The sequence below is a fragment of the Lentibacillus sediminis genome (assembly GCF_002763455.1).
Classification (GTDB): domain Bacteria; phylum Bacillota; class Bacilli; order Bacillales; family Amphibacillaceae; genus Lentibacillus_D; species Lentibacillus_D sediminis_A.
The window spans coordinates 115,344-576,716 of sequence record NZ_NIXK01000001.1; the positions used below are offsets into that span (position 1 = coordinate 115,344).

At 43.5% G+C, this 461,373-nt stretch carries 412 protein-coding genes, 7 pseudogenes and 2 riboswitches (1 of these 421 cut by a window edge); of the genes and pseudogenes, 339 read left to right on the forward strand and 80 right to left on the reverse strand.

Annotation, left to right across the window (positions count from 1 at the left end):
- Positions 1 to 550 precede the first annotated feature (550 nt).
- The gene (hemQ, locus tag CEG13_RS00605) at positions 551 to 1,300 is read right to left on the reverse strand and encodes a hydrogen peroxide-dependent heme synthase (protein ID WP_100009832.1); all 750 of its coding nucleotides are present in this window, start codon (positions 1,298 to 1,300) and stop codon (positions 551 to 553) included.
- Positions 1,301 to 1,485: 185 nt separating this feature from the next.
- Here hemQ and pta point away from each other — a divergent pair, with 185 nt between their 5' ends.
- Positions 1,486 to 2,454 (forward strand): phosphate acetyltransferase, encoded by a 969-nt coding sequence (gene pta / locus CEG13_RS00610; protein ID WP_192869504.1) that lies wholly within the window; start codon positions 1,486 to 1,488, stop codon positions 2,452 to 2,454.
- 161 nt (positions 2,455 to 2,615) lie between these two features.
- Here the strand turns inward: pta and CEG13_RS00615 are convergent, their stop codons facing one another.
- Positions 2,616 to 3,470 carry a lipoate--protein ligase family protein gene (locus tag CEG13_RS00615; protein ID WP_100009833.1) on the reverse strand — a complete coding sequence of 285 codons (855 nt, stop codon included), beginning with the start codon at positions 3,468 to 3,470 and terminating at the stop codon, positions 2,616 to 2,618.
- A gap of 101 nt (positions 3,471 to 3,571) precedes the next feature.
- Here CEG13_RS00615 and CEG13_RS00620 point away from each other — a divergent pair, with 101 nt between their 5' ends.
- The 3 genes from CEG13_RS00620 (at position 3,572) to CEG13_RS00630 (ending at position 5,975) form a co-directional block, all read left to right on the forward strand.
- Entirely contained in the window at positions 3,572 to 4,891 is a 1,320-nt protein-coding gene (locus CEG13_RS00620; protein ID WP_100009834.1) for an HD domain-containing protein, read from the forward strand.
- Positions 4,881 to 5,375: a YwgA family protein gene (locus CEG13_RS00625; protein ID WP_100009835.1), complete on the forward strand. Its 495-nt coding sequence runs from the start codon at positions 4,881 to 4,883 to the stop codon at positions 5,373 to 5,375. Before CEG13_RS00620 ends, CEG13_RS00625 begins: the two co-directional genes overlap by 11 nt.
- 72 nt (positions 5,376 to 5,447) lie before the next feature.
- Complete coding sequence (locus CEG13_RS00630) at positions 5,448 to 5,975, forward strand: YwhD family protein (RefSeq protein ID WP_100009836.1); 528 nt, start codon at positions 5,448 to 5,450, stop codon at positions 5,973 to 5,975.
- A 405-nt stretch (positions 5,976 to 6,380) separates the two neighbouring features.
- Here CEG13_RS00630 and CEG13_RS00635 read toward each other — a convergent pair whose 3' ends face one another.
- Positions 6,381 to 8,408 carry a transglycosylase domain-containing protein gene (locus CEG13_RS00635; protein ID WP_239984523.1) on the reverse strand — a complete coding sequence of 676 codons (2,028 nt, stop codon included), beginning with the start codon at positions 8,406 to 8,408 and terminating at the stop codon, positions 6,381 to 6,383.
- A gap of 153 nt (positions 8,409 to 8,561) precedes the next feature.
- Between CEG13_RS00635 and CEG13_RS00640 the strand changes: the two genes are divergently transcribed.
- Together CEG13_RS00640 and argS are read left to right on the forward strand one after the other, a co-directional pair.
- Positions 8,562 to 8,996, forward strand: coding sequence for a YwiB family protein (locus CEG13_RS00640; protein ID WP_100009838.1), 435 nt, complete (start codon positions 8,562 to 8,564; stop codon positions 8,994 to 8,996).
- Positions 8,993 to 10,663 (forward strand): arginine--tRNA ligase, encoded by a 1,671-nt coding sequence (gene argS, locus CEG13_RS00645; RefSeq protein WP_100009839.1) that lies wholly within the window; start codon positions 8,993 to 8,995, stop codon positions 10,661 to 10,663. The genes CEG13_RS00640 and argS overlap by 4 nt, the downstream gene beginning before the upstream one ends.
- 113 nt (positions 10,664 to 10,776) lie before the next feature.
- On the opposite strand, the gene CEG13_RS00650 is transcribed toward argS, so the two are convergent.
- Positions 10,777 to 12,186, reverse strand: a complete 1,410-nt coding sequence (locus CEG13_RS00650) for a YfcC family protein (RefSeq protein WP_100009840.1) — start codon at positions 12,184 to 12,186, stop codon at positions 10,777 to 10,779.
- A gap of 312 nt (positions 12,187 to 12,498) precedes the next feature.
- Between CEG13_RS00650 and CEG13_RS00655 the strand changes: the two genes are divergently transcribed.
- The 49 genes and pseudogenes from CEG13_RS00655 to CEG13_RS19315 form a co-directional block, all read left to right on the forward strand.
- The gene (locus CEG13_RS00655) at positions 12,499 to 12,852 is read left to right on the forward strand and encodes a VOC family protein (protein WP_100010532.1); all 354 of its coding nucleotides are present in this window, start codon (positions 12,499 to 12,501) and stop codon (positions 12,850 to 12,852) included.
- Positions 12,853 to 12,943: 91 nt separating this feature from the next.
- The gene (locus tag CEG13_RS00660; RefSeq protein ID WP_100009841.1) at positions 12,944 to 13,840 is read left to right on the forward strand and encodes an AlbA family DNA-binding domain-containing protein; all 897 of its coding nucleotides are present in this window, start codon (positions 12,944 to 12,946) and stop codon (positions 13,838 to 13,840) included.
- A gap of 65 nt (positions 13,841 to 13,905) precedes the next feature.
- Positions 13,906 to 14,415 carry a hypothetical protein gene (locus CEG13_RS00665; RefSeq protein ID WP_100009842.1) on the forward strand — a complete coding sequence of 170 codons (510 nt, stop codon included), beginning with the start codon at positions 13,906 to 13,908 and terminating at the stop codon, positions 14,413 to 14,415.
- A gap of 149 nt (positions 14,416 to 14,564) precedes the next feature.
- Entirely contained in the window at positions 14,565 to 15,473 is a 909-nt protein-coding gene (locus CEG13_RS00670) for an ABC transporter ATP-binding protein (protein WP_100009843.1), read from the forward strand.
- Complete coding sequence (locus CEG13_RS00675) at positions 15,470 to 16,204, forward strand: ABC transporter permease (RefSeq protein ID WP_100009844.1); 735 nt, start codon at positions 15,470 to 15,472, stop codon at positions 16,202 to 16,204. The genes CEG13_RS00670 and CEG13_RS00675 overlap by 4 nt, the downstream gene beginning before the upstream one ends.
- A 156-nt stretch (positions 16,205 to 16,360) precedes the next feature.
- Positions 16,361 to 16,750 (forward strand): hypothetical protein, encoded by a 390-nt coding sequence (locus tag CEG13_RS19005; protein ID WP_239984524.1) that lies wholly within the window; start codon positions 16,361 to 16,363, stop codon positions 16,748 to 16,750.
- 60 nt (positions 16,751 to 16,810) lie between these two features.
- Positions 16,811 to 17,098 (forward strand): hypothetical protein, encoded by a 288-nt coding sequence (locus tag CEG13_RS19010; protein WP_239984525.1) that lies wholly within the window; start codon positions 16,811 to 16,813, stop codon positions 17,096 to 17,098.
- A 70-nt stretch (positions 17,099 to 17,168) separates the two neighbouring features.
- Complete coding sequence (locus CEG13_RS00685) at positions 17,169 to 17,708, forward strand: DinB family protein (RefSeq protein WP_100009845.1); 540 nt, start codon at positions 17,169 to 17,171, stop codon at positions 17,706 to 17,708.
- Positions 17,709 to 17,724: 16 nt separating this feature from the next.
- Positions 17,725 to 18,570 (forward strand): DUF4037 domain-containing protein, encoded by an 846-nt coding sequence (locus tag CEG13_RS00690; RefSeq protein ID WP_100009846.1) that lies wholly within the window; start codon positions 17,725 to 17,727, stop codon positions 18,568 to 18,570.
- A gap of 36 nt (positions 18,571 to 18,606) precedes the next feature.
- Positions 18,607 to 19,002 carry a VOC family protein gene (locus CEG13_RS00695; protein WP_100009847.1) on the forward strand — a complete coding sequence of 132 codons (396 nt, stop codon included), beginning with the start codon at positions 18,607 to 18,609 and terminating at the stop codon, positions 19,000 to 19,002.
- Between the two features lie 273 nt (positions 19,003 to 19,275).
- Positions 19,276 to 19,683 carry an NUDIX hydrolase gene (locus CEG13_RS00700; protein ID WP_100009848.1) on the forward strand — a complete coding sequence of 136 codons (408 nt, stop codon included), beginning with the start codon at positions 19,276 to 19,278 and terminating at the stop codon, positions 19,681 to 19,683.
- A 98-nt stretch (positions 19,684 to 19,781) separates the two neighbouring features.
- Complete coding sequence (locus tag CEG13_RS00705; protein WP_100009849.1) at positions 19,782 to 20,276, forward strand: kinase; 495 nt, start codon at positions 19,782 to 19,784, stop codon at positions 20,274 to 20,276.
- A gap of 54 nt (positions 20,277 to 20,330) precedes the next feature.
- Entirely contained in the window at positions 20,331 to 20,822 is a 492-nt protein-coding gene (locus CEG13_RS00710; RefSeq protein ID WP_100009850.1) for a phosphoribosylanthranilate isomerase, read from the forward strand.
- A gap of 77 nt (positions 20,823 to 20,899) precedes the next feature.
- Positions 20,900 to 21,271, forward strand: a complete 372-nt coding sequence (locus CEG13_RS00715; protein WP_100009851.1) for a hypothetical protein — start codon at positions 20,900 to 20,902, stop codon at positions 21,269 to 21,271.
- On the forward strand, positions 21,258 to 21,782 hold the full coding sequence (locus tag CEG13_RS00720) for an RNA polymerase sigma factor (protein ID WP_239984526.1): 525 nt from the start codon (positions 21,258 to 21,260) through the stop codon (positions 21,780 to 21,782). The genes CEG13_RS00715 and CEG13_RS00720 overlap by 14 nt, the downstream gene beginning before the upstream one ends.
- A complete protein-coding gene (locus tag CEG13_RS00725) occupies positions 21,779 to 22,015 on the forward strand; it encodes a hypothetical protein (RefSeq protein WP_100009852.1) in 237 nt (78 codons plus the stop codon). The genes CEG13_RS00720 and CEG13_RS00725 overlap by 4 nt, the downstream gene beginning before the upstream one ends.
- A gap of 100 nt (positions 22,016 to 22,115) precedes the next feature.
- The gene (locus CEG13_RS00730; RefSeq protein ID WP_100009853.1) at positions 22,116 to 22,523 is read left to right on the forward strand and encodes a hypothetical protein; all 408 of its coding nucleotides are present in this window, start codon (positions 22,116 to 22,118) and stop codon (positions 22,521 to 22,523) included.
- 62 nt (positions 22,524 to 22,585) lie between these two features.
- Positions 22,586 to 23,155, forward strand: coding sequence for a GrpB family protein (locus tag CEG13_RS00735; RefSeq protein ID WP_100009854.1), 570 nt, complete (start codon positions 22,586 to 22,588; stop codon positions 23,153 to 23,155).
- Positions 23,145 to 23,993 (forward strand): protein kinase domain-containing protein, encoded by an 849-nt coding sequence (locus tag CEG13_RS00740; protein ID WP_100010534.1) that lies wholly within the window; start codon positions 23,145 to 23,147, stop codon positions 23,991 to 23,993. Before CEG13_RS00735 ends, CEG13_RS00740 begins: the two co-directional genes overlap by 11 nt.
- Positions 23,994 to 24,067: 74 nt before the next feature.
- Positions 24,068 to 24,856 carry a GNAT family N-acetyltransferase gene (locus CEG13_RS00745; protein WP_100009855.1) on the forward strand — a complete coding sequence of 263 codons (789 nt, stop codon included), beginning with the start codon at positions 24,068 to 24,070 and terminating at the stop codon, positions 24,854 to 24,856.
- A 266-nt stretch (positions 24,857 to 25,122) separates the two neighbouring features.
- Positions 25,123 to 27,231 (forward strand): (Fe-S)-binding protein, encoded by a 2,109-nt coding sequence (locus CEG13_RS00750; protein ID WP_100009856.1) that lies wholly within the window; start codon positions 25,123 to 25,125, stop codon positions 27,229 to 27,231.
- A gap of 97 nt (positions 27,232 to 27,328) precedes the next feature.
- Complete coding sequence (locus CEG13_RS00755) at positions 27,329 to 28,516, forward strand: acetyl-CoA C-acetyltransferase (RefSeq protein ID WP_100009857.1); 1,188 nt, start codon at positions 27,329 to 27,331, stop codon at positions 28,514 to 28,516.
- A gap of 486 nt (positions 28,517 to 29,002) precedes the next feature.
- Positions 29,003 to 29,854 carry a 3-hydroxybutyryl-CoA dehydrogenase gene (locus CEG13_RS00760; RefSeq protein WP_100009858.1) on the forward strand — a complete coding sequence of 284 codons (852 nt, stop codon included), beginning with the start codon at positions 29,003 to 29,005 and terminating at the stop codon, positions 29,852 to 29,854.
- A gap of 32 nt (positions 29,855 to 29,886) precedes the next feature.
- A complete protein-coding gene (locus tag CEG13_RS00765) occupies positions 29,887 to 31,014 on the forward strand; it encodes an acyl-CoA dehydrogenase (protein ID WP_100009859.1) in 1,128 nt (375 codons plus the stop codon).
- 12 nt (positions 31,015 to 31,026) lie between these two features.
- Positions 31,027 to 32,166 carry an acyl-CoA dehydrogenase gene (locus CEG13_RS00770; protein ID WP_100009860.1) on the forward strand — a complete coding sequence of 380 codons (1,140 nt, stop codon included), beginning with the start codon at positions 31,027 to 31,029 and terminating at the stop codon, positions 32,164 to 32,166.
- Between the two features lie 318 nt (positions 32,167 to 32,484).
- Positions 32,485 to 33,438 (forward strand): methylmalonyl Co-A mutase-associated GTPase MeaB, encoded by a 954-nt coding sequence (gene meaB, locus CEG13_RS00775; protein ID WP_100009861.1) that lies wholly within the window; start codon positions 32,485 to 32,487, stop codon positions 33,436 to 33,438.
- On the forward strand, positions 33,425 to 34,063 hold the full coding sequence (locus CEG13_RS00780) for a TetR/AcrR family transcriptional regulator (RefSeq protein WP_100009862.1): 639 nt from the start codon (positions 33,425 to 33,427) through the stop codon (positions 34,061 to 34,063). Before meaB ends, CEG13_RS00780 begins: the two co-directional genes overlap by 14 nt.
- A 55-nt stretch (positions 34,064 to 34,118) precedes the next feature.
- A complete protein-coding gene (gene icmF, locus CEG13_RS00785; protein WP_100009863.1) occupies positions 34,119 to 37,358 on the forward strand; it encodes a fused isobutyryl-CoA mutase/GTPase IcmF in 3,240 nt (1,079 codons plus the stop codon).
- A gap of 384 nt (positions 37,359 to 37,742) precedes the next feature.
- Positions 37,743 to 38,264, forward strand: a complete 522-nt coding sequence (gene rpoE / locus CEG13_RS00790; RefSeq protein WP_100009864.1) for a DNA-directed RNA polymerase subunit delta — start codon at positions 37,743 to 37,745, stop codon at positions 38,262 to 38,264.
- Between the two features lie 205 nt (positions 38,265 to 38,469).
- Positions 38,470 to 40,080, forward strand: coding sequence for a CTP synthase (locus CEG13_RS00800; RefSeq protein WP_100009866.1), 1,611 nt, complete (start codon positions 38,470 to 38,472; stop codon positions 40,078 to 40,080).
- A gap of 246 nt (positions 40,081 to 40,326) precedes the next feature.
- Positions 40,327 to 40,683, forward strand: coding sequence for a response regulator (locus CEG13_RS00805; protein WP_100009867.1), 357 nt, complete (start codon positions 40,327 to 40,329; stop codon positions 40,681 to 40,683).
- Between the two features lie 488 nt (positions 40,684 to 41,171).
- Complete coding sequence (locus tag CEG13_RS00810) at positions 41,172 to 42,029, forward strand: class II fructose-bisphosphate aldolase (RefSeq protein ID WP_100009868.1); 858 nt, start codon at positions 41,172 to 41,174, stop codon at positions 42,027 to 42,029.
- A gap of 45 nt (positions 42,030 to 42,074) precedes the next feature.
- Positions 42,075 to 42,716 (forward strand): fructose-6-phosphate aldolase, encoded by a 642-nt coding sequence (gene fsa, locus CEG13_RS00815; protein ID WP_100009869.1) that lies wholly within the window; start codon positions 42,075 to 42,077, stop codon positions 42,714 to 42,716.
- Between the two features lie 125 nt (positions 42,717 to 42,841).
- Positions 42,842 to 44,131, forward strand: a complete 1,290-nt coding sequence (locus CEG13_RS00820) for a UDP-N-acetylglucosamine 1-carboxyvinyltransferase (RefSeq protein WP_100009870.1) — start codon at positions 42,842 to 42,844, stop codon at positions 44,129 to 44,131.
- A gap of 249 nt (positions 44,132 to 44,380) precedes the next feature.
- Complete coding sequence (gene glpX / locus CEG13_RS00825) at positions 44,381 to 45,349, forward strand: class II fructose-bisphosphatase (protein WP_100009871.1); 969 nt, start codon at positions 44,381 to 44,383, stop codon at positions 45,347 to 45,349.
- Between the two features lie 351 nt (positions 45,350 to 45,700).
- The gene (gene rho, locus CEG13_RS00830) at positions 45,701 to 46,981 is read left to right on the forward strand and encodes a transcription termination factor Rho (RefSeq protein ID WP_100009872.1); all 1,281 of its coding nucleotides are present in this window, start codon (positions 45,701 to 45,703) and stop codon (positions 46,979 to 46,981) included.
- A 173-nt stretch (positions 46,982 to 47,154) separates the two neighbouring features.
- A complete protein-coding gene (locus CEG13_RS00835) occupies positions 47,155 to 47,400 on the forward strand; it encodes a type B 50S ribosomal protein L31 (RefSeq protein ID WP_100009873.1) in 246 nt (81 codons plus the stop codon).
- Positions 47,401 to 47,574: 174 nt separating this feature from the next.
- The gene (locus CEG13_RS00840; RefSeq protein WP_100009874.1) at positions 47,575 to 48,195 is read left to right on the forward strand and encodes a thymidine kinase; all 621 of its coding nucleotides are present in this window, start codon (positions 47,575 to 47,577) and stop codon (positions 48,193 to 48,195) included.
- Between the two features lie 282 nt (positions 48,196 to 48,477).
- Entirely contained in the window at positions 48,478 to 49,311 is an 834-nt protein-coding gene (locus CEG13_RS00845) for an NERD domain-containing protein (RefSeq protein WP_204758477.1), read from the forward strand.
- A 239-nt stretch (positions 49,312 to 49,550) separates the two neighbouring features.
- Positions 49,551 to 50,621, forward strand: coding sequence for a peptide chain release factor 1 (gene prfA / locus CEG13_RS00850; protein ID WP_100009876.1), 1,071 nt, complete (start codon positions 49,551 to 49,553; stop codon positions 50,619 to 50,621).
- Position 50,622: 1 nt separating this feature from the next.
- Positions 50,623 to 51,474: a peptide chain release factor N(5)-glutamine methyltransferase gene (gene prmC / locus CEG13_RS00855; RefSeq protein WP_100009877.1), complete on the forward strand. Its 852-nt coding sequence runs from the start codon at positions 50,623 to 50,625 to the stop codon at positions 51,472 to 51,474.
- 201 nt (positions 51,475 to 51,675) lie between these two features.
- On the forward strand, positions 51,676 to 52,296 hold the full coding sequence (gene spoIIR / locus CEG13_RS00860; protein WP_100009878.1) for a stage II sporulation protein R: 621 nt from the start codon (positions 51,676 to 51,678) through the stop codon (positions 52,294 to 52,296).
- Between the two features lie 68 nt (positions 52,297 to 52,364).
- Entirely contained in the window at positions 52,365 to 52,766 is a 402-nt protein-coding gene (locus CEG13_RS00865; RefSeq protein WP_100009879.1) for a GNAT family N-acetyltransferase, read from the forward strand.
- Positions 52,767 to 52,959: 193 nt separating this feature from the next.
- Positions 52,960 to 53,985: an L-threonylcarbamoyladenylate synthase gene (locus tag CEG13_RS00870; protein WP_100009880.1), complete on the forward strand. Its 1,026-nt coding sequence runs from the start codon at positions 52,960 to 52,962 to the stop codon at positions 53,983 to 53,985.
- 58 nt (positions 53,986 to 54,043) lie between these two features.
- On the forward strand, positions 54,044 to 54,598 hold the full coding sequence (locus CEG13_RS00875) for a manganese efflux pump MntP (protein ID WP_100009881.1): 555 nt from the start codon (positions 54,044 to 54,046) through the stop codon (positions 54,596 to 54,598).
- 165 nt (positions 54,599 to 54,763) lie between these two features.
- A complete protein-coding gene (locus CEG13_RS00880) occupies positions 54,764 to 54,955 on the forward strand; it encodes a hypothetical protein (protein ID WP_100009882.1) in 192 nt (63 codons plus the stop codon).
- Positions 54,956 to 55,053: 98 nt separating this feature from the next.
- On the forward strand, positions 55,054 to 55,617 hold the full coding sequence (locus CEG13_RS00885; RefSeq protein ID WP_100009883.1) for a Uma2 family endonuclease: 564 nt from the start codon (positions 55,054 to 55,056) through the stop codon (positions 55,615 to 55,617).
- Between the two features lie 701 nt (positions 55,618 to 56,318).
- Entirely contained in the window at positions 56,319 to 57,002 is a 684-nt protein-coding gene (locus tag CEG13_RS00890; RefSeq protein ID WP_100009884.1) for a DUF3862 domain-containing protein, read from the forward strand.
- 160 nt (positions 57,003 to 57,162) lie between these two features.
- Positions 57,163 to 57,324 (forward strand): annotated as a pseudogene (locus tag CEG13_RS19315) (tyrosine-type recombinase/integrase); the annotation flags it as partial.
- Positions 57,325 to 57,386: 62 nt separating this feature from the next.
- Here CEG13_RS19315 and CEG13_RS00900 read toward each other — a convergent pair.
- Positions 57,387 to 57,683, reverse strand: a complete 297-nt coding sequence (locus CEG13_RS00900; protein ID WP_100009886.1) for a hypothetical protein — start codon at positions 57,681 to 57,683, stop codon at positions 57,387 to 57,389.
- A 160-nt stretch (positions 57,684 to 57,843) separates the two neighbouring features.
- Between CEG13_RS00900 and CEG13_RS00905 the strand changes: the two genes are divergently transcribed.
- The 36 genes from CEG13_RS00905 (at position 57,844) to CEG13_RS01085 (ending at position 96,734) form a co-directional block, all read left to right on the forward strand.
- Positions 57,844 to 58,458, forward strand: coding sequence for a low molecular weight protein arginine phosphatase (locus CEG13_RS00905; RefSeq protein ID WP_239984527.1), 615 nt, complete (start codon positions 57,844 to 57,846; stop codon positions 58,456 to 58,458).
- Positions 58,459 to 58,654: 196 nt separating this feature from the next.
- Positions 58,655 to 59,233 carry a TIGR01440 family protein gene (locus tag CEG13_RS00910; protein WP_100009888.1) on the forward strand — a complete coding sequence of 193 codons (579 nt, stop codon included), beginning with the start codon at positions 58,655 to 58,657 and terminating at the stop codon, positions 59,231 to 59,233.
- Between the two features lie 51 nt (positions 59,234 to 59,284).
- Complete coding sequence (locus CEG13_RS00915) at positions 59,285 to 60,520, forward strand: serine hydroxymethyltransferase (RefSeq protein ID WP_100009889.1); 1,236 nt, start codon at positions 59,285 to 59,287, stop codon at positions 60,518 to 60,520.
- Positions 60,521 to 60,644: 124 nt separating this feature from the next.
- Positions 60,645 to 61,274, forward strand: coding sequence for a uracil phosphoribosyltransferase (gene upp, locus CEG13_RS00920; protein ID WP_100009890.1), 630 nt, complete (start codon positions 60,645 to 60,647; stop codon positions 61,272 to 61,274).
- A 377-nt stretch (positions 61,275 to 61,651) separates the two neighbouring features.
- Complete coding sequence (locus CEG13_RS00930; protein ID WP_100009892.1) at positions 61,652 to 63,814, forward strand: S8 family serine peptidase; 2,163 nt, start codon at positions 61,652 to 61,654, stop codon at positions 63,812 to 63,814.
- A 945-nt stretch (positions 63,815 to 64,759) separates the two neighbouring features.
- The gene (ltrA, locus tag CEG13_RS00935; protein WP_100009893.1) at positions 64,760 to 66,088 is read left to right on the forward strand and encodes a group II intron reverse transcriptase/maturase; all 1,329 of its coding nucleotides are present in this window, start codon (positions 64,760 to 64,762) and stop codon (positions 66,086 to 66,088) included.
- An 805-nt stretch (positions 66,089 to 66,893) separates the two neighbouring features.
- A complete protein-coding gene (locus tag CEG13_RS00940) occupies positions 66,894 to 67,286 on the forward strand; it encodes an ATP synthase subunit I (protein ID WP_100009894.1) in 393 nt (130 codons plus the stop codon).
- Between the two features lie 61 nt (positions 67,287 to 67,347).
- Complete coding sequence (gene atpB / locus CEG13_RS00945) at positions 67,348 to 68,070, forward strand: F0F1 ATP synthase subunit A (protein WP_100009895.1); 723 nt, start codon at positions 67,348 to 67,350, stop codon at positions 68,068 to 68,070.
- Between the two features lie 86 nt (positions 68,071 to 68,156).
- Positions 68,157 to 68,369, forward strand: a complete 213-nt coding sequence (gene atpE, locus CEG13_RS00950; protein WP_100009896.1) for a F0F1 ATP synthase subunit C — start codon at positions 68,157 to 68,159, stop codon at positions 68,367 to 68,369.
- 126 nt (positions 68,370 to 68,495) lie between these two features.
- The gene (gene atpF, locus CEG13_RS00955) at positions 68,496 to 69,056 is read left to right on the forward strand and encodes a F0F1 ATP synthase subunit B (RefSeq protein ID WP_100010535.1); all 561 of its coding nucleotides are present in this window, start codon (positions 68,496 to 68,498) and stop codon (positions 69,054 to 69,056) included.
- Positions 69,053 to 69,595 (forward strand): F0F1 ATP synthase subunit delta, encoded by a 543-nt coding sequence (locus CEG13_RS00960; protein ID WP_100009897.1) that lies wholly within the window; start codon positions 69,053 to 69,055, stop codon positions 69,593 to 69,595. Before atpF ends, CEG13_RS00960 begins: the two co-directional genes overlap by 4 nt.
- 21 nt (positions 69,596 to 69,616) lie before the next feature.
- A complete protein-coding gene (atpA, locus tag CEG13_RS00965; RefSeq protein WP_100009898.1) occupies positions 69,617 to 71,131 on the forward strand; it encodes a F0F1 ATP synthase subunit alpha in 1,515 nt (504 codons plus the stop codon).
- A 55-nt stretch (positions 71,132 to 71,186) separates the two neighbouring features.
- The gene (gene atpG / locus CEG13_RS00970) at positions 71,187 to 72,044 is read left to right on the forward strand and encodes an ATP synthase F1 subunit gamma (RefSeq protein ID WP_100009899.1); all 858 of its coding nucleotides are present in this window, start codon (positions 71,187 to 71,189) and stop codon (positions 72,042 to 72,044) included.
- A gap of 124 nt (positions 72,045 to 72,168) precedes the next feature.
- Positions 72,169 to 73,581, forward strand: coding sequence for a F0F1 ATP synthase subunit beta (gene atpD, locus CEG13_RS00975; RefSeq protein WP_100009900.1), 1,413 nt, complete (start codon positions 72,169 to 72,171; stop codon positions 73,579 to 73,581).
- Between the two features lie 95 nt (positions 73,582 to 73,676).
- Positions 73,677 to 74,072 carry a F0F1 ATP synthase subunit epsilon gene (locus tag CEG13_RS00980; protein WP_100009901.1) on the forward strand — a complete coding sequence of 132 codons (396 nt, stop codon included), beginning with the start codon at positions 73,677 to 73,679 and terminating at the stop codon, positions 74,070 to 74,072.
- 205 nt (positions 74,073 to 74,277) lie between these two features.
- The gene (locus CEG13_RS00985) at positions 74,278 to 74,511 is read left to right on the forward strand and encodes a DUF1146 family protein (protein ID WP_100009902.1); all 234 of its coding nucleotides are present in this window, start codon (positions 74,278 to 74,280) and stop codon (positions 74,509 to 74,511) included.
- A gap of 132 nt (positions 74,512 to 74,643) precedes the next feature.
- The gene (locus CEG13_RS00990; RefSeq protein WP_100009903.1) at positions 74,644 to 75,360 is read left to right on the forward strand and encodes a YwmB family TATA-box binding protein; all 717 of its coding nucleotides are present in this window, start codon (positions 74,644 to 74,646) and stop codon (positions 75,358 to 75,360) included.
- A gap of 33 nt (positions 75,361 to 75,393) precedes the next feature.
- The gene (gene murA, locus CEG13_RS00995; protein WP_100009904.1) at positions 75,394 to 76,722 is read left to right on the forward strand and encodes a UDP-N-acetylglucosamine 1-carboxyvinyltransferase; all 1,329 of its coding nucleotides are present in this window, start codon (positions 75,394 to 75,396) and stop codon (positions 76,720 to 76,722) included.
- A 296-nt stretch (positions 76,723 to 77,018) separates the two neighbouring features.
- Positions 77,019 to 77,363 carry a hypothetical protein gene (locus CEG13_RS01000; RefSeq protein ID WP_100009905.1) on the forward strand — a complete coding sequence of 115 codons (345 nt, stop codon included), beginning with the start codon at positions 77,019 to 77,021 and terminating at the stop codon, positions 77,361 to 77,363.
- A 326-nt stretch (positions 77,364 to 77,689) separates the two neighbouring features.
- A complete protein-coding gene (locus tag CEG13_RS01005) occupies positions 77,690 to 78,514 on the forward strand; it encodes a M55 family metallopeptidase (protein WP_100010536.1) in 825 nt (274 codons plus the stop codon).
- Positions 78,515 to 78,726: 212 nt separating this feature from the next.
- Positions 78,727 to 79,659: an ABC transporter permease gene (locus CEG13_RS01010; protein ID WP_100009906.1), complete on the forward strand. Its 933-nt coding sequence runs from the start codon at positions 78,727 to 78,729 to the stop codon at positions 79,657 to 79,659.
- Positions 79,660 to 80,616, forward strand: a complete 957-nt coding sequence (locus CEG13_RS01015) for an ABC transporter permease (RefSeq protein ID WP_100009907.1) — start codon at positions 79,660 to 79,662, stop codon at positions 80,614 to 80,616.
- Positions 80,617 to 80,624: 8 nt separating this feature from the next.
- Positions 80,625 to 81,635 carry an ABC transporter ATP-binding protein gene (locus tag CEG13_RS01020; protein ID WP_100009908.1) on the forward strand — a complete coding sequence of 337 codons (1,011 nt, stop codon included), beginning with the start codon at positions 80,625 to 80,627 and terminating at the stop codon, positions 81,633 to 81,635.
- 15 nt (positions 81,636 to 81,650) lie between these two features.
- Complete coding sequence (locus CEG13_RS01025; protein ID WP_100009909.1) at positions 81,651 to 83,321, forward strand: peptide ABC transporter substrate-binding protein; 1,671 nt, start codon at positions 81,651 to 81,653, stop codon at positions 83,319 to 83,321.
- 101 nt (positions 83,322 to 83,422) lie between these two features.
- Positions 83,423 to 84,340 (forward strand): S66 peptidase family protein, encoded by a 918-nt coding sequence (locus tag CEG13_RS01030; protein ID WP_100009910.1) that lies wholly within the window; start codon positions 83,423 to 83,425, stop codon positions 84,338 to 84,340.
- 19 nt (positions 84,341 to 84,359) lie between these two features.
- The gene (locus CEG13_RS01035) at positions 84,360 to 85,478 is read left to right on the forward strand and encodes a dipeptide epimerase (protein ID WP_100009911.1); all 1,119 of its coding nucleotides are present in this window, start codon (positions 84,360 to 84,362) and stop codon (positions 85,476 to 85,478) included.
- Positions 85,475 to 86,434 (forward strand): C40 family peptidase, encoded by a 960-nt coding sequence (locus CEG13_RS01040; RefSeq protein ID WP_100009912.1) that lies wholly within the window; start codon positions 85,475 to 85,477, stop codon positions 86,432 to 86,434. The genes CEG13_RS01035 and CEG13_RS01040 overlap by 4 nt, the downstream gene beginning before the upstream one ends.
- A complete protein-coding gene (locus CEG13_RS01045; RefSeq protein ID WP_100009913.1) occupies positions 86,431 to 87,411 on the forward strand; it encodes an ABC transporter ATP-binding protein in 981 nt (326 codons plus the stop codon). The genes CEG13_RS01040 and CEG13_RS01045 overlap by 4 nt, the downstream gene beginning before the upstream one ends.
- Positions 87,412 to 88,198: 787 nt before the next feature.
- Entirely contained in the window at positions 88,199 to 89,371 is a 1,173-nt protein-coding gene (spoIID, locus tag CEG13_RS01050) for a stage II sporulation protein D (protein WP_239984529.1), read from the forward strand.
- 262 nt (positions 89,372 to 89,633) lie between these two features.
- Entirely contained in the window at positions 89,634 to 90,641 is a 1,008-nt protein-coding gene (locus CEG13_RS01055; protein ID WP_100009914.1) for a stage II sporulation protein SpoIIQ, read from the forward strand.
- A 354-nt stretch (positions 90,642 to 90,995) separates the two neighbouring features.
- On the forward strand, positions 90,996 to 92,006 hold the full coding sequence (locus tag CEG13_RS01060; RefSeq protein ID WP_100009915.1) for an AimR family lysis-lysogeny pheromone receptor: 1,011 nt from the start codon (positions 90,996 to 90,998) through the stop codon (positions 92,004 to 92,006).
- Between the two features lie 815 nt (positions 92,007 to 92,821).
- On the forward strand, positions 92,822 to 93,103 hold the full coding sequence (spoIIID, locus tag CEG13_RS01065) for a sporulation transcriptional regulator SpoIIID (protein WP_100009916.1): 282 nt from the start codon (positions 92,822 to 92,824) through the stop codon (positions 93,101 to 93,103).
- Positions 93,104 to 93,644: 541 nt separating this feature from the next.
- Positions 93,645 to 94,646 (forward strand): rod shape-determining protein, encoded by a 1,002-nt coding sequence (gene mreB, locus CEG13_RS01070; RefSeq protein WP_100009917.1) that lies wholly within the window; start codon positions 93,645 to 93,647, stop codon positions 94,644 to 94,646.
- 21 nt (positions 94,647 to 94,667) lie between these two features.
- On the forward strand, positions 94,668 to 95,471 hold the full coding sequence (locus CEG13_RS01075) for a flagellar hook-basal body protein (protein WP_100009918.1): 804 nt from the start codon (positions 94,668 to 94,670) through the stop codon (positions 95,469 to 95,471).
- 12 nt (positions 95,472 to 95,483) lie between these two features.
- Complete coding sequence (locus tag CEG13_RS01080) at positions 95,484 to 96,314, forward strand: flagellar hook-basal body protein (protein WP_100009919.1); 831 nt, start codon at positions 95,484 to 95,486, stop codon at positions 96,312 to 96,314.
- A 54-nt stretch (positions 96,315 to 96,368) separates the two neighbouring features.
- The gene (locus CEG13_RS01085) at positions 96,369 to 96,734 is read left to right on the forward strand and encodes a DNA-directed RNA polymerase subunit beta (protein WP_338032996.1); all 366 of its coding nucleotides are present in this window, start codon (positions 96,369 to 96,371) and stop codon (positions 96,732 to 96,734) included.
- 101 nt (positions 96,735 to 96,835) lie between these two features.
- On the opposite strand, the gene CEG13_RS18550 is transcribed toward CEG13_RS01085, so the two are convergent.
- On the reverse strand, positions 96,836 to 96,982 hold the full coding sequence (locus CEG13_RS18550) for a lmo0937 family membrane protein (RefSeq protein WP_143469638.1): 147 nt from the start codon (positions 96,980 to 96,982) through the stop codon (positions 96,836 to 96,838).
- A gap of 122 nt (positions 96,983 to 97,104) precedes the next feature.
- On the opposite strand from CEG13_RS18550, the gene fabZ reads away from it, so the two are divergent.
- The 3 genes from fabZ (at position 97,105) to CEG13_RS01100 (ending at position 98,491) form a co-directional block, all read left to right on the forward strand.
- Positions 97,105 to 97,524 (forward strand): 3-hydroxyacyl-ACP dehydratase FabZ, encoded by a 420-nt coding sequence (fabZ, locus tag CEG13_RS01090; RefSeq protein WP_100009921.1) that lies wholly within the window; start codon positions 97,105 to 97,107, stop codon positions 97,522 to 97,524.
- A gap of 51 nt (positions 97,525 to 97,575) precedes the next feature.
- The gene (locus tag CEG13_RS01095) at positions 97,576 to 98,076 is read left to right on the forward strand and encodes a DinB family protein (RefSeq protein WP_100009922.1); all 501 of its coding nucleotides are present in this window, start codon (positions 97,576 to 97,578) and stop codon (positions 98,074 to 98,076) included.
- A 91-nt stretch (positions 98,077 to 98,167) separates the two neighbouring features.
- The gene (locus CEG13_RS01100; RefSeq protein ID WP_100009923.1) at positions 98,168 to 98,491 is read left to right on the forward strand and encodes a hypothetical protein; all 324 of its coding nucleotides are present in this window, start codon (positions 98,168 to 98,170) and stop codon (positions 98,489 to 98,491) included.
- 45 nt (positions 98,492 to 98,536) lie between these two features.
- Here the strand turns inward: CEG13_RS01100 and CEG13_RS18635 are convergent, their stop codons facing one another.
- A complete protein-coding gene (locus CEG13_RS18635) occupies positions 98,537 to 98,677 on the reverse strand; it encodes a hypothetical protein (RefSeq protein ID WP_158234619.1) in 141 nt (46 codons plus the stop codon).
- A gap of 399 nt (positions 98,678 to 99,076) precedes the next feature.
- On the opposite strand from CEG13_RS18635, the gene CEG13_RS01105 reads away from it, so the two are divergent.
- From CEG13_RS01105 to CEG13_RS01120, 4 genes are all read left to right on the forward strand, one after another.
- Positions 99,077 to 99,562, forward strand: coding sequence for a competence protein ComK (locus tag CEG13_RS01105; protein ID WP_100009924.1), 486 nt, complete (start codon positions 99,077 to 99,079; stop codon positions 99,560 to 99,562).
- A 439-nt stretch (positions 99,563 to 100,001) separates the two neighbouring features.
- Complete coding sequence (locus CEG13_RS01110) at positions 100,002 to 100,880, forward strand: TetR/AcrR family transcriptional regulator (protein WP_100009925.1); 879 nt, start codon at positions 100,002 to 100,004, stop codon at positions 100,878 to 100,880.
- 39 nt (positions 100,881 to 100,919) lie between these two features.
- A complete protein-coding gene (locus tag CEG13_RS01115) occupies positions 100,920 to 101,780 on the forward strand; it encodes an efflux RND transporter periplasmic adaptor subunit (protein ID WP_100009926.1) in 861 nt (286 codons plus the stop codon).
- Between the two features lie 3 nt (positions 101,781 to 101,783).
- Positions 101,784 to 104,843 carry an efflux RND transporter permease subunit gene (locus tag CEG13_RS01120; RefSeq protein ID WP_100009927.1) on the forward strand — a complete coding sequence of 1,020 codons (3,060 nt, stop codon included), beginning with the start codon at positions 101,784 to 101,786 and terminating at the stop codon, positions 104,841 to 104,843.
- A 378-nt stretch (positions 104,844 to 105,221) separates the two neighbouring features.
- Here the strand turns inward: CEG13_RS01120 and CEG13_RS01125 are convergent, their stop codons facing one another.
- From CEG13_RS01125 to CEG13_RS01145, 5 genes are all read right to left on the reverse strand, one after another.
- Positions 105,222 to 105,845 (reverse strand): cyclase family protein, encoded by a 624-nt coding sequence (locus CEG13_RS01125; RefSeq protein ID WP_100009928.1) that lies wholly within the window; start codon positions 105,843 to 105,845, stop codon positions 105,222 to 105,224.
- Positions 105,845 to 107,305: a glucose-6-phosphate dehydrogenase gene (gene zwf, locus CEG13_RS01130; RefSeq protein WP_239984557.1), complete on the reverse strand. Its 1,461-nt coding sequence runs from the start codon at positions 107,303 to 107,305 to the stop codon at positions 105,845 to 105,847. The genes CEG13_RS01125 and zwf overlap by 1 nt, the downstream gene beginning before the upstream one ends.
- A 446-nt stretch (positions 107,306 to 107,751) precedes the next feature.
- A complete protein-coding gene (locus CEG13_RS01135; protein WP_100009930.1) occupies positions 107,752 to 108,195 on the reverse strand; it encodes a threonine/serine exporter family protein in 444 nt (147 codons plus the stop codon).
- Between the two features lie 42 nt (positions 108,196 to 108,237).
- Positions 108,238 to 108,981 (reverse strand): threonine/serine exporter family protein, encoded by a 744-nt coding sequence (locus CEG13_RS01140; protein ID WP_239984530.1) that lies wholly within the window; start codon positions 108,979 to 108,981, stop codon positions 108,238 to 108,240.
- A 112-nt stretch (positions 108,982 to 109,093) separates the two neighbouring features.
- Positions 109,094 to 109,498: a hypothetical protein gene (locus tag CEG13_RS01145; protein WP_100009931.1), complete on the reverse strand. Its 405-nt coding sequence runs from the start codon at positions 109,496 to 109,498 to the stop codon at positions 109,094 to 109,096.
- Positions 109,499 to 109,758: 260 nt separating this feature from the next.
- On the opposite strand from CEG13_RS01145, the gene CEG13_RS01150 reads away from it, so the two are divergent.
- The 3 genes from CEG13_RS01150 to CEG13_RS01165 all read left to right on the forward strand — a co-directional run bounded on the left by CEG13_RS01150 (position 109,759) and on the right by CEG13_RS01165 (position 116,222).
- Positions 109,759 to 110,841, forward strand: a complete 1,083-nt coding sequence (locus tag CEG13_RS01150; protein WP_100009932.1) for a glycosyltransferase family 4 protein — start codon at positions 109,759 to 109,761, stop codon at positions 110,839 to 110,841.
- Between the two features lie 591 nt (positions 110,842 to 111,432).
- Complete coding sequence (locus tag CEG13_RS19185) at positions 111,433 to 114,591, forward strand: S8 family serine peptidase (RefSeq protein WP_100009934.1); 3,159 nt, start codon at positions 111,433 to 111,435, stop codon at positions 114,589 to 114,591.
- 176 nt (positions 114,592 to 114,767) lie between these two features.
- Entirely contained in the window at positions 114,768 to 116,222 is a 1,455-nt protein-coding gene (locus CEG13_RS01165; protein ID WP_100009935.1) for an APC family permease, read from the forward strand.
- A 175-nt stretch (positions 116,223 to 116,397) separates the two neighbouring features.
- On the opposite strand, the gene CEG13_RS01170 is transcribed toward CEG13_RS01165, so the two are convergent.
- Positions 116,398 to 116,757 carry a GntR family transcriptional regulator gene (locus tag CEG13_RS01170; protein WP_239984531.1) on the reverse strand — a complete coding sequence of 120 codons (360 nt, stop codon included), beginning with the start codon at positions 116,755 to 116,757 and terminating at the stop codon, positions 116,398 to 116,400.
- A gap of 392 nt (positions 116,758 to 117,149) precedes the next feature.
- On the opposite strand from CEG13_RS01170, the gene cpaB reads away from it, so the two are divergent.
- From cpaB to CEG13_RS01255, 18 genes are all read left to right on the forward strand, one after another.
- Positions 117,150 to 117,968, forward strand: a complete 819-nt coding sequence (cpaB, locus tag CEG13_RS01175) for a Flp pilus assembly protein CpaB (protein WP_100009936.1) — start codon at positions 117,150 to 117,152, stop codon at positions 117,966 to 117,968.
- A gap of 21 nt (positions 117,969 to 117,989) precedes the next feature.
- Positions 117,990 to 119,120: a CpaE/TadZ family protein gene (locus CEG13_RS01180; RefSeq protein ID WP_100009937.1), complete on the forward strand. Its 1,131-nt coding sequence runs from the start codon at positions 117,990 to 117,992 to the stop codon at positions 119,118 to 119,120.
- 16 nt (positions 119,121 to 119,136) lie between these two features.
- The gene (locus tag CEG13_RS01185) at positions 119,137 to 120,507 is read left to right on the forward strand and encodes a TadA family conjugal transfer-associated ATPase (RefSeq protein ID WP_100009938.1); all 1,371 of its coding nucleotides are present in this window, start codon (positions 119,137 to 119,139) and stop codon (positions 120,505 to 120,507) included.
- Positions 120,479 to 121,411, forward strand: a complete 933-nt coding sequence (locus CEG13_RS01190; RefSeq protein ID WP_100009939.1) for a type II secretion system F family protein — start codon at positions 120,479 to 120,481, stop codon at positions 121,409 to 121,411. Before CEG13_RS01185 ends, CEG13_RS01190 begins: the two co-directional genes overlap by 29 nt.
- 3 nt (positions 121,412 to 121,414) lie before the next feature.
- Entirely contained in the window at positions 121,415 to 122,350 is a 936-nt protein-coding gene (locus CEG13_RS01195) for a type II secretion system F family protein (protein ID WP_100009940.1), read from the forward strand.
- Between the two features lie 106 nt (positions 122,351 to 122,456).
- Positions 122,457 to 122,675 carry a hypothetical protein gene (locus CEG13_RS01200; protein ID WP_100009941.1) on the forward strand — a complete coding sequence of 73 codons (219 nt, stop codon included), beginning with the start codon at positions 122,457 to 122,459 and terminating at the stop codon, positions 122,673 to 122,675.
- A 341-nt stretch (positions 122,676 to 123,016) separates the two neighbouring features.
- Positions 123,017 to 124,438, forward strand: coding sequence for a VWA domain-containing protein (locus tag CEG13_RS01205; protein WP_100009942.1), 1,422 nt, complete (start codon positions 123,017 to 123,019; stop codon positions 124,436 to 124,438).
- Between the two features lie 285 nt (positions 124,439 to 124,723).
- Complete coding sequence (locus CEG13_RS01210; protein ID WP_100009943.1) at positions 124,724 to 125,440, forward strand: hypothetical protein; 717 nt, start codon at positions 124,724 to 124,726, stop codon at positions 125,438 to 125,440.
- 16 nt (positions 125,441 to 125,456) lie between these two features.
- Complete coding sequence (locus CEG13_RS01215) at positions 125,457 to 126,887, forward strand: hypothetical protein (protein ID WP_100009944.1); 1,431 nt, start codon at positions 125,457 to 125,459, stop codon at positions 126,885 to 126,887.
- Between the two features lie 51 nt (positions 126,888 to 126,938).
- The gene (locus CEG13_RS01220; protein ID WP_100009945.1) at positions 126,939 to 127,760 is read left to right on the forward strand and encodes a hypothetical protein; all 822 of its coding nucleotides are present in this window, start codon (positions 126,939 to 126,941) and stop codon (positions 127,758 to 127,760) included.
- 254 nt (positions 127,761 to 128,014) lie between these two features.
- Complete coding sequence (locus CEG13_RS01225; RefSeq protein ID WP_100009946.1) at positions 128,015 to 128,833, forward strand: hypothetical protein; 819 nt, start codon at positions 128,015 to 128,017, stop codon at positions 128,831 to 128,833.
- Between the two features lie 51 nt (positions 128,834 to 128,884).
- Entirely contained in the window at positions 128,885 to 129,280 is a 396-nt protein-coding gene (locus tag CEG13_RS01230; RefSeq protein ID WP_100009947.1) for a TadE/TadG family type IV pilus assembly protein, read from the forward strand.
- Positions 129,277 to 129,948, forward strand: a complete 672-nt coding sequence (locus tag CEG13_RS01235; protein WP_100009948.1) for a Tad domain-containing protein — start codon at positions 129,277 to 129,279, stop codon at positions 129,946 to 129,948. Before CEG13_RS01230 ends, CEG13_RS01235 begins: the two co-directional genes overlap by 4 nt.
- Positions 129,949 to 129,969: 21 nt before the next feature.
- A complete protein-coding gene (locus CEG13_RS01240; protein WP_100009949.1) occupies positions 129,970 to 130,470 on the forward strand; it encodes a hypothetical protein in 501 nt (166 codons plus the stop codon).
- Between the two features lie 66 nt (positions 130,471 to 130,536).
- Positions 130,537 to 130,710 carry a hypothetical protein gene (locus tag CEG13_RS18640; RefSeq protein WP_158234620.1) on the forward strand — a complete coding sequence of 58 codons (174 nt, stop codon included), beginning with the start codon at positions 130,537 to 130,539 and terminating at the stop codon, positions 130,708 to 130,710.
- 100 nt (positions 130,711 to 130,810) lie between these two features.
- Entirely contained in the window at positions 130,811 to 131,338 is a 528-nt protein-coding gene (locus CEG13_RS01245) for a hypothetical protein (protein WP_143469639.1), read from the forward strand.
- Between the two features lie 100 nt (positions 131,339 to 131,438).
- Positions 131,439 to 132,614, forward strand: coding sequence for an IS200/IS605 family element RNA-guided endonuclease TnpB (gene tnpB, locus CEG13_RS01250; protein ID WP_100010539.1), 1,176 nt, complete (start codon positions 131,439 to 131,441; stop codon positions 132,612 to 132,614).
- A 79-nt stretch (positions 132,615 to 132,693) separates the two neighbouring features.
- Positions 132,694 to 132,933 carry a hypothetical protein gene (locus tag CEG13_RS01255; RefSeq protein ID WP_100009951.1) on the forward strand — a complete coding sequence of 80 codons (240 nt, stop codon included), beginning with the start codon at positions 132,694 to 132,696 and terminating at the stop codon, positions 132,931 to 132,933.
- A 73-nt stretch (positions 132,934 to 133,006) separates the two neighbouring features.
- Here the strand turns inward: CEG13_RS01255 and CEG13_RS01260 are convergent, their stop codons facing one another.
- The 7 genes from CEG13_RS01260 to tagD all read right to left on the reverse strand — a co-directional run bounded on the left by CEG13_RS01260 (position 133,007) and on the right by tagD (position 141,868).
- Complete coding sequence (locus tag CEG13_RS01260; RefSeq protein WP_204758478.1) at positions 133,007 to 134,758, reverse strand: glycoside hydrolase family 26 protein; 1,752 nt, start codon at positions 134,756 to 134,758, stop codon at positions 133,007 to 133,009.
- A gap of 60 nt (positions 134,759 to 134,818) precedes the next feature.
- On the reverse strand, positions 134,819 to 135,889 hold the full coding sequence (gene csaB / locus CEG13_RS01265) for a polysaccharide pyruvyl transferase CsaB (RefSeq protein ID WP_100009952.1): 1,071 nt from the start codon (positions 135,887 to 135,889) through the stop codon (positions 134,819 to 134,821).
- Entirely contained in the window at positions 135,889 to 137,748 is a 1,860-nt protein-coding gene (locus tag CEG13_RS01270) for a DUF5693 family protein (RefSeq protein ID WP_143469640.1), read from the reverse strand. The genes csaB and CEG13_RS01270 overlap by 1 nt, the downstream gene beginning before the upstream one ends.
- A 29-nt stretch (positions 137,749 to 137,777) precedes the next feature.
- A complete protein-coding gene (locus tag CEG13_RS01275) occupies positions 137,778 to 139,334 on the reverse strand; it encodes a putative polysaccharide biosynthesis protein (RefSeq protein WP_100009954.1) in 1,557 nt (518 codons plus the stop codon).
- 5 nt (positions 139,335 to 139,339) lie between these two features.
- Positions 139,340 to 140,065 carry a WecB/TagA/CpsF family glycosyltransferase gene (locus CEG13_RS01280; RefSeq protein ID WP_100009955.1) on the reverse strand — a complete coding sequence of 242 codons (726 nt, stop codon included), beginning with the start codon at positions 140,063 to 140,065 and terminating at the stop codon, positions 139,340 to 139,342.
- A gap of 224 nt (positions 140,066 to 140,289) precedes the next feature.
- Positions 140,290 to 141,471 (reverse strand): CDP-glycerol glycerophosphotransferase family protein, encoded by a 1,182-nt coding sequence (locus tag CEG13_RS01285; RefSeq protein WP_100009956.1) that lies wholly within the window; start codon positions 141,469 to 141,471, stop codon positions 140,290 to 140,292.
- Entirely contained in the window at positions 141,464 to 141,868 is a 405-nt protein-coding gene (gene tagD / locus CEG13_RS01290) for a glycerol-3-phosphate cytidylyltransferase (protein ID WP_100009957.1), read from the reverse strand. Before tagD ends, CEG13_RS01285 begins: the two co-directional genes overlap by 8 nt.
- Positions 141,869 to 142,395: 527 nt before the next feature.
- Between tagD and CEG13_RS01295 the strand changes: the two genes are divergently transcribed.
- From CEG13_RS01295 to wecB, 3 genes are all read left to right on the forward strand, one after another.
- Positions 142,396 to 145,674: a GW dipeptide domain-containing protein gene (locus tag CEG13_RS01295; protein WP_100009958.1), complete on the forward strand. Its 3,279-nt coding sequence runs from the start codon at positions 142,396 to 142,398 to the stop codon at positions 145,672 to 145,674.
- A gap of 92 nt (positions 145,675 to 145,766) precedes the next feature.
- The gene (locus CEG13_RS01300; protein ID WP_158234621.1) at positions 145,767 to 148,451 is read left to right on the forward strand and encodes a peptidoglycan recognition protein family protein; all 2,685 of its coding nucleotides are present in this window, start codon (positions 145,767 to 145,769) and stop codon (positions 148,449 to 148,451) included.
- A gap of 107 nt (positions 148,452 to 148,558) precedes the next feature.
- Positions 148,559 to 149,695, forward strand: a complete 1,137-nt coding sequence (gene wecB / locus CEG13_RS01305; protein ID WP_100009960.1) for a non-hydrolyzing UDP-N-acetylglucosamine 2-epimerase — start codon at positions 148,559 to 148,561, stop codon at positions 149,693 to 149,695.
- Between the two features lie 152 nt (positions 149,696 to 149,847).
- Here the strand turns inward: wecB and CEG13_RS01310 are convergent, their stop codons facing one another.
- Positions 149,848 to 151,407, reverse strand: coding sequence for a glycosyltransferase (locus CEG13_RS01310; protein ID WP_100009961.1), 1,560 nt, complete (start codon positions 151,405 to 151,407; stop codon positions 149,848 to 149,850).
- Positions 151,408 to 151,558: 151 nt separating this feature from the next.
- On the opposite strand from CEG13_RS01310, the gene CEG13_RS19190 reads away from it, so the two are divergent.
- The 5 genes from CEG13_RS19190 (at position 151,559) to CEG13_RS01335 (ending at position 158,114) form a co-directional block, all read left to right on the forward strand.
- The gene (locus CEG13_RS19190; protein WP_100009962.1) at positions 151,559 to 153,679 is read left to right on the forward strand and encodes a CDP-glycerol glycerophosphotransferase family protein; all 2,121 of its coding nucleotides are present in this window, start codon (positions 151,559 to 151,561) and stop codon (positions 153,677 to 153,679) included.
- A 14-nt stretch (positions 153,680 to 153,693) separates the two neighbouring features.
- Positions 153,694 to 154,572: a UTP--glucose-1-phosphate uridylyltransferase GalU gene (gene galU, locus CEG13_RS01320; RefSeq protein ID WP_100009963.1), complete on the forward strand. Its 879-nt coding sequence runs from the start codon at positions 153,694 to 153,696 to the stop codon at positions 154,570 to 154,572.
- Positions 154,573 to 154,731: 159 nt separating this feature from the next.
- The gene (locus tag CEG13_RS01325) at positions 154,732 to 155,559 is read left to right on the forward strand and encodes an ABC transporter permease (RefSeq protein ID WP_100009964.1); all 828 of its coding nucleotides are present in this window, start codon (positions 154,732 to 154,734) and stop codon (positions 155,557 to 155,559) included.
- Between the two features lie 15 nt (positions 155,560 to 155,574).
- A complete protein-coding gene (tagH, locus tag CEG13_RS19440; protein WP_100010541.1) occupies positions 155,575 to 156,891 on the forward strand; it encodes a teichoic acids export ABC transporter ATP-binding subunit TagH in 1,317 nt (438 codons plus the stop codon).
- Between the two features lie 230 nt (positions 156,892 to 157,121).
- Positions 157,122 to 158,114, forward strand: coding sequence for an MraY family glycosyltransferase (locus tag CEG13_RS01335; protein WP_100010542.1), 993 nt, complete (start codon positions 157,122 to 157,124; stop codon positions 158,112 to 158,114).
- A gap of 46 nt (positions 158,115 to 158,160) precedes the next feature.
- Here CEG13_RS01335 and CEG13_RS01340 read toward each other — a convergent pair whose 3' ends face one another.
- Positions 158,161 to 159,210, reverse strand: a complete 1,050-nt coding sequence (locus CEG13_RS01340) for an LCP family protein (RefSeq protein ID WP_100009965.1) — start codon at positions 159,208 to 159,210, stop codon at positions 158,161 to 158,163.
- 221 nt (positions 159,211 to 159,431) lie between these two features.
- Positions 159,432 to 160,466 (reverse strand): LCP family protein, encoded by a 1,035-nt coding sequence (locus CEG13_RS01345; RefSeq protein ID WP_100009966.1) that lies wholly within the window; start codon positions 160,464 to 160,466, stop codon positions 159,432 to 159,434.
- Between the two features lie 287 nt (positions 160,467 to 160,753).
- Here CEG13_RS01345 and CEG13_RS01350 point away from each other — a divergent pair, with 287 nt between their 5' ends.
- The 8 genes from CEG13_RS01350 to hutG all read left to right on the forward strand — a co-directional run bounded on the left by CEG13_RS01350 (position 160,754) and on the right by hutG (position 168,008).
- On the forward strand, positions 160,754 to 160,978 hold the full coding sequence (locus CEG13_RS01350; protein ID WP_100009967.1) for a DUF1659 domain-containing protein: 225 nt from the start codon (positions 160,754 to 160,756) through the stop codon (positions 160,976 to 160,978).
- A 168-nt stretch (positions 160,979 to 161,146) separates the two neighbouring features.
- Positions 161,147 to 161,371 carry a DUF2922 domain-containing protein gene (locus CEG13_RS01355; protein ID WP_100009968.1) on the forward strand — a complete coding sequence of 75 codons (225 nt, stop codon included), beginning with the start codon at positions 161,147 to 161,149 and terminating at the stop codon, positions 161,369 to 161,371.
- A gap of 315 nt (positions 161,372 to 161,686) precedes the next feature.
- Positions 161,687 to 161,842 carry a YvrJ family protein gene (locus CEG13_RS01360; RefSeq protein WP_100009969.1) on the forward strand — a complete coding sequence of 52 codons (156 nt, stop codon included), beginning with the start codon at positions 161,687 to 161,689 and terminating at the stop codon, positions 161,840 to 161,842.
- 237 nt (positions 161,843 to 162,079) lie between these two features.
- Positions 162,080 to 162,520, forward strand: coding sequence for a hut operon transcriptional regulator HutP (gene hutP / locus CEG13_RS01365; RefSeq protein ID WP_100009970.1), 441 nt, complete (start codon positions 162,080 to 162,082; stop codon positions 162,518 to 162,520).
- A 106-nt stretch (positions 162,521 to 162,626) separates the two neighbouring features.
- Positions 162,627 to 164,147, forward strand: coding sequence for a histidine ammonia-lyase (gene hutH / locus CEG13_RS01370; protein ID WP_100009971.1), 1,521 nt, complete (start codon positions 162,627 to 162,629; stop codon positions 164,145 to 164,147).
- Complete coding sequence (hutU, locus tag CEG13_RS01375; RefSeq protein ID WP_100009972.1) at positions 164,140 to 165,807, forward strand: urocanate hydratase; 1,668 nt, start codon at positions 164,140 to 164,142, stop codon at positions 165,805 to 165,807. The genes hutH and hutU overlap by 8 nt, the downstream gene beginning before the upstream one ends.
- Positions 165,808 to 167,055, forward strand: coding sequence for an imidazolonepropionase (gene hutI, locus CEG13_RS01380; RefSeq protein ID WP_100009973.1), 1,248 nt, complete (start codon positions 165,808 to 165,810; stop codon positions 167,053 to 167,055). It abuts the gene before it with no gap.
- The gene (hutG, locus tag CEG13_RS01385; RefSeq protein ID WP_100009974.1) at positions 167,052 to 168,008 is read left to right on the forward strand and encodes a formimidoylglutamase; all 957 of its coding nucleotides are present in this window, start codon (positions 167,052 to 167,054) and stop codon (positions 168,006 to 168,008) included. Before hutI ends, hutG begins: the two co-directional genes overlap by 4 nt.
- Here hutG and CEG13_RS01390 read toward each other — a convergent pair.
- From CEG13_RS01390 to CEG13_RS18645, 6 genes are all read right to left on the reverse strand, one after another.
- Positions 168,005 to 168,646 (reverse strand): YczE/YyaS/YitT family protein, encoded by a 642-nt coding sequence (locus CEG13_RS01390; protein WP_100009975.1) that lies wholly within the window; start codon positions 168,644 to 168,646, stop codon positions 168,005 to 168,007. The two genes, hutG and CEG13_RS01390, sit on opposite strands and share 4 nt — an antisense overlap.
- Positions 168,647 to 168,819: 173 nt before the next feature.
- Positions 168,820 to 169,455 (reverse strand): DUF6198 family protein, encoded by a 636-nt coding sequence (locus CEG13_RS01395; RefSeq protein WP_100009976.1) that lies wholly within the window; start codon positions 169,453 to 169,455, stop codon positions 168,820 to 168,822.
- A gap of 214 nt (positions 169,456 to 169,669) precedes the next feature.
- Complete coding sequence (locus CEG13_RS01400; RefSeq protein WP_100009977.1) at positions 169,670 to 171,019, reverse strand: tripartite tricarboxylate transporter permease; 1,350 nt, start codon at positions 171,017 to 171,019, stop codon at positions 169,670 to 169,672.
- A gap of 2 nt (positions 171,020 to 171,021) precedes the next feature.
- Positions 171,022 to 171,258: a hypothetical protein gene (locus tag CEG13_RS01405; protein ID WP_100009978.1), complete on the reverse strand. Its 237-nt coding sequence runs from the start codon at positions 171,256 to 171,258 to the stop codon at positions 171,022 to 171,024.
- Between the two features lie 158 nt (positions 171,259 to 171,416).
- Positions 171,417 to 172,685 carry a hydroxymethylglutaryl-CoA reductase, degradative gene (locus CEG13_RS01410; RefSeq protein ID WP_100009979.1) on the reverse strand — a complete coding sequence of 423 codons (1,269 nt, stop codon included), beginning with the start codon at positions 172,683 to 172,685 and terminating at the stop codon, positions 171,417 to 171,419.
- A 603-nt stretch (positions 172,686 to 173,288) separates the two neighbouring features.
- Positions 173,289 to 173,444, reverse strand: a complete 156-nt coding sequence (locus tag CEG13_RS18645; protein ID WP_158234622.1) for a hypothetical protein — start codon at positions 173,442 to 173,444, stop codon at positions 173,289 to 173,291.
- Positions 173,445 to 173,732: 288 nt separating this feature from the next.
- Here CEG13_RS18645 and CEG13_RS01415 point away from each other — a divergent pair, with 288 nt between their 5' ends.
- Entirely contained in the window at positions 173,733 to 174,998 is a 1,266-nt protein-coding gene (locus CEG13_RS01415; RefSeq protein ID WP_100009980.1) for an MFS transporter, read from the forward strand.
- A gap of 70 nt (positions 174,999 to 175,068) precedes the next feature.
- Here the strand turns inward: CEG13_RS01415 and CEG13_RS19325 are convergent.
- The 3 genes and pseudogenes from CEG13_RS19325 to CEG13_RS01430 all read right to left on the reverse strand — a co-directional run.
- Positions 175,069 to 175,459, reverse strand: a pseudogene (locus tag CEG13_RS19325) (bacitracin ABC transporter permease); the annotation flags it as partial.
- A 341-nt stretch (positions 175,460 to 175,800) separates the two neighbouring features.
- Positions 175,801 to 176,940, reverse strand: coding sequence for a M24 family metallopeptidase (locus CEG13_RS01425; protein WP_338032997.1), 1,140 nt, complete (start codon positions 176,938 to 176,940; stop codon positions 175,801 to 175,803).
- Entirely contained in the window at positions 176,937 to 178,346 is a 1,410-nt protein-coding gene (locus CEG13_RS01430) for a sodium:solute symporter family protein (protein WP_100009982.1), read from the reverse strand. Before CEG13_RS01430 ends, CEG13_RS01425 begins: the two co-directional genes overlap by 4 nt.
- Before the next feature lie 353 nt (positions 178,347 to 178,699).
- Between CEG13_RS01430 and CEG13_RS01435 the strand changes: the two genes are divergently transcribed.
- The 5 genes from CEG13_RS01435 (at position 178,700) to CEG13_RS01455 (ending at position 184,746) form a co-directional block, all read left to right on the forward strand.
- On the forward strand, positions 178,700 to 180,238 hold the full coding sequence (locus tag CEG13_RS01435) for a solute symporter family protein (RefSeq protein WP_100009983.1): 1,539 nt from the start codon (positions 178,700 to 178,702) through the stop codon (positions 180,236 to 180,238).
- Complete coding sequence (locus CEG13_RS01440) at positions 180,235 to 181,989, forward strand: LytS/YhcK type 5TM receptor domain-containing protein (RefSeq protein ID WP_100009984.1); 1,755 nt, start codon at positions 180,235 to 180,237, stop codon at positions 181,987 to 181,989. Before CEG13_RS01435 ends, CEG13_RS01440 begins: the two co-directional genes overlap by 4 nt.
- Positions 181,986 to 182,744: a LytR/AlgR family response regulator transcription factor gene (locus CEG13_RS01445; RefSeq protein ID WP_100009985.1), complete on the forward strand. Its 759-nt coding sequence runs from the start codon at positions 181,986 to 181,988 to the stop codon at positions 182,742 to 182,744. The genes CEG13_RS01440 and CEG13_RS01445 overlap by 4 nt, the downstream gene beginning before the upstream one ends.
- Positions 182,745 to 182,857: 113 nt before the next feature.
- The gene (locus CEG13_RS01450) at positions 182,858 to 183,205 is read left to right on the forward strand and encodes a DUF485 domain-containing protein (protein ID WP_100009986.1); all 348 of its coding nucleotides are present in this window, start codon (positions 182,858 to 182,860) and stop codon (positions 183,203 to 183,205) included.
- Entirely contained in the window at positions 183,202 to 184,746 is a 1,545-nt protein-coding gene (locus CEG13_RS01455; RefSeq protein WP_100009987.1) for a solute symporter family protein, read from the forward strand. Before CEG13_RS01450 ends, CEG13_RS01455 begins: the two co-directional genes overlap by 4 nt.
- 290 nt (positions 184,747 to 185,036) lie before the next feature.
- Here CEG13_RS01455 and CEG13_RS01460 read toward each other — a convergent pair whose 3' ends face one another.
- Positions 185,037 to 186,437: a DHA2 family efflux MFS transporter permease subunit gene (locus CEG13_RS01460; protein WP_100009988.1), complete on the reverse strand. Its 1,401-nt coding sequence runs from the start codon at positions 186,435 to 186,437 to the stop codon at positions 185,037 to 185,039.
- 242 nt (positions 186,438 to 186,679) lie between these two features.
- Between CEG13_RS01460 and CEG13_RS01465 the strand changes: the two genes are divergently transcribed.
- From CEG13_RS01465 to CEG13_RS01525, 13 genes are all read left to right on the forward strand, one after another.
- Positions 186,680 to 187,594 carry a DMT family transporter gene (locus CEG13_RS01465; protein WP_100009989.1) on the forward strand — a complete coding sequence of 305 codons (915 nt, stop codon included), beginning with the start codon at positions 186,680 to 186,682 and terminating at the stop codon, positions 187,592 to 187,594.
- A gap of 19 nt (positions 187,595 to 187,613) precedes the next feature.
- Positions 187,614 to 187,967, forward strand: coding sequence for an SCP2 sterol-binding domain-containing protein (locus CEG13_RS01470; protein ID WP_239984533.1), 354 nt, complete (start codon positions 187,614 to 187,616; stop codon positions 187,965 to 187,967).
- 155 nt (positions 187,968 to 188,122) lie between these two features.
- On the forward strand, positions 188,123 to 188,491 hold the full coding sequence (locus CEG13_RS01475; protein ID WP_100009990.1) for a hypothetical protein: 369 nt from the start codon (positions 188,123 to 188,125) through the stop codon (positions 188,489 to 188,491).
- A gap of 226 nt (positions 188,492 to 188,717) precedes the next feature.
- Positions 188,718 to 188,825, forward strand: a riboswitch (TPP riboswitch).
- A 91-nt stretch (positions 188,826 to 188,916) separates the two neighbouring features.
- On the forward strand, positions 188,917 to 189,510 hold the full coding sequence (locus CEG13_RS01480) for a YkoF family thiamine/hydroxymethylpyrimidine-binding protein (RefSeq protein WP_100009991.1): 594 nt from the start codon (positions 188,917 to 188,919) through the stop codon (positions 189,508 to 189,510).
- A 12-nt stretch (positions 189,511 to 189,522) separates the two neighbouring features.
- On the forward strand, positions 189,523 to 190,128 hold the full coding sequence (locus CEG13_RS01485; RefSeq protein ID WP_100009992.1) for an ECF transporter S component: 606 nt from the start codon (positions 189,523 to 189,525) through the stop codon (positions 190,126 to 190,128).
- On the forward strand, positions 190,115 to 191,686 hold the full coding sequence (locus tag CEG13_RS01490) for an ABC transporter ATP-binding protein (RefSeq protein ID WP_100009993.1): 1,572 nt from the start codon (positions 190,115 to 190,117) through the stop codon (positions 191,684 to 191,686). The genes CEG13_RS01485 and CEG13_RS01490 overlap by 14 nt, the downstream gene beginning before the upstream one ends.
- Before the next feature lie 5 nt (positions 191,687 to 191,691).
- A complete protein-coding gene (locus tag CEG13_RS01495; RefSeq protein WP_100010545.1) occupies positions 191,692 to 192,471 on the forward strand; it encodes an energy-coupling factor transporter transmembrane component T family protein in 780 nt (259 codons plus the stop codon).
- A 167-nt stretch (positions 192,472 to 192,638) separates the two neighbouring features.
- Positions 192,639 to 193,649 carry an NADP-dependent oxidoreductase gene (locus CEG13_RS01500; RefSeq protein WP_100009994.1) on the forward strand — a complete coding sequence of 337 codons (1,011 nt, stop codon included), beginning with the start codon at positions 192,639 to 192,641 and terminating at the stop codon, positions 193,647 to 193,649.
- Positions 193,650 to 193,933: 284 nt separating this feature from the next.
- Positions 193,934 to 194,121, forward strand: a riboswitch (cobalamin riboswitch).
- Positions 194,122 to 194,247: 126 nt separating this feature from the next.
- The gene (locus tag CEG13_RS01505) at positions 194,248 to 196,485 is read left to right on the forward strand and encodes a ribonucleoside-diphosphate reductase subunit alpha (RefSeq protein WP_100010546.1); all 2,238 of its coding nucleotides are present in this window, start codon (positions 194,248 to 194,250) and stop codon (positions 196,483 to 196,485) included.
- Positions 196,482 to 196,952, forward strand: a complete 471-nt coding sequence (locus CEG13_RS01510) for a flavodoxin (RefSeq protein WP_100009995.1) — start codon at positions 196,482 to 196,484, stop codon at positions 196,950 to 196,952. The genes CEG13_RS01505 and CEG13_RS01510 overlap by 4 nt, the downstream gene beginning before the upstream one ends.
- Complete coding sequence (locus CEG13_RS01515) at positions 196,897 to 197,940, forward strand: ribonucleotide-diphosphate reductase subunit beta (RefSeq protein ID WP_100009996.1); 1,044 nt, start codon at positions 196,897 to 196,899, stop codon at positions 197,938 to 197,940. Before CEG13_RS01510 ends, CEG13_RS01515 begins: the two co-directional genes overlap by 56 nt.
- Before the next feature lie 489 nt (positions 197,941 to 198,429).
- Complete coding sequence (locus CEG13_RS01520; protein ID WP_100009997.1) at positions 198,430 to 199,089, forward strand: RNA polymerase sigma factor; 660 nt, start codon at positions 198,430 to 198,432, stop codon at positions 199,087 to 199,089.
- A gap of 71 nt (positions 199,090 to 199,160) precedes the next feature.
- Positions 199,161 to 200,144, forward strand: coding sequence for an NAD-dependent epimerase/dehydratase family protein (locus tag CEG13_RS01525; protein ID WP_100009998.1), 984 nt, complete (start codon positions 199,161 to 199,163; stop codon positions 200,142 to 200,144).
- A 237-nt stretch (positions 200,145 to 200,381) separates the two neighbouring features.
- Here CEG13_RS01525 and CEG13_RS01530 read toward each other — a convergent pair whose 3' ends face one another.
- The 3 genes and pseudogenes from CEG13_RS01530 to CEG13_RS01540 form a co-directional block, all read right to left on the reverse strand.
- A complete protein-coding gene (locus CEG13_RS01530) occupies positions 200,382 to 201,386 on the reverse strand; it encodes a LacI family DNA-binding transcriptional regulator (protein WP_100009999.1) in 1,005 nt (334 codons plus the stop codon).
- 47 nt (positions 201,387 to 201,433) lie between these two features.
- Positions 201,434 to 202,228 (reverse strand): alpha/beta hydrolase, encoded by a 795-nt coding sequence (locus tag CEG13_RS01535; RefSeq protein WP_100010000.1) that lies wholly within the window; start codon positions 202,226 to 202,228, stop codon positions 201,434 to 201,436.
- Between the two features lie 20 nt (positions 202,229 to 202,248).
- Positions 202,249 to 202,500 (reverse strand): annotated as a pseudogene (locus CEG13_RS01540) (carbohydrate ABC transporter permease); the annotation flags it as partial.
- A 376-nt stretch (positions 202,501 to 202,876) separates the two neighbouring features.
- Between CEG13_RS01540 and CEG13_RS01545 the strand changes: the two are divergent.
- The 4 genes from CEG13_RS01545 to CEG13_RS01560 are packed head-to-tail and all read left to right on the forward strand — an operon-like array spanning position 202,877 to position 211,035.
- The gene (locus tag CEG13_RS01545) at positions 202,877 to 206,215 is read left to right on the forward strand and encodes a GH36-type glycosyl hydrolase domain-containing protein (RefSeq protein WP_100010001.1); all 3,339 of its coding nucleotides are present in this window, start codon (positions 202,877 to 202,879) and stop codon (positions 206,213 to 206,215) included.
- A 42-nt stretch (positions 206,216 to 206,257) separates the two neighbouring features.
- On the forward strand, positions 206,258 to 208,603 hold the full coding sequence (locus tag CEG13_RS01550) for a beta-galactosidase (RefSeq protein WP_100010002.1): 2,346 nt from the start codon (positions 206,258 to 206,260) through the stop codon (positions 208,601 to 208,603).
- Positions 208,604 to 208,654: 51 nt separating this feature from the next.
- Complete coding sequence (locus tag CEG13_RS01555; protein ID WP_100010003.1) at positions 208,655 to 210,043, forward strand: sulfatase family protein; 1,389 nt, start codon at positions 208,655 to 208,657, stop codon at positions 210,041 to 210,043.
- A gap of 20 nt (positions 210,044 to 210,063) precedes the next feature.
- Complete coding sequence (locus CEG13_RS01560) at positions 210,064 to 211,035, forward strand: formylglycine-generating enzyme family protein (RefSeq protein WP_100010004.1); 972 nt, start codon at positions 210,064 to 210,066, stop codon at positions 211,033 to 211,035.
- A gap of 73 nt (positions 211,036 to 211,108) precedes the next feature.
- Here CEG13_RS01560 and CEG13_RS01565 read toward each other — a convergent pair whose 3' ends face one another.
- The 6 genes from CEG13_RS01565 to CEG13_RS01590 all read right to left on the reverse strand — a co-directional run bounded on the left by CEG13_RS01565 (position 211,109) and on the right by CEG13_RS01590 (position 217,601).
- Positions 211,109 to 211,891, reverse strand: coding sequence for an endonuclease/exonuclease/phosphatase family protein (locus CEG13_RS01565; RefSeq protein ID WP_100010005.1), 783 nt, complete (start codon positions 211,889 to 211,891; stop codon positions 211,109 to 211,111).
- Between the two features lie 510 nt (positions 211,892 to 212,401).
- Positions 212,402 to 213,835 carry a sulfatase family protein gene (locus tag CEG13_RS01570; protein WP_158234623.1) on the reverse strand — a complete coding sequence of 478 codons (1,434 nt, stop codon included), beginning with the start codon at positions 213,833 to 213,835 and terminating at the stop codon, positions 212,402 to 212,404.
- Between the two features lie 43 nt (positions 213,836 to 213,878).
- Positions 213,879 to 214,235 carry a cupin domain-containing protein gene (locus tag CEG13_RS01575; RefSeq protein ID WP_100010007.1) on the reverse strand — a complete coding sequence of 119 codons (357 nt, stop codon included), beginning with the start codon at positions 214,233 to 214,235 and terminating at the stop codon, positions 213,879 to 213,881.
- Between the two features lie 38 nt (positions 214,236 to 214,273).
- The gene (locus CEG13_RS01580; RefSeq protein WP_100010008.1) at positions 214,274 to 215,362 is read right to left on the reverse strand and encodes a Gfo/Idh/MocA family protein; all 1,089 of its coding nucleotides are present in this window, start codon (positions 215,360 to 215,362) and stop codon (positions 214,274 to 214,276) included.
- Positions 215,363 to 215,393: 31 nt separating this feature from the next.
- The gene (locus CEG13_RS01585) at positions 215,394 to 216,503 is read right to left on the reverse strand and encodes a glycoside hydrolase family 172 protein (protein ID WP_100010009.1); all 1,110 of its coding nucleotides are present in this window, start codon (positions 216,501 to 216,503) and stop codon (positions 215,394 to 215,396) included.
- Positions 216,504 to 216,557: 54 nt separating this feature from the next.
- Entirely contained in the window at positions 216,558 to 217,601 is a 1,044-nt protein-coding gene (locus CEG13_RS01590) for a LacI family DNA-binding transcriptional regulator (protein WP_100010010.1), read from the reverse strand.
- 663 nt (positions 217,602 to 218,264) lie between these two features.
- Here CEG13_RS01590 and CEG13_RS01595 point away from each other — a divergent pair.
- From CEG13_RS01595 to rbsK (CEG13_RS01625), 7 genes are all read left to right on the forward strand, one after another.
- Complete coding sequence (locus CEG13_RS01595; RefSeq protein WP_100010011.1) at positions 218,265 to 219,536, forward strand: extracellular solute-binding protein; 1,272 nt, start codon at positions 218,265 to 218,267, stop codon at positions 219,534 to 219,536.
- Positions 219,537 to 219,628: 92 nt separating this feature from the next.
- Positions 219,629 to 220,516, forward strand: a complete 888-nt coding sequence (locus CEG13_RS01600; RefSeq protein ID WP_100010012.1) for a carbohydrate ABC transporter permease — start codon at positions 219,629 to 219,631, stop codon at positions 220,514 to 220,516.
- A 10-nt stretch (positions 220,517 to 220,526) separates the two neighbouring features.
- Complete coding sequence (locus tag CEG13_RS01605) at positions 220,527 to 221,348, forward strand: carbohydrate ABC transporter permease (RefSeq protein ID WP_100010013.1); 822 nt, start codon at positions 220,527 to 220,529, stop codon at positions 221,346 to 221,348.
- A gap of 99 nt (positions 221,349 to 221,447) precedes the next feature.
- Complete coding sequence (gene bglX / locus CEG13_RS01610) at positions 221,448 to 223,610, forward strand: beta-glucosidase BglX (protein WP_100010014.1); 2,163 nt, start codon at positions 221,448 to 221,450, stop codon at positions 223,608 to 223,610.
- Positions 223,611 to 223,692: 82 nt separating this feature from the next.
- Positions 223,693 to 224,769: a glycoside hydrolase family 172 protein gene (locus tag CEG13_RS01615; RefSeq protein WP_100010015.1), complete on the forward strand. Its 1,077-nt coding sequence runs from the start codon at positions 223,693 to 223,695 to the stop codon at positions 224,767 to 224,769.
- A gap of 53 nt (positions 224,770 to 224,822) precedes the next feature.
- A complete protein-coding gene (locus tag CEG13_RS01620) occupies positions 224,823 to 225,428 on the forward strand; it encodes a KpsF/GutQ family sugar-phosphate isomerase (protein WP_239984534.1) in 606 nt (201 codons plus the stop codon).
- Entirely contained in the window at positions 225,425 to 226,348 is a 924-nt protein-coding gene (rbsK, locus tag CEG13_RS01625) for a ribokinase (protein ID WP_100010017.1), read from the forward strand. Before CEG13_RS01620 ends, rbsK (CEG13_RS01625) begins: the two co-directional genes overlap by 4 nt.
- A gap of 180 nt (positions 226,349 to 226,528) precedes the next feature.
- Here rbsK (CEG13_RS01625) and CEG13_RS01630 read toward each other — a convergent pair whose 3' ends face one another.
- Together CEG13_RS01630 and CEG13_RS01635 are read right to left on the reverse strand one after the other, a co-directional pair.
- Entirely contained in the window at positions 226,529 to 227,515 is a 987-nt protein-coding gene (locus tag CEG13_RS01630; protein WP_100010018.1) for an acrylyl-CoA reductase family protein, read from the reverse strand.
- A gap of 114 nt (positions 227,516 to 227,629) precedes the next feature.
- Positions 227,630 to 228,790, reverse strand: a complete 1,161-nt coding sequence (locus tag CEG13_RS01635) for an AI-2E family transporter (protein ID WP_100010019.1) — start codon at positions 228,788 to 228,790, stop codon at positions 227,630 to 227,632.
- A 218-nt stretch (positions 228,791 to 229,008) separates the two neighbouring features.
- Between CEG13_RS01635 and CEG13_RS01640 the strand changes: the two genes are divergently transcribed.
- Positions 229,009 to 229,206, forward strand: a complete 198-nt coding sequence (locus CEG13_RS01640; RefSeq protein WP_100010020.1) for a DUF4177 domain-containing protein — start codon at positions 229,009 to 229,011, stop codon at positions 229,204 to 229,206.
- Positions 229,207 to 229,322: 116 nt separating this feature from the next.
- Here CEG13_RS01640 and CEG13_RS01645 read toward each other — a convergent pair whose 3' ends face one another.
- The 4 genes from CEG13_RS01645 to CEG13_RS01660 all read right to left on the reverse strand — a co-directional run bounded on the left by CEG13_RS01645 (position 229,323) and on the right by CEG13_RS01660 (position 234,607).
- Positions 229,323 to 230,342: a LacI family DNA-binding transcriptional regulator gene (locus tag CEG13_RS01645; RefSeq protein WP_100010021.1), complete on the reverse strand. Its 1,020-nt coding sequence runs from the start codon at positions 230,340 to 230,342 to the stop codon at positions 229,323 to 229,325.
- A 699-nt stretch (positions 230,343 to 231,041) separates the two neighbouring features.
- Positions 231,042 to 231,881 carry a sugar ABC transporter permease gene (locus CEG13_RS01650; RefSeq protein WP_100010022.1) on the reverse strand — a complete coding sequence of 280 codons (840 nt, stop codon included), beginning with the start codon at positions 231,879 to 231,881 and terminating at the stop codon, positions 231,042 to 231,044.
- Positions 231,881 to 233,128 carry a carbohydrate ABC transporter permease gene (locus CEG13_RS01655; RefSeq protein ID WP_100010547.1) on the reverse strand — a complete coding sequence of 416 codons (1,248 nt, stop codon included), beginning with the start codon at positions 233,126 to 233,128 and terminating at the stop codon, positions 231,881 to 231,883. Before CEG13_RS01655 ends, CEG13_RS01650 begins: the two co-directional genes overlap by 1 nt.
- Positions 233,129 to 233,317: 189 nt before the next feature.
- Entirely contained in the window at positions 233,318 to 234,607 is a 1,290-nt protein-coding gene (locus tag CEG13_RS01660) for a sugar ABC transporter substrate-binding protein (RefSeq protein WP_100010023.1), read from the reverse strand.
- Positions 234,608 to 235,017: 410 nt separating this feature from the next.
- On the opposite strand from CEG13_RS01660, the gene CEG13_RS01665 reads away from it, so the two are divergent.
- From CEG13_RS01665 to CEG13_RS01725, 14 genes are all read left to right on the forward strand, one after another.
- Positions 235,018 to 236,790, forward strand: coding sequence for a glycoside hydrolase family 13 protein (locus CEG13_RS01665; protein ID WP_100010024.1), 1,773 nt, complete (start codon positions 235,018 to 235,020; stop codon positions 236,788 to 236,790).
- Positions 236,791 to 236,824: 34 nt separating this feature from the next.
- The gene (locus tag CEG13_RS01670) at positions 236,825 to 237,007 is read left to right on the forward strand and encodes a hypothetical protein (RefSeq protein ID WP_100010025.1); all 183 of its coding nucleotides are present in this window, start codon (positions 236,825 to 236,827) and stop codon (positions 237,005 to 237,007) included.
- Positions 237,008 to 237,274: 267 nt separating this feature from the next.
- Complete coding sequence (locus CEG13_RS01680; RefSeq protein WP_100010027.1) at positions 237,275 to 238,258, forward strand: LacI family DNA-binding transcriptional regulator; 984 nt, start codon at positions 237,275 to 237,277, stop codon at positions 238,256 to 238,258.
- Between the two features lie 16 nt (positions 238,259 to 238,274).
- Positions 238,275 to 239,018, forward strand: a complete 744-nt coding sequence (locus CEG13_RS01685) for an SDR family oxidoreductase (protein WP_100010028.1) — start codon at positions 238,275 to 238,277, stop codon at positions 239,016 to 239,018.
- A gap of 184 nt (positions 239,019 to 239,202) precedes the next feature.
- Positions 239,203 to 240,543, forward strand: coding sequence for an ABC transporter substrate-binding protein (locus CEG13_RS01690; RefSeq protein WP_420843781.1), 1,341 nt, complete (start codon positions 239,203 to 239,205; stop codon positions 240,541 to 240,543).
- Between the two features lie 314 nt (positions 240,544 to 240,857).
- Positions 240,858 to 242,189: a carbohydrate ABC transporter permease gene (locus CEG13_RS01695; protein ID WP_100010030.1), complete on the forward strand. Its 1,332-nt coding sequence runs from the start codon at positions 240,858 to 240,860 to the stop codon at positions 242,187 to 242,189.
- A gap of 12 nt (positions 242,190 to 242,201) precedes the next feature.
- Complete coding sequence (locus tag CEG13_RS01700) at positions 242,202 to 243,023, forward strand: carbohydrate ABC transporter permease (RefSeq protein ID WP_100010031.1); 822 nt, start codon at positions 242,202 to 242,204, stop codon at positions 243,021 to 243,023.
- Between the two features lie 32 nt (positions 243,024 to 243,055).
- Positions 243,056 to 243,772, forward strand: a complete 717-nt coding sequence (locus CEG13_RS01705; protein WP_100010032.1) for a ThuA domain-containing protein — start codon at positions 243,056 to 243,058, stop codon at positions 243,770 to 243,772.
- Positions 243,773 to 243,790: 18 nt separating this feature from the next.
- The gene (locus tag CEG13_RS01710) at positions 243,791 to 244,810 is read left to right on the forward strand and encodes a Gfo/Idh/MocA family protein (RefSeq protein WP_100010033.1); all 1,020 of its coding nucleotides are present in this window, start codon (positions 243,791 to 243,793) and stop codon (positions 244,808 to 244,810) included.
- Between the two features lie 3 nt (positions 244,811 to 244,813).
- Positions 244,814 to 245,851 (forward strand): Gfo/Idh/MocA family protein, encoded by a 1,038-nt coding sequence (locus tag CEG13_RS01715; protein ID WP_100010034.1) that lies wholly within the window; start codon positions 244,814 to 244,816, stop codon positions 245,849 to 245,851.
- Between the two features lie 25 nt (positions 245,852 to 245,876).
- Entirely contained in the window at positions 245,877 to 246,845 is a 969-nt protein-coding gene (locus CEG13_RS01720; RefSeq protein WP_100010035.1) for a sugar phosphate isomerase/epimerase family protein, read from the forward strand.
- Positions 246,846 to 247,219: 374 nt separating this feature from the next.
- Positions 247,220 to 247,297, forward strand: coding sequence for a putative holin-like toxin (locus CEG13_RS19330; protein ID WP_420843782.1), 78 nt, complete (start codon positions 247,220 to 247,222; stop codon positions 247,295 to 247,297).
- Between the two features lie 336 nt (positions 247,298 to 247,633).
- Entirely contained in the window at positions 247,634 to 247,711 is a 78-nt protein-coding gene (locus CEG13_RS19335; RefSeq protein WP_420843783.1) for a putative holin-like toxin, read from the forward strand.
- Between the two features lie 278 nt (positions 247,712 to 247,989).
- Positions 247,990 to 249,162: an ROK family transcriptional regulator gene (locus CEG13_RS01725; RefSeq protein ID WP_100010036.1), complete on the forward strand. Its 1,173-nt coding sequence runs from the start codon at positions 247,990 to 247,992 to the stop codon at positions 249,160 to 249,162.
- Positions 249,163 to 249,403: 241 nt separating this feature from the next.
- On the opposite strand, the gene CEG13_RS01730 is transcribed toward CEG13_RS01725, so the two are convergent.
- Genes CEG13_RS01730 through CEG13_RS01745 form a run of 4 tightly spaced genes read right to left on the reverse strand, consistent with a single transcriptional unit; the run spans position 249,404 to position 254,114 of the window.
- Positions 249,404 to 250,438 carry an aldose epimerase family protein gene (locus CEG13_RS01730; RefSeq protein WP_100010037.1) on the reverse strand — a complete coding sequence of 345 codons (1,035 nt, stop codon included), beginning with the start codon at positions 250,436 to 250,438 and terminating at the stop codon, positions 249,404 to 249,406.
- Entirely contained in the window at positions 250,439 to 251,932 is a 1,494-nt protein-coding gene (gene galT / locus CEG13_RS01735; protein ID WP_100010038.1) for a UDP-glucose--hexose-1-phosphate uridylyltransferase, read from the reverse strand. It lies immediately after the preceding gene.
- Complete coding sequence (gene galE / locus CEG13_RS01740; RefSeq protein ID WP_100010039.1) at positions 251,929 to 252,930, reverse strand: UDP-glucose 4-epimerase GalE; 1,002 nt, start codon at positions 252,928 to 252,930, stop codon at positions 251,929 to 251,931. The genes galT and galE overlap by 4 nt, the downstream gene beginning before the upstream one ends.
- Positions 252,927 to 254,114, reverse strand: coding sequence for a galactokinase (locus CEG13_RS01745; RefSeq protein WP_100010040.1), 1,188 nt, complete (start codon positions 254,112 to 254,114; stop codon positions 252,927 to 252,929). The genes galE and CEG13_RS01745 overlap by 4 nt, the downstream gene beginning before the upstream one ends.
- Before the next feature lie 869 nt (positions 254,115 to 254,983).
- On the opposite strand from CEG13_RS01745, the gene CEG13_RS01750 reads away from it, so the two are divergent.
- The 23 genes from CEG13_RS01750 (at position 254,984) to CEG13_RS01860 (ending at position 285,143) form a co-directional block, all read left to right on the forward strand.
- Positions 254,984 to 255,982, forward strand: coding sequence for a tripartite tricarboxylate transporter substrate-binding protein (locus CEG13_RS01750; RefSeq protein WP_100010041.1), 999 nt, complete (start codon positions 254,984 to 254,986; stop codon positions 255,980 to 255,982).
- 24 nt (positions 255,983 to 256,006) lie between these two features.
- Positions 256,007 to 256,468, forward strand: a complete 462-nt coding sequence (locus CEG13_RS01755; protein ID WP_100010042.1) for a tripartite tricarboxylate transporter TctB family protein — start codon at positions 256,007 to 256,009, stop codon at positions 256,466 to 256,468.
- Positions 256,469 to 256,470: 2 nt separating this feature from the next.
- The gene (locus CEG13_RS01760) at positions 256,471 to 257,964 is read left to right on the forward strand and encodes a tripartite tricarboxylate transporter permease (protein ID WP_204758479.1); all 1,494 of its coding nucleotides are present in this window, start codon (positions 256,471 to 256,473) and stop codon (positions 257,962 to 257,964) included.
- Positions 257,965 to 258,058: 94 nt separating this feature from the next.
- The gene (locus CEG13_RS01765; protein WP_158234624.1) at positions 258,059 to 259,528 is read left to right on the forward strand and encodes a sulfatase family protein; all 1,470 of its coding nucleotides are present in this window, start codon (positions 258,059 to 258,061) and stop codon (positions 259,526 to 259,528) included.
- A 2-nt stretch (positions 259,529 to 259,530) separates the two neighbouring features.
- Entirely contained in the window at positions 259,531 to 260,886 is a 1,356-nt protein-coding gene (locus tag CEG13_RS01770) for a sulfatase family protein (protein ID WP_100010044.1), read from the forward strand.
- A gap of 183 nt (positions 260,887 to 261,069) precedes the next feature.
- Positions 261,070 to 262,026 carry a formylglycine-generating enzyme family protein gene (locus CEG13_RS01775; protein ID WP_100010045.1) on the forward strand — a complete coding sequence of 319 codons (957 nt, stop codon included), beginning with the start codon at positions 261,070 to 261,072 and terminating at the stop codon, positions 262,024 to 262,026.
- 234 nt (positions 262,027 to 262,260) lie between these two features.
- Positions 262,261 to 262,896, forward strand: coding sequence for a hypothetical protein (locus CEG13_RS01780; RefSeq protein ID WP_100010046.1), 636 nt, complete (start codon positions 262,261 to 262,263; stop codon positions 262,894 to 262,896).
- A gap of 87 nt (positions 262,897 to 262,983) precedes the next feature.
- Entirely contained in the window at positions 262,984 to 265,287 is a 2,304-nt protein-coding gene (locus CEG13_RS01785) for an AraC family transcriptional regulator (protein WP_100010047.1), read from the forward strand.
- A gap of 182 nt (positions 265,288 to 265,469) precedes the next feature.
- A complete protein-coding gene (locus CEG13_RS01790) occupies positions 265,470 to 268,247 on the forward strand; it encodes an FIMAH domain-containing protein (protein ID WP_100010048.1) in 2,778 nt (925 codons plus the stop codon).
- A 174-nt stretch (positions 268,248 to 268,421) separates the two neighbouring features.
- Positions 268,422 to 269,381, forward strand: coding sequence for a carbon-nitrogen hydrolase family protein (locus CEG13_RS01795; RefSeq protein WP_100010049.1), 960 nt, complete (start codon positions 268,422 to 268,424; stop codon positions 269,379 to 269,381).
- Positions 269,382 to 269,728: 347 nt separating this feature from the next.
- Positions 269,729 to 270,535: an ABC transporter permease gene (locus CEG13_RS01800; protein ID WP_100010549.1), complete on the forward strand. Its 807-nt coding sequence runs from the start codon at positions 269,729 to 269,731 to the stop codon at positions 270,533 to 270,535.
- 33 nt (positions 270,536 to 270,568) lie between these two features.
- Positions 270,569 to 271,438: a carbohydrate ABC transporter permease gene (locus CEG13_RS01805; protein WP_100010050.1), complete on the forward strand. Its 870-nt coding sequence runs from the start codon at positions 270,569 to 270,571 to the stop codon at positions 271,436 to 271,438.
- Between the two features lie 64 nt (positions 271,439 to 271,502).
- A complete protein-coding gene (locus CEG13_RS01810) occupies positions 271,503 to 273,110 on the forward strand; it encodes an extracellular solute-binding protein (RefSeq protein ID WP_100010051.1) in 1,608 nt (535 codons plus the stop codon).
- 106 nt (positions 273,111 to 273,216) lie between these two features.
- Complete coding sequence (locus CEG13_RS01815) at positions 273,217 to 274,320, forward strand: Gfo/Idh/MocA family protein (protein WP_100010052.1); 1,104 nt, start codon at positions 273,217 to 273,219, stop codon at positions 274,318 to 274,320.
- Positions 274,310 to 276,187 (forward strand): beta-N-acetylhexosaminidase, encoded by a 1,878-nt coding sequence (locus CEG13_RS01820; RefSeq protein ID WP_100010053.1) that lies wholly within the window; start codon positions 274,310 to 274,312, stop codon positions 276,185 to 276,187. The genes CEG13_RS01815 and CEG13_RS01820 overlap by 11 nt, the downstream gene beginning before the upstream one ends.
- 36 nt (positions 276,188 to 276,223) lie before the next feature.
- Positions 276,224 to 276,877, forward strand: coding sequence for a YesL family protein (locus CEG13_RS01825; protein WP_100010054.1), 654 nt, complete (start codon positions 276,224 to 276,226; stop codon positions 276,875 to 276,877).
- A gap of 52 nt (positions 276,878 to 276,929) precedes the next feature.
- A complete protein-coding gene (locus CEG13_RS01830; protein ID WP_239984562.1) occupies positions 276,930 to 278,111 on the forward strand; it encodes an aspartate aminotransferase family protein in 1,182 nt (393 codons plus the stop codon).
- Between the two features lie 81 nt (positions 278,112 to 278,192).
- The gene (locus CEG13_RS01835; protein ID WP_100010056.1) at positions 278,193 to 279,077 is read left to right on the forward strand and encodes a Gfo/Idh/MocA family oxidoreductase; all 885 of its coding nucleotides are present in this window, start codon (positions 278,193 to 278,195) and stop codon (positions 279,075 to 279,077) included.
- A gap of 246 nt (positions 279,078 to 279,323) precedes the next feature.
- On the forward strand, positions 279,324 to 280,340 hold the full coding sequence (locus tag CEG13_RS01840; protein WP_100010057.1) for an NAD-dependent epimerase/dehydratase family protein: 1,017 nt from the start codon (positions 279,324 to 279,326) through the stop codon (positions 280,338 to 280,340).
- Between the two features lie 2 nt (positions 280,341 to 280,342).
- Entirely contained in the window at positions 280,343 to 281,410 is a 1,068-nt protein-coding gene (locus CEG13_RS01845; RefSeq protein WP_100010058.1) for a dihydrodipicolinate synthase family protein, read from the forward strand.
- Between the two features lie 97 nt (positions 281,411 to 281,507).
- Positions 281,508 to 282,683, forward strand: coding sequence for a M20 family metallopeptidase (locus CEG13_RS01850; RefSeq protein WP_100010059.1), 1,176 nt, complete (start codon positions 281,508 to 281,510; stop codon positions 282,681 to 282,683).
- 55 nt (positions 282,684 to 282,738) lie between these two features.
- Entirely contained in the window at positions 282,739 to 283,896 is a 1,158-nt protein-coding gene (locus CEG13_RS01855) for a M20 family metallopeptidase (protein WP_192869505.1), read from the forward strand.
- Positions 283,897 to 283,982: 86 nt separating this feature from the next.
- Complete coding sequence (locus CEG13_RS01860; RefSeq protein ID WP_100010060.1) at positions 283,983 to 285,143, forward strand: ROK family transcriptional regulator; 1,161 nt, start codon at positions 283,983 to 283,985, stop codon at positions 285,141 to 285,143.
- Positions 285,144 to 285,518: 375 nt separating this feature from the next.
- Here CEG13_RS01860 and CEG13_RS01865 read toward each other — a convergent pair whose 3' ends face one another.
- Genes CEG13_RS01865 through CEG13_RS01880 form a run of 4 tightly spaced genes read right to left on the reverse strand, consistent with a single transcriptional unit; the run spans position 285,519 to position 290,721 of the window.
- The gene (locus CEG13_RS01865; RefSeq protein ID WP_100010061.1) at positions 285,519 to 286,673 is read right to left on the reverse strand and encodes a mannitol-1-phosphate 5-dehydrogenase; all 1,155 of its coding nucleotides are present in this window, start codon (positions 286,671 to 286,673) and stop codon (positions 285,519 to 285,521) included.
- The gene (locus CEG13_RS01870; RefSeq protein WP_100010062.1) at positions 286,674 to 287,111 is read right to left on the reverse strand and encodes a PTS mannitol transporter subunit IIA; all 438 of its coding nucleotides are present in this window, start codon (positions 287,109 to 287,111) and stop codon (positions 286,674 to 286,676) included.
- Between the two features lie 19 nt (positions 287,112 to 287,130).
- Complete coding sequence (locus tag CEG13_RS01875; RefSeq protein ID WP_239984535.1) at positions 287,131 to 289,212, reverse strand: BglG family transcription antiterminator; 2,082 nt, start codon at positions 289,210 to 289,212, stop codon at positions 287,131 to 287,133.
- 54 nt (positions 289,213 to 289,266) lie between these two features.
- On the reverse strand, positions 289,267 to 290,721 hold the full coding sequence (locus tag CEG13_RS01880; protein WP_100010064.1) for a PTS mannitol transporter subunit IIBC: 1,455 nt from the start codon (positions 290,719 to 290,721) through the stop codon (positions 289,267 to 289,269).
- Between the two features lie 549 nt (positions 290,722 to 291,270).
- Here CEG13_RS01880 and CEG13_RS01885 point away from each other — a divergent pair.
- Positions 291,271 to 291,807 carry an RpnC/YadD family protein gene (locus CEG13_RS01885; protein ID WP_239984536.1) on the forward strand — a complete coding sequence of 179 codons (537 nt, stop codon included), beginning with the start codon at positions 291,271 to 291,273 and terminating at the stop codon, positions 291,805 to 291,807.
- A 175-nt stretch (positions 291,808 to 291,982) separates the two neighbouring features.
- Here CEG13_RS01885 and CEG13_RS18555 read toward each other — a convergent pair whose 3' ends face one another.
- On the reverse strand, positions 291,983 to 293,926 hold the full coding sequence (locus CEG13_RS18555) for a tetratricopeptide repeat protein (protein ID WP_143469642.1): 1,944 nt from the start codon (positions 293,924 to 293,926) through the stop codon (positions 291,983 to 291,985).
- A 243-nt stretch (positions 293,927 to 294,169) separates the two neighbouring features.
- Here CEG13_RS18555 and CEG13_RS01895 point away from each other — a divergent pair, with 243 nt between their 5' ends.
- The 8 genes and pseudogenes from CEG13_RS01895 (at position 294,170) to CEG13_RS01935 (ending at position 304,262) form a co-directional block, all read left to right on the forward strand.
- Positions 294,170 to 294,478 carry a PTS sugar transporter subunit IIB gene (locus CEG13_RS01895; RefSeq protein WP_100010066.1) on the forward strand — a complete coding sequence of 103 codons (309 nt, stop codon included), beginning with the start codon at positions 294,170 to 294,172 and terminating at the stop codon, positions 294,476 to 294,478.
- 26 nt (positions 294,479 to 294,504) lie between these two features.
- Positions 294,505 to 295,800, forward strand: coding sequence for a PTS cellobiose transporter subunit IIC (celB, locus tag CEG13_RS01900; protein ID WP_100010067.1), 1,296 nt, complete (start codon positions 294,505 to 294,507; stop codon positions 295,798 to 295,800).
- Positions 295,801 to 295,911: 111 nt separating this feature from the next.
- Complete coding sequence (locus CEG13_RS01905; RefSeq protein WP_100010068.1) at positions 295,912 to 296,217, forward strand: PTS sugar transporter subunit IIA; 306 nt, start codon at positions 295,912 to 295,914, stop codon at positions 296,215 to 296,217.
- A 13-nt stretch (positions 296,218 to 296,230) separates the two neighbouring features.
- On the forward strand, positions 296,231 to 297,619 hold the full coding sequence (locus CEG13_RS01910; protein WP_100010069.1) for a glycoside hydrolase family 1 protein: 1,389 nt from the start codon (positions 296,231 to 296,233) through the stop codon (positions 297,617 to 297,619).
- Between the two features lie 185 nt (positions 297,620 to 297,804).
- Positions 297,805 to 299,751: a BglG family transcription antiterminator gene (locus CEG13_RS01915; protein WP_100010070.1), complete on the forward strand. Its 1,947-nt coding sequence runs from the start codon at positions 297,805 to 297,807 to the stop codon at positions 299,749 to 299,751.
- Positions 299,752 to 300,270: 519 nt separating this feature from the next.
- Positions 300,271 to 301,050, forward strand: a complete 780-nt coding sequence (locus tag CEG13_RS01920; protein WP_100010071.1) for a Cof-type HAD-IIB family hydrolase — start codon at positions 300,271 to 300,273, stop codon at positions 301,048 to 301,050.
- A gap of 591 nt (positions 301,051 to 301,641) precedes the next feature.
- Positions 301,642 to 302,643, forward strand: a complete 1,002-nt coding sequence (locus tag CEG13_RS01930) for an LLM class flavin-dependent oxidoreductase (RefSeq protein WP_100010073.1) — start codon at positions 301,642 to 301,644, stop codon at positions 302,641 to 302,643.
- Positions 302,644 to 303,049: 406 nt separating this feature from the next.
- A pseudogene (locus CEG13_RS01935) lies at positions 303,050 to 304,262 on the forward strand (threonine synthase).
- A gap of 37 nt (positions 304,263 to 304,299) precedes the next feature.
- On the opposite strand, the gene CEG13_RS01940 reads toward CEG13_RS01935, so the two are convergent.
- The 4 genes from CEG13_RS01940 to CEG13_RS01955 all read right to left on the reverse strand — a co-directional run bounded on the left by CEG13_RS01940 (position 304,300) and on the right by CEG13_RS01955 (position 306,682).
- A complete protein-coding gene (locus CEG13_RS01940) occupies positions 304,300 to 304,719 on the reverse strand; it encodes a hypothetical protein (RefSeq protein ID WP_100010074.1) in 420 nt (139 codons plus the stop codon).
- A gap of 267 nt (positions 304,720 to 304,986) precedes the next feature.
- Complete coding sequence (locus tag CEG13_RS01945; RefSeq protein WP_100010075.1) at positions 304,987 to 305,358, reverse strand: hypothetical protein; 372 nt, start codon at positions 305,356 to 305,358, stop codon at positions 304,987 to 304,989.
- Positions 305,359 to 305,405: 47 nt separating this feature from the next.
- Positions 305,406 to 306,068 (reverse strand): hypothetical protein, encoded by a 663-nt coding sequence (locus tag CEG13_RS01950; protein WP_100010076.1) that lies wholly within the window; start codon positions 306,066 to 306,068, stop codon positions 305,406 to 305,408.
- A 209-nt stretch (positions 306,069 to 306,277) separates the two neighbouring features.
- Positions 306,278 to 306,682 carry a secondary thiamine-phosphate synthase enzyme YjbQ gene (locus tag CEG13_RS01955; protein ID WP_100010077.1) on the reverse strand — a complete coding sequence of 135 codons (405 nt, stop codon included), beginning with the start codon at positions 306,680 to 306,682 and terminating at the stop codon, positions 306,278 to 306,280.
- A gap of 130 nt (positions 306,683 to 306,812) precedes the next feature.
- On the opposite strand from CEG13_RS01955, the gene CEG13_RS01960 reads away from it, so the two are divergent.
- The gene (locus CEG13_RS01960; protein ID WP_100010078.1) at positions 306,813 to 307,007 is read left to right on the forward strand and encodes a DnaA N-terminal domain-containing protein; all 195 of its coding nucleotides are present in this window, start codon (positions 306,813 to 306,815) and stop codon (positions 307,005 to 307,007) included.
- Positions 307,008 to 307,367: 360 nt separating this feature from the next.
- Here the strand turns inward: CEG13_RS01960 and CEG13_RS19275 are convergent, their stop codons facing one another.
- Positions 307,368 to 307,937 (reverse strand): C40 family peptidase, encoded by a 570-nt coding sequence (locus CEG13_RS19275; RefSeq protein ID WP_338033000.1) that lies wholly within the window; start codon positions 307,935 to 307,937, stop codon positions 307,368 to 307,370.
- Positions 307,938 to 308,851: 914 nt separating this feature from the next.
- Between CEG13_RS19275 and CEG13_RS01975 the strand changes: the two genes are divergently transcribed.
- The 21 genes from CEG13_RS01975 (at position 308,852) to CEG13_RS02075 (ending at position 331,993) form a co-directional block, all read left to right on the forward strand.
- Positions 308,852 to 309,619: a YveK family protein gene (locus tag CEG13_RS01975; protein ID WP_100010080.1), complete on the forward strand. Its 768-nt coding sequence runs from the start codon at positions 308,852 to 308,854 to the stop codon at positions 309,617 to 309,619.
- The gene (locus CEG13_RS01980) at positions 309,594 to 310,292 is read left to right on the forward strand and encodes a CpsD/CapB family tyrosine-protein kinase (protein ID WP_100010081.1); all 699 of its coding nucleotides are present in this window, start codon (positions 309,594 to 309,596) and stop codon (positions 310,290 to 310,292) included. Before CEG13_RS01975 ends, CEG13_RS01980 begins: the two co-directional genes overlap by 26 nt.
- A gap of 546 nt (positions 310,293 to 310,838) precedes the next feature.
- Positions 310,839 to 311,609, forward strand: a complete 771-nt coding sequence (locus tag CEG13_RS01985) for a tyrosine-protein phosphatase (protein ID WP_100010082.1) — start codon at positions 310,839 to 310,841, stop codon at positions 311,607 to 311,609.
- A 24-nt stretch (positions 311,610 to 311,633) separates the two neighbouring features.
- Positions 311,634 to 312,290, forward strand: coding sequence for a response regulator transcription factor (locus CEG13_RS01990; RefSeq protein WP_158234625.1), 657 nt, complete (start codon positions 311,634 to 311,636; stop codon positions 312,288 to 312,290).
- Positions 312,291 to 312,485: 195 nt separating this feature from the next.
- Positions 312,486 to 313,250: a tyrosine-protein phosphatase gene (locus tag CEG13_RS01995; protein WP_100010084.1), complete on the forward strand. Its 765-nt coding sequence runs from the start codon at positions 312,486 to 312,488 to the stop codon at positions 313,248 to 313,250.
- Positions 313,251 to 313,377: 127 nt separating this feature from the next.
- Complete coding sequence (locus CEG13_RS02000) at positions 313,378 to 315,207, forward strand: polysaccharide biosynthesis protein (protein WP_100010085.1); 1,830 nt, start codon at positions 313,378 to 313,380, stop codon at positions 315,205 to 315,207.
- 33 nt (positions 315,208 to 315,240) lie between these two features.
- Complete coding sequence (gene galU, locus CEG13_RS02005; RefSeq protein WP_100010086.1) at positions 315,241 to 316,119, forward strand: UTP--glucose-1-phosphate uridylyltransferase GalU; 879 nt, start codon at positions 315,241 to 315,243, stop codon at positions 316,117 to 316,119.
- Positions 316,120 to 316,384: 265 nt separating this feature from the next.
- Entirely contained in the window at positions 316,385 to 317,599 is a 1,215-nt protein-coding gene (locus CEG13_RS02010; RefSeq protein ID WP_100010087.1) for a DegT/DnrJ/EryC1/StrS family aminotransferase, read from the forward strand.
- A gap of 53 nt (positions 317,600 to 317,652) precedes the next feature.
- A complete protein-coding gene (locus tag CEG13_RS02015; RefSeq protein WP_158234626.1) occupies positions 317,653 to 318,150 on the forward strand; it encodes a GNAT family N-acetyltransferase in 498 nt (165 codons plus the stop codon).
- A 48-nt stretch (positions 318,151 to 318,198) separates the two neighbouring features.
- Positions 318,199 to 319,386: an ATP-grasp domain-containing protein gene (locus CEG13_RS02020; protein ID WP_100010089.1), complete on the forward strand. Its 1,188-nt coding sequence runs from the start codon at positions 318,199 to 318,201 to the stop codon at positions 319,384 to 319,386.
- Between the two features lie 36 nt (positions 319,387 to 319,422).
- On the forward strand, positions 319,423 to 320,034 hold the full coding sequence (locus CEG13_RS02025; protein WP_100010090.1) for a sugar transferase: 612 nt from the start codon (positions 319,423 to 319,425) through the stop codon (positions 320,032 to 320,034).
- Positions 320,035 to 320,051: 17 nt separating this feature from the next.
- Positions 320,052 to 321,176, forward strand: a complete 1,125-nt coding sequence (locus CEG13_RS02030) for a glycosyltransferase family 4 protein (RefSeq protein ID WP_100010091.1) — start codon at positions 320,052 to 320,054, stop codon at positions 321,174 to 321,176.
- Positions 321,177 to 321,277: 101 nt separating this feature from the next.
- Positions 321,278 to 322,429 (forward strand): ATP-grasp domain-containing protein, encoded by a 1,152-nt coding sequence (locus CEG13_RS02035; protein WP_100010092.1) that lies wholly within the window; start codon positions 321,278 to 321,280, stop codon positions 322,427 to 322,429.
- Between the two features lie 174 nt (positions 322,430 to 322,603).
- Entirely contained in the window at positions 322,604 to 323,716 is a 1,113-nt protein-coding gene (locus tag CEG13_RS02040) for a glycosyltransferase (RefSeq protein ID WP_100010093.1), read from the forward strand.
- 170 nt (positions 323,717 to 323,886) lie between these two features.
- Positions 323,887 to 325,032 (forward strand): ATP-grasp domain-containing protein, encoded by a 1,146-nt coding sequence (locus tag CEG13_RS02045; protein ID WP_100010094.1) that lies wholly within the window; start codon positions 323,887 to 323,889, stop codon positions 325,030 to 325,032.
- A 27-nt stretch (positions 325,033 to 325,059) separates the two neighbouring features.
- Positions 325,060 to 325,734 (forward strand): GNAT family N-acetyltransferase, encoded by a 675-nt coding sequence (locus CEG13_RS02050; protein ID WP_143469643.1) that lies wholly within the window; start codon positions 325,060 to 325,062, stop codon positions 325,732 to 325,734.
- A 5-nt stretch (positions 325,735 to 325,739) separates the two neighbouring features.
- Positions 325,740 to 326,468 carry a DUF2334 domain-containing protein gene (locus CEG13_RS02055; RefSeq protein ID WP_100010096.1) on the forward strand — a complete coding sequence of 243 codons (729 nt, stop codon included), beginning with the start codon at positions 325,740 to 325,742 and terminating at the stop codon, positions 326,466 to 326,468.
- 228 nt (positions 326,469 to 326,696) lie between these two features.
- Complete coding sequence (locus CEG13_RS02060) at positions 326,697 to 327,989, forward strand: lipopolysaccharide biosynthesis protein (protein ID WP_100010097.1); 1,293 nt, start codon at positions 326,697 to 326,699, stop codon at positions 327,987 to 327,989.
- A 238-nt stretch (positions 327,990 to 328,227) separates the two neighbouring features.
- Complete coding sequence (locus CEG13_RS02065) at positions 328,228 to 329,517, forward strand: O-antigen ligase family protein (protein ID WP_100010098.1); 1,290 nt, start codon at positions 328,228 to 328,230, stop codon at positions 329,515 to 329,517.
- 99 nt (positions 329,518 to 329,616) lie between these two features.
- Positions 329,617 to 330,996 (forward strand): UDP-glucose dehydrogenase family protein, encoded by a 1,380-nt coding sequence (locus CEG13_RS02070; RefSeq protein ID WP_100010099.1) that lies wholly within the window; start codon positions 329,617 to 329,619, stop codon positions 330,994 to 330,996.
- The gene (locus tag CEG13_RS02075) at positions 330,968 to 331,993 is read left to right on the forward strand and encodes a GDP-mannose 4,6-dehydratase (RefSeq protein ID WP_100010100.1); all 1,026 of its coding nucleotides are present in this window, start codon (positions 330,968 to 330,970) and stop codon (positions 331,991 to 331,993) included. Before CEG13_RS02070 ends, CEG13_RS02075 begins: the two co-directional genes overlap by 29 nt.
- Before the next feature lie 259 nt (positions 331,994 to 332,252).
- On the opposite strand, the gene CEG13_RS02080 is transcribed toward CEG13_RS02075, so the two are convergent.
- Positions 332,253 to 333,602: a hypothetical protein gene (locus CEG13_RS02080; protein WP_100010101.1), complete on the reverse strand. Its 1,350-nt coding sequence runs from the start codon at positions 333,600 to 333,602 to the stop codon at positions 332,253 to 332,255.
- Between the two features lie 829 nt (positions 333,603 to 334,431).
- On the opposite strand from CEG13_RS02080, the gene CEG13_RS02085 reads away from it, so the two are divergent.
- The 15 genes and pseudogenes from CEG13_RS02085 to CEG13_RS19195 all read left to right on the forward strand — a co-directional run.
- Positions 334,432 to 334,833, forward strand: coding sequence for a VanZ family protein (locus CEG13_RS02085; protein WP_100010102.1), 402 nt, complete (start codon positions 334,432 to 334,434; stop codon positions 334,831 to 334,833).
- 276 nt (positions 334,834 to 335,109) lie between these two features.
- Positions 335,110 to 336,837 (forward strand): ATP-dependent nuclease, encoded by a 1,728-nt coding sequence (locus CEG13_RS02090; RefSeq protein ID WP_100010103.1) that lies wholly within the window; start codon positions 335,110 to 335,112, stop codon positions 336,835 to 336,837.
- Entirely contained in the window at positions 336,825 to 338,369 is a 1,545-nt protein-coding gene (locus CEG13_RS02095; protein WP_100010104.1) for a UvrD-helicase domain-containing protein, read from the forward strand. Before CEG13_RS02090 ends, CEG13_RS02095 begins: the two co-directional genes overlap by 13 nt.
- Positions 338,370 to 338,657: 288 nt before the next feature.
- Positions 338,658 to 338,897 carry a VanZ family protein gene (locus CEG13_RS02100; protein WP_100010105.1) on the forward strand — a complete coding sequence of 80 codons (240 nt, stop codon included), beginning with the start codon at positions 338,658 to 338,660 and terminating at the stop codon, positions 338,895 to 338,897.
- Between the two features lie 205 nt (positions 338,898 to 339,102).
- Positions 339,103 to 340,044, forward strand: a complete 942-nt coding sequence (locus CEG13_RS02105; protein ID WP_100010106.1) for an LCP family glycopolymer transferase — start codon at positions 339,103 to 339,105, stop codon at positions 340,042 to 340,044.
- A 16-nt stretch (positions 340,045 to 340,060) separates the two neighbouring features.
- A pseudogene (locus CEG13_RS02110) lies at positions 340,061 to 340,623 on the forward strand (NAD-dependent epimerase/dehydratase family protein); the annotation flags it as partial.
- Between the two features lie 272 nt (positions 340,624 to 340,895).
- A complete protein-coding gene (locus tag CEG13_RS02115; RefSeq protein WP_100010107.1) occupies positions 340,896 to 341,915 on the forward strand; it encodes a hypothetical protein in 1,020 nt (339 codons plus the stop codon).
- Positions 341,916 to 342,008: 93 nt separating this feature from the next.
- Positions 342,009 to 343,235 (forward strand): hypothetical protein, encoded by a 1,227-nt coding sequence (locus CEG13_RS02120; protein ID WP_100010108.1) that lies wholly within the window; start codon positions 342,009 to 342,011, stop codon positions 343,233 to 343,235.
- Positions 343,232 to 343,696 (forward strand): three component ABC system middle component, encoded by a 465-nt coding sequence (locus tag CEG13_RS02125; protein WP_100010109.1) that lies wholly within the window; start codon positions 343,232 to 343,234, stop codon positions 343,694 to 343,696. The genes CEG13_RS02120 and CEG13_RS02125 overlap by 4 nt, the downstream gene beginning before the upstream one ends.
- Positions 343,693 to 345,576, forward strand: coding sequence for a DUF3732 domain-containing protein (locus CEG13_RS02130; protein WP_100010110.1), 1,884 nt, complete (start codon positions 343,693 to 343,695; stop codon positions 345,574 to 345,576). Before CEG13_RS02125 ends, CEG13_RS02130 begins: the two co-directional genes overlap by 4 nt.
- A gap of 203 nt (positions 345,577 to 345,779) precedes the next feature.
- On the forward strand, positions 345,780 to 346,082 hold the full coding sequence (locus tag CEG13_RS02135; protein WP_100010111.1) for a hypothetical protein: 303 nt from the start codon (positions 345,780 to 345,782) through the stop codon (positions 346,080 to 346,082).
- Positions 346,083 to 346,559: 477 nt separating this feature from the next.
- Complete coding sequence (locus CEG13_RS02140; protein ID WP_100010112.1) at positions 346,560 to 348,524, forward strand: ATP-dependent nuclease; 1,965 nt, start codon at positions 346,560 to 346,562, stop codon at positions 348,522 to 348,524.
- Positions 348,525 to 348,536: 12 nt separating this feature from the next.
- On the forward strand, positions 348,537 to 350,435 hold the full coding sequence (locus CEG13_RS02145) for a UvrD-helicase domain-containing protein (RefSeq protein ID WP_100010113.1): 1,899 nt from the start codon (positions 348,537 to 348,539) through the stop codon (positions 350,433 to 350,435).
- Positions 350,432 to 350,779: an SDR family NAD(P)-dependent oxidoreductase gene (locus CEG13_RS02150; protein ID WP_275661790.1), complete on the forward strand. Its 348-nt coding sequence runs from the start codon at positions 350,432 to 350,434 to the stop codon at positions 350,777 to 350,779. Before CEG13_RS02145 ends, CEG13_RS02150 begins: the two co-directional genes overlap by 4 nt.
- 156 nt (positions 350,780 to 350,935) lie before the next feature.
- A pseudogene (locus CEG13_RS19195) lies at positions 350,936 to 351,139 on the forward strand (ATP-binding protein); the annotation flags it as partial.
- Here CEG13_RS19195 and CEG13_RS18560 read toward each other — a convergent pair.
- Complete coding sequence (locus tag CEG13_RS18560) at positions 351,056 to 351,361, reverse strand: hypothetical protein (protein ID WP_143469644.1); 306 nt, start codon at positions 351,359 to 351,361, stop codon at positions 351,056 to 351,058. The pseudogene CEG13_RS19195 and the gene CEG13_RS18560 sit on opposite strands and share 84 nt — an antisense overlap.
- Positions 351,362 to 352,395: 1,034 nt before the next feature.
- Between CEG13_RS18560 and CEG13_RS02160 the strand changes: the two genes are divergently transcribed.
- The 6 genes from CEG13_RS02160 (at position 352,396) to CEG13_RS02185 (ending at position 359,194) form a co-directional block, all read left to right on the forward strand.
- Complete coding sequence (locus CEG13_RS02160) at positions 352,396 to 352,956, forward strand: hypothetical protein (RefSeq protein ID WP_100010116.1); 561 nt, start codon at positions 352,396 to 352,398, stop codon at positions 352,954 to 352,956.
- A gap of 23 nt (positions 352,957 to 352,979) precedes the next feature.
- The gene (locus CEG13_RS02165; protein ID WP_100010117.1) at positions 352,980 to 353,441 is read left to right on the forward strand and encodes a protein-export chaperone SecB; all 462 of its coding nucleotides are present in this window, start codon (positions 352,980 to 352,982) and stop codon (positions 353,439 to 353,441) included.
- Positions 353,442 to 354,191 carry a hypothetical protein gene (locus CEG13_RS02170; RefSeq protein WP_100010118.1) on the forward strand — a complete coding sequence of 250 codons (750 nt, stop codon included), beginning with the start codon at positions 353,442 to 353,444 and terminating at the stop codon, positions 354,189 to 354,191.
- A 279-nt stretch (positions 354,192 to 354,470) separates the two neighbouring features.
- A complete protein-coding gene (locus tag CEG13_RS02175; RefSeq protein ID WP_100010119.1) occupies positions 354,471 to 354,929 on the forward strand; it encodes a hypothetical protein in 459 nt (152 codons plus the stop codon).
- Between the two features lie 283 nt (positions 354,930 to 355,212).
- Complete coding sequence (locus tag CEG13_RS02180; protein WP_100010120.1) at positions 355,213 to 357,135, forward strand: BglG family transcription antiterminator; 1,923 nt, start codon at positions 355,213 to 355,215, stop codon at positions 357,133 to 357,135.
- A gap of 94 nt (positions 357,136 to 357,229) precedes the next feature.
- Positions 357,230 to 359,194, forward strand: coding sequence for a fructose-specific PTS transporter subunit EIIC (locus CEG13_RS02185; RefSeq protein WP_100010121.1), 1,965 nt, complete (start codon positions 357,230 to 357,232; stop codon positions 359,192 to 359,194).
- A 41-nt stretch (positions 359,195 to 359,235) separates the two neighbouring features.
- Here CEG13_RS02185 and CEG13_RS02190 read toward each other — a convergent pair whose 3' ends face one another.
- Complete coding sequence (locus tag CEG13_RS02190) at positions 359,236 to 359,775, reverse strand: GNAT family N-acetyltransferase (protein ID WP_100010122.1); 540 nt, start codon at positions 359,773 to 359,775, stop codon at positions 359,236 to 359,238.
- 96 nt (positions 359,776 to 359,871) lie between these two features.
- Between CEG13_RS02190 and CEG13_RS02195 the strand changes: the two genes are divergently transcribed.
- The gene (locus CEG13_RS02195; protein WP_100010123.1) at positions 359,872 to 360,693 is read left to right on the forward strand and encodes a hypothetical protein; all 822 of its coding nucleotides are present in this window, start codon (positions 359,872 to 359,874) and stop codon (positions 360,691 to 360,693) included.
- Position 360,694: 1 nt separating this feature from the next.
- Complete coding sequence (locus CEG13_RS02200) at positions 360,695 to 361,144, forward strand: GIY-YIG nuclease family protein (RefSeq protein ID WP_100010124.1); 450 nt, start codon at positions 360,695 to 360,697, stop codon at positions 361,142 to 361,144.
- Between the two features lie 637 nt (positions 361,145 to 361,781).
- Here the strand turns inward: CEG13_RS02200 and argH are convergent.
- Entirely contained in the window at positions 361,782 to 363,197 is a 1,416-nt protein-coding gene (gene argH, locus CEG13_RS02205; protein WP_100010125.1) for an argininosuccinate lyase, read from the reverse strand.
- Positions 363,194 to 364,447: an argininosuccinate synthase gene (locus tag CEG13_RS02210; RefSeq protein WP_100010126.1), complete on the reverse strand. Its 1,254-nt coding sequence runs from the start codon at positions 364,445 to 364,447 to the stop codon at positions 363,194 to 363,196. The genes argH and CEG13_RS02210 overlap by 4 nt, the downstream gene beginning before the upstream one ends.
- A gap of 434 nt (positions 364,448 to 364,881) precedes the next feature.
- Between CEG13_RS02210 and CEG13_RS02215 the strand changes: the two genes are divergently transcribed.
- From CEG13_RS02215 to CEG13_RS02275, 13 genes are all read left to right on the forward strand, one after another.
- Positions 364,882 to 365,475 (forward strand): transposase, encoded by a 594-nt coding sequence (locus CEG13_RS02215; protein ID WP_239984537.1) that lies wholly within the window; start codon positions 364,882 to 364,884, stop codon positions 365,473 to 365,475.
- A 294-nt stretch (positions 365,476 to 365,769) separates the two neighbouring features.
- Entirely contained in the window at positions 365,770 to 366,438 is a 669-nt protein-coding gene (locus CEG13_RS02220) for an aspartate/glutamate racemase family protein (protein ID WP_100010127.1), read from the forward strand.
- Between the two features lie 50 nt (positions 366,439 to 366,488).
- Positions 366,489 to 367,841 carry a TRAP transporter large permease subunit gene (locus tag CEG13_RS02225; protein WP_100010128.1) on the forward strand — a complete coding sequence of 451 codons (1,353 nt, stop codon included), beginning with the start codon at positions 366,489 to 366,491 and terminating at the stop codon, positions 367,839 to 367,841.
- A gap of 55 nt (positions 367,842 to 367,896) precedes the next feature.
- Positions 367,897 to 369,054 carry an NAD(P)/FAD-dependent oxidoreductase gene (locus CEG13_RS02230; protein WP_158234627.1) on the forward strand — a complete coding sequence of 386 codons (1,158 nt, stop codon included), beginning with the start codon at positions 367,897 to 367,899 and terminating at the stop codon, positions 369,052 to 369,054.
- Positions 369,055 to 369,113: 59 nt separating this feature from the next.
- On the forward strand, positions 369,114 to 369,419 hold the full coding sequence (locus CEG13_RS02235) for a (2Fe-2S)-binding protein (protein WP_239984538.1): 306 nt from the start codon (positions 369,114 to 369,116) through the stop codon (positions 369,417 to 369,419).
- Positions 369,409 to 370,620: an NAD(P)/FAD-dependent oxidoreductase gene (locus CEG13_RS02240; protein ID WP_100010131.1), complete on the forward strand. Its 1,212-nt coding sequence runs from the start codon at positions 369,409 to 369,411 to the stop codon at positions 370,618 to 370,620. The genes CEG13_RS02235 and CEG13_RS02240 overlap by 11 nt, the downstream gene beginning before the upstream one ends.
- Positions 370,621 to 370,625: 5 nt before the next feature.
- The gene (locus CEG13_RS19340) at positions 370,626 to 370,871 is read left to right on the forward strand and encodes a (2Fe-2S)-binding protein (RefSeq protein ID WP_420843784.1); all 246 of its coding nucleotides are present in this window, start codon (positions 370,626 to 370,628) and stop codon (positions 370,869 to 370,871) included.
- Positions 370,872 to 370,993: 122 nt separating this feature from the next.
- Positions 370,994 to 371,857 carry a dipicolinate synthase subunit DpsA gene (gene dpsA, locus CEG13_RS02250; protein ID WP_239984539.1) on the forward strand — a complete coding sequence of 288 codons (864 nt, stop codon included), beginning with the start codon at positions 370,994 to 370,996 and terminating at the stop codon, positions 371,855 to 371,857.
- A 393-nt stretch (positions 371,858 to 372,250) separates the two neighbouring features.
- Positions 372,251 to 373,156 (forward strand): nucleoside hydrolase, encoded by a 906-nt coding sequence (locus CEG13_RS02255; RefSeq protein WP_239984540.1) that lies wholly within the window; start codon positions 372,251 to 372,253, stop codon positions 373,154 to 373,156.
- A gap of 21 nt (positions 373,157 to 373,177) precedes the next feature.
- Positions 373,178 to 374,113 (forward strand): nucleoside hydrolase, encoded by a 936-nt coding sequence (locus CEG13_RS02260; RefSeq protein ID WP_100010134.1) that lies wholly within the window; start codon positions 373,178 to 373,180, stop codon positions 374,111 to 374,113.
- A 66-nt stretch (positions 374,114 to 374,179) separates the two neighbouring features.
- The gene (gene rbsK / locus CEG13_RS02265; RefSeq protein WP_100010135.1) at positions 374,180 to 375,067 is read left to right on the forward strand and encodes a ribokinase; all 888 of its coding nucleotides are present in this window, start codon (positions 374,180 to 374,182) and stop codon (positions 375,065 to 375,067) included.
- Between the two features lie 318 nt (positions 375,068 to 375,385).
- The gene (locus CEG13_RS02270; RefSeq protein WP_158234628.1) at positions 375,386 to 377,296 is read left to right on the forward strand and encodes a BglG family transcription antiterminator; all 1,911 of its coding nucleotides are present in this window, start codon (positions 375,386 to 375,388) and stop codon (positions 377,294 to 377,296) included.
- A 93-nt stretch (positions 377,297 to 377,389) separates the two neighbouring features.
- The gene (locus CEG13_RS02275; RefSeq protein ID WP_100010137.1) at positions 377,390 to 379,348 is read left to right on the forward strand and encodes a fructose-specific PTS transporter subunit EIIC; all 1,959 of its coding nucleotides are present in this window, start codon (positions 377,390 to 377,392) and stop codon (positions 379,346 to 379,348) included.
- Between the two features lie 48 nt (positions 379,349 to 379,396).
- Here CEG13_RS02275 and CEG13_RS02280 read toward each other — a convergent pair whose 3' ends face one another.
- Complete coding sequence (locus CEG13_RS02280) at positions 379,397 to 379,948, reverse strand: GNAT family N-acetyltransferase (protein ID WP_158234629.1); 552 nt, start codon at positions 379,946 to 379,948, stop codon at positions 379,397 to 379,399.
- A 275-nt stretch (positions 379,949 to 380,223) separates the two neighbouring features.
- Between CEG13_RS02280 and CEG13_RS02285 the strand changes: the two genes are divergently transcribed.
- From CEG13_RS02285 to CEG13_RS02295, 3 genes are all read left to right on the forward strand, one after another.
- Positions 380,224 to 380,979 (forward strand): SDR family NAD(P)-dependent oxidoreductase, encoded by a 756-nt coding sequence (locus tag CEG13_RS02285; RefSeq protein ID WP_100010139.1) that lies wholly within the window; start codon positions 380,224 to 380,226, stop codon positions 380,977 to 380,979.
- A gap of 89 nt (positions 380,980 to 381,068) precedes the next feature.
- The gene (locus CEG13_RS02290) at positions 381,069 to 381,248 is read left to right on the forward strand and encodes a hypothetical protein (RefSeq protein WP_100010140.1); all 180 of its coding nucleotides are present in this window, start codon (positions 381,069 to 381,071) and stop codon (positions 381,246 to 381,248) included.
- Between the two features lie 181 nt (positions 381,249 to 381,429).
- Complete coding sequence (locus CEG13_RS02295; RefSeq protein WP_143469645.1) at positions 381,430 to 381,927, forward strand: hypothetical protein; 498 nt, start codon at positions 381,430 to 381,432, stop codon at positions 381,925 to 381,927.
- Between the two features lie 446 nt (positions 381,928 to 382,373).
- On the opposite strand, the gene CEG13_RS02300 is transcribed toward CEG13_RS02295, so the two are convergent.
- Positions 382,374 to 383,267: a protein-glutamine gamma-glutamyltransferase gene (locus CEG13_RS02300; protein ID WP_100010142.1), complete on the reverse strand. Its 894-nt coding sequence runs from the start codon at positions 383,265 to 383,267 to the stop codon at positions 382,374 to 382,376.
- Positions 383,268 to 383,442: 175 nt separating this feature from the next.
- Here CEG13_RS02300 and CEG13_RS02305 point away from each other — a divergent pair, with 175 nt between their 5' ends.
- Both CEG13_RS02305 and CEG13_RS02310 read left to right on the forward strand, forming a co-directional pair.
- Positions 383,443 to 383,628 carry a carbon storage regulator gene (locus CEG13_RS02305; RefSeq protein ID WP_100010143.1) on the forward strand — a complete coding sequence of 62 codons (186 nt, stop codon included), beginning with the start codon at positions 383,443 to 383,445 and terminating at the stop codon, positions 383,626 to 383,628.
- 71 nt (positions 383,629 to 383,699) lie between these two features.
- Positions 383,700 to 384,872, forward strand: coding sequence for a flagellin N-terminal helical domain-containing protein (locus CEG13_RS02310; protein WP_100010144.1), 1,173 nt, complete (start codon positions 383,700 to 383,702; stop codon positions 384,870 to 384,872).
- A 225-nt stretch (positions 384,873 to 385,097) separates the two neighbouring features.
- Here the strand turns inward: CEG13_RS02310 and CEG13_RS02315 are convergent, their stop codons facing one another.
- Positions 385,098 to 387,554 (reverse strand): YheC/YheD family protein, encoded by a 2,457-nt coding sequence (locus CEG13_RS02315; RefSeq protein ID WP_100010145.1) that lies wholly within the window; start codon positions 387,552 to 387,554, stop codon positions 385,098 to 385,100.
- Between the two features lie 203 nt (positions 387,555 to 387,757).
- On the opposite strand from CEG13_RS02315, the gene CEG13_RS02320 reads away from it, so the two are divergent.
- The 4 genes from CEG13_RS02320 (at position 387,758) to CEG13_RS02335 (ending at position 390,497) form a co-directional block, all read left to right on the forward strand.
- Positions 387,758 to 388,492 (forward strand): type II toxin-antitoxin system prevent-host-death family antitoxin, encoded by a 735-nt coding sequence (locus CEG13_RS02320; protein WP_100010146.1) that lies wholly within the window; start codon positions 387,758 to 387,760, stop codon positions 388,490 to 388,492.
- 166 nt (positions 388,493 to 388,658) lie between these two features.
- On the forward strand, positions 388,659 to 389,591 hold the full coding sequence (locus CEG13_RS02325) for an alpha/beta fold hydrolase (RefSeq protein WP_100010147.1): 933 nt from the start codon (positions 388,659 to 388,661) through the stop codon (positions 389,589 to 389,591).
- A 122-nt stretch (positions 389,592 to 389,713) separates the two neighbouring features.
- Positions 389,714 to 389,914: a YjfB family protein gene (locus CEG13_RS02330; RefSeq protein WP_100010148.1), complete on the forward strand. Its 201-nt coding sequence runs from the start codon at positions 389,714 to 389,716 to the stop codon at positions 389,912 to 389,914.
- Between the two features lie 97 nt (positions 389,915 to 390,011).
- Positions 390,012 to 390,497 (forward strand): BsuPI-related putative proteinase inhibitor, encoded by a 486-nt coding sequence (locus tag CEG13_RS02335; protein ID WP_100010149.1) that lies wholly within the window; start codon positions 390,012 to 390,014, stop codon positions 390,495 to 390,497.
- A 100-nt stretch (positions 390,498 to 390,597) separates the two neighbouring features.
- Here CEG13_RS02335 and CEG13_RS02340 read toward each other — a convergent pair whose 3' ends face one another.
- Entirely contained in the window at positions 390,598 to 391,224 is a 627-nt protein-coding gene (locus CEG13_RS02340) for a metal-dependent hydrolase (RefSeq protein ID WP_100010150.1), read from the reverse strand.
- A 760-nt stretch (positions 391,225 to 391,984) separates the two neighbouring features.
- Here CEG13_RS02340 and CEG13_RS02345 point away from each other — a divergent pair.
- The 7 genes from CEG13_RS02345 to CEG13_RS02375 all read left to right on the forward strand — a co-directional run bounded on the left by CEG13_RS02345 (position 391,985) and on the right by CEG13_RS02375 (position 399,491).
- Positions 391,985 to 393,268 (forward strand): ABC transporter substrate-binding protein, encoded by a 1,284-nt coding sequence (locus CEG13_RS02345; RefSeq protein ID WP_100010151.1) that lies wholly within the window; start codon positions 391,985 to 391,987, stop codon positions 393,266 to 393,268.
- A 140-nt stretch (positions 393,269 to 393,408) separates the two neighbouring features.
- A complete protein-coding gene (locus CEG13_RS02350) occupies positions 393,409 to 394,338 on the forward strand; it encodes a carbohydrate ABC transporter permease (protein WP_239984541.1) in 930 nt (309 codons plus the stop codon).
- Positions 394,335 to 395,159, forward strand: coding sequence for a carbohydrate ABC transporter permease (locus CEG13_RS02355; protein ID WP_100010153.1), 825 nt, complete (start codon positions 394,335 to 394,337; stop codon positions 395,157 to 395,159). The genes CEG13_RS02350 and CEG13_RS02355 overlap by 4 nt, the downstream gene beginning before the upstream one ends.
- 24 nt (positions 395,160 to 395,183) lie before the next feature.
- Positions 395,184 to 396,197, forward strand: a complete 1,014-nt coding sequence (locus CEG13_RS02360) for a LacI family DNA-binding transcriptional regulator (RefSeq protein WP_100010154.1) — start codon at positions 395,184 to 395,186, stop codon at positions 396,195 to 396,197.
- A gap of 218 nt (positions 396,198 to 396,415) precedes the next feature.
- Positions 396,416 to 397,315: an ROK family protein gene (locus CEG13_RS02365; protein WP_100010155.1), complete on the forward strand. Its 900-nt coding sequence runs from the start codon at positions 396,416 to 396,418 to the stop codon at positions 397,313 to 397,315.
- A gap of 37 nt (positions 397,316 to 397,352) precedes the next feature.
- Positions 397,353 to 398,786, forward strand: coding sequence for a glycoside hydrolase family 1 protein (locus tag CEG13_RS02370; protein WP_100010156.1), 1,434 nt, complete (start codon positions 397,353 to 397,355; stop codon positions 398,784 to 398,786).
- A 123-nt stretch (positions 398,787 to 398,909) separates the two neighbouring features.
- Entirely contained in the window at positions 398,910 to 399,491 is a 582-nt protein-coding gene (locus CEG13_RS02375) for a protein-L-isoaspartate(D-aspartate) O-methyltransferase (RefSeq protein ID WP_100010157.1), read from the forward strand.
- Between the two features lie 184 nt (positions 399,492 to 399,675).
- On the opposite strand, the gene CEG13_RS02380 is transcribed toward CEG13_RS02375, so the two are convergent.
- Positions 399,676 to 400,434, reverse strand: coding sequence for a glucose 1-dehydrogenase (locus CEG13_RS02380; RefSeq protein WP_100010158.1), 759 nt, complete (start codon positions 400,432 to 400,434; stop codon positions 399,676 to 399,678).
- Positions 400,435 to 400,734: 300 nt separating this feature from the next.
- On the opposite strand from CEG13_RS02380, the gene CEG13_RS02385 reads away from it, so the two are divergent.
- The 3 genes from CEG13_RS02385 (at position 400,735) to CEG13_RS18650 (ending at position 402,983) form a co-directional block, all read left to right on the forward strand.
- Complete coding sequence (locus tag CEG13_RS02385) at positions 400,735 to 401,784, forward strand: 2,3-butanediol dehydrogenase (protein ID WP_100010159.1); 1,050 nt, start codon at positions 400,735 to 400,737, stop codon at positions 401,782 to 401,784.
- Positions 401,785 to 402,044: 260 nt separating this feature from the next.
- Entirely contained in the window at positions 402,045 to 402,809 is a 765-nt protein-coding gene (locus tag CEG13_RS02390; RefSeq protein ID WP_100010160.1) for an SDR family NAD(P)-dependent oxidoreductase, read from the forward strand.
- Positions 402,810 to 402,842: 33 nt separating this feature from the next.
- Positions 402,843 to 402,983, forward strand: coding sequence for a hypothetical protein (locus CEG13_RS18650; protein WP_158234630.1), 141 nt, complete (start codon positions 402,843 to 402,845; stop codon positions 402,981 to 402,983).
- Positions 402,984 to 403,028: 45 nt separating this feature from the next.
- Here CEG13_RS18650 and CEG13_RS02395 read toward each other — a convergent pair whose 3' ends face one another.
- The 3 genes from CEG13_RS02395 to CEG13_RS02405 form a co-directional block, all read right to left on the reverse strand.
- Positions 403,029 to 403,292 (reverse strand): hypothetical protein, encoded by a 264-nt coding sequence (locus CEG13_RS02395; protein WP_100010161.1) that lies wholly within the window; start codon positions 403,290 to 403,292, stop codon positions 403,029 to 403,031.
- A gap of 559 nt (positions 403,293 to 403,851) precedes the next feature.
- Positions 403,852 to 404,646 carry a type II toxin-antitoxin system SpoIISA family toxin gene (locus CEG13_RS02400; protein WP_100010162.1) on the reverse strand — a complete coding sequence of 265 codons (795 nt, stop codon included), beginning with the start codon at positions 404,644 to 404,646 and terminating at the stop codon, positions 403,852 to 403,854.
- Between the two features lie 205 nt (positions 404,647 to 404,851).
- Positions 404,852 to 405,748, reverse strand: coding sequence for a DnaD domain-containing protein (locus tag CEG13_RS02405; protein WP_100010163.1), 897 nt, complete (start codon positions 405,746 to 405,748; stop codon positions 404,852 to 404,854).
- A 217-nt stretch (positions 405,749 to 405,965) separates the two neighbouring features.
- Here CEG13_RS02405 and CEG13_RS18655 point away from each other — a divergent pair, with 217 nt between their 5' ends.
- The 16 genes from CEG13_RS18655 to CEG13_RS02475 all read left to right on the forward strand — a co-directional run bounded on the left by CEG13_RS18655 (position 405,966) and on the right by CEG13_RS02475 (position 418,456).
- Positions 405,966 to 406,112, forward strand: a complete 147-nt coding sequence (locus CEG13_RS18655; RefSeq protein ID WP_158234631.1) for a hypothetical protein — start codon at positions 405,966 to 405,968, stop codon at positions 406,110 to 406,112.
- A complete protein-coding gene (locus CEG13_RS02410; RefSeq protein WP_100010164.1) occupies positions 406,112 to 406,510 on the forward strand; it encodes a type II toxin-antitoxin system death-on-curing family toxin in 399 nt (132 codons plus the stop codon). The genes CEG13_RS18655 and CEG13_RS02410 overlap by 1 nt, the downstream gene beginning before the upstream one ends.
- A 341-nt stretch (positions 406,511 to 406,851) precedes the next feature.
- On the forward strand, positions 406,852 to 407,412 hold the full coding sequence (locus CEG13_RS02415; RefSeq protein WP_100010165.1) for a CBO0543 family protein: 561 nt from the start codon (positions 406,852 to 406,854) through the stop codon (positions 407,410 to 407,412).
- A 64-nt stretch (positions 407,413 to 407,476) separates the two neighbouring features.
- Positions 407,477 to 407,998, forward strand: coding sequence for a CBO0543 family protein (locus CEG13_RS02420; RefSeq protein ID WP_143469646.1), 522 nt, complete (start codon positions 407,477 to 407,479; stop codon positions 407,996 to 407,998).
- Positions 407,999 to 408,062: 64 nt separating this feature from the next.
- A complete protein-coding gene (locus CEG13_RS02425; protein WP_100010167.1) occupies positions 408,063 to 408,593 on the forward strand; it encodes a hypothetical protein in 531 nt (176 codons plus the stop codon).
- A 209-nt stretch (positions 408,594 to 408,802) separates the two neighbouring features.
- Positions 408,803 to 409,627, forward strand: coding sequence for an alpha/beta fold hydrolase (locus tag CEG13_RS02430; RefSeq protein WP_100010168.1), 825 nt, complete (start codon positions 408,803 to 408,805; stop codon positions 409,625 to 409,627).
- Between the two features lie 38 nt (positions 409,628 to 409,665).
- Complete coding sequence (locus CEG13_RS02435; protein ID WP_239984542.1) at positions 409,666 to 411,072, forward strand: YfcC family protein; 1,407 nt, start codon at positions 409,666 to 409,668, stop codon at positions 411,070 to 411,072.
- Between the two features lie 18 nt (positions 411,073 to 411,090).
- Entirely contained in the window at positions 411,091 to 412,215 is a 1,125-nt protein-coding gene (locus CEG13_RS02440; RefSeq protein WP_239984543.1) for a M20 family metallopeptidase, read from the forward strand.
- Positions 412,216 to 412,380: 165 nt separating this feature from the next.
- Positions 412,381 to 413,073, forward strand: coding sequence for a copper homeostasis protein CutC (locus tag CEG13_RS02445; RefSeq protein WP_100010169.1), 693 nt, complete (start codon positions 412,381 to 412,383; stop codon positions 413,071 to 413,073).
- Positions 413,074 to 413,114: 41 nt separating this feature from the next.
- A complete protein-coding gene (locus CEG13_RS02450; protein ID WP_100010170.1) occupies positions 413,115 to 414,467 on the forward strand; it encodes a M20/M25/M40 family metallo-hydrolase in 1,353 nt (450 codons plus the stop codon).
- A gap of 396 nt (positions 414,468 to 414,863) precedes the next feature.
- Complete coding sequence (locus tag CEG13_RS02455) at positions 414,864 to 415,559, forward strand: FadR/GntR family transcriptional regulator (RefSeq protein ID WP_100010171.1); 696 nt, start codon at positions 414,864 to 414,866, stop codon at positions 415,557 to 415,559.
- A 20-nt stretch (positions 415,560 to 415,579) separates the two neighbouring features.
- Positions 415,580 to 416,869 (forward strand): Nramp family divalent metal transporter, encoded by a 1,290-nt coding sequence (locus CEG13_RS02460; protein ID WP_100010172.1) that lies wholly within the window; start codon positions 415,580 to 415,582, stop codon positions 416,867 to 416,869.
- A 20-nt stretch (positions 416,870 to 416,889) separates the two neighbouring features.
- Complete coding sequence (locus CEG13_RS18660; RefSeq protein ID WP_158234632.1) at positions 416,890 to 417,066, forward strand: hypothetical protein; 177 nt, start codon at positions 416,890 to 416,892, stop codon at positions 417,064 to 417,066.
- A gap of 66 nt (positions 417,067 to 417,132) precedes the next feature.
- A complete protein-coding gene (locus CEG13_RS02465; protein ID WP_100010173.1) occupies positions 417,133 to 417,723 on the forward strand; it encodes a TetR/AcrR family transcriptional regulator in 591 nt (196 codons plus the stop codon).
- Positions 417,724 to 417,758: 35 nt separating this feature from the next.
- The gene (locus CEG13_RS02470) at positions 417,759 to 417,929 is read left to right on the forward strand and encodes an anti-repressor SinI family protein (RefSeq protein WP_100010174.1); all 171 of its coding nucleotides are present in this window, start codon (positions 417,759 to 417,761) and stop codon (positions 417,927 to 417,929) included.
- A gap of 128 nt (positions 417,930 to 418,057) precedes the next feature.
- On the forward strand, positions 418,058 to 418,456 hold the full coding sequence (locus CEG13_RS02475; protein ID WP_100010175.1) for a thiol-disulfide oxidoreductase DCC family protein: 399 nt from the start codon (positions 418,058 to 418,060) through the stop codon (positions 418,454 to 418,456).
- A 127-nt stretch (positions 418,457 to 418,583) separates the two neighbouring features.
- Here the strand turns inward: CEG13_RS02475 and CEG13_RS02480 are convergent, their stop codons facing one another.
- Positions 418,584 to 419,960 (reverse strand): sigma-54 interaction domain-containing protein, encoded by a 1,377-nt coding sequence (locus CEG13_RS02480; protein WP_100010176.1) that lies wholly within the window; start codon positions 419,958 to 419,960, stop codon positions 418,584 to 418,586.
- A gap of 266 nt (positions 419,961 to 420,226) precedes the next feature.
- On the opposite strand from CEG13_RS02480, the gene pruA reads away from it, so the two are divergent.
- The 10 genes from pruA (at position 420,227) to CEG13_RS02530 (ending at position 431,456) form a co-directional block, all read left to right on the forward strand.
- Positions 420,227 to 421,774, forward strand: a complete 1,548-nt coding sequence (gene pruA / locus CEG13_RS02485) for an L-glutamate gamma-semialdehyde dehydrogenase (protein WP_100010177.1) — start codon at positions 420,227 to 420,229, stop codon at positions 421,772 to 421,774.
- Positions 421,775 to 421,879: 105 nt separating this feature from the next.
- Positions 421,880 to 422,878, forward strand: coding sequence for a proline dehydrogenase family protein (locus CEG13_RS02490; RefSeq protein ID WP_100010178.1), 999 nt, complete (start codon positions 421,880 to 421,882; stop codon positions 422,876 to 422,878).
- Positions 422,879 to 423,412: 534 nt separating this feature from the next.
- Entirely contained in the window at positions 423,413 to 423,844 is a 432-nt protein-coding gene (locus CEG13_RS02495; protein WP_100010179.1) for a MarR family winged helix-turn-helix transcriptional regulator, read from the forward strand.
- Positions 423,845 to 423,859: 15 nt separating this feature from the next.
- The gene (locus tag CEG13_RS02500) at positions 423,860 to 425,401 is read left to right on the forward strand and encodes an ABC transporter substrate-binding protein (protein WP_100010180.1); all 1,542 of its coding nucleotides are present in this window, start codon (positions 423,860 to 423,862) and stop codon (positions 425,399 to 425,401) included.
- A gap of 84 nt (positions 425,402 to 425,485) precedes the next feature.
- Entirely contained in the window at positions 425,486 to 426,403 is a 918-nt protein-coding gene (locus CEG13_RS02505) for an ABC transporter permease (protein ID WP_100010181.1), read from the forward strand.
- A 10-nt stretch (positions 426,404 to 426,413) separates the two neighbouring features.
- Positions 426,414 to 427,319, forward strand: a complete 906-nt coding sequence (locus tag CEG13_RS02510; protein ID WP_100010182.1) for an ABC transporter permease — start codon at positions 426,414 to 426,416, stop codon at positions 427,317 to 427,319.
- A gap of 15 nt (positions 427,320 to 427,334) precedes the next feature.
- A complete protein-coding gene (locus CEG13_RS02515) occupies positions 427,335 to 428,321 on the forward strand; it encodes an ABC transporter ATP-binding protein (RefSeq protein ID WP_100010183.1) in 987 nt (328 codons plus the stop codon).
- A 1-nt stretch (position 428,322) separates the two neighbouring features.
- The gene (locus tag CEG13_RS02520; RefSeq protein ID WP_100010184.1) at positions 428,323 to 429,336 is read left to right on the forward strand and encodes an ABC transporter ATP-binding protein; all 1,014 of its coding nucleotides are present in this window, start codon (positions 428,323 to 428,325) and stop codon (positions 429,334 to 429,336) included.
- Complete coding sequence (locus CEG13_RS02525; protein ID WP_100010185.1) at positions 429,314 to 430,492, forward strand: M24 family metallopeptidase; 1,179 nt, start codon at positions 429,314 to 429,316, stop codon at positions 430,490 to 430,492. The genes CEG13_RS02520 and CEG13_RS02525 overlap by 23 nt, the downstream gene beginning before the upstream one ends.
- Positions 430,493 to 430,610: 118 nt before the next feature.
- Positions 430,611 to 431,456 (forward strand): M55 family metallopeptidase, encoded by an 846-nt coding sequence (locus CEG13_RS02530; protein ID WP_100010186.1) that lies wholly within the window; start codon positions 430,611 to 430,613, stop codon positions 431,454 to 431,456.
- Positions 431,457 to 431,762: 306 nt separating this feature from the next.
- Here the strand turns inward: CEG13_RS02530 and CEG13_RS02535 are convergent.
- A pseudogene (locus CEG13_RS02535) lies at positions 431,763 to 432,254 on the reverse strand (M24 family metallopeptidase); the annotation flags it as partial.
- Between the two features lie 122 nt (positions 432,255 to 432,376).
- On the opposite strand from CEG13_RS02535, the gene CEG13_RS02540 reads away from it, so the two are divergent.
- Positions 432,377 to 433,867 carry an aldehyde dehydrogenase family protein gene (locus CEG13_RS02540; RefSeq protein WP_100010187.1) on the forward strand — a complete coding sequence of 497 codons (1,491 nt, stop codon included), beginning with the start codon at positions 432,377 to 432,379 and terminating at the stop codon, positions 433,865 to 433,867.
- A 98-nt stretch (positions 433,868 to 433,965) separates the two neighbouring features.
- Here CEG13_RS02540 and CEG13_RS02545 read toward each other — a convergent pair whose 3' ends face one another.
- Positions 433,966 to 434,508: an NADPH-dependent FMN reductase gene (locus CEG13_RS02545; RefSeq protein WP_100010188.1), complete on the reverse strand. Its 543-nt coding sequence runs from the start codon at positions 434,506 to 434,508 to the stop codon at positions 433,966 to 433,968.
- A 371-nt stretch (positions 434,509 to 434,879) separates the two neighbouring features.
- Between CEG13_RS02545 and rpoN the strand changes: the two genes are divergently transcribed.
- From rpoN to CEG13_RS18565, 7 genes are all read left to right on the forward strand, one after another.
- A complete protein-coding gene (rpoN, locus tag CEG13_RS02550) occupies positions 434,880 to 436,190 on the forward strand; it encodes an RNA polymerase factor sigma-54 (protein WP_100010189.1) in 1,311 nt (436 codons plus the stop codon).
- 237 nt (positions 436,191 to 436,427) lie between these two features.
- Positions 436,428 to 436,817 carry an aspartate 1-decarboxylase gene (gene panD / locus CEG13_RS02555; RefSeq protein WP_100010190.1) on the forward strand — a complete coding sequence of 130 codons (390 nt, stop codon included), beginning with the start codon at positions 436,428 to 436,430 and terminating at the stop codon, positions 436,815 to 436,817.
- Between the two features lie 77 nt (positions 436,818 to 436,894).
- On the forward strand, positions 436,895 to 437,917 hold the full coding sequence (ltaE, locus tag CEG13_RS02560) for a low-specificity L-threonine aldolase (RefSeq protein ID WP_100010191.1): 1,023 nt from the start codon (positions 436,895 to 436,897) through the stop codon (positions 437,915 to 437,917).
- 314 nt (positions 437,918 to 438,231) lie between these two features.
- A complete protein-coding gene (locus CEG13_RS02565; RefSeq protein WP_100010192.1) occupies positions 438,232 to 439,218 on the forward strand; it encodes a LacI family DNA-binding transcriptional regulator in 987 nt (328 codons plus the stop codon).
- A 220-nt stretch (positions 439,219 to 439,438) separates the two neighbouring features.
- Entirely contained in the window at positions 439,439 to 440,848 is a 1,410-nt protein-coding gene (locus tag CEG13_RS02570) for a sucrose-specific PTS transporter subunit IIBC (protein ID WP_100010193.1), read from the forward strand.
- Between the two features lie 18 nt (positions 440,849 to 440,866).
- On the forward strand, positions 440,867 to 442,324 hold the full coding sequence (locus tag CEG13_RS02575; RefSeq protein WP_100010194.1) for a glycoside hydrolase family 32 protein: 1,458 nt from the start codon (positions 440,867 to 440,869) through the stop codon (positions 442,322 to 442,324).
- 15 nt (positions 442,325 to 442,339) lie between these two features.
- Positions 442,340 to 442,516: a PTS glucose transporter subunit IIA gene (locus CEG13_RS18565; protein ID WP_143469647.1), complete on the forward strand. Its 177-nt coding sequence runs from the start codon at positions 442,340 to 442,342 to the stop codon at positions 442,514 to 442,516.
- Positions 442,517 to 442,571: 55 nt separating this feature from the next.
- Here CEG13_RS18565 and CEG13_RS02580 read toward each other — a convergent pair whose 3' ends face one another.
- Positions 442,572 to 443,495 (reverse strand): SDR family oxidoreductase, encoded by a 924-nt coding sequence (locus tag CEG13_RS02580; protein WP_100010195.1) that lies wholly within the window; start codon positions 443,493 to 443,495, stop codon positions 442,572 to 442,574.
- A gap of 153 nt (positions 443,496 to 443,648) precedes the next feature.
- Between CEG13_RS02580 and CEG13_RS18860 the strand changes: the two genes are divergently transcribed.
- Positions 443,649 to 443,813, forward strand: coding sequence for a hypothetical protein (locus CEG13_RS18860; protein WP_192869507.1), 165 nt, complete (start codon positions 443,649 to 443,651; stop codon positions 443,811 to 443,813).
- Between the two features lie 217 nt (positions 443,814 to 444,030).
- On the opposite strand, the gene CEG13_RS02585 is transcribed toward CEG13_RS18860, so the two are convergent.
- Positions 444,031 to 445,044 (reverse strand): potassium channel family protein, encoded by a 1,014-nt coding sequence (locus CEG13_RS02585; RefSeq protein ID WP_100010196.1) that lies wholly within the window; start codon positions 445,042 to 445,044, stop codon positions 444,031 to 444,033.
- Between the two features lie 293 nt (positions 445,045 to 445,337).
- Between CEG13_RS02585 and CEG13_RS02590 the strand changes: the two genes are divergently transcribed.
- The 15 genes from CEG13_RS02590 to CEG13_RS02660 all read left to right on the forward strand — a co-directional run.
- Positions 445,338 to 446,630 (forward strand): acetamidase/formamidase family protein, encoded by a 1,293-nt coding sequence (locus tag CEG13_RS02590; protein WP_100010197.1) that lies wholly within the window; start codon positions 445,338 to 445,340, stop codon positions 446,628 to 446,630.
- 229 nt (positions 446,631 to 446,859) lie between these two features.
- The gene (locus CEG13_RS02595; RefSeq protein ID WP_100010198.1) at positions 446,860 to 448,029 is read left to right on the forward strand and encodes a hypothetical protein; all 1,170 of its coding nucleotides are present in this window, start codon (positions 446,860 to 446,862) and stop codon (positions 448,027 to 448,029) included.
- Complete coding sequence (locus tag CEG13_RS02600; RefSeq protein ID WP_100010199.1) at positions 448,026 to 449,135, forward strand: hypothetical protein; 1,110 nt, start codon at positions 448,026 to 448,028, stop codon at positions 449,133 to 449,135. Before CEG13_RS02595 ends, CEG13_RS02600 begins: the two co-directional genes overlap by 4 nt.
- Before the next feature lie 299 nt (positions 449,136 to 449,434).
- Positions 449,435 to 449,980: a sigma-70 family RNA polymerase sigma factor gene (locus CEG13_RS02605; RefSeq protein WP_100010200.1), complete on the forward strand. Its 546-nt coding sequence runs from the start codon at positions 449,435 to 449,437 to the stop codon at positions 449,978 to 449,980.
- 151 nt (positions 449,981 to 450,131) lie between these two features.
- Positions 450,132 to 451,256: a M20 peptidase aminoacylase family protein gene (locus CEG13_RS02610; RefSeq protein WP_100010201.1), complete on the forward strand. Its 1,125-nt coding sequence runs from the start codon at positions 450,132 to 450,134 to the stop codon at positions 451,254 to 451,256.
- Positions 451,257 to 451,372: 116 nt separating this feature from the next.
- The gene (locus CEG13_RS02615; RefSeq protein WP_158234633.1) at positions 451,373 to 452,353 is read left to right on the forward strand and encodes an ATP-grasp domain-containing protein; all 981 of its coding nucleotides are present in this window, start codon (positions 451,373 to 451,375) and stop codon (positions 452,351 to 452,353) included.
- A 1-nt stretch (position 452,354) separates the two neighbouring features.
- Positions 452,355 to 453,503, forward strand: coding sequence for a M20 family metallopeptidase (locus tag CEG13_RS02620; RefSeq protein WP_239984544.1), 1,149 nt, complete (start codon positions 452,355 to 452,357; stop codon positions 453,501 to 453,503).
- A 190-nt stretch (positions 453,504 to 453,693) separates the two neighbouring features.
- A complete protein-coding gene (locus CEG13_RS02625; protein ID WP_100010203.1) occupies positions 453,694 to 454,602 on the forward strand; it encodes a thiamine pyrophosphate-dependent enzyme in 909 nt (302 codons plus the stop codon).
- A 45-nt stretch (positions 454,603 to 454,647) separates the two neighbouring features.
- Positions 454,648 to 455,793, forward strand: coding sequence for a glycerate kinase (locus CEG13_RS02630; protein ID WP_100010556.1), 1,146 nt, complete (start codon positions 454,648 to 454,650; stop codon positions 455,791 to 455,793).
- A gap of 224 nt (positions 455,794 to 456,017) precedes the next feature.
- Positions 456,018 to 458,132, forward strand: coding sequence for a BglG family transcription antiterminator (locus tag CEG13_RS02635; RefSeq protein WP_158234634.1), 2,115 nt, complete (start codon positions 456,018 to 456,020; stop codon positions 458,130 to 458,132).
- Positions 458,133 to 458,165: 33 nt separating this feature from the next.
- Positions 458,166 to 458,606: a PTS sugar transporter subunit IIA gene (locus CEG13_RS02640; protein ID WP_100010205.1), complete on the forward strand. Its 441-nt coding sequence runs from the start codon at positions 458,166 to 458,168 to the stop codon at positions 458,604 to 458,606.
- Between the two features lie 6 nt (positions 458,607 to 458,612).
- Entirely contained in the window at positions 458,613 to 458,882 is a 270-nt protein-coding gene (locus tag CEG13_RS02645) for a PTS sugar transporter subunit IIB (RefSeq protein ID WP_100010557.1), read from the forward strand.
- A gap of 35 nt (positions 458,883 to 458,917) precedes the next feature.
- Entirely contained in the window at positions 458,918 to 460,216 is a 1,299-nt protein-coding gene (locus tag CEG13_RS02650) for a PTS ascorbate transporter subunit IIC (RefSeq protein ID WP_100010206.1), read from the forward strand.
- A 77-nt stretch (positions 460,217 to 460,293) separates the two neighbouring features.
- A complete protein-coding gene (locus tag CEG13_RS02655; RefSeq protein ID WP_100010558.1) occupies positions 460,294 to 461,286 on the forward strand; it encodes a phosphotriesterase family protein in 993 nt (330 codons plus the stop codon).
- 19 nt (positions 461,287 to 461,305) lie between these two features.
- Positions 461,306 to 461,373: the 5' portion of a creatininase family protein gene (locus CEG13_RS02660; protein ID WP_100010207.1), read on the forward strand. 652 nt of this gene lie beyond the right edge of the window; the window shows 68 of its 720 coding nt (coding positions 1–68); its start codon is at positions 461,306 to 461,308; the stop codon falls past the right edge of the window.

Below are 461,373 nucleotides of genomic sequence, written 5' to 3' on the forward strand. Positions count from 1 at the left end.
ACACTAGAATCGAAACCGCCGTTAAGAAAAAATTTTGGCAGAGTCTTTCATTATATTGATGAGCGCACGAATGAGAAGTTTTCCTCGTCGTTCGTGTCTTCAAGAAGGGGATGAGCGCACGAATGGGAAGTTTTCCTCGTCGTTCGTGTCTTCAAGAAGGGGATGAGCGCACGAATGAGAAGTTTTCCCCGTCGTTCGTGTCTTCAAGAAGGTGATGAGCGCACGAATGGGAAGTTTTCCTCGTCGTTCGTGTCTTCAAGGAGGTGATGAGCGCACGAATGAGAAGTTTTCCCCGTCGTTCGTGTCTTCAAGAAGGGGATGAGCGCACGAATGAGAAGTTTTCCCCGTCGTTCGTGTCTTCAAGGAGGTGATGAGCGCACGAATGGGAAGTTTTCCTCGTCGTTCGTGTCTTTATGCACGCGGTGAGAGTACGAATGAAATCCCGAAATTCCCCCATCAGATGCCACCTCATTAAATCCCATCTTCAGCCTGTCCCGACCCAAAACAAAAACCCCCGGCGCGCCATCTAGCGCCCGGAGGCAAAACTTTCCTATACTTTCAGGTAATCTGCAACTGCTTCCCGCGGCAGGAGATTCCCGACGAAAAATTCGCCAAACTCGCCATAACGGGAGCTTACTTCATCAAAACGCATTTCATAAACAATTTTCTTGAACTGCAGTGGCTCGTGGGCAAACAGGGTAACGCCCCACTCCCAGTCATCGAATCCCATGGAGCCAGTGATCACCTGGGTTACTTTTCCGGCGTATTTCCGGCCGGTTTTGCTGTGCTCATACAGCATTTTGCCACGATCGCCTTTTTCCAGTGTGTACCAATTTTCCTCGCTGGTGCGGCGGCGGTCCATTGGATAGAAACAGATGTGCTCCCATTTTGGCAGGATGGGTTTCAGCCGAGCCTGTGTTTCCGGCAGGGTTTCCGGGTCCACGCCGTCTTTTTGCGGGCGGTATTTGGAAAGTTCGACAACGGACACATAGGAATGTGCCGGGAGCAGGAACTCACCGAACTTCGATTTGTTCAATTCCGTTTCAATTTCCGAGAGCTCCTCCATTGTCGGGCGCAAGAACATGAAGATTAAGTCCGCTTTTTGGCCGACTACTTTATGCAGCACATGGCTGCCGTCTTTGTTTTCCTCAACTTTTTCCCATTTCACCAAGAGCTCCTCGAATTCGCGGATGGCCGCCTGGCGTTCTTCCTCAGAGACCAGCTTCCAGGATGTCCAGTCAATGGTGCGCAAATCATGTAAGCTATACCAGCCGTCCATGGTTTCAACTGCTTCAACCATATGTATCTCTCCTTTATTTTATACAAAATTAATCTGCTGTTTTTAGTTTATCATAATTGGGGAAAGTTAATCATACGCAAAAACCGGCATAAGAGATGATTCGCTCGTACAATGTCATAGGAATGTCAAAAGTGCTTTCTTTCAATAAAGCGAAAAATCCTTTATGATGAAACAGGAGGTAGGTAATGTTGAGTTTATTTGATGAAATTAAAGCGAAAGTAGAAGGGAAAAATAAAACGATCGTCTTTCCGGAAGGGCTTGATGAACGGATACTGACGGCGGCGAGCCAATTAGGCGCGGCAGGCATTTTAACGCCGATTCTGATCGGGGAAAAAGCGAGTATTAAGCAAAAAGCCGAAGAGATTGCTGTCGATGTGTCGGCAAGCAAAATTATTGATCCTGCACGGTTTGAGGAATTCGATCTGATGGTGGAAACCTTTGTGGAACGTCGTAAAGGTAAAGCAACAGAAGAAGACGCCCGGAAAATTCTGCAGGACGAAAACTATTTTGGCACGATGCTAGTGTACATGAACCAGGCGGACGGGCTGGTCAGCGGTGCGGCCCATTCAACGGCAGATACCGTGCGCCCGGCACTGCAAATCATCAAGACAAAAGAAGGCGTCCGCAAAACATCCGGCGTATTCATCATGGTGCGCGGTGATGAGAAGTATGTATTTGCCGACTGTGCGATCAATATCGACCCGGACAGCCAGGACCTGGCAGAGATTGCTGTGGAAAGTGCAGCAACAGGGGGGCTGTTTGGTATCGATCCACGGGTGGCTATGTTGAGCTTTTCCACAAAAGGGTCCGCAAAATCAGCGGAAACGGAAAAAGTTACCGAAGCATTGGAAATTGCAAAGGAGAAAAATCCATCGCTTGTGATTGACGGCGAATTCCAATTTGACGCGGCATTTGTTCCGAGCATTGCTGAGAAAAAAGCACCGGATTCTGTGCTCAAAGGGGATGCAAACACCTTCATTTTCCCAGGGCTGGAGGCAGGCAACATCGGATACAAAATCGCCCAGCGTCTAGGCGGCTTTGAGGCAGTCGGCCCGGTTCTCCAAGGCTTGAATAAACCGGTCAACGACCTCTCGCGCGGCTGCAGTGCTGATGATGTGTTTAAGCTGGCCCTGATTACTGCTGCCCAGGCATAACTTTTAAGAGGGGAAAATCAGACAACTTATGATGCACACGTTATTTTCTTTTGGAAATTGCGTGTGTATTTTTATTGAATAAAATCTATGTGAAATCGCGCGACTACCGCATGAAATCGAGCGACCCAATCCCCAAATCGAGCGACCACATCGTTCTCCCCTCACTCCTGCATCTCTACAATCTCCCTATTCCGCTTCTCCATCATTTCCAACCGCTTCTCAAACACAGCCACCTCTTCCTCCGAGAAATCCCTTTGGACAATTTCCTCGGAGATTTCATCCAGCGCACAATACACTCGGTTCTTCATGTCCTCCACTGTCAGCCGGACGCCCAACAGTTCAGAAAGCGAACCCATCACTTCCGGCTCCACGGTTGGGAAGGTAAATTTGGTCGATTCCCCGCGCTTGCTTACCTTGTAAAAGTCCCGGATTAGAGAAGCACGCTGCTGGCTGTTGCCTTCCACATCAAGATAAATTTGCACGGCCGCTCCGTCCTTAATCCTGCGCTGTGATATGCCGGCAAATTTCCGCCCGTTAATGCTCAGGTCATAATCGCCGGGACAGTAGGAGCCGACAATCTCATATGCCTCAATGTCATCGGTCAGATCACGCAGCATATAGCGGATGAAGCTGACCATCGCTTCATAGCAGTCATGAATGGAAATATGTTTAACCCCCGGCAAAATCAGGGAAATATTCAGCACGCCCTCATCCAATGCCACAGCTAACCCGCCGGAGTTCCGAACCACGACATAATAGCCTTCCTCTGCAAGAAGACGGACGCCATCCTCAATATATGGCAGGCGCGCATCCGGAATTCCCAGTACAATCGTGGGCGGATGCACCCAAAGCCTCACAGCGGCAGGAGAGTCCCCATTGCTGACCGAGGTGGCGAGTGCATCATCAATCGCAAAAGAGGTAAGCGCATTATTTGGCGAGGCATGAAAAATATTTTTATTGGTATGATCAAGGTAGCGAAAAGTGCTGGCCTTGACGACTTCTGTCCAATGTTTCATTAGGCTGCTCCTTTAAATGAACGTAGATAACCCTTTTTTCTATCAAGTAACTATTATATAATATTACAAATAGAGTCGAAAAGAAACGGGTGGAACCTTTGATGGCTTATAAAGACGAACAATTGCATGAGGAGAAAGTATTTAAAGACCCCGTTCACCGTTATGTCCATGTGAAGGATCGGGTGATTTGGGATTTGATTGCTGCGCCGGAATTTCAGCGGCTGCGGCGGATTAAGCAGCTTGGGACGAGCAATTATACCTTCCATGGAGCGGAACACAGCCGTTTCAATCACTCGCTCGGAGTGTATGAAATTGTAAGAAGGATTATCTATAATTTTCAGGACCGTCCCCATTGGAACAAAAATGAGCGGCTCTTGGCGTTATGTGCCGCACTGCTGCATGATTTGGGGCATGGGCCGTTTTCGCATTCGTTTGAGAAGGCGTTCAAGCTCGATCATGAACAATTTACGCAGGCGATTATTATGGGTGAGACACAGGTACATAAGATCCTGGAACGGGTAGAGAAAGGATTTGCGCAAAAGGTTGCCGATGTGATTGCCAAAACATATGAAGACAAACTGGTGGTCAGCTTGATTTCCAGCCAGATTGATGCCGATCGGATGGATTATTTGCAGCGGGATGCATATTTTACCGGGGTGAGTTATGGCCATTTTGATATGGAGCGGATACTTCGGGTGATGCGCCCGACGGAGGATCAGGTCGTGATTAAATCGACCGGGATGCACGCCGTCGAGGATTATATTATGAGCCGTTACCAGATGTACTGGCAGGTTTATTTTCATCCGGTTACGCGCAGTGCGGAAGTGATTTTATCGAGGATTCTGGACCGTGCCAAGTACTTATATGAAACAGGAGATTTTGCCTTTAAGCTGGAGCCGACTCATTTCATTTCCTTTTTTGAAGGGAAAGTGAAGCTGGAGGAATACTTAAAACTGGATGAGATGGTGGTGCATTACTACTTTCATCTCTGGCAGGAAGAGGATGACGCTATCCTTAGAGATCTGTGTGAGCGGTTCATGAACCGGCGGCTGTTTAAATATATTGAGTTTAACCCGAACTCGCAAATGAACGAATGGATGGAACTGCACGCTTTGTTTGAGCAGGCAGGAATTGACCCGAAATATTACCTCGTTGTCGATTCGTCCTCCGATTTGCCGTACGATTTTTACCGGCCCGGCGAGGAAGAGGAGCGCCTGCCGATCCATCTGTTGATGCCGGACAAAAGTTTGAAAGAGCTGTCCAGACATTCCGACATCGTGGAAGCCATTTCCGGGAAAAAGCGGACCGATCACAAGCTGTATTTCCCGACAGACAAATTGGATGAAATAGTGGACGAACCGGTGAAAGAGCGAATTTATGAAATATTATACGGCCAGGGAGAGATAGAAGATGTTGACTAATCATGCGAAATTGATGCAGTTTTTTTCCGTCGCCAATGAAGTGACAGGGCGAAAGAAGCTGCAAAAAATGATCTATATTCTGCAAAGAGCGAATGTGCCTTTCGAGGAAAAATATCAGTTTCATTTCTACGGCCCGTACTCCGAGGAATTGACACTAAGGGTGGAAGAACTGAGCAACCTTGGTTTTATTGATGAAGTGAAAGAGGATAAAAGCAATTATTTTCAATACCGTTATGCCATCACACCGGCAGGCCAGGAGTTCCTGGAGCAGTTTGCCATCCAGATGCCGGATATTTCCGAACGGGTGGAGACCTTAAACTGCCAGAGTTCGCGTTTTCTGGAGCTGGTGGCAACGATGATGTACTTCGGAGATCTGGAAAAGCCGGAAGTTGAAGCAAAAATTCATGCCGTCAAGCCGAAACAGAATTACAGTGAAACAGAAATCGCGGAGGGTTGGGAATTCATCGGGAAAATGACGCAGTAATATCTGTAATGTGAAAACCTTAGGGCACCTGTGCTACAATGAAATACAAAGCACATTGAAGGAGGAACTAAGATGAGTGCAGATCAATCTTCCAATAAAAATAAAAATGCCTTTACGATTATAAAAGATGATCCCACCGATGGACATGGCGGCTATGGCGGCGGTGCCGGTGCGATCAGTCTGGAAAACATGTCCCCTGTTGTTGTCGATCCTAAAGAGGAGAAGGCATATGTTGAGATGGGCGCGATGCATGGCCGCAGCGATATCGAGCGTCGTGTCAAATTCATGCCTAGTAAAGATGAGGTGCCCGATGGCAAGCTGTACTGGATTGTCTGGGTCAACGTGGAGCGTGGTGAGAACGGCCCGTTTTACGCCGGCGTGGCGGGAAGCGAAATCATTGTTGACAAACCAAACAAGCGCGCCTATAAATCCATGCCCCAGCACGTCACGCATATGGAAAAATCACTCAAAGGAAAAGTCATCGTTGAGCATATGGACGAGCTTTCCAAAAAGCTGCTAAGAGACTTCCTTGTCGAATTTAATGAGGATATGTGGAAAAATTCCTCTGATGAACTCAAAGAGGCACTCCCGGAATCATGAACATTTTGTGTCTGAACCGTGAATAAATGCTTAAAATCTTGTACTTTGATTTAGAAATTTGTAAAATAGTACTACATGGGCTGACTCATGTATTACTAGGACAAAAAAGAGGCTGACACACAGCGCGGGGCTGTTGTCAGCTTCTTTTTTGTGTGTTGGGGGGGGTGGATGGATTCGGGCGAATATGGGCGCGAATCGGGCGACCCATCCGTCAAATCGGGCGAGGTGCACTCAAAGTCGAGCGACCACCCCAGCATAACGGGCCAACTGAACGCCAATTCGAGCGACCTATCCGGCATATCGGGCGAGCACGCCAAATCGCGCAGGCCGCACGCCAAATCGCGCGACCTACACGCCAATTCGCACAGCCCACACCTCAAGTCGCGCATCTCGCCACAACCCCAACTAAAAAAACAACTCAAACCAGCGTTCAAATATCCCAAGCCCTCCGCCTTGCTCATCACCCCTCTCCACGTCATGCATACTGCAATAGGCGATCGGCTCGTTGCCTTCTTCAAAATACATCACCCGGCTCGAACCGCAGAAAGGGGTGGCGCGCTTGCCGGTGTCGGGATCGACCGGGACGCCGACCACACCGTCAGGAACATCAAACTTCTCCTGCGGCAGTCCCGCATGTGCTTTTTCCATAAAGCCGGCCCAGATATTCTTAGCAAAAGAAGAGACACCTACAGGCAAATCGCGGTTATCGTCATAACCGATCCACACCCCGGTCACAAGGGAAGGGCTGTAGCCAATCATCCAGCTGTCCGATGCGGTGGTTCCGGATTTTCCTGCATAAATCCGTGTCAGCTGATCGGCGATGGGGGAGCCTGTGACGGGCATATAGCCATTCAGTTCGCGGTCAAATATGCCTGTCAGCAGATGGGTTAAAATAAACGCACTTTGCTCATCCAGCACCTGCTGATCCTGCTCCTTTTCCCGCTCAAAAACGGTCTTTCCATTGCGATCGACAATCCGCTCCACTGTATATCCTTCCACTTCCCGGCCGCCGTTGGCAAGCATTGCATAGCCTGCGACCATTTCCTCCACCGATACAGTAGCTGTACCTAGAGCCAATGACGGCACGGCAGGCAATTTACCGGAAAACCCAAACTTCCGGGCCGTCTCCACGAGTTGTTCTGCTCCAAGCGCCATGTTCGTTTTCACCGCATAAACATTATCCGATAAAGCGATTGCCTGGGCCAGTGTGATGGGCTCGCCCGCATAGTAGCCGTTAAAGTTGCTCGGCTGATAGACCTCACCGTCTGCCAGTTCAAACGTTGTCGGCTTGCTCATCAGCATCGTCGTCGGAGTATAGCCGTTCTCCAGTGCCGCATAATACAAAAATGGCTTAAACGTGGAGCCTGGCATCCGCTTTGCCTGGGTGGCGCGGTTGAAGGGACTTTCCCGATAATCGGTTCCGCCTGCCAGCGCCCGGATCGCACCGTTAGTCGGGTCCATCGCCATTACTCCAGCGTCGATTTCCCCTGCCGTATGGAGCGTCTGCATTAGCTCTCTCTCCAACGCCTTCTGCCGCTCCACCTGCATTGTCGTATAAATCTCATACCCGCCTGAGCGGATCTCTTCCGGGTCAAGCTCCAGAATGGCTGCGACTTCATTTAATGCGGCATCCTGCAGGTAAGGGCCAATTTTTTCCTCGTCTTCTTCTTCCTCCCCGGCGTATACCAGCTTCATCGCCAGTGCATCCTGGTACTGTGTTTCTGTAATCGCATCTTCCTCATACATCGTGGTTAAAATTTGCGTCTGCCGCTGTTTGGCATTTTCCGCGTCATTCAATGGTGAGTAATACGATGGGCCTTTGGGGACGGCCGCCAGCATAGCCGACTCGGCCAGGGTCAGATCGCTTGCCGGTTTATCGAAAAAATAATTGCTGGCCGCTTCAATCCCATATGCACCATGTCCATAGTAAATTGTATTCAGGTAGCCTTCGAGAATCTCATCTTTAGAATAAAACATCTCCAGCCTTACCGTATAAAAGGCTTCCTTTATTTTCCGGATCCATGTCTTTTCATGGGTCAAATACAGGTTTCGCGCGTATTGCTGGGTCAGTGTACTGGCCCCTTCTTTGAGTGACATCGAGCGGATATTCTGCAGCACCGCTCCGGCTATCCGCTTAAAATCAAACCCGTTATGCTCAAAAAAATGCTGATCCTCCGTCAGCAATGTGGCCTCAATCACCTCAGGAGCCATTTCATCCAGACTGATCCATGCGCGATTTTCCAGCCCGCTCTCCACACCAATTACCTCCCCATCTGTGCTGAGGAGGACGGTGTTTTGCTCAATATCCAATTTTGGCGGACCGAGCAGAAAACTGATAAAATAAATTCCTGCGATAAAACAGAGCGGCAGCAGAAGGAGACCGATCCCTACTTTTACCATCCGCTTCTTATTCCCAACTATTTTTTTCATCATGATTAGCTCCAATTAATAATGTGCATTACTTTCATTATGGGAAAATTTTTGCTGAAATAAACACATGCAGGAGCCTCCTGCAAAAAAGGGGTAGCGCCAACGCCCTGTTCAACGCTATAATAGAGGAAGAAGCAGGACGGGAGCGGTGCAACCATGGAGAAAAATGTTAAAGTGGAACTTCGGACAATCATTGATGATAATGGTCAGATGGAATACAACACCCTACGTGAGCCGGGGAAATTTTATCAGAAGGGCCAAGTGGATGTGATTACGTTTGAGGAAAAAACTGAGGAGGGCACCCAGGCGGTGACCAAAAACTTGATTACGATCCAGCCGGGGAAGGTGAGCATTAAGCGTTCCGGCGTGGTGGCGATGACCCAGCAATTCCGCGCGGGTCAAGCGACGGAAAATGTCTATCACCATCCGCATGGTACAATACATATGGAAACACGAACGGAAGATATGTCCTATCAGCCCCTTAGCGAGGCAGCCTCCGGGCATTTGAAATTAACCTATGCTGTGAAGCTGAACGGGGAGGAAGCACGAAATCATCAATTGGATCTATTTGTTGAGGAGGAAACAGAATGAACGTCTTGGAACAAACGGAAGAAACATTAAAGCAGGAAATCGCTGCAGCGGCGATTCAAGCAGGCCTGGCATCCGAAGCGGAACTCCCTGCGGTTAATCTGGAAAAACCGAAAGAAAAGGCACATGGGGATTTTGCCACTAACATCGCCATGCAGCTTGCGAGAATTGCTAAAAAAGCACCTAGAAAAATTGCTGAAGATATTGTGGAACAGCTCGATAAGTCGAAAGCTCAGGTGGAAAAAGTGGAGATTGCGGGACCGGGCTTCATCAACTTTTTCATGAAACAGGACTTTCTCGAGGAGGTCATTCCTGCGATCCTTGAAGCGGGAGAGACATACGGCCGCACGAACACCGGCAATGGAGAGCGGGTGCAGGTGGAATTCGTTTCGGTCAACCCGACAGGTGATTTACACGTGGGCCACGCGCGCGGAGCAGCTTTCGGTGATGTACTTTGCAATATGCTCGAAGCTGCCGGATATGAGGTAGAACGGGAATATTATATCAACGATGCCGGCAATCAGATTGACAACCTTGCCCTGTCGGTGGAAGCACGCTATTTACAGGCGCTTGGCCAGGATGCGGAAGTGCCTGAGGATGGCTACCGAGGAGAGGACATCGTGGAGATCGGCAAATCACTGCACAAGGAATATGGCGATAAATGGCTGCGAGAGCCACAAGCGGACCGCTTGGCATTTTTCAAAGAATACGGGCTGGATTTCGAGCTGGGTAAAATTAAGCAGGATTTGGCGGACTTCGGTGTGGAGTTTGATAGCTGGTTCTCAGAACGAACACTGTATGACGGCGAGCAAATCAGCGGCGCGCTCCAGACGCTGAAAGACGGCGGCTATATATATGAAGAAGACGGTGCCACATGGTTCCGCTCCACGGATTTTGGCGATGACAAGGATCGTGTGCTGATCAAAGGAGACGGAAACTTTACGTACCTGACGCCGGATATTGCCTATCACAAGAATAAGATGGATCGCGGATTTGATCAGATTATTAATGTGTGGGGCTCTGACCATCACGGGTATATCCCGAGGATGCGTGCAGCCATCCAGGCGCTCGGCTACCCGGTGGAGAAATTCGATGTGAAGACGATCCAAATGGTTAACCTGTTTGAGCAGGGAGAAAAGCAGAAGATGAGCAAGCGCGCGGGTACAGCAGTGGGCTTAAGGGAATTGATGGAGGAAATCGGCATCGACGCCGTCCGCTATTTCTTCGTGGCCCGCTCCAACGACTCGCAGCTTGATTTCGATCTGGATCTTGCCCGTTCCCAGTCCAATGACAATCCGGTCTTCTATGTGCAGTACGCCCATGCCCGGATTTGCACAATGCTGGAGCTTGCCAAAAGCCGCGGTTTTGAGACAGAGGGAGATGTGGATGCATCCCTTCTGACAGCAGAAAAGGAAACCGATCTCCTTAAAAAATTAGGCGAATTCCCGCAAGCCGTCGCGGATGGAGCGGAAAAGCACGCACCTCAGCGCGTAACGAATTACGTGTTTGATCTGGCTTCACTGCTGCACAGCTTTTACAATGCGGAAAAAGTCCTCGACCCGGACAATGAGGACTTGACCCGTGCAAGGATCGCCTTGATGAAAGCAGTGCGGATTACGCTTGCCAATGCAATGGGGTTGATTGGTGTGAGGGCGCCGGAGAAGATGTAGATAGTAGCAAAAAAGCCGGTTTCGCTCTGGTAGGATGTTCAGAGCTGAGACCGGCTTTTTTTCCTGTTAAATTCTTCTTCTGTCACACGTATTTGTTTTTCCATAAGTGACCATTATATGGATCCGCCCCAATTAATCAAGACACTGATGACTAAGGCAACCCAGGATATACTGATTGCGATAATGACAAACGGAAAAATATACCGGAGCCATCTTCCATAAGGTACCCTGCATAATCCAAGCATTGCCATTAACCCACCTAATGTAGGTGAAAATAAATTGGTAAGACCATCCCCAATTTGGAACGCCAAGATTGTCGATTGCCGTGTAATGCCTAGTATATCGCCAACAGGAAGCATAATGGGTAACGTCACGACTGCCTGGCCGCTGCCGCTTGGTATCAAAATATTAATAACCGATTGGGACATGGTCATGAATACAGCAGCCAGCGTTGTTGGCAAATATTCCAGTACCGATACAAGACTATGAGCAACGGTATCACTGATATTTCCATGGTTCAGGACTACCTGGGTCGCCATGGCCACACCGATCAGAATAGCTGCCAATGCACTCGGTTCAAGTGCTTTTGAAAATACATGAGCGATTTGACTGGCATTCATTCTTGCAATAATCCCGCAGACAATGCCGATTATGAGATATATCGCAGCAACTTCATTGATATACCATCCTTGTGTAAAAATACCAATGAGCATAATGATAATTCCTGAAAAAAACACAAGCAGCATGGCAATATCTTGTTTCCTCATGTGATAGGATTCAAGTGATTTACTAAGTGTCATGTCCTGGGTATCAATGTCATAACCAAGGCTTTTATCCGGGTTCTTTAAAATCTTTTTAAAATATCTAACGTTAAAATAAGCTAATACAGATAAGGTGAAAAGCACTAACACACTTCTAAAAACCCATCCCGAAAAAAGTTCCATTTCCGCTATCCTATGCCCAACACCAACCGTATAAGGATTGAAAGGAGAAAGGCCAAATCCCACAAGCACACCGCCTATGGCAATACCCGCACCGAGCATTGCATCTCCGCCGATGGCAACACTTAATAAAACAGCAATCGGAACAAGGGCGATATTATTCTCAAGGCCAATAAATATCCCGAAAAAACCGTAAACAAAGGTCATAATGACAACAATAAGAAAACGCCTTTCAACACCTGCTTTACGAACGAATGTCCCAACTGTATTTTCAAGCATCCCCGTTTTTTCTAACAATCCAAACATCATAGCTGCGGCAAATGTGACAAAGATGATGTCTGACATTTCCTGGAAACCTACAGGAATCGCAGTAAATAAGTCCATAATCCCAACAGGATTGCTCTCTGTGTATTCGAATGACCCAGGGATGGTCCGGGTTTGATCACCAACGGTTTCTCTGTCATACGATCCGGCCGGAATAATATATGTCAGAATAGCTGCGGCCAAAACAATAAAAAATAATAATGCCAATGGGTGTGGAATACGATCCAACAATGTTTTACTTTTCTTTTTATCTTCCATATTCATTCATCCTTTGTGTAGAGTTAAAAAACATTTATCAACAGCAAAACGATCACGATTACGCTTCACAACTTGGGGGCTGCATCATCATTAAATTGCCCCAATGCCCGCGAACATCCGCAGCAGGCAGCATTGCTTGCATAATCATCGTCTCCGTTCGTCCTATATTATCATATAATGCACATTTTCTGTTCGGTTTTCTTCGTACGAGGGGCCATTGAATTTCTTCGGTTTATTTACGGCAAGATGCAGGAATTCCTGATTTTGTGTCGAAGTTATGGAGGAGTAAATATGGAAAGTGAGGGTGCGGTTATGAATAGCCCGATTTTGAATCAGATTGGAACGGTATTTATACCAGTAAGCAATATTGAAAAAGCAAGGGATTGGTATTGTGAAATATTGGGACTGCCTGTGGATGGAGAGATCCAGTTCGGGCATCTGTATGTCCTGCCCATGAAAGGGGCGGGAGTAGTGCTGGACAGCAAGATCTTTTCGGAAGATGCGATTTTCAGAACGCCTGCTCTCCATTTCAATACCGAGGATATTGAGGGAGCGTACGCGTTTATGCAGAGCAAAGAGGTTGAGTTGACTACTGAAATCCAGCATCAGCATTATTTCAATTTTAAAGATCCGGATGGGAATCTTTTGATGGTGTGCCAATGCTGAGATTTTGCCAAGGGGTTAAAAGGTATTTATTGTTATTTGAATTATTGAGTAGTAAGAAGGTAGCCAAAATAATTCACTGGAGGTTGGAAATATGAAAGAGATACCACAAATTGCCTTACGGGCTGAAGACGATCTAAGGGAAATTCCATCAGCAGAGACAGATTTATTTGAGTACAAGTCTAGTAAAGTGCCACTTGATAAACTTAAAAATAAAATATCAGTAGCTGCTTCAGCTTTTTGGAATGCGGGTGGAGGTTTCTTTATTGCAGGAGTTAATGATAATGGCGAAATTGATGGAGGAATTGATAAATATAAAGGTAAGCAGGATATTCGGGATTGGGTCGATAATGCCATTAAATTAACGGAACCAACTGGAGAGTATTCAATTAATATCATAGAAAATAATTTAGATGACTCAAAAATTGAGGACAATAAAGTAGTTATTGTTATTTGTTTTTTTGAGAGTAATATGATCCCTCATATGGCGTATGATAAAAAATATTATATCAGGGTTGGTGCACATTCGGGTGCGGCTAACCATTATTTAGTCGAATCACTAAGGTCCCTAAGAGGAAATGCAAAACCCAATTTAAGAGGAATAATGGAATACCACCCAACTAAACCCCGTATAGAACAATTAGCTGTTATTGCACTTAATGAAGGAGTAGCTTTAGATGTGAAATTAAATTTTGATCCACTGCCTTTAGCTTTCAAGCAATATTTTTCAAATGAATTCCCTTTAGAAATCGCAGCTATCGATAAAAATAATCCTTTTACTATGGAAATATCTGGATTTGGATTTAGGGAACAAGCATTTGGAAAAGATCCAGTAATGCTAAAATTAGAGTATAAGGATGTTCTAGGCAACATATATAAATCGGAACAGGAGATTAGCCCTCAGAAGAACCTACAACCAATGACAATAGGTGATGATATATTTAAAGAATTAGTTAATGCAATTGAGAATTTGACAAGAAAAATAAAATAGAAAGAAGAGCATCCGTTTTTCGATTTGTATGTATAAATTTTTTCAATGAAGGATTTGTATAAATTATGAAAAAGTCAAAGAGTAATGATATTACCAGTATACTTTCAACCTACATTTCCATGATTACTCTTGGAATTATTTTTATAAGTGTTAACAATTCATCTCTATTCTTTTTTATTGGTATAGGATTATTATTTATCGCATCGATGGCTGGAACAGAGGAATTGAAAAAAACGGGAATAGAAATAAATTATATTTATTTTATCTACATAGGGATTATCCTAAATGTGGCTGCAATTTTTCTATGGGCGCAATTGGGTAAACTTGGCAACTGGCTTGAACACATTTTTGTTAGTAGTGACTGGGTAATCATTGTAATAAGAGTTATTTTTCTTTTATTAATGTACTTACCAATTTTCGCTTTATGCAGTGGTTTAATAGGTATAATCGTTAGTATTATTACCAACGCAAATAACGAGAGTAATAAAGAAAATGCAAAAATGCTTATAAGTTTTTCGGGAGTTATTATTTCATTTCTAACTATGTTAATAAGTGTTTATAAGCTATATTTTTAATAAAATATCTTTGTCGTGCTGGTGGTTATCCCGATTAAGGGGAGCTCGTGCTTATGTGGCCCTTTGGTTACTCCAATTCCCATTTACGGAATAAAACTCTCGAAAATTATGAAAGTAATACATAGTAAAACAATTCGGAGGGTTGTTTGGTGACAAAAGTCGTAACATTAGAAAATGTATCAAAAAAGTTTGGTAAAGTTCAAGCAGTAAATAATGTTTCATTTTCTATTGAAAAAGGTTCAACGGTAGCGATTCTTGGACCAAATGGTGCGGGAAAGACAACGACTATATCGATGATGTTGGGATTGCTTGATCCAAATGAGGGAAAGGTAGAACTCTTTGGACAAAGCCCGAAACAAGTAGTTGTTCGAAATAAAATAGGTGCAATGATGCAAGAAGTAAGTGTCATGGATCTGTTGAAGGTCGGTGAAGTTTTAACTATGTTTAGAAGCTATTATTCATCCCCGCTATCCATGGAAGAACTAATTGCTTTAACTGGACTGGATAAAGACGATTTGAAGAAGAAGGCAGAAAATTTATCCGGTGGGCAAAGAAGAAGATTAGGTTTTGCCATTGCCTTAGCTGGAAACCCGGATTTAGTTTTTTTGGATGAGCCTACCGTGGGACTGGATACAACTGCGAGAGGTGAATTTTGGAAAAAGGTAGAGTCATTAAAGGAAAAAGGTAAAACGATCATTTTCTCCACTCATTATCTCCAGGAAGCAGATGATTTCTCAGACCGGATTATTCTTTTTAATAATGGCGAAATCATTGCAGATGGTAACCCGGAAGACATCAAACGGAATCTTACAACAAGAAGTGTTTCTTTTGAAACAGAGGAGCCAGATGCCGTCATGAGGATGGAAAGGGTAAATACCGTGGTGAAATGCTATGAAAAAGCTGGCACAGTATATGCCGTCACGGAGGATACGGATTTTGTCTTATCGGAATTGTTCCGTTTAAATATTTCTGCTAAAAATATCCGTATTAATCAGGGCAGATTGGATGATGTTTTTGAACAATTAACGGGTGATAAAGAGGAGGCAGAAGCGGGATGAAGGGAATTTTTACACAATGCAGGTTTGAAGTGATACGTATATTCAGAAATCCATATTATGTATTCTGGTCCTTAATGATGCCGATAGTCTTTTATTTTATTTATACGAATGTTTTTAACACGGAACTCCCAAACCCAGATGAATGGCAGGCTTACTTTCTAATGTCTATGGCTACTTTTAGTGTGATGGGATCAGCGGTCATGAATTTTGGCATTCGTATGGTGCAAGAGCATACCCAAGGATGGGCAAAATTCATGAAAATAACTCCATTTCCTTCTTGGGGGTACTTTTCAGCAAAGATGTTCGGTCAAATGGTCATGCACGCATTATCAATAATTGTAATTTTTCTTGCTGGGTCTATTATTAATGGAATCACCTTAACTGCAGGTCAATGGATTGCTGCAGGAGCTTGGATATTGATTGCTTCCATCCCATTTCTGGCATTGGGCTCATTGATCGGGACAATGAAAAAAGTGGAAACAGCAAGTGGGGTCAGTAACATTCTGTACCTAGGTTTAGCTGTTTTAGGAGGAATGTGGATGCCAATGGAGGTATTCCCGCCGCTATTACAAAATATTGGCGAGTGGCTGCCATCCTATCACTTTGGAAGCGGTGCGTGGGAGATTGTGCTCGGAAATCCTCCTGAATTGTTAAGTTATCTCATGTTAATTGGATATATGGTTGTTTTTATGTATTTAGCTGTATTTATTCGGAGGAAGCAGCAGGCGTAGGAAGTTTAAGAAGCCTATGGAAAAAGACGAATATATTCAAATAGCAGATGAGGGATAGCGAAATGAAAGAAATTTAAAGGTATCTTAATAGTTATCATGTTGCGGGATTTTGTTTAACAAGGAGGGGGGGTTCACATTTTCCCAGGTAAAAAAATCTTGGAAACATGGCACAAGTTCGATAATTTCCCGATGGAAATATTAAGTAAGTTATGGGTTTTTAATCAAGAAAAAGAGGGTTCACAAAGAGATGTTTCTCTTATGAAAGAACATCGACAACGATATGGGCTTTCTGGTAATTGTTTCGATCTAACTATTTGGTTACTTGATGAGTTAGGAAAGAATGGGGTTGAAGCATACCCGATAGGACATGATCTAAATACTGAAGATGCACACGTGGCGGTGATTGCATTAGATGAAATAGGGAATCGTTACTTGTGCGATTTAGGGGATCAATGGATTGTTCCTGTCCTGATTGATGGTAATAGTGAGGACTTCGGTTTTGATAAACACAGTAGGTTTTTTCCAGCGGCAGAAATACAGGTTTAACCCCTTGGTGAAAATGTAGAAATCCTTTACCACAGACCGAATGGAAAAGTCTCAAAACAAATGTATGATACAACACCTTTAGAGAAAAAGGCCTTTTTAAAAGCAGCTCAAACTTCTCAAAGTATTATTAGGTCCACACCATTAATAGAGTGCCGAGTTCCGTATAAAAATGAAATTGCACATTGGGAATTCGATAATTGGGATATTTCTTTAAGCACAACAGAAGGTTTATATAAAGAGCCAAGAAAAGGAACAATGATTGATTTAATAGAGTTTATAAGTAATAAAACTGGGTTTGACAAGTATTTATTACATGAAATTCTAGAGCAATATAGAAGGTGGAAATAGTGTTCGAGAATAGGCAATAACGGAATAAGCGAATAGGCTTAATTATTTATAATACAAGGAGATATAACATATGGAAGACCAAAATCTATTCAAGATTATGGATGTGCCTGGATTCGATCACCAAATAGGCAGATTAGTTTCTATGATGAACTATGCAAGATTTACAACCTTAAATACGGTAAAGGGACTAACCATAGAACAACTTGATTATCTTCAGGACGAGAATAGCAATACCATAGGTTCCCTTCTTATTCATATGGCAGCTGTCGAGTTCGGTTTTCAGATTGAGCTATTTGATAAGAGAAAACCAAATGAGGAGGACAACAAGGAGTGGGGAGCAGCGTATGGTCTTGGAGATCGGGGACGCAAAGAGATAAAAGGGCATCCTCTGGAGTTTTATTTGGAGAAGCTGAATAAAGTACGGGAAAGAACCTTGAGGGAACTGAAAGGCTTTAGTGACGAGTGGCTATATGAAGAAAGGCTGTGGGATGGATTGCCATCGAACAATTATTTTATTTGGTTTCATGTTTTTGAAGACGAGATAAATCATAGAGGCCAAATTCGGTGGTTGAGAAGGAGGGCAGAACAGGCTGGTTTGCAGAACAAATAGTTGGGAGTTAACACGAATGGACTTTTATCAAAAATCAATAGATATGGCAGCGATATATAGGGGGAATTCAAAGGTAGAAGCTATTATATTGGCAGGTTCTGTTTCAAAGAACTTACAGGATGAGCATTCAGATATTGAATTACATATTTTGTGGTCATCTGCTCCAACAGATAAGGATCGCAAAGGTCCAATTGAAGACGTTAAAGGCACAATCTTATCGTATTATCCTTATGAAGAAGAAGAGTGGTCCGAAGCTTATTTGGACCAAGATGGCATTAAATTTGAGATAAGCAGCTTTCTGTCTACAACCGTTGACCGTTTTATTTACGTTGTGATTGACAGATATGAAACTGATTTTAATAAACAGTGTATTGTAGCATCTATTGATGATGGTATTAGCCTTTTCGGGGATGAAAGAGTTAAGGCGTTAAAAAATAGAGTTGCTACATATCCACTAGAACTTTCCAAACAAATGATTACGGAGAACCTTTGGCTGAGTAATCGATGGAATAATCGACATGCGCTATTAAAAAGGGAAGACTGGTTAATGCTTTACGATGTCATCTGCGGAGTACAAAAGAAACTGTTTGGTGTTATGTTTGGTTTGAATCATATGTACGTCCATCATCCTGTTTTTAAATGGATTCAGTTCAATATTGAACAGATGCGGATTAAACCGAAAAAGCTTTATGACAGAATGACGAATATATTGATGGGTGATTCGCAGAAGGCTATACATGAATTGGAGGTATTGGTAGAAGAGGTAATTGTATTAGTTGAGAAGTATCATCCTGGACTGAACATTAGCGAGCAGAAGGAAAATATTAGATATGTGAAACAGCGAAATAATTTCGGGTCTTAAACGGCAAGTTTAACGGAATAAAGAGGGGGGCTATTTCTGTCAAAAGGATTACTTCACCACATTGAAATATATGTCTCTGATTTAAATAGATCCGTTGATTTTTGGGGTTGGTTACTTGAAGAGTTAGGATACAGTCCTTTTCAAAAGTGGGAAAGCGGCCAAAGTTGGAAGATAGATGATATTTACATCGTTTTTGTTCAAACAGAAGAGCGGTTTCTGGACGTTCCTTACCACAGATGTCGTGTTGGTCTAAATCATTTAGCATTTCACGCAATTTCACGCCAGCACGTTGATGATATGACTAAGAAATTAAAAGATAAAGGGACTACTATACTTTATACAAACCAGCATCCATTCGCTGGTGGAGAAGACCATTACGCTGTTTATTTTGAAGATCCGGATAGAATTAAAGTGGAACTTGTAGCTCCTTAACTGTAAAACAAATGGACGCGACCTTTGGATCCAGTTCATTATCTGAAACTGCTATGCACATAAAGATGAAGACATTACTGGCTGTATCTTTCAAAATCGGAATCGAAGAACAAAAACTAAGGGAACTCACGAAAAACTCATTTGTAAAATTAAATTTTGTAAAAGTATGATTTTAAAAAGAGGAGCCTTGATAGGTGGGTTAGAGACATCCTGTTATTGAGCGATGTATTGCTGACTTACAATCTATTAAATAAAAGAACGGAGGTGGATATTATGAAAAGGGTCGACGTAGTCTATGCAATAATACAAAATCATTTAGGCCAATTTCTTATGGTTGAGAATGAGGGTAAAAGTTGGAGTTTGCCAGGTGGAGCAGTTGAAGCAAATGAGACACTTGAAGCGGCAGTAGTTCGTGAAGTTTATGAAGAGACGGGCTTGAGCATAGAAGCAAAAGGTATAGTGGCTATTAATGAGGCGTTTTTTAAGGAATCTGGCAATCATGCAATCTTTTTTACATTTAATGCGACCGTAAGAGAAGGGAATGTCCATATAATAAATCCTGAAGAAATAACCAACATTCAATGGGTAGAGGTTGAAAAAGCGAATGAGTTAATGCCATATCATGTTAATGGTGTAGAGCCACTGATTGGTCAGATCATCCCTTATACATATCAAAAATAATGGTGATCTGTATTTATTCAATGAGCAACAGCTTTTACCTATCTCCTTTATCAAGTCTGGATGTAGGTTATCGGAAAGCGGAATAGGTGGGCGAGAATATGGAATCTAAGCTAATTATCATACGAGGAAACTCTGGGAGCGGAAAAACAACGACTGCGAAAAGTCTTCAAAATCATTTCGGGCGTGGAACGTTAGTGGTTGCTCAGGATGTCGTTCGCCGTGACATGTTGAAGGTTCACGATAGAGAGGGGAACCTTTCCATTGATTTGATTCGCGAAATTGCAAAATATGGTAGAGATAAATGCGAAGTTGTGATTGTGGAAGGTATCTTGAATAAAACTCGTTATGGTGAAATGCTGAATAACTTGATCCAGTTTTATAATGAAAGGGCATTTACTTATTATTTTGATCTACCTTTTGAGGAAACAGTCATACGTCACAACACTAGGGCGAAAAAGATGGAATTCGGAGAGGATTCCTTACGTTCCTGGTGGAACCCAAATGATTATCTTGGCGTAGATAGAGAAATGATATTGACGGAGAATATGTCAGAGAAGGATGTTTTGGAGCTGATTTTAGATCAACTAGAATGATTGTTCGAAATTGGGTTTGAAATACTAGATTGCTAGCTCTGAGAGGGAGGAGTAATGGAAAATCATAAATTCCATGAGTTTTTAAGTATAGCAAGAAAATTGAATGAGATACAAATTACACCATTGTTAATGGGGTCAGTTGGTTTAGAAGTTGTTACAGAAAAGAGCTGGGATGCTCAGGATTTAGATATTCATGTCCCTGGTGATAAAAGAGGCTGGGAAGTCCCTGCTAAAAAAGCTATTTTTGATTGGGATCGTATAGCGCGGCTTATGGAATCTCTTGAATATCGCTTAGTAGATTTACATGAGCATGAATTTGTGAAAAGTGGTTTATTCGTCGGGTTTGGCGTTATTGATACTTTGCCGTCTTTTGCGGGAGTGATGTTAGAGGACTTGGAAATTCATAAAAAGGAAGGGGCAAAATTTTACTTATTAACACCGAAACAGTATTTACGTGTTTATGAGGCTTCATTGCAAGACAGTTATCGAGCAGATAAAAATAATTATAAAGATATACATAAGATTGAGTATCTAACAAAGGCATAATTGTTGAAAATCAAATGAACCTTTTCGCCCCTCCAACTGTATAAGTTAGTAAAAGTATGAAAAGGAGTCGATAAGGTATGGCTTTAGGATGGATCATCAGTACGATTGTAGCAGCAATTCTTGGAACGACATATGCAGTGCTAATTGCGTCGATGAATAAAAAAGTTGCTCGGGATAAAAAGGGTGATATTGACTTTAGCAAGTCGGACATTTATTTCCACTGGACGAGATGGGATTATGTCATCATTATAGCTGCTATTCATACATTTTTGTGTATAATGGGCCTTTTGTTATTTTTGCTTCGGGGCGACAACATCGACAGCCCTTGGATACAATTTTTCATTCATCAAACGTTCGTGTTTTCATTAATCACATTTATCTGGTTCATTACCAGGATCGCATTTGTATTTAAAGGGATAAAAGCGCGGTGGTCGGATGAGTTCAAGTAAAGAGGCGGTATCTGCGGATATGGAAAAGCGGAATGAGCTTTTAATGGAGGAACTGTTTGTTGCCTATAGAACGCCAATTTACCAGTTTCTCTACCGGTATTGCCAGGATGAACAACTGTGTTTTGATCTCGTGCAAGATACCTTTGTCCGTTTTCATAAATACCAGGATCATTTCGATGAGAATAAATCCAGTATCAAAACGTATTTGTTCCGCATGGCTTACCAGCTCATGATAAATCGGATAAAAAAACGGAGCCGAATGAAAAAAATACTGCCATTTTTATATGTGCAAAGTCAGCAACAGAGCTTTCCACACGAAGACAAACTCACGGTGCAAGCAGCAATTCAGCAACTGCCCGATGAACAACGGGCAGTTATTCTATTAACCTACTATCATGATCTGTCGCAAAAGGATATTTCGGAAATTCTTGAAATCCCGGTAGGCACCGTGAAGTCACGGCTGCATGCTTCACTGAAAAAATTGAAAGAATTACTGGAGGTGAACAAATGAGTAAAAGGGAGATCCCAGATGAGCTTCACAACAAGCTGGATGAATTTCACGTGGAAATGCCGGACATCCCAGTGAAAAGAAGCAGGCTGGAACGACTGGCAAACTGGATTTATGCTCCGGCAAAGGATCCGTTGGAAATATTGGGTGTAAAGGGGAATTCCATTGCTCGAGTGGCATTTTACCCGCTCATCTTTTTGCTCGTTTTGTTTTTTGCACCGGTTTTCTTTATTTGAAGTTTATAGAGAGAAATTCAGTGAGTGAAATAGTAGCTACACAAAAGGGACATCTGATTACTATGACGAGAGAAATATTAAAGAAATGACGGAGGGTTTTATGTCTAATTCTATACAGGATAAACATGAAGATTTCATCCAAACTCATGATGCTTATTTCTCTAAATGGGCTGATGTGATGAAAACCGGAGATACTTCCCAACTGGAAAAAATCATGTCGGCTGAATATTACGTCACCTTTTTTATCCGCGGTCAAGAAAAACCTGCATTTTTTAATCGCTCAGAGGCTGTGAAAGGTATGCGTCAATCCGTTTCTTTTCATGGCGGTGAGAAAAAGAGGTTTGAGAACAGGGTCATTCGGTTAAGAAACGCCAAAAATGCAGTTGTTTTTTACGAACAGGTTCTCGAGAAAAATGGCGAGGAATTAGCTCGTTTGTTTACGATTGAGAACTGGTACAATAATGGTGAACAATGGAAAATTATCCGGGAAGTGCAAGAGCATGTTTAGTTAAGTAACGGAATTTTCATCAACTTAAACTGCTAAATGAGTCAATTTAAGGAGAGGATCCAATGAAGGTTCGGCTTACGGAATACGATGAGAACTGGATTCGAATATTTGAGGATGAGACTCAACTTTTAAGAAGGGTATTTGGCGATGAGGTAATAAAATTTGAACATTTTGGCAGCACTTCTGTACCAGGGTTGAAGGCAAAACCTGTTATTGACATGATGTGCCTTGTTCAAGACATTGGGAAAATCGATTCATTCAATGAACAAATGCTATCGCTTTGCTATGATGTTGCTGGCGAATGGGGCATACCAGGCAGAAGATTATTCCGTAAGGGCGGGGAAAACAGAACCCATCATATTCATGTTTATCAAATTGATCATCCTCAAATTAAACGACATTTGGTGTTGCGAGATTATTTAAGGACCCATCCTGCAGAAGTCGAACGATATACACGTTTTAAAGAAGAATTAGCCGGGCGGTATGATGATACGAGCTTCTACAGCAAAGCAAAAAAGCCATTCGTGAAGGAAATGGAGCAGAGGGCACTTGATTGGTTTGAGCAGCATAAACAAGGAGGCTTATATTTTGGAGAAATTTCAAGAGAAGAACTTAATTACAATGACACTTGATAAAGTGGATTTTCAATTACAAGAAAGACATAACTTCAATTGGTTAAAACAATTGGGGAGTGTTTTTTGCGTGTTTGATCAACAGGATTCAGGAAATATAAGTTTCGGTGTGGAGAAAGATGGTCAAAAGTATTTTGTGAAATATGCCGGAGCAAAACCTGTTGACTTTACTGGAAACACGCAGGATGCTATCGGACGGCTGAAAAAGTCTGTGCCAGTTTACCAATCGTTAAAACACCCAGACCTAATAAAGTTTTTAGATCATTTTTCCACTGAAAATGGTTATGCACTGGTATTTGAATGGTTTGAAGGCGAATGTTTGCATTCTCATTGGTCGTTTGGCGGAGCAGCAAAATATACGAACCCTAAGTCACCGTACTATCGTTTTAAGAAGTTAGAAGTGAAAAAACGTTTAAAGGCCTTAAATGCGATCCTTTCTTTCCATACTTATGCAGAATCGCAAAACTATGTTGCAGTAGACTTTTATGATGGCAGTATTCTATACGATTTCAAGAATGATGAAGCAAAAATATGCGATATTGATTTTTATCGAAAATCACCTTCTGTAAATGATATAGGTGAGAACTTTTGGGGTTCAACTCGTTATAAATCACCGGAGGAATATGAACTTGGCTCTCCAATCGATTCTGTTACGAATGTCTTTAATCTTGGGGCGATTGCGTTTGGGCTACTGGGGGGCGAAAAGGATCGATCCTTCTCAAAGTGGGACGCTAATCAAGGTCTTTATGAAGTTGCCATAAGAGCTGTTGATGAAGATCGCAGTAAAAGGTATTCAACCGTGAAAGAATTTTATGAGGCTTGGAAGATTAATCAATAAAAATTTAAACGTGGACGATTTCCCTAAGTGGGGTCGCCCTTATTTGAAAAACCACAGCAGAGGAGCTCACAACCATGATTAGACAACTCACAAAAGAAGATCATGCCAAATGTTTTCAGCTGCTAAAAACGAAGCCGGCTGAAAACTTGTTTATTATTGGAGACATCGAGGCGTATGGCTATGAGCAGGAATTTCAGAAGGTATGGGGTGAATTTAATGGAGATGGTGAGCTGATGGCTGTTTTGCTGAAATATGAAGAAAATTACATACCGTTTGCCGCAGGTCCTTTTGATGCTAAGGGGTTTGCAGAAATTATCTCACAGGATTCGGAGTATCGGATGCTGTCCGGGTTACAAGAGATCACAGCACAAATCGAGCCGTATATCGGACGGCAGCTGAAGCGGAAACGAAAGATGTATTATGCAAAATGCACCAATGTTAAACAGGAAAATCAGGATACACAAGTGGTTCAACAGGCCCTGCCGGAAGATGCCGGACAGTTGGTGGAACTGCTCAATCACATCCCGGAATTCGCCGACACTACCATAACGGCAGAACGAAAACGCCGTGGCTTGGAGACCGGTTTTTCACGGACATTTTTCATCAAAGAAGACGGGAAAATGGTGTCCACTGCTTCGACAACGGCAGAAAATTCCCTGTCCGGCATGGTAGTTAGTGTGGCACCCCTAGAAGCTTTTAAGCGAAAAGGATATGCAACCAAGTGTATGGTCAGGTTGTGCAGTAAGCTTCTGAGTGAAGGCAAAGAACTCTGTTTGTTCTATGACAATCCGGAGGCCGAGGCTATCTATAAGCGTATCGGATTTGAGGATATCGGCTTTTGGATGCTGTATTCGTATCGGTGAAAATGGTGGGTGAGGGAAGTTTTTTGAATGGAAATACGGCTTTCCCGGTCCACATTAAATCATCCAATTAGTAATTAACGGTTGACTGAATGATCATTCATATTTATAGTAAAGGTAACGAAACTTTATCTGTCCAATAACATCATTTTGAAATCGCTATCATCTCGCGCCGCACTGCGGCACGTATGCAGTGGTTGGTTTGCTAGTTGAATAGGATTTCAAGCGCACGTATCACGATAGATTACTGCAAAAGGGGGAGCGGGACAGTGGATACATTTTTGCTGATTAATTGGATTGCGTTTATTGCGATCACCATGTATGGCATTTACTTGTTTGCTAAAGTCATAGCTACCAGAGTGGCTTACATCCGGCTGGGGAAGAAGTCCGAGTTTGATAGGGATCTCAAATGGCGTCTCAAGCGCATCGGGAAGATTGTGTTTGGCCAGTCGAAACTGCTGAAGGATAAAAAATCGGGCGCGATCCATGTGATGATGTTTTATGGTTTTATCCTGGTTCAGTTTGGGGCCATTGATATGTTTGTGAAAGGCCTCGTGCCAGGGAATCATTTGCCGCTTGGATTTTTTTACCCGGGATTTGTGTTCTTCCAGGAACTGGTCACGTTAATGATCCTGGTGGCTGTGGCTTGGGCGTTTTATCGCCGCTACATGGAAAAACTTGTGCGGCTGAAGCGAGGATTTAAGGCTGGACTTGTATTAATATTTATTGGAACATTGATGGTGTCGGTCCTGTTCGGGAATGCGATGGCGCAAATCTGGCATGGCCATGCAGCGACATGGACAGAGCCGGTTGCCAGTTTAATAGCGTTAGGCTTCGGTTGGTTGTCTCCGGCCGCGGCGATGGTGCTGTTTTATGTGGCATGGTGGGTACATACCATCACGATTCTGACATTCCTGGTTTATGTGCCGCAGTCCAAGCATGCGCATTTAATCGCAGCGCCGGTCAATGTGTTCTTGAGCAAACGCACACCGGGCAAATTGCAGAAAATTGATTTTGACATGGATGAAGATGAAGAACAGAACGAAGAAGATATTTCTTTCGGAGTCGGAAAAGTGGAAGACTTCGAGCAGCGGCAAATGCTGGATTTCTATGCTTGTGTCGAATGCGGGCGCTGTACTGATGTGTGTCCGGCTTCGGGAACAGGGAAAATGCTGTCACCGATGGATATTATGATCAAACTGCGCGACCACTTGACCGAAAAAGGCGCAGCAATTACCGGAAAAAGCCCCTGGGTGCCTGCTTATGCCTTTGCCGGAGCACAGGGAAATCAGGCGAGTGCAAGCAATGAGGCGGCGGCCACGGTGCAGGACCTCAGCATGATCGGGGATGTTATCACACAGGAAGAGCTTGCCGGTTGTACGACGTGCCGCAACTGTGAAGATGCCTGCCCGGTAAATAATGAACATTTGGGACAAATCATCGACATGCGCCGCTATCTCGTGATGACCGAGGGGAAAATGGATCAAGAACAACAGCGTGCAGTAATGAACATCGAGCGCCAGGGTAATCCGTGGGGGCTTTCAAAAAAAGACCGCATTAAATGGCGTGAGACGGACGAATCGGTGTCTATTCCGACGATTAAAGAACTGAAAAAAGAAGATAAAGACTTTGAATATCTGTTTTGGGTAAGCTCCATGGGTTCCTATGACAGCCGGAGCCAGAAAATCGCGATTGCTTTTGCCAAACTGATGAATCAGGCGGGCGTCAGCTTTGCGATTCTTGGAAACAAGGAAATGAACTCCGGGGATACGGCACGCCGAATCGGGAATGAATTTTTATTCCAGGAAATCGCTGAGAAAAATATTAAAGAATTTGAGAAAAATGGTGTGACCAAGATTGTAACGATTGATCCGCATGCTTATAACATTTTCAAAAATGAGTACCCGGATTTTGGTTTTGAGGCAGAGGTCTATCATCACACACAAATGCTGTATGACCTGGTGATGAATGGCAAACTGAAGCCGCAGCTCTCGATTAATGAGCGTCTGACCTACCATGATTCCTGTTACCTGGGAAGATATAATGGGGTGTATGATCCGCCGAGGGAAATCTTAAAGGCGATTCCGGGTCTGGAACTGGTGGAAATGAAGCGCAGCAAGGAAAACGGCATGTGCTGTGGAGCGGGCGGCGGCCTGATGTGGTCCGAGGAAACGACCGGCAACCGCATCAATGTGGCCCGCACGGAACAGGCTATGGCCGTTGAGCCGACCATGATTTCCAGCGCCTGCCCGTTCTGTCTGACGATGCTGAGTGACGGAACGAAGGCAAAAGACGTGGATGAAGATATCAGTACGATGGACGTTGCGGAAATTTTGGCATTGTCCGTGTTTACGGAAGAAGAAGAGAAAACAGCTTAATAGAAGGAGGGGGGGACATCCCCTCTTTTCTTTAGCATAGAACTTGAGCGAGCGTTCAATCGCAGGGAAAATCACTCAATTTGAAGGAGGATTTTTAATGAGAAAAACAGTAATTGTATCAGGTGCACGGACGCCTTTTGGAAAGTTTGGCGGAGGACTAAAACCATTCACGGCATCACAACTGGGCGGAAAGGCGATAGCTGAAGCATTACAGCGTGCCGGCATGGATGGCGCGGACATTGATGAGGTCATCATGGGAACGGTGCTGCAGGGCGGACAGGGACAGATTCCTTCCCGTCAGGCTGCGCGTGAGGCAGGTATTCCATGGGATGTCAAAACAGAAACCATTAATAAAGTCTGTGCCTCGGGTCTGCGCAGTGTCACATTGGCTGACCAGCTGATTCGTCTGGGTGATGAGGATGTAATTGTGGCCGGCGGTATGGAAAGTATGAGCAATGCGCCATATATTCTGCCGGATGCTCGCTGGGGCAACCGAATGGGTGATAAAAAACAGATCGATATGATGGTCCATGATGGGCTGACTTGTTCGTTTAACGGCGTGCATATGGGCAGTTACGGAAATTTAACCGCAGCGGATCATGAACTGACGCGGGAAGCGCAGGATGAGTGGTCCTACCGCAGCCATCAGCGTGCAGTAAAGGCAATCGATGAGGGCAAATTTGCCGAAGAGATTGTCAGCCTGGAAATTCCGCAGCGCAAAGGGGATCCGGTTGTGGTGGATACAGACGAGGCACCGCGCAAAGACACGACAGTGGAAAAGCTGGCCAAATTGCGTCCGGCATTCGGCGATGATGGCACGATCACAGCCGGCAATGCACCGGGAGTTAATGACGGGGCGTGCGCGTTTGTTGTTATGTCAGATGAAAAAGCGGAAGAGCTCGGCAGAACACCAATGGCAACAGTGCTTGGTCACGCAGAGGTTGCTGTGGAAGCAAAGGATTTTCCGAAAACACCAGGATTGGTGATTAATAAGTTGCTGGAGAAAACCGGCTACGGCAAAGATGATATTGATTTATTCGAGATCAATGAGGCATTTGCAGCCGTTTCCCTGGCAAGCGGCGAAATTGCCGGGGTTGATCCGGAGAAGGTAAACGTCAATGGTGGCGCGGTTGCACTTGGCCACCCGATTGGCGCAAGCGGTGCCCGCATTATTTTGACCTTGGTTCATGAATTGAAGCGCCGAGGCGGCGGACTTGGCATTGCAGCCATCTGCAGCGGCGGCGGCCAGGGCGATGCGGTGTTAGTGGAAGTGCCGAGAGGATAAGAGTTGTTTGGTAGTGTGCAAGGTATGAGGGATTGAAGTGGGTGTGGTGTGGGGTTTTCAGCGCTTTTGAGTGAAACTTCAGCGCAGGCGGGTTCTAAAGATCAGGAGAGAGCGGCTGAGGGTCTGAAAAGATTGATAGAACGGTTTTAAAGATCAAAAGTGGGTGGCTAGATGTCCGAAAAGATGGATAGAACGGTTCTCAAGATCAAAAGTAGGTGGCTAGAGGTCCGAAAAGATGGATAGAACGGTTCTCAAGATCAAAAGTGGGTGGCTAGAGGTCCGAAAAGATGGATAGAACGGTTCTCAAGATCAAAAGTAGGTGGCTGGAGGCTCGAAAAGATGGATAGAACGGCTCACAAGAACAAAAGAAAGCTGCTGAGGAACCAAAAGGATCGATAGAGAAATTCTAGGATCCTCTCAATGAGGAAACTCTAGCGCTCGCCCGCCACCCGCATACGTAAAATGTTACTAAAGGAGGACCCATACATGAAAATTAATAAAGTAATGGTGATCGGCGCTGGACAGATGGGCGCAGGGATTGCCCAGGTTTTTGCCCAGGCCGGTTTTAATGTGCTGCTTCACGACCAGGATGAAGATTCCCTCCATAGAGGAATGCAGAATATTGATAAACTTCTATCTCGTGCGGTGGCAAAAGAGCGTATAACGGAAGCGGAGAAGAAAGAAACGCTGGAACGCCTAACTCCAACCAGCGAATTGCGGGATGTCAGCAACTGTGACTTTGTCATTGAAGCGGTGGTAGAAAATATCGATGTGAAAACAAGGGTGTTCAGCGATCTGGATTCCTATGCACCGGAGCATGCGATTTTGGCTTCCAACACATCTTCTCTGCCAATCACGGAAATCGCAGCTAGCACCGATCGTCCGGATCAGGTAATTGGCATGCATTTTATGAATCCGGTTCCAGTTATGAAATTAGTGGAAATCATCCGCGGTCTGCAGACGAGCGATGCAACGTATCAGGCAATCCAGGCGGTGACGGAACAGCTGAACAAAACGCCGGTGGAAGTAAAAGACTTTCCGGGGTTTGTCTCCAACCGGGTACTGATGCCGATGATCAATGAAGCGATCTATACCGTGTATGAAGGTGTGGCTTCTCCTGAGGACGTGGATACTGTTATGAAACTTGGCACGAACCATCCGATGGGGCCGCTGACCTTGGCGGATTTTATCGGACTGGACACCTGCTTGTACATCATGGAAGTGCTTCAGGACGGATTCGGTGACAGTAAGTATCGCCCGTGCCCACTACTGCGGCAGTACGTTCAAGCGGGCTGGCTCGGGAAAAAGTCCGGCCGTGGCTTTTATCAATATGACTAATCAAACTTGAAGTAAAGGAAGGGGGGCCCCCTATGGATATGAATTTTTCTGAAGAACAGGAAATGATGCGGAAAATGATTCGTGATTTTGCTCAAAAGGAAGTCGTGCCGGAAATTGCGCGGATGGAGGCAGAAGATCGTTTCCCGAAAGAAATCGTTGAAAAAATGGGCGAGCTGGGTTTAATGGGCATCCCGATTCCAGAAAAATATGGCGGCGGAGGGATGGATTATAGTTCCTACATCATCGCGATCCACGAGCTGGCAAAAGTGAGTGCGACACTTGGGGTGATCCTGTCTGTGCATACATCTGTCGGTACCAATCCGATTCTTCACTTTGGCACAGAGGAGCAGAAGCAGCGCTATATTCCAAAACTTGCAACTGGCGAGTATCTGGGGGCATTTGCCCTGACCGAACCGGGCTCAGGATCGGACGCTGCCAGCATGAAAACAACGGCGAAAAAAGACGGCAATGATTATGTGCTGAATGGCTCGAAGGTGTTTATCACCAATGGCGGTTTTGCAGATACATATATTACGTTTGCAAAAGCCGAGAATGGTGTTAGTGCGTTTATTGTGGAAAAAGATGCGCCGGGCCTCGTGATCGGCAAAAAGGAAAATAAGATGGGGCTGCATGGCTCAAGCACGGTGCAACTGAATTTTGACCAATGCCGGATCCCTGCTTCCCAACTGCTCGGTGAGGAAGGTAATGGCTTCAACATTGCTATGGCCAATCTAAATGTCGGGCGCATCGGGATTGCCGCACAGGCGTTGGGGATCGCTGAGGCAGCCCTCGAGCATGCCGCCAGCTATGCCAAAGAGCGGGAGCAGTTTGGCAAACCGATTGCCGCCCATCAGGGGATCTCCTTTAAATTGGCGGATATGGCAACAGAGGTGGAGGCTGCGAAACTATTAGTCTATCATGTAGCGGCCATGGTCGAGCGGGGCCTGCCATGTGGCAAGGAAGCATCGATGGCCAAAATGTATGCCTCCAAAACAGCCATGCGAACGGCGATTGAGGCGGTCCAGGTTTACGGCGGCTACGGCTATACCGAAGACTATCCGGTCGAGCGGTTTTTCCGGGATGCCAAGGTGACGGAAATTTACGAAGGAACAAATGAAATTCAACATATGGTGATTGCAAAACATTTGATAAAAGATTAGGAGGGAAACAGCATGAATTTTCAACTAAGTGAAGAACAGGAAATGCTGCGCAAAATGGTTCGTGATTTTGCCGCGAAGGAAGTGGAACCGACAGCGGCCGAGCGGGACGAGGAGGAACGCTTTGACCGGGAGATTTTTGATAAGATGGCGGAGCTTGGACTGACCGGCATTCCTTGGCCAGAGGAATACGGCGGAATTGGCTCGGATTTTGTCAGCTATGTGATTGCGGTGGAGGAGCTTTCCCGCGTATGTGCATCGACTGGGGTGACATTGTCTGCCCACTTATCTCTGGCAAGTTGGCCTATCTATAAATATGGCACGGAAGAACAGAAGAAAACATTCCTCCACCGACTGGCGACAGGGGAGGCGCTGGGAGCATACGCCTTGTCCGAGCCAGGTTCCGGGAGTGACGCGGCAGCAATGAAAACTACTGCCACTAAGGATGGGGATGACTATCTGCTGAACGGCAGCAAGGTGTGGATTACCAATGGCGGAGTTGCCGACCTTTATCTCGTCTTTGCCAAGACTGACGGGGCTGCTGCTCATAAAGGAATCAGCGCATTTATCGTGGAAAAAGGATCAGAGGGCTTCACATTCGGCAAGAAGGAAAAGAAACTGGGGATCCGTTCCTCACCAACAACAGAGCTGATTTTCGAAAACTGCCGCATTCCTAAGGAAAACATGCTCGGCGCGGAAGGAGAAGGGTTTAAGATTGCCATGACTACTCTCGACGGTGGACGCAACGGCATTGCGGCCCAGGCGCTGGGGATTGCACAGGGCGCGCTGGATGCGGCTGTGGATTATGCCAAAGAACGCGAACAGTTCGGCAAGCCAATCGCTGCTAACCAGGGTATTTCTTTTAAACTCGCGGATATGGCAACAGATGTAGAGGCATCAAGACTATTAACCTACCAGGCTGCATGGCTCGAGTCGGAAGGTAAGCAGTATGGAAAAGCATCAGCCATGTCTAAACTGTTCGCCGGCGATGCAGCTATGCGAATCACAGTGGAGGCTGTGCAGGTCTTCGGCGGCTATGGTTACACGAAGGATTACCCAGTGGAACGTTATATGCGGGATGCGAAGATTACACAGATTTATGAAGGAACGAATGAAATACAGCGGCTGGTTATTGGACGGATGCTGACGAAATAGGTTTGGTTTGAGGTTGTGGATGTGGGCGATTGAGTGTGGTGGTCTGAGGCGAGTGATTCGCCGTGAGATCGGGCGAACACGCAGCGGAATCGGGCGACCTGCACGACAAAACGGGCAAGTCGCAGTCCGAATCGGGCGAACGGACGCCTGAGTCGAGCGAGTGAACTGTTGAATCGCGCTTCCCCGCACATCAAGTCGCGCGAGGAAGCGGCCAAATCGCGCGGTTCCACGCCAAAGTCGCGCGACAACACGTTAAAATCGCGCGCCCAGCTCCACTCAAAGCAACCGCACCCAACCCAGAAAGGATGACACATCCCAATGCAATCAATCGTCGAACGAATTAAACAGCGAGATATACGTGCACTGGCCAGGGCGATCACCATGGTGGAAAATGACCACCCGGAAAAGCTCCAGCTCCTCAGTGAAATTTTCTCACTGGAAAAGCATGCGAGCTATATCGGGATTACCGGTTCACCTGGGGCCGGGAAGAGTTCTCTCGTCAACCGGCTGATCACCCATCTGCGCCAGGAAAATCTAACCGTTGCGGTGATTGCGGTGGATCCGACGAGTCCGTTCAGTGGTGGGGCATTGCTTGGTGACCGGGTGCGGATGAATGAGCATTTTACCGATGAGGGGGTTTATATCCGCAGCATGGCAACACGCGGGAGCCTGGGCGGGCTGGCGCGGGCAACCAAGGATGCCATCCGAATTTGCGATGCGTACGGGTTTGACGTCGTACTTGTGGAAACCGTCGGGGTTGGGCAATCCGAGCTGGACATTATGAAAATGGTAGACACCACCGCCCTTGTGCTTACGCCGAACAGCGGGGATGTGCTGCAAATTTTCAAAGCGGGGATCATGGAAATTGCCGATTTATTTGTGATCAATAAGGCGGATCTCCCAGGTTTCAGTAAATTAAAAGGATTGGTGCGCGAACTTATCAAAGTTACCGCCCCCGGTGACCACAAACCAGCGATTGTCAAAACCATTTCCACCGAACACCAGGGAATCGATACGTTATGGGAGAAAATCAAGGAACACCAGGACTATCTGTATGGAACTGCTGCAGGGGAAAAAAGACGAATCAGACAGCAAGAACTGGAAGTCTATGAACTGATCCGGGAAGAGATCTGGCGAGAAGTAAAGGAATTCATGGAAGCACATCCGGACGCGGCGCACATTGCAGCGGACAGTGACCCATACCGGCTGGCATCCGAATGGTTTGCAAAATGGAAAAAGGAGGGGACCTCACGAGGCCATGGAACAGAATAAAATCCTTACCTCCGTAAAAGACCGGGAATTAATTGAGAAGCGGCGCAGCCAGATGATCAAAGGGGCGATCACGCTGTTCAAGGAAAAAGGCTTTCACCGCACGACCACGAGAGAAATTGCCAAGGAATCCGGTTTCAGCATCGGCACGCTCTATGAATATATCCGCACCAAAGAAGATGTGCTTTTTCTTGTTGTGGACTCGATTCATCACCAGGTACGCGGTCAGCTGGAAGCGAAAATCAACTTCGAACAGCCGTCTGTGGAAAATTTCATCACTGTTTTGGAGTCGTACTTCTGGTTAATGGACGACATGCAGGAAGAGGTGCTGATCCTCTACCAGGAAGTCAAATCACTGAAAAAGGAATCAAGGGAATATGTGCTGCAGAAGGAACGGGACATGGTGAGCATGCTGGAACGGGCAATCGTCAGCTGCCTGCCATTTGAAATGACGAGACAGGATGTGCAGCTATTGGCAAATAATATTTTTGTCCAGGGCCAGATGTGGGGATTCCGCCGCTGGATGCTGCACAGACAGTTTACCCTTGAGGAATACATCGACAGGCAGATCCATTACCTGCTGAAAGGGCTGGAGATTCCGCCCAGCACATCGGAAGGCACTCGCTGACGCAGAATTTTCGTTCAGCCAAAAGAAATGAGCTTCACAGGGAGGAGTTTGTGAAATGGAAAATACAGTATATCAGCCGAAACACCCCGTCCGCTTTGTAACTGCCTCCAGTTTATTTGACGGACATGATGCCTCGATCAACATTATGCGGAGGATTATGCAGGCAAGCGGGGCAGAGGTTATTCATTTGGGACATAATCGCTCGGTGGAGGACGTCGTGCATGCGGCGATTCAGGAGGATGTGCAGGGCATTGCCATCTCCTCTTACCAGGGCGGACACGTAGAATATTTTAAATACATGGTTGACCTGCTGAAAGAACTCGGCGCACCGCATATCAAGGTATTCGGCGGCGGCGGGGGAACGATTATTCCGCGGGAAATCAAGGAGTTGCACGACTATGGCGTCGCCTGGATCTTTTCCCCGGAAGATGGCAGGAAATATGGTCTGCAGGGGATGATCAACAAGATCCTCGAACAATGTGATTATATTCCTCAGGTCGATCTGGAAAAAGACCGGGAGCAGTTGCTCGGCGGGAAGCGCAAGGCGATCGCTAAATTCATTACCTATGTGGAAAACAAGGAAGTTGATCAGGAGGAGAAACAGCGGGTGCTCGACGAACTCAGGGAAAACACGCAGACGACTGCTCCAGTTCTCGGGATTACCGGAACCGGCGGAGCGGGAAAAAGCTCGCTGACCGATGAGCTGATTCGCCGGTTTCTCAATGAAATTCCTGATAAAAAGATTGCCGTTATCTCGATTGACCCGACGAAAAAGAAAACGGGCGGGGCTTTGCTGGGCGACCGGATTCGCATGAATGCGATTTTCAATGAGCGTGTCTACATGCGCTCGCTGGCGACTCGTGGCTCCCGGGATGAACTGTCCGGTGCGCTTGAGGACGTGATTGATGTGGTCCGGGCAGCCGGCGTTGATTTTATTATTGTGGAAACAAGCGGAATCGGCCAGGGCGACGCTGCGATCACCGATGTCACCGATCTCTCGATGTATGTGATGACAGCGGAATTCGGTGCCCCATCGCAGCTTGAGAAAATTGATATGATTGATTTTGCCGATTTTGTCGTGATTAATAAATTTGAACAAAAAGGCTCGGAGGATGCCCTGAATCAGGTGCGCAAACAATATGAGCGCAGCCATATGCTGTTCAAGCAGGACAAAGAGAAATTCCCGGTTTTCGGCACGATTGCCAGTCAGTTCAATGATGCAGGGATGAATGCACTGTTTGCCTCCCTGATTGATACGTTGGATGAAAAATTCGGCTGGAATCAGGATATTGGCTTTGAGCGCAATGTGATTGCCGAGAAACAGAATATGATCATTACTAATGAGCGGCGGCATTACCTAAGGGAAATTGCCCAGCATGTGCGCGGCTATCATGAAAATACGAACAAACAGAGCGAGATTGCCCGCAAGCTGTATCAGCTGGAAGGTGCGAAAGAAGCATTAGAGGATGAACAGACACTTGAGACGATTGATCAAACGATTGATCAATATGCCGAACAGCTTGAACCACGGGCGAAAAAGCTGTTGGATGGCTGGGAAGAGACGAAGGAAAAGTACAGTCAGGAAACAATGACATTCCCTATTCGCGATAAGGAAATCGAAATGGATATCGTGACAGAATCCATCTCCGGGCTGAAAGTTCCCAAAGTGGCGTTCCCGAGATATCGGGATTGGGGGGAGCGGCTCACTTGGCTGCTGAAAGAAAATGTTCCAGGCTCCTTTCCGTTTACGGCCGGCGTTTTCCCGTTTAAGCGCAAAGGGGAGAATCCGACGAGGCAGTTCGCCGGCGAAGGGACACCAGAGCGGACGAATCGCCGTTTCCATTATTTATCCAAGGACGGGGATGCTAAACGCCTGTCTACCGCATTTGATTCGGTGACTCTGTACGGGGAAGATCCTGCACCGCGACCGGATATTTACGGGAAAGTCGGGGAAAGCGGAGTCAATATTTGCACGCTGGAAGATATGAAGAAGCTGTACGACGGATTTGATCTGACCCATCCGACCACGTCTGTGTCGATGACGATCAATGGGCCGGCGCCGATTATTTTGGCTATGTTTTTCAATACGGCGATTGATCAGCAGCTTGCCAAATTTAAGGAAGAGAATGGCCGGGAACCCGAGCCTGCGGAACATGAGCAGATTAAAGAGGAGACGCTCGCTGTCGTGCGCGGGACCGTGCAGGCAGATATTTTAAAAGAAGACCAGGGGCAGAATACCTGCATCTTCTCGACCGAGTTTGCCCTGAGGATGATGGGTGACATTCAGGAGTACTTTATTGATAAAAAGGTCCGCAACTATTATTCGGTGTCGATTTCCGGCTATCACATTGCAGAAGCCGGCGCCAATCCGATTACCCAGCTGGCGTTTACCTTGGCAAATGGCTTTACGTATGTGGAGTATTATTTGAGCAGGGGCATGGATGTGAATAAATTTGCCCGGAATCTGTCGTTCTTCTTCTCCAACGGGCTGGATCCGGAATATACGGTGATCGGCCGGGTGGCACGGAGAATCTGGGCGATTACGATGCGTGACAAATACGGTGCGAATGAGCGCAGCCAGAAGCTGAAGTATCATGTCCAGACGTCCGGACGCTCACTGCATGCACAGGAGATTCAGTTTAACGATATCCGCACGACTTTGCAGGCGCTGCTTGCGATTCAGGACAATACAAATTCGCTGCACACGAATTCATATGATGAGGCAATCACGACACCGACAGAAGAATCGGTGCGCCGGGCGATGGCGATTCAGATGATCATCAACAAGGAATTTGGCCTGACGAAGAATGAAAACTCGCTGCAGGGTTCGTTTATTGTGGATGAACTGACAGATCTGGTGGAGGAAGCGGTGCTGGAGGAATTTGAAAAAATGAATGACCGCGGCGGCGTGCTTGGTGCGATGGAGCGGCAGTATCAGCGCGGAAAAATCCAGGAAGAATCGCTTTATTATGAAGGCAAAAAGCATTCCGGCGAGCTGCCGATTGTCGGGGTCAACACCTATTTGAGCCCGAACCCGCCATCAGAGGAAGATATCGACTCAATGGAACTGGCGCGCGCTTCCCAGGAGGAAAAAGAGCATCAAATCAGTGAACTGCACCGGTTCCAAAAGACGCATGAGGATGCGACAACAGAAGCACTGAACCGTCTGAAACAGACAGCAGCCTCAAACGGCAATATTTTTGCTGAACTGATGGAAACCGTAAAAGTAGCCAGCCTCGGGCAGATCACCACCGCATTATATGAAGTGGGCGGCCAGTACAGAAGGAATATGTAAACTTGAGCGGAAGGAGCTGGCACAGCGCCGGCTGCTTCCTTCTTTTTTTGATTAGATGTTTTTGTTTCGTAGTTGATGGAAAAATGTAACTTAGAGCGTGTCGATTTCTACTCAGGCGGTCGCTCAAGTCAACCATCTACTAAATGAAAAGTTGCTGTTAGATTAAAAAGCACCACCTTTTCCGGGGCGGCAGATCAGATTCGACAAAATTCGGGAAGTGACAGGCACTAAAAAGAGACCGCCCGACTGGCATAATCCATTTGTATTTGTTTATAATGTAAGGTATGATTTACTGAACATATTGGGAATAACGAATAACTAGAGAGGCAGCTGAGTCATTTTCCGTCTGCCGCTTAAACTTATGAGTAAAGGGAGTGCGTGACCGTGAGCTTGAAGGACTACAGCCACGAAGAGCTGAAGAAAACGTCTATGCTGGAATTGGCGAGCCTTTTGCTGCTAGACGAGAAAAAGGCGATGAACTTTAACGATATCTTTTCCCGGGTTACAGAAATAAAAGAATACAAGGACGGGGAAAAGGAAAATAATATTGCACAGTTTTACACCGATATGAATGTCGATGGCCGGTTTATGACAGTCGGTTCCAACATGTGGGGGCTGAAGCGCTGGTACCCGGTGGAACAGATGGATGAAGATATTGTTTCCGAACCGAAGAAAAAGAAGAAGAAAAAGAAAAAAACTCAGACCAAGGCCGCCAATAAGGATACAGACAAAAATCAGGAAGAAGAAGAAGAGTTAACGCTAAACGCGGAAGAGCTGGATATTGTCGATGAGGATATCGATGAAATGGTCGATGAGCTGGATGACGATGATTTTGATGACGAAACGGATGACGACGACTACACCGATGATTCCGAAGACGATGAAGACGAGGAAGAAAAGCAGTAAGCGAGAGGTGCTTGACTTTTCCCCCCGCTATCAGTACAATTTTATTTGGGCTCTTTAAATCCAAACACCAAGCGTTTCCCCAAGTTCGGGGAGGCGCTTTTATTATTTTCAGGAAAGAAAGATATGGTATTCAAGAAATCATACAACTTTCACAAAGAACCGTACAAACTAGGAAACAGGAGAAAAACAGAAAGAGGGATGCGTAGTGACGAAGTATATTTTTGTAACGGGCGGGGTGGTATCCTCCCTTGGTAAAGGGATTACTGCTGCTTCACTTGGGAGGCTCTTGAAAAACCGGGGATTGAAGGTAACCATCCAGAAATTTGACCCCTACATCAATGTCGATCCGGGGACAATGAGCCCTTATCAGCACGGAGAGGTTTTTGTCACCGAGGACGGGGCGGAAACCGATCTCGATTTGGGGCATTATGAACGTTTTATAGATATTAATTTAAATAAATACTCCAATATCACGACCGGGAAAGTTTACTCCAGTGTCATCCGCAAAGAGCGGCGCGGCGACTATCTGGGCGGCACGGTGCAGGTGATTCCACATATTACCAATGAAATCAAGGAACAGGTTTTCCGCGCCGGGGAAGCGACCAAAGCAGATGTGGTCATAACTGAAATTGGCGGAACGGTCGGAGATATTGAGTCACTGCCATTCCTGGAAGCAATCCGGCAGATTAAGAGTGATGTCGGCAGAGACAGTGTCATGTACATTCACTGTACCCTTGTACCGTACATCAGCGCAGCCGGGGAAATGAAAACAAAACCGACTCAGCACAGTGTCAAAGAGCTGCGTTCCCTGGGGATTCAGCCGAATGTTGTGGTGCTGAGAACCGAGCATGAAATCAGCCAGGGCATGAAAGAGAAAATTGCGCTGTTCTGTGATATTAATGAAGATGCGGTCATTGAAATGCGCGATGCCGATGTACTGTATCAGGTGCCAATTTCTCTGCAGGAGCAGAAGCTTGATCAGCTGGCGTGCGACAAACTTGGTCTGCACTGCCAGGAAGCGGATATGGCAGAGTGGAAAAATTTGGTGGATCGGGTTCGTACACTTTCCAAAAAGATCGACATCGGACTTGTCGGCAAGTATGTGGAACTTCCGGATGCCTATCTGTCCGTTGCGGAGGCACTGAAACATGCCGGCTATTCCTATGATACCGATATTAATATCCACTGGATCAATGCGGAAGAACTTGATAAGGATTCGATCACAAAAGAACTGCAGCATGTGGACGGCATCCTTGTGCCAGGCGGGTTCGGCGACCGCGGGATCGAAGGGAAAATCGAGGCGATTCGTTATGCTCGGGAAAATCAGGTGCCGTATTTGGGTATCTGTCTCGGCATGCAGCTGGCAACAGTGGAATTTGCCCGCAATGTGCTCGGGCTGGACGGGGCGCATTCTGCGGAAATTGACCCGCAGACACCGCATCCGATTATCGACCTTTTGCCGGAACAGAAGCATATTTCCGACATGGGCGGCACGTTGAGACTTGGCTTGTATCCGTGCCGGCTGAAGGATGGCACCAAAGTGAAAGCAGCCTATGACGGGGCGGATATGATTGAAGAACGCCACCGCCACCGCTATGAATTTAACAATGAGTACCGGGAACAAATGACCGAACACGGCTTTATTTTCTCCGGGACAAGCCCGGACGGCCGGCTGGTGGAGACGATCGAAAATCAGGATCATCCATGGTTTGTCGCGAGCCAGTTCCACCCGGAATTCACTTCCAGACCGACAAGACCACAGCCGCTGTTTAAAGGGTTTATTGGAGCGGCCGTGGAGTATCAGGAAAAGAAATAGATTGATTTGATAGAGAGCCGGATAGTGGCCCGCAGGCAATTGCTGTGGTTACTTATCCGGTTTTTTGTGTGATGAATTTGGCGTGAGAGCGGTGCATCATTCAGCGAAAGAGCAACCCTTGCGACACAAAGGATTTCCTTACTCCTGGCAAAGCGCCATCACTTTTTTTCTCTTTCTAGCAGGAAAATCTCACTCCTCTGTCGAATGTAAAACATGGGGTCACTTCTTCATCTGAGGAGGATTATCATGGAAGCAGATATACTAGTAGTGGATGACCAGCCCGGGATCCGATTATTGCTGAAGGATCTTTTAACAAATGAAGGACACCGGGTATTAACCGCAAAGACAGGAAAAGAAGCATTAGATCTAATCTATTCTCATTCGTTTGATTTAATTTTTATTGATTACAAATTGCCGGGTCTAGACGGGTTTAACGTGCTAAAAAAGCTGGAAGGAAAAAACCGTAATATCCCGGCCATTCTCATGAGCGGGATGGTGCTGCCGGGGGAAGAAACCATGCAGCTGAAAAACGTCATAGCAGTTATCGCCAAGCCATTTAATGTATATAATATAGTGGAAATTGTGAGATCAGCTACCAGATAGATTACCATGGCTTCTGTTTGCGCCTTTTTAAGGAAATAAGAAACCATAAAATTTAGGCGTTATTAATATCACTTTCAACAATGGCCACATCCGGCTCCAGCGCCCAGCAACTAGCAAACTTCACACTTCTCCACTACGATAAGTCAACATCGGCTCGTTAGGTAAAGGAAGGCCGGCTAAGTTCGGCCTTTGCGGCCAACGCCGGCATACCCCTTTTGCAGGGGCATGTTTCCTTTATCTCATTGCTGAGAGGGGAAGTTCGATTAAAACCGCCGCTATGCGCGGCAACATCGAACCACCTGGCATGGCCAGGCGCAGTTTGTACGTTGCTACGAAGCACAGGACGTGCGAGTACAGGCGTTGCCACAGGATGTGACGTTCTTAGCCTGTAAGGGCGCTTGCGCCTTTGTTCTGAAGTTGGTATGCTATTACAGAAGGAAAACTATTTACAGCAGATGATTCGTTTCATCGAAGGAGGACATACAACAATGCCATTGGTATCAATGAAAGAAATGCTGGAGTCTGGCAGGAAAAATGGTTATGCGGTTGGCCAGTTCAACCTGAATAACCTGGAATACGTCCAAGCCATTCTTCAGGCAGCAGAAGAAGAAAAATCACCGGTCATCCTTGGTGTTTCGGAAGGTGCCGCAAGATATATGGGCGGCTTTAAAGTCGTCGTTACGATGGTTAAATCTCTGATGGAGGCATATGGCACAACGGTTCCAGTGGCAATCCACCTAGACCATGGCTCAAGTTTTGAAAAATGTGCGGAAGCGATTCATGCGGGATTCACGTCTGTAATGATTGATGCATCTCACGCCCCATTGGAAGAAAATATTGCCACCACCAGCAAAGTAGTGGAACTGGCGCATATTCACGGGGTTTCCGTAGAGGCGGAACTGGGAACTGTCGGCGGCCAGGAAGACGATGTTGTGGCAGAAGGCGTGATCTATGCCGACCCGAAAGAGTGTCTGGAACTGGTAGAGAAAACGGGCATTGATTGTCTGGCACCGGCGCTTGGTTCGGTTCACGGTCCTTATAAAGGAGAGCCAAACCTCGGTTTTGAAGAAATGAAGCAAATCCACGATACCATTGTGCTGCCATTGGTGCTTCACGGCGGTACAGGCATTCCAACAAAAGATGTGCAGCATGCCATTTCTCTAGGTACAGCTAAAATCAATGTCAATACAGAGAGCCAGATAGCTCAGGCGAAAAAGGTCCGCCAAGTGCTGGCAGAGAAACCGGATTTGTATGATCCTCGCAAATACCTGGGACCTGGCACAGAAGCAATCAAGCAAACCGTCATCGGCAAAATGCGTGATTTCGGTTCATCTCATAAAGCATAAATATACTTAGGCAAAGGGTAATCAACTAACAAGGGGGATATACACATGAAGTTTTTTGTGGATACAGCGAACATGGTTGAGATTCAAAAGGCACATTCGCTTGGGCTTCTGGCCGGTGTAACCACCAATCCGAGTCTTGTCGCGAAAGAAGGGGCAGATTTTCACGAGCGTCTTGGCGAAATTACCCAGGTCGTTTCCGGCTCTGTCAGTGCAGAAGTGATTGCCGAAGATGCGGAGGGCATGATCGCAGAGGGCAAAGAACTGGCTGCCATCGCTCCCAACATCACGGTTAAAGTGCCAATGACACTGGAAGGTTTAAAAGCAGTGAAGGCATTTAGTGATCTGAATATCAAAACAAATGTCACACTGATTTTCAATGCCAATCAGGCACTGCTCGCCGCACGGGCTGGCGCTTCCTATGTGTCTCCTTTTCTCGGCAGGTTGGATGATATCGGTCATGACGGCATGGACTTAATTGCAGCCATCGCCGAGATCTTTGACCGGCACAAAATTGGAGCCGAGATCATTGCTGCGTCCATCCGGCATCCGCTCCATGTCCAGCAGGCAGCCTTGAATGGCGCGCATATTGCGACCATTCCCTACAAAGTTTTAGAGCAGCTGGTCAAGCATCCATTAACCGACCAGGGAATTGAAAAGTTTCTCGCAGACTGGAATAAACAAGTGTAATTGCATATAATTGGAAAAAACGCAGAGACTATAATAGAAGATTAGGCTGAACCGGGGATGCCCCATCAGCTGTATCTCACTACTTCACGGGAAAAGTCATAACACCCAAAAAGCGGGGTTTTACTATGCAAAAAATGGTAATTGAAGGCGGTCATAAATTAAACGGAAAGATTCGCATCAGCGGAGCAAAAAACAGCGCTGTTGCGTTATTGCCGGCCGCGATTTTAGCTGATTCCGATGTCACCATTGATGGGCTTCCGGAAATTTCCGATGTATACACACTTGGGGATCTTTTGGAGGAAATCGGCGGAACGGTCAACTGGGAGGACAACCAGACCGTTCATATCGATCCTGCCAATATGATCGCTATGCCGCTGCCGAACGGAAAAGTGAAAAAGCTGCGTGCTTCTTATTACTTTATGGGCGCGATGCTTGGAAAGTTCAATAAGGCGGTGATCGGTCTGCCGGGCGGCTGTTTTCTCGGCCCCCGTCCGATCGACCAGCACATCAAAGGCTTTGAGGCACTCGGAGCAGAGGTGACCAATGAGCAGGGTGCGATCTATCTCCGGGCCAAGGAGCTGAGGGGCGCGAGAATTTATCTCGATGTCGTCAGCGTCGGGGCAACGATTAACATTATGCTTGCCGCGGTGAAAGCAAAAGGCAAAACTGTCATTGAAAATGCTGCCAAAGAACCGGAGATTATTGATGTGGCGACACTCTTGACAAGCATGGGCGCAAAAATTAAAGGTGTCGGCACGGATGTTATTCGGATTGAAGGGGTGCCTACCCTGAACGGATGCAACCATACGATCATTCCCGACCGCATTGAAGCGGGGACGTACTCCATCGCAGCAGCGGCCCAGGGCGAGCAAGTGCTGATTGACAATGTCATTCCTCAGCATTTGGAGTCTGTTCTGGCCAAACTCCGGGAAATGGGTGTCTCCATCGAAGAAAGTGATGAGCAGCTGCTGATCACTCCAGGCAAACAGCTAAAAAGTGTCGACATCAAAACACTGGTCTATCCAGGTTTTCCGACCGATCTGCAGCAGCCTTTTACTACTTTATTAACCAAAGCGGTCAACACAGGGGTCGTGACGGATACGATCTATTCTGCAAGGCTTAAGCATATTGATGAATTGAGGCGGATGAATGCCAACATCAAGGTAGAAGGTGGATCGGCCATTGTTTCCGGACCAGTCCAGCTGGAGGGTGCCAAGGTGACAGCGAGTGATTTGCGCGCAGGTGCTTCTCTCGTGATTGCCGGCTTGATGGCGAAAGGACTGACCGAGTTAACGGGACTTGAACATGTGGATCGCGGCTATGAAAAAATGACCGAGAAGCTGACAAACCTCGGGGCTCATATTTGGCGTGAAGAAATGACCGATCAGGAAATCGTCCAGTTTCAAAATTCCTGATGTGGTCTGAATGACGTCCCCCGCAAACAGTTGTAGCTTTCACAATATCTATAAACTGCGACGTAAACGATGTGGTTTATGATCGCCGCTGCGGAAAGCGAGGGGTATTTCCGCAGCGGTGGTCTATGTCGCCGTTTCCATCAACTACGAAATAAAAAAAGAACCATCCAAACGAATTACCTTCTGTTTCGACCTATAGATATTCCTTTTGGGATGAGGAAATTTATCAATGGAAAGGGAGAGGGTACGATGGAAAGAAGTTTGACGATGGAATTAGTCAGGGTGACGGAGGCTGCGGCGCAGAAATCAGCTCGCTGGATGGGCAGAGGCAAAAAGGAAGAAGCGGATGATGCAGCAACTACAGCCATGCGGGATGTATTTGACACAATTCCGATGCAGGGAACAGTGGTGATCGGCGAAGGGGAGCGCGATGAAGCTCCGATGCTTTATATCGGCGAAGAACTGGGCACCGGTCAGGGACCCGGCGTTGATGTCGCGGTTGATCCGCTTGAAGGCACCGACATTGTCGCTCAAGGATCCTGGAATGCTTTAGCGGTGATTGCAATTGCCGACAGAGGCACACTCCTGCACGCCCCGGACATGTACATGCAGAAAATTGCCGTCGGTCCGGAAGCAGTTGGCAAAATTGATATCAATGCATCCACTTATGACAATCTGCAGGCGGTGGCAGCGGCTAAACATAAAGATATAGAAGATGTCGTTGCTACCGTGCTTGACCGGCCGCGTCACGCCAAACTGATTGAAGAAATCCGTGAGGCCGGCGCCCGAATCAAGCTGATCCCTGCAGGCGATGTGGCAGCGGCGATGAACACAGCTTTTGATGACACCGGGGTAGATATTCTAATGGGCATCGGCGGCGCTCCCGAGGGAGTGCTTGCAGCAGCTGCCTTGAAATGCCTGGGCGGCGAGATCCAGGGCAAGCTCGTCCCGTCCACCGATGAGGAAATTGCCCGCTGTGAGAAAATGGGCATTACCGACCTCAACCGGGTATTTTACATGAATGACTTCTGCAGCGGCGATGATGCAATTTTCGCTGCAACAGGTGTCACAGACGGTGAATTATTAAAAGGTGTGCAGTTCAAGGGTAACAAAGCAACGACCGAAACCATCGTCATGCGCGCCAAAAGCGGCACTGTGCGCTTCATTGACGGTAAGCACAGTCTTCAGAAAAAACCGGACCTTGTGATCAAGCCTTAACTTAAAGTATAAGGAAAGAGAAGTTGCGGCTTCTCTTTCCTTCATTTATAAAACATACACTTAAACTCCCAGCAATTGTCAATAAACCACTCCAATCTTTTCCAATTCAAGATTCTAGCAAAAAATTAAAAATAGAGTTGAATATTCGCGCCTGAAAGAGTAAGATGGGTATATGTTTAATATCCAGACAAGTTGGCTACGCTGAATACAACGTTCTAAAGCAGGCTTAACTTCCAATCTAGCTTCTGTAACCAGCTTCATTTCTCCAAAGACAACTCTCCACATTAAAGGGGAAGACTCATTAATTTACATTAGGATGCGGACAAAAAATAAATAAGCGTGGTGATTTTAATGGATGAGTTAACAATCTCTCATTTAGAAACATTAACATTGAAAGAATTATATGCATTGGCTAAAGACTTCAAAGTATCCTATTATGCAAAATTGACGAAAAAAGAATTGATTTTCGCTATCCTGAAAGGGCAGGCAGAAAAAGACGGCTATCTTTTCATGGATGGCGTGCTGGAAATTATCCCGTCAGAAGGCTTCGGTTTCCTAAGGCCGATTAACTATTCTCCGAGTGCGGAGGATATTTATATTTCCGCTTCGCAAATTCGCAGGTTTGATCTGCGTAATGGGGATAAGGTATCGGGGAAAGTCCGCCCCCCGAAAGAGAATGAGCGTTATTACGGCCTTCTCCATGTAGATGCTGTCAATGGCCAGGACCCGGATTCCTCAAAGGATCGGGTGTATTTTCCTGCGCTGACGGCGCTATATCCGGACCGGCTGATGAAACTGGAAACAGAGGACCGGAATCTTTCCACCCGGATTATGGATATGATGACACCGGTGGGATTTGGCCAGCGCGGCTTGATTGTCGCACCGCCAAAAGCCGGTAAAACAATGCTGCTGAAGCAAGTGGCCAACAGCATTTCCAAAAATCATCCGAATGCAAAATTGATTATTTTGCTGGTAGATGAGCGTCCGGAAGAAGTAACGGATATCGAACGCTCGGTACACCCGGATGTTGATGTTGTCAGTTCCACTTTTGATGAAGTGCCGGAGAGTCACATAAAAGTATCCGAGCTCGTCCTGGAGCGCGCAATGCGGCTGGTCGAGCATAAACGGGATGTCATCGTGCTGATGGACAGCATTACCCGGCTTGCCCGGGCGTACAATTTGGTTATTCCGCCAAGCGGCCGGACCCTTTCTGGCGGGATCGATCCTGCAGCATTCCATCGTCCTAAGCGGTTCTTCGGGGCTGCGCGAAATATTGAAGAAGGCGGAAGTTTCACCATTCTGGCCACAGCGTTGGTTGAGACGGGCTCACGTATGGATGATGTGATTTATGAGGAGTTCAAAGGTACCGGAAACATGGAGCTGCATCTTGCCCGCCATCTGGCAGAGCGCCGTATTTTCCCGGCGATCGATATTCTGCGCTCCAGCACACGAAAAGAAGAACTGCTTGTGGATAAAGGGCAGCTGGATAAAATGTGGGCCATTCGCAAAACGATGCAGGATTCGCCTGATTTCCTTGAGCGCTTCCTCCGCCGTCTGCGTTCTTCGAAAAATAACGAGGAATTTTTCCAATCCATGGAAGAGGAAATGAAACGAAAAGGGATGAAACACTAGGCTTAAGGCAGAAAAGGGGATATTTTCCGCTCTGATCCATTTTATTCTATTGCATTCTAATCCCTTGACTGTTATAATCTTTCTATGTGAGTTTTGATAGGTAAGAGCGCCTGTGACATCTCTTACAATAACTCTGTTTCCTAAGGACTCAGGGCAAAAAGGAGTGGAAAGACATGAAAAAGGAAATTCATCCGGAATACAGAAAAGTTGTATTTCTTGATACAAGTTCAGACTTTAAATTCTTGACCGGTTCTACACAATCGTCTGAAGAAACGATTGAATGGGAAGACGGAAACACCTACCCATTGATCCGTGTAGAAATCTCATCAGCATCCCATCCATTCTACACTGGCAAGCAAAAAGCAGACAAAGTCGGCGGCCGCGTAGACCGATTCAAGAAGAAATATAATATGAATTAAAAAGCTGAAACAACTGGCGCGAGGTCGGTGTTCAGCTCTACAAGTGAAAAGATGAAAAAACAGGCAAAGCGTCTATATTTTGCCTGTTTTTTTATTTTCAAATTCCAGTTACCCATGTCGATTTTTGTGGTAAACTAAATACATATACATAGCAATCGAAGGGAGTCTCCTTTAATGCACGTAATGAAGCAAAGCGGCTGGGTGGAAGTCATCTGCGGCAGCATGTTTTCCGGAAAATCAGAGGAATTAATCCGCCGTGTGCGCCGCGCCACCTATGGAAATCTGTCCGTCCGCGTGTTCAAACCAGCCATTGACAATCGATATGACGACGACTCGGTTGTTTCTCATAACGGCACATCTACCGTCGCCCGCCCTGTCAGCAGCTCGGAGCAAATTCTGGAGCATCTTGGCAAAAATGTGGATCTCGTCGGTATTGACGAAGCACAGTTCTTTGATGAAAATATCGTTGAGGTAGCAGAGGAACTGGCCAATCAAGGCATCCGTGTGGTCGTCGCCGGACTCGACACAGACTTTAAAGGAGAACCATTTGGCCCGATGCCCAAACTGATGGCGCTGTGTGAGTCTGTCACCAAGCTCAACGCCATCTGCCCAATATGCGGATCTCCCGCGAGCCGCACCCAGCGCCTAATTGACGGCAAACCGGCATCCTATGACGATCCGGTCATCTTGGTCGGCGCATCCGAATCGTACGAGCCACGATGCCGTCACCATCATCAGGTCCCTAATAAACCCAGCGGAGCCCAGGTAGGGAACCTGGCCAATATGATGAAATGAGAAAAGCACCTGGAGGGGTGCTTTTTTTAGCGGGGTTTATGCAAGAAAAGTCTCTTTTCCACCACAAACCTTAGCGAAAAATCAATTTTAAATTAAAAGAAGGAATCTCTCATACTGTTGCCGAATTATAACCACATACAGAAAGGGAGTGTTTAAATGTTTATAAAGTCACATGCTGAATCACTTGAATTACCCGCACTGGAAGCATCCACGAGAAGGGTGTCGGTCCATCACCCAGTATATTCCCACGTGCTGACAGAATGGAAAAATATGAGAGCTGCAATGAAAGGGGAGAAGGAAGTTGCGTATTCACTAAGATTCTTGGATGAAGATAACTATTACATACTGCGTGATATTCGATTACGCGATGAACAGGGTTTTTTTCAAATAGACACCCTTGTCCTTTCTGAAACATTTGCACTGATCTTAGAAGTGAAAAACTGGTATGGCACGATTGTTTTTGGGGAAAATGGTCAAGTTACCAGGATTAATGACAATCAGGAAGAAACGGGTTTTAAAAACCCCGTGCCTCAAGCAAAACTCCAGCAGCATCGCCTTCAAAAATGGCTTCATTCCCATGGCATTACCAACCTTCCTATTGAATTTCTTGTTGTCATCAGTTTTCCAAGCACCATATTGAAAGCCGCCTCTACCAAAAATCTCATTCCAGCAAATGTCATTCACAATAGTGATTTATTTTTCAGGATCAGTGAGATAGCCAATAATTTCTCTTCATCCAGCTTGAACAAGTTGAAATTGCGAGATTTATCAAGAGCAATAGCAGGCGCTCACATGCCGAAAAATGATAATGTGTTACAGCGATTTCAGCTGACATCAGGGGACTTGCTAGAGGGAGTATTTTGCCCGGAGTGCGGTGCTTCTCCGATGAGGCGAAATAAACGACAATGGGCTTGCGGGCACTGTGGCTGCAATTCAAAAGACGCACATTTGGCAGCATTGAACGACTATAAGCTGCTTATCGGCCATAGCATCTCCAATCGAGAAGCCAGAAGATTTTTACAGGTGGAGTCTCCATATGTAGCTAAGTACATTTTACAAAAAGAGGGCTACGGTCGGGTGGGCATGACCAAAAACAGGCGTTACCTGTTGCGCTGATGATGCGATTCCCGAATCCGAGTGTGCAATTCCCGAATCTGGCATCATATTTCCCGAATTAATGCGTATAAATCCCGAATCGGCGCATGTGTGTTCCGAATCCAGTGGCATATTTCCCGAATCAGAACGTGTGATTCCCGAATCCCCGCAGTCCTTAACCCTGCGCCCCAAATTAACTTTGACCTCACCCCCGCAGTATACTATAATTAGACTGTTAATCGAAAAAGAGGTGGCCGTGAATGTTAGAACGTTTACAATCATTGGAAGATCGTTATAATAAATTGAATGAACTGCTCAGTGATCCGGATGTAATTAGTGATACGAACAAACTGCGGGAATATTCCAAGGAACAGTCGGGCCTGGAGGATGTCGTGCAGGTGTACCGTGAATATAAGGAAGTAAATACGCAATTAAAAGATGCCAAGGAAATGCTCGAGGACAGCCTGGATGACGAGATGCTTGAGATGGTGAAGGCGGAAATCGCCGAGCTGCAAGCGTCCGAGGAAGACTTGGAAGAACGGATGCGAATCCTGCTCCTGCCGAAAGATCCAAATGATGACAAAGATGTGTTTATGGAAATTCGCGGGGCGGCCGGCGGTGATGAAGCCGCTCTGTTTGCCGGTGACTTGTACCGCATGTATTCCCGCTATGCGGAGGCGCTCGGCTGGAAGATTGATGTGATGGAAGCAAGCTCGACCGGGGTTGGCGGTTATAAAGAGATAATCTTTTTGATCAAAGGCTCCGGTGCTTATTCCAAGCTGAAATATGAAAATGGTGCGCACCGCGTGCAACGTGTGCCGGAAACGGAATCCGGCGGGCGTATTCATACCTCGACAGCGACTGTCGCCGTATTGCCGGAGGTGGAAGAGGTAGAAGTAGATATCCATGAAAAGGACATTCGCGTGGATACATTTGCTTCCAGCGGGCCGGGCGGGCAAAGTGTCAACACCACCATGTCCGCGGTGAGACTGACCCATGAGCCGACCGGAATTGTCGTGTCCATTCAGGATGAAAAATCACAAATTAAAAACAAGGAAAAGGCGATGAAAATACTCCGTGCAAGGATCTATGATAAAGTTCAGCAGGAAGCACAGGCCGAATATGATGAGAACCGGAAATCCGCTGTCGGCACAGGCGACCGCTCAGAACGGATCCGCACGTACAATTTTCCGCAGAATCGCGTAACCGACCACCGCATTGGTTTAACGATTCAAAAACTCGATCAGATCATGCAGGGAAAACTCGATGAATTCGTCGATGCCCTTTTGATGGAAGATCAGACGAAGAAACTGGAACAAATAGGTGAATAACATGCCGAGGAAACAATACGAAGTCCTTCAATGGGCTTCTTCTTTTTTAGAAAAGCAAAACCGGGAAGCGCGTGTGGCGGAAATTTTGCTCATGCACTATTTGCAAGTGAGTCGCGCGGAGTTTTTCGCAAACATAAGGGAGCCTGTGGCGCGGGAAATCGATGAAGCTTTTCAGGAAGACATCCGGCTTCATGCGGAAATCGGCATCCCGGTGCAGCATCTCACTGGCTATGAGATGTTCTACGGAAGAAAATTTACTGTCAATGAGCATGTGTTGATTCCCCGCCCGGAAACCGAGGAGCTGGTTGAGCATGTGCTTACACACGCTTGCCACATGCGCCCATGCCGAATTGTCGACGTCGGAACGGGGAGTGGCGTGATTGCTGTTACGCTCGCACTGGAACTGCCCGAGGCTACGGTTTATGCGATGGATATTTCTGCAGAAGCTCTGGAGGTCGCTGCCGCCAACGCTGAGCGACTCGGGGCAAATGTTACTTTTTTGCAGGGAGATTTTCTGCAGCCACTGATTGATGAGCAGATCCATCCGGATATTATCGTCTCCAATCCTCCCTATATTTCCAGGGAAGAGGAAGCTGATCTTTCCGTCACGGTGAAAAATTTTGACCCGGAACTTGCGTTGTTTGCCGAGGAGAACGGCCTGGCCGCTTACCGGAAAATCATTCGCCAGTCGGCAGATCTTCTGCAGCCAGGCAGCCGAATGGCACTGGAAATCGGCTATCAACAGGGGGATGCGGTTAAGGATTTGGTCGCCGAGGCGTACCCGGTAAGTATTACGGAAATCATTAAGGACATTAATGGGAAAGACCGTATTGTTTCTGCGGTTATTAATTAAACGGCCTCCAGCGTGTGCTTGAGAGTACTTCTCGCGGACATTTCGGACGTTTATCCAGCTAGTTTTGTCCATGAGACCGCGTCTCATGGACATTTCTTTTGTTGAATACCAAACTATTAATATATTTTTATAGAATACTAGTTTAAATTCATTTCTCGCTGACCATACTGTTGCTATATCAGTAAAAGGGAGCGGGCACATATGAAGAAACTAGTATTTTTTGCATTCATTTTCTTTCTTATATTTTTAACCATGCCAGCCAATGGCGTTAGTCAGGAAAGTAACGAGGACTCTTCCTATCAGGTCATCCCGGATGATGCCATTCGGCTTAGGATTCTGGCCAACAGTGACAGCGAGGAAGATCAGGCACTGAAACGTGAGGTGCGTGACCGGGTTAATGAGGTAATTACCGAATGGGTCGAGCATCTGACGGACATTGACAAAGCAAGAAAATTGATTGAATCACGGATCCCGGAAATTGAAGAAATTATCGGCGAGACGCTGGCCGAAGCTGGTGGAAGTCAAACATTCAGCGTTAAATACAGCTCGAATGTGACATTCCCGGCTAAACTGTACGGACCATACTTATACCCGCCCGGTGAATATGAAGCGGTTCTGATTACCATCGGGGATGGGGAAGGAGCGAATTGGTGGTGTGTGTTATTCCCGCCTCTATGTTTTCTGGATTTTTCCAATGGAACCAGTGTCGCGGAGGAGCAGGAGCAGCCTGCGGAGGAAGCCCAAGCTCAAGCGCAAACTGAAGTGAAAGAGGATGAGGCAGAAGTAAAGTTTTTCCTTTTTGAATGGTTTGGCTGGTCATGAAAACCCTAAAACGTGCATAGGATGATAGAGAAATGGAAGACTATCAAAAACAATAGAGGTGAATAAACATGAATTTGATTCCTGCTCACCGCGCGAATGAAGAAGAACTGGAGCAATTTCTCGGGAAAAACAGCCATCTGAACAAGAAACCGCTGCTGCTCAAAGGTTATGTTGTGGAAATAGGAGAGAAGATAGAAGGATGTTTTGTACTCGAAGAAATGGAAAGTGGAATATACTGGCTAAAACAGCTTCACATTACACAAACGGAAGCCAATAAACTGCCAGTGCTTTTGGAGGCAATATTGCAACTGGCAAAAAAACAGCAGGCAAAGACGGTGTTTGTGCACAGTCACCAGCCAGTTGTGGATTTATTGCTGGAAGCACTGCAATTTCATCCACAGAAAGAAAATTTGTACGTGGATAAATACCGGGCAGAAGAAGGTAGTTGGTGGTCTTATCAAGTTTCCTAAAGGTTATCCACGATTATTGTGGATGAAGCTGTTGATAATGGTGTATAAGTAAGCGGCAAATGACAACAAAGTGCATAATAAAAAGGATCAGCCTGTGGATAAACTCTGCAGGCTGTTTTTGCGTTTCGCTCGGCAGTTTACTATTAGGCACCAATCGACTAAAATGGAAAAATAGAAAAGAGGGAACACAGGAATGGAAACAACTCGCTGGAAATTAACGAATGACGCCAAAATAGACGCAGAAGCTATCCACAGTGCTGCAGAACTTCTATTAAACGGAGAAACTGTGGCATTTCCCACAGAAACAGTCTACGGTCTTGGTGCGGACGCAACAAATGAAGCTGCTGTGGCAAAGATTTTCCAAGCTAAAGGCCGCCCGCAGGATAATCCGCTGATTGCCCACGTGGATTCCTCCGCCCAATTGTGGAGAATTGTGGACTACGCCCCTGAATATGTGGAAAAGTTGATTGAGGCGCTCTCCCCCGGGCCTGTCACGTATGTGCTGCCAAGCAATGGAACCTGTGCGAGCAATGTGACGGCCAACTTATCCACAATTGCGGTGAGAATTCCCGATCACCCGGCGGCTCAGCAGCTGCTTCAGACATGCAATATCCCGATCGCTGCCCCGAGTGCAAATATTTCCGGAAGGCCGAGCCCCACTGCGGCTGCGCATGTGTGGGAAGATTTGCAGGGAAAAATTGCTGGACTGCTGGACGGCGGACCGACCGGGGTGGGGGTGGAATCCACTGTGATCGATTGTACACAGGATATCCCCATCATTCTCCGGCCTGGCGGGGTGACCAGGGAGCAACTGGAAAGCCTGACAGGCAAGGCCATTATCGATCCGGCGCTTGCCGGAGAGGCAGCGGCTCCAAAATCACCCGGGATGAAATACAGGCACTATTCTCCGGATGTCCCTTTATGGCTTGTGGAGGGAAACACGGAGAAGCTGCAGCAGATTATTTCCGCTGAACAGCATAAGGGTAAGCGGGTTGGTCTGCTCGCAAGCACGGACACGGCCGCCCAGCTGCAGGCAGATGCTAAACTTTCCTTAGGCCGGGATGCAAGCGAAATTGCCGCGAATCTATATGAATCTCTGCGCCATTTTAAATCAGGGGAAGTTGATGTGATTATCTGTGAGGCAATTCCGCAGACCGGGATTGGCGAAGCAGTGATGAACCGGCTGAAAAAGGCCGCAAGCATGCATCTGACAGAATAGTTCATATCCCCCCTCGGACATGCATAGGATGAACAAGCATGTCCGAGGGGGAATTTGGATGTCTCATTTTTACATACACGAAATATTTTCTTTACTGTTTATGGCGGTTGCACTGGGGATGGATGCTTTTTCCGTCAGCCTCGGCCTCGGGATGCAGCAGCTCCGGCTCAAGCGCATCGCCCTTATTGGCCTGACCATTGGCGCCATGCATGTCATCATGCCGTTTTTTGGCATCCTGCTTGGCAAAATCATCTCCGGCCAGGTTGGTCATGTGACTGAATTGCTCGGTGCATTGCTGTTGTTCATTATTGGCGCCCAGATGTTTTTCTCCGCCTTTAACCGGGAGGCGAAAAAAATTATCGCACCTGTTGGCATTGGACTTTTTATCCTATCTTTCAGTGTCAGCATCGACAGCTTTTCCGTCGGCCTGAGCCTCGGAATGTCGGGAGTGAAGACAGCGCTGGCATTAATTGCATTTGGCATTATGAGCACCCTGCTCGCCTGGGGCGGCATGCTGCTCGGCCGAAAAGTCCGCGGTTTTCTTGGTGTTTACAGTGAACTGCTTGGCGGGAGCATTCTCTGCGGCTTTGGATTGCATATGTTGTTTGGGTGATGTGCAGAATTTAATTTTGAAATAAAAAGCTGAACCTCTTTGGATTTTTTTATCTAAGGGGTTTTTATGTGAATTTATAAAGTAAATGGTTGATTCATTGGTTATGCTGCTCGACTAATTGGCAGGATTGTTTTAATATTAATAATATAATGGCAGGAGGTTATAGTGATAGATTATAAAAAAGAGGCTGAACCTACTGTAGAGGACGATATTGAAGAGGATCCGGAATTAAAGCAAAAATTGTTACAGGCAAAAGAGGATAAAGAGGATGGAAATTATTACACCTCAGCAGAAATGAGGGAAATGTTACGGAGTGGGCGAATGGGAAGGGAGGAGGGATTGAACGAGATTTCCTAGAAGATTTTACCCCATAAAAATAGTGACTCATTGCATTTGCAAGTAAACCACTTTTCACAATACAATAAGGTAACGAGTAAAAAATGGAGGAGATTGGTATGAGTCTTCCTGAACAAAATAAAATAAGTGTCGAAGCATTCTATAAGATGCGGGAAGATACGGACCACTTACTGGAATACGCTGACGGAAATGTTTTCATGTCACCCAAACTCTCCACTCGTCATCAGCAGGTTTCTTCCCGACTGCAGGCTAAATTGTTCAACTTTCTTGATGGAGGAAAGTGCCAAGTGTTTAGCGCGCCTTATGATATTCATCTGTATAGAGACGATTTGGATGATACGAAAATCTTCATACCGGATTTGTCAGTGATTTGTGAGGAGGAAGGACTGGAAGAAAACAAGTTTGTCGGTGTCCCCGAACTGATTATTGAAATTTTAAGCCCCTCCAACCAAAGTCATGATTTCGTGACAAAAATGGAGGCGTACATGAAATATGGCGTGAAGGAATACTGGGCGGTTAACCCTATGCTGCATGCGGTTCAGGTGTATGTATTAACGGATGATCAGGTATACCAGCAAGTCGATATTTTGAAAGAGGAAGGTATTGCAAAATCAACTGTTCTGAATGGGTTTGAGGTTGATTTGAAAGATATTTTCAAGTGATGTACCGATATATTAGAGCAACAAAAATCCCTCAAGAGCTGCGCGCTCAGCAGAGGGACTATAAAGGTTTTGGTTATACATTTTGCCTTACGTATTTCTTCTATTTTTTCGTGAGCTGGTTTCATGCGGTTCACCCCTTTCCGATTAAGCGTAACGCTAAATTAAATAGGTCTTTAAAACTTTTTTAGCTTTTAGCTTAATAGATATAACAATGCGCTTAAAAATGGTATATTTTACTTGAGGTGTAAATCAAGAATGTGCTAGGAAAAAGGCTAAAAAAAGCTAGAGAAAAAGCAGGGTTCAAACAAATAGTGCATGAAAAAAATTGGCATTTCAAACGGTACGTTGTCTGGATATGAAAGAAATTAACGTGACCTTGACACCCAAACATTGAATAAAGTGGCAAGTCTGTATGCGGTTTCTGTTGATTGGTTAGTGGGAAATTCTGATGACCCTGAAAAACCATTCGCTGACGACTTTGATTCCCTAGCTGCTCTAAAAGAAGTAGTGGACGAACTCGGAATCGAGGATTTGTTTTTCCACAATATAGATGTATTAAAGCCTCAGTGCTGAAGATGTGGAGGATATTCGGCATCACCTTGAATATACGCTACATAAGGCAAAGCAACGGAAAGAGAGAGGATAGGTAACTACTATGTGAAAACATAGATTACAAATATATATTAAAGGGGGAAATTATCATGAAGAAATTCATGAAATTTGGATGCTTAGGATTCCTAGGCATTATCGCACTTTTTGTAGTTATTGCCGTAGTATCCATAGGAGGAGAAACAGAAGATACTGCCTCAAATGATACTACCGAGACAGAAAATAGTGGTAACGATAACTCTGGTGAAACAAACGCTTCAGAGGAAAATTCCGGTGAGGCATCAGAGCCAGAAGATGATAGCACAATTACTGGTGATGAGTTTGAACAGATTTCAAACGGAATGACCTATGAAGAAGTTGTCGAAGTAATCGGTAGTGAAGGAACAGTTCAATCTGAAACCGGTGAAGAAGATTCCCAATTCCATACAGTAATCTACTCATGGGACGGTGCAGATGGTTGGGGCGCTAACGCAATGTTGACTTTCCAAGGTGGTGAGTTACAAAGTAAGTCACAAGCCGGTGTGGGTGATGGGTCGTCATCAGATGTAACCATCACAATTGATGAATTCAATCAAGTAGAAAACGGGATGACCACTGAAGAAGTTTTTGAAATAGTTGGTGGTGAAGGTGAAGTGACTTCCCAAACCGGTGAAGAAGGATCCCAATATTACACAGTCACCTACACTTATTATGGCGAAAGTGGTATGGGGGCTAACGCTATATTGATGTTCCAAGGTGGAGAGTTAAATTCAAAATCCCAATTTGGATTAGAGTAAATCATTGCAGGGTGTACACAAATTTGTACACCCCCTATTTTTCAATTTAAAAGTAGATAACAAAATAAATAAAGAGCATTGCCCCGTTGCTGTGACTTGGGGGTTTATTAAGAATAATCCAGTCCATAAAGTATCCCCACCATCCAGAGAACGAAAGCAAATGGACACGTGGAGCATCAATGAGTACAGGGAATTTCTGAAATATACTAAAAAACACACAAAACGCCATAAATATATACTTTACTTCTTGACCATTTTCACCGGCATGAGATGCGGTGAACTGCTTGGATTGAAATGGTCTGACGTTGATTTCAAAAGTAGTACAATAAGTTTATCCAGATCACTGTATTATGTGCCGAGTAGTGGTTTATACCCAATTTTCCCTCATTCTGCATCCGAAAAACTTTTAAAGGTATCCATTTCTTTTTCAAGCGACTTTTTCATTTTATCACCGCATTCCCGGCTGCACAGAGTAAACAACCCGTCCTGTCCGTTTTTCTTTGCCTCGGAATCCGCGGTCGTCACAATCATGGGGACACTGGTTTTGCGTGAGCTTAGGTAAATCTGGACAATTTCCCCTTCGCGATCGGAGTTATCGATCCCTTCAGCAAATTTGACATTAATAGCGTAGAGGGGTTGATTCTCGGCAATTTTTCTCATGCACCACGCACATCTGAACATGAAAACGCTCCTTTCTTTCACAGAGTTATTACCTTGATGATAACGGATTGGGGCGAGTCAGACAACTCAATCAACCCCCTGCCCGCAGTCCACCCATAAATCTTCTCATTATCCCAGCATCTGTGATATATTTAAGGGAGAGAAATGTTACGGGGGTTCCATGATGAGAATTCTGTTTGTATGTACGGGAAACACGTGCCGCAGCCCGATGGCAGAAGCTTTGGTAAGGAAGAGAATACCAGAGGCTGAAGTGCAGTCAGCCGGTATTTTTGCCGGGAAGAATCAGCGAGCCAATAAATATGCGACTCAAGCACTGAAGGAGCGGCAGCTGGATTTGGACCATCATTCCCAGCCGGTAACAGACGGGCTACTTCGCTGGGCGGACACCGTGCTGACCATGACGACCCAGCATAAGCAAGCGCTGATTATGGAATTTCCTGATTTTCAGGAGAAGTATTACACACTGAAGGAATATGTGGCCGATTCAGATAAGGATATATGGGAGAAATTGAAAAAGGCAAATGCCGATTACTCGGAAAAACGGTTGCAATTTGTCCAGCAAAATCAGCAGAAAATGGATAGCAGGCGGCTTCAGCAAAAGCTGGAAGATCATTTGCATGAAGAGCAGCAGCTGATACGGCAACTGGAAGCAGGTCTCATCAATTATGATATTTCCGACCCGTTTGGCGGAGATTTACGTGTTTATCGGGAGACGTTGAGGGAACTGGAACACCACGTTGATAAGCTGAGGGATAAATTAAACGGCGATCAATGAGCAGAATCAGGAGTGAATTCCCGAATCCGTGAGTATATTTCCTGAATCTAAGCAGGGGATTCCCGAATACGTAGCTGTAATTCCCGAATCCAAATGTGTAATTCCCGAATCCAACAGCAAGTCTCCCGAATTAGGAGGGCCCCCGACATCGCGGCGGCCCACACAACACATTCGAAACAAAAGGCAGGTGAATCCCATGGAACAGCTAACCCAAACGATTCAGCAGAACACGGATGCATTAGTGAAGGAGTGGATCGCCAGCGGACATTTGCGAAAAGGCGATCTGTTTGTCATTGGCTGCTCTACCAGTGAGGCTGCCGGCGAGCGGATTGGCACCTCCGGAAGTGAAACAATCGCCGCTGTATTTTACGAGGCATTGGAAAAACTCCAGCGGCAAACAGGGGTGCAGCTTGTCTTTCAATGCTGTGAACACCTCAACCGCGCACTGGTAATGGAACGGGAGACTTGCAACGAGCATTGGCTGGAAGAGGTTTCCGTCATTCCAGCCCCACAGGCAGGTGGCTCCATGGCTTCTTACGCCTATAAACAGATGAAACATCCAGTCGTGGTCGAGGCTGTCCAAGCTCATGCCGGGATGGACATCGGCGAGACGATGATCGGCATGCATTTGAAACCGGTTGCCGTCCCGCTCAGATTCCACCAGCGACAGGTTGGCAATGCTCGTGTCACCGCCGCCCGCACACGTCCAAAATTAATCGGCGGTCAGCGGGCAATCTATGAAGCTACCGCGGCAAACCAAAGCTGTAAAGGCTAATACTGCGCGGCACCCGCCATACTAGCCAACTACCACAAGGGGGAGATAAATATGGAAAAAATCAGGCAAAACGATCAGGAATTATTCGAGGCAATGGATGCGGAAAAAACGCGCCAGCAGGAAAAAATTGAGTTGATCGCTTCCGAGAATTTTGTATCAGAAACCGTTATGCAAGCAATGGGCTCCGTTTTAACCAATAAATATGCGGAAGGCTATCCGGGACGACGCTATTACGGAGGCTGTGAACACGTCGATGTGGTAGAAAATCTTGCCCGCGACCGCGCGAAAGAATTGTTCGGTGCAGATCATGCGAATGTCCAGCCGCATTCTGGAGCCCAAGCTAACATGGCCGTCTATTTCTCCGTACTGCAGCCGGGGGATACCGTGCTGGGAATGAACCTGAATCACGGCGGACACCTGACCCACGGCAGCCCGGTTAACTCGAGCGGCAAGCTTTATAATTTTGTTGATTATGGTGTGGACAAAGAAACCGAGCAATTGGATTACGATGATGTCCTGGCAAAGGCAAAAGAAGTGCAGCCAAAGCTGATCGTGGCGGGGGCGAGTGCGTATTCCCGATCGATTGACTTTAAAAAATTCCGCGAGATTGCCGATGAAGTCGGTGCCTATCTAATGGTGGATATGGCGCATATTGCCGGTCTCGTTGCGGCAGGACTGCATCAAAACCCTGTGCCGCATGCACATTTTGTGACCACAACCACACATAAAACGCTGCGCGGACCTCGCGGGGGGATGATTTTATGCCAGGAAGAATTTGCCAAGAAGATTGACAAATCGGTCTTCCCTGGCATGCAGGGCGGCCCGCTGATGCATATCATTGCGGCAAAAGCCGTTTCCTTCAAGGAAGCCTTGTCCGATGATTTCAAGGAATACTCGAAACAAATCATCGAAAATGCGAAGGCACTAAGTGAGGCATTAACAAAAGAAGGATTGCGCGTTGTTTCAGGCGGAACCGACAACCACCTGCTGCTTGTTGATGTTACGACCCTGGATCTGACCGGAAAAATTGCAGAAAAAGTGCTCGACGATATCGGCGTCACCCTGAATAAAAACACGATCCCGTTTGACACGGAAAGTCCGTTTGTCACCAGCGGCATCCGCATTGGCACAGCAGCCGTCACGACCCGCGGATTCGGCGAAACGGAAATGGAGGAAATTGCCAAAATCATTTCTGAAGCACTGAAAAATCATGAAGACGAGGAAACACTAAAACAGGCGGCAGAACGTGTCACCGCTTTGACGGAGAAGTTCCCGCTTTACGCATAAGGAACATGCTTGGATTTCATTTTGGAAATCCAAGCATTTTTTATGATTTCATGCAGCTTGAAAGCATCCCATTTTACTAGTACAATTTGAGGGATATAAAAAAAGTGAAGGAGTGGTCAGCAAAATGAGCAACGTATTCGTATTGGATCATCCGCTAATCCAGCATAAGTTAACCTACATAAGAGATAAAAACACCGGAACGAAGGAATTTCGCGAACTAGTGGACGAGGTTGCCATGCTTATGGCGTTTGAAATCACGCGCAATCTGCCACTGCAGGAAACTACCACCGATACACCGGTAACCGAAGCTACGACCAAGGTGCTGGCAGGCAAGAAAATCGGTTTAATTCCGATTTTGCGTGCAGGACTCGGAATGGTGGATGGCATGCTCAACCTGCTGCCGGCTGCCAGAGTCGGGCATGTCGGGCTGTACCGTGACCCGGAAACACTCAAGCCGCATGAATACTATATTAAATTACCATCAGATATCGAAGAGCGGGAACTCATCGTGATTGACCCGATGCTTGCAACCGGCGGGTCCGCCAATGACGCGATCCACTCTTTGAAAAAGCGTGGGGCAAAAAATATTCGCCTGATGTGCCTGGTCGGTGCACCCGAGGGCGTGGAAGTTATTCAAGAAGCTCATCCGGATGTGGATATTTACCTGGCCGCCCTTGATGAAAAACTGGATGAAAAAGGCTATATTGTTCCAGGCCTTGGCGATGCCGGCGACCGGCTTTACGGAACGAAATAAATCAGGGGCAACTAAATACCAAGCCCCTCCTTGAAAAACTTTCGCCCATGGGGTGAAAGTTTTTCTCTTCTATTCATACCTATAATCGAAAACAAACCGAAAAAAGTAGCATACAGACATAAATTTTTTTTGCCACCTTTCTCTCACTCCTTTCGATTATATAAAGTGCAACTTCATTCAGTGGGCGCTTTCTCCCACTGAATGTTAGTTGAACCAATCGGGCATTTACAGGCAGTTTATCCCCCACCCAAAACATTCGTCCTACTTCTATTTTCGAGGTGGGGGATTTACTGCCTGTTAATCTGCGGGAAAAAAACTCCTCCCAGTATATTTTCCATTCAGCTACCGAAACTAAGAAGTAAAAAGGAGCTGCCTTCATGCGATTTCTCTTCTGCATCACTGTATTAATTATCACTACAACCATTCCCGTCACCGTTCAAGCAGCGGAAGAAGAATCGATTATCATCGAGGTGGAAGGGAATCCTGACCAACACCAAAAGTATCTGGAGACCTATCACCCTTTCATCGAGGTAGTCACGGCATTTGATCAGTTATTCAATGGCCTGGCACTGCAGGGGGAGCCAGAAGATTTAAAGCGCATGGAATCGCTTGAGTTCATTAAGGCTATCCATCCAGTAAGAACCTATGAAGCAATCACCGCCCCGTCGCTGGCAGATAAAGCGCAGGCAAACGCCGTATTTCCATCAGAATTGAATACCACTTCCTACACCGGTGAAGGAGTAAAGGTCGGAATTATCGACACTGGGATAGACTATACCCACCCTGACCTGGCCGAAAATTACCGGGGCGGCTATGATCTCGTTGATTTGGATAATGACCCAATGGAAACACAGGCGGAGCAAGGCATCCCCACCATGCATGGCACCCATGTCGCCGGAATAATCGCGGCAAACGGTGAACTAAAAGGAGTAGCCTCGGAAGCCGAAATTTATTCCTACCGCGCACTCGGTCCTGGTGGCAGAGGCTCGTCCGTGCAAGTGATCGCAGCCATGGAGCAGGCAATAGAAGATGGGATGGATGTGCTGAATTTATCCCTCGGCAACACCGTGAATGGACCGGACTATCCGACAAGTGTGGCCGTGAACCGGGCGATGGAACTGGGGGTTGCGGTCGTGCTGGCCAATGGCAACAACGGGCCGGGGAAATGGACGGTTGGTTCCCCGGCAACTGCTGCCAGTGCTTTATCCGTTGGTGCGACCAGCCCCTCTCACAAAGTTCCATTCCTGAAAGCATCAATGGAGGAAAAACGGATTGACCTCGCCATCATGCAGGATTCCGTCCCATGGCAGCTGGAAAAATCATTTCCTGTTGCTGACAGGAATGCGGACAGTTTGCTTGGAAAAATTGCTGTCTTTCCGCGTGATGACACCCCATTTTATGAAAAAGCAAAACAGGCGGAAGAGGCAGGGGCTGAAGCCGTATTGATTTATAATAAGGAAGAGGGAAGTTTTCAAGGGATGATTGACAATGCGAAAGATCCGGTCACGATCCCTGTGGCGGCCATTTCCCGGGAGGACGGAGAGTGGATTCAGAAACAGATGGAGACGGACGCGCTTTTTCTGGAAACTGCCTGGGAAGAGGTTGAACAAACGGTTGCGCCATTCAGCTCCCGCGGCCCTGTGACGGTCAATTGGGATATCAAACCAGACCTGCTTGCGCCTGGCACCAATATCTTAAGCACCGTGCCGGATGGCTATCAGCAGCTACAGGGAACAAGCATGGCGGCGCCCCATGTCACCGGTGCTGTTGCTTTATTGAAAGAGGCCCAGCCGGAGTGGAGCAATTCACAAGTGATCGGTGCCCTCAAAACCACAGCTGTTCAAATGGAAGCTGAAACCGGGATCCCGATCGCATCAACGATTCAGGGGATGGGAAGTATTCGGCCTAAAAAAGCAATCCAGACGGACACAATTATCCATGATCCGCTGCTCACCTTTGGGCAGGCGAATTCTTACAGGGATGAAAAGACCATTGAATTGAAAATCGAGAATACCGGAAGCAGAGCGCAGAGCTATTCCTTTGATGTCCCAAAAAGACAGAGCGGACTGACATGGGATCTGCCGCAAACTTTTACGCTGGAAGAGGGAGAAAGCAAGATACTCCCAGTCAAGGTCAGCATTAATACGCTTCAGCTGGAAGAAGGGGTGCATCAAGGATGGATGCAGCTCCATGAAGGTTCCAATACCTACCATCTGCCTTATTTGTTTGTGAATCAGACGGCAGACCAGCCGGAAGCGATGGGATTTGAACTCAGCTTAAAACCGTTTTCGGAGGACAAATATATTTACCGGCTTTATTTGACAGAGTCTGCAAAACGTGTCGATGTCGAACTGTACGACCCGGGTACCCTTGTGCATAAACGAACGTTATTCACGGTGGAGGATCCGCAAATCGGCATGAATGAAGGAGAAATGGATCGGTCTGAATTGGGAGCACCCGGCACCTATTTGGCAGTTATCACGATAAGGCTGGAGGATGGCACGTACGCCAGCCATCAGACCATGCTTGTGATTGAGTAGGTTTGGTGCGGAAATTGTTTTGCTAAAGCTCTATTCGTAAGCTCTGTTGTTTATTTATGTCGGAGTTGATGGAAAACTGTGACATAGGCTGCCGCTGCGGAAATACCCCTCGCTTTCCGCGGGAAGCTGCCGAGCCCTTTGTGCTATCGCGCACTGCAGGTCTCGCCTAGGCTTTTCTTCCCGCAGGAGTCTCGGGGTATTTCCTCCGCTAACGGTGTGCTTTTTAAAAGCAACCAATAGTAACCCACTCTGTTGGTAGTGGTTAGGGCTGACGGCAGTCGACTCCTGCACGTGTCTAGTCCTGAGCAGGAAGCACTTGAAACCGTGCTTGCGGAAAGCTACTGCCTGCAGCAGAAATCAACTATCAAGAGTGATGGCTGGTTTAAACAGCAGTAGAGTCGCAAACCACATCAGTCAGCGGAGGAAATATACGGAGACTCCTGGAGCGACCGAGCATAGGTCGCAACATATAGCGGGTGGAATTCCCGCCGAGAAAGAAGTAGCCATTCACTCGTAGCGAGTCCTGGAGGGCAGGTGGTAACACACTGCCTTTAAGCGTGGACAGTTAGGTAATGGGCTGTAAACCAAGCGGTTGAAGGGATAGAGCTCCGAAATTACGTGGGAGATGGGAAGGCCGATGTGCTCAGGAGCACAGAAGGCAACATTGTTATTCTTGATAAAGGCAAGAGAGTAACAGCTTCCCCGGAGTCGGTGACCTTGGCACGTTACACATGGATATGTTGCGGCAACTCGGGAGATCCTTTAGGTCTCTCCCAGAGAGTAATGACGAACAAGCGATAATAAAGTGAGGACTGTCAAACGCCTAAAGGAAGTCGGATAGCGGCGTAGTACCAGTGAAGTCGGGTAATGCTGATGGAGGAAAGGCCGCTACCCGTCATTGCCCTTCGATGGGACACATTAACTGCACACAGAGGTAGATAATTAATGGAAACGAAACTGAAAAGGATAACAGAATTAGCGAAAATAAAACCGGACATGGTTTTCACCTCTCTGGCACATCTGCTTAATGAGAAGAACCTTAAACAATGTCACCATGAACTACCTAAGGGCAAGGCAACAGGCGTTCATGGGGTCACCAAAGAGGACTATGAGTTCCACTTGGATGAAAACGTGAAGGGACTAGTGGAACGTCTGAAGAAGATGGCTTATCGACCAGTTCCGGTTAAGCGAACCTACATTGATAAAGCTGGATCGAAGAAGAAACGACCACTGGGCATCCCGGACCATGAGGATAAAATCGTCCAACGCGGTGTAACCAAGATTCTTAATGCGATTTATGAGAATGATTTTCTTGACAGTTCTTTTGGTTTTCGGCCAAACAGGAATTGTCACGATGCGCTTAAGATTCTTAATGTGTACACGGAAAAGCGTCCAACCAATTATGTGGTGGATGCCGATATCAAGGGATTCTTTGATAATGTCGACCATGAGTGGATGATGATGTTCCTGAAGCATCGTATCAATGACCCGAAACTTCTACGCATCATCGCCAGATTCCTTAAAGGCGGCTACATGGAAGAGGGTAAGTATTTTGATACAGACCGAGGAACCCCGCAAGGGGGAATTATATCCCCGGTATTAGCCAATGTGTACCTACATTATGTCCTGGATTTATGGTTTGAAAAGGTCGTCCGTAAACAGTGTAGGGGTCAAGCTTACATCGTTCGGTATGCGGATGACTTTGTGTGCTGTTTTCAATATAAAGATGATGCCGAGGCCTTCTACTCCGCTCTTATCAAACGGCTGCAGAAGTTTCAGCTTGAAGTCGCGGAAGAGAAGACGAAAATCATTCCTTTTGGACGCTTTGCGGATAGGGATAGTAAACGCAATGGGCAGAACAAACCAGAAACGTTTGACTTCCTGGGCTTTACCCACTATTGCGGGAAAAGCAAGAAAGGGAAATTCCGAATGAAGCGGAAGACCAGTCGAAAGAAGGTTAATGCCAAGCTAAAGAAGCATAAACAATGGCTGAAAACGCATCGAACCATGGATATCAAGAATATTATGGCGAGACTGGATCTGTCGCTCAAGGGGTACTACAACTACTACTGTATCACAGATAATATACAGGCAGTGGAGGACTTCGTGGACCAAATTCAACGGCTGTTGTTTAAGTGGATGAACCGCAGAAGTCAAAGGAAATCATTCAGTTGGGAGAAATTCAACCTATTTCTGAAGAAGTATCCTTTGCCTCGTCCGAGGATAAAAGTAAATATCTATGACTTGAAGCAAGACTTAAGCTATATTCTGTGAACGATGATGGGAAGAGCCGTGTGCGGTAATACCGCACGCACGGTTCTGTGAGGAGTGAGGAGCACCGCGCTCCCGCTTACTCGACCGGGAGGAATGGCCTCGGTGGGACCCCGCAGTGCGGCAGCACAAGGAGGCTCACCAGCCACCCGCGGAAAGCGAGGGGTATTTCCGGAGCGATGGATTAGTTCGCGGTTTACCGATATTGTGAAAGAACAGCCTTTGCTAATAAGACTGCCAGTTAATTCATTACAAGAGAGTCCCTGTATGGAAAAAAGGGGCTCTCTTTTCCACGTTCACAAAAGTGTCATATTCCATATTCTACCGCTATCGATTTCCTTAATAGAATAATACTGGCGGACGATGCAAAAAACCCCGAATGGAAGGATAATCGACAGTCGTTCAGAAGAGCAAATCCCTGTCAGTTCAACTGATTTAGGAATGAGAAACCAATTGACAATAGAGGCCTGGCAATGTAAACTTGCTTAGTGTGGGTTGGTAAGGTTTTCACGTCTGCAGTTTAAGAATTATACGCTCAGGTAAGACATTGCTAGACTTTTGTCAGTTTTTGACTCTATCTGTCTGGAAATTGCCATCCTTCCACAAAAGAAGACCATTCTGCGATACTTCATCAGATGATTCCCTGCACGTGGTCCGCCACTTAGGAACAGCCGTACTGGATTCACAGGAAACAATAGCATCAGCCTTAAAAAGTTTTCCAGCTGAAAGATGCTTTATGAACTGCCGGGCTTTCCGATCGACAGGGCCTGCTTGAGTATGTTGTTTCGGGTTTAAGGAGAAGCGTTACATGTTGAATTATGAGTCAATGATTATTCGTCAGCGGAAGTGGATGTTTTATCTCCTTGCCATCCTCGTGCTTGGCGCAGGTTTTTCGCCATATCCGAGGATTTTTAATGGCCTGCTGCTGGGAAGCGCTGCAAGTTTTTATAATTTGTGGCTGCTTCAGAAAAAGTCGGAACATCTTGGGGAAGCAGTCGAACGCGGCGGATCTAGAGTCGGCATCGGGACGTTTTCCAGAATGGCTGCAGCGGCGCTTGCTGTACTGCTTGCACTTCAATTTGCAGAATACTTTCATATCATTGCTGTAATCGTCGGGCTTGCCATGTCGTATATCGTTATGATGGCTGATATCTTTTATCGGCTGTTCCTCGGGAAAAACCGGGAGGACGAGGACGCATGAGCCGAGGGCAGCAGGATATGGGTTCATTCTAATATATTATACATAAAGAGAGGTGAGAGTATTGGATCATACAGCCCCGATAGTGGAAGATGTTTTCGGAATCTCCTGGCTTGATTTTAATATGGCCAATGTCATGATGATCATTGTAACTTCTGCTATTGTATTTGTTATTTGTGTCCTCGGTGCAAGAAAACTTCAGATGAAGCCAACCGGCGCACAGAATGTCATGGAGTGGTTTCTGGATTTCATCAAAGGCATCATCAATGACACCATGGACTGGAAAACCGGAAAACTATTTCTTCCGCTGGCCCTTACATTATTTTCCTATATCCTGGTAGGCAATCTGCTGGGTGTCATCACAAATGGGGTTATAGGCCACGATTTATGGTGGAAATCACCGACTGCAGATGCGGGTATTACCCTCACACTGGCAACAATGGTCATCGTTTTATCTCATTATTATGGAATCAAACTTCGCGGCGGCAAAGAATATATAAAAGATTATGCCCGCCCGGTATGGTTTTTAGTTCCAATCAAGATTGTTGAGGAGTTTTCCAACACCTTAACGCTTGGGCTTCGTCTATTTGGTAACATTTATGCAGGGGAAGTTTTACTGGCGCTGCTGGTAACCCTGACAACAGGGAGCTTTTTAGGATTCTTTGGAGGAGCTATTCCATTCCTCGCATGGCAGGGATTCAGCGTGTTCATTGGCGGAATCCAGGCATTTATCTTCACTATCCTTTCCATGGTTTACATTTCCCATAAGGTTAGTGCAGATCATTAATCAGTGATTCACCCAATTTTGGCAGATCATGCTGCTGGGATTGGATTAATAAAAATTATACTACATTCTTGAGGAGGATTTATATCATGGGAGCATTAGCAGCTGCAATAGCAGTAGGTTTGGCGGCACTTGGTGCTGGTATTGGTAATGGTTTGATCGTAAGTCGTACAGTTGAGGGGATTGCCCGTCAGCCGGAACTTAGAGGTCAATTGCAGACAACCATGTTTATTGGTATCGGACTTGTTGAGGCTGTTCCGATTATCGCCGTGGTTATCGCACTGATCGTAATGGGTGGTTAATAGGTATCAAGAATAATGGCGGAGACCATCTTTAGATAAGATCCTTCGCCGTTGTTTTCATCTGGCAGATATGAGAGCTGCGTCTTTCTTATTCTGCATATGTGCAAAGATTTTGGCAACACCAAAATGTCACCTTGGAAAGAGAAAGGAGTGAATACTGTGCACACATTTGCTAATACGTTAACCATTAACGCTGTGCTTGGCGGACTGCACCTTGGAGATATGCTCGTTCAGCTGTTCTTCTTCCTCGTCTTGCTCTTATTGGTGAGGAAATTTGCCTGGGGACCGGTTATGAACATGATGAAACAACGGGAAGACTACGTTGCCGGGGAAATAGAGTCAGCGGAAAAAAGCCGCGCTGAAGCTGAACAAGCATCCAAAGAAGCACAGGAACGGTTGAATCAGACCAAACAGGAAGCGCAACAGATTGTTGAAGATGCGAAAAATGCCGGAACACGCCAGGAGCGGGAGATTATCGAATCCGCCCGTAAAGAGGCTGCCCGCATTAAAGAAGCTGCGCAGGCTGATATACAAAATGAGCGAGAAAAAGCATTGCAGGCCTTGCAGGATAAAATGGCTACTCTTTCTGTACTTATTGCAAGCAGGGTAATTGAGAAAGAAATCAGTGCACAGGATCAGGAAAAACTGATCAATGACTACATTAAAGAGGTAGGAGAAGAGCTATGAGTGAAGCATTAGTTGCCAAACGGTATGCGGAAGCTCTTTTCCAGCTGGGAAACGAAAAAGGCACACTGGATGCGTTTATAAGCGAGTTCAGCACAGTGAAAGAAGTTTTCCGGACCAATCATGAACTTATTACATTCCTGAAGCATCCTCGTATTAATAATGCGAAGAAGAAACAGTTTCTTGATGAAGTGTTCTCAGGGTTCAGCAAAGATGTCGTAAATACCCTGAAATTGTTAGCGGAACGTCATCGCATCGAGATTACTCCATCCATTATTGATCATTTATTCCAATTCGCAAATGATGCAAAAGGAATTGCTGAAGCAAATGTTTACTCTGTTCGCGAGCTTTCGGATGCGGAAAAAAAGGAGATGGAAAGCTCCTTTGCCAAGCGTTTGAACAAACAGCATGTCCGCTTTAACAACGTGGTGGATCCCACACTCATCGGCGGGATTAAAATCCGCATGGGCAATACGATTTACGACGGTTCGATAAGCGGCAAGCTGAGAAGAATTGAACGGAGCATTGGAACTCGGAACTAATGATGATAGGGGTGAAAGGCTATGAGCATCAATGCTGAAGAGATCAGCACACTTATTAAACAGCAAATCGAATCGTTTGATGCCGACATCCAGGTAAATGATGTCGGGACAGTTATCGAAGTCGGTGACGGGATTGCCCGTGCACACGGACTTGACAATGCTATGGCCGGCGAACTGCTTGAATTCTCCAATGGCGTCATGGGTATGGCGCAAAACCTGGAAGAAAGCAATGTCGGTATCGTTATTCTCGGGCCATACACCGAAATCAAAGAAGGCGATGAAGTTCGCCGCACCGGCCGCATCATGCAGGTACCGGTAGGTGATAATCTGCTTGGCCGTGTGGTCAACCCGCTTGGTCAGCCGATCGATGGTGGCAGAAATATTGAAACGTCAAAAACTCGCCCAATTGAAGGGGCTGCACCTGGGGTTATGGACCGTAAATCGGTTGATGAGCCGTTGCAGACAGGGATCAAGGCAATTGATGCCCTTGTGCCAATTGGCCGCGGGCAGCGTGAATTGATTATCGGAGACAGGCAAACTGGGAAAACTACCGTTGCCGTGGATACGATCATTAATCAAAAAGATCAGGACATTATTAGTATTTATGTAGCAATCGGGCAAAAAGAATCTACCGTCCGAAGCACCGCGGAAACATTCCGCCGTTACGGAGCATTGGAAAAAACGATTATCGTTTCCGCAGGGGCATCCGATCCTGCACCGCTCCAGTATCTTGCTCCATATGCCGGTGTGGCAATGGGAGAAGAATTCATGTATAACGGCAAGCATGTGCTCGTTGTGTTTGATGACTTGTCGAAACAGGCAACTGCATACCGTGAGCTTTCCTTGCTGCTGCGCCGTCCACCAGGCCGTGAAGCATTCCCTGGGGATGTATTCTATATTCACTCACGTTTATTGGAACGTGCGGCGAAATTAAATGATTCGCTGGGCGGGGGTTCTCTGACTGCACTGCCATTTGTGGAGACGCAGGCAGGCGACATCTCAGCTTATATTCCAACCAACGTTATTTCCATTACCGACGGACAGATCTTCCTGCAGTCCGACCTTTTCTTCTCCGGTGTTCGGCCGGCGATTAATGCGGGTCTTTCGGTATCGCGTGTCGGCGGTTCCGCCCAAATTAAAGCGATGAAGAAAGTGGCAGGTACCTTAAGGCTTGACTTGGCTTCCTTCCGTGAATTGGAAGCATTCTCGCAATTCGGTTCTGATCTGGATAAAGCAACACAGGCAAAACTGAACCGCGGGCAGCGCACGGTGGAGATCCTGAAACAAGGTCTGCACAAGCCAATGGCGGTAGAAAAGCAGGTAATGAGTCTGTATGCACTGACAAGAGGTTTCCTTGATGATATTCCAGTAGAAGACGTTTTGCGTTTTGAAGAGGAAATGAATGTATGGATGGACTCCAACCGGACTGAGCTTCTTTCTTCTATCCGTGAAACTGGAAAGCTTCCGGACGAAGAGGAAATGAACGGTGCTGTGGAAGCATTTAAAAAGACATTTTTGCCAAGCAATCAACAATAGTTGAAATGTAACATTTGGAAGCACGCAACCTTTAAGAAGAAAGGCGGTGAAAAGCTTGCCATCACTTAGAGATATTAAAGGCAGAATTGATTCGACATCGAAAACGAAAAAAATCACCTCTGCCATGCAAATGGTCTCGGCATCGAAAATGAGTAAGGCGGAACAGAATGCCAAAGGATTTGTCCCATACAGTGAAAAGATTCAGGACGTTGTTGCCAGTATCGCAAATGGCTCAGACGCGAATCATCCGATGCTTGAAAAGCGGGAAGTGAAAAAAACAGCGTACATGGTGATCACTTCCGACCGCGGTCTGGTCGGGGCATATAACAGCCACGTCTTGAAGTCACTCTATAATACGATTCAGAAAAACCACACGTCCAAGGATGAATATACGATTATTGTGCTTGGACGCATGGGGCATGAGTTCTGCAAAAAACTCGATTTGCCTGTAGCGAACAGCATGCTCGGTCTGGCTGATCAGCCGGAATTCAGTGATATTAAGGAACTGGCTTCAAGCACCGTGCAAATGTTTACAGACGAGGAAATCGATGAACTGCATATTTTCTATAATCATTATGTGAGTGCCATCTCCCAGCAGGTGACATCGAACCAAGTGCTGCCAATTACAGACCTTGGCGGACAGGGAAGTGTGAGCGGCCAGTACGAATATGAGCCGAACGAACAGGAAATCTTAGAAGTTCTGCTTCCACAATATGCCGAGAGTCTGATTTACGGGGCATTACTGGACGGAAAAGCAAGTGAACACGCGGCAAGTATGACGGCAATGCGCAATGCAACCGATAATGCAGAAGAGCTTATCGGCGACTTGACATTGACCTACAACCGCGCACGACAGGCAGCGATCACGCAGGAAATCACCGAGATTGCCGGTGGGGTAGCTGCACTGGAATAATGAATAAAAGTGGAAGCGCCCGTTTAGCTGGTCATTCCTACGCAGGAGATAAAGGAAGCGTACTAGTATCTGGGCGCTGGAACTGGACGAAGACAAGCTGAAAGTTCGTTAGGAGGGAAATCTTTTGAGCAAAGGACTAGTTACAGAAGTAAAAGGGCCTGTCGTTGACGTACGATTCGAAGACGGACAGCTCCCTGACATCTATAATGCTTTAACAGTCCAGATTGAGGGAGAGGACAGCACCAAAGAACCGGCGCTACTCACTCTGGAAGTGGCTTTGCATCTGGGTGATAACAGCGTGCGCACCATCGCCATGGACTCAACGGACGGATTAAAGCGTGGCACCTCAGTGGTGAACACCGGCGGACCGATCTCGGTACCAGTAGGAGACGTTACCCTTAGCCGCGTTTTTAACGTGCTGGGTGATAATATTGATTTGGACGAACCGCTTCCTGCTGATGTACGGAGAGATCCAATTCACCGTGAGGCACCGGAATTCGAAGACCTTACGACCGAAACCGAAATCCTTGAAACAGGAATTAAAGTCGTTGACCTGCTGGCTCCATATGTGAGAGGTGGTAAAATCGGTTTATTTGGGGGTGCGGGTGTCGGAAAAACCGTACTGATCCAGGAACTGATCAACAATATCGCACAGGAACACGGCGGTATTTCCGTATTCGCCGGTGTTGGAGAGCGTACACGTGAAGGTAATGACCTATATTTTGAAATGAAAGACTCTGGTGTAATCGAAAAAACAGCCATGGTATTCGGACAAATGAACGAGCCGCCTGGTGCCCGTATGCGGGTGGCACTCTCAGGTTTGACGATGGCTGAATATTTCCGTGATGAACAGGGACAGGACGTTCTGCTCTTCATTGATAATATTTTCCGGTTTACACAGGCAGGTATGGAGGTATCCGCCCTTCTTGGACGTATGCCATCTGCTGTAGGGTACCAGCCTACACTGGCTTCAGAGATGGGACAATTACAGGAGCGGATCACAACAACTTCCAAGGGTTCTGTTACATCAATCCAGGCGATTTATGTACCGGCGGATGACTACACCGACCCGGCTCCAGCAACAACATTTGCCCACCTTGATGCGACAACCAACCTGGACCGCAGTTTGTCCGAGCAGGGGATATATCCGGCAGTGGACCCGCTTGCTTCCACATCCCGCGCATTGGATCCGGAAGTTGTCGGCGAGGATCACTATCAGGTAGCTGCAGAAGTACAGCAGACCTTGCAGCGCTACAAAGAGCTTCAGGACATTATTGCCATTCTGGGGATGGATGAGCTGGGAGATGAGGATAAGCTGGTCGTTTCACGTGCCCGCCGCATCCAGTTCTTCCTGTCACAGAACTTCCACGTGGCAGAACAGTTTACCGGCCAAAAAGGTTCTTATGTACCTGTTAAAGAAACAGTTGCAGGATTCCGGGAAATCCTGGACGGTAAGTATGACGACCTGCCGGAAGACGCATTTCGACTGGTTGGCCGGATTGAAGAAGTAGTTGAAAAAGCAAAAGGTATGGAATAACAGACTTGCAAAGAAGCATCCGGCCTCGGCTTTTTAGTATAAACTTGCTGATTATGCCGGATGAACTTCATGCAGTCTTTTAGGAGGGGTTGTGAGTGAATACACTGACAGTGAGTGTTGTTACTCCTGATGGCCCGGTATTGGAAGACAGCTTCGAAATGGTCAGCTGTAAGGCAGAAACAGGAGAATTGGGTATTTTACCAGGGCATATTCCATTGGTTGCCCCATTAACCATCAGTTCTGTCCGGCTAAAAAATGGAAATGAAACCAGACAGCTGGCTGTCAGCGGCGGCTTCATGGAAGTGCGGCCGGAAAAACTAACCATTCTCGCCCAAGCTGCTGAACTGCCTGAAGATATTAACGTCGAGCGTGCCAAAGAAGCAAAAACACGTGCAGAACGGCGTCTCCAGGCAAAACAGGACGATATCGATTTCCGACGGGCTGAATTAGCACTCAAACGAGCAATGAATCGCATTGATGTCGGGCAGTAAGGAAAAAATCTCTTATGACATTGGTTGTAAGAGGTTTTTTGCTTTTAAAGAGGGGTTTTCGTTGGACCCCAGTTTTCCTTTCATCTAAATTACTTCGGGCAATATTCTCCAATTTCCTGTCGATATTTCCCGGGAAATGAAATTACCTGATGGTTTCTTCGCACGATTCGACGTTATCTATAACTATAAAGAAAGAGGTGATCGTATGTTTGGGATTGGACAATTAGCGCTGGTCAGTATTATTTCCCATATTATTTTTATCATATTGGCATGGTATGTGATAACAAAAGCGATAAATCTGGAGCCATTGCTGCGGAAAGGCAAAATCACTGAAGCACGCGTGCTCATCGTTTTCCTGACGATTATTATCGGAGCGGGTGTGAGTAATTTCTTTTTGCAGATCTTACAGTGGTCAAGACAGTTGTTATTTTTATTTTAATCCGACACTTAGGAAATCCCTTACATCACGAGGTGTTTCTCGTAAACTGGCAATCTGTCGAAATAAGTTTTGTATATTGATTGATTTCCCTGTCCATACTATTGAAAACGATAGTACGGAGAGGGTTTTTTTATGAAAAAAACGGGAATGATTAGTTTGTTATTGCTTTTGCTGCTGACTACGAAAGCTGCTGCTGTAGTGCCGTATTCTGATGAGATGACTGACCTGGCGGCGATTGTTCAGGCACAGGACCTTCGCGTAGAGAATTGGGAGGTCATGATACGGGAAGATCTTGCCAGAGAGGAAGCAAAGCAAGTTATCGCTGATCTGAAAAATAGTCATAAAGTCACTACCGATAAGAATGAAAATAGGGTAAAATATTCCTTTGTGAGCAGACAAAAAACGGATGGGATTACCGAACAATTTAATGTTGTCATTCCCCGGGACGAACAGCATTCAGCCCGGTTCATTGGTGTGCTCAAAGGTACATACTGGAGCGAACAGGTCAAAGCGAGCTATCTAAAAAAAGCTCCAGGGATGAAAGCAGAATTCTTCTCTGAATCGACACAAAAATTCACTTGGCTTAAAGCAAAAAATAGTGGTATAATAAATAATGATTATTTTTTACAAAACGTGACAGAAATCTTAGGTGTTCAACATGTTTTGACACAACATGAAAATAATGCTAATTCGGTGCATGAAAAAATTGTATACGGGTATACACCACTATGGAAAGAAAAAATCTCCCTTAATAATACACCAATGAATCTGCAGATAGCTGTCAAAGAAGACGCAAAAGGGAACCCGGCATACATCATAGGAACACCTATCCTAATACATGAATATTAATATAATGAAATTGTTTTGAAGGAGAATTAAAATATGGAGAAAATCATCGTAAGAGGTGGACACCGATTAAATGGCACCGTTAAAGTGGAAGGTGCAAAAAATGCAGTGCTTCCCGTCATTGCAGCAAGTCTTATCGCAAGTGAAGGAAAAAGTCAGATCAAAGATGTGCCAAACCTGGCTGATGTTTATACGATTAATGAAGTACTGCGTAATATGAACGCTGATGTAAGTTTTCAAAATAATACCGTGGCAGTTGATGCCTCAAAAAGGCTTTTCACGGAAGCTCCTTCTGAATATGTCCGGAAAATGCGGGCATCTGTCCTCGTCTTGGGGCCGCTCTTGGCGCGCTACGGGCATGCAAAAGTCGCTATGCCGGGCGGATGCGCAATTGGCTCACGTCCCATTGACCTTCATCTGAAAGGGTTTGAGGCCATGGGTGCAGACGTCCATGTAGGCAATGGCTATGTTGAAGCCACAGTAAATGGGCGTCTTCAAGGTGCGAAAATCTATCTGGATATGCCAAGTGTAGGAGCTACGGAAAATATCATGATGGCAGCTGCGCTGGCAGAAGGCAAAACAATTATCGAGAATTGCGCCAAAGAACCAGAGATTGTTGATTTGGCAAACTTTTTGAACAAAATGGGAGCCAAGATCGTTGGTGCAGGTACAGAAACCATCCGCATCACAGGGGTTGAGAAACTGCTCGGCACCGAGCATTCAATCATCCCGGACAGAGTAGAAGCTGGCACATTTATGATTGCTGCAGCTATAACAGGCGGAAATGTGCTGATTGAAAATGCTGAGGCCGATCATCTTCGCTCCGTTATCTCCAAACTGGAGGAAATGAACGTCCAAGTGCAGGAAGAAGGCGATGGACTGCGGGTAATTGGTCCGGAAGAATTAAAAGCTACGGATATAAAAACACTGCCACATCCCGGCTTCCCCACAGATATGCAATCCCAAATGATGGCATTGATGCTGAGCGCACAGGGTACAAGTATTATCACCGAGACGGTGTTTGAGAATCGCTTCATGCATGTGGAGGAATTCCGCCGCATGAATGCAAGCATGAAAATTGAAGGACGCAGTGTCATCATCGAAGGCGGCAGCCAGCTGCAGGGAGCAGAAGTGGCAGCAACCGATTTGCGCGCCGCAGCAGCCCTGATTCTGTCAGGACTGAACGCCGAAGGGTATACCCGCGTAACAGAACTAAAACACCTGGACCGCGGCTATGTTGACCTTGCCGGCAAACTTGCTGCATTGGGTGCAGACATTGAGCGTGTTGACAAAAACGGCGATGTCATCAAGCCATTGACAGAAATGAGCTACGAGCCAAGCGAAGTTATAGCAAAATCATCTTAAATTTAATCATATGAGTATATGCAAAAACAGATGGGTCGTTCGCGGCTTCATCTGTTTTTTTGTTTTGGGGTGGGAGATATAGCAGAAACAGTAAAAAAATAATAATTATCCTAAACATTTAGGCTGGGAGGGCAGAATTTCTTTATAACCAAAAAGAAAAAATCGTTAAGCTTATTGTTAAATAAATATTAATAGTTATAATATAATTACTAAAAAGCGTTTAATTTACAGTAGCATCCAATACCGTATTTATCAACAAGACCTTAAAATTTCATCTAATTTGTAGGGGGTACAATATGAATAGGGCTATTTCCCTTTTAATGATTTTGATCATGCTATTGGCCGCTTGTAATGGTTCACAAGGAAGCTATGCCATAATTGTTACATACAATAATATTGAATATAGTGGTTCCGAGGAAAGCATAAATGATTACGAAATTGACATGAAAATTGGACAGGTTAGAGAAAAAGTAAAGGCGAGCAGTAATCCTAAAAATAACCAATCTAATTTCTTTGAAGAGGGTTCGGTTATTTATTCTGTTAAAAATGAGACTGATTTTATAATTGTAGAAAATACCAACGGAGATAAATATTTACTTAAGAAAAACCCACTTCAAAAAAACAGAGGTTTAGATAATTGAACTCACATTTCGCATGCCCAACATGCCTTCAGCCGCTCTATGCGTGGAGTTAGCCCTTGAGAGATTCGAACTTCCACACCCGGAATCAAGCGACAACTTCTGACCCCAGATCAAAAACTTCCGGGCGAGAATGAATATCGCTCAAATCACGCACTCCCAACCCAAAATCAAGGAAACAACATCCACTCAATCATTCCACCCCCGCCACAACAGCTTCCAACGAAAAATATCAACTAATTATACCAAAATGACAAAAATTATCTTTTTATTTAAAACTATCTATGGTAGAATAAGAGAAACCTGATTTCAATGGAGGGATGACCAAATTGAAATTATATATCACGGCGGACATGGAAGGGATTACGGGGCTTGCGGATGAAACGTTTGTAGACTCGAGCAGGCATAACTATGAACGCGGCCGTCGAATCATGACACAGGAAGTGAATGTCATCCTAAAGGCAGCCTATGCTCATGGGGCTAAATCAATTCTAGTCAATGACAGTCATTCAAAAATGAATAATCTTCTCATAGAGGAACTGCATCCGGAAGCCCAGCTGATTACTGGAGATGTGAAGCCATACTCAATGGTGCAGGGACTGGATAATACATATGATGGGGCATTTTTCGTTGGTTATCATGCAAGAGCCGGGACGTTTGGAGTGATGTCCCATGCGATGGTGCATGCAATAAGAAATTTTTCCATGGGCGGCGAGCGAATGGGCGAGATGGGGATGAACGCCTATTTGGCCGGCTACTACGGGGTGCCGGTACTGTTGGTGGCTGGCGACGATCAAGCGGTGAAAGAAGCGCAGGAGCTGATCCCGGAAGTGACGACAGCTGCGGTGAAAGAAACGATTTCCCGCTCGGCAGTGAAAAGCCTGACACCGGCAAAAGCAGGGGAGCTGCTGGCAGAACGAACAGCCGCGGCTTTGGCAAACAAAGACAAGGTAAAGCCACTACGTCCCCCAGAGAACCCGGAGCTGAAAATTGAGTTTACCAATTACGGCCAGGCAGAGTGGGCACATTTGATGCCAGGTACCAGTCTTGACCCCGAAGAGCCTGTCGTTACCTATCAGGCAAAAGACGTGCGGGAAGCTTATCAGGCCATGCTGGTCATGACCGAACTGGCGATGCGGACCGCCTTTTCCTAATGAAGCAGCGGTACAACTTAATTTTTCGGAATATAGCGTAAAAGAGAGCGATCTGACTGAGAAACTCGGTCGACCATCAATTTAAAATGTAAGTGCTTACACTATACTTACACAGCCTAGAAAGTTCCTGGTAAGTTCTTATCTTCGAGAATCGGACATAAAAACATATAAAGGGAAGGACACATGCGTCTTCTCATTTGGGGGTGTGATACATGCTTCGTTACATACTAAAACGCTTACTTATTATGCTGGTTACTTTATGGATCATTGTTACCCTTACGTTCGTGCTAATGGTCAGCATCCCGGGTTCTCCTTTTAACAGCGAAAGGGCGACAAATGAGGCAGTACAGGCGAACCTGGAAGCACATTACAACCTGGATGAGCCGTATCACATCCAGTACATGCTTTACTTGAAATCGATTGTCACGTTTGATTTCGGGCCATCGATCAAGCAGCCGAACCAGACGGTCAATGATCTCTTGGGAAGAGGGTTTCCCGTCTCATTTGAACTCGGTATGGTTTCCATTATTTTCGCTGTGATATCTGGAATCGTGCTGGGTATTCTCGCGGCACTCAAGCATAACGGCATGATTGACTATCTGGCGATGACGTTTGCCGTATTAGGCATCTCGATTCCCAACTTTGTGCTGGCGACGATGCTGATTCAGCAGCTTGCGGTAAATGTGGAAATTTTCCCTGTAGCTACATGGGATAGCCCGGCCCATATGATCTTGCCGGTGATTGCGCTTGGGACGACGCCGATGGCGATTATTGCCAGGCTGACACGTTCCACGATGCTGGAGGTTCTGACACAGGATTATATTAAAATGGCTCGTGCCAAAGGACTTTCTCCGTGGAAAATTATTGTCAAGCATGCACTTAGAAACGCGCTGATGCCCGTGGTCACGATTATGGGGACATTACTCGCCGGTATTCTGACAGGCACCTTTGTCATTGAAGAAATTTTTGCGATTCCTGGGATGGGACAATACTTCGTGGAAAGCATCAACCAGCGGGATTACCCGGTGATCATGGGCACAACGGTATTTTACAGCGCCTTTCTGATTGTGATGCTGTTTTTGGTGGATATTGCCTACGGGATTCTGGATCCCCGCATTAAAATGAATTCTAAGGGAGGGGATTAGATGGCTTCTGTGGACACCAATCAGCCGGACCGCTCGCCTGTAGAGGTTACCGATGACTTGTTCCGCTGGAAGGAGCGGGACAAAGAGGCTGCAGAAACCGTATCCAGACCATCCCTCTCCTACTGGAAGGATGCCTGGCAGCGGCTGAGGAAAAACAAGCTGGCAATGGGCGGTCTTATATTCCTTATCTTTCTGACACTTATGGCGATATTCGGGCCGATTATTTCGCCGCATGATGTAAACGAACAGGATTTGCCCAACCAATATCAGCCGCCATCTGCCGAGCATTGGTTTGGCACCGATAGTGCCGGCCGGGACGTGTTTACAAGGACCTGGTATGGAGCAAGAATTTCCCTGTTTGTCGGGTTGATGGCCGCATTGATTGATGTCGGAATCGGGATAATTTATGGCGGTATTTCCGGATATAAAGGCGGCCGGACTGACAGCTCGATGATGCGGATTGTGGAGATTTTGTACGGCTTGCCATATTTATTGATTGTTATTTTACTGTTGGTTGTGCTCGGACCGAGTCTGGCAACGATTATCATCGCCTTATCGGTCACCGGCTGGGTTGGGATGGCGCGAATTGTGCGGGGACAGGTGCTGCAGATCAAGAACTATGAATTTGTCCTCGCTTCTCAGTCATTTGGCGCCAAGACCTTCAGGATCATACGGAAAAATCTGCTGCCCAACACGATGGGACCGATTATTGTGTCACTGACCCTGACCGTGCCAAGTGCGATTTTTGCTGAGGCGTTCCTGAGTTTTATCGGGCTGGGAATCCAGGCGCCGCATGCCAGCTGGGGTGTGATGACAAATGATGCACTCGGGGCGATTCTTTCAGGAGATTGGTGGGTATTGTTTGCGCCAGCGTTTTTCATCTCGGTAACGATGTTTGCATTTAACGTATTAGGGGACGGTCTGCAGGATGCCCTTGACCCGAAATTAAGGAAGTAGGTGGCAGTATGGAAAAAATTCTGGAAGTGGAAAACCTGCATGTAACCTTTACCACTTACGGGGGCACTGTGAAGGCGGTTCGCGGGGTAGATTTCCACCTGCATAGGGGAGAGACACTTGCGATTGTCGGCGAATCGGGCTGCGGCAAAAGTGTCACATCCAATGCGATTATGCGGCTGATCCCTGACCCGCCCGGCAAGATTTCGGCGGGGACGATCACCTTTCAGGGCAAGGATTTGACCAAAGCTCCGGAAAAAGAAATGCGGCGGATCCGTGGGGTGGATATTTCGATGATCTTCCAAGATCCGATGACTGCGCTTAACCCGACATTGACGATTGGCACTCAGCTGATGGAAGGCCTGCGGGAACACCGTAATATCAGCGGGGATGAGGCTAAAAAGCGTGCGCTTGAGATGCTTGACCTTGTGGGCATTCCCAACCCCGAGGAGCGGTTAAAGCAATATCCGCACCAGCTGAGCGGTGGCATGCGGCAGCGGATTGTCATTGCTATTGCACTAATCTGTGATCCGGACCTGCTGATTGCCGACGAACCGACAACAGCTCTTGATGTGACGATACAGGCGCAGATTCTCGAGTTATTTGAAAAAATCCAGGAAACCACTGGTGTCGCGATCATTCTCATTACCCATGACCTTGGGGTGGTGGCCAAGATCGCTGACAGAATTGCGGTGATGTATGCAGGAAAAATCATAGAAGAAGGCACCAAGCGGGAGATTTTTTACGAGGCCGAACATCCCTATACACAGGGGCTTTTGAAGTCGGTGCCGCGTTTGGATATGCAGGGGGAGGCACTTACCCCGATTGATGGAACACCACCGGATTTATTCTCACCTCCGATAGGATGTCCGTTTACAGCCAGATGTCCTTTTGCCATGGAGGTGTGTGATAAAGTTTATCCTGAACATTCGAGCCTGACGGAAACCCATTCGGTCGATTGCTGGATGCAGGATGAACGGGCTAAACAATTGCTGGCTGCATCTGCCGGCACCAAAAATTAAGGGGGGTTTTAAAGGATGAAGAAGTTACTGGCAAGTCTGCTTTTGGTCCTTATGGTGATGGTTCTTGCAGCCTGTACCACAGGCAGTGATGCAGGACAGGAAGAACCGGCGGACGACAACGAAGCAGAAGCAACGGAAAATGGAAGCAATGAGTCAGATGGTACAGAAGAAGCGAGCGGAGAAAATGTACTCTATCTGAATAACGGAGAAGAGCCGACCTCATTTAATCCGCCAATCGGATTTGACGAGGTATCCTGGCTGCCGCTGAACCAACTGATGGAGGGGCTGACACGCTTAGGCGAGGATCATACACCACAGCCGGCGATGGCCGAAGAGTGGGAGGTCTCTGATGATGGGACGGTCTACACCTTCCATCTTCGTGAAGATGCCAACTGGTCCAATGGCGATCCCGTTACGGCACAGGATTTTGTCTTTGCCTGGGAGCAGCTGCTTAATCCGGAAACAGGTTCACCTGCTGCCTTTCTCGGCTATTTTATCAAAGGCGGAGAAGCCTACAATAGCGGAGAAGGTTCAGCCGAAGATCTTGGCCTGACCGCAGTGGATGAGAAAACCTTTGAAGTAGAACTGGAATCACCGACTGGCTTCTTCCTGCATGTGGTGACCAACCCGGCATTCTTCCCGATCAATCATCAGGTAGCAGAAGAAAATCCGGAATGGCATGCGGAAGCAGAGTCGTTTGTTGCTAACGGCCCGTTCCTATTGGAGTCGTGGGCACATGACAGTGAAATGGTGTTTGCCAAAAACCCGGAATATTGGGATGCAGATGCCGTGAGCCTGGATAAAATTCACTGGGCGATGGTCAATGACACGAATACACAGTACCAGATGTTTGAAACAGGCGAGCTGGATATTGGTGCCATCCCACCGGAATTATCCGACCAGCTGATTGACGGCGAAAATGTAACGATTGATCCATTGGGCGGGCTGGAGTTCTACCGTTTCAATGTAACTGAAGAGCCTTTCCAGAACAAGAAAATCCGCCAAGCCTTTGCATTGGCGATCAACCAGGGGGATATTGCTGAATATGTCGTAAAAAATGGCGTAGAACCGGCATATGGTTTCGTTTCCCCAGGATTTATCAGCCCATCCGGAGAGGACTTCCGTGAAGTGAACGGGGACCTGGTAGGATTTGATGCAGAACAGGCCCAGCAGCTCTTGCAAGAAGGAATGGAAGAGGAAGGCTATGATGAACTGCCGCCAATCACCTTGTCCTATAATACAGCTGACTTGAACAAGTCGATTGCAGAAACGATGCAAAGCATGCTGAGTGAAAACCTTGGTGTCGAGGTAACACTGGAAAACACGGAATGGAATGTGTTCCTGGAAGACCAGAAAAATCTGCAGCATCAGTTCTCCCGCAGCTCATTCCTGTTTGACTATGCGGATCCGGTGAACTTCCTGGAAAGTTTTACCACGGAATCGTCGATGAACCGTACGGGCTGGTCCAACGAAGAATATGACCAGCTGATCGCTGATATCAAGGCAGAAACCAATGAGGAAGCGCGCTGGGAATTGATGTATGAAGCAGAAAAACTGCTGGCAGAGGAAATGCCAATTCTGCCACTACGCTACTACAACCAAGTATTTATTCAGCAAGAAGGGGTATCCGGGGTTTTACGCCATCCTGTAGGCTATGCCGATTTCAAACACGCGGAAAAGCAATAAACATGGAAGAAGGAATGGCTCAAATTGGGCCGCTCCTTCTTTCTGTACATAAGATCAATCTGTTACTTAACATAGTGAAAACCAAGGAGAGGAAGCGGAGTATGATTCGTCCACAGCACTTAAACGAAGGAGACACCATTGGAATTGTCGCGCCATCCGGACCGGTGCAGCGGGAGAAGCTTGAACGGGCTCTGCCGTTTTTTGAGGGACTTGGTCTGCATGTGAAGCTTGGCAAGCATGTATTCCGCGGCTATGGATACCTGGCCGGGACAGATGCGGAGCGGCTGGAAGATTTCCATGAAATGATCGCGGACCCGGAAGTCAAAGCCGTGATCTGTGCTCGCGGTGGTTATGGCGCAGGGCGGATCGTCCCTCACCTTGATTTTGAATTAATCAGAACCAATCCTAAGATTATCTGGGGATACAGTGATATTACGTATCTGCATACGGCAATCCGGCAGCAAACCGGGCTGGTAACCTTTCACGGGCCAATGCCAGCCTCGGATATTGCCAAGGAGCAGTTTGATGATTTGTCGGCCCAGATGTTTAGACAGTTGTTTCAGCCGGCAGATCTCGTTTACTCGGAAAAAATTGCACCGCTTTATGCGAATTGTTCTGCCCCGGCAGAGGGGGAACTGGTTGGCGGGAATCTTTCACTGCTGGTGAGCACATTGGGTACGCCTTATGAAATAGAGACGGCGGGTAAAATTCTGCTGCTGGAAGATATCGGGGAAGAGCCTTACCGGGTGGACGGCATGCTGAATCAGTTGAAACTGGCGGGGAAACTTTCTGGAGTGGCAGGCATTGCGATCGGCGATTTTTCCGGGGGTGAGCCTTCGAAGGATCCGTCCCTATTGCTTAATGATGTATTTGATCATTATTTATATCAACTGAATGTCCCTGTTCTCAGTGGCTTTCGCATCGGGCATTGCCTGCCGCATTTTGCCGTACCGCTTGGCACGAGGGCCATTCTTTCCGGAGCAGAAAAACAACTAAAAATAAAGGCAGGCGTCTGCTGAGTTTCAGGAGGTGAAAGAAATGCGGATTCAACGAGTCGAAACCTATCGTGCCGCCGTCCCTTTGCATACACCGTTCAAAACAGCGTTAAGAACCGTGACGGTTGCCGAAACGCTGGTGGTCAAAATCACTTCCGAAGATGGCTATATAGGGTGGGGAGAAGCACCGCCGACCCACGTTATTACCGGCGACAGCCTGGCGAGCATTGATTTTGCGGTGAACGGTATTTTTAAGCCGCTAATGGAAGGAGCTTCGCTTGAGGGCCGGGAGCGGCTGTTTGAAAAAATCAATAAGAGCATTGTTGGAAATACCAGTGCCAAGGCGGCCGTCGATATGGCGATATACGACCTGATTTCCCAGCAGGCGAATTTGTCGCTTGCATCGTTTCTCGGAGGTTACACTAACACACTGGAAACCGATTATACGGTCAGTGTCGGCGAACCGGCGCACATGGCTGAAGCAGCCGTCGAATTTGCTGATAGAGGGTTCACCACATTAAAAATTAAAGTTGGAAAAGGTGATCCTGCTGCCGACATCAAGCGATTGCAGGCTATCCGCGAACGCACCGGCAATCAGGTGAAACTGAGACTCGATGCAAATCAGGGCTGGCTGGCAGGTGAGGCAGTGCGCACCATCCGCACGATGGAGGATCTCGGACTGGACATCGAACTCGTGGAGCAGCCGGTCAGAGCAGGCGATATTGCCGGATTAAAACAGGTCACGACAAATACCGAAACACCGATCATGGCAGATGAAAGTGTCTTTTCACCAAAAGATGCTAGAATAGTGCTGGAGCAGCGGGCAGCCGATCTGATAAACATTAAGTTAATGAAGGGAGGAGGCATCCACCAGGCATTGAAAATCGCGAAGTTGGCGGATGTTTACGGCGTGGAATGCATGGTCGGCAGCATGATTGAAACAAAGATTGGCATTACAGCCGCCGCCCATTTTGCAGCAAGCCAGCCGAACGTCACCCGGTATGATTTCGATGCTCCGCTGATGCTGACAGGTGACCTGGCAGCAGGCGGCGGGATTATTTACAAAGATAACGTGATTCACGTGCCGGATGAAGCCGGCCTGGGAATTCGTTCGATTGATTGGAAGTATGTGGAGAAGTGTCGCGAGGAGGTTAAGGGATGATTAAACAAACGTTTGAACAATTTCCGGAGCAAATTTGGGTGACAGCTGTCCCGGTGGCAACGGTTTGGACAGCACCGGAATCGGCGAGGGAAATCGATGCAGCCGGGGTTGATGCTTCAGCTGATGTGGAAACATGGATCAGCCAGCTGAACTATGAAGAGAATTTAGCTTTATGTACAGAAAATCGCGTTCAGTCACAGCTGCTTTACGGCGAGCCGGTGCTGGTCACGGAAACAAGGGAAGGGTGGGCGCATGTTGTTATTCCCTCTCAAGCCTCACATAAGGACAGCCGCGGCTATCCCGGCTGGGTGCCGCTTGCCCAATTGAAGCAAGTCGACGCGACAGACTGGCACAGTGAGCAGCATGCAGCCGTAACGGAGAAGCATACCTGGCTGGAAAATGAAGAGGGAGAGCATCTGGCCAAGCTCAGTTATATGACCATCCTTCCCGTCGCCGGCAAAAAGGGAGACAGAGTGGAAGTGAAAACTCCACAAGGAACGCAGTACATCAAGCAAGATGCCGTACATATTTTCCCTGCAGAAGAAACAGGCAAACACGGAGACGGTCAGGATATTATCGCAGCAGCTGAGAAATTTCTCGGTCTGGACTATTTTTGGGGCGGAATGAGCGCATTTGGCTATGACTGTTCCGGGCTGTCCTACGCAGCACATAAGGCCAATGGCTACCGGATCGCTCGTGATGCGGATGACCAGGCGGGATCCGGCAGGGAAGTAGCTTTGGATGAGCTCAAGCCGGGAGACCTGTTGTTTTTTGCCTATGATGAAGGAAAAGGAAGACTTCATCACGTGGGGATCTATTACGGGGACGGCAAGCTGCTGCATGCCCCGCAGACAGGACGAGGTGTCGAGCTCATCCCGATGGCAGGCACGAAATATGAGAAGGAGCTTTGCGGGGCACGACGATACTGGAAACAGACTGAGGAGAAACCGTCATGATAGAAGAGAAAATTTTGCAGGTAAACAATTTGAAGAAACATTTTTCCATGGGAAGAAACCGACAGCTTCAGGCAGTCAATGATGTTAGTTTTTTCGTGAAAAAAGGCGAGACATTTGGACTGGTTGGTGAATCAGGCTGCGGCAAATCAACAATCGGCCGAACAATCATGGGGCTGTATGACCGGACGGACGGGGAGGTCCTTTATGACGGAGCCGATGTGCATGGGCTTGATAATCAGGGAAAATTCGCTTTTTACCGCAGCATGCAGATGATTTTCCAGGATCCGTATGCCTCGCTCAACCCCCGTTCGACAGTGAAGGAAGTGATTGCCGAGCCAATGGAAGTGCATGGACTGTTTAAGTCGAAAAAAGAGAGGCAGGAGCGGGTCTATCAGCTGCTGGAAGAGGTGGGGCTCAACCGCGACCACGCCGACCGCTATCCGCATGAATTCAGCGGCGGGCAGCGGCAGCGCATCGGGATCGCCCGCGCGCTGGCTCTGGAACCGGATTTTATTATTGCCGACGAACCAATTTCGGCACTCGATGTTTCGGTCCAGGCGCAGGTGGTCAACCTGTTAAAAGAGCTGCAGCAGGAAAAGGGACTGACCTTTTTGTTTATCGCCCACGACCTTTCCATGGTTAAGCAAATCTCCGACCGGATTGGCGTCATGTATTTGGGAAACCTTGTCGAGCTTACCAGAAGTGAAAAACTCTATGATAATCCGCTGCACCCTTACACCCAGGCTCTGCTCTCGGCGATCCCGATTCCGGATCCGGACCTGGAGGAAAGCAGGGAGCGAATCATTTTGGAAGGCGAGCTGCCGAGTCCTATCAACCCTCCATCCGGTTGCGTCTTCCGCACCCGCTGCCCGATGGCAATGGAAGTCTGTTCCCAGGTAATCCCCACCTGGCAGGAAGTCGAGCAGGATCATTTTGTGGCTTGTCACTTGTATGATGAGACGGTAGTGAAGGAATAGGATGTGGTGGGGGAGATCTTTTTGAGAAAGCCCGTGCGCCTTTGTTGGTGGCGGGCTTTTTTGTGTTGATGTTAGCGCTGTTTGGGTTGAGATTTTTACTGTGGAGTTGAAGTTCACGCTGTAGGGTTGGGGTTCACGCTCTGGGGTAGAAGTTTCTGCTCACGCCCGGAAGTTTTCATTTATGGCCGGAAGATTACGCTCATGCCCGGAAGTTCTCATTCAAGGCCGGAAGATCACGCTTACGCCCGGAAGTTCTCACTCACAACCGGAAGATCAGACTCTCGCCCGGAAGTTTTCATTTATGGCCGGAAGATCAGACTCTCGCCCGGAAGTTCTCACTCACAGCCGGAAGATTACGCTCATGCCCGGAAGTTCTCATTCAAGGCCGGAAGATCAGACTCTCGCCCGGAAGTCCTCACTCACAGCAGGAAGATCGCGCTCACGCCCGGAAGTTCTCATTCAAGGCCGGAAGATCACGCTCACGCCCGGAAGTTCTCATTCACAACCGGAAAACCACATTCACGCCCGGAAGTCCCGCCGTTCAGGTAGATATCCTCCACCTAAGGTTGACACCCAGCCCCGTATTTGATATCCTTTCTTCTGGGTCGAAAGTCCTATACATGTTCGAGTGCACAATCTTGACCACCAGGAATTCATACTCCAAGTCAATTCCATCTACCCCGCTACATTCAACACCCCAGAAAAATTGCCGGAAATTGTTCTATTACCTTCTGTTTCTGTATAAGTTTATTAGTAGGATTACTAGATAAGAGTAAAGGGGGAGAAAATGAATAATCGCAAACCAACTTACAAAACAGCGGCAAAAAAGAGGAACGCCAATCTCCTGAGACGAGTGAAGCAAAAGCAGCTTCATGCCAACAACCGAATGAAGAAAAGCAGCCTGCATCTCCCGGTGAATCGAAAAAAACCGAAATACTTGCGGCAGCCGCCGTCAACCTGGAAGCTTCCTGCAGCATTCCTGTTCACGGGATTGCTTTTATTTATTCTGGCAGTCCCCACACTGATTGTCCTCCCATTCGGCGAGGAAAAAGATGCAGCTGGAACGGTTGTGGAAGAGCAGCAAAAGGCAGAAACGGTGGACTTAGGGGCCTCGCCATTTTCGGTAGCCGTTATGCGTTCCACCTCGGAAACGGTAGATAATGTGCCGCTGGAGGAATATGTCGCCAGAGTGGTTGCTTCGGAAATGCCTGCAGAATTTGAGGTGGAGGCATTGAAAGCCCAGGCGCTGGCCGCGAGAACCTATATTGTTAATCATAAATTGTACCAGGATAATTCCGGGGAATTCGATGTGACTGACACAACGCAGCATCAGGTTTATAAAGATGAACAGCAGCTGCGGCAAACCATGGATGAGGATTACACCGAGCACATGAATAAAGTGAAGCAGGCAGTCGCCGCGACGAAGGGTGAGATTCTCACCTATAATAGTGCGCCGATCACCCCGGCGTTTTTCTCCACAAGCAATGGTTATACGGAAAATTCCGAGGATTACTGGCAAAATGAGCTTCCTTATTTGCGCAGCGTGGAGAGTCCGTGGGATAAACAATCACCGAAATTCCTTGATCAGCAGGTTGTCAGTTTAAAAGAAGCGGAAGAAGCGCTCGAAATTGACCTGCCCGATGATGGCGCGGTAGCTATGGAACTCACCCGAACGGAAAGCCAGCGGGTCGATCAGCTGAAAATCGCTGGGAGCACATTTTCCGGCAGGGATGTGCGGGAAAGATTAGGCCTGCAGTCAAGCGATTTTACGATTGAGCAAAAAAATGATCATCTCATATTCACCACCAAAGGCTTCGGCCACGGCATCGGCATGAGCCAGTACGGTGCCAATGGCATGGCCAAAAAAGGAAAAACCTACAAGGAGATCGTCAAACACTATTATCAGGATGTCTCGATCAGCACGGTCGATGACACCGCACCAACCCTCGTTGCGAGATGACGGGGGTTTTTGTTTTGTTCAGGAGAAAGGGCTAGTAGAGGTTTTTTTCTCCTAAGAGCAAGAAGCCAATATATAAGAAAGGATGTATTTCACGGAGGTCATTTTTCAATTTCTAATACTATCCTCAGCCCCCTTGTCTCCCCAAACCAACCTCTTACCTTACCCCATTCTCACCAGATCATTCTCTATATCGGAAAATTTTTTTCGGAAAATGTATAGATTTCTATTTTTCTGATCAGAATGGTTGTTGAGGTGATGTTCTATGAAAGAAGAAAACAACGGGGCTTCAAAAAATAAGTGGAGCCGCATTTTTCGGAAGAAATGGTTTTTCCCGGCAGTGTATTTAACCATTGCTGCACTTCTTCTGACGGCGGTTGTCTGGTACCAGAATGTGGAGCAGGTTCCTGATGCTACGGATGATGAGCAGCAAGAACAGACCACAGACGAATATGTGCCGACACCTGCAGATGAAGAGGCTGAACCAGTGCTGGATCAGCAAGAAGTGATTCAGACGCCTGTAGCGGACGAGGATCAAGCAGAAATCGTAACTAAATTCTATGACTACAACGCAGACCAAGCGGATCAGGAAGATGCCCTGGTTCACTACAACAACCGGTACTACCAGAGCACAGGTGTTGACATTGCAGCATCTGGTGGCGAAACGTTCGATGTGCTTGCATCACTCAGCGGAACCGTTGCAGAGGTGAAAGAAGATCCATTACTTGGAAATGTCGTTGTCCTGGAGCATGGAAATGAAGTGAGCACGTACTATGCTAGTCTGGGAGAAGTCAATGTGGAAGCCGGACAAGAGGTGGAGCAAGGTGCCACAATCGGGACCGCAGGCAATAACCTGTTCGGAAAAGACGAAGGAACCCACGTTCATTTTCAATTAAGAAAGAGCGGGGAAGAAGTGAACCCGACAGAATATTTTAATCAGCCTGTCTCAAGCCTTACTAGTGCTGCCGCTGAGAGTGAAAACGTGGACGCAGGTGAGTCAGAAGGCACAGAAACCGAAGAAAATATGGATGAGCCAACTGCCCCTGCAGAGTCCGGTGAAGAAAACCCGGACGCACCAGCAACACCTGGAGATTCTGAAGGTGAGAACCCAGAAGCTCCAACAGAACCTGGAGAGTCCGATGAGGAAAACCCAGAAACACCAACATCCCCTGGAAATTCCGATGAAGAAACTCCGGAAGCTCCAGAAGATGAAGGCACAGATTCCGAAGACGGTACTGAAGATGAATCAGCTGCGTCTTCTGGAAATGCCTAAAGTCATAGGTTGAAACCGCTCGAATAGGTTTCTAAAAATCAATGCGTCTGACCTTGTTATCATACAGGTCAGGCGCATTTTTTGGTTAGCTTCCAGATTAGGTAAGGGCCCTCTCTCAAAGTCCCACTGCTGCAAGCCTGTTAAATTGCTAGATATAAAAGTATTCAGACCTGAATAATCAGTTTAATATCCAAATTTTAAAAATGGGTATAATTGTAATATTTGTCGAACGATCACCCCTGGATTTACCATTTTTTTGTGGTATTATAGTTATAATTAAGATTAATGGTGAAAAATGACGAATCATGGAAGCGGCTGCTTAACACTTTGCTTCCGCTAAAAGGAGTCCATCCTATGATTAAACCTACTATTTTTTTAGCCAATCCGGATGAATTGACACTGGAAGAGGTGATTATTCGATTCAACAGGAATCATGAACCGCAAGAAGCGCTTAAGCTGGTGCGTGATCAATGTTTGCAGTCAGACTCGTCGGACGTAATGAAAAAAGGCTTGGAATTCTTGTATATTAATGGATTTTATGAAGATTTGCCGTTTTTGATTCAAAAGAACAAAAAGTCAGCCAACCCATCCAATCGGCAATGGGGGGAAGTTTATGAGATCGTTCATATTATGCTGAAAAAGCATCAGCCGCATAAAATCCTGCAGCGTATTGATAGACTGAAAGTTGACGGCCCTGCACTCAGGTGGCTGATAGAATTTATTAAGATGACGGCATATCTGAATTTAAACCAGTACAATAAAATCGGCAACTTTTTGGCGATCAACCAGCCGATGCTGGACGAGATCAATAATCGATTACTGGTATCCTATTTTAAATCCCGCTCCTATCAAATTCTGCTGACCTACTATATGATGCGAAATGAATTGATCATGGCAAGAAAGTATGCTTATCGCCTGCTGAACCAGACCCAAAATAACACCACGAAAGTAAATGTTCATATCAAACTGGGACTTTCTTATACATTTGAGAGTTACTGCCAGGCAATGGTTCATTTCCGGGAAGCATTGAAATTGGCCAAGCAGTATAACATGACCAGCCATATTTACGGAATTGAGCAGCATAATATTCCATTCATCTCCGCTCAGTTCTATAAGGTGGAAGGAATCACTTCCTCTGACCCGAGCGAACAGGCTCATATTGAGATTGCCAAGGGGAATAATGACAAAGCAATTGAACTGCTCAGTGGTTTAGACATCAACAGCCCGTTCAAGCTCTATTATGTAGGAAGGGCCAAGCAGGACAAGAAGATTTTGCTGGATTCTTATCATGCGTTTATCCGGCAGCGAAGCGACTTTTTCTTCAGCAGGCTGCCGTTTAACATTTTAAAACAGATGGATGGTTAAGTGAGTTCGGTTCAGCTTTTTCAGGTGATCAAATGAAAATGGGAGGAATGAAAGATGAAAAAAATGAAATTGGTTATGTGTCTCACAGCAGTAGCGGTATTAGTTGCAACAGGTTCCGGAGATATTTCGATCCTAAGTGATCCGTGGCTGGGAGGTTGGGATTAAGCAATAAAACCTTCATTGTCCAAACGTTTTTCCTTTGTTTCAGAATTGGTTGCCAAGCATTGAAATAGACAGATTTCATTGAACTGAAATACCAAACCTGAAAAAGCTGAATCTTTTTTTAATATATATAGCCGAACCTAAAGCGGAGTTGATACTCCGTTTTTTTTTATGCGTTTTCGGGTAGCACTGCGTTTTTTTTGCAGAAGAAAAATACTTCCTGTCCACCTTTTACAAAACGTTAATTTTAATCATAAACCCGCCATGACGGTAATAAACTGTTACAAACCAAGCATTCAGAGATGTCTGAGGTGAGAGCTTGTGTGGCTTATAACGAGGATGCCAGATAAACTCCTCTACATGGAAAACGAGATAACTATCACAGGAATTTTTTCAATTTTGCAGAAAGACACGCTTTTGTAAGCATTTAGGCTAAATGAAAGCGATGGTTTTTCTTATAAGGTCATCCTTATAATGATCCTTTATAACATTATAAATACAGGTTGTGTGATTTCATAGCCGTATCTCGCAGCCTTTTTCATTACATATTCGGACACTTAATCAGCTGACCTTTCAGGGAAATCAAGCCACAACAGAAAACACCTTGTCTCAAACCACACCTCGGAAATTACCAACTTAGGGAGGCGAACGGTGTGCATGATTACATCAAAGAAAGAACGATCAGAATTGGCAAGTATGTCCTTGAAACGAAAAAAACGGTAAGAGTGATTGCCAAGGAATTTGGTATTTCTAAAAGCACGGTGCACAAGGATCTGACAGAACGCTTGCCGGAGATCAATCCCGAACTGGCAAACCAGGTCAAAGAAGTTCTTGAATACCACAAATCCATCCGTCATCTTCGGGGAGGTGAAGCCACTCGCAAGAAATACCGGACCGAACCGGTAAAAGAAACGGAGGCAAACCCTGTTGGATAGGGAGTGGAATGAAAAAAGCAGCTGGAGGCTGCTTTTTTGCTTTGGGGAAGGGTGTTAGGTGGGGTTCCGGCTGACATTGCCTGGACCTGAGCGCAGGGGTCCCCATTCAATACAGTGAATTTCCGAATCAGGGAGCAGGAAGAGTGCCTCAAATGTTGGAGAGGACCATTCTCAACGACAAAACAGGCGGAAAGAGTGCCTCAAATGACGCAGAAAATCATTCTCAACGACAAAACAGGCGGGAAGAGTGCCTCAAATGACGCAGAGAAGCGTTCTCAACGACAAAACAGTCAGGAAGAACGCCCCAAATGACGTAGATAGCCTTTCTCAACAACACAACAGGCGGAAAGAGCGCTCCAAATGTCGGAGAAAATCATTCTCAACGACAAAATCACCCAGAAATCCGCAGAACCCTTGCCAAGACCGACAATTTTTCTGGATAATTTTTCACAAAGGGCAGTTAATTGGCGAACTTTGTGGTAAAATAGGATTACTAATTACTAACGTAATGTATTAAGGATATGTAGGAGGATTTTGATTCATGTTATCTAGGGATATCGGAATCGACCTTGGTACCGCCAATGTCTTGATTCATGTTAAGGGAAAAGGGATCGTGCTGGATGAGCCTTCTGTTGTGGCGATGGACCGCACGACTGGCAAGGTGCTGGAAGTCGGCGAGGAAGCAAGAAGAATGGTTGGACGGACGCCCGGCAATATTGAAGCAATTCGTCCATTGAAAGATGGGGTTATTGCTGATTTTGATGTGACCGAGGCGATGCTGCGGCATTTCATCGACAAAATTAATGTCCGCGGATTTTTGTCCAAGCCTCGTATGCTGATTTGCTGCCCGACGAACATTACCAAAGTTGAACAAAAAGCAATAAAAGAAGCGGCGGAGAAATCCGGGGGCAAAAGGGTTTACCTGGAGGAAGAGCCGAAAGTAGCGGCAATTGGCGCAGGAATGGAAATTTTTCAGCCGAGCGGCAACATGGTTGTTGATATCGGCGGCGGCACTACAGACGTAGCGGTGCTGTCCATGGGTGATATTGTTACCTCGGAATCGATTCGCCTAGCCGGTGATAAATTTGATGTGGAGATTCTGCAATATATTAAGAAAAAATATAAGCTGTTGATCGGGGAGCGGACATCGGAGGATATTAAAATCAATATCGCCACCGTTTTTAAAGGCTCCCGGAATGAAGAAATGGAAATCCGCGGCCGTGACATGGTAAGCGGCCTGCCGCGAACAATTACCGTTTATTCGGAGGAAATAGAAGAAGCGCTAAGAGAGTCTGCTTCTCTGATCGTCCAGGCTGCCCGCTCCGTACTGGAAAACACTCCTCCTGAACTATCGGCAGATATTATTGACCGTGGCGTGATGCTGACTGGCGGAGGTGCGCTGATTCACGGAATCGACCTGCTGCTTCAGGAAGAGCTCAAAGTACCGGTATTTTTGGCAGAAGAGCCGATGCACTGTGTGGCCAGAGGAACCGGCATGATGCTTGAGAACATTGATAAAATTGAACGGAGAAAAATTGGCTGATCCCATGGGGAGGAATAAGGCATGCTAAGAGGGTTTTACACAGCCGCCAGCGGGATGATTTCCCAACAGCGGCAGCAGGAAGCATTGTCCAATAACATGACGAATGTGAACACACCAGGCTATAAAGCGGATCAGACGGCCGTTCGTGCATTTCCTGAACTGCTGATTCAGCAGATGGGTTCAGGAAATTCACCAGTGCGGCATGGATTCAATGTCCCTGTAAAGCAGCCCATTGGTAGTTTGAACACGGGAGTTTATGTGCAGGAAACGATCCCCGATTTTGCGCAGGGAGACGTTCGGGAAACCGGAATTTCCACGGATATGGCGCTGAGGGACGGTGACTTGCCGGACCCGACTGGGCGTCTGTTTTTCACGGTGCAAAATGACGAGGGAGAGACCAGATATACACGGAATGGCAATTTTACCGTGGATGGTCAGGGTTTTCTGACAACCGCTCAAGGATATTATGTCCTGGATCAGGCCGGGAATCCGATTGAGACGGACGGAATGGAATTTACCGTCACGCCAGATGGCATGGTGCAAGCGGAAGGAGCGGCCATCCCGCTTGGTATTTCCTACATAGCAGATGCAAATGATTTGGTGAAAGAGGGGAATGGCCTGTTCGCTGGGGACGCTGAAGCTGTGCCAGCTGGTGCAACTTTTACCATTCAGCAGGGAGCGCTGGAACAATCCAACGTTAATTCCCAGGAAACCATGACGCAAATGATGGAAGCCTATCGTATGTTTGAGTTGAATCAGCGAGTACTGCGGGCTTATGACGAGAACATGGGAAGAGCAGTAAGTGAAATCGCCCGTCTGGGATAGGGAGGAATACATATGTCGCAAATGATGATCCAGGCAGCAGTCACTATGAATCAGCTGCAGCAAAAAATGGATATAATCGGAAACAATATGGCCAACAGCCAGACGACAGGGTACAAGACCCGCCAAGCTGATTTTGCTTCGTTGCTTTTTCAGCAAATCGACAACCTGACAGACCCGGCAAATGCCGAGGGGCGGCTCACTCCGGATGGGATCCGGGTAGGGTCAGGCGCGCGGATTGCGCAAACCGTGATTGATTTATCACCGGGAACGATGAGACAGACAGACCGCTCACTCGATGTGGCACTGCCTGAGGAAAACCACCTGTTTCAAATCCAGGTGACGGAAAATGGTGTCCAGGAAACCCGCTACACGAGGGACGGAGCATTTTATCTGAATCCGGTGAATAATAATCAGGATGTGATGCTTACAACGGGTGAGGGCTATCCAATCGTTGGGACAAACGGGCCGATCATTATTCCGGAAGGCTTTGACGCGATAACAGTCCGCGAAAATGGGCAAATCACTGTCCAGCGGGGTGAGCTCACGGAAGTTGCCGGTGAGATTGCTGTGGTGGAAGCAGTAAGGCCACGGATCCTGGAAGCAATGGGTACCAATACCTTCCGCCTGCCGGATCTGGAGGCACTTGGTCTGGATCAGGGTGAAATCATCCAGGAAGCCGGTGGCAATAATTTGCTGCAAAGCGGCGTGCTGGAAACCTCGAATGTTGATATTGGCAAGCAGATGACGGATTTGATCAACGCTCAGCGCTCCTATCAGTTCCAGGCGCGCACAATTTCCATGGGTGATCAAATGATGGGACTCGTGAATCAGCTGCGGAGTTAACCCGAGTTTTCTTGACATAGGTAAAAGAAATGAAACAGGGATTAAGGAGTACGTATGATGGCTAACAATGAATCACAAGAGCAGAGCAGAAAGGCCTACAAAGCTTCTAAAAAGGGGAAGAAACAAACTGCGGCCGCCGAGAAGGCTGCAGAGACACAAACCTCAGAAGCGGCTGCAGAAAAACAAACAAGAAAGCAGCAGAAACAGGCCCGCAAACAGGAGAAAAGCAGTGCCCGTCCAACAAAACGGCGCCGCGTGTTTCCCATCTGGCTACGGCTGATTGTTGTGCTTCTTTTGGCAGCGGGAGCTATGATGATCGGACTAATGGTCGGCTACGGAGTACTCGGTGACGGCAATCCACTTGATGCACTAAGGCTTGAGACCTGGCAGCATATTGTTAACATTGTGGTGGGTGAGTGAGTGGGCAGTTTGCCGGAGTGTGAACTCTGCTCTTTATAGTTATGGATATTTTTAACTGAAATAACGGCTCTCCGCCAAAATAAGGCAGGGAGCCGTTTTTGTTAAGGCATACGCCTCCCAGTGATCAACCGATAAATCAGCAGAACCAGCGCGACGACAAGTAAGATGTGGATGAGACCACCGGCAACTTCAAAACCAAACCCAAGCGCCCATAAAATGAGTAGGATGATCAGTATGGTCCAAAGCATAAAATCCCCTCCTTTTCGCATCTTTTTCCCCTGTTGCCTATTTTCATTCCTTTTTTCCCTTCGCATCAAACCTCACTCTGATATAATGGAGGAAATACATACTATTCAAGGAGCGATTTGCTATGAACGTGGAAGAAATCAAAGAAATCATTCCCCACCGCTATCCATTTTTGCTGGTGGACAAAGTAACGGAAATGGAAGAAGGCAAGCGGGTGGCAGGCATCAAAAATGTCACTGCTAATGAGCCGTTTTTTCAGGGGCATTTTCCGGAATATGCCGTGATGCCGGGCGTCCTGATGGTCGAAGCACTTGCTCAGGTCGGCGCCATTGCTGTACTGGGAATGGAGGCCAACAAAGGCAAGCTGGGATACCTTGCCGGTGTGGACAAATGCCGCTTTAAGCGCCAGGTCCGGCCGGGGGATCAGCTGGAAATGGAAGTGGAAATCCTTAAAATAAAGGGACCGATCGGCAAAGGCAAGGGAATAGCCAAGGTTGACGGCGAGATTGCCTGTGAAGCTGAGATAACGTTTGCGATTAAGTGATGATACAGGAAGCACTCATTTTACACAGAGGAAGAAGGTGCACCATCACCAATGAGCGAACTGAAAATGCAATATGACTGGATACGCCTGACAAGGGAAAAGCTATTCCGTTACTGTGAATTGTTGGAGGCTGAGGATTATTGTTCGGAACTGGACAATTTTGGCTGGGGCTCGATTCGCAATCTCCACGTCCATGTGGCGGAATGTTATCAGTCCTGGCTGGGAAATTTTGCGCTTAAAAAAGATATCACCATCATCACGCCTGATCAGGTCAGCAATGTGAACGATATGCGCAAGGCTTTCACCGAAACAGACCAACTTGTTGAGGAGTTCCTGGATGAGTTTGCAGCCAGGTGGGAAACAGCGATAACTGGTTCGGTTCCGTGGCAGGATGAACCTGCAACGCTGACACCAATTTGGCTTTTCACCCATGTCATTACGCATGAATTTCATCACAAGGGCCAGATCGTATCGATGAGTCGGCAGCTTGGTTACACGCCGGAAGACACGGATTTAGTCGAGCCGAAAAATTTGCCTATTGAAAAAGTCTAAATGCCGCAGAATTCTTTTAAAAAATGGAGTATCACTTCTTGGAAAATGGTTAAGCTAATGGCGATAGCGAACCAAAAGGAGGATATTCAACATGATGAAAAGAAAGAGCTTATTAAAATTTGGTGCGCCGGTACTGGCGTTATCCCTCATGACCGCATGTGGTACAGGCGGTGACGGCGGGGAAGACCCAGCGGGAAACGAAGCGCCAATGAACCAGGAAGATGATAACGGTGCCGATAATCCAATGGAAGAAAATGGCGGCGGTGAAGGTAATGGAGACGGCATGAATGGCGGCGACCAAGGAAATGGTGAGGGCGGCATGAATGGCGGCGACCAGGGTAACGGTGAAGGCAACATGAATGAAGAGCCTGGCGGCATGGAAGAAGAGGATGAAGCAGGCCAGGGCAACCAATAAAAGCGTAAAGCAGAACGACTGCAAAGAAGCCGTTCTGCTTTATTTTTATTTGTCGTCTTTTTCTTTTTTCTCATCCTGCTTATTTCCCTTTGCCTCATCCAAATCGTTCGATTGCAGCTGGGAGCCTCGCTCGGTATCCTTTTTATCATCCAATACATGTTTGTTTTCTTTATTTTTATCTGCCATTATTATCGCCTCCTAACTATATGTTACCCAAAGAAGATTGGATAAAACTACATAGGCAGCTCTTGATTAAAGGAAAGAGAAATTTTGACTTTTTCAACAGACGGCTTGCAATTGCCAAACTAACGTTCTACAATAAAGAAAAGGAAAGAACTCATGTTGCCGCAAATTAATTATAAAACAGATAAGGAGGCAACAGATTGGAAAATCAAGAACTATTGAAGGAAAAATTTTCTTTTTTTAAATGGACTAAATTTTAAAGTGTTAGGAAAATTAGTCCTGGTGCTTTGTTACTTTTTAACAGTCCATAAAACTTTTCAGAACAACCCACCCAATATTGATTAAAATTTCTCAATTTCTGTCCGAAAATAGAATTATACGTTTGGAAAAGGAGGAGAATCAATGACGAAATGCGGCTCGCCGGATTACGTTATCACCCGCGAGACAAAAGCAGTAATGGCAAAAGATAATCCTTACTACCGCACCCTTGTCTACGAGGGAGGCAGGCAACGACACCTCAGATATACATTAAAACAGATAGCAGAAAACAGTTGCTTGGAATATGGCTTAGAATTAGAGGACAGGAGCCGGACGGTCAAAGAAATTCTGCATTCTTCCAGCAAATTGCCGATCCCCGTGCACCCGGCCGAAGGAATTTTTATGATACCAACTACCTCCATGAAAAATTCAGACTGTGTTCTGGTCGCATATCATCATATACATTTCTTTGATCAGCGTGACCATAAAGGCTACATCGGTTTCCGCGATGGCACTGGACTCTACGTCAATACATCCAAGAGTACGCTCGACATTCAATACCGGCGCACCAGTCAGCTTATTGTCCATTTAAATTGGGAAAAAATTTTCCGAAATAGAGAAACCGGCTGATTGCTGGTTTTTTCTTTGGCTGTTATGATGTTTTTATCACAATTTCTACTGCGACAGAACTTAACCCTGCAGTTACGGAGGATAATGCGACACAAGCGCTCGTTGATTTCCGCAGCGTCAGGGTAAGTCGCACTTTCCATAAACTACGAAATAAATAAGCAACAAAACTTACGAAAAGCGCCTTTTCTTCTGAGTTGAACACACTGAGACCTTCAACTCTCAATGACCCGGTCAAACCGTGAATTTCAAACTCAACCTCTCACAGTCCCTGCCAAACCCGAAATCCGAACACCAACTGACTGTCCAGTCAACATATCCCGGTCTCCGACGAATACCTTGCTATAAACCCTTCATTCTGTCTATAATAAGAAGGCAGTGCATCATTTCAAACAATAATGACTGACTGGTTAGTTACATAGAACTGAAGAGAGTGATATCCATGAATGAGAAGAAACGGAAACTGATTGAGGCTGGGATGAAGCTGGTTGCAAAGAACGGTTTTCACCACACCTCGATTCAGGCGATAGCCGATGAGGCAGGAATTTCCAAAGGCGCCTTTTATTTATATTTCCACTCCAAAGAGGAATTTATCACCACAGCGTTTGATTTTTTTTATCAGAAAATATCCGATGATTTTGCCCGGGTAAAGAAGCAGGAGCTGGATCCGCGAACAACGCTGGAGAAGCAAATCAATGTCCTCAGTGACTATATTTTCACCTATAAAGAAGTCATCATTCTGTTTGTCCGGGAAAATATTTCGCTCGGCGAGAATACCGACAAATTGATCTATCAGTCCAAAGTGGAAAATTTCCATTGGATGCGGGAAAGCCTGGAGAATATTTACAGGGAGAAAATCACCCCCGTGCTGATTGATGCGATTATTCAGCTGGAGGGCATGATGAGCGGGTATTTGAAATGGATTGTCCTGGATGATGTTCATATGGAGAGGGAAAAATTCGGGGCCTTCATCATAAGGCGGATGGACGATATCATTGCCGGCATGGCCGAACGCGGGGAAGAACCACTTCTTACCGTTGATCACATTCCGGCCAGCTATGAGATGGGTGGCCCATCTCACGATCAAACACTGAGCGCACAGATGAGGCGGCTCCAAGAAAAAATTTCCGAAATGAAACTGGCTCAGCAGCAGAAAAATCAGCTGCTGGAGGTAGTTAGGGCTTTGGAAAATGAATCCGGAAAGCCGGATAAACAGCCGCTGGTGATCCAGGGATTGCTTGCTCATTTCAGCAGGCATCAGGAACTGCAAAACGAGGCTGCGGAAATTGCCAAGCATTTTGGAGTAGAACTTTTGCAATAGAACGATACATCAATAGATCTCAGGCGGGAGGAAACAAACATGAAACGATTATGGATAGGATTCACAGCCATGTTGCTGATTGGACTCTTGGCGGCATGCTCGGAAGATGAGTCAGAAACGAATCAGGAGGAGGCGGACGCATCGGTGCCGGTGGAAACCGTTGAAGCAGCGGAGGATGACTTAGTCGTCGAGCACTCGGTTTTTGGCCGGACTGCTCCCTCCAGTACCAGCCCATTGATGCTGCAGGCATCTGGTGAAATTGACTCCCTGGAAGTGGAAAATGGCGAGCAGGTGGAAGAGGATGAAGCGATCGCCACCATACTCACCCAGGCAGGAACGCAGGAAATCACTGCACCACGATCAGGAGAAATCACCAATTTGCAGGCTGTAGAAGGCGATATGCTGACTGGTGAAGAACCATTGGCAGTGATTGCTGACATGAATCCTTTACTGATAAATTTTTCCGTAACTGCGGAAACACGGGAACTACTTAGCGCGGGAGATGAACTCACTGTAATCATTGAGGAACAGGAATTCCAAGCAGAAATCACTTCTGTCGGAAAAATTCCTGGAGAAACGGCGTTGTATCCGGTAGAAGCCACAGTCGAAAATGAAGATGAGGAACTGATCCCGGGGCTGGTGGCGGAATTAATCGTGCCGGAAACCCGCGTGGAGTCTGCGGTCATCGTGCCGACAGAGGCGGTCATCCAGGAAGCTGGAGAATCCTTTGTCTTTGTTCTGAATGAGGAAACCGCCGAGCGCACCGCAGTGACGGTGCAGGAAACACAATCAGAGGAAACGGCGATTGAAGAAGGTCTTCAAGCTGGGGATGTGGTGGTCGTGAACGGCCAAAACCAGCTGGAGGACGGCGATACTGCAGAAGTTGTGGAAGGGGAATAAACGTTGAAACTCGTAAATACATCTGTCAAGCGGCCGGTTGGCGTGATCATGATCGTGCTTGCCGTGATTGCGCTCGGCATTGTTTCAGTGCGCAGCCTGGTCATTGATTTGTTTCCGGACATCGAACTGCCTGTGGCGGTCGTGGCTACCTCATATCAGGATGCGGCACCTGAAGACGTGGAAAATTTAATCAGCAGGCCAATTGAATCGGCCGTCAGCTCCATTGAAGGCGTGGAAACGGTGCAATCACAGTCACAAGCCGGGTCCTCTTTGGTCATGCTGATGTTCTCTAGTGGGACGAATCTCGATCAGGCCATGCTGGACGTGCGGGAAAGTATTGACCAGGTCAGGCCCGGATTGCCGGAACAGGCTGGGGATCCGAGCATCCTGCGCTTCAGTCCTGATCAGCTGCCTGTCATGTGGGTCGGACTGACGGGAGCGGATGCCGCTTCCCTGACGGAAACAGCTGATAATCAAATTGTGCCATTCTTTGAGCGGCAGGAAGGGGTCGCATCCGTTACGGTGGAAGGCGGAAAGCAGCGGGAGATCCAGCTTGTGATGGACCGCGCAAAAATGCAGCAGTACGGTGTCACCGCCCAGTCTGTTACTCAATCGCTCACAAGCACCAATCAGGCTGCCTCTGTCGGCACAGTGGAAAAAGGCACGCAGGATCTGCAATTGCGGATGACCGGGGAATTTGAATCCCTGGAAGATATTAAACAAACGATTGTTCAAACGGAAACGGGCGCCACGATCACCGTAGCGGACGTTGCTGAGCTGGAGGATACCGTGCAGGATTCTTCTTCCACCACCTTGGTAAATGGCAGTCCGTCTGTCGTCTTGTCTATTATGAAAAAGACCGGTAATAACACCGTGGAAGTGGCTACAGGTATTGAATCAGGCATTGAGGAAATTTCCGCCGAGCTGCCTGAAGGGGTTTCGCTGGATGTCCTGATCGATACGTCTGATTTTATCCAAATGTCGATTGACTCTGTATTACAAAACATTGTGATTGGCGGAGCGATTGCGATTTTCATTCTGCTATTGTTCCTGAAAAGCGTCCGGGCGACGTTGGTTATCGGACTGTCGATCCCGATTGCGGTCATCTCGACATTTGCCCTGCTTTATTTTACCGGGCAGACGCTGAATGTGCTGACACTTGGCGGACTGGCGCTTGGAATCGGAATGATGGTCGACAGTTCGATCGTCATACTCGAGCATATATATTCTTATCGAAGGCGCGGCTACAGTTTGTTTGAATCAGCAACCAAAGGGGCGTCAGAGCTGGCACCGGCCGTTATCGCCTCGACCACGACAACACTGGTGGTATTTTTGCCGATTGTCTATGTCGAGGGAATCGCGTCCGATATGTTTACGCCACTGGCCCTGGCCGTCTCGTTTTCCCTGATCGCATCACTGGTCGTGGCGATTACGCTTGTGCCGATGCTTTCCTCGAAGCTGCTTTCAAAGGCAATGGAGGATAATGGCAGGCGGTACTGGTTTGACAGATTTTTAGGCTGGGTCACGGATAAATATGACCGTGTGCTTAAATGGGGACTGAAACACCGGAAAACCACAGTCGGCGGAACGATTTTGGCGATTGTGCTCAGTCTCGGGTTGACCCCGTTCATCGGAGCAGAATTTATTCCTGCATCGGATCAGGGTCAGATGCAAATTACGGTGGAGGCCGCTCCCGGCTCGACATTGGAGCATACGGAGGAAGTGGTTACCCGGATCAATGAGCGGCTGGCCGAGCATGATTCGATCATTGAAACAAGTTTCGTAACTGCCGGCGGTGACCCAATGATGGGCGGCAGCGGCAATACAGCGAGTTATACGATGCAGCTTGTCCCATCTGCTGAGCGCGAGCGGACAACAGCTGAATTTGTGCAAGTCATTGATGAGGAATTAAAAGACATCCCTGGTGCAGAAATTACTGTTTCGTCGGTAAGCAGCATGGAAACGGGCGATCCTGTGCAGATTCAGTTAAATGGACCGGAGCATGAAAAACTGCGGGAACTGGCTAATCAGGTTGTTGAACGAATTTCCACAGTGGAAGGGATATTTAATCCAACAAGTGCGGCGAGCGAATCGGTGCCACAGATGGAAATTGTCGTGAATGATAATGTGGCTGCGATGCACGGCCTGACCCAGCAGCAAATCGTGTCCCAGGTGCAAATGCAGTTCAATGGCCAACTGGCGACACAATACCGGGAAGCTGGCGAGGAAATCGATGTGATGCTGATGTATCCTGAAGAAGAGCGTTCCAGCATCCAGGATTTACAGGGATTAACGATCCAGTCGCCATCCGGTGCCATGCTTCCATTAAGTGAAGTGGCAGAATTTGAAGAAGTGGCCGGACCTGTCTCCCTTTTGCGGGAAAATCAAGAACCGCAGATGAATGTCTCGAGCGCAATCAGTGGACGCGATCTGGGCAGTGTCGTCGAGGATGTGGAGGCAGAACTGGAGAGCATGAACCTGCCAGAGGGCTATAATTACAACATTGGCGGGCAGGCACAGGATATGGCAGAATCTTTCTCTCAACTGGCGATCGCGCTGATCTTCTCGATTTTCCTGGTGTATGCCGTGATGGCAGTGCAGTTTGAGAACTTCCTGTACCCGCTGATTATTATGTTCGCCATGCCAGCCACCGTGGTCGGCGTCATCATCGGGCTGTTCATCACGAATATCCCGCTGAGCATTGTCGCCTTTATCGGGCTGATCATGCTCGCCGGGGTCGTGGTCAACAACTCGATCGTGCTGGTGGATTACATTAACATACTCCGCCGCCGCGGCGTGGAGCGTTATGAAGCGATCATTGAAGCAGGTAGAAGCAGGTTGCGGCCAATCCTCATGACGACGCTCACGACGATTTTGGCAATGGTGCCACTTGGCATCGGCATCGGGGAAGGCGCAGAGCTCCAGCAGCCATTAGCAGTGACGATCATATTCGGGCTCGGGGTTTCGAGTATTTTCACCCTGGTGCTTGTGCCTGTTGTTTATACGTTATTTGATGATTTATCGCGGAAGATTACTGGAAGGAAAAAGAAAAAAGAAGCATAGGAAGTGGGAGGCTCCTCAGGTGATGAGGGGCCTTTTTCTGTGTGCGAGCTAGTCACGGTCCAGGAGACAAGCGAGTGGAGCGGCAAATCGGGCGAACGGGAGGTTGAATCGGGCGAGGATGGCATTGAATCGGGCGAGCAACAGATAAAGTCGGGCGACCACGGCTCCGAATCGGGCGAGCAGCAATTAAAGTCGGGCGACCACGGCTCTGAATCGGGCGAGTTGCAGTCAAAGTCGCGCGTCCCCATCATCAAATCGCGCGACACCAAGCTAAGTCGCGCGCCAGCATCACCAAATCGCGCGCTTCCTCAAACGGGAGACCCAGTCCTGCCCATCAAAAAAGACTTTCGCCAACCTGCGGCGAAAGCCTTCCCTTTCCTATTCTTCCTTCAACCCTTCAAACAACAACACCCTGGCCGGCGAAGCATCCGTTCCTTGAATCCTCAGCGGTGCCGCAACCATAAAATACTCTCCCTCAGGTACATCAGCAAGCCGCAGTCCTTCCGCAATAATCACTTTCTGCTCAAACAGGGAGCGATGGGTGTCATGGTCCGGCTGGCTGCGCTCAATCCCAAGGCCATCAACAGCGACCCCTTTAATGCCAATTTCCGCCAAATGGGCAGCTGCATCTGCTGCGACAAAAATAAATTCAAAATTAAATTCATCTTCCAGCGAATTTTTTGTTTTAAATAAAACAAAATCATTTTTTTCAATCGGGAGGGAAGCAATGTCTGCTTTGGTGATCCGGTCATCCACCCCGGTCAAATCAAACAGTTTCACTTTCCCGACCAAATCCTCGATCTGAATCGTCTCCATCGTATCCCCATCATTAATCATATGCAGCGGCGAGTCCACATGAGTGCCTGTGTGCAGGTCAAGCTCTATCCGTGATTCCGTCACATGTCCATTCGTTGTCGTGTTCAGTTTTGGCTGTTTCTCCAGCTTGTTTTTATAAACCGGCATCCCTTCATAAATAGGTGCAGATACATCGTACATTTTCATTAAAATTCCTCCTTGGTGTCTTCACTAATCGGCCACCAGTGGAAACCATCTTTTTCCAGCAGCTGATCCGCTGCTTTTGGTCCCATGGAGCCAGATTCGTAGTTTGGAAAATCAGGCTGTTTTTTCGCCCAGGCATTGAGAATCGAATCGATATAGGCCCAGGAATTAGCAACCTCATCCCAATGGGTGAAATTCGTTGTGTCACCAAGCATGCAGTCATATAACAGCTTCTCATAGGCCTCAGGGGTGTTGATCCCGTGCACGCCCGTATTGTTATAGGAAAGCTGAATCGGCTGAGCGACAGAGCCATGACCGGCTTTTTTCGCGTTCAGGCAGAGGGTGATCCCCTCGTTTGGCTGAATGTTGATCATCAGCAGGTTGGGGTTTTTCTCCTTATCCTGATAGTACAAATTCATGGGAATATCTTTAAATTCCACGACAATATTCGTTGCCTTCTCGGCCATCCGCTTGCCTGTCCGAATGTAAAAAGGGACCCCGGCCCAGCGGTAGTTGTCGATCAGAACTTTTCCTGCCACATAGGTCTCTGTGGCAGACGCCTCCCCGACTTCCTGCTGGTAGCTGCCTACCTGCTGTCCATTTAGCTGACCGCTGCCGTACTGCCCGCGCACGAAATGTCCCTCGCATGTCTCAGGATCGATTTTCCGCAATGCGCGGAGCACCTTAATTTTCTCGGAGCGGATTTCTTCTGTGGTCAGCTTGATCGGCGGCTCCATTGCGAGTAAGGCCACCATCTGCAGCATATGGTTCTGGACCATATCTCGGACAGCCCCGGAGCGGTCATAATAGCGGGCGCGTTCTTCCACACCAAGCGACTCGCTTGAAGTGATCTGGATGTTGGAAATGAACCGGTTGTTCCACAGATGTTCAAAAATTCCGTTGGCAAAGCGGATGACTTCAATATTCTGCACCATTTCCTTGCCGAGATAATGATCAATCCGGTAAATCTGATCCTCGGAAAAAGCGGCACGAATCTGGTTATTTAATTTCTTGGCAGATGGCAGGTCATGGCCAAATGGTTTTTCAATTACCAGGCGCGACCACCCATGCGCATCTTTCAAGCCGTATTCCTTCAGGTTATTGGCAATGCTCCCGAAAAACTCCGGCGCCATCGCCAGGTAAAAAATCCGGTTGCCTTCTGTATGATAGTTGCCCTCAAGCTCCTGTAACTGCCCGTTTAATCCATGATAAGAGGAAGGATTCGTCACATCAAAGGACTGATAATAAAAATGGGAAACAAACGCATCCAGGTCCGCGTCAGAAGAATTGGCTCCTGCAACTGATTGGCGTACATTTTCCTGAAACGTTTCATCATCCCACGGTCTGCGCGCCAATCCAACCACCGCAAAATTCTCGCTAATTCGTCCGTTTTGATACAGACGATAGATGGAAGGGAATAATTTTCGCTTGGCTAAATCTCCAGTTGCGCCAAAAATAACCATCACTACTTTTGGTTTGTGCTGACTAGTCAATACAATCTCCTCTATTCTAACCAGTATGATTTAAGAGGATGTTCAAAAAGTCCGGTAACAATGACACATCATTAGGGGAACTTCTGCTAAAACCGCCCACGTCCTGTGGGCAACGCAGAAATCACCACATCCTGTGGAAGCTCGTTGGCTTGCTTTTCCGCTACTCACGTATTTAAAAGCATACGCTCCGTTCCTTGGAAAAGAAAACCACTTTTCCTGCGTGCTAGATCGTCTGCTCAAAGCTACGCCGCCTCGAACTTTCGCCGCACAGGACGTGCAAGTGTCGGCGTTGCGACAGGACGTCGCGACTTTAGCCGACCGGTCCTTGTTATCCTCCTTTTTGAACTCACACTTTAAGTTTAATTCGCGAAAATGTGGAAAGCAAATATTGTGGGTTGAGGTGCGTCCTGGCCCGGCTATCGCTTTTGCTTTAAAGGGAATTTTTTAATCAGCTGGTTGACCACTTCGGAAAACATCAGCCCAATTGCGATCCCGCCCGCGAGCAGCATCACCTGGGCCGAGAGCTGGACAGCCGTATTATAATCATTTTCCACGAAATTCCGCATCGCATCATAGGCAACCCCGCCAGGCACGAGCGGAATCACACCGGAAACATGGAAGACGATGATCGGTGTCTTATATACTTTTGCACAAATTTGTGTCATTACTGCGACCAGCATGGCAGCAAACGTGGTGGCAGGAACGACATACATTCCCTGCTGCACCAAACCATAATAAAGAATCCACCCAGCCATACCGATTGTTCCGCATTGCCACAGCCTTTGTGCTGGCGCATTGAATAATATTCCGAAGCCGGAAGCAGCAACGAAACTGGTTGCCAGCTGTGCGATGATCACCATCGATCTCCCTCCTTTTCAGCGATGTAACGATTCCGCGGAATCCTAAACAAATCCAACCACAACTGCCACTCCTGCACCAATTGCGAAGGCGGTCAGCATGGCTTCCACCCCTTTGGAAACCCCTGCGACGAGATGTCCTGCCAATAGATCTCGGATAGCGTTGGTGATATGCATCCCCGGCACCAGCGGCATGACGGCGCCGGTAATCATCTGATCCAAATTCAGGCCAAAACCAATCGTGACAAAAATGACGGCAAATAGCCCAATCAGAAAGCCCCCAAAAAACTCGGCCAGGAAGCGAAGTTCAAAGAAGCGATCAAATCCCAGCATGCCGGCATAACCGGCACCACCGGCAAGCATCGCCGGAATAAAATCAGCCCAGGCGCCGCCGAACATGATCGTAAAGCTGCCGCTGACAAAACCCGCAGCAACGATCTGCATCCAGGGGGGAAATGTCGGCCACTTGCGGTCAACACGATTCAACATGCTGTGTGCCTCGCTGATCGTGATCTCGTTTGCGACAATCTTCCGGGAGATCGTGTTGACTTCGGCGATTTTATGTAAGTCCATCGACCGCTTGGTGATCCGCATGAAATTGGAAAGCTCCGCTGCCCCGATTGAAAAATTAATCCCTGTCGGCGTGGCATAGCTCTGGGCATTTTCCAGACCAGCTGCCGCCGCGATCCGGTTCATCGTATCCTCTACGCGATGCGTCTCCGCGCCGCTTTCCAGCATCATTTTCCCAGCCAGCATACATACTTTCTCTGCTGCCGCCGCTTTTTCCACCGCGAAGCACCTCCTTGATATGGTTTATTATAAGCCGTTGCTCTGGGAAATGAAAGTCTGCCGCAGGAATGCAAAAAGTGCCCTCCTAATAGAGGAGAAGCACTTTTAGGCACTAAGGCATCATTGTAAAAAGAGCCACCAGGCAAGCAATCGGGATCGCGCAGGAAAGCCCCAGCGCCATATTCGCAAAGTTGCCCACATTCTGTTTTGCTTCCGGCTCCACATCCACCATTCTCTGCATAAAAATGAATATCACAATCAGAACGAGTAAAAGAAGAATCAATATGCCTGGTATGAAAAGTTCGCTCGCATCCTGTACAGCCTGCACTTGAGTAAATCCGTAAACCAGCAGAATGATCGGTATAATTTCGCTAACGGATGCCCCGATGGAAAACTTCTGCAGCACGGCTTGTGACTGGCTTGGATCTTTTTTTAGCTGATCAAGATATTTCTTAAACAATACCAAAGTCGGCAGCGCCGCAAGCCAAGCCGCAATGACGAAAATATAGGATGTCATTGGTTTCCTCCTTTTATGTACTTTACATAATTTTACCATAATACAGCTTGGATTGCCGAGATTGGAGTGTGTTTTTTAATTGGGGGTGGACAGTAAATTTGAAGTTGAGGCGAATGGCTGTAATATCTTCACACTATGGTTGATAAGTGCCACCGCCCAGCACTGCCCAGCAATTTGCACAACCAGCAACACATTCGCTATAATCAAAGTCAGAACCACCATCAAAAATAAGCCAGCAGTACGAATCACAGGAGAATAATATGATTAATTATATGGATTTATTTATCGCATTTATCATTGCAGCGCTTGCATCTTTTTTGCTCACATTCCTGGTGAAAAAGTTTGCCGTGAAAGTACGGGCGGTTGATCTGCCCAACCAGCGGAAAATACATACCGAACCAAAGCCCCGGCTCGGCGGTTTAGCCATCTTTCTCGGGGCGTTTTTAGGTGCGCTTTATTTGCAGCCCAGTCATGAGCACCTTCCGGAAATCTTGTGGGGCGCAATTGCGATTATCGTAACCGGCGCGCTTGATGACCGGCTTACGATCAGGCCTGTCGTCAAGCTGACAGGACAGTTGATCGCCACTTCTTTTCTGTTATCTTCCGGACTGATTATCGAGCGGGTTACACTGCCGATTATTGGCATGGTCGATTTGGGATTATTCAGTGTGCTGATAACCGTGCTGTGGGTGGTCGGCATCACCAACGCGATCAACCTCATCGACGGACTCGACGGCCTGGCAACAGGAGTGGCCTCGATCGCCCTGATCAGCATATTCGTCATGTCCATTATTGATATGCAGCTGATTGTTACCTTTTTATGCATTGTGCTGATTGGTGCCAATCTCGGTTTCCTTTACCACAATTTTTTTCCGGCAAAAATTTACCTTGGCGATACCGGCTCGAATTTTCTCGGTTACATGATCGCCGTCGTTTCGATGCTGGGCCTGTTCAAAAATATCGCCCTGTTTGGCTTCATCATCCCTGTCATCGTTCTGGCTGTGCCTATTTTGGACACCGTGCTGGCCATCCTTCGCCGCGCTTACCGGAAAGAGGGGATTATGAATGCTGACAACAAACATATTCATTATAAGCTTGTCGCTGGGGGATACAGCCAGCGGAAAACCGTGCTGATTATCTATGCTTTCAGCGCATTCTTCGGAACTCTGGCCGTGCTGTTTTCCTTCGCATCGCTCACCACGGCATTTGTCGTCACTTTCCTTGTGCTCGCCCTCTTGCACATATTCGCTGAGTTGGCAGGGCTGGTGCTTGGTGGCAGACGGCCGGTTGTTGATCAGATGAGGAGGCTGCTGCGGAAAATGGAGCGGAATCGTGGAAGGTGAGGCATCGTACCACTCTGGCAGAATTAGTTGAATGTCTGTCAGAGTGGAGCGAAATCCGCCTAGTAACGAGCGGACCCATCTGCAGATCGAACAAATAGCTTCCCAAAAATTCACTATAAATGCTTAAGGACCGCTTCTATCGGACAAAGCTCCAAGAAGAAGTGATACAAATGTCCAATAGACTTCCTCTTCATGAATACCGATGCAAACATTCTTGCCACAGTCCAGGGTTCTGCGTCCTAATCGCGCGACCTGCACCCCAAATCGCTCCCAGCCGCACCTCAAACCGCGCATCCCAGCCGCCTGCCAAAACCACCCACACCCGCCCAGAGAACAACCGCGAATCCGACCACCAACCAACTATATATTCCCATCCCAGCCAAGTCACATCCACCCCCATCCTGTCGATTCTTGTCGAAAATTGACCTAATTCATAGAATTTATCAAACTTTTTACCCATGTCATTTGGCACTGGCATATTGATAGATTCTCCAGTAACATTAATAACGTCAGAAAATTAAGTCTCACAATCTTGAAATAGAGAGGAGGCTTGGGGGCAAGGAATCTACAAAAATAAATAGGGGGATAGGTATGTTGAAAAGAACTGCAATTTTACTTACGGCGATTTTGCTGGTGTTTGGTAATTTTTCTTATGCAAGTGCCATGGTGAAGTCATTGCCCGGACAGACAAAGCCGGAGCTGAACACCAATGAGCTGCAAGAAACGGAAGATCCGAATGAGGAAGTCCGAGTCGTTGTGGAAATGGAAGAGGAAGCACCGATTGAAAAGGCTACTAGACAAGGAATTATGTTTAAGAGCATGAGCAAGCCGGATAAAACCGGATTGGAGCGGGCAGCAATTGCTTCCCAAAATAAAGTAAAAGGCGAGATGAACGATAAAGGGATTGAAGCCGAGTATCACGAAGAATTTACTGCGGTAATAAATGGCTTCAGTGCTGAAGTGAAACAAAAAGATATTGAAGAAATCGAGGAAATTCCGGAAGTTAAAAATGTACACCGAGTCAACAAATATGAACGGCCGGATGCAGAGCCGGAAATGAAATACTCGAAAGAACTGGTGGAAGCACAAAAAGCGTGGCGTGATTATGGCTACAAAGGAGAAGGCATGGTTGTCGGTATCATTGATTCAGGTGTTGATCCTACCCATCGCGACATGGTGCTTTCGGACTCAGGCACAGCGGCGTTAACCGAGGAAGAGGTTAATGAAACAGTAGAAGAAGAGGGTTTGCCTGGAAAATTCTACACCGAAAAAGTGCCATATGGCTACAACTACATGGATGAAAATGACGTAATCCGGGAAAACTATCCTGGCGCAAACTACCACGGCATGCATGTTGCCGGAACAGTTGGGGCAAATGGAGATGAAGACAATGGCGGCATTCTGGGAATTGCGCCGGAAGCTCAGCTGCTTGCATTGAAAGTTTTCGGAAATGACCCGGAAATGCAATTTACTTATGGTGATGTTTACATTAAAGCGATTGATGATGCGATTAAGCTGGGGGCAGACGTGCTGAACATGAGCCTTGGTTCAACAGCAGGTTTTGTCAATCCGGAATCGCCTGAGCAGGAAGCAGTCTCCAGAGCAGTCGACAACGGGGTACTTATGTCGATCTCAGCCGGGAACTCCGCTTATTTCGGAAACGGATTTTTCTACCCGTATGCGTCCAATCCTGATTATGGCGTGAGCGGTTCACCAGGTCTGGCAGATGATTCGCTTCAGGTGGCATCCTATGAAAATACTTATATGGAAGTCGATGCTGTAGAATACGAGATTGATGGAGAGCCAGGATCGGCGGCATTCTTGTCAGCCGGCAATTTACACCCAGAGGATGTGGAGCAGAAGTCCTTTGAAGTGTTCGAAGCGGGGATTGGTGCGCCGGAAGACTTTGAAGGCAAGGACGCAGAAGGGAAATATGCCCTTGTGCAGCGTGGCACACTGCCTTTTGTTGAAAAAGCAGTGAATGCACAAAATGCCGGGGCAGCCGGGGTTATCATTTACAATAACACCGATGGAATCGTCAATATGGCGACAGAGCCAAGCATTACTATCCCGCAGCTGTTTATGCTGAAGAGCGATGGCGACAAGCTTGCCGCTGCCATTCAAAATGGACAAGCAGTAACCTTGGAATTTGCTGGCAATCAGGCAACCATTGATAATCCGGAAGCTGGTCAAATGAGTGCTTTCTCTTCATGGGGACTGACACCGAATCTTGACTTTAAGCCGGAGATCACCGCACCGGGCGGGCAAATTTTGTCCACATTGAATGATGATGAGTATGGTCTGATGAGCGGTACCTCGATGGCCGCACCGCACGTTGCCGGTGGAGGCGCACTGGTGCTCGAGCGTGTGGATTCGGAATTTGGTTATGAAAATGCCGACCGCGTCAATCTGGCGAAAAACCTGATGATGAATACATCGAAACAGGTAGAGTTTGATGGAGCATTTGTCTCCCCACGCCGCCAGGGTGCCGGGCTGATGCAGCTGCATGCCGCATTGTCCACACCAGTCGTGGTTACCAATTCGGAAACCGGTGAGGCAAAAGTAGCGCTGAAAGAAGTAACGGAAAATCAGGTCAGCTTTGAACTGACTGCAGAAAACTTCACAGACGAAGCAGTCAGCTATGAAGTCGATGCAAATGTACAGACAGACACACCGGTCAATGCAGATGTCCTTGTCGTTGCACCTAACATGTTCGGAGCGACGGACCTTGGGGATTTGGCATCCGTAAACGGAGATTCTGCCAGCACGATTGAAGTGCCGGCAAACGGATCAGCCACATTCACCGTATCCATTGATGTCAGCAGTGTCGATGCATCACTGAAAGACATTTTCACTAACGGCTACTGGCTGGAAGGATTTGTTACACTGACAGATCCGACAGACACAAACCCGCAATTAACCGTGCCATATTCCGGCTTTAAAGGTGAGTGGGACAGTGCGCCAATCTTTGATACGCCAATGTGGGATCCGACGACCTTCTATGGCATGACTGGAGTAGGTACTGATCTTGGCGGCGGAAGCTATGGTTTCCTTGGCGCTGACCCAGTAACTGGGGTGGTTAATCCGGAAAACATCGCCTTCTCTCCAAATGGAGACGGGGTGCAGGATGATGCGCTTCTCATTCTTTCTTTCTTGAGAAACGCCAAAGAAGCGAGCTTTAACGTACTCGATGAAGAAGGGGATGTTGTACGGACACTGACAGAGGAAATGTTCGTGCGCAAGAATTATTATGACGGCGGACTGGCCCCTTCATACTCACTGCTCCCTGAACGGGCATGGGATGGCACGATCAATGGGGAAGTAGCTCCAGAAGGGCAGTATTATCTGGAAGCCGAAGCTGTGATTGACTTTGCAGGTGCAGAGGCCCAGTCCCTGACCTTGCCGCTTGTATTGGATAATACCGCTCCGGAAGCGGAGGCTGACTTCAGCCGCAGAGACCGGGAAGTCCATGTTGAGGTGGCGGACGGTGAGGACGGCAGCGGTGTTGCATCCTGGGAGATTTTCCTGAATGGAGAGCCGGCTCTTGATGCACCGATCACCGGAGAGACAGAATACACACTGAATAATGTGCATCCAAGCACAACAGTAACCGTTAAAGTCGTTGACCATGCCGGAAACGAAATGGAAGGTTATGTTGCTGGCCCGCCTAGAGGAAAGCATAATAATAAGGGAAATAACGGCAACGGAAATGGCAACAACGGAAGAGGAAACGGCAATGGAAATAACTAGCTGAATCCGAAATCAGCCGGCACCCGAGAGGAGGTGCCGGCTGATTTTTTGTATGAAATGCCCCCGTTGCAGGAAGATAAAAATACTTGTGCCTATGAAATTAAATAGTATAATAGGGTACAACTCAAATGGCGTGTGTCATTCGAAAATTTGCAAGCTGAAAAAGGAGTTAAACAATGGAAGGTAGAAAGACGCTTAAAAAGACAATGAAGCCGCATTGGATTTGGGCCATTGCGCTTGGTTCATCGATCGGCTGGGGTGCATTTGTACAGCCGACGACATGGATGTCCACGGCCGGTCCGGCAGGTGTGATTATCGGCTTCGGAATTGGTGCGCTGCTGATGATGCTGATTGCCGTGAGTTATGGTTATCTCATCCGCAGTTTTCCGGTTTCCGGCGGTGAATTTGCCTATGCGTTCATCAGTCTGGGTCGCACACATGCCTTTATCAGCGGCTGGTTCCTGACCCTTGGCTATATCTGTATTGTAGCGCTGAATGCAACCGCATTTGCTTTGATGATTAAATTTGTATTTCCGGCGATCATTGAGAATCTGCCGCTTTATCAAATTGCCGGCTGGGATGTCTATGGCACCGAAATTATTTTTGTATCTGTATTGCTTGGGATATTTGGATTCCTGAATATCCGTGGTGCGGGCATCACCGGCCGTTCGCAGTTTATTTTCTGTGTCGTGATGATTCTCGGTATCGTGCTGCTCACTCTAATGACAGGTATGCAGCCAGGGGCGGGACTGTCCAATATTCAGTCAGGTTTCCCGGCGGAGACGACGGCGTTTGCCGCAATTATATCTATCGTAGCGATTGCTCCATGGGCATATGTCGGGTTTGACAACGTGCCCCAGGCGGCAGAGGAGTTCAATTTCTCCTCAAAAAAGGCATTTTCGCTGATTATCCTTGCGATTCTGGCCGCGGCATTACTTTATAGTATGATGATTATCACGACAGCGATGACGCAGCCTTGGCAGCAGCTGGTTGCCGAGCAGCATGTCTGGGGAACTGGGCAGGCCATTCAGGATACGCTTGGAACCATGGGTCTGGTCATTCTGGTGATCGCGCTGACGATGGGGATTTTTACCGGGTTGAATGGTTTCATTATGTCCACGAGCCGTTTACTGTTTGCGATGGGCCGGGCGAAAATTATTCCGGAAGTGTTTTCCCGCACGCATCCCAAATACGACACGCCGTATATTGGGATCATTTTTGCCGTGGTGGTTTCCATGATTGCTCCGTGGTTTGGTCGGGAAGCGCTCGTGTGGGTAGTGGATATGTCATCCATCGGGGTGACGATTGCTTACTTCTATACTTGTTTCACTGCCTGGAGCCTGTTTAAATCGAAAAAAGACTCAAGCTTTCAACCAGAACGGCATGAAGTGTCTCCTAGGAAGAAGATCGTCGCTTTACTAGGAATGGTTGCCAGCCTGTCGTTCCTGGCACTGCTCTTAATTCCAGGCTCCCCGGCATTTCTTGGTGTCGAATCACGAATCGCGCTGTATGCCTGGGTGTTGCTCGGTATTGTGTTCTATTTGATAAAACGGAAAGACTTGAAGAGTATGTCGAAAGAAGAGTTGAACTATTTGATTTTGGGTGATAAGGAGATTAAAGTGAAACGGTAGAAAATTAAAATCGGAAGCCAGCCTCCTTTTACCCAGGGAACCGATGTTGACTTACGTGCAGAAGAAAGGGGAGTTCCCTAATCTGTAGGTGTTGACCGGTAAGAGCGACCCGTCCTGTGGCGTCACCGACACTAGGGCGTCCTATCTGCGGAGCTGGAGGCGGCTCATCTGTATTCTAGTTAACCAAACTGCATATTGTCTTATAACTTATATTTTCCGATTTAATCAATTTGATGCCTGGATCCATCCCCATTCGTTCGATTGTCTCAGACGTGCTGCTCAAGCTGCCCAGCCAGTCATTAATGCGCTTGACCGTAACATAGGTGCCTCTCCCCGGTTTTTTATTGAGTGTCCCTTCTCTCACCAGCTCATCAATCGCTTGTCTGACCGTGCTGCGACTCACATAATATTCATCCATAAATTCCCGCTCACTTGGTATTTTTCCCGTGTAGACCCCATTGTAAATTCTCTGTTCGATTTTATCCTTTAACTGTATGTAAAGCGGAATAGAGTTTGTATAGTCCAATGCCAACATCTTCACCCACCCTTTGTAAGGTTTATAGTAACATATTTTTGATGTTTGTCGTTTACCGAATTATTAGAGTTTGATTTGATTGATGCCCATTGAGTTACATAACTGCGCCCACCGCCCTTACGATTTACTCTGAATTCAGAGTAATTACCGGATTTTTACAAAAAATGAGTCTAAATAACTATCCTTCTTAAAAAGTACCCATATTCTGTCAGATAAATAAGTCTTTAGGCCTACAAAATTAGTAAAATTTACCGTTTCAAGCGGCTAAACCTGGGGTAATGATACTACAAGCAAGCAACCTCGCTTTGTCAAGGGATTGACATATTTTCCAGATTTGAAATAATAACTCAAGGGCAACTACATAATTGAATAAGAAAGAGGGTTTACCATACATGCTGGAATCGAAACGGAGAGCAATTATATTCTTTTTATTAGCAGTTGCATTGGCTGCAGTTTCCGGGTTTCTTGTTTTGCAGAAAGTTCAGGCAGTTAACACGAACCTTGGGACGATGGTAACGATTTATACTGCTGGGGATGATATCCGATCAAGGCAAATGATTATGCCTGACCAAGTAACAACGGATGAAGTTCCACAGGAGTATGTTCGCGATGAACATATCACCGATATGGAGGAATTGGTGAACAAAGTTTCGACGGTTCCATTAGCAGCTGGGGAAGTGATTACGACAAACATGCTAAAAGATGCTTCTGCGATAACAGATGCGAATAACCGATTGGTGTCTGTGCTGAGGTCGGATAAGGTGTCATTCGATGAAAGATTGGCTCCCTTGGACCGCGTAGATCTTATCGTTTCCCACAGTTTCGGGGATGGGCCGGTTACAGAAGTATTCATGGAAGATGTAAACGTGGCGAGGGTAAACACAACTGAGAATGAAGAAGATGGAACTACTGATTTTAACGGTGTTCAGCTGGAGATCCCATTTGAAAGAGTTCCGGATTTAATACATATGCAGAATTACGCAGACAGCTTACGAATTGTGAAAGCAAATGTTTCAGAGGAGAACCCGCAGCAGCAGGAAGGAGAACAGGAATCATCTGAAGGCGATAATACGTCCGGAGATGCACCTGAAGAAAATACCGAAGAATCCGAGGAAAATAATAATACGAACGAAGAACAAGAATCCGAGCAATCGAATGACAACAACAACGAAAGTAGCAACGATGATGGCAATAACAATGGAAACGACTAGATCAATCGCTGGAGGAACCGAATGAGCAAAATAACTGATATTTACATTGTAGGGGATAATGCGGATTTGTCCGCGACATTAAAGGAACAAACAGATGAATCCTTTCAGCTGCACTTTCTTACTGCGGCTGATCTGAAAAAGGCAGACGCCCAGCTCATTTTAATTTTAAATAATGGAGAAACGGCCATTGATGATGCTCAAACAGCGTTATCCGAGCATCCCAGTTCTTCCATTATTTGTGTGAGTGATGAGGAAAATTTCAGCCTGCTCCGTAGCCTGAATCAGCTGGGGATCACCGACTTTTATGTACTTCCAGGAGAAGAGCTCATTTTCATGGAGCGTCTGGATGCGGTAGCGAAAGAAGCAGGCATAAAAAACGAGCTGGAAAGTGAATCCAGTTTCAAACGTGGCGGCGGCAAGATTTTCGCCTTTTACAGCGGAAGCGGCGGTACAGGAAAATCGATCATCAGCACAACATTTGCCCAGACACTGAAACTGGAATCGACCGCAAAAGTTCTGTTTATTGATTTGAATCTGCATTATGGCGGGGCCGAAACATTTCTCGGCATGGACTCAAGTCGCTCGATTATCGATTTGCTCCCCGTAATGGAGGAGCTTGGCGAGCATCATATCCGCAATGTTTCTGAGAAGGAAGAGCACTCGGATTTGAATGTGCTAGTCAGCCCGAGAGATGCAGAACTCTCAGAGAAAATTACCGAGGATTTCATCGTGAAACTGCTGCGGGCAAGCAAGCGGCACTATGATTTTATCGTCGTGGATTTGCCGGTGTGGATGGATGAACGAACACTGGCTGTCCTGGAGGAAGCGCATCGTATCTATTACCTTATGAATCTGGATACAGTGGCCATCCGCGTGCTGAAAAGTGTGGAAAACCTGTTTCAGCGATTGGGTGTCATCACACAGGACCGCTTTGAGTTTGTAATCAATTATAAGGCAAAAGAGAATGAGCTGACCAAAAAAGACTTAGAGCGCTTTGCGTCTTATCCGGTAGCATCCGAGATAAGGAAAGACAGAAAGAACGTGCAGGCATATGTGAACCAGGGGGAACCCTTACGGAAGAAATCGCAGGAAAAGAAGCTTCCTCCGTTCTCCAAAGACATACATAAATGGGTTCACTCCATGCTGAAATAATGAAGGGGGTGGTCGCTTGGCACTCTTCCAGAAGAATACAAAAGTACAGCCCAAAAATGATTTAGATACAGGATTCATCTCCAATTCGGGCTATCTGGATGAACTCGTGGAACATTATAAAACCAGACTGCTGACCGAGGTAAACCTGGACCAGATTACCAGTCTAGGAGATTCCGATAAGCGTCTGAAGATTGAGCGTTTCATCAACCAGTTCATGTCAGAAGAAAAAGTGGTTATCCCGAGACAGGATAAAGAACGCATGCTGAGTATGCTGATTGATGAGAGTGTCGGTTTTGGTCCACTGGAGCCACTGCTCAAGGACGACGATATAACGGAAATCCTTGTAAATAACCCGAAAGAAGTCTATGTCGAGAAAAAGGGCCGTCTCCAGCGGGTAAACATTACGTTCAAGGATGAAGCGCATGTCCGGCATATTGTCGACAGGGTGGTCGCACCGCTTGGAAGAAGGATTGACGAAAGCTCGCCGATGGTCGATGCCAGATTGCCGGACGGAAGCCGTGTTAATGCGGTAATTGAGCCCATCAGTCTTGGCGGAACACTGCTTTCCATCCGGAAATTCCGCAAAACGCCATTTACTATGGATGATTTGCAGGAAATTGGAACCTTTACCGATGGGATGTCCGAATTTATGCAAGCCCTGGTGCAAACCAAATTGAGCACACTTATCTCCGGAGGTACCGGCAGCGGGAAAACGACCTTGCTGAATGCGCTGGCTAAATCCATTCCGAATGGAGAGCGGGTCGTGACGATTGAGGATTCCGCTGAATTGAAATTTGACCGGCCCAATGTAGTTGGTATGGAAGCACGACCGCCCAACGTAGAGGGAAGCGGGGAAATCACGATCCGTCAACTGGTGAAAAACGCGCTTCGTATGCGGCCGGATCGAATCATCGTCGGGGAGGTCCGCGGCTCAGAGGCATTCGATATGCTGCAGGCCATGAACACTGGGCACGAAGGATCGTTGACGACCGTCCACGCCAACACTCCGCTTGATGCAGTCAGCCGTGTGGAAGGTATGGTCGTTATGGCCGGGATGGATTTGCCGACACATGTTATTCGCGACTACATAGCTGGTGCCCTTGATTATATCGTACAGGTACAGCGTCTCACGGATGGAACCCGGAAAATCACAAACATATCGGAAGTGGAGAAAAAAGAGGGGAACCAGATTGAAGTAAGAGACATCTTCCAGTTCCGCCGTACAGGGGTAGACGGAGAAGGAAACGTCAGAGGGTACTTCACTCCAACTGGTGTGGTTCCGAAATGTCTGCCTCATTTGGAAGTGTTCGGCATTCATCTTGATGAAAATCTGTTTGTCACAAGGGAGGAAAACGTCTATGGAATGGACAGTGTCCATACTTTATAGTTTGGCAGTTTTGTCGCTCCTTCTATGCGGTTATTTCTTCCTCGGTTACCGGTCACAAAAGAAAGAATGGAAGCAGAAAGTAAAAAGATGGTTTCCGGAAGAAGAGCGCAAAAGCTTTATCAGCAAGTGGGGAGACCGGTTTGACGAGAGAGAGTCTTCGGATAAACTCCGGAGCAAGCTGCATAATGCGAACCTCAAATTGCTGCCATCGGAGTACCTGGGGATTTTAATTACGGGGTTTCTTGCATTGTTCATTATGTTTTACCAGATTTTCGGCATGGTTTTTTATTTGAGCATACTGCTGCCGGCCGCACTGCTGTTTGCAGCGAACTATCTATTATTCTATTTTCGCAAAAACAGCTACGAAATGCGGTTTAATGATCAGCTGAGCGAAATCTGCCGGATACTGGGCAATGCGGCTAGATCAGGGCTAACGATAAATCAGGGAATTGATATTGTTGCCCGCGAAGTTTCCGCACCTGCAGGTGATGAGTTTAAACGGATATCCAACGAGCTGAAACTCGGAGTTAATTTGGAAACTGCTTTTAGGAAGATACAAAAACAGAATAAATCCCGTGATTTCAATTTGTTTATCGCAACACTCTTGATCCAGAAGAAAACCGGCGGGAATCTGGCACTGACACTGGATACGATGTCCAACACATTTGAAAGCAGAAAAGTGTTGAATCAAATCATTAAAACCATGACTTCTGAACAGAAATATATTTCGTTTATTGTCCCAGCATTGCCAGTATTTTTAGTACTTGTTATGAACAATGTGATTGATGGCTTTATCGCTCCGTTATGGGAGAATCCACTAGGCGTTGTTATTCTGATTGTATTCATCGCTGCAATTGTTCTATCGTTTTTCCTGATTCGTAAAATTACAAACATAAAGGTGTAGCATATGGATGCATTAATTATTTTATCAATCATTGCTTTTTGGTTTTGTACATTGCTTTTTTTGAAACATCTCTGGTCCTTTTTGAACGGGAAACGGGATGTGTTGGGGCATGTCTCCGATGTGACACATGTCGACCCATTTGAAAAGAGGCAGAAAAAGAAAAACAGACGCGCACAGGTTTTTGACCGTGTGACAACATATGCTGATGACTTTGCCGATCTGGGCCAGCGCATCAATTTTTTCAGTGAAAACCATATGGTCGAAGAATGGCTGCGAAAATCAGGAAACCCGCTGCAGCTTACAGTAGCCCGGTTCCAGGGGCTGAAAATATTTCTCCTTGTTGTCGGTTTTTTCAGCGGCATCCTGGCAGTTATTATGGGGCTTCCGTTTTCGCAGTATATGATCATATTAAATCCGGTTATTGGCTATTTCCTGCCGATTGTACTGGTAAGGAGAAAGGTAAAGCAAAGACAGGACCAGATCAGGTCAGAACTGCCGGATTTTATGGATACAGTCAGTACCAGCCTGCAAGCTGGTGTGAGTCTGGATAACGCATTAAGGGAGGTGATTCGTTATTTCGATGGTCCGCTCCGTGAAGAGTTTTCCCGCTTTAATCAGGAAATTGATCTGGGGGTTCCCCGAGAAAAAGCGTATCGGGAACTGTTAAAGCGGAATGACAACGAGGAATTCCAGTCGCTGATTAAAGCACTGATTCAAGGGATGGATCTCGGAATACCGATAGCGAAAACGTTTAAAATTCAAGCAGATGAGTTGCGGGAGATTCGTCAGGAACAAGTAAAGGAATTGGCGGCCAAAGCTTCGCCAAAAGTGACACTGGTTACCACATTTTTGATTGCGCCCGTATCCATTTTGATGATCGCCGGATTGATGGTCATGAACATGCTGATGGGTGAGAACAGTATTTTTCAGATGTTTTAGCAGATAAGAAAGTTTATATTTTCTTATCTTGCATAAGTGTCATCAAGCTTTCGTCATTATAGATTGGTGAAAAGCAAAATTTAATAAAAAATCGGAGGAATGTAAAATGAAATGGTTAAACGGAATGTTTGCGAAGGCAATGAACAGGGGCAAGGAACTAGCGCAGGAAGAAACTGGGTCTCAGACACTGGAATGGATTGGTATTGCTGCAGTAATTGTTATTCTTGTTGGGGTTGTTTCTACGGCATTTGCTGATGGGGACTTTGGGGATACACTGGTAGGCGCATTCAATGATATGATCTCTACTATCACTGGAGGAGAATAAATTTACTAACATCAGTTTTAAGTACAGAGCTATGCTTAGAAGACTAGAGAAGAAGATGCCTTTAAGCATCAAAACCCCTCCTCTGGAAGGTTTCCATAGTAGAGGAGGGGATCCTAATTTGAAAAATCGCAGTTTATCACATATTTTAAAACACAACTGAACAATTGTATCGACACTTACTGGATCCTCAAGAAAGACGTTTTAATACTATTTGAACAGCACTCTAAGTATATTAAAAAAGAAGAAAACAGTCACAAAAAACTGTATAAATATTGTTTTGAGAAATTAAGGTTTGATTGATTAGGTGATTTAAATGTACAAAAAGGTAAGGGGTTTAAGTCATGTTGAATAAAATGCGCTGGATATTATTAGTCATGTTAGCCTTGCTCATTTTTACAGGTTGCAGTAGTGATGAAAATGAAAGTGATGCTTCACAAAATACAGAAGAAAAAACCGAGCAAAAGAGTAATGGCCAAGAAGAACAAGCAGAAAATGAGCAGCCTGATGATTCTGAATTGGATACTGATCAAAATGACACCCAGGAAATGTCCCTGCCTGACATTGAGCCCATCCCAACAGATGAAGAAGGGTTAGCAAAACAGCATCCAGGACCGCTTGCTTATGTCGATAGCATATATGATATGGAAGAAGAAATTGAAGAGCAATTAGTGCCAATGAGTGAGAATCCAACAGATGAAGAATATGAGAACTATTTACGTCAGATGTATTGGCTGGTGGCGAAAGATTACCCTGACCCTGAAGACATGATCAAAAAGTGGGAGTTTGCTTCGTTTGGAAACCCGGATTTGCCAGATTCGAAGTTTCATTTTAAAGAGAACTACAATATCGAGATTATTTTAGATTCCAGCGGCAGCATGGCAAACCCAGCCGGCGATGGAACTAGGATGGATGTAGCAAAAGAATCGATTAACAGCTTTCTGTCTGAAGCTCCCGAAGAAGCAAATGTTTCCCTGCGTGTCTATGGTCACAAAGGAACCTCTGCGGACAGTGATAAAGAACTTTCCTGTGGGGCGATAGAGCAAGTATATGGTTTTGATTCCTATGATGAGGAAGCGTTTCAGGAAGCACTAAACCAATTTCAGCCGATGGGATGGACCCCCTTGGCCGATGCGTTGGAACAATCCGAGGAAGCGTTAAGCCAGTTTGACGCAGAAAACAATACGAATTTGATTTACGTCGTTAGTGACGGAATTGCAACGTGTGACGGGGATCCGGTTGCAGTAGCTGAGTCTCTGTCAGGTTCCAATGCCCAGCCAATCATTAATATTATTGGCTTCCAAACAGATTCAGAAGCACAAGCGCAATTGAAAGAAATGGCTGAAGTGTCCGGAGGTATCTTTGCTTCCGCACAAGACGAAGAAGAACTGCAGGAAGAGTTCGATCGTGCCGAGGAAGTGCTCCAAGCATGGAATGAGTGGAAAGATGATGCTGACAGAGATCTTAGCGCGATGGAAACGGATACTCACTTTGATATAATGGGTCTTCACAATGACTGGCATTTCACAACAATGGAAACTAGTAATAATTTACACGAAATGCTTCATGTCATTGATGACCTTGGTCTAATAACTTTTGAACAAAAGCGTGAACTTCAGAGCAGAGTAAGCGCGTTAAAAGATGAAATAGACAGCACAGTCAGTCAGCTTGAAGAAGATTTGAAAAAAATCAGAGAGCAGGATCTGCAAGAGGCGAGAAAATCAATTGAAGAGAAGTATAGCGAAGGAACTGAAAATGACTCTTAAGAGGCTTTACAACGAAGGGAAGAAATTGGAGAATTAATCGGTCAAAATGATGCCAAAGACGTTGAAAGAATCAGGCGATAAGGACTCGGAAGAACTAAGTACACAGAAGGCTCAAAAAGCAAGAGAAAGTACAACACTGGAGCGCAAGACTGATTACCAAGGAAGTTGTAGCAAGTTACTTTTTTCATAGGGAGCGGGTATCCATCCCGCTTTCAATGAAAAATAGGTTTGAAAAAATGACAGAAACAAGATCACCCTCCCAAAATCATATAATGAGGCGATGACATGGAAAAACCACTGAAAAACACATGGGAAATTTATACCGGCCAGTTTGAAAAAATACTGGTGCTTATGCTGACGACAACACTGCCGCTGCTGTTGGTTCATTCATTCGTAACAAATTACATATATGCAATTACACCAAGTTTTTCAGCCATTTATTCAGTGGCAGACATTTATTATGGACTTATAACATTATTACTCTATTTATATGCGCAAGTGCCTTATATCCGGTTTATATATAACGAATACCGGGGCGTGGAACATAATTTGCGCTCAAGCATCTATCATTTTCTGGTAAATGGCTTTACGGTTTTTGTGTTTGCGTGCATTGTTTCTGTTATTAGTACGATCGGGTTTGCCCTGTTAGTTTTGCCGGGGCTGATCTTTTTGGCGCTGGTATTCCCGATCCCGTATATCAGCATTTTTGACGAGAAATCGGTCTGGAAGTCATGGAAGGAAGGGTTTCGGTTAGGCAAAAAGAATTTCTTCAAAATTATTTTGATTGTTACGCTGGCAGGGTCTGCAGAATTTATATTCGGTATTTTCGTGACGTATCAGCTGTTTAATATTACATCCTCGTTCGCAGCACAGATGATCACCCAGATGACACTTAATATTATTATTTATCCATTTATTATCATGCTTATGACCTCGTTTATTCTGAAATGGCGTGAAGCACTGGAGACGCTGGAGGTTAAAGCTCAAGAAAATATAAGTTAGAAAGGCAGGTATGCTCATGAATAAGTGGCTAAAAAATCTTTTGATGTTGTTGGCGATTATCATTATAACTGTCCAGCCGGTTTTTGTGCCCGCCGCTTATGCGGTGGAGTCCTGGACTGGTGATCCATGGGAAGGAGATCCCTGGCAAGGGGAGTCTTGGGAAGGAAACCCGTGGGATGGTTCTGATTTAGAATGGCAAGGCGAAACATGGGAAGGGAGCCCATGGGAGGGCAGCCCTTGGGAAGGTAATGGAGGAGATGGTCCGGGAACTGGCATGCAGCCGGGGCAAGGCTGGGATGGCAATCCATGGACGGCTCCAGGCTGGTCCAGCGATGGGACGAATGGAAATCCATGGAGCCTTCCTGGAATGAATGGAAGTCCATGGACTGCACCGGGTTGGTCTCAGGATGGTATGAGTGGTAATCCGTGGACAGGTGATGGAGTTACGGGCAACGGCCCCTATAGTGGTACACCATGGAGTCAGCCCGGCTGGTCTCAGGATGGGATAATTGGTGCTCCATGGGCAAATGATGGCATTGCCGGCAATGGCCCTCAGAATGGTGTTCCATGGAATCAGCCGGGATACGGCTATGGACCGGGCGGCTTGTTAAATCCTGGGTATCCGGGATATGGCTACCCTGGTTATGCAACGAATGGAAACGGAACAAACGGAGAACCGGCATCCATTGAAGACTTTCCGACATTGCCTTTTGAATATGACGTTGGTAAATATGTGGTCAATGACGTGGTCATGGGTCAAGCCAATATGATTGGCAATTTTCTAACCCATCAAAACATGACAGATATGGGTTATGACAGCAGCTTCGGTTACGGTCTCGGTTTTCGTGGCAATCTGGTTATGAACGGCCTGAAACTCGGCGTTGGCGATAATGCCATAACCAGTGCGTATGATACTTATTCACATGTTAGTGATGGCGTTGGCGCGATACAGGATTTTAATACAGCGAGACAATTTCTAAATACTGGAGATAACCTTGGAGATTTAGCAGAGGCTGGAAGAACTGTTTCGAATGCGACTCCATCAGCAGCCTCTGTTGGAGCCTTATCCAAATTTAATGTAGCAGCTGCAGCAGTAGGAACAGGTATATCCGCATTTGAAACCGGATTTAACACAGCAAGAGCAGTGGATATAGTTACCAGTGATGCTTCAGGTGCGGATAAGACAGTGGCTGTTACAGATGCCACTGCCAGTTTGGGAGATACCCTCATGAACGCTGGTGCTGTCACTGCGGCTATCCCTGGTGGCCAGGCAATTGGAGCCGGTATGGTAGCTGCCGGAGCAGGAGTATGGGTAGTATCCAAAGGTGTTAACTTTGTCGCTAAGAACTGGAAAGGAAACTGGAAGGATACTGGTAAAGCTATGTGGAACAGTGCGAAGAATTCCGTTAAAAAAGGATGGAATACTGTTAAAGGCTGGTTTTCTTAAAGATGATTTTGAAATATGCCTTAAAAAAATGAATAGAAAAGAGGATTTGACTTGATACCAGAATCAATTCATAGAAAGGCAAAAACATACAAGAAACTGTTTGAATCCTATACAGTCAACCCAAATTATCTTAACTATCAGGGGAAGGATTTTTATGCTGTGTTTTATCGACGATTTAATAAAGATACAGGAATTGCTATCCTTTCACCTGAGGATAATATTGAAAAGAAAGACTATCTCGTTGCTTTTGAGAAATTGGTGATTTTGTACATGAACTGGGCAAGTATAAAGAATAATGGGTTTTCCCGAAATAATATAGACATGTCACCATTCAGGAAAACCCAGAGCTTTCTCCAAAATGCCTTGGAGAATTCCGAACTCAATCAGAAAGAGGAAACAGAATATAGACGTGCCTTAGAATCAATGACTAAAGTTCTTTCTTTTCAGCAACGTTTTAATGATGTGATGCAGGAGTATCAGAGTTTTGTAGATTCGAAGGAGTTGGAAGGAAATCAATTCACCATTAAAGACGTGGAATATATTCAGGAGGTAATAGCTGAATTAGATTATCTCCAATATATCCAGATCAAAACCAATCACGATTCCATAGACACCTTTCGTTTTATTAACGACAACATGAGCCAAAATGACTCGGTAAAGAATATCTCTGACCATGAATACAAGAGGTATGTAGAAGAGTTTTCCAGTGATAAAGATAAACTAAAGCAAGAAATAGCTGCGATTACTTATTTTGATAATCAAAGTTCCTTTACTAAAGAGGAACATATGCAAGCAGTGACGAATTATTTTGTAGAAAATCAGGAAAGTAAACTGGCGGGAATAAAAAAGGACATGAGATATCCAGTTGTTTGATAAATATTGGTGAAAGGTGCTGAAGATATATCTTTTATATAAAAGATAAGGGATTTAGCAAGTGCATTAATTAAAATTTCTTCCTCCACACCACCAGCTGCATTAGTAGGTGCATTTATGGATAAACAGTGCAAAGGATGTGGGATTAGTAAAGACCTTCGTTATCTCACTTATGCCTAAATGGGATATAGATGGTTTAGTAGATATGGTCCAAACAATGTGAGTATGTGAATTTGGGAAAAGGATGTTTTACAATGAAAAAAGTTGACCTGAATATCCAAAATAAGGCAAAGAAACATAAACGGGTATTTGAAAAATATTGGGTGGACCCCCACCATGTAAATCTCGAAGGAAATAACTACTATATGGCATTTTATCAAAGATTTAATGCGACAAAAATGGCTGTTATTTCCTCACAACCTAACGCTAATAATGATCAATATAAAGAAGCGTTTAAATGGCTTGTCATACTGATAAATAGAATGGGTGCTATTCATGAAGTTGGAATGGAGCGGAAGAATATCAGTATGATGTCATTTCAAAAAACGAGGGATTTTTTGGAGAATGCTTTGAGTCAGGCGGATTTGTCTGAAAGTGAAAGAGAGGTCATTTCTAAGTGTCTGCGATTTTTGAATGAAGCGATATCACTGCAAAGCCAAATGGTTGAACTGATGGATAAGTATGAGCAATACAAGAAAGCAAAAAATAATCAATTTACAACACAGGATGTAGAGTACATTCATGATATTCATGCAGAAATGGATTACATTCAATTTACACAAGGGAATGCGTCTTATAAAACAATGGATCATTTCCGTACGTTATCTGACGTGATCGCTCAAAATGATACGGTCGGCAGTTTAGCTAATTCTGAAATAAAACAGTATGTACAGGAATTTTCACAGGGCAAGGAAAAACTAAAATCAGGCTTGGACGAAGCTACGTATGTCGATAACCTGGAAGATTTGTCAAAAGAGCAATTTATGAAAACCGTTCAGGAAGATTATATAAAAAGGCAAAGAGAGTCAAATAAGTCATTGATTAAGGATCTGAGATACCCTTCATTAACGTAAACAACAGGTCTGCTTGCTTTCACATGATAATTTTGCGGGAGTTGTATATCTATGAAACTTTGGAAAAGAAAACTGAAAAACGAAGACGGCTCAGCCACCATTGAATTCCTCGGTATTCTGCCATTAGCCTTGTTTCTGCTCATGATTGTCATCCAATTAGTTGTAGGAATACATGGGGTTTTGGTTACGCAGTCTGCTGCCAACGAATATGCGAAGGTTTATTCTGTAACTGAGAATTCCGGGAAAGCGAGTCAGGCTGCTGGTGATATTCTTTCCTCGGCCGGTGATTACTTGCAGTCCGGTTCCCCTACTGTAAGCGGCGGCAAAGAGTTCACTGCCGAGGTCAACGTCAATATCCGCCTTGTATTTCTACCTGGAGAAATAATGGGCTATCAGGTACCTTCTATTCCCTATACGGCCACGGCACATAGCAGGGTGATCGAATGACCTTGAAGCAGCGATTGCAGAATGAGGACGGCAATATTGCGCTCTTTGTACTTGGCATGCTGAGTATCATTATGATTCTGCTGATTTTTGTGGTGAATCTAGGCGGGGCGCTGGCAACAAAGGAGCAATCAGCGACAACTGCCCAGCACGCTAGTTTGGCGGCAACAAGCGTACTATATGAAGAAGTCCGGCGTGCAGTATATGAATATGAGAATGATACATTGGAAGGGACACTTCTTTCTTTTTTTGAGGATATTGAGGAAAAGGTGGATGAGAGAGCAGCCGAATTACCGGGAAGCGGAAATTATTCAGGCTGGTCGGTAAATGAGATTGAGCTGGAAGCGTTTGACCAGGTTTTATCAGAAGCGCTTAATCAGGATGTGCTGAGAAGTAAGCTGATTGAAGTACTGGGAGAAGAAGACATAGAATCAGCAGTCATTGATAAAGCAAGAGAAGCGATACTCGCCAATGACGGCGTACTGGAAGGCGCCCAATTAGGTATAAATGATAATCGCATTTACATTCGGGCTGCCAATGAATATGAATCGGTAAGCTTTGACGGATTTATGGAAGGAATCCAGGAAAACGTCTATCAGGAGTCAGCTGGCCCGACCATTGATTTTCTGGAGGATGTGTGGGATAGAAGCCCTGTTGTCAATTTAGATTAAATTTTGAGGGGACGATTGGAATTGAAGAAAAAACTTAAACTGTTTGGGTGTATCGCGGTAGTGTTGCTGCTTGCCGCCTGCGCATCAGCAGAGGCAGAAGAATTGGTCGGGTATCATAATAACTATGTCGATCAAGTCAACAGCAAAATAGCAGAGATCAACACATTAAACCAGCAATCATTAAGCGCCGCATCATTTCAGGAAGCCTATGAAATTCAGGAGAGTGAATTGCTGCCGCTGGTGAATGAAATCAAGGATTATATCGATTCACGGGAGCCGGAATCAGAGATCGTGCAAGAGTATCACGCCTTAAGGAAAGATCAACTGCACACATGGCATGAAGCGTTTCAAATGAAATTCGAGGTACTGGGGCAAATGGCAGAGCAGTCGATTAGTGAAGCGGAAGCCAATGAAATCATCATGGAGGCGGATAATAAATTTATCGAAGCCGGAGAAAAGGCGCAGGAAGCTGACCAGAGAATGCAGGAACTTGCGGAAGAGCACAATCTGGAACTTGAGTAAGGTTAAATAATCTAAAAAGAGGTGAATGACATTTCCAAATCCGAGAAGCGCTGGAGAAGATTTTATTTGATGATGATGATTTTTGCTTATGCGATCTATGCACCAATCACGATTGTTGAGTGGCTGGCTGGGTCAGGAGGTTTTCCATTGACCGCCGTGGTGTTGGGAATCGGGCTGCCATTGGCAAGAAAAAACCACATCAAACAGATTCGGGCAAATGAAGGGAAGGGTGCTGCATAGGATGGGGCGCAGGATCGATTAAAAGAGGTGATATTCTTTGACGCATGTCGGTATCGTAATAATTATTTATTGTATCCCATTTATCTGGGTGATATGGTCCATGATGGATGTAAGAAATGGCGATCGGGAAAAGGTCAATTTAAAAGGACCTGTGATTCTGTTTGCCTTATTGGCAGTTGCAAGCCTCGTGGTGAATTGGTACCTATCTTCCAACTATAATCTGGCATTCTTCCAAAACAGCTTTTCCAGTATCATAGGAATAGTGATTACCGGGGTGCTTTGGCTGATTATTGCCCTCATCAATATTTTTGTTACGCTGACCATGAAAGGGGCGCCGAAGTCCATTCATAATCCAAAGGCCATGTGGATTGTATCAAGTGTGCTTGCCGGTGCATTTCTGCTTATGTTTCTCTGGTACTTTCCACTTGCCGAAAAAATGGCCTATGCGGACACATTGAACAATGCAGTAAACACAATGGAAGATACGGAAGAAAATCAAGAGGTCTCGGTAGTGCTGGTTAAATCTGAGAATGCATGCTTGAGGACAAAAAATTGCGATGTAAGATATAATAACGTGTTTTATCATTCCCTGAAAGAAGACTCCCTCTTCAAGCGCGCGAAGGATTAGCCCAGCGGTAAGGGGAGATGAATTTCAGTTGGCGATAGCCAAAAAATCTCCCCTATGATATAATAGGAACATACATACGTTGTCGAATGAGGTGAATCCGATGCTGGTCCAAAAAGCGTTTAAGTTTCGTATCTATCCAAATAAAAAACAGGTGGAACTTATCAATAAAACAATCGGTTGTTCCAGATTTGTCTTCAACTTCTTTCTGGGGAAACAGAAAGAGAAGGATATATACTGGCACATAGTGGAAGAAATGAAACAAAATGGGCAGCTGCCAGAAAACGACTGGAAAAGCCCATTCTTCAACAAATATGAATCCATAAAGGATGTCCGTCATCTCAAGAAACACTACCCTTTTCTAAAAGAGGTAGACAGTATTTCGCTTCAAAAATCGGTTGAAAACTTAGCTGACTCTTATCAACGCTATTACAGGAAACAAAATAAGAAACCGCGCTTTAAAAGCAAAAAGAACAAGGTGCAATCCTATAGTACCAAGCAAACAAATGGCAATATTGATGTGTTAGATAAACACATCAAATTACCAAAACTGGGCCTTGTCCGTTTTGCAAAAAGCCGAGAAGTGGAAGGGCGTATCATCAGTGTCACCATTAGACGGAATGCCAGCGGGAAGTATTTTATATCCATCCACACCCAAACAGAAGTGCAAACATTTGCTAAAACCAATTCGGCAGTTGGAGTGGATCTGGGCTTAAAAGATTTTGCGACACTGTCAGATGGGACCGTCTTCCATAATCCGAAATGGCTCCGGACGTTGGAAGAAAAATTAGCAAAGGCTCAAATCATTCTGTCACGACGTACAATTGGTGGCTCTAATTGGAACAAACAACGGGTCAAAGTCGCTCGTATTCATGAAGCCATAGCCAATGCCAGAAAGGATTACCTGGATAAGATTTCAACCTATCTCGTCAAAAACCACGACGTAATCGGCTTGGAAGACTTGTCTGTAAGCAATATGCTTAAAAATGGAAACCTTTCCAAAGCAATTAGTGAAGCTTCCTGGTCCGAGTTCAGGGCGATGTGTGAATACAAAGCAACGTGGTACGGCAAAAAGGTCATCATTGTCGGAAAAAACTTTGCAAGCAGTCAGCTCTGTTCATGCTGTGGCCATAAAAATAAAGACGTTAAAAATCTCGCTTTGCGTGAATGGACTTGTTCTTCGTGTGGAAGTCATCACAAAAGAGACATTAACGCAGGATTAAACCTTCGAGACGAAGCAATTCGTCTCTCAACTGTCGGAGCGGCAGGGATAGCCTAATAAAAAACTGGCGGGTACGCCGGTGTTCTTAGGAATACCCCACTTCAAGTCGTGAGACATTAAGTGGTGGATAGTTCAAGTGCGGAATAATTTAGAGGAGCCTAAAGAGTTCCAGGTTAGAATAAGCGCCGCCAACAATAATCAGGAAGAAATAGAAACAATCGACTCAGAGATCATGGAAGTGGGCCCAGGTGAAATGAAAATGGTGGTAACGGAAGAGACGAGTGATAATCAGGACATTTGGAGTCAATATTCATTTGAAACAGAAGAGCGCGTTGCGTATTATCAGTACAATTATCGGTTTAGGGATGTTGAATAAATGTAGTAATTGAACAGATGCTTTGCAGGTGCTGTCGTTTGCCTGTAAAGCATCTGTTCATTTTTCCAGCGTTTTATAACCCAGGTTGATATATATGCAGATCTCCATCATTGTAAAAATGTTCAATATTGAATTCATCCAGTACATTGTCTATAGAAACTCCATCGATATCCCTTTTTTCAAAAAAAGCAGCTTTATCTATGGCTAATTTTTCCTTTGTAACTTCAACACTCTTCCCTTGAAGTGAGACGAGATAATTCTCCTCCCCAGCCTCAATAACATTCATATTTAAGTATTCATCAACGAATTGAATATCAACAAAAAGCTCCCCGTTATAATAAAACAAAAAGTTTCGATAAGAAAACGTTTCATCACTCGAAGGATTTAATTTTAACCGCGATAAATAGTCGTTCTTTCTAATACTGCTGCGGTATGTGTTTAACAGCCTTTTGTTTTCAGTAATGGCATAGTTATTTATCTTTCTTCCTTCAGGGGCATTTACTAAATTGTTTACATCAAAATAATAGATAAATTTCACCCGTGGATACAATTTTGGCAAGTTTTTATACATCAGGTTGATTTTCCTGGCTGCAAAATCTACGTGGTACATTTCATCTGTCGTAGTATAATTTGTCGCTCCGAATTCGCCAATCACAATAGGCTTTGTATCGCTAAATGTGTTGTAAACATAATTCAATAGTGCTAATGGATTTTCATAATCAGATCGTTCCTCGATATTGTTATTGTGGTATACAACGTTATAAATATTTACGCCTACATAGTCGACATAGGCATCACCTGGGTAAAAATCCTGGATAGTGTCCTCTGGCATTGTAAAAACGTTCCATAGCATCATCACATTAGGGGCTTCTTCTTCCATGACATCGTGGACCAGTTTCCATTTTTTAATATACAACTCGGGTTTGCCGGAATAGGCTGTCCATGTCCCGTTCATTTCGCTTGCAAACCTTAATAAAACAGGGACTTTGGCTGCGTCCGCAGCATTCGCAAATTCCCGCAAATAGTTATCATCATTTATAGCATCTAAACCATCATTGGGTTCCCAGGCAATATGGGGAAATCCACCTGCTTTAACCACTTCGTTTACCCATTCAGTTGGAAAGGGCTGTTCGTAACCGACATACTTAAAAAAAGATGCATGCTTTCTCCCAGTAAGTTGATTAAATTTTTCCATGCTTGCATTTATATATTCATCTTGTAAAACATACCCCCCCAGATATATTCCCCCTCTGGGTTCATATTTTGCCAGCGGTACATTCTCTTTATGTAAAAAAATGGTGGTGCCAAGGTTTTGATTATATGGCTTTTTCTGCTGCTCATGAGGACTCATAATGGAAATCGTATTTGTTCTTTTATCAAAATAGTAATCGATCTCTAAATTAAGGAATTTCTCTAAATGGATACTTGGAAGGTAAATGATTTCGTTTTGTATGATGAATTTCTCAACATCATTGGATTCCTTGTTTTGAATCATATTATTTTTGTATGTTAATTCTTTCCTTTGATGTGTTAAGATCAGGCTGCCAGGATTTTGCTTTACCTCCAGCGGAACAATCTTTGTTAAATCAGGGAGTGGGATGTAAATATTGCCGTCCATGGAGAAAATGTTATTGTCTATTTTATAATGGTCGCCATCAAAGACGATTTCTTTTGAAAAATCACTGGCAGCATTGGCCAATGAATTTTTAATGTTTTCCCCAGATGTGAGTAATGTACTGTTATGGGGATCAAATGTTACCATTCCCGTTGTTACAATAGCAAGAAGGGAAGTGACAATGATGAGAATTGCTTTGTTCCTTAACATATAAACGCATTCCTTTGCTGAAGGGATAGTCCTTACCTATTCTGCAAAGAAAATGATTTTTCATTCACTAGAAAAACTATCCAGTGCTAATTGGGACGTTTTCCATGCCTGGTTTTTATGTTGTTGAACTTTTCCTTTAAGCAAGCTCTGATGTAAAGCATGATCTTCTAAAATTTGTTTGGCTTTTTCAAATAGCGAATGTCTATCCCAGTCATCCATATTTACATGACCTGCAACTGATTGTTCAAAGATGGATGCAAAGGCATCAATCTTCGGATCATAAGAAAGAGCCACAAATGGAGAATATTTTATTGCGGAAAAAATTAGAGCGTGTAACCTCATACCTATTAAAAGGCACGAGTCGCCAATGAGAGCAATTTTCTCTTCAACCGAAGCATCAGCTGGTGAAATGAAACTTTCCTTCGCCATGTATGCTGCGGTTTCCCGGGAAGCCTTCTCATCACGAACACCATGCATGGGTACAAATACAATGGAGTAACCTTCCTGTTTTAATTGATCAAGACAGCCAGCCATTTTTTTCATATACGCTATATCTGAAGGCCAGTTTCTTACACTTACTGTAATATAGGGAGGACTCACTGACTTCCATTTATTGATAAAAGAACTGGTGTCAAGTCCTAATACGGGGTCAGGCACAACAGATATATCACGTTTCACTCCAATTGTGTTCAACAGCTTTTTCGACTGTTGGTCTCTAACCGTAATCTTTTTAACCTTGTTCAGCGTATTTTTAACGATCCATTTACAGAGACTGCTCTTTATGGGTCCGACGCCTTGTGCGTAAATGAAAACAGGTTTGTTATACCAGTCCGCAATTTTAATGATACCTGTATAATAGGGGATGGTTCTAATTCCGGTTTTATCCTGCAGAAGGCTCCCCCCGCCACTAATAAGACCATCAGCGTTCCTTATTGCCTGACTGATCTCAAGTACATTTCTGCTATTTACTGCATTTACCATATAAGACCTTGCAGTAGACGCAGGATTGCTTGAAAGGACCGTAATTTCGATTTCCGGATTTACTTGCCTCAGAGAGCCGATTATGGATAGTAGTATAGCCTCGTCACCAACATTATCGTAACCATAATAGCCGGATAAGACAACATGCATTACGTCCACCTCCTCCGATAAAACCTGTAAACGTAAAATAGTATGTATATTAATAAGAGACCAAGCAAATACCCGATCAAAACACTATAAGCAGTTCTTAACAAGGAGATATGAAGCGGTACATGAAAATGAGTAAACGTATTGACAATGGATAAAAACCCTACAACGCCAGGCACAAGCAGAATCTTCCCCCATATCCTGTGAAAGCTAATTACATATAGGGCCAGAATATAAAAAGGAAAACCAATCAAAAATTCCTTTGTCCTTGGCCGAACATATAAAAGTTCCTCCAAAGTACTGCGGACCATTATCTCTATCTCGCTGACAGTACCGGCATTACCCGTACGAGTAATATAATACAAACCAGCAGCTCCTAACAATAAAATTATTGCTGCATGCCAATATCTTACGTTCATGTTCAGTAATTTTAGACCTTCTCTCCATAATAAAAACAAAGCAATGGCAAGGATGGGAACAATGTATACTACTTTCACTCCTCTAAATAATTCAAACCCTGTCATAAACGCATTACCATTCAGCAAACCAACGACAAGGATGATGCCAATGAAACTGATGCCAAGGGTCTTTATAAATTGGAAAGTGATATCCCGAATTTTTCCAGAACTCTCTTTCGTTGCCAAGACAGCATAGACTGGTGTAAATACTGCTATGATCAACGCAAAGGCTTGGAGCGATATCAGACTGTGTAATAACAGATGGCATAATGCAAGTACAGCCATAAAAACAGCCGAGGCTATTCTCAACTTAAAGTTATTTATCATTCCACTTGCCAAGAAGGTAAAGATAACACCTGCAGCCAGTAACGTTATTTGAATCCATATAGGCGTTTGAACCTGAAGAAAGGACTGGGGGGTCCCGGCTTCAAAATGGGCCGGCATTTCCTGATGTACGGAAGCAACAAATTCAGTCGCGCTTTTAAAACTTTCAGCTGGTTCTCCATTTTGTATATGAAAGAAAACGGAGCGTATATTCCTTTCTTTGACCGCACGAATTGCTTGGTCAACATTTTCTTCCAATGTCTTATTATCCAGGTCAATACTATGCAATCTTATCATTTCATAATCCGTATACCTGGCAATCTTTGACAAACCTCTTTGAGTAGTAAATTCAATTGTATAGAATTGATACCCCGCGTCAGAGAGCTGTTTAGCAAAATTGGTTATTTGTTGCTGATCTGGGTAACCAATAACATCCTGGCCTGTGAACAAAAGATTAGACGTTGCATCACTCTTCCATTGGATCAATCGATCAACCGTTTTCTGATTTATCTCCTTATGTTGACCACTTGTATCGTTTTCGACCCGCAAAACATAATTCAGATCATGCTGCTGCAATTTTTCCATCGCCATTTGGTTATAACCGATAGTTGAAGTCAAATTCATAGTGTCTTCTGCAGGAATAAAATAAAGGGTTTCGCCGCTAATAGTTGTTTTAATCGGACTGAAATTGCTCTCAATCACTCCCTCGTAGTAGGATAGATCAGGAATTGTAATATAATGTCCTTCCTTTATTGGAAGCAGATCATCCTCCATATCTTGAAAACGCAGGACTGCTTCTAACTCAGCTTTGCTGTAAACCGTGACAATATCCCGTTCCTCCATCGATTTCAACGACAAAGGATTCAAGCTGACGGTATTTAAACCAGCCGTTTTTAAGGAAGAGAGAATTTCATCAATCGTTAGTGTGCTGTCTGTTGTTAATTCATAAATTTCCTTATATGGAACCATCAATTCATACGTGTTGTTGTCCCCCTCGGCTTGCCATCGATCGACTAAGCTTGGAGCAGAACTCAATAATAATATAAATAACAAAACCCACAACCATTTGTGTTTGCTCATTACCATATCTTCCTCTCCGGGAACGTTCATTACCTAATTGATTTTCCTATAATTGGAAGTTCTGCAATTTCCTGCTTGCTTACTACTTTCCACAGAAGCAGTTGTAAAAAGTAGATGGCTGCTCCAATTACTATAGCTATTAATACATATATAAGCGCCTGAAGCCTTGTCCAACTTTCAAAATTTATTATTATTGTGGGCAGGCCAATAATCACTCCCATAATTAAGGATGAGAAAATGATTTTGGCTGTTTGGCCAATCATGAAAGGAAATCGAATAAGCTTCCATATAAAAACAGTATTAATAAAAATTAAAAGGACGTATACCATCAATGTTGCCAGGGCAGCACCATTTAAACCCCATAAATGGATGAATGAAATGTTTGCGAAGGTTTTTATCACAATACCACCTAAGATAATGAAAGCAGCGGTTTTTACCAGGTTCATTCCTTGCAAAATTCCGGTCCCTAAAACAGTTAAAGAGGTAAAAACAGAACTAAATCCAATAATTGCCAGAACCGTGCTTCCCTCCAAATTTGTAAACAAACCAAGGTTAATTGGCAAAGTTAAAGATAAGAGTCCTATTGCAGCTGGCCATGAAATGATTTGAGTTATTTTGTGCGTTTTCTTAATCATCTTACGTGTATATGCCACGTTATTTTCTGCTAAGCTTTTTGTGATTATAGGGATAAGAGGAAGAACAATGGAGGTAGCAAATACTGTAGCAATTTGAACCAAGGTAAGCCCTCTTCCATATATCCCGTATAAATAGTTCACACTATTTCCATCCAACCCCGCATTTTTCAGGCTATGAGGGATAGTGAAAGAATCGACAACGTTCATTAAAGCCATAGTAATCGTACCGATGGCGATAGGGATGGAGATGCTTAAAATATATTTGGACCATTTCGAAAAAAGACGAAATGAATAGCTTTTCGCTGAAGGCAAGCGCAGATGTGATCGCTGATACGTTATTCGCAAATACAATAGAGAGGCAATAGCACCTACCACAGAGGCTGTCATCACCCCACCAGCTACAATATCATTAGAAAAATCCTGTGAAACGAAGTAATAGGAAATCAATAAAATTAACCCAACACGAGTGAATTGCTCAATTACTTGAGAAATGGCAGTTGGCTTCATATCCTCGAAACCTTGAAAAAACCCTCGGTAGACGGCCATATATGGCGCGACCAGCAGGGTAGAAGCAACGACGATCAGGGCTAATCGTGTGGTTTGTCCTCCTAATGCAGCAGCAATGAAAGTGGAGAAGCTAAAGATAAGTGAAAAACTGATAATTCCAAATAAAAAGGCCAAAATACTTGCGGTAATATATATTTCGTGAATAGAAGCAGTTTCGTGTTTAGCCCGGGCCTCTGAAATCAGCTTAGATATGGCTATCGGTATTCCTGCAACGGATAAAATAAGGGCAACCATATATACAGGGTATACTAAGCTGAATATGCCGAGTACTTCATCCCCGGCAATATTTTGCAAAGGAATGCGGAAAATACTTCCTAATATTTTAGAAATTAAAGCAGCAATTGTTAACCATAATGTGCCCTTAACAAAAGTCGATTGACTCATTAAAATTACCCCTTTATTTTCTGTTTAATAATTTGCATAGCAAACCGGGGTAAAGCTAACATGCGTTTCCAGCGACTCGGCTGTTTCAAGAGACGGTAAAACCATTCTAAATTTAACTTTCTCCAGAAAGCAGGAGCCCGTTTTACTGTGCCGGCTATCACGTCAAACGATCCGCCTACACCCATGAACACCCCGTGGCCAAATTTATCCAGATTTTCTGCTATCCACTTCTCTTGTTTAGGAACCCCCAATGCCACAAATATAATATCGGGTTGTAAAGCAGCTATTTCCTTGGCAATTTTCAGGTCATCCCAGTTAAAGTATCCATCATGGGAACCGACAATATGTACATTGGGGAAACGAACGGAAATGTTATCGATTGTCTTTTCTAATGTTTCTTTCTTGGCCCCCAGAAGAAAGATACGGAAATGATGGGTGTTGGCTATGTTTAACAATTGCATCATGGTATCATAACCTGTCACTCTGCCGGGCAGTGGATTATTTAATTGTTGGGCCGCTTTAACGATGCCTATTCCATCGGCAGTAATATAAGTAGCTTCCTTAATCGAGTTCATGAATGATGCTTCTTCGTTTGCCAACATAACCACTTCAGGGTTTGCTGTTACCACAAACGTTTTTTGCTTGTGTCGAATTCGTTCTTCTAAAAGAAGAGAAAATGCAGGCTGATCAATATGTGCAAATGGTACACCCATAATAGTTACTTTTTTCATCTGATTGCATGCCCCTTTACGAATAACTCTTGATAAATATAACATAGAAGGGGCAAAAACAAATAGTATCAGCAAATTGTTGTCACGTTAGCGGGGACCGTATATGACCATTTTACAGCATCAGCTTTTAAGATTCAGTATCATTTACAGTTAATTAACTTCATTTACTAAGACAACACAAAAAAGACCCTTTACTGAAATGAATGATTTCAATAAAGAGCCTTTTAAACTGGAATTTCTTCTCTTTCCTCTGTTTCTGTACCTGTTAGGAGCCTTGCAACATGATCGCTGGAATCTCCGGAAGAATACTCATTCCATTTTTTTGCAAAAGAACGAACTTGATTGAGGTCAAAAGCATTTTGTTTAATGGTCTGAACGATTGCTTCCGTAGAAAAGACCACAGGTCCAGGCATTTGAGATTCATAATTATTAATCAAACCGCTGGTAACCTTATACTCTTCCATATCATAAGAGAAGAAAATCATTGGCTTCTCCAGCAATGAAAACTCAAAAGGAAGGGAGGAATAGTCAGTTATTAATACATCTGTAATTAACAATAGCTTGTTTGTTTCTTGAAAATTAGATACATCATATACAAAGTCTTTGTACTCTGTGTCTAACCTGTAAGAAACGGCAGGGTGATTCTTTATAAACAACACATATTCGTCAGACAGCTCATGATACAATTTCGCTATATCGAGCTGCATTTGAAAATCTGTCAATTGCTCGTTACGGAAAGTAGGTGCATATAAAAGAATCTTCTTATTTTCGATAGCAGGAAAATCCTGTTTGATATATTCATAGATACGAGCTTTTTCCGCTTTATTAAAAAGAATATCTGTACGCGGAATTCCAGTACGTATCATGTTATCTTCAGTCAATCCAAAGCTTTGCTGGAATGTGGCAGCCATTTCATCAGAACCAACAGTCGTATAATGAAATCGACTGTAAACCTGCTTGAAACGATTCATTGCTTTTTCACTTCTCGTTCCATTCGTTGGATCCTCAAGACCAAATTTTTTGATCGCGCCAGCAGCATGCCACAATTGGACACAGGTCGTGTTCTCCCTGAAATCTGTTACAGCGAGAAATCCATAATAGGTGTCTACTAAAACAGTGGAAGCAGTGGCGAGATGATAAATAGATTTCACATAGGAAATCGGGTGCTTAAAGTCGAATGACATTATCTTTCCCATGGATGGATCAAATCGATAGTTACAGGAACGATCCTTTAAAATGATAATATCTTCATTGGAGAGATCTCTTATTGAACGTGTCACATAAAAAATATTATCCCCAAACGAAGCAACACCAACTGTTTTCTTCTTTTGGGGAAAGAGTTTAAAAGTATTAAAGAGTGTACGGAAAACAAAAAGATAGAAAGAGATTGCCAGTTCTCTAACCATTGTTTGCCTTGCTAAGATTTAAGTCTGTCTTTATCTTTGTAGTGGAGATTCCAACGGTACGAGGTAAATAGACAACATCGCAGTGATCTTTTAAGAAGTCAAATTTACCGACCCAGTCATCTCCCATGACAAAGACATCAACCTCGTGTTTTTGAACATCTTCCACTTTTTGTTCCCACGTACGCTCTGGAATAACTTCATCCACGTAACGAATAGCTTCAAGAATCGCTTTACGTTGCTCAAACGTGTAATAAGCTTCCTTCCCCTTGATCGCATTAAATTCATCGGCTGAAATAGCCACAATCAAATAATCCCCGAATTCCTTTGCACGACGGAGCAAATTAATATGCCCTGTATGAAGTAAATCGAATGTCCCGTAAGTGATTACCCTTCTCATTTATGAAAACCTCCGTAATTTTATCCTATGGTTATAATAACATATATCCTTTACACTATCTTAACAAACATTTGACAAAAACTCTACATGTTATTATAACAGATTCTTTAATGTCGAAAAACAGGTAATTTCTACTACTGAAATTTTTCTTCACTAGGGTTAATTAAAAGAATAAAAAATCAAGCGGTATCAAGGATCTTGATCAACTGTGGAAATACTATCATACCCTCTCGATTATATAAAGCCCCGTAAAATTTTTATTTAACATTAAATTTGTCGAATAAAACAATGAAGTTTGAGGTGAAAAGTTGAATAATTGAGGAAAATGTAGAAAACGTATTTCCAAAAGTTGGTTTACTGAGTATAATAGAGTAAGTTAAAGGTCTAGGAGATAATGTCACTTAAAGGTGTTTTAGCTAATAATTCGAAAAGCGGACCTCTAACAATTTATTTTTAACTTATGATGGAAGGATGTGAAAAGTTAAACGAACTGCACCTTTAAAATTCAGCTTACACGGAGGCGTTAAATGAAAAGAATAATATTGATGTTTGTTGTTCTGTTAACTTTTAGTGTTTTCCCATCTTATAATTCATATGTTGGAGCTGAAAGTGAAAAAGTTTCAGATCTGCCTGAAAAGGAACTCACGGAAACAAATAAGGAAGATACATATGAATCGCCTGATAAAGATGTGGGGTCAAAGGAAAGTGAAAAGCCGTTCGGAAATTCTGATGGCACTGAGAGTGATACTGAGGACTCCCGTGAAATAAACAAAGAAGACTCTCAGGTTGAAGGCGAAAACGCCTCAAAAGAAAGCAAAGAAGTCTCAGATGACCAACAAGAGAAGAATGAAGCTGTAAAAAGCACTCAGAATGAATCAGAGGAAATAAAAGTCGAGGCTGAAGAAGAAAAAAATGCAGACAAAGAAGACCATGCCGCTTCTGTTGAAAAGTCCGAAGCAGCAAAAAAGAGCGCTGAAGATAAGAGTGAACTTGAGCAGGAAAGCAGACAGTTCCAGACTTTCTCTATCTCATCAGTAGAAGTAGAAGAGTCTCCAACGAGTAAACTAGGACATACACGAAGTGCTAATGTCGAGATTTATAAAGACCTGAACAATTTATCGGAATCTTTTCGAGCTGGAGATGAATACACACATGCAGTATATTATATTAAGAAGCAAGCAACGCGTGACGGAGAACGATATTATTTATTAAGCACCATGCCCAGCAGCACCAATGGTATAGTTGGTTGGGCAAGGGCTACGGACCTCTCTACCCACCCACATACTGGAATAGATAGTGACTCGAAAGTTTTCTATATAGAAGGCACTGGAAATGCTTATAGCAAAGCATGGGGAGGATCTAAGGATTTAATCTATGATCTGTCCAACTATGAAAATGAGATTTTTAACGTTCACTTAACAGAGAGAGTTGGCAGTAATGTTTGGTATCGTGGAACTTTGAACGGGGAAACTCTCTGGATACACAATTCCTATTTAAGTGATGTATCAGAAAATCCAAAGGAAAGTGGTACCAGTAAACTTGGCCATATTCGTAGTACTGATGTGAATATATACGAAAATATATACGATCTATCAAACTACTTTAAAGCTGGCGAGAAATATACGAATGCAGTCTATTATATAAAAAGACAAGCTGTGGTAAGTGGTCAAATGTACTATTTGTTAAGTACTAAACCAAGTAGCACAAGCGGAATTGTAGGTTGGGCAAAAGCATCAGATTTATCTACACATCCGCATGTTGGGGTAGATAGTAAAGCTAAAGTATTTTATTTTAAAGGAACCGGAAGTGCATACACCACCGCTTGGGGCGGGTCAAAAGATCTGGTTTACGAAGACATGTCCTCATTCGCGGGTGAAGCATTCAATGTTCATTTAACAGAGACAGTAGGAAATAACACATGGTATCGCGGGAATTTCAATGGGAAGACTATTTGGCTGCATTCTTCCTATGTAACATCTGTACAGGAACAGTCAACCAGTAAATTGGGTCACATAAGAAGCAGTAATGTAGATGTTTATGAAGATCTACATGATTTAACTTCTTCTTTTAAGGCTGGAACCGAATATACCAATGCAGTCTATTATATTAAAAAACAGGCGAAGTTGAATGGCACAACTTATTATTTGTTAAGCAAGCAGCCAAGCAGTACAAGTGGCGTAGTAGGTTGGGCAGAAGCATCAGATTTATCTACCCATCCACATGTTGGAGTAGATAGTAAAGCCAAAGTTTTTTATTTCAAAGGGACTGGAAGTGCATACAGCAAAGCCTGGGGTGGAGCAAAGGATCTGGTTTACGATGACATGTCCTCATTCGCGGGGCAAGCATTCCATGTTCATTTAACCGAGACTGTAGGGAGTAATACTTGGTATCGTGGAGATTTCAATGGAAATACTATTTGGCTGCATTCTTCCTATGTAACTGCTGTAAAGGAACAGCCGACCAGTAAACTGGGCCATATAAGAAACAAAAATGTAGATATTTATGAAGGTCTAAATGATCCAACTTCTTCTTTTAAGGCTGGAACCGAATATACCAACGCTGTCTACTATATTAAAAAACAGGCGAAGAAGAGTGGTACAACTTATTATTTGTTAAGTACTAAGCCAAGTAGCGCAAAGGGAGTAGTAGGATGGGCAAAAGCATCAGATTTATCCACAAATCCGCATGTTGGGGTAGATTCTGAAGCCAAAACACTCTACATTCAAGGTTCAGGCAGTGCTTACGCTAAGGCGTGGGGCGGATCAAAAGATCTGGTGTATGAAGACCTTTCTCAATTTGAAGGAAAAGAATTTGAAGTCAACTTAACCGAGAAGGTAGGAAGTAATACTTGGTATCGCGGAACGTTGAATGGCAAAACTTCCTGGATCCATGAGTCTTATCTAGCAGAAGTAAGTATGATTCAAACAACATATAATTTGTCATTAGCCGAAGCACTTGCTATACAAATGGCAGCAGCTCCTCAAACTGATAAAGAGTATGATACGTATGTTTCTAAGACGTGGGTCAATAACCAAAACGAAATAACCGCGAATATCTTAAATGTAAGAGGCGGCCCAGGTACAAATTATTGGGTTGTTGGTCAGCTTACTGAAGGCGACACGGTAAATATAATTAGAGAAGTTAATGGTTGGTATCAAATTGAATATACAGAGAATCGTACATGGGTTAATGCAAGTCCGGATGATGTATTGCATTATTTGGATCCAACTAACTTTGCAAATGATGAAAGTCAAAGGTTTCAGTTCTTAGATTTAGCGCGGCCGAGTGGATCCACTGCAGCGGTGTTAAATACTTACCTGGAAGGCAAGGGTATACTTGAAGGAAAAGGTCAAGCTTTTATTGAAGCGAGTATAGAAAACGGTGTTAGCGATCTATATCTGATGTCCCATGCAATTTTAGAAACGGGGCACGGAACCTCTGAGTTGGCTCAAGGAGTGAATCACAATGGGGTGACCGTCTATAATATGTTTGGTATAGGAGCAAATGACGGCTGTGCGGTAGAATGCGGGGCTGCAAGAGCATATGACGAGGGTTGGACAACTCCGGAAAAAGCTATTATTGGAGGAGCACGGTTTATCGGCAATAGTTATATAAAAGCTGGTCAGAATACGCTGTATGAAATGCGCTGGAATCCCGAGGCAATGGCCGCAGGTGGGATTGCTGCTCATCAATACGCAACAGATATTGGCTGGGCTTCAAAGCAAATATATACCATGTATGACTTATATCAGCAGTTAGGGTTATATAACATAAATCTGGATATACCAGTTTATAGAAAGTTTTAGCATAAGAGTTTGTTAGTTATTAATGAAGTACCTTAATTGTCGCTTAATGCTATATGGCAATTAAGGTACTTTTATTTATCCAGGGGGAGTATATGAGAAAATCGTTTGTTTTTATAATTGGAATATTGTCTTTGATCCTGCTATTCCCAGTGGGTTTGTCAGCTGAAGAAGCGGAACAATCTAATGATCAAGATGAATACAACGAGTTGGGAATAAAAAAGGGAACCGAAGTTTATGGTGAGGACATTAGTGAACTATCAGAGGAAGAACTTCAGTATGTTCCAGAAGGATGGAGAGACGGAGAATTCGAAAGTGAACATCCTGAAGAACAAGTTCAGCGGAGATCATTTTTTATTCAATCTGTGTACCCGGATGTAAATGAGTATATAAAAAGTATTGATACAGCAAATATTGAATATGAGCATAAAGATTTTTTCACGAAGTTTAATTACCGGGGTGGTCATGGTGCAGTGGAAGGCGTAGTAGCTCATGAAACTGCTAATGATGCATCCAATATTACTGGCGAGATTTCTTGGATGTCTCGGAATCATTTGAATGCGTTTGTTCATGCATTTATAGACCATGAACGAATTATCCAGATTCATCCGCCTGATTATGGTGCTTGGGGCGGTGGAAGGTACGCAAACGAACGGTTTGTACATGTCGAATTAGTCAGAGTGGAGAATTTTGATCAATTTGCCAGATCAATTAATAATTATGCAGATTATATAGCTGGTATTCTATATAACTATAATTTGGGAGTGTCAGATGCTGAGAATAGCGGAAAGGGATCTTTATGGTCTCATAAAGCAGTAAGTATTCATCTTGGAGGAACAACGCATGTCGACCCACATGGGTACTTCGCAAGATATGGATATAGCTGGAATGAATTTGTTAGCTTAGTAATGGAGAGACACAACGATTTAGTGGCAGCTCAGAAAGCAAATACTAGTAAATTGGGGCATATAGGATCAAGTAATGTAAGAATCTACGAAAATCCTATGAATTTGGGAAGCTACGAAACAGCGGCTATGAAATATACCAATGAAGTATTTTATATAAAAGCAGAAGCTAAGGTAGATGGAACCGTTTATTATCTGTTGAGTAGGCAGCCAAGCAGTAAAAATGGAACAATTGGCTGGGTTAAAGCTACAGACATTAGTGTCCACGCCCATGAAGGAATCGATAGTGACAAAAAAACATTTACGGTGAAAGGCACCGGAAAGGCCTACAATAAAGCGTGGGGCGGCCCTGAAAATGAGGTTTATAGTGATTTATCCTCCATGACAGGAGAGACATTCCACGTGAATCTTACAGAGTCAGTAGGAAATAACGTTTGGTATAGAGGGACACTCGGTGGAAAAACAGCCTGGATACACTCAAGTTATGTTTCCAATATAGTTGAAAGTAACACAAGCAAACTTGGCCATATCAAAAACGCGGAAGTAGAAATTTCCCATGAAATTTATGGGGATTCCTTTCAAGCGGGCTCCTCATACACAAATAAAGTTTATTATATTAAAAAAGAGGCAACGGCTAATGGTGATACGTTCTATTTAATAAGTGACAAACCCAGCAGAACAAACGGAGTAGTAGGATGGGTAAATGCTGAAGATATGAGTGTTCATGATCATAGTGGAATAGATAAAGGAAGTAAAAACTTCATTGTAAAAGGAAGTGGAAAGGCCTATACGAAAGCGTGGGGCGGGTCAAAAGATCTCGTTTACAATTTATCATCACATGCTGGCGAAACGTTTAAGGTTAATCTAACAGAAGCTGTAGGAAACAATGTGTGGTACAGAGGAATGCTTGACGGGAAACAGGTGTGGATGCATGAAAGCTATGTAACTACCTATGAAGAAAGCCGTACAAGTAAACTGGGACATATTAAAGATGCAGATGTAGAAATTCACACAAGCCTATACCCAAGTGGTTCCACTTTTAAAGCTGGGACAAAATATACACATGCGGTATATTATATTAAGAAACAGGCAACATTTAATGATCAAATTTACTATCTAATCAGCACACAGCCAAGTGATACAGAGGGCGTAGTCGGTTGGGTAGGGGCATCGGATTTGTCTATCCACCCCCATACCGGAGTAGATAGTATGGACAAAACATTTTATTTCAAAGGAACTGGAAGTGCCTATAGTAAAGCATGGGGCGGATCAAAAGATCTGGTGCATGAAGACATGTCTCAATTTGAGAACCAGAAATTCAATGTTCACTTAACAGAAGAAGTGGGAAGCAATACTTGGTATAGAGGGAACTTCAAGGGAGAGACCATCTGGCTGCATACAAGTTATTTGATGGAAAAGGAAGAAAGCAGTACGAGTAAACTCGGACATCTTCACAGTGGGTCCACTATTTATGAAGCAATTGGAGAGACATCCACAGCGTTTAGCTCAGAAAATTATCTAAACGCCGTGTATTATATCAAAAAGCAGGCTGAACTGAACGGCCATAGATATTATTTAATCAGTACGCAGCCTAGTGCTACAGAAGGTATAGTCGGCTGGGTGAATGAGAGAGAAATGTCTACATACAACCATGTCGGCGTAGACAGGGACAACAAGACATTTACCTTTAAAGGAACAGGCAGTGCTTATAATACTGCGTGGGGTGGTTCTAAGGATTTGACATTCCCGGAACTGGCTCAATTTAAAGGGCAAGAATTCCATGTTCATCTAACGGAAAAGGTAGGTAGTAATATCTGGTACCGCGGAGACTTTAATGGGGAGAGGATCTGGGTTCACAGTTCGTATGTAGATTAATAATTGCACCTTATTTAAAAGAAACTAAAAATGTTCTGCTTCTTTAAAGGAAGCAGAACATTTTACTGTCGCATGGTATAATTGATAATAGGGAGGTGACAAGAACAATGACCAAACGTATTAAAGTGATGACAATTTTCGGTACAAGACCAGAAGCTATAAAAATGGCTCCGCTTGTTCTGGAGCTTAATAAACGATCACATGAATTTGAATCAATTGTCACAGTAACAGCTCAACACCGGGAAATGTTAGATCAGGTTTTGGAAATTTTTGATATAACACCTGATTATGACTTGAACATCATGAGAAAAAACCAGTCTCTTGCTCAAATTACAACCCGTGCCTTAGAGGGATTGGACCAAGTGATGAAAGAAACCAAACCGGATATCGTGCTGGTTCATGGGGATACTACAACTACATTTGCTGCTTCTCTTGCAGCTTTCTACAATCAAATTGCCATAGGACATGTAGAAGCTGGACTGCGGACGTGGAATAAACACTCACCATACCCGGAAGAAATGAATCGTCAGCTAACTGGCGTTATGGCAGACTTACATTTTGCACCGACTGAAAAATCAAAGCAGAATCTGCTTATTGAAAATAAATCAGAAGAACGAACCGTTGTTACTGGTAACACTGCAATTGATGCTTTGAAAACAACTGTGGATGAATCGTATTCAAGTTCCGTGCTTGAGTGGGTGGGAGATAAACGTCTTGTGTTAATGACTGCCCATAGAAGAGAAAACATTGGGAATAATATGAAGCAAATGTTCCGAGCTATTAAGAGGCTGGTTGAAACACATGAAGATATTCAGGTGATTTATCCAGTGCATCTGAACCCAGTCGTGCAGAGAACAGCTAATGAGATTTTAGGGAATGAGGAACGCATTCAACTAATTGAACCACTTGGCGTTGTTGATTTTCATAACTTTGCGTCCCGTGCACATCTTATTTTAACTGATTCGGGTGGAGTACAAGAGGAAGCACCCTCGTTAGGGGTACCAGTTCTTGTGTTGCGCGATACAACTGAGCGTCCTGAAGGTATTGAGGCGGGAACATTAAAGCTTGCGGGGACAAATGAAGATAAGATTTTTAATCTAGCTAATGAACTACTCTCCGATGGCAATGCATATGAACAAATGGCAAAAGCGTCTAATCCATATGGGGATGGGGAAGCATCCAGGAGAATAGCTGATGCCATTGTGGAGTATTTTAAGAAGAAGGCAAAACCTCCAGTAAGATAAAAAATAAGCGTGGTACCAACCATCATGAATCAGTGAAGGTACACGCTTATTTTATTTTATTTTTATATTTTCCGGTTCTCAAAAATGGGTGTTAGGAAATATCATAAAGTAGTTTTTGGGTTAGTTTCGTTATTTCCCAACCTGTGTTTAATTTATTGACCGAATTTATTCTGAATTGCTGAATCAACTACTTCCAGCCATTTATCTTTATAAATGTCTTTATTAAAGTACTTTTCTATATACTTATTAGCCTTTTCCCCCATTTCTTTGGCATTCGAAGGGTTTTCAAACAGGTATATCATTTTGGCCGCCAGTTCCTCTATATCTGTATTTTCGACCAGAAACCCATTGTCATTGTTAACTATCATGTCGGATGGGCCATAGCGTATGTTATAACTAATAGCAGGAGTTTTATTATACATACTCTCAAGTACAGACAAGGCAAACCCCTCTGATTTAGAAGTTAAAACTGAGAAACTTCCTTTTTGGTATACTTCGTCTGGAGTATGTGTGTACCCTTTTAAAAATACATTATCATTTAAATTTAATTCAGTAATAAGTTTACTTAAATCAGTTTCTTGATCTCCCGTACCCCAAATTTCCAACCTAGCATCGGGAACTCTTTTCACTGCAATTTCAAATGCTTTTATTATGTGGTCGATTCTCTTTAATGTACTCAGTCTACTGATGACTACCCCCAATTTGGGATCCCTTTTATTTGTTTTAAATAGGGATTTAAGTGAGCTTCCTGTTTCTTCATGAAAGTGAGGGATTACCCGAATATTATCTTTTTCTCCTATCCTATTTATTACATCTGATTTTTGTTCCTCAGTTAAAAATACTGCAGCATCAAATACATGTATGTTATTAAAGGCATTTTTTGCTTTTGGTAAAATATTGGAATCTGATTCATACGGACTATCTAAGTGGTTGCTGTGTAATCTCCATATTTTTGCTGCCTTTGGATGTTCAAATTTTATCAATGTATCGTCTGTACTTCTCGTATCTGAAATTATTACTGATTTATCATTTTCTACACTTTCCACAACATTTGATAACCAGTCAACCTTATGTGAAACGTCATCTTTCACGAAAGTCTTGGCAATGGATCCATCTTTATTAAATAGGATAATACGTTGCACTTTTCCATTATTAGGGTTATTCCATTGAGAAAAAAACGCACTACCCTTATTATCGTAATAAACGGTTTGGCGCGGCTTATTGGTGGAAAAATCCATGTATGCCACCTTCTTTAAATTTCCCCATGGATCGTATACTTCTCTTTTAGTTCTATATCTGTTTTCATTAAAATAATCTATGAAATCTAATAATCCTTTTTTTGAAAAAGAGATATATTTAATATATAAACCATTATTATATACTCTATAGGCATCATGGTCCTCTCTTTTATCAAATGGCAATCCTTGAGTCAATTTTTGTAATGAAGCTTTTCTTATCGAAGTGAGAGACAACTGCTCATTATTCCCTTCCAATTCTTCATACATGTTTCGGATGACTACGTCTTTATGGACTTTATTCATTTCTACTAGTTTTTTGCGAATTAGAGGGTATTTTGGATTAAAATTAAATGTCAGCATATAGGTCTCATAACCCATTTCTGCAAAGAAGGATGCCTGTTTTAACGATGCACGTGTAAGCCCTCCTCTTTCTAATTCAATTGAGTTCATTAGAAAAAACATTGTTGGCTTCATTTGTTAACCCTTTCTGTGTGGAATTGTAATTTTAATTAGCTTCAAGGTAACAGTATATCAAAAAGAAGAATTTAACAATAAATTTGATAATACTTCGTGAGACAGATATAATGTTGGTGTAATTGCTACTTGAGAGGAGTACTATTCTTAAATGACTTCAAACAAAATTAAAAATAATAAACTAATACATATCACCATGAAAAATAATTATTACGTTATGGCTGTACCTTTAAAAGAAAGCTTTCTTGAAGGTGTAGATGAATATTATTTCACCTTAGAAGAGCGGTATACAGAAGAAATTATACCAATTCAATCCAAAATTATCAAAACGATAGAAGACTATACGGTTTTTCAATTAGCAATTCCCTTTAATGAATGGAAGCAAACCTTTTTGGAAAATGACATTTGGGACTTGTACATAAATCGTGAAAAAGATGAAGAGAACAAAAGGCGACGGGTTAAAAGTAATTATGATAATATCCGTTTTTTATCCATCGTTCTTCCTGAACAAGAAAAAATGTTTTATCCATTTACCACCAAAAAAGGGAAATTATCATTTAGAATAAATGAGTATTTTCTTTACTCGAAATTGGAAAATGTGAGTTTATCAACAGATACCCTCTCTTTTTCAGGTTATTTTAATTTTCCTCCATTGTATAAAACAAATGATTATCAAGTAAAAGGTATGAAACTGATTGTTACAGCCAATAAAGATGAAGATGAAATGGAGATGGAAGTGCCGATTGAACAATTCAAGCGTGAAGACTTAAATGATCGGTATGAAGGGAATGGACAATTAACGGAAAGTGGAATAAAGGGGAATTTCACCATACCTCAGGGGTTGGATTTAGAAAAAAAGGTTTTCTTCAAATTTTATTTAGAAATGACTTATTTGCACAACAACGAATCAATGACAATAAGGAGTACAAGAATCAGACTTAACCACTTTGGCGACTTCCCTATGAAAAATATTATTACTTATCAGGGAGATAAGATAAAAGTATTGGTTAAGCCAACTAGAGATTCAAAATACTTATCATTCCAGATGTCAAGATACAATTTAAAAAATGAAGTGATTCAGAAAGCAAGAAACAAATGGGTGGAAATTAGGAGAGGAAGCGCATTAAAAAAAGCCTATAAAGTTGCTTTCTACCTTCTTGGTAAGTTTCCTGTAAAGAAAAACACCATAATGTTTGAAAGTTTTCTTGGCAAACAATTTAGTGATAGCCCAAGAGCTATTTATGAGTATATGGCACATAACAATTTTGATTACCATATGTTTTGGAGTGTTGATAGGCGGCACATGAAATATTTTGAAGATAAGGATGTAGTCAGTGTAAGGAGATTTTCAATAAAATGGCTATTGCTGATGGCGAGAGCTGAATACTGGGTATCCAACAGCAGATTGCCTTTGTGGATACCAAAGCCCAATCATACAACCTATCTGCAAACCTGGCACGGTACACCTTTAAAAAGACTAGCTGCCGATATGGATGAAGTGCATATGCCAGGGACAAATACGAAAAAATACAAAGAGAATTTTATAAAGGAATCAAGTAAATGGGACCATTTGATATCCCCAAATGCTTATTCAACGGAAATTTTCAGAAGGGCGTTTCAATTCGACCGGGAAATGATTGAATCAGGCTATCCAAGAAACGACTTCTTAATTAATTCAAATGATGAAATGACAATAAATGAGATAAAACGAAGGACAAACCTTCCTGAGGATAAAAAGGTAATTCTATATGCACCTACTTGGCGTGATAATCAATTCTACGGTAAGGGGAAATACAGATTCAATCTGCAAATGGATCTGGAGCAAATGCAAGAAGAACTCGGTAATGAATACATTGTTGTTTTAAGACTGCATTATCTTGTGGCTGAAAATATAGACCTGTCAGGTTTTGAAGGATTTGTATATGATTTGTCTTTCCATGAGGATATACGGGAGTTATATCTAATTGCTGACATGTTAATTACTGATTATTCCTCTGTATTTTTTGACTATGCAAACTTAAAAAGACCGATGCTTTTTTATGTCTATGATATAGATGAATATAGAGATAGTCTGCGCGGATTCTATTTTGACTTTGAAGCAAAAGCTCCTGGTCCATTGGTGAAAACCACAGAGGAAATTATTAACGAGATTAAGAAAATCGACAAGAATGGTTTCATACCATACGGAACTACGGAAGCATTTTATGAGAAGTTTTGTTATTTGGAAGATGGTAATGCAAGTGAACGTGTTGTAAAAGAAGTGTTTAAATAAGGGAGTGCAGGTATATGAGTGTAAAAAAGGCAATTATCCCTGCGGCAGGGTTAGGGACCCGGTTTTTACCTGCTACAAAAGCCATGCCGAAAGAGATGCTGCCAATAGTGGACAAGCCTACCATCGAATATATTGTTGAGGAAGCCATCGATTCCGGTATTGAGGACATTATTATCGTTACTGGCAAAGGAAAACGAGCCATTGAGGATCACTTTGATCATTCATTTGAACTGGAAGAAAGTTTAATACGGAAAGAGAAGTTCGAACTACTTGAAAGAACGAGAAAATCTGCGAATCTGGATATTCATTATATCAGACAGAAGTCTCCGAAAGGTTTGGGGCACGCGATTTGGTCTGCGAGGAAATTTATTGGCAATGAACCTTTTGCTGTTCTGTTGGGTGATGATATTGTTCAAAATGAAAAGCCATGTCTTAAGCAGTTGATGGATGAATACGAAGAAATTAATTCATCGATTATCGCCGTTCAGCAGGTAGCAGAATCTGAAACGCACAGATATGGTATAATTGACCCTGCCGTTAGTTCAGGAAGCCGCTATGAAGTGTCCAGGTTTGTGGAGAAGCCTCCAAAAGGGACTGCGCCATCCAATTTAGCAATTATTGGCAGATATATTCTTACTCCAGAAGTATTCCGCTTCCTGGATGATCAAGAAATTGGTGCAGGTGGTGAAATACAGCTAACAGATGCGATTGAAAAGCTTAACAAAACACAAAAAGTTTATGCCTATGAGTTTGAAGGAAAAAGGTACGATGTAGGCGAAAAGTTAGACTTTATTAAAACGACAATTGATATGGCTTTAACTCGCGAGGACTTAAGAAAACCATTGCTGGATTACCTTGAGGGCGTCATGACGAACAAGAGCAGTTTAAAATAAAGAAATTGATTTAGGCTAGGCAATTAAAAGTCAATCGAAATTTATATCAGGCTTTACTCCTAACAGGAAAAGCCTGATTTTTATTGTGTTTTACAATAGATACTTGTATAATTTAGTAACGTAATGTCAACACACTGGGTTACTTGAAAGGAAATACGTATGAAATCTGCAATAAAGGTTATTAGAGAGCAAATTGATTACTTCTATTTAATCAGAAGGCTTTCTTTATATGAGTTAAAAAGCAAAAATGAAAATAATTATTTGGGTATGGCCTGGGAGGTCATTAATCCGGCTATTCAAATTGCAATTTATTGGTTTGTCTTCGGTACATTAAGAGAGCGTGCACCGATCGAAATGGCAGGAGAAGAGGTACCATTTTTCAGCTGGTTATTGGCAGCATTTTTTTTATGGATATTCTTTTATCAATCAACGATTCAAGGGTCGAAGTCGATTTATTCCAGGTTACGAATGTTGTCAAAAATGAACTTTCCTATGAGTGTGATTCCAAGTTACGTTATATTTTCTCAGTTCTATGTTCATCTGTTTATGTTAATGGTAACGATTATCATCTTCCAATTTAATGGTTATTTTGTTAACGTTCATTATTTTCAGCTCATTTATTTTATATTTGGGGCATTTTGTTTAATATTCTCGATATCCCTTATTACATCAACACTTTCAACGATTGTAAGAGATGTGCATATGCTGCTGAACTCTACGCTAAGAATGATGTTATACCTTTCCGGTGTACTATGGCCGATAACCATATTAAGTGACTCTCCTTATCCTTTTATCATGGATCTGATGAAGTTGAATCCATTGTACTACTTGATTGAAGGTTACCGGGCTTCCTTTTTTGGAACTGAATGGTACTTCCTGACTAATTGGGAATATACCTTATATTTTTGGGCATTAGTGATCGTACTGTTCTTATTTGGTTCTATGCTTCACATGAAGTTCAGGAAGCATTTTATTGATTACTTATAAAGGCATGTGAAAATCATGGATAAAGCAATAATCGCAAGCAATGTGACAAAAAAATATAAATTATACAATGGGACAAAAGAGCGCCTTTTGGATTTGCTTACACCTAAAAGTTACGGGGAAGATTTTTTTGCCCTGACAGACGTTAGTTTTGAGGCGGATAAGGGTGATATAATCGGCTTTATCGGTATAAATGGTTCCGGAAAATCGACACTTTCCAATATCGTTGCCGGCATTGTACCTGAGACTTCGGGAAGTGTGGAAGTAAACGGACAGACATCCTTGATTGCTGTTTCTGCCGGGCTAAAGGGTGATTTATCAGGTCGCGATAATATTGAATTAAAACTGTTGATGTTAGGTTTTGATAAAGATCAGATAAAGGCCCTCGAACCGGAAATTATTGAGTTCGCTGAGCTTGAGAAATTTATTGACCAGCCCGTTAAATCTTATTCCAGCGGGATGAAATCAAGATTGGGATTTGCCATTTCTGTTAATGTCAATCCGGATGTTTTAATTATTGATGAAGCATTATCTGTAGGAGATAAAGCATTTGCAGAAAAGAGTTTGAACAAAATGAGAGAGTTTAAACAAAAGGGAAAGACAATGATTTTTGTCAGTCACTCCCTTGGCCAAATGAAACAATTCTGCGAGAAAATTCTCTGGCTGGAATATGGTATGGTTAAGGAATACGGTCCTGTGGAGGAAGTGATTCCTAAGTATGAAGATTTTCTGCAGCAATGGAAAAAATTGTCAAAAAAAGAAAGAGAAGCTTATAGAAACTTTGAGTTAGACCTTAATCCTAAAAATGAAGAGGATTCATTTGGGCAGCGCTTAATTGACAATTCCCATCCTTTTGAAGCTGGTGAAAGTTATACAGAACAACTGACAAGCAGATTAGGTCATATAAAAGCAGGCAGTTCCTATATATATTCTACACCTGCCACTACAACAGAAAAAGAGAAATCCGACGGTTACAAGAACTGTGTTTATTATATTAAGAAGCAAGCAACTTTTAATAATGAATTATTTTATCTATTGAGTAATGAACCAAGTGCAAAAAATGGCCTTATTGGTTGGATGAAAGCTTCTGAAGTATCCAGCCATAGTGCTGTGGCGATTGATGATGATACAAAAATCTTTTATATAAATGGGGCCGGGGTTGCGTATAGCCGTCCCTGGGGTGGTAAGAAAAACCTGCTCTATTCCAGTCTTGGGAAATATGAAAAAGTTGAATTTGTGGTTAGTAAAACAATGAAAGTCGGCGGAAATTTATGGTATTATGGTGCACTAGATGACAAACAAGTATGGATCCACAACAATCATTTAGTAGAATGAATACAAAAATGAGATAATTAAACCTTAGGTAAAAGCATAGCTACCCATCCATGGTTAGAATTATGACTAAAGGGGAATGTTAACGCTAAGTATTCAACATTATCTAGGCAATTTATGCTTATATAGTGTATACTTTTTTAAAAATAGAATTAAATGGGGTGGGCCGGGTGATTAACATTACTTTGTTAGCATTTTTATGTTTTTTGATTTCCTTCTTGATAACGCCGCTCATGATAAAATATTCTAAAAGTATAAATGCTACGGATCGGCCTAATTATAGAAAAATGCATGCAAAGCCTATCCCAACATTGGGTGGAGTCGCCATTTTCCTAAGTTTTATTTGTGGGTTACTCATCATTCAGCCTGTCAGTGAATCTCACCAGGCAATTATTTTTGGCGCGATTATTATTGTACTTCTGGGAGCGGCTGATGATTTATATGATTTATCGCCAAAAATTAAGTTTTTAGTCCAACTTATTGTGGCTACTATTGTTGTACTTTGGGGCGGTTTGCAAGTCGAATTCATTAACCTGCCATTCGGAGGACAGCTGGAATTTGGTTTCACTAGTGTTATTTTCACCATTCTTTGGATTGTAGGCATCACAAATGCTATTAATTTAATTGATGGATTAGACGGACTAGCCGCTGGTGTATCAACAATTGCCCTTTTTACTATTGCAGGAATGGCAGTAATTATGGGAAATGTTTATGTGGCGACGATGGCACTTATTTTGTTTTTCAGTACCCTTGGTTTTTTACGGTATAACTTTTATCCGGCAAAAATATTCATGGGGGATACAGGTGCTTTATTTTTGGGGTACATGATTTCCGTATTAGCTTTACTTGGCTTTAAAAATGTAGCAGTTGTATCTTTCATCATCCCTATTTTCATCTTGGGGGTCCCGATTTCCGATACATTAATTGCGATGATAAGAAGGTATATAAACAAACAGCCATTATCCAGTCCGGATAGTTCACATTTACATCACAGGCTGGTCAAATCGGGGTTTAGTCATCGGCAAACAGTGCTTTTTATCTATTTACTAAGTACGATGTTTAGTTTATCTGCAGTATTTTTTTCTATGACCACGGTATGGGGTTCCATTTTAATATTCGCCATTGCCGTGTTAACTGTACAATTATTAGTTGAAAACCTTAATATGATCGGCAATGATTTCAAACCGCTTACAAGGTTTTTTAAAGCATTAAGGCATAAATCATAAAAAAAGGTGCTAACCAGATTGCTGGTCAGCACCTTTTTTCGTTTTCTTAGTAAGCGTTCGTTCCATCACCTGATGAGGTAGAGGTTTCACCTGTGTCGCTTGCTGTGGTCGTTCCTGAAACACCCAAATGGTTTTGCAGTAATTGTTTTGTTTCACTAAGTGCATATTCATCCAATAGCCAATAATAGGTGTTTCCTGGCTGATAGTCCGTACCATCGAGTGTCAGCATTTCAAAATCCAAGTTCGATCCCTGTGTTCCATAACCAATAAAGCTTCTCATTTCTGAGAAAGTCATGTTCGTTGTCATGTTACTGCCAACGGCCTCAATGATATCATCGTATTTTAACACAGAGTTGAGTGATACGGCTTTATCGACGACAGCTTTTATAATCTCTTGCTGCCTTTTCCCACGCGCTATATCATTATCTAACTTTCTGGTTCTGGCTAAAGCTAAGGCTTCTTCACCATTTAATTGTTGTTCCCCAGGCATCAAATGGATTGCTCTCGCCTGATCTTTTGAATTTTGTTCGTATAATTCATAGGGAACATCTACTGTTATTCCGTCAACGGCATTCACCACATCGATAAATGCTTCAAAGTTGAGTTTGACAAAGTAATCAATAGGAATGTCCAATAAATTTTCCACTGTATTGATGCTAGCCTCTGTACCTCCATAAGCATGAGCATGGTTGATCTTTGTCTCATAACCTACTTCTGGAATGTACACCAGTGAGTCACGTGGAATACTTACCAATTTTACACTTTTTTCTTCAATATTTAATGTAGCTACCATCAATGTGTCGGTTCTGGCATTATCAGCATTATTACGTATGTCACTGGCATCGACACCCATAATCAGTATGGAAACATTATCACTGCTTGGATCTACTGCAGTTTCCCGAAGTTCGGACTTTTCTCTTCCATCATCCACATAGGAATTTGATAAAACATTATCTGCTTTTATATATAAATACCCTCCGTAGCTGACTACAGCTAACAGTAAAGCCAATGGTATCAAAATTAAGAATGCACGCTTCCTTAGCCTGCGGCGCTTTCTCCTCAGAACGCGGGTTTGCGTTGTTTTTTGATTCGACATATTTATTCTTCTCCCCTATGAATGAAATATCTATTTTTTTATTCCATTCATTTTATCATTAAAAAATGCTAACCTTTATTTTACTATGAATGTGCGTATTCGTAAATAACATATTTATTACAATGTTTTTTCCTGCTTTTAGATAGACGTTTATGTAGGAGAAAAGTTACATGAAAGAACGAAAAAGGAGGATAGCAGCAAATAGCTACTTTCCTCCCAGGTTAATATATTGATCCATTGTCTTCCGTGTCCTCCGCAAAATCCGTCACAGGATCTTTGACGGTCGGCAAATCCAAATGCTCTCGCAGTTCCTGTTGAATTTCCGCCCGGCTTTCATCCTCCACCTGGTAATACCAGCCGCCATCGGCCATATATCCGCCGGCCCCTTCGAAATTGACGGTTTCAATGGAGACATTCCGATCCAGGCCATAGGACAAAAAGCCCTGGATTTCGGAAAAGGACAGGTTGGTTTGCATATGGGAACCGACCGAAACAATCACATCTTCCAGTTTGAAAACAGAAGACGGGGAGGTTGCTTTGTCGGCGATAGCCCGCAATATTTCCTGCTGACGCTGCCCCCTGGCAATAGCACTGTCATACTTGCGAGTCCGGGCAAGTGCTAGGGCTTCTTCGCCATTTAGATCCTGCTCGCCAGCGTACAAGTGGATCGAGTTTTTGTCATCATTCGAGTCAGATTCACTGATTTCATATGGCACATCAAAGGTTATTCCACCCAGCGCATTCACTGCTTGCACAAATGCTTCGAAGTTCATCCGCACAAAATAATCCACTGGTACATTTAAGAAGTTTTCTACCGTTTCCATTGTTGCACGCGGTCCGCCAAAGGCATGGGCGTGATTGATTTTTGTGGAATAGTCGACTTCCGGGATGTAGACATAGGAGTCGCGGGGAATGCTCAACAGTTTTACTGTGCTTTGATCCTTATTAAAGGTGGCCAAAAGCAAAGCATCGGAGCGGCTTGTTTCCAAATTGTCCCTGTGTTCACTGCTGTCCACACCGATGAACAAGACGGATACGTTATCCTCCACTGGATGAACCTGCCCGTTCCTTAGTTCAGATGTTTCATTTTCCCGGCCGATTTCCTCGTGCGAACCGGCAATCGTGTCGGCAGTTGTATCATACAGATAAACCGCATACCCGACGCCTGTGCCAACAAGAAATAACAGGAAGACCCCGCTGTATAACAGCAATTTTTTCCACGAAAACCGCCTCTTTGTTGATTGATGTCTTCCCATTGGAAAAGCTCCTCGCGACAATTATTACCCCCTATTTTACAAGGTATAGAGGAAAATGTGTAGGGAAATGTCGGACTGCAATATAGGCGCACTTCCCCAGCATATTTTCCCATCTCCTATGTTTATTCTATAATCGAAACTTTATGCTGCTTGGTGGCATGGCAGGGGGAGTTTCTCATTTCTTCCTTTATATGTACATACGCGCAAAATTTTTTCAAAAAAGTTTCTGGGGCATGCCCCCTTTTCGCTGATTCTTTCGATTGTAGTTGTGAAAGGAGGTGGTAAGCATGGCAGTAGCAACAATTGTAAGTTCATCGCTGCGTCTGGAACTGTACGCGGGAGAGGATCCGGAAACAGGCAACCCTATCTTCACATCCAAAAGCTTTAACAACGTAAAAACGGACGCTACTCCTGACCAGTTGTGGCCAATCGCGACAGCAGTGGCAGGCCTGCAGGAATTTCCCCTGCAAAACGTGGAACGCCGGGATTACTCCGAGCTGAGTGAAGCCTAACCGGCAGTGAAGGGGTAAGCTGGCATGGCCGCTAAGACCGCAGTTGCTGAGGGTGCTGGTGTTGAGTCGGCGGCAAGGCCTTAGGGCAAGCAAGCTGTATGAGTTGGCTGATGGCGGTCATGTGAGTTTCGCTGAAGAGGATAATTTGAAAGGAAAGGAGGTGGAATCATGTCAAAAAAGTTGGAGCTGAAGTTTCGCAATGAAGACGGAAAAATGGTCACCTATTCACTGGACAACCCAGTGGAACCGGCTGATGCCGTTGCGGTCAATGCAGCAATGGATGAAATCATCACCCAAAACGCCTTCACCTCATCCGGCGGCAATGTCGTGGAAAAGGACAGCGCCCGGATTGTCGAGCGAATTGTGACGGAAATCGACCTTGGGATGGAGTAAGTGAATAAGGCATGATTGTAAAACTAGACCAGCGGCTTAGCCACTGGTCTGTTTTGCAGAATGTGGGGGGGGGGGGAAGGCTGTGTTGTCGGGTGGGGTGGGTACTTATCAAGCGAGTGGACAGCGGAATCGGGCGAGTGCACCCTGGAATCGGGCGAACGCACCATCAAATCGAGCGAGCAGCGCGTTAGATCGAGCGTGTGACAGGCCAAGTCGAGCGATGCATGCCGAAATCGGGCGGGTAGCACCCCGAACCGGGCGAGTGCATCCCGACATCGAGCGACCCTCCCCAACCTTGTCCCACAACAATTAACAATGAGAGGAGGCAATCCATTGGAGGAAACATGGGTTTCAGTCGTGACGGAGGTTGGCTTTCCCATTGCGGTGACGTTTTACCTGCTTCACCGCATCGAAGGAAAACTCAACCAGCTGATCGAATCGATTCATGCGTTGCCTGAGAAGATGAAGTGAATCCAGACACCGGTTTTCTGTATTGCAGAGAGCCGGTTTTAAGTATAATTTTCAATGAAATTCTTCTGTCAGCTGCCAATGGAATCCTCTATAATAAAAGTTATATTATTATAACAAAGGAGGTATTAGAATATCCCATTAATCATTTTCGGCACGATTGCCGCTGGCGTTTTGTAGTTTGACATTTCCAGAAAAATAAAATAAACTAAAATTAGTCATTAGAAAAGAGTGAAAATTATGCCGCTGAATCGCAATCATTTAATCGGCAAAGAAGCAATATTGTTGCTCCTGCGAGATGAAAATAAGCTATCCGAGAATGTAAGAGAATTAGATTGGAAGTTTTGCAAAGGAAAAGTTGGCTCGATGGATGGCCAGAAAGTTGTGGCAGCTGTGGAAACGGCGGCTAGAAATCAAGGGATCATCCAATCAGGCCTGTACAGGGAAACCCATGCCATGTATCATGCGATCATGGAGGCGATGAGCGGGGTCACACGCGGCAGCAATCAAATTGGAACCGTTCTCAGGACAGTGGGTCTCCAGTTTTCCATCATCCGCGGCAATCCATATGACGACAAGGCAGAAGGAGAATGGATTGCGGTTGCCTTTTACGGAACGATCGGTGCTCCTGTTAAAGGGCTGGAGCATGAAGCAATAGGTCTCGGGATCAATCATATTTAGACCCATAGTAAACTAGTGAATTTAGGGGGTCGCATAACACATTTCGTGTGTTGTGCGACCCTTTTTGCTGTTTTTTTGGAAAGCGATTACATTGGAGGTGAGCAAAATGGTGACGTTAACCGGAGAAACGTTGACGTTGGATGAGGTGAAGCGGGTGGTTTTTGATCAGGAAAAGGCCGTCATAGCTGGCAGTGCCATCCATAAAATAAAAAGGAACAGAGAAACCGTTGAAAATCTGATCACTAAGAAAAAAACCATATACGGAATTAACACAGGTTTTGGCAAATTGAGCGATATTTTGATAGCGGATGATGACCTTAATGACCTGCAGCTGAATCTGATCCGATCGCATGCCTGTGGGGTTGGGGGTCCTTTTTCAGAGGAAATCAGCCGGGCTATGCTCTTGCTCCGGGCAAATGCCTTGGCACAGGGGTTTTCCGGGGTCCGCGTGGAGCTGGTGCAGCAGCTGGTCGACTTGGTCAATGCTCAGGTTCATCCAGTCGTTCCGGAACAAGGTTCGCTCGGTGCCAGCGGAGACTTGGCTCCCCTGTCTCATCTCGCTTTAGCTTTAATCGGCGAGGGGGAAGTTTTTTACAGAGGAGAGCGGGTGCCTGCTCAAGTTGCACTGGAAAAGGAAGGCATCCCTCCGTTGAAACTGAAAGCAAAAGAGGGGCTGGCGTTAATCAATGGCACCCAGGCGATGACGGCGGTTGGGGTTGTCACTTATCTGGAAGCGGAAAAACTGCTTCGGCAATCCGAGCTGATTGCGGCCATGACAATGGAAGGGCTGCAGGCGATTATTACGGCGTTCGATGCGGATTTGCATGATGTTCGCGGACATCAGGAGCAGATAGATGTCGCCGAGCGGGTAAGGACATTTTTATTCGACAGCGACCTGACGACAAACCAGGGGGAATTGCGCGTGCAGGATGCCTATTCTTTACGATGCATTCCGCAAGTGCTCGGCGCCTGCTGGCAGACGGTTCATTATGCAAGGGAAAAAATCGAAACGGAAATCAATGCTGTCACGGATAATCCATTGGTTTTCTCATGCGCCGACAAAGTCATTTCCGGGGGCAATTTTCACGGGCAGCCAATTGCTTTTGCGATGGACTTTATTAAACTCGGCATAGCGGAGGCGGCAAATATCTCGGAAAGGCGGATTGAACGGCTGGTCAACCCGCAGCTGAATGATTTGCCGGCCTTCCTGAGTCCGAATCCGGGGCTGGAGTCAGGGGCGATGATTATGCAATACAGTGCGGCATCCCTGGTTTCGGAAAATAAAACATTGGCACACCCGGCAAGTGTTGACTCGATCCCGTCATCGGCTAATCAGGAAGATCATGTCAGCATGGGGACGATTGCTGCAAGGCATGCACTGCAGATGCTGCAAAATGCGCGCCGGGTTATAGCGATTGAGCTGATCTGTGCTATGGAAGCGGTGGAGTATCGCGGAGTGGAACGGATGGCCGCGCGCACTAGGGATTTTTATGAAAAGGCAAGGCAAATTGTTCCGGTCATCACAAAAGACCGGGTGTTTTCACCGGACATCGAGCGTTTGTCCAGCTGGTTGAAATGCTCGCATGAAAGTCATGCACATATGGAGGGAGGAATTTTTCATGAATAAGACGAAGGTGCAAGCGAAAAAAGGGTTAGAACTGGAATGCAAAGGATGGGAGCAGGAAGCAGCACTTCGGATGCTGTACAACAACCTCGATCCGGAGGTGGCGGAAAATCCGGAAGAGCTCGTGGTCTATGGCGGGATTGGGAAGGCTGCCCGAAACTGGGAGGCATTTGAGAAAATCGTTCAAACTCTGAGAAACCTGGAAAAGGATGAAACGATGCTCGTACAGTCAGGCAAGCCGGTTGGGGTGTTCAAAACACATCAACATGCTCCTCGAGTGCTGCTTGCCAACTCGAACCTCGTTCCGAAATGGGCGACCTGGGAGCATTTTCATGAACTCGACCAAAAAGGGTTGATGATGTATGGGCAAATGACTGCCGGGAGCTGGATCTATATCGGGACACAGGGGATATTGCAGGGAACCTATGAAACTTTTTCCGCTATTGCCAAGAAGCATTTCAATGAGACACTCCGGGGAACGATCACATTGACGGCAGGTCTCGGCGGGATGGGCGGCGCACAGCCACTCGCGGTCACTATGAATGAAGGGGTGGTGATTGTGGTTGAGGCGAACCCGGCCCGGATTGAAAAGCGATTGAAGACAAAATACTGTGATGTGAGGACAGATAGTATTGATGAAGCAATTAATTTGGCAAATGAAGCCAAGAAAAAAGGGAAGGCATTATCCATTGCCCTTTTGGGAAATGCTGCGGAAGTTTACCATGAACTGTTAGCGAGCGATATTAAAATCGATATTGTGACAGATCAGACATCCGCTCACGACCCGTTAAATGGATATATTCCGATTGGGTACAGTGTGGAAGCTGCAGCCTCATTGCGCAAAAGTGACCCGGAGACGTATGTGAAATGCTCCAAATCCAGTATGGCAAGGCATGTGGAATCCATGCTTTCCTATCAAAAGAGAGGTTCGGTTGTTTTTGACTATGGAAACAACATCAGGCAGGAAGCGAAGGATGAAGGGGTTGCAGATGCGTTTGATTTTCCAGGGTTTGTTCCGGCGTACATCCGGCCGCTATTCAGCGAAGGAAAAGGACCATTCCGCTGGGCTGCGCTTTCAGGGGACCCGGAGGATATTTATCGGACCGACCGGCTGATCAGAGAGCTTTTCCCTGAAAATGAAGCATTGCTGCGCTGGATTGATATGGCACAGGAAAGAGTATCTTTTCAAGGACTGCCATCGCGGATTTGCTGGCTCGGCTATGGAGAGAGGAAGAAAATGGGGCTTGCGATCAATGAATTGGTAAAAAATGGCGAGTTGAAGGCGCCAATCGTGATCGGGCGTGACCATTTGGATTGCGGGTCTGTCGCTTCGCCCAACCGGGAAACGGAGGGAATGAAAGATGGCAGTGATGCAGTCGCGGACTGGGCGATTCTGAATGCATTAATCAACACGGCGGCCGGCGGTTCGTGGATTTCCTTCCATCACGGCGGTGGGGTTGGCATGGGCTATTCGCTGCACGCCGGAATGGTCGCTGTTGCGGATGGAACTGACTTGGCAAAGGAGCGGCTGGAGCGGGTGTTAACGACCGACCCGGGCATGGGGATAATCCGCCATGCTGATGCAGGGTATGAAAAGGCGATTGAATTTGCGGAAGAGCATGATATTGCGATTCCAATGCGTGAAGAAAGGGGAGGGGATTAGATGCAGGCAGATGTTGTCATTACAAATATTGGCCAGTTATTAACGATGAATAAACAAGGACCGGTAAGAGGGAAAGACATGAATGAACTGGAGACAATAGAAAATGCTGCGGTTGCGATTCAGGAGAGAAAGGTTGCCTGGATTGGGAAAACAGCCGAGGCTCCTGCTGCGGAGAAAACAATCGATGCAGGGGGGAAGCTTGTCACACCAGGCCTTGTAGAGCCACACACCCATTTAGTTTTCGGAGGCTCGCGTGAAAAAGAAATGGCGATGAAGCAAGCGGGCGTCCCTTACTTGGAGATTTTGGAAAAAGGCGGAGGAATCTTGTCAACGGTTCGTGCGACAAAGGAGGCACAGTCAGGCGAACTTCTGGAAAAAGCGCTATTCCATTTAGACCGAATGGCGATGCATGGAATCACAACGGTCGAAGCAAAAAGCGGCTATGGGCTCGATAAGGAAACGGAATTAAAGCAATTGAATGTGGTAAAACAAGCAAACGAGAGCCACCCATTGGATATCGTTTCTACTTTTTTGGGAGCTCATGCGATACCGCCGGAGTATAAAGATGACCCTGAAGCGTTTTTGGATTCAATGAGCGACCTGTTTGCGGAGATTCGGGAGAAAGATCTGGCGAGGTTTGTTGATATTTTTACCGAGAAAGGCGTTTTTACTGTGGATCAATCCCGGCGTTATCTGCAAAAGGCGAAGGAGCATGGGTTTGGTGTAAAAATCCATGCTGACGAGATCCATCCGCTGGGCGGTACGGAACTTGCGGTGGAAATGGGCGCCATTAGCGGCGACCATTTGGCTGTCGCCTCGGATGAGGGGATCAGGCAGCTGGCGGATTCCGATACCATCGGCGTAATTTTGCCTGGAACGATTTTCTATTTAGGCAAAGATTCGTATGCCCCGGCATGCAAGATGATGGATCAGAGAGCAGCACTTGCGATTTCCACCGACTTTAACCCAGGCAGCTCGGTTACGGAAAACTTGCAGTTGATCATGTCGATTGCCGCATTGAAATTAAAAATGACCCCGGCAGAAATTTGGCATGCGGTAACGGTGAATGCCGCACATGCGATTGGGGAAGGCGATAATGCTGGGACGATTGCGGTTGGCCGCCGTGCGGATGTTGTGATTTGGGATGCGCCGAATTACATGTATATTCCGTATCACTATGGGGTCAATCATGCGAACACCGTGATTAAGAATGGAGCTGTTTTATATGAAAGGCAGGAGATTCGATGACATTGGATTTATTTAAGCCTGCAGGAGAAACAATTTTTAAAGATCGGCATACAACCAAAGCGAAGGAACTGCTGCGGGCGTGGGAGCCGGGGCGGTCGAGCGAGTTTGCGCTGGCAGGTATCCCGTTGTCGAAACCGTCGATCAGCCACTCCGGTGCATCCTTTGCGCCCGGGGCGATCCGGTCTGCGCTTGGGAGTTATACGACCTATTCGGCTGAACAAGAGGTGGAGCTGCAGCAGCCAATCATGGACTTTGGGGATATCTACATGGACCCGACGGATGTTATCGGAAATCAGCAGCGGGCGTATGAAGGAATGCGTGAGGCTTATGCCACCAAGGCTGCGAAAAAATGGATGATTTTAGGAGGCGACCATTCGATCAGCTATTCCTCCATAAAAGCGTTTGCCGAGCAACATGGCAAAGTTGGTGTGATTCAATTTGATGCTCACCACGATCTGCGTAATACGGAAGATGGCGGTCCGACAAATGGTACGCCATTCCGGCGGTTGTTGGAGGAAGACGTACTGAAAGGGGAAAATCTAGTTCAAATAGGGATTCGTGATTTTACCAATGCCAGAGCGTACCATGAGTATGCGTTGGAACAGGGTGTTATTGTTTATACGATGGCCGATGTGGAACAAATGAAAATCAATTCTATTTTAGAGAAGGAATTTGCTAGATTGGCTATGGAGGTGGATGCCATCTACTTATCTGTGGATATGGATGTGCTGGATCAGACCTTTGCACCGGGGTGTCCGGCAATCGGACCTTGCGGGATGGGCAGCAGAACGTTGCTTGGGGGGATTGAATTTTTGGCACAGCAGGATAAGGTCGGCGCGATGGATATTGTGGAGATTGACCCGACAGTGGATTTTCGTAATATGACGAGCAGGGTGGCGGCGTATGGTTTGTTGAGGTTTATGGCAGGGACCCCCGGGACAGCGAGAGGTTAGGCTGTCCCGGTCTCTCTGCGTATCACAATCCAGCGATTATATTGATCAATCAAAAACCCCATTCCAAACATAAACAACAATGTCCCTGGACCGATCCCGACTATTTCGTTTCGAAAGAGAATAATAATGACGCCAATCGATAATGGAATCGCTGTGGCTAAAATGCTGGCCAATGTATAATTGTTAAAAACTTTCCCAAACGCCTTCAGCAAATAGTCAGACGGTAAGTATACGGAGCTTGATTGAAAATAAATGCAGATAGCGATTGCGATGAGGTTGAGCCCGATGAATAAATATAAATAACGAGCCCAGATAGCATCCGGTACATAGACAAGCTGATGGATGTACAAAAACAAATCAATGAATAACCCAAAAACGGCAGCAAGCCCCATGCTTTTAACAATGAGTCCGACCCCGGGTTTTATTTTCAACATATAGCTGAATAAAAAGGAAAGGGAATACACAATAACGATGCAACCACCGATGGAGAACGGCAATATGTAGACAAGATTTTCCGCTGCCGATGTCCACGGCGCGCTCCCTGAGTTGGATATGACCATAAAACTATTTCCCAGGGCGTTTAATGTGATAGAAAGGATGAACCATAGTGAATTTCTGTTTATAGATGGTGCTTTCATGTAGACCTCCAATTCTGGTTTCCATATTCTATCTTAAGCTTAAATAAGTGCTTTTACAATTATATTTGTTTAGGGGCCTAATTGCATTTTTTGATGATACCCTCCAAATAAAAACTCCCTTTGATTTAGGGAGTTATATAGTAGCCAAGACTGTGTCTCGCCACGGCAAACGATTAATAATTATATGAAGCTTTACCAATCACAATCCAGCGATTATATTGATCGATTAAAAATCCCAATCCAAACATAAACAGCAATGTCCCTGGACCAATCCCAACTACTTGGTTTCGGAAGAGAATAATAATTAGACCAATCGATAATGGAATCGCTGTCCATAAAATCGTAGCTAATGTATAATTCTTCACCAGTTTCCCAAACGCTTTTAACAAAAAATCTGTTGGCAAGTAGACGGAACTAGATTGAAAATAAATACATATAGCTGCTGCAATGAGGTTGAGCCCTATAAATAAGTATAAATACTGTACTCCTATAGCATCCGGTACGTGCACAATCTGATGTAAATACAAAAACAAATCAATTAAAACGCCAAAAACAGCAGCGGTTGCCAGGCTTTTGCCAATCATTTTGAATTTAAGTTTCATTTTCATAAAATAGCTGAGGAAAAATGAAAAAAAATGCAAAATAATAATGCAAACCCCGACAGAGAAAGGTAATATGAACACAAGATTCTCCCCTGCAGATGTCCAGGGAGCGCTTCCTAAGTTGGAAATTATCATGAAACTATTTCCTAAAGCATTTAATGTAATGGAAAATATAAACCATAATGATTTTACAGGTAGTACTCTCATCTAGACCTCCGATTTTTTTTCAATGAAAGAACGCTGTTACAAGCTCGGTTAAATAAATTCTCCCATGACCGTAAAATAATCACGAACGCTTTGCTTTTCAATTTAGCATGAAAAAAGATGATTTTCCAATAGGCATCATCATCCAGTTACAAATATGAAAAAGAGCAGCGGGAAAATCGCATTCCTCCCGCTCTACTCAAATTGATATTTTATTTTAAAACAGTCCTAAGAGCCATGGTGCGGCATATAAAACCATGAACATAACCCCATAATTGACCCCATTTCTATGCAGCAGTCCGGCTACGAGTGCGACCAAAATGGTACCAAAAATGTTCAATATACCGGCATCCATAAATGCAAGCATGACGACAAGACCAGCAAACAGTCCAATCAATGCTTCGTGCGGGATGTATTTAAACACAATCGCACAGATTTGGCTGGAAAATTTGATTGTAACAAAAAAGGTAATCAGCAGCGCAATCGCAGCACCAATAATGGTTGCCGTCATGATTTCCCCCATCGACAGAAGGTGGTGTATATTATTCTCCGGGGTAAAAACCGGCGGTGCGTTGAAAAGCCCGGCAGCTGGTCCGATGGCCATCGGTGATAATGGCAGTCCGATCGCAATCAGCGGGATCAGTGTCCCGGAAAGATAGGAGGCGTTTGTCAGGCCGTCCATGGTTGATATTGCCCGGGATGCCCGTTGAACCGGGTCTTTAATGTGCCGGGTGATTGCCTCACCCCAGAATACCGTCATGCCAACCGGGGTAAGAAAGAAGGTGACAGACCCTAGAAAACTGCCGATCGCAGCTGTCAGGGATTCCTTTCCAGTTAGAATCTTGAATGGGTTTGGGAGCCCTTTCTCTTTTTTTGATCTTTTCATCTCTATTTTTTTGGCCCCGAGACCAGGCATGTTTTTTCGGACCTTCTTATTTAACAGCTCAAACAGCGTAAAAGCAATCGGTCCGATCGTTATCCCTAAAAAGAAGGAAACGAAAACATTCGTATCTTCCGGGACAATATCAAGACCCCAGTATAAATGACGGAGTCCCATGATCAGAATAGCAAATGGCAGAATCATGACAAGTGACAGCACTTTATTCCGTGTCAGCAACGCGAGAAAGATCGCACCAGCGGTAAATATCTGCCCGGAATACGCGGCAACTGTATCTGCTATTGGCAAAATCAAGTAGGCGATTAGAAAGCTGGCCGGAATAGATACGAGTGTTCCGATCACCGACCCTGACGACATTTTCCGAATGCTGACATCCGGCAGCCCGTGCTTTTTCAGTACCATGGCATGCTCTACCATAGGAGCAGCCATGACACCACCTGGTATGCCCGCTACAGCCACGGGAATCGAGTCGGTCAATTTTTTGGCTACGAGAGATGATATAAAAAAGGCCAAAATCACATAAGGCGACAGCCCCATAAGCGCAAGAGCAATCGTGACGGGGGCCAGAACGGCCGTTTCATCCGTGCCTGGTGCAATTCCGATTAATGTATATACTACAGCTCCGCCGACACTGGCAAGAACCATCTGAATAATTATAGATGCATCCATTATTATTCACCTTCTTCCATCATCGTCAGCTGTCTTTTCGGTTTAATGATGATACTGGAGATAATAAATCCAATCACTCCACCGGCAAGGCCAAAAATCAGCGGTGGCGTGTCACCGAATGCAAACAAATAACCTCCAAGCGCAAAGCCGATGCAAAGTGCCATGGCAATGAGCAAATCCTTAATGTTGACATTGTCTTCCCAAACCTCCACATAATTTTCACTGTTTTCTTCCTTCATTTATTATCCCCCTCGTAAAAACATGAGTGATCATCCATTTAAAAATATTAAGGAAATAAACTTTCTCGCTAAACCTCCTTCATTTATCTACTGGGAACGCTGAAGGGCCCCACTGAAAATTCGCTATTTGTCAATTCGTGGATAGATTCTTCTCCAGTCTAATGGCTTCCTCCATTTTCCTGCAATGATAATACGATTTGTCTAATATTATCATAACTTATTTTGCCTTGATTTGCTGCTAGTTTCACAACGTTGTCAACTTCATCATCATGAGCACCTGCCATCACGGCCATGTTTCTGGCGTGTAACTTCATATGACCTTGCTGTATTCCTTCACCCGCTAGCGCCCTTAGGCCGGCAAAGTTCTGGGCGAGCCCGGTTGATGCAATAATTCCCGCCAGTTCTTCCGCTGTTTCGACATCAAGAATTTTCGTCGCCAATTTGGCAACAGGGTGGGATTGTGTTGCACCACCAATCAATCCAACAGGCATTGGCAGTTCAATCGTTCCGGTTATCGAATCATCAGCATTAATTTCCCAGCGTGTCAGCGAACGGTATCTTCCTGTCACAGAGGCATAGGCATGTGCTCCCGCCTCTACCGCTCTTGTATCGTTTCCTGTCGCCAGTACCACAGCCGAGATTCCGTTCATAATGCCTTTGTTATGGGTTGCGGCACGGTAGGGATCTGCTTCAGCCAATTCGTATGCCCGGATAAAGTTTTCTAGTGCATCCCGGTCCCCCTTAAATGGGTTTTCAAACACGCCGCGGGCACGTACGATGCGCTGGTCGGCCAGGTTGGATAATATTCGAAGAACAACCTTTCCGCCTGTGATTTTTTCAATAAAGGGAGAAACAGCTTCAGCCATTGTATTGACGGCATTTGCTCCCATTGCATCTTTCGTATCGACGAGAAGGTGGGCGACAACCATTTTTTCTGATTCCCCATCAATGATTTGCACATCCAAATCTTTTGCCCCGCCTCCAAAAGATACAAGTGTAGGATCCTGTTCGTTGCATTGTTCAAGAATGGCTTCCTTGTTCTCATAAATCCGGGCAAGTGCGCCATATGGGTCTTTAACGCCGATCACCTGGATCTGTCCTCGCATGATCGACCCAGAATAAGAGGTGAAAAAGCCTCCAATATTTTGTTTCGCGGCATTGCTGGCTGCTGCGATTACAGAGGGCTCCTCGGTTGCCATCGGTACAAAAACATCTTTTCCATTCACCTGAAAGTTGACTGCTATGCCTAGCGGAACAGGCAAATATCCAACAACATTTTCCACCAGTCGGTCGGCCTGTGCCACTGTAAAGCCGGAATGGCCTAGCATGAGTTCTTTCTCTTCATCGGAAAGATTGAGATGTTGTGAAATTAATTCAAGTCTTTCTTCAGGAGACTTTTTGTAAAAGCCTGAAATACGTGATGTCATGAAATCTCCTCCATAGTTAAATTTAAAATTTGTTAGCGCTTCCAATCAAGACGAATTTGACCCTGGTTGTATTGTGTCAAATACTAGGAAGGAGCAATAATTCAATCAAGTTTCCCTGTATTCAACATTGTTGAATACAGTATAAAAGGAAATTTTAGAAATTGTCAATACGTGAATTTAATTATAATCATTCGATAGCATGCATATTGGTTGGTGTCGGGCCTGTTTATTATATTTTATTTGCTTGGCAGGAAAAATATAATTTATTCTTCAAACCATCAGGACGTTAAATTCTTAACTGAGAAAATAGAGGCATATTCAATACTGTGGTGAGAAGCGAATCCAGGGCAATACACGGAGGAATAATCCATGGAGGACAGGATGTATCAGCTCCCCACGGAGAGCAGATTTTTAGGGAGATTAGGGATGAGATTAGACGGAAAGTAGAGAAATAAAGAGAAAGAGAATTAGCAGCAGACATGCTCAAAAAAGGATATATCCTGAGCTAACGGGGCTGACGGAACAAGAACTTAATAAAATCAGTAAGGAAAATTCATAACTGAAAAACAGGCGATTCTATTTATGGAATCGCCCTGATAATATTCATTTCCTATCCAACTTCTCTTCAATCCTTGCTAACCGTTTTAATACTTCTTCTTTAAATTGCTGGTCTTCGTTATTGTCATTGGCATTGTCACTTTTGGAATTTGTATATTCGTTAATTTTATTCAAGGCTTTATTCACATCAAATTTAGGCATTTTTTCACCTCCTAAGTGGGTTTTGCATCCTCCAAATCAAAGCTGAATCCATCCGCATGCTGGAAATTTCTATGGTTTACCCATTACCTTCACTATTCCTGTTTAAGCGAGCTTTTACACCTGTTTCTGTTGCAGATGGTATGAAACGCCAGTCCACACCATACGCTTAAACAACTATTACCATTATGAATCAATTATTTTCTTTTTATTAATTTTATTAAAAATAGCTGTAATCCGCACCATTCTTATTGTACACTGACTAATAGGACTATAGAAGGGGAGAATGAGATGGGGAAGTTGAGTAAAGAAGAAAGAAGCTGGATGATGTACGACTGGGGAAATTCAGCCTATTCGATCATCATCGTGACAGCAATTTTTCCGATATTTTTTAAAGCAGCTGCGGATAATGCAGGCGTTGCTTCCGCAGATTCCACGGCATATTTGGGCTACACGATTTCGATTGCGACATTTATTTTGGCAATGTTGGCTCCGATACTTGGAACGGTTGCTGATTACCGGGGGATGAAGAAAAAGTTCTTTATGTCCTTCTTTCTCCTTGGGACGATTTCCACCGTTTTGCTCATTTTTGTACCAGCTGATAATTGGCTGCTTTTATTGATCGTCTATACATTAACGACATTGGGTTTCCGCGGTGCGAATGTTTTTTATGATGCTTTTTTAGTCGATGTTTCGCCAAAAGAACGGATGGATGATGTGTCAGCCAAAGGATATGCGCTGGGGTACATCGGCAGTACCATCCCGTTTATCCTGAGTATTGCCATTATCCTTTTGGCACAAATGGAAATCCTTCCATTATCATCGACAACCGCAAGTCGAATCGCCTTTCTGATTACGGCAGCATGGTGGTTTGCTTTTGCTCTGCCAATGGTGAAACATGTCCATCAGATTCATGGCATTGACCCCGAGCCTAAAATCGTGGCAAATAGCTTTAAACGTCTGGGCAGAACGTTTAAGGAAATAAAACAATATCGTGCCGTTTTTATCTTTTTGATCGCTTATTTCTTTTATATTGATGGGGTAGGAACGATTATCTCCATGTCCACTGCATATGGAACGGATTTGGGACTGGGCGCGACCGATCTTTTGATTGCTCTCTTTGCTGTTCAAGTGGTAGCTGCACCATTTGCTGTTCTATTTGGCAGGCTGGCAAAAAAATTCGGGGCGAAAAAAATGCTGTATACCGGAATTATCATTTATATCTTTGTTTGCACCTATGCCATGTTCTTGGAAACGATTGCGGATTTCTGGATTTTGGCTATGCTTGTAGCAACTGCCCAAGGGGGAGTTCAGGCACTTAGCCGTTCTTATTTCGCCAAGCTTATTCCAAAAGAAAAATCCAATGAGTTTTTTGGTTTCTACAATATATTTGGCAAATTCGCTGCCATATTAGGTCCATTTTTAGTTGGTGTTACGGCTCAGCTAACCGGCAGTTCGGCAATTGGTGTCTTTAGTCTAATTGTGCTGTTTATCATCGGATTTGTGGCTTTGATGTTTGTGCCGGATGTGGAGAAGAAGGATGTAGTGAAAGCCTGACGTTTGCATATAGTAAAAAACAGGCCGATCCTGTTCGTGGAATCGACCTGTTTTTTCTAACATATTCTTCTTACAACGCTTCACGAATCACCCGCTTATAATACAATACCGATAACATACCAAAGATCGAATACAAGGCAGTATACACAATCATCACAAAGATCATCGGCGTCCAGAGCTCAGTTCCGAACAGGAACCAGCCGGACTTAACTGCGAAATAACTGTGGAAGAGTTCCGATGACGAGCGGAATGCCAAAATTAAACGCCCGCTTCATCTGAATCCCGCGCAGCAGATCGCCCCGGGTAAAGCCTAGTTTGCGTAAAATGGTATAGCTGCCTTTTTCATCTTCACTTTCATCCATTCGTTTAAAGTATAGGATGCATCCTGAAGTGATCAGAAAAGCCAGGCCCAGAAAGCCGACGATGAACATGTAGACGCCCATGTTCATTTTTTGGTTGGTGCTGGTTGCCAAACGCGACGCATTTCCGGCAAACTCAGAAGCAGTATCGATTTCCTGAAACACCTCATTCGCTTCTTCCATGTCGGAAGTATCCTGTAAATTAATGCCGGTATATACGGAGTCCGTGGCAGCCTCCGTGTCCTTTTTCAGTTCTTCAAATGTTATATGATCCACCACCGCGACGGGCAAGCCGCCGTCTGTGTAATAAAGCGGAAGAACGGAGTCATCATGGAGCCCCAGGTAGGTTTGTTCCACACTCGTTTCTTCAATCCGTCCGGAGTCTTTAAGAGGCATCACCCGGCAAAGTGGTAATTCAACTCTGACGGGTGCCTGCCAATACATTATTTAAATATCAAACTCTCCAAATCTCTCGAGTATTCAGTAATGACTTCAGTGCCCTTTTCCCTCAGCACTACCGTATCCGAATGTCTGAATCCGCCGACTCCCGGAATATAAATACCTGGTTCGACGCAGAACACCATACCGGCCTGCAATTCTAGATCGTTGTCGAATCTGAGTGATGGTTCTTCGTGCTGGCCGATTCCTATGCCATGACCGGTTCTATGAGAGACGTATTCCTCAAGTCCCGCTTCCCTGATAACTTCCAAAGCTGCCGCATTCACTTCCCTAGCAGTGACGCCGACTTTGATGAAGTCCAATGCTGCCTCATGCGCACGGAGCATGACATCAAAAACTTCTTTCTGTCTTTCTGTCGGCTCTCCCACAAAGAAAGTCCGCTCACATTCTGCCCGATAGCCGTTAAGGCCTACCTGCCTGCTGTGGATGATGATGTCCCCATCTTCTAATTTTCTTGTATTTGAGAAGACATGCGGCATGTTCGTCCGCTCAATCCCTGACGGCGACATAACGAAGTAATCCAATGTAGAATCCGTGTATTTCTTTGAAATTTCTTCGAATAAAAACTGGTTGCCGTAATAATCGATTTCCAGTTCTGACTGGTAGGATCCTGAATTCTCCAATGTGTGCTTCAATGCATCGCTGACCAGTTCACCGGATTTTTTAACCATCTCTATCTCTTCATCCGACTTGATGGCCCGCAGGTCTACAATACTCCTGCCAATATCCTCAATCCGGAATCCTTTTTCCTGTACCCTGAAAGTAAAATTAGTCGGCAGCGAACCATATTCAATCCCAATCTTGCTTCCGTCATCCAATTTCAGCAGCACCTGATCAAACAGCTCACGATAATCTGTACTTTTCTCAGAACTCTCTTCGACTTCATGATACACATAAAGTGCATCCACATCCGTCTTCTCTCGGGCATGATTCTCTTCCAGATTCGGTATGATCAGACTTTGACGCGTATGCTCAACAATCAAAATAATCGGCCTCGAATAAGTAATGGCCTTCAATCCGCTGAAGTAAAACTGATTTTCAAAATTAAAGATAATCGAGGCATCCAAACCCTTCTGGTCCATGACCTTTCTTAAACACTCAATTCTCTCAGCAGTTTCCATCATTCAGCCGCACCTTTCATTTTTTCATCGTTTTTCGCAGTAAACATTGTGACAACAACAAGTACGATGATTGCCGCCGGTACAGAAATGATTACGGAGTTTATGCCCGTCGACTCTACATAGAAGAACTCCCAGAACAGTGTCACGATGAGCCCGGTTGCCATTGAAGATAATCCGGCAGGTTTAGTGACTTTAGGATACAGGAACACTGCCAGCAGCGCTGGTGTGATTCCGGCACCGTATACTGTATAGGCATACATTTGTACAGAAAGTATTGTCGGAAAGTACATCGTGAGCAGGAATGAAATGATTCCGAGTACAGGAATCAGTATTCTTGTGTAAACGAGTTTCTGGTGATCGGTAATATCCTTCTTCATGTATTTTCCGAAAAAGTCGTATATCACGCTTGTTGCAGCAGATAACAGATAGGAGTTACCCGTCGTTACGATAAATGCAGTAAGCGCAGCAATCAATACGCCGCCGATTGCGACCGGTAGTACACTTGTCAGTGCAATCAATGCCATCCCTGGGTCGACGTCCGGGAATAAAGACCGTGAGATGAATGCAAGGATGGAGATGATCGGTGTAATGATGATAAGTCCAAGAATCCATCCCGCTGTACCGAGTTTAGTCGAACTGTCGTTTTGAGAAGCTGTCATCCTCTGATAGATGTTCTGGTCACCAAGCAATAGGAATAATGTCGGCAGATAATAACCCATCAATTGGATGAAGCTAAGTGAACCTGTCAGTGACATATGACTGTCCGGCACATTTGAAGTGATTTCACCCCAACCGCCTCCAATTGACAGGGCGATCGGCAAGGCGATGATGAGTCCGATTACCACTAGAAACGCACTGGCCGCATCCGTAGGCGCAACAGACATCAGGCCACCGACACATGCCAGAAAGATGATGATGGCTGCTGCGATTATCGTTCCCATTTCAACAGAAACACCTGTAGATATATTCAGGATAAAACCAAGACCCTGATACTGGTATGAAACGATGCCGACGAACGCCAGAATGATGATCAATGCCGCCAGCAGGCTGGCCCATCTTCCGTATTTCACTTCAAGTATTTCCGCTACAGTATATTTACCATAGTGTTTAATTTTGGACGAAATAAGAAAAATGGTCCCGATACCGATAAGCGACGGCAGCGTGGACATCAGTGCCGGCCATAGTCCGAATGAGTATGCGAGCGAGTTTTGCCCCCCTGTAACAGAACCACTGCCGACCCAAGTCGCAAGCAGTGTCCCCATTAGGACAACCGGTCCAAGCGACTTTCCTGCAAGTATGAAGTCCTCACTAGAGCTGATTTTCTTCGAGTAGACTACTCCGAGTATTAACATAAAAATACCATAACCTATGACAAACCAAATGAGTATCGGCTGATTGGTAAATTCCATAAAATCTCCCCTTTGTTTGATACAACCCAATATTTTTTTCCATTCTAACATAACAAGATTTCAATTTTCATTTCTCATTCGTTTTAATTCTGTTTTTCTTCGTAGTCTTATACATATAGAAGAATAAAATTTGTCTTTTTTTCGGGATTTTTAATATTTAGCTTGAAACGGTTTGAATAAGTTCCTCCTTACGCTTTTGCTAATTGACCCTATTTATTTTATAAACCTATTGAGCGTCTGAGAGCACTACACCCAAAAACCCTCCTACTTTACCTATTATTCTTAATAATTTATATTTAAACCATGATACATATAAGAAAGGCGACATCAGATTCCCATAAAAGGGTGACAACATGAACATTACCTATCTGCTCTTCTTCCTCTGCATCATCGTCTGCACGTTAATCATCACCTACTGGGCAGCGAGGCAGAGCAAGACGACGAATCAGTTTTATATTGCGGCCGGAAGTCTGACAGGAATGCAGAACGGTATGGCAATTGCCGGGGACTATATCAGTGCGGCGTCGTTTCTGGGGATTGTCGGAACGGTGGCACTAAACGGGTTTGATGGATTTTTGTATGCGATTGGATTCTTGGTTTCCTACCTAATTGTCTTATTTTTTATTGCTGAGCCGGTGCATCGCCTGGGGAGATATTCACTCGGGGATGTGATTTGCGCGCGTTTTCCATCTGATAGAGTAAGAGGAACGATGGCTGTGGGCACACTGGTGATTTCCGTGCTTTATATGATTCCCCAGCTCGTTGCGGCGGGGCTCTTGATCCGGTTGCTGCTGGATATTAATTATTCCACTTCAGTTTTGATTATTGGAAGTCTGATGACGATTTACGTGGTGTTTGGCGGGATGTTTGCGACGTCTTGGGTGCAAATTGTGAAAACCGTGCTGCTCCTGTCCGGGACCTTTTTACTGTCACTGATTGTCTTTTCCCGGTTTGACTGGAACGTAGCGGCACTGATTCAAGAGGTGCAGCTCGGCACTCCGCTGGGTGAGCAGTTTTTTCTGCCTGGAAATTTATTTGATGAACCATTGGAAACCCTGTCACTGCAGCTTGCTTTAATTCTCGGAACGGCGGGGCTGCCGCATATTCTGATTCGCTTTTTCACCGTCCGAAACACGAAGGAAGTGCGGAAATCCCTGCTCACTTCCACCGGAATCATTGGACTGTTTTACATCATCACCCTCATTTTGGGACTTGGTGCGGTGGCGCTGGTCGGGTATCAGCAGCTGATCACGCTTGATCCGACAGGCAATTTGGCGGCACCTCTCTTGGCCGGTCAGCTGGGCGGTGATTTTCTGATGGCGTTTATCTCGGCGATTGCTTTTACGACGATTGTGGCTGTAGTTGCCGGATTGGTGATTTCTGCGACGACTGCCTTCTCCCATGATATTTATTACCACATCATGAAAAAAGGGCGGACAACGGAAAAAAGGCAGGTTCGCGCAGCGCAGGTATCGGCATTCATTATTGGGCTGGTTTCCACTTTGTTTGCGCTTGGGTTGAAAAACATCAATGTGACGTTTCTAGTTTCTTTAACTTTTATTGTTGCAGCATCAAGCAATTTGCCGGTCCTGCTTTTCACGATTTATTGGAAGCGTTTTAACCGGGCTGGGGCTGTTACAGGGATGATTAGTGGACTTGTCGGGGCGTTTGTTCTGGTCCTGTTTGGGCCGCATATTATGCATCCGGTTGACGGCTGGATTCCACATGAGCCGTTAATTCCACTCAATAATCCCGGCATTATCGCTATTCCGCTCGGTTTTCTGGGCGCCTATTTAGGCACGGTATTTTCCGGAAAACCACAAGAGAATGCCGCAGATTTCGCGAAATTCACCGTAAAGGCGCACACCGGTGCAGGGGGTGATCGCCGATGATGGAACTGACGATTACGCTGTTTGAAAGGCTGGGCCTGTTATTGGTGATTGCTTTCGTACTGACGAGAATTCCAGGGTTCCGTTCGCTGATTTATCGGGAGTTCAGTGGGAAGATGGCGCTGATTCATGCCGGGGTGTTTGGCTTGTTTGGGGTTGCCGGCACGATTACGGGGGTTGTGATAACGGAAGATTTCACAGTGTTGAGGGACTTCATCTGGACAGTGGAGGATGATCAGATGGTAGTCAGCTCCAGTCTTGTTGCGATTGTGATTGCCGGGCTTTTGGGCGGGCCGCTGGTTGGTGTCGGAGCTGGGATCATTGCCGGCGCGCATCTGTTTCTGCTCGGCGGAGTCGGCTTTTTGGCCAACAGTCTGGTCAACCCGCTGACTGGGCTCTTGGCAGGGTATACCGCCCGGTTCTTTTCCCGGGAAAGGGTAATCTCACCGATGAAGGCCCTGTTCATAGGTGTTTTCCCGCCAATTTTGCTGATTCATTTCCTGCTGATTTTCGATACTGGGGCAAGGGATATGATTGCGGTCGTCAACACGATTGGCTTGCCTGTGGTGCTGTCCAACAGTATTGCAATTGCAATTTTTACCGCGATGATCGGGATTGTTCTCAGGGAACAGGAAAATGAGGCGGCCCAGGCGGCGAGACAGGCGTTGGCACTGGCAGAGGAAGCCATTCCTTTTTTAAAAAACGACTCGATTGCTGAGCGGGCCAATGGTATTGCCGATCTCTTGCATGAGCGGCTGCAATTGGCGGCGGTTAGTGTCACAACGGAAAAGGAAATCATGGCACATCGCGGGCTGGGGAGCGACCATCATCTGGTGGGCAATCAAATTACCACCGCACTGTCCAAGCGGGCGATTGCTGCGGGGGAGATGCTTATCGCTCATTCCCAGGAGGAGATCGAGTGTCAGCAGGAAAAATGCCCATTGGAGGCAGCGATCATCATTCCGATTATGGAAGGAAATGAAGCGACAGGATTGATTAAGCTGTATTTTAAGAAAGCCCAGCAAATTCGTCCGGTGGAGGAGATGCTGGCAAGGGGTCTTGGGCAATTAATTTCCAATCAGCTGAAGACGTTTAAAGGGGAGCGGCTGGAACTGTACAGCCGTGATGCTGAGCTTCGCAATCTGCAGGCGCAAATCAATCCGCACTTTCTGTTTAATACGCTTCATCTGATTGCCGCACTAATTCGTAAAGATCCCGCCGGGGCCCGTCATATCACGGTAAAGCTGGCTCACTTTATGCGGTTTAATATAAAATTAGTCTCTGCACAGCTGATTTCCCTGGAAAAAGAATGTGAGCATGTGCAGGCCTATATCGATATCATTCAGCGGCGTTTTTCCAGCCGTTTGGAGATCCGATTTTCGCAGCCGGAGGGGCTGAAAGAGCTTTCCATTCCGCCATCGACCATTCAGCCTCTTGTCGAAAACAGTGTGCAGCACGGGCTGGCTGCGGTTACGGAAGGCGGGAAAATTGATGTAAGTATGGAGAAAGTTGGTGACCACGTCCTGGTTAGCGTACGGGATAATGGCATTGGTTTCCCGGAGGATGTTATCCGGCAGGCCGGGGAGGCAGTCAGGACGGAAAAGAAAAACAGCGGAACAGGTTTATACAATGTCAACCAGCGTCTGATCAGCCTGCTGGGGGAAGAAGCGCGACTTGTGGCAAGAAATCTGCCAGGGGGCGGTAGTGTAGTGAGTTTTCAAATTCCAGTTAAAAGGGAGAAGGTTGCGCAATGAACATACATGTGATGATCTGTGAGGATGAAGAGCTGGCACGGGAGGAACTGATGTATTTACTGGAAAATGAGCCGGATGTGATTGCCTGCCCTGTTGCCGCAACAGGAGAGCAGCTAATCGACTTATACGTAGAGCATGAACCCGATGTGATCTTTCTGGACGTTCATATGCCGGGCATGCATGGGGTGGAGGCAGCGAAAAAGATTACCGAACTTGCTTACCTGGACCCGCCGCTGTTCATCTTCACCACCGCTTACGAGGATTATGCCGTGACAGCATTTGAAATCGAAGCGGTCGACTATATGCTAAAGCCGTATGATGCGGAGCGTTTTCAGACAGCGATGCAGCGGGCGCGCAATAAACTGGACCAGTTGGAAGCGAAAAAAGAAGCGGCTGCCTCCGAGCATCAGTGGGCACCGGCGCCGGGTAAACTGCTGATTGATGATGAGGAGCGGATGATCGTGGTGGCACCGGAATCGATCTATTATGCTGTCCCTTTTAAACGGATGCTGGAAATACATACAGAGGATCAGGTGATCGTCAGCAAAATGACCCTGCAGGAATTAGAAGATAAACTTAAGGGACATTCCTTTTTCCGGACACACCGGAGCTATCTGGTGAATCTGAATCATGTGCAGGAAATTACGCCATGGTTTAATGGCACAAGCAATGTGACCTTAAAGGATAAAAACCAGACGACGATACCAGTAAGCCGTGCCGCGAGGAAGCAATTATTTACTATTTTCAGCAACTGATGAACGGATGGCGACCATTCATGCATGCATATCGACCATTGAGCGGATTTTCCCCACAAATGGGTTCTTCTTCTTTATACTCTCAGTAAGCGCTTACAAAAAGGAGGAAACATATGGCTTTAGAAAAAGAAAAAAGGCAGCAGACGGAAAAAGAGATCGATTACGAAAAAGTGGTTCAAAGCTCTTCATTCAAACAATTTATGCAGGACAAAAAGAAATTTATCATTCCATGGACGATTTTTTTCCTGGTCTTTTATTTTCTGCTGCCGATTTTGACATCTTACACGACGTTCCTGAACACACCGGCAATTGGGGATATTTCCTGGGTCTGGCTGTTTGCCTTTGCGCAGTTTGTGATGACATGGGTGCTGTGCATCGTTTATGTGAAGAAGGCGAATTCCTTTGATAAGCAGGCAGATGAGATCCTCGAAAAAATGCAGGAAGGAGGCGATGACAAATGAGTGCGACAGTCATTATTCTGTTTCTGGCGATTGTCCTCCTGACGCTGGTGATTACCTATTTTGCAGCAAAGCAGACGCAAACCGCCGGTGATTTCTATACGGCTGGCGGGGGGCTGTCCGGGCTGCAAAACGGGCTCGCCATTTCGGGGGATTACTTGTCGGCCGCTTCTTTCTTGGGTATTGCCGGGGCGATTGCCCTTTATGGCTTTGATGGATTCTTCTACAGCATTGGCTTTTTGATAGCCTATTTGGTTGTTATGTTTCTGGTTGCCGAACCGCTGAGAAATCTGGGAAAATACACGCTTGCAGATATGATCAATTCCCGTTTTGATGCGCGGAAAGTAAGGGGAACCGCAGCGCTGAACACCGTGACGATCAGCATTTTCTATATGATCGCACAACTTGTTGGGGCAGGTGCGCTGATTCAGCTTTTATTCGGAATCGATTACTGGCTGGCCGTTCTGATTGTCGGTGTCATGATGACGATTTACGTACTGTTTGGGGGAATGACGGCGACAAGCTGGGTGCAGATTGTGAAAGCCGTGCTTCTCATGGCAGGTATGCTGGTCATGTCGTTTCTCGTGTTGCTGCGATTTAACTTTAACATTGGGCAAATGTTCACGGATATGAAGACAGCTACCAGTCATGGAGCGGCCTATTTGGAGCCGGGGCTGCAGTATACCGAGCCGCTGGGGACGATCTCCCTCATGCTCGCGCTTGTTCTTGGTACTGCCGGATTACCGCATATTCTCATGCGCTTTTTCACCGTAAGGGATGCCAAAACGGCACGAAGCTCGGTGATCACGGCAACATGGGTGATTGGTATCTTTTATGTTTTAACCTTGTTTCTCGGGTTTGGCGCGGCTGCCTTTGTCGGGGAGAGTGCGATTCTCCAGGCAAACCCGGCAGGAAATATGGCAGCGCCACTGCTGGCACAGGCCTTGGGCGGAGATTTCCTGTTCGCGTTTATCTCAGCGGTCGCGTTTGCCACGATCCTGGCCGTTGTCGCAGGCCTTGTGCTCTCAGGAGCTTCTGCATTTGCCCATGATTTATATGGCCAAATCATCAAGAAGGGGAAAGCCTCGGAAAAAGAGCAGGTAGTGGCCGCGCGTGTAGCTTCTCTGGCCGTATCGGTGCTGGCCATTGTGCTCGCATTGTTCGCGCAATACCTGAATGTGGCATTCCTAGTCTCGCTCGCTTTCTGTATTGCGGCAAGTGCCAATTTGCCGGTAATCCTGTACACCGTTTACTGGAAACGATTCAACACGTCAGGGGCAGTTACTGCGATGCTGAGCGGACTGATTTCCGCATTGGTGCTGGTGGCGATTAGCCCGAGTGTGTTTTCACCTGTAGAGGGAGCAGCTCTGTTTACCGGAGAACCGATCTTCCCGCTGGATAATCCGGCACTCGTTTCTGTGCCATTAGGCTTTTTAGGCGGTTATCTTGGGACGATTTTTTCTAAGGAGAATGATCTGAAACGCTATGCAGAGGTGAAAGTCAAAGCGAATACTGGGTATAAGTCGAGTGGTGCAAGTCATTAAGGAGGTGGTGCCTCGTCCCGGGTGGGGCGGGGCTTTTGTTTATTGTTGATGGGGTGGGTGTCCGCGGGGATCGAGAGAGCAGATGTCGGAATCGAGCGAGTGCACGTCGGAATCGGGCGACCTGCATGGTAAATCGGGCGAGTAACAGTCCAAATCGGGCGAATGGACCCGGAAGTCGGGCGAACATGCCTTCGAAACGGGCGAGTGGACGGTTAGATCGAGCGAACTTCCGCTGTAATCGAGCGATTCGCACGGCAAATCGCGCGGGCCGGACGCCAAATCGCGCGACCTCACTGCCTATCCCGCTCCCCTTCTTTAATAAACAACGAAATAACCAACCCTACAAAAGCCAGCGCACTCATCACAATAAACGCATCTGTTCCCCCGGCCAAAGTAGCCTCACTTTGAGACAAATCAGACCCACTGACACGAAAACTGATAATCGACGTCAGTACAATCACCCCAAACGCCAGCCCAAACTGGCGCACCGTATTGACAATTGCCGATCCATGCGCAATTTCCTCATCATTCAAAGCGTTCATGCCCAACGTTACGAGTGGCATCAGTGTCAGCCCGAATCCGAACATAAATACGCAGAAGTAAATAATGATCATATAAGGCTCTGTGTTCATTCCCATCGTGCTAAATAAAATCGTTGACACAAGAATGGATGCAAAACCGATGATCGTGATTACTTTGCCGCCATATTTGTCAAACAGGCCCCCGCCGACCAGTGACATGACCGAAAGCAGTACCGTCCCCGGAATTAACACGGCACCTGAGGTAAATGCAGAAGTCCCAAGCACAATCTGGCCAAACATCGGCAATATCGTTTCTGCTGACAATAACAGCATTGCGACCAAAAATACCAGCACCGTGGAAATGGCAAAAACAGGGGTTCGAAACACCCGCAGATTCAATGTCGGAACCTTGACTTTCAGTTGTCTCCAGACAAAGATCACCAAGAGGATCAGCCCCGCAGCCACAGACCCTATGACGCTCCAATGCCCAATTCCTACCACACTGGCCCGGCTGAAACCAAAAATAACTCCGGCAAATCCAAGTCCGGACAAGGCGATAGATAGGACATCCAGCTGGGAAGGACGCTGTGACGTGACATTTTTCATGAAAAACCACGCTGCAAACAACGCGATCAGTGCCAGTGGCAGCATGACCCAGAACAACGCATGCCAGCTAAACGCATCAATGATGATGCCGGAAAGGGAAGGGGCAGATGCCGGCGCGACATTAACCACCAGTCCCAAGAGTCCCATGGCAAAGCCTCTTTTATTTAGGGGGAAAACCGCCAGCAAAATGGTCTGCACGAGCGGCATCATGATCCCCGCACCAATCGCCTGCACGACTCTGGCAAATACGAGCACAACAAAGTTTGGCGCGATAATCCCAATAATTGTCCCCGCCACCAGCGTAATCAGAGAAAAAATCACCAGTGTTCTTGTCGAAAATGTATCGGATAAATACCCGGTCATCGGGATAAATATCACAGTGGTGAGCAAAAATGCGGTGGTCAGCCATTGCACCTGTGTTGCATTGATCCCAAAGTCTTCCATAATCGTCGGATAGGCCGTAATCAGGAGAAATTGGGTGAAGGTAAACAGGAACATGGATGACAGCACGATGGCCACGACGATATAATTTTCTTTTTGTGAATTGGATTGGGCTGTATTCATCGGAATTCCTCCTGTTTTTAATCTGTGGCAAAAAAAAGCGCATGGAGAGTAAATCTCCCAGCTTTTTGTGTTCATACGTATGTTTTTGTCGTGTTCAATTACTCACAAGTTTATCATAATGACGCAAAAACTTCAGAAAAACAGCTTAAAATTTCCATCGGAAGCACTGCAATTTATTATTTCACTTTTTCCATAATTGCGCTATAGTAGAGATAGGAATCGAGGCAAAGCGAGGGAGACGCATGGCCAGATGGAAAGTTTATCTCATTACTATTCTCGGAGCGGCATGCTGGGGGCTAATCGGATTATTTGTTGCGCCGCTGCAGAAAAGAGGATTCACGGCCTGGGACGTGGTCGCCATCCGGGCGGTGTTCACGTTTGTCTTCCTGATCCTAATTATGGGGCTGGTGCGGCCCAGCCAGCTGCGGACGCGGGCCAAGGATCACCTCTTTTTTGCCGGGGCGGGAGTTTTCAGCATTGCCTTTTTTAACTATTTTTATTTTGAAGTTTTCTCCCAAGCGAGTTTGTCGCTGGCGGTAACGCTTTTGTATACCGGGCCGCTGTTTGTCATGCTTCTTTCCCGTGTGTTTTTCAAAGAGCCGCTGACAATGCGAAAGGGCTGGGCGCTGGCGCTTGCCATCATCGGGTGCGCGTTTGCTGCAGGGCTGTTGCCATTTGGCCAGGCAGGTGTTTCTGCTGGGGTACTTGGCATGGGTCTGTTGTCAGGATTTTGCTATGCATTGTACAGCATATTCAGCAAGCCGGTTACAATAAGATACTCCGCACTCACGATCACCACGTATACATTTTTTTACACAAGTATTTTTTTGCTGTTGACGAGCGATATAACCAGTAAGCTGGGGCAATTTCGGCACCCGGATGTTTGGCTGGCGGCGGTGCTGCTGGCATTGGTAGCGACGGTTGCAGGATACGGGTTGTATACAACGGGTTTGACCTATTTGGAGGCAGGAAGGGCATCCATCCTGTCGACAGCCGAGCCGGTTGTGGCTGTGATCACGGGAGTGCTCTTCCTTGGAGATGTGCTGAGCGGCTGGCAGGTAATGGGGATTGTGCTGGTATTGTATGCAGCTGTGCTGGTGGCAAGAAGGGGGAGGACCCTGGCACAAGCTGAATTGAAGGAAGAACGTATTAATTAAACAAAAGGGGATGTTTTAGTTGGGTGAAAAACATTTAACACTGTCAGAAACAATGGAAAATGTTGAAAGGGTTTTTAACGAAAATCCTGAGCCGATTTCAGGGGTGAACCGAATCTATCAGTTTAATATTTTCGGTGAGGAGGAAGGCATTTTTCAGCTGCAACTGGAGGAGGGGAAGGCAAACGTTGTTGCGGGAACAGATGCTGTTGCTGACTCCACGCTGAAAATGTCGTTCGCCAACTTTCATAATTTCCTGGCGGGAAGATTGAACGGGACCACTGCGTTCATGACAGGAAAGTTGAAGATTGATGGGGATGTTGGCAAGGCTATTAAATTGGAGCAGATTTTGAAACAGTATGATTTGAGGCAGTAGGGTAAGAGAGCGGGGGTGTGTTGCCCTTGCTCTTTATCTATTACAATCAAAAGCGGGGAATGCAAATGAAAACTAGGTTCGTTTCTTTGTTGTCCCTTGTTGGAATTACCCTTTTTGGCTGTTCGGGAATGGCTGGGAAGGAGCCTCCAAAAGCTATGATCGAAGTAGAAAATAACGCTTTTGAAACGACATTGGGCAGTTATTGCTGGGATGGAAATGGTCAATCAACATGTGTTGATACAAATGGTTCAAAGCAGTTATTGCAAGGAAAAGATAAGATTAAAGTAAAACCTGGTGAAGAAATAACGTTTGCAATGGACTATGAGCCACAGCCGAATCAGTTCCACGTTTTACAGATAGGTAAAAATGAGGAAGTTGAAGTAAGTGTTACAAATAATAGTTTTAAAGCCCCTTTAGAAAAAGGCATTTATTATTATTCCTTTGCAGTGTGGTGGATGGATGAAGAGGTGGATAACCTGTCTCGTGGGAGTGCTGACTATCATTTTTTCATAAATGTTGAGTAAAATGGATTCCCATGCAGCACCGGGAATCTTTTCCTTTAGAACATTTATTTTGCTTCTTTATCTTTTTCGTCCTGCTTGTTTTTGCTGCCTCTGCAATGTCGCTTAACATGTATAACACGTTTGATTTCATGAATGACATGGCAGAAATGGTACAAGAGGGGCTGTCCGTCTGCCTTTACAAGAGTTATAAACTTTATTATGCTGAAGGTAGAAAAACTGCATAATCGACAAGCACTGGGGGAGCTGCCAATAGTGGCGGCTGAGAGGATATTGTATCTGACCCTTTGAACCCGATCTGGATAATACCAGCGTGGGGAAGTGCAGTTTACGACAGGCGTAACTACGCCATCAGTAGAATATACGTGTAAACTGCATTCCCGCGGGAGTGCAGTTTTTTTATATTTAAAATAAGGAGGAGAAAAACCATGACGAGCAACAGCTGCGGAACAAGCAGAATAGCGGGATGCCAGTTTACGCTGTTCCCGATGAGTGACAAGTTCGCCGATATTATTCTGGGGGCACTGGACGAAGTGGATACGTCAAAAGTATGGAAGGATACAGACGACGTGAGCACCTGCGTGCGCGGAAAGATGGTGCACGTGTTTGATGTGACTCAGGCGCTTTTCCTGCATGCGGCAAAGACGGGGGAGCATGTAGCGATGAGCGGTACGTTCTCCATCGGGTGTCCGGGGGATACAGAGGCGGATTCCTATATGGACGAGACGGATACACCGCTGAATGAAGAGAAATCCAGTCAAATCTCCCGGGAAGCGGGCTGTAAATTTTCCCTTTATCCGATGGGGAGGACGGATTATATGGATGCGATTTATGAACAGATTGATCTTTCCAAACACCGCAATATTAAGGTGAGTTCTGCCCATTACGCGACCAGGCTTGATGGGGATGTGAAGGATATCTTCCAAGCACTGCATCAGTCTTTTGACCGTGTTCAGGAAAAAGTATCGCATGTAACCATGACGTTTACCATTTCGGCGAATAGTCCGTCTAATAAGACATAGGAGGATGGATTCATGACGAACCAATGGAAATTGAAAGAAATTGTTCTGATGTCCATCCTGGGGGTGGTCTTTGGTGTTATTTATTTAGCATTCTTTCTGGTTGGCGAGGGACTTCGCAATGTTCTTGCGCCATTCGGACTGGCACCGTTTGGCTATGAGGTGATCTATGGCGTCTGGTTCATTGTTTCGATTATGGCTGCCTATATCCTGCGTAAGCCCGGAGTAGCTTTCACTGCAGAATTGATTGCAGGCGTGGTCGAAGTTTTACTCGGTTCGGCGGCAGGTCCTGGTCTGCTTCTTTCCGCTGCCATTCAGGGGGCAGGGGCGGAGCTTGTATTTGCCCTTACCGGCTGGAAAGATTACCGTTTGCGGATTCTTGTCCTTTCAGGTATGTCCGCTGCTGTGGTCAGTTTTGCCTGGCATTTGTATTCGGCCGGGATGATTGCCCTCGCACCATGGCTGATTGTCTCGACACTGGCCGTGAGGATTATCAGTGCTGCACTGATTTCAGGTGTCCTTGGCAAATGGCTCAGTGATCAGCTCGCCAAAACCGGTGTTCTCCGCGGTTATGCTTTGGGGAAAGAACTGCAGAGGAAGCGAAAATATGAAACGGCTTAATGGAAGGCAGCAGCCGGTTCTTGACGTAAGAAATTTTTCATTTTCATATGATGAAATCATCGAGCAGCCATTGTTTAACCGCCTGAACTTTACCTTGAACCAAAATGAAATCACGCTTTTGATGGGTGCGAGTGGTGCCGGAAAAAGCAGTCTTGCCTTATGTCTGAACGGGCTGTATCCGGAAGCTGTCGAAGGAACAGCTTCCGGGGATATCTTTTTTCAAGGAAAAAATATCCAGGAATTCGAGAGGGGAGAGCTTACAAAGGAAATCGGCATTGTTTTTCAGGATCCGGAAAGCCAATTCTGCATGATTACGGTGGAAGATGAGCTGGCATTCACCTTGGAAAATAGAAAAATTCCTGCTTCTGCGATCCGCAAGAAGATTATGGAGATGCTGAAGGCAGTCGGGATGGAAGGATTTGAGAGACATAAAATCCACGAACTATCGGGTGGGGAGAAACAGAAAATCGCTCTTGCCGCCGTCCTTCTGCTTGAACCGAAAATCCTGATTCTTGATGAGCCGACGGCAAATATGGATCCGCTATCCAGCCTGGAATTTATCCGACTGGTGGAAGAGATCCAAAATGTGCCGCAGATGTCTGTCTTGATTATTGAACACCAGGCCAGGGATTGGTTCGAAATGATTGACCGTATCCTGCTGATCGGGCGTGATGGCCACCTATTGGCAGATGATGTTCCAAAGCATTTGTTCACGAAACAGAAGCGGCTACTAAAACGGGAAGGCGTGTTTTTGCCGGGAGAGTTCTCGGAGGTGCCCGCTTTTCGGGAGAGCAGGACACAGACTTCACCATCGGCGGAATATGTCCTTTCCGTCCGGGGTCTGTCCTTTTCCCGACGGAAGCAAGAAGTGTTGAAGAATGTGAATATGGATGTCCGTTGCGGGGAGTTTGTGGTCATCGCCGGAGAGAACGGAGCAGGGAAATCCACCTTGATTCAGGTGATGGCCGGTCTCCTTTCTCCTGATGCGGGGGAGGTTTTCTTTTCCGGACGTCTGCTTAAAAAATGGAAAGAGAATGAACTCCGGAAGCGGATGGGGTTTGTATTTCAAAATCCTGAGCATCAATTTATAACGGACACCGTCTATGAAGAGCTGACCTTTGGCATGAAACGGAATGGCCTTTCCGAACAGGAAATGGAGACAGCTGCCGGGGAGTTAATGGAGCAGTTCCATTTAAAGGAGCTCGCGTCTTGCAATCCATTCGCCTTAAGCGGCGGGCAAAAGCGCAGACTGAGTGTAGCGACTGTACTTGATGCGACACCGGATATCCTTCTGTTTGATGAGCCGACATTCGGGCAAGACGCTGCGACCACGATGGAGTTGATGGATTATATCATGGCACTGCAGTCAAAGCGCAAGGCAATCGTGTTCGTTACCCATGATATGGATATTGCTGATGCCGCCGACCGTGTCGTTGTTTTTAAAGAGGGGGAAGTAGCATTCGATGGTATACCAGATTCTCTCTGGCAGAAAGAAGAGCTTATCCGCAGAGCAAGGCTGCGATTGCCGACAAGGCTCCGGAAAAAGGAGGGGGGATGACCTGTATGATCTCATCCATTAACCCGTCCATCAAGATGGTCGCTGTATTGATTCCGGGAATACTGCTCGGTCTGACCTATGATGTCTTCACGCCGTTATTATATTTGATGTTTATTCTGGTCGTCACGTTCACCATGACTGATATCCCGATTACTCGCTGGTTGAAGCTGTTCAGTCCATTTCTCATACTTGCTTCGGGCTTTGCCTGGACGACCATGCTTTATGCCAATCAGACCTTTTCCGGCGGCGAGACGCTTTTTAGCTTTTGGATTTTTGAGGTAACGGCCGGGAGTGTTCAGACAGGTATAAGTGTTGGCCTCAGGTCACTCTGCTTCGGCGCACTGTCTTTAATGTTTATTTTGACTACTGATTCAACAAAACTCATGCTCAGTTTCATGCAGCAATGTAAACTATCCCCGAAAATCACGTATGGCATCCTGGCCGGTTATCGGTTCCTGCCGATATTCCAGCATGAGCTGCAAATTATCAGACAGGCACATAGGATACGCGGCGTCACCCGGGAACAAGGGATCAAAGGGAGAGTCAATCAATTCCGCCGTTATGCCATTCCCCTATTGGCCAACGGCATCCGCAAGGCCGAGCGAGTCGCCATCGCGATGGAATCCAAAGGCTTCACAGGTGATCCTGATCGTACACATTACCGAAAAATGGTTGCCCGAAAGCGTGACTGGCTGTTTTTCGTACTGATGATTGGTGTTTTGATGACAGTATTCGCACTGTCGTATCACTTAGGGTATTTAAAAATATTCGGCAGACAATTTTAAAGTGATGCCAGTCTTATCGTTTATGTATAAGAGAAAGCTCTCCCGAAATGGGTAAGAGCTTTTTTCTTTATAAAATGAAATTTCTACTTTATTTTATGAACGGGTTTCATTTGCAAATGGAAGGGAATTATCCATACAGATAACAAATGAAAGGAAGGATTCATGCAATGCCACAGCAGCTGATACTTCGGGAACGGCCAAACGGAATGCCTGATGAGAATACGTTTGAGTTTAAGGAAATCGAGCGGGAAGCGCCGGGGGATGATGAGGTGCTGCTGAAAACCCTCTATGTTTCAGTGGATCCCTACATGCGCGGGAGGATGTCTGACGCTCCTTCCTATACTGCGCCATTTGAAGTCGGCGAACCGCTTGCCGGTGGGATCGTGGCTCAAGTCGTGGAAACGAAAAGTGATGATTTGGAGGAAGGAGACCTTGTCAGGGGAAACCTTGCTTTTCAGGAATTCAATGTGGAAAAAGCAGAAAACGTGAGCAAGGTACAGACCCATGGGCTCCGGCCAAGCGCAGCGCTCAGCATTTTGGGCATGCCTGCATTGACCGCCTATTTCGGTATTATGCATATCGGTGAGCCTAAGAAAGGAGAAACGGTCGTGGTCTCCGGGGCAGCCGGTGCGGTAGGACAAGTTGCCGGACAGCTGGCAAAACGTGCGGGCGCCCGCGTTGTCGGCATTGTCGGCTCAGCAGAAAAGGCCGCATATATCACAGAGACGCTCGGATATGATGCCGCCGTGGAATATAAAAATGGCGATGTTGGCGGGCAGCTGAGTGAGACTTGTCCGGACGGCATTGACGTTTATTATGAAAACGTCGGCGGGGAAATTTCCGATCATGTATGGCCACGTTTGAATACATTTGCCCGTGTGCCCGTCTGCGGCGCGATCTCGACTTATAATCTGGAGAAAGGCGAAAAGGATATCGGTCTGCGCGTGCAGCAATTTTTGATTAAATCACGCGTGAAGATGCAGGGCTTCATTGTCGGCGATTTTTCCGAGCATTTCGGTGAGGCGTATCGGGAATTGGCAAAAGCAGTGGAACAAGACGAACTGCATTATGAAGAGACGATCAAAGAAGGATTTGATAAAATTCCGGATGCATTTCTCGGGCTGTTTTCTGGTGAAAATATTGGGAAACAGCTGGTGAAAGTAGCGGATCCGGAGTAGATGGTGTCTTGGCCACCCGCTTTTGGCGGGTGGCTTTTATTTGTTGGGTGCGGTATATCGACCGGAAATGGGTAAATATCAACCCGAAGACAAGCAAATCAACCGGAAGTGGCGCAACATCAACCCGAGAGCAAAAACTTCACCCCGAAACAGTGCCCCATACCCCCGCAGCAGCCCCCATCCAAAAATTACTAGTAAACTATCACTTAACCATTGCATTCGATAAAATACTATGCTAGCATTAATTACAACATATTGATTGATTGAACAAAATTAATCACCATATATAGTATTCGAGCAAAGGTGACAAACCTTGTCTGAAAAGGGAATCCAGGTAAGCTGGAACTGCCCCCGCAACTGTCGTGTGGATGAACGGGAATCCACTGTATTGTAAGTTTTAGCTGGCAATACGGGAAGGACCCCAGTAGGAGGAAGCATAAGTCAGGATACCTGCCTTGGCTCATCAGAAATCAATTCTTCGGGGTGAGAGAATTTGAGGCGGACAACTATGCATTTTTTGCCGTTCATCCCAGAGGTGAGCGGCATTTTTGATTTTGCCGGCTCCCGCTCCGACCCACCAAAAAGGAGAGTCACGCACATGTTAAGCCCAACCACTGCAAGCGAAGAAAGGATTCAAAAAATGATCCAGCAGGCGACGAAAGATCTGCCGGTCGATCCAAAAAATTACACCGAAAAGGCATTAAGAACCATCGAACCGGACGCAACCGATGCAAAAATTGCTGACACCTTAATCAAGCAAGCCCTGGAAAACATAGATGAGGCCAACACAGCATGGACCTATGTCGCAAGCCGGATTTACCTGCAGGAGCTTTACCGCCAGGCAGGAGAGAATCGCAACTATGATCCGGCCGCCCGACGCTACGGTGATTTTTACGGCCTCCTGACAACACTCACGGAAAAAGGAATTTACAACAGCCAGTTGCTGGATGTCTATTCTAAAGAGGAAATCGACCTCCTAGCCCAGCACATCGAGCCGGAAAGAGATTTCCTGTTCAACTATCTCGGTCTGTACACGCTTGCGACAAGGTATCTCGCGACCGATCATGCCAAAAATACATATGAACTGCCGCAGGAGCGCTGGATGGTGATTGCCATGCACCTGATGCAGGAGGAGCCTGCCGCGGGGCGCACGGGGCTTGTCCTGGAAGCATACTGGGCGCTTAGCAAGCTGTATATGACTGTGGCAACACCGACCCTGACGAATGCCGGAAAAACCCATGGCCAGCTGTCCAGCTGCTTTATTGACACAGTGGATGACAGCTTGCAGTCGATCTATGACAGCAACACCGATATAGCCAAACTTTCGAAAAATGGCGGCGGAATTGGCGTGTACATGGGAAAAATCCGCGGCCGCGGCAGTTCGATTAAGGGCTTTAAAGGCATGTCCGGCGGGGTCGTACCGTGGATCAAACAGCTGAACAATACGGCGGTCAGCGTGGATCAGCTCGGGACGCGCAAAGGGGCGGTCGCCATCTACTTGGACGTGTGGCATACCGATATCGAGCCCTTTCTCGATCTAAAGCTAAACAACGGCGATGAACGCTGGCGTGCCCATGATATTTTCACAGGCGTCACACTGCCGGATTTATTTATGGAGCAGGTCGAGGCACGCGGGGACTGGTTCCTGTTTGATCCGCATGAGGTGCAGCAGGTGATGGGCTATTCGCTGGAAGACTTTTATGATGAAGAAAAAGGCGATGGCGAGTGGCGCAGGAAATATCAGGAGTGCGTCGAGTCTGAGCAGCTTTCCAAACGGAAGGTGCCGGCGATCAATATCATGAAGCGGATCATGAAATCTCAGCTGGAGTCTGGGACCCCGTTTATGTTTTACCGGGATGAGGTGAACAGGCATAACACGAACCCGCACGAGGGCATGATTTATTGCTCCAATCTCTGTACGGAGATTACGCAAAATCAGTCGCCAAGTGAATTTATCGAGGAATTCATGGAAAACGAAGGGACGCTTGTGAAGCGGTACAAGCCGGGCGATTACGTGGTCTGTAATCTCAGCTCGATTAATCTGGGGAAAGCCATGCCGGATGATGTGCTGGAGCGCCTGATCAAAATTCAAGTCCGCATGCTCGATAATGTGATTGATATCAACACATTGCCGATCATGCAGGCCCGTCTGACAAACCAGAAATACCGCGCGATTGGTCTTGGCACATTTGGCTGGCATCACCTCTTGGCTCGCAAACAGATGAAATGGGAGACAGAGGAAGCGGTGGAATTTGCCGATGAGCTTTATGAAAAAATCTCCTACCTGACGATCAAAAACAGCATGGAATTAAGCAAGGAAAAGGGAAGCTATCCGGTGTTTGAGGGCAGCAGATGGAGTGACGGCACGTATTTCGAGCAAAAAGGCTACACGGATAAAAAATGGACGGCTTTGCGGGATGGCGTAATGGCTCACGGTATGCGCAACGGCTACTTAATGGCAGTGGCGCCGAATTCCAGCACCTCGATGATTGCCGGATCCACCGCCAGCATTGATCCGGTATTCCGGCCTTTTTACAATGAGGAAAAGAAAGATTTCAAGATTCCGTTCACGGCACCGGATTTGGATCATCACACGTATGAGATTTACCGCCGCTCTGCCTATATCCTGGATCAGCGCTGGTCGGTCAGGCAAAATGCAGCACGGCAGCGGCATATTGACCAGAGCATTTCATTTAATTTCTATGTGCCAAATACGATCCGCGCTTCAGTGCTCTTGGATGTGCACCTGCAGGCATGGCGGGAAGGGCTGAAAACGACGTACTATGTCCGTTCCACGGCAAATGATGTGGAAGAATGTGAGTGGTGTGAAAGTTGAAAGCACTGATTGCTTATTTGTCCTACAGCGGAAATACGGACGAAGCAGCAGATGTTATTGAGTGTAGGTTGAGGCAGGCGGGCATGGCGGTGGAGCGGCATCGCATTGGAGTCGATGCCCCGATTGACGCAGCCCGCTATGACTATATTTTTCTCGGAACATTTACCTGGGAAGAGGGATCGACACCGGAGGAAGTGAAAGACTTCGTGCTTGAAGTCGGCTATAAACCGGACAATATTGCGGTTTTCGGAACAGGGGACACGCAATTTGGCGGAGACGATCTGTACTGCCTGGCGGTGGATAAGCTCAAGCATTTTTACCACAGCAAATGGCCCGGCCTGAAAGTGGAGCAGTCGCCCCGGGGAAGCCAGGAACGCAAGATCGAAAATTGGGTAGGAGGAGTGATCAATAGTGGCACAAAAGCTGCTCGAGAAAGCAAAAACACTGGAACCGCGTTATCCAAATAAATCAACTGCCTTGTTTGGAGGTGAGGCGAGTGGAATTTTAAACTGGAACGATATTGCCTACCCGCATTGGTATAAAATGTACAAAAGGTTGGTGGGAAACTACTGGCAGGCGGACGAGGTGAACATGTCGGGGGATATTAAGCAATTTCCTCAGCTGACCGAAGCGGAACAGGAGTCCTACCTGAAAATTATTGGGCTGTTGTCGACATTAGATGGCCCGCAGACAAGACAGGCACTTTTGCTGTCACTGTATTCCACCGATTCCTCTGTGCAATCGATCATGGCGGTGATCGCCCAGCAGGAGGCGGTGCATAATGAAAGTTATTCCTATGTGCTGTCGTCGGTGGTCTCGCTGCAGGAACAAAACGAATCCTTTGAGCTCGGCAGAAAGGACCCCGTTCTTTTGAAGCGAAATGAGAAACTTATAGAGCAATACAATGCGTTCGTGGAAGAGCCATCCATGGAAAATATCCTGAAAACGCTGGTGTACACGTCGCTCCTGGAAGGGATGTTCTTCTATTCCGGATTCGCGTTTTTCTATAATCTTGCGCGTCATAACAAAATGGTTGGCACCTCGACGATGATCAGCTATATTAACCGTGACGAGCTCGAGCATGGGCGTTTCATCTCCGAACTTTTCCGGGCGACACTGGCAGAAAACCCGGAATATAATAACAGCGAGCTGATTGACTGGGTATACACCCGCTTCGAGGAGTCGGCCGAGCTGGAAATTGAATGGTCCAACTATGTGCTGGCCGATGTGGAAGGAATTGACCTGGAGGAGATGGCCGGCTATATCAAATACCGCGCCAACAAAATGCTGCGCATGCTCGGCCTGGAGGAAATTTATCCGGAACACGTGGATAATCCGATGAAATGGATCCGTGCTTATGTTGATAATATTGATGGGACAAAGACGGACTTTTTTGAGCAGAAATCGCGGCAGTATACGAAGACGAGCGATTTGAATGGGTTTGATGATTTGTAGACTGAGAATACGGCGGGTGCTGTATCTTTTGTTTTTTTGTGGGGCTGGTTAGATGGTGTGTGGGTCGCTGGGAGGGGGCGCGTGATTTTTTGGGGACTTAGCGGAACGGAGGTGGCTGAGCGCAGAAAGAATGAGCGCAAGCGCGAGACACTCCTCGGTTTCCCGAATCCCAGCAGTTAAGAGCATCTTAATTTACATTAGTAAAAGTTTAACAGATAAAGATACTCGGCAGAGAGTGTCTTTATCTGTTTAATTTATCTCCTTTGTTTCCAACCCCTGAAAATCTACGTTCAAGACATGGGCGATCCCTTTTTAAATTCCAATCGTGTACAATCCCGCTCATATTACTTGTGAATGTTAAACGTATCAGTAATAATTTTGATAATATAATTAATAATCAACAAGAAATTATTCACCCCAAAACCGTATCCTTTTCTTCTTATTTTTCGTTAAAAAAGTGAAAGGAGCGATTAAAAAGGAGTGTAATTCATGAACATAAAGTTTAAAGAGGTGTGGGAAAGTTATTCCTCTTCAACATGGAAGGCTTGTTTGCGTTTTACCAACAATCATCATGATGCAGAGGATCTTATGCAGACAACCTGGTTAAAAGCCTACATTAGCTGGAAAAAGAAACCTAAATCACTGACAAAGGCATACTTTACTGCCATTGCCAGAAACACATGGATTGATGAGATTCGTAAAAGGAAGCTGTCAACTATTCCGTATGAGGACAACTGCCAGCAATTCGGGGATTCTACTGAGTTAATGACTTCTTTAAACTTCACACATGTGTTAAATACGCTTGTCACCAGACTAACTATAAGCCAACAAATATTATTTCTCTTATCAGATGTATGCAGATGCAGCCTGAAGGAAATAGCATTTTTGACAAATATGAGTGTAGGCGCTGTGAAGGCAACTCTTTTTCGAGCAAGGCAAAAGATAATAAATGATGTTCGACAAAATATGGAAGCAGATCACTCTGTAGATGAGGAAGAAGCGCTTCGTGTAAAGCTGTATAGCCAAGCATTGCAAAATGGAGATATACAGCTTCTCGCTAGCCTTCTTACCGACAATGCATCCATTCCTGCCTTGTACGTTCAACAGCAGCAAACTTATTCCACGTTAGATTGCAAAATGGTGGCTTAACTTCTTTATATCGGCAAGGGAAGCGATGGGTTACGGATTATTAACTCGATCTTAGGGGAGGGGTTGGACTAATGAAAATACTATTGCTAGGTGGGACGTTATTTTTAGGAAAGCATATCGCAGAACAAGCTTTGAATAAGGGAATGGATATTACATTATTCAATCGCGGAAAAACAAATCCAGAATTCCTAAACGAGGTAAAAGGTGTCACACATATTGTTGGTGATCGCAGTACAGATGACATCGAAAAGCTTAGGGATAACTGGGATGTGGTGATTGATCTATCAGGTACAGATCCAAATAATGTACAGCGTTCTGTAGATCAATTAAAAGGTCGTTGTAATAGCTATGTTTTCATCTCAAGTATCAGTGCATATAAGAATGTAGATAAAGGACCTGTGTTCGAAACAAATGCGCTCCATGAACTGGATAAAGACAACTACGGAAGCAACAAAGCTACTTGTGAAGTCATCGTAAACAATGATTTTTATGATAACTCACTTATTGTTCGACCAGGTCTTATTGTTGGACCAGATGATCCAACAGATCGCTTTACCTATTGGCCATGGAGAATGAAGCAGGGTGGAAGGATTCTCGTTCCGAATATAGGTCAGAGTAAAAAAGTTCAGTTTATAGATGTACGTGATTTAGCGTCGTGGATTATAGAAGCTATTGAGCAAGGCGTGAAGGGTACATTTAATGCAGTCGGTCCGAAAGAGGCTCTGGGATTCAGAGACTTTCTTCTATCTTGCAAAAAACTAGTTTCACCAGAAAGTACAGAGCTTTGCTGGGCAGAGGAATCCGTTTTACAAGAAAATCAGGTTCAGCCTTGGGTAGAACTGCCATTTTGGCTCCCTGACTCCCTGAATATGAATGGGATGTTGTCGGTGAATAGCGACAAAGCCATTGATGCAGGGTTAAGCTTCCGCCCCATGAAGGAAACGATAATGGATACACTTGAATGGAGCTTACATGAACGGAATGGGGAATGGGAAGCGGGACTGGAAAGGGAAAAAGAGTTTCGTGTGCTGGAAAGAATCGAAAGCGGGAAATAGTGCTATTTGAGACATTGCACATACATTTGTTCTTAGCAGGGATTTTTCTATTCAATCTGTTGTCACTTATCAAAAGGAGATGGTTCCTGTATTGACGGAATCATCTCCTTTATGCAGCAGAGCTCCAATTTGAAGAGCGCTTCTTGGGTTGAGTTTATATTGATAAAGCAATAGAAACAGCAATTGGATGTCTTACAGTCCACAGCCACCAATATCTCCCCTTGTCGTCTCCACTGCCTATTCAGATACCTTCGTCTTGAGTTTCACCGATTGCCTGGTAACCAATTCAGTTGGCAATTTGTAATGATGATTAACTTTTTCTCCGGCCAGCAGCTGGAAGATTAAATGTACGGATAGTGCACCTGTATCATATTTTGGCTGCTTGATGGTCGTAAGGGGAGGATTCACGTATTCCGCCAGCTCGATGTCATCATAGCCGATGATGGAAATATCTCCTGGAACATCAATACCGTTTTCTTGGAAAGCCTGGAGTCCTCCGATCGCCATTTCATCATTCGCATAGAAAATCCCCTCAGGCAAGTCGCGCTGGGCAATCATCAATTTGGTTGCACGATAGCCGCCTTTTTTGGTAAAGTCTCCGGAGAATTTCCACTTGGACTGATAGGGAATTCCATGAGCTTTCAAGGCATCCTGGTAACCTTGAAAGCGCCTGATGCTGTCATGCGAAATGGCCGGTCCGCTGACATACGCAATATCTTCATGACCATGCTGGATAAGATGTTCTGTCGCTGTATAGGCCCCTTGGACATTGTCCGCCTCCACATGGTAAACAAATTCATTTTCCAGGGTGCGATCCAGCACGACAAGCGGGAAGTCTTTTCTGGCAGACTCCAGTGTGATCTCATCACTGATGTTATGAGCGAGGATAATCGCTCCGTCTACTCGCTTCTCCTTTAAAAACCGTACAGCGGTAGATTGCGGGCCGCCGATCGAGCTGCAGGCGATCAGATCATAGCCATTCGCCGAGGTAATATCCTGCACCCCCTGGATCAATTCCGAGTAAAATGGACCGGACAAATCGCTTAAAACCAGAGCAATCGTATTGGTTTTCGTGCGCTTTAAATCAGAAGCAAACCCGTTTTTTTGGTAGTTTAATGATTTAGCCGCTTCTTCTACTTTCTTTTTTGTTGCCTGGCTTATTTTTGTGCTGTTGTTTAAAGCGTAGGAAGCGGTGGAGATTGCTACTCCCGCGACCTTCGCTACATCTTTAATCGTTGCCATCCTTCTTTCCTCCAACTTTCCGAACTTTCTTTCTTGATTCTATCGTATCATACCTTAGGATTGACGTTTATTCGCAGCCACTGAAGGACCTCGCGTATTTGATCATCCCAGTAATCCCATGAATGTTCCCCCGGACCAAAGTTTGTGGTGAGATCGACCCCTGTTTTTTTACAAGTACGGAAAAACCGCATATTATGTTCATGTAAAAAATCTTCTGTACCGCATGCCTGGTAAAGCATTGGCTTTTTTTCATGTAATCGATCCGTCTGTTCGAGCAGCCATAAAATATCATTCGCAGTGTGAATGATAGTCTCTTCCCCAAATGCAAGGGAAAGAGATTTGTACTTATCCGCTGCAAAAGGTCGAGCACGTTCCAAGTGAAAGACCATGTCAGTGACACCGGATAAGCTGGCAACTGCTGCAAATTGTTCAGGATAATTCAATCCCCATTTTAATGCACCAAACCCTCCCATGGAATGCCCTGCTACAAAGTTATCTTCCCGTTTTTCAGATAAAGGAAAAAAGGAACGGGCGGCAGCCGGAATCTCCTCCGTGAGATAGGTCCAATACTTGCTGCCATTAGCCATGTCGTTATAATAACTATTGTCCGCAGAGGGCATGACAATGGCAAGGCGGTAATCCGCTGCGTACCGCTCCAGTGATGTATTTTGCAGCCATGTCATATGGTTATCACTGAACCCATGCAGAAGAAACAGGGTTGGATAGCGATCCGCTGCTGATTCAGATTCTGGATAAAATTTGCCCTTTTGCGGCAGAATCACTGACATCGTCATGTTTTTTACTAAAACTTCTGAGAAAAATTCACATTCAATACGTGCCAATAAATGAAATTCCTCCTCTTCTATTTAATGCCCGATACATTAAACCCTTCCAAAATATATTTCTGGAAGATGATAAAGATAATTAGAATCGGCACGACCATAAAGGTGGCTCCTGCCATCTGCAGTCCGTAATTGATGACATTTTCATCCTGCAGCAGTGCGAGCCCAACTGACAGGGTGTAAAGGGACTGATCGTTGGCGACGATCAGCGGCCACAGGAAACTGTTCCAAGAAGCTATGAATGTCAGAGTCACCTGCACGTCCAGAATAGGCTTGGCAAGCTTGAATCTCTAAATTAATCATCCCCGGTTAAGTTTATTTAGCGAAACGTTTCTATAAATAATTATATTATAATTTGCAATCGTTTTCAACATAAAAACCAAATCATTTGTCTAAAATCAATAAAAAAGCTATTATGTCTACGTTTATAATTATAATTGATTAAATTACTTTTGGTTAATTATATGAATCCTATTGAAACGTTTCTATAAATGAATTATAGTAATATTGGTAAGCGATTTCAAAATGAACTATAAATCTCTTGTGAAATTAGCCAGGCATATTCGGCAGCTAAACAAGCCTACAGGAGCTGTGCTGTTTAATGACCTGCCGCTTTCAATTAACTAAATAAGCAAAGGAGTTCCTTCAATGAATCAGCATAAACCAGCAACATTTTCTCTTGAGGCAGGAGATCTGCGGTTCGAATTTCTCTACAGCGGAGATATTTATGCCATTACCCATAAAAACACAATGATTAATCAGTTACTGGCCAATCCGGTGGACGGGTCACTGAACAATATTTATTTACGCGTCCATGACGGTACTCGCATTAAAGCAGTTCCGTTGCTCGGCGTTAAGTCCGACAGCCGTATCAGTAAAACGGACTCTCAAGTCGTGTGGCAAGGAAATGCAGAAGGCGTGGCATATCAGGTAACATTCCGATTGTCTGATAAAGGTATTTGGTTCTGGGATGTTCAGCTGAATGGACAGGGCCAGGAAGTAGATTTAATTTACACACAGGATCTCGGGCTTGCCGACAAAGGCGCTGTTCGCGCAAATGAAGCCTATATGTCGCAGTATATGGATCATTCTATTTTTGAGGATGATGAACACGGATATACCGTTTGCACCAGGCAAAATCAGCCGCAGGAGGCAGGGTTTCCTTATCTGCAGCAAGGCTCGCTTGGCCGTTCCGTCGGCTACTCCACAGACGGTTTTCAGTTTTTCGGTTTGTCCTATAAAACGGATCATGTACCACAGGCACTGGAGCAGTCAAGTTTGGCCAATGAGGTGTATCAGTACGAGTTCGCTTTTACTGCGTTGCAATCGGAAAAAATCCGGTTAAACGGCCCACAGCAATTTGTTTTTTATGGCCAGTTTCAGGCAAACCATTCTGATGCCGTGACGGAATTGGAGTATCAGCCGGAAAGAGAAGCGGCGTGGGAGCAGGTCTCCCAGCAGGAATTCTCTCATCTGGTTCCACTCCCTGGGGTTAAGCGTGCTCCACAATTCGGGGCTCCACTTTCGGGCGAAGATTTGAGCGAGGAAGACATCTTTGGTTATTTTCCGCATCGACGTTTGGAAGAACGCCAGCAGAAGCAGTTGCTTTCCTTTTTCACCGATACCTATGAACATGTTGTTTTGAAGAAGAAAGAGGAACTGGTAGAGCGTCCGCATGGGCATATTTTAATGAGCGGCAATAATCATCGGGTAAAAAAAGATACCGTAACAAGCAATGTCTATATGTATGGCGTGTTCAATTCTCAGATAGCTATCGGCAATACCAATATGAATAAAATGCTCAGCAATACGAGAAATCCGTTAAATGTTATGAAAACATCGGGGCAGCGGATTTACATTGAAATCGATGGATGCTTCCGTATATTGACAATGCCATCCATGTTTGAAATTGGTTTCAATTATGCTCGCTGGTTCTACAAGCTGGACGGCGACGTCATCGTGGTGACCAATTTTACAACCGTGGATTCAGCAGATATTCAACTGGAGGTTGCCTCCGAAAAAGGGGAGGCGTATCGGTACCTCATTAGCAATCAGGTGACAATGAATAACAATGAATACGAAGTGCCATTTGACTATGAGAGCACGCGGAATGGGGTTGTTTTTTCTGCCGGAGCAGGAGCAGAAAGTGTCGCGACCTATCCAGAGCTCCATTACAGGCTCGAGGTAAAAGACGTTAGTATGCAAGTGAAAGATGGATCTTATTTAACAGAGGGCACAGAAGCAGATGATCCATCCCTGATCGTCCTGGAAATAGCCCCAACTGCAGAATGGACGTTAAACATTCGCGGTTCACTAGACGAGAAAACTGGATCCATAGAGCAAAAATATGCCAGCGAAGAGATCGCACGCTACCGGGAGTACTACAAGGAAATTATGCGCGGCTTCCATTTGAATAAAACTGGCAGTGATGCGGAATTGGACAAAGTTAATGCTATCGCCTGGTGGTACACCCACAATATGCTTGTTCACTTTTCTGTGCCACACGGACTGGAGCAGTACGGCGGCGCAGCCTGGGGCACAAGGGATGTGAGTCAGGGGCCATTCGAGTATTTCTTGGCAACCCAGCATGATGAAACGGTTCAGGAAATTATTAAGACGATATACTCTCATCAGTATGAAGACACCGGTGACTGGCCGCAATGGTTTATGTTTGATAAATACACCCATATTCAGCAAACCGACAGCCATGGGGATATCATCGTCTGGCCGTTGAAAGTGATCGGTGAGTATATCGAGATGACCGGGGACACCACTATCCTTCAAGAACAGGTTCCCTATATGGACAGGCAGCATTTTACGTTTACGGAAACGACCGAATCAATTTTTGCCCATGTAAAAAAACAGATTTCCTATATCAAAGCGCACTTTTTACACGATACCTTTTTATCTGCCTATGATGATGGAGACTGGGATGATACCCTGCAGCCGGCCAATGCCAATTTAAAAAAATATATGGCTTCAAGCTGGACAGTGGCCCTCACCTATCAGTCTGTGAGCAAATTGGCGAAGGTACTCCAGGGGGTCGATGAACAGGAGGCGGCTGCACTAAGTGAGTTAGCGGAGGGTATCCAGAGAGATTACAGAAAATATATCCTGCAGACAGAGGTAATTCCAGGATTTGTCTACATGGAACAACCGGAAAAGGCAGAGTTTATGCTGCATCCTTCTGACAGCAGGACAGGGATTGATTACCGGCTATTGCCGATGCAAGAAAGCATCATCAGTGAGCTATTTACACCAGAGCAGGCAGCGGAACACTACCAGCTGATCAAGAAACATCTATTCTTTCCCGACGGGGTTCGCCTGATGAACCGCCCGGCCAATTATGCGGGCGGGGTAAGCACTCATTTCAAACGAGCTGAACAGTCGGCTAATTTCGGCAGGGAAATCGGTCTGCAGTATGTACACGCCCATATTCGATTTGTGGAAGCAATGGCCAAGCTGGGGAAGACCGGTGAGGTATGGAATGGTCTTTCCGTCATCAATCCGATTGACATCCAGCGGGCAGTACCAAATGCGGAACTCCGGCAGAGCAATACGTATTTCAGCAGTTCGGATGGCAAATTTGCTACGCGTTATGATGCCAAGGAGAATTTTGAAAAGCTTCGTGATGGTTCTATCCCGGTAAAGGGCGGATGGCGCATTTATTCCAGCGGGCCGGGGATTTATATGAACCAGCTGATTACCAATACACTTGGTATCCGGCGGGAACAGGGCGACCTGGTGCTTGATCCTGTGCTGCCAATGGAATTGGACGGATTAAGATTGGATTATCAATTCGCTGGACTGCCGGTCACCTTTGTTTACCATTTACAGGCAGAAAAACGGCAGGTAAAGGTAAACGGAGAGACGGTATTTGCTTTGGAAACTGCAAATCCTTATAGGCAGGGAGGTTTCCGGGTGAAAGGCAGTGAGTTGGAGAGGCGCTTAACAACAGAGGGGAATACAGTGGAGATTTATCTTTAATATACGTATAATCCATTCACACAATGGGGGAGGAAGCAGGAAATGATTGAGGTGAAGAATGAAGCAATTCGCATCAATGGCGAAGAAACATTATTGTTTGGGGCAGAGCTGCACTATTTTCGTGTGCCGGCATCAGAGTGGAAAAACCGTATCCATCAGGTGAAAGAAGCAGGCATTAATATGATCAGCACTTATGTACCATGGACCTATCATGAATATCAGGAGGGGCAGATAGACTTAACCGGAGAGACAAGGGGCGAGCGTGATCTTCAGACATTCCTCGAGCTTGTAAGCGAGGCTGGTCTGTATTGCCTGGTGCGGCCGGGCCCCTATGTGATGGCTGAAGTTATCGATCACGGGGTGCCGCCCTGGTTTTTGGAGAACTATCCAGAAGCTATGGCCAGGACAAAGCAGGGAGAAGCACATCCTGCAAGAGTAGTGAGTTACTTGCATCCAGTTTTCCTCGAGAAAGCTGCCAATTGGTATCATCATGTCTGTAAAATTATTGCGCCACATCAAATCCAGCATGGCGGGCCGGTTATTTTGTTTCAGCTGGATAATGAAGTAGGCATGTTCCATTGGGTGACCAATCAAGGGGACTACAACAAGGTGACGATGGACTTGTTCGAGGACTATCTGGATGGTCGCGGGGAATTCGCTGCAGGCAACGGGGTTACAGGAAGTGAGGCAGAGCAGCTGTTGCAAGCAGAAAGCGCTCCGAACACAGTATTGCAGCAATCGTACCGCAATTTCATGCGCCAGCATTACCGGGGGTATATCGAGCACCTCAAGAGCCTTGCCCTGGAAGAGGGTATCAAGGTCCCGTTTGTGGTAAACATTCATGGTTTTCATACAGTGGACCTGCTAAAAAGGGGAACCATGTATCCGATCGGGATCTCACAATTAGCCGAAGCAGCCAAGATAGATGATGTGATTATGGCAGGCGATTACTATATTGGTAATATCGAGTATGATAACTTCATTGATATTGTTGTAGCTAATGCATTTACCAAAGCAATTCAATGGAAGGAGCAGCCGCTTTTTTCCGCTGAGTTTCAGGGTGGCACCATTCCGGATAAGCCGAGACTGCAGCCGACAACATTTGATCTGACAACAAGACTATGTCTGGCAAATGGCATGAATGCCGCGAACTACTATATGTTTGTTGGTGGTGAAAACATGGAAAATATCGGCCTCCTCGGCAGAAGGCATGAATGGCAAGCGCCATTAACAGCAGAGGGGAAAAAGCGGCCGCATTTCCAAGTGATTCAGCATCTGGGGCGTATGCTGCAGGTTTATCAAAAACCGCTCCTGCAGACGAAACAGCAGACAGATACCCATTTGGCTTTTTACCCGGATTATTACCGGACGGAGTTCAAAGAGAAGAACGATTCAGGAATGATCGATGAGTTGGAATTAGAGAGGGACCGCAATCTCTATAATGGATTTGCCAGAGGGCTGAGACTGAACAATATAATATTTGATGGGCTGAATCTGATGGAAGATGGCGGGATAGATCCTGCAGAAGTCCCGACTCTCTGGGTGTTTGCTGCAAAATGGATGGATGAACCAATCCAGCAGAAACTAGCCGATTACTTGCATGCAGGTGGAAAGCTGGTGCTGTTTCCCGTTATTCCAACGAAGAACATGAATGGAGACCCGTGTACGATTCTGAAAGATTGCATCGATGTAGAGATTAGGGAGACGAAGCGAGAAACAGGGTTTGTGCGTGTTGAAGATGTCGATAGTGTGAAAGTGAGCGGCATGGAAATGTATGACACGCAAGAAGGGGCGTTTGGCTGGCCGGAAACTGCTGAGGAAGCTGTAATTGGATTTGAAAAACAAATCGGTCGTGGAAAGCTGGTCATGTATGGTGCCAGCATGGAGGATGACTATCAATACAAACGGCAAATTTACCGCAGCCTGGCAGAAAGAATTGGAGTAAAAAGCCGATTTGCTCTGGAGGATGAACTGGATATATCCATGCGGTCATCCACGGATGGCGGGGAATTCATTTTCCTGCACAACTTTGATGAATATAAAAAAGCGACTACCATTCATATTGATGGCAATCCTCTTTTGGATGGGAGGGAGCTTACCGTTTCAGCAAAAAGCGGGCTTATGCTGCCACTGGAAGTGAACATTACTGATGAACTAACGGTGCAGTACGGAACCGGGGAGATTTTCCAGGTTGAAGAAACGGACGAGGAATTGACCTTATCGGTGAAAATGGTGCAAAAAGAAGAAGTGTTTGTGTTTCGATCATCCATATGGGTGCCGGTTGACAATACAAGCGTCCGAGTGGCAAAGCTGCCGGAAAATGGAGCTTTTCAAGTGGAAATTGCTTGTGCCGATGATGTGGAAATGGTCAATTTCAAAAGGAAATAAATATGGGATTCTCGGTTTCATGTAATTTTCAACTCACATAGGAGGGAAAACATGTCTGCTAAACAACCAAATATTTTATTCATCATGAGTGACGATCATGCAGCACAGGCGATAAGCTCCTATAATAAAGAGCTTGTTGATACACCACATATTGATCGAATTGCCGACGAAGGGATGCGGTTCGACAATGTTTATTGTACCAATTCACTGTGTGCTCCAAGCAGAGCCTCGATTCTAACAGGAAACTACAGTCATGAAAACGGCGTGCGCGGTTTATCGGAACATTTCGATGGAAGGCAGCAGACGTTTCCGAAGTTATTACAGGAAAGCGGATATGAAACCGCTATCGTTGGAAAATGGCATCTTGGTCATGGTGGAAATAGTGATCCAACAGGCTTCGATTATTGGAATGTCTTCCCTGATCAAGGCGATTATCATAATCCATTAATGATGGAAATGGGAGAAGAAAAACAGGTGGAAGGATATGCGACGGATAGAATCACAGATTTATCAATTGATTGGTTAAACAACCGAAATAATGAAAAGCCCTTCATGATGATGGTTCACCACAAAGCTCCTCATCGTCCCTGGGAGCCACCTGAAAAATATAAGACATTATTTGAGGATAAAAAATTCAAAGTTCCTGCTACTTTTAATGATAATTACGGCGATCGCGCAAATGCAGCAAAGATTGCAGATATGCGAATTGAAGACTTGAAAGAGGAAGATGTCAAGGGGGTTCCTCCAGCAGGACTCTCCAAGCAGGAGATGAAAGAATGGAAGTTTCAGCGTTATATAAAAGATTATTTACGATGTGTTGTTTCGATTGATGATAACGTCGGACGGCTACTTGATTATTTAGATGAAAACCAGCTAGCTGAGGACACGATCGTGATTTATACATCGGATCAGGGGTTTTTCCTCGGGGAACATGGCTGGTATGATAAACGGTTTATGTATGAAGAGTCACTAAAGATGCCATTTGTTATGCGCTATCCGCACGAGATTAAGCCGGGGAGCGTATCCACAGATATGATTATTAATAATGATTTTGCTCCAACCTTTTTGGATTATTGCGGTGTACAGGCTATGGAAAAAATGCAAGGAGAAAGTTTTCGGGCAATCGCGAAAGGCAAGACGCCTGATAATTGGCGTGACGCGGTTTATTACCGATACTGGGAGCATTTAACCATTCATAATGTAACGGCACATTATGGCGTACGTACCGACAGATACAAGTTAATCTACTATTATGGGGATCCATTAGATGTAATAGGCGCAGTACCAAGACCGATGGAACCAGAGTGGGAGCTATTTGATATAGAAAAAGACCCGCTTGAATTAAAAAATGAATACAACAATCCTGCTTACACAGAAGTGGTGGATGAACTAAAGGAGAAACTAGCGCAGTTAAGAGAACAATATAATGAAACCGTTTAGCAATACGGGGGGGTAATCCTATGACAAACCAAACTACTGTTAATTGTTGTGCTGCATCGAGAAAACACACTAGTGTCACGGATAAATTAAAGCCGAATAGTAATCAAAAAATAGTCCCTCCCCTCAAGCAAAGGGAACAGGAAGAAATGGTCTGCATTGAAGGTGGAAAGTTTTTAATGGGAACCACAGAAAAAGAAGGCTTTCCTGAGGATGGTGAAGGGCCAATAAGAAACATTAAGGTAAACCCTTTTTACATGGATACTCACACGGTAACCAACAAAGCATTTCAACGTTTTATCGATGACACAGGCTACCTGACAGAAGCCGAGCAGTACGGATGGTCATTTGTATTCTATCAATTAATCAGTGCCGAAACTGCAAATAAAGTGAAACAAAGCGTTTCCCAAACGCGCTGGTGGTGGGTGGTGGAAGGTGCTAATTGGCGAAATCCAGAGGGCCCTGACTCAGACCTTGAAGGCAGATTGGATCACCCTGTTATTCACATTTCGTGGAACGATGCAACTGCATACTGTAAGTGGGCTGGCAAGCGCCTGCCAACAGAAGCGGAATGGGAATTCGCAGCACGGGGTGGATTGGTTCAAAAAAGGTATCCATGGGGAGACGAATTGACCCCCGATGGCGAGCATCAATGCAACATTTGGCAAGGAAGCTTTCCAAAAGAAAATACGATGGAAGATGGTTATTTAGGTACAGCACCCGCCAAGTCCTTTCCTCCTAATTCATTTGGTTTGTATAATGTTTCTGGAAATGTTTGGGAATGGTGTTCTGATTGGTTTGCCCCCAATATTCACAAACGCGGCGGAAAAGACAATCCCAAAGGGGCGGATAATGGGACAAGCAAAGTGATGCGCGGGGGATCTTATTTATGCCATCATAGTTATTGCAATCGTTATCGGGTTGCAGCAAGTTCCGCTAATACACCTGACAGTTCAACTGGAAATATTGGGTTTCGTTGTGTGAAGGATGCCTGAAAAATGAAAGGATTTCTGCTAGGATGACGGCAGAAATCCTTTTTATTAGCTGAGGCTAAATCACAATACTTTTTCACATACTGATAGTAGCTATCACTGGATAATGATCAGAAGGATAGCTATTATTTATTTTATTTCGGTGAATTTCTACACCATGGATAGGAACATTGTTGTAGGTGAAAATATAATCTATTGGTTCCCCCACGCTACCCCCTTCAAAATCATGGAATGTTTTACCTAAGGGAAATTGGGTGCTATCCAAAAAATCATACGTGTTTGTATAAAAGCTCGATTCCTTAAGCAGGCGGATTGCAGGGTTACTAGGTTTTGCATTCATATCCCCCATAAGAACCATAGGCATGTGTAATTGATTATCGCTTATTTGCATTTTTTTCTTAATAAGTGCCATACCTCTTTCTCTAGCTATCTGACTTATATGATCTAAGTGGGTATTGTAGAGGAAAAATTGTTTTTCGGGCTCATCTTTCCAACAAAAATGTACCCATGTGCAGATTCTTGGATAATCCGCCCCCCAGTCTGTGCTACCCTTTGCTTCTGGAGTTTCTGATAACCAAAAGGTACCATGGTCCATTGCTTCAAGCTTTTGTTTATCGTAAAAAACCGCACAATGTTCATCTTTATCTTGACCTAACCTTCCTTCTCCCACCCATGTAAATTCATCTAGTTTTTCTGCCAGTTCTTTTATCATGGAAGGAAGTCCTTCTTGTGTACCTATTATTAATGCTTCTGATTCCATTATTATTTTAGCAACATTTTCACACCTGTATTTCCAGGCGTTTTTATTGTCTTGGGCAATATCTACTCGAAGATTAAAAGTCATTACTTTAAAATTCATAAAATACCTCTTCTCATCAGAAACGACTTGCCGATTTAGAAATACTTATCCGACAATAGCATAATACTTAATTGGAGTTATATTTTATTTATTCCACTACAATCCAATCTCTTTTAAAAACGGTCTTTATAGCACTGTATGTCCAGTAACGCTTGGATAGACAAGGTCCCATGCCAATTTTCAGGATAAAGTTCCTATAACAGTTCGTCAAATGGTGCCTGTGTATAATGAGTTCGCTTGTCAAGACACAAAAATAAATTATTTAAGATAAGGCCCCTTCTAAAATGTATAAATGTGTACCACCCACAACCCTAGTTTTTGTAGATGGTACTGTTCTTGTAACGAATGGGTAAGATTCAGCCTTTTAGGGACCCTATCCACACAACCAGTGTAATACTTCATCCATACGTTTAATCATAAATAACCCCCTACGAACAAAGTAGGTGGTCACTTATGTAATCACTCATTTTTTGATATCTCCCGATCAACATATAGTAAAACATTGTTAAATTAATATTTTGATTTTCCAATAGATTCCAGGTATTGCATCGCCAGATCTTCTCGTCCTACTTTAAGGAGATTATCGTACCAGCCTCTTTCTTTAATATACTTAAAAGGTCCGGTCTCTACTACCAATGGCAACGGATCTGGCTGCGCAAAAGGCTGCCCGGCTTGTTCATGTAGCCATGTCATTAAAAGGTGATCCATCTTTTCCACTACTGCTTCTTTTTCCGATGCTAAATTATTGGTCATGAAAGGATCGGTTTTCATATGATACAACTCTATCGGTTCAAGGGGAACAACACCAGGGTGATAGGTGCGGATCATCAGCCAGTCGTCTGTTCTTACAGAGCGGCTCACACTGTACAGACCATGATCCCATACGAGAAATTCCCTTGGAGTATAATCTACTCCACGAATAACGTTTGCAAAAGATCGTCCGTCCCATTTTTGTGGCACAGGAATATCTAAAAGATCACAAATTGTTGCAATTAAATCAACGTTGTATACGAGATTTTGATTTTCTGTGTCATGGACTTGGCTTCCAGGCCATTTTATTATCATCGGAATGTTGTGTACAGCTTCATCAGCACACACGTGATCTCCATAAACAGCATGTTCACCCATACTCTCTCCATGGTCAGCGCTAATGACAATAGCAGTTTCCTCCATCACGCCTAGATCTTCCAATGTGTTGAATAATTTACCCAACTGGTCATCCATAAACCGAATGGAGCCGTCATAAGCGTCTACAAACCTTTTAAAGTCATCTGTATTTTGTATTCGGTCTGGTAAGTAAGAGAATGGACTCTTGTTACTGCCTGGGAATAGCATTCTCGCACCAAACGGCGCATAGCTATCCTGCTGTTTTTGTATTGCTTCCTCATCGGGCCAAGAGGGAGGAGGGTCATTTTTAAACGTTTTCAGATATTCTTTTGGCATAGTATACTGTCGATGAGGGTCCCAAAGTTGCATGTGAAGGAAATAGTCATCCTCTGTACCATGATCATTTAGCCAAGGAATGACTGCATCCATCACCTCATCAGCATTTTCGTTCCCTTTTTTCAACGTATGGGTGTGCACTTCGTTCCATCCTGCCATAAACCAAAAAGCATCATGACGGTCAGCAAATGAAGAAAAAGTAGCTAATTTATATCCGTGATTTCTTAACAAACGGATAAACATTGGGCTTTCTTGATCGTTGGTATTGCGAAAATCACTTCCTGGCCCCCAGTGCGTTACAACACCTGAATGGATGCCAAATAGCCCGCTCGCAAAAGAGGCCCTGGAAGGTACGCAGGGAGAACTAGCACAATAAGCTCGTGAAAATTGAATCCCCTGTTTTGCAATTTTGTCCATGTTTGGGGTGGTGTTACGATGATAACCGTAAGTACCAAAATGTTTAGGTCTCATTGAATCGATATCAATATAGATAATACGCAAAATATTTCCCTCCCTCATTCATGTTTATATGACTCACTTAAACTTACTCCGGTATTGTTTGACGATCTGGTGCCGAATAAGCGATAATCATTCGACAGGGTTCCCAACTCGTAACAATCGCATGATGCGGTATGTTGCGTGGAATGCGTAACATCATGCCTGGTTCTAAATGATGCGTTTCATTACCTAAGGTGTGATCACATTCACCAGAAAGTACGAAAATGAGTTCCTCGCAGTTTGGATGAATATGCCTTGAGTTGGATTCACCGGCATGGATGTAAACCATGCCAAATGTCATTTCTGACTCTGGATCAATGTCCTGTCCACAGAGCCATTGAATTCTTCCCCAATTCATATCCAATAAATGCTTTTCTTTTTTTACATCCGTAATCGTTGCCATCCACTATCACCTTTCTTATGTCTAGTTGTCATTCTATATTAATCATTAATTGCAGCTATCTTCCCGGAAGGAGTATACCGGTATGCTTCAAAAAGTTTAATAATCTCCAACGATTCTTCTAAGGTTCCCTTCTTTGGAGGTTGATTAGAAAGAATATGTTCGCAGAAATGGAGAACTTCAGGTACATAACCCAGATAAAAAATATTCTTGTTGTACAGTTGGCCAAGCGAAAACTCTGGTTCCCAATGTAAGGGTGCAACCTCATCTTCCACCAGGAAAGAAGAACTTCTCCCATAGGTCGGCATTTTTGCTTTTCGATAGTACGTAAGCTTAACACCATTCTCCACGACAACGTTTGCGCCTTCTCCTACCACTTCCAAACGTTCAAGTGGGCTGCTCCCCGATATACCAGCAGTCATATGCATTGTACCAACAGCGCCTGACTGAAAACGCATCATCGTAACACTTCCACCGTTAATTGGTTCCCATTCATAAGACAGGTGATCGAGTTTCCCCATGAGATAATGAATGATGGATCCAGGATGGGAAATGTGGTCCAACAAACCTGTCATCTTGGTTAGATCATTACGATCTTGAAAAGCAGGCATATCCTGTGGATATCGAACGTATAACGAGGAGGGATGCCCAAAGTCCGGAGAACTTATAATTTGCTTTACTTTCTCTATAGCGGGAAAGAATGTTTTTTTTAATCCAGTCATAACATATCGGTTTTTCTCTTTACTTTTATCCATTAATTGTTGAACTTCTTCTACACTGGCAGCTGTAGGTTTTTCCATCCACACATGGATCCCTGCATTTAAAGCATCCAAAGCCAAGTCAGTAGCCTGAACCCGTCCATCAGGATAATAGGATGCTACGATAAACACAGCATCAGGACATTCATGCTCCAACATTTCATGATGGTTTGTGTAATAGTTATTTGCCCCGAATTGTCGGGCACAAGCTATAGCTTTATCTTCATCCTTATCACAAACAGCAAGTAAATCTATTGGTGCATATTGAAATGTAGGGTATATATTACGAAAAGAATGCCCACCTGCACCTATAAAACAAACCTTTAGTTTTCGTTTGTATTCAAAGTTATACTTTAGTAGTGAATCCACCATGTGGCCTCCTTTCTGGAATCATAAAGGTTCATTAGATATCTGAACGCTTCATTTCCTGGTTTGACTGATTTTCCAGAAGGTCACTGCCACGTTGTTTCCGATCTGGTAATGGTGGAAATGGCTGAGTAGGAAGTTCTTGAAACCAAAAAGCAGTACTACAGTAATCATCACTACGTTCAACTAAGCTCATTTCTTTTGTATCCTTAATACCAGCAGCCCGGTAATTGACGAATTCCTCTCCAAAGTGTTTTTTTGCTGGTTCTGTCAAACCAAAGCCGATTTGTTGGACGGATACTTTTATGCCTTCTTGGAAATAAATAGGATCCTTGACATGAAACCGATAAATCGAATACAATCCGTTATCTTCATCCACCAAAGGGGCGCCTTGATATGGGGTGACGATTTCTTCTAACCCCCACGCAGATCCCATATAATCTTCTGTTCCTGTTCCGCAAATTGTCGGGAATTGTGAATCGCCATCAATAAAAAATTTGACTTCTCCCTCTCCCCACCAGCCTTCGGAAAACAAAGAGCGGACCCCTAAAACTGTACCGAGATAAACTCCTTTTCCTTTTACGCCATCGAGTATTACAAAGTCTTCATGCAGTGGACAAGGATTAGATCTTCTGAATTGGGCATGAAAGTACCCCATATCTTCAGTAACTTGATCCCCTAGTGTGAAATCGATTTGGTAAAAAAATAATGGCACTTCACTACCCGAATCATTTTCTACTGTTATTCGTGCCCTGGATTTGAAAGGCATTGGAATCCAACAATTAAATCCTTTTCCGTCCTGCATGCTCACATACTCAGTCACAAGATTGCGTTGTCTTCCGTGAGCAATACCAAAAAAGTCCCCAAGTGGCACTTCAACACTTGGATGATCTTGACCGTCCCAATACATTCGAATAATTATATTTCTCATATGTTGTATATTCCCAGGCTGAATAGTAAACCAGATATGACGTACCATTCCAGGACCATTTGTATCGAGTAAGACATGTGTCTCTCCCTGTTTAAAAGACTCGATACACGGGGATCCTTTCCGTCCGTTGTTAGCTTGGCCACCCGCGCCAACTTTAGCCTGTTTATTTTCAGCAGTTGCTGCTCGACTTTTTAAGTTTTTTAATTCATAAATCAAAAATATCCTCTCCTTATATATTAAATTGCAGATAAACTATCACTTTATTTTCTGTTATTTGCTCACACTCAGTGTTAAAGAGTTACTTCGTTCATGTTTGAAAGTAGCTGTTGACTGTCTAATTATTAATTCCGTTTGTAGATTAGTATGTTGAGCTACCGATTCTCCGTGAAGACTGTAAAAAAGAAACCTGGCGCAAAGAGCCCCTATTTCATACTTTGGCTGTCTGGTAGTTGTCAATGCAGGTCTTATGAGCTCTGCGAGGTCAATGCCGTCAAAACCAATGATCGACATTTCATCAGGGACACGAATATTTTTTTCTTCAAAAGCTTTAAGGCCTCCGACAGCCATTTCATCGTTTCCATAGAAGATCGCAGTAGGCCAATCTTGTTGGGCAAGCAAGATTTTCGTCAATCGATAGCCGCTTGTACGATTGAATTGTCCGGTAAACTGCCATTTAGGTTGGTAGGGTACTCCATGCATTTCAAGGGCTTTGCGAAACCCGGTAATACGGTCTTGATTATCACGTGTATCCGAGGGCCCCCCGACAAAGGCAATATCACGATGTCCTTGTTCTATTAGATATTTTGTAGCATTGAATCCACCCTGTATATTGTCAACAGATATATTGATGAGGTGATCGCTCTCTATATTTCGATTAAGTACAACAATAGGAAAATTCTCCTGCGCTGCATCTATCAATACTTCATCGGGAATTAAATGCGACATGACAATCGCCCCATCTACGCGTTGCTCTTTTAGAAATTTGATGCCAGTTGATTCTTTGTTATTTGGACTTCCTACGAAGGAGTTACAAGCAATCAAATCGTAACCATGTTCATTTGTTGTATCCTGAACCCCTTGAATAATTTCGGAGTAATAAGGTCCGGACATATCACTTAAAATGAGCGCTATAATGTATGTGGATTGCTTTTTTAAATCTGATGCAAATCCATTCTTTTTGTAATTTAAGTATTTGGCGGCCTCAATTACTTTACTACGCGTGGCTTTGCTGATTTTAGAGTTGCCATTAAGAGCATAAGACACTGTAGAAACAGCAACACCCGCGTGCTTCGCCACATCTTTTATTGTCGCCATATCTTCTCACCCTTTTATTGAAACGTTCCAACAAAAATAAATTTGTTTCAGACGTTTTTTATAGTCAAACTATTATGGCCGGAAAAACCATTTTAGCTTGAATCCTAACTGATTATTTCCACCCTAATCATAAACTTAATTATATGAATAAGCAAGTTTGAATTTATTTATGGTGATGTTTCTGTGGAAATAAGTGAAATAGTTCACTGATTAAGGTTATCTTCTGGTCCGGATATACATGAATACTCTTTGAACTTTTACCAATTATAATAATGGCAGTGAGTTACCTGGCATCTAAAAGTATCCTTTAATAAAGTGACTACTCATGGTATATAAAGCTATAAATCAAGGTATATAAGAGGGAAATTAATGTACGCAGAAGCGACTTGCCAGATCATAGTTTTTTTTATTTAAATTTAAAATAGGGTTGACAACGCTTTCAACCTAAGCTATTATTTAGTCATTGAAACGTTTCATTTTATTGTAGGTTGACGGCAGTAAAATCACAAACCTCAAAAACTGAGACTGGTTTGGAAACATTGGCAGGGGGGGATTGGTTCAACAAACATTCAGTGAGGGAAGAAACGAAACTTCCATGATGATGAAGTTTCACTTTATGGTGATGGATCGCAACTCTATTTTTTAAAAAAGGGGAGAGTATACATGTTTAATAAAAAATTCCGATTGGCAGGAATGGCGGTGTTCATCGTTGTTTCTCTTGTTCTTAGTGCTTGCTCGTCCAGTGATTCTTCGGGATCTGCCGATGGTTCTTCGGGATCTGGCTCTGATGAACCTTTACAAGTATGGGGAATGGGAGCTGAAGGCGAACGATTAGCAGATTTTGCAGCTGACTTTACAAACGAAACTGATATTCAAGTCGAAGTGCAGTCCATTCCGTGGGATCAGGCGAAAAACAAATTGTTAACAGCTGTTGCTTCCGGCGAAGGACCGGATGTCATACAGCAGCCATCTACCTGGATACCGGAATTTGCTGAATCAGAAACATACCTTGACTTAACAGATTATTTCGGGGACGAGAAGTATCCAAATTTAAAAGAAGCTAATTTTAATGAACAAGCAATGGAATCTGTAAAAATTGACAGTAAAACACAAGCTATGCCATGGTTTGTAGCGATAAGCGTTTTGTATTATCGTACGGATTTATTGGAAGACGTGGGGTACCCTGACGGCCCGGAAACACAGGAGGACTTTCTCGATGCTGCCAGGAAATTAGCTGATCGTGGAGAAGGGCAATTTGGAATGGGCATTGCACAGGCAGATTTTAATGGTATGTTTGATTTTGCCTACCGTCAAGGCTGGACCTATGACGAAGAAAAAGGCGCAGAAAGCTTTAATGATCCAGGATTCAAAAAAATGATGGAATTGTATCAGACAATGTTCCATGAGGGATTAACTCCAACACAGGACCAAGGCAAGGAGCCGATGCTGGCGTTAGCGGATGGGACGCAACCCATGTTTAACTCAGGACCATTTATGGTTGATCTACTTAACGAACAAGTACCTGAATTAGAAGGTGACTGGGATGTGAAAACGGTGCCAGAAGCTGAGAATGGGAATGTGACTTTTGGTGGTACGCAATTGGCTGTCTTCCATAACACAGACAAAGAAGACAAGGCACTTCAATTTCTTAATTTCATGGCTGATCCCGAAACGCAAGTGAAGTGGTTTGAAGAATCTAACTCACTTCCTGCTGTAAGTAGTGCTTGGGAAGATCCAGCTCTAGCTGAAAATGAGAAACTTGAAACATTCAGGGAACAAATGGAAAAAACACAACTGCCACCATTGATTCCTGAATACGAACGCTTAGGTGGAGAATTAGCAAATACAATGGAGAAAGTTATTCGAGACACACAAGATGTTGATATGGCACTTGAAGAATTTATTCAAACAGCAGAAGGAATCTTAGCAGAGTAAAGCATATCACACTTGTTAAATTAGGTGAGGTTAAACACAACGTGGTGATTTGACCTCTCCTGATTTTTTAAGATGTAAAGAGGTGGACCATAATGAACAAGAAAAAATTGAACCTAATCCCTTATATTTTTATCGGTCCTGCAGTATTATTGTTGTTTGTATTTACCTTTATGCCAATTCTCCTTGCACTTGTCATTAGCTTTACAAACCTTAACCTGACAGGGCTGGCAGATTTTTCTACAATCGACTTTATTGGATTTGATAATTTTGTAAGACTCTTTCAAGATGATGTTTTTATACAATCGATCGGCAATACTCTTTTTTATGTAATCATCGGTGTGCCACTTGCAGTAGGAAGTTCCCTTATTATTGCTCTGTTATTAAACTTTGTGAGTAATTGGCTTTCTACCTTTTTTCGCGTAATCTTTTATATGCCGTCTGTTACAAATATAGTAGCGATTGCGGTAATTTGGGGTTTCTTGTATAACCAGAATTATGGGTTGTTTAATTATCTGCTTTCGGTTATTAATGTTGGAAGTGTTCCCTGGCTTGAGGATCCAATGATTGCGAAATTGTCACTTATTCTGATGGCCGTATGGAAGAGTAACGGGATAAGCATGCTGATTTTCTTAGCAGCATTGCGGTCTATTCCAACTATATATTATGAAGCTGCCGATATTGATGGGGCAAACAGATGGCAAAAGTTTACGAAAATCACACTCCCTTCTATGAGCTTTGCAACGTTCTTTGTTGTGGTTACCACGTTAATTGGCTGGTTCCAATTTTTCGAAGAACCGTTCGTCATGACAGATGGTGGGCCGTTAAATGGAACGAATTCGATTGCCTTGTTTATCTATCAGGAAGGCTTTCAATATAACGAGTTTGGTTATGGTGCTGCAGCGTCATTTGTGCTATTTGTGATCATTATTATCGCAACACTTATTCAGTTCAAATTTAGAAATAAGGATCAAACTTTATGAGGTGTAGGCTATGAAATTAAAAAACAACTTCGAAAGAACAGTAGTCGTGCTTTTACTGGTTATTGGAGGTCTGCTTGTTTCAATCCCGTTCATTTGGATGATTTTAAGTTCATTTAAAAGAGAAATTGAAGTCATTTCAATTCCTCCTACTTTTTTTCCGGTGGAGCCAATTTTCAGCCACTATATCAGATTATTTACAGAGCTTGATTTTGGTGTGTATCTGGTCAACACCTTAATTATTGTCTTCTTCTCCATGTTCGGGTTGTTGCTGAATACAATGGCGGGCTACGGGTTTGGTAAATTCCATTTTCGCGGGAAAGAAGTATGGTTTTCTATTGTACTTGTTACCATGATGATTCCCGGTCAAGTGACGATGATTCCTACCTACCTAATCATAAATGGAATGGGTTTGACAAACACCATGCCTGGAATAATTTTACCAGGGCTTATTGCAGCGTTTAATATCTTCCTAATCCGGCAGTTCATGGTCACGATTCCGGATGACTTGATTGAAGCAGCAAGACTTGATGGTGCTGGAGAAATGCGGATTTTTTTCCGGTTAATTTTACCATTGGCCAAACCTATTGTGGCTGTGCAGGCAATTTTGACATTTATCGCGGGTTGGAACAGCTTCATATGGCCATTAATTATTGCAAATGATCAATCGCTTTACACCTTATCGGTAGGACTATCCTTATTAAAAGATGAGAACGCAACTAGTTATGCATTACAAATGGCGGGTTCGTCCATTATGGTTATTCCAATTCTAATTATTTTTGTAATATTCCAGAAGTATATCATTGAAGGCTTTAACGTTTCAGGAATTAAATAGATGAAACATGCGATATATACGTAAATGCAACACCTGTTACCTGAACTGATTTACCTAAATTAGTACTGGTTAAATCAAACGCTCTTGGAGGTAGAAGAATTGACTGATACGAAACTGACTTCTTTATTGAAACAAATGACATTAGATGAAAAAGTAAATCAATTAATTCAGTTAGCTGCGTTCTTTTATGAAGGGACAACAAGTGAAGGGAAAATTACTGGCCCGATGGAGGAAATGGGGATAACAAACGAAATTATACACAACAGTGGTTCCGTCCTAGGAGCATCAGGGGCTAAAGAAGTAATTGCTATTCAAGATAACCATTTAAAAAATAACCGGCTGGGAATTCCTTTACTAATCATGGCAGATATTGTTCACGGTTATAAAACGATTTTTCCTGTTCCACTAGCTATTGGGTGCTCATGGGATAGCGATCTTGCCGAAAAAAGTGCTGAAATAGCTGCATTAGAATCAGCTGTTTCTGGAATTCATGTCACCTTCGCCCCTATGGTTGACCTTGTTCGGGATCCTCGCTGGGGTCGGGTAATGGAAACCACTTCCGAAGACCCTTTTTTAAATAGTGTGTTTGCAAGAGCATTCGTAAGAGGTTTTCAAGGGACAGATCTAAAGAGCGATAAGAACCGTGTAGCAGCGTGTGTAAAGCACTTTGCTGCATATGGAGCTCCTGAAGGCGGGCGTGACTACAATACTGTTAATATGTCAGAACGACAGTTACGAGAGTCTTATTTACCAGCATATAAAGCAGCTCTTGATGAAGGTTGCGAAATGGTTATGACTGCCTTTAATACAGTAGATGGAATTCCTGCCAGCGGTAATAAAGAATTGATGCGGGATTTGCTCCGTGAAGAATGGGGCTTTGACGGAGTCACTATCTCTGACTGGGGCGCAGTTAAAGAGATGGTTCCCCATGGCGTTGCTGCAAACGAAGGGGAAGCAGCTTTTAAAGCAATCGAAGCTGGTGTCGACATTGAAATGATGACTGCCAGTTACGTAAAAAACTTAAAAAGTTATGTTCATAATGGAACAGTTAACGAAGAATTAATCGATGAGTCTGTATTAAGGATTTTGAAGTTAAAGGATAAATTAGGATTGTTTGAAAATCCCTATCGTGGTGCAGATAAAAAACTTGAAGAAGAAATTGTGTTAAGTAAAGCCCATAGGAAAACAGCGTATGAATTAGCCACAAAATCGTGTGTTTTAGTAAAAAATGATGGCGTTCTTCCCCTGCAAAAAAGCCAAAAAGTTGCACTAATAGGTCCCTTTGCACATAACGGGGACATCTTGGGACCATGGTCTTGGGGTGGATCAAAAGAGGACGCGGTCAGAATGGACGAAGGGTTTGGAAAAAAGGTAAATTCCTCGGCTCTTTTTGTTGCTCAAGGCAGTGATATAGAAACTGGAACAGAGGAACAATTGGAAGAAGCCCTGGCAGCCGCAAAAAAGGCAGAAGTTATCGTTTTAGCACTGGGAGAACGGTCAGATATGAGTGGTGAAGCAGGATCCAGGGCGGATATTCGATTGCCGGAGATACAATTGAACTTAATAGCTAAAATGAAGAAACTAAACAAACCGATGATTGCAGTGTTATTTAATGGTCGTCCTCTTGACTTACATGGTGTAATTGATGAAGCAGATGCAGTAATGGAAGCATGGTACCCCGGAACAGAAGGCGGGAAAGCCGTAGCTGATTTACTATACGGAGATGTTAACCCATCAGGCCGATTAACGATGTCATTTCCATACTCGGTGGGTCAGGTTCCAGTTTATTATAATCATTTTAGTACAGGGCGGCCAAAAGGCGCTCCTGATGCACAAGTCCGTTATGTTTCACAGTATTTAGATATTCCAAATAAACCGCTTCTTCCGTTCGGATTTGGTCTTAGCTATACGACCTTTATGTACAGTGAGGAAAAACTCTCTTCACAAACCATGAGGACAGATGAGCCAATTACCGTTTCTGTAAAAGTAACGAATACAGGAATGGTCACTGGAGAAGAAGTAGTACAATTATATGTGCGTGATTTGGTAGGGGAAGTTGTCAGACCAATAAAAGAATTAAAAGCGTTTCAGAAAATCAAGTTAAAACCAGGTGAAGAAAAGATAGTCACCTTTACCTTATGTGAGGAACAACTCCGTTACTACCATAAGGATTTAGATTTCACAAGCGACGCAGGGTTCTTCACTGTTTTTGTTGGTCCTAACAGTGAAGAAGTAGCAGAATTAACGTTTAAGTTGATTTGATAACTAATTTCAAAAATGTATTTGATAGCTGTGGAACCCTAACAGCGCCGCTCAGGTTATTTTTGAACAAAGGAGATTAAATATGAATAATAATTTTTTGGGCCTCGGCAATTTAACTAGACTTATTGATGCAGAGTCACGTTCTATAAGCGCAGAAAACGTTACTGGAGAAAAAGGAAAAGGCGGTATGGCAACAAAGGGAACGGGCGAACATCAGGCGAGAAATCTGGGACAAGGTTGGAAGGTTTCTCCCTCCATATTTATACAACCAAATAGTACGGTGAAGTTAGCTGATATCGACGGCTCGGGAGTAATTAATCATATTTGGATGACATGTTTTCCAGACCACTGGCGTCATTTAGTGATTCGAGCATATTGGGATAATGAATCGGAGCCCTCCATCGAAGTGCCATTTGGTGACTTCTTTTGTAACGGCTGGGGGGAAAGATGCAATGTCAATTCGTTACCAGTGGCAGTTAATCCAGCAGGTGGAATGAATTGTTATTGGGAAATGCCGTTTCGAAAACAGGCTACCTTTACGATTGAGAACCTTAGTGATAAAGAAGTTACCTTATATTATCAAATTGATTATGCATTAATGGATATTCCGAGTGATAGTGCTTATTTACACGCTCAATGGAGGAGGAGTAATCCTGTAAAGTACATGGAGAACCATACCTTGTTAGACGGAGTATCTGGACGCGGTCATTATGTTGGTACCTATCTTGCTTGGGGAGTGAACAATAATGGTTGGTGGGGAGAAGGCGAATTTAAGTTTTATTTAGATGGAGATAAGGATTTTCCCACTATCTGCGGAACAGGAACCGAGGACTATTTTGGGGGGGCATGGAATTTTGAACAACCTCAAGGAGAATATGGAGCTTACTCTACACCGTTTCTCGGACTCCCTCAGATAATTAAACCTGATGGACTGTATAAGAGCCAGCAAAGATTTGGAATGTATCGCTGGCATATTATCGATCCAATTCGTTTTCAAAAGGACTTAAGAGTTACTGTGCAAGCTTTAGGCTGGAGAGAGGAAGGTAAGACTTACCTGCCTCTTCAGGATGATATTTCATCGGTTTCCTATTGGTACCAGACGGAGCCTCATCAATCATTTCCTGAGTTTCCGAAAAAAGATGAACTAGACGTAATTTAATGACAAGCAATTGTGAGTTGAAAAATAATATTTGTCGAAGGATGATGATAGAGTTGAACACATTAAACTTTATGCGAAATGTGATAGAACTTGAGGCGGAAGCTATCAAAGATTTAACTGGACAAATAGAAGGTTCTTTTGAAAAAGTGGTGGAACTTTTAACCAATTGCAATGGGAAGGTAATTGTAACAGGTGTAGGAAAGTCAGGACATGTTGGGAAAAAAATAGCAGCCTCTCTCGCTAGCACTGGAACCCCTTCTTTTTTTGTTCATTCCACTGAGGGGGTCCACGGTGATTTGGGTATGATAACAAAGGAAGATATCGTATTATTAATATCAAATAGTGGTGAAACCGGAGAAGTGTTGGCGCTTCTCCCTTCCCTCCAAAAAATAGGAGTGAAAAAAGTAGCAATCACCTCCAGTTCTGTTTCTACGTTAGCTGAGAACAGCGATGCAGTCTTGGCATACCGTTATAAACGGGAAGCAGATCATTTGGGAGTTGCTCCAACAGTAAGTTCTACAATTGTCTTGGTCATCGGCGATTTACTAGCTACTTCTATCTCACATTCAAAAGAGTTTACAAAACAAGATTTTCATTTATATCACCCAGGCGGAAGTTTGGGAAAACAGTTATTAAATGATGATGGGGGACACCAATGAGTATAGTAGTACTTGGGAGTTTTATGATGGATTTGACCGTCCGTACCTCTCGGGTTCCACAGAATGGTGAAACTATTATAGGAGATAGCTTTTTTCGGTCACCTGGGGGGAAAGGAGCTAATCAGGCAGTTGCTATGGCTAGATTAGGTGCGGAGGTAACCATGATTGGCAGGGTAGGAAACGACCTGTTTGGTAACGAATTCATTTCACTTTTAGAAGAAGAAAATGTTGATCACCAAAACGTATCAATCGATAATGATCTAGCTACAGGAGTTGGGTCTATTACGTTGGATACAGATGGAAACAATCGAATTGTTGTTGTACCAGGAGCCAATTTAACCTATAAAACAAGTGATCTTGGAAATTGCGCTGATGTAATAAGAAATGCTGATTTACTTGTCGTTCAATTGGAAATGGATATTGAGATGATTGAACAAGCAATCACTCTAGCCTATCAATCTGGTGTGCCTATTATATTGAACCCAGCCCCAGCTCAGAAGTTAAGTGAGGAACTATTACAAAAGATAACCTATCTGACACCTAATGAAACGGAAGCAGAAATATTAACAGGAGTAAAAGTAGCTAGTGTTAAGGATGCCAAAAAAGCTGCTCATGTCCTCCATGCTAGGGGTGTAGAGAATGTTATCCTAACATTAGGAGATAGAGGCACTTTCTTATCCACTTCACAAAATACAGAGCATCTATCCGGATACCAAGTTAAAGCGCTAAATACCGTAGCTGCTGGCGATGCATTCAATGGTGCGTTAGCATTTGAAATTGTAAGAGGAAAATCGATAAAGGAATCAGTACTGTTTGCTAATGCAGTAGGAGCACTTGCCGTAACCAAAGAAGGCGCAATTCCTTCCTTACCCAGATATGAGGAAGTACAGCGTTTTATTGAATCAGGAAAATTTCAATAGATTGTGTTGAAAAAGAAGGTGTCACGTAGACGCCTTCTTTTCTAAGGATATTTTCTAAATGATTGTTGACTTGATAATCTATGCTATGTTTCCGGAAATAAAGTAACCTCGACCGTTGCTTGCTGCCTTAACAAAAAAACAGAGACCCGCCCAGGCCTCTGATTTCCCTGTTCGCACGATTTACAATCTCACCAACGTCCGCCCTCTCACATTCCCTTCCAAAATCTCCTCCAACACCTGAGGAACTTCTTCCAAATCAACTTCCCGAACAATATCCTCATTCAGAAACGTCGGCTTCAAGTCTTCACCGAGCCGCTTCCACACTTTCTCGCGCAGTTCCATTAGGCACTCCACCGAGTCAATGCCAAGCCAGTTAATTCCTCTGCCGATAAAGGGCAGAACAGTGGTGGAGACCTCCACACCGCCGACTAATCCGCTGGTTGCGACCGATCCGTTATTTTTCAGTGTGCTCAAAATATATTGCAAAGTCGCCCCGCCAACAGGGTCCACTGCAGCCGCCCATTTTTTCTTGCGGGTCGGCGTGCTGTCCGTATCTGTGACGTCATCCCGGTCAACAACTTCTTTGGCGCCCAGCCTTCTTAAGTATTCCGCTTCGTCAAGCGATCCGGTGCTTGCGGTCACGTCATGGCCTTTTTTCGCCAGCATATCAACGGCAAGGCTGCCGACTCCGCCTGTGGCACCTGCGACTAAGACCGATCCGTTCCCCGGTTCCAAACCGTTATCCTCCAGCCGCTGAATCGATAATCCTGCTGTCAGTCCGGCTGTGCCAAGGGTCATGGCTTCTTTGAGGGAGAGACCATCTGGCAGCGGCACGACCCATTCTGCCGGGACACGGGCCCTTTCACTGAACCCGCCGAAATGACCGGTGCCCAGCGCATAGCTGGTGACGATGACCTCCTCTCCGGAGGTAAACCGCTCATCTGCAGAATCCACCACGGTTCCCGCCAGATCAATGCCGGGAACATGCGGGTAGGATTTTACCATCTGATTCTGCACGCCAACCATCGCATCTTTGTAATTGATGCTGGAATAGGCAACCTGAATCGTCACTCCACCCTCCGGTAAATCATCTGTCGTTAGATTTCTGACCTCCAAGCGACTCTCTTCATTTTGTTTATCCAATACGAGTGCGCGAAATTCTTCCATTCTCTCATCCCTTTCTCAGGTAAGTATTCTCCAGTCTAATACCGTTCCCTCTTTTCAGAAAAAGAAAACCTTGTAAAAAAAGACGAGCCCACCCAGGCCCGTCGCTTTAGCATATTATTTTCCCTCAATTTTATACTGATTATTGTCCTCCGCATACCGGTTATACCGCCGCTGGAACAGCAGAAACACGTGGCTGACGATGACTTTCAACACGGCATAGCCAGGGATAGCCAGGATAATGCCAAGAATGCCGAAAAGATGGCCTGCTGTCAGCAAGATAAAGATAATCGTGACCGGGTGAACATGCAGCCTTTTTCCCATAATCTGCGGGGAAATCAATTTGCCTTCTAAGAGCTGCACGATTGTCCACACAATGATCAGCTTAAACAGCATGAGCGGACCGGTTACGATCGCAATGATCAACGCCGGCGTGATCGCGATGGTTGGCCCGAGGTACGGCACCACGCTGGTGACACTGGCAATCGCCGCCAAGAGCAGGGAATAATCCAGCCCGATGATGACAAAACCGATGTACATCATGACACCAATGCTGAAGCTGACAAGGATCTGCCCCACGATGTACGACCCGAGCTGATGATCAATCCCCTGAAAGACTTCCCGCACATCCGGGCGCATTTTCGGAGGCAGCAGTCCAAGGACATTCCGTGGCAGTCGTTTCCCGTCTTTCAGCAAATAGAACAGGATAAAGGGCAGGGTCACAATCGCGATGATAATACTGGTAAGCTGGGAAATAAATCCGGTGACACCCTCCAGTGTCTGTCCCAAATAGGAAGATAAATTATCAACAAAATTCTGCACCATTCTGTCCACGTTGGAAGCCAGGTCATTATAGTAGCCGGCAAACATGGAGTTGCGGAGCCATTGGTCAGCAGTGTCTGCCACTTGCATAATGAGCTGGGGCAATTCCTCCGCCAGACTTGTAATCTGGCGTTGCAGGAATGGGATAATCAGGAAAATCAATAGCGTGATTACTCCTGCCACTGCAATCATCACAATTGCAATAGCTACGATACGGTTGATGCGGACTTTTTTTTCCAAAAGTCCCACCAGCGGCCGCAGCAAATAATAGGCAATAATCGCCAGAATCGAAGGCAGCGCGATCGTCTCAATCAACACGACAAATGGATGGAAAATGAAGGAGACTTTCGTATAGACCAAAATATTTATACCGATGATCAGCAAAAGCCCTAATATATAAAGCAGATTTCTGCCTCCAAAAAAGCGCATAAATGGTGAAGAATCCCAGCGGTTCATGTTCACGTTCCTCTCTTCTTTTCTCTATATTACTACAGGAAAGGTGCCGCCGAGAAGTCTTGACGACAAGCCTCGTTTCTCTTTTTCGATAAGTTGTTATTTGTTTATTTTATCACATAGTGTGGGAAAAACGAGAACAATTCGTCCACATAGAAATGAAAGGCGAAACTTTTTCGGGACTTCCTACGTAATGATAGTAAAAAGAGGAGGCAGATGTTTTGTACGAATATAAATTTGAGAAAGTCTATTTAAAGACACAAATGGGGTTGGAAGTTCCATTAGATGAATACCAGGATATTATTCATCAGCATGCAGCGGATGGATGGAGGTTCGTGCAGATATTTGCGCCGAGCCTAAAAAACACAGGGCAGTCATCTTATTTTGAGATTATTTTTGAGAGGGAGAAGAAGGTTTAACTGTAATCAAATAGCAGGCTTTCCTGAGAAGAGGAAGCGGAAATGAAAAATAATCCACCGAGCTGGCAGCTCATGGGTGGATTATTTTTTGATTAGATGATTGGCCAGAACCCGCATTAACCAACCCCATTAACCGAATCACGATAAATAATCTGATGCGGAATAATAATCCGCTTTGCCGGCTCCCCCTTATTTGCCGTTTTTTCAATTAGAGCCTTCGCTGACTGGACCCCGAGTTCATAGATCTGCACATCCACCGTTGTAAGCGCAGGCCGGGTGATTTGCGATAAATATAAATTGTTAAAACTCACCAGGGAGACGTCATGAGGTACTCGTACGCCATGTTCCTCCAAGGTGCTCATCACCCCAAGAGCCATCAGGTCATCCGTCACCATAATGCCGGTTGGTACGGTTTCCAGGGAAAGCAGATTTTTCACCGCTTCCCGTCCTCCAGATTTTAGGAACTCCGCATGGATCTTGTATTTGTCACAGGTCGGGATGCCTGCCTGCTGCAATGCTTTTTCATACCCTGCTCCCCGATTCTTCGTGACGAAAAGGTCAGATGATCCCCCTATAAAGGCAATTTTTCGATGTCCTTTTTCAATTAAATGTGTGGTTATTTCTTTTGCTGCGGTGACATTGTCATTATCCACATAGGTAATTTTATTTTCGTTTTCATACGGCTTACCGACAATCACAAAGGGAAAATCCTTCTCCAGCAAAAAGTTAGTCACCCGGTCATTGAGTCGCGAGTACAGCAGAATAATGCCATCGACAACACTGCCGTAAACCAGGCGCTCCACCTCGGAATAGATTTCATCCTCGGTCTGCCCGGTTGACAAGGTGAGCGAATATTCCATTTGATGGGTGACCGACCCGATCCCCCGCAATACTTCCGGGAAAAACGGGTTTTGCAACGCCTTGTCCGCAGATGAAGGCATGACCACACCAATTGCCTTGGACGATTGAACGACCAAATTCCGTGCATTTACATTTGGATAGTAACCGAGCTTTTTCATCGCCTTCCGAACCCTTTTCTTCGTTTCCGGACTGATGCTTGGACTGTCCGCAATCACGCGGGATACCGTGGAAGGGGAAACCCCTGTTACTTTTGCTACATCTTTAATTGTGACCATTGTCTTCCGTCCTCTATGACATCTATTTTTCTTAAGGCTGTTTTCCAAAAGTTTGGGACTGTGGTTATTCATCCCACTAAAAAAATCATTGTTTTCATCATAAAATCTATAAACTGCGACGTAAATCAGTGGGTTTCATGATTGTCGCTGCGGAAATATACTACGCGCACCTTAGGGTGGCTGGTGAGCCCCCTTGTGCTATCGCACGGCGGGGTCTCACCGAGGCCATTTCTCCCGCAGGAGTCTCCGTATATTTCCTCCGCTGACTGATGTGGTTTTTGACTCTACAGTTGTTTATACCAACTAACCCTCTTGATAGTTGATTTCTGCTGCAGGCAGTGGCTTTTCGTAAGCACGGCTCCAGCCTCGGGTTAACAGGAGGTTCCTTTTATCCGTTTTCTGCTTAGGTTTAGACATGTGCTTTCCCGCAGGAGTCGAGTGCCGTCAGCCCCAATCAACCACCAACAGAGTGGATAGCAATTGGTTGCTTTTAAAAAGGCGCACCGTTAGCGGAGGAAATCCCCCGAGACTCCTGCGGGATGAAAAGCATAGGCGAGACCCCTCAAGCGGAGACAGCGCGAGGAGGCTCGGCAGCTTCCCGCGGAAAGCGAGGGGTATTTCAGCAGCGGCAGCCTATGTCACAATTTCCATCAACTGTGAATTACTATATGCCTGCATCTTAACATCTTATATCACGAACTAACCTTTCGTACCCCCTGCAGTCAATCCTGAAATCAAGTAACGCTGCAGATACAGGTAAATAGCAGCAATCGGCAAGGCAACCAGAACAGATCCTGCAGCAAATCGGGTAAAGTTATTGGCGAATTGATCGTTAATAAAATTGTACAGACCAACAGCCAACGTGTAGTTTTCCTGACTGGAAAGAATGATGCTTGGAAGCAGGAAGTCAAACATCGGCATCATAAAATTGAATAACGCAACCACTGCCAAAATTGGCTTTGCTAATGGCAGCATCACACTCCAAAATACCCGCAAATGACCTGCGCCGTCAATTCTCGCTGCTTGGTCCAGTTCACGTGGAATCGTATCAAAATAGCCTTTCACAAGCCAGGCATTAAACGGAATCTGTCCGCCAAGGTAAATTAAAATCAGACCCGACAATGTATCCAAAAGCCCGATCATATTTAAGAAAATATACAACGCAACCATCGCCATCATCACTGGAAACATTTGCAGGAGAAGGAAGACATATAATCCATTTTTCCGTCCGACAAACTGATAGCGGGAAAAGGCATAGGCAACCAGGGATGTGATAACAACACTTCCGACAGCCGTTGCAATCGAAACAATCAGCGAGTTTTTATACCATAGTAAATAGTCACTTTCCGGTCCGAAAAGCCATTGATAATGTTCCAATGAAAGGTTTTCCGGGATCAGGGTGGATGAATAAAGGCTTGTTCCCTGATTCAGCGACATGCCGAATGTCCATATCAGCGGATAAAAAATGACAACGGACACGATCGCCAGTATGACATAAATCGCTGTGACCTCCAGTTTGGATTTTGTTTTTCGGTTCATTATATTTCACCCTCTTCTTTAAAGGATCTGGTTTTCCTGAACTGATAAAAGGCAAATATCGATACAACAAGCCCCATAATTATCGAAATAACCGCAGCCATACTGTAATTATTCGTGTCAAATGTCAGTTTATAGACCCAGGAAATCAGGATGTCCGTGCCACCGGCGTTTTGCCCTCTTACTGGAGGCCCGCCTTCGTTAAACAGATAGATAATATTAAAGTTGTTGAAGTTCTGCGCATACTGCATGATCAATAGTGGTGCTGTTGCAAACATAACATGCGGAAAGGTAATATGACGGAATTTCTGCAAACGAGACCCGCCATCCACATCCGCTGCCTCGTACCAGTCCTTGGAAATACTCTGCAGCACACCGGTAAATAAGGCAAAAATAAATGGAAATCCAAGCCAGGTCTGTATCATGATGACCGCAATCCGGGCGTACAGCGGATCACTTAACCATGGCAAACCTTCTCCGCCGATAAGCGGAATGATAATATCCCGGTTAATCGCGCCAAAATCATCATTAAACATCGCAGAGAAAACCAGTATCGTTACAAATGCCGGGACCGCCCACGGAAGAATTAAAATGGTGCGGATCAGCTTTTTAAACTTAATCCGCGGATCATTTACTAAGAGTGCCAAAAATAATCCGAGGGCAATTTGCAGAGTGGTTGCAACTACCGTCCAAACAATCGTCCAGGAAAAGACACTGACGAACGTATCCTGCCAAATCGGTACAGTGATAAGGTTAACGAAATTCTCAAAACCTACCCAATCCACCAGGTTTCTTGGCGGTGAATTGAAGAGATTATAGTTGGTAAATGCCAAGAGAACCGAAAATAACAGCGGGAAGATGACGACAAAAATCATCAGGAGCAATCCCGGGAATGTCATTAAGTAGGGAAATGCATTATCATAGAATTCCCTGAGAGATTGCCTGAATGATGCTGGTCTCCAGCCATTGCGGATCTTCTCTGCCTGTTTTTTGGCATCGAGCACATTGAACACGTAAAGCGCACCAGCTATCACAAGAATGATTAGCGACAATACACCGAGCACTAAAAGCCGAATGGAATGATCCGTGCCGGGGATGGTACCGAGCGTTCGCAACCCCCAGATGCCAAAGTTAAGGAATTGCAGCAGTGTAACGAGAAATGCTGCTTCGATAATGGCGAAAATAGATCCTTTCAGAAATCGGCGGTTATACAACTGACCCAAACCTGCAAACAGAATCGATAGAATCATCGCTGTCCGCGGATTAGGCCGCCTGTCTTTTGGTTGTTTATTCTTATTTTTGTTCTTCCTATTCTCAGAGATATTCTCTGAGCTTTTTTGGCTAGCAGAAACAGACAAAATGTTCCCCCCTCGAGGCTTTTTACTTCTTAATCAAAATAGAATAATGGGAAGAAAGGATCTTCCCATTATTCAGCAAGACTACTCGGCACCGCTCGCTTGGATATTGGTTTCAATCTGCTGAACTGCTTCATCAAGGACAGCCTGCACATCGTCTCCCTCAGCGATGAACTGCAATGCATTGTTCATTGGCTCCCAGACCTGGTTCATTTGCGGAGTGCTTGGCATTGGGATACCGTTTTCAATTTGCTCTGCAAATGTGGAGAAAATTGGATCATCCAGTGATTCCAGGACGTCTGTATTTGGAGGCAATTCGCCAGCCTGTTCAAAATATGTTCGCAGATTCTCCTGATTTGTCATGAATAGAGCGAGATCCTGCGCCCATTCTTTATTCTCCGAGTAATAGGAGACCATCCATGATTTGACACCGACAAAAGTCTGTCCAGGTTCACCATTAATCGCAGGGAACGGAGCGAAAGACAGACTGTCGCCAAGTGCATCACGATAAGTCGAAATAGCCCAAGGTCCATTAATGACAGCACCTACACTTCCCTCGGTAAATAAACCATCAATGACATCCGCGGTTGTTGCAGGCGGGATGAGACCGGATCCAAAGAAGGACTGGAATAGCTCTCCACCCTCCACGGCACCTTCGTTATTCAATCCAATATCACTTGTGTCAAACTCGCCTGTTTCACCGCCGAAAATGTAAGCACCGTGATTTTTGAAGAATGGGAAAGCAAAATAAAGATCATTTGGTTTCATCAAAAATCCATATTGTTCTTCTGCTTCATTGGTATGTTCTTCGGTAATCGAATGCAGGTCTTCGATCGTTTCAGGTGCTTCTGAAACGATATCTGTATTATAGAAAAGCCCGTAAGTTTCAATAACTTGAGGGACGCCATAGATTTGGGTATTGCCATCATAGTTATAAGTGACGGCATTCACTGCAGCATCGGCATAATTCGCAAGTTGCTCATCGGTTAATTCCAACGGCTCGGCAAGCCCTTGCGCGACCAGATTTCCTATCCGGTCATGCGGCTGAAAGAACAAATCCGGACCATTCCCCTCCGGACCGGCAAGGGACAACTCCTGTACCTGATCCAGCATTGATACCGCTTCCACATTCACTTGAATTCCTTCTTGTTCCTCGTATTTCGCTACGATTTCTTCAATTGCTGCCAATTGAACTTCTTCGTCATTAAACCAGATAGTAAGCTCTTCCGGTTTTTCTGCTGTTTCATCAGATTCTCCGGAGTCTTCCCCATTTCCTTCTGACGTGCTTGTGTCACGGTCTGGAGCACATGCTGCTAAGAACATTCCCAGCAGTAAAACCGCCATCAGTGAAAAGAGCTTGAACTTTCTCTCCATGTTAAATTCTCCCCTTTTGGTTACTAGATTTAAAGATAACGCCAGTCATGTGAGTTAAGGCAGATAGCATATCCCAACGTTTTTATGCAAACGATTGCGTTAATCTTTGAATACATTCTACAATGGTATTATGGAAAATGCAATCGTTTTCATATAAATTTTTTAGGAACCTGAAAAACCATTATATTTGATTTGACTTTATATAAAGCTTGATATATAAATGGATTAATAGTTAAAACAGCAAAAAATATAGGGAATGCCTTGTGGAATACAGTTTTGTAAGATGGAGAGAGTTAGTAAGCAGGGGTCCACCATTATTGCGAAAACGTTTGCCCTGTTTTAATTTAAAAAGACAGCGTTGTCATTTTTATTTACATATTCATTACTTTTTAGAAAGGGAGATGATTTCATTGATCAAAGAAGCGATCTATCACCGTCCGAAAAATAACTTCGCCTACGCCTATGATGAGAATACCTTGCATATCAGACTGCAGACGAAAAAGGATGATGTGAAACGTGTTTCTCTCATTCACGGGGATCCTTATGACTGGGAAGATGGCAAGTGGCAAAATGGCGAGAGAGAAATGATGAAATCGGGATCGACTGCTCTATATGACTATTGGTCTATTGCCGTGGAGCCGGAGTTTAACCGTATGCGCTATGCGTTTAAATGCGAGAGCGGGGAGGAGACCTTGTTTTATACAGAGCGGGGCTTTTTTGCTGTACCACCTGAGGATATCGGCAACTATTTTTGCTTTCCTTATCTGCACCGGCAGGATGTCTTTGCTGCACCGGAATGGGTGAAGGATACAGTCTGGTATCAGATATTTCCGGAGCGGTTCGCCAATGGAGACGCTACATTGAATCCCACGAATGCCCTTCCGTGGGGGAGTGCGGCACCTGAGACGGATAACTTTTTCGGCGGTGATTTTCAGGGAATGATCGATCATTTGGATCATCTGATATCACTGGGGATCAATGGTATCTATCTAACACCGATCTTTAAAGCATATTCCAATCACAAATACGATACGATTGATTATATGGAGATCGATCCGCAGTTCGGGGACAAGGAAACCTTCCGCCGCTTTGTTCGGGAATGCCATCAGCGCGGAATCAAGGTGATGCTGGATGCTGTCTTTAATCATAGCGGATATTACTTTGGACCGTTTCAGGATGTGCTATCGAAGCAGGAAGACTCATCATATAAAGACTGGTTTCATATTCGCGAGTTTCCGCTGAAAACCGAGCCGATGCCGAACTATGAGACATTCGGCTTTGTCGGTTCGATGCCAAAGTTAAATACGGAAAATCCGGAGGTGAAACGCTATCTCCTTGATGTGGCACGTTACTGGGTGAAGGAATTCGATATTGACGGATGGCGGCTGGATGTTGCCAATGAAGTCGATCATGCTTTTTGGCGCGAATTCCGTACCGTGGTAAAAAATGAAAAGCCGGATGCCTATATTTTAGGAGAAATTTGGCATGACTCCATGCCATGGCTCCAGGGAGACCAGTTCGATGCGGTGATGAACTATCCATTTACCAATGGGTTAATCGAGTTTTTTGCAAAAACCAACATGGGTGCTGAAGGATTTGCTGATTCGATTACCGAAGTGCTGCATATGTATCCGGAAAATGTAAATAAGGTGGCCTTTAACTTGCTGGACAGCCACGATACCCCGCGCGTGCTGACATTGGCTGGAGGGAACCGCAAGCGTGTGAAACTGTTATACCTATTTCAAATGTCTTTTACCGGAACACCGTGCATTTATTATGGGGACGAGATAGGCATGGCGGGCGATGGCGACCCGGGATGCCGGGCATGTATGGTTTGGGAAGAGGAAAATCAGGACAGGAAAATGTTTGATTTTCTTAAACAGCTTATTGAACTGCGGAAATCGGATCCGGTCTTTGGGAATGAAGGGGCGTTTCGCTTTTTGTATGCAGAAGACGGGGTCATTGTTTATGAAAAGAGCAACCAGGGGAAAAGGCTGATTTTTGCTGTAAATAATAAGGAGGAGCCTGTTCGTCTTTTTATTAAAGAGGAGTGGAACTTAACAGGCAACAATTTGCAGGAATGGAATATTCAAGGGTTTTCATCCGTAGGCAAAAAAACGGGAGACTTGAGCGGAATTAGTCTGGAAGGACTGTCGTTTCGTATTTTTGAAGTGAGCCATTAAGTCAGCTGCCAATTTGAACAAGGGGGCTTGAGTCGTGAAACATGTCAACGGTTTATATGTAACACTTGTCCTTATGCAGTTTACGGTACTTACAAATGCAACAATCCTGGATAATCAGTATGCAGGAATAACAATGTTCCTGTGCACGGGGGTGTTTATTGTCGGGACTGCTTTTTACGTCAGTGAAAAAAACAGAGACAAAAGCAGAAAGCCTTGAAGCAGGAGTGTTCGCTGAGAGGAACAAGGGATTTTTACAGGAACCCCGCTGGAAATAAAAGCGCCAAGAACAATACAGTTGAGCTAATCAGGCTCATGGAGTGTGAATTTCTGATAAATAGACAGGGCGGGAGCACAGCAAGGAAAAAACTTGCAAGCAAGCAGCAACAAACTCAGTGTTTTCCCGTCACTGGCATATTGACAAAAAAGCACCCAAGGAATAACATGAAGTGTAATCGTTTACAATATAGTGAAAGGAGGTGGGGCTATGGCGACAATCCATGAGGTGGCCAGAAAAGCGGGAGTGTCTGTGGCGACTGTCTCCCGGGTGCTTAACGACCGCCTTAAGGTAACGGAGAAAACAAGAACCAAGGTGGATCGGGCCATCGAGGATTTAAATTATGAGCCGAGCGTGCTCGGACGCAACCTGCGCAATTCGGAAAGCAGACTGCTGCTTGTGATGATTCCCAGCATTTCCAACCCTTTTTATTCCCAGATTATCAATGGAATAGAAGACACGGCCGTTCGAGAGGGCTATAACATCATGCTTTGTGAAACAGACTCCAATCCGGAGCGGGAAGAGATCTATTTTAGTTTGATCCGCAATCGTCTGGCTGATGGAATTATTTCCATGGATCCAACGGTCAATAAAAAACGATTACAAGAATTGGCCTGCACTTATCCAATTGTACAGTGCAGCGAGTATGATGAGGATGGCACCATTCCTCATGTAACCATTGATAATGAACTTGCTGCCTACCAGGCGGTCCGCCACTTAATCAAGCTGGGACAGAAGAAGATTGCTCTCCTCAATTCGGATGAAAAATTCCTCTATGCCAGGGAGCGCCAGCAAGGCTATGAACAGGCAATGCAAGAATTTGATCTGCCAATAAAAAAGGAATGGATCTACAGCTCGAATGCTTTGGAATTTCACAGCGGACAGCAAGCGGTGCGGACACTGATGAGTCAGGCGGACAAGCCGACAGCTATCTTTGCCGTCTCTGATATTCTCGCAATCGGGGCATTAAAAGAGTGCAACATCAGGGGACTGCGCGTACCGCAGGATGTGGCCATTGTCGGCTTTGACAAAATCAGTTTTTCCAACATGACACACCCGGCTTTGACCACCGTGGCTCAGCCAATGTACCAGATGGGCTCGATCTCCGCGGGAATGATTATACGCAAAATCCGCGGTGACAATGTGGAAAGTGTCATTCTCGATCATGAACTGATTATTCGCGAATCAACTTAGAAGGGAAGAGAATACGATGAGCAAAGTAGCAGTCGTTACAGGGGTCAGTCACACCCACGGTATTGGTGCAGCCATTTGCCGCAAGCTGGCGGAAACAGGGACAGCCATCTTTTTTGCCCATTGGCAGGCTGAAGCAGAGTGGCCAAAACAATTTCAAGCTGAACTGGAAAATATGGGGGTATCTGCGGGAGAAGCGGAAATCGACCTTGCTGAACCTGAGGCTTACTCTCAATTGCTGGATGATGTAACGGCGCAGCTGGGATTCCCGAACATTCTTGTGAACAATGCAGCCTATTCCACCAGGGATGGTTATCAAAAACTGGATGCATCTGACCTCGATGCCCATTATGCCGTGAATATGCGGACAACCTTTCTCTTGTGCACGGAATTTGCCCGGCGGTTAGAGGCTGGGGATAAATCGGCGGCCCGCATTATCAACATGACATCAGGCCAGCAGCAGGGACCAATGCAGGAAGAGCTTGCCTATGTTGCAACAAAAGGAGCGATTTCTGCCTTTACCCTCAGTTTGTCGGCAGAGGTGGCATCGCTTGGGATTACTGTGAATGCCGTCAATCCGGGGCCAACGGATACGGGATGGATGACAGAGGAATTGAAGAAGGAACTCATACCTAAATTTCTGCTGGGAAGAATGGGGCAGCCTGGTGATGCCGCACGACTTGTTGCATTTCTGGCAAGCGAGGAAGCAGGCTGGATCACTGGCCAGGTTATAAATTCCGAGGGCGGTTTTTTGCGGCAGTAGCAAGCATTTCAGCTGCCTTCCGCAGTCAATTCGACAATTTTCTCACAAAAAGTATTGACATCCAATTTTATCTGCGTATAATATAAATCAAATGTAAACGATTTCAATAAAACGCTTTTGCAGAAAGGAAATCCTTTCCCAGCAAAGCGTTCCTGCTGAAATCGTTAAAAAAAGGGGAGGAAACATGATGAACTGGAAGAAAGCAATGTGGGGTTTTTTACTTATCGCAATGATTGCATTCCTTGCCGCGTGCAATAGTGAAAGCGGAACCACAGAGGGAGGAGAAGGAGACACTTCTTCAGAAGGCAGCTCAGGAGAATCAGGGGGAGAAGAAACTGCAGCTAGCGAAGAAGAAGTAACCATTGTATATGCAAGGGGAACGGACACGACCCCAGCGACCGAGGAACTAATTAAAGCTTTTGAAGAAGCACATCCAAATATTAATGTGGAAGAGCGGGAAATGCCTGCGGATACTGGTGAGTCGCACGACCAATATGTAACCATCTTCAGTTCGCAAAGCTCGGAAATCGACGTATTTAATGCCGATGTGATCTGGCCGGCAGAATTTGCCCAAGCCAATTATGCACTTGAGCTTGACCGCTTCATTGAGCGGGATGGGATTGACTTGGAAACATATTTCCCGGGAACTGTTGCTGCCGGTCAATTTAATGGCAGAACATGGGCTATGCCGCAATACACCGATGCCGGGGTATTTTATTACCGCACAGACATCGTAGAAGAACCACCGGAAACTTGGGACGAGCTGATCGAGCAAGCAAGTGAACTCCAGGGTGAGGCTGGTACAGAGCATGGATACCTGATGCAGGCTGCTCAGTATGAAGGTCTGATTACCAATGCAATTGAATTTATCGCTTCATACGGCGGAGCGGTTGTTGATGAGGACAACAATGTCGTCGTAGACAGCCCGGAAACTGTTCAAGCGATTGAAAAAATGCAGGAAATCGTCGGGTCCGATTTCGTGCCGGAGAATGTACTGAACTTCATGGAAATCGAAACGGAAAATGCCTGGATTGAAGGCAATGCTGTATTTGCCCGCAACTGGCCGTACATGATGTCTTCTTCCAATGATGAAGAGCGTTCTGAAGTAGTCGGCAATGTGGCAATGTCAAGACTTCCTGCTGGTCCAGAAGGAAGCGCTTCAGCACTTGGCGGATGGATGTCAATGATTAACCGTTACTCGGAGCATCCGGAAGCAGCCTGGGAATTTGTAAAATTTATTTCCGGCCCGGAAGGACAAAAAATCTCGGCAGTAGAAGGCGGTCGTCCACCAACCTTGAAAGCGTTGTATGACGATCCGGAAGTACAGGAAGTAAGTTCGTTATTCGCCGATCCGGAATTCCGGGAAGTATTGCAGAATGCAGTGCCGCGTCCGGTATCTCCAATCTATCCGGAAGTCTCGGATATCATGCAAATTGAGCTGTCCACTGCACTTGCGGGTGACCAGACAGCAGAAGAAGCTGCCGCTAACATGCAGGCGAAAATCGAAGAAGCGATGGCAGAATAACAGTTTTAGAAGTTTACTTGAGGGCAAGGTGGGTGAAATCTCTCATCTTGCCTTTCTCTTTAATAAGTGTTCAAAAAGGAGGATAACAAGGACCGAGAAGTTCGAGGCGGCGTAGTTTCGAGTAGCGGAGTGTATGCATTTAGATACATGAGCAGACGCTCTTGCACGCAGGAAAAGTGGTTTTCTTTTCCAAGGAACGGAGAAACAAGCCAACGAAGAAATTCGATGTGTCATTGTTACCGGACTTTTTGAACATCCTCTTTAATAAAGAAAGATAGTTTTTAAGAAAACCTTTACATGCGAGGGGGCTCATAATGAAGAACAAAAAACGGCGTTCCTTTCAATTAAATGAAAAGCAACTGGGGTATGCCATGGTTATCCCGTCGCTTATTCTTGTATTTGCGGTTGTGCTATGGCCGGTGGCACAGTCTTTTTATAACAGTCTGTTTGATTACCGATTGAACGACCCGACGCGTTCCCAGCTGATGCTGAGTGCGCAGATTGACCTGGAGCGGTATCTTGATAATTATTTTTATATGGATGGGGATCTGGAAGCCCTGGAAACCCAAGTTGAATCCGAAGAAGCTTCCAGCACCATTTCTTCTATTCGGCAAAACATAGTAGACTATCACGAACAATTGCTCAGTGACGAGGAAATCGCTCAAAAGGCGGAACAAGTGAATGAAATGCTGGCAAACTTTACCCCAGTGCTCAATGATGAGCTGAAATATGCCAACATTGATAAAGATTTTGCCTCGGATTACCGAGAAGCTCTCTTGTCCTATCAGGCGGAACTAAACTCCATCGCGGAAAATTTGAACGATGAGCAAGTTGTCCAGCAGTTCACTCAGACAGCCGGATTGCTTGGTGCTGTCAGTGAAAATATTCTGGAGTCCAATTTTATCGGTCTAGCTAATTATGGCAAGTATTTGCAGGATGCCAGGATGTGGCAGTCGCTCTGGAATACCACTTTCTTTACCGTGGTCTCTGTTGCGCTGGAACTGGTGCTTGGCCTGATGATTGCTCTTTTGATTAACCGTGCATTTAAAGGCAGGGGTCTGGTAAGGGCTTCCGTGCTTGTCCCGTGGGCAATACCGACAGCAGTAGCGGCAATGATGTGGGGGTTCCTGTATGACGGGCAATCCGGTATCGTCGCCCATTATCTGGCCAGCCTGAACCTGATACCTGAAGAATCCTGGCTGCTTTCCACAGCTGAAGGCGGGATGTTTTCCGTCATTCTCGCTGATGTATGGAAAACCACCCCGTATATGGCATTATTGCTTTTAGCCGGACTTCAGACAATTCCGGAATCCCTGTATGAAGCATCCGGTGTGGATGGTGCCAATAAATGGCAGCAATTCTGGAGAATTACGTTGCCATTATTGAAATCCTCGATTTTGGTTGCTTTACTATTTAGAACCCTGGATGCCTTCCGTGTATTCGACCTGATCTATGTATTGACAGGCGGCGGACCGGCGAATTCCACGGAGTCCATTTCGATTTATGCCTATAAAACACTATTTGCCCAGCAGAACTTCGGTGAAGGATCTGTCCTGTCGGTAATCGTGTTCCTATGTGTGGGCATCATCAGTTTCATTTACGTCAAATTAATCGGTTCGGATCTCTTTGATGGCCGTACAAAGTAAGGAGGGGATAAAATGAATAAACGAGCAGGAATCGGATTTTACGTATTTTTGACTATCTTTGTGTTTGTCGTGATGTTCCCGTTTATCTGGGTGTTTTTGACATCAATTAAGCCGGTTGGGGAAATTTTCTCTTCCTTCCGCTGGTTTACCACCAATCCTACCCTTGAATCGTACGAGGCTGCATTGACGAACCGTCCGCTGCTTCGCTACATGCTGAACAGTTTTGTCGTCTCCGGACTGACAACGCTGCTTGCATTGGCATTTGCCTCGTTTACCGCTTATGCTGTAACCAGGCTGCCAATTAAAGGGAAGGGTCTGATTCTTGGTTTGGTGCTGGCGGCATCGATGTTTCCGCAAATTGCGATTATCTCGCCAATGTTTAACCTGATAACGAACTTAGGGCTGCGTAACAGTTATCTGGGCCTGGTGATTCCATATATCACCATCAGTCTGCCGCTGGCGATCTGGATTTTAGCCACATTCTTCAAGAAAATTCCATTTGAGCTGGAGGAATCAGCCAAATTGGATGGGGCAAGTCCATTTCAGACATTCCGGAAAATCATTTTTCCACTGGCAGCTCCTGGGGTGTTTACGACAGGAATTCTCGTGTTTATTGCGGCCTGGAATGAATATTTATTCGCATTAACAATTAACAGTGATGACATGTGGCGGACAGTGCCTGTAGGTATTTCCATGTATCAGAGCCAGTATTCGATTCCATGGGGCGATATTTCTGCAGCAACGGTGATTGTAACGATCCCGATTGTGATACTGGTACTGTTCTTCCAGCGCAGAATTGTTTCTGGACTCACCTCCGGATCCGTCAAAGAATAATCACACCCAACTGAAAAAGGAGTTATGCTAAAATGAACGTAACCGTATGGAATGAAAACCGCCACGAAAAAACCAACCCCGTGGTGGCGGAAATTTACCCAGAGGGAATTCACGGGGCGCTCGCCGGCTTTCTGCGGGAAGACGACCATAACGTGACAACCGCAACCCTGGATGAGCCGGAACATGGCCTGACAGATGAAGTGCTGGAGAGTACCGATGTGCTTGTTTGGTGGGGCCACAAAGCCCATGACGAAGTAAAAGAAGAAATCGCAGAAAAAGTAAAGCAGCGGGTACTTGATGGCATGGGGCTTGTCGTTTTGCATTCCGCACATTTTTCCAAAGTGTTTCAAAAGCTGATGGGGACGGGCTGTGATCTCAAATGGCGCGAAGCCGATGAGAAAGAACGTCTCTGGGTGGTGGATCCGACGCACCCGATCACAGAGGGGATCGGCGAATATATTGAGCTGGAGAAAGAAGAAATGTACGGGGAGCATTTTGACATTCCGGCCCCGGATGAGCTGCTTTTCCTGAGCTGGTTTGAAGGCGGCGAAGTGTTCCGCAGCGGCGCGACGTTTAAGCGCGGGCGCGGCAAGGTCTTTTATTTCCGCCCAGGGCATGAAACTTATCCGACCTACCATAATAAAGAGATTCAGCAAGTCATCCGGAATGGGGTCAAATGGGCGGCAAATACGAATACGCCTCAGCCAGTAAGGGGCAACCATCAGCCGCTGGAGAAAATCGGAGAATAATGAAGGGAGAAGAGGAATATGACAGCAACTTTACGTGTGGCAGTGATTGGCTGTGGGAGCATAGCCAAAAATCGCCATCTGCCAGAACATAGCAACAATCCTAACGTAGAAATCGCAGCAGTATGCGATATTGTGGAAGAGCGATCCCAGGCTGCGGCGGACAAATACGGAGCCAAAGCCTACACAGATTATAAAGATTTGCTTGCGAACGAACAGATCGATGCAGTAAGTGTCTGCCTGCCCAACTATCTGCATGCGCCTGTCTCGATTGCGGCACTGAACGCGGGTTGCCATGTATTATGCGAAAAACCGATGGCGACCTCCAGCGAAGAAGCAGAGCAAATGATTGAAGCAGCAGAGAGAAACAACAAAAAATTGATGATCGGTCACAACCAGCGTTTTGTCGCTTCCCACCAAAAAGCCAAGCAGTTGATCGAGAGCGGGGAAGCCGGGAAGATTTACAGTTTCCGCACGACGTTTGGCCATGGCGGTCCGGAAGGCTGGAGTGCAGACGGAGCCAGAAGCTGGTTCTTCAATAAAGAACAGGCATTTATCGGTGCGATGGGGGACCTTGGCGTGCACAAGGCGGATCTCCTGCGCTACTTATTAGGAGAGGAATTCACTAAAGTTTCCGGGTTTGTGGAAACGTCTGCAAAAGAAAATACGGATGTCGATGATAATGCTGTCCTGATTTTGAAATCGGAAAGCGGTGTGCTTGGTACGCTTGCGGCAAGTTGGGCTTATAACGCCAAGGAAGACAACTCCACGATTATTTACGGCGAAAAAGCAACGCTGAGACTGGAAGACGATCCGGATTATTCCCTGGTTGTCCAGTATACGAATGGCGAGGTCGTCAAATATGAGCTGGGCGGCATTCAGTCCAATGAGGAAGGCGGCCAGACCACTACCCATGTGATCGACCATTTTGTGGAGTCGATTTTGCAGGATACCGAACCATTGATTGACGGCAGAGAAGGCATGAAATCATTAGAAGTCATTCTTGCCGCATTGGAATCCCAAAAGCAAACGGAGAGATAGCAGATGACAAAGCTGAAAATGGGCATTATCGGTGTGGGCGGGATCGCGCAGCAGCGGCATATCCCCGCCTACCAGAAGATGCAGGACAAAGTGGAAATAACGCACGTGTACGATGTCAATTCAGAGCGCGCCAGAGACGTCGCCGAGCAGCATAACATTCCGTATGCAGCAGAAAGTTTTCATGACCTGTTTACCAAAGTAGATGCTGTGACGATTTGCACGCCGAATAAATTTCATGCGGAAATGGCGATTGCCGCTCTGGAAGCGGGATTGCATGTGCTTTGTGAAAAACCGATGGCCATGACTGCCGGGGAAGCCGAGCAAATGACGGCCGCTTCCAAGCGTTCCGGCAAACTGCTGCAGGTTGCCTATCACTATCGCTACACGGAAACTGCCCGGACGGCGAAACAGGCTATTGAAGGTGGCGAAATCGGGGATCCGCTCGTGACGCGTGTGCAGGCATTGCGGAGACGGAAGGTGCCGGGCTGGGGCGTATTTACCAATAAAGAACTGCAGGGTGGCGGCAGCCTGATTGATTATGGCTGTCATTTCCTTGATTTGGCGCTCTGGCTGCTTGATGATCCCGAGCCGGTTGAAGTGATGGGCACCACCTATAACCGCCTGAGCAAGACGCCCAATCAGCTGAACGACTGGGGCGCTTTTGACCCGGAAACGTTCGATGTCGATGACCATGTTTCCGCATCGATTCGCTTTGCGGATGGTTCATCGATGCTGTTTGAATGTTCCTGGGCAGCCAATATTAAGGAAGACACGAAACACTTGAGCATCTCCGGCGCGGACGGGGGCTTGAGCCTCTACCCGTTCGAAATCTATCAGCCGAAACATGGAACATTTATGACCAACACCGCAAAGGCGGATCACAACGAAACGGAAGCAGGGGATCTCCAGGCAGTGAATTTCGTGAACAGCTGTCTCGGATTGGCCATTCCAGTGGTAAAAGCAGAAGAAGCGATGCAGACAACGCGGATCATCGAGGCAATTTACAAAAGCAGCGAAACTGGTGCAAGCGTGAAATTGTAAGAGAAAATGACAGGAGGGGATAGCAATGAAATTAGGTGTATTTACCGTATTATTTGCAGAAAAGTCATTTGAAGAAATGCTCGACACCGTGAAAGATGCCGGGCTCCAGGCAGTGGAAATCGGTACAGGCGGCAACCCCGGCGAAGCGCATTTAAAGCTGGATGAACTGCTGGAGAGCGAGGACAAGCGGAAGGATTACTTGGAAAAGGTAGCCTCCCGCGGACTGACCATTAGTGCCTTCAGCTGCCATGACAATCCGATTTCACCGGACAGAGCCCATGCAGAGAAGTCGCATGACACGTTCGTGAAAACGGTGAGGCTGGCCGAAATGATGGGCGTGCCTGTAGTCAATACATTTTCCGGCGTGCCGGGTTCCAACGAGGATTCCAAATTTCCCAACTGGCCCGTAACCCCATGGCCGACCGCTTACAGTGATATTTTTAACTGGCAGTGGGAGAAAAAGCTGATTCCATATTGGAAGGAAGCGGGGCAATATGCCAAAGACCATGGCGTGAAAATCGGCATCGAGCCACATGCCGGCTTCCTCGTCCATACACCGCATACGATGCTGAAGTTAAGGAAAGCGACGCATGATTCGGTGGGCGCCAATCTCGATCCGAGTCATCTCTGGTGGCAGGGTATTGATCCGGTCGCAGCGATCAAAATCCTCGGCAAGGAAAACGCGATCCATCATTTCCATGCCAAGGACACATACATTGACCAAGATAATGTCAACATGTACGGCCTAACTGACATGCAGCCATATTCTGAAGTGCAAACCCGCGCCTGGACATTCCGCTCCGTCGGCTACGGCCACAGCTCCCAGGAGTGGTCCAACATTGTCAGTGCTCTTCGGACATACGGCTATGATTACGTGATGAGCATCGAGCACGAAGACCCGATTATGTCGATTGAGGAAGGCTTTGGGCAAGCGGTGAAGAACTTGAAGCGTGTGAATATTGAAGAGCGACCTGCTGATATGTGGTGGGCGTAGAATAGGATGGGACCAGCCTGGGGGCTGGTCTTGTTTGTGATTTGGGGGGGAGCGACTTCAGCGCGGGGACAAAAACTTCCGGTCGAGAGGGAGAACTTCTGGCCGAGAGCAGAAACTCCAACCCGAGAGCGGAAACTTCCGCGATCAAGCACGAACTAGGGAGATTGACTTATCTCCGCTCTCTAAGAGTGAATGTCTTCCTAAGACTAAAATACCAAAAAATTGATTCTTTAAAGAAAATTATATAAAATTTTATAAAAACGTACAAACCTATGATATAATAAACACATGCAATAGTCGCTTTTTTGAGGGGTCGGCGCATTCTCATCGTTATAGTGCCACACGGTATGGTATAACGAAAGGGGGTGTTACCAATGTCTGAATTTCAGGCGTTGGTTTTAATGATTGCTTTTGCAACACTTGTTGTATCAATCGTCGGCCATAAAAAATAGACCTCCGTTGGTCTTGCAGAAGCGTGAGGTCTATTCCTTATAAGCGTCGCCCTCTTGACGGGCAAGCGATTCATTGCTGGCCGGGGATATTGGCGTATCTCCGGTCCCCATTAATTTTATGTCTTCCTAATACATAGTATACCATGAAAAGGGGGGTTGCAAACTGGGAAATGGAGGAGTGGGAGTTTGTAACAAAAATGATAGAAAATTTTAAAACAAAGGTAAATCTATGGTATAATCAAATCATGCAATAATCGCTTTTCTCAAGGGGGGTCGGCGCATTTTCTGTCGTTGTAGTGCCATTGCGGTATGCTATAGCGAAAGGGGGTGCTGCCTATGTCTGTATTTGAGGCATTGGTTCTAATGATTTCGTTCGCAACCTTTGTTGTGATATTCTTAGGCCATACAAAATAGACCTCCCTTAGATTTGCAGTCGAGGGTGAGGTCTATTTTTCTTGCTCGCGCTGGCCCCTCTTGAAGGGGAAGCGATTCATTGCTGGCCGGGGATATTCGCGTATCTCCGGTCGTTTTTAATTTTATGTCTTTCTATTTATAATATACCACAATTATGGATTTTGCAAACAGGGAAATGTGTGTTTTAATAACCTGAAGTAACAGGCAACAGTCACATTTAGCTTCTCTCCTATGCTATAATAAAGCCAGCAAGTAAACGCTTAAACGGAGGATTTGCCATGCAGCGCGGAAGTTTTCAATTAATGAAATCAGTCAATAAATCAAACGTCTTAAATAAAATCCGTACATCCGAGCCGATATCCCGGGCACAAATTGCCAAAGATACAAAGCTTACACCGCCGACTGTCAGCAGCATTGTCAAAGAACTGATCGAGCAAGGTATTGTTAGAGAAAGTGAGCTTGGTGCCTCTCAGGGCGGACGTAAACCGAAAATGCTGCTGATTAATCGGGATGCTTTTTATGTTATCGGGGTCGATGCTGGCCCGGAAACGGTGGAATGCATTTTGACCGACTTATCAGGGGAGATTTTTGAACGGACCTCAAGTAAGCTGCAAAGGCCTATTACCAATGATCAGTTTCTCGCGATTTTAAAGGAAAACATTGATAAAATTTTTCAATCTTCCAGAACCAACAAAGAGAAAGTAATCGGCATTGGTGTAGCTATGCACGGGGTGGTGAATCGGGAAACTGGAACCTCACTAAGGGCGCCTAACCTTGGGCTGGAGAACATTCCAATCAAAACCGAACTGGAGCAGGCTTTTAACGTAATTGTGCAAGTGGAGAATGACGCACGAGCCATGGCACTGGGGGAATCTTGGTTTGGCGGTCATGGAGATTTCACCAGTATGGTGGCTGTCAACATTGGACGCGGTGTCGGATCCGGCGTTGTGATTAATGGAAAACTGTATCACGGCGCGCAGGATATTGCCGGTGAAATCGGACATATGACCATAGATATGAATGGAGAAATCTGTGAATGCGGCAATCCGGGCTGTCTGCAAACGTTCGCTACAGGAAAAGCAATTGCGGGTCGGGCGCAAAAATTGACGGGGGAGGCAACCCATTCTCTGACAGAAGAGGGAGCAAGTGTATATTATCTCGCTGAATCCGGAAATAAAGCGTATGTCGCCATTCTAGAGGAGACCGGTAAGGCAATTGGCGTTGGTCTGACCAACCTCATTCATTTAATTAATCCGGGGAAAATTGTCCTCGGCGGTGGGGTAATGAAAAGCGAGAAATATATCCTGCCAGCTATTCGCCGTTTGATTGAACAGCGCGCGCTCACCCCGGATGCCAAGCGGACGGAAGTGACTGTAACTAGACTTGGAGATGATGCGACTTTACTGGGAGCTGTTTCATTGCTGCTGGTGGAGTTGTTCGATCCCGTTTAAGCAGATTAACTGTGTGGAGGCTGGAGTTCGTTAAGGTGACCATAGTTGAATTGCGCGTGGACCCTGCAAAGTCGCGCGGGGGTCGCCGTCAAATCGCGCGAACGCACCCCAAAGTCGCGCGAACGCACCCCAAAGTCGCGCGACCGACACCGCAAATCGCGCCCCCCCACACCACAAGTCGCGTAACCAGCATCCAAAAAATCAGGCTGAACCCACATACCCGGTTCAGCCCGCCCTCCTACTATTCTGCACTAAATGTAAACACCGTCTGCTTCTCATACAATTCCCCTGCTGGCAGGACAACAGATGGAAAACCATCATGTTGCAGAGAAGCCGGCGATCCCTGAGTTTCAAAGCACATCCCGAGATGCTTGCGTGACATGCCCTCAGTTAACTCCAAATCATCACCAACCTGATTGTCAGTGTACATGACCATGCCTGGCTGATCCGTCTCTACTTCCATCTTTCTGCCTGACACAGGGTCACTTACCACAACTTGTTTCACTTTCTCCCAATCAAACAGGAAATAATGATCATATCCGCCTCCTGCCACACGATGTTGCGGAGTCTGACCACCAAAACCATCTCCAAGCTTCCGGTCCTGGCGAAAGTCAAATGTCGTTCCATCAGCATCCAGCATCCTGCCTGTCGGAATTAACTCTTCGTCCAACTCGGCAAATCGGGAACTGTCTATCACCACCTGATGCTGGTGCACGGTGCTTTTCAAATCCCCGCTCAAATTAAAATGCGAATGGTTTGTCAGGGTAAACACTGTCGTCCGGTCACTCTTCGCTTGGTAATCCAGTGTCAGCTGATTTGCATGATTTAATGTGTAAGTAACAGTCACCAGCAAGTTGCCGGGATAACCACCTGTACCATCCGGACTTTCATGGAAAAGCTTCAACCCAACGGTCTCATCCGTCTCAAATGGCTCCACTTCCCATAGCACCTGGTGAAAGCCGCCCGCACCGCCGTGCAAATGATTGCTGTCGTCATTAGCATCCAGTTGGTACTCGCGCCCGTCCAGTGTAAACGAAGCTCCAGCAATTCTCCCCGCAACCCGACCAATCAGTGCACCGAAATAATTAGTGTCCTCTTTATAATCCGCTGCATCACGATAACCCAGCACTACATTTTCCAGTCTGCCATTACGGTCAGGAACCTGAATTTCACGAATAATTCCGCCAAAATTAAGTACACGAACCATCATGCCCTGATCATTTGTCAGCGTATATTCCTTCCAATCTCCTGCTAAATAGCTGGTCTTAACGTTCATTTATCCTATCACCTCATCATTTACCGCATCAATAAATCTTCTAAAAGCTGCCTGTTCCTTGAAAACACCCGCATCTTCCAGCACACGGGCGAATTTTTTCCCAAGTTCCTTTCGTAAAATATCCTCAGCTGTATGGAGATCAGCAACAGTACCGTATTCTTCATGGAGTTGCTTGGCCCACTCCTCATGGTAATCCGCGACCTTATTCGTTTCATCCACCAGAAAATCACGAATTTCCGCTAATTCATCCTTCAACCTGGCAGGCAAAACCGCAAGACCCATCACTTCAATTAAACCGATATTTTCCTTCTTGATATGCTGGACATCCGCATGCGGGTGAAAAACCCCCATTGGATGCTCCCCGGAAGTACGGTTGTTGCGCAGTACAAGATCGAGTTCATATTCACCATCCTTCATCCGGGCAATCGGTGTAATTGTATTGTGCGGTGTGTCTCCTGAGAAGGCCACAACCTCAGAAGCTTCATCCGAATACTGTTTCCATGTCTGTAAAATATCCGCTGCCCCCATGTGGAGCTTTTCTTTTTTAGAATGACGCAGCCGGATCACCGATAAAGGCCAGTTTAATACAGCCGCCCGCACCTCAGGGAAGTTTTCCAGCTTAAAAGAAAACTGCTCTTCAGCACGGTTCATGGCAAATTCATACCGTCCCGCCTGGTAATGATCATGGCTTAAAATCGACCCGCCGACTATCGGGAGATCCGCATTGGAACCGATAAAATAATGCGGAAACTTTTCTACAAAGGCAAGCAGTCGTCCAAAGGTTTGCTCATCAATCTTCATATCACGGTGTTCTTCAGCAAGCACAATACTGTGTTCCTGATAGTACACATACGGCGAGTACTGGAGATACCAATTTTCACCGAGTAATGGGATCTGAATAACACGATGATTGGCTCGTGCCGGGTAGCCGGTTCTCCCCAGATAGCCTTCATTTTCCACACACAGCACGCACTTCGGATAATCAACCTGCTGCTTTTTCTCCCGCTCACGCTTAATCTGTTCCGGATCCTTCTCCGGTTTGGACAGATTGATCGTAATATCCATCTGCCCATACGCCGTGTCTGCCGGGAAATGGATATTATGGGAAATTCGCTTCATTTGAATATAATTGCTTTTCTTACTCAAGTTATAGAAAAAATCGGTTGCTGCCTCTGGTGATTCCTGATATTTAAGATGGAATGTTTCATTCACTGCGGATGGTCGGGCAACAAAACAATTCATGATCGAAGCGGTAAGGATTTCTTTCTCATCAAAAACATTCTCAATCACATGTTCCTTTACCGCCCAGTCGATGATTTCTTCAAGCAAATCCGGGATAGGTGCATCAACCGGCGATTCCATCTGGTCAGGGAAATCCTCCAGTCTCAGGAAGCCCATTACTTGATTACGTGTATAAATCCGGTCTCGCGGTTCAATCAGCCCTGCTTCTATCGCTTTCTCGACAAGGCCGGAGAGCAGGGGATAAATCCTCATGCTTTCACGTCCTTTCCATAACCATGCGGACGGGCGGTATGCCATTTCCACGCATCTTCCATGATCGTGGCAATGGACGTGCGCTCCGGATTCCAGCCAAGAATTTTTTTCGCTTTATCCGAACTTGCAATTAATACACTGGGATCGCCGGCACGTCGCTCACCGATTTTTGCCGGAATCTCCTTACCGGTTACATTGCGTGCTGTTTCAATCATTTCTTTTACTGAAAAGCCCTGACTGCTGCCAAGGTTGAAAATATCACTATTCCCGCCATCTTGCAGATAATCCAGGGCGAGAAGATGGGCCTCGATCAGATCCTCGATATGCACATAATCACGGATACAAGTTCCGTCCGGTGTGTCATAATCCTCGCCGAAAATGGTGATGTGCGGTCGCTGTCCGAGTGCCGCCTGCAAAATAATTGGCACCAGGTGTGACTCGGGACGGTGATCTTCGCCAATTTCTCCTGATGCCCGCGCGCCGGCAACGTTAAAATACCTTAGAGAAACATAGCGAATCCCGTGTGCTTCTGCTGTCCACTTCATTAATTTCTCCATTGTCAGCTTGGTTTCCCCATACGTGTTGGCTGGCATTGTTGGCATTTCCTCCGTAATTGGCACGGTCTCAGGCTCGCCATAGCACGCCGCGGTGGAGGAAAACACAATATGTTTCACTCCATGCTCGACCATTGCCTCAAGCAGCACCTGCGTTCCATACACGTTATTGTCAAAGTAGGAAAGGGGTTGCTCCATCGATTCGCCGACAAGAGAGTGGGCCGCAAAGTGAACGACAGCGTCAATCTGTTCTTTGCTGAAAACAGATTGAAGAAAAGCTCTATCCCGTATATCCCCTTGATAAAAGCTTGCCTCTGGATGTATTGCCTCCGGATGGCCGGTGTTCAAATTATCAATTACCACCACACGCTCCCCACGGTCAATCAGCTGATAAACCGCATGTGAACCGATGTAACCAGCTCCGCCTAAAACGAGTATACTCATTTTAACACTTCCTCTATTTTGATTTCTTTCGCACCATCATGAATCGAAGCAATATAAAAATCAGCGTCATAGCCGATTGCCCGCCGGTAAATATCGCCCACCTTTTGCTGAAAAGCTTCTACCTGCTCTTTTTCCACGATAGCAATCGCACACCCGCCAAAACCGGCACCAGTCATGCGTGCGCCAATCACACCATTTTGTTCCCAAGCTGCCTGTACCACCGTGTCCAGTTCCAAACCGGTCACTTCATAATCCTGCTGTAAGGACAGATGAGACTCATTCATCAGTTCACCAAAGCTGAACAAATCACCTGCACGCAGCTTTTCCAATGCTTTCAGCGTCCGCGCGTTTTCATAAACGGCATGTTTCGCGCGTTTGCGGTTGATGTCCTGGCTGATAAGGGATTGATTCAGTTCAAATTCTTCCGGTGTCAGATCTCCTAAACTACTAATAGAGAGTTTGATTTGCAGCTCAGCCAGTGCTGTCTCGCATTGCTGACGCCGCTCATTGTATTTCGACCCGGTCAGCGTCCGCTGTTTGTTGGTATTCATAATAATGATGGCATGATCCTCCAACACGATCGGCGCATATTCATACGCCAATGTTTGGCAATTCAGCAGCATGGCATGATCTTTTTTCCCCATGCCAATGGCAAACTGGTCCATAATGCCGCTGTTCACACCAATATAGCTGTTCTCCACCTTTTGGCCAAACTGCACCATCTCCAGACGAGCGATGTTCAGATCGAACAGCCCCTCCAGTGCAACCCCGGCTGCCAGTTCTATCGAGGCAGAGGAGGAAAGCCCTGCACCATTTGGGATGTTGCCATAGAATAACAGGTCCAAGCCCTCTTCAAATTCGTAGCCTGCTTCCTTCACGATTTTCAGCATTCCTTTCGGATAATTCGCCCAATCATGCTTCTCATCATAAGCCAGGTTATCAAGCTCACATTCTATCACCCCGGCCTCCGGGAAATTCTTTGAGTAAAAACGAAGCGTCCGGTCTCCCCGTTTTCTTCCCAAGGCATACGTTCCAAAAGAGATGGAAGCGGGGAAGACATGGCCTCCATTGTAATCCGTATGCTCGCCGATCAGGTTGATGCGGCCTGGGGCGAAGAAAGAGCGGGGGGATTGGTTCGTTTGAAATATGTTTTTAAATTCTTTTATTAGATTACTGGTGTTCATGAAGCACCTCCTAGAATTAAGATAGTATTTACACTATGTTAGTTAATTTATTTAATTAACTACAACTTTACTACGAGATTCAAAAAAATTCAATATGTAAATAAATGATCTAATGAAGAAGGGATTATTCTCTTATTGTTTAAGTATAGAAGAGGTATAGAGAATATTGAAGTTTACATGATAGAGAATGTTAAAAAAAACCGATAACAATGAACGCATCACCAGAGAAACTTCTGTGCCTGCGGTTACTCGGTACAAATAAAAGATTCCTAAAACCGCCATCTCCTGGGGTAGTTCGCTATTCGAAACTGCGCTGCCTCGAACTTCTCGTTCCTTGTTATATAACATGCACTGATAAGCTATATTTATTGTTTCCAAGTGTTGACGGGGGAGGAATCTCACATTACCATATTTATTAACAAAAAAACATCACTTATCTATCAATGATAAAGAGAAGAAGAGAATTCGTCAGGTTTACAAGAAAAACATTTAAGATATTTAAGTAAATTAATTAACTAAGTTATTGACAAAACCTTGACTGTGCTTTATATTATTAAATAAATTAATTAAGTGTACATTCGAATTTGAATTCTATTTTTAGAATGGATTGGAGGGTATTATGGTGCCAGATTGAGCATTCGCTTTTAAAACCATGTGGAATAGCTGTTTATTCTCATAGTTTATGAAAAATGCAAGAGTTAATTTATAAGTTTTTTGGAAGCGAATACAGCACTTATGTTGCAGGGCAATGAAAAAGAGGTGTTAAGGTTGGAGTTATTATGAAGGTTCGTTTTAGCAGACTATCTAAAGGGTCTTTGACTACTAAAAGAAATTTTATCCGTTTCCATACTATATGAGGAGGTAGCATTATGAAAAATACTTCAAAAGTAATCAGTTTTGTGATGGGTTTGATTCTAATAATGGTCTTGGTTGGATGTGGTAATGCATCTAATGGTGAGTCAGGAAGTGGAGAATTTCAAATTGATGAAGACATTACAATGTATGTACCGTTTAGTGTTGGTGGTGCACTTGATGTAAGAGCACGTGTAATAGCAACATTTCTGGAAGAAGAACTTGGTGTGAACATAACTGTGGAAAATCCAACAGGTGCTGGTGGTGTTGTTGGGATAGCAGAATTTTTAAACCAAGGCGGGCCATATGATTTAATGTTTAGTGATGTGAATACTACACTTGGCCTTACACCACAGGTTACGGATACTCCTTGGAGTCCGGATGACCTCCAGCCTGTAATTTCTCTTGACAGAGAGCAGTTTGGTCTATTTACGAACCCTGAGGAGACGAATATTAGCAGTTTTGAGGATTTAGTAGAATATGGTGAATCAAATCAAATACAATTCGGAAGCGGCGGTCCCGGAAACATTACACATCTGCTTCAAGATGCTTTATATACAAGTTTGGGACTGGAAGCGGAAACCATACCTCATAACGGTGCTCAGGAAGGGTTAACCAATGCTTTAGGTGGTCATAATGATGTCACTTTAGCGGGTCTTAAATTGGCAGAGCAATTTGTAGAAGATGGAAGATTGACCCCCATCCTAACTTTCAGTGAAAATGAATATACAGACTATGAAGGAGTCGATCCGGTTCCCCCAGTATCAAGTATTGCAAATGAGGGAGACTTTGTGTATGAAAGTCTGATGGCTTTCAGTATGAAGAGTTCAACAGAACCTGAAGCAGTTGAAGCAATGTATAATGCTATATCAAATGTCTACGAAAATCCAGATGCTATGGCAGAACTGGAAAACGTGAATGTTGAAGAAATTACTGAAATGAACGCAGAAGAAATCAGTAATGAATTAGAGGAAAAAACAGCTGCTATGGAAGCGATGCTTGAATTAACTGAATAAAATTATGTGTTTTAGGGGGTTATTATGGAAATTAGAATACCCACCAATTTAGTGGGGGGCATCATAATGATGCTCCTCTCTATTATAATTTGGTTTCTCATACCAGAACAAATTGCTACTGATCCTGCATTCCAGGGTGGGATTGTAGATTCAAGATTTGTGCCGAGAATATTAGTAGGCATTATGTTTATTTTAAGTATGTTTCTAATTACTTTAAGCTTGATATTTAAGAAAGAAAATATCGTCGTGTATGATTTAAAAAACGAATTTAGAGCGTTTGGCTATTTAGGTATATTGGTTCTGTATGTGCTATTGGTGAACTATGCAGGATTTCTGATTGCCTGTTTGCTAATGGGGATTGGAACGTTGGCCTATATGAAATCAAAGTCTTTAAAATATTACATGATTATAATAGTGGCTTTTCTGATTATATACTTTGTATTTACTAATTTACTGGCAGTTCCACTTCCTGGAATGGGGGTATAAGCGTGTTTGATGTATTTATAGATGGTCTCATTCAATTTTTTGCCTGGGAAACTTTTTTGTTTATGAATATCGGCATACTGATTGGCATTATATTTGGTGCAATACCAGGTTTAACAGGTAATTTGGGAATTATCATATTTTTACCGTTCAGCTTTTCAATGGATCCTCAGACTTCAATCATCTTTTTGATGGCGATTTTTATTGGAGGAGAATTTGGGGGATCAATCAGTTCAATTCTAATTGGAATACCTGGAACCAATGCAGCTGTAGCAACAATGCTGGATGGGTATCCACTTACCCAACAAGGTCATGGTAAAAAAACGCTGATAACTGCATTGCTTGCTTCTGCTGTGGGAGGGACCATCAGTGGAATTCTGTTACTTGTCGCCGCACCAACAATCGCAAATTTTACTGTTAATTTTGGCCCGCCTGAGTACTTTGCGTTAACGTTATTTGGGATATCGGTCGTTGCTGGTATAAGTGGAAGAAATCTTGCTGCAGGAATTATTTCCGGAAGCATAGGAGTCTTACTTTCCCTGGTAGGTATGGATACGGTTAGCGGTTCACAAAGGTTCACATTTGGTGTTACTGAGTTAATGAGTGGTTTACCATTGCTGCCTCTTCTCATTGGTGTCTTTGCCGTACCCAGTATAATTGAACAATTGGACGCAACAAATTCCAGTAAAAAAGAAGAGTCAAAAAAAGTTCTAATAAATAGTAAAAGCAAAGATCCTTTAACGAAGAAAGATGTAAAGAAGGTAACACCAACCATATTGCAGGGATCCTTCATCGGTAGTTTTATTGGTGCAATCCCCGGGGCGGGAGCAAGTATCGCAGCTTTTATGAGCTATGACCAGGCAAAACGGTCTTCTAAAACCCCTCAAAAATTTGGTAAAGGGGAGATAAAAGGAGTCGTAGCTTCAGAATCTGCTAATAATGCGGTTACGGCAGCTTCGTTAATACCACTTTTATCATTGGGCATACCAGGAAGTCCTTCTGCTGCAGTATTACTTGGAGCGTTTATGGTTCAGGGAATGGAGCCGGGACCAACATTATTCGAGAATCAAGGAGTAATTCTTTATGCCATTATGATTGGGATAATTGTAACCAGCTTTTTTATGTTTATACAGGGAAGAATACTTTCGAAGTATTTAGTAAAAGTAACAAATGTACCTTATCAGGTAATGGTTCCATTACTTGTTCTGATGTGTACGGCAGGGGCATTTGCTGCAAATAACTCTGTGTTTGGTATGCAAGTGTTCATTATAGTTGGTATAGTGGCATTTATATTAAAGAAACTTAACTTTCCACTGGTACCTATTGTTCTTGGTTTTGTACTTGGCCCATTATTAGAGTTTAATTTAAGAAGAAGCCTGGTTATGTCGCAAGGTAGTTGGGATATATTCATTACCAGACCAATCAGTCTTGCTTTTATTGCGATGACCACAATATTTCTCATCTATACCTTGAAGAAAAACAAAGAGCAAGAAAATTAATCTTTAAGGAAAGTATTGCTAAGCAAGTTACGGGTAGTCCATAAACTTGATAAATGAAATGCTTTTAAAATGGAAGATGAAAGAAGGTGTTATATTGAGCAAGCCAAATATTCTTATTTTCATGACCGATCAACAGCAGGCGCAAGTGACATATCCTGATCATCCCTGCCGCACCCCGAATTTGGATCAGCTGGCAGCGGAAGGGGTCCGGTTTAATGAAAGTTATACAACAATGGCGCATTGTTGCCCATCAAGAGCATCATTCATGACAGGTTTGTATCCATCACAGCATGGAATTTATAATAATGTATCGAACGAAACTGCAATCCATAAAACGTTGAATGAAGGGGTTACGACATTTGCTGAACAGTTAAAGAGTGCCGGATACAGTATGCATTTCTCCGGGAAGTGGCATATTTCTGCAGAAGAAAACCCAGCAGACCGCGGGTGGGAGGAACTGGAAGTATCTGCTGACAAAAACGCCTACATGGGGAAAAAAATTCACGAATGGAGAGAAACTGATAAAAAAGAAAATACCGGTGACAAGCGAAAGAATGGAGAAATTGCTCGCAGGGGCTGGGGGGATTTTCAGTTATACGGGTCATCATCAACTCCGCTTGAAGAGACGCATGATAACCTTGTTGTACAAAAAGCAATAGACCGACTGCAACAACTTAAAAATCAATCCGATCCATGGTGTATGTATGTAGGTACGTTTGGGCCTCATGATCCCTTTGTCATTCCTGAAAAATACGCAAAGATGTACAATCCGGAAGATGTTGAGCTCCCACTGAATTATGGGGATACTTTCAAAAACAAACCTGGTGTGTATAAGCGAATGCGTCAAGTATGGGATCAGTTAACCGAACAAGAGGTGAAAGAATCGATCGCCCATTATTGGGGGTACTGCACCATGATGGATGATTTGTTTGGCCAAGTTTTGGATGCTTTGAAATCTACCGGTCAAATGGATGATACGCTCATCTTATTTATATCAGATCACGGGGAAAGTCTTGGTGCACACGGTCTCTATTTGAAGGGAATCAGCCCTTATGATGAAACGTATCGTGTGCCTTGCATCATTCGTTGGCCAGAAGGGGTCCGTCAACCGGGCAGAGAAGTGGATAAGCTGATAAGCATGATTGATTTTGCCCCTACGTTTTTGGAGCTGGCAAATGTACAAAAGCCGGAAGAAAGCAAGGGCAGAAGCCTGTTGCCATGGTTAAGAAATGAGGTGCCACAGAATTGGAGAGATGCGGTTTTTAGTCAATGCAATGGTGTGGAAGTTTACTATACACAAAGAATCGTTCGAACGGAGCGGTATAAACTTGTTTATAACCCAACAGATGTAGATGAACTATATGATTTGCAGGAAGATCCGTTTGAGTTAAAAAATGTGGCTGATCGTACGGATATGAAAACTATCAAAGAGTCATTGTTTATTAAAATGTGGAAAGAAGCCGCAGATGTTGATGATATTATTTTCAATTCGTATCCTACCGTAGCCACAGCTGACATTGGCCCCGCTGAGGCAATAGGTAAAGATCAAGGAAGGAGTGACTAAAATTGGCCGAACAACAAGACAATCGCCCGAACGTTGTTGTTTTTTTTACTGATCAACAGCGATGGGATACAACTGGGGTGCATGATAACCCTTTAGATTTAACCCCCAATTTTGATCGAATGGCTAAAAATGGGACACATGTAAACAATTCATTCACATGTCAGCCAGTATGCGGCCCAGCTCGTTCGTGTCTTCAAACGGGACTTTATGCTACCGAGTCAGGGTGTTATCGCAATGGTATCCCGTTACCATCTGATACCAAGACTATGGGTCACCATTTTGCTGAAGCAGGTTATCACACCGGCTATATTGGTAAATGGCATCTGGCTGATGAAGAGCCTGTTCCTGAATCGCAGCGAGGCGGCTATGAGTACTGGCTGGCTGCCAACGTCCTGGAATTTTCTTCAGACGCTTATAACACGGTCGTCTATGACAACGATAACGAGTCTGTAAAACTTCCGGGGTATCGTGTGGACGCACTAACTGATGCCGCCATTCGTTATATTGATCATCATCAGAACGAACCTTTCTTTTTGTTTCTTTCGCATCTTGAGCCCCATCAGCAGAATCATCGGGATGAGTATGTTGCCCCTGATGGGTATCGCGAGCAGTATATTTCACGCTGGACTCCACCTGACCTTGCGTCATTAGGCGGAAGCAGTCAACAGCACCTTCCTGGCTATTACGGAATGGTAAAGCGCCTGGATGAAGCTTTGGGACGATTGATAGATACGTTAACAAGTTTGAATCTTCTTGACAACACGATTATCCTTTTTACTTCGGATCACGGATGTCATTTCAAAACACGGACGGCCGCATATAAGCGTTCATGTCATGAAAGTTCGATCCGCGTGCCGACCGCTATTCAAGGTCCTGGTTTTGATGGGGGAGGAAGGGTTAATGAGTTGGTCAGTTTAATTGATCTTCCGCCAACGTTATTGGACGCAGCAGGTATCGAAGTGCCTTCTGAAATGCAGGGTCGTTCCCTTCTTCCGCTCTTAAAAGGAGATAAACAAGGATGGCCGGAGGAAGTTTTTGTCCAAATCAGTGAAACACAGGTCGGACGATGCATACGTACACAACGATGGAAGTATAGTGTCAAGGCTGTGGATAAAGATCCGGTAAATGACTCCTTTTCAGAAGAGTATCATGAAGAATTTCTTTATGATTTGCAAAATGATCCATACGAATTGACAAATCTTGTTGGGTTTAAGTCTCATCAAGAAGTTTCGCAAACTCTAAGAGAGAGGCTCATTCAAAGAATCATCAAGGCTGGAGAACCGGAACCGGTGATTATTCCGGCACAGGTAAAACCAAGCGGTCAGCGAAGTGTGTCTTTGGAGGATGGGCATGTTTAATCAAGAAGTTTCTTTCGAGGCTGAAAATATCGTTTGGAAAGGTTATCGCGAAGAATATTAATGGATTTTACAGTGTTTTTGATGACATAATTGGATAATGCAAATGTACAAATTGTTTGCATCCCTATAATGATTCCTAATCCATAAATCTATTGAATTATTTAAGTTGAAGGGGCTGTCATCATGCATGAAAAACAAATGAGCAAATCTCCCTGCTGTGCAATTAGCAGGGGTAGTGCAGTAAAAGATATCTCGAAAAAAAGTACTCAAAACCCGATTATAGAGAAGTCAGATGCAGTAAAGTTTGAAGAGAAAATGGTTTATTTGCCCGGTGGTGAGTTTCTGATGGGAACAGAAGACAAGGAAGGATTTCCAGCGGATGAAGAAGGTCCCGTCAAAAAGAGGACTATTAAACCATTTTATATTGATCGAGCTGAAGTCAGCAATCGTGAATTCAAGCAATTTATAGAGGAGACCAACTACAAAACAGATGCAGAAAAATACGGTTGGTCTTTCGTATTTTATAAATTCCTATCTGGAGAACAATTAAAAAATGCACAGCAGCTACAGGGAACGCCATGGTGGTTTGCGGTGAAGGAAGCTTATTGGTATCAGCCTGAAGGAAGGGGATCCAATATTGAGACTCGCATGGAACATCCGGTTATCCACGTCTCATGGAATGATGCAAAAGCTTTTTGTGAATGGGCTGGTAAACGCCTTCCGCTGGAGAAAGAATGGGAATTCGCTGCAAGAGGCGGACTCGAACAGAAAAAGTACCCCTGGGGGGATGAATTGCACCCAAATGGGGAGCATTATTGCAATATCTGGCAGGGAGATTTTCCCCGGACAAACCTTAAGAACGATGGCTATTTGGGAACAGCACCTGTAGAATCATTTCCTGTAAATGGGTATGGTTTGTATAATATGTCCGGAAATGTATGGGAGTGGTGTTCCGATTGGTTTGATAAATCTGTGAATCTATCTCCAACAGTGGATCCGCAAACACCTAAAACAATGCGTGGAGGTTCTTATTTGTGTCATTATTCTTATTGCAATCGTTATCGCGTGGCAGCAAGAAGCTCAAATACAAAGGACAGTTCAACAGGAAATTTGGGTTTTCGGTGTGTGAGGGACGCTTGACGTACAACGAAAATTAAGGATTTATCAACCAGTTTATAATTTGTGTTTAGTTATAATTTCTTTTTCAAATAGATTTCAATGAGGGTTGAAAACGCTATAAGAAGCTCGTATAATGAATATAGAAAAAATAAATAAAATTAATTTATAAAGATTTGTTTTACGGAATTTAACTCAGAAAGCAATGACAGAGCAAACACGCAATTTTAGCAGGCTAAAAGGGTAGAGGATATAACCATGAATGAGGACAATCTTGAATATGTTTGGTATGCAAGTTTTGGCTCTAATTTATGCGAAGAACGCTTTCTTTGCTATATAAAGGGCGGAAGACCGCCCGGCTCACAAAAAACTGAAACAGGGTGCAGAGATCAGTCGCTGCCACTTCAAATACGATCTGTTCAACTGGATTTTCCACTTTATTTCTCCCATCATTCCGACAGATGGGGAGGTGGGGTTGCATTTATCGGTACAACCAAAAGTTCCGTTGCAGGGACATTGGCGCGTATGTACTTAATAACAAAGAGCCAATTTGCTGATGTTGTAAAGCAGGAAAACGGTGGTTCAGTACTTGAAATTAACTTTGATCATATTGTTGAAAAAGGGTCAGAGGTTGTGCAAGAAACTCGATACGGTAATATCCTTTATGCCGGTAAATATGATGACTATCCAATATTTACATTTACTCATTTTCTGGACATGGATGAAAAGGACTTTACTGTTCCGTCCAAAAGTTATCTGACTATGTTGATCAGCGGATATAAAGAGGCTTACGCGATGTCAGATGCACAAATAGCTGAATACCTGGTACACAAACCCGGGGTTGAAAGTAATTATCATACGAAGGAACTGTTACAAATCATTAAAGATGTCTGATTCATTTTCAAAAATAAACTTTTAACAGTATGGTTATCGCTTCATTCATATAGTCATTAATGTAATTGGAAGGGGGGGAGGGATTGGGTGAAACATTTTCAAGTTTTATTTAAAAAGTTCAGAATAAAAAATCTCTTAAAACCGCTATCTTTCAAAAGGAAAATTACTCTTTTTTCGATATTAATAAGTATTGTACCACTTCTTCTGCTGGGCTTATTTTCCACTAATACAGCTGTGAACAGCATACAAGCGGAAGTGGGAAAAAGTCACCAGGCTTTCTTGAAACAGATCGACTTTCAATTAGGGACTTTTTTAAACAGTCTTGACGAATTAACTTATCAGTTAGCTTCCGATAATACAGTTTCAAATTCAGTAAATTCAGGTTTAACAAATCAAAGCAGCAGTGAAGCTTTGGAGGTTGTTCGTACTGTTCATCAATATAAAACATATTCGGATATAAATATAAATGTATCGATCATTTACGATAAGTTCAATAGAGTGTATTCAACCCAATATGGTTATATAAATAAGTCTGAATTTGACTATCGTGGTATAAATGAAATAATCGCTTCGGAATTTAATGGATCCACCGTCATTTCGCCTTTTACCTATCCTTCACAAGACGAGCTTTTATTTGTGAGGCCTATTTCTGATATTGGGGAAAGAGAGGGGTGGGTAATAATACATGCAAATACTGACAGACTAGTTGGATTGTTGAGCCAGATAGTAGAAGATTACAGCGGCAAATTATTAATAGTAGATGAAAATGAGCAGGTTGTTTTGGGCAGTCATGAAGAAGATATCGGTTCAAGAATAAATTCATCTACCCAATTATATCAGCTTCTGTCCAATCCTGGGTCGTTTGAAGGAATTATTTCATCAGGCGGTACAGATTATACCCCTGCGTTGCTTGAGTCAAGTTTTAATGATTGGAATCTCCTAGCAATGACTCCGGTGACGGCGCTCTCGGGAGTAGCGGATAAAATAAGGTACTTAACGTGGGGTATGACCGCTCTGATTTCTGTAGTTTGGATTATCGTTATCATCATGTTTTCCAATCGTCTTTATTTTCCACTGAAGAAGCTAATGACGAATTTTCCATCATTATCTAAAGAACCTTCTGAGAGAACCGATGAATTTACATCACTGGAACAATTTTTGAATAACAGTATGGAAACCAATGAACAATTAAAAAATGAATTAGCTGAGCAAAGTTCGTTTATAAAAGAAAATGTGGAGCGGCAGATGTTACTTGAAGGCATGAAAATTGAAGAGTTAAATGAAAAAACAGAGTACCTTTCACTGCAGGGACCCTGGTTTTATGTCTGTATTGTCGAGATAGATAAATTCAGTAATTTCAGAAAACTATATAATGAAAAAGATCAATCCATCATGATGTACGCCCTTTCTAAAATGGTCGATGAGATCAGTGAACCAACCTTTTCCAATCTTACAGTACGAACGAAGCCCGGTCATGTCGCATTAGTGATCGGAGTGAAAGAAGCTGATACATACACAAACGATGTCGTAGAAGAAATTAGTTCAATTATAAGAGAAAAGGTTATGGAATATCTGGGCTTCTCTGTTTCTATCGCTGTCAGCAGTGCTCGTGAAGGGTATAATAGTATAAAAGAATGTTATCAGCATGCATTAACACTTCTTAATTATCGCTTCACTATGGGTAATGATGTCACTATTTCGGATAAGAATACAGATTCCTCCGGAGAAATTGATGTAGATGTAATCAAATTAAAAAAATCAGTTATATCCAGTATCGCTCATGGTAATTTTGATCGGGCGGAAAAATCTTTGGTCGAATTAATAGATTTGATTTCGCGAAAAGTTGAGAATTATGAAAGTATATTAGGTTTTTTTGCTTATTTAATTGGTGAAGTACATCTTTTTATTGATGAGATGGGTTATGACAAAAATGAATTCTTTGAGGATGACTTATATCAACAGTTGAACGCTAAGAATAACATAGAAGAAGTAAAGCATTGGTTAATTGAAGATGTTTTTCATTCCATAGCAGAAAAAAAGGATGCACTGCTTCATTTAAAACAAGAGCAAACGATTAAGAATGTTATCGGTTACATTCATGAGAACATTGGAACGGATCTGTCTTTACAATTGGTTGCTGATGAATTTAATATGTCCATTTCTGAACTCAGCAAAGCATTTAAAGCCCAAACAGACACAAATTTCAGCAATTACGTGATTGATTTAAGAATAGAAAGAGCGAAAGGGTGGTTAATCCATTCCAATAAACCTATTAAAGAAATTTCACAGGAACTCTGTTATTCAAATGTTCATAATTTCACCCGTGTGTTTAAAAATATAGAAGGATTGCCACCAGGGCAATTTCGAAAAAAGTATCGTGATGGTGCTTAAACATCATAAACTCAAAACCGCTGATTCGTTACGCGCTTGCTAATGAATCAGTATTTTTTTATCTTTTATATCGTGTTTTATCTTTATTTGAAAGCAAGATAATCAAATGATAATTGAACGTAAAAATACCATATGGTTGTATAAATTATGATATTGAAAATATAAAAAGGGAGGTTTTATTGTTGTATTTTAACCTGCGAAAATTATTAATTCCTTCACTGGCTTTGATGGTAGTCGTGATGTTAATGACAACGGATGGCATGGAAAGTGTATCGCCTGTGAAAGCGGATACAAATGATCAGGTTTTTTATCTCAGTCCCGATGGAAATGACAATGGGCCGGGCACGAGAGAAGAACCATGGAGAACACTCGATAAAGCATCTCAAGCTGAAACAGGTGATACAGTAGTTTTCCTGCCGGGAACGTATGAAGGCATACTCCAACCGGAAAACAGCGGAACGGAGGATGCCCCGATTATTTATAAAGCAGAAGAACCGGGGACAGCCAGATTGGCAGGACTATCAACAGATGACTATCATCATGCAGTTACCATTTTAGGAAAAGAATATATCGAGATTAATGGATTGCATATTGAGCCGCAAAATCTGGAATTCGGGCGTTGGTTAACAATCAACAGCACGAACTCGACAGGAAATAATTGTACCGCAGATACTGATCCTGGTAGTGATTCTCAAAATATTAAAGTGAAAAATCTTGTTATGGAAAAGGCATTTGGTTTGGGCAGAGGTGGAGCCGGTATCCCGGTTGTTATAAAAAATGCCAGTCAAATAGAGTTTAAGGACAATATTCTTCGTCAGTTTCAGGGTGGCGACATGATGTGGTTTGCCTGTACAGATCGAGTTGTGCTGGAAGGGAATTCAATTAGTCATGCCGGACACTCGCCCACAGCCTTTTCACCGCTGTTTCAATTTAAGTCGAACAATTATACCGTAGTACGAGGAAATGTGTTTCATGGAAGTTGGGGACGTCCTTTTGAAGCATTTGGAGATCCAAATATGCTGTTTGAGAATAACATTATAACACATGCCTATCATGGCGGGATGTCGGCTGGTCCTGAAGCTAAGCTAATGATGGAAGATAGTATCTTCCGTTTTAACAAGGTATATCGCAATTTCGGCAGCCCGATAAATATTCATTATTATAATGAAGGGGCAGATTCTAAAGGGACAAGAATTTATAACAACGTATTTGATGACAACTATACTGACGCGGTAAATATTGCGGGTGTGGTAGAGGATTATACGTTTAAGAATAATATTTTTTCAAACAATGACCTTGAAGGCGGAAATCGGCAAATCTTGTTTGATGGAGATGCCTCTCACTTTCAATTTCATAATAATGCCTTCTGGGCACAAGGTGCGGAAGGGATCCTTGATAATGGCACTGGAAAGGCACTAAGCCTGGAAGATGTACAGTCGAATGGATGGAAACAGGAAAACGGGAACCAATTCAGTGATAACATAAATATCGGTCCAGGCTTTGTCGATGCCGAAAATCATAATTATGGATTAACATCGGACAGTCCATTAATTGACGCAGGAGATTCGCTGACAGTTGCGGCGAGTTCCGGTTCGGGAGATGTAGTCGAAGTTGAAGATACAAAATACTTTTATGACGGATATGGAATTGAAGGTGAAGTAGGTGACCTGATTGCGGTAGGATCCGCTTCACAACAAGCTCGTGTTATCGATATCGATCACGAGAATAGTACGTTAACACTAGATCAAAGTGTGAGTTGGGAAGCGGGCGATCCGGTAAGCTTAGCCTGGTCTGGTGCCGCTCCTGATATGGGTGTCTTTGAATACGGTGAAAATGGGCGTGTCTCTGTGGAAATAGATACGGACTCATTTAGCGTGCATGAGAATGAGCAGGTAACGTTTACTGCAACAGTTCAAGGTGTTGATGGTCCATTGGCGTATGATTGGAGTCTTGGTGATGGAACAAAGGCTGAGGGCAGTAAGGTGAACCACAGTTATGAAGGTCCGTTTATCAGTCAAGATTCAGCAGGACCATCCGGATATCCGGTGTTTTTAGAGGTAACTGATGATCAGGGCCGTACGTATCATGCGACGAGTTATGTCGAAGTAACAGAACCTAATAAAGATGAGAACCCTTTCATCCATATTAATTTCAACCAGTTTGGTCACGCAACACGAGGCGGTTCGTCCAATTTTGAGAACGAGGATGCTAATTCCTGGTGGCTGCTCTATTTATCTCGCCCGACGACAGACCTCGTTATTGAAGAAGGGGAAAACGGGAACAAGGCAGGGCATTTCATTGCTGACAATAATGAAGCCGCAAACGCAAGGATGATGCCGGCGGATTGGTATATTGACAAATACCCCTTCATTAATTTCCATTATCGCATTGAGCCAGGAACACCAATAGCACTTTACTTACAAGCTTTCAGTACGATTGAGGAAGAGCGAAGTGTATATATAGCTGCAGCACCTGCGGCTGAATCTGATGCTGAGATAATAGTAGGAAACAACCAGCTCATTGATGATGGGGAGTGGCATGAGATTACAATTGACACCCGTGAGATTCGGGAAAAATATCCGGATGTGAATTTGATTCAGGAATTGCGTTTTGGAGCACCTGACCGATTTGAAATGAATGACGGAGATGGCTATTGGCTGGAAGACTTGGAGATTTTACCGTCCAATCTTGTTAATTCTAGTGTGGATCATATGAAAACACTGGTTGACCGCTACGAAGAGGAAGGGGAAGTCGCAGACACCGGAAATGCCCGACTTATGCGGATCCATTTGACTTCTGTAAGTCATTACGAAGAAAGAGAGTCAATGGACAAAGCTGTCAAACATATGGAGAGTTTCAAGCGTCTGCTTGAATACCAGCAAGAGAATGAGTTGATTTCCTGGAAGGTATATAACACGCTCAAAACAGATGCGGAATCGTTAATTGCGAAGTGGCAATAGAACTTCTTCTGTGGCAGTAATATACAGAAAGCCCAGTTACATTGAAGAATGGATGAATAAGTAAAGATCAAATGAACGGTAGGTTAAACGGCCGGAGGTTCATATCCGGCCGTTCCACCAATACTGAAACATATGGCAGTGAAAACAAAAAACTTAATTTAGGAGGAAAATACTATGGCAAGGCATGTTACAGTTAGTGCACTATCGCCATTTCCTATGGAAGTGGAACAAAATGATACGAGTTCCAGGATTGTATCCAAAATGAAAGATCACTGGAGTAAGCATCTGGAATTGGCTATGACTGATCAACCCGACCTTCTTGTATTACCGGAATGTTGTGATCGTCCAGTCATACGCGATAAAGAGCGACGTAATCAGTATTATCAAGAAAGGGGAGACCAGCTTCTGGATTTATTTTCAGAGGCAGCAAAAAAAAATCGTTGCTACATCGCTTATTCCGCATTTAAAGTCATGTCAGATGGTACTAAGCGTAATTGCACCCAATTACTTGACAGGCAAGGTGAAGTTGTTGGCACCTACTATAAAAATTTCCTGACTATCGGAGAAATGTCTTCCGGTATAATATGCGGCAACGAACCCTTAATTGTAGAATGTGATTTTGGCACAGTTGGGATAACGATTTGTTATGATCTGATCTTTGATGAATTGAGAGCTGCCTATTCAGAACGAAAGCCTGATATACTTATTCATTCTTCGTTAGGACATTTTGGTATGCGACATAACTATTGGGCGTTTTCCTGCCGTTCTCATTATGTTGGAGCAATAGCCAGAAAAGAGGGGCAAATTATATCTCCGTTAGGGGACGTGATTGACAGCAGCAGCAATTACAGCCCTGTGATAACCGGAGAAATCAATTTAGACTGCAAAATAACAGAAAGATTTACAGCAAAAGAGCATTTTGATCGAGTGATGGAGATAAAAAAGAAATACGGAAATAAAGTTAAAATGACCTATCCAGCCAGTGGAGAATTGGGATCTTTCCTTTTCTCAAGCGAAACAGATGAGTTTACGATCGACGAAGTCTTAAAAGAATTTAATATCATGACGTTTGATGAAAAGCTTGAAAAAACGATCGCTTTTCGAAACAAGCAGTTGGAGAACTTAAACAGTTGACGTAGCTTTTATCATTATTTTCGTAGTTTTATCTTTCTTTGAATTTACCTGATGGAATTGATAATTGTAAGTAAAACACGAAATAGCTACTATGTTGTTAGCGCTAACATTTAACCAAATTTGAAATGTGAAATAATCACTCAATAAAATTTAAATCTGCAAATGGCTGAGGGGGAGCAACATTGGAGACAGAACTGATTAAACAGCCGGACAAAGAGGAAGAACCGTCTGGAAATCGAAAGAACAAACGCAAGCCGAAACGGAAAAGGAAGTTTTGGTCATACCGGTACATTTATCTTCTTTTATTACCGGGATTGTTATTTTTTTTAGTCTACAAGTATCTACCTATGGGCGGATTGATTATCGCTTTCCAGGATTATAATCCATTTCAGGGATATACAGGCAGCCCGTGGGTTGGATTTGAGCATTTCGCTACAATTTTTGAGAGTCAAGAGGTACTGCGAGTCATATGGAACACATTAGTTCTTTCGTTCTTGCAGATCTTTATTTCTTTTCCTTTTTCAATTGTATTGGCTTTGATGCTGAATGAAGTGAGAAATCAAATATACAAACGCACGATTCAATCTATCGTTTATTTACCTCACTTTTTATCCTGGGTAATTATCGTAGGGTTAACGGTCATTTTCCTTCGTGGTGAAGGGATAATTAATGATGTTATAACATCTTTTGGATTTGAAGCAATTCCATTTTTAACAAGTGATGAGTGGTTCAGACCGCTTATCACCCTGCAAAATATTTGGAAAGAGAGTGGATGGGGTACGATCATTTTCCTGGCTGCCATGGCAGGTGTCAACCCCAATCTTTATGAAGCAGCAATGATTGATGGAGCAAGCAGGTGGAGAAGAATATGGCATATTACATTGCCTGCTATACGCAGCACAATTATAATTTTATTGATTTTGCGACTTGGAAATGTTATGGAATCAGGATTCGAACACATATTTCTAATGCTAAACCCTTTAAATAGAGATATTGGGAACGTATTGGACACATTTGTTTACTTTAAAGGGATTGAGCAAGCAGATTACAGCTTTGCAACGGCAGTCGGCCTTTTTAAAGGATTAGTTGGCCTTATATTGGTTGTAGCTGCCAACCGGCTAGCAAAGCGTTTTGGAGAACAGGGTCTCTATTAAACACAAATACTAACGAGAGAGGGTGGTACAAGAATGAAAAATCGAACACTGTCAGAAAAAATATTTGACGCTGGTAATATCATACTGCTGGCAATCATTGCTTTTATTATGCTATTTCCGTTGCTTTATGTTTTTTCAGTTTCATTTTCTTCAATGCAGGATTTTATAACGAAAGACTTCATCATATGGCCGGAAAATTGGGTGACGGATGCCTATCAGTATATCTTTGCCAGTGAGCAATTTATACGATCGATATTTGTAAGCATATTTGTCACTATTGTCGGCACAATTGTCAATTTGGCTTTTACTGCTACGATGGCATATGGTCTTACGCGCAATGCACCTGGACAAAGACCAATACTTTTTATGGTTGTTTTTTCGCTGATTTTTCAGGCAGGGATGATTCCAACTTACCTTGTTGTAGACGCAACCGGTTTGTTGGATACGGTTTGGTCACTGATTATCCCTATAGCAATCGCTCCATTCAATTTAATCGTCATGCGGCAGTTCTTTTTGAATATTCCTAATGAACTCATTGAGTCTGCTTTTGTGGATGGCGCAAATGAATTACAGATTTTCGGAAGAATTATACTGCCATTATCAAAACCTGCATTGGCGGCAATCGGACTATTTTATGCGGTCAACCATTGGAATAACTATTTTCATGGAATGCTCTATATTTCAGACCCGGCAAAATGGCCGATTCAGGTTGTCTTGAGGCAGATGGTCATTACTCAGGATATGGATATTACAACAGGTCAGTTAGTTACGGATGTTGCGCCGCCTCCGGAGACGATACAGATGGCAGCAGTTATTGTGGCGACTGTGCCAATTCTGATTGTCTACCCGTTTCTCCAAAAGCATTTTGCTAAGGGGGTGATGCTTGGAGCGGTAAAAGGATAACAATTTTTGACGGGCGGGTTGAAAAGGAATAGTGATCAAACTTAATTTAGAGGGGGATTGGAAGATGGGGTTAAAAAAACTCATGTATTTACTGGCACTTGTCCTGCTGGTGGTTGCTTTAACTGCTTGCACGGATGAGGCAGGGTCAGAGGAACAGACTGAAAATGAAGACAATGGAAATGAACAAGAGGACACTTCCGATGAGACATATACCATTACAGCCTTAGATTTTTCAGTACAAGGTGTAGCAGCAGATGGACCTGGTTTAGAGATGATTAATGAAAGGTTTAATGTTGATTACCAACCTGAAAAAGCATTAAAAGACGGTTATGATGAGAAACTTACCACAACATTCGCATCCGGAGATATACCTGATGTAGTAGGGTTTACTGGTGGGGACACTAAATATAAAACGTTTGCTTCGCAGGGTGCCTTTTTGCCTTTAAATGATTACATCGATGACTATCCATCATTGCAAGCAGTTCCTGAAACTTTTTGGGATAGTGTATCTGTAGACGGTCAAATTTACGGTATTCCTAATTACATTTCTCCATTTCCTGATTCCATGGTCATTCGTCAGGACTGGCTGGATAACTTAGGATTGGAAATGCCGACGAGTTACGAAGAGTTGAGAGATGTAGCCATTGCATTTGCTAAAGAGGACCCGGACCAAAACGGTGAGGACGATACGTTTGGTCTCATTACAACAGTATTGGCTAATAACATCTTTCCATTCCATGCACAGGGACCTTACTGGGATCCGGAAGTATATTATGGTACAACGACGGACGAAAATGGAAACGTACTTCCTCAACGTCTTGGAGAAGGATGGAAAGAGATTGTTCAATTATTCCATGATCTTTACCAGGAAGGAGCACTGAGTCCGGATTTCCATGTCATGACGACGGATCAGGCGAATAATTCTTTTTACTCCGGTGAAGCAGGCATTTGGGTATTAGGGATATGGACCGGCTATGATGATTTTGCAAAAACTCTGGTAGAGGTAGATCCTGATGCTGAATTGGCCCCTGTTCCGGCATTTGAAGATCCAGAAGGTAACGCAGGCTGGAAAATGAATAGAGGTTATAATAGTATTACGACACTGTCAGCTGAATTATCTGATGAACCCGGAAAAGTTGAACGCATTCTGGAGTTGATTGATTTTGGCAGGAAGTATTACCCAAGAGATGAACGTAATCCGGACAATGAAGATTATGATTGGTTTCATGGGTTAGAAGGTGAAGGTTATGACTATGTAGACGGTGAAGTCGTGACAAAACAAAATGCTGCGGAACAGGGTCTGGCCCCTTCAGCTTATTTACCTGATGCTTCAGGTTATGTTCCTCCGGGGACAGTAACGGAAAACTGGAGGAATTTTGAGACTGATATATTAAGAGAAGCTGTAAGGAAGAAAGAAGAAATGCATGCTGAACAGGATGCTTACAGCAGGAGGACCCATTTGATTGAGTCAGAAGCAAATATCGAGATGGGTGAAGATCTGCGGCAGTTTATTATTGATGAGCACGTCAAGATGATTGTCGGTGAAAGACCAATATCTGAGTGGGATCAAGTCGTGCAGGAATGGTTGGAAAGAGGCGGATCCGAAATTGTAGAGGATTACAATGAGGGCTTTGAAGAATTAGGTGATTTTGAACCTTGGGTTAGACGTTAAGTTCAACAGATTCATATAAGTGTGCTGGAGTCGTGGTTTGGTTTATGTTTAGCTTCATATGACTGCGGCTCCTTTAATCAAAATAAAAAAATCAGGGTGATGCAGCATGAGTCAACTAAAGGTAGGAATAGTAGGTCAGGGACGAAGTGGACGGAATATACATGCTTTGACTTTATCCAAGTTGCCGGAGATGTTTCATATTGCTGCGGTTACGGATACGTCGGCAGAAAGACGCAAAAGGGCAGAAGAAGAGTTTGGCTGTGATTCATATGCGGATTATCGCGATTTATTCAAGAGGAAAGACATTGATCTTATTGTGAATGCTACACCAAGCCATATGCATGTAAAGCTGACGCGTGAATTTCTTGAAAAAGGGTTTCATGTTTTATGTGAAAAGCCCTTGGCTCGTAACGTGTCAGATGTCGATATACTGATCGAAACTGCAGCAGAAAAAGGAAAGACATTAGCTGTTTTTCAAAATTCACGATATGCTCCGGCGTATGTACATATGAGAAAGATCATTGATTCCGGCGTACTAGGAAGAATCGTTAAAATTAGTATTAATCACAACAAATTTTCCAGAAGGTGGGACTGGCAAACACTAAAAGCAAATCATGGAGGAAATCTGTTGAATACGGGTACTCATCAGCTGGATCAGGCTTTGCAGTTCTTCAATACGGATACGGTACCTGAAGTAACGTGTTTCATGGATCGCACAAATTCGTTTGGTGATGCAGAGGATTATGTAAAAATCATGTTATCCGAAGTGGAACGCCCGCTGCTTGATATTGAAATTTCCTCCACTTCTGCTTATCCTGGGTGGAATTACCATGTCCAAGGTACTCATGGAGGAATTTCGGGGACTGAGAAACAATTAAACTGGAAGTACTACAGGCCTGAAGAAGCCCCGGAACAGAAGCTTGTTGAGGAGCCATTGGAAAATAGCGATGGTATACCGGTTTATGGTAAAGAGAAATTAATGTGGTATGAGGACAGCTGGTTTTTGAAAGGGAACATGTGGGAAATGATGTTTTCGAGTTATTACATTGATTTCTATCATAGTTTAGCAGATAGGAAGCCATTACAAGTCACACCAATACAAATCCGTCAGCAAGCTGCAGTAATAGAAGAATGTTTCCGGCAAAATCCATTATACTCAAGTGAAGAAATGAGAAGGAATAAAAAGGAGAATACATTACATGAAACTTAAGTTTGAGGGTGAGCTGGAAAGATTAATAGAAGGCATAGATATATTAAGTCAGGAAATGGGTTTTCAACAATCTGATGAAGGTCTCCCCTTGAAGATAGAAAAAACATCAGGGAAGCTTGAAGTTTCCTTAACGGATGGACATGGCTTAATAAAGTATGATCAAAAAAATCACTTTTACAGAGCTTTAGGTCTATTTGCAGAGGCTTATCAGGAGAAAGAGCAATTTCATATTTCGGAAAAACCGCAGTTCAGAACAGTGGGTACGATGATCGACTGTTCCAGAAATGCAGTGATGACCGTACCTGCTGTACAAGAGTTTATGCATAAAGTGGCACTGATGGGGTTTAATATGGTCATGCTTTATACCGAGGATACTTACACGGTAGAGAATGAACCGTATTTCGGTCATATGCGTGGAAGGTATAGTCATGAAGAACTAAAAAAACTGGATGATTATGCTTTTCAGTTTGGCATTGAACTTATCCCGTGTATCCAAACACTCGGCCACATGAAAATGGTATTGAAATGGCCGGCTTATCACGATGTTCGTGAAGACGAAGACGTACTGCTTGCAGGTGAAGAAAAAACGTATGCATTCATCGAAAAAATGGTTCAGGCTGTATCGGATCCGTTCAGAAGTAACCGGATTCATATTGGTATGGACGAAGCCTGGGGAATGGGACTAGGCCGCAACTTGCTGCAAAACGGTTATCGTGATCGCTTTGAGATTTTTATAGACCATATTAAGAGAGTGTTGGAAATCACCGAAAAACATGATTTAAACCCGATGATTTGGAGTGACATGTTCTTTCGTATGGGTTCAAAGACAAATAAATACACGGACCCGGAAGCGGATATTCCCGAAAAAGTTATCAACAACATGCCTGCTGACGTAGATTTTGTTTATTGGGATTATTATAACCGAGATGAAGATTTCTTTCGTACTTTTATAAACAAGCATAAGGCATTTGGTCGGATGCCTGTTTTTGCAGGTGGTATTCAAACATGGGGAACCTTTGGTACTTTTTATGAAAGAACCTTCGAGGATGCTAACGCTGCATTAGGTGCGTGTAAGAAAGAAGGGGTACAGGAAGTATTTGCTGCAATATGGCAGGATGACGGAGCGGAGAATACGCATTTTTCCGCTTTGCTGGGACTGCAGCTTTTCGCTGAACATGCGTATAGTGAACATTTAAATGAAGAGAAACTGAAGAAGCGAGTCGAATTTTGTACAGGAATTTCGTTTCATGCTTTTATGGATTTAACGTTGCTGGATGGAACACCAAAAATTAATCAGGAGAATAGGTGGCCGGCAAATGTATCCAAATATGTTTTATGGCAAGATCCTTTATTGGGATTGTTCGATAAGGATATAGAGGATCTGCATCTTGCTGAACATTATAAAGAACTGGAGAGCAGATTTGCTGATTATGTTAATCGCTATGAAGGCAAAGCCTATGACTTCCGGGTCGTTTGGAAATTATGTGCTGTATTAAATTTGAAGAGCGATTTAGGAATCAGGCTGCGCAAGGTCTACCTTCAAAAAGATGTTGGCCAATTAAAGCAAATAGCTGAAGAGGAGATTCCAGAGATCATAAGAAGAATCAACCTCTTGCGTGAAGAACAGCGGGAACATTGGTTCAAAACATACAAACCATTTGGCTGGGAAGTACTGGATCTTCGCTATGGCGGGATGACCAGCCGTATGGAAACAACAAGGAAAAGGGTATTGGATTATGTATATGGTTCAATCGTATCTATCGAAGAATTGGAAGAAGAACGTTTGCCGTTAGATCGTACACCGGAAGGTCTTGGAACAGGGTTTTGGAAAAAATATCAAAACATTGTATCTCCTAATGTGTTTTAATTCTAATTCAAATATTGGTGTATATGGGGGATTTTTATGCAATTAACAGGTTGGGCCAGAACTTTTTATAGTGTAAGTGATTGGTTGATGCGTCTGGCGTATGTAAATATATTATGGATTGTTTTCACCATGGTGGGTCTGGTTATTTTTGGTTTCTTTCCGGCTACCACGGCAATGTTCGCTATTATCAGAAAATGGGTGATGGGAGAGCAAGAATTTCCCGTATTTAAGACCTTTTGGAAATATTATAAATCTGAATTTAAAAAGGTGAATCTTCTGGGACTTGTACTCGTAGTAATCGGCTCGATATTATATATAGATTTACAAATATTCCCTTCTGGTGATAACTTGCTTTTTTTAGTGGTAAGAGTGGGATTAATTATTTTATCTATATTTTTTTTAGTCATGTTAATGTACTTTTTTCCTGTGTACGTTCATTTTGATTTCCCTTTTTCACAGTATCTTAAATATCCTATTATGATGAGCATTATAGCCCCTTTACAGACCGTTTTATTACTTGTATCTACTTATCTTATATATCTTATCATGGTATCCATTCCGGGGTTAATCCTTTTTTTTGGAGTTAGCACGTTTAGTTTCGTATGGTCGTGGATCATTCTGAATTTCATTAAAAAAGTTGAACAAAAAAACCAGAACAACCAGAAGAACCTGAGTAATACAGGAGGATGAGACATTGGATACGTTAAATTCCCAAGTATGGACAGACAGGTTAAATAAGATTATGCCCTGGGGATCCGGCACCTGTTCAAAAGCTCCTAGGCTTCTGCCTGAAGAACCAGGCGTCATCGTAAAAGGCAAAGGGTGCCGTGTTCGGGACGCTGATGGAAGGGAGTTTATCGATTTTCGCAATGGGCTTGGTCCCATCACTCTCGGATACCAATTTCCTGATGTGGATGCTGCGATTCAAGACCAGCTTTCGAGCGGAATTTTGTACGGCCATCCGCATCCATTGGAATGTGAAGTTGCGGAAATGCTTTGTGAGGTGGTTCCGGGAGCCGAACAGGCGCGTTTCCTAAAGACCGGCGGTGAAGCGATTGCTGCCTGTATTCGCATGGCCCGTCATTATACGGGAAAAGAGCATATTATTCAAATCGGATACAATGGATGGTTAAACGGTTTGGCATCAGGAGGACAAACACTTCCCGGGCAAACGGCCATGTCATCAATTCCCGGTGTCCCGTCCTCAATAAGTGCCCTGCATCATACTGCTATTTGGAATGACATTTCCGGATTGGAGCAGCTTTTTGTACAATATCACGATCAAATAGCAGCAGTTGTTATTTCTGCTGATTACGCTGATATGGACTCGGGCAAAGCTTTTTATCCTGCTCTGCGTGAGCTAACGCGAAAACATAACAGCTTATTGATTTTTGATGAAATTGTTACCGGTTTCCGTATCGCATTGGGCGGGGTCCAACAGTATTTCAATGTTAAACCTGATCTCTCCGTTTTTGGTAAAGGAATGGCAAACGGCATGCCTGTTTCGGTATATGCAGGCAAGAAAGAGGTGATGGCTGCATGTGAAAAAGGAGGAGTCACCATTTCTTCTACCTTTGCGGGTGAGACATTGTCTTTGGCTGCTGCCAAAGCCACTTTGCTGACTTACCGTAACAAAGGTGTAGTTAATCACTTATGGAGGCAAGGAGAAAAGATGTGGAGCGGTATGAATGAGCTTTTTACAACGTACGACATTCCGATTGAAATGAAAGGGTTTTGGCCCTGTATCGCTTTTACCGTAAAATCTGGCGCGGATAAGGAGATTAAGAATCAGTTTTTCAGAGCTGCTTATAACAACGGAATATCATTGTATGATGTTTCATATGTCAATTTCAGCCATAAAGATCGAGATGTTGAAGAGGCGTTGCAGCGACTGGAGCAGGCCTGTAAAGCGTTAAGTGCTTGAGAGGCGATATGACGATTAAATCCCCGAATTTATCTGTTTTTTCAGAAAGGAGAACTGAATTTGAAAAGCCTTTGAATAGGAATGGTTGACCTGGATACGTCTCATCCGAAAGCATGGCTGCCGATATTGCGTTCTTTGGGGCATGAAGTAATTGGTGTATATGATGGAGGAACGGTTTATCCTCCTGGTTATGCTGAACATTTTGCATCTGAAAATAGTATAGACAGGGTATTTGAATCGCTGGATGAAATGGCTGAAGTTGTTGATATGGCGATGATCCACAGTGTTAACTGGGATTTGCATTTGGAAAGAGCGCGTCCGTTTGTCCATGCTGAAAAGGCTTTATTTATTGATAAACCTATGGCGGGCAATAGAAGAGATTTGGAGCAATTACTGGAATGGGAGAGTCAGGGGATGCGTATAACGGGCGGGTCGGCTTTACGCTATTGTAACGAGGTCAGCAATTGGCTGAATGAGCATGATCCCTTTTCAGAATTCGTATTCGCGATGGCAGGATGCTCAACGGATGAATTTAATTACGGCATCCATGCCTACTCACTCATGCACGGACTATTGGGCTCCGGAATGGAGAGTGTGCGCTATTTGGGATCCAGTATGCAGCAACAAATCGAAATCGCCTGGGAAGACGGACGAAAAGGGCTGATTAGTGTTGGTGCAACGAAAGGGTATTTGCCTTTTTACGCAACCGTGGTGACTGAAAATGATGTTTCCCATTTTCAAGTAGATAACAATCAATTGTACCGGCCTATGCTGGAGACAGTATTACCTTATTTAGCTGGTGAAACACAAGCCCCGGTTCCTCTTCAATCGCTCATTGAAATCGAACTGGCAGCCATTGCAGCAAGACGTTCATGGCAAAAGGATGGTCGCAGGATATTTTTGAAGGACATTCCTCTGGATGAGCCCGGTTATGACGGGATGCGTTTTGCAAAAGCTTATCGGTAGCAAAAGATTGGATGAATAATGAAAAGTGTGCTGCTGCAAAGGAAACCAAATAGAACAGATATTTAAGCAAAAACATATTCAGGAACGCAGAGAGAGAAGGGAGAGGTTGTGACAAGTGAACAAAAAACTGACCTGATCACGATAAGATAAAGGAACATATATAACGGGCAAATAATTGCTGGCGGTCCTTGAAGACTGCTTTCGGATGCTAACAGTTAGAAATCTATATGTGCGAGGGAGATACTTATGAAAACCATCGAAGAATTAGAAAAAAAATTAGCTGACCCTTCCCGACAATTAATAAAAGACATTTCCAAGTTAGATGGAGATATTATTATTTTGGGTGTTGGAGGGAAAATGGGACCGAGTTTGGCAAAACTTGCAAAGAACGCGATTGACCAGTCTGGTGTAAATAAAAAGGTCATTGGTGTATCTCGTTTCTCATCTCAAGAAGCACGGGAAGACCTGGAAAACCATGGAATAGAAACAATTGCCGCTGACTTGCTTCACGATGAGCAACTGCAGCAATTGCCTGATGTAAAAAATGTAATTTATATGGCAGGAAACAAATTTGGAACAACTGGAAGAGAATATTTTACTTGGGCAATGAATTCCTACTTGCCTGGCAGGGTCGCAAGTAAATTTCAAAACTCCCGGATCGTCTCTTTTTCATCGGGAAATGTTTATCCGCTGACCCCTGTTTCCCTTGCCGGTACATCAGAGGAACATCCCCCGGGACCGATCGGAGAATATGCTCAATCTTGTCTGGGACGTGAACGTGTATTTGAACATTTCTCCAGGCAGTATGATATACCGTTGGTTCAGTTCAGGTTAAATTATGCAATTGATATGCGCTACGGGGTTTTGCTGGAAATTGCCAAGGCAGTTAAGGAGCAAAAGCCGATTGACTTACAAATGGGGCATGTCAACGTGATTTGGCAGGGAGATGCAAATGAAATGGCCATCCGTTCGTTGGCTATTTGTGAAAATCCTCCGCGGGTTTTAAATGTTACCGGTCCCGAAACGATATCAACACGTTGGTTAGCCGAACGCTTTGGAGAGTTGTTTGAAGTCAAGCCAATATTTGAAAATGAAGAGCAAGATACTGCACTCTTGAATAATGCTTCGCAGTCTCATCGTTTATTTGGTTATCCGAATGTCAGTTTACGGGAGATGATAGACTGGACGGCCGGTTGGGTTCAAGGTGATAGACCGACCTTAAATAAAGCAACTCACTTCCAAGAGAGAAAAGGGGCATTTTAACCATGCAAAATAACATGTTAAATCCCGATATAAAAGAATTATTACATGAAGGTACGGTTATTCCGGCTCACCCTCTGGCGTTAAATGAATCCCGTCAGCTGGATGAGCGCCGTCAACGAGCGCTGACACGTTATTATATGGATGCCGGTGCGGGTGGGGTTGCTGTCGGCGTTCATACAACGCAGTTTGAAATTCGGGATAAGGATATTGATTTACTTGAACCCGTATTGCGTATTGCAGCAGAAGAGGTTGAAAAGGCAAAGCTTTCCCGGCCCTTTATAAAAGTAGCCGGGATATGCGGGCCGACGGAACAGGCTGTTACCGAAGCAAAACTGGCAACGGATCTTGGTTACGATCTGGGACTCGTCAGCATGGGCGGATTGCAGGATTGGTCGGAGAAAGAACTAATTGACAGAGTACGGGAAATAGCAAGCATTATTCCTGTTTTTGGCTTCTATTTGCAGCCATCTGTAGGCGGAAGAGTATTAAGCTATGAATTTTGGGAGGAATTTGCCGAAATCCCCGGTGTCATTGCGATTAAGATAGCGCCTTTCAACCGTTATCAAACGTTGGATGTAGTAAGGGCAGTTTGTCACTCAAGCCGTCGGGATGATATTGTCCTCTACACCGGAAATGATGACAATATTATTGCTGATTTGCTTACCACATACAACATTAATGTTAATGGAAAAATAATCAGCAAAGGTATTGCAGGAGGTCTGCTCGGACATTGGTCGGTTTGGACGAAAAGCGCGGTCGAACTTCTGGAAGAGATAAAACAAGCCCGGAAAGACAAGGGACGAATACCGGCAGAGCTGCTAAGCAGGAATGTCGAAGTAACGGATGCGAATGCTGCTTTTTTTGACGCTAAGCATCAATTCAGAGGTTGCATTGCCGGTATACATGAAGTACTCCGCCGCCAGGGACTTTTGGAAGGATGTTGGTGCCTTGACCCGGACGAGGAATTATCCCAGGGTCAAATGGAAGAAATTGATCGCGTGTATAAAGATTACCCGCATTTGCATGACGATGATTTTGTAAATGAACGTATAAGTAAGTGGTTATCCTGAGACAGCTAATGCAATTGCAAAATTTTTTTGAAGGATAAAAACCGGGTTACAACAATAAAGGCAGAAAGGTGGAAACAACAGAGGAGTGTCTTTTTATATGGAAAAGGAAAATATATCAACTTTTATTGAGGGGAATAAAGAGAGGTTTATCAAACTCAGCAAGAAAATTTGGGGAAATCCCGAGTTGGGTCATCAGGAATTTAAAGCCAGTGAATGGTTATCTGATGAATTGGCAGAAAGCGGATTTGAAGTTGAAAGAGGAATAGCTGGATTGGAAACCGCTTTTAGCGCTGTATATACTTCGAATAAGCCAGGACCGACACTGGCGTACCTGAGTGAATATGATGCATTGCCAATCGGGCATGCGTGTGGACATAACTTAATAGGAGTAATGAGTTTGGCTGCAGGAATAGCATTAAAAGATGCAGCAGATGAATTTGGGGGTAAAATTGTTGTTATGGGCACTCCCGCAGAAGAAACAACTGGAGGAAAAGCAATCATTGCGGAACATGGTTATTTTGATGATGTCGATGCGGCAATGATGGTACACCCTTCTCAAAGTCATTTGAGAAGTGGGACATCAAACACATTGGAAGCTTTACAGTTTGACTTTTCCGGAAAGAATGCTCATGCAGCATCAAAGCCTGAGGAAGGAATTAATGCCCTGGATGCTGCAATTCTTACTTTTAACAACATAAATGCTTTAAGACAGCATACAACTAATGATTCGAAAATTCACGGAATTATAACAAGGGGCGGTGACGTTCCAAATGTGACTCCGGATCACACACAAGCGAAATTTTATGTGCGCACAAAAAGTATAGATACCTTGGGTGCTCTTGTTGAGAAAGTAAAGAACTGTGCAGAAGCAGCTGCATTGGCTACCGGTTGTAAATTAAACATATCAAATTACGAATCAAGATTCATGGATTTAATAACGAACCAAACATTATCACAAGTATACACCGATAATTTGCTGCTATTTGATGTGAAGGAAACGGAGATTAGAGAAAAAAAGGGGGGCGGTGGCTCTACTGACATGGGGAATGTCAGTCATAAAGTTCCTGCTATACATCCTTATATTAAAATACCAAATTCCCCTTATTCCCACCATACAGCTGAATTTCGTGATGCCGCCGGAAGCAATGAAGGGATGAAAGCTTTAATTTTGGGTGCGAAGGTACTGGCTTATAGCGGGTACGATATTTTAAAAGATTCAAATCTGCTGAGCAAAATGAAAGATGAATTTAACAAACAAAATCAAGCAGAATAGTGCAAGGGCTGGAGATCCGATCCAGAATACAGAAATGATTTAAGGGATGGATTAGATGACAGATGTATTGGATTTTCTGAAAGATAAACAAGATGATATGGTTTCCCTGTTAAAAGAAATCGTTGAAATAGAATCTCCTTCTATGGATAAAGAATGCAATGATCAGATGGCTGATAAAATGGCTTTGCTCTTTTCTAACCTCACGAGCGGGAAGAGTGAATGTATTCCTAATCAGACCCGTGGTAATCATCTTCGTGTGACATGGGGAAAAGGTTCAGATCAAATTTTAGTACTGGGACATGTTGATACGGTGTGGAGAAAAGGGGATCTGCAGCGAATTCCATTCAAAATAGAAGACGGCAAAGCTTTTGGACCGGGTGTTTATGATATGAAGGGAGGGCTTATCCAGGGTATATATGCCCTGCATGCGCTGGAAGAATTAAGAAAAGATGTGGGGTGCAAAGTGGTTTTTTTATTGAATTCAGATGAAGAGATCGGAAGCCGCACATCCAGAGAACTTATTGAAGAAGAGGCAAGGAAAAGCAAGTGTGTTCTTGTTCTGGAGCCATACATTTCGAGCAGGGGGGCGCTCAAAACATCCCGAAAAGGAGGCGGAAAGTTTAATATCGATGTAAGAGGAGTTTCCTCCCATGCCGGTAGTGAACCCGAAAAAGGAAAGAATGCCATTATAGAACTTTCTCGTCAGATGTTATACTTGAATAGTCTGAATAACCATCAGTCCGGTACAACAATCAATGTAGGCATAGTAAAAGGAGGGACCAAAACGAATGTGGTTCCCGACCGGGCAGACGCAACTGTTGGTTTCAGGGTGAAGAGTCAGGAAGAAGCTGACCGGATTGCCGCCTTAATATCAGGACTTAAACCATATATGCAGGGAGTTTCCATAGAAGTTACGGGAGGTCTAACCCGGCCGCCCATGGAGGAAAACGAACATACCCGCCGCATATTTAAAATGGCCCAATCCATTGCTAAGGAAAAATTACATGTTGATTTGCAAAGTCAGGCAACTGGAGGAGGAAGTGATGGTAATTTTACTTCTTCTCTATCTCCCACAATCGATGGTTTAGGCGCAGTCGGAGGTGGTGCCCATGCTTTACATGAACATTTAATCATTGATGAAATGCCAAAAAGGAGTGCACTGGTCGCTTATTTGATAGAAGAATTATCCCATCAGGAGGTAGTGTGGCAGTAACCTTTTGTGGGACAAAAACCAAAGTAGCGGATGTTTGATAACCAGATTGCTGCTTTTGTGAAAATGTTTATGAAAGAGGATGGAATATGGAACGTGGTACATTTCAATTAATGAAATCAGTTAATAAATCAATTATACTAAATAAAATACGAACAAGTGAACCTGTTTCCCGTGCGCAAATTGCCAAAGAAACATTGCTTACCCCACCTACAGTCAGCAGTATTGTACGTGAATTGATTGATCAGGGATTAGTTAAGGAAAGTAAGCTAGGTAAATCAAAAGTTGGGCGTAAACCTACCATGCTCCTGGTTAATGAAGATGGATTTTATGTGATTGGCGTTGACGCAGGTCCTAAAACAATCGAATGTATACTTAGTAATTTATCAGGTTGTATAAAGGACAGAGTAGTTGTTTCAATTGAATTCCCATTGATGAATGATTCATTTCTTACCTTATTAAAAGATAGTATACATAAAATTATAAAAAAAGCAAACAACCGTGAAAAGATACTGGGAATTGGTATGGCAATGCACGGAGTTGTTGATATCGAAACAGGCATCTCTTTAATTGCCCCGATTCTGCAATTAAGGGATATTCCAATTAAACACGAGCTTGAGCGTGAATTTGGATTGGTTGTTACTGTTGAAAATGATGCTCGGGCGATGGCTTTGGGAGAATCATGGTTTGGCCAATACGGAAATGTTTCCAGTATGATGGCTGTTAATTTAGGATCCGGGGTTGGAGCTGGCATTGTCGTAGATGGAAAATTATATCATGGAGCAACCGATTTAGGTGGCGAAGTGGGACATATGACAATTGATATGAATGGGGAACGCTGTGAATGTGGAAATCAAGGATGTTTGGAATCATTTGCCTCAGCTCCATCGATTGTTAAACGAGCAAATAAATTAATACCGGATAAAAGCATTTTATCCAGTCAAGAAGTGTTTGATTTAGCTGTTCAAAACGATCAAAAATGTATTAATTTATTACAAGAAACTGGAGTTATTTTAGGAGTGGGCCTCACGAATGTCGTTCATATTATAAATCCTGAGCTGATCATATTGGGTGGTGGTGTCTCGAAATCAGAAAAATTTATTTTAAATCCAATCCAAAAAACCATCAATGAAAGAGGTTTGACAGAAAAAGCTAAAAAGACAAATGTAGTCATTTCCAAATTGGGGGATGATGCGACAGTTCTTGGTGCAGTAGCGTTAGTGCTAATCGGATTATTTGATCCGAGATAAAGAATACGGCTAAAAGCGCAGTTACTCATCTTTCTGAGTGGAAATTGGCATCTGCTATCATCCATTTTATGATAATTTGCCAATTTTTTTACAGAAATTTAGGGAAGCGTACGATTGAAATTTGTATGCTTCCCCTTATTCATCAATGAAACCCTGCTGTTTAACTCGAATTCAAATACGGATAAACTTTTCCCCTGCCTCAGTCCCCAGTTTTCCTTTATCAACATACACGGTTTTTTTACTTTGTTGATCATAAACCAGCAAACGTAGATTTCCTTTAGATCTTTAGCTGATTGAGCTCTATCCCTTACTTGCGAACTGTTGTTCGTTAATCAAGTGACACGACTCCATGAAAAAAGGCTGAACACTCTGTGTTCAGTCTTTTTTCATTTCCTCCAATTCCTTCAGCACCGTATCAATCAGCGGATTACCCGCATCCAACTGAGAAACAGTTTTAAGTGCTTCGGCATAGCCATGTTCACGGATCATTTGCTGCAGCTCCACAGCCTCCGGGTCGGCTTCGTGCTTGTATTCCATTACGGCGGCGATGACTTTTGCCAGGTAAACGGGCTGCTTCCCGGTTTTTTCCATATAAAGGCTTGCCGGGCGGATCAGGCGGTCACGGGCACCAAGCTTGCGGATGGGGCCTCTTCCGACTCGGGTTACTTCATCCGAAATATACGGATTTTGAAAGCGGTCGGTGATTTTCTGGATGTAAGCTTGATGCGCTTCCCGGTCAAATTGATAGGTTTGAATCAGTGCTTCACCGGACTCAGCCAATGCCCCCTGGATCGTGTCCATCACCTTTTCATCGCGCATCGCGTCAGTGATGGTCTCATGTCCAAACCAGCGGCCCATGTAGGCTGCGGCGGCATGCCCGGTGTTGACGGTAAATAATTTGCGTTCGATGTATGGGGTCAAATCGTCGACGAACGTGATCCCATCGATAGCTGGCCGCTCCCCTTTAATCCCTGAAGATTCGACTACCCACTCGTAATAAGGTTCGACCGCCACTGTCAACACATCTTCATTGTCCTGATTCGGAACAATCCGATCTACCGCAGCGTTCGGAAAGCCAAAAATATCTGAAAAAACAGACCTTTCTTCCTCCGTCAGATGCTCAAATACCTTTTCCTTCAAGAGGGAACTTCCGCCGATCATGTTTTCACAGGCGATCAAATTTAGCGGCTGCTTGCTTGCCTTCAAACGCTCGCGCAAACCCTTGGCAATTAACTCGGAAATCACCCCAAGCACATTGGGACCTACGGCGGTGGTGACGAGATCTGCCTGGGTCAATGCCTCCACTGCCTTTTCCGGATGTTCCAGGCTGTTGATTCCCTGCACATTTTCCACGGTAAGTGTTTCGCTGTTTTCTGCCGCTAAAACCACTTGGTAGCTCTGTTTTTCATTCAGCTTCTTGATGATCTCCTCGTTTACATCGACAAAAATGGTCTGATAGCCGGCTTCATGCAGCAGTGCAGCAATGAAGCCACGGCCAATATTGCCTGCACCAAAATGTACTGCCAGCATTTAGTTCACCTCATCAAAAAGACGGATAATTTCTTCCTTGGATTCTGCTTCGACGATCCTGGAAATATTTTCTTCCTCCGAACAGACGAGGGCGATTTTTGAGAGAATTTCCAGATGCTCATCGCCTTTTCCTGCGATGCCGATCAGCACTTTGACGGTATTGGCATCACCGAATTCTACGCCATCCGGTACCGTGACGACCGAGATTCCGGTTTCCAGCACGGCTGTTTTGGCATCCTCGGTACCGTGGGGAATGGCAACGTAATTTCCCATATAGGTGGAAGTCACTTCTTCCCGCTCCAGCATTTTATCCACATAACTCGGTTCAACATAGCCATTATCAACCAGAATTCCGCCCGCCTGGCGAATGGCTTCCTCCTGTGTGTTCAACACTGCATTCAACTGAATATTATCTCTGCTCAATACTTCTTTTGCCATGGTTTCAGCACTCCTTTAATTATATTTTTTCTTGGATGAAGGCTTGGAATTGCTCAGACAGAAATTTCGCTATATCCTTTTCATTCCCTGACTCGAACAATCCTATGCTCTGGATGATCAGGCTGCTGATATAGCTCATGATTTCCAATGTCTCACTGCTTGCCTCTGACGGCGCAAGCATTAAGAGCATGCGCTTCATCTTCCCTTCGCCGCCGTCCATGCTGGCAACGGAAATCGGCTCTTTTAGTGAATAAATCGAGAACCTGGGGGACAAAACTGCGTCTGACCGGCTATGATACAAGGCTAAGGACGTATCTGGAATACCCAGTCCACTGATTTCCCCGCGTTCCCGCAAACGCTGATAAATCGTTTCCTGACTGGTTATGGTTCTGCTTTTTTCCAAATCAGCGCAAGCCAGACGAAGCAGGGAATCCAGTGAAGATTTTAGGTCCACATCGATGATGGAAAACGACCGCATAACGGCTAAAATCGTCTCGCTATACTGCTGGACCGCCGTAAGAGACGAGAGAAAATCCATCGGCTCCTCGGTCGATTTTGCCGCTGACTGCCGGTATATGAGTTTTCTTTGCCGGACTTGTTTATGAATCCGCTCCAGTTCTCCTTTTGTAAGCATTGGCGAGGCGAGGACATAATTTGCTGTCCCCTGGAGCGGAACGGTGGAAACGACCAGATCATACTTCGTTGTATCTGTTTGAGCCAGGTCAAACATGGATTTATTGTCCACCTGCTTAATTTCCGGAACGCGCTGCATCAGCTTGGTTGCCAAAATTTTTGCCGTGCCGATACCGCTGGAGCAAATCACCAGGGCACGCAGATGAATGTCCCGTTCATTCGTTAAAATTACGGACGCGAAATGCAGAACGAGATAGCCTATTTCATCATCCGGAAAATCGATATCCGGAAAAACTTCCTCTACCGCTTGCCTGATGATTTCATGCAACTCCAGATAATCGCGTTTGATTTCAGCAATCATCGGATTTTTTATGTTCATTCCTTGTTCCAACCGGTACATCGTTGGCTTCAGATGGGCAACGAGATCTTTTAGTAATGCTGAATCAGCATGCAGATCGGTACCCAATTCACTGCCGACACGTTCAATCAGCTCCCTGGTTTTAACTGCAATATCCACACTGGAATCTTCCAGAAAATACGGATGGTCATTCCGCAGCTTTGCCCCCATCAGATGCATGGTGATATAGCCAACCTCATCTTCGGGAATCGTCATGTCCAGTGCAGTTTCCAAATCGGCAATGATTCGCTTGGCAATCGCATATTCCTTCGTGTTCCCGATTTTCCGCATATAGGCCGGGTCAAAGGTAATGGTATCCCCTTTTTGCAGCCGCTCGATCGCCAAGGCAAGATGCACGACCAGCCCAACATAGGCACTGTCAGCCAAATCATGCGGCAGTTCGCTTCTGGCATCTTCTACCCGTTTTTCGATGACGGCAAGTTTTTCTGGATCCATCAAGCCAAGCAGCCGGGCAGAAATCGTGCCCAGCTGTGGTTTCGTCTTCTTTTGAATCGTTTCTTTGATAATGGAGACGAAGGAAAAAGGGTCAACGTTATCAGCAATCAGCTCGCTGATCACCGCACGTTTCTCTTTTTCCCCGCCGTTGATTTTGACGCCATATCCCCGCCTGCGAACAAGGTGGAGGTGGTTGGCAGCCAACAGACTTTCCAGCTGATCAAGATCATGGCTGACCGTCGCCTCTGTTACACGCAGTTCCTGTGCCAGTGCAAACAGCTTTAACGGTTCATTTGTTTCCAAAAGGGCGGCTAACAGAATGGCTCTTCGCTCTTCTGGGGTATAATCCGTGGATGTAACCAGCTGCAATGCTGATTCCAGCTGCTCCTTTCCTTCGCTTGCCCCGTAAATCTGGACACCGCTGCCGGCTTTCTTTTTCAGGGTGAGCTGATAGGCCGCCAGAAATCCCTCGAGATTATTCAGATCACGGTGGATCGTCCGGGGACTCACCTTAAGCGCCACGGCGATCTCCTTCACGGTCACTGCCTCATTGCCCGCCTTCAGCAAATATTCGAGTATCTTACGTTCACGGCCTGATAGATACAAACTGCTCACCACCTTTACTGCAGATTAGCAGGCAGTAAAATCCCCACTGAATGAAGTTTCCCTTTACTGTTTAAACCGTTCCACCAGTTCATCGTATTTCGGGCTGTTCAAAAAGTTTTCCACCGAAATATGCTCGGCTGTTGGCAATTTGTCCTTGGCGCGGTCGGTTAAATCTTTATGCGTGATCACGATGTCAGCATCTGATGGAATGTTATTAATCGATGTGTTGTTCACATTCATATCAATTTCCGCTTTCTTGAATTTGTTTTTCAATAGCGAAGAGCCCATCGCACTGGAGCCCATCCCCGCATCGCATGCGAAAATGATTTTATCGACTGCTTCTGCCGGTTTTTGCTCGTTGTCTGTTTCGACCTGTTCCTGTGCCTCTTCAATTTTCTCTTCTTCTGCGTCTTGAGCCAGGGCACCGGAGACAGAGCTTTGCTTGCCTTTCATATCTTCCATCTTACCAGTTGCCGCAGATAAATCTTCTTCTTCCGCTTTGCTCGTCTTTAGGATAACCGAAGCAATCGCAAAAGAAACAGCCGCGGCTGCCACGACACCAAGAATGACGCCGATATAATTTCCCTGTGGTGTCAATGCAAGAATGGCAAAAATACTTCCCGGGGATGCGGGCGCAACCAGTCCAACATTAAATAGGGTGAAGGTAAATACCCCGGTAACCCCGCCGCCGATCACAGCCAACAGCAGCATCGGTTTCATCAGCACATATGGGAAATAAATCTCGTGGATCCCGCCGAGAAACTGAATCGCCGCCGCACCGGATGCAGAACTTTTCGCCATGCCTTTGCCAAACACCACAAAGGCGAGCAGAAGTCCCAGGCCAGGTCCCGGATTCGCCTCAAGCAGGAAGAGAATTGATTTCCCGGCTTCGGTTGCCTGATCCAGCCCGATCGGAGTCAATATCCCGTGGTTGATTGCATTGTTTAAAAACAATATTTTTGCCGGTTCAATGATAATATTGGCAAGCGGCAGCAACCCGGCTGCAATAATTGCCTCTACCCCGGCAGCCAATGCATTGTTCATTGCTGCTACAACAGGTCCGATAGCCAACACGGCAATGATCGCAAGCAGTGCACCCAGAATTCCGGCAGAGAAATTGTTGTAAAGCATCTCAAAACCGGATTTGATTTTATCCTGAAACGCCTGATCAATTTTCTTCAACAGATAACCTGCCAGCGGCCCTATAATCATGGCGCCTAAAAACATCGGGATGTCTGCCCCAACAATAACCCCCATTGTGGCAGTCGCACCTACGACACCACCACGGGATTCATGGACTACCTTACCTCCAGTGTAACCAATTAACAGCGGCAGCAGATAATTGATCATCGGATCGACCAATGTTGCCAAAGTCTCATTTGGCAGCCAGCCATCCGGAATAAATAAAGCTGTAATAATACCCCAAGCGATAAACGCACCGATGTTTGGCATGATCATCCCGCTCAGAAAACTGCCAAACCGCTGCGCCTTCGCACGAATACCTTTATTTTCCGCCATGTTACTACACTCCTTTTTACGATTATTTGTGCTTGGCCTGACCAAGCTGATGTTTTGTGCGTCATTTGGTGAATAAGTAAAAAGACTTTCTGTTATTATGATAAGCGCTTGCAACGGTTCTCTTCAATCTAATCTTAATGTGAATTTGGCAGGGGAGATGTTGACATTTTTTAATTGGGAGGAGGACAAGATGCTCCAGTTAGGAGTCATCAAGATTCAAGGATACCGGTAATCTTTGAGACTCGGGAGCATACCCCGAAATGGCTTGCGCGAGGTCCCCATTTAGCTGATTGGCAGTGTATTTCAGCACGCCTGTCTCAACCTTCATTTTTGGGGATGCCGTACCAGCCTGGATATACGCGCGAAAGTTGCTTAGTTCGTAGTATTTGGTTATGAACTGGATATTACTCGAATGACGGGTCTATTTTTTCTGGCCAGGATACCCTGATTATCATTCAGGTCGAACCGCAAAGCTCCTATCAGAAAAACTTTTATGAACGAATGTATCAGTATTTCAGTCTATTGTATAATAAATATAGGAAACCAATCTTGCCGATCGCGGTACTTAGTTATGATGAAGAGCGCTATGAGCAAGACTATTACACGATGGAATTTCCGTTTTTCAAAATGCTGACCTTCAACTTTTACACGATTGAGTTACAAAAAGAGAACTGGCGGGAATATATAGAATCAGACAACCCCGTAGCCGCTGCATTACTCAGTAAGATGAATTATACGGATGAGGAACGCGTTCAGGTGCGCATAGAATTCCTCAGGATGATGACAAGGATGGAACTGGACCCGGCCAGAGCCCGGTTAATTAATGGAATTTTCGAACAATATTTAAAACTTACCAAACAAGAGGAGGAACAATTGATGGAAGAAATCAAGCAGATGGAAGAGGCGGAGGAAATTTTGCACTTGCCTAATAGCTGGGAAGAGAAAGGGATTGAGAAAGGGAAATTAGTGGAAAAACGCAACAATGCTATAGAAATGCTAAAAAACGGAGCTTCCGATTCATTTATCATGAAAGTGACAAAACTGGATAAAGAAGAGCTGGAAGAGCTGAAAGAGGAATTGGATTAACCAGCAATCAGAGTCCTTCCATAGGGAGTGGAAGAACGTAACACACTTAAAAATGAAATCACTCATAACAGCTAGCGAGGATTATCGTCCCTGCAAAATCAAACAGGCTGCCAACAAGGCAGCCTGTAATTATCTGCTTCTCAAAAATGCAGTGGGTTGCTTAGCATGCTTCCCTTCACATCCGCTCCAATGCCTTCATCATTTCCCTTGCATCTTCCCAAAGCTGAATATTCTGCTGTACATAATCAACCGCCTCCGTATCATCACCCACGCCAATATAGTTTGATTGCTCCTCAGGAACCTGCTTCTTCCCAGTCAGATAACCCTTAACATGTGGATTCTGCTCATCCGCCTGTTTCAGCAGGGCCTTGGTTTCTGAATTCAAGCCATCCGTAAAATAGGCCAAAAGCGCACGGTTAAACTGGAAAGCTGCCGAAGAATCCTCCGCATACCTCTGCAATACTTGCTCGGCATCCTGGTAACGCTTCTCATCCAGGTAGGCAGTCACCAACAGGTAGCGAATCCCCTGGTTATCATGCGGATTGAGCTCGATTAACTCCTCAAAATGCCGGATCGCCTGGTCTTTATCTCCCATTGCATAAAGCGTCACGCCGTACTCTGCCTTGGTCCGCATATATGGCCGGGTTTCCATCATCATCCAGAAGTGCCCTTTATTTTCGCGAAAAAACTCCTCGCCCAAATCTTTTTCTCCTGCAGCGAGCGCTTTCCGGTAAAGATCCAACTGTTTCAGCGGCTTCCTTTCATCCTCAGCCATCAATGCATAAGCTTCCGGACTGTTCGGGTAAAGCTCCAGCGCCTCATTGATCAGCTTCTTTCGCTTGGCCGGTGAAGTCTCTACCGACCGCGCCTCATACAGCTTGTCCTGCGCCTGATCACGCGGAGACGAAGAAGCAAACTGACCCAGATCTTTATTATTGATGTTATCCTTCATAAATTGCTGAATCTCTTCTTCGGATTCCAGGCCGCGTTCTTCTATAGCCTTGCTGAGATTGCGCATCATTTTTTCCATTTCCATCCGGCCTTCGGTAAGCTGTGGATCATCAACTGGATCGAATCCGCCACCTTCAAACAATTCAGCCAGCCGATTCGACATGTCATCAGTCTCAAATCCCTCTTCCAGCAATCTGATTTTCTGAGAAACCATCCCGGCAGAAGTATCGTATTCTTCGGCCAGCTCCTTCTGTGTGACAGGCTCAACCTGCATGGCTTCACGGACAAGGTATTCAAGTGCTGCCGCAAAGGCGTGAGGTTTTCGGAAAGAAGGATGTTGCGTGTCGCAATATGCTTTCCAGGTCAAGACAGCCTTGGCAATCATATGTTCATCTGCGCGTTTAGCCTGCATATGTTTTGCCATCATTTCCGCAACTCTTTCATACAATGGATGATCCCATTCCAAATGCAGTGTCTCTTCCTCTTCAATCGTCAAAACTTCCTCCAGAAAATCAGGGAAACTTTCCGCCAGACCTTCTTCGCCATAATTACTGGCGATGTCTCTCACTTGTTCATTCACATCACGAAGTTCAATCATAGATAGTAGGAATTCATGATGCTCTATAAATGGGAGAAGAATGCCAATGGCGATACTTCCGGCCTTGAAATCATCCTCCTCAGAAAAGGGGACAGCATAGGTTTCTTTGGTGAAAATCTCCTGGAAAGCAGCTTTTTCTCCTGGTCCGCTTCCGGTAGATAGAACCTCATAAACAGCCGGCGGGTATTCTTTCCATGTGGCAAACAGGCTTTTGACCCTGGTATGCCGTATGTTTTTCTCTTCTTTTTTATAGAAAAGGTCAAAAATCGTTTCATCCTTATCATTGACAGGTTCGTGGGTAATCGTCCACAAGGTAACCCCCGCCATATATGACTCTCTTCTATCCGGATCATCTATTAGTTCCGGCCGTGGATAGCTGCTTACGATTTCATTCAAATGATTCTCATGGTGTTCAACCGCAAAGGAAATCAGCCGGTCATGCAGACGATTCAGCTCCATATTATACCGGTCCGGACTGATCTCCACGACATTCGACTTCCCATGGCATTTCTTATACTTTTTCCCGCTGCCGCACGGGCATGGGTCATTTCTTCCTATCTTTTCATTCATAGGTTCAACCACCTTAAATAATCGTTGGACTTTATGTTTATTATGGGGGAATAGGCTGGATTGTTCAAGACTCACAAAAAGGGCTGCGGAAATTTGACCTCAACAAACAAGAGTAAGGATATAGTTCAAATGTAAGCGTTTAATAAATTCCGCCATCTAACGGAAAAACAATGTGTTTAGATACTTTTGACAATGATCTAAAATTAATTTATAGCAATAAAACATAACAAGGAGGAATTTTAAATGAAACGTATTCTACTAGCATGTTCTTCAGGGATGTCAACAAGTCTATTAGTAAAAAAAATGGAGGAAGCAGCTGAAGAAAAGGGTATTGAAGCGGATATCTGGGCTGTGTCAAACGATAAAGCAAAAACCGATATGGCAAAAGCGGATGTATTATTGATCGGTCCGCAAATGAGATTCATGAAGAAAAAATTAGAAAAAACAGCGGGGGAACTTAATATTCCATTGGATGTCATTGACCCGGTAGCATATGGAAGAGTGGATGGAGAAGCAGTTTTGAACAAAGCTTTGGAACTTATGGAGAAATAACCTGAAGATCAATAGGAGGAGAAAAAATGGAAAACAGCAAATTCATGCAGGTTTTAGAAGATTTTTTGCTTCCCATAGCGGACAAGTTAAATAACAACCGTTATCTAACTGCACTAAGGGACGGATTTATGGTGGCGCTGCCATTGATCATTTTCGGGTCAATATTTGTGGTAATTGCCAATTTCCCATTCCTTGATGAAATCATAAGTGAAGACGCTTTTGCAGCTTATCAAAACGCATTAGGACCAGCCTCTGCAGCAACCTTGAGTATAATGGGATTGTTTGTAATCATGGGGATTGGTTATAAGCTGACGGAGTATTATGAGGGGGAAGCAATATATGGTGGCGCCGTAGCCTTAGCAGCCTTTCTCATATTAACGCCACAGACCCTTGAGGAAGTATCTGGGGTCATCCCTGTAGCTGCCTTGGGCGCTGAAGGGCTTTTCCTTGGTATATTTACAGCCTTTATTTCGGCTGAACTATATCGTTTTTTTGTCCAAAAGGATTGGACAATTAAAATGCCTGCAGGTGTTCCGGAAGCCGTATCAAGGTCATTTAGCTCTTTGATACCGATTGGACTGACACTTACTATATTTTTATTGATTCGAATTATATTCAATATCACCCCATTTGGCACGGTTCAAAACTTTATTTATACTATTATTCAGGAACCATTGACCGTGCTTGGAAGCGGGCTGCCAGCAACTATTGTAGCCGTGTTGCTAATCCAGATATTCTGGTTCTTTGGGCTGCATGGACAGATCATAATAAACTCTGTTTTTGACCCGGTTTGGTATGCGCTGAACAATCAGAACCTGGAGGCTTTTCAAGCTGGTACAGAACTTCCTAATATTATAACAAAACAATTCATTGATTCATTTCTCGTCGGTATGGGCGGAACTGGTATGACGTTGGCAGTCATTATACTAATCTTCCTGATTGGAAAAAGCAGACAGAATAAGGAGATAGGTAGATTGGGTGCCCCGGCTGGTATCTTTAATGTAAACGAGCCAATTATTTTTGGGCTTCCTATCATCATGAATCCATTAGTTCTTATCCCATGGCTGCTGGCTCCCGTAGTTGTGACGATTATTACCTATTTTGCTATGTCAACAGGTTTGGTTCCTAAACCAGCAGGTATTATCGTACCATGGACAACACCGCCAATTTTAAGTGGATTTTTAGCAACTGGAAATGCCTGGCAAGGAGCTGTTTTGCAGGTGTTTAACCTAATTGTTGTCATGTTAATATGGTGGCCATTCTTAAAAATACTGGATAAAAATTATTACGAGAGAGAGAAAAAAGAGAAGGCAAAAGAATAAATCCGAGGGATAACTTTAGCTTCCTCGATAAAGTTGGGAAATGGACAAGTGTTACAAAAAATATAGTTCCTTAAAAGGGACTATATTACTTAAAGATAGAGGAGACATCATATGGATAAACTGACAGAAGCGGCATTTCAAATTATTCTCTTTGCAGGGAACGGTAAATCAAATGCGATGGAAGCAATACAACAGGCAAAAGAAGGCAACTTTGAGGAAGCAGATAAGTTAATCGAGGAAGCAGGGGAAGAATTAGGCAAAGCGCATGGATATCAGACAAATCTGCTTCAGGATGAGGCAAACGGTGAAGGGAATGGTGTGAATATTATTTTGGTCCATTCCCAGGATCACTTAATGACTTCCATGACATTAAGGGATTTGGCTGTTGAAATCATTGAGATTTACCGTAATAAATAAGGGAGGTAGCGATATGTCTTTAAACTATAAATTTCCAGATGGTTTCTGGTGGGGAAGTGCAACTTCAGCTACACAAATAGAAGGTGCAGCGGATGAAGGTGGAAAAGGAAAAAATATTTGGGATTACTGGTATCAAACAGAACCGAACCGCTTCTTTGAAAATGTAGGCCCAGAGACTACATCTAATTTCTACCATCAATATAAAGAAGATATACAATTGATGAAGGAAATTGGACATAACACCTTTCGATTATCTATTTCCTGGTCACGGTTAATACCTGGAGGAAGAGGAGAAGTTAACCCTGAAGCAGTTGCCTTCTATAATAATGTCATCAATGAATTGCTGGCGAATGATATTGAGCCTTTCGTGAATCTTTTCCACTTTGATATGCCATTGGAGCTTCAGGAGAAAGGCGGCTGGGGAAACCGGGACGTTGCCGATGCTTATAGAGATTACGCGAAAGAATGTTTCCGGCTATTCGGTGATCGGGTGAAAAAATGGTTTACGTTTAACGAGCCGATTGTTCCTGTGGAAGGCGGCTATCTTTATGACTTCCATTATCCCAATGTGGTAGATGCTAAACGAGCAGTGCAAGTGGCCTACCATACAATGATTGCTCACGCGAAAGCTGTAGAATCTTTTCGTTCGTTTAATATAGAAGATGGCAAAATCGGAATTATTTTAAACCTGACACCATCCTATCCTCGAAGCAATAACCCTGCTGATTTAAGAGCATCAAATATAGCGGATTTGTTTTTCAACCGGAGCTTCCTGGATCCTGCGGTGCTCGGGGAATATCCTCAAGAGTTAATTGATATTTTGCGGGAGCACGGACAATTGCCTTTCACTAAGGAGAAGGATAAGGATTTATTGAAAGAAAATACCGCCGATCTGCTTGGCGTCAATTACTATCAGCCGCGCAGAGTAAAAGCCAAAGAACATTTGCCGAATCCATACAGTCCATTTATGCCAGACTGGTTCTTTGATAACTACGAAATGCCTGGAAGAAAAATGAATAAATATCGCGGCTGGGAAATATATGAAAAAGGCATTTATGATATCATGATTAACCTGAAGGAAAACTACGGAAACATTGAGTCATTTGTCTCAGAGAACGGAATGGGCGTGCAGAATGAAGAGAGATTTATCGAAAACGGTGAAATTCAGGACGATTATCGAATTGACTTTATTAAAGAGCATTTGAAGTGGCTGCACAAAGCGATAGAAGAAGGCTGTAACGCGAAAGGATATCATTTGTGGGCATTTATGGATAATTGGTCATGGATGAACGCATATAAAAACCGCTATGGATTTTTCTCGGTTGACCTGAAAACGCAAAAAAGGACACCGAAAAAAAGCGCGCACTGGATCAGAACAGTTTCTGGGCATAACGGTTTTTAATTTTCCAGGATGCTTAGAAATACAGCCGAGTGACCAAATAAAAATAAACGGGGTTCTGGTTCTGTAAAGGATCTGACCCCTCACTTACTTTATCACAGGTTAACAGGCAATAATACCTCCACTGAATGAAGTCTCACTTTATAATATAAGCAACATCCCTGCGTTTTGTAAGGAGAAGAAGTGCTATGTTAAACACCCGGATGAAAACGATTATGCGAGAGTTAATGGCAAGTAGGTCCCCTTTAACTGGCAAATACCTTGCGCAATTGAATAAGGTCACAGCCCGTACAATTAGAGAAGATGTGAAAAGTCTAAATAATTTATTGGATGAAAATGGTGCAGTGATTGATTCGGTAATGGGAAAAGGATATCAGTTGGAAATCAAGGATGATCAGCGTTTTCGTAACTATTTGCAGTCCCTTTTTAGGGATGAAACTTCTGTACATTCAGATGTACCTGCACTTCCGAAAGAACGAATTGCTTATCTCATCAAACGCTTATTGCTAAGTGAAGAATATATCAAGCTTGATGATTTAGCGGATGAAATTTATGTGAGTAAATCTACCGTGCAAAATGATTTAAGGCATGTTAGAGAGGCGTTGGCAGTTTATGACATGGAAATGGAATCTCGTCCAGGCTACGGTTTAAAAGTAACAGGAAACGAACTGAAACTCAGATTTTGCATGGCTGAGTATCTGTTCAACCATAAAGAGGAGACGGGAAACGCCTTTCATCAGGGGTATTCCCTTGCTTTTCCGCAAGCAGATTTAGATGCGATTTTAGCCATAATCATGAAGCAAATCGAAGAAGATCATATTACTTTGTCCGATATTGCTATAAATAACTTGCTTATTCATATTGCAATAGCCTACAAACGTATTAAAATAGGGCATCATGTTGATTTCCACCACGAAAATATGAGTAATATTGTCGAGCAAAAAGAATATGAGGTAGCAATAAAAATCGTGAAGGCAGTAGAAAAATGCCTTCAAATAGAATTTCCACAACCAGAAGTCGCTTATATCACCATTCACCTGCTGGGAACAAAAATGCTGTCCCAAACAAGCAACGGAGAAAAAGCAGTAGAACAAGCGCTGGAGGAGGATATTTATCAGCTGGTAATCGGACTTCTTAAAAAGATTGAAGAAGAGTATGAACTTGGTGTTAGCAAAGATAGAGAATTGATCATTGGGCTAGGACTTCATTTAAAACCGGCAATCAACCGCTATCAGTATGGAATGAATGTGAGAAATCCGATGCTTGAGGATATTAAAAAGAACTATCCGCTTGCATTTGAAGCTGGCATATTGGCTGGTGTAGCACTGGAAGAGCAAACAGGTGTAGAATTCAATGAAAACGAAATTGGTTATCTTGCTCTCCATATCGGGGCGGCGATCGAGAGGAAAAAGCTAAAATCAGGGCCGAAAAGATGCTTGATTGTATGTGCTTCCGGCCAAGGCACCTCTCAATTGATCTACTACAAGCTGCAGAACCAATTCAGCAGGGAGATGGAAGTGGTGGGGGCCACAGAATATTATAAACTGGATCAATATAACTTGAATGATATTGATTTTATTGTCAGTTCTATACCCATTGAAGGAGATCTGCCAGTACCGGTGGTAGAAGTAAATGCGATTCTTGGGGAAGATGATTTAACAAGCGTGCGTGAAGTAATTTTAGATGGAGATCAAGATGCGAAGTCACTTTTCCAGGAAAATCTCATGTTTCTTAAGAAAGACTTTAACTCCAAGGAAGAAGCATTGGAATTTATGCATCACCGCCTGCTGGAAAAAGAACTGGTGGATGATACGTTTCTTGAAGCTATTTATGAGAGAGAGGCTGTTGCGGCTACATCGTTTGGAAATCTGGTCGCGATTCCGCACCCGATTACACCAAAGTCAGACAAAACGTTTCTTGCTGTAACCACGTTAAATAAGCCAATTAACTGGAATGATAAGCCAGTACAATTTATTTGCATCATTAGTGTGAAGAAAAACAGTACGGAAGATTTGCAGTCTCTGTATAAGATGCTGGGAAATATCATTGACAATGTCACCATTGTTCAAAAACTGATCAAAGCGAAGACCTATGAAGCGTTTATCAACATTCTGTATAACTCGAGGATCACTTGAAAATTTCGGGCGAGGCAATTGGGATAGGATTAACGACACTTTTTACGTGAAAAGTGTCGTTAATACCTTGTCATAAGGCTATTACGAACAAACTTTCAGTGCTGTAATAAAGTTAGTAACCGAATTGTTTCGGGGTCGGGGTGGGAAGTAAAAAATCCAGAAAGAAAACCACCCCAAAGCGCTCTACCAAAGGCGGGGGTGGCTCCTCAAAAGAGTAGGACAACCTCTCGCTTCGAGCGATAAGGTTACCTTCGAAGACGATGTGTACCACCACATCGTCTTCTTATATTCTAACCTTATTATAGCATATTCATCCGAAATTTCAACTATACGGTTTTAAGAAAATGAAAACCACTAGCCATTCCAGTCAGCCGATACATATTAATGAAAATGAATCAGGAGAATATGATAAACTAGAAAAGAGAGATCAAATGCACGACGATTTACCGAATCAACTACATTCCAATTTCATTGTATGCTTAGCTAACAGATACTAGAAATAGAAAGCGAGGAAACACCATGACAAAAAAACTGATATTTTTCGATATAGACGGAACGCTTTATGATGATGAAAAACAGCTTCCGGCCTCATCAAAAGCCGCGGTCAGGCAATTGCAGGAGGAAGGGCACCATGTCGCTTTTGCGACAGGTCGTTCGCCGTTCACATTTGAAAAACTGCTGGAAGAGTTGGAGATTGATAGCTTTGTCAGTTTCAACGGCCAGTATGTGGTGCATCAGAATGAAGTGATTTATAAAAATGCGCTGGACCCGGATGCTTTGAGGCAGCTGAACGCGGTTGCGGCGAGGAATGAGCATCCACTCGTTTACATGAACCAGCAGCATTGGCGCTCCAACATCGAATATCATGCCCATATTGATGAGGCAGTCCGGTCGCTGAAAGTGGATCAGGAAGTTGAATTTGATCCCAGCTTTCATGAAGGCAAGGAAATCTATCAAACCCTGCTGTTCTGTGAGGGCGACTGGGAGACCTCCTACGCCGAGCAGTTCAACCGGTTCGAATTTATCCGCTGGCACAAATATTCTGTTGATGTTTTGCCGGCCGGTGGGTCGAAAGCCAAGGGGATTGATGAGCTCAGGCAGCACCTGGGTGTTGACCCGGAAAATGTCTATGCATTCGGTGATGGACTGAACGATATTCAAATGCTAAAGAGCGTTGAAAACAGCATCGCCATGGGGAATGCTGCAGATGTGGTGAAGCAAGCAGCGAAGTATGTGACAAAAAACGTGAGTGATAATGGGATTGAGCATGGATTGCAGCTGGTGGGGTTGCTGAAATAGTTTGGTATGAGGGAGCTTCCGGTGTGGGGCTTCCTTTTTTTGTTAGGGAAGCGGCGGTTGGCGGCAGAGAGAGCAGTCAAAGTTTCCGAGAGAATTCTACTGGACAAAACGAGCCGATAGAGTGGGAGAAATGTCCAGTAGAAAGGTTCTACTGGACAAAACGAGCCGATGGAGTGGGAGAAATGTCCAGTAGAGAGGTTCTACTGGACAAGACAAGCCGATAAAGTAGGAGAAATGTCCAATAGAAGGGTTCTACTGGACAAGACAAGCCGATAGAGTAGGAGAAATGTCCAGTAGATGGGTTCTACTGGACAAAAACAGCCATAAGATCGATAGAATGTCCGCAAGAGCGATTCTCAAACACAAAACTAGCAGGGAGAGAGATCTAAATGTTCGCGTGATTGTTTCTCAACGACAAAACAGGCAGAGTGAGCGTTCGAAATGCAATAGAGAACCGAGTGGGGATCCTAATCAAGTAGCAACACATCAGATTACCGCGCTGCCGAGATCTAAGTATATCCCCTGCAATTCCCCATTAAATATGCCATCATAGACATAACACACCACCACATCAAGAAAGGATGAAGCCCCATGAAGCTGAGCGTACTCGACCAATCACCAATTTCCAGAGGATCAAACGCGGAGGAAGCATTGAGCAACACGCTAACCCTCGCCAAGACCACAGAGGAACTGGGCTATACGAGATACTGGATCGCGGAGCATCACAGTACTAATGGCCTGGCGAGCACATCGCCGGAGATCCTCATTGCAAGGATTGCCTCATCAACCAGCAGGATCCGTGTCGGCTCGGGCGGGGTGTTGCTGCCGCAATATAGCCCCTATAAAGTAGCGGAAAATTTCAAGATGCTGGAGGCACTTTTTCCCGGCAGGATCGACCTGGGACTGGGACGCTCCCCCGGCGGTTCGCAGGATACCCGGCTTGCGCTCACAGATAGTGTGAAGAAAAGCATGACCGAATTCCCGCGGCAGCTGATGGATCTGCAGGGATTTTTGCACAATACCTTGCCTAAGGATCACCCTTACCGGATGGTAAAAGCAACACCGCGAACCAAATCCATCCCGCCGATGTGGGTGCTTGGACTCTCGGAAAGGGGAGCGGCCAACGCAGCAAAAACAGGCACTGGATTCACATTTGGTCACTTTATCAACCCGACCAATGGCGTTGCAGCAATGGAAAAATACCGGGAAAAATTCGAGCCGTCGCCAAATTTGGACAAGCCGGAAACCAACGTCTGCGTGTTCATCGTCTGCGCGGAGACCCAGGAGAAGGCGGAAGAGCTCGCTTTGAGCCAGGATAAATGGCTGTTGAACGTCGGAAAAGGCGCGGACACCAAAGTGCCATCCATAGAAGAGGTAAAGAAAAAATCCTTTCGCGCGGAAGAATTGGATGAAATTAAAAAGAATCGCGAGCGCTGCATAATCGGGACACCGGAAAAAGTGAAACAGGAACTGGAGCGGCTTGCGGAGCTGTATCAGACTGATGAGTTTATGGTGATAACGAATATTTATGATTTTGAGGAGAAAGTGAAATCGTATCGGCTGTTGGCTGAGGCGATGGGGTTGGGGAGATAGGTTTGCGTGGTGGTGTGCAGCGGATAGACTTGAGGTCGAGCGAAGATGGAAGCAAATCGCGCGTCCTAACCCAAAAGTCGCGCGAGAATACGGTCGAATCGCGCGTCCCAATCCAAAAGTCGCGCGAGACAGCCATCAAATCGCGCGCCTATCCACCAAAGTCGCGCGAGACAGTCGTCAAATCGCGCGCCCATCCACCAAAGTCGCGCGAGAACGCCGTCAAATCGCGCGCCTATCCACCAAAGTCGCGCGAGACAGTTATCAAATCGCGCACCCCACACCCCAAATCGCGCGACACCCCACTCCCACAGTCCCCAATTGACGCAACCTCCTCCATCCCTTATCCTAATAATAGAGCGAAAATTTCACAACAAACAGAAATCATCACCTACCGAGGAGGAACTACATGACTTACAGCTACATCATCCACCTGGAATGCCCAAAATGTCAAACCACCTACACCGACCAGGAGGAGCAGCACCTTTGCGAGTGCGGGTCGCCACTTCTTGTCCGCTATAATATGGAGGAGGCAGCCAAGACATTCAAAAAAAGAGAATCTCACTAAGCGACCCAGCACACTCTGGCGCTATCACGAGATGCTTCCGCTCCGCCAAAAGGAGCAGCGCATCACACTGGGAGAGGGCATGACCCCGCTGAGCCCCACTCCACAGCTGGGCACGCAGCTCGGCCTCCCGCACCTATACATAAAAGACGAAGGAATCATCCCAACCGGCTCCTTCAAAACACGGGGAGCGAGTGTCGGGATTTCCAAAGCGAAGGAGCTTGGCGTGACAGAGCTGGCCATGCCGACCAATGGCAATGCGGGCGCGGCGTGGGCGCTTTATGCAGCGCGAGCCGGGATCCGTTCGACCATCGTGATGCCACAGGACGCGCCGGAGATCACGCGCAGGGAGGTTGCCATTTCCGGTGCCGACCTGTACCTGGTTGATGGGCTGATCAGCGATGCGGGCAAAATTGTCGGCAAGCTGATTCAGGAGCGCGGCAGCTATGATGCGTCCACACTCAAGGAGCCGTACCGTATCGAGGGGAAGAAAACGATGGGGTATGAAATCCTGGAACAGATGAACTGGCAGGTTCCGGATGTCATTTTATATCCGACAGGTGGGGGTGTCGGCCTGATCGGAATCTACAAAGCGCTGCTGGAAATGAAAGAACTCGGCTGGATCACGGCGGATAAGCTGCCACGGCTTGTCGCGGTACAGGCGGAAGGGTGTGCCCCGATCGTCAAGGCATGGGAAGAAGGGAAGACGGAATCAGCGTTCTGGGAAAATTCCCAGACGGCCGCGTTCGGCATCAATGTGCCCAAAGCGCTGGGTGATTTCCTTGTGCTGGAAGGGTTATATGCAACGGACGGCTGTGCTGTTGCGGTGGAGGAAGAAGCTATTTTCCGCGCCCAAAAAGCAGTCGCCGAACTGGAAGGTAATTTTATCTGTCCAGAGGGAGCGGCCACCGTTGCCGCAGCGGAAAAATTGCGAAACAGCGGCTGGATCGGGGAAGATGAAACAGTGGTATGCCTGAACACCGGCCAGGGAATCAAATACCCGGAAACCGTAACACTGGAAAACCTGCCACTACTGCAGCCAGGAGAAAAAATTTAACGATCAGGGGGCCCTCCTCCTGATCGTTTTTCTTCACTTATAATTCCGGCAACCGACCTTCCTCTTTCGTCTCTTTCACCGATATCGCCGCCGAAAACTTTAGCACCCGGCAATCCTCCAGGTCATCATCACGCAGCAGTCCAAGCTGAACGGCCGCATTAATTTTCTCTGCATCCGGCCTTCTCACCGTTTCAATCAGGTCCGACATATTGAGTGCGGTCAATCGCTGCACCGTTTTTTCCTCATGGAATTTCTCCGACTTGCGGATCTGCCGCTGCAGCTTGTACCCGTTGCCGACAATCTCTCCCTTGGTATCCTGCCCGGCAACATCGTCAAAATAGGCGTGAAACTTTTTCTTCAGCTGGCTCATTTCCGCATCAATTTCTTTCTTCATCGCATGCAACTCATGGTATCGGGCCAGCATTTCCCCGGTAATCTGCGGTGTTTCCTTGCTCATGGTACCCCTCCCCAAAAAGGCTTGTTAGTCCAGTTTATTGTGGGGAGGCGGGAATTATGCTAGCTAGTAGTGGGTTAAGTAGGGTTCTGAGAAGATAGGAAGCTAGTGGAGCACAAAATGATCGAGGCGAACCCGAATGAATAATGAAGGAGAGTCCACCTTAACCGCAATGAATTTCTTGGTCTCTGGTTTCATTCGTTGTAAATGCAAAAGAGCTGTTATGTTTTTCGTGAATGGAGAGATTGCATTGTGCAATACATAGCAGAACTAGTTGATGCCAATGTGATTTTTCACGCGCTGAATTTCAAGTTTTCTATTCCAATTCTCTTCCTTTAAAAGCTTAAGGCCATCCGAAATGTCGTTATTCTCTTCTTTAAGTGAAGCATGCTCTTTTTGATGGGAAATCTGCATTCCATCAAATTCAGCTTTCAGTTTTTCTTGCCCAGCAAGCACAGCAGTAATAATGTCTCTATTCTCTCTTATTCTAACGGAGTTTATATCCAGCTTTTCGTGAATCGATTTAAATTGATTATCTATAGATTCGAATTTCTCGTCTACAGATTTAAACTGTTTACTATGCTCCTCGAGTTGTGCCTTAACCTGCTGCAAGATGTCTAAAATCTGATCCTCTTTTTCCATGGTTTTCTCCTCTCTCGATTTAGCAGACATTTGCCGCGATTAGTAGATTAATTGTTTGTGTCAAACTTCATACGCCTGATGTCCGCTTCATTATTGTTAGTACGTTCCCGAATCATTTCATAGTTGGCTTTCATCACGTTGTTTTCCTCTTTCAGTTCCGCATAATCTTTTTGACGGGAAACCTTCATCTCATCCAATTCATCTTTCAGTGTTTCCTGTCCACTGTGCACGTCAGTAAGCTTTTCGGAGTTCGCTGCCAGCGTTCTGGCGTTCTTATCCAGCTTTTTGCTATTGCCTTCAAATTTAGCTTGAAGCATCTCCTGCCCGTCGAGCAAAGCGGTAAGGAAATCTTTATGTTCTCCAAGCCTGGCGGTGTTCGCGTCCAGCTTTTTAGAGTGCTGGCCTAGAATTTTACTGTGTTCATCATGCTTTCTGGTATTGCTATCCAGTATTATGGAATGCTCATTCAGTTTTTTGCTATGCTCCTCGTGCTTTTTGCTGTGTTCACTCAGTATTTTGGTATGATTGTCCAGTATTATGGAATGCTCATCCAGTTTTTTACTGTGTTCCTCATGCTTTTTGGAGTGTTCATTCAATATTTTGGTATGCTCACCCAGTATCTTACTATGTTCACCCAGTATTTTACCATGCTCATCGAGTTGTGCCTTAACCTGTTGCAATATGTCTAAAATCTGATCCTCTTTCTCCATGAATCTCACCTCCATTTGTTGAACCTATTATAGCACAACTCCCCATCATGCCAAATTTGCATTTTTCCATTTTGTGGTGTCGAAATGGCTGAAATTCGGGGGATACAGGCAAAAATAATATAACCTGCGAGCCTAAAATTAATTTTTCGGTGATCAAAAAGCGCTATTTAATAAAATTAACTTTTTTGCAACGCCTTCCAATCTACACATCACGCCTGCTCCACAATCTTCCCGACATACCGTCGTGCACGTGGCCCGTCAAATTCACAAAAATATACCCCTTGCCAAGTTCCCAGCACCAGCTCACCCTCCTCAATAATGAAGGTCTGTGCATGGCCGACAGTGCTCGTCTTCAGGTGGGCGGCCGTGTTCCCCTCGCCATGCCCGTCTTTCGCGTGAGTCCATGGGAAAATTTCATCCAGCCGCATCAAGAAATCCGTCTTCACATCGGGGTCGGCATTCTCATTGACGGTGATCCCCGCCGTGGTGTGCAGGGAGGAGACCACGAGGATGCCGTCCGTCACCCCTGTCTCTCTTATCCAGGACTCCAGTTCGTCGGTGATATCGGTCATTTCCGAGTGGTTGTTTGTTTTGATTTGAAATGTTTTGTTCATGTTCTTTCCCTCATTTCGGTAAAATTCTACTATATTGATTCCCTTTCTCACGTTAAAAAAACTTTTACCCCTGCTTCCAGTTTCATGATAAAATAAATGTTGAAAAATATGAAAAAGGAGTTGCTTTCCAGTGGAATTTTGGCCGGAAGTGTTGAACAAAATTAGTGAAAAGATATCCAGTGATAGTTTTGATACATGGTTTGTTAATACTGCGATAGACGTGGAAAATGACACCATTACTGTGTACGGGGCTAATGTGTTTGCAAAACCCCCATTTTTCTTTTTTGCACTTGATCCTCCCGCCAAATTTGTCGCCCCCTACTAAAAAATTGAATTTCACCCACATGATGAGAGGATAAAACCACCGTTTCGAGAGAGTCGTTGTGAATGTGGGGCGGGGTTATTATGTTAACTAGAGCGCAACTACCACACGAAATCGCGCGGGGATGGCCTCGAATCGCGCGAGAAACCTCCAAAGTCGCGCGACCTACACCCCAAATCGCGCGTAAAACACCCGGAGTCGCGCGGCCCGCACATCAAATCGCGCGCCATCACCCCCAAATCGAGCGAGAAACACCCCCAAATCGCGCAGTCCGAACTACGTGCCACCCCACCCGACAACTTACAGCAGCCACACCAAAAAACCCCGGCCACAGCCGGGGTTCCCTCAAAACCAAAACCAAAATTAATAAAATCTCTTATAACTATCGAACTTATCGCCCCAGTAGTAACGGTCATTAACACTGGAAATCTGCACGCCGCTGGAACCGGCATGGATGAACTCTCCATTACCAATATAGATTCCCATATGAGAGATACCTGCTTTGTAAGTATTCTCAAAGAACACGAGGTCTCCTGCCTGCGGTGAATTCACGTAGTACGAACGGTTAAAGTAGCCACCTGTGTTTGTGCGGCTGTTGTCCATTCCTGCTTGTTCGTATACATAATGGATAAAGCCACTGCAGTCAAAGCCGCTTGGTGTTGTGCCGCCCCACGCGTATGGTGTGCCTACCATGCTTTTCGCGACACTGATCAGCTTGTCTACATTGTAGTCCACGTCAGCGGAGTTACTGGAGCTGGATGACCCGCTCGAGCTGTTGCTGGAGCCAGAATCCGAGCTGCCGGACGTGCCGTTGATGCTTAGTTTCTGTCCGACCAAAATCAAGTCAGAGCTGAGTCCGTTCCAGCTTTTCAGGCTGGATACACTTACGCCGTATTGGGAGCTGATACCGGACAATGTGTCTCCGGCTTTCACCGTATAGGTGGACCCGCTACTCGAGTTCGAGCTGCTTCCGGACGAACTGGAGCCGCTAGACGAAGATCCACTAGACGACCCACTTGATCCAGACCGAACAGCCAACCTGTCCCCAGGATGAATTAATGAGCTGCTAAGATCGTTCCATGCCATCAAATTACTTAGAGAAATATTGTGTCGTGCCGCGATGCCGCTTAGCGTGTCGCCGCTTTTAACTGTGTATGTAGTAGATGAAGTGTTAGAATTAGAGTTTGAGTTTGAGCTAGAATTAGAATTTGAGCTGGAATTAGAGTTCGATGTTTCAATGACTTGGTTTGGGAAAATCAAGCTTCCCGAAATGCCATTGATGGAGCGCAATTGTGTAACACTCGTGTCATGTGCCCGAGCAATTGACCAAAGCGAATCTCCGCTTTTTATTGTGTAAGACGCTGCTGAGACTTCCTCGGATGCAAAAATTGCTGATGCTATGGCTGCACTTGCAGTGACCGACATGATAATCTTTTTATTGGCCAATTATGTTTCCCCCTGTATAAAATATGATCTTTTCTTTCAATATGTATCAGAAAGTACTATCAGTATATATCCTTTTTTGCCAGCTTGCTAGACTAATTGGCGATTTGTAACGCACTTGTAATATAAAGTAAACATTTGTAAAAAATGGATATTCCTCTCCCGCCATAAAACCCGAATACACCCCAAAATTCCCATCGGCGCAACTCGCCTGAGCCCACTGACAGCAAGCCATCAAGCCGCACCATTACCGTCGATCCGCACCCGCCCCACAGCCCACCCCATTCACCTTTACACAAAAAAATCATTACCTTTTCTGTCAAATGTGTTATAATTTCGGTTATACTGTCGATATAGATTAATAGGGCTTTATTCAGACCAAACATCATGGAGGTACTAATCATATGGAAGAAACGATTTCCCTCAAGGAAATTTTCGAGGTTATAAAGAAGCGCATCGGACTTATTATTGCTTTCGTCATTGGTGCGGCAGTGATTGCGGCAGTCCTTAGCTTTTTTGTACTCACGCCGACTTATGAAAACAGCTCGCAGTTTCTGGTAAACCAGGAGAATACAGGTCAGCAGGGACAGCAATTTACGTCAACAGACATCCGGACTAACGTTGAACTCATTAATACATATAATGTAATTATTACAAGTCCGGTCATTTTGGAAGATGTTGCGACCGAGTTGGATCTTGATATGTCGAGCACCGAACTGGCAAACAAGATCCAGGTGCAGAGCGCGGAGCAGTCACAGGTGGTGACGGTGACGGCAACCGATGAGGATCCGCAGCTGGCGATGGATATTGCAAATACGACGGTGCAGATTTTCCAGGATAAAATTCCGGAGATCATGAGTGTGGACAATGTAACGATATTGTCGGAGGCTGAGCTCAGCGAAAACCCTTCGCCAGTTGCTCCAAATCCGATGTTGAACATCGCGATCGCCATTGTGCTTGGTGGCATGATTGGTGTCGGGCTTGCCTTCCTGCTGTCTTATATGGATAACACGATTAAGACGGAAGAGGATATCGAGAAGCTGTTGGAAGTGCCGGTGCTCGGTGTGATCACCCATATCGAGGATAAAGACATCCGGATGGAACAACCACGGCAGATCCCGAATAAAGCAAGAAGGAGGGACTTTGATGGCGCGCAAAAAGAATCAGTCTAGAACGAGCAAAATGCGGTACCTGATTACCAAATTAAGCCCGAAATCACCAATCTCCGAGCAATACCGGACGATTCGTACGAACCTGCAGTTTTCTGCGGTCGACGATGACCTGCAAACAATGCTGGTAACCTCCGCAGGGCCCGGCGAAGGAAAATCAATGACCACTGCGAATCTGGCAGTCGTTTATGCGCAGCAGGGGATGAGTGTTCTGCTTGTCGATGCAGATATGCGGAAGCCAACGGTTCATTATACATTCCGTCTCGATAATCTAATGGGCTTGAGCAATGTGCTGGTGGGAGACTCCACCTTGGAGGAGGCTATTACGCCAAGTGATGTCGATAATCTCGATCTGATTTCATGCGGGCCAATCCCGCCAAACCCTTCCGAATTGCTATCATCCCGGAAAATGGAGCGAATGATTGAAGAGGCCAAAAACCTGTATGACCTGATCATTTTCGACACACCGCCCGTACTCGCGGTTGCCGACTCGCAAATCCTTTCCAATATGGTGGATGGCTCATTGCTGGTCGTGCGCAGCAAGCACACGGATCAGGAAGCCGCCCAGAAAGCGATTGAGTCGCTGCAGGCGGTGAATGCCAGAGTGCTGGGGACCGTGCTGAATGACCGGGAAAAGAAAGAAGCGAATTATTATTACTATTATGGTGCTAATTAGTGGTGTGAACTCTCTGTCCTTTGGGGCGGGGAGTTTGTTTTTCAGTTGCTGGGAAATTAATTAAACCGGGCGAGTGGCGTTCAAAGTCGGGCGACCGCACCGCTAAAACGGGCGAGTGGCAGTCAAAGTCGGGCTACCACGCCGCCAAATCGGGCGAGTGACCCTCGAAGTCGGGCGACCACCACCTCAATTCGTGCGGCCACCCTTTCAAGTCACGCGGCAGAACGACCAAATCGCGCGGTCCGCACCTCAAATCGCGCGACAACCACCTCAATTCGGGTGACCACCACCTCAATTCGCGCGAACACCCGCCCAAATCGCGTGACCACCCACCACCCCAAATCCCGAATCTGCCAAACCCATTCCCAATTCGACATAATCCGACAAAATACCCAAAAACTAGACATGATAAATGATAAAAAAGACCTAGAAAACCATACAAATTTCTGCTAAGATGAAGAAACTAGCATATTGATCAGCCCTCCTTACATAAAGTAGATGCAGGTCCTTCTGATTAGGAAAATGGGACTGCGTGGAGGGGACAAATTGATTGATATAAACAATCACATACTGCCCGGAATGGATGATGGTGCGGCCACACTTGCAACAACCATGGAGATGGCCAGCCACGCTGCCGACAACGGAATAACGCAGATTGTAGCCACGCCGAGTCACCAGGGCGGCAAATACAGCAATACAAAAACAGATATCCTTGGAGCCTTAAATTATGTACAGAGCAAGCTGACAGACGAGCGAACACCGATAAAAATCCTTCCCGGCCAGGTTACGCGAATCTATGGAGATCTGCTGGGAGACCTAAAAAAAGGCGAGATTCTGCCGCTGAATGAGACGAGTCACTATGTGCTGTTGGAGCTGCCGGAGAACCATGTGCCGCAGTATACCATTCAGCTCCTATTCGACATGCAAATAGCAGGGTACATGCCGATACTGGTACATCCGGAGCGGAACCTGGAACTAAGGGAAAGACCAAACCTGCTCCACCGCCTAATAATGAATGGTGCGCTCGCGCAATTGAAGGCAACCAGTCTCACAGGTGGGGCCGGAAAAAGCACCAAGCGGATCGCCCAGCAAATGCTCGAGGCCAATCTCGTGCACTTTATTGCTTCAGAAGCCCGGAATGCCCAGCAAATATCCGCTCTCCCAGAAGCGTATGAAGAGGTCCGCAAACAATACGGGGCCCAGCTACTCAACCAACTGATGGAGAACGCCAATGCAGCAACCTTTGGGCATTACGTAGAAAAAGAGATACCAGCGCGCATTCCTGCCAGGAAACAGTGGAAGCTATTCAACAGGTAATCTCTATACAAGGCGGGGATGAACATGGAAAGTATATGTTATCTAACAAAAGCGCCACCTGCGGAATCCGTTCTGGAGACCCTGGCGCAGGAGCCTGATCTGAAAATGCTCGGGGTCATCTATTACACAGACACGGCACCCATCATGGTAGAAATACTGAAGCCGGATGTCCTGGTGTTCGACACAGAAGATATCACACCAAAAAAAACTCACCAGCTCATCAGCCAAGTAAAGCAAAGGCTACAGGAAACAAAAATCATTGCCCTAATTGCCGTAAGCGTCCGGAAGACTACCTTTCCTTTGATGGAAGCGGGAGCAGACAGCCTGCTGTTAAAGACCAGGGATCTGGCACATCGTCTGCTTTCCACTGTTCAAACAATCCGGGACGGTGGCTATATAATGCCACCACAGACGAAGACGTGCTTCATCAAATTGCTGATTCTATGGAAAAGCGTCTCTCTCGACACTTTCCACGAGCGCCTGCATCAGGAAGGAATCCACCTTTCCAAGCGGGAGGCAGAAATCGCCTACCTGATGAAACAGGGCTTGAAAAACAGGGACATTGCCTTCAAGCTTCGTTCCTATGAGCCGACAATCAAGGTGCATGTCAGTCATATTTACAAAAAAACTGGCATAAAAGGGAGAAGCACGCTGGTGTCTTATTTGAATGAAATACAATAACTAAACAAAATATTACATTTTCGTAAATTATGTGGCATAAATGTAGAAATCTGCTAGAATAGAGTATATGACTATTGACCTAGCAAATCAGAATAGCAATCCTTGTCATTGAATAAATCGACAAATGTTGCTATAATAGATAGATAAAATTTCAACAATTTGAACAAAAAGCACAAAACTAGGAAGTGACACTTGATGATAGATATTCATAGTCATATATTGCCAGGTGTGGATGACGGCGCACAGACCGAGGAAGACAGTCTTGCAATGGCGAGACAGGCCGTCGAGCAGGGCATACATACCATCATTGCCACACCGCACCACAAGAACGGCAACTATGAGAATGAGCGGGATACAATTATCACGCATGTCGGGATTCTAAACGACCTGTTCGCCAAGGAAGACATTCCGCTCGAGGTGCTGCCGGGGCAGGAATTACGGATTAACGGCCAGATAATCGAGGATATCGGACGCGGAGAAATTCTCGCGCTAAACAAAACAAAATATCTGTTTGTCGAATTTCCGTCTACCAGCGTGCCGCGTTATGCGACACAAATGCTATTCGACATTCAGGTGGCAGGCTACACGCCCGTGATTGTCCACCCGGAGCGGAACAGGCAATTGCTCGAGCATCCCGGCCAATTATACGAGTTTGTGCGGAACGGAGCCTTAACCCAGTTAACCGCAGGCAGTGTAATCGGCAAATTCGGGAAAAACATTCAAAAATTCACCCACCAACTAATCGAAGCCAATCAGACACATTTCATCGCATCAGACGCACACAATATCACCAACCGCGGATTCTACCTGGACGAGGCGTTTCAGGAAGTGAAGAACAGCTTTGGCAACGAGTATTATTATCTGCTGCTGGAAAACAGCCAGCTGCTCGTGGATAACATGAACGTGAATAAGATGGAACCAGAGATGATCCGAAAGAAAAAGTTTCTCGGGTTGTTTTAGATTGCAGGGAACATCCCGCTTAACTTGGGAACCGCAATCCGACAAAATCCGACAAAACTGATCTGTTCATACAGACACAACAGTAATCACCCAATTACCCCATCACCAAAGAAAGGAGGCACCCTTTGTGACATACAAAAAAAGGTTGACGCTGCTCATATTACTCGACTCCGTCATCGTCAGCACCGCCATCTTTATCGCCTCATGGATCGTTTATCCATATACGAATGTATCTGAGCTTGACGGAATCATCATCAGCGCCGTGGCCTTATTAGCCTTTCATCATATATTCGCAGCGATTTACAAGCTGTACAACAAAGTTTGGTCTTATGCCAGTGTCGGCGAATTAATGGCGATCGTACAGGCGGTCACCTTTTCAGTTGCGGCTGCAGGGATTGTGCAATTCCTCGCCAACGACTTTGCCATCTACCGCAGAGCACTCCTTGTAACATGGCTATTACATATTATAGGTATCGGCGGTTCGCGTTTCATCTGGCGCATTTACCGCGATCGCTACATAAAAAATACCACCAATCAAAAGCGTACGCTGATTGTAGGCGCTGGTTCAGCAGGCGCGATGATTGTCCGCCAGCTGAAAAATGAACACAATCAGGCGGAACTCTTACCCGTAGCATTTGTCGATGATGACTTCTCCAAACAAAAGATGCAAATATACAACCTGCCTGTAGCAGGAATGGTAAAAGACATTGAAAAAGTTGCCGAGGAATTGGAAATCGAGCATATCGTCATTGCGATTCCTTCACTAAGGAATGGTGCATTGGAAAAGATCGTCAATGAATGCAACAAGACAAGCGCCAGGGTGCAAATGATCCCGAAAATCGAGGATCTGATGACAGGAAAGGTCTCTGTCAGCAGTCTGAAAAACGTGGAAGTGGAAGATCTTCTTGGCCGGGATCCGGTCGAGCTGGATATCAACTCCATTTCCGAATATGTCACCGGAAGCACGGTCATGGTGACAGGAGCAGGCGGTTCGATTGGTTCCGAGTTATGCCGGCAGCTGATGCGTTTCAGTCCAGAAAAAATCATCCTCGTCGGTCACGGTGAATTCAGCATTTATACCATTGATATGGAATTGAAACAAAAATACGGCGACACCGAAACGGAAATCCTACCAGTTATCGGTGACGTACAAGACCGTGACCGCATATTCGACATAGTTGACGAGCATCAGCCTGCAATTATTTATCACGCAGCAGCACATAAACATGTGCCATTAATGGAATACAATCCGCACGAAGCGGTAAAAAACAATATCATCGGTACCAGAAATGTCGCAGAAGCAGCCGATACATTTGGTGTGAGCAAATTTGTGCTCGTCTCAACAGATAAAGCAGTGAATCCAACGAATGTCATGGGTGCGACCAAGCGGATTGCAGAAATGGTTATCCAGGACTTGTCAACCCGCAGCAAGACGAAATTTGTCGCTGTTCGGTTCGGCAATGTCCTTGGAAGCCGCGGCAGTGTCATTCCGCTGTTTAAGAAACAGATTGAAAACGGCGGCCCGGTAACGGTTACCGATCCGGAAATGACCCGTTACTTCATGACGATTCCGGAAGCATCACGGCTGGTGATTCAAGCAGGCACACTCGCAAACGGCGGGGAAATCTTTGTCCTGGATATGGGTGAGCCTGTGAAAATTGTGGATCTGGCGAGAAACCTGATTAAGCTGTCCGGTTATACGGAGGATGAGATTCCGATTGAGTTCTCTGGCAAGCGGCCAGGAGAGAAGATGTTTGAAGAACTTCTTAGTGATAAAGAGGTCCACCCTGGTGAGGTTTATGAAAAGATTTATGTTGGCCGGACTGTAGAAGTGGATGCGTCCGTGCTCATTGGATTAATTAATGAATTTGAAAGCTATCAGACAGATGAATTGAAAGATGAATTGATGAAAATTGTTTATACGGAGCGGACGTTGTTGGCGGTTCAAAGTTCTTAATCCGCTGATGCAGGTAAAATGGAGGGTGAGAAAATGAAAACAGTAAAAAAAGCAATTATTCCAGCAGCAGGACTAGGCACTAGGTTCTTACCGGCAACAAAAGCAATGCCTAAAGAAATGCTTCCAATTGTAGATAAGCCAACAATTCAATATATTATTGAAGAAGCGATTGAATCGGGCATTGAAGATATTATTATTGTTACTGGAAAAGGGAAGCGTGCGATTGAAGATCATTTCGATCATAACTTTGAACTAGAAGACAATCTGATGAAAAAAGAAAAGTTTGAAATGCTTGAAAAGGTAAATCATGCGTCAAATGTAGATTTGCACTACATAAGACAGAAAGACCCGAAAGGTTTGGGCCATGCGGTATGGTGTGCAAGGAAATTCATTGGTGACGAGCCGTTTGCGGTGCTTCTTGGTGATGATATTGTACAGGCAGAAACACCAGGGTTAAGACAGTTAATTCAGCAATATGAAGAAACGCAAAGCTCTGTCGTTGGTGTGCAAAAAGTTCCTGGAAATGAAACTCATCGGTACGGAATTGTCGACCCTAGCACGGTAGAGGGCAGACGGTATCAAGTACATGACTTTGTGGAAAAACCAAAACAGGGCACAGCTCCTTCCAATTTAGCTATTATGGGTAGGTATGTGCTTACTCCGGAAATATTCGGCTTTCTTGATAAGCAAAAAATCGGTGCTGGAGGCGAGATTCAGCTTACAGATGCGATTCAAATGCTGAATGAGATCCAGTCGGTGTATGCATATGATTTTGAAGGAAAGCGATATGATGTTGGAGAGAAGTTAGGTTTTGTGAAAACAACGATTGATCTGGCTTTGGAGAATGAAGAGATTCGGGATGAATTGTTTGCTTATTTGAAAGAGAGGACTGAGAGTGGGTTAAGGGTTTAGCGCCTTATTGGTTAAAAGGGAGGATACCTCTTTGGGGTGTTTTGCCCTTTTAAGTGTTCCTTAGGGGTTGGAAGTTTGGTAAATGGAATTACTTTCTGAATAGACCTTTTGTATTTTATACCCACATTTTGAGGCAATTAAACATAATAAAGAGAAATGAGTTTAGTAGATTAGTAGTTGATTGGAAGGGGTATTCCAATTAAGTCCTAACAAACTAAACAACAATTAATTCTTAAACTAAGATTTAAAAAGCGAGGAAAATAAAATGATTGACACCGAGTTAAGAAATATACCATTCTCTCCACCGGATATCACGGAGGCTGAGATTGAAGAAGTTATAAAATCTATGAAATCTGGTTGGATTACAACTGGACCTAGAACTAAAAAGTTTGAGAAAAGAATTGCTGAATATGTAGGTGTAAATAAAGCAGTCTGCTTAAATTCCGCAACAGCTTCTATGGAACTAACACTTCGTGTTTTAGGCGTAGGACCTGGAGACGAGGTCATTACCTCTGCCTATACTTATACTGCCTCTGCCTCAGTTATAGACCATGTTGGAGCTAAAATTGTACTTGTCGATACGGCCCCTGATTCCTTTGAAATGGACTATTCCAAACTGACTGAAGCAATTACAGAAAAGACGAAAGCTATAATTCCTGTAGATATTGCAGGTAAGATGTGTGATTACGACACGATATATGAAATAGTAGAAAGCAAGAAAGAGTTATTTAACCCAAAAAACGATCTTCAGCGTAAAATCAATAGAGTTACTATAATGTCGGATGCTGCTCATGCGTTTGGTGCTGAAAGAAAAGGATTGAAGTGCGGGCAAGTGTCTGATTTTACTTGCTTTTCTTTTCATGCAGTAAAGAACCTTACAACTGCTGAAGGAGGCGCAGTAGTATGGCGTAATGATCTTGGTTTAGATGATGAATGGATATATAATCAGTATATGCTACATAGCCTTCATGGCCAATCTAAAGATGCATTTGCTAAAACACAAAAAGGTTCATGGGAATATGATATTGTTTATCCTGCTTATAAATGTAATATGACAGATATTACGGCAAGTATTGGTTTAATCCAAATGGATCGCTATAATGTTTTATTAAATAGACGTAAAGAAATTATTGGAATGTATAATGAAGGCTTATCGTCTTCGAATGTGCAAGTGTTGCAACATTATGGAGAAAACTATTGTTCTTCAGGCCATCTCTATTTATTAAGAATACCAGAAATTAGTGAAGAAAAACGAAATGAAATTATTATTAAAATGGCTGAAGCAGGTGTTGCGTGTAATGTACACTACAAACCATTACCTATGTTTACTGCTTATAAGAATTTAGGATTTGATGTAAAAAACTTTCCAAATGCATACAAGCAGTATGTTAATGAAATCACACTCCCACTTCATACCTCATTGAGTGATGGTGATGTGTATTATATAATTTCTAAACTAAAAATAAATTTATCTATATAATTATCATAAAGCTTTTGGTCAAAAGTATAATGGGGTTGGAGGGACGGACTCAAATGAATTTGTCTTTTGAAAAAGTCTTTAAAAATGAAGATGAAAAATTAAAAGAGATATATGAAATAATAAGGGCGAGCGGAGAGCATATGTTAAAACACCAGGGACTAGCTCATTGGAAAACTCCTTATCCAATAAAATCAATTAAAAAAAATTGTGAAGAAAAAAATGTTTTTCTAGTAAAAGACCTAGATACAAATTTGTATGTACACACGTTCCAACTAGAGTTCAAATGTAGTATGAAAAATAATAATGAAGAACATGAGGCAGTTCTTAATAAATTTGCAACAATTCCACAAGCTGCCGGTAAAGGTATAGGAAAAAAGAGTTTGATTTATATTGAAGATTATTGCCGTAATAATGGTGCATCGATAATAAATCTAGATGTTTATGATCAGAGTAAGCATGCTATTCAATTCTATAAAAAAAGAGGTTTTGTTGTTACCTCTTCTAAACCAACAAGAAATTTCACAGTATATATAATGGAAAAACAGCTATAACCCCTTTTTTTAAGTGTGATAGTCGGTAATAGAAAAGAGCTGATTATATTGAAGAAAATTCTAATAATTGGAGCAGGCTTTTTACAATCTTTCATGATAAGTAAAGCTCAGAAAATGGGCTATTATACAATTGCTATAGATAAAAATCCAAACTCCATAGGATTTAAGTACGCTAACGAGTATGGCGTGGTTGACATTGTTGATGAGAATGCTTGTTTACAATATGCACTTTCAAAAGATATAGATGGTGTAATAACTGGAGCGACAGATTACGGGGTACTTTCTGCAGCATATGTAGCACAACAGATGAACCTACCGGGTCTTGATTACGAAGTAGCTAAGGTTATAAAAAATAAATATTTAGTTCGACGTACTTTATATGAAAATAAAGTTGATGATATATCTCAGTACTTTGAAGTTAATAATTTAGACATGCTTAACGAGGTTCGAGATAATATAAAATTTCCTGTTATTGTAAAACCTTGTGATGGTTCTGGCAGTAAGGCGACCAAGAGAGTGGATACATTTCAAGAGTTAATAAGTGCTTGCAAGGAAGCAATAGATTCATCTTTAATAGGTAAAGCTTTAATAGAAGATTTTATTAAAGGGAAAGAATATGGAGTAGAATCTTTCATTTATAATGGAGAAGTCTATGTACTTGGTATTATGGGTAAACATATGACTAGTCCACCTGATTACGCAGAGCTAGGACATTGCCTGCCTAGCTATTTACCAATTGAAGAGCAGGTTAAAGAGGTAGTGAATAAGGCTATAAAATCGCTAGGGATTAATTATGGCGCAGTTAATATGGACGTGTTAGTTACTGAAGATAACCGTATATGTATTGTAGATATAGGCGCTAGAATGGGTGGTAATTTAATAGGGTCACATATCATACCAATGAGTACAAATACTGATTATATGGGAATTATTATTCAAACTGCTACAGGAGGTCCATTAGAGTTAACAACTCAAAACGAAAAAATAAATGTTGTTACTAGATTATTGGCTTTGTCCCCTGGAATAGTTAATGTTTTGCCGGATTTTGCTAAAATTAAAAAGGATTGTCAGGTAGAGTTATATCATCAACTGAAAGTTGGAAATGAGATTAGAGAATACCATAATAATCTCGATGGTTGTGGATATATAGTATCTGTTTCTACTGATATGCAGAAGGCAGTGAATAAGGCTGAAAAAGCTAAGATATTGATCGATGAAGGAATTATTAGAGCTTGATAATAGTAATGATTAAACCTGTCTAGGGGTGAAACAATGTACAGTAGATTTTTAAAGCGTATTATTGATATTTTAATTTGTATTATTTTACTACCGATCCTTATATTGTTATACGCTACATTTGGTTTACTAATAAAACTTGAAGACGGGGGTCCGGTTCTTTATAAGGCTGATCGTATTGGTAGGGATAGCAAGTCATTTAAGATGTATAAATTTCGATCAATGAAAGTCAATGCCCCAACCTTGCTTAACGCAGATGGAAGTACTTATAATGCACAAGACGATCCAAGAGTAACAAAAGCAGGGAAATTTTTGAGGGAAACTAGTATGGATGAAACACCTCAAATACTTAATGTGCTTAAGGGCGATATGAGCATAATAGGCCCGCGCGCGAGCTTATCAAGTGTGATTGATTCCTATAAAAGTGATGAAATAGATAAAATGAAGGTAAGACCAGGGATTACAGGTTATTCACAAGCTTATTTTAGAAATGGATTATCTAATAGAAAAAAAAGACTCACAGATGCATGGTATGCAAACAATGTAAGTTTTAAATTAGATGTAAAAATATTTTTTAAAACTTTTATCACTGTTCTTAAAAAGGATGATATTTATACAAATAACATCAAAAATAAAGAAATAAAATAATGGAGTTGTAATAATAAATGAATGTAGCAATTTCAGCGATACGTACCAAAGATACTAGGATAAATAGATACGAGTTAGTAACAAGTATACAAAAAATGGGTCACAAAGTTATATATTTAGGACAAGAATCAGATGGTGAATTACACGCTGATTATAATAAACTAGACGTAAAATTCCTACCTATTCCCTTAGGTAGAACTAATACGAATCCGATACGTGAAATATTTTCGGTTAGCAAGACTAGAAGGATTTTGAAGCAAAATGACATTGGGACTATAATAGTTTACGGTATAAGAACTTTTCCTGCTATGGTTCTTGCAGCAAAGCTAGCGGGTGTTAAAAGGGTAATATGTATTGTTAATGGTTCTGGAAGGTTGTTTCAGTTACCTGGTATAAAAGGATTTTTGGTTAAAGCTATCTCTTATCCCATGTTAGGATTAGCGTTTTTATTAAGTACTAGAATATTGTTTCAGAATCAAGATGATATGGAAATGATTGGTAAGAAGAAGTTATTGTGGAAAAACAATTATGGTATTACCAATGGTTCTGGAGTGAACTTAGAAGAATTTAGACAAAAAAGATTAGAAGAAAGTCCTGTGTTTATGATGATAAGTAGATTGACAGGAAGCAAAGGTGTAAATGAGTATCTTGAAGCTATAGAGATGGTTAAAGAAAAACATCCCGAGTCCATTTTTTATTTAATTGGTCCTATGGATGATGATTCAACTATGGATCAAATTTTGTTGCAAAGGTTAGTAGATGAAGGTACTTTGAAATTAATAGGTAAAGTAGATGACGTTAGATTGTATCTACAAAAATCTAGGATTTTTGTCCTCCCTTCATATTACCCAGAGGGGGTGCCAAGATCAATTCTTGAAGCACTGGCTATGGGGAGGCCAGTAATCACTACCACTACTCCAGGTTGCAAAGAAACAGTAATAGATGGAGTGAATGGATTTTTGGTTCCACCAAGGGATTCCAAAAAGTTAGCTGAAAGAATGATATGGATGGTTGAAAATAAAGACAAAGTTGATAATATGGGGCAGCAAAGTCGTATATTATGCGAAGAAAAGTTTGATGTTAATCATATAAATCAAATAATTCTTAGAAATATAGAATCTAATGATCAACAAGCAATGTAGTAGAATCGAATTGATAACTATACACCAATTTATGATTTTCCGTAATTTGACATTCCCTTCTAAATAATGAACAAATAATTATCTGGAATTGAGGTTAGCGAATGATTAATTATCCTGCTATTCCCAATAAAATAATAGTGGTAGGTGGCAATCATCATAATGCATTAGGGATTATAAGAAGTTTAGGTGAAATGGGTTGCAAAGTTTTTTTTATTACAAAATCTAATAAAAAAAGCTTTGTAAGTAAAAGCAAATTTATTACGATGGATTGGTATATTGAAAGAGAAGAAGAACTAATCAATATATTAATGGAAGAATTCAGCAATGAACAATCTAAACCAATTATTTTCCCATCAGATGATGATGCAATTAAAATGTTAGACAAGTATATGCGTACATTAAATAAAAGTTTTATTTTACCAAATATCAAAAATAAAGAAAAAGCCATTTTAAAATACATGAATAAAGACACAATGACTAAATTAGCTTTAAACCATGGCTTTTTTGTTCCGGTGGGCTGCGTCCTTGATTTTAAAAAAGTAAACGATATAGAAGCATATTTAGATAAATATCATCTCAAATACCCGTGTATTGTAAAGCCTCTGCAAAGCATAGGTGGCTCTAAGAAGGATATTAAGATATGTAACAATTTTGTAGAGACAAAAAAATATTTATATAGTTTAAAAGGTATATACAGAGAAGTAATTATACAAGAATATATCGAAAAGGAGGCGGAGGTAGGTATACAGGGGATATCGACGATAAACAATAAGGAGATCATAATCCCAGGTATTATCAGAAAAGTGAGGCAGTCAGTATTAAGTTTGGGTAGTACAACCTATGCAGATATTTCTGTGTCGCACCCTTCTGTAGATGTAGATAAGATCACTACCTTAATGAAATCTTTAGGATATAATGGTATTTTTGATATGGAACTAATATTAAGCAAAGGTAAGTTGTATTTTATAGAGCTGAATTTTAGAAATGGAGCTTATGGATATGCTCTCACCAAGGCAGGTATTAATTTGCCTTATTTGTGGTGCCTGGATGCAATAAATATAGATATCTCAAATCATATAAAAAAAGTGGGTCGAAAATATACTTTAATGAGCGAGTTTGCAGATTTCCGTAACGTTATAACTAAGAAGTTAAAGTTTTTAAAATGGCTAAAGCAATTTATAGAGGCAGATGTCTATTTAATATTAAATAAAAATGATATTAAGCCTTTTATTTATAAATTACTGTATAAATAATTTTAAAGGCGGATAGATAAGTAGTAATCGAAAAGGATAGAATATTATTTTACTGTTGCTATTAAAAATCATACTTTCCACTTCTTTTATTTATAACAAATATTTTTATAAAGGTACAAGTTTAACAAATGTGCATACAAAACTATGTCTAGATAAGTTAAGGGAGAGTTATTTTTGAAAATACTTCATATTATTAGTGGGTTGGGATCCGGAGGTGCACAAAAATTAATAGAAGAAACTGTCCCATTAATTAACGACTATCCAAATGTTGAAGTTGAAGTGCTCTTGCTCAATGACCGTAACAATGTTTTTGATAAAAAGTTAAAAAATAGTGGAATTAAAGTAGAAGTTATACCTTATAGAAATCCACGCAGCCCTTTAAATATTTTTTACATAAAAAAATACTTGAATAATGGTAAGTACGATATAGTGCATGTCCACCTTTTTCCGACAAATTATTGGGTGTCTTTAGCCTCAAAATTATCGTTTAAAAATAATCACAAGTTAATATTCACAGAGCATAGTACCCATAATATAAGAAGAGAAAAATGGTACTTTAAGTACATTGATGCTTTCATTTATTCAAATTATGACAAAGTTATCTCTATAAGTGAAAAAACTCAAGAAAATCTCTTGACATGGCTGAAAATACCAAATAATAAAACCAACAAGTTTATAGTAATAGAAAATGGCATAAATGTAAGACGTTTCTTTGAAGCTACACCATATGAGAAAAGTGAGTTCAATGGTAATCTTAATAAAGATAATAAATTGCTTTGTATGGTAGGTCGCTTTGGAAAACAAAAGGACCAATCAACGATTATAAAAGCAATGAAAAAGTTACCCGATGATAGCCATCTAATCCTTATAGGAGAAGGTGAATTAAAACAAAAAAATGAGAAACTAGCAAAAGAATTAGGTGTGCGTAGTAGAGTTCATTTTCTTGGCGTAAGAAATGATGTGGAAAAAATACTTAAAACAGTTGATTTAATAATTTTATCTTCTCATTGGGAGGGCTTTGGTCTGGCAGCTGTGGAAGGAATGGCTGCCGAGAAGCCAGTCATCGCAAGTAATGTTGCTGGATTAAGGGAAGTAGTAAAAGGAGCAGGAATTTTATTCGAAAAAGGAAATAGCGATGATTTAGTTGAGAAGATAAACATGTTAATTAATAATAGGGAAAATAAAAAATACATTTCATCACTATGCTCGAAAAGGGCTAACCAGTATGATATTAATAACATGGTTGAAAAATATTTAAATTTGTATATAGAAGTTTTAAAGGTTTGAAGATAATACTGTTACTAACAGAATTTGTTTTTTATAATATCAAGAAAACAACTATTCTCATTATAAATAATACCTTCTATTGAGAAAAAGAGTATCAGATGATGCACTGTGGGTAGTTTAAGGAACTTTATAGACAACTTAGATAACGTCAGTTGAATGGAGGCTAGCCTATGAAAAAAGAAGCTCACATCCAGAATGAAGTAATAGTATTGGGTGGGAACCACCACAATGAATTAGGAATCATAAGAAGTTTGGGAGAGGTTGGCTGTAAAGTCTATTTTATAGCGGTAAATGTTAAAAACAGTTTTGTAGTTAAAAGTAAGTATATTACTGATTATTGGTTTGCTTTTGAAGAAGATGATTTATTAGATATACTCCTACAAAAATTTAGTGATGGTAAACTTAAACCTATTATCATCCCATCGAATGACGACACTGTCGCGATCTTAGATAAAAATCTTGATGTGCTTAAGAAAAAGTTTATCTTGCCAAACATTAAAAATCAAGAGAATGCTATACTAAAACAAATGAATAAAATGCAAATGACCAATTTAGCAGAGAAACATGGTTTTTTAGTTCCTAAAGGTTTTATTTTTAACCTTAATGATATCGAGAACTTACAGTCATACTTGGATAAAAAAGAAATTGAATATCCATGTATTGTTAAACCACTCCAAAGTCTAGAAGGGCCAAAAAGTGATATAATTATAAACAATAATATTAATGAGTTAGCTGCAAATTTGAAGAAGGTTAAAGACAAGTATAACGAGGTCTTAATTCAAGAGTATATTAGAAAAGAAGAAGAAGTAGGAGTTCAAGGATTAGCGCAAAAAGACGCGAAAATTATTATTCCAAGTGTAATAAAAAGAATCAGAGAATCTTCAACGGCTCCAAGTACTACATATGCAAAACTTATTAACCCCCAAATGCCTGTGGAAATTGAGAAACTTAAATCTATGATTAAAGATTTAGAGTATAAAGGTATATTTGACGTGGATTTAATAGTAAGTAAAGGACGTTATTATTTCATAGAAATAAACTTTAGAAATGGAGCATATGGCTATGCTGTGACGAAAGCCGGAGTGAATATGCCAGAGTTGTGGTGTCTGGACGCAATAGGAAAAAATATATCTATATCAAAAACGACAATAAATAAAAGAACTACTCTCATGAGTGAGTTTGCGGATTTTAAAAATATTTTCCTAAAAAAAGTCAATATAATTAAATGGTTCAGTCAATATATTACCGCAGATGCACATTTAATAATTAATAGAAAAGATCTCAAACCATTTATCTTTAAATTTATTTATAGATAGAATTTCGAAGAAACCTATGGAGTGTTAATGATGATATCAAAAATAAAGTATTACATAAAACTTGCGATCAAAAAGCCATACTTAATTTTGTCGTTTATTTATAAAAAACACTTAGGTGTTATAATATCGATACCTATTAATGATAAAGAATTACCTATTGTCAACAAAGAGATTACAACTGTAAAGTCTGATGATGCTAATAAAATAAGTAATTTTTATAAAAGAATGAATAGAGATTCTGTGGATCTGAATGTTATAAAAAGTTGGCTAGATTGGGGTAACGATTGCTTTTTGGTTTATTATAACGAAATAATTGTAGGGGGGATGTGGGTATTTAAAAATGAAATTACTTTAAATAATACAAGTGGAAGGACTATATCAAGTCAAAAAACATTAAAAATAAATGGTGACACTTTATATGGCGGAAATGTAATAATAGATGAGAATTATAGAGGGAATGGTATTAACCAATATTTACTACATTATGTTATAAAGTATTATGCTGTTAATAGTGACTATAAAAATATGTTTATTATTACAGGCGCAAGCAATGGAGCTTATATAAGATCAACAATGAAATGTAACGGTAGATTAATAGGTATTGCTCAAGTTAGAAATATACTTGGGATTAAACGTAGAAAAGAAATTTTTTTAGATAAGAAAGAAAAGACATGGGATAATAGTGAAGTCTTGAAGGGGTAAATAGAATGTATTTAATACGTTTAGATGATGCATCTGAATATATGGATGTGGAAAAATGGAATAGAATTGAAAAGTTGCTAGATAGATATTCAATAAAACCAATTGTTGGAGTAATACCAAATAATCAAGATAAAGAATTAGTTAACAGTTATAGTTTTGATCCAGAATTTTGGTACAAGGCTAAAAGTTGGCAAGAAAAAAAATGGGCGATAGCATTACATGGGTATACTCATGTTTACTCGACAAGTAAGGGTGGTATTAACCCTATTAATTTTCAGTCTGAATTTGCGGGAGTTCCATTGGAAGAGCAGAAAAGAAAAATTTCTAAGGGAATTAAAGTATTTCGAAATTATGGTATTGAAACTAAAATTTTTTTTGCGCCTTCACATACGTTTGATCATAATACACTTCGAGCATTAAAGTTAACAAGTCACATAAGGATTATTAGTGACACTATTGCTAATGATATTTATAAAAGAAAAGAATTTCATTTTATTCCACAGCAATCTGGAAGTGTGAGAAGACTGCCATTTAAGCTAACTACATTCTGTTACCATCCAAATAATATGAATGAAGAGGATTTTATTTTATTAGAGAATTTTTTTGAAAAACATAAATCGGAGTTTACCTGTTTTCATAAGTTGAATTTTGCTGATAGAAAAGCAACTATATATGATAAATTTTTAAAGAAAGCATACTTTTCAATTAGATCGATTCGCAATATGTTTCGTTGAGTATAGTTTTTTGTAGACGATTAGAATGGCCTAATATATCTTAGAGTTGGCTAAATAATGCTTGGAAATCCACTTTATACAATCTTAAGACCAGCCCCATTAAACTTATTTTTTATATTGTTTTGCGTTAGGGACGTAATCATTTTATTGGGGGGATATTTGAATTAAGCCTTGGTACTAATTAACGGTATAGTTTCATTAAAAAGTACAGGTTTGGAAGGAAAAGGTATGAGAAGGAAAATAGGAAGATTTTTTAAATCACCATTTATACGAAATGTAATCATCATGGCAACAGGAACTATTGGAGCACAGGCGGTAACAATGGCTGTATCTCCAATTATTACAAGGTTATATGGCCCTGAAGCGTTTGGAGTCATGGGAGTATTTAATACACTGATCAATATTATTGTCCCGGTCTCTGCCTTAACCTATCCACTTGCAATTGTGTTACCAAAAAGTAATGAAGATGCAAAGGGACTTATCTATCTTTCTTTGATAGTAACAGGATTTGTAACAACATTATCGCTTTTAATACTTCTTTTCATTGGTAATCAAATTGTTAATGTTTTTAATTTACAAGAGGCTTCTATCTTTTTATACTTAATTCCTTTAGTTGTTATCTTTTCGGGCTTAATGCAAGTTATTAGACAATGGTTAATTAGGACTAAACAGTTTTCAATAAATGCACGTGCTACCTTTTATCAGTCTCTATTAATAAATGGCGGAAAAGTCGGGATTGGCTTTTTCTATCCGTTTTCATCCGTGTTGGTTTTATTAACTGCCTTGGGCAATGGACTAAGATCCATGTTAATGATTATATTAATTAAAAAGTCAACTTACAAATATAGTAAAAAACCAAAGAAAAAAACAAGGTATGACTTGAAAGGCTTAGCTAGAAGATATTATGATTTTCCGATATATCGGGCACCAGAGTCATTTATAAATGCTGTATCTCAAGGGCTACCAGTGCTTTTACTGACAGTTTTCTTTGGTCCTGCTGCAGCAGGGTTTTATACAATAGGGTGGACTGTATTATCTTTACCAACTCGATTAATAGGCGAAGCTATAGGAGATGTTTTTTATCCACGGGTAGCTGAGGCTTCAAATAACAAGGAAAACGTTGGTACTATAATAAAGAAGGCAACACTATTGCTGGGTGGGGTTGGAATTATTCCATATGGTTTGGTCGTTTTATTTGGCCCGTTTTTATTTAGCTTTGTTTTTGGAGACGATTGGGTTGTAGCTGGAGAATATGCAAGGTGGATTGCATTATTAGGTTTCACGAACTTTATAAATAAACCAAGTATACGATCGTTAGCAGTGTTAAATGCTCAAAGATTTCATTTGATCTTTACAATTATTATGCTAATTACAAGGATAACTCTATTGGTAATAGGTGTATATATATTTTCAAGTGATGTTGTAGCTATCGCGTTATTTGGTATTTCAGGTGCAATATTAAATATCGGTTTAATAATTATTACTTTGAAAATAAGTCGAAAAAGATATGACAGTATATAGTAATTTACGAATTATGATGTTGTATCATTCAACCAGGCATGCAAATAGGCTTGCTGAAAAAAGCATTTGGAATTTGCTATTAGTTCAAGCTTTTTAATGCGAGCAAAAATTGAATATAACAACTGTTTTATAACATCTTGGGCAGTAGTTTATCCACCGACTAATGCTTGAAAAGGTTACAACTTTAAATTCATTAAAGGTATGATTTTAATATTACAGGGAAGATTGGAGAATTTACATGAAAATCATATCAATATATTTATTTTTTTTAGGATGGACAGCGGCATTCGCATTACCTTATTTTCCTATAACCAGGATTATAGGTATTATAATGTTATTCTCCATTCTGTTTACTTTTAATTACAAGAAAAAATTAGGTTTAGATAAACGCTTAATAACTCTAATGTATTTATTGTTTTTAAGCTTTATTGTGTCATACATTTTTCAAATAATTCATATAGGGCCCAGTTTTACCGGGTTTGGTCATACGCTGCTATTTCTTGGTGTAATTATTTTACACTTTGTAGTGGTTTTAGTAGCAATATCATTAACCGGGTACCCCACAAATAAAATATATAAGTTTATATCTTGGGGAGTTATATTTGTATCTCTGATAACAATCATTGAATTTATTTCGAGAAACTTTTTAAATATGGAGTTTAATTTACTTAGGATTTCAACGGATTATATTGCTACATATTCAATTTCTGGAGAACGTTTTATTAGAGCTAGAGGTACTGTTATTGAATCAGGACACCTTGCACTTTATCTGTTAATGTTTGCCCCTTTTGTATATCATTATCATATGAATATAAATGGAAGCAAAATGAAAACCATTATCAGTCTAGTGTCGGTGGTTTTAGCAGTATTATTTACATTTAGTGCAGCTGGATTCGCGGAATTATCTGTAGTTATATTGATTATCTTGGGAGTATATATAATAAAATTGCTTAGACAAGGATTTAAACTCTCTAAAGTCATTGTAATATATCCATTATTTTTCTCTATAATTAGTTTCGGCATTTATTACTTTGTCTATGGGAATGGCAATTTATCATTTCTTTCGGGGATATTTGGTAAATTAACGTTCGAAAATTCCACGATTTATGACGGTAACTCAAGGTTGTCTAGGTGGTACAGAGCCTGGGAGTTATTTAAGGAGAGTCCTGTAGTTGGCCAAGGATCAGGTATAGCATCCATTACCCATGGTACGGGCAGTACAAATCTTTATCTGGATATCCTTGCAGGCAATGGTTTGATAGGTCTTTTAATATTTTTGTTTATACTAGTTTACCATTTAAATCTAATATTTAAAATGGAAGGCCATGTCAAATATATTTATTTGGTATCCTTTAGTACGATGGCTATACATTATGCAATTATATCCGATTATTGGTATCCATGGATGTGGATGTTGCTTGTTATGATTAATGTACAATACTATAGGCAAGAGAAATTGGAACCTGATAAACCCATTAAACAAGAAACTTTAGCATCGGAGAAGCATTTCTATAACGTGAAAATTTGAGGGTGGTTAGGAATATTATAGGTTATACAAAAAAGAATCCCCTGGTAGATAATGAGTCTCATCGAAATCATCTCGAGTACATCAAAGGAGTGAATAACTATGCACAACATAGCAGTAGCAGGCACAGGCTATGTCGGTCTCGTTGCAGGCGTATGTTTCGCCGAAATGGGCCATCAAGTAACCTGTGTTGATATAGATGAAGAAAAAGTAAATACAATGAAACAAGGCACCTCTCCAATTTATGAAACAGATTTGGAAGAGTTAATGCAGAAAAATTACGCAGCTGGAAGAATTGATTATACAACAGATTATCAAGCAGCTTACAAAAATGCGGATGCTGTTTTTATCGGTGTGGGCACTCCGGAACAGCCGGATGGGTCTGCCAATCTGTCCTACATTGCAACCGTGGCAAGGCAGATTGCGGAGTCCATCGAAAATGATTGCCTGGTCGTTGTGAAGTCTACCGTACCGGTTGGAACGAATGATAAGGTGGACCAGTTTATGCAAGACTTTTTGGTCAATGATGTAAAGGTAGAAGTCGCCTCCAATCCGGAGTTTTTGGCCCAAGGATCTGCTGTACATGACACGTTGCATGCAGAAAGAATCATTATTGGAACGGAAAGTGAATGGGCGGAAGATCTGTTAATGAAGATTTATGAGCCGTTTGGATTGCCAATCGTCTCCGTAAATAGAAGATCCGCGGAAATGATTAAGTATGCCTCCAATGATTTTCTTGCTTTGAAGATATCCTATATGAATGACATTGCCAACCTCTGTGAACTCGTAGGTGCGGATATTCAGGACGTAGCAAAAGGAATGAGTTTTGACGAACGCATCGGCAGCAAATTCTTAAATGCCGGAATTGGTTTTGGCGGATCATGTTTCCCGAAAGATACGAAAGCGCTGGATTATATCGCGAGACAAAATGGCTATGACTTGAAAACTGTAAAAGCAGCCATCGATATTAATAAAGATCAAAAAACCGTGTTATATAAAAAAGCAAGCAAGCGACTCATCACCTTCAGCGGGCTGAAAGTAGCGGTATTAGGCCTAACATTTAAACCAGGCACGGACGACTTGAGAGAAGCTGCCTCTTTGGAAAATGTTCCATTGTTACTAGAGCAGGGTGCGGATATTTATGCTTTTGACCCAGTGGGTGCCAGTAACTTTGCAAAATTCCATCCAGAAGGAAGAAGTGGCAATGGAACGATTACCTATGTTTCCAATATCGAGCATGCATTGGATGGGGCTAACGTCTGCTTTGTTTTCACCGAATGGGGAGAAGTAAAAGCAGTAACACCAGATACGTACCAAAAATTAATGAGAACTCCATTAGTGTATGATGGAAGAAACATTTATGATGTGGTAGAAATGGAACAGGCAGGAGTGGAATATCACTCGATCGGAAGGAAAGCTGGGACGAGGGAAAGCGCAAAGGAGTCGAAAAATATTGGAACACAAACCGTTAGATCCCGGTAAAGTATACCTGGTTACCGGAGCAGCCGGCTTTATAGGCTATTATTTATCCAAGAAACTGCTTGACCAAGGCTGCCGCGTTATAGGTATAGACAATATCAATGATTACTATGATGTAAACCTGAAACATACTCGTTTGGACCAGTTAAAACCACATGAGAACTTCACCTTTATCAAAGGCGATATTTCTGATAAGGAATTGGTGTTAAGCACATTTGAAGAATACAAGCCAAACATCGTGGTAAACCTGGCCGCTCAAGCTGGCGTTCGATATTCGATTGAAAACCCGGACGTTTACATCCAAAGCAATATCATCGGCTTTTATAACATTCTCGAAGCATGCAGGTTCAACCCAGTGGATCACCTGGTATACGCTTCCTCCAGTTCTGTGTACGGAGCCAACAAAAAGGTCCCATTTGAAGAATCCGATTTCGTGGACAATCCCGTCTCCCTCTACGCATCGACGAAGAAGTCCAATGAACTGATGACACACACGTACAGCCACCTGTACAATATCCCGGCAACCGGCCTGCGCTTCTTCACCGTCTACGGACCAATGGGAAGACCAGACATGGCGTACTTTGGATTTACTGATAAATATTTCGCCGGAGACCCAATTAAGATATTTAATAACGGTGACTTTGAGAACGACCTATATCGAGATTTCACCTATATAGACGACATCATTGAAGGAATGGAGCGGCTCATCGGTGTGCCTCCTGAAACTGACGTGCCGCATAAGGTGTTTAACATTGGCAATAACAGCCCTGAAAAGCTGATGGTATTCATCCATGCCTTGGAGAATGCCCTCAGTGGCGCTTTAGGTAATCAGGTAGAATTCAAGAAGGAGTTCGAACCCATTAAGCCAGGAGATGTGCCAGCAACCTATGCTTCGACTGATCTTCTGCAGAAAGCTGTAGGATTTAAGCCGGAGACTTCGATTGATGAAGGCTTGCGGAAGTTTGCTGAGTGGTATGTTGGGTATTATGGAGTGGAGTGAAGGGAAGTTAAGGGATCGTGAGATCCCTTTATTAATTTCTTTTTTAAATGAGTGTGAAGTTCTATTAAAATGATTCAAAACTTCACAAGTGAGTAAAATTTAGAATACCAGCTCAAACTACCACGGAGATTTTGTAAGCCGAATAAAATAACCTGTAAAACCTCTCATTAACCCTGATATTATAGGGTTAAACTTTGAATTTTGCAATTGTAGTGACCAAATTTAACATTTATCAATTTTTTCTTGGTTCATGGAGTGTTTATTGGTTTTTTAACGTTTCTATTTTAGTTAATACCCGGGTTATTAACGGAAAAATAATAAACGATATTAAAAGTAGCAGGAAGGTTAGGCTTGTTACTATTACGTTGTCTCCTAAATCTAACAATAATGATATTAATAATAAAATACCAGTACAAAGCATTACACAAATATTAATTCTTGAAAAAATTTCTTTATATGTGTAATTTTTTCGTTTCCTTATTAATATCAAACAATTCTTGTAAAAGAAGAAAAAAAGCGGTATTATTAAAATGATTAACACAGTATTTTGTTCTGAGCCAATATAATTCGCTAACAGATTAAATGTTTTATTAAGGCTGGTGATTATCAGCTGTTCTACTTTTGGTGAAATAATATCTTTGAAAAACTCAGAGAATAAAGCAATACTAAAAGCACCAATTAATATAATGAAGATCAATTTATTAATACTATCTTTTTGGGCCTTTGAATAACTTTTGTAAGCATCAATTAATTGTAATATTTTATCAAACCAATAATTAACTAATTTCTTTACATATGAGTAGGAATAATTTTCGTGTTGATTAATCCAGTTTTTCTTTCGGGTAATAAAACCCCGATCATTTAAGTAGGAAGTGTATAAATTTCTTGCATTGTCGATTACTTGGGTAAAGTTAAATATTAAACTAACAATAAAAGCAAATAACATCACAATGTTCGTTTCAGCGTTCTCAGAAATATTGGTTTGCAATCCAAAATCTAAAATCGAAGAGCCAAGTAGAAATACAAAAAGCAATATCCATAATACAAGTTTACGGGTTGCTTTTTTTACGTTGTTGTCTATAGTACCTTCACTAAATAAAAAGATAACTATAAATAAGTAGGCTACAAAACTATATGTAAACGCAAGTTGGTTATTCGGAAAAAGTTCTGTAAATATTTTATTTAAGAAAAAGAAGGAGACCATTATTACAACTGAAAACCAAATAACTGTTTTAATAAAATGTGAGCGCAAATTTATTTCCTTAAAGATAAAATAGAAATCGAGAAAAACACTAGGTAAGTTGAGGTTTTCAGAACTGAAATTTAATGAATATATAATTAAAAACAGGAATAAAGTAAATCCATAAATTAACCAAAAAGCTGACCAGTAGAGACCTGCTTCGATATTAGAGTGGCTTTGCAAAATATACATAATAAAACTTAGTAATATGCAAATTAGAATGGAGACTAAGGCAAAATAAAGAAGGTGTATTAATAAATTGATAGACCTTTTAATAAGTTTATTATTCGAATCGGAAAATTGCTGTAAGGCAGTTTGAAAAAAGTAAGTAATTGGCGGGAGTGGGCACGGCAATTTTAGGTTTTGCAATTTTTTATCTCCTATCGTTTACATTATAGTACTAAGTATAAATAATGACCCAGATTAAATATTTATTTTCTTTACTATAAAGCAAGGATTCAAATAATACAAACGAGCCCCCTCTCAAGCCCCGTATTACATCACTGTGAAAATATGTTGATAGGCTAAGCAAGAGCTAGCTACTTATAATCCTCTTAAGGAAACTGCGGTCGTAGATTTTGAACTGCTGCAGGAGAGCAGTTATTTTCAGCAATCAATGTGCACGCCAGAAGACCAGTTTCTAGGCGACACAGGCGAGAAACCAAGCAATACATTATAAGCATAGTGAGGTTGGCTATAACGTTGCAGTACGGAAGATGGTAGCTGGAATTGTTGGATGAGCATGTAGAGTAGCGCCGTATCATATTAAGACGGTATGAAAAGGCTCTTTGGCATATTGATGGAAATTAATTTCAGTCGGAATTGAAAAACAAAAAATACAATCGCTAGCTGAATGCATAACGATTGATCAAGCAGCAACGGGAGTTTCTCGACAAGAAATCATTGAGCGTCTTGAACAAGAAAATATCGGGGCGCGCCCTGTTTGGAAGCCTATGCATCTTTAGCCACCCTTTGAAGGTGTAACCTATTATTCCCATGAAAAAGGGAGTAGTGTTTCCGATTACTTGTTTGAACATGGATTATGCTTGCCAAGCGGTTCTAATATGAAGTGGAGGATCAGGAGAGGATCATCCAATTTATGTAGGAATTGCTTAATATATAAAATAGGGTAGTAGTTTATAGATAAAAGAATCAGGTTACAATAAACCAATACCTAAAAACGGAAAGCTGTGAGCTGATGAAGTATTTTCTGCTTACATTATGGGCGGTGTTTATATTTATCTCCACCTGTACAGAAAATGTATTTGCATTCTTTAGAGATTGGAAGATTTCTTTTGATTTCAATCCAAACCCAACTTGGGATACGTTCCTGCAGCTCTATCCATTAGCACAAGCAAGCATGCTGGAACTCATCGGGCATTTTATTATGTTCCTGATCCTCACCTTCTTGTTAATGGGAGTTTTCCATGAGATTGGGCATGTGTTCATCCTTGCTGTTACTTATGCATTCCTGACAGAGGTGCTGCAAGTTTACTTCGGCAGGGGCGGAGATTTGTATGATATTGCTGCTAATGTGTTGGGGATTGGGGTTGGCTTGGTGGTTGGGAGTTATTTGCAGAAAGTGTATGTTACGAGTTGAGACAGGAAATCCTCACGTGCTGGGGATTTCCTGAGTTTTTCTGCCAACGTTAAAATTTTTGGAGATTCTTGCAGGATTTTAAAGTACATTGTCGAATATATCTCTGAAAGGAAAAATGTCTTTATTAAGTCTGACATAAAAATAGGAATCGCGATGTCTATGGTGTTTGTAGGATGTGCACTTTATGCAAGCGATGCAATCGCAAAGCAATATCTTATGAGGAAGTTTTTGTCATGAAAAATCTTGCTTGTAAACTATTATTTTTGGGGGATTATAATGATTTTTGAACATTTAACCATTCAAAACTTCAGAAACTTTGAAGAAGCATCTATAGACTTGACTAACCGTAATATTGTGTTTGGCTTGAATGATATAGGCAAAAGCAACTTTTTAAGTGCAATTCGTTTTTTATTAGATAGAAACTATAGAAGAAATGGTTTTATGGATTCAGACTTTTACGATAAGGACACGGGGAAAGAAATAGCCATTACACTTAGAATTAATATTGCTGAAGAAGAAAATGATGACAACAAGAAAATTTATACTATGATGGGTGGATCAATACCTTCAGATGTGAAAGAAGTTTATATTCAACTTAAATCAACATATGATGACGAGACTCTTTTAGGTGAACCCAATCTTTATTGGGGTGCTGACTTAGAAGAACTAGAAGAAGTTCCAAGTAGCCAAACTTTTTATGATCTTGATAAATTTTTTAATGTGGTTTACATTGATTCTTCGATTCAGTTGGAAAATACATTTAAGCGATATTCGAAAGAAATACTTAAGGACGAATCAAGTTTAAGTGACGTAGAAAGAACTAAACTTGGTAATAATATTAACAGGTTAAATAAGAATGTAAGCCAGCTTTCAGCAATTAAATCTTTTAAAAAAGAATTAGTTAAGGAATACAAGAAATTTAAAGACGAAAGAAATTTCAATGTTTCTATCCAATCTGAGATTGAATTAAGTAATATTCATGATAAACTAAGGCCATATATACAAGATGAAAGACATGAAAATTATCCAACTTCTGGGGATGGAAGAAAGAAGATTCTTGCTTACACGCTTTTTACGTTAGAAAATCGAAGGCTAGAAGATAGAAAAATAAATATTTTTTTAATTGAAGAGTTAGAGAATCATTTACATAGATCTATGCAAATATCCTTATCTTATCAAATTTTTTCTGATAAGTTATTTAAGTATTTATTTATGACCACTCATTCGTCTTTAATCGTTAGTCAAATGGATAATGCAAATTTAATTAAACTATTTAAAGAAAATACTCAGATTATAGGAAGATCGTACGTTTACAAAGTTCCAGAAAAATATAAAACGTTAAAACAAAAGTTGAACCAAAACTTGGCTGAAGCAATCTATGCAGATGTGGTCCTACTTGTTGAAGGTCCATCTGAAAAAACATTATTTGAACGAATTTTAAATGAAAAGTGTGAGCGATATGAGAGTTTTGGAGGTTATATACTGGAAGTAGATGGAATTAATTTTAGCGAATATTATAAGGTCTTGACAGAACTTGGTATTAAGGTAATAGTGAAAACAGATAATGATTTAAAAAAAGTTAATAGCAGACCTAAGTGTAACCTCATTGGAGTAAATAGATGTCAGAGGCTTATTGAGAGAAAAGAGTTTCCAAGTAAAGATATTGACACTAATAGATTTGAAAATGATTCTAATTATAAGATTGAACAAAAAAGATTTATATATAGCAAATTAAATGGCACTATTAAAAGATTAGAAAGAAATCATATTTACCTATCTGAAGTTGATTTAGAGAATGATTTATATGAAGTGATTCCAAGGGCGATGGATAGACTCGCGAGAAGGAATAATAGTTCTAAAAATGGTGTGGACTTCTTACAAAACGCTAAACTTATTAACATGATTGATTTGTGCACGGACCTAAGTAAACATACAATAACAAAGGTTTATAACAATGAAAGATTTAAATGTTTAAAGGTGTTGGTTGAATTATGTTGCCGTTAGATCAGGGTATCAGAAATGAAATCCTTACTGCCCAAGGAAATATTGTGATAAGTGCAAGCGCAGGCACAGGAAAAACACACACTACAATAGAACGTATTATCAAAGATTCGGAGGAAAATAAAGGTTACCAAACCTTTGCAGCTATCACTTTTACCCGGAAAGCCTCAAAAGAAATTATAAAAAGACTTGGACCAAAAAAGGGAGAAGGTTTTGTTGGAACGAATGACAATTTTATTTGGTTAGAGATTATTCAACCGTTTATGTATGATGTCTTTGGTAAGGATTTTAAGAAAGAAATAAAACCAGACTTTAGCGACGAAAATCAAATTAATACTTTTCAACAAGGGATTGAAAAGGTTAGAAATACAAGCTTAATGTGCAAATATAGTAATGTGAGAGAGAACTTTGCATTTCAGTTGGCGCTTAAAATAATAAAGAAGTCACATTCCTGCAGGAGATATTTAAAATCTAAATATTATCGATTATATGTTGATGAGTATCAAGATAGTGATGTTGACATGCATAATTTTTTTATGTATTTAAGTGACGAACTTAAAATCCCTCTATTCATCGTTGGTGATTCTAAGCAATCCATATATAGATGGCGAGGAGCATATAGTGATGGATTTAAAGAGTTGATGGAAAAAGAGGTTTTCAATGATTTTGAGCTATATCATAACTTTAGATCAAACAGAGTTATCCAAAATTATTCGAATATATTTATGGAAGAAGTAAGAAAACATTATCACTATACTGAGTTTAATAATGAGGTGATTCTATATAAATATAATAATGAACATGAAGCAGCTGAATATATTAATAGTTGGCTTGATGTTAATAAGAAATGCGCCTTTTTAAACTTTAGTAATGCCAATGCAGAAAGGTGGAGTCAACATTTAAATAATGTGGGGATCCCATTTGTTTTTATACCTGGCTCACCTTTAGATCGTACTAATCTTGAAAGTGAACATATATGGATAGTAAGATCTATAGCTCATTATTTACTACAACATAGATATAGCGAGTATGATTTTATGGATGAAATTCCAATGCCTGAGGCTTACAGGATTTCTGAAATTAGAAAAAGACTAGTTAATATAATGAATGCAAAAAACGCATTAGAACAATTCCGAAATGATTGTTTAAACCTATACTCATATCTTGGTTATAACAATACTGTTGAAAAAATTATTAATGAAATTGAAAGATTATACGACGTAGTAAATGATAAAAGATACACTCCTACCTACAACCAAGACTCATATGAATTAACATCAGGTACTATTCATTCGTCAAAAGGACTTGAATTCGAACAAGTGATTATAAATGCTGGAGATTATAATTTTTCTTCTGGGGATGGAATCAACTTTCTGCATTATGTTGCGATTTCAAGGCCAGAGGAAAGGTTATTAATAATTGCTCAAAATTTTAATATAGAAAGATATAAAGGTTATATAGATGATGCAATTTTAAAGACACAAGGTCTAGGAAAAAATATTGCTATTGATGATGTTATAAAAATTATTGAGTAGTTACTACCTTGTTACCGAGACAATAATATGTGGCCAATTAGACAGTCTATGCTGTCAGGATATAGGCGGAAGTAATGACCAAATCAGATAAAAGGGAAAGTAGACAGGTAACCTCTTTCTTTCCCTTCGATGTGTTATTTACTGATATTATGGGCAGTGTTTATATTTATCTCCACTTGCACGGAAAATGTATTTGTATTCTATAGAGATTGGAAGATTTTTTTTGATTTCGATCCAACCCCGAACTGGGAAACGTTCCTGCAGCTCTAGCCACTCGTCCAAGCAAGCATGCTGGAACTCATAGGCCATTTCATCATGTTGCTGGTCCTCACCTTCTTATTAATGGCAGTTTTTCGCGAGGTTGGACATGTCCTCATCCTTGCTGTCACTTACGCATTCCTGACAGAGGTGCTGCAAGTTTACTTCGGCAGGGGCGGGGATTTGTATGATGTTGCAGCTAATGTGTTGGGGATTGGAGTCGGTTTGGTGGTTGGGAGTTATTTGCAGAAAGTGTATATTACGAATTGAGGCAGGAATCTTGAGGATTACAAGCCAAACATTTTGGTAAATCTGGCTGCTCAAGCAGGGAGCGATATTCAATTGAGAACCCAGATGTCTATATTTAGAGTTTTCAAGAACCCGATTTCGTGACCAATCTCATCTTACTCTTACGTCCAGCGAACTGATTAATTCGAATGCTGGTACATTTACATACTAATAAAGGACGATAAAAATGACTGGAAAGAGATCAACCCAACTTAAAAAACCAAAACGCCTTTGGCTGAAAATAACATTAATCACACTCGGTGTAATGTTCGTTTTAGCAGGGAGTGCTGCGATATATGCCTATTCTATTTATGATAATGCAAAGGTAACGGTTAATGAGCAGATGCATCAAAAAGTAACGGAAATTGATCCAAAAGTGACCAAGCAAAAGGTAAGTGAACAGGAACCATTGAACATTTTGCTGCTAGGAGTCGACAAGCGTGCCAATGATACCGGACGTTCAGATGCATTGATGGTATTATCCCTGGATCCAAAGAATGATAAAATGCAATTGGTTAGCATCCCCCGTGATACACGAACTACTATGGTAGGGAAGGGATTTGAGGACAAGATAAACCATGCTTATGCATTTGGCGGAACCGACATGTCTATTTCTACCGTTGAAAGTTTACTGGATATCGAACTGGACTACTATGTCGAAATGAACATGGAAGGCTTAGCAGATATGGTGGACGCAGTTGGTGGAATAACCGTAAATAACGATCTTGATTGGCATGACGGTGGATATCATTTCAAAAAGGGCGAAATCACCTTAAATGGACCACAAACGATGAAATATGTGAGAATGCGCTATCAAGACCCAGATGGTGACTTCGGAAGAACGGAGAGACAGCGCCAAGTCATCCAAGCAGTAATAGATAAGGGAGCCAACATAGCCTCCGTTAATAAACTTGACGATATGATCGATGTACTGGGTAATAACATGTCCACAAACATGGATTTTGCCGACATGCGCAATCTGCTATTGAACTACAATAGCGTAAGACATAACGCTGTAAGTTACATGATGCAAGGAAGCGGTACGACAATTGATGGCACCTATTATTATATCGTTCCGGATGAAGAGGTAGCGAAAGTGCATGAGATGATTGTGGGGGTGGGGTCTTAGTAAAGAGGGGATCTGTTTCGAGGACCATCTCGTCTCCCTCTACACATCCACGAAGAAGTACAATGAACTGATGGCTCATACATACAGCCACCTGTACAAGATCCCAGCAACCGGCCTGCTCTTCTTTATCGTCTACGGACCAATGGGCAGACCAGACATGGCATACTTCGGATTCACCGATAAATATTTCGCCGACGAATCAATTAAGATATTCAACAACGGCTTGACTTCGGGAAGGACCTATATCGAGATTTCACCTATATCGATGACATCGTTGAAGGAATGGAACGGCTTATTGGATTGCCGCCTGAGGCTGACGTGCCGCTTAACATCGGCAACAACAGTCCAGAGAAGCTGATGGTATTCATCCACGCGCTGAGGAATGCCCTGAGTGGTGCTTTGGGCAGGGAGGTAGAATTTAAGAAGGAGATTGAGCCTATTAAGCCAGGCGATGTACCAGCAACCTATGCATCAACTGATCTGCTGTAGCAGGCGGTAGGATTTAAGCCAGAGACCTCGATTGATCAAGGGCTGCGGAGGTTTGCGGATTGGTATGTTGGGTATTTATGGGGGGGGTAGTTTAGGGATCGTAAGATCCCTTTTTTATCGTTATTTAGTTTCAATCTCGATTTATATGAGATCTTACTTGCCAAAATGGCAATTTTATTGACAATTTTAGCCATTAGTTACAAAATAGTATTGAGGCCATTTTAAATTATTTTATTAATGACTATGCACTACCATTATAACTGAAATTCAAACTAGACAATCAGAAGCTAAACTTAAACCTTTATTTGTTGACTTCTGATTTTTTATAAAAAATTACAAGAATAATAAAATAAGGAGCAATTATGAAGAGAAAGAGTTTAATTGACTTTTATAGAGAAACAGACTATACCACTACAAGTTTATCTGTCAGAGGTATCGCCCCTAGACCTAGCGAATGGAATGTGCCACTTTTTATAAAAAATGTCTATCCTTCAAATGTTGATTTATTCAAAAGATCTTACAATAACAATCAGATTGAGATTGAATTAGATCAACAGGATTTAGATTATTTTAAAGCATTGTTGTTACATGAATCGTTGTTTAATTTCTATAAATCTTTTTATAATTACCTATGTGCCTTGAAACTTTTTGATGGTGGACTTCAACATTGGATAGAGATAACAGCATATTATGCTAAATTGTATTTAGCAAACAGTATTATTACCTTAGTAGGAAAGTCTAGATACATAGTTACTGGGAGCAGTAATAACTTCGTTGAAGAGATTTATAAATTAGTTAATAGTAAAGGATATCATAGAAATATAAATAAAAATGGTAGGTTTATACCTAGTCATGCAAAATATGGCATTGAAATTAATATTAATCCATTTATAAACGAAGGAAAGCTAATGATTATTAATAATTTAGGTAGCGGTGGTTCACATGGTTATATCTGGAGAAAGTATTCGGAATTACATACAGAAGAAATTGATATCACTAAAATGACCTATAGTTATCCACAGCATCTATCGGATCACAGAAATCTCGAAAACTATTCTTTTGAAGGTTATAAACAGTTGGATTTTAATTTAGAGGTAGAAAACTTTAAAGGTTACTTTCAAAGAGACTCTATCAAAGAGCAATCAAAATTAATTTATACAAGTGAAACCGCTATTATACTTGGAGTAATTGGTGAGTTGTTTAATTTATATGAGGAATTTCAAGTAAGTAAACTGCCAATTGAAAAGGAAAAATTGATACATATGTGCAGATATACACTGGGTGATTCCGGCCAATCTATAAAATTGGCAGATTTAATAGATTCTGGTTTTCCAAGTAAGAATAAATATTTAGATGAGTATTTTCTATTTGAGTCTCAATAATTATTTTTTTATAATCGATAGCCACTTAAATGGTAACAATCTATTAAATAGTAGATTAATACTTTATTAATGTTGTAGGAGGACTTTTGATATATGAGTAAAAGTTACGAAGAAGTTACTGCTGCAGATAGAACTTCCGTTGGATTTGAATATCAACATTATTATTTTATATACCGTCTATTAAAATTAAAAAAGGATGAAAGTATTGGTTATGAAGTTAAAGATGATGTTCATATAGAAAATATTGATGGAACGGATGAATTAGTTCAGGTCAAACACACTTTAAAAGTTAACTCAGATGGAGGAGCGGCTAATCTCACAGAACTCGATATAGATTTGTGGAAGACACTTCGTAATTGGTTAAACCTAATAATAGAAAAAGATGATCCAATTTCATTTTTGGCTAATACATCATTTCTGATAGCTACCAATAAAAATGATAGCAAGCGTAATCGATTTCTGAATAAAATTAAAAAATATAATGAAGACGAAATCCATTTTGAAAATGTTTATTTATACATGAAGGAACTTATTGATAAGACAAAAAGTTCAAATATTAAAGAGGAAATCAGATATGTACTTAAAACTGAAAAAAAATTGTTAGCTCTTTTTTTAAAAAAAATAAAGTTTGATTTATCACTTGAAGATTTAATTGAAATGATTGAATATAAAATTAAGGATAATTACGTATCTGAAGAGCGTGTTAAGGATGTATTTACGTGTATTGAAGGAAATCTGAGATTATGGAAATATGATGTGGTAAAAAAGGGAAAAAAAATAATAATTTCTAAAGAAATGGCTACAAAAAAACTACAAAAGTGCTTTGAAGATGCTAGAAGGAATATTTTACCACAAAGAGAGATAGATACGTATATAGATAATGTTCAAGAGCTAAAGGACTTACCATTCATTCAAGAATTGATTGAAATTAACGATATAGACATAGATGATCATACAGAAATGATTAGGTATAATAGTCAAATGTTAAAATTAAAAAACAACTTGAACCAATGGCTTACTGAGGGGCATTTAACTGAAATTGATCAGAAAAGGTTTTGGGAAGATAGTTATAATCGATGGCATAGTATCCATAAAAGGAGCCATAGAAGAACTAGAAAGATTAATGGATTGCAAAAAACTCCTGATCAAGAACAAAAACTTATTGACGCAGCTTTGAATTGTTTAGATGATACAAGAGATATTAATTTGCAAGTTGATGGGACAACGCTTACATCTGATATGAGTAATGGAAATTATTATCATATGTCAAATAATAAGGAAATAGGTTGGAAAGTGGAATGGGAGGATAGATATAGGTGAAGATCTTAAATGCTGATAGTTATTATTCATATAATAATGAGGCTATCGGATTAGTTGCGATAAGTTCAATTTTGAAACTGAACAGGAAACTGTCAATTTCAAAAGCTATGCTTATACTTCCATTAATTCTGCATGATCCAACTATGAATTACCTTCAAAGGAAGAATGTAAGAATTAAAAGTGTTGATCAGCTAATATCGGATAAATCTATCTACATATCAAATTTTAATAAAAGATTCATAAGTATGTTACCTGTAACTCTAAATTGCCTCTACTTACTAGAAAAATTGGAACTGATAAAAATTGAAGAAGGTAACGTTATTAGAATAGGAGAAATACAACTTGATAAAAAGAAACTAGGGAAAAGAGGAAATAAAGTTTATAAGTCAGTTGATAATGTAAATAATATATTGAAATCCAGTGATTATTATCTATATTTACAATTAAGGGTGGAATTATGAATTTTAATATAAGGAATATAATTTTATGGTGTGAAAATGGAACTATTAGAAACTTGTCATTTCAAAAAAATAAAATAAATGTAATAACAGGGGGAAGTGGAACGGGTAAGACAGCAATCTGGTCCATCATCGATTATTGCCTACTAAAGTCTGATAAATTTGGTATACCTGAAAAAACAATTGGTGAAAATATTGCCTGGTATGGAATAAGGATAGAATTAAATGAAAAAGTATATACAATTGGCCGAAATTCATTTTTAGCTAAAAAAGAAAGCGCGAAATTGTTTTATTTCTCTGGCGATGGTGAAATACCGGATTTCCCTGAAGACAATATAAGGAGTAAAGGTATAAAAAAAATACTAGAGTCTGAATTCTCTATTGATAGTAATGTGAAGATACCTTATGGTGGAAAGGTTATTAAAAAGGGAAGCAAAGTTTCGTTTAGATATTTTTTGTTGTTTAACGCACAAACTCAAAATATTATAATTAATGATGAAATATTTTTTCCAACACATTCGGAAACAAAATACTCAGAAGCATTGGATAGAATTTTTGATATGTCTTTAACAATTGATACTATTGAAGAAACTTTGGTAAGGGAGAAAATTAATGAATTAAACAAACGTAAAACAAGATTAGAAAGAAAACAAGAATCAATAAATACAGAACTAAACCTATTTTATGAGGAAATATCAGAATTAGTTAGAAAGGCGAAGAAATACTCATTGATTGATGAAAATATTAGTGATTTTACAGATGCATATGAACAATTGAAACTACTTAGAGAGAAACCAATTGAAACCTTTAGGGAAAGCGATAACAATAAAAATAGCGAACATGATGAACTTTATAATATGCGAACAACGTTAAAAAGAAAAATTAGAAATCTAGAGAACTTTAACAAAGAGTACTCAGAATATAAGAAGGCATTAAATATGAATCTTGACAGTTTAAAACCCATTGAGTTTGTCTTAGATAATCAGTCTGAATTAATTTCAGATGAAATTACAAATAGGTTTATTAATCAATTGGAAGTACAACTTAAAAAAATAAAAGGTAAAATTAGTAAAAAATCTCCTATCTCAATTAAAGTAGATGAGGAGATATTAATTAATAAAAAACTACTTGGAGAAGTAGAGGGTAATTTACTTCTATTTGATAGGGAAGAAGAACCCGCACACGAATATTTTAATAGACTTGTAACTTTAGGAGAGGTTAAAGCCAAACTTGACCTTTTTGATGATAAAACTCTTTACACAGATTATAATGAGGGAATTAAAGAAGTAGAGGGAGAAATAGAGGAACTTAGTATAGGTTTAACCTCCCATGAAGATAAAAAAAATTCAATAATAACTTGGTTGGAAGAATTAATACAAGAATACCTAGACAGAAGCAGCAAAGCTCTCGACAATTATGCAGGCTATAAGGCTGTTTTTAACTACTCCGATAAAACCCTTAAATTAAGGGAACCAAAGACACCTAATATTATTAATACTGTTGGTAGTAGTTCAAATGACTTGTTTTTACATATATGCTTGTTTCTTGGGTTGCATGATTTACTATTACAAGTTAAATCACCATATGTTCCAAGTTTTCTCTTCTTAGACCAGCCCAGTAGGCCGTATTATGATGATGGCAAACCAAAAGATAATCAAGAAATAAAAGGTACTGATAGGGAAAAGATATCTATTGCATTTAAAGTCCTTAATTATTTTATGGAAAAAGTACTTGAAAGAAAGGATTCATTTCAAATGATAATAGTGGAACATATCCCCCCAGAAATTTGGGAGAGACAAGGTTTAGAGAATGTTCATTTAGTTGAAGAGTTTAGAGACGGTAACTATCTAATAAATGAAATTAATAAAACTAAGCACGTGTAAAAAGTAAGCACGGCATTTTTATGCGAATTTATCTTAGTATAACTTAGTATAATACTCTAGATCTGTGAGATCAGGTAGATAGAAAAACACCACTCTGTCAATCGGTGACTGGGTGATGTTTTTCTAAAAAACTCCCTATCAAAACGGTGATTGGATGTAATACATGCAGCAAAAAATTAATAAAGACATGAGATAATTTACCTTTGCCATATTTCGGATCCGCCATTGAAAAGATAGGCAATCCTGACATATATAAGGAATATGGTATTTCCAATATTTTTGCCTACAGTTTTGTTCATAAAGGATATTTTAAGATGTATTCTTATTCAGAGGAAAAGTTCTCCAAGGGAAAAAAGCAACCAGATCAATCCTCATTAGAAAAAGATGAAGATAGTAAAATTGTATTAAAAGGAAGGACTAATAATGTTAAATCCAAGATCTCCTCTATAGATGCCATTAATATGGATAAATCAACGGTAATAGATCCATTCGGTCGGGAAGGATAGAGCCCAACAATGGAGATGTATTACCTGATAACGTTCAGACGCCTATACTTAATATAAGACGAGAAAAATACATACTATCGATTTTATAAGTGACAATCTATTGCTTTCCTTAGAAGCGAATGCTCACCATTGGCAAATGTTTATTAAGACATTAGACAGGTATCTTTCGCAATAAATAGAAAAATAGAAGTGATCCTACCCTCAGATCTCACTCCTATTAGGTTAAAGAGAAGCAAGTGGTGGGCTTCAAAGAATCATGGGAAGAATAAGTCTTTTAATGTAATTGGACCTGGATTGTAACACTTTTTTATTTACTGATATCAGCATGTGTAATTATTTCTATTGGTAATGGCAAGCGACGGAATAGTGGGACCGAAAGCACCCTATTATTTTTTGCGAAAATAGTAATATAGTAATAAATTTATTTTAGTAGAAGATGCCCTTGTGTTAAGGGGGCCATATCAGGAGGGCGTTGCTTTGAAAATCACATCAATTAAAATAAAGAATTTCCGGAGTTTTGGTAGTAAGGAAAAAGTTATAGACTTATCCGATTTAAGCACTTTTATTGGCGCTAACAGTTCAGGGAAAACTGCAGCACTTCAAGCACTACAAAAAATTTTTGGAGTAACCCAGAGTGAACGTAGATTAGTGAAAGAAGATTTCTTTATAAACGACAATACAGATATTCACCAAGTTAAGGAATTAAATCTGCACATAGAGGTTAAAATTGAGTTTCCTGAATTGGAAGAATCCGACAAAAATGAGGGAAAAAACAGTGTTCCTCCCTTCTTTACCCGTTTTACAATAGATTCTACTTCAAAAAAACCATATATAAGAATGAGACTAGTAGGAAATTGGTATTCAGATAATACTCCCGATGGAGACATCGATCAAAAGTTATATTTTGTTAACATTCCTGAAGGAGAAGAAGAAAATGACGAATCACTCAGTCCCGTTTTACCGCATCAACGTTCAAAGATACAAATGATATATGTACCAGCTATCAGACAGCCCCTAAAACAATTAAAAAACGCATCAGGTACCATATTTTCAAGAATATTAAACAACGTGAGCTGGCCAGAGGATATGGATCAACAAATAAAGAATGAAATGGCACCAGTTGATCATTTATTTAATAATATTGAAGGGGTAGGTCAAATAAAAGATATAATTGGTGAACAATGGCGAAAATATCATAGTGATTTACGTTATAATGAAGCTGAACTCGCATTTAGTAGTACAACTTTAATATCGATGCTCAATAAGATTGAAATACAATTTTCATCGTTTCTTGAAGTAAAAACTTACACTGTTGATAAGTTAGGGGACGGGTTGCAATCGTTGTTTTATCTATCTTTAGTTTCCTCATTACTGGAGACTGAGGAAAAATTATCAGAGACGGATATAGCACTTACGGTTCTAGCAGTAGAAGAGCCGGAAAACCATATTTCTCCACATTTACTAGGGAAGGTTGTAGAGAACCTTCATAACATATCAAATAGGAATAATGCACAAGTCTTATTAACATCACATAGTGAATCAATAGTGAAAAATATTTCCCCAGAGAATATTTGCCATTTGAGAATTGATGTATTATCAGGTACAACAGTTGCTAACAAGATAAAATTGCCTGATAAGAGTTCCGAAGCTTATACTTATGTTAAAGAGGCAGTTAGGGCTTATCCAGAGATATATTTTGCTAAACTTGTTATTCTGGGTGAAGGAGATACAGAGGAGATTATTATTCCTAAGTTTCTAGAAATTAAAGAAATATCTTCTTTTGAATCCGGAATATCCGTAGTTCCTTTAGGTGGCAGACATGTAAACCATATGTGGAAATTGCTAAATCAACTTCATATTCCACACATAACCCTGTTAGACCTAGATGTTGAACGTGGTGGAGGTGGATGGCATCGAATAAAATATGTGCTAAACCAGTTAATTGAAAATGGCTACGATAAATATAAGCTATTGAAAGTTAAAAATGGGACTTTGACGGACGATGAATTGAATGAAATGGGTGATAGGGTTACAACTAATGAGGTATTATTTTCCTGGATAAACAGATTGGAAGATTATGGAGTCTTTTTTTCAAGTCCCTTAGACATAGATTTTCTTATGTTAGAACATTTTCCTGACTCTTATAAAAAGATAATGAAATATGGTCCTAGATTACCAAAGAAGTGTGATGATCCTGATGAGTATAGTAAGAAGATTATGGCATCAATCCGATCTACCTTAAAAAATGAAAATGCCACAGGTAAAAGTTACACAGGTGTACAGCATGAATTAATGGTATGGTATAATTCATTGTTTTTAGGGAGAGGAAAGCCAAGCACGCATATTGAAATGCTCACTGCAACGAGTGACGATATTTTGTTAAAAAACTGTCCTAAAGTATTTGAGAGAATGGTTAATCATATTAAAGGGATAGTTAGATAGTGAGGAGACATAATGATAACTAATCGATCTTGGAAGCCATCTGCTGGTATAACCCTTGAATCGGCTGCAGAAAAGGCGGTGAAAAGTTCGAAAAACACATTAGTAATCGCGGGACCTGGGGCGGGTAAAACCGAACTGCTAGCTCAACGGGCATCTTATTTGCTGGAAACGGGTCAATGTAAGAATCCACAAAAAATACTTGCTATTAGCTTTAAGGTTGATGCTGCTGATAATTTGCAAAAAAGGGTTGAAAAAAGGGTCGGAAAAAAGTTAGCAAGAAGATTCGAATCCAAAACCTTTGATTCTTTTGCAAAGTCAATATTAGATCGATTCAGACTCGTGCTACCAGAGGAATATCAACCAAACCTAGATTATAAATTAGTATTTCAAAATAGGGTATTGATGGATATTGCGAAAGGGTATGTGAAAGATAAAAATCCCGCTCATCCGAATTGGCAATATGAAATAGAAGGTAAGCGTCTAACACAATTTTTAACAAAAAATCAGTTACCTCTTGTGGAAGAACCCGGAAGTTTATACAATTGGGTTACAAATCGAATGTGGAAGATTATGATAAAAGGATTTCTTTCCTTAGATAGCTCTTTAACTTTTCCAATGATTTCGCGTCTTGCAGAATACATAATAAAACAAAATCATTATATTAAGTCAGCGTTAGACATGACATACAGCCATGTTTTCTTGGATGAATTCCAGGACACTACATATGTTCAATATGATATTTTAAAAACAATATTTCTAGAATCAAATTCTATTTTAACAGCAGTTGGCGATGATAAACAAAGAATTATGGGATGGGCAGGAGCTATGGCGAATTCATTTGAGGATTTTTTATCAGATTTTAACGCCCAATCTTATCAATTGGTTATTAACCATCGTTCTGCCCCGAAATTAATAGAGGTCCAAAATATTCTTTCGCGAGCAATTAATGATAAAGCTGTCAAAGTAAAATGCACAGATAAATGGGATGAGGATGATGGATTATGTGAGGTTTGGACATTTCAGGATTACAAACAGGAAGCTAAATACATTGCACAATACATAGAAGAAAAGCTTAACACACTAAATCCACGTGATATTTGCATAATAGTTAAGCAGCAGGAAGACATTTATGCAAAATTGTTAATAAATGAATTCAAAAAGGTGGGGATACAATCAAGAATTGAAAAGGAATTTCAAGAATTGCTATCACAAGAATATGTGCAATTAATAATGAATGTACTGCATGTTGCTGCATTTAAAAACTCTTCTAGCAGGTGGCAAGAAATTATCATTTTTTTATCAGAGATAAATGGAGTTGATCCAAATGGAGATATTGAAGAAATGTGGAGAATGGAAGAGGAATTAGGAGGATTTATTAAACAAATAAGAGTAAACATGCATGAACATAATGAAGATAATGTGCAAAAAGAAATTCCAAAGATGTTGGATGAGATAGTTGGATATTTTGGATTAATAAATTTAAAAACGCGGTATCCAAAATATTCAGTTGGGGATCTTTTAAAGATAACAAGAGACAATTTTCATGAAAAAATTACAGAGTCTTTTATAAATTATGGCCGCTGGGATAAAACAATATTGGATTTTATGGGAGAATTTAGCATACCAGTTATGACTATACACAAGAGTAAAGGATTGGAGTATGAATGCGTATTTTTCATTGGCTTGGAAGATAATGCTTTTTGGAGTTTTACAAGCCAATCAGATTCAGATATGAGAGCATTTTTTGTTGCTTTATCAAGAGCTAAAACTGAGGTATATTTTACCTTTAGCGAAATACGAGAAATTAAAAAGTTTGGAAGTCTGCAAACATTGATTCAATCTAGAACAGTGATATCCTCTTTGTATGAACTGTTAGTAGCGGCAGATGTTAAAACAAGACACATCGAATAAAAAACCAGAATCCTACCGTAGGATTAGTAGGGGTTCAGAACATGGCAGGATACAGTTCCTCCAAATGGGCAGTAAACGGCCTGACCAAGTCTGTTGCACTCGAATATGGCAAACAGGGCATTCGCGTCAATTCAATCTGCCCTGGGATGACATTAACATCTGCTGTGGAACAATGGGAAAAAGGCGCTCCAGAGCAAGCAGAACAGGTGAAGCAAGCTATTCCAATAGGTCGAATTGGTAAACCGGAAGACCAGGCAAACGCAGCAGTGTGGCTATGTTCGGATAAAGCTGCATATATTACGGGCGTGAATCTGCCTGTTGATGGAGGGCAGACTGCTCAGTAATTTTCCGGGTTGTGTTAATGATTGATTGAGTGGAATTGAATTATTGATGGTGGTTATATATCTAGGGAATGCTGATTTGAATAAGAATAAGAGACTATTTGAGATAAAAGCAGCCATAGAGATGAAGCCTCCTGACTATGAAAATTCAAACATGTATTAGGACATCAGAAAGCAAAACGAGCGAAGAAAATTGCGCCTGTCGGTGGGCATAATTTTCTCTTGGTTGGTGCTCCTGGTTGTGTACAGAGCTTGCTTTCTGAAACATTCCCATTGAATTCACAGCTCCCATGTAATGGCATTAGGATTTTTTTGTTTGTTTTTTTCATCATTGTAACTTTTTACGTTATCATATGCTGTTGATAATTTTGCTCGTATATAATTTTGAGGGTTTCCTGTTTCGATATAGTCATTTTCGATATACTGTTCTGTTACACTTGCGAACATCCCTGCCACCCTTGCTAAATGGTCAATTGTGTCAAAAGCCTCTGGATCATCATGATAATGCTGAATAGCTTTTGCTTGAATCCATTCTAGCTGAGAACGTATTTCTTTAATAGCTATTAAATCAAATTTATCTTTCATTTTAAGATCACCTTTCCCTAAAAAGAATGTGTTTCGTATAGTTATATTCGGAAAGCAATAATAGTATGTTTTGATTTAAAAAATTTAAAACTAAAAATTTTTTATTTGAATTCTTTTAAATTTAATTCAGTTAAAATAAAGATATTGAAGAAGAACAAATTCAATGTCGGTTCAATGACAGGCTCGAATTTTTTGTCTTATCCGGGATACGACTATTTCACTAAGTATGCGCACTCAACCCGGTTGGGCGGAGGGTCCTGGAATTCACATATGTGAACTGGAGAAGGTGCAGAAATATCCGGGCAGGAAGATCATATAAATTCTCTTAATTTTTTTATTTGAAAAGAAGGAGTTCTGTAGTTTAAGTCGAATATGTATATAATGAGGTATCATATTAGTTAAAACACCTTCTCACTTATACAATCGAGGGATAAATGAATTAAGCGGCATGATTTAAAAATATTTTTATCTTATGCTCCTTTTCTGGTTGATTGTTCGATTATAGTTATATAAAGTGTCTAAATCTTGTGACCTGGTGCAAGCTGTGCATGGTTTTGTTATTAAAATGGGGTCAGCAGCTGAATTTGATTAACAAATTAAAACATAATTTTTTTAGCCGATATAAAAATTAAACAGGTTATGATTCAGTTATTAAACACGGGGATTTAAAAAACACATCCAATGGCGTATATACCTTCCATGTTTTGAAAGAGAACAAACGCTAAGACATAGGGATATAACCTAAGAACAGCATGCACGCATTTTTATTTTATGAATATGTTACATTCCAACGTCATATTTTTAATTAAAGGTGTTCTCGCTACATAACGGCAAATCAAAATATAGAAATAGCCCGTTGTTTATTCAGAGGAAGGTATACGTTTAAGTGCTGCAAAATACGGCAATTCTAATAGTACAAGAAAATTACCAGAAAAATTTTTCTGTGTAATTCGTTGTGGGTTAGCTTCATGTTTGTTATTATAAGAATTCAGGAATACATATAATAGAGATTTCAATATAAGGAGGAGCTTTCTATGATTAATAACTTAGAACGTTTCATAGGAGTTCAACAAAGAATAGTTTCGGATGCTGATAAGAAAATGAATGGATTAATGGAGCAAATATTCCAAACACTAGACGATCTATTGATAATCAACTTTAATCAATACCATGATATTCATAAGTTAATTGAGGAAAAAAGAAGTCAAGACAATGAGACAGCTTATTTTTGGGACTGGTTAGATGAACATGGGCTTGAAAAAATGAAAAGGATTGCTCAATCAAGTTTGCCAAATTCTGAAGAGCTGCATGATTTGTTAGAATACCGGAAGATGTTACTGGAATTGGATGCAGAGAGTCAAATTGCAGATAGTTTATTTACTTCCATTGCCGATACTTTATCTCAAATTGATGAATTTGTTGGCGCGATATCAGAGGAAGCAGCAACGGTAAAGGAAAAGCAAGACTACGAATCTTCTTTTACAGAAGAATCTATTCCAATTAATTTGCCAAAAATTGATCATACTATTCCATCCCAATGGATTATCATTGAAAGCAAAAGTCCTGCTGGAAACCCAGCAGGACTTTTGTTATAATTTGGAGAAAAGGGGGAATCAGTATGGTTCAGGAAAACGAATTTGAGTATTATAAATTTATTAAAATGAAATTTCAAATGACCGAAGCCCGGCTTGAGGATATACACATCGAGAGATTTCAAGAAATACCCGAAGATCAATGTACAAACCAGGTTAATTTTGGCAGACGATATGAATATATTGACGAACGTACATATAAAGGCTTTTTGAAAACCATTATTCAATGTAAAAACAGGGAAACCGAAGAAGTTGTAATGAATATTGAAGTTGTTTATAGTGGTGAATTTCAAACAACAGAATTGGATCCGGCACAGATGGAAGAATATGTAGATGCTCAAATAGTCCCGCAGCTTCTACCTTATTCCAGAAGTGTGATTGCACATTTAACCTCATTGATGGATATTCCTCCAGTTCATATCCCAACAATGGATGTTATACAATCCCTTTCTGCTAATAACCATAAAAGCGATAATGGGGACGCATAAATGAATATTGATAAAGTTACCTTTGTAAAATCAGACTATGATTATCCCCAACTGGAAAAAGTGGCGGATGATTTTGCGTTATTTTTATTCAACGCTTCTCCATCCATATTGGGTATTTTTGTGGAATTCATGCGGACAAGTACTCCCGTATCCTTTCACGACTATAAACCATTTAATCAGAAGTTTTTTTCCAAGCTGATAAAAAACGAAAAAAAGGCACCCCCAGACATAAAGAAATTGAGAGATTTCTGTCATCTTTTCTTTGAAACATGTCAGACAGACGACGAAATCAAAAAAATGCGAGGGCTTGTACCTGAAAAATTATTTGAGAAAATTTTTAACAAAAGACACGAGAGCAAAGATAATTGTCACATCGACTACGGTGTAAAAGTGCTAATTAATAACAAGGCGGTCTATTACAAACCTGATAATCCTTTTGAGACAGAAGAGGATATTGACAAACCACGTCAATCGGTGGACGCAGGTTTTTGGGATGGCCATGAGGGTGAATTTGCTGAAGTTAAGTTGCAGCCGCATGCATTTCGTACAAAAGATATTGGCTACTTAAGGTTATTAGCGGAAAAACTTAATGAGAACGATATCTCCTATTGTATATTTCTTGTTGCTTTTAACAATAAGGAGTTAATAACGAGTCAACTTGAAAGGCTCCAGTTAATCAGCAAAGATAATGCGTCGGAGTTTTCGCTTATTGGAACGAAAGAATTATTTCAGTTAGGAGAAACTGCTTAAGTTAATTGATGTATATTCTGCATGTACCATCTTTTGATTTGCTTTTTCTAGTATAATGAGTTTGTGCTTTGTGCGCAAACTCATTATATATGTCGCAGATGGTACATTTCATTGACTGTGATCATTTATTACCCCCTCCCTGCCATGCATGCTCTTACCACTGATTGCCAAGTAATTTACCACACATTGCCATTCTATTTACCAACGATAAAAAAGCGATACCTTTGTACTATTTTCCACTCTCCGTTCATACATTATCAAATAAAAGGGGAGATTTGCTTGATTGAGTACGGAATGAGATTATTTGGTACTAATCCAGCTCAATTATTACTTATTATTATTTGTTCAGGTTTGGTGATCGGAGCACAACAATTGGCTATAAATTTATCAGACATGTCATTATCGATGTTCATTTCCACTGAATTTAATAATATTTTTGCTGACAATCAATCACATAATTTTTTTAACAATGTATTTTTACCATCGATTATGTATATGATAGCAAGTGTTTTACTGGTGTGGATGGGGGTTACCAATTTTGCTGCGATCAGAAATGAAGAGAGCAAGTTTAATGGAATATTAAAGTTTTTATTAGCATTGATTCAGATAGCCTTATTTTTTACTTTCTTCTTTGTCGGCGGGAAATTACTTTTTTATAGCGTAATTTTTTCACTAATTATTTTTGTATCTGCAATTTTTATACTGGGCGCACTGACATCAGAAAAAAAGCAAGGGTAAAACTTTTAAGACCACAGGTGCAGGTACCTTGGTCCGCTATTAGCTCAGGCTGAATGTTCCTTATTCATCGGTCTATTTTAAAAGGATCATATAATCACATTCAATTATAACCCTGACCAAAAATATGCTTTCATAGCAATACCGGCGTAAGCTAAATAATAAGAGGTGTCATGATGCAAAAAACTCGGAACACATCATGGCACTTCTTTCTTTTCACTGGTCTTCAACCCATCATCTCCCTTATGATTATACTAGTATCTACACATCCTGGATGGTGTCTTAGATGAATAACAGACAAAAAGAACTACTACGCATGTTGCTGACCGGTTCGAACAATTTTGTCCATGTACAAGAGCTCGCGGATGACCTGGATTGCTCGGAAAAAACAGTGCGGAATGACTTGGACAAGTTGGAGACCTTACTCGAGGAATACTCTTCTGCTGAGCTAAAACGGAAACGGGGAAGCGGGGTTTGTCTTTCCATCAATAATGAGGACAAAGTAGAATTGTTCCATCGTATCTATCAGGATTCAGCAGTCTCCGATGATGATCGGTTGCTTGAGATGGCCTACCAATTGCTTGTCAGCGATAGGCCGCTGACTTTGGCAAATCTGGCTGGTGAGCATTTTACCAACACAACCAAAGTCAAAAACGATTTAAACCGGATTGCCCGCTGGCTTAAGGATTATCATTTGGAATTGATACCCAAGCAACGGCTAGGACATTTTGTTAGAGGTGAGGAATTAAAGAAACGGAATGCGCTGGCAAATCTCTCGGAGTTAATCCCATCTGGCGGCCCACGGGAGCGGAGGCGCGTTCTTCATTTGTTCCAGCCATATGAAATCAGTACGGTCAAAAAGCTGCTGCGGGATTTGCAGATGCGTTATCCCATTACTTTGGCGGAAGGTGAATTTGAAAGCCTGCAGATTCACGCCCTGATTATGATTAAACGTACCCGGCAGCATTCCTCTATTTTTCTGGGAGAAACCGATGATGATACAAGTGTAAACCTGGAGTCCTATACGATGTCCGCATGGTTTCTGAAACAACTGGAGGATACGCTTGGCATGTCCTTTCCCGAAGATGAGTATGTTTATTTTACATGGCATCTCGAAAGCTGCAGGACAACGCATGGCGGAAAAGTGAGGAACGAAGACGGATTCGTGGCGGATATCGTCCGGCAGATGACGGCACAGCTGCAGCGTATGACCATGATCAAGTTTCAGGATGATCACGTGCTGACAGATGGTTTGGAAATCCACCTCGCATCAGCCATCCATCGCATCAGGCACGGTCTTACCATCAGAAATCCCATGCTCACAGACATCAAAAAGAAATATGCCTATATGTTTAGTATGGTGATTTTAGCCGTCGAGAAGATGAATGAAGCCTATGAATTGAGTATACCTGAGGATGAGGCAGCTTATCTTGTCCTGCATTTCCAGGCCTCTATCGAACGGATGGAAAAGGAAAGAGCACCAGTTAAAAGAGGGGTTGTCGTCTGTGATCTCGGAGTTGGGATGTCTCATTTGCTTCAAGCAAAATTGGAGCAGTCCTACCGGGGAATGGATATCCTCACCAGTATCAGCAAGCATGAGCTCCCGGCATTTTTGGAGAAACATGAGACTGACGTGATTATTTCTACAACGGATATTGACAGCACCGATATTCCGGTAATTGTCGTTTCACCTCTTCTTGAATCGGATGATACGAGGCGTTTGGATCAATTTCTGCAAGCAAGGAATCAGAAAGACACAAATGGGGAAGAGGCGCTGGCCGCAATTAGACAATTCCTTGACCCAGATTTTATCTATCCGCGGATGGATCAGGAACACCGGTTTGAGATCGTTGAAATGCTTGCAAATGATCTGGTGAATCAAGGATTTTCTGATCAGAAGTTTGTCCATAGTGCCATGTTAAGGGAAAGGGCATCTGCCACCGCTATCGGGGGAGGCGTAGCTATTCCGCATGCTGATCCGTATGCAGTCAGGGAATCCGTTATCTCCCTGGCCGTATTGAGGGAGCCGATCCAATGGGGTGACGAAATGGTTTCTGTTGTGTTTCTCTTAGCGATTGCCAAAGAAGACCAGAGCCTAACAAAGTCACTGATGCAGACGATAGCTGGGATCAGCCGGAATCCCGCCCTCGTGGAGAAATTGAGCGAAGCAGAATCTGCAGCTGATATCCTGGCAGTATTCGACCAATAATTCATTTTTACCGTTGTACTGGTAAAAATGAATTATTTTTTTAGGATGAAAACGTTTTATAATAGAACTAGAAAAGAAAAGGGAGGCAACTGATATGCGAATATTGGCTGTAACCGCGTGTCCGGTTGGTATTGCGCACACGTATATGGCTGCTGAGAATTTGCAAAAAGCGGCTGATGATATGGGTGTCGATATGAAAGTCGAGACGCAAGGTTCGATTGGAGCAGAAAACGAGCTCACAGAAAAAGATATTGAAGAAGCAGATGGCGTTATTATTGCCAGTGATAAAGATATTTCCAAAGACCGCTTCGCCGGGAAAAAGCTGCTCGTGACCGGTGTCCAGGAAGGCATTCGCAACCCGGAAAAATTGATCAAACGGGTGCAAAGCGGGGATGTACCGGTATATGAATCTGGACTGAAGTCGGCAGATCAAGTGAAAAAAGAGCGCAAGGAAAAGGAAAATCCGATATACCGGCACTTAATGAACGGTGTTTCGTACATGATTCCTTTTATCGTCGTCGGAGGACTATTGATTGCGATATCGCTTGCACTTGGCGGTGAACAGACCCCCGGAGGAATTGTTATCCCGGAAGATTCATTTTGGAAACAAATTGAAAACATCGGAAGTGCTTCATTCAGCTTCATGGTTCCGATATTAGCTGGATTTATTGCGGTGAGTATAGCGGATCGTCCGGGACTCGCCCCGGGGATGATTGGCGGTTATATTGCAGCAACCGGAAGTTTTTACGGAAGTGAAGCTGGCGCGGGCTTTATCGGCGGTATTATTGCTGGTTTTCTTGCCGGGTATGTTGTACTTGGCATTAAGAAGATTAAAGTTCCGCAAGCCGTGCAGCCGGTTATGCCAATCATTTTTATTCCGATCATTGCATCGTTAATCGTTGGTATCCTGTTTATAACAGTCATCGGTGCTCCGGTTGCCGGCATTTTTGCATCATTGACAACATGGCTTGAAAGCATGCAAGGTACAAGTTCGATTGTTCTGGCGCTCATTCTTGGAGCCATGATCGCTGTCGATATGGGCGGGCCTTTTAACAAGGTGGCATTCTTATTCGGATCTGCCATGATTGCGGAAGGCAACTATGAAATAATGGGGCCTATTGCGGTTGCCATTTGTATTCCGCCACTCGGTATGGGACTTGCCACTTTTTTAAACAAGCGCAAGTTTCAGCAAGCTGAAAAAGAAACAGGGAAAGCTTCGTTTACCATGGGTCTATTTGGTATTACAGAAGGCGCGATTCCCTTTGCTGCACAAGATCCCATCCGCGTGATTCCAAGCATTATGACTGGATCCATGATTGGAGCAGCAATTGCTATGATGGGCAGTGTGGGAGATCGCGTAGCACATGGAGGACCGATTGTTGCCGTCCTTGGCGCCGTTGACAATGTGCTGATGTTTTTCATCGCAGCCATTATTGGTACGATAGTAACGGCTGTCATGGTCAATCTGCTGAAAAAAGATGTCCAGCCTGCTGGTGTGACGCCTGAGGGTGTGGAAGTGCCTGCGGATGATGCGGCGGAAGGTTCTGAGGAGGATCATCAAACTGAGCCGATGCAGGATGAGATGGTTGAGGATGTGGAGATTCATAAATTGACGGATATCCTTAACCGTGATTTGATGACCGTGAATGTAGCCGGTTCGTCACAAGATGAAGTGGTTGATGAGTTCATTCAATTACTCGATGGACAAAACCTCATCGACTCCAAAGAAACGTTCAAACAAGCGATTTATGAGCGGGAGAAGGAAAGCTCAACCGGACTGGGCATGAACATCGCAATCCCGCATGCAAAGTCGTCTGCCGTCAAAAAACCCGCTGTCGTTTTCGGCCGCAGTAAAGATGGAATTGATTGGAAAAGCCTTGACGGCACGGATGCCAAGCTGATCTTTATGATCACTGTACCTGAAGATCGGGCAGGAAATGATCATTTAAGAATCCTGCAAATGCTGTCTCGGAAACTGATGGATAATGGATTTAGGGAGCAGTTGCTGCAGGCTGAGACGAAAGAAGAGGCGTATGAATTGCTGGAAACGATTCAGTAGAGATGTGAAGGGACGGGTTAGGTAGCCTGTCCCTTTTTCTGTTAACCTTTGTTGAGCTCGCTGAACACATCATTCCAAACATTTTCTTCTTCAGCGGTGTGCATGACGGGCGTAAAACCGAAATCCAAGTATAGATGAATAGCTGCCAGACTTCTTGGCTGTGTTTTTAAATAAGCCTTCTGATGATAGTTTGAAAGAAGTTCGATAGCCTTTGCGATCAATGGTCTGCCGAGTTTTTGCCCCTGAAATTCAGGCTTTATTTCCACCCAATGCAGCCGGCCAATCATTTGCTTCTCCCATTTGCTCAGCCATGCGGATGCAGTGCCAGCATATCTGCCATCTGCTGTTTTTAGAAAAAGGATGCGTTTTTTCGCTTCACTCAAGTATGGTGCGAATTCTTCAGCAAATCGTTTCAGAGCCTGTGTTTTATCCGGGAATTCCCCTGCTGCCGTTGTAATTTCAGCCCATTGTTCACATTCTTCTTCTCGTGCTAATAGGCAAAGTTTAAATCCATCCGGCAGCGGACAATTCGGAATATCGTCCAGATCATGAACCATATATAAGGGGATGTTTTCCATCATGATGTCCTCTTTTCGGTTTTTTAATGGGGGAGTTGATTATAGGATAACATACATATTTTTCTCCTATTAAGTACATACTATTACGGGTGAAGTATATTGTCTTATACAATAACTGATAGGCAGCAGGCTGTGCTGGATGAATTAAAAGCTTTTCATTTTGATAAATGTCCTTCTATTGATTGGGAAAAAGAAACAAGTGAGCCGTTTTCTAAAAATACTGCAGGACCGAATGAAAAAATATGGATAGACGGGGAACGGAATTTTAATACAAAGTTCTTATCGAAAATACCAGGGGTAAACAAATTAGTTCATGCTTATTATAGATACAAACAAAACAGAGGCAAAAAGGCGGATAAATTGATTTATCAAAAATGGGAAGAAAATTATCCCTTTGCCAAAAGCATGATAGAAGGTGAACTGGATTCATGGAGAACCGCTGTTAGGAGATTTGCCAGTTTTCCTGAAAAATGTGGCTTAGCGAAAGCATACAGTCTGCATATGTATGATGAAAACATAGCAGAGTGCGATGTGTATCTTCATGCGTTTGAAGATATCATACCAGCCAAGATAGAAAAGGTTACCAAGCGGGGGAAAATCCGCTATCATGATATGCCTAAGACCAATCGTTTTGATCTGTATGAAAAGCATGTGTACAGCTGTCTGAATAAAGTAGTAAATGACTTATTTGCTGTGTTGCCATGTGAGATTATATTTATGAATGGTGTAATTGACTCGTATAACAGTCCTCACCCCATCCTTTCTACTGTTGTTAATCGTAATTATCATAAACAGAAAAGATGCCCTAAACGCACAATGGAGCAGCACCAGCGCCACTTTGTGATTTTTAAGAAGAGAAGCGGATTTTATCCGCTAAAAAGGGTCTATTCTCCTCAGGGGTTATTCAAGGAGGAGGGGTAAAATGGAATTATTCTATTTGGCAATGGTTGCTATCATTGTTTTTCTCTTTTTTAAAGCGTACAAAGAATTCGTGAAAAAAGACAATGGTCGTGCAACGGTGGAGGAATGGCACCATTTAGAGCCGATAAGCAGGCGATTTGGATCTCAGGGGATTAATGAGGGTTACGTATATTTTGTTCGTGAGTCAGGCAAGCGCTTAGTTAAAATAGGAAAGGCGAAAGACCCGGAGGAGCGTAAGAAGAATGACTTTGGAACCCTCATGCCATACGACTTTGAAACGATCCATATTATTTCCAGTGATAATTATCATAAGACCGAAAAACTATTTCATCATTATTTCAGTGATAAACGAATGAAGGGTGAATGGTTTGATTTAACGGGTAAGGATATAAATTGGGTGCAACGAGGAAATTTTCCAAGAGAAATTGCTGATTCGATAAAGGGTTATTAGGTTTTTGAGTGGTTGCTTTCTGAAACGGTCGAGTGAAATATTTCTCTCGACTAACTGGGAGTAAAGTAGAGCGTCGCCGTGACAATAACTCAAAACCTTAAAGCCCTTAAATGCCATAACTCCCTAAAGTTATCAGGAAGCAAAAAAATAAATGATTGTACTATTTCAAATTAAACCCTTGTATAGTTCTAATTGTCAAGAGGGATGATGTCCAGTCTTGGCGAACCTCGCGGGCAGTGTTCTGGCGAGTTACTTTTTAAAAATTTTAATGAATAAAGGCTCATAGCTATATAGGCTGTAAATTTTTTTTATTTTTTATGAGATAAGTGCTTTACCCCAACCTAGGTTACATGAACCTGAGTCAGGATAGAGAAGGTTAGCTGGCTGTTAATTTAAAACAACCATATCGCTTTATTGAACCTGATCACAATCCTGTCCCCAGGAAAGCTGATGATGGGGGCATCGATCTTAGTCTCATCACCGCAATTAGATAGGCTGCCAGTCACTTCCCGGTCTTAGTCATATTTTATCGCTTGTGGTTATGCATTTCTAATTCGTTTTGACAGGGCACCACCTGATTCGACAAATTTCGGGAAGTGACAGGCACCAACAGGCACCAGCCTCCCGGCACCAAACCCTACACACCAATCAACTCAGCCTTCTCACCAATCCACTCTTCACTCTCTTTCAAGAAATACATCGCTTTCTTAATCTGATCCTCTACTCTATTCTTCGCTGTACCTCCTGCTACATTTCTTGCATTAACAACTGTTTCGGGGGTGAGTGCTGTATAAATATCTTCTTCGATTACATCTGAAAATGATTGGAGTTCTTCCAGTGTCATGTCCAATAAATATTTATCCTGATTAATGCAATGCAGGACCGTTTGGCCAACCACTGCATGGGATTCCCTGAATGGCATTCCTTTGCCAACAAGGTAATCAGCCAAGTCCGTTGCATTGGAAAAATCATCTCTTACCGCATGGTACATATTTTCTTTCTTTACTTCCATCGTTTCAACCATTGGTGCAAATAGTGCAAGCGCACCTCTTAATGTTTCTACCGTATCAAACATGCCTTCTTTATCTTCCTGCATATCTTTGTTGTACGCTAATGGCAATCCTTTTAACGTTGTAAGCATCCCCATTAAATGGCCATACACACGGCCTGTTTTTCCACGTACAAGCTCAGCCACATCTGGATTTTTCTTCTGTGGCATCATGCTGCTTCCCGTTGAAAAAGCATCATCCAATTCGACAAAATTAAATTCCGCACTGGACCATTGCACCATCTCTTCACAAAGCCGTGATAAATGTGTTGATATCATGGACGCATTCGATAAAAACTCAACGACAAAGTCACGGTCACTTACAGCATCCAAGCTGTTTTCGCAAATGCCATCCAATCCTAACTGCTCTGCTGCAAACTGACGGTCAATGGCAAATGTGGTACCTGCTAATGCACCGGCACCAAGCGGGGACTTGTTGACCCTCTTCCAGCTGTCTCTCAAGCGTTCCACATCGCGCTGGAACATGAAAACATAAGCCATCATATGGTGCCCAAATAACACCGGCTGTGCCCGCTGCAAATGCGTATACCCTGGCATGACGGTGTCCAAATTCGCCTTCGCTTGGTTTAAAAGGGATTGCTGAACTTTTACAAGAAGCTCGGTCAAATCCACCAGAGCCTCCCGCAAATATAGTCGCATATCAAGTGCTACCTGATCATTTCGGCTTCGGCCAGTATGCAATCTCCCGCCAACTGAGCCAATTTCTTCAATCAAAAGTTTTTCGATATTCATGTGAATATCTTCATTTTCAGCAGATAATTCCGCTTCTCCACTTTCGATTTTAGCGGCGACTTTCTTTAAGCCTTCTGCTATTTGATCCGCATCTTCTGCAGCAATAACCTCACAGACTTTCAGCATTTCTACATGGGCGAGACTGCCTTGGATGTCATACTTCGCTAATTTTTTATCAAAATAAATCGATGCCGTATATTCATCTACTAATTCATTTGTTGGTTTCGTAAACCGTCCGCCCCATAGTTTCATGGTTTAACAGCTTCCTTTACTTCGAGTTTCACTTTTTCCGTTGATTTCACTTTCTTATGTGTCTGATTAACAGACGCATGAACTTGGGTTGGCAGTCCCCATAGTTTAATAAATCCTAATGCTGCTTCATGATCAAATGCATCGTCTTTATTATACGTTGCCAAGTCAAAGTCATATAGAGAGTTAGCAGATTCACGGCCAATTACCTGTGCGTGCCCTTTATATAATTTCACTTTCACTGTACCAGACACATGCGCTTGTGTTTCTTTAATAAAGGCTTGAAGTGCTGCAGTTAGTGGTGAATACCATTGGCCATAATACACCGTTTGTGCTAATTTTTGTTCAACGGTTGGTTTAAACTCTGCAACCTCTCTTGGTAGTGTCAGTGCTTCTAATTCCTGGTGTGCAGCGATAAGTGTCATAGCTGCAGGTGCTTCGTATATTTCACGGGATTTAATTCCTACGAGACGATTTTCTACATGGTCTATTCGTCCAACCCCATGCTTGCCTGCAATTTCATTTAAATTTAAAATAAGCTGATAGAATGGAAGTGCTTTTCCATCTAAGGAAACTGGCTTGCCTTGTTCAAATGTAATTTGTACCACTTGCGGCTCATCAGGGGCTTCTATTGGATCAACGGTTAAATCATACGCCTCTTTTGGCGCCTCTGCCCAAGGATCTTCCAGAACACCACATTCATTACTGCGTCCCCATAGATTTTCGTCAATGCTAAACGGATTGTCCAAATCAATGGGAATCGGAATGCCTTTCTCTTTTGCATATTCAATTTCCTCTTCACGGGACATGGCCCATTCACGAACAGGTGCGACGATTTTCAATTCAGGATTTAATGCAGTAAAGGAAACATCAAAACGTACCTGGTCATTTCCTTTTCCGGTACAACCGTGTGCAACTGCTATTGCACCTTCCTCTTCTGCGATATCCACTAAAATTTTGGCAATTAACGGACGTGATAGTGCTGAAATTAATGGATATTTTCCCTCATATAATAAATTTGATTGTAATGCAGGTAATACGAATTCATCTGCATACAATGATTTTGCATCCACTACATAGGATTTCACTGCCCCGACATCAATTGCCTTTTTCTTCACGAAATCAAGATCTTTACCCTCTCCAACATCAAGTGCTACTGCAATGACATCATAATTATATTTATCCTTCAGCCAATTAATTGCTACAGAAGTATCAAGTCCCCCGGAGTATGCTAGAACAATTTTATCCTTCATTAAAAATTTCTCCTTTCTGATAGGTGATGTTAGTGAATTATTATGCGTTATTTTGAATAATAATTCAAGTGTTTTTTGAAACTTTTTTTGGGGGGTGCCTTTGGGAGTGCCTGTCACTTCCCGATTTGTGTCGATATATGTCGAATAAAATTGCTGGGCTGATTGGATTGAAACGCATGTGGTGATTATAAATATACTCAAATTTCTTTTTTAACCTTCAAATACCCTGTGAATCCACAGTTTTATCCTAAGGGAAAATTGAATTTTAATAGCTTATATCCCTTTCAAAATGCATTTTTACGCTTTTGATTTTGCTGTTCAAATACCTTATCTTATACATGAAAGAAAGGGGAGGGGACATAGTGATTGTCCTATCGTCCGATTTTTGATTTGGCAAAATTAGCAGAACCAAGAAAGGAATGGTGAAGTAATTCATGGCAAGAAAGAAACGAATTTGGGAACCTGACCACTTTTACCACATTGTCTGCCGGGGTAATCGCCGTGATGCGCTTTTCAACGACGATGATGATTTTAAAACCTTCCTTCATATTCTCCACCAGGTCAACCAGAAAATTCCATTTGAACTCGCTTCGTACTGCTTCATGACAAACCACTTCCATCTGCAAATGCGCTCCAAAGAACAACCTATTTCTAAAGTAATGTCTCTGATTAATAAACGTTATGCCGATTATTACAATACAAAAAACAAAATGACAGGCCATGTTTTTGAAAAACGGTTTTATGATAAATTTATTGGCACCAAGCATGGGATGCTGGAAATAAGCCGTTATATTCATTTGAATCCGGTAGAGGCCGGGATAGTGAGGAAAGCAGAGCACTATCGTTGGAGCAGTTACCGGTACTATCTCCACACTACCAGTGGGCCACTGTTAAATATGAATGTTGTTTTGGATTATTTTTCTGGGAATGAAGCGGAGAAGAGGGGGAAATATCGGGAGTTTGTTTCGGTGCCTGTTGTTGAGGGGGTGCCTGTCACTTCCCGAATTTTGTCGAATATTATTCCTTGAGGTTGCTGGGACTAACACATGGTGGTTAGTTCCAGCTTATCCTTCTTTCAAAGTGCATTATTACGCTTTTGATTTTTCTGTTCAACTACCTAATCTTATATATAAATGAAAGGCATTCTTGGTCTCCTTTATGCATATACAAAATGTAAACGCTTTCTATAAATCTGACAATAAGCCAAAAAGGGAGGTACTTACTGCAAATCAATTGCCGTAATTTTTATGATAAGCGATGGTTCATACACTGTTTTAAACCTTCCTATACTCAGGGCAGTTTGATTGTGAGGTTATGTCAATATGGCAAAAGCTAAAGTAGGAATACTAATGTTAGACAATCAGATTCATAGACTAAAAGGAGATATTGGCAATCCGGATACCTTTTCCTTTCCGGTCGTTTACAAAAAAGTAATGGGAGCAAGTAATTCACGGGTGGTAATGGAAGGAGATGCTGATTTAATCGAACCGTTTGTTCAAGCGGCGAAAGAACTTGAGGAGGGAGGGGTTAAAGCAATCACAACGAGTTGCGGATTCCTGGCTTTATATCAAAAGGAAATACAGCAGGAGCTGGCGGTTCCTTTCTTTTCCTCCAGTTTATTGCAAATACCGATCGCGAGTATTGCCGCAGGGGAACCAGTCGGCATCCTTACTGCTTCCACATCCAGTTTGACGCGAGCTCATTTAAAAGGGGTCCGAGCCGAGCATCAGCGTACAATCATTGCAGGGATGGACGAAATGCCGGCATTTTCTGGTGCCATTCTTAAAGAAGAGATTACCTTAGATGAGAGGGCCGTTGCGGAAGAAATGAAACAGGTAACTGCTGAACTTGTGGCAAAAAATCCGGAACTAAAAGCAATTATTTTGGAATGTACCAATATGCCGCCATATAAACATGCAATGAGAGAAGTGACGGACTTGCCAATTTTTGATATTACAACATTGGTGAATTATATCCATCTAAGTCTTTAGAAAGTACATCGTGCAGGGAGTGTCTTTAAAAACAAAGGGGGAAGCTCACGATGCTTGAAATCATCATTCCGCTTTTATTGTTATTTATTATTGCTTTGGTAAAACAGATACCGAAGATCGGCGGGGATATCAGGATAGCCCTGCTTGTTGCTGCTGTTTCTTCCGCGGTTATTTCCGGGCTTGGACCGGGTGAAACTTTACTGGCATTTATAGACGGCATTGACCGCCTGTCCTGGGTGATTATGCTGTCTGTTTTTGGTGCAATATATGCTGAGTCCCAAGTAAAGCTGGGGGCGATCGATACGACAATCAACAGTCTCCGATCTATATTTGGAAACTCGCCAAAGGGGTTAATTGCGGCAATCTTTATTACGTTATTTATTGCCGGGTCCTTTTTGGGGGATGCCATTGCAGCTGCAACCGTTATCGGATTTTTAGTGATTAACTCGCTAAATGAGTTGAAATTAAAACCGGAGCAAATAGGGATGATCATTTTAGTTGGGGCATCGGTAGGATCCATCATGCCGCCGATCACCCAGGGAGTCTTCCTTTCCGCTTCCTTAGTGGATGTTGATCCAAGTCCAGCGATTAATATGGCCTATGGAACCGTTGGATTTGTTGGATTAATAGCCATTTTGGAATCGTTCCGGTTTGTCCGCGGGAAGAAGATGCCGGAACATTTAAAGACGACAAAATCGATTGTTGAGATATTAAGAGAAAGGTGGGCCACGTTAGTCCCGCTTGCCGTTTTGGTTGCTATCGTGATCGCAAATACGCTCTTTCAGTATAATATATTCTCAGAATGGATTGTCTTTTCCGCTATATTGAATCCATTGATGGAAATCCCGATTATACAAGGGGTCACTTTCCAGGTGGTAAGTGCGATAATCATTGCGATTATCGTCAGTTTTTTCTTCCCGGTTGTGCGAAAGCAAGCAAAGGGTGTTTTTAAAGGCGGTTTGTCAAAAGTAAATCAAACGGTACAAATTCAGATCTGTGCCGGTATTATGGTAGGGGTTTTTTACGCATCCGGTCTCATCGATAAAGTAGCGATGATGACGGAAGGACTGTCTGCTTCTATGGTAAAAATAGGCAGCGCCTTATCTATTGTTGTTGTGGGGATGCTGACAGGATCTCAGACAACTGCACAAACGGTTAACGTAACCTTTCTGGCACCAATCTTGGAAAATATGAATGTCGATCCGAATTTAATTGCACTTGGTGCATCTCATATTGCTGCAGCCGGGCAAAACATGCCACCGGTTGGATTGACTGCATTCGTTGTTTGCGGGTTAATCGGTGGGATTCTAAGCAAAAAAGTGGATCCGCTAAAAGTTATGTTTCTAGCCTTGCCGAATTCCCTGCTCTTTTTGGCTATTGGGTTGATTGCATGGTTTATTTGATGGCGGGCATAACTCCGGCGGAAATTGATACTATTCCATTTTAAGGAGGCGCTACGTGAATGATAAGGTAATTGTTGTAGGTGCAGGTCTTATTGGAACTTCTACAGCCTATTATTTGGCTAAATCAGGGGCTCACGTCACGCTGATTGATGCGAAAGATATAGCATCAGGTACATCAGGAGCTTGTGACCGCGCCATTATGATCCAATCGAAAAAGCCTGGACCGACATTAGATCTTGCCATTAAAAGTGCTGAGATTTATCAGGATCTTGAGAAGGAACTGGAAGTACACCTTGAATATAGAAAAAGCGGCGGAATGATCATTATTGAAACGGCGGAAGAAATGAAGGCAATGGAGGGAATGGTAGAGCGTCAGCAAAAGGCCGGAATAGATGTGAAGCTCATTTCCGGTGAGGAAGCAAGGGTTCGTGAACCGGCACTATCAAAAAATATAATAGGTTCCACATGGTGGGAGAATGATGCAGAAGTTAATCCGTTAAAGGTCTCCTTTGCCTTTGCGAATGCTGCTCGAAGACTCGGGGCCAAGGTCAGACTCGGAGCCCCGGTGACACGTCTTTTGACAGAAAATAATCGGGTGACTGGAGTGGAAGTTCGAGGAGAAATGTTATATGCCGATGCAGTTGTCGTGGCGATGGGTGTATGGACACCAATGCTGCTAAAGCCATTGGGAGTGGATGTACCCATTATCCCACGTCTTGGGCAAATCCTTGTTTCCGAAAGACTTCCGCCGTTTCTTCATACCGGCATACTTAGTGCAGCTTATATTGCAAGCAAATTAAACGGAGATCCTGATGATGAAACAGCTGACCCTTATGGAGTTGGCTTAGCGATCGGACAAACTCATAGTGGCTCGCTACTAATCGGTGGTTCCAGACAATTTGTCGGATACAACAACACAGAAACAAATCCTGAGGTTACGCGAAAAATAGGAGAAACAGCAGTCCGGACTTTTCCCCAATTGGCAAATGTTCGGATTATCAGGGCGTTTACCGGTCTCCGCCCCTATACACCGGATGGTATGCCGATATTGGGCCCAGTTGATGGTATGGACGGAATTTATATTGCGGCAGGGCATGAAGGGGATGGCGTGGCGCTTGCTCCTATTTCAGGAGAATTGATGGCACAGGCTGTATTGGGGGAAGAGCCTGAAATAGATATCCAGGCATTTTCCATGAGCCGCTTTAAGCGCTGAAAATCGACAAAATTCGGGAAGTGACAGGCACCCCCAAGGGAGTGGTAAAAATCTACAGATTGGATCGGTCAGAAAAGGAACCAAAACAAATCGAGTTTTATTTTAACCATGAGAAATTAATAGGCTATGAAGGGGAACCTATCGCGGCTTCTCTGCTCGCTAATGGGATCAAAACAATAAGGACTTGTGATATTACTGGCGAAAATCGCGGGATACTATGTGGAATTGGCTATTGCTATGAATGCCGCGCTGAAGTGGACGGTGTTCCCAATGTCCGCACGTGCCTGACACCAAACAGCCAGGGAGCAGAGGTATTTTCCCGCAGCACTTTTTTGAATAACGGAGAAACAGAAGATGAAAGTTGATGCTGTCATTATTGGAGCAGGACCTGCTGGGTTAACCGCTGCCATAGAAATGATTGAGAACGGTTTATCCGTAGCGGTTATTGATGAGTACTATCACCCGGGTGGAAGATTACTGGGGCAGCATTATGAAGATCCCAAGGCCCCGCCTGATGAGCGAATTTGGAACGGAAGGAAATTGGCAGACCAATTAGCGGAAAAAGCCCGTTCGCTTGGAGTGTATATTTTTACCGGGGTGACAGCGTGGTCTGTAAGCGGGAAATGGGCGGTAGCTTTAACCGGCGGTGAAGTAAATACGGTTGATTCAAAGGTATTATTATTAGCGACCGGGTCCGTAGAAAAAGCGCTGCCGATCCCCGGTTGGACATTACCGGGCGCCATAAGCATAGGAGCTGCCCAGACATTTACCAATTTACATCATGTTGCTGTTGGAAAGAGGATGATGATTGCGGGGGTCGATGCCCTTTCCCTTTCCGTCATGATCGAGATGAAGAATGCCGGCATCAATGTAGTTGGCATGGCCTTGCCGCCTTTATCCCCTGTCACAGGCGGTGGTTATTCGCCTGCAGACACTGTCGCAAGCCTTACAGATGTTGCCGGTCTTGCACCGAATTCTTTTGTTCGTACATTTGGAAAAATTGCCTTGGCGCGTTTTCCCCGTTTGATCGCCCGTGCAATGCGGTTTAATTTTTTAAAAATGAATGGGGTGCCAATTCATTTACGTAAATCTATCGTGAAGATCGAGGGAGAGCAACAAGTTGAAGCGGTTATGCTTCAGTCCGTGTCTGTGGATGGAAAGCCGGTCGGGGAGATGGAGCGAGTGGAAGTGGATGCCATATGTTTGGCCGCTGGTTTATACCCATTGGTTGATCTTGCTGAGACAGTAGGCTGCCCGCTTATTGATATTCCCGAACTGGGAGGGACGGTCCCTTTACATGGTCCTGATATGTCAACACAAGTAAATGGATTATTTGTAGCAGGCAATATAACCGGAATTGAAGGAGCAAAAGTCGCCATCGCACAGGGGCAGCTTGCTGCGATATCCATTTTGAATTCATTAGGGAAGTCAGGTTCCATGACTGTTAATGAAGCAATAAAGAAAGTGGAGAATGCGCGGGAAAAAGCTCCGATTCACTTTTTACCTGAAATTGGTGAGGGCAGAGAGAAAATGAATGCAATATGGGAGAAAGAAGGTATTCTATGAATGACATGATTATTTGCAGGTGTGAAGGTGTTTTTCTATCGGAGATTTTGGGAGCTATAGAAGATGGTGCTGACAGTGTTCCCGGGGTTAAAAAAAGGGTAAGGGTCGGTATGGGATATTGTCAGGGGCGGGTTTGCCAGCCGATCGTTCGTGATATTCTGGGAGGGAGAGTTGGGACGGGTAAAAACCCTGTTCTTCAGCGTGCGCAGCCTCCAGTGCGTCCTGTTCGTTTGGGGGAGATTGTTCGGTAGGGGGGTGGTGCCTGTCACTTCCCGATTTTAGGGGGGTGGTGCCTGTCACTTCCCGATTTTTGTCGAAAGTTACTGTAATAAAATCATTACAGCGATCTTATAATTGATTGGAGGTGTTTCTATTGGCGAGAAAAAATCTTCTCATCATGGGCGGAGATCAGAGGTACTTGGAAGTGGCTCATCAATTGGCTTCAAAAGGAATTCATATTTTTTTAGATGGATATGATCAATTGACTTTTTCCCATTCCAATATTAGTAACGGCGTCCCCGGTAAAGATGATCTTAACAAAATGGATGCGATTTTACTTCCTTTGAACGGGACAGATACAGCGGGCGGGGTCGAAGCTGTGTATTCGGAGCGTTCGGTAGAATTAACCTACGAGCTGCTAGAGCAGACACCAGCACACTGCACCGTGTTTACCGGTGTAGCCAATGATTATTTGGATCGTATGGCGGAACAACCGAATAAAGAACTTATACAATTAACCGCCCGTGATGACGTCGCTATTTTGAATTCTATTCCTACAGCTGAGGCGACGCTAAACCTTGCCATTCAGGAGACAGATTATACGATACACGGGGCAAATATCCTGGTACTGGGTTTTGGCAGAGTGGGTATAACGGTATCAAGGCTGTTTGCTGCTATAGGTGCTCATGTCAGTGTGGCAGCCAGAAAAGATGCCGATTTTGCACGAATAACTGAGATGGGAATGCAGCCACTTGCTATTGATCGTTTAGTTGATTATATGGATGGGATGGGTATTTGTATTAACACCATCCCGCATCCGGTATTGGATCAAGCGATTCTTTCAAAAGCCGATACATCCATGCTTATCATTGACATTGCCAGCAAACCTGGGGGCACGGATTTTAAATACGCCAACGAAAAAGGGATGAAAGCAATCCATGCGCTTGGCCTTCCTGGGAAGACAGCTCCGAAAACTGCGGGTAGGATTATTGGTGATGTTTTGTATGGGCTGTTGTAGTAGGGTGCCTGTCACTTCCCGGTTTTTGTCGAATATTATTGCTAGAGGTTGTTGGGACTAATGAAAGCATAGGCTGATTAGTTCCAGCATCCTTTTTTAAGATGAAATAACTCAAATTTCCTTTTTAACCCTCAAATACCTAGTGGATTCACCATTACTCTCGAGTGATTGTTCTGATTTAGTTAAATAAAGATTTGGACGTCCCGGATGGTTGAGGTCATTTCACCGAAGGCGTCCTTTTACTTTTCCCAATTTTATACCTCGGAACATTATATTGGTTAACTTTCAGCCAGGCATTAACATCAACGAGACTTTTTGACTTAGCTAAAACAACATATGATAAAATCAATATATAGCAATCCACACCAACTCAGGCGAAAGAAGGAACCAAAATTGAAGACACCCATAATCATCGACACAGATCCCGGCATCGACGATATCGTAGCAATCACCGCCGCGTTATTTTCCAAAGAACTAGACGTCAAGTTAATAACAACAATCGGCGGAAACGTGGGAATTGAAAATACAACAAGGAATGCACTCGATTTGCTGACCTTTTTAGGAAAAGACATACCGGTTGCCAAAGGTGCTGGGGAACCGCTGGTAAGTAAGCCTCGGACGGCAACCCATGTCCACGGAACTACTGGAGTGGGGGAATATCGGTTTGAGGCACAAGCAAACGCTGCTCTGTTGTCTGAGGAGAACGCCATTGTTGCGATGAAAAATCACATTGTCGAATCCCCTGAGCCTGTAACGCTTGTTCCGATTGGGCCGCTTACGAACATTGCGCTTCTTTTCAAGACATTTCCGGAAACGCTGGACAACATAGAAGAAATTGTCTTGATGGGCGGTGCTGCAGCGGGTGGAAACGCAACACCGGTCGCAGAGTTTAACATATTCGCTGACCCACATGCAGCAAGAATTGTTTTTGACACCGCTATTCCTATTGTCATGTGCGGCCTGGACGTGACGCGTTTAACAAGTATTACATATGAGGATGTCGAAAAACTAAAAGGAATGGGGCAAGCGGGAGAAATGGTTTACGACATGCTTGATTACTATAAGCATACCTACTCTGATGGGAAAGTCACCATCCATGATTTGTGCACGATCTTTTATGTAACGCGCCCGGACCTTTTTACCGTTGAACGGGCAAACATAAAGGTGGTAACGGAAGGAGAAGCAGCAGGCTGCACGATCACGAATTTTACAGATGACGGGAATGTTTCCGTTTGTGTAGGGGCGGATGTAGCGGAATTTAGGAAGGAATTTATTTCGGTGTTTGAAGGTATTTTTTAAGTGAGGGATGGAGGGAGATTTATGGAAAAGGTTATATTTGATTGCGACCCGGGTCATGATGATGCGATTGCGATCATATTGGCCGCATCAAAAATCAGCAGCCTTAATATAGAGGCGATAACGACAGTGGCTGGGAATGTCGAAGTAGAAAAGAATACGTTAAATGCACTGAAGGTGGCGGATATTATCGGGCTGGAAGGCGTTCCTGTCGTGCAGGGAGCGGAAGGGCCGTTATTCAGGAAGCGAGAGATCGCAGAAGAAATTCATGGAGAAACCGGGCTGGATGGACCGTTGCTGCCTAAACATCCTTCAACGAAACAGACCGAGGGACATGCTGTGGATTTGATTATAGACAAGGTTTTAGGATCGGATAAGGCTATTACGCTCGTGCCCACAGGCCCCTTGACAAATATTGCCTTGGCTATGATCAAAGAGCCTAAAATCATTCCAAAAATAAAGGAAATTGTGCTGATGGGCGGAGGAACATTTGGTAATTGGACCCCGGCAGCGGAGTTTAACATCTACGTGGATGCAGAAGCAGCAAAAGTCGTATTCGAAAGCGGCGCGCCTGTAACGATGTTTGGGTTGGATGTAACCCACCAGGCAATCGCAACGGATGAGATTGTTGAAGATTTGTCCAGAGTGGATAATGCTGTGGCTGATTTTGTTGTGGAATTATTGAGGTTCTTTTCCAAAACATATAAGGAGGTATTCGGGTTTGACGGAGGACCTATACATGACGCATGTACCGTGGCTTATTTAATGGATCCTTCTATTTTCGATTTTAAGCAGGTGCATGTGGATATTGAGACGAAAGGTGAATTCACATATGGGATGACAGCTGTCGATCATTTAGGTGTGACGGAGAAAGAACCGAATGTGAAATTTGCGCATGATCTGGATGCGAAAAAGTTTTGGGGATTATTTAGGGATGCGTTGGAGTCGTATGGGATGTAATCACATGTAGGGGAGGTGCCTGTCACTTCCCGATTTATGTCGAAACACTAAGGAGGAGGTAATAACATGAAGCAGCCGACAGTTTGTGTGGTTGGAAGCATTAATATGGATTTAACCGTCACCACAAAGAAAATGCCGAAACAGGGGGAAACAATTCTTGGAGAAACGTTTGCAACATATCCTGGTGGTAAAGGCGCCAATCAAGCGGTAGCGGCAGCCAGGGTTGGGGCTAATGTAAACATGATTGGTGCTGTTGGTGATGATGAATTTGGTGTGACACTGTTAGATCACCTTAAAAGTGAAGGAATTAATGGGGAAGGTATCACCGTGAAATCGGAGGCAGCAACCGGGATTGCAAATGTTATTTTGTCTGAAAATGATAATCGCATCATTGTTGCATTAGGGGCGAATAATCTTGTGTCTCCGGGATTAGTGGACAGGCACCGTGAGCTTATTAAACAAAGTGATGTGGTGCTGCTGCAGCTGGAGATACCAATAGAGACAGTCATCCATACGGTGAAAGTCGCTGAAGAATACGATGTCCCAGTTGTAATCAACCCAGCGCCATATCAGCATTTACCGGATGATGTATTAACGAAAACTACATATTTCACTCCGAATGAAATTGAAGCGGAAGCGATGAAACATGGTCCGCTTTTTGACACCATACGAGAAAAGCTAATCATTACACAAGGGAATGCAGGTGTTCAATATGTAGATAATGGGACCGATCGTCACGTATCGGGTTTTCATGTAAACGTGGAAGATACAACCGGGGCAGGTGATACATTTAACGGAGCGCTGGCCACGCAGCTTGGGGCTGGCGTGCCTATTGCTGAAGCGGTTCAGTTTGCGAATGCAGCGGCGGCTCTTTCTGTGACGAAGGTTGGTGCTCAGGGGGGTATGTCTGGGAAAGGAGAGGTGGAGGAGTTTATTAGGGATAGGGAAAAGTAAAGTGATTCGCTTCTGGGTGGGCGTCTCTAGTGTAATTGTTGTGGCAATTTCATTGGGGCGTTCTTTTTCTTAATTGTTAATTTCTATAGATTTCTCTACAACTACAATCGAAGGAAGTTTGTGGTTGGTGGCAGGGATTTTGAGGAAATACGAGTCGAATAGAGATCCGATTGCAACATTTTAACTATGCTATTTCGAAGTATGTGTGAAAATTTAGTTTGCCTAAAAAGACCTGTTGTAAATTTAATCTATTGTTTTAAAGCCACCAAGTCTATATGATGAGTATAGTGATATCTACGTATTCGGATGGTGTTTCAGGTGAATAACAGGCAAAAAGAACTCGTACGCATTTTGCTGACCGGTTTGAACGACTTTGTTCATGTGCAGGAGCTGGCAGATGAACTGGATTGTTCGGAAAAAACGGTGCGGAATGATTTGGACAAGGTGGAGACCTTACTCGGGGAATATCCTTCTGCTGAACTTGAACGGAGACGGGGGATGGGTGTTTGTCTTTCCATCAATCATGAGGACAGGGTAAAATTGTTCCATCGTATCTATCAGGATGCAGCAGTCTCTGATGACGATCGGTTGCTTGAGATGGCCTATCAATTGCTTGTAAGCGATAAGCCGCTGACATTGGCAAGTTTAGCTGGTGAGCATTTTACCAACACAACCACAGTCAAGAACGATTTAAACCGAATTGCCCGCTGGCTTGAAGGTTATCATTTGGAATTGCTTTCAAAGCAGCGGCTCGGACATTTTGTTAAGGGTGAGGAATTAAATAAACGGAATGCGCTGGCAAATCTCTCGGAATTAATCCCATCTGAACCCGGGGAGCGGCGGCGCGTGCTTCATTTGTTCCAGCCAAGTGAAATCAATACAGTCAGAAAGCTGTTGCGGGATTTGCAGATGCGTTACCCAATTACATTCGCGGAGGGTGAATTTGAAAGCTTGCAGATTCATGCGTTGATTATGATTAAACGCACCCGGCAGCGTTCCTCTATTTTTCTGGGGGAATCCGATGATGGCACGAATGTGAAGCTGGAATCCTACCATATGGCGGCATGGTTTCTGAAACAATTGGAGGATACGCTTGGCATGTCGTTTCCCGAAGATGAGTATGTTTATTTTACCTGGCATCTGGAAAGCTGCAGAACAACGCATGGCGGAAACGGGAATGGATTCGTGGCGGAGGTCGTCCGGCAGATGACGGCACAGCTGCAGCGTATGACCTTGATCAAGTTTCAGGATGATAACGTGCTGAAAGAGGGCTTGGAAACCCATCTCGCATCAGCCATTCATCGCGTCAGGCATGGTCTTACCATCAGAAATCCTATGCTCACAGACATCAAAAAGAAATATGCCTATATGTTTAGCATGGTGATTCTGGCTGTCGAAAAGATGAATGAAGCCTATGAATTGGATATACCTGAGGATGAGGCTGCCTATCTTGTGCTGCATTTTCAAGCCTCAATCGAACGGATGGAAAAAGAAAAAGCACCGGTGAAAAAAGGTGTGATTGTTTGTGACCTCGGCGTCGGGATGTCTCATTTGTTGCAGGCAAAATTGGAGCAGTCCTACCGGGGAATGGACATCCTTGCTAGTATCAGTAAGCATGAGATCCCGGGGTTTTTGGAGAAGCATGAGACGGACGTGATTATTTCCACTGCGGATATTGATAGTTCCGAAATTCCGGCCATTGTCGTTTCACCGCTTCTTGAACCGGATGATACGAGGCGTCTGGATCAGTTTCTGCAAGCAAGGGATCAGCAAGACACAAGTGAGGTAGAGGCACTAGCTGCAATCAAACCGTTCCTTAACCCGGATTTTATCTATCCAGGAATGAATTTGGAACACCGGTTCGAAATTGTTGAAATGCTTGCAAATGACCTAGTGAATCACGGATTTGCTGATCAGAAGTTTGTCCACAGTGCCATGTTAAGAGAAAGGGCATCTGCCACCGTTATCGGGGGAGGCGTAGCTATTCCACACGCTGATCCGTATGCAGTCAGAAAATCCGTTGTCTCACTGGCTGTGTTGAAGAAACCGATCCAATGGGGCGACGAAATGGTTTCTGTTGTGTTTCTTCTGGCTATTGCCAAAGAAGACCAGACAATGACAAAGTCACTTATGCAGACAATTGCCGGGATTAGCCGGAATCCTGTCCTCGTGGAGAGATTGAGTGAAGCAGAATCTGCAGCTGATATCCTAACAGTGTTCGAACAATAATTCATTTTTACCGTTGTACTGGTAAAAATGAATTATTTTTTTGGGGTGAAAACGTTTTATAATAGAAGTAGAAAAGAAAAGGAGGCAACTGATATGCGAATATTGGCTGTAACCGCGTGTCCGGTTGGTATTGCACACACGTACATGGCTGCTGAAAATTTGCAAAAAGCGGCGGATGATATGGGTGTCGATATGAAAGTCGAGACACAAGGTTCGATTGGAGCAGAAAACGAGCTCACAGATAAAGATATTGAAGAAGCAGATGGCATTATTATTGCAAGTGATAAGGATATTTCCAAAGATCGCTTTGCCGGGAAAAAGCTACTCGTGACCGGCGTCCAGGAAGGCATTCGCAACCCGGAAAAGTTGATCAATCGGGTGCAAAGCGGGGATGTACCGGTTTATGAATCTGGACTGAAGTCGACAGATCAAGTGAAAAAAGAGCGCAAGGAAAAGGAAAATCCGATATACCGGCACTTAATGAACGGTGTGTCATATATGATTCCTTTTATTGTCGTCGGGGGACTATTGATTGCGATATCCCTTGCACTTGGCGGTGAGCAGACGCCGGGTGGAATTGTTATCCCGGAAGATTCATTTTGGAAGCAAATTGAGAACATTGGAAGCGCATCATTTAGCTTTATGGTTCCGATATTAGCTGGTTTTATTGCCGTGAGTATAGCCGATCGTCCGGGGCTCGCACCGGGAATGATTGGTGGCTATATTGCAGCAACCGGAAGTTTTTATGGCAGTGAAGCTGGCGCTGGTTTTATCGGCGGTATTATTGCCGGTTTTCTTGCTGGTTATGTGGTACTTGGCATTAAGAAAATTAAAGTCCCGCAAGCGGTGCAGCCGGTCATGCCAATCATCTTTATTCCGATCATTGCATCATTAATCGTCGGTATCCTGTTTATAACGGTCATTGGTGCTCCGGTTTCTGCAATTTTTGCATCGCTGACAACGTGGCTGGAAGGCATGCAGGGCACAAGCTCCATTGTTTTGGCGCTCATCCTCGGTGCCATGATCGCTGTCGATATGGGCGGGCCTTTTAACAAAGTGGCGTTCTTGTTTGGATCTGCCATGATTGCGGAAGGCAACTATGAAATAATGGGTCCAATTGCAGTTGCCATTTGTATCCCGCCACTCGGTATGGGACTTGCTACATTTTTAAACAAACGCAAATATCAGCAGGCGGAAAAAGAAACAGGGAAAGCCTCCTTTACCATGGGTCTATTCGGAATTACAGAAGGCGCGATTCCCTTTGCAGCACAAGATCCCATCCGTGTGATCCCAAGCATTATGACCGGTTCCATGATTGGAGCGGCAATTGCAATGATGGGCAGCGTGGGAGATCGCGTGGCACATGGCGGACCGATTGTTGCCGTGCTTGGTGCCGTGGACAATGTGCTGATGTTCTTTGTTGCAGCTATTATCGGTACGATTGTAACGGCTATTATGGTTAATTTGCTGAAAAAAGATGTCCAGCCTGCTGGTGTGACGCCTGGGGGTGTGGAAGTGCCTGCGGAAGACGCGTCGGACACTTCTGAAAATGACCAAAGACAGGCGCAGGAAGAGGCAGTCGAGGATGTGGAGATTCATAAACTGACGGATATCCTGAACCGGGATTTGATGACGGTGAATGTAGCCGGTTCAACGCAAGATGAGGTGGTCGATGAGTTCATCCAACTGCTCGATGGGCAAAACATCATCGATTCCAAAGAAACGTTCAAGCAGGCGATTTATGACCGGGAGAAGGAAAGCTCCACCGGACTTGGCATGAACATCGCAATTCCGCATGCTAAGTCATCTGCCGTCAAAAAACCCGCTGTCGTTTTTGGCCGCAGTAAAGATGGCATTGACTGGAACAGCCTTGACCGCACGGATGCCAAGCTGATCTTCATGATCGCTGTACCGGAAGAACGGTCAGGAAATGATCATTTAAGAATCCTGCAAATGCTGTCGCGGAAACTGATGGATAATGAGTTTAGGGAGCAACTGCTGGAAGCTGAGACGAAAGAAGAGGCTTATCAATTGCTTGAGACGATTCAGTAGAGATGAAAAGGGATGGGTCAGTGACCTGTCCCTTTTTCACGTGGTTTGTTAATCTTTATTAAGCTGGCTGAACACATAATTCCAAGCGACTTCTTGTGCAGTGGTTTGTATGGCGGGCGTAAAACCGAATTCCAGGTAGAGATGAATAGCTGCCAGGCTTCTCGGCTGTGTTTTTAAATAGGCTTTATGATGATAGTTGGAAAGCAGCTCGAAAGCCTTTGCGATCAATGGCCTGCCGAGTTTTTGCCCCTGAAATTCAGGCTTTATTTCCATCCAATGCAGCCGTCCAATCGTTTGCTTATCCCACTCTCCCACCCATGCGGTTGCTGTGCCGGCATAACTGCCATTTGTTGTTTTTAGGAAAAGGATGCGTTTTTTCGCTTCGGTCAAGTGTGGTGTGAATTCTTCAGCAAATCGTTTCAGGGCTTGTGTTTTATGCGGGAATTCACCTGCTGCGGTTGTGACTTCAGCCCATTGGTGGCGTTGTTCTTCGTATGTTAATAGGGAGAATTCATACCCGGCTGGGAGTGGATGATTGGGGATGTATGGAGTGTCGTTGAGGATGGAGAGATTTAACTTTTGAGAGAAAATAATATCCACTAGTCGAGAGTCTCTTTCCTTTTTCAAGTTTTAGTGGCTCACCCGTGTCATAAGTGGCTCAATATTGATGCAACAGTTATATTGAAAAAAAGTTCAAACAAATTACTTGAATCCAGTTAATGGAAAGCGGTAACATAATAAGTGAGACTAGTTCTATTTTACTAATAAAAAATACTTGAGAAAGGTTGATTGAAGGAAGAACAGTCGAAATGGCTCAGGTCATTAAGCTGGAAGATCTCTTTTGAATCAACTAAATCGACAGAGGAGGAGTTCAGATGAGTAGATTAAAAGATAAAGTTGCTATTGTTACTGGTGCTGGTGGTGGACAAGGCAAGGAAGAAGCAATACTGTTCGCCAAAGAAGGGGCAAAGGTTGTTGTTACGGATATTCAGGAAGACAAGGTGAAAGAAGTAGTTTCGGAGATTAAGGAAAACGGCGGGTTTGCGATTGGATTCTATCATGATGTTTCCTCGGAGGAGCAATGGGAGCAAGTGGTTAAAGATTCAATTGCTGAATTTGGAAAAGTTGATGTTCTTGTCAACAATGCGGGTATTTCGGATGCCGGGGAAGCTTTTCATGAAATTTCCCTGGAGAAATGGCAGCGGACACAAAATATTAATCTTACCGGTACGTTTCTTGGCATGAAACATGTCATTCCAAACATGCTTGAACATGGCGGCGGCTCGATTGTTAACATTTCGTCTATTGCCGGATTGACTGGCGGGAGCGGTGCCAGTTCCTACACGGCTTCTAAAGGCGGTGTAAGGATGCTCACCAAAGCTGTTGCCATCGATTACGCGAAACAAAATATTCGGGTCAATTCTGTTCATCCTGGGTATATTGAGACACCAATGACCACTGAGCTTTTTCAAAATGATGAATACCGAGGCTGGTTTGAATCTCAGACACCGCTGCCACGACTTGGCAAACCTGGGGATATTGCTAATGCTGTTTTGTATTTTGCTAGTGATGAGTCTTCCTTTGTGACGGGTGTTGAATTGCCGGTTGATGGTGGGTATTATGCGCAGTAGGATTGAAGTGGTGTAATGAAAGGATTGCCCCTGAATGGCGAGGGGGGTGATCCTTTTCATGTTACACTAATGTAGTTGGAGGGTTATATATGGGGCAATTAAAAAAAAGCGTATTCAATTTATCAAATAAAGAAAGCGATTTAAGGGATTTTAAAATTGGATTAAAAAACAGGATTGACTTTAAAAGAGTATCAATTAACTTAGAATATAATGACGATGAAATAAACTATTGGCGGGATTCCAGAATATGTTTATTCAACAGTATTTGAGTTTCCTGCTGCATTAGCTATTGATATATTAAGTGAGCTAGGGTATGAAGGTGATAAACTTAATTTTAAAACAGATACTGAAAGAATTATTCCTAATCATGTCGAAAGTTTTAGTTATGTTGATTTTGATGAAATCTGGAATTTCATAAAAAAGCTTGATGAAAAAAGTTTCCTTGTTGTTATGTTATTAATTGCTTCAAGTAATTCTCATTGGGAAAGTATTACTAGTATTCAACAGTTAATCATAAAAGAATTGAATAACTTTAAATTTGAAATCGATTATAAAAGGTCATCAGTTTTTATTGCTATGTCTTTCGGTGAATCTATGCAAAAGGCAAGACACTCTATAGTTAAAGTGATTGAAGAATTTGGGTATGATGCAATGCTTATTGACATAAAAGAACATAATAACCAAATTGTCCCAGAAATTTTTAGTGAAATAGAAAATGCGGAATTTGTCGTAAGTGATTTAACCGAACAAAAGCGAGGAGTTTATTTAGAAGCTGGTTATGCAATGGCGAAGAAAAAACAAGTAATTTTAAGTTGTAAAACAGAAGATTTTGAAAAGAGGCATTTTGATGTTAGTCAAATTAATACAATTATATGGTCTGATGAGGATGAATTGGAAAATAGATTAAGAGAAAGAATTAAAGCCATGTATACATTGTTTAAAAGGTAAGGTTATTGTACTACCCGAACTTTGGCAACATATTGCCGAATGTTTGAATGTACTAAGGATAAAGGTGGAAATATTGGGGTAGCATATTTATTTCATTATCTGAAATAAAAAGGAAAGAACGTAGTAAGATAATGAAAGAACGAAGGACAGATAACTTCTTCCTATTATGACGGTGAAATTCGGACAATTGCTGATTGCATTTTTCGATTTAATAGTTTTCTTAGATTATGAACTTTAATAATTACGCCTGTTTATTGAGCTTTTAGAGACCGCCTTTTCATAAGTGGTATCTTGAATGTTTAACCATACAGCTAAAGTTTGTACGGAAGTGTTTTATTTTGCATTGCTCAAAGCAAGCTGCATTAAACGTACGTGCAACCGTTATTCTGGCTTAATTGAACTCAAAAAAGCAGGGACAGTTTTGCCGTCCCTTAGTCCAACGCCAATCAATCCAATGTATAATTAATCGTTATCTTCATATTACCCCTGCCCCACAAGCCTACTAAGAATCCGTAATAATAATACGAAATAGATGGTTGGTTATGATGGTAGATCGTATCATATAATATTACCCGATTTGCAGGCATCCTATCAGATAGATGGTTTCTTTGTTTTAGCTCGATCCAATGGTCGAAAGAGGGCCGTACTATTTTATCAAGTATATAAGCATCCTCTTTATCCGATTCACCCAACGTGTTTAGTTTCTTGATCATTTCTTCCGCGCTTAGTATTCCCATGCCATGTCCATAATAAAGACCATCCCCAAGGTATACGGAATTTTCCCCTTGCCATTGAGGTTTAATATTGTCAGGGTTTTCAAAATAAACGACATCACCTGGAATTGGATCAGTCTCTGTAACGGTTTTCAAAACAAGATCAGAATCTGTTAACCAGCTATACAAATATAAATCCTTAAAGTAATTATTAAATGTTTCAGCTCCCAGGTATTGAATCAAGGCATCATAGTAAACAATGGTCATAGCTGTTGCGCATTCAAACGCGTATTCATCGCCATTGTTAAAAACATCGGAGATTGCGTCTGAAGGCTTGACCCCTTCTCTTAAACGGATACCGCCTTGTTCCGTGACAGTCCAATACCTATCATTAGCCTTTGTGTTTTCAAAGGTGGCAAAGCTTGCATTGCTGTTGTTCAGCTTTTTTGCTGCCTCAATAATATGCTCCCTTATAAGAATGGTGCTCTCCAAGTCCTGGAAGGTTAGGTACCTGTAAACTGTTGAGCTTTTGTCCAGCTCTTTTAAAATATGTCTACTTTTATTTGAAATCGAGATTTTATCAATCAATTCATCCCAATGAAAGGTCGTACCCGAAACTTTAATCATTTTTGTACACACCTATCCTGAAAAGTCATGATGATAGTGTATACAATCAAAAAGAATTTGTGATACCTTCTATCGTGAGTTTACACAATATTTTATAAAAAACTTTTTCAAAAAAACATTAAACATCCACGGGCTGCTGCCGATATAAGAAGTATCATCAAGGAGGATGAGCGCCATGGCCCTAACGTTAGGAAGAAAGCCCGGTGAGAAGGTCTTTTTAGTGGACGATCAGGGGCGAGAGGTTGAAATTGAAGTAGTAAGCCGGGAAGACAAGCTGAGTAACTATACACAGCTACGAATCAGCGCTCCACGGGATTTTCAGATTGTACGTGGAGAGATTTACAATAGTGATTCCAAGTAATTGGAATGATTATAAATCAGCAAGCCAAATGGACGTGGCTTGCTAGAAAACAAAACATGGAGGTAAGGTAAATGATTATCAATCATAACATTGCGGCGCTAAACACGCACCGCCAGCTGACAGGCAACCAAAACGCAGTACAGGGATCGCTGGAGAAGCTTTCTTCGGGTCTTCAGATCAACAAAGCAGGAGATGACGCAGCGGGTCTTGCGATTTCTGAGAAGATGCGCGGGCAGATTCGTGGGTTGGAGATGGCTGAGAAGAATGCGCAGGATGGGATTTCTTTGATTCAGACTGCTGAGGGAGCGATGAACGAATCTCATGCTATTTTGCAGCGGATGCGGGAGTTGGCTACTCAGAGTGCGAACGATACGAATACGGATGCGGATCGTGCGGAGCTACAGAAAGAAGTGGATCAGCTTGCTAATGCGTTGAACGATATTTCTGAGGATACGGAGTTTAATACTCAGAGCTTATTGGATGGTTCATTTGAAGGGACTTTCCATATTGGAGCTAATGAAGGGCAAAATTTATCAGTTGAGATTGGTGATATGAGTGCTGAGGCTCTAGGGGTAGTCGGTGTCGAATCTACTGAAGCAACAATTGCTAGTAACTATGTTGTTACAAATTCAAATGGTGAAGAGATCAACATTGAGTTTGCTGACTTAGAAACGGGTACTGAAGAAACTGAGGGATCTCATACTTTTAATGAAGAAAATAACACGTTGACTATTACATTGGCACAAGATGCTGGTGCAGATGCAAGCAGTCCTGGTGCAATCAGTTCAACGCATAATGATGTTTTAGCCGCAATTAATAGCGTTAGTGGATTAAATGCAACTTTAGCAGATAGTGTGGCAGATGGAAGTGCGGAAATTGGCGGTACTACTGTGCCTGCAGATGGTAATGTCAGTGCTGCAACAACACCTGATCCAGACAAAGGTATAAATATATCTACACAATCAGCAGCTGACAATGCCATCACAACTATCCAATCAGCTATTGATCAGGTATCAGCTGAACGTTCCAAACTAGGTGCAGTCCAAAACCGTCTGGATCACACCATCAACAACCTGGGAACTTCAGCAGAAAACTTAACCGCTGCTGAATCTCGTATTAGGGACGTGGACATGGCGAAAGAAATGATGGAATTCACGAAGAATAACATCCTTTCCCAAGCGGCACAATCAATGCTGGCTCAAGCAAATCAGCAACCGCAGGGAGTATTGCAGTTGTTGCAATAAGGATAAATTACTTTGGGGAGACTCTAGATTACTAGGGTCTCTTTTCTTTTTGGTGAAGAATTATAATCTAAACAACTAAAAACAGCATCTTCTATATTATTCTTGGAACTCTCTTTTTGTAAAAGCATCCCCAGAGAAGAAAAAACTGCCAGAGTTTACTTTACTCGGCAGTTTTATAACCTGTAATGGCTTTATGGTTGATTTTATATATTAGACCTGATACTTCTAGGTTGCAGACATTACATACTCAACTTGTTCAATAATACTATTCGCGTATACAGTATGATCATAAACTGTAGCAGGACCACTAGGATCAACATCAATCAAACGTAATTGCTTAAACTCGTTGACTCCAAATGATATAGATACTTCGCGAAAGGTATCACCATAGACATCTCGAAGGAGTTTAGCAATCTGTATAGATACCTCTTGGATATCACTACCAAGATACTCTGCGTTTTTGTCTTCATAATTAGTATTTAGAAACTGTGCAAGCTCTTCTTGATCAAGAGTTTTAGTATCTTTAAAGTCCTGACTTTCCGCATAAAGACTTACAAATTTCCACCCTTGTTCATTCAACATAAGGTAGGTATGGATGGTGAATGGCTTGCCGTCTTTATCCAGTCCTCTGGGGTCTTTTTGTACAAGCAATTTGCTACTCTTTATCTGCTCTCTAAATTTGTTTAGCAGAGGTAATTCATTGTATGTTTGAACTGAATTAGCTCTCGATAAATTATATTTACCGTTTGGCAGAGGTTCTACATACTGCACTCCTGCTGTGGCACTCCGCATTTCAGGTTTAAGCAGAACATCACCATACTTTTCAATATACCGGAATATATCACGTGTCCTATTAACTTTTTGAAATGGCGAAAAGATACTGGCTAACCTGGTGTTTTCTTGAATTTTATTATAAATTTCGGAACGACTATGCTGGATTCCAGGCCACTGATTAATAAAATGAACCTCTTCAAGTTCTTCATAAATCCATTCAGCATTCTTATGACCTCGCAGTTTTAACCGGTCAAATATCACGTCAGGATATTCAACCACTTTTGGTACCCATTCATCATCTTCATAAAAATATCCTTTTATGAGCATTTGCTCATAATCAATATCTTTAGGTGTAAATAAAAATAGATGGATCTGTTTCTCTTTAGCTAATTCGGCAAAAGCAACTGCTAATGAATCACCTTTAATTTTTCCCATAAGGATACCGATCGTTGTTTGGTTATCTAATCTTACCAGCTCAAGATTTGAAGTTTGAGAGTTGAACATACCACTTCTGGATTTCCTCACGCTGTCCGAGTAGGCAATTCCGTTTTTGGCGATATATTTAGCATAGGCGATTGTATTTATTGCTCTTTTTTCTTCATGATAAGCAGTTTGTGGGCCGTTATTGGCCTCATGCATCCAGTATCTCCCATTTTCGTCAATGGCCAGATCGATGCCAAGCTCATCAAGAGAAAGGTTATGTAATTTATCCAGGTGGTGTGCTAATTCTAAGGAGAGGCGCAGGATAATTTCTTCGTGTTTTTTACCGGCCTCTCCATATTCCTGAATTAGAAACGTATGAAGATCTTCCACTTTTCCATCTGTTGCAACGTTACTTAGATTGCTCTTTTTATTACCCACTCTTGGATAAATATGAGTTAACACCCATTTCCCTTCCGCATTCTTTTGTACATGTGCCCGAATGTGATAAGGTTCATCATTTTTGGTTCTCGTATGCACATACTTTTGAACAATAAAACTTCCTTGTTTCTTCAATACAACAGAGAGCAGCCATTTGTGAAACGCCTCAGCACTATAAATACGCTCTTTTTTATGCTCTTTTATTACATACTTGTTTGCCTTTTTTTCAACAAAATAGATATTTTCGCCCCGGTTACCCATCAGGTATTTAAACACGACATGATTATTGTGCTTTAAAAACGCATAGATTTCACTTTCTTTTTGACATACTCTAAATGGCACAAGTAATTCGGCGTACTTCCGAAACTTAGCCATCCGTTTTGGCAAAGAATACTTATTACCAACGTGAAAACTGGTAAATGGAATAATCCTTCTCAGTTTTCGCTCTGCATGTGACTGTCTCCCTGCACCGACATTGTTAATAACATCGGGAAAGGGCAGGGGGAGACGTTGCCAATTTCCATTCTCAAACACATCAGCAATAACTTCTTTTTTATCAAAGTCAACGTCGGTTGATGTGAAAAAACATAACCTGGTATGTTGTCTTTCACTTTCCACGATTAGCGAATGTATTCGTTCTTTTGTATAAATTTCACGAGGGTTGTGAAATGAGGAGAACACACCAATTGTATATACTTTGTCTTGATTTTGCTGGTCAATTTCCTGAGATAAACCATTCGCAGTTTTCTTTAAGACCGGCAGAAAAGAGAACTGTAATATCTCATTGATTTTAATGAAGTTTCCTTTCTCCAGCAATTGTACGATCTCAATTAGATACTTTTCTATTTTATTTTTCTCCGCAGCCCAGCCGGTATTATTTAGACTGTTGCTGATTGCACTGAAGCCTTCCGTGATGGAACTGAGAATAAAAATACTTTGGTTTAACTCCTTTTGTTTTATAAGCTGATGAAAATGCTCGGAAGCCTCAACTAAGGTTTGGAATATATTGTTTATCTGTTGAATGTTTTGATCTGATAATGTACACATAGGAACACTCCTAACAAAATGATCTAATATTAATATCGGTTAGAGATGGGATTTATTGAATGGAGGTTTGATAATAAAAAGACTTTCTCAAAAGAAGAGGTGGAGGCAAGATTGGTATGTTGAAAGGGTTTGCATTAATTTATAACTTAGATATAATTGAATTAGCTAATTTAGCTAATATATGTGATGGTAGGTGCCACACGATGATCGTCAGTTCAACCGAGGTACAGAATAACTTTGGGAAGTATTTAATGCTTGCGGCGAAAGAAGAAGTTATTGTCACACGAAATGGTGTCGAGATTGCAAGATTGCAGAAGGTGGAAGAACCTGAGGCAGCACTGCAAGAAAGCACCGTAAAGGAAATGCCTCTACCTTACCATGCCAAATCCCAAAAGGCGACGTATGAGGAATTTCAGGAATTAACGCTTGATGAGGAAAACCGGTATGAATATATTGACGGAGAGATTTATTTGCTGGCTTCACCAAGGACAGCACATCAATATGCAGCTGGCACATTGTTTGGCCATTTTTTTAATCATTTTCAGGGAAGTAAATGTACGCCGTTCACGGCACCCTATGACATTCATCTCAAGCGCCCAAGCTATGATGACCCTAGTGTTGTGCAACCTGATTTAATGATTATTTGCGATTTGGATGATCATCTGAACGACCAGGATTATTATACAGGGGTTCCGTCTCTTGTAGTTGAAATTTTATCAGAAAGCACACAAGGCAAGGATCTGGTCAAAAAGCTGGACCTTTATATGGAATGCGGTGTTGGAGAGTATTGGATTGTTGATCCGTCTGAGAAGAAAGTGATTATTTATTATTTTGAGGAGCGGGAGATTAGACGGACGGTGATTTGTAAATCGACGGAAACCGCAGATTCGTTTCTTTTTGATGGGCTTTCTGTGGATCTTGGACGGGTGTTTAAGTAGTGAGAGGTACTAAATGAGTATTTTAAAAAGGCGAGCAAACACCCGTCTTCACTATTTAATGCGCCGTCAATGTTGTGGTTTTTGTAGTTGATTGGAAGATTCATATTATCACATTAATATGATATAGTTATGATAGCGCTACCAACCGTAAAAGAGGAGGCTAACAATGGCCATACAAGAAATAAACTTCCAATCTTTCAACCAAAAAGACACCATCAAAGCCTGGATCTACACACCTATCCGCAAACCAAAAGGAATTGTCCAACTGGTACACGGATTTGGCGAGCATTCACGCAGGTATTTGCACATGATATTAAAGCTGAATGAAGCAGGTTTTGTCGTCGCAGCAGACGATCATGTGGGACATGGAAAGACAGCATATGATTCTGGCAATTGGAGTGATTGGGGCGATCAAGGATACATGACCATGGCGGAAGATGAACATACGCTTCGTGCCATTGTCGAAAAACAATTCACCGATTTGCCTTATTTTATGTTCGGCCATAGCATGGGCTCCATGATCGCCAGAAGTTATGCAGCTGCATATGGAGAAGGTATAGACGGACTGGTTTTGTGCGGAACTTCGGGTTTGTTTCCGCCAGCTGGAGAAACGGCCTCGCAGTTGAAAAACCTGATCGATGAAGGGAAGGGTGAGGAGGTTGATGCCAGTTATTTGGAGAAACTTTTTGGCTGGATGACCGGACGCATTGAAAATCCCAACTCAGCAAATGACTGGATAAGCGGTGATCCGGATGTGGTTGCAGACCATGCGAACGATCCTTTTAATAACTTTACATCAACACCAAACATCCGCTCCCTGTACTATTTTGCGAAGATGATGGAGGAGATTGTTGGAACCGAATGGGCAGAAAAGGTACCCGCCTCCATTCCTGTTTACAATATTGCCGGGGATCAGGATCCAGTCGGCCATTATGGGGAGGGGATTTATGCCGTATCGAATTGGCTGTCGGAAACAGGTCATCGGGTGAAGACAAAGGTTTACCCTGGATACAGGCATGAGATTCATAATTACCGGGACATTCGGGATGACGTGGTGGATGGGATAATTGCTTTTATTGATGAGGTGGTGGAGAAGTAATAAATGCCCCCTCGAAAAGGTAGAGAACTGTGGGGTGTATCTGTTATTTCGGTCCAATTTGTCTGTTTATTGTGATATACTATTTTTATATAATGGTAAATTCAGGAAAAGGAGGTGTGCAAATGGATATTGCAATGATGTCAACTGCGATGAGTCAATTCCAAGTACAGCAACAGGTTCAATTGTCCGTGATGAATAAGGTGATGGACCAATCACAGGAAAACAGTGATGGGTTGCAAAAACTGCTGAAAAGTGCAGACATCAGTGCGATGCAGCAATCTGTGGAGCCGAATTTAGGTGCCTCCGTTGATGTGAAAGTGTGACTTGGACTGAGACACATCTCCTGCTTCCACCATGAATAAACATCAAACGTTTATAACCAGCTCCAATATGAAATGATAAACAGAAGAGGTGGAAAATATGATAAAGCCCAAATCGTTAATACCCGCTGTATTTCTTCTTAGTTTTTCTTTCATATTGGCAGCATGTGCAAATGAGACATCGACAGATAACGGTGATGACCATTCAGGAAGGGAGGCGGCAGAAATCTCGGAAGATAGAATAATTTATGCGTTAAACCCTGTTAAGCTATCACAGGAAAATACGGTATATGAATTTACGATTACCAATGAAAGTGACAGGGAAAAAGAATTATCTTTTACAACGAGTCAGCGGTATGAGTATGAATTGCGGAATAAGGAGAATGAACTGATTCAACGATTTTCCGATGGCAAGGCATTTATGCAGGTGCTGGGAAATGAAGAGCTTGCCCCGGGAGACCAGCTAAGCTATGAACTGAAGCTACCGCCCTTGGAAATCGGTGAATACACCCTGACTGCCTACTCTGTTGCAAGAGGATTAAGTGGAAATCAGGTGCGTGTGGAGTTTGTGATAGAGGACGAGTAGGTGCCTGTCACTTCCCGGTTTTTGTCGAAATGTGTAGAATTTAATGTTAGCCCATGCCAAATAGGTATGGGCTTTAAGGTTTGATTGCTTTCCCTCTCATTTATACTTCCTTGGAGGAAACAGGCAAAAACAGCTTAATCCCTCGTTTATTAAAAGGCAGCATCTTACTGTCCGTCACTAAATGACTGATGTAAGCTGCGAGGCATGTATAATAAACTCCCTGAACCCCCAGTGAAGCTTCCAGACTTGACGCGATAATACCAAAGAAAATAACACCTATAATCGAATGGGTATACCCGCGATGAGAAACAAAAGATGCGATCAAAATATAACCGCCAAAAAGTATCAGCCAGCTTTCCTGCAGAGAAAAACCCCCGGCAAGTACGCCAATTCCTGTGAGGCTCAGCATGTGGCTTTGTTTCAGTTTGGAAGAAATGACCAGCATAGCGAGCCCGATCCCCATTCCCAGCAATTGTTCTCTGCCGGTTCCATCATAAAAACTGTATATGATCATGAATAAACCGATGAGTTGGGCGGTACTCCGAAGTGCTTTGTGCGACAACGTGATTCTTTCACGAAGTTTTCCATCAATGTCCAAATCAGGCACTAATGCAGCCACCATCCCCAAACCGACTAAAAAAACGGTAGCTGAAGGGCTGGAGGTGAATGTACTTGCTGTTATGTATCCCACCGCTCCGCCAACTGCCGCATGTGCTGTTCCGTTCATACATACTGCTCCTTTTGGAAAATGTTAGTTCATGCGCTATATATTTTACTATAAAACACAGGTTCTGTTTAGGGGGAAGTAATTAATTTTTTGAGGACAGAACAGGAGGAGGCTGATAATATTGGGTCCTACTGTAAACATTTATTCATAGTGATGTATAACAATATAATAATTCTGATTATTTTTCATCCCAAACATAAAGAGGGTTGGTAAATGTATGTTGTGCTGTTTGGTGAAACGCTCAAGCAATATGATGTCAATAAAATGTTCGTACTACAAAATGAATGCCTGGCACCGATTTACTTATTGATTTGTTTTTTAATCGGGATATTAGGAAGAAGTGTTGAGTGGGATTATTGAGTGCTGTGTTGTGGTTGAGGATAGGCAAATTAATAGAAATACATAGGAAAAGTAGATAAGCGAAACAGAAGTATTATTTTGTTTTTTGTATGTTTATTAAAATGAGTCTTCAAAACTTTCTTTTTCATAAAAGGAAACCGTTTTCCTTATTCGTAATAAAAATATTTGAAAATGTGTTGAATTTTAAGAGGGTAAGTAATATAATCCATTATGAAAGCGGTTTCTCATTAAAAACAAGCCTGTTTTTTGCTTTTATAAGAAACCGGTTTCCTGGGAATCTTAGCACTCATTTCTTGCGCTAATGATTACAAAAAATTATATAGGGGGACAGTTTATTTATTTGGACATCACTGACTGAAGGTTGACCAAAAAATAAAGCGTTTACTGGAGGGGAAGTTTTATGAAAACAAGCAAGTGGCTGCTTATGTTTGTAGTTATACTTGCTGCTGTTTTTACACTAGCAGCATGTAATAATGAAGAGGCAAGTTCAGAGGGGAATAATGAAGACGTAGAATTGACATTTTGGACATTTGGTGCAACAAACTACGAAGAATTGGTGAAAGCGTACGAAAAAGAAAACCCGGGGGTGACTGTGGAAATCAGGACGTCGGAAAATGCTGATCATCACAATAGCTTGTTCACCGCATTGTCAGCAGGCACAGGGGCACCGGATTTGGCAATGGTAGAAATCGATCAGTTGGACCGGTTCAAAGAAGCAGAAGATAGATTTGTGAATTTATATGATATCGGTGCGGAGGAGATTCAGTCTGACTTTCTGGACTGGAAATGGCAAATCGGTGAAAACAATGAAGGAAATTTCTTGTTTGGATTGCCGACCGACATTGGGCCGAAAGTCATGTTTTACCGTACTGATTTATTTGAAGAAGCTGGCCTTCCTACAGACCCGGATGAAGTTCAAGATCTGATTCAGTCCAAAGAGGATCTGATACAAGTTGGAGAAACGATAAAAGAAGAAACGGGAAAACCGTTAGTCGACAGCATGGAAATGGTATATCGCGCAGTAATTGATGGGGCAGAAGAGAGCTTTTATGATGAAGAAGGTAATCTGTTAGTGGAAGAGGACGGAAACGCGGTTAAAGAAGCGTATGATTTGGCGGTTGAATTTAATGAACATGGTCTGGTTGGGGCATATGAAATGTGGACTCCGGAATGGGGCGATGCAGTGAACAGCGGGGATTTTGCAATTGAAATGGGTGCAGCATGGCTGAAAGGATGGATGAGTGATAATGCCCCGGAAGCGGAAGATAAATTCCGTATTGCAAAGCTGCCAGAAGAATTAGCCGGCAACTGGGGCGGTTCTTATATCACGATTCCTGGGGAAACGGATTATGAGGAAGAGGCCTATAAATTTGCCAAATGGTTGACATCGCCTGATAATCAACTGGAATCTTTTAAGAGTGATGCTGGTCTCTTTCCGTCGACACCAGAAGTGTACGAAAGGGAAGAATTTAAAGAAATGGAAGATGATTATTTCGGTGGACAAAAAACATCACAATATTTTGCAGATGCAGCTACTGATATTAGCTTCATCTATAAGGGAAGTAAATATACACCAACGCAAGATGAGGTATTGAATGCGTTGCAAAATGTTTATGATGGTGCTGACCCTGATAAAGAGTGGGAAGAAGCAGTGCAACGGATGAAAGATGTAGCAGCGCGATAAATTCATTCATTTTTTATATCGCTCGATACATTATTCTACTTTGGCATACTTCTTAAGCTGCCTGTCATGTGTCTGTCATTCATTGATATGGCTGCAAGAACGCCATATCAATGAATGTTTCAGAAAGGAAGGAGAGAAAGATGGGGTTCAAACGTGGTCGAAAGTACCGCTCCGAGGAAACAAAAGATAAAATCAGTGCATACTTGTATATTTCGCCTTTTTTTATTATTTTTGCCATTATAGGACTTTATCCTGCAGTCTTCAGTATCTTTTTGGCGTTTCAGGATTGGAATGGACTTGGGGAAATGGAGTTCGTCGGATTACAGAATTTCAGTGTTGTTTTGCAGGATCCGGTGTTTTGGAAATCGCTCTATAATACGATTATCATGGGAATTATGGGAACGGCCCCACAAATTATTGTTGGGATTATTTTAGCATTTATCCTGAACCAGGCCTTTTTGAAATTTAGGAACGCCTTTCGTGCTATGATATTTTTGCCGTATATTACGTCCATGGTAGCGGTCGCATTAGTGTTTGGCGTGTTTTTTAGCAATAATGATACGGCATTGGCCAATTACACCCTTCAATTATTCGGAATGGATTCAGTGAACTGGAAAACGAGTGAATGGGGTGCCAAAATCGCTATTTCGATTATGGTTTTTTGGCGCTGGATTGGTTATAATACCATCATTTATCTGGCAGGTCTGCAAAGTATTCCGAGGACCTTTTATGAAGCAGCCAGGATTGATGGGGCGAATGTTTTCCAACAATTGCGATATATTACCATTCCGTTATTGAAGCCATTTATTATTTTAACGGTTTTCTTTTCAACAGTTGGGGCATTACAACTGTTTACCGAACCGACTGTATTTCTTGGCTCTTCCGCATTCAGCAGGACAGAAGCGATGACCGTTGTAATGTATTTATATCGCGATGCTTTCACTTTGCAGTCATTTGGAACGGGTTCGGCAACGGCTGTCATTTTATTGGCTATTATCGTTATTGCATCTGTTGTTAACACTTACTTGACATCTGGTGTTAAAAAAAGGAAGAAGGGAAGGAGAATATGAAAAAAATAAAAGTTGGGCGTTTTCTCGTATATGTTTTTATGATTATCGCCTCTTTTTTATCGCTTTTTCCATTTTACTGGATGTTTGTCATGGCGACAAGATCAAGTGCTGCCTATAATTCGATACCGCCTACCATGACGCCAGGAACACAATTGGTGGAAAATTTTCAAAAAGTATTGAATGAAATTCCGTTTTTTGGTGCGATGCTGAACACACTAATTGTCTGTCTCGTTGTTACATTGGTCGTTTTATTGATTAGTTCACTGGCCGGTTTTGCGTTTGCTAAATTCAAGTTTCCAGGTAAAAACTTTTTATTTGTGGCGATATTGCTGACGATGGTGATCCCACCGCAGCTTGGGTTGATTCCCCAATACTTTTTGGTCGCGGAGTTTGGCTTATTGGATACGTTGTTGGGTGCCATGGTGATTTTTTTCCTGAACCCGTTGGGAATTTTTTTGATGCGGCAATACATTTCCCAGTCCGTATCGGATGAATTGGTTGAAGCAGCAAAACTGGATGGCTGTTCCAACTTTCGTATTTTCTGCAATATCGTTTTGCCCATTGTATTACCAGCTTTTGCGACACTGGGAATCATTGTATTTACGGCGACATGGGGAGAATTTTTATGGCAATTTACTGTTCTTCGCGACCCGGATATGTATACAATACAGGTAGCGCTTTCTTCGATGAATACAACCAGTAATGTGGACTTCGGGATGCTTTTGTCTGGTGTATTTTGGGCAACCATTCCACTGGTTATTGTATTCCTGATGTTCAATAAGTTGTTTATCTCGAGTATTACGGAGGGTTCCGTGAAATAAAGGGAAAGACTAGAGGGAAAATTATTGAAACTCACTATTAAAGATATCGCAAGACTGGCCAATGTTTCCCCAGGAACTGTTTCGAAGGTAATGAATGGCTCGGGGAATCTTCGTGCTGAAACAAAGAAAAAAGTAAATAAAATTATTGCGGAGACGGGGTATCATCCAACGTTTTCTGCTAAATCTTTGGCAACTAAAAAATCAAATTTAATTGGATTGATCTATGCCGGAGATATCAATGCGGAAATGAACCATCCAGTATTCAGTGATGTCGTGAATGCTTTTAAGGATCTTATTGGAAAACTTGGTTATGATATCCTGATTTTTTCTAACAACCAATTTCGCAATGCGGAAGAAGATTACCTGGCCAGAAGCCTTCACTTTCAATTGGATGGCTGCCTGATTATTGCGGGTGATCAAATTGAAGAGGCTATTGAGGAACTGGACCAAAGTAAAGTGCCTTGCGTTGGAATTGATTTGGAGTTGGAAGGCCCCAATTCCAGCTATGTGACAACAGATAATCGCAAAGTATCCGAATCCGTGGTAACACATTTGTATCTGAATCAGGTACGGGAAGTGGCGTTTATTGGTGGTCCAAAAGATTCCTATATCTCGGGCATACGCAGGGAAAGCTTTCTGTATCACATGCATTCTTTTGGCATGAAGCTAATGGATGATTGGGTGCAATACGGGGATTATTTTGAGGATAGCGGATATGAAGCAATGAAGCGTATTTTAGACAGTGAAACATTGCCGGAAGCAGTATATGCTGTTTCTGACAAAATGGCTTTTGGTGCTTTGCGGGCATTGAAAGAGCACCATTTTGTTGTTCCTGATGATATAAAATTAATTGGCTGTGATGATATAGAAGCATGCGAATATAGTGCTCCTGCGCTTGCCTCTGTCAGGCAAGATAAAGAAAAAATGGGAAAGCTGGCTGCCCAAATGCTGCACAATCTGATTAATGAAGTGGCACAACCCCATTCGATCAAAGTGGATCCGGAGTTGATCATACGTGAGTCATGTTCTTTTAATTAGCACAAAATTAGTGTCTATCACCGTTGTTAAACGTTGACGGGTAAGGGGAAGCGTCTGCTGATGAATATTCGGTTTATTGAGGCAGCGGATGGCCGGTTGGGTGCAAATTTACTCTAAATCCCGTTTCCAACGGATAAACGCAAGTGGCACTCGAAAATGAGTTGTGATTACTTGGTATATAAATCATCAGGAAATTGAAAAAGATATGGAGTGGAAGAATGATGAATACGTATTTGGCGGTTGATATTGGTGGAACTTTTATCAAATCAGGAATTGTTGATGAGGAGGCAACCATTTCAAAACAGAAAAAAATAAAAACGCCGAGAACATTGGAAGGACTGCTGGAGATATTTGACCAACTTCATCAGGAGCATCGTGAGGTGAAGGGTATTGCCGTAAGTTGTCCGGGTGCTGTTTCGGAAATAGGGGAGATTAATGGAACTAGTGCGTTGCCATATCTTCATGGACCAAATATTAAAAAGCAGATAGAGGATCTGGTCGGGGTTCCAATATATATAGAAAATGATGCGAATTGTGTTGGTTATGCAGAGATTTGGAGAGGCAAGGCACAGGGGAATAAAGATGCACTTGTCGTTGTTATTGGTACTGGAGTGGGCGGTGCTCTGATTAAAAATGGGGAGGTGCATAAGGGAGCGAATTTGCATGGTGGTGAATTCGGTTATATGCTGATTCCCGCAGAGTCCCCATCCGGATATAAAACACTTAGTGAAGCCGGTGCTACAGGGGCATTAATTAGAGAGGTAGCTTCACGAAAACAATGTGGACCAGAAGAACTGACGGGTGAGGACATTTTCATTCATGCAGAGAATGGGGATAAAGATTGCCAAAATGCGATTGCTGATTTTTACCGGTCCCTGGCATTGGGCATATACAATCTTCAGTATATGTATGACCCTGAAATGATTTTAATAGGTGGCGGCATCAGTGCGCGCGATGATTTAATTGCCAATATCAATTTGCAGCTTGATGATATTCTCAGTGAGCTGCCCGGGTCAACGGTCAAACCAAATGTTGATACATGTGAATTCCGGCAGCATGCCAACTTGCTTGGAGCCGTATTTGCGTATATGCGCAAGCTTTCGCCGGTTTCAAGCTAAGAAAGATTAGAATGATATTTGGATTGGAGCTGAAAATATGGATCACCAACATAAGGATGCGTTTCCGAAAGATTTTTTATGGGGATCCGCATCGGCGGCTTATCAAATCGAAGGAGCATGGAATGAAGACGGCAAAGGTCCTTCTGTCTGGGATCATTTTGCAAAAATTCCGGGAAAAACATTTAAAGGAACAAACGGTGATGTGGCTGTTGATCACTATCATCGTTACAAGGAAGATATCGCGTTGATGGCAGAAATGGGATTGAAGGCATATCGGTTTTCCATTGCCTGGAGTCGAATTTTTCCGGATGGCAGTGACGATTTAAATGAACAGGGAATCCAATATTACGAGCGTATAATAGATGAGTTGTTGCATTATGAGATTGAACCTATCGTTACCCTTTATCACTGGGATCTTCCTCAGGCATTACAGGATCAATACGGTGGCTGGGAATCCCGTAAAATCATTGGGGATTTTAACCATTATTGTGTGACTTTGTTCGAACGGTTTAAGGATAAGGTGAAATATTGGGTTACGTTAAATGAACAAAATGTTTTTATCAGTTTAGGGTATGAACAAGCTAAACATCCACCAGGGGTTTCCGACCGGAAGCGGATGTATGAAGCCAATCATATTGCGAATCTGGCTAATGCCAAAGCGATCGCTTCGTTCAGGGAAATTGTTCCTGATGGCAAAATTGGTCCTAGTTTTGCATATGGGCCTGCCTACCCTTACTCCAATGATCCGAAAGACGTTTTAGCTGCAGAGAATGCTGAAGAATATCTGAACTATTGGTGGCTTGATGTTTATTGTAATGGAGAATACCCGAAAACTATGTGGAAATACCTGAATAAAAACGGACTTTCTCCTACACTAGAGGACGGAGATACAGCACTGTTAAAATCGGGAAAGCCGGATTTTTTGGGTGTCAATTACTATCAAACGGGTACATTTGAGGCAAGTCCTTTTGAAGAAGTTTTTCAAGCGGCTAAGGTAAATCATGATGGCAAAAAAGGACAATTTGTAGAAAGTGGAATAGCTGGTTTGTTTAAGCGTAAAAGAAATGCCTCGCTGGAAACAACGGATTGGGATTGGGAAATTGACCCGGTCGGATTAAAAATTGGTTTGCGGCGTATGACGAGCCGCTACAGGCTCCCGGTTATGGTGACGGAAAATGGCTTGGGGGCCTTTGATACGCTCGAAGAAAATGATATTATTCAGGATGACTACCGGATCGATTATATCCGCAGACATATTGAGCAGCTAAAAGAAGCTATTACGGATGGGGTCGATCTAATTGGGTATTGTACTTGGTCTTTTACTGACCTGCTCAGCTGGCTGAATGGCTATCAAAAGCGATATGGGTTTGTTTATATAGACCGGGATGAGACAGATGAAAAGGATTTGCGACGGGTGAAGAAAAAGAGTTTTGATTGGTATAAGAAAGTAATAGAAACAAATGGTAAATAGGGTGTCTTAAATAGGGTGCCTGTCACTTCCCGGTTTTTGTCGAAATGCCGGGAAGGTTTAATGGTTTTACCCACCCAACCGACGGGAAAATAATTTGTAAAATAACCAACAGGAGTGCTTATCATGGATAAGCGAAGAGAGGAAATAGAAGCTTATTTCAGACAGCTGGATCGCAGCTATTTCATGGAGTCTAGTACTGGAAATGCAGCAGCTGACCGCCCTGTGTCCATTGGCTTTGGTCAAACGATATCCCAGCCGACACTGGTGCTGGAAATGACCATTCAGCTGGATCTGCAGCCTGATTCGCGTGTTTTGGAAATTGGGACAGGATCAGGATACCAGACGGCTTTACTCGCACCATTTTGCCGGGAAGTATATACCGTGGAGCGGCTTGAAGCCTTATATCATAATGCAAAGGCCCGGCTGGATGCGACAGGTTTTACGAATATACATTTCAAGCATGGTGACGGGAGCCTCGGATGGCCGGAACACCAGCCGTATGACCGGATCATCGTGACTGCTTCGGTGAGCCGTGTTCCGAATGAATTACTGGACCAGCTGGATGCAGGCGGCAAAATGATCATACCTGTCGGCGATAGTTTCCTCCAGGAATTACAGATGATTGAAAAAGATGACAATGGGGAAGTGACAACTTCTGTTTTGGAGGGTGTGGCCTTTGTCAGACTGAAGGGGGAATATGAATAATAAGTGCTATTAGCAGTTATAGGACAGCCAAGGGAGTGTAAACAGAATGGTGCCTTGACGCACAGTGATTACTTTCATGTTTGTTCGAAGATTCATATTATCATATAAAAATCCCCACCTGTTCCCAGTGCCCAGGCAGGGATTTTTTTGTTTAGGCGGATGTTTGTTGGACGGATGTTTGCCTTTAATACGCCAACCAGCCCGCATCAGCACGGATAACCTCCGCATTAACAAACCGTGAGTCATCAGAAGCTAGGAATAATGCGATATCAGCAACTTCTCCTGCCTCCCCGTTTCTGGGGTTATTGTCACTACCGGACATAGCTCTCGCAGCTCCAAATTCATTCGGGTCTGCCATGGTTGTTCCAATGTTCGTTTTCACACCACCAGGAGCAATCGCATTACAGCGGATGCCTTTTTCTGCATATTGGAATCCGACATTTTTTGTATAGCCGACAACAGCATGTTTCGAAGCGGTGTACGTGGCTCCTGCCCGTGAACCGGCTAAGCCTGCTGAGGAAGCCATATTCACGATCACGCCACGCTCTTTTTCAAGAAAAATAGATAACGCTTTACGGGTTGCCCGCATGATTCCCGTCGTATTAACCGACAACACTTTTTCCCATAGATCATCCGTTACCTCTGCGGCAGGCATCATATTGTCCATCATCCCGGCATTATTGACCAGAATATCCAGGGTTCCGTAATGATCAACCGCTGTATCGATCATGTTCTGCACATCTTCTTCTTTCGCCACATTGGCAACAACAGCTATGGCAGCTCCCCCGTCCGATGCAATTTCATCAACAGTTGCTTGTGCTCCCTCTTCATTCAGATCAGACACAACCACTTTTGCCCCTTCTTTTGCATAAAGAATGGCTATAGCCTTCCCCATGCCGGATGCTGCACCAGTTACAACTGCTACCTTGTCCTGAAGTTTCAATTCAATCTCCTCCTTTGTGTATTCGCTTTCACATCTTATTTCCTATTATAATTTTACTGGATAAACAGTTCAACTATAGTGTTTTTATATGCTATGCGGAGGAAAAATAGATTCATTGTAACTATTTGTAGGTAAAAAGTTGCAGGCATATAAATGTGAAATAATATTCTTTAATGCTATAATGAAAGCGTTAAAGAAAATTATAATTCTAATAAATAGTATCATTCCATTTCGTCTTGCTGCACATAGAGAAACCAAGAGGACGAAGATGTGATGTACTAGCAAAAGGAGGACTAAAATATGAAAGCCGCCGTCATTTATGGGGAAAAAGATGTACGAATTGAAGATGTGGAAGCAGCAGCAGTAACAGAAGGAAAAGTAAAGGTAGAAGTGGCATGGACAGGTATTTGCGGGAGTGATCTTCATGCATACCATCATGGATTAGGGGTAGCTTATGAGGAACATCCAATTTCGAAGAGAAAGGTTCCACTAGTTTTAGGACATGAATTTGCCGGGACGGTAACTGAAATTGGTCAAGGTGTTACGAATGTTTCTGTTGGTGATAAAGTAGCAATTGAGCCAGTGTTATATTGCGGGGAATGTGAATATTGCCGGAAAGGTGATTATAATCTTTGTGAAGTTTCAAACGTAGGCTTCCTTGGTTTGAGTGATGATGGCGGGTTTGCTGAATACGCCGTTGCAGATGCAAAATATTTTCATAGACTGCCAGAGAACATGTCACTTGAAGAGGGAGCACTTGTGGAACCAACAGCTGTTGCTTTCCATGCAATAAGAAATAGCGGACTGAAGGCTGGGGAATCTGCTGCTATTTTTGGTGCTGGTCCAATTGGTTTACTCCTGTTATTATGCGCGAAAGCAGCTGGAGCAGCAGAAACCTTTGTCATTGATCTTTCTCAAGAACGGTTGGATAAAGCAAAAGAACTTGGTGCAACCCATACGATTAATCCAGCGGAAGAGGATGCTGTAGAAAAAATTATGGCTATAACCGGAAAAGGTGTCGAAGTAGCTTTTGAAGCTGCTGGTGCACAGCCTACCGTTACAAGTGCATTGGCAGCACTTAAAAAGAAAGGCACGCTTCAAGTAGTTGCTGGATTTTCCAAGGAAGTTTCGATTGATACGAATGCCATGTTATTTAAAGAAGCAGCAATTAAATTCAGCCTAGCCTATGCACATGATTTTCCACCAGTTATCAAGTCAATTGCAGAAGGTAAGCTTGATGTTAAACAAGTCATCACCAGGCAGATTAAATTGGATGATCTTGTTCAAAATGGCTTGGAGCTGTTAACGGAAGATAAAAGCCAAGCGAAGATCCTGGTTAGTCCTAGATAAATTGGTCCTTTCTGTGGTGAGAAGAGAAGGCAATATAATGTACTATCAGGGGAAGTGTTTACGGCACTTCTCCTTTTTAGGTTGGTGCATGTTTTTAAATTTTTCGTTCAAAATAAGTTGGGGTATGCCTTAAGAAAATCACTAATAAAAAGTAATCTACTAAGCATTTTTCACCATTATAATCTCATTTATTAGTAAAATAGATATTGACAGAGAAAAGACTTTCCCTGTTTCAAACAAAAATTTGGAGGCGATCACGGGTGGCTAGATTAGATAACAAAGTAGCTATTATTACTGGTGCAGGAAATGGACAAGGTGCATATGAAGCAGAGCTATTTGCAAAAGAGGGTGCAAAGGTTGTTGCTACAGATATCAATTTTAATTCAGCATCAACCGTAGTGGAGGAAATAAATAACAGCCAAAATGGGCAGGCAATTGCAGTCAAACATGATATTGCCAATGAAAATGAATGGAAAAATGTCATCGAAAAGACAGTTGAATCTTTCGGTAAAGTAGATATTTTGGTGAACAATGCTGGAATACATGCTGATACAGCCATGGCAGACATTAGCTTAGAAGAATGGAATAAAATAATTCAAGTTAATTTAACAGGTACGTTTATTGGTATGCAGGCTGTCATTCCGGAGATGAAAAAGAATGGTGCAGGTTCGATTGTAAACATTGGATCCATTGCAGCAATGTATGGCGGAAGTTTTGCACATTACTCCGCAGCGAAGGGTGGGATGAGGTCCCTTACAAAGGTTGCTGCTATAGAATACGGAAAGGATAATATTCGAACAAATGGTGTTTATCCAGGGCTAATTGAAACAGCCTTAACAAAGGACGCACTAGATGACGAGGAATTGTATAAAAAGTTTATCGAAACAACCTACCTTCCAAGACTAGGTAAAGTTGAAGACGTTGCATACGGTGTGTTATATCTGGCATCTGATGAGTCATCATTCGTAAATGGTACAGAATTAGTTATTGATGGCGGAACGATTGCGGGTCATAAACTTAAATAAAAGTTCATGACACCGTTTTGGGATGAATTGATAGTGCCGGGTGCAGAGCGTGATGAATTTATTGATGCGCTTGCTAAAACAGAAGTCCCCATGCAACGAATGGGAACCCCGGAAGACATTGCAGGAGTGAGCTTATTTCTAAGGCTCGGAATTATCGTCTTTCGTTACTGGTGAAATTATCAAGGCAGGCGGGTAAGGCGCCTGCCTCCCACATGTTTTTCAATCCGTTTCCAACTCAGAAATTCTTTTTTTGAACTCTTTTAAAATGTCATATTCCGTATATCCTTCAGAAATAATGTCTTTTAGAATTTCTTCCGTGATTAAAAATGATTTTTTTGGGTTCTTTTTTGCTGCTTGTTTGGAGAAGCTGGCATTCGATCTTCGGGTTACCGCTTTATTTTCCTTTCTTAGTTTTTGCTGGCTGTTTGACAATCCAATCATTGCTAAAGGCAAATTAAGGCTTTTTCTATTCGGTTTATCCAACTTTTGCACCACCTAATTTTTTTCCATACATTAGGTTATGTGATCAAAGAATTTTTAATTAAAAAAAATGCCCATGGCCGGGCACTTTTTTTACATCAGGATATTATAAGTCATTACGAATCGTGTGAACTAAGCTTTGGATGCCCCAGTTAGCGCCAGCGCTAAAGCTGCGTGGACTTCCTTCACCTCCGTACGATAAGTGAACAACGGCTCGTAAGGTAAAGGAAGGCCGGCTAAGTTCGGCCTCCCGCTAAGGTGCCGGCACACCCCTATGAGTGGGGCATGTTTCCTTTATCTTCTCCGCAGGAATGATCAGCTGAATTCGCCGCTTTTCGCTGGGACGAGTAATCGCAGACCCAACGCTGATCCACTTTTCATGGCCAGACTCTGCCCATACGTCGCTAAACGGGCGTTTCCGCTTTAGTTCTAACGCCAGCTATAGGCACTTCTGCTTTTGCCTAAAATTCTCCGGTTTTCTTCCCGTAATTTTTTTTGGCTATGGTTCTCTCCTACATGAGCGATCGGGATATTCAAGCTTCTTCTGGGGGCTTCACTCTTTTTAATATTGGCTTTGTCCGTATTCTTCTTCAAGTTCAACACGACCTCCGTCATCATAAGGATTCTCAACAGCTAAAACATATGTCAACAGAAGCATATTGATGATATTCCCGTCAATGTCTTGTATTTCCACATCTTCTGTTGTAGTTGTTACTTTTGCAATATAACTACGGTTCAATACAAAAATCGGAAGCAGCATCAAATTATCTTTCGCTGAAAAATAGGTTTGACGAGAATCAAGCACTCTTTCCACTTTTGATTTCGGTTGTTTGATGCCTTCAAGCAGTTCATCTTGCTTCTCCTCTGTGTGATACGGCAAGACATCGATAGATAAACTTTCTTTTTTTCCATACTCGTTCAGGAAGTTGTCCAATTCGTTAATATACTCTTCTTCATTTCTAGTATAACTCAGGTATTCATAGGAATTCAACAAATGCTCCATGTTTTCTACTTTTCGGCCTGCGGAGACCCAATATTTCTCTGTTTTTTCTATTTGCTGCTCGGTTGTTTTTAATTCGTTTCCGCCTATTTTTGAAACGTAAAGACTCAAAAAAATAAGGGAATCAACAGCAATGAATCCAATTAATACCACTAAATAATTATGCCAGTTCGTAAACAGACTATTTGGATTTGCGGTTAAGTAAATCAATGCTCCAAAAACATACAGCAAGTACCATGCCTTACGTATTTTTTCTCTATGAGCTTTTACTGCTTCCCTGTGTCTCCAATAGATAAAAGTATAGCAAAATAATAGAACAAAGAGGATCCACATTCCTGTAATTAAAATGATCTCCAATTTTCTCGCCTCACTTCCCTATTTGTTTTGCTGCGAAACCTTTGCAGTATTCCATTCTATTCACAATTTTTGGTCGTGAGTATATTCCTTTTTATAAAGTATTATTCAATATAAATCTGAAAATTCCTGCTTGCTGCGCGAAAATGGGAAAAAGGACCGTGTGGCTCGGAACATTCCTTTCGTGCCCCCGTTCCAAAGGCCTACCCTACTTATCCTTCTTCCTACTCAGACTAGCGAGACTCCTCTTCACCTCAGTGTGCAATGTCTCCGGATCAACCTGAGCTTCCTCACGCTTTTGCTTCTCGCGCCTTAACTTTTCCTGTCGCTTATGCTCCTCAAACCAATCCGGCACAATATCCACCGCTTTTTGCTCCGCATGGTAAGGTTTTTTTCCGTAAGAACGAGGCTGCTTTTGCTGTTGTTTACGCTTGAACTCCTGCTCTTCCGCTTTTGCCTCTTCCACCGTTGTGATGCCCTTTTTCATCCAGGCCTGGAGAATCCCTTTTGCATAGCTCCAGTATTTTTTCCCGCCTTCCAAGGATCGTTTCATGGCGAGCAAAACAAGAGGGTCCCCCACATCATTCACCCAATTCATGATCTCTTCCGCAACAAATGGACTCATCCCGCCGTAGTTTTCCTGGAAAAACGCGAGCGCGTCTGCAGCAGGTTGTTTTGTCTGGTTTGGTTTTCTTTCGTTTTGTTTAATTAATGGGTCCGCGGTGTGGTTCATGGTGTGGTTCACACTGCGGTCAGCCACGTCGTCTGTTGTGCCGGCAGCAGTTTCGTTGGAATGATTGGCTGCTGCTTCTTCCTCGGTAAAAGTCACCAGCGAAACCATCTCATAAACAGCAGCTTTATTGGCCCCTTGGGATGTGAATTTTATATATCCTTTTTCCTGCAACTCCTGCCTGGCCCGTTTAAATGTCGAGTCCGTCAATGCAGCTTTTATCGCCAGCAGGGACGCCGCCACCGTGAACTCCTTTTTCCAGCCAGCACGGTTATTTACATGCATCAGAACCGACCATAAATGGGCCGCAGCCGTTGTCAGTGGATTTGTCTCCTGCGCAACGTGGAATGCGTTGATTTCTTTCATGTAATTCATGGGAATCCATCCTTCTTCGATAGTTTTATAGACCTTTCTACAGCTATAATCGAAGGAGTCTTTAGTTTGGTGGCATGGAAATGAAAAAAATTTTTTGCCGGATTAATAGAACTACTATTCCACTATAGATTAATTTATGGTAAAATAGGGTAAATCATAATAAAATCCTTCTTAAATGGGTAAACTTCTAATAATTTATTATTAGGGGGTGTGTCCAATGAAGAAGAAAAAAAAGGATGATGGAGATATGAACGCAATTAATATGAATCCTAAAAAGCAAAGCCGTAAAGACAAGGTACAGGCAAGTTTTGAAAAAGCAGATAAAGCTAACGGAAAAGCTTTAGAGAAGCTTAGTAAGAATTAATGGAAGTTGAATACCTTGAGATAGACGATGTAATTCAGCTGCATGATCTAGCACTAGAAAAATATGGTGGGCTTCAAGGAGTAGACCACAGTAAATTAGAAGCTAAGCTTCATTTGCCGATGTCTGGATGGGGGAGTTTTAATAGATACCCCTCACTTGAAGAGAAAGCAGCTGTATATCTGTTTGAACTTGCGAGTGGTCATTGTTTTAGGGATGGAAATAAAAGAACAGCATATCTATCAACTTTTACTTTTTTAGATTTGAACGGATACGATTTAATTGTAGATGATGATGAAGTTTTTAGGTTTGTGAAGATGGTGGCAGATAATGAAACCAGGCCACCTTTTTCAGAAGTGGTCGGTTGGACGAAAAAGCATATGTATAAACAAGAAAAATAGCCGTTTCCTTATTGGATGTTAAGTAAGGAGCGGCTATTTTTTAGTGTTGATTGAGAGTCTAGGAATAACACCTGAGCGATTTAATGGTTGAGAATGCTATACTATACCACATGCTATTGCTTACCAGGACTTTGCTGATATTGAATTTTAGTTTTAATGCCTGATAATCAACCTTTCCAATCTCCACCATCAAACCCTCCGCAAATTAACTACCTTTATTTTTCGACAAAATTCGGGAAGTGACAGGCACCCCCTGGGCTCCCTCTAAGAACCGCTCTGCATAATCCCCCCATCTCTGCAAAAAATACCTAGAAAGGATTCAATTGCCAAGGGAGATCTACATGGATAAAGCACAACAAATGGAAGTATCAGAGGAATTTTTTGACCGGTTTGATCAGCTTCACGATGAATACACGCAATTTTGGCTGGACCATATCTTTTTGCACTGGGAATGGTGGATATCGGTCATCTTAACGATCGGCCCATGGGTATTTTGGTTCTTTTACCGGAAAAAAGAAAGTACCCACCGTTTGCTGTATGCAGGGTTTTTTTCCATCATTCTAGCGTTATCCATGGACTACTTGGGGACATCACTCGGGTTGTGGCATTACACAGGGAAGACCTTTCCTTCCTTTCCGGCTTGGTCGCCTTATCATATGAGTTTGGTGCCGGTGACGATTATGTTCCTGATTCAGGCGAAGCCGCATATTGCTCCATGGAAAAAAGGGGTATTCTATGGGCTCTTGACAGCGTTCGTCGGTGAGCCGATTTTTGTTTGGGCGGGATTTTATGTGATGACCGAGTGGACGTATATTTATTCTGTTCCTATTTACGCGCTTATCTTTGTGATTTGTGATCGGTTGGCAAACAGTAAATCGTTTGAACACCTGTCAGGAAGGTGATTAGACGTGCGCATATTTCCGTTCTGTTGATGCAGAATAAAAGCCAAAGCTTCTTCAGGAGGACATGATGAAAAAGCAGATGGAGAAAGCCTTTCTTGTGTTTTTAAGCCTGCTTGGTGTTGGTCTTATCCCGATTTGGTTCAGAAAACGCCCACGCAAGGACTGGACCATTGTATTTTTGCTGGCCGGATTTTTGGCGGGAATGCTGGATGCCTATGTGACGGCCCGCAAGTTAGTCGAATATCCCACGAGGTTATTTGGGAAAAAGCTGAACATCAGTCTGCTGTTTGATTATGTATTGCTGCCGAATATGGGTGTCTTGTATAATCAGTTTTCGTATAAATCGGGGTTTTGGATGTCTGTCGCAAAAGCGCTGATGTTCAGTATGCCGATGACCGTTGTGGAGTATCATTTGGAAAAGCATACGAACCTGATCGTATGGCGAAAATGGAACTGGTTTTATAATTTTACTTCGGTTACATTGTTTCTTTGGCTGGAACGGGGATTTATTGCGTTTATCAGAAAGTTCACGGGCTCTAAAGCAATTATGAGAAAATGGAAGAGGCGTTTGCGGCGTTTCCTCTGACTAACATAGCTGGGATCGGGACGGAGGGGGTCCCCTTAAAAATCCGCAGAAAAGAAGGACTTGGATGAGAAAAGATGACACATATAAATCTCCGGTGGCAGCCATGCTTTGGTCATTCGCTTTGCCGGGATTCGGACAAATTTATAACCGCGATTACTTCCTGGGTCTGTTGCTGGTAGTCTGGGAAATCATATTGAATTTATTCTCCAATTTAAACCTCTCTTTGATGTATACCTTTCACGGAAATTATGAACAGGCACATGGGATCATTAATTATGAATGGGGTCTTTTTTATCCATCTGTTTTTGCGTTTTCCCTGTGGCAGGCCTATAATAAGGCAAAAGCCATCACCTACAGACAGGAGCACCAGGAAGAATTGAGGAAGGTGTATTTTACGGGGCTTTTCTTTGGTTTAACGGCTGGGATGAATTTGGGGTTGACCACACATCATATTTATCCGGCGGAGGTATTGCAATTTCTGGCTTATCCGGTTTATTGCGGGCTGTTTTTCGGGGTGGTGGGGGCTGTTGTGGGGCATTTGATTGAGTTGTATTTTGTTAGGAGGAGGGAGCGCGGGACGCCTAGTTCGGATTAGGATTAAGAGTGGGTGGGAGTGACTCTGGTTCATTGTAGATTGAAAGACGTTAGCACAATTGTGTTAGCGGCTTTTTGTGTTTGATAGACGAGCGATACGAGCATCAGGCCATAATTTTTCACGCAAATTTTATCAGAAAATAAACTTTGCGGATTCTTCAGAAATACATTAAACTAATAGTAACAAATTTCACATAGGGGTTGAGGGGCATGTCTGTAACGGGCGGTAAATATGTTGAAGTGGATCCTGGTGTAGAATTATTTGTGGAGGACATTGGTCAAGGGGAAGCCATTGTTTTTATTCCGGGGTTTACATTTACGACGGAGGTTTTTTCCAAACAGGTTGACTATTTTTCTAAGACAAATCGTGTCATCGTTATTGACCCGAGGAGTCATGGCAGGTCGACTGTAACCGTACATGGCAATGATTATGTGACACACGGGACAGATTTGGAGAAGGTATTACAGCACCTGGGTGTGAAAAATGCCACATTGGTTGGGTGGTCTTTTGGCTGCTTTACGGTCTGGGAATACTTTAAACAATATGGGGACAAAAATATTAATCGTGCTGTTTTCGTTGATATGCCGCCGAAATCCTTATCGGTCCACAGTGGAGATTGGGTGGAAGGCACGCTTGATGATATCGCGTCTATTTACACGTCGAGTTTGCGGAATCCACAGGGGCAGCGGGAATTCATTACAGGTTATATTACACAGGTTATGGTTCAGCGGGAACTGGATCAGGAAGAATTAACCTGGCTTGTCGAGCAATCTCTAAAGACACCGCATTATATTGCAGCAAATCTTTTCGCAGCAGGCATGTTTTCTGATTATCTTCCTGAAGCAACAGCTTTAAGCAATTCTGTGCCAACGCTGACAGTGGTTGCTGAGCATTGGGCGGAGACTGCCACGGCTTTTACGAAAAAAGTATCGCCTGATTCGGTCATTGAAGTTCTTGGCGGTCATATGATGTTTTGGGAGCATGCTGGGGAATTTAATGAAATATTGGAGAGGTTTTTTGACAGTAGTATGTAAAAAAGAAAAAATTAAGGCAGGGAAACGAGGAATTCACATTGGCGCAGCAAAATAAAACAAAGAAAAAGCGGTTTGACATGCCGGATGCATTTGTCATTATCTTTGGCATTCTGGTATTAGCCGCTATCGCTACCTATATTGTCCCATCAGGTTCTTTTGAAAGGGAAGATGTGGAGGGACGATCGGTTGTAATCGAGGGTACATATGCAGAGACGGAAGCAAATCCAGCTTCCATTATCGATATATTTCTGGCGATCCAGCAGGGAATGATTGATAGTGCCAATTTAATTTTCATGGTGCTGATTGTCGGCGGGATTGTCGCGATTTTTGAACATACCGGGGCGATCAATTCCGGGATCAATGCGCTGATTCAGAAGGCAAATGGCAGGAAATATCCGCTCATCATCACGTTTATTGTATTGTTTGCAACGATGGATCTGGTGGGTTTGAGCGGAAATGCGGTCATTGCTTTTATTCCAATTGGGATTATTCTTGCTAAAGCGTTGAAACTCGATCCGATTGTCGGTGTGGCGATGATTTATTTGGGTCAATATGTCGGTGTCGCAACAGGGACATTCGATCCGGTTATCACCGGCTTGGCGCAGCGTATTGCGGAGCTACCGCTATTTTCCGGGGCTGGCCTTCGCTTTGCCGCTTTTATTGCACTTTTAATTGTTACGATCGCTTATATCTGTTTATATGTAAGAAGAATCAGCAAAGACCCATCGAAAAGTTATATGGGGATTTCCGCCTTTGGAGATACAGGTGATGAGTCGGCAGAGGATTTTGGTCCGTTTACCGGCAAGCATAAAATCATTTTGCTGACGTTTGTTGCTTTTCTGGGGCTCTTCCTCTATGGGGTCTACAATCTGGACTGGTCGATTAACCATTTGGCTGCCATCTTTTTGATGATGGGGATTGTCGTTGCCTTCATTGCGAGAATAAGTCCGAATGAGTTTGTGCGGGTTTTTATTAAAGGTGCACAAGGTCTCGTCTATGGGGCATTAGTTATCGGACTGGCCCGATCCATTGTGGTTGTCCTGGAGGATGGCGTAGTGCTGGATACAATTGTTAATTATGCGTTTCAGCCGCTGAGCGCATTGCCGACATTGATTGGTGCAGAAGCTATTTTTCTTTTCAACATGTTATTTAACATGATTGTGAGTTCCGGCTCCGGCCAGGCAGCGATCGTTATGCCATTTATTGTCCCATTGGTTGATATGCTGGATATCACCAGGCAGACAGGAGTACTTGCATTTAAATTGGGTGACGGAATCACTAATATGATTACCCCGACATCCGGTGTTTTGATGGCGGTATTGGCTGTCGGCAGAGTATCTTACCTCAAATGGGTGAAATTCGTATTCCCGCTTGTGTTGTTATGGGCACTTATTGGAGCCATTTTTATCGGCATTGCCGTCATGATTAACTATGGACCGTTTTAAGATGAAGGAGAGAGCAAGTTGGACAGAATAAAACAATATATGGTAGACAATCAAGAGCAAATCCTAGAGGACATTCAATTTATTGTGGAGAGTGATTCTCCTTCTAAAAACAAGGAACTGACCGATGCGTGCAAGCAGCGGATTCAGCAATTGTTCGAGCGCTATTTCGGTTACAAAGCAGAGGAAATAAAAGAGACGCAATACGGCAATCATCTGCGTTTTGAATTTGGTGAAGGGGAGGAAACGGTGCTCCTTCTCTCCCATTTTGATACCGTATGGGAAAAAGGCGAATTGTCCATTAAGGTGGACGGAGACAAGGTATTTGGCCCGGGCATTTATGATATGAAAGGCGGGCTTGTCCAAGCGATTTGGTCGCTGAAAGGCATTAAGGATTTACAGATCCCGATGAACAAAAAGGTGATTTTCCTTTGCACAAGCGATGAAGAGATTGGCAGTCCTTCTTCCAAAACGATTATTGAAAAAGAGGCGGCGGAGAGCGATGTGGCATTGGTCACCGAGCCACCAGTTGCCGGGACGGGAGCATTAAAAACTGGCAGAAAAGGATCGTCCAGATATTTTATTGATATAAAAGGCAAAGCTGCTCATTCCGGGAACAATCACCAGGACGGGATTAACGCGATTAAGGAAGCGGCACAGCACGTTGTCTACTTGGAATCCCTCACTGACTATGAGAAGGGAACAACGATTAATGTTGGCAGCATCAAAGGTGGCGGGAAATTAAATGTGGTGCCGGATACTGCTTCGATTGGTGTGAATGTCCGTGTGGAAACGTCAGAAGAGCAGCAACGAATTGATGAGATTATTAACGGCTTCAAGCCATATACGGAGGGAATCACTCTGAAAATAAGAGGTGGGATTAACCGACCGCCGATGAATCGGAGTGAATCCACCGGGGAATTATTTGAGCTGGCAAAAGAGGCAGCTGATGACTTAAATATTGATCTGGAAGAAGCTTATGTCGGCGGCGGAAGTGATGGCAACTTCACCGCAAACCTTGGTGTCCCAACGCTTGATGGCCTTGGAGCGGAAGGGAAAGGGATTCATGCGAGGGACGAGCATATCCTGGCTAGCAAGGTTCCGGAGCGGGCGGCTTTGTTATGTAAGGTTGTTAGTTGGGTTTAGGGGTTTGGGATGCACTTAAATGTCCGCTTCTTGGATTCTGGAGCGGACATTTAGGTGCATTTTATTTTAAAGCAGCGATGTATTAAAGTTCTAATTATATTCAGGCAGGGTATGCTAATGGTCAAGTCATTCCGTGTGTGAACGAAAAAAGAGGTGTCTTCATATATGTTCATCGAAGCAATTGTCCAAAACAAAGAAGAAGCAATCCAGGCTGAAAAACTGGGGGTTGACCGCCTGGAGCTGGTTTCAGCTATATCAGAAGGCGGACTTACACCAAGTCATGGCACGATCAAACAAGTGCTGGAAAGTGTGTCGATCCCTGTTCAAGTGATGATTCGTCCCCACAGCTATCATTATGTATATACAGCGGATGATCTGGCTGCGATTTATGAGGATGTAAGGAATGTCGTCAATCTTGGCGGGACTGGCATCGTGTTCGGAGCGCTTACCAAAGGCCACACTATAAATGAGCAGGTGCTGAGCGACATCATTGAAATTGCACCCGAACTGGACATATCGTTCCATCGTGCGTTTGATGAGGTGCCTTCCCAGGAGGACGCGTACCGCACACTAGAAAACTACAGGAAGAATATCAGTCGCATTCTGACTTCCGGTGGTGAAGCCAATTGTTCAGATGGCAAAAATAATCTGAGGGAGTTGGTCAAGCTTAGTGAAAAGCTGGATGGCCCGAAAATCATGCCAGGCGGCGGTTTATCCCCTAACAATATTGAAATGATCCACCATACAGTGGGAGCAGATCAGTATCATTTTGGCAAAGCACTTAGAATAGAGTCTTCCTTTGCGAATGGGTTTGATGAGCGGGCCGTTGGGTTTGTTCGCGGGATTGGCGGGGAATGAGCGATGAAAGAAGGATTATTCAGGAGGAGTGTACATAATAGATGACAATTCAAACCATCAGAGAACTTATCAACGAGCGAACAGAAGAATATTTAGACCAGCTATTCACGCTGTTAAAACAACCAAGCATCAGCGCTCAGAACATTGGGATGGAAGAGACCAGCACCCTCGTCAAAAACATGATGCAGGATATTGGGATGGATGCTCATCTCTTAGAAACCGATGGCTACCCGGTTGTATATGGGGAGAAATTGAACGCGGACAATGATTTCACTCTACTAATCTACGGTCATTATGATGTGCAGCCGCCGGATCCAGTTGATGCGTGGGATTCTCCGCCGTTTGAACCAACTGTTCGTGACGGGAAAATCTTTTGCCGGGGTGCGGGAGATAATAAGGGGCAGCTGATGGCACAGCTGCTTGCCATCAAGAGCTATCAGGATGTGTTCGGGGAGCTGCCGATCAACATCAAACTCGTATTTGAAGGAGAGGAAGAAAAGGGCAGTCCGAATTTGGCCAAGTTTGTGGAGGAGCATAAAGAGCTTCTGCATGCGGATCTGGTTTATACGTCAGATGGTCCGATGCATGAGAGCGGTGCGCCGTTTGTCCTCTTAGGTGTGCGCGGCCTGCTGTATGTGGAGCTTACGGCAAAGGGTGCGGACTGGGACAATCATTCCGGGAATAAGGGAAATATTGTGCCAAACCCAGCGTGGGAATTGGTGGATTTGCTGCATACGATGAAGGATCGGGATGGGAATGTGTTAATTGACGGGTTTTACGACCATATCCGCCAGCCCACCGAGGAAGAGCTCGAGCTGATTTCCACACTGCCTTACGATCAAAAGACATTAGGCAAGCAGATTGGCTATGAAGATTTTGATATGACGAAAGAGGACTACTACCGCAAACTTACGATGGAGCCCACCTTTAATATTGCCGGTTTTCACAGCGGTTATGGGGGTGAAGGAACGAAAACGATTATTCCATCCACCGCGACATTGAAAATGGATATGCGTCTGGTGGTCGATCAGGACCCCGCGGACATTTATGATAAATTCACCGCTCATGTGAAAAAATATGCGCCAGGGGTTGAGGTGAAATGGCTTGGCGGAATGCTGCCTTCCCGAACGCCAGCTGATACAGAGGTAGTAGGTGTGGTCCGGAATGCGGTGGAAAAAGCCTATCATCAGCCGCCGATTTTGCAGCCAAGCTTGGGAGGAAGTTTGCCTGATTATGTTTGGACAAAAATATTGGGTGTACCCTCGGTTGTCGTGCCTTATGCCAATTTTGATGAAGCCAATCATTCCCCGAACGAAAATATCGGGTTGGATAACTTTTTTGACGGGATTATCTGTACGTGTCAGGTGATTCAGGAGCTGGGGAATAGGGCATAGGATGGTGTGATTGTTCGTCGGTTAATTAACGCTCGTGCTGAATTTCTTGGCAAGCCCTATGCTGTAGAGCGGATCCTTTCACTACTACAATTTAATGCAGACAGGATGAAGTGGCATAAAGATTTCTGCCACTTTTTTCGTGTTGCATTTAATATGGCAAATAAGGACTCTTCTTTCTTGATAAACTACCAAATGCCCCCCCTCATAGCCGCTCATTTCCCCAAAGCATCAGAACGGACAAAATACACGCCAATTGGCCTCTGTTCGCCTTGATTCGCTAAATTAAGTTATAATTTTTATAATCTTGTCTTGAATTGAAAGCGCTTTTATATTATACTGACTTAAAATTGGACCAGCCACTTTGCAATTTTTGAAGAATGGAGGGAACCAAATGAGATGAATTCGCTGCCGGTCAGAAAGCAAAGAGTTTACCACAATATTGTTAAACAAATCAAAACGTCCATTGAAAAAGGAGAAATTGTTTACGGGGAGAAATTCCCGTCGGAACGAAGCCTGGCAGCTGAACTGGCTGTCTCGAGAACATCGGTAAAAGAAGCGTTCAGTGTCCTTGAATCAGCAGGGTTGGTTGAAATTAAGAAGGGAAGCGGCGTATATCTTCGGAAAAATAATCTGGAGGATATCATCACAAAGATGAATGCCATTATTCAGGGTGTATCGGTCGATATTGTTGAACTGATGGAACTCAGACTCGCTATTGAACAGCATGCCGCTTATTATGCTGCTGAGCGCGGGTCGGAAGAAGAAATTCAAAATATTTATCATTCCTATCTTGATCTGGAAAAGGCGGTGGCAATCGATCATGTTGCAGCCGAAGAGGACTTGAAATTTCATATGGCCGTTGCCAAAGCAGCTGGAAATTCTGTTATTGAGAAAGTGATGTACATGTTATCGGATCAGGTGCTTGAAGGATTGAAAGAAACCCGTTCCAAGACGCTTGAAGTAAGCAAAAAAAGCCAAGTAATCTTGAAGGAACACAAACGGATTTATGAAGCTATAAGAGACGGGGATGCTGTTATGGCTCAGGAGGCAATGGGTGAACATTTGCTTAAGGTGAAAGAACGTTATTTATAATCAACAAAGGGGTTTTTCAAATGGAAGCAAAAGAACCGGTTCAGCAAAATACAGCTGTTTCTTCAGAAGCACCGACTCCTCCAACGACATTTAAAGGAAAGTTAAAGTCCGTCGGCCCGGGGTTTGTAACCGCCGCTACGGGTGTTGGGACAGGGGATTTGATTGCAGCACTTGTAGCCGGAGCAAGTTTTGGCATGACACTGTTGTGGGCGATTATTGTCGGGGCCATTTTTAAATATTTTTTCACAGAGGGAATGGGGAGATGGTTCCTGGCGACAGGAAAGACCATTCTGGAAGGCTGGCATTCGCTTGGAAAGTGGGCAACTGGTTATTTCGGTGTTTATTCTGTTTTGTGGGGCCTCAGTTACGGGGCCGCGGCTATGTCGACCAGTGCGATTATGATGGTGACGATGTTCCCGATTATGCCTTTATGGGCGTGGGGGATTCTTCATGGACTTGCAGGGATGGCGCTTGTTTTAACAGGAAAATATAAATTATTTGAAAAAATAATGACGGTGATGATTGGCATTATGTTTGTAACAATTGTTGGTTCTGCCGTTATTATCATGCCTGAGATTGGCAGCATTCTGAGCGGTCTTGTGCCTAGGACTGGTGACAGTTCCTTGCTGCTGGTCATGGGACTCCTGGGAGGCGTTGGCGGCACGATCACGATGGCGTCTTATGGCTACTGGGTTCGCGAAAAGCAATGGGAAGGCAGAAAATGGATCCCAATGATGAAACTGGACACGGCTGTTGGTTATATCATTACCGGCGTATTTACGATCGCCCTCTTGATTGTCGGTGCGGAATTCCTTTTTGGGTCAGGCATTGCCATTGAAGGGGAAGAAGGATTGGTCACCTTGTCCAATCTGTTTGCCGCGGAGTTTGGCGAAGTTGCACGCTGGATGTTTTTAATTGGTGCATGGTCTGCTGCATTTTCCTCTCTTTTAGGTGTCTGGAATGGGGTTCCGTATTTATTCGCAGACTTTGTTCGAATTGTGAAGGCAAAAGGGAAGCGTCCGGATAAACCGGTAACGAATAAAGATCCGGCTTACCGTGCGTACCTGTTATGGCTGACGTTTCCGCCGATGCTGCTGTTATTCTTCAATTCGCCGGTGTTTATCGTTATTTTATATGGTGCGCTTGGAGCCTTGTTTATGCCGTTTTTGGCTATTTCGTTAATGTGGTTATTAAATTCCAATGCAGTAGAGAAAGGATTCAAGAATGGCTGGCTTGCCAATACGGTCTTGACCGCATGTGTGCTTTTATTCGGCTATCTCGGGACTTTAGAGCTTATCAACATGTTTTAGCAGCTGGGAGTGTGCATATTTTGACATGCGATGTTGCAATTATTGGTGGCGGAAGAGGGATGAGAAATTTGGGGATAATCCGACAGGGTTATCCCCATTTTTTTGGTAATTTGCTTTTACAGGGAGCGGGGATAAAATGGGATTTGGGCTTAAAAGATTTTGTGACCTTTTTAGATGAAGCTCTTCATAAATTTTGATTGACGCAGTAAGCTTTCTGAATTATAATACTCGTGAGTAATATATTATTTCATGGAGATGGCAAAATGGCAAAAAGGGGAAGGAAAAAGGGCGCTAATGGAGAAAAGCGAAGGAGTCTTTTGCTCCTTATTGCTGCAGAAGAGTTTTCTAATAATGGATATCATGAAACAAAAATAAGTACGATTGTTCAAAGGGCTAACGTAACGCAACCCTCTTTCTATCTGTATTTCCAAAGTAAAGAGGCAATTTTTCAAGAATTAGTGGATATATTTCATCAAAAATTAATGACATTGGTGCAGCAAAGTCTCCTGGAAACGGGATTGGAAAAAAGTACACTTGAGGGGGAAATCACAGGGAGAATTACGAATATTTTTACGTTTTTTAAAGAGCAGCCCGATTTGACACGGATTGGTTTTTATATGGCTAATGAATCCAGAGAAATAAAAAGCCAAATAGCCAGCCAAATTGAGCAGAACTTGCGTGAGGAACAAATGAATGGTTATTTCAGGGCAGATATAGATATGCACACCGTGGCTGAAAGTTTAGTTGGGATCATAGAACGTCTTACCGAAACAAAATTACTAAAAGGCTTGACGAAACCTGAAAAACTGGCTAATGAAATTGTTCGGCTATTATTATACGGAATGATCAGCTAGCGTATATATTCTCAATTTTAACGGGGGAATGGGAAATGAGGGGTATTAGGGAGTTGGGGAATAGGGAACTTGATGAAGAATGGGTATATCTTATATTACAAGCAAGAAAAATAGGATTAAAACCAGATGAAGTAAGAGAAATTCTTAATAACGCGATAAAGTCGCAAAAGCCAATTGACATTCACCTTCGAAAAGCTGATTTTTAATTGGGCTGAAAAACAGGACGACTGATATTCTTAAAAGAACGAGAAATGCGGACCTTCCCCATACATTGTTCGAAAATATGAAAATATGATATAAAAGACTTAAAGCAGAAAAGAAAGGGTGCATACGAATGGATAAGCATATTGTGTTTTATGATGCCGAATGCCCTCTATGCAGGACGGTAAAATTTGTATTGAAAAAACTCGACTCACGCAATGCCATTTACTGGTATCCGGTACAGGAAGTACGTGAATCCATAAAAGAGAGAGTAGATCACCACAAAAATATGCTGGATGAGATTTATATGTACACCAATGATAAAAAAGTGCTGACAGGCTATGCTGCCGTGCGCAGAATTCTTTCTGTGCTGCCTGCCACCCAGCCTATTGCTGTATTATTATATCTTCCTTTTGCTAAAAACTTTGGGGATCCGGTTTATCGTTATATTTCCACCCACCGGTACCAGTGGTTTGGAAGAGTGCCGTATCAGAGGGCTGGAATCGGAGAAGGGGATAGAATGGGAAAATAATCCAAACCCCTTCTTTTTAGATTTTTTCTATATTACATCATCTCGTATGACGAATAGCTACTTGAGAGCTTCAGGATAACCATCTTCCATACCAGTGTCCAAAGCTTACCGGCCCTATGCTCGTTGATCAATCCCCAATTCCATACTTCCTCATCTTACTATAAAGCGTGACTCTTGAAATCCCTAATACTTTAGCAGCTGCCGTTTTATTTCCGTTATTTTGGTCCAGCGCCTCTTCCATCCGTTTCTTCTCGATATTTTCTTTTTCTTGAACCAACGAATGACCTCTCTCCGTTTGTGGTACATTCTGTGGAGTAGAAGTACTATGGAAAAAAACTAAGAGATCTTGCCTTTTAATTACGGATTTCTCTGAGAGTATAATTACGCGTTCCATTATATTTCTTAATTCCCGCACATTGCCAGGCCAATGATATTGAATAAGTGATTCTACCGCATCTTGGTCAAGTGTAGGGAGTGGTACTTCATATTGAACGGCAAATTGTTTGAGAAATAACTTTGCCAGTTCGGGAACATCATTAATTCGCTGTCTTAGTGGGGGCATCGTGATTTGAATGACATTTAAGCGATAAAATAAATCGGACCGGAATTGTTTTTCTTGCATTTGCTGTTCAAGATTCTGGTTCGTTGCTGCGATGAAGCGGACGTCCACCGTTTTTCCGGAAGAGCTGCCAACTTTATATATGATATTTTCCTGAAGTACACGGAGCAGTTTCACCTGCATATCCAGTGGAAGCTCGCCAACTTCATCCAAGAATAAGGTGCCGCCGTTTGCCATCTCAATTTTCCCGGTTTTTCCTTTTTTCTCGGCTCCTGTAAATGCCCCGCCTTCATAGCCGAATAATTCGCTTTCAAATAACGCTTCTGGAATAGCTCCACAGTTAATCGGGATGAACGGGCCGTCCTTACGCGGGCTTGCCTCGTGAATCGCTCTTGCACAAATTTCCTTTCCTGTCCCACTTTCTCCGAGGACTAGTGTTGTGGCATCCGTTTTGGCGGCTTTACTTGCGATTTGAATTGTTTGTTGCAGAGGAAGACTGTTTCCTTTTAATCTTGAAAAAGGGTTTTCCTCTGTATTTGTTGTATAAACCCTTTGTCTTAATTCATTCAACGCTGTGGAGGTCGTTACTAAACTGTCATTTAATTTTACAACATGCGTGATATCCCTCTCCACGGATATCGCTCCAATTAGTTCTCCTGTATCGGTAAAAATAGGAGAAGCATTAACTACCACGTGTTTGTCCCTGCGAGGACGGTGATACGTACCTTGAACCGGTTTCTTCGTTTTAAGCACATTTAAAGCCATTAAATCATCGTCATGAAAGAAATCTGTTATTTGCCTGTTTATAATGTCCGTCTGTTTAATGTTATACGTTTGTACGGCAGCATCATTCCAAAATAATACTTCTTCCTGTTTATTGATAATCGTTATCGCATCATCTTCTGTTGATAATAATGCATCCAGGTAATAGCTCTCATTAGCCATCGGTTTCCCCTCCATATAACGCAGGATTGTAAAGCTAATTGTAAATTAATTTTACACTTTTGTAAACAGAATAAACATAAATCTTAAATGAACTTTACAAGATAAATGGAATAAAAACCTTGCTGTGAGCGGGATTAGTTGATAGAAACACAGAAAAAATATGTTGGCATGTATTTTGCATATAGAAAAGTGGAAGGGTTATTAGAGCAATTTTTAAGGTAAGCGATTTCAGGAATATTGATAAAAAAATCAAGGAGGTTTTTATTTTGGTTTTACCATTTAAACATGAACCATTTACCGATTTTGGCGACGAAACAAATCAAAAGGAATTTGAGGCTGCACTTAAGGCTGTGAAAGAGCAGTTAGGACAGGATTATCCATTGGTAATCAATGGCGAGAAAATTTATACGGATGATAAATTGGTTTCTGTTAACCCTTCTGATAAAAATCAAGTCGTTGGAAATGTATCGAAAGCGACAAAAGAACATGTCGATCAAGCGATGGAAGCTGCACAAGCAGCTTTTAAAACATGGAAAACATGGACGGCGGTAGAGCGTGCAGAAGTTCTGTATAGAGCAGCAGCAATCGTGCGTCGCCGCAAGCATGAGTTTTCCGCATGGCTGGTATACGATGCTGGTAAACCTTGGGGACAGGCTGATGCAGATACAGCAGAAGGTATTGACTTCCTGGAGTACTATGCGCGTCATATGGTGGAGCTTGCGAAAGGCAAAGAAATCAATGATCGTGTAGATGAAGAAAATACGTATTTTTATCAAGCGATGGGGCCTGGCGTTACGATTCCGCCATGGAATTTCGCCTTTGCGATTGTAGCAGGCACAACTGTTGCGCCAATTGTAGCGGGTAATCCTGTGCTGTTAAAGCCATCTGAAAATACACCAGTCATTGCATATAAATTAGTAGAAGCACTGGAAGAAGCCGGCCTGCCGAAGGGTGTTGTGAATTTCTTACCTGGTGATCCTGCGGAAATTGGAGATCATCTTGTGGATCATGCCCAAACCCACTTCATTAATTTTACCGGCTCTCGTGCTACGGGAACCCGTATTATTGAACGTGCAGCAAAAGTACAAGAAGGTCAAACCTTCCTTAAACGAGTAGTTGCTGAAATGGGTGGGAAGGACACGATTATTGTTGATGATCATGCAGATTTAGAACTCGCAGCCCAATCCATTGTACATTCTGCATTTGGATTCTCCGGTCAGAAATGTTCTGCCTGCTCAAGAGCAATCGTTCATGAGGATGTATATGACGAGGTGCTTGCAAGATGTGTGGAATTGACAAAAGAATTAACAGTAGGCAACACGAGCGAAGAAAATGTATATATGGGTGCTGTTGTTAATCAAAAACAATTTGATAAAATCAGCGAGTACATTGAAATTGGCAAGCAAGAGGGAGAACTTGCTGTTGGAGGAAAAACGGACGATACCAAAGGTTATTTCGTTCATCCAACCATCTTCAAAGATGTGGATCCGCAAGCACGTATCATGCAGGAAGAAATTTTTGGTCCGGTTTTAGGATTTGCAAAAGCAGCGGACTTCGATGAATTGCTTGAGATTGCAAATAACACGGAATATGGCTTGACCGGTGCGGTAATCTCTGACAATCGTGAGAATTTAAACCGTGCGCGCTATGAATTCCAAGTAGGAAACCTGTATTTCAACCGCGGGTGTACCGGTGCGATTGTAGGTTATCAACCGTTTGGCGGATTCAAAATGTCCGGTACTGACTCCAAAGCAGGTGGACCGGATTATCTGCAGCACTTCCTGGAAGCTAAAACGTTATCACAACATTTCTAAAGAGGGACTGAATAATTGTGGCAATAGGGTACGCCCTATTGTCACAATCATTCCTAATTGCTACATCCTGCAATTGTAAGAAGTTACCTGAAAGGAGCCGCTGGCATGCCCAATCTAACTAGAGATTTTTTCATAGGCTTATCAAATAATAAATTACTAAATAAGAGTGCCAAAAAATGGGGTTTCCGTTTGGGAGCGGAAAAGTTTGTGGCGGGTACCACAATTGAGAGCGTTACAGAAACCGTGAAGGAGCTAAACAGTGATGGCATCAGTTGTACGCTTGATCGTTTAGGAGAATTCGTTTTTGAGAAGGAAGAGGCTATAGAAGCGAAAGAAGAATCTATTAATCTTCTGGAAAAAATTCATGCAGAAGATATAGATTGTCATGTATCGGTGAAGCTAACTCAAATGGGGCTGGATATTGATCAACAATTTTGTATTGAAAACATGCAGGAAATTTTACATGTGGCAGATCAATATAATATTTTTGTCAATATTGATATGGAAGATTATGCGCATTATCAGCAAACCTTAGATGTATTGCACATTTTAAGGAAAGATTATGAAAACGTAGGCACAGTAATTCAATCTTATCTTTTGCGAACCGAAGCAGATTTGAATCAGCTGAAGGGTGTACGTCTCAGGCTTGTAAAAGGGGCTTATAAAGAAAGCGAGGAAGTCGCCTATCAGGACAAGGCGGAAATTGATCGTAATTTTATAATGATTGCTAAGAAAAGACTGCTTGGTGATACATTTACTTCCATTGCCACACATGACCACCATATTATCAATCAATTGAAGAATTTTATTCGCGAAAATAATATCGACAAAGATACGTACGAATTCCAAATGCTTTATGGATTTCGAAATGAGATGCAGTATGGTCTCGCGGAAGAGGGCTATAATTTCTGTACCTATATTCCGTTTGGCACCGATTGGTTTGGCTATTTCATGCGCCGTATGGCCGAACGTCCGCAGAATATTAATCTCGTTGTGAAGGATACGTTTTACACGAAAGATGGTAAGTTCAAGAAAAAGCCTATTATAGCTGGAGTTGTGGCTGGTGGGTTGTTGTTGGTTTTGGTGGGGTGGAAGACGAGGTAAGAGAGAAAAGTGTAAGGCGGTTGGGATGTCATATAAACTAATTATGTAGTCATAGCGATCATGCTATAAATCTCGAATCATTATGAAGACAGAATAAAAGTGAAGCTGAAACTGGGTTTGAAAATCTTATTGTATAGAAGGATGCAATAAGATTTACTTATCATAGTTGAAGTTGATTAATATACTCGATCAAGTTAAACACGTCCAGGGTAATTACCCTGGGCGTGTTTTTGATAGTGATTGTAACTTATATTCACACGTTGCACGCACTCGGCAGCAGGCTTGCCATCATAAGTTAGGAGGAAACCGGCTGGATCGTCAAATTCAGGACTAAGGAGTGATGCTGCACTATGAGCGCAAAACTGCAAAAAGCACGCTTGCTGAGCCATCTGTCTTAAAGTCTATTCTAGGAGATTTATTTAAATCGGTATAAAAATTAAATTTGCGAAAAAATAATGATAAAAAATGGTTGACAAAAGCAACTGACACAATTAAAATAAAATTCAATTACAGAAAAAGAGGAAAATAATAAATATGGAAAATAACATAAAAGAGATCAAGCAATTTAACCGATTTTACGTTAGGGTAATGGGACTTCTTTCCCTCTACAATGATCAGAATCCCTATTCTGCCACGGAAGCAATGATTCTATTTCAGATTCAGGCAACAACGGATTGCACTGCTTCATTTTTGTCGGATTACTACTTGTTCGATAAAGGGTATATCAGTCGCATCCTAAAAAAGTTTGTGAATAAAGGTCTTATTAAGAAAGTACCCTCTGCAATAGATCGTCGCTCACAACATTTACTAATTACAGAGAAAGGAGAGGATGAATTACATGCCTTAGAGAAAAATGCGGATAAAAGCGTAGAGAAGATGATTGCTGGAATTCTAGAAGATGATTTGGATAAAGTGATTAAGTCCATGAAGCAGATTGAAGAGGTATTAAAGAAAAATGATCATTAGAAAAGGGTGTTGAGAATGAGAAAGTATGTAGTCATATTGATGGCCATTGGTTTGTTAATTGTCATGTCGGCATGCACAGAAGGGACTGCAGGTGATGACAATGGTTCGGCTGGTAATAACGGTGGAGAAAAAGACAGCCTCGTTATTGGTTTCGAGGCAGATGCCGCTACTTTAATTGCAAATAGCGATGTCAATTATACAACCGACACACAAATTCGTAATATTTATGACCCTTTAATTGAGCGGGGCCCGGATGGTGGACTAGTTCCCGTATTAGCAGAGGATTGGGAAAATATTGATGAGTATACATGGCGACTTACACTCAAAGAGGGAGTGGAATTCCATAATGGCGCAGAGTTTAACGCAGAATCCGTAAAGTTCAGCATTGACTATATATTGGATGAAGCTAATAATTCCGCTTACCGCTCCAGATGGGTAAATGTAGAAAAGGTGACTGCTGTTTCTGATTATGAAGTGGAAATCAAAACCTCTGAACCATTTCCAAGTTTGTTAGATAGAATCACAGAGGATTTACTGATTATGGAACCTGGGTATGTGCAAGACGTAGGATTAGATCAAGCTGCGAAAGAGCCTGTTGGCACGGGCCCATATAAATTTGTTGAATGGTCGCGTGATAATTATTTGAAATTGGAAGCGTTTGATGATCACTGGAGAGGCGAACCATCTATTAAAAATGTGGAATTCCGTTACATGCCTGAATTCAGTTCAAGAATGGCTGCATTCCTAAGTGGTGAAATAGATTTGTTTAAAAATGTTCCTGTTGATTCTGTAGAAGAAATAGAAAATACAGAAAATGCAAAGATAGAACAGGTCGATTCATCTAGGATTAACTACTTAGCCTTAAACACATTCCATGATGGTCCATTGCAAGATGTAAAAGTACGACAAGCTATAAATTACGCAGTGAATGTGGATGAATTACTGAAAACTATTTTAAATGGTTACGGCACGAAAATGACAGGGCCCTTAGCTGAAATAAATTCTGGTTATGTAGAGACAGATGAATATGAATACGACCCAGAAAAAGCTGTTGAGTTAATTGAAGAAGCCGGGTATGACCCTGAGTCTATGAATCTATCATTAGATACACCAAACGGTCGTTATCCAATGGATTCTTATGTAGCTCAGGGAATTGCAGCACAATTATCAGAAATTGGAATTGAAGTAGATGTACAAGTGAACGAATGGGGCAATCACTTAGATCGTATACAGAACCGGGAAATGGGCGATATGTTTATCCTTGGATGGGGTCCTGCATTTACGCCGCAATCAACTATTGAAAATCTGTTTACCGAAGTGGCTCCATACAGCAGCTTCTATGATCCGGAAATTGAACAAAAAATCATGGAGACAAATGCCATATTTAATGAAGAAGAGAGACTTCAAGGGTACGCTGAATTACAACATGAACTAGTTGAACAGGCGGCATGGGTGCCACTTTGGCAGCAAGCTGATCTATACGCAGTGAGGGGCGACCTAAATTTTACTCCTCGTGTGGATGAGAAATTTCAAGTATACGAAATGTCGTGGGAATAGAAATAGAGAACACATGGAGGAGAGGGCGAGCGGCCTCTCCTCCAAAATTAAACAGAGATATGGACAGAAAGGGGAGTTCCTTTCATGCTGGATTTTGTTATTAAGCGTTTCCTGCAAGTCATTGTAGTTGTGTTCTTAGCCCTGACTGTTGTTTTTTTTCTAATAAGACTGGCAGGGGATCCGACAACACTATTCTTACCACCAGATGCACCGAGGGAACAAATAGAAGAGTACCGAGAATTGCTTGGGTATAACCGTCCGCTTTATGTCCAATACGGGGACTTTATGTATAATGCCATTCAAGGGGATTTCGGCGAATCGCTACGCAGTCAAGAGGATGCGCTTGGTATTGTGCTTGATCGGTTACCAGCTACTTTTCAACTTGCTATCACATCGTTAATATTAGCTCTATTCATCGCTATTCCTTTGGGTGTGTTGTCAGCCTATAAACGTAACACAGTATTTGACAGAATTGGCGTTGGTCTAACGGTCGTCGGACAGGCAGTACCTAGTTTTTGGCTCGGTTTGATTTTGATTTTTCTCTTTGCAGCACAGTTACAACTATTGCCGTCAGGTGGTGGCGGCACGCCGGTACATATGATACTTCCAACCTTAACCTTAGCAGCTTACAGTGTAGCGCGTTTTACTCGTTTTACACGTTCTGCAATGCTGGACGTATTGCAAAAGGATTATATTCGAACAGCGAAGGCATCAGGAGTTCCCACAATGCGTCTCATCATGCGATATGCATTGCGTAATTCCCTAATCCCAATTATCACCTTAGTAGCTTTAGATTTAGGGGTTCTACTGGGAGGTGCAGTCATCACGGAGGCAGTATTTTCCTGGCCGGGTGTTGGCAGGCTATTATGGCAATCACTAATGAATCGTGATTTTCCAATTGTTCTCGCTGGCGTATTTATTATCGCTTTAATCTACGCCATCATTAACTTTGTTGCAGATATATTATACGCATATGTCAATCCGCAAATACGAGTAAAGTAGGTGAAGAAAAATGGCTTCGAGTCTTCCTCAGGGTGAGCAAGCTTTAGGTTCAGTCCTAAAATCCAAACAAAAAACAAAAATTGGGGAGTTTTTTTCCAACCTATCAAGAAGTTGGACTGGGATGCTAGGGTTTGGCATTATCATGTTGTTGTTGTTTCTTAGTATCTTTGGACCTTGGATCACACCATATGACCCAATGCATGCTGAATTTAGTAAAGGACTATTACCTCCATTGACAGATGGCCATTTATTGGGAACGGACCACCTTGGAAGAGACATTTTTTCCCGAATTATTATGGGAGCTAGAGTATCTGTCATTATTGGAATCGCAACAGCATGTATTGCTGGTGTAATTGGAACTATTGTTGGGATAATTGCAGGATATTTTCGAGGATGGATTGACATTGTATTGATGCGGTTGGTCGATGTACAACTAAGCTTTCCATTTATTGTATTAGTGCTTGTTATTAACGCAATTATTGGGGCGGGATTGCGTAATATTATCATTTCTTTGGCAATTGGAGGCTGGGTTATATTTGCTAGGGTTATTCGAAGTGAGGTATTAGCTCTGCGGGAGAAAGAATTTATTACATCTTCCATCGCTACAGGCGTGTCTCGCTTGCAGATTCTCGTGAAGCATATACTTCCAAATTTATTTACCCCAATAATTATTCTAGCATCATTGCAAATAGGTACATATATTATTGCAGAAGCATCCATTAGTTTCCTGGGCTTTGGTGTACAGCCCCCTACCCCCGCTTGGGGTAATATGCTTAATGAAGGAAGAGATTATATATTTAGTTCTTGGTGGTTGGTTACATTCCCTGGGATTGCCATTGTAATAACTGCATTAGGAGTGAATTTGTTTGGGGATTGGCTGCGTGACACACTCGATCCCGAATTAAAAGGAGAATGATTGGAGGAAAATATTATGTCCGATGCTATCCTTAAAATAAAAAACTTAAAAATAGAATTTAAAAGCGGCAAGGAGACTGTACAACCTATTCGAGGAGTCAATTTCGAACTGAAAAAAGGGGAAACACTAGGTGTTGTAGGGGAATCTGGGAGCGGAAAGAGTGTTACTTCCCTAGCAATTATGGGACTGCTTCCTGAAAGAACGAGTAAAATTGTAGATGGAGAGATTAATTTTAAAGGGAATGACATAACAAATCTAAAAGAAAAGCAGTATCGCAAAATTCGCGGAAACGAAATTTCGATGATTTTTCAGGAGCCAATGACGTCCCTAAATCCTGTTTTCACCATTGGTCAGCAATTAAGCGAACCACTAAGGCAGCACAGGAATATGTCAAAAAAAGAAATTGAAAAAGCGGTCATCAATGTTTTGAACCAAGTGGGGATTCCGCGAGCCGAACAAATTATAAATGAGTACCCGCATCAGCTATCAGGAGGAATGCGTCAACGAGTAATGATTTCGCTTGCATTATTATGCGAACCAGATTTGATGATTGCGGATGAGCCGACAACTGCTTTGGATGTAACAATCCAAGCTCAAATTTTAGAATTAATGAAGAACATAAAGCAGGAAAATGATATGAGCTTGTTATTGATCACTCATGATTTAGGAGTAGTAGCTGAAATGTGTGACCGGGTAGTCGTCATGTATGCTGGAGAAATTGTAGAAGTCGCTGAAATAAATGAGTTATTTAATGAGCCGCTACATCCATATACTCGTGGGTTAATTGACTCGATGCCAACACAAAACACACGCAAAGAACGCTTGTATTCTATAAGAGGTCAAGTACCGCGACCGAATGAAATTACTAAGGGCTGTGTTTTTGCAAATCGTTGCCCACTCGCCTTTTCTAAATGCTTTGAAGAGACTCCGCCTGTCTTTGCGAGAGACGATCATCTCAGTAAGTGTTGGTTGCAGAATACCAAAGAGGGAGAGGTGGTATAGGATGGCAGAAGAAGCATTACTGCAGGTTAACCGGCTAAAAAAGTATTATGGGATCTCACAAGGTTTGTTCAAGAAAGATATTATTGTCCGGGCGGTAGATGATATTAGTTTTACGGTCCACCGCGGAGAAACATTTGCGCTTGTTGGGGAGTCTGGATGCGGAAAGTCAACAACCGGTAAAACCATTTTACGACTGACTGAACCAACAGAGGGCGAAGTCATCTTCAATGGGACGGACGTTGCCACCCTTCAATATAATGATATGCGTTCTTTACGACAACAAATGCAAATGGTATTCCAAGACCCATATGCTTCCTTAAACCCAAAGAAGACGATAAAGCAACTCTTGATGGAACCTTTACGTGTACACAAGAAGTTTAAGGAAAAGGAACGTCTTCAAAAGGTTACGGAGATGTTGGACATTGTTGGTCTTAGCAAAGAGTATTTGGATCGATACCCACACGAATTTTCTGGTGGGCAGCGGCAGCGGATTGGTATTGCTCGTGCTGTCATTTTACAGCCTGATTTTATTGTAGCTGATGAGCCTGTCTCTGCATTGGATGTGTCGGTACAGTCACAGGTAATTAATTTGATGCTAGATCTGCAAAAGGAATTTGGGTTAACGTATTTATTTATATCGCATGATTTAAGTGTTATTGAGCACATGACTGACCGGGTTGCTGTAATGTACTTAGGAAAAATTGTAGAGGTCGCCGATACCGAGACCTTATTTAAAGATCCAAAACATCCATACACACAAGCATTGATTTCAGCTGTGCCAATTTCACATCCCGCTGAAAACAAAGAACGTATTATATTAAAAGGGGATGTACCAAGCCCTGCAAATCCACCGTCAGGGTGCGCTTTTCATACGAGGTGTCCTTTTGCTATGGATATTTGCCGTCAAAAGGAACCTGAGACACTATTATTTGAGGATGGGCATACGGCAACTTGCCATTTATATACAACAAAATCAAGGGAGGAACTGAACTATGTTACTAGCGATTCCAAATGAAGAATTAAAAATTCGTCAGGAGAAATTTTTTGCTAAATTAAATGAAAGAAATTGCGAGGCAGCGGTTGTGTTTTCTGTCACGGACATTTTTTATTTAACAGGGTTTCACTTTCACGCAACCGAACGTCCAATGGGGATTTTGGTTGATCCCAATCAGAGAATACATTTATTTGTACCAGCATTGGAACACGAACACGCAGAAGAATATGGTGCGATTGATTTTGTTCACTCTTATCCGGAATATCCTGGCACGAAACATCCAATGGCATACTTTAAAGAAGTAATGGCGGAGTATGGCTTCGAAGGGAAAACAATTGGCTATGACTCAATAGGATATGGTTCGCCAAATGGGTATCGCGGACCAGGAATTGATACATTAATTGGTGCGAAAGAATTTGTTTCGATACATGGTTTAGTGGAAGAAATGCGATTTGTAAAATCCGCTAACGAAATAGAGCTTATTAAAGAATCATGCCGTTGGGGGAATCTTGCACATCGATTATTGCAAAAATATACTAAAGCTGGCTTAAGCGAGATAGAGATTACTAGTAAAGCATCAACGGAAGCTACGATGGCGATGATTGAAACACTAGGTCCTGATTATAAACCGCATGGAAAAACAGCTTATGCAATTTTCCGCGGCCAAATTGGCCCGGAATCAGCATTTCCTCATGCAGTCACACAGAACGCTATTATGTCAAAAGGTGATACATTGGTGACCGGTGCAGCGTCGGATGTTTTTGGCTATCATAGTGAATTGGAAAGAACGATGTTTGTTGAGGAGGTTTCTAAGGAACAAGAGAAATATTTTAATTACATGTATGAAGCCCAAAATGTAGCATTTTCCGCCATTAAAGCTGGAGTGAGCTATGCATCCGTAGAGGAAAAAGTGCAAGATTATTTCAAAGAAGAAGGAATTACTCACTTAACGAAACACCATACTGGTCATAATATCGGATTGTTAGGGCATGAGGCGCCGTTCTTTGATTTAGGAGACAAATCCTTGTTAGAGCCCGGAATGGTTGTAACAGTTGAACCTGGTATTTATGTAAGAGGGCTGGGAGGGTTTAGACATTCCGATACAGTGCTGGTAACAGAAGATGGTATTGAAATGCTTACATACTATCCGAGAGATTTAGCATCCCTTATTTGCTAATACTCTATGAAGTGCTTGGTGTTCATTAAATGCCAAGCGCTTCTTATATAATCAGTAGTATCCTAAATTAACCAGTTTGAATTGTATTAGTGTATAGAAAAGGAAGGATGTGTTTTATATGAAAATATTTATTTCTGCTGATATAGAGGGAGTAGCAGGAGTAGCAACGATTCAACAATTAAAAACGAATGGAGAATATCAACGTTTTCGCCAGTTAATGACAAATGAAGTAAATGCGGCCGTTCGAGGGGCTTTCAAAGCAGGAGCAGACGAAGTAGTGGTGGCAGACGGCCATGGCAATATGTCTAATATCCTCATTGAATCGTTAGATAAACGTGCACGGTTGGTCTCTGGTAATAATAGGGTAATGGCGCAACTCGAAGGTATTGATGAATCATTTGATGGCATTATATTTATTGGACATCATGGAAGAGAAGGCGATTCACATGCTGTTATTTCACATACGTTAGCAGGGATTTGTGTGAATGAAATGAGAATTAATGGAAAAGTCGTTGGTGAAACAGAAATGAACGCAATGGTTGCAGGGGACTATGAAGTTCCTTCGTTATTTATCAGCGGGGATGATATTTATGTAAATGAGGTAAAAGAAACCTTGCCAAATGTGGAATCTGTTGTAACAAAATTTGCGCGCAACCGGATAGCAGCTGAATTAATTCATCCAGATATTGTAAAGCAGGAAATTGAGGAAAAAGTGGAAAGTGCAATTCGTCGGATTAAAGATTTTCAACCGCTTGTATTGGATGGACCAGTGACTTTTGAAATTGATTTCAAAGGGCCTCAGCAAGCACAAATGACAACAACTATTCCTAGTGTAAAGATGCTTACACCAACTCAAATAGCTTTTACCTGTAAAGATATGGTAACTGCTTATAAACAAATGTGGGCATGTGTCATTATTGCAATAGCCTGTACAAATGGTATAACCGGGAGCGTAAACGCGTAAATCAGAGGAGGAGCGGTTTATTCTATACCCTGCTTTCCGGATTTCTCATAAGCCAAGCTGATAAGGATGGTACCTAGTATATGAGTTTTCACCAAATCAGAGATTTAATCAACCCTGCAACTATATACATTACTAAAACAACCAAGCATCAGTGTCCAAAACATTGGAGTGCAAGAGACCAGTATCCTCCTCAACAACATGATGCAGGATATAGATGGATACACGTCTCATGGAAACCGATGGCTACCCGGTTGTTTATGGGGGGACTAGTGGGGGGAGACCCCCACTAACTGAAAGAGTCAAGAATTAAAGAACTTGCAACCCTTTAGGAAACGAAGTCAATACTTCAGCCTTTCCTTCTTCATTAATATAAATCTCATCTTCAATTCGGACCCCGCCAAAGTCAGGTATATAAATGCCAGGCTCAATGGTGAAAAATAAACCTTCTTCAGCAATCTGTTCATTATTTTTATGGATGGACCGTTCTTCATGGATTTCGATACCAAGACCATGTCCTACACGGTTATTAAAATAGTATCCATATCCTTTTTCATTGATTACTTGTCTTGCTTCTATATCGATTGCTGATTCGACAGCACTAATTCCCGCTTGATTGGACTGTAATACCGTCTCGTATATTTCTCTTTGTTAGCTTGTGGCTTCGCCGATGATAAACGTTCTGGTAATATCTGAACAGTACCCGCCCTTTATCACGCCAAAATCAATGAGCAGGGCATCACCCTTTCTGAATGTACGGTTTCCAGGTGTTCCATGCGGGAGAGCTGACTTTTCTCCTGAAGCAAGGGTTGGCAGAGGGCCGTCACGTAAACCAAGACTGCCATTGACAAAAGAAGAAGATGAATAACTGCAGGAAATACTGAATAGCCTGTTAGTTACCGAATAAAAAAGGGGGAGATCTGATGAAGACTTCACAAACGGAACTAAAGCCAAAGGTAAAAGCGTTTCTGGAAGGAGAAAAACATCTATATATTAGCGGGGAATATGTTCCAGCGGAAAGCGGGAAAACGTTCGCCGTTTATAATCCTGCGACCGAAGACGTTTTAGCAAGAGTCAGTGAGGCGCAATCGGAGGATATTGATAAAGCCGTACAGGCAGCAAGAAAGGCATTTGATGAGGGCGAATGGACGGCAATGGAGGCAGCGGAGCGATCCCGTCTCATTTATAAATTTGCCGACCTGCTGGAAGAAAACAGGAAAGAGCTTGCTCAGCTTGAGGCGCTTGATAATGGGAAGCCATATCATGTTGCACTGGAAGATGACGTTGATGGAACAGTGGAGCATTTCCGATACTATGCTGGCTGGGCAACGAAACTATTAGGAAAAACAACACCGGTTTCACCAGATTATGTGACGTACACCGTCCATGAGCCGGTCGGTGTTGTTGGGCAAATCATTCCATGGAACTTTCCGCTGGCAATGGCGGGATGGAAACTCGGATCAGCCCTTGCTGTCGGCTGTACGGTTGTAATTAAACCAGCACCCGAGACACCGCTCTCTCTTCTTTACGCAGCGAAATTGTTTAAAGAAGCTGGTTTTCCAGACGGTGTTGTAAATATCGTGCCTGGTGACGGAAAAGTTGCAGGGGAAGCGATCGTAACACATGAGCAGGTGGATAAAGTCGCTTTTACCGGGTCAACGGTTGTCGGAAAAGAAGTCATGCGCAAAGCGGCAGACCAAGTTAAAGGTGTCACGCTGGAACTTGGCGGAAAATCACCGAGCATTATTTTGGAAGATGCAAATCTGGAAGAAGCCATTGAAGGTGCATTTAATGGTACGATGTATAATCATGGCCAAAATTGCAGTGCTACCACACGCATTTTTGTTCATCGCAAACATTATGAGGAAGTATTGGAAGCGTTCGCGAAACGTGTAAATGAATTAAAACTGGGACCGGGAATGGACCCGGATACCGATATGGGACCCCTCATTTCAGAAAAACAACAAAACAGGGTCCTTAACTATATTGAACAAGGCAAAAACGAGGGCGCTCGTCTTGTCACTGGTGGAGAAAAAGGGTTGGACAAAGGATATTTCGTTCAGCCTACCATTTTTGCCGACGTAGAAGACGATATGGTGATTGCCCGTGAAGAAATATTTGGCCCTGTCATGTCGGTATTCGTCTTTGACACGGTAGAAGAAGTAATCCGGCGGGCAAATGACAGCGATTATGGACTTGCTGCAAGTGTCTGGACAGAAAATATCAGAACCGGTCACTATATTGCCAGCAAGCTGAAGACGGGAACCGTTTGGGTGAACGATTTCGGACTGGAATTGGAAACCATGCCATTCGGCGGCTATAAACAATCAGGGATTGGCCGGGAAATGGGCGGAGAGTATGGGCTTGCAAACTATACAGAAGTAAAAAGTGTGTTTGTGAATATGAAGCAATAAAAATTCGGATGAAAAATAATGCACAAACCCCCAAAGAATCCGTTTTGATTAATCTTTATCAAAATGGATTCTTTTCTTATAGGTAAAAGAGAGAGTGATTATCGATTCATGATCCCGCCCTGCAAATAAATCATTTCTTCCGCAAGTTTTTGGATTCTCTCGGAAACGCGTTCATCGATGATTTCATCACTTTCGATTTCAAAAGATTTATTGTGGATGAAGACATTTTCTGTTGGAACAAGACCTTTAAAATAAGATAGGATGGATCCTAAATGATATTCCAATACAAGAAAATGTTTATTCGTCCATCCTGTTGCCACCATGCCTGTCACTTTATTTTTAAATGCGTATTCAGGCAGGTGATCGAACAGGTTTTTTAAGGCACCTGAGAGGGATGCTTGATAAATTGGTGTGCCGAATACGAGAAAATCTGCAGATAATATTTTTTGGGCAACATTCCATGTATCATCATTGTATCCTGCTAATGGGAGTCCGGCAGCAAATTCAATGTCAAAATCTCTCAAGTCAATTAACTCTGTATCTACAGTCGAGTCGTGGCGCTTGGCCGCAGCTAAGATACTGCTTACTGCGACGGATGTTTTTTCCCCAGCGAGTGCTCCAGATACACCGACAAGTTTCATTATTTTTGCCTCTTTTCCTATAAAATTTTATGATATTTCTAGTCTTCATATATATTTGTCTTATTATAATCATTTATCTCACTTTGGGTTAACTCTAGTCAAGATAACCACCTTATTTTACAGTATGGAAGTCCGCTTGCCCTAGGGTCCCTACGATATAACAATTTTGGTGAGCCCATCAGCTTCACGCTCCTTTCTATAAATAAATATAATCCAAACATCGATGGGGAATGGTTGAATTTTTACGAATGAAAAAAGGTATTTTTTCTCTCGATTATTTTGCTGAATTGTATTATAATATTGTGTAAGCGCATACAATAATTGGCGGAAGCTTATGGTTTAACAAAGATTATTCGGGGGAGTGGATTGTCATGGAATTAGTTCTTCAACAAAAGCAGAAGCTTAATCTGGTAATGACAACTGAATTAAGACAGGCAATCACCTTGCTGCAATATTCCACAATGGATTTATATAACTTTCTGCAGGAACAGGCACTGGAAAATCCCTTTATAGAGTTAATCGAAAGGGAAGATCCGTATTCAAACATTGGAAAGAGTAATAGGGGAATGAGCGTAGATAATGCTGTGAAAGACTCCATGGATTGGATTAAAAATAAGGAAATGGGTGAGCGGGAAAAACTAATAGAACAAGTAAAATGGATAGATTTAAAAAAGGAAGAAAAAGCTATCCTCCACTATTTGATTCTTAATTTGGATAAAAATGGCTATTTGCCGTTAACTGTAACAGAAATTGCGGCTGATCTAGACATTGACGAGGAAAAGATAAAGAGCGGAATTAATCATTTACAGCAATTGGAGCCGATTGGAATCGGTGCAAGGGATCTTTCTGAGTGTTTATTATTACAATTAAACTATTATTACCCGGAGGAGAGTCTGACGGAGAAAATCATAAAGGGTCATTTGGAAAACTTGGCAAACAGGAAATGGAAGGCTATCGCCAAAACGCTGGATGCCACCTTGGTCGAGGTGAAATCAGCGTATGAGATTATTCGTTCCCTTGATCCCAAACCTTGCAGGTTGGATCCAAAACCAACAGAATATGTAAATCCGGATGTGGTGATCGAAGAAAAGGATGATAGACTTGAAGTATATTTAAACGATTCTTATGTACCGCAGATTCGTTTTGACCGCTCCTGCGTAAAAATGGCAAGCAATAAAGATACTGTACATAAATATATGGAGGATAAATATAAGAACTTCCGAATGTTAATCAGCAGCATAGAACAGCGGAGGGAAACAATTTTAAAAATAACCCGTGCAGTAATCGACAGGCAGCGTGCATTTTTTTCCAAAGGGTTTTCTGGTTTGCAGCCGCTCACGTTAAAAGAGATTGCGGATGAAATAGGCATGCATGAGTCTACAGTAAGCAGGGCTACGATGAATAAACGTATTCAAACCCCAAAAGGCACATTTGATTTTCGGATATTTTTCACCTCAAAACTGGAAACTGCAGGTGGTGCGCCTGCATCGCAAGCCACCGTCAAGTTATTATTGGAGGATTATGTAAAAAACGAGAATAAGTCCAAACCATATTCAGATCAAAAAATTGCTGACTATTTTAAAACGAAAAAAGGGATTGTTATTTCCCGCCGCACAGTCTCTAAATATAGGGAAGAGCTAAATATTCCCTCTTCAAGCAGGAGGAAGGAAATTGAGGTATGATCTCAGATGTGGGGATCAGGTTATAGGTCTTTTTTAAGAACGCTAACGAGAGATCCAATCTGATGTTGCTGCCAAAAGCTGGCTTTTTTCGGTAATAGTTAGATAGGAATGTATTGTTCTTCATGGATATCAGCAGATCCTGTATTCCGTTCGCAGTACCACTAACCCTTTAAAATCTTCCTAATTTCCTATATACTCTATATAAACAACTAGATTAACTTAAAGGGGATAGTTTTTATGCAGCGCTTGATGTGCAAAGGAAAAATTCACCGGGCAACGGTGACGGAAGCGGAACTGGATTATGTGGGAAGTATTACGATCGATTCCAAGTTAATGAAGGAAGCAGATATTAAGCCATATGAGATGGTGCAGGTCACCAGCTTGAAAAATGCGGCGAGGTGGAAGACGTATGCGATTCCGGCGCCCGAGGGTTCGAAGCGCATTTGCCTGAACGGGCCACCTGCGCATCTGTTTTCTCCTGGGGATATTGTTATTATCCTGAGCATGGGAATGATGGATGAAGAAGAGATAGAGCAGTTGAAGCCTCGAGTTGTATTTGTGGATGAAACAAATGAGATTACTAGTGTGGAAGCACATGATTTACATTGGCCGGAGGGTGTAAAGTAGATTTCGGCTGGTGAGCGGGGGAGAAGCGGCAGTGTGCTTCTCCCTTATCTATATCCAATAGATTAGGAGGAATACATATGATTGATTTGCGGAGCGATACGGTGACCAAGCCGACTTTTGAGATGCGGGAGGCGGCCTTGGAAGCGGAAGTGGGCGATGATGTTTATGAGGAAGATCCAGCGGTCAACGAACTCGAGGAATATGCGGCAGCAAGGCTCGGCAAGGAAGCGGCACTGTTTGTCCCAACCGGAACCATGGGCAATCAGATTGCGGCACTGACGCATTGCCGGCCTGGTCAGGAAGTGATTCTCGAGGTAGACTCACACATTTTTTACTATGAGGGTGCAGGGATTTCCGCGCTTGCCGGGGTGCAGCCGCGAACGATTCACGGCACGCGCGGTGTAATGGATCCGGAAGCGGTGCGCGATGCGATTCGGGAAGATGATATTCACTTGCCGGAGACCGGGCTGATCTGCCTGGAAAATACACATAATCGTGCGGGTGGTGCGGTCGTGCCACTGAAAAATATGCAGGAAATTTACCAGATTGCCCGGGAGAATGAGATTCCTGTCCATTTAGACGGTGCCAGGCTGTTTAATGCATCTGTCGCCAGCGGGGTGGATGTCAAGGACTATGCGGCCCAAGCTGACACGGTGCAGTTTTGTCTCTCCAAGGGGCTGGGTGCTCCTGTTGGATCGATCATCACTGGTACGGCGTCGTTTATCAAAAAGGCAAGAAAATGGCGCAAGCGGCTGGGCGGCGGCATGCGGCAAGCCGGGATCATTGCTGCACCTGGTCTGGTGGCTTTAAAAACGATGGTGGGTTCATTAAGGGATGATCATGACAATGCCCAGCTGCTTGATAGCGGACTGCGCGGAGTGGAGGGTCTTTCGATTGAAAACAAGGTTGAGACCAATATTGTGCTGGTAAATACGAAAGAGGCCGGTTTCACAGCGAAGGAATTTGTCGGAAAGCTGAAGGAAGCAGGGATTTTGGCTATTTCTTATGGGCCATACACAGTCCGGCTCACCACCCATCATGATGTAGATCGGGAGGATATAGAGGAAGTTAATTACCGGATTAGCGGGATTGTTGGGTGAATTTGCGGGAAGCTCATGGCTGAGGTTACACTGCCTCAGCCATGAGCTTCCACTGGTATTAGGCGGTGTTATTTTGGAAACGGTTAATTGTCATCATGCTATATAAAAAAATAAAAGTTGAACAACTGTACATCTAATAGTTTCCACGATGAAAAACCGGCATAGGAATCGCCTCCACTCCGAGCCGCTAGTTAATAAAAGCGTCCTTCCACGCAATTTCCCCCAACACTAACCTTGTGCTAAAATAACAATAGAATGAGAGCTGGGATCAGTAACCCCCACTCACCTGCTAATGATTATTGGAGGAAATGAACGTGCTGACAATCAAAGAAATTGCCGCAATGGCGAAAGTCTCCCGGTCAACGGTATCACGTGCGCTGAATAATTCGGGGTATGTCAGTGAGGAGGCGAGGAAGCGAATCGATCAAGTCATTGAAGAAACGGGATATGCGCCGAGTGAGCAGGCGAAGTCACTCAGGACCAAAAAGACGAAAGTGATTGGCGTGATCCTTCCGACCATACAAACCGAAACAGCGAGTAAAATTGTAACAGGCCTGGACAAAGAGCTATCTCAGCATGGGTATCAGATTTTGCTGGCTAACACCAACCTGGAAAAGGAAAAAGAGCTGGAATTTCTGGATCTCTTGAAAGCGCGCCAGGTGGATGGGATCATCCTGATTGCCACGAATACGGAGCAGGCTTTGCTGCAAAAAATAAATGCCCTTAAGATTCCGGTCGTGCTGATTGGTCAGGAAGCGGAAGATGTCGCTTCCGTCACCTATAATGATTATCACGCATCAATGGAAATTACGGCTTTCCTGATCGAAAAAGGGCATCAGCGCATTGCTTTTATTGGGGTGGACGAAACGGACCGTGCTGTTGGCTATCTACGCAAGAAGGGATTTTTCGACGAGATGGCTGCACATACCCTTATAGTGGAAGAAAACTGGGTGCAACGGGCGGTGTTTGATATTGATTCCGGTCATCAGGCGATGGAAAAAATTATTACAAATTCCACGGAAAAGCCGACTGCCGTATTTGCTGTGACGGATCGGCTGGCAGTTGGGGCAATGAGTTATTTGAAGCAAAATGGGCTTAGGATTCCCGAAGACATAGCTATGATCAGCATCGGTGCCTCAGAGATGTCCCAGTATGTGGATCCGGCTCTGACAACGATGGATTATCAGAATGAATTAGCAGGGGAAAAGGCGGCCAAGCAAGTTTTATCGTTGATTGCTGATCCAAGTGGGAAGAAAAATGTCGTGCTGGACTATAGACTGATTATTAGAGATAGTGTATAATTGTTTGTGGAATCGATACCAGTGATTTTTATGACCATGGTGGAATCGATCCCGCACACTTTTTAATGGAAATAATTTCGTTTGTCGAGTTCCAGGGTGTGCATGTTCTTCATTACGCAGATCACTGGAAACAGCGCTTTCACTGCAGGAATCTAAGAAAAAAGCATTTTTTTAGCCATTTGTGGAATCGATACCATATTTATCAAAGGAGTGAATAATCATGTCGGAAAATAAAAAGATCGCCCAGGAAATTATTGATGCAGTCGGCGGTCAGGACAATATTCAATCGGTTGCCCACTGTGCGACAAGGCTGCGTGTGGTGGTTAACGAGGAGGAGGCGATCGATAAGGACCGGGTGGAAAATATTGATAAAGTCAAGGGAGCATTCTTTAACTCGGGACAGTTTCAGGTCATTCTTGGAACCGGAACCGTCAATCGCATTTATGAGGAAGTTGAAAAACTGGGAGCAGCTACTTCCTCAAAAGGTGAACAATCCGAAAAAGCGGCTAAAAAGGGAAATAAGCTTCAGCGTGCGATCCGCACATTCGGCGATGTCTTTGTTCCGATCATTCCGGTCCTTGTTGCAACCGGTTTATTTATGGGACTGCGCGGACTGCTCGTACAGGAGCAAATCCTTGGATTATTCGGACTAACACCTGATGATATTCCCGCTAACTTCTTATTATATACACAGATTCTGACAGATACAGCATTTGTTTTTCTCCCTGCATTGGTAGCATGGTCCACGTTCCGGGTATTCGGCGGGACACCGATTATCGGGGTTGTCCTTGGTTTGATGCTGGTAAGTCCTGTTTTGCCGAATGCCTGGGGTGTTGCAGAAGGGGCAGATCCGATTTACTTCTTTGATTTTATCCCTGTTGTGGGTTATCAGGGTGCGGTTCTGCCGGCATTTATCACAGGTATTCTCGGTGCAAAATTGGAAAAAAGTATTCGTAAACGTGTGCCGGAAGCTTTAGATCTAATTGTTACGCCATTTTTGACTTTACTCGTAATGAGTCTCGCAGCACTGCTTGTGATTGGACCGATTTTCCATGCTGTTGAAGGTTATATTTTACAGGGAACGCTTGCAGTATTGGGACTGCCGTTTGGCCTTGCAGGACTGATGCTTGGCTTCTTTAACCAGATCATCGTCATAACAGGGGTGCATCATATCTTCAATTTGCTGGAGATTCAGCTATTGGAAAACTTCGGCAGCAATCCATATAACGCGATTGTAACGGCTTCGATTGCTGCACAGGGTGGAGCGGCACTGGCTGTCGGACTGAAAACCAAATCAAAGAAATTAAAAGCACTTGCTATGCCTTCATCCCTGTCTGCATTCCTTGGAATTACCGAACCGGCGATTTTCGGGGTGAATTTGCGATATGTTAAACCATTTGTGATGGGACTGATCGGCGGGGGTGTCGGCGGTTTCGTTGCCTCTATTGCCGGGTTGGCAGGTACTGGCATGGCTATTACTGTCATTCCTGGTACGCTTTTGTATTTGAACGAACAGATTTTCATGTATATTCTGGTCAACCTAATTGCCATCGCTACGGCTTTCGTGCTGACTTGGGTTTTCGGATTTTCCGATAAGGACCGAAAAAAAGCGGAAATGGAACAATCGTAAGGGAAGGAAGAAGCAATAATGAAGGATAATCATTTAAAAGAAACTGCTGTCAAGCGAGCAGCGGAATATAGAGAGATGGCAGGTGAAGATCCGTACCGTTTGCATTTTCATCTGATGCCGCCGGTAGGGTTAATGAACGATCCAAATGGCCTGGTGTTTTTTCAGGGAAAGTACCACTTCTTTTACCAGTGGAATCCATTTGAAACAGCCCATGGGGTAAAATTCTGGGGACACTATGTTTCAGATAACCTTGTGTACTGGGAAGAAGCTCCTGTTGCCCTGGCTCCGGATCAGTGGTATGACAGGAATGGCTGCTATTCCGGGAGTGCAGTGGTGCATGAGGATCAAATGTATATTTTTTATACCGGAAATGTGCGTAATGATGCAGGGGAGAGGGAGTCGTATCAATGCATGGCCGTTTCCGAGGACGGGGTTCAGTTTGACAAAAAAGGGCCGGTTATAAATGTGCCAGACGGTTATACCGCTCATTTCCGTGACCCGAAAGTGTTTAAAAAAGGCCCCCGCTGGTATATGGTTGTTGGAGCGCAGACGGTGGAAGAAAAAGGAGAGGTTGTTTTGTTTTCCTCTGATGACCTGGAAACATGGAGTTTCCAGGGAACGCTGGCCGGCAGCGACAGAAGTGGGCTGGGTTCTTTCGGTTATATGTGGGAATGCCCTGACTTCTTTGAGTTGAACGGGGAAGATATTTTGCTTGTATCTCCTCAAGGGCTGGAGCCGAACGGAATTCTGTATAACAACGTTTACCAGTCCGGTTATTTTGCCGGAAAAGCAGATTTGGAGCGGGTGAGTTATCCGCACGGCGGTTTTACGGAGCTGGACAGAGGGTTTGACTTTTATGCGCCGCAAACGATGCTGGATGGTAACGGGAGGCGGCTGCTCGTTGGCTGGATGGGCAGTGCGGATGAAGGCAGCACGTCCCATCCTACGACCCATCATGGCTGGGTGCACGCGATGACTATTCCGCGTGTTCTGGAATGGGAGAACGGCCGCTTGCTGCAGCAGCCTGCCGAAGAACTTAAACAGTTAAGGGGGAATAATCGGGAATATAGGGATGTTTTAGTAACGGATCAGCAATCATTTGAGCTGCCTTCTTCACGTGATAATGTATTTGAACTGCAGGTGCAGGTGAAATCTTGGGATGCTGCCTCGTTTAGCCTTACAATCGGAACGAATAACCAGCTGATTTACCGGGAAGCGACCAAGACGTTCACACTGGAGCGGGCGAATTTTGAAAAACCTAATGTGGTTGAGCGGAGACACTGTGCTTTGGATGAACTGAAAGAGATCCGCGTCTTTAAGGATACGTCGTCATTGGAAATTTTCCTTAATGGCGGGGAGGAGGTTTTTACTGCCAGGGTTTATGATGAGGCATATGATCAACTTGTCAGCTTTCATGCAGAAGGGGACTTGAAAATGGATGTGGCGAAATGGGATTTAGGCAGAATACTATTGTAATGATGAGGATGACAGATGCTTGGTAAGTTATTTAAGAAGCAAGAAGAAGCCGTTTCGATTGCTGCTCCGGGCAGCGGGGAAGTCACAGCATTACCCGGTGTTTTCGGAAAAATGATGGGTGACGGGATTGCGGTTAAACCGGCGATTGGCGAGATCGTCGCACCGGTGGATGAGATTTTGCCCGTTAAATAGTGTACCCGGTACCCTGCCCGAATCGGGGAGAATTTCGGGCAGTGAGTTCCGGCACTTAGGATGAAGTAACCTGCCCGCCGTTCACATGAAGGGTCTGCCCGGTAACAAAGCGGGAATCATCGGAGGCAAGATAAACGAATGTCGGAGCTACTTCAAATGGCTGCCCCTGCCGATCCATCGGGTTGCCCGCCAGTGGAACGACATCCGCGGAGAAACTTGCTGGGATAAGCGGTGTCCAGATTCTACCTGGTGCAATGGCGTTTACCCGAATGCCATCGCCAATTACACTGTTTGCCAATGCGCGGGTGAAGCCAATATTCGCACCCTTTGTTGCTGTGTAGTCAATTAATTGGGCATACCCGTCAAATGTAACGACAGAGGATGTATTAATAATCGAGCTCCCCGCTTTTAAGTGAGGAAGTGCGGCCCGAGTTGTGTAAAAATGAGAGTAAATATTTACTTTAAACGTATCATCAAACTGTTCATCGGTAATATCTGTCAGGCTTAATTGCTGAAACTGAATACCGACATGATTGCATAGAATGTCCAACTGGCCAAAAGTTTGGACGGTTTCTTCCACAATATCGATGCATTGCTGTTTCTCCCGAAGATCACCAGGAAGCAATAAAGCGCGCTGTCCCAACTCTTCAATTCTCGTTTTCGTCCGTTTTGCGTCCTCATGTTCATCCAAATAAGCAATGGCGACATCCGCACCTTCTTTGGCAAAGGCAATCGCCGCTGCTGCTCCCATTCCACTGTCACCACCAGTGATAAGCGCGACTTTTCCAGTGAGTTTTCCGCTTCCTTTATAATTCGGATTTTCAATAATTGGCTTGGGATACATCAAACGCTCCAAGCCAGGCTGGCGATACTGCCGCTGTTCCGGGACCGTGATGGCGATATCTTGATAACGTGTGATTTTCCCGTAATTGGGGTACATCGGATAGCCCTGGTCGGATGTATTTTTCTGATGAGACATCGGCTTCCTCCTACTAAAAAATAATCAATTTACTTTATGTTTGATGGGCGGGTGTTGTGCATGCGCTTTTGGGGACGATGGCTGTCGTACTGGCTCGCTTCTGTGTTGGGAAGAATAGGCTAAACGTGTAAAGAGTCCATGAGGAGGTTCAGTATGGAATACTATTTGAGTCTTGAAGTGAAGTTATTGCTGGTGAATCAATCGAATGAAACAGTAGAAATGCAGTATATTGACCATAAATGGGAAATGCCCAAAATTGGGCCAAGGCCGCCGTATTATTACAATCCGAGGTATGAGCAGTATTATCCTGTTATTTAATAGGGAGGTGCCGAACGAATGTCGGGCGCCTGCCCATGAGGCACTTAACCATGCCGCTTCCACACTTTCCGGTAATCCACTCTTCCGTTCGCGTCCAACACTAAATTGACGTAAGGGCTGTTCTTCGGCTTGTAAACCTTATGCGAACGATGATTTAAAGAGTTTTTCCTTGGGTGAAATGTTGATGCCCAATTCTTTTAAAATAACTAATCTGCTACTAGATGATCTTCCCATATGTCTCCTCGTCGCAAATGATATACAGCACTGCATCACCAGGGATTTTTTCATCCAGTCGTCTGTTAATATCTAATTGCTCCCCATCTGCGATAAGTGTTGCCCCATTGTCCAGCAGCTCTGTAAAGGCATCACGGTAGGTGATCCAACCCTCCTTTTTCGGGACTTTGAACAAATCCTCGCCTTGCTGTCTGCTGAGTAACTGTGAATAGATTTTACTAACCCCTTTGTACATTGCAGACCGAACAGCTAAAGAGGAAATGGTCTCCTGAGACAGAATAAATTCATCCACATTGACATGGGAGAAGTTTACGGTCTGTTTTTCGGTTAGAACTTCGACGGTTGTATGTACGGCCGGTGCCAATCGTTCTACTACAATTGCTGTCGTTAATGTTTTTGCGTCACGTAAACTTGGTTCTTGGATTTTATCATCCGAAAAGATGATGACGGACTTGGCCTTGGAGATATTGGCTTTTTGCAATGTTGCTTCATCTGTAGCATCTCCCTGAATGTAGCTTACTCTATCCAGCCCTATATCGATCGGTGACTTAGGTAAATTATCAAGAATAACTACTTCTGTCGTGTCGTCTGATTTTAGGATTTCTTTTACCGCAGATTTCGTTTTGTTTCCCCATCCAATAATAATAATGTGTTGCTCATTCGTATAGTCCATTCTTCCTTCCTCCCTGTTCCTCCGAAAAATTGAAAATGCATCCAAGACTTTTCCAATGACTACCCCCAAAAGACCAATTCCAATTATATACATTAGAACCGAAACCATTTTTCCGGCTAATGTGATTGGAGAATAATCTCCATAACCAACGGTGGAAAAAGTAGTCATGACATAATAAAATGTGTTTAACAGATTTTCAAAGTTATCCGGCTCCAGCAGATACATAACCACGGTACACAGAATGATAAAAAAGATGGTAGAGAAAAACAGCGTCGCATTTCTCAGCTTGATCAAGTTTAATCCCAGTCTGAAAAAAAAGTGCAAGATTTTATCCTCCTTTTTTGGCAGATACCTGTTATCAACCGAATTTTGTTGAATGAAGCTTTCTCTCTATAACGAATGTACCAGCCAAAAGGTTGCATGAATGTGAGATAAACTAAGATTAAATGAAAAGAAGAGGAGACACAATACCCCTTCTTGTGGAAATGTTTAAATACCCCCTTGAAAACTAGGGAACGATCCTGGCAGTAATTGCTGATGGGCCTGAGCCTATCTCTACCAAACTACCTTTTTCTGCGGTAAAATTAAAATATTCAATATAAAAGGAGTGAGCACAAATGATGGCGAAGCAGACGGTGTATGTAAATGAGTTCACAGACGGGATGCTGGATCCCAACAAAGAAATGGAATATGTGGTGAAAGATGGCGGGTATATAGTGGCGAATACCACCCCGGGTTGCTGGGGCCCGATGATTACACCAGCACTCAAAGGCGGTCATGAGGTGACCAAGCCGGTATTTGTGGAAGGGGCGGAAGTGGGGGATGCAATTGCGATTTACATTAAGTCCATTGAAATTACTTCTATTGTAAGCGCTTCAGGAAATGATAAACCGATGGAAGGACGCTTTGTCGGAGATCCATTTGTTGCTGGGAAATGCCCCAGCTGCGGAACAATGAATCCGGAAACATTCATTGAGGGAATTGGTCAGGAAGCAATCCGCTGCAAGAACTGTAATGAAGACATCACACCCTTTGTCTTTACCCATGCCTACACCATGGCGTTCAATGACAAGAAATCAGTAGGGGTCACATTAAATAAAAAAGCAGCAGAAAAGGTTGCCCGGGATGGGCGGACCTATATGAACACGCCGGAACATTCGATCCAAAATCCGGTTGTTACGTTTGCCCCGCATGATCTGGTTGGTGCGATTGCCAGAGTGCGTCCATTCCTCGGCCAGCTGGGAACGACGCCAGCCAGGCCGCTGCCTGATTCACATAATGCAGGGGATTTTGGTCAGTTTTTGATTGATGCCCCGCATGATTATGGTGTTACGAAAGAACAGTTGGAAGATCGGACGGATGGGCACTTGGATATCAGCCGGGTCCGGGCAGGTGCGGTACTCATTTGCCCAGTCAAGGTTCCTGGTGGCGGGGTTTATCTGGGAGATATGCACGCGATGCAGGGAGATGGCGAGATAGCGGGCCACACCACGGATGTCTCCGGGATTGTGAATCTGCAAGCGAACGTTATCAAGGGTCTCGCCCTCGATGGACCAATTTTGCTCCCGCTCACAGAAGACCTGCCCTACACGGCTAAGCCATTCAGTGAGGAAGAAAAACAGGAAGCAATCAGGCTGAGCAAGGAATGGGGCGTAGGGGAATTGGAAGAATCCTACCCTGTTTCCTTTGTTGGAAGCGGTGCGGATCTGAACGAAGCGACAGAAAATGGGATGGAACGGGCGGCAAATCTGTTTGGAGTAACGGTGCCGGAAATCATGAATCGGGCCACGATTACAGGTTCGATTGAGATTGGCCGCCACCCTGGTATGGTCACCGTCACTTTTCTGGCACCAAAAAATTATCTGGAAGCCACAGGATTGCTGGAACTGGTAAAAGGGCAATACGCCTAAAGCCGGCATAAACTCCCTTTATATGTACAAAATAACAAAGAAAAACGTCTTTCAGCTGGAAGGCGTTTTTCTTCCTGCTTAAGCACTATTCTCCGCATCCGGACAAAAAATTTTCACAAATAGACACATACATAAACAGTTTTCAACCAGGAAAAAAAGGGGAAACAACAAATATTGATAAAAAAAGAGAGCGACTGGCCAAACGTAAGATGAGAGGGGGCAAGGAAACATGACTGCATCTATCACGGTCGGACTGATTTCCACACCAGGTTTGCCTGCTGATATTAATCAAGACCTGATGAAAGAACTGCCGGGGTTGCTTTCGAAAATGATTGACCCCCAGGTATCATGGGAGACGGAAATGACAGTGGATCCACTGGTGGGGGTCGCCGAAGACACGAAACAAGTGCTGGAAAAAACAAATAATATCAAAGAAGAAAATGGCTGGGATTATGCGATCAGCCTGACTGACCTGCCGTTTTTTTTCGAAAAAAATGTAGTGGTGGGCAATGCCATCCTTGAGCAAAGGGTCGCTCAGATTTCCATTCCTTCTTTTGGGCTGCTGCCGATGCGCAAAAGGATCAGACGAGCCATGCTTAAATTAATGGAAAATTTATATGAGGGAACACCTTCCGAGACGGACAATCATACCACACAGACTCGAACAGGCAGGCGCAAACTCAAAAAAAAGTTAAAAAAGCCATTTGCCCTCTCCCCGATCAGCAAAGAAGAAGGGTATTCCAATCAGACAGGTGCGGACCTGCGTTATGTGATAAAATCCAGGTTTATCGGCTATATCCGGGTATTATTGGGAATGACCAACGCCAATCAACCTTGGAAGGCGTTCTTTTCGTTTTATAAGGTACTCGCTATCTCGTTTGCCACAGGGACCTATATTTCTATTTTCTCCACACCGTGGCAGCTAAGCGTTCTCTACAGCAATTATCGAATGATTTTTATGATGCTCTTGGCAATCTTTGGTATGGTCATATGGGTTATTTTTTCGCAGAATTTATGGGAAAAACCAACGGAACAGGGAAAAAAACGCTGGCGCCGGTTGTATAACGGGACGACTTTTCTGACACTGCTGACGATCGTGGGCATTAATTACATCGTGCTGTTTGGTATGTTTTCCATTTCGACTTCCTTGTTCGTGCCGCCTGATTTATTTCAAGTATCAACAGGGATGGATAAAGATCCCATGGCGAATTACTATTTTAACCTAGTATGGCTGATTACTTCCCTCGGAACACTGGCAGGCGCAATTGGCACAGGTCTGGAAAGAGAAGAAAAGATAAGAGACATCACGTATTCCTTCCGTCAGCAACAGCGTTACTATGAACTTGAACAGCAAGAGGAAAACGATTATACGGAAAAGGAAGAAGGTGCAGGAAATTGACGAGAGAGATAAAGATAGGCTTAATTGCTGCACCGGAACTTCCGACGTCATACGCTCGGGGGTTTGCGGGTGAACTGCCGAAATTATTTGCAGAAGAAATCGATGAAAATGTCAGCTGGAATGTGGACATGCGGGTGGATCCGATTACCGGCTCTGCCGAATCCACTGATGACATTTTGGAAGAGGCTGCTGATCTTCGCAAGCAACATGACTGGGACTATGCGATTTGCCTGACTGATCTGCCGATATTTCTTGAAAAACATATTGTCGTATCAGATATAAGTAATAAGCATGGTGTCGCTCAAATTTCGATTCCCGCGTTTGGCTGGCTGGTGAGGAGGTGGAAAGTTAGAACGGCGGTTGTCAAGATTATGAATGAATTATACCGCCCCACCGATGAAAAGGATGAACGATGCCATTCTGCCAAGCAGCCCCTCGAGAAGCAATTGCCTTTAACCCGAGTGAAAAGATCTGCGCTTGATAATGGGATCAAGGAAGCGGACAAACGGTATATCGTCACACCGCAAATGAATGGAAGAATCCGTTTGCTGCTCGGCATGGCACAAGCCAATAGGCCGTGGAGCATTATGTCCTCTTTCCGGAAAATTATTGCGGTAGCTTTTACGACTGGCACTTTTGGTACGATTTTCTCAACGATTTGGACATTGAGTCATGTGATGAGCGATTTAAGGCTGATTATTTTGACCGTCGCTGCGATCAGTTTGATGGTCATCTGGCTTATCGTCGCCCACAATCTTTGGGAAATGCCAGCAAACGGGAGAGAGCGCTCCCTAAGGCACTTATACAATCAGACAACCTTACTGACGTTGCTGCTTTCTGTCATCAGTTATTATATCGTTATGTTTCTATTGTTTTTTATTTTGGTCGTCACCCTTGTGCCGCCGGAAGCATTTGTAGAACTGGCCAACCTCCAGGAATCATTCAGCATCATCCACTATGTGCAGCTGGCGTGGATTCTGGCTTCTATGACTACCGTGACAGGCGCCATTGGGGCAAGCATGGAGGATGAGGAAAAGGTAAGAGATATCACCTATGGATACCGCCAGAAGCGCCGGTATGAGGATTCCGTTTCTGATGATGCATAGGCTGGCTATATAAGCAAACAACAGGTTTATTCCTTGAGGGGGATAAGCCTTTTTTCTGTGTACTGGCACTTTTTGAGAATCCTTTTTTCCTATAATCGCAAAATGCCCTGTGAAGGTGGCAAAAAAATTCCAATTTATTTCCAGATAATATTTACAAACAGGAACAAATGTTCTATAATCTAGTTACGTTGCTATACGTGATTTAGAAAAATACTACATTTTTATGCCACCAATTTCAGCTTAATTTCGATGATAGGAATGAAGGAGTAGTTTTTCAAAACAAAGGGGGAGGACAAAGCATGAGTGAAAACAAGATGACGTTTGAGGAAATTTTTGAGCAGAATGAACGCAGGATCCATTATCATATCCACCGACTGAACATTCGCGACCCGCATCAGGAATTCTACCAGGAGGGACTGTTCGCCATGTGGAACGCCTACCGGAGCTACCAGCCGGACAAGGGACCGCTCGCAACCTATTTCAACTATGTGATCCGCCACCGCATGATCGATTTAATCCGAAAGCAAACGAAAGAGCAGGAGAAAATGAGTCTCTATGCGCAGCGGGAAAAAGTAGAGCAGGATGATGGAAACTATTATCATCATGGCAGCAATGCTTATCCTGTGATGCGTGTGGCTGACCTGCCTTTTTATGATGGGGGCTTTTGGCAAGAGATCAGGGACAAGCTGTCGGAAAATCAGTGGAAATGGGTGAAATATTATGTGATTGAGGACATGTCGGTGAAGGAAATCGCCGAGCAAGAAGGTGTTTCCGTGGAAGCGGTGAAAAGTTGGGGAAAGGAAGTGAGGAGGAAGCTGCAGGGATTGGAGTGGGAGAAGGGATAGCTGGGAATAGGATAGAATTGTGAGATGAAATGATTGAATACTTTAATTAATAAAGCTATACTTTATTTTATTAAATGAAGAAGAAAAAGTAGATTAATCATTAAAATCTGGTTTGTGTATAGCAGATTCTTATAAAAGGTGGCGAACTTCAATGGCGAAACAGATAGAAGAACGTATAACAGAGACATTCGATTACCTGCACAACCATGCGGAAATCAGCTGGGAAGAGACGGAGACGACGAAATATATTGCAAGACTGCTTGAGGAGAGCGGGTGCCGGGTGCGGACGTTTGCTGACTGTACCGGGGTGATCGGCGAGTATGGAAATTTTGACAAGGGGCTGCCGGTTGTTGGAATTCGTGCTGATATGGATGCTCTGTGGCAGGAAGTGAATGGTGAATTTCAGCCGAATCACTCCTGTGGACATGATGCGCATATGGCGATGGTGCTGGGGGTACTTTGGAAATTGGCGGAGCAGCCGGAATTGCGGGAGAAGGTTGCGGTAAAGTTTATTTTTCAGCCGGCGGAGGAGAAAGGTGCCGGTGCGCTGAAAATGGTGGAGAAGGAAGTCGTGCGTGATGTGGACTATTTATATGGCGTGCATTTGCGGCCGGGGCAGGAGACGAAGATGAATCATGCGACGCCGGTGATTGTGCATGGAGCAACGAAAATGTACCAAGGGGAAATTAAGGGCGATGATGCACATGGGGCGCGTCCGCATCTGAATCATAATGCCATTGAGGTTGGTGCAGAGATTGTCAATTTGCTCAATAAAATTCATCTGGATCCGCGGGTGCCGCATTCCGTGAAAATGACTAAATTTCACGCCGGCGGCAAAAGCTCCAACATCATTCCGGGAAATGCTTCCTTTTCGCTGGATCTCCGTGCGCAGCAGAATGACGTGATGGAGGAGTTGGAACGGAAGGTGAATGGAATATTTGCCGCTGTGAGGGATCTTTATGATATTGACATTAAGATTTCCAATGTGGATGGCATTGCTGCGGCGAAAACGAATGAGGAAGCCATTTCCATCATGAGAACCTCCATTACGGAAACACTTGGTGAAGAGGGGCTGGACCGGCCGCTGGTAACGCCGGGCGGGGATGATTTTCATTTTTATACAATTAAAAGGCCGTCCCTGAAGGCTACCATGCTCGGGTTGGGCTGTGATCTTTCCCCGGGGCTGCATCATCCCGAGATGACATTTGATGTGAATGCGTTAAAGAATGGCACGGATATTTTGTACCGGGCAGTGTTGGGTACATATTGGCAGTAGACAAAAAGGCAGTCTTCCTTGTTGGGAGGCTGCTTTTTCTTTCGAATATGTTTGGAATTTCGCAAAAAGCGCTATACAACATAGAAGGAAGCCAAACTAAATGGGGAAGTGGGAGCATGAATGTGTTGATTTGCAGTACAGGAAGCAGGGTGAAATTGGTTCAGTACTTGAAGGAGGCCCTCGTGGATGACGGGAAGGTGATTGCGGCAGACTGGGAGAGATATTCCCCTGCTTTTGATGCAGCAGATGACTATGAGATCATCCCGCATATGGAAGAAGAAGGGTATTTGGAAGCAGTACTGGAGGTGTGCAAAAAGCATGCTGTTAAAGGGTTGCTTCCTCTGATGGATGAGGAAGCGGAAATTCTCTCGGCAGCAAGGGAGCAATTTTCGGAAATTGGAGTGAGCCTGGTGCTTTCCAGCGCAGAGATAGTAGAATACTGCTGTGACAAACTGAAAACCTATGAATATCTGGAACGGGCGGGTTTGCCCGGTGTCCCTACGTTTGATAAGGTAAGGGAAGTAGAGCAACTGCTGGAACAGGGAGATTTGGAATTTCCGCTGATTGTCAAACCCGAGGACGGAAAGGCGAGCCAGGGTGTGCAGATGGTGAAAAATAACGCGGATATGGAGAAACTTGTCGCACAGGACGGGGAGTTTATTATGCAGCCATATTATAAGGACCGTGAATTTGGGGTCGACGTTTATGTGGACCAGATCAGCGGGGAAATGGTCGATATGTTTATCAAAGAAAAATATGAAATGAACGGCGGGGCAACCGATACGTCGATTTCTGTGCATGATGCGCGCATCGAAACCCTCATGAAAGATCTGGTTGCCAGCATGGATTTTTCCGGACCGCTTGATATCGACTGCTTTGAGCATAACGGCAAGTACTATATTTCCGAGATCAACCCGCGTCTGGGTGCCGGGTACCTGCATGCCCATGAGATGGGATGCAACTTTATGGACTATCTGGTGAGAAACCTTGTGGGAGAAAGCAACCCGCCATATGAGGGATATCGTTACGAAAAAGATGTGGTGATGATGAAATATATGGATGTCATGTTAAGGAAGATAACAGAGGAGGAGGGATAAGTTGAGTGAGATTTTCGACACAATTGAAAAAAACAAAGAGATGATGCATTCCTTTTTGAAGACCGTGGTGGAAATGGAATCACCCTCACTGGATAAGGAACTGGTGGATGAATTTGCCGATTGGGTGGCAGAAGCGTTTGAAAAACTGGCAGGCGGCCGCAGTAAGGTTATCGAGAGTGCCGATTACGGAAACCATGTGAAAGTTGAATGGGGCGAAGGAGAGAGGCAGCTGCTCGTGCTGGGTCATTTGGATACGGTCTGGCCCCGGGGAACAATGGAGAAAATGCCATATACAGTGGAGGCTGATGTCGCGTCCGGACCAGGGGTTTTTGATATGAAAGGCGGTATTATTCAGGGGCTGTTTGCTATGAAAGCACTGCAGGATCTGGGTGTCGAACTGGACCGGAAAGTGGTGTTTTTATTTGATTCGGATGAGGAAATCGGCAATCCTTCTTCCAAGAAGCTGATCGAGGAAGAAGCAGCGAAGAGTGAGCGGGTGTTCGTCCTGGAGCCGGCGATGGGAGAGACCGGCAGCCTGAAAACATCCCGCAAAGGTGTCGGCATTTTTGAATTAGAAGCAACGGGAATCCCGGCCCATGCGGGGATTGATCCGGAAAAAGGGGTCAGTGCCATCGAGGAGCTGGCCTTGCAGACGGTGGAGTTGCATGGGATGACGGATTTGGATGTCGGGACCACCTTTAATGTTGGGAAAATCGAGGGCGGCACGACGAGTAATGTAATCGCTGAGAATGCGAAGGCAACCCTAGACGTCCGGGTGAAAACCCAGCAGGAGGCAGACCGCGTACTGCCGATCATCCAGGAGCTGCAGCCGAAACTGGATGGTGCTGAGCTTAAAGTGATGGGTGGCTTTAACCGCCCGCCGCTTGAAAGGACGGAAAGCATTGCTGCGATGTATCAAACGGCGAAAGAATTGGCGGCCGATCAGCTGGATATGGAGCTGACAGAACAGGAAAGCGGCGGGGGCAGTGATGGCAACCTTACTGCGCCATATGCGCCGACCTTAGATGGGCTTGGCCCGGTTGGAGGCGGGGCCCACGCGAACGATGAGCATTTGCTTTTGAGTGAAATGACGAAGCGGAGTGCTTTGTTTGCACTGTTGCTGATGGAATATGGGAGGAGAGAGCAGTGATTGTGCTGCTCTTTTTTTGTGTTGGCAGCAGGTGCGCTCGGTTCTGAGCGGTAATCCTCTCTCTGGATTATCAGCCGTTCTACAATTCTATTAAGCTAAAATTAGCCAAAACCGGTTCTATCACTATTTTCCCTGCCATATTTTTAATAGAGAAAGGCCAAGTTTATTTGCGGAAAATGGGGGAAAAGAGATGCGGTTAAATTTACATGAGAAAAAACATTTGCTGGAAGGGATGCTGCGGATCCGGTGTTTTTCGGAGCGGGTCTGTTTACTTGCTGAGGAGGGATCGGAGAACGTAATGGAGTGTAAGGATACCGGAAAGGAAGCTGTTGCCACAGGGATCTCCTCAGTATTACGCCATGGGGACACTATTATGAGTACTGGGCGTGGTTGTGAATTTTTACTGGCAAGAGGCGAGGAGGTACACAGGCTGCTGGCTGAAGGGAAAGGACAAGGGATGCATTACCCCATGTCTGCCACATCCGCTGATTTAGGGATATTTGGTGCGAATGTTATGGCTGGGGTCGGAGCAGCGTTTGTTCACAGACGTGCCGGGAGAGGGGACGTGTCGGTGATTCACTTGGATGAGGGACTGACCAAGGAGGAGTCTGTGCGTGAAATGATGTGCATGGCTGAGACATGGGAACTGCCTGCTGTTTTTGTCCTGGAAAAGAGGCAGGATTTACAGACAAGCATAGAAGATAGTTGCGGGTGGGTAAATAGGAGCTGCTTTGTTGACGGTGTGGATGTGCTTGCTGTCAGGGAGACTGCCTGGCTGGCCGTTGAGCGGGCGCGGCACGGCGGAGGGCCGACATGGGTGGAATGCAGGCTCCCTCCGGACATGGAAAAACCAGAGAAACATGATCCGATAGTAAGGCTGAAGGCACAGTTAATGAAACTTGGAATGTCCGAAAATGACTATTATATAATAGAAGGAAATGTACATGAGGCAATCGAACAGGGAGTGGATGTATGGAAGGCAGGAGAAGCTGGGAAGCAAGCTGAAAAAGATATCGGCACCGAGACGGGAGGTCTCTTCCCCAGCAGGCAAAAAACCTCGTTCCTATGGTATAGTACAGGTAGGCGGATGTCCCGTTGATATAATGGGGCATCTTTTTTGTACAGAAGGGAGAAAATAGGCTTGATAAAAAAGATCGTGATTGCTCCGGATTCGTTTAAAGAAAGCATGACGGCGAAGCAAGCGGCGGAAGCTATCGATAAAGGGCTTCGGGCAGGTTTTCCGGGGGCGCTGGAGACGGAACTGATCCCGATGGCCGACGGAGGGGAAGGGACGACGCAGTCTCTGGCTGATGCGCTGAGGGGAAAAATCTTTGTGAGTAAGGTGACCGGGCCGATGGGAGAGCCAGTGCAAGCGAGCTATGCCGTGTCAGGGGATAAAACGACCGCCATTTTGGAGGTCGCTGAGACTTCTGGGCTGGCACTTGTCCCCAAGGAAAAACGCAATCCGCTGCTTGCCACCACGTATGGAACAGGGGAGCTGATTAAGGAGGCACTTGAGCATGGGGTGTCGAAAATCATTCTCGGCATCGGCGGGAGTGCCACCAATGACGGCGGGGCGGGGATGATCGAAGCCCTTGGCGGAAAATTTTATTACGACAACGCTGCCAACGCCCAGCAAGGGGGAGGCGCGCTGATCCATTTGATCGAAGCAGATTTGTCTGGCCTCGATCCCCGGCTGGCTGAGGTCGAAATTGAAGTCGCCTGTGATGTGGACAACCCGCTGCTGGGCCCGAATGGCGCAAGTGCGATTTACGGCCCGCAAAAAGGAGCAACGGAGGAAATGGTACAGCAATTGGACGATGCCCTTGCTCAGTATCACCATGTTCTCGCCCGAGTTACAGGGCAGGACGTGAAGGATATTCCCGGATCCGGAGCTGCAGGCGGTTTGGGAGCGGGTCTGTTCGCTATGGGTGCCAAGCTGCGGCCGGGTGTGGAGATTGTGTTGAAAGAAACAGATTTCCCGGAGCGGGTGGCAGGTGCGGATCTGGTGATTACGGGTGAAGGAAAGATTGACGGGCAAACGATTTATGGTAAAACCCCGATCGGTGTGGCAAAATCTGCTAAGCGGCACAGCGGGGCAAAAGTGATTGCCCTGTGCGGGACGCTGGGAAGTGGATATGAGAAGGTGTTTGGTCATGGTATTGATGCGGCTTTCAGTATTGCCAAAGGGCCGGGTAGTCTAGAAGAGGCACTGAACAATGGTCCGGCCAGTCTGGAAGCGGCTGCAGCGAATGTGGCGAGAGTGCTGGGGATTAGCTGTGGAGAATAAAGTCCGCTTGATATATTTTTTAAAATGAAAACTTTACGTTAAAAGAGCTGGCAAACGGAGATATATTTTCTCTATTGCCAGCTTCTTTATTTTTTTATTGCCAAAAAGGTCCAATTTTGCACGTTGGAATGTGACTCATTTGGTCTTATCATTTGTATACTTATTTATTATATTAAAGATAAGGGAATTGAATCACAGCTTATAAAATAATGGTGGTGAATCCCATGAATCATCGAAACATTGCTCTATTAAACCAGTTAATTAAATCTGATGCCTATGTGTCCGTAGAAGAGCTGGCGGTTTCGTTTAACGTGTCACGGCGCACGATTTATAATGATATGGATAAAATTAATGATTGGCTGAAAGAGCGCGGATTGCAAGAATTGCGGCAGGTTCGAGGAAAAGGATTGTACCTCGATGAAACTGTGAAAAATAAGCTGTTGGATCGCATGGGTCCAGTTACGCCAAATTATTATGAATACTCTCCCCAGGAAAGAAGAGCCTGGATCTATGTTTATTTGACAGGACAACAGCAGCCCTGTTTTCTGGATGATTTAAAGGAGCTCCTTCAAGTCAGCAGAAATACCATCATCGAGGATATCAAACAGCTAAAAAAAGAGGTGGAAAAAGAGCATTTGCAGCTCGTTTCCGAACGAAAAAGCGGCTATACGATCTGCGGAGAGGAAAACGATCTTCGCAGACTGCTAATTCATTATATAGCGCTTGCCGTACCTGAAGATGTATGGTACCAGGTAATGCAGCAGCTGGAAACAGACCCGGAAAACGAATCCACTGACGTCCTGCCTTTTGAACTTTTTGATCTAAGTGCCTTATCTTCTCTAAAAGTCTGTGTGAATGGTTATGAGGCTGAGGTGGAGATTGAAATTACCGAGGATGTCCGAATTAAGCTAGTCCTATGGTTTTACTTATTTATTCAGCGCATAAAGCAGGAAAAATTCGTGGATGTGGATCCTGCGGAAAAGGAAGTGATCCGTACAACCGAGGAATTTGAGGCAGCGGTCATGTTTAGCAGCCGGCTGGCAAGATATCTCACAGTAAGCATGCCGTCGGGTGAAATCTTCTATTTCGCAAAATACCTGTTAAGTGCGAAGGTGAATTACAATTTAAATCTGCAACTGGAAAACAAAGAAATGAAAAAGCTTACAGAAGTTGTTGAAAAGATAGTCTATGATTTTCAAGTGCATGCTGCAGTTGCTTTTCCGGACCAGAAAAAGATGATTCATCAACTCCTTTTGCATTTAAAACCTACTTACTATCGTATCAAATACGGGATTCGGGTAGAAAATTTGCTGAAGGATGCAGTGAAAACAAATTATCCGGAAATCTTTCATCTGACCAAAAAAGTAATTCACCCGCTTCAAGATTTAATGGATCAGGAAATCGATGATAATGAGATTGCTTATATTGCCATGCACTTTGGCGGCTGGTTCCGGAGAGAAGGAGTTATGCTCGATGCAAAGCGCAGGAGTCTGTTAATTGTCTGCACCACTGGGTTAGGTACATCAAGGTTGTTGGAAAACCAACTCGAGGACCTGTTTACAGACGTGGATATTGCCCGTGTTTCCTCTTTAAAGGAGTATGAAAGCATCCATAATATAGCTGTTGATTTTATCGTTTCGACTATTTCTTTGCCAGACAGAGGGATACCTGTTTTTGAGGTTAATCCCGTGTTGAACAATGAGGAAAAGGAAAATCTGCTAAGGCGAGTAAACAGCTTATTCGGAAGCCGGTCCAGCCAGCAGGCTATGTCCGTAGATACAGTGATGGATATGATGAGGCGCTATGGAACCATTCAGGACGAGGATTCCTTGCGTTATGAATTAAGAAACTATTTTGCATCACCTGTTTCTGTTGACAGCGAATATTCAAAACCCGGTCTTCTCGAACTTTTGCCGGAAAACAGGATTGCCGTTCAAGATCAGGCAGTGACATGGGAGCAGGCAATTTATCAAGCGGCCGAGCCACTGCAGGAGCAGGGATTTATTACCTCCACTTATGTTCAGGGAATGATCCGGATGGTGGAGAAGAATGGTCCGTATATCGTTATTTCTGATCGAATCGCCCTGCCCCATGCCGCTCCAACAGATGGTGCAAAGAAAACAGGGATGAGCTTGCTGTATTTAAAAAATGATGTAGATGTATGCGGGAAACCGGTACGCATTTGGATTGTACTGGCCTCAGCTGATAATCAGCAGCATTTGAAAGCATTGTCACAGCTGACCAGACTGTTTACCAGCCGATCGGCAAAAGATGAAATGATGCAAATTACTAGTAAAGCCAGACTGCTGGAATGGCTGCATACTCATGTTACAGAATAAATTAATTATCAATAGTCAGGTGCGTGAAATGTTATGAAGTTTTTGGAAGAAAATTTAATCCGACTGAAAGCCGAGGTGGAAACCGCCCAGGAGGCAATTGAAGCGGCGGGCAGCATGCTGCTTAAGGAGCAGCTTGTAGAGAGTACCTATATTAATGCAATGGTCAATGCCTATCACGCCAACGGTCCTTATTTTGTATTGGCTCCCCATATCGCTATTCCCCATGCCCGGCCGGAAGATGGGGTGAAGGAAGCATCTGTATCGCTTGTTACTCTGAAAGAACCAATAAAATTTGGTCATGCGACAAATGATCCGGTGCGGCTGGTGTTTGGCTTGGGAGCGTCTTCCAGTGAGGAACATTTGACTGTGCTGAGAAGTCTAACAAATTTATTAAATGATTCAGGGAATGTGGAAGGCTTAAAGAATGCTAGTTGCTATGAAGATATTAAAACCATTTTAGAAAAGGAGAGATAAGTGATGATAAAAGTTTTGACAGTATGCGGATTGGGTCAAGGGACCAGCCTGATTTTGAAGATGAATGTGGAACAGGCATTGGGGGACAAGGGAATACAGGCTGATGTAGAGCACACAGATGTCTCTGCTGCCTCCAGCATGCAGGCAGATTATATCATTACAAGCAACGAACTGGCTGAGAGTTTAACAGACCACAGCGCGAATGTGATTATTGTAAATAACTATTTTGACATGGACGAGATCAATCAGGCAATAGAGGAGAATTTTACTGAGTGATCAGTCTGGTCCATTAAAATAAGGGGGAAGAAAAAATGGATATAGTTATGTGGCTTGCCACCAATGTGTTCGGCCAGCCGGCAATCCTGATTGGTTCGATTGTTCTTTTAGGACTTCTGCTGCAAAAGAAAACCGCCAGTCAGACGATCAGCGGAACATTTAAAGCAATCATTGGTTTTCTGATTATTACTGCCGGCTCCAATATTATATCTGGCGCACTGACTGTGTTTGAACCATTATGGGCTGAAGTTTTCAATCTATCGTCCGAACCGCTTAGCGGGTTCATGGGACAAGAGGAATTTACAGCGCAATATGGCAGTGCAGTGGCGCTGGCCATGGCACTCGGTTTTGTATTAAATGTGCTACTCGCCAGGTTTACAAGATTTAAATATATTTACCTGACCGGTCATATGATGTTCTGGACAACCACAATATTTGCAGGCATCGTGATTCATACAGTTGGAGATGTATCTTTCTGGGGGTTAGTTTTCTTCCTGACTGTCATTATGGGAGTATACTGGACGCTGCAGCCTGCTATTGTTCAGCCGTTCATGCGGAAAATTACCGGCAATGACAATATTGCACTAGGGCATACATCTGCCTCCGTTTCACTACTTTCAGCATTTGCAGGAAAATGGCTTGGAAATAAAGAGAATGACTCAGAAAAGATTAAAGTGCCCAGCGGGCTGGAATTCCTTCGTGACTCCAATGTTATTACTGCGCTTACGATGGGATTATTGTTTCTGTCAGGAGCCATCATCGTTTCATTAAGAGATACACCGGGGGCGCAGGAACTCATGGCATCGGCTGGAGACCAGAACTTCATGGTTTATGCCATTATCCAGTCCTTTATGTTTACAGCAGGTATCGCTGTTGTGTTAACAGGGGTCCGCATGTTTATTGGGGAAATGGTACCTGCCTTTAAAGGGATTGCCACCAAAATTGTGCCCGGAGCAAAACCTGCGCTGGATAGCCCGATTGTGTTTCCTTATGCTCCAAATGCTGTAATTCTTGGATTCCTTGGCGCATTTGTCGGTGCGCTGCTATGGCTGGTGGTTCTGGGCAATACAGTAGGCTATGTTTTCGTTCCTACAATGATTGTTCTGTTTTTCCATGGTGCAACTGCCGGAGTATTCGGCAATGCTACAGGAGGTGCCCGCGGAGCCGTGATAGGCGGCTTCATTACTGCGACCGTCGTTGCCTGGGGGCAATACATCATGGTCAGAATGCTTCTGCCAGGTACGATACCGGATACCGCGATGTGGGCTGCAGATTCGGATATGTTCATCCTTGGACCAATTATCCGCTTCTTGTCCCAGCTGCTATTTGGCTGATGCATGATAATTTGAAAAAGAGGGGAACCGGTTTCTCCTCTTTTTTCTGTAAATAAATGGAGGAAAAGGGGATTATAATGAGCTTTATACGTACATTCCACGGGGATATAAAACCAGATGAACTGGGATTGACCTATTCTCATGAACATATAGTCTGCAGACCGCCATATTGGGTAGAAAAGAACGAAGATGATCTGCTACTGGACGATAAGGAAAAGTCCAAACTTGATGTGCTCGATTTTAAAAACCTGGGCGGACGGGCAATCGTGGACGCAACTGCCATCGATTATGGCAGGGATGTTCAGGCAGTCAAAGAGATTTCACAAGAAACAGGGATTACCATCATCGGCACAGCAGGCTTTAATAAAAGCTTTCTTTGGAGTGCAGCAATACCAGATCGTTTAAAAGAAGCGACTGGTGAATATCAGACTTTTCATGAATGGATTGATGCAAGTTCAATCAATGAACTGGCTGATTTTGTCATCAAGGAAGTGGAGGAAGGACTGGAAGGCACAGGAGTACGCGGTGGGCAGGTGAAATTCGGCACAGGTTACAACCGGATTTCCCCCTTGGAGGAAAAAACATTGCGTGCTGTCGCAAGGGCGCATCATGAAACAAAGGCTCCCCTGCATTCACATACAGAGGCTGGAACTATGGGCTTTGAGCAGATTGAACTGCTCAGAAGTGAAGGAATTAACTTGGAGTATATCAGTTTTGGTCATATGGACCGAAATCCGGATCCTTATTATCATGAGCAGATTGCACGCACAGGTGCCTTGCTTTCTTTTGATGGTATTTCCAAAATAAAGTACGCGCCGGAAAGCACACGAATTCAGTGTATCCTGGAACTTGTCAAAAAGGGCTACGAAGATCAGATTCTTATCAGCGGCGATACTGCAAGAAAAAGCTATTACAAGCATTATGATTATGGCTTGGGACTGGAGAATATTCTTGGCAAATGGGTGCCGCGTTTTATCAAAGAAGCAGATCAGGCTGGATTTGATGGGAAAGGTTTGATAGATAAGTTTTTCATCCGGAATCCTGCGAGATGCTTTACCTTTAAAAAATAATCAGGCAGGAGGCGAACATATGCAATTTCAATATGAGAATTCCTATGAAATCAAAGGTAAAATGGAAAAAACACGCATAGCGATTTT

What these genes read in the sequence shown, in the direction of transcription:
- CEG13_RS02050 (WP_143469643.1), top strand. Translation starts at nt 325,060, where the DNA reads ATGATGATATCAAAAATAAAGTATTACATAAAACTTGCGATCAAAAAG.
- CEG13_RS01460 (WP_100009988.1), bottom strand. Translation starts at nt 186,437, where the DNA reads ATGAATACAGCCCAATCCAATTCACAAAAAGAAAATTATATCGTCGTG.
- CEG13_RS00715 (WP_100009851.1), top strand. Translation starts at nt 20,900, where the DNA reads ATGGCTTTAGGATGGATCATCAGTACGATTGTAGCAGCAATTCTTGGA.
- CEG13_RS19330 (WP_420843782.1), top strand. Translation starts at nt 247,220, where the DNA reads ATGTCTGAATTTCAGGCGTTGGTTTTAATGATTGCTTTTGCAACACTT.
- CEG13_RS01040 (WP_100009912.1), top strand. Translation starts at nt 85,475, where the DNA reads ATGATTAAACAAACGTTTGAACAATTTCCGGAGCAAATTTGGGTGACA.
- CEG13_RS01025 (WP_100009909.1), top strand. Translation starts at nt 81,651, where the DNA reads ATGAAGAAGTTACTGGCAAGTCTGCTTTTGGTCCTTATGGTGATGGTT.
- CEG13_RS02640 (WP_100010205.1), top strand. Translation starts at nt 458,166, where the DNA reads ATGAAGTTTTTGGAAGAAAATTTAATCCGACTGAAAGCCGAGGTGGAA.
- CEG13_RS02470 (WP_100010174.1), top strand. Translation starts at nt 417,759, where the DNA reads ATGAGGGGTATTAGGGAGTTGGGGAATAGGGAACTTGATGAAGAATGG.
- CEG13_RS00650 (WP_100009840.1), bottom strand. Translation starts at nt 12,186, where the DNA reads ATGGAAGATAAAAAGAAAAGTAAAACATTGTTGGATCGTATTCCACAC.
- CEG13_RS01045 (WP_100009913.1), top strand. Translation starts at nt 86,431, where the DNA reads ATGATAGAAGAGAAAATTTTGCAGGTAAACAATTTGAAGAAACATTTT.
- fsa (WP_100009869.1), top strand. Translation starts at nt 42,075, where the DNA reads ATGAAGTTTTTTGTGGATACAGCGAACATGGTTGAGATTCAAAAGGCA.
- CEG13_RS01845 (WP_100010058.1), top strand. Translation starts at nt 280,343, where the DNA reads ATGCAAAATAACATGTTAAATCCCGATATAAAAGAATTATTACATGAA.
- CEG13_RS01170 (WP_239984531.1), bottom strand. Translation starts at nt 116,757, where the DNA reads ATGTTGGCATTGGACTATACAAACTCTATTCCGCTTTACATACAGTTA.
- CEG13_RS00730 (WP_100009853.1), top strand. Translation starts at nt 22,116, where the DNA reads ATGTCTAATTCTATACAGGATAAACATGAAGATTTCATCCAAACTCAT.
- CEG13_RS00875 (WP_100009881.1), top strand. Translation starts at nt 54,044, where the DNA reads ATGTCTCATTTTTACATACACGAAATATTTTCTTTACTGTTTATGGCG.
- CEG13_RS01695 (WP_100010030.1), top strand. Translation starts at nt 240,858, where the DNA reads ATGAAGAACAAAAAACGGCGTTCCTTTCAATTAAATGAAAAGCAACTG.
- CEG13_RS01630 (WP_100010018.1), bottom strand. Translation starts at nt 227,515, where the DNA reads ATGGAAGAATTTCGCGCACTCGTATTGGATAAACAAAATGAAGAGAGT.
- CEG13_RS02090 (WP_100010103.1), top strand. Translation starts at nt 335,110, where the DNA reads ATGATTTTTGAACATTTAACCATTCAAAACTTCAGAAACTTTGAAGAA.
- galU (WP_100010086.1), top strand. Translation starts at nt 315,241, where the DNA reads ATGAAAACAGTAAAAAAAGCAATTATTCCAGCAGCAGGACTAGGCACT.
- CEG13_RS02115 (WP_100010107.1), top strand. Translation starts at nt 340,896, where the DNA reads ATGAAGAGAAAGAGTTTAATTGACTTTTATAGAGAAACAGACTATACC.
- atpA (WP_100009898.1), top strand. Translation starts at nt 69,617, where the DNA reads ATGAGCATCAATGCTGAAGAGATCAGCACACTTATTAAACAGCAAATC.
- CEG13_RS19340 (WP_420843784.1), top strand. Translation starts at nt 370,626, where the DNA reads ATGATTATTTGCAGGTGTGAAGGTGTTTTTCTATCGGAGATTTTGGGA.
- CEG13_RS01500 (WP_100009994.1), top strand. Translation starts at nt 192,639, where the DNA reads ATGCCACAGCAGCTGATACTTCGGGAACGGCCAAACGGAATGCCTGAT.
- hutI (WP_100009973.1), top strand. Translation starts at nt 165,808, where the DNA reads ATGCAGGCAGATGTTGTCATTACAAATATTGGCCAGTTATTAACGATG.
- CEG13_RS02410 (WP_100010164.1), top strand. Translation starts at nt 406,112, where the DNA reads ATGGAAGTTGAATACCTTGAGATAGACGATGTAATTCAGCTGCATGAT.
- CEG13_RS01705 (WP_100010032.1), top strand. Translation starts at nt 243,056, where the DNA reads ATGAACGTAACCGTATGGAATGAAAACCGCCACGAAAAAACCAACCCC.
- CEG13_RS01995 (WP_100010084.1), top strand. Translation starts at nt 312,486, where the DNA reads ATGATAGATATTCATAGTCATATATTGCCAGGTGTGGATGACGGCGCA.
- CEG13_RS01930 (WP_100010073.1), top strand. Translation starts at nt 301,642, where the DNA reads ATGAAGCTGAGCGTACTCGACCAATCACCAATTTCCAGAGGATCAAAC.
- CEG13_RS02085 (WP_100010102.1), top strand. Translation starts at nt 334,432, where the DNA reads ATGAAGTATTTTCTGCTTACATTATGGGCGGTGTTTATATTTATCTCC.
- CEG13_RS00985 (WP_100009902.1), top strand. Translation starts at nt 74,278, where the DNA reads ATGTTTGGGATTGGACAATTAGCGCTGGTCAGTATTATTTCCCATATT.
- CEG13_RS00765 (WP_100009859.1), top strand. Translation starts at nt 29,887, where the DNA reads ATGGATATGAATTTTTCTGAAGAACAGGAAATGATGCGGAAAATGATT.
- CEG13_RS00810 (WP_100009868.1), top strand. Translation starts at nt 41,172, where the DNA reads ATGCCATTGGTATCAATGAAAGAAATGCTGGAGTCTGGCAGGAAAAAT.
- CEG13_RS01180 (WP_100009937.1), top strand. Translation starts at nt 117,990, where the DNA reads ATGAGCAAAATAACTGATATTTACATTGTAGGGGATAATGCGGATTTG.
- CEG13_RS02450 (WP_100010170.1), top strand. Translation starts at nt 413,115, where the DNA reads ATGACAATTCAAACCATCAGAGAACTTATCAACGAGCGAACAGAAGAA.
- CEG13_RS01390 (WP_100009975.1), bottom strand. Translation starts at nt 168,646, where the DNA reads ATGAAAGCACCATCTATAAACAGAAATTCACTATGGTTCATCCTTTCT.
- CEG13_RS00900 (WP_100009886.1), bottom strand. Translation starts at nt 57,683, where the DNA reads ATGTTCAGATGTGCGTGGTGCATGAGAAAAATTGCCGAGAATCAACCC.
- CEG13_RS01950 (WP_100010076.1), bottom strand. Translation starts at nt 306,068, where the DNA reads ATGGAGAAAGAGGATCAGATTTTAGACATATTGCAACAGGTTAAGGCA.
- CEG13_RS01405 (WP_100009978.1), bottom strand. Translation starts at nt 171,258, where the DNA reads ATGAAGGAAGAAAACAGTGAAAATTATGTGGAGGTTTGGGAAGACAAT.
- CEG13_RS01235 (WP_100009948.1), top strand. Translation starts at nt 129,277, where the DNA reads ATGACCTTGAAGCAGCGATTGCAGAATGAGGACGGCAATATTGCGCTC.
- CEG13_RS01825 (WP_100010054.1), top strand. Translation starts at nt 276,224, where the DNA reads ATGCAATTAACAGGTTGGGCCAGAACTTTTTATAGTGTAAGTGATTGG.
- CEG13_RS01730 (WP_100010037.1), bottom strand. Translation starts at nt 250,438, where the DNA reads ATGAACGTTAAGACCAGCTATTTAGCAGGAGATTGGAAGGAATATACG.
- CEG13_RS00930 (WP_100009892.1), top strand. Translation starts at nt 61,652, where the DNA reads ATGCGATTTCTCTTCTGCATCACTGTATTAATTATCACTACAACCATT.
- CEG13_RS01450 (WP_100009986.1), top strand. Translation starts at nt 182,858, where the DNA reads ATGGCTTTAGAAAAAGAAAAAAGGCAGCAGACGGAAAAAGAGATCGAT.
- CEG13_RS02570 (WP_100010193.1), top strand. Translation starts at nt 439,439, where the DNA reads ATGTCGGAAAATAAAAAGATCGCCCAGGAAATTATTGATGCAGTCGGC.
- CEG13_RS01355 (WP_100009968.1), top strand. Translation starts at nt 161,147, where the DNA reads ATGTCAAAAAAGTTGGAGCTGAAGTTTCGCAATGAAGACGGAAAAATG.
- CEG13_RS02505 (WP_100010181.1), top strand. Translation starts at nt 425,486, where the DNA reads ATGCTGGATTTTGTTATTAAGCGTTTCCTGCAAGTCATTGTAGTTGTG.
- wecB (WP_100009960.1), top strand. Translation starts at nt 148,559, where the DNA reads ATGACCAAACGTATTAAAGTGATGACAATTTTCGGTACAAGACCAGAA.
- CEG13_RS02350 (WP_239984541.1), top strand. Translation starts at nt 393,409, where the DNA reads ATGGGGTTCAAACGTGGTCGAAAGTACCGCTCCGAGGAAACAAAAGAT.
- CEG13_RS02220 (WP_100010127.1), top strand. Translation starts at nt 365,770, where the DNA reads ATGGCAAAAGCTAAAGTAGGAATACTAATGTTAGACAATCAGATTCAT.
- CEG13_RS01810 (WP_100010051.1), top strand. Translation starts at nt 271,503, where the DNA reads ATGGGGTTAAAAAAACTCATGTATTTACTGGCACTTGTCCTGCTGGTG.
- CEG13_RS02290 (WP_100010140.1), top strand. Translation starts at nt 381,069, where the DNA reads ATGGGGCAATTAAAAAAAAGCGTATTCAATTTATCAAATAAAGAAAGC.
- CEG13_RS01225 (WP_100009946.1), top strand. Translation starts at nt 128,015, where the DNA reads ATGAAAAAAGTTGACCTGAATATCCAAAATAAGGCAAAGAAACATAAA.
- CEG13_RS02455 (WP_100010171.1), top strand. Translation starts at nt 414,864, where the DNA reads ATGAATTCGCTGCCGGTCAGAAAGCAAAGAGTTTACCACAATATTGTT.
- CEG13_RS02225 (WP_100010128.1), top strand. Translation starts at nt 366,489, where the DNA reads ATGCTTGAAATCATCATTCCGCTTTTATTGTTATTTATTATTGCTTTG.
- glpX (WP_100009871.1), top strand. Translation starts at nt 44,381, where the DNA reads ATGGAAAGAAGTTTGACGATGGAATTAGTCAGGGTGACGGAGGCTGCG.
- CEG13_RS00865 (WP_100009879.1), top strand. Translation starts at nt 52,365, where the DNA reads ATGAATTTGATTCCTGCTCACCGCGCGAATGAAGAAGAACTGGAGCAA.
- CEG13_RS01215 (WP_100009944.1), top strand. Translation starts at nt 125,457, where the DNA reads ATGAATAAGTGGCTAAAAAATCTTTTGATGTTGTTGGCGATTATCATT.
- CEG13_RS02300 (WP_100010142.1), bottom strand. Translation starts at nt 383,267, where the DNA reads ATGATTAAAGTTTCGGGTACGACCTTTCATTGGGATGAATTGATTGAT.
- zwf (WP_239984557.1), bottom strand. Translation starts at nt 107,305, where the DNA reads ATGGTTATTTTTGGCGCAACTGGAGATTTAGCCAAGCGAAAATTATTC.
- CEG13_RS00845 (WP_204758477.1), top strand. Translation starts at nt 48,478, where the DNA reads ATGAAAGGGGAGAAGGAAGTTGCGTATTCACTAAGATTCTTGGATGAA.
- CEG13_RS00960 (WP_100009897.1), top strand. Translation starts at nt 69,053, where the DNA reads ATGAGTGAAGCATTAGTTGCCAAACGGTATGCGGAAGCTCTTTTCCAG.
- CEG13_RS02240 (WP_100010131.1), top strand. Translation starts at nt 369,409, where the DNA reads ATGAAAGTTGATGCTGTCATTATTGGAGCAGGACCTGCTGGGTTAACC.
- CEG13_RS00725 (WP_100009852.1), top strand. Translation starts at nt 21,779, where the DNA reads ATGAGTAAAAGGGAGATCCCAGATGAGCTTCACAACAAGCTGGATGAA.
- argH (WP_100010125.1), bottom strand. Translation starts at nt 363,197, where the DNA reads ATGAAACTATGGGGCGGACGGTTTACGAAACCAACAAATGAATTAGTA.
- CEG13_RS02460 (WP_100010172.1), top strand. Translation starts at nt 415,580, where the DNA reads ATGGAAGCAAAAGAACCGGTTCAGCAAAATACAGCTGTTTCTTCAGAA.
- rho (WP_100009872.1), top strand. Translation starts at nt 45,701, where the DNA reads ATGGATGAGTTAACAATCTCTCATTTAGAAACATTAACATTGAAAGAA.
- CEG13_RS02345 (WP_100010151.1), top strand. Translation starts at nt 391,985, where the DNA reads ATGAAAACAAGCAAGTGGCTGCTTATGTTTGTAGTTATACTTGCTGCT.
- CEG13_RS02145 (WP_100010113.1), top strand. Translation starts at nt 348,537, where the DNA reads ATGATAACTAATCGATCTTGGAAGCCATCTGCTGGTATAACCCTTGAA.
- CEG13_RS01465 (WP_100009989.1), top strand. Translation starts at nt 186,680, where the DNA reads ATGGCCAGATGGAAAGTTTATCTCATTACTATTCTCGGAGCGGCATGC.
- CEG13_RS02055 (WP_100010096.1), top strand. Translation starts at nt 325,740, where the DNA reads ATGTATTTAATACGTTTAGATGATGCATCTGAATATATGGATGTGGAA.
- CEG13_RS02475 (WP_100010175.1), top strand. Translation starts at nt 418,058, where the DNA reads ATGGATAAGCATATTGTGTTTTATGATGCCGAATGCCCTCTATGCAGG.
- CEG13_RS02165 (WP_100010117.1), top strand. Translation starts at nt 352,980, where the DNA reads ATGGTTCAGGAAAACGAATTTGAGTATTATAAATTTATTAAAATGAAA.
- CEG13_RS01835 (WP_100010056.1), top strand. Translation starts at nt 278,193, where the DNA reads ATGGTTGACCTGGATACGTCTCATCCGAAAGCATGGCTGCCGATATTG.
- CEG13_RS01350 (WP_100009967.1), top strand. Translation starts at nt 160,754, where the DNA reads ATGGCAGTAGCAACAATTGTAAGTTCATCGCTGCGTCTGGAACTGTAC.
- tagH (WP_100010541.1), top strand. Translation starts at nt 155,575, where the DNA reads ATGGATAAAGCAATAATCGCAAGCAATGTGACAAAAAAATATAAATTA.
- CEG13_RS01505 (WP_100010546.1), top strand. Translation starts at nt 194,248, where the DNA reads ATGTTAAGCCCAACCACTGCAAGCGAAGAAAGGATTCAAAAAATGATC.
- CEG13_RS02365 (WP_100010155.1), top strand. Translation starts at nt 396,416, where the DNA reads ATGATGAATACGTATTTGGCGGTTGATATTGGTGGAACTTTTATCAAA.
- CEG13_RS01400 (WP_100009977.1), bottom strand. Translation starts at nt 171,019, where the DNA reads ATGGATGCATCTATAATTATTCAGATGGTTCTTGCCAGTGTCGGCGGA.
- ltrA (WP_100009893.1), top strand. Translation starts at nt 64,760, where the DNA reads ATGGAAACGAAACTGAAAAGGATAACAGAATTAGCGAAAATAAAACCG.
- CEG13_RS01125 (WP_100009928.1), bottom strand. Translation starts at nt 105,845, where the DNA reads ATGAAAATGTACGATGTATCTGCACCTATTTATGAAGGGATGCCGGTT.
- CEG13_RS00710 (WP_100009850.1), top strand. Translation starts at nt 20,331, where the DNA reads ATGGAAAATCATAAATTCCATGAGTTTTTAAGTATAGCAAGAAAATTG.
- CEG13_RS01475 (WP_100009990.1), top strand. Translation starts at nt 188,123, where the DNA reads ATGATCGAAGTAGAAAATAACGCTTTTGAAACGACATTGGGCAGTTAT.
- CEG13_RS18860 (WP_192869507.1), top strand. Translation starts at nt 443,649, where the DNA reads ATGGAATACTATTTGAGTCTTGAAGTGAAGTTATTGCTGGTGAATCAA.
- CEG13_RS01425 (WP_338032997.1), bottom strand. Translation starts at nt 176,940, where the DNA reads ATGATGGAAACTGCTGAGAGAATTGAGTGTTTAAGAAAGGTCATGGAC.
- CEG13_RS02530 (WP_100010186.1), top strand. Translation starts at nt 430,611, where the DNA reads ATGAAAATATTTATTTCTGCTGATATAGAGGGAGTAGCAGGAGTAGCA.
- CEG13_RS01690 (WP_420843781.1), top strand. Translation starts at nt 239,203, where the DNA reads ATGATGAACTGGAAGAAAGCAATGTGGGGTTTTTTACTTATCGCAATG.
- CEG13_RS01230 (WP_100009947.1), top strand. Translation starts at nt 128,885, where the DNA reads ATGAAACTTTGGAAAAGAAAACTGAAAAACGAAGACGGCTCAGCCACC.
- CEG13_RS01945 (WP_100010075.1), bottom strand. Translation starts at nt 305,358, where the DNA reads ATGGAAAAAGAGGATCAGATTTTAGACATCTTGCAGCAGGTTAAGGCA.
- CEG13_RS01580 (WP_100010008.1), bottom strand. Translation starts at nt 215,362, where the DNA reads ATGGTGGATTCACTACTAAAGTATAACTTTGAATACAAACGAAAACTA.
- CEG13_RS00745 (WP_100009855.1), top strand. Translation starts at nt 24,068, where the DNA reads ATGATTAGACAACTCACAAAAGAAGATCATGCCAAATGTTTTCAGCTG.
- CEG13_RS18645 (WP_158234622.1), bottom strand. Translation starts at nt 173,444, where the DNA reads ATGCCTAAATTTGATGTGAATAAAGCCTTGAATAAAATTAACGAATAT.
- CEG13_RS02035 (WP_100010092.1), top strand. Translation starts at nt 321,278, where the DNA reads ATGATTAATTATCCTGCTATTCCCAATAAAATAATAGTGGTAGGTGGC.
- CEG13_RS02015 (WP_158234626.1), top strand. Translation starts at nt 317,653, where the DNA reads ATGAATTTGTCTTTTGAAAAAGTCTTTAAAAATGAAGATGAAAAATTA.
- tagD (WP_100009957.1), bottom strand. Translation starts at nt 141,868, where the DNA reads ATGAGAAGGGTAATCACTTACGGGACATTCGATTTACTTCATACAGGG.
- CEG13_RS01010 (WP_100009906.1), top strand. Translation starts at nt 78,727, where the DNA reads ATGCTTCGTTACATACTAAAACGCTTACTTATTATGCTGGTTACTTTA.
- CEG13_RS01480 (WP_100009991.1), top strand. Translation starts at nt 188,917, where the DNA reads ATGACGAGCAACAGCTGCGGAACAAGCAGAATAGCGGGATGCCAGTTT.
- celB (WP_100010067.1), top strand. Translation starts at nt 294,505, where the DNA reads ATGGAAAACAGCAAATTCATGCAGGTTTTAGAAGATTTTTTGCTTCCC.
- CEG13_RS01300 (WP_158234621.1), top strand. Translation starts at nt 145,767, where the DNA reads ATGAGAAAATCGTTTGTTTTTATAATTGGAATATTGTCTTTGATCCTG.
- CEG13_RS18555 (WP_143469642.1), bottom strand. Translation starts at nt 293,926, where the DNA reads ATGAATGAAAAGATAGGAAGAAATGACCCATGCCCGTGCGGCAGCGGG.
- CEG13_RS01700 (WP_100010031.1), top strand. Translation starts at nt 242,202, where the DNA reads ATGAATAAACGAGCAGGAATCGGATTTTACGTATTTTTGACTATCTTT.
- CEG13_RS01820 (WP_100010053.1), top strand. Translation starts at nt 274,310, where the DNA reads ATGAAACTTAAGTTTGAGGGTGAGCTGGAAAGATTAATAGAAGGCATA.
- CEG13_RS01990 (WP_158234625.1), top strand. Translation starts at nt 311,634, where the DNA reads ATGGAAAGTATATGTTATCTAACAAAAGCGCCACCTGCGGAATCCGTT.
- hutG (WP_100009974.1), top strand. Translation starts at nt 167,052, where the DNA reads ATGACATTGGATTTATTTAAGCCTGCAGGAGAAACAATTTTTAAAGAT.
- CEG13_RS01660 (WP_100010023.1), bottom strand. Translation starts at nt 234,607, where the DNA reads ATGGAGAGAAAGTTCAAGCTCTTTTCACTGATGGCGGTTTTACTGCTG.
- CEG13_RS01955 (WP_100010077.1), bottom strand. Translation starts at nt 306,682, where the DNA reads ATGAACAAAACATTTCAAATCAAAACAAACAACCACTCGGAAATGACC.
- CEG13_RS01360 (WP_100009969.1), top strand. Translation starts at nt 161,687, where the DNA reads ATGAGAGGAGGCAATCCATTGGAGGAAACATGGGTTTCAGTCGTGACG.
- CEG13_RS01200 (WP_100009941.1), top strand. Translation starts at nt 122,457, where the DNA reads ATGAAATGGTTAAACGGAATGTTTGCGAAGGCAATGAACAGGGGCAAG.
- CEG13_RS01190 (WP_100009939.1), top strand. Translation starts at nt 120,479, where the DNA reads ATGGAATGGACAGTGTCCATACTTTATAGTTTGGCAGTTTTGTCGCTC.
- CEG13_RS02130 (WP_100010110.1), top strand. Translation starts at nt 343,693, where the DNA reads ATGAATTTTAATATAAGGAATATAATTTTATGGTGTGAAAATGGAACT.
- CEG13_RS02215 (WP_239984537.1), top strand. Translation starts at nt 364,882, where the DNA reads ATGGCAAGAAAGAAACGAATTTGGGAACCTGACCACTTTTACCACATT.
- CEG13_RS01310 (WP_100009961.1), bottom strand. Translation starts at nt 151,407, where the DNA reads ATGAAGCCAACAATGTTTTTTCTAATGAACTCAATTGAATTAGAAAGA.
- CEG13_RS02275 (WP_100010137.1), top strand. Translation starts at nt 377,390, where the DNA reads ATGCGAATATTGGCTGTAACCGCGTGTCCGGTTGGTATTGCACACACG.
- CEG13_RS01850 (WP_100010059.1), top strand. Translation starts at nt 281,508, where the DNA reads ATGGAAAAGGAAAATATATCAACTTTTATTGAGGGGAATAAAGAGAGG.
- CEG13_RS02370 (WP_100010156.1), top strand. Translation starts at nt 397,353, where the DNA reads ATGGATCACCAACATAAGGATGCGTTTCCGAAAGATTTTTTATGGGGA.
- CEG13_RS02385 (WP_100010159.1), top strand. Translation starts at nt 400,735, where the DNA reads ATGAAAGCCGCCGTCATTTATGGGGAAAAAGATGTACGAATTGAAGAT.
- CEG13_RS19185 (WP_100009934.1), top strand. Translation starts at nt 111,433, where the DNA reads ATGTTGAAAAGAACTGCAATTTTACTTACGGCGATTTTGCTGGTGTTT.
- CEG13_RS01550 (WP_100010002.1), top strand. Translation starts at nt 206,258, where the DNA reads ATGATTGAGGTGAAGAATGAAGCAATTCGCATCAATGGCGAAGAAACA.
- CEG13_RS01440 (WP_100009984.1), top strand. Translation starts at nt 180,235, where the DNA reads ATGATGGAACTGACGATTACGCTGTTTGAAAGGCTGGGCCTGTTATTG.
- CEG13_RS02520 (WP_100010184.1), top strand. Translation starts at nt 428,323, where the DNA reads ATGGCAGAAGAAGCATTACTGCAGGTTAACCGGCTAAAAAAGTATTAT.
- icmF (WP_100009863.1), top strand. Translation starts at nt 34,119, where the DNA reads ATGGAAAATACAGTATATCAGCCGAAACACCCCGTCCGCTTTGTAACT.
- CEG13_RS02615 (WP_158234633.1), top strand. Translation starts at nt 451,373, where the DNA reads ATGAATGTGTTGATTTGCAGTACAGGAAGCAGGGTGAAATTGGTTCAG.
- CEG13_RS02295 (WP_143469645.1), top strand. Translation starts at nt 381,430, where the DNA reads ATGTTATTAATTGCTTCAAGTAATTCTCATTGGGAAAGTATTACTAGT.
- CEG13_RS01980 (WP_100010081.1), top strand. Translation starts at nt 309,594, where the DNA reads ATGGCGCGCAAAAAGAATCAGTCTAGAACGAGCAAAATGCGGTACCTG.
- CEG13_RS01135 (WP_100009930.1), bottom strand. Translation starts at nt 108,195, where the DNA reads ATGGTGATCATCGCACAGCTGGCAACCAGTTTCGTTGCTGCTTCCGGC.
- CEG13_RS02170 (WP_100010118.1), top strand. Translation starts at nt 353,442, where the DNA reads ATGAATATTGATAAAGTTACCTTTGTAAAATCAGACTATGATTATCCC.
- CEG13_RS02595 (WP_100010198.1), top strand. Translation starts at nt 446,860, where the DNA reads ATGACTGCATCTATCACGGTCGGACTGATTTCCACACCAGGTTTGCCT.
- rbsK (WP_100010135.1), top strand. Translation starts at nt 374,180, where the DNA reads ATGAAGCAGCCGACAGTTTGTGTGGTTGGAAGCATTAATATGGATTTA.
- CEG13_RS02430 (WP_100010168.1), top strand. Translation starts at nt 408,803, where the DNA reads ATGTCTGTAACGGGCGGTAAATATGTTGAAGTGGATCCTGGTGTAGAA.
- CEG13_RS01715 (WP_100010034.1), top strand. Translation starts at nt 244,814, where the DNA reads ATGACAAAGCTGAAAATGGGCATTATCGGTGTGGGCGGGATCGCGCAG.
- CEG13_RS01105 (WP_100009924.1), top strand. Translation starts at nt 99,077, where the DNA reads ATGACGAAATGCGGCTCGCCGGATTACGTTATCACCCGCGAGACAAAA.
- CEG13_RS01605 (WP_100010013.1), top strand. Translation starts at nt 220,527, where the DNA reads ATGAAATTAAAAAACAACTTCGAAAGAACAGTAGTCGTGCTTTTACTG.
- galU (WP_100009963.1), top strand. Translation starts at nt 153,694, where the DNA reads ATGAGTGTAAAAAAGGCAATTATCCCTGCGGCAGGGTTAGGGACCCGG.
- CEG13_RS02285 (WP_100010139.1), top strand. Translation starts at nt 380,224, where the DNA reads ATGAGTAGATTAAAAGATAAAGTTGCTATTGTTACTGGTGCTGGTGGT.
- CEG13_RS00990 (WP_100009903.1), top strand. Translation starts at nt 74,644, where the DNA reads ATGAAAAAAACGGGAATGATTAGTTTGTTATTGCTTTTGCTGCTGACT.
- CEG13_RS02030 (WP_100010091.1), top strand. Translation starts at nt 320,052, where the DNA reads ATGAATGTAGCAATTTCAGCGATACGTACCAAAGATACTAGGATAAAT.
- CEG13_RS02065 (WP_100010098.1), top strand. Translation starts at nt 328,228, where the DNA reads ATGAAAATCATATCAATATATTTATTTTTTTTAGGATGGACAGCGGCA.
- CEG13_RS02420 (WP_143469646.1), top strand. Translation starts at nt 407,477, where the DNA reads ATGATGAAAAAGCAGATGGAGAAAGCCTTTCTTGTGTTTTTAAGCCTG.
- CEG13_RS01275 (WP_100009954.1), bottom strand. Translation starts at nt 139,334, where the DNA reads ATGAGTCAATCGACTTTTGTTAAGGGCACATTATGGTTAACAATTGCT.
- CEG13_RS02415 (WP_100010165.1), top strand. Translation starts at nt 406,852, where the DNA reads ATGGATAAAGCACAACAAATGGAAGTATCAGAGGAATTTTTTGACCGG.
- CEG13_RS01280 (WP_100009955.1), bottom strand. Translation starts at nt 140,065, where the DNA reads ATGAAAAAAGTAACTATTATGGGTGTACCATTTGCACATATTGATCAG.
- csaB (WP_100009952.1), bottom strand. Translation starts at nt 135,889, where the DNA reads ATGCATGTTGTCTTATCCGGCTATTATGGTTACGATAATGTTGGTGAC.
- CEG13_RS02500 (WP_100010180.1), top strand. Translation starts at nt 423,860, where the DNA reads ATGAGAAAGTATGTAGTCATATTGATGGCCATTGGTTTGTTAATTGTC.
- CEG13_RS02045 (WP_100010094.1), top strand. Translation starts at nt 323,887, where the DNA reads ATGAAAAAAGAAGCTCACATCCAGAATGAAGTAATAGTATTGGGTGGG.
- CEG13_RS01150 (WP_100009932.1), top strand. Translation starts at nt 109,759, where the DNA reads ATGATTAATTATATGGATTTATTTATCGCATTTATCATTGCAGCGCTT.
- CEG13_RS00910 (WP_100009888.1), top strand. Translation starts at nt 58,655, where the DNA reads ATGGAACAGCTAACCCAAACGATTCAGCAGAACACGGATGCATTAGTG.
- CEG13_RS02655 (WP_100010558.1), top strand. Translation starts at nt 460,294, where the DNA reads ATGAGCTTTATACGTACATTCCACGGGGATATAAAACCAGATGAACTG.
- CEG13_RS01910 (WP_100010069.1), top strand. Translation starts at nt 296,231, where the DNA reads ATGTCTTTAAACTATAAATTTCCAGATGGTTTCTGGTGGGGAAGTGCA.
- CEG13_RS01840 (WP_100010057.1), top strand. Translation starts at nt 279,324, where the DNA reads ATGAAAACCATCGAAGAATTAGAAAAAAAATTAGCTGACCCTTCCCGA.
- CEG13_RS02540 (WP_100010187.1), top strand. Translation starts at nt 432,377, where the DNA reads ATGAAGACTTCACAAACGGAACTAAAGCCAAAGGTAAAAGCGTTTCTG.
- murA (WP_100009904.1), top strand. Translation starts at nt 75,394, where the DNA reads ATGGAGAAAATCATCGTAAGAGGTGGACACCGATTAAATGGCACCGTT.
- CEG13_RS01165 (WP_100009935.1), top strand. Translation starts at nt 114,768, where the DNA reads ATGGAAGGTAGAAAGACGCTTAAAAAGACAATGAAGCCGCATTGGATT.
- CEG13_RS02355 (WP_100010153.1), top strand. Translation starts at nt 394,335, where the DNA reads ATGAAAAAAATAAAAGTTGGGCGTTTTCTCGTATATGTTTTTATGATT.
- spoIIR (WP_100009878.1), top strand. Translation starts at nt 51,676, where the DNA reads ATGAAGAAACTAGTATTTTTTGCATTCATTTTCTTTCTTATATTTTTA.
- hutU (WP_100009972.1), top strand. Translation starts at nt 164,140, where the DNA reads ATGAATAAGACGAAGGTGCAAGCGAAAAAAGGGTTAGAACTGGAATGC.
- CEG13_RS01395 (WP_100009976.1), bottom strand. Translation starts at nt 169,455, where the DNA reads ATGAGAGTACTACCTGTAAAATCATTATGGTTTATATTTTCCATTACA.
- mreB (WP_100009917.1), top strand. Translation starts at nt 93,645, where the DNA reads ATGTTATCTAGGGATATCGGAATCGACCTTGGTACCGCCAATGTCTTG.
- CEG13_RS02405 (WP_100010163.1), bottom strand. Translation starts at nt 405,748, where the DNA reads ATGAATTACATGAAAGAAATCAACGCATTCCACGTTGCGCAGGAGACA.
- CEG13_RS02185 (WP_100010121.1), top strand. Translation starts at nt 357,230, where the DNA reads ATGCGAATATTGGCTGTAACCGCGTGTCCGGTTGGTATTGCGCACACG.
- CEG13_RS01680 (WP_100010027.1), top strand. Translation starts at nt 237,275, where the DNA reads ATGGCGACAATCCATGAGGTGGCCAGAAAAGCGGGAGTGTCTGTGGCG.
- pta (WP_192869504.1), top strand. Translation starts at nt 1,486, where the DNA reads ATGTTGAGTTTATTTGATGAAATTAAAGCGAAAGTAGAAGGGAAAAAT.
- CEG13_RS02605 (WP_100010200.1), top strand. Translation starts at nt 449,435, where the DNA reads ATGAGTGAAAACAAGATGACGTTTGAGGAAATTTTTGAGCAGAATGAA.
- CEG13_RS01795 (WP_100010049.1), top strand. Translation starts at nt 268,422, where the DNA reads ATGGCAAGGCATGTTACAGTTAGTGCACTATCGCCATTTCCTATGGAA.
- hemQ (WP_100009832.1), bottom strand. Translation starts at nt 1,300, where the DNA reads ATGGTTGAAGCAGTTGAAACCATGGACGGCTGGTATAGCTTACATGAT.
- CEG13_RS01195 (WP_100009940.1), top strand. Translation starts at nt 121,415, where the DNA reads ATGGATGCATTAATTATTTTATCAATCATTGCTTTTTGGTTTTGTACA.
- CEG13_RS01495 (WP_100010545.1), top strand. Translation starts at nt 191,692, where the DNA reads ATGATCTCATCCATTAACCCGTCCATCAAGATGGTCGCTGTATTGATT.
- CEG13_RS02650 (WP_100010206.1), top strand. Translation starts at nt 458,918, where the DNA reads ATGGATATAGTTATGTGGCTTGCCACCAATGTGTTCGGCCAGCCGGCA.
- CEG13_RS01575 (WP_100010007.1), bottom strand. Translation starts at nt 214,235, where the DNA reads ATGGCAACGATTACGGATGTAAAAAAAGAAAAGCATTTATTGGATATG.
- CEG13_RS00665 (WP_100009842.1), top strand. Translation starts at nt 13,906, where the DNA reads ATGAAAAAGTCAAAGAGTAATGATATTACCAGTATACTTTCAACCTAC.
- CEG13_RS01905 (WP_100010068.1), top strand. Translation starts at nt 295,912, where the DNA reads ATGGATAAACTGACAGAAGCGGCATTTCAAATTATTCTCTTTGCAGGG.
- CEG13_RS01520 (WP_100009997.1), top strand. Translation starts at nt 198,430, where the DNA reads ATGAACATAAAGTTTAAAGAGGTGTGGGAAAGTTATTCCTCTTCAACA.
- prfA (WP_100009876.1), top strand. Translation starts at nt 49,551, where the DNA reads ATGTTAGAACGTTTACAATCATTGGAAGATCGTTATAATAAATTGAAT.
- CEG13_RS02545 (WP_100010188.1), bottom strand. Translation starts at nt 434,508, where the DNA reads ATGAAACTTGTCGGTGTATCTGGAGCACTCGCTGGGGAAAAAACATCC.
- CEG13_RS02260 (WP_100010134.1), top strand. Translation starts at nt 373,178, where the DNA reads ATGGAAAAGGTTATATTTGATTGCGACCCGGGTCATGATGATGCGATT.
- CEG13_RS02200 (WP_100010124.1), top strand. Translation starts at nt 360,695, where the DNA reads ATGGAATTATTCTATTTGGCAATGGTTGCTATCATTGTTTTTCTCTTT.
- CEG13_RS01095 (WP_100009922.1), top strand. Translation starts at nt 97,576, where the DNA reads ATGAGCGAACTGAAAATGCAATATGACTGGATACGCCTGACAAGGGAA.
- CEG13_RS01830 (WP_239984562.1), top strand. Translation starts at nt 276,930, where the DNA reads ATGCCCTGGGGATCCGGCACCTGTTCAAAAGCTCCTAGGCTTCTGCCT.
- CEG13_RS00885 (WP_100009883.1), top strand. Translation starts at nt 55,054, where the DNA reads ATGAGTCTTCCTGAACAAAATAAAATAAGTGTCGAAGCATTCTATAAG.
- CEG13_RS02340 (WP_100010150.1), bottom strand. Translation starts at nt 391,224, where the DNA reads ATGAACGGAACAGCACATGCGGCAGTTGGCGGAGCGGTGGGATACATA.
- CEG13_RS01590 (WP_100010010.1), bottom strand. Translation starts at nt 217,601, where the DNA reads ATGGCGACAATAAAAGATGTGGCGAAGCACGCGGGTGTTGCTGTTTCT.
- CEG13_RS00700 (WP_100009848.1), top strand. Translation starts at nt 19,276, where the DNA reads ATGAAAAGGGTCGACGTAGTCTATGCAATAATACAAAATCATTTAGGC.
- CEG13_RS02060 (WP_100010097.1), top strand. Translation starts at nt 326,697, where the DNA reads ATGAGAAGGAAAATAGGAAGATTTTTTAAATCACCATTTATACGAAAT.
- CEG13_RS01410 (WP_100009979.1), bottom strand. Translation starts at nt 172,685, where the DNA reads ATGACATCACGTATTTCAGGCTTTTACAAAAAGTCTCCTGAAGAAAGA.
- CEG13_RS01780 (WP_100010046.1), top strand. Translation starts at nt 262,261, where the DNA reads ATGAATGAGGACAATCTTGAATATGTTTGGTATGCAAGTTTTGGCTCT.
- CEG13_RS01100 (WP_100009923.1), top strand. Translation starts at nt 98,168, where the DNA reads ATGATGAAAAGAAAGAGCTTATTAAAATTTGGTGCGCCGGTACTGGCG.
- CEG13_RS02310 (WP_100010144.1), top strand. Translation starts at nt 383,700, where the DNA reads ATGATTATCAATCATAACATTGCGGCGCTAAACACGCACCGCCAGCTG.
- CEG13_RS02510 (WP_100010182.1), top strand. Translation starts at nt 426,414, where the DNA reads ATGGCTTCGAGTCTTCCTCAGGGTGAGCAAGCTTTAGGTTCAGTCCTA.
- CEG13_RS01920 (WP_100010071.1), top strand. Translation starts at nt 300,271, where the DNA reads ATGACAAAAAAACTGATATTTTTCGATATAGACGGAACGCTTTATGAT.
- CEG13_RS01895 (WP_100010066.1), top strand. Translation starts at nt 294,170, where the DNA reads ATGAAACGTATTCTACTAGCATGTTCTTCAGGGATGTCAACAAGTCTA.
- CEG13_RS00890 (WP_100009884.1), top strand. Translation starts at nt 56,319, where the DNA reads ATGAAGAAATTCATGAAATTTGGATGCTTAGGATTCCTAGGCATTATC.
- CEG13_RS01080 (WP_100009919.1), top strand. Translation starts at nt 95,484, where the DNA reads ATGTCGCAAATGATGATCCAGGCAGCAGTCACTATGAATCAGCTGCAG.
- hutH (WP_100009971.1), top strand. Translation starts at nt 162,627, where the DNA reads ATGGTGACGTTAACCGGAGAAACGTTGACGTTGGATGAGGTGAAGCGG.
- CEG13_RS01415 (WP_100009980.1), top strand. Translation starts at nt 173,733, where the DNA reads ATGGGGAAGTTGAGTAAAGAAGAAAGAAGCTGGATGATGTACGACTGG.
- CEG13_RS00640 (WP_100009838.1), top strand. Translation starts at nt 8,562, where the DNA reads ATGGAGAAAAATGTTAAAGTGGAACTTCGGACAATCATTGATGATAAT.
- CEG13_RS01545 (WP_100010001.1), top strand. Translation starts at nt 202,877, where the DNA reads ATGAATCAGCATAAACCAGCAACATTTTCTCTTGAGGCAGGAGATCTG.
- CEG13_RS18550 (WP_143469638.1), bottom strand. Translation starts at nt 96,982, where the DNA reads ATGCTTTGGACCATACTGATCATCCTACTCATTTTATGGGCGCTTGGG.
- CEG13_RS01710 (WP_100010033.1), top strand. Translation starts at nt 243,791, where the DNA reads ATGACAGCAACTTTACGTGTGGCAGTGATTGGCTGTGGGAGCATAGCC.
- CEG13_RS02210 (WP_100010126.1), bottom strand. Translation starts at nt 364,447, where the DNA reads ATGAAGGATAAAATTGTTCTAGCATACTCCGGGGGACTTGATACTTCT.
- CEG13_RS02325 (WP_100010147.1), top strand. Translation starts at nt 388,659, where the DNA reads ATGGCCATACAAGAAATAAACTTCCAATCTTTCAACCAAAAAGACACC.
- CEG13_RS01870 (WP_100010062.1), bottom strand. Translation starts at nt 287,111, where the DNA reads ATGGCAAAAGAAGTATTGAGCAGAGATAATATTCAGTTGAATGCAGTG.
- CEG13_RS00835 (WP_100009873.1), top strand. Translation starts at nt 47,155, where the DNA reads ATGAAAAAGGAAATTCATCCGGAATACAGAAAAGTTGTATTTCTTGAT.
- CEG13_RS02105 (WP_100010106.1), top strand. Translation starts at nt 339,103, where the DNA reads ATGACTGGAAAGAGATCAACCCAACTTAAAAAACCAAAACGCCTTTGG.
- CEG13_RS01655 (WP_100010547.1), bottom strand. Translation starts at nt 233,128, where the DNA reads ATGATTCTATCGATTCTGTTTGCAGGTTTGGGTCAGTTGTATAACCGC.
- CEG13_RS01000 (WP_100009905.1), top strand. Translation starts at nt 77,019, where the DNA reads ATGAATAGGGCTATTTCCCTTTTAATGATTTTGATCATGCTATTGGCC.
- atpF (WP_100010535.1), top strand. Translation starts at nt 68,496, where the DNA reads ATGTCACCTTGGAAAGAGAAAGGAGTGAATACTGTGCACACATTTGCT.
- CEG13_RS02445 (WP_100010169.1), top strand. Translation starts at nt 412,381, where the DNA reads ATGTTCATCGAAGCAATTGTCCAAAACAAAGAAGAAGCAATCCAGGCT.
- CEG13_RS02095 (WP_100010104.1), top strand. Translation starts at nt 336,825, where the DNA reads ATGTTGCCGTTAGATCAGGGTATCAGAAATGAAATCCTTACTGCCCAA.
- CEG13_RS01880 (WP_100010064.1), bottom strand. Translation starts at nt 290,721, where the DNA reads ATGGCGGAAAATAAAGGTATTCGTGCGAAGGCGCAGCGGTTTGGCAGT.
- CEG13_RS00675 (WP_100009844.1), top strand. Translation starts at nt 15,470, where the DNA reads ATGAAGGGAATTTTTACACAATGCAGGTTTGAAGTGATACGTATATTC.
- CEG13_RS01860 (WP_100010060.1), top strand. Translation starts at nt 283,983, where the DNA reads ATGGAACGTGGTACATTTCAATTAATGAAATCAGTTAATAAATCAATT.
- CEG13_RS02610 (WP_100010201.1), top strand. Translation starts at nt 450,132, where the DNA reads ATGGCGAAACAGATAGAAGAACGTATAACAGAGACATTCGATTACCTG.
- CEG13_RS00635 (WP_239984523.1), bottom strand. Translation starts at nt 8,408, where the DNA reads ATGATGAAAAAAATAGTTGGGAATAAGAAGCGGATGGTAAAAGTAGGG.
- CEG13_RS01560 (WP_100010004.1), top strand. Translation starts at nt 210,064, where the DNA reads ATGACAAACCAAACTACTGTTAATTGTTGTGCTGCATCGAGAAAACAC.
- CEG13_RS02375 (WP_100010157.1), top strand. Translation starts at nt 398,910, where the DNA reads ATGGATAAGCGAAGAGAGGAAATAGAAGCTTATTTCAGACAGCTGGAT.
- CEG13_RS00740 (WP_100010534.1), top strand. Translation starts at nt 23,145, where the DNA reads ATGACACTTGATAAAGTGGATTTTCAATTACAAGAAAGACATAACTTC.
- CEG13_RS01455 (WP_100009987.1), top strand. Translation starts at nt 183,202, where the DNA reads ATGAGTGCGACAGTCATTATTCTGTTTCTGGCGATTGTCCTCCTGACG.
- CEG13_RS01485 (WP_100009992.1), top strand. Translation starts at nt 189,523, where the DNA reads ATGACGAACCAATGGAAATTGAAAGAAATTGTTCTGATGTCCATCCTG.
- CEG13_RS01650 (WP_100010022.1), bottom strand. Translation starts at nt 231,881, where the DNA reads ATGAACCGAAAAACAAAATCCAAACTGGAGGTCACAGCGATTTATGTC.
- CEG13_RS02190 (WP_100010122.1), bottom strand. Translation starts at nt 359,775, where the DNA reads ATGATGGAAAACATCCCCTTATATATGGTTCATGATCTGGACGATATT.
- CEG13_RS01145 (WP_100009931.1), bottom strand. Translation starts at nt 109,498, where the DNA reads ATGACATCCTATATTTTCGTCATTGCGGCTTGGCTTGCGGCGCTGCCG.
- CEG13_RS00690 (WP_100009846.1), top strand. Translation starts at nt 17,725, where the DNA reads ATGGACTTTTATCAAAAATCAATAGATATGGCAGCGATATATAGGGGG.
- CEG13_RS02025 (WP_100010090.1), top strand. Translation starts at nt 319,423, where the DNA reads ATGTACAGTAGATTTTTAAAGCGTATTATTGATATTTTAATTTGTATT.
- CEG13_RS02575 (WP_100010194.1), top strand. Translation starts at nt 440,867, where the DNA reads ATGAAGGATAATCATTTAAAAGAAACTGCTGTCAAGCGAGCAGCGGAA.
- CEG13_RS01855 (WP_192869505.1), top strand. Translation starts at nt 282,739, where the DNA reads ATGACAGATGTATTGGATTTTCTGAAAGATAAACAAGATGATATGGTT.
- CEG13_RS00840 (WP_100009874.1), top strand. Translation starts at nt 47,575, where the DNA reads ATGCACGTAATGAAGCAAAGCGGCTGGGTGGAAGTCATCTGCGGCAGC.
- CEG13_RS02525 (WP_100010185.1), top strand. Translation starts at nt 429,314, where the DNA reads ATGTTACTAGCGATTCCAAATGAAGAATTAAAAATTCGTCAGGAGAAA.
- CEG13_RS00760 (WP_100009858.1), top strand. Translation starts at nt 29,003, where the DNA reads ATGAAAATTAATAAAGTAATGGTGATCGGCGCTGGACAGATGGGCGCA.
- tnpB (WP_100010539.1), top strand. Translation starts at nt 131,439, where the DNA reads ATGCTGGTCCAAAAAGCGTTTAAGTTTCGTATCTATCCAAATAAAAAA.
- CEG13_RS01030 (WP_100009910.1), top strand. Translation starts at nt 83,423, where the DNA reads ATGATTCGTCCACAGCACTTAAACGAAGGAGACACCATTGGAATTGTC.
- CEG13_RS02330 (WP_100010148.1), top strand. Translation starts at nt 389,714, where the DNA reads ATGGATATTGCAATGATGTCAACTGCGATGAGTCAATTCCAAGTACAG.
- CEG13_RS01805 (WP_100010050.1), top strand. Translation starts at nt 270,569, where the DNA reads ATGAAAAATCGAACACTGTCAGAAAAAATATTTGACGCTGGTAATATC.
- CEG13_RS01110 (WP_100009925.1), top strand. Translation starts at nt 100,002, where the DNA reads ATGAATGAGAAGAAACGGAAACTGATTGAGGCTGGGATGAAGCTGGTT.
- upp (WP_100009890.1), top strand. Translation starts at nt 60,645, where the DNA reads ATGAGCAACGTATTCGTATTGGATCATCCGCTAATCCAGCATAAGTTA.
- CEG13_RS02010 (WP_100010087.1), top strand. Translation starts at nt 316,385, where the DNA reads ATGATTGACACCGAGTTAAGAAATATACCATTCTCTCCACCGGATATC.
- CEG13_RS02320 (WP_100010146.1), top strand. Translation starts at nt 387,758, where the DNA reads ATGATCGTCAGTTCAACCGAGGTACAGAATAACTTTGGGAAGTATTTA.
- CEG13_RS01800 (WP_100010549.1), top strand. Translation starts at nt 269,729, where the DNA reads ATGGGCGGATTGATTATCGCTTTCCAGGATTATAATCCATTTCAGGGA.
- CEG13_RS01430 (WP_100009982.1), bottom strand. Translation starts at nt 178,346, where the DNA reads ATGGAATTTACCAATCAGCCGATACTCATTTGGTTTGTCATAGGTTAT.
- galT (WP_100010038.1), bottom strand. Translation starts at nt 251,932, where the DNA reads ATGAGGATTTATCCCCTGCTCTCCGGCCTTGTCGAGAAAGCGATAGAA.
- cpaB (WP_100009936.1), top strand. Translation starts at nt 117,150, where the DNA reads ATGCTGGAATCGAAACGGAGAGCAATTATATTCTTTTTATTAGCAGTT.
- CEG13_RS00735 (WP_100009854.1), top strand. Translation starts at nt 22,586, where the DNA reads ATGAAGGTTCGGCTTACGGAATACGATGAGAACTGGATTCGAATATTT.
- CEG13_RS02100 (WP_100010105.1), top strand. Translation starts at nt 338,658, where the DNA reads ATGCTGGAACTCATAGGCCATTTCATCATGTTGCTGGTCCTCACCTTC.
- CEG13_RS01260 (WP_204758478.1), bottom strand. Translation starts at nt 134,758, where the DNA reads ATGTTAAGGAACAAAGCAATTCTCATCATTGTCACTTCCCTTCTTGCT.
- CEG13_RS02495 (WP_100010179.1), top strand. Translation starts at nt 423,413, where the DNA reads ATGGAAAATAACATAAAAGAGATCAAGCAATTTAACCGATTTTACGTT.
- CEG13_RS01915 (WP_100010070.1), top strand. Translation starts at nt 297,805, where the DNA reads ATGTTAAACACCCGGATGAAAACGATTATGCGAGAGTTAATGGCAAGT.
- CEG13_RS01565 (WP_100010005.1), bottom strand. Translation starts at nt 211,891, where the DNA reads ATGAATTTTAAAGTAATGACTTTTAATCTTCGAGTAGATATTGCCCAA.
- meaB (WP_100009861.1), top strand. Translation starts at nt 32,485, where the DNA reads ATGCAATCAATCGTCGAACGAATTAAACAGCGAGATATACGTGCACTG.
- CEG13_RS02335 (WP_100010149.1), top strand. Translation starts at nt 390,012, where the DNA reads ATGATAAAGCCCAAATCGTTAATACCCGCTGTATTTCTTCTTAGTTTT.
- CEG13_RS01685 (WP_100010028.1), top strand. Translation starts at nt 238,275, where the DNA reads ATGAGCAAAGTAGCAGTCGTTACAGGGGTCAGTCACACCCACGGTATT.
- CEG13_RS02425 (WP_100010167.1), top strand. Translation starts at nt 408,063, where the DNA reads ATGAGAAAAGATGACACATATAAATCTCCGGTGGCAGCCATGCTTTGG.
- CEG13_RS00915 (WP_100009889.1), top strand. Translation starts at nt 59,285, where the DNA reads ATGGAAAAAATCAGGCAAAACGATCAGGAATTATTCGAGGCAATGGAT.
- spoIID (WP_239984529.1), top strand. Translation starts at nt 88,199, where the DNA reads ATGAATAATCGCAAACCAACTTACAAAACAGCGGCAAAAAAGAGGAAC.
- CEG13_RS01270 (WP_143469640.1), bottom strand. Translation starts at nt 137,748, where the DNA reads ATGAGCAAACACAAATGGTTGTGGGTTTTGTTATTTATATTATTATTG.
- CEG13_RS01725 (WP_100010036.1), top strand. Translation starts at nt 247,990, where the DNA reads ATGCAGCGCGGAAGTTTTCAATTAATGAAATCAGTCAATAAATCAAAC.
- CEG13_RS19010 (WP_239984525.1), top strand. Translation starts at nt 16,811, where the DNA reads ATGTATGATACAACACCTTTAGAGAAAAAGGCCTTTTTAAAAGCAGCT.
- ltaE (WP_100010191.1), top strand. Translation starts at nt 436,895, where the DNA reads ATGATTGATTTGCGGAGCGATACGGTGACCAAGCCGACTTTTGAGATG.
- argS (WP_100009839.1), top strand. Translation starts at nt 8,993, where the DNA reads ATGAACGTCTTGGAACAAACGGAAGAAACATTAAAGCAGGAAATCGCT.
- rbsK (WP_100010017.1), top strand. Translation starts at nt 225,425, where the DNA reads ATGAGTATAGTAGTACTTGGGAGTTTTATGATGGATTTGACCGTCCGT.
- CEG13_RS01115 (WP_100009926.1), top strand. Translation starts at nt 100,920, where the DNA reads ATGAAACGATTATGGATAGGATTCACAGCCATGTTGCTGATTGGACTC.
- CEG13_RS19335 (WP_420843783.1), top strand. Translation starts at nt 247,634, where the DNA reads ATGTCTGTATTTGAGGCATTGGTTCTAATGATTTCGTTCGCAACCTTT.
- CEG13_RS02180 (WP_100010120.1), top strand. Translation starts at nt 355,213, where the DNA reads ATGAATAACAGACAAAAAGAACTACTACGCATGTTGCTGACCGGTTCG.
- CEG13_RS18560 (WP_143469644.1), bottom strand. Translation starts at nt 351,361, where the DNA reads ATGAAAGATAAATTTGATTTAATAGCTATTAAAGAAATACGTTCTCAG.
- CEG13_RS01085 (WP_338032996.1), top strand. Translation starts at nt 96,369, where the DNA reads ATGATGGCTAACAATGAATCACAAGAGCAGAGCAGAAAGGCCTACAAA.
- CEG13_RS00655 (WP_100010532.1), top strand. Translation starts at nt 12,499, where the DNA reads ATGAATAGCCCGATTTTGAATCAGATTGGAACGGTATTTATACCAGTA.
- CEG13_RS01075 (WP_100009918.1), top strand. Translation starts at nt 94,668, where the DNA reads ATGCTAAGAGGGTTTTACACAGCCGCCAGCGGGATGATTTCCCAACAG.
- rpoN (WP_100010189.1), top strand. Translation starts at nt 434,880, where the DNA reads ATGGAATTAGTTCTTCAACAAAAGCAGAAGCTTAATCTGGTAATGACA.
- CEG13_RS01615 (WP_100010015.1), top strand. Translation starts at nt 223,693, where the DNA reads ATGAATAATAATTTTTTGGGCCTCGGCAATTTAACTAGACTTATTGAT.
- CEG13_RS00940 (WP_100009894.1), top strand. Translation starts at nt 66,894, where the DNA reads ATGTTGAATTATGAGTCAATGATTATTCGTCAGCGGAAGTGGATGTTT.
- CEG13_RS02305 (WP_100010143.1), top strand. Translation starts at nt 383,443, where the DNA reads ATGGCCCTAACGTTAGGAAGAAAGCCCGGTGAGAAGGTCTTTTTAGTG.
- CEG13_RS02480 (WP_100010176.1), bottom strand. Translation starts at nt 419,960, where the DNA reads ATGGCTAATGAGAGCTATTACCTGGATGCATTATTATCAACAGAAGAT.
- CEG13_RS00720 (WP_239984526.1), top strand. Translation starts at nt 21,258, where the DNA reads ATGAGTTCAAGTAAAGAGGCGGTATCTGCGGATATGGAAAAGCGGAAT.
- CEG13_RS02465 (WP_100010173.1), top strand. Translation starts at nt 417,133, where the DNA reads ATGGCAAAAAGGGGAAGGAAAAAGGGCGCTAATGGAGAAAAGCGAAGG.
- galE (WP_100010039.1), bottom strand. Translation starts at nt 252,930, where the DNA reads ATGAGTATACTCGTTTTAGGCGGAGCTGGTTACATCGGTTCACATGCG.
- fabZ (WP_100009921.1), top strand. Translation starts at nt 97,105, where the DNA reads ATGAACGTGGAAGAAATCAAAGAAATCATTCCCCACCGCTATCCATTT.
- CEG13_RS00685 (WP_100009845.1), top strand. Translation starts at nt 17,169, where the DNA reads ATGGAAGACCAAAATCTATTCAAGATTATGGATGTGCCTGGATTCGAT.
- CEG13_RS00780 (WP_100009862.1), top strand. Translation starts at nt 33,425, where the DNA reads ATGGAACAGAATAAAATCCTTACCTCCGTAAAAGACCGGGAATTAATT.
- CEG13_RS01445 (WP_100009985.1), top strand. Translation starts at nt 181,986, where the DNA reads ATGAACATACATGTGATGATCTGTGAGGATGAAGAGCTGGCACGGGAG.
- CEG13_RS00820 (WP_100009870.1), top strand. Translation starts at nt 42,842, where the DNA reads ATGCAAAAAATGGTAATTGAAGGCGGTCATAAATTAAACGGAAAGATT.
- panD (WP_100010190.1), top strand. Translation starts at nt 436,428, where the DNA reads ATGCAGCGCTTGATGTGCAAAGGAAAAATTCACCGGGCAACGGTGACG.
- CEG13_RS01325 (WP_100009964.1), top strand. Translation starts at nt 154,732, where the DNA reads ATGAAATCTGCAATAAAGGTTATTAGAGAGCAAATTGATTACTTCTAT.
- CEG13_RS00905 (WP_239984527.1), top strand. Translation starts at nt 57,844, where the DNA reads ATGATGAGAATTCTGTTTGTATGTACGGGAAACACGTGCCGCAGCCCG.
- CEG13_RS01600 (WP_100010012.1), top strand. Translation starts at nt 219,629, where the DNA reads ATGAACAAGAAAAAATTGAACCTAATCCCTTATATTTTTATCGGTCCT.
- CEG13_RS01335 (WP_100010542.1), top strand. Translation starts at nt 157,122, where the DNA reads ATGATAAAATATTCTAAAAGTATAAATGCTACGGATCGGCCTAATTAT.
- CEG13_RS01865 (WP_100010061.1), bottom strand. Translation starts at nt 286,673, where the DNA reads ATGCTGGCAGTACATTTTGGTGCAGGCAATATTGGCCGTGGCTTCATT.
- CEG13_RS01755 (WP_100010042.1), top strand. Translation starts at nt 256,007, where the DNA reads ATGGAAATTAGAATACCCACCAATTTAGTGGGGGGCATCATAATGATG.
- CEG13_RS00615 (WP_100009833.1), bottom strand. Translation starts at nt 3,470, where the DNA reads ATGAAACATTGGACAGAAGTCGTCAAGGCCAGCACTTTTCGCTACCTT.
- CEG13_RS01775 (WP_100010045.1), top strand. Translation starts at nt 261,070, where the DNA reads ATGCATGAAAAACAAATGAGCAAATCTCCCTGCTGTGCAATTAGCAGG.
- CEG13_RS01205 (WP_100009942.1), top strand. Translation starts at nt 123,017, where the DNA reads ATGTTGAATAAAATGCGCTGGATATTATTAGTCATGTTAGCCTTGCTC.
- CEG13_RS02515 (WP_100010183.1), top strand. Translation starts at nt 427,335, where the DNA reads ATGTCCGATGCTATCCTTAAAATAAAAAACTTAAAAATAGAATTTAAA.
- CEG13_RS00870 (WP_100009880.1), top strand. Translation starts at nt 52,960, where the DNA reads ATGGAAACAACTCGCTGGAAATTAACGAATGACGCCAAAATAGACGCA.
- CEG13_RS01530 (WP_100009999.1), bottom strand. Translation starts at nt 201,386, where the DNA reads ATGGCAACGATTAAAGATGTAGCGAAGGTCGCGGGAGTAGCAATCTCC.
- CEG13_RS01815 (WP_100010052.1), top strand. Translation starts at nt 273,217, where the DNA reads ATGAGTCAACTAAAGGTAGGAATAGTAGGTCAGGGACGAAGTGGACGG.
- CEG13_RS01055 (WP_100009914.1), top strand. Translation starts at nt 89,634, where the DNA reads ATGAAAGAAGAAAACAACGGGGCTTCAAAAAATAAGTGGAGCCGCATT.
- CEG13_RS00805 (WP_100009867.1), top strand. Translation starts at nt 40,327, where the DNA reads ATGGAAGCAGATATACTAGTAGTGGATGACCAGCCCGGGATCCGATTA.
- CEG13_RS02120 (WP_100010108.1), top strand. Translation starts at nt 342,009, where the DNA reads ATGAGTAAAAGTTACGAAGAAGTTACTGCTGCAGATAGAACTTCCGTT.
- CEG13_RS01940 (WP_100010074.1), bottom strand. Translation starts at nt 304,719, where the DNA reads ATGAGCAAGGAAACACCGCAGATTACCGGGGAAATGCTGGCCCGATAC.
- CEG13_RS00620 (WP_100009834.1), top strand. Translation starts at nt 3,572, where the DNA reads ATGGCTTATAAAGACGAACAATTGCATGAGGAGAAAGTATTTAAAGAC.
- CEG13_RS00625 (WP_100009835.1), top strand. Translation starts at nt 4,881, where the DNA reads ATGTTGACTAATCATGCGAAATTGATGCAGTTTTTTTCCGTCGCCAAT.
- CEG13_RS01020 (WP_100009908.1), top strand. Translation starts at nt 80,625, where the DNA reads ATGGAAAAAATTCTGGAAGTGGAAAACCTGCATGTAACCTTTACCACT.
- CEG13_RS01720 (WP_100010035.1), top strand. Translation starts at nt 245,877, where the DNA reads ATGAAATTAGGTGTATTTACCGTATTATTTGCAGAAAAGTCATTTGAA.
- CEG13_RS00630 (WP_100009836.1), top strand. Translation starts at nt 5,448, where the DNA reads ATGAGTGCAGATCAATCTTCCAATAAAAATAAAAATGCCTTTACGATT.
- CEG13_RS01345 (WP_100009966.1), bottom strand. Translation starts at nt 160,466, where the DNA reads ATGGGAAGACATCAATCAACAAAGAGGCGGTTTTCGTGGAAAAAATTG.
- atpE (WP_100009896.1), top strand. Translation starts at nt 68,157, where the DNA reads ATGGGAGCATTAGCAGCTGCAATAGCAGTAGGTTTGGCGGCACTTGGT.
- CEG13_RS02490 (WP_100010178.1), top strand. Translation starts at nt 421,880, where the DNA reads ATGCCCAATCTAACTAGAGATTTTTTCATAGGCTTATCAAATAATAAA.
- CEG13_RS01750 (WP_100010041.1), top strand. Translation starts at nt 254,984, where the DNA reads ATGAAAAATACTTCAAAAGTAATCAGTTTTGTGATGGGTTTGATTCTA.
- CEG13_RS01635 (WP_100010019.1), bottom strand. Translation starts at nt 228,790, where the DNA reads ATGAACCGCTGGGATTCTTCACCATTTATGCGCTTTTTTGGAGGCAGA.
- CEG13_RS01645 (WP_100010021.1), bottom strand. Translation starts at nt 230,342, where the DNA reads ATGGTCACAATTAAAGATGTAGCAAAAGTAACAGGGGTTTCCCCTTCC.
- CEG13_RS18565 (WP_143469647.1), top strand. Translation starts at nt 442,340, where the DNA reads ATGCTTGGTAAGTTATTTAAGAAGCAAGAAGAAGCCGTTTCGATTGCT.
- prmC (WP_100009877.1), top strand. Translation starts at nt 50,623, where the DNA reads ATGCCGAGGAAACAATACGAAGTCCTTCAATGGGCTTCTTCTTTTTTA.
- CEG13_RS01035 (WP_100009911.1), top strand. Translation starts at nt 84,360, where the DNA reads ATGCGGATTCAACGAGTCGAAACCTATCGTGCCGCCGTCCCTTTGCAT.
- CEG13_RS01210 (WP_100009943.1), top strand. Translation starts at nt 124,724, where the DNA reads ATGGAAAAACCACTGAAAAACACATGGGAAATTTATACCGGCCAGTTT.
- CEG13_RS18655 (WP_158234631.1), top strand. Translation starts at nt 405,966, where the DNA reads ATGAAGAAGAAAAAAAAGGATGATGGAGATATGAACGCAATTAATATG.
- CEG13_RS01340 (WP_100009965.1), bottom strand. Translation starts at nt 159,210, where the DNA reads ATGTCGAATCAAAAAACAACGCAAACCCGCGTTCTGAGGAGAAAGCGC.
- CEG13_RS01525 (WP_100009998.1), top strand. Translation starts at nt 199,161, where the DNA reads ATGAAAATACTATTGCTAGGTGGGACGTTATTTTTAGGAAAGCATATC.
- CEG13_RS02625 (WP_100010203.1), top strand. Translation starts at nt 453,694, where the DNA reads ATGCGGTTAAATTTACATGAGAAAAAACATTTGCTGGAAGGGATGCTG.
- CEG13_RS01245 (WP_143469639.1), top strand. Translation starts at nt 130,811, where the DNA reads ATGATGGATGTAAGAAATGGCGATCGGGAAAAGGTCAATTTAAAAGGA.
- CEG13_RS02160 (WP_100010116.1), top strand. Translation starts at nt 352,396, where the DNA reads ATGATTAATAACTTAGAACGTTTCATAGGAGTTCAACAAAGAATAGTT.
- CEG13_RS01595 (WP_100010011.1), top strand. Translation starts at nt 218,265, where the DNA reads ATGTTTAATAAAAAATTCCGATTGGCAGGAATGGCGGTGTTCATCGTT.
- CEG13_RS01015 (WP_100009907.1), top strand. Translation starts at nt 79,660, where the DNA reads ATGGCTTCTGTGGACACCAATCAGCCGGACCGCTCGCCTGTAGAGGTT.
- CEG13_RS02070 (WP_100010099.1), top strand. Translation starts at nt 329,617, where the DNA reads ATGCACAACATAGCAGTAGCAGGCACAGGCTATGTCGGTCTCGTTGCA.
- CEG13_RS01975 (WP_100010080.1), top strand. Translation starts at nt 308,852, where the DNA reads ATGGAAGAAACGATTTCCCTCAAGGAAATTTTCGAGGTTATAAAGAAG.
- CEG13_RS01490 (WP_100009993.1), top strand. Translation starts at nt 190,115, where the DNA reads ATGAAACGGCTTAATGGAAGGCAGCAGCCGGTTCTTGACGTAAGAAAT.
- CEG13_RS01285 (WP_100009956.1), bottom strand. Translation starts at nt 141,471, where the DNA reads ATGGTTAGAGAACTGGCAATCTCTTTCTATCTTTTTGTTTTCCGTACA.
- CEG13_RS02635 (WP_158234634.1), top strand. Translation starts at nt 456,018, where the DNA reads ATGAATCATCGAAACATTGCTCTATTAAACCAGTTAATTAAATCTGAT.
- CEG13_RS01060 (WP_100009915.1), top strand. Translation starts at nt 90,996, where the DNA reads ATGATTAAACCTACTATTTTTTTAGCCAATCCGGATGAATTGACACTG.
- CEG13_RS01745 (WP_100010040.1), bottom strand. Translation starts at nt 254,114, where the DNA reads ATGAACACCAGTAATCTAATAAAAGAATTTAAAAACATATTTCAAACG.
- CEG13_RS02580 (WP_100010195.1), bottom strand. Translation starts at nt 443,495, where the DNA reads ATGTCTCATCAGAAAAATACATCCGACCAGGGCTATCCGATGTACCCC.
- hutP (WP_100009970.1), top strand. Translation starts at nt 162,080, where the DNA reads ATGCCGCTGAATCGCAATCATTTAATCGGCAAAGAAGCAATATTGTTG.
- CEG13_RS01295 (WP_100009958.1), top strand. Translation starts at nt 142,396, where the DNA reads ATGAAAAGAATAATATTGATGTTTGTTGTTCTGTTAACTTTTAGTGTT.
- CEG13_RS02590 (WP_100010197.1), top strand. Translation starts at nt 445,338, where the DNA reads ATGATGGCGAAGCAGACGGTGTATGTAAATGAGTTCACAGACGGGATG.
- CEG13_RS00705 (WP_100009849.1), top strand. Translation starts at nt 19,782, where the DNA reads ATGGAATCTAAGCTAATTATCATACGAGGAAACTCTGGGAGCGGAAAA.
- CEG13_RS01555 (WP_100010003.1), top strand. Translation starts at nt 208,655, where the DNA reads ATGTCTGCTAAACAACCAAATATTTTATTCATCATGAGTGACGATCAT.
- CEG13_RS00770 (WP_100009860.1), top strand. Translation starts at nt 31,027, where the DNA reads ATGAATTTTCAACTAAGTGAAGAACAGGAAATGCTGCGCAAAATGGTT.
- CEG13_RS02315 (WP_100010145.1), bottom strand. Translation starts at nt 387,554, where the DNA reads ATGTGTACATTATCAGATCAAAACATTCAACAGATAAACAATATATTC.
- CEG13_RS00755 (WP_100009857.1), top strand. Translation starts at nt 27,329, where the DNA reads ATGAGAAAAACAGTAATTGTATCAGGTGCACGGACGCCTTTTGGAAAG.
- CEG13_RS19190 (WP_100009962.1), top strand. Translation starts at nt 151,559, where the DNA reads ATGACTTCAAACAAAATTAAAAATAATAAACTAATACATATCACCATG.
- CEG13_RS18635 (WP_158234619.1), bottom strand. Translation starts at nt 98,677, where the DNA reads ATGGCAGATAAAAATAAAGAAAACAAACATGTATTGGATGATAAAAAG.
- CEG13_RS01435 (WP_100009983.1), top strand. Translation starts at nt 178,700, where the DNA reads ATGAACATTACCTATCTGCTCTTCTTCCTCTGCATCATCGTCTGCACG.
- CEG13_RS00660 (WP_100009841.1), top strand. Translation starts at nt 12,944, where the DNA reads ATGAAAGAGATACCACAAATTGCCTTACGGGCTGAAGACGATCTAAGG.